We start from the raw sequence: 461,373 nt of genomic DNA on the forward strand, positions 1-461,373 counted from the left end.
ACCCTGGAGGCGATCGCCACCTCCGCCGCCCGCGAGGGGTACGCGGTCACGCTGCTGCCGCTCGCCGTGCCCACCCAGGACGAGGTGCGCGGGGCGTTCTCCCGGCTCGAGGAACTCGCCGTCGACGCCGTGATCGTCATCATGGAGGTCCACCTCCTCGACGCCGCGACGGTCCATCTCCCGCCGCACGTCCAGGTCGTGGTGGTCGACTCCGACGCCGGCGACCGCTACACGGTGGTCGACACCGACCAGCACGGCGGCACCCGCGAGGCCGTGCGACACCTGCTCGACCTCGGCCACCGCACGGTCTGGCACCTCGCGGGACCCGAGGACTCCTTCGCCGCGATGCGCCGCGCGGACGCCTGGCGGGCCGCGCTCACCGAGGCCGGGCGGGAGCTGCCGCCGATCGTCCGGGGCGACTGGTCGGCGGAGTCCGGCTACCGGGCGGGGCGCGAACTCGCCGTCCGCGAGGAGTGCACGGCCGTCTTCGCCGCCAACGACCAGATGGCACTCGGGCTGCTGAGGGTCCTGCACGAGCACGGCAGGCGGGTGCCCGAGGACGTCAGCGTCATCGGCTTCGACGACATCCCCGAGGCCTCCTCCTTCCTGCCCCCGCTCACCACCCTGCACCAGGACTTCGCCGAGGTGGGGCGGCTCTGCGTGCAGGCGGTGCTGCGCAAGATGCGCCAGGAGGGGCCGGAGCGCGGCACCACCCTGGTACCCACCCGGCTGGTGCTGCGCTCCAGCACGGCCCCGCCGCCCGGACCCCGCTGAACCGCTGGAGACGCCCGGGGCGCCCGGGGTGCCGGGTGCCTCACAGGTGCCGTGCGTAGAAGGCCGTCAGCGCCTCCACCGCCCGGTCCACGTGCGCGGGCCGGTCGTACAGGTCGTAGTGGCTCGCCCCTTCCACGACCAGCAGGTCCTTCGGCCCCCTCGCCCGCGCGAACAGCTCGCGCCCCTCCTGGTGGGAGCCGAAGGAACCGGCCCGGTCGCCGACCACGACCTGCAGGGGCCGGTCGAGCAGCTCCTCCACCAGGTGATAGGCGTCGAAGGCGAGCAGCGGCGCCAGGCTGCGGTGGGCCAGCCGGTTGGCCGAGCGCGGGTGCCCGCCGCGCGGCGTGAGGTAGTAGTCGATCGCCTCGATCAGGTCGACGTCGGTGATCCCGGCCTCCGCCGGGTCCCCGAGGTCCTCAGGGAGCCAGGTCGTGAGCTCCGGGTCCCCGCCCCGGGCCTCGGCCGTACGCCGCCTCCCCGCCTCCGCGAGCAGCGCGACGGGGGACCCGCCGGCCCGCCGGGCCCGGCCGATGTTCACCGGGACGACGGTGCCCACCGCCCGGATGCGATGCTCGCTCAGGGCGGCGTTGACGGCGTAACCGCCGCCCGCGCACACGCCGAGCACGCCGATGCGCTCCTCGTCCACGAAGGGCAGCGTGGTCAGGAAGTCGACGGCGGACCTGATGTCCTCCACACGGGTTCCGGGATCCTCGAGATGCCTCGGCTCGCCCCCGCTCTCGCCCTGGTGGGAGGCGTCGAACACGAGGGTGACATGGCCCCGTTCCGCCATGTGCCGGGCGTAGATCCCGGCCGTCTGTTCCTTGACGCCGTTGCCCGGGTGGACACAGACGAGTGCCGTGTGGCGCCGTCCGGCCTCGAAGCCGGGCGGGAGGCGGAGGTGCGCGGCGAGGGGCACGCCACGGCTCGTGAAGGTCACGCGCTCCATGCGGGCGTCGTCCTGGCGGTCCTGGCGGTCCTGGCGGTCCTGGCGGTCCTCGCGGCCCTCGGTGTCCACGGGGTGGCGGTGGGGTGCGTGGCCCGCGAGGGGTTCTTCGGTCCTGTTCATGACTGCGAGTCTGTCGCGCGCACGGCGGACGGTGAATGCCTCACGGTCCTGGATACTTGAGTTAGAGTCCGATCATGACCGTGGATCCGCTCTCCGACGTGCTCGCCCTGGTCCGCGCCCGGTGCGAGATCACCGGTGTGCTGCGGGCCGGCGGCCGCTGGGCCCTGCGCTCCGGGCCCCGGACCCAGGTCAAGCTGGACGCCGTGACGCACGGTACCTGCTGGCTCCTCGCCCCCGGCCGGCCCCCGCTGCGACTGGTCGCGGGGGACGCCGTTGTGCTGAACGGGGCCGGCCCCCTGGTGCTGTGCAGCCACCCCGAGGTGCCCCCGGTCGAGGAGTCCGCGCTCGCCGGGGCGGGCACCGGCTCCACCGCCGGTTCCGGGCCGGCCCCGCCCGAGGTGTTCCACCGGCTCGGCAGCGGAGAGGACGTCACGATCCTCGGCGGGCACGTGGACCTCGACCCGGCCGCCGCCGCGTGGTTCACCGGCGCGCTGCCCGACGTGCTGTACGCGGGCGCGTCCGGCACCGAGGCGGAGCGGATGCGGCTCCTGCTGGAGGGGATCGTCGAGGAGACGGCGGGCGACCGCCCCGGCGCCGCGTTCGCCCGGCACCAGCACGCGCAGCTCCTGCTGCTGCACGCCCTGCGCGCGGGACTGCGGGACGGGACGGAACTGCGCCCCGGCTGGCTGCGCCTGCTCGCCGACGAGCGGATGCGGCGCGTCCTCGGGGCCGTGCACGCCGATCCCGGGCGCCCCTGGGGACTGCGCGAGCTGGCCGCGGTCGCGGGCATGTCCCGCAGCCACTTCGCCCAGCGGTTCCGGGAGCTCGCGGGACAGACCCCGCTCGCCCATCTGTCCCAGTGGCGGGTCCGGCTGGCCGAGCAGGCGCTGCGGGAGTCCGACACGACGGTCGCCGCGCTCGGCGCACGCCTCGGCTACGCCTCGGAGAGCTCCTTCAGCCACGCCTTCCGCCGGGTCGCCGGGATGTCCCCGAGCCAGTACCGGCGCACCGCCGCGCCGGCGGGCTGAGCCGGACTCAGCCCTCCGTGCGCGACAGCGCCAGCTCCAGCACCGTCAGCAGCGCGTCGCGCACCGAGCCCCGCTCGCGCGCGTCGAACACCACGACCGGCACCTGGTCCGCCATGTCCAGCGCCCACCGGACCTCGTCCAGCGAGTGCTCCACCGTCCCGTCGAAGGCGTTGAGCGCCACCGCGAACGGGATGCCCCGGTGCTCGAAGTAGTCGACGGCCGCGTAGCAGTCGTCGAGGCGCCGGCTGTCGACGATGACGAGTCCGCCGACCGCCCCCTCGACGAGGTCGTCCCACATGAACCCGAACCGGTCCTGCCCGGGCGTGCCGAACAGGTACAGCTTCAGGGTCGGGTCGATGGTGATGCAGCCGAAGTCCATCGCGACCGTGGTGGTGGTCTTGGTCGGGGTGTGACTGAGATCGTCCACCCCCGCCGCGACCTCGGTGATGGCCGCCTCGGTGGTCAGCGGCTCGATCTCCGAGATCGAGCCGACGGCGGTGGTCTTGCCCACGCCGAAGCCGCCCGCGATCACCAGCTTGACCGGCAGCGGCGGCCGTTCGGCGGTCACCGCGCCGCCCTGGGCGGCCGGTTCAGTCGGAGTCACGGAGTACCCCCCGGGAGTCGGGGATGGCACGGAGGCCATCGATAACCCTTCGCAGTACGGAAGCGTCGCGGACGATGTCGGTACGTGGTACGTGCACCGACAGTTGCCCGTCGGCGCGCAGGTCCTCGGCCAGGACGCGGACCACGTTGAGATGGAGCCGCAGCCTGGCCGCGATCTCCGCGAGGGACTGCGGCCGCCGGCAGGCGGCGACGATGTCGTGCTGCTCGAACGACAGCCGTTCGAGCGCGTCGATCCCCGCGGTGGTGGCCACCATCTGGGTCTCGACGGGAATCGGCCGGCCGGACGCGGTGCCCGCCACCCGGCCCGCGGTGACCAGGAACGGCCGGACCGCGGGTGCCGGGCCGACGGGGGTGCCGTCCGGGCCGGTGAAGCCGTGCGCGCCGGCGGGCGCGTGGCCGTCCGCCATCGGTGATTCTTCCTCCCTCGACCCGGTGGCGACCGGTCATCCCGCCGACGCGGCGCCGACGCTGTTCTTCAGTTCGAGTACGAGTTGAGGGCTCAGCGCGCTGCCGGCGCGGTTCGCGAACAGTGTCATCTCGTAGGCGATGTTGCCGAGCTTGGCCTCCTTGTCGGTGACCACGCCGAGGACGGCGCCGCTGCCGATCGCGGAGACCAGGACGTGACCGCCCTCCAGGTCGATGATGACCTTGTTGAGGCCGCCCAGACCGTAGTTGCCGGAAGCGCCGGAGGCCAGGCTCGTGATGCCGGAGACGATCGCCGCGAGCCGCTCCGAGTCCGCGTGCTCGCGCAGCTCGGACACGGCGATGAGCAGACCGTCGGACGACACCGCGATGGCGTCGACGACACCCGCGGTCTCGGTGGCGAAACGGTTCAGGAGCCAGGTGAAGTCGGCCGCGGCAGCCCGCAGGTCCGTCGGCGAGGCCCCGCCCATGGAGGTGTCACCTGTCGACGTTGTCACTGCTCCGCTCCTTCCGGGAGGTGTTTCTGGTCGTGCGTGGCGCGGGGGGTGGCTGAGGAAGTGGTGGGGGACACGGAGGGAAGCGTACGTGGACCCGCCGCGGCGTCCGAGCGCGCGTCGCGGTTGGCCCGCGCCACGGCGTCCTCGAACTCCTCGAGCGCCGAACGGACGGCGTCGGCGTCGGCGGGCCGCAGGGGCTCCGCGGCCCGCTGCGCGCCCGTGTCCCCGAACGTGGTCCGCAGGGTCGCCCCCCGCACCCGGCGCCGCAACGGCCGTGCGCCGCCCGCCGGTTCGGCCTCCTCCGCCGCGGGCCCGCCGCCCCGGGGGGCGGGCGGGACCAGGGGGTCGGAGCGACGCGGCGGGGCTGCGGGAGCGGCCTCGTCGTGGCCGCGCGGGAGGTCGGTCCCGTGCGGCCGGGAGGGCCGCGCCTCGGACTCCCGGCCGTGGCCGAGCCCGTCGGCCACGTACGGCCGGTCCCGCTCGGCCCGCGCGGAGGTCTCGCCCCGCGGCCGCGACACGAGGGGCGCCCGGTCCTCGGAGGAGGGCTCCGCGAGCTCGCGGCGGGAGAGGGCGCCGGCCCCTCCGGCGGAGGTGTCTGCCACGGGCGTCCCTCCGGTACTGGGGTGCGCTTCTTCCGGAGCCGGACGGGTGGTGCCCGGCCGGACCGGGACGTGACCGCCCTCGGACGCCGCTCGGGCGGAGGTCCCCGCCGCGGGGGCCGTCTCCTCCTGGTCCCTGCGGGGGACGCGGCGGGGGAGCGGCACCGGCGGGTCGTCCTCGGCCGGGGCCGGTGCGTTCCCGTCGTGCCCGGCGCCCTCGGCCTCCGCCGCGCGGCGGGCGGCCCACGAGGGAGTGCGGCCGGAGCCCGCGTGGTCCGTGTGCTCCGTGTGTTCGGGACGGGCGGTGCCGTGGGACCCGGTGCCGGCCGCGGGCCGGTCGGCGTGCGTGTCCTCGCCGACGAGGGCCCCGGTCGGCAGGGCCCTGCGGGGTTCCGGGGCCGGGACGGCGGCCGGCTCGGCGGCGTTCCCGACACGGGGCTCCGGCCTCGCCCGCCGCTCCGCGTCCCGTTCGCCGGCGGCCGGCGAGGACGGCCGCGGCGACTCGGCGGCGAGCGGGCTCATCGTCAGCAGCAGCGCCGAGGGCAGGGCGATGCGCGAGGTCACGCCGCCGCCCGGGGTGCGCGACAGCGTCACCGTCACGCCCCAGCGCCGCGCCAGGGTGCCCACCACGAACAGGCCCAGCACCTTCGTCGGCACCAGGTCGAGCCGCTCCCGGCGCACCAGCCGCGCGTTCTCCTCGGCGAGCCGCTCCGCGCTCATGCCCAGACCGTGGTCGGCGATCTCGATGTGGGCGCCGTCGCCGGCCGCCCGTACCGCCACCTCGACGGGGCTGCGCGCGGGGGAGAACGACACCGCGTTCTCGATCAGTTCGGCCACCATCAGCGTCAGGTCGCCGATGATGTCCGGCTCGACCATGATCTCCGTGTCGGCCCGCAGCGAGACCCGCTGGTAGCCCTCGATCTGCCCGAGCGCGGCCCGCACGACGTTGGTGAGCGCGGTCGGCCCCGAGTCCAGTACGGTCTCGCGGATGCCGGCCAGCAGCATCAGGCTGTCGGCGTTGCGGCGCAGGCGCACGGCGATGTGGTCGATGCGGTAGAGCCGGTCCAGCAGGGCGGGGTCGGTCTCGCCGCGCTCGACCGCGTCGATCAGCGCGAGCTGACGGGCCGTCAGGTTGCTCACCCGGCGCCCGACGTTGCCGAACATCTCGGCGACGTTGCGGCGGCTGAGCACCTGGCGTTCCAGCAGCGCCGCCGCCGTGGTCTGCACGTGGTTGAACGCCTCGGCGAGTTCGCCGATCTCGTCGCGCACGACCACCGGCACCTCGCTGAGGCGCGGCGCCCCCGCGTCCTCCGCGTCGTCGTCGGCGACCCGGGCGAGCTCGCGCCCCGCCACCTCGGCGACCTGCTGCGCGGCCCCGGTCAGCGCCGTCACCGGCCGCACCACCGAGCGCCGTACGGCGACGGAGAAGCCGAGCCAGAGGACGAAGCCGAGCAGTGCCGCGGTGAGCAGCCAGCCGGCCCGCCACCACGCGTCGGAGGAGGCCTTGTCGGCCCGCTGGGCGATCTGGTCGGTCAGCGAGGTGGTGATCTTCAGCCGGGACTCGGCCTGCGCCCGGTAGTCGGGGTAGGTGCTCAGGGAGGCGGTGAACGCCCGGCGCAGTTCGGCGGGGCCCTTGGCCTGCAGTTCGCTCGGGTCGACCTGGAGTTCGGCGTACTGCTTGGCGATCGTGGCCATCGGGCCGTCGCGCTCCATGCCGCCCAGCTCGTCCGCCTGCTCCTCGGTGGCGAAGCGGCCGAAGCGGTCGGCCTGGTAGGCGTAGAGCTGGTAGGCGCCGACCGCGCTGTTGAACTGGATCAGCGCGTTGCTGTCACCGGTGGTCGCGGAGAACACGTTGGTCTCGAACGCGCTGTGGGCCGCGTCGGCGCGCAGCAGCGACTCCAGCAGGTTGCCGGTGAAGGTGGCCGCGAGGGCGGCGTTGCGGTCCAGGCCGAGTCCGTCGATCAGGCCCTTGGCCGCGCTGGTGTACGTGGGGTCGATGTTGTCGGCGGGCAGGTAGCCGGCCTCGACGTTCTCCCGGAGGCTGGTGAGACCGTTGACCTCGCGCAGGGCCTGCGCCTCGGTGGCGGGGAGCCGGTCGCCGAAGGCCTCGCGCACCTTCTCCACCTGGGCGTCCACGGCCGCCTGCGCCTTGCGGTAACCGGTGGTGGAGGGCCGTTCGCCCTTGCCGGCGGCCTCGTAGCGCACGGAGAGCAGCATGGCCTGCTGGTACTCGTTCTGCACCTGGTCGACGAGGGCGGCCACCTGCACGCTGTCCCGCACGAGCCGGGCGGCGCCCGCCGCGTCGCGGGCCTGCCCCACCTGGTCGGCGATGAGGTACGAGAGCAGCAACGCGACCACCGCGAGCGGGACGCCGACGAGGGCGTTGAGCTTGCGTCGGAAGGGCCACCGGTCGGCGAAGCGACGGATACCGCTCGGCGGCGGCGTTGGCGGTGCCGGCGCAGGGGTGGACGCGTCCACCACGTTCGTGGACACCGAGCCTCCTTGTGGGCGTCATCACGGCGCGCAGGGTTCACGAGACCGCTGATCGGATTCGGACAGGGGGCACCGCAGTTCCCATTGGGCGACCCCCGCACGCCCACGCCGGCCACACCGCTCCCCGTGGTCAACTCCGGTGAGACTACCGTCTCTTGTGATCGCGGACGGGCACGCTATGTCAAGAATCCGTTACAACCCCACCAGTCTCACCGGTGAACACTCACCACATCTCCACAACAAGTCACCCACAGAAGTCACCTGTTGACCGGAAGACACTTGACTACTCGAGAAGCGGCTGGATTGGATCAGTCAGGTGCGGTGCCGGAATGACGCGTACCGTCGTCCTCGGCATGTGCCCTGCGCGCTTCGCGCCCGTGTGGCCGTGCCGTCCTCCACCCTCCGCCCCCGAGCCCGGAACGGGAATTGTGACTACCGCGAAGAGCAGCAGGCCCAGTACGAGACGATCCGGAGCGGCGGCCATAGCGCTCGCCGCCGCCACGGCCCTCCTGGCGGCGGGGTGCGGCTCCGACGACAAGAGCGACGACCCGCTCGCGGGTGAGAAGTCGGGCGGCGACACGGTCGTCGTCGGCTCCAACAACTTCGCCGAGAGCATCCTCATCGCCGACATCTACGGCGAGGCGCTGAAGGCCAAGGGCATCAAGGTCAGCTACAAGCCCAACATCGGCAGCCGCGAGACGACCTACGGTCTGCTGAAGAACGGCTCCATCACCGTGCTGCCCGAGTACAACGGCGCGCTGCTGGCCTACCTGGACGCCAAGGCGACCCCGAAGACGGTCGCGGAGACCACTGCCGCGATCAACGCGAAGCTGGACAAGAAGCTCGAGCTCCTCGAGCCGGCCGCCGCGCAGGACAAGGACTCGGTCACGATCAACGCGGCCACCGCGAAGGAACACGGACTGACCGACAAGTCCACCATCGCCGACCTCAAGGACATCGCCCCCAAGCTGGTCATCGGCGGTTCCCCCGAGTTCCAGACCCGACAGCAGGGCCTCAAGGGCCTGAAGTCGGTGTACGGCGTGGAGTTCAAGTCCTTCAAGGCGCTCGACGCGGGCGGCCCGCTGACCCAGGCGGCGCTGAAGAAGAACACCGTCCAGGCGGCCGACCTCTTCACCACCGACCCGACCATCACCAAGGAGAAGTTCGTCGTTCTCCAGGACCCGGAGAACCTCTTCGGCTTCGAGAACGTCCAGCCGCTCGTCTACAAGAGCTCGGTCTCCAAGGAGGCCGCGGCCGCGCTGAACGCCGTCTCCGCCAAGCTCGACACGGCCGCCCTGCTGGACCTGGACGCGCAGGTGCAGCTCGAGAACAAGGACCCGCTGGACGTGGCCAAGAGCTGGCTGAAGTCCGCGGGCCTCGACTGACGCCGGACCACCGCTCGTGAGCACCACCGCGGACGAGCCGACCCGGGCGCCCTCCACCGAGGGCGCCCGGGTCGTTCTGGACGGGGCCGGACTGGACGTCGGCGGCGTGGTGCGGCTCGCCGACAACGATGCCGTGCCGGAGGTGACCGGCGAGGCGCTCGCCCGCGTCCGGCACGCCTGGGAGACGGCCGAGCGGCTGGCCGCGCGCGGCCGGCTCTACGGGCGCGGCACCGGAGTCGGCGCGCACCGGCAGGTCGCCGTCGAGGAGGACGAGCTGGCCGGCCACGGCCTGCGGCTGCTGCGCAGCCACGCGGGCGGCGCGGGCGCGGTGCTGCCCGCCCGGCAGGCGCGCGCGATGCTCGCCGTGCGCACCAACCAGCTCCTGGCCGGCGGCTCCGGCATTCACCCCGACTTCGTCGAGGCCCTCGCCGAGGCACTGCGACTCGGCGTCCACCCGGCGCTCACCGAGTACGGCTCCGTGGGCACGGGCGACCTCACCGCCCTCGCCCAGACCGGCCTCACTCTGCTGGGCGAACAGCCCTGGCTGGGCGGAACGCGGGAGGCGCCCGGGCCGGAGGCGGGCCTCCCGCGCCCGGCCGCACCCGCACGCGAGCCCGGCCGTCCGGCGCCGGACCGTGCCGCGGGGGAACCCCGGCCGCGGGAGAGGCACGGTGCCACAGGGCTCCCGTCGGAAACCCCTCGCCCCCCGCGCGGCACCGACGTCCCCGCCCTCCCCGGCGGCACCGGCACCCGCGTCGCCGCCCCTTGCACGGACGGCTCACCGATCCCCGTCCCGCGCCGCCCGCGCTCCGGCACGGGGGTCCCGCGGCCGAGCGCCGCCCCGGCGGGCCTGCCCGCGCCCGTCGCGCTGCGGCCCGGGGACGCGCTCGCGCTGCTCAGCAGCAACGCGCTCGCCCTCGGCCAGGCCGCGCTCGCCTGCCACGACCTCACGCTGCTGCTGCGGGCCGCGCACGCCGTGGCCGCGCTCTCGCTGCTCGCCGTCTCCGGCGCGACCGAGGCGTACGCCGCGCCCGTGCACGCGGTACGCCCCTACCCGGGGCCGGCCCGCGCGGCCGCCGAGGTGCGGCGGCTGCTCGCCCTGCCCGACCGGCCGCCGCCCGGCGGCGGACGGCGCATCCAGGACCCGTACGGTTTCCGCGCCTTCCCCCAGGTGCACGGCGCCGCACTCGACGCCGCCGAACGGCTGCGGCACGTCGTCGAGACCGAGATCAACTGCCCCACCGAGAACCCGCTCATCGCCCCCGACGGAACCGCCTACCACCACGGCGGCTTCTACGCCGCGCCCCTCGGTCTCGCCCTCGACGGGGCGGACCTCGCCCTGCTGGGCACCGCCCAGCTCTCCGCCGCGCGGCTGTCCGCGCTCGGCCGCGCCGACCTCACCGGGCTGCCCGCCTTCCTCGCCGAGGGACCCGCGGGCAGCTCCGGCACGATGATCCTGGAGTACACCGCGCACTCCGCCCTCGCCGAGCTGCGCGCCTCGGCGGCCCCCGCCTCGGCGGGCCACGCCGTGCTCTCCCACGGTCTGGAGGAGGCCGCCGGCTTCGCCTCCCAGGCCGCCCGCCAGGCCCTGCGCGCGGTGGAGGCCTACCGCACGGTGCTGGCCTGCGAGCTGGTCGTGGCCGTACGGGCGCTGCGGCTGAGCCCCGCCCCGCCGGACCTGTCGGCCTTCGCCCTCGCGTCCGCCGCGCTGCCGGGGGGTACCGAGGACCGTCCCCTGACGGCGGACGTGGCCGCGGCGGCGGACCTGCTGCCGCGACTGGCCCGGCTCTGACGTCCGCGCCGGCCGCGGCAGGGGGTGCCCCGGTCCGGGGCCGGTGGTCAGCCCTTGCGGGCCACCGCTCCGTACATCGCGATGTCCTCGTCCCTGATGCCCTGCTCGCCCGTGCCGTCCGGGTGCCACTTGTGGACCTGGACGATGCCGGGCTCGACCAGGTCGAGGCCCGTGAAGAACTCGTGCGCCTCGTCGATCGTCCGCAGCCGCATCGGCATGTTGCGCGCCGCGTACTCGCGGGCCACCCGTCCGACCTCCTCGGGCGCGAACTCGGCGGTGGCGATGGTCATCGCGAGGTAGCTCCCCGGCGGCAGCGGCTCCAGCAGCCGCCGCACGACCCCCACCGCGTCGTCCGCGTCCAGCATGAAGTGGACGATCGCGATGACCGTCAGGGCCACCGGCTGCGAGAGGTCGAGAGTCTCCCGCAGCTCCGGGGCGTCCAGAATGCTCCCCGGATCCCGCATGTCCGCCTCGACGTACGCCGTCTTCCCCTCCTCGGAGCTGGCCAGCAGCCCCTGGGAGAGGGTGAGCACGATCGGGTCGTTGTCGACGTAGACGACCCGGGAGGCGGGCGCCACCGACTGGGCGATCTCGTGCAGATTGGGGGAGGTGGGGATGCCGGTGCCGATGTCGAGGAACTGCCGGATCCCGGCCTCCTCCGCCAGCCATCGCACCGCGCGGTTCATCCAGTCGCGGTTGGCGCGCATGTGGATCGGGAGCGCGGGCCACTCCCGCGCCATCGCGTCGCCCGCCTCCCTGTCGGCCGGGTAGTAGTCCTTACCGCCCAGGATGTAGTCGTAGATGCGCGCGGAATGCGCGCTCTCGGTGTCGATACGGTCGGCAGGCCATCCGTTGTCGGGCAACGCGGCCCTCCCCTCACGTCGTAGGTGCAGTGGCAACGTGCACAGGAGACCAGGAGTTTCCCGGAACGCTCAAGTGCCCCGGGAAAACCCAAGTGCCCCGCGCGCCGGGCCCGTTCACAGATCCTTGCGGATGCCGCGGAGCACCGACTCCGTCCTGCGGGCCGGCGCAGCCTGTGCCCCGAGGCGGTCCAGCGCCTCGCGGTACACCACCACGTCCTCCCCCTTGTCCAGGTAGACCGCGCCCACCATGCCGTTCAGGTACACGATGTCCGGCAGCTCCCGCGCCCGGAACCGGAACACGTGGAACGCGCCCGTCCGCATCGCCGGGTGGGGGCCGTTGGCGAAGGGCATGATCTGCACGGTCACCTGCGGCAGCCGGTTGACCTCCATGAGGTGGTCGATCTGCTCGCGCATCACCTCAGGGCCGCCCACCGGCCACCGCAGCACCGTCTCGTCCAGCACCACCCAGACCCGCGGCGGCGTCGGCCGTGACAGCAGCTCCTGGCGGCGCAGCCGCAGCTGCACCCGCCGCTCGGTCGCCTCGGCGGAGCCGTGCGGGTTCCCCGCGCTCAGCAGGGCCCGCGCGTAGGACTCCGTCTGCAGCAGCCCCGGCACGATCTGCGGCTCGTAGGCGCGGATCTGCAGGGCCGCCTGCTCCAGGCTCAGATAGGCCGCGAACCAGTCCGGCAGCACATCCCGGTAGGTGTGCCACCAGCCGTGCTTGTTGGCCTCCCGGGCGGACTTCAGGAAGGTGTCGATCTCCTGCTGGTCGGTGACGCCGTAGGTCCGCAGCAGCTTCTCCACGTCCGGCAGCCGCAGCCGGGCCACCTTCGCGGACTCCATCCGCCGGATCGTCGAGTGGCTGACGCCGATCGCCTCGCCGGCCTCCTCGAAGGTGATCCCGGCCCGGGTGCGCAGTTCCTCCAGCTGACGGCCGAGGATCATGCGCAGCACGGACGGCGCTCCGCCCCAATCGGTCTCCGCGGTCACGCCACCCCCTCACGTCGGGATCCACCTCGGGCGCACATCGGTGTGCGGAGTCACAGTCTGTCACGATCGTCCACCCGTCGAGGGGCCTTGTGCCACACGAATTGCAATTTTCAACTTGCCGGTTGCGGGCCGTCGTTGGCAGGTGCCACAGTGTCCGTACCGTCAGGCATCGGCGAACGGCGACACGCGCAGTCCGGTGGGGGGACACGGGACTGCTGCCGGTCCCGTTCCGGCGCGGGCCGACAGGGCCCCGCCGCCGCGGCGGGCCACCTCGGACCCGCGACGACGTACGGGCGGCAGCGCACCGGCACCGTCCGCGGTGCGACGGCAGACGAAAGGCGAACGGCGATGGCTCCGCCCTCCTCCCCGCAGCCGTTGGGCCGGCCTCCGGGCTCCGGCCGGCCCGCACCCCGGGCGGGCATCTTCGGGCTCCCGGCCGCCCCCGCCTCCGTGGGACTCGCCCGCGGACACGTGCGCGGTCTCCTGGAGGACTGGGACTTCGACCCCGAGACGTGCGACAACGCCGTCCTCGTCACCTCGGAGCTGGTCACCAACGCGGTGATGCACACCGCGAGCGACCGCATCGTGTGCCGGCTGCGCACGGACGGTGACCGCATCCGCATCGAGGTCGAGGACGAGAGCCGCGGGCCCACCCTGCCCGAGCAGCGCATCTCCCGCCCCGACGACCAGGGCGGCCGGGGACTGATGCTGGTCGGGGTGCTCAGCAGCGACTGGGGCGTACGGGACAGCCCGTACGGGCCCGGCCGCATCGTCTGGGCGGAGCTGATCCCCGAGGGCCCCGACCCGGACCTCGACCAGGACCCGGCCCTGGGCTTCACCCCCGTACCGACCCTGGCCCCGGCCGTCACCTCCCCGGCCCCCTCCGCCTCCGTGCACGACATCCGGCCCGTCCCCCACCTGGCCGAAGGAACGCACCCGCATGAACCCTCAGCACACCCCTGACCCGTACCCCCGGTCCGGGCGGCACCCCGAGGCGCCCCTCGGTGTCCCCGGTCTCCTGATCCCCGAAGGCCTGTCCGGCGGACTCGGGCACGACGCGGTGGGCACCACGCCCGCGCACGGCAGACGGATCATGGAGTGCCTGCCCCGCATCGGCTGTGTCTTCGCCGACGAGCACCGCTGGTGGTGGGTCGTTCCCGCCGGGTCGCAGATCGGGGTGGCCTGGCCCTCCTCCACGCGTTACGCGGCCGGTGCGGCACTCGCCGGGCGGCGCGGCCCCGCCCCGGCCGGGCGGGTCCGGCTGATCCACCGGCCCGCGCACGACTCGCCCTACACCCCGCCGATCCCGCTGTACTTCCTCACCTGCCGTCTCGCGGGCATCACCCCGCAGTGGTCGCCGGCCGCCGTGGGCTGAACCGCCCGCCACGGGGTACCCGGAGGTTCCGGTTGCGCCCTGACGGAGGGGATGGCAGGACGGTAGGACCATGAGCCACATGAACCACATGAATCCGGCGAGCGCTGACAGCGACAGCACGCTCCCGCACGCGGTCGTCTCCACCGACTCGGTCTTCGGAGCGCCGTGCTGGGTGAGCCTGACGACCCGCGACCTGGAGGCCGCCGAGGCGTTCTACACGGCGGTGCTCGGCTGGACCTTCCGCACGGGCCGGCTCGGCGAGCGGTTCCGCACGGCGCTCGCCGGCGACGTGCCCGTCGCCGGCCTGGCCGCCGTCGCCTCGGTGTACCGGATGGCGGTCGCCTGGACGCCGTACTTCGCGGTGCCGAGCGCCGACGAGACGGTGGCCCGCAGCCGGGAGCGCGGCGGTACGACGGCGGTCGGCCCGCTGGCCTTCCCGCCGGGCCGCGCCGCCCTCCTCGCCGACCGCGACGGAGCCGCCTTCGGCATCTGGGAGGGGCAGCTCGCCACCGGCTGGGAGGAGTGGCGCAAGGCCGCCCCGGTCTCCGTCCGCCTGCACACGCGGGACGCCTTCGACGCGGCGATCTTCTACGGCGAGGTGCTGCAGTGGGCCGGCGGGGGCGAAGGGTGCTGCGAAGTGCAGTACGACGGGGCCGAGGTCGTCCTGCGCAGCGGGGGAGAGACGGTCGCCCGCATCCACTCCGGGGCGCTGGGCCAGGCCCCGGACCCGACGATCCGCCCCCACTGGCAGGTCCACTTCACCGTGGACGACCTGCCGGCGTGCGTGGCGGCGGCGCGGGCGCACGGCGGAACCGTCGTGCGGTGGGAGGACGGGGCGCGCGAAGCGGTCCTGACGGACCCCGACGGCGCGAGCTTCACGGTGCGGGAGGGGGCGGCGGAGTAGGGCCCCCGCGGGGTGCGGGGATCCGCACGGCCCCGGCCGGCGTCGCGGGCGCCGTGGCTCCCTCGCCCGCAGTGCCCCTCCTGTCCGCCCCGCTCCGGTCCCGCCGGAACAGCCTGCCGCGCGGCTCCTGGTCCGGCAGCCACCCGAAGACCAGGCAGGAGCCGACCAGCCCCAGCAGCAGTCCCACGAGGAACCCGCCCAGGTTCGACGTCAGCCAGGTGCCCAGCGTCGACAGGGCACCCACCAGCGAGTAGAACAACCGCTGCCCGGGGCTCAGCAGCGTCAGCACGCCGCACAGCAGCATCACCGTGGGCAGCAGGTATCCCGCCACGCCCTGCATGCCGACGTGCAGCACCACCTTCAGCGAGGCCTTCTCGGTGAGCAGGATCTCCCCGCCCCCCAGGGTCAGCAGTACTCCGCCCCAGAACGGCCGTCGCGCACGCCACCGGCGGAACCCGCCGTCACCACCGGCACCCACGTCAGCACCCGGAGTCGGAGAAGCGCATCCTCAGCCCCGGCAGCTTGAAGACACCCGCCGTCGTGGCGTAGTTGGTCTGCCGCAGGTTGTTGATGTGCACGGTGTCGGCCTGCTGCCCGAACACCCCTTTCTTGCCCTGTACTCCGGCCTTGTTCATGGTGCTCGCGTCGTTGCCGATCTCGATGTTGTCGAACGCCGCGTCGCCCGAGAGCTGGGTGGAGTCGGTGGTGAGATCGCGGGCCGTCACCTTGGTGTCCCCGCCGCCCGCCGTGATCAGCAGGTTCGTGCCGCCGAGGTCCACGCTCTGGCACAGCTTGGTGAGCGTCGCCTTCTTGATCGCGGAGGTGATGACCAGCACCTGCCCACCCGTGTCGCCGGCGTTGGGGTTGTCCTCCGTCATGGTGTCGAGATCACCGAACTGCTCGAATCCGGTGCCGTCGAGCTCGGTCGCGGTGACCGTGAAGGGCATGCCGGAGATGAAGAACTGCACGCCCAGCGCACCCTGGGCGGTCGCGACGATCAGCCCGGCGGCGATCGCGGTGGCGGGCACCGCCAGGACGGCGGCGCGGCGCAGGCGTACGCGCCCGCGTCCACGGGCCCCGGCGGACCCGTTGTCCGGGGGCTCGGGCAGGGCGGCCGTGCTTGCCGTGTGGTCCGAGGACGAGGCCATGTCTACTCCTGGGCGCAGTCAATGCGGGTAACCGAACCGGAATCACTGGCGCGTTGTCCTGGCGCGGACAGCGCCTGCCGCGCACGCCTCCTCCCGCCTCCCGGCGTGCTCGAGGGCTTGCTCGTTACGCGGCAGTAGCCTTCAAGGAAGTTACCGATGGTTACACCAAGGGGTCAAGAGAGCTGTGGCAGAAGGATGTTGATTGTGGTGATCATGTGTCGGGAACGCGCCGGCCGGCCGGGCCCCTGACCTGCGCGCACGCCCGGCGCCCCGAGAATCGCGGGTCGAACTGCCGCGCGCACCCTTGACGTTGACGGGTCGTCAGGCTTACAACTGCTCCTGTTTTCCTCCGGATCCGTGGCGCCGGATCCGTCCGCACGGCGCATGTCACTCTCCCGGCCCCGCCTCTCGGGGCGTCGGTGACACCTCTGTCCGCGCCGTGCGGTGCACGGATCCTTCACGGCGCACGATCCGCTCTTCCCACGGCACCGGCACGGCCCGCACTCTCCCCTCTCCGCGGTCCGGGTCCGGTCCGCCCTGCCGCCGCCGGCCCCGTCACGTACGGAGAAGGCGTCACGGGCCGGCGGCGCACACCTCGCACCTCTCCCCACCTTCGAGAAGAGGCATCCCCATGCGAACCACCCGCACCCGTACCCTCCTCGCCCTCGCCGGCGCCGCCACGGCCCTCGCCCTCGCCGGTGCCACGCCGGCCGGCGCCGCCGACAGCGTCCTCACCACCGGCGGCGCGGGCGGCGACGCCGTCGCCGTCGGCGACGTGCTCAACGCCTCGCTCGCCGGCGGCACCGCGGCCACGCTGTACTCCAGCGCCACCGGCACCAGCGGGGTCTCCTGCGGCTCCTCGGGCTTCACCGCCACCGTCACCGACAACCCGGCGGCCCCGGGCACCGCGACCGAGTCGCTGACCGGGCAGACCTTCGACGCGAGCAGCTGCTCCAGCAACGTCCTCGGGGTGACCGGGGTGACCGGCATCACCGTCGAGCACCTGCCCTACGCCACCACCGTCACCTCGGACGGAGCGGTGACCGTGACCCCGCCGGCCGGGTCCACCATCCAGACCACGGTGAAGCTGCGCACCCTGCTGGGCAGCATCACCTGCGTGTACCAGGCGCCGAGTCTGAACGGCACGGTGGACGAGGACCTGAACGGCATCAAGTTCAGCCAGCAGCACTTCACCAAGGTGTCCGGTTCCTCGCTGTGCTTCGCCAACGGCTACTTCACGGCGACGTACGCCCCGGTCACCGACACCTCCCAGCCGGGCTCCCCGACGGTCTACGTCAACTGACCCGGACCGGCACGCGGTTCCCCGCGCCCCGTCCACCGGGGCGCGGGGAACCGCGCGTGCGGCCGCGAGGGGGCGGCGGGGCGCGGACTCCTTCGTGCCGCTAGCGTGAACGGATGCCGAGTCAGACGTCCCCCTCGCCGGTGTGCCCCGGGTGCGGCGGGCCCGCCCGGTCCGTCGCCGACACCGTCGCGGACCCCGCGCCGCCGCACGCCGATGTCGCCGACCTCACCGACCGCCTCGCCAAGGCCCCCGCCGTCGCCTCCCGCGGCACGACCGCGCTGCACGCCGGTGAGGGCCTGATCATGGCCGGGGTGGGGCTCGCCCTCGCCCACGGCGGCCTCACCGGCCACGCCACCGTGCCCCTCGTCGGCGGGCTCCTCCTCGCCCTGATCGCCCTGGCCGGCACGGCGCTCGTCGTGCGCAACGAGACCCGCGGACGCGCCGCCGTCACCGCCGGGGAGGCCCGCGCCGAGGCGCTGTGGCAACCGGCGTACCACTGCCCCGGCTGCGCGTCGGTGTTCTGCCCCGGCGGCGAACCGTGGCAGGGTCGGCTGACGCCGGAGCAGTTCAGGAAACTGGTGTGGACCGAGGCGGGGTACGGCGGGGAGCTGGAGGAGGGGGCCCGTGCGGCCCTCGTCCCGCCCGGGACCCTCCCCCGTCCCCGAGGAGCGCAGGACCATGTCTGAGGCCGCCCCCGCCCCCGTGATCGTCAGCGACGACCCCGCCTCCTTCGCGCACGGTGTCCTCGCCGAACGCCATCCCGCGCTCGTCGCCCGCGTCCTGGACACCGTCCCCTACGGCCCCGGGGAGCGTGCCGCACTCACCGCGCTGCTCGACAACCACCTCAAGGGCGTCGTCGAAGCGCCCGAACCCGGCGCCCGCGACGCCGAGCGCTGGACGGAGGAGTGGGGGCTGCCCGAACACCTCGGCCGCTCCTGGTTCGCGGCGCCGTTCCTGTGGGCGGAGAGCTACTTCTACCGCCGCTTCCTCGACGCGCTCGGCTACTTCGGCAGCGGGCCCTGGCGCGGCGTCGACCCGTTCCGCCCCTTCAAGCGCGCCGAACTCGACGGGCCCGGGACCGAGGAGGAACTCGCGGCCCTCGACGCGCTCGCCGAGCAACCCCGTGAGGCGCGCGCCGCCGCCCTGCTGCACGGCTCCCTGTGGGGCAACCGCGCGGACCTCGGCTTCCGGCTCTCCGTCGAGAGCGGCCACGGTACGGGCGCGGCGGCCGGGGGCACCGGCGACGCCCGCCTCGTCGCCGACGACAGCGAGGCGCTGTGGTCGCTGCTGCCCGTCGGCACCCTCTGCCTGGTCGCCGACAACGCGGGACGCGAACTCGTACCCGATCTGCTGCTCCTGGACCACCTGCTGCGGCACGGCGAGGCCGAACGCGCGGTGCTGCACGTCAAACCGCACCCCTATTACGTGTCCGACGCGACCACCGCCGACGTCCTGGACGCGATCGAGCGGCTGCACCGCGCGCCCGGCGAGGCGGGTGCCGCCGGACGGCGACTGTGGTCGGCACTGGCCGGCGGCCGGCTCGTGCTGCGCGCCCACCCGTTCTCCTGCGCGCCCCTGCCCTACGCCGACATGCCGGAGGACCTGCGGCGCGAGTTCGCCGCCGCCGACCTCACCGTCCTCAAGGGCGACCTCAACTACCGCCGCCTGGTGGGCGACCGGCTCTGGCCGCCGACCACCCCGTTCGCCCGGCCGACCGCCTACTTCCCCGGCTCGGTGGCCGCGCTGCGCACCCTCAAGTCCGACGTGATCACCGGACTCGACCCGCACACGGAAACCGGCCTGGTCGAGACGGAGGGACAGCGCTGGCGCACCAGCGGAGCGCACGCGCTGATCCAAGTGCGCCCCTGAGGCGCTGCGCACCACCCCCGGCAACCCCCGCACCACCGCTTCACGCGATGGTGTGATCATGTTCCGCCGTCCGGATGCGCGGACGGGGCCCTGGGCAGGACCCGGCCATGACGCAGCCGTTCCACCTCCCGCACTTCTACATGCCGTATCCCGCGCGGCTCAATCCCCACCTCGACGAGGCACGCGCGCACTCGACCGCCTGGGCGCGCGAGATGGGCATGCTCGAGGGCTCCGGCGTCTGGGAGCAGTCCGACCTGGACGCCCACGACTACGGCCTGCTGTGCGCGTACACGCACCCCGACTGCGACGGCCCGGCCCTCTCCCTGATCACCGACTGGTACGTGTGGGTGTTCTTCTTCGACGACCACTTCCTGGAGCTGTTCAAACGCACCCAGGACCGCTCGGCCGGCAAGGCGCACCTGGACCGGCTCCCGCTGTTCATGCCGGCCGACCCCGCCACGCCCGTCCCCGAACCGCAGAACCCGGTCGAGGCGGGCCTCGCCGACCTGTGGGCCCGGACGGTTCCCGCGATGTCGGCCGACTGGCGGCGCCGCTTCGCCGTCGCCACCGAGCACCTGCTGAACGAGTCCCTGTGGGAGCTGTCCAACATCAACGAGGGGCGGATCTCCAACCCCGTCGAGTACATCGAGATGCGCCGCAAGGTCGGCGGCGCCCCCTGGTCCGCCGGGCTCGTCGAGTACGCCACCGCCGAGGTCCCCGCGCGGGTGGCCGAGTCCCGCCCGCTGCGCGTCCTGATGGAGACGTTCTCCGACGGCGTCCACCTGCGCAACGACCTGTTCTCCTACCAGCGCGAGGTCGAGGACGAGGGAGAGCTGAGCAACGGCGTCCTCGTCCTGGAGACGTTCTTCGGCTGCACCACCCAGGAGGCCGCCGAGAGGGTCAACGACATCCTGACCTCCCGCCTCCACCAGTTCGAGCACACCGCGCTCACCGAGGTACCCGCGCTCGCCCTGGAGCACGGCCTCGCACCGGACGAGGTCGCGGCGATCGCCGCCTACGCGCGGGGACTGCAGGACTGGCAGTCCGGCGGCCACGAATGGCACCTGCGCTCCAGCCGCTACATGAACGAGGGCGCCGTGGCCGCCCGCCGCCCCTTCGGCCTGCCCGCCACCGGAACCTCCGCCGCCGACGTACGCGGACTCCTCGCCGACGCCGGAGCCGAGCGGCTGCGCGCCTACACCCACGTCCCCTTCCAGAAGGTCGGCCCCTCGCGCATCCCCGAGATGCGCATGCCGTTCACGCTCCGGCTCAGCGAGCACCTCGACGGCGCCCGCGCCCGGCTCCTGCCCTGGACGCGGGAGGCGGGCATGCTCTCCGAGGGCGTCTGGGACGAGGACAAACTCGCCTCCTGCGACCTGCCCCTGTGCGCCGCCGGCCTCCACCCCGACGCCACCCCCGAAGCCCTCGACCTGGCCTCCCAGTGGCTCGCCTGGGGCACCTACGGCGACGACTACTACCCCCTGATGTACGGCCACCGCCGCGACCTGGCCGGGGCCCGGCTCTGCACCGAGCGGCTCTCGGCCTGCATGCCGGTCGACGGCGAACCGACGCTCCTCCCGGTCAACGCGCTGGAACGCTCACTGATCGACCTGTGGCAGCGCACCACGGCCGGCATGGACCGCGAGCAGCGTCGCACCATGCGGCGCTCGGTCGACGTCATGACGGCGAGCTGGGTGTGGGAGCTGTCCAACCAGATCCAGCACCGCGTGCCCGACCCCGTCGACTACCTGGAGATGCGCCGGGACACCTTCGGCTCCGACCTCACGAAGAACCTGTGCCGGATGGGGCACGCGCCCAACGTGCCGGCCGAGGTGTACACCAGCGGGCCGATCTGCTCGCTGGAGAACGCGGCGATGGACTACGCGGTCCTCCTCAACGACGTGTTCTCCTACCAGAAGGAGATCGAGTACGAGGGAGAGATCCACAACGCGATCCTCGTCGTGCAGAACTTCTTCCAGTGCGGCTACGCCGAGGCGGTGCGCGTCGTCGGGGACCTGATGAACCAGCGCATGGAACAGTTCGAGCACGTCTCCGCGCACGAACTGCCCATCCTCTACGAGGACTTCGCGCTCTCCCCGGAGGCGCGGGCGACGGTGGAGGGATACGTGGTCCAGCTCCAGAACTGGATGTCCGGCATCCTGAACTGGCACCGGAACGTGGACCGCTACCGGGCGGAGTACCTGGCCCGCAGGTCCCACGGCTTCCTCCCGGACCGCGGGCCCGCGCTGCCCGTGTAGGGCGTCTCGCGAGAGCGGCGCCGCCCGCCCGGTCCACCGCGCGCCCCCTCACGGGGCCCGGAGGCACCGGGCGGCCGCGCCGCGCCGGGCGGTCATGGGCAATCCGCTCGCATCCGTCCCCGCCGGGAGGCAGGATGGCGGGAGTGGACCTTGGAGGCAGCATGGCCCTCGCCACGGGGAGTGACCCCGCGCCCTTCACCGCCGCCGACTACGCGGCCCGGATGCGCCGCGCCGCGCGGGCCGCCGAGGAGGCCGGGCTCGACGCACTGCTGATCGCCCCCGGCCCCGACCTGCTGTGGCTGACCGGCTACCGCCCGGTCGAGACCGAACGGCTCACCCTGCTCGTACTGCGCGCCGGCCGGGAGCCCGTGCTGGTCGTGCCGACCCTGGAGGCCCCCGACGCGGCCGCCTCCGCCGGAGCAGGCGCCCTCACCCTGCGCGACTGGACCGACGGCCAGGACCCGTACGAGGCCGCCGGCTCCCTCCTCGCCCCCGCCGGCCGCTTCGGGATCAGCGACAACGCCTGGGCGATGCACCTCCTCGGCCTGCACAGGCGCCACCCCGAGGCGCGGCACCTCGGGCTCGGCGAAGCCCTGCCGATGCTCCGCGCCGTCAAGGACGCCGCCGAGCTGGAGCGCCTCGCGGCCGCGGGCGCCGCCGCCGACGCCGCCTTCGAGGAGATCCGCGCCCTGCCCTTCGCCGGGCGCCGGGAGAAGGAGGTCGCCGCCGACCTCGACACCCTGCTGCGGCGCCACGGCCACTCCCAGGTCGACTTCACCATCGTCGGCTCCGGCCCCAACGGGGCCAATCCGCACCACGAGGCCGGGGAGCGCGTCATCGAACGGGGCGACATGGTCGTCCTCGACTTCGGCGGCCTCAAGCACGGCTACGGCTCGGACACCACCCGCACCGTCCACGTCGGCGAGCCCACCGAGGAGGAGCGCCGCGTCCACGACCTCGTCCGGCAGGCCCAGGAGGCCGGATTCCGGGCGGTGCGCCCAGGGGCCGCCTGCCAGGACGTGGACCGGGCGGCCCGCGAGGTCATCGACGCGGCCGGCTACGGCGAGTACTTCATCCACCGCACCGGACACGGCATCGGCGTCACCACGCACGAGCCGCCCTACATGATCGAGGGCGAGGAGCAGCCCCTCGTCCCCGGCATGTGCTTCTCCGTCGAACCCGGCATCTACCTGCCCGGACGCTTCGGCGTGCGGATCGAGGACATCGTGACGGTCACCGAGGACGGCGGCCGGCGCCTGAACCGCACCGAACGGGAGATGGTGCTCGTCGAGTGACCCGCGCGGCACGGCGGCCGCCCGGCCACCGGCAGGAAGCCCGAACCACCGAGACGACGGCGCGACGACCATGACCCAGGCACCCACCCCGACGGCGGAGGACGTACGCCGGCTCGTCGGCTCCCTGTTCAAGGAGACGTCCGACGGGGCGGCACCCGGGGTGCCCGAGGTGCGGCTCGCCGCCGAGGACGCCGGGGGCACACTCTGGTGGGTCGGCACCCGGCACGTGCTGCGGCTGGCCTCCGACCGCGACAGCAGCACTCGGTGCCGCCGCGAACTGCGGCTGCGCGACCTGGTCCGGCCGCACCTGCCGCTCGCCGTGCCCGCCGGCGTCGCCCACGGCGAGTGGAGCCCCGGCCGCGCCTACACCCTCGACACCCGGCCGCCCGGCGCGAGCGCCGAGGACCGGAGCGTCTCCGCCCTCGGGGAGGCCGACCTGGCCGCCCTCCTCCGCGGACTGCGCGAGGTCCCCGTACGGCAGGCCGAGACGCTCGGCGTGCCGCGCCGCGCGCCGCGCTCCCTGGACGCCCTGCGCCGATCCGCGGGCGATGCCGCCCGGCGCCTCGGCGAGGCCGACGAGTTCGACCCGGCCCGGCTCGCCGCGTTCACGGCCACCGCCGCCGCGCAACTCGCCGCTCAGCCGGGGACGGCCGTCCTCGTGCACCACGGCCTCACCGGCGCCCACCTGGTGATCGGCGAGGACGGCAGGGTGCGCGGGGTGCTCGGCTGGGGCGAGGCCGTGACCGGCGACCCGGCCGAGGACATCGCCGGGCTGGCCCGCGCGGTCGGCGCCCCCGCCGCCGTGCGCGCCGCGACCCTGGCCGGCTACGGACCCAGGCCCTGCCTGCGCGGCCTGTGGCTGGCCCGCTGCGATGCCCTGCTCCACCTCGCCGCCCGCCTCGACGCCCCCACCGGCGAGGACCCGCGCCCGCTCCGCCACCGCCTGCGCCGCGCCTGGGAACCGATCCTCCTGGAGCGCGTCACGGACCTGCGGGGAGAGGCGGGAGAGCTGTAGCGGACCGGCGGGCCCGCGGCGCGGCCGTGCGGCGGACGCTCGCCGGGCCGCGCCGGCGCTGGGCCGTCCCGGCGCACGTCACGCCCGTCCCGTCTGTCACCGCGCTCCAGGGGTAGCCGACACGGGTGACTACTCCACCCGCACCGACGTCCGCCGGTTCCCCCCGGAACGGCGCCCCGCCGCCGGACGGCACCACCCCGCTCAAGAAGGCGCTCACCACCCCCCTGCTGTACTTCTTCATCCTCGGAGACGTGCTGGGCGCCGGCGTCTACGTCCTCATCGGCCAGATCGCCGCGGAGTCGGGTGGCGCCGTGTGGGTGCCCCTCCTCCTCGCGCTGCTGCTCTCGCTGCTCACGGCCGCCTCGTACGCCGAGCTCAGCACGAAGTACCCCCGGGCCGGCGGCGCCTCCCACTACACGACCCTCGCCTACGGGCCTTTCACCGGCTTCCTCGCGGGCTTCTGCATGCTCGCCGCGGGCGTCGTGTCCGTGGCCGCGCTGGCCCGGGGCTTCGCCGGCGACTACCTGGCCGCCTTCGTCAGCCTCCCCGTCGTCGCGGTGGCGGCCGTCTTCCTGATCCTCCTCGCCCTGCTGAACGCCCGCGGCATCAGCGAGTCCACCCGGGCCAACGTGGCGGCGACCCTCGTCGAGGTGGGCGGCCTGGTCCTCGTCGTCGGGCTCGGCGTCTGGCTCTTCCTGCGCGGTGACGGCGACGCCGGCCGGCTCGTCCACCTGGGCACCTCCGACAAGGGTGCGGCCGCAGGTGTCCTCGGCGGAACCGTGCTCGCCTACTACTCCTTCGTCGGCTTCGAGACCTCGGTCAACGTCGCCGAGGAGACCCGGGACCCGCGCCGCTCCTACCCCCGCGCCCTCTTCGGCGCCCTCGTGACGGCCGGGGCGGTCTACGTCCTCGTGGGCCTCGTCGCCTCGGCCGCCGTGCCCACCGCGCGGCTGGCCGGCTCCAGCGGCCCGCTGCTCGAAGTGGTGCGGGAGGCGGGCGGGGTGCCGCCCAAGGTGTTCAGCGCCATCGCCCTCGTGGCCGTCGCCAACGGCGCGCTGCTCACCGGCATCATGAGCTCCCGGCTGGCCTACGGCATGGCGAGGGACGGCCTCCTGCCCCGCTTCCTGACCCGGGTCCTCCCCGGGCGGCGCACCCCGTGGGCCGCGATCGCCGCCACGACCCTCCTGGCCTTCCTGCTGGCGCTGACGGGCGACGTGGCGACCCTCGCCTCCACCCTCGTGCTGCTGCTCCTCGTGGTGTTCTTCCTGGTGAACACGGCCGTCCTCGTCCAGCGGCGGGACCGGACGACGCGGCCGCACTTCCGCGCGTACACCGTCGTCCCCGTCCTGGGCGCCGCCTCCTGCGTGGCGCTGGCGACCCAGGTCGACGGCGAGGTCTGGCTGCGCGGGCTGATCGTCCTCGCGGTCGGTGTGGTCCTGGGCGCCGTCGCCACCGTGCACCGGCGCCGCACCGCCGCCGAGCCGGCCGGAAAGCGCCGGGACGGGGAGTGAATCGGGACCCCGTCCCTACTCGCGCAGCAGGACGACGGCGGACTCGCCCGGCAGCGACAGCGCCCCGTCCGCGTCCGGCGCGGGCACCGGCTCCCACGCCGCCAGCACCCGCGCCCCGCGCAGGCCGAGGGGGACGCGGGCCGGCTTCTCGCCGAGGTTGACCGCCACCCGGACGTCCCCGCGGCGGAAGGCCAGCCAGCGCGCGCCCTCGTCGAAGGTCACCTTCACGTCGGCGAGATCGGGGTTGGTCAGGTCCGGCTGGGCGTGCCGCAGGGCGATCAGCTCCCGGTACCAGGCCAGCACGCGCGCGTGCGGCGCGCGCTCCGGCTCCGACCAGTCCAGGCAGGAGCGGTCCCGGGTGGCGTGGTCCTGCGGGTCGGGGACGTCCTCCTCGGCCCAGCCGTGCGCCGCGAACTCCCGCCGCCGCCCGTTGCGCACCGCCTCGGCGAGCTCCGGGTCGGTGTGGTCGGTGAAGAACTGCCAGGGCGTGCCCGCCGCCCACTCCTCACCCATGAACAGCATCGGCGTGAACGGGGCGGTCAGCATCAGCGCCGCCGCGCAGGCCAGCAGCCCGGGGGAGAGGGAGGCGGCGAGCCGGTCGCCCTGCGCGCGGTTGCCGACCTGGTCGTGGGTCTGCGTGTAGCCCAGCAGCCGGTGCGCCGAGGTCCGGGTGCGGTCCAGCGGACGGCCGTGGGAACGGCCCCGGAACGTCGAGTAGGTGCCGTCGTGGAAGAAGCCGTGGCCGAGGGTCTTGGCGAGCGCGGCGAGCGGGGCGCGGGCGAAGTCCTCGTAGTAGCCCTGGCCCTCGCCGGTCAGGGCGGTGTGCAGGGCGTGGTGGAAATCGTCGTTCCACTGGGCGTGCAGTCCGAGGCCGCCCTGCGCGCGCGGCGTGATCAGCCGGGGGTCGGCCAGGTCGGACTCGGCGATCAGGAACAGCGGCCGTCCCAGCTCGGCGGCGAGCGCGTCGACGGCGGCGGACAACTCCTCCAGGAAGTGCAGGGCGCGGGTGTCGTGCAGCGCGTGCACGGCGTCCAGGCGCAGCCCGTCCAGCCGGTAGTCGCGCAGCCAGGCCAGCGCGCTGCCGAGCAGATAGGCGCGCACCTCGTCGGAGCCGGGCGCGTCCAGGTTGACGGCGACGCCCCAGGGGGTGTGGTGGGTGTCGGTGAAGTACGGGCCGAACACGGGCAGGTAGTTGCCGGAGGGGCCCAGGTGGTTGTGGACCACGTCCAGGACCACGCCGAGGCCCAGCTCGTGCGCCCGGTCGACGAACCGCTTGAGCGCCTCGGGGCCGCCGTAGGGCTCGTGCACGGCCCACAGCGAGACCCCCTCGTAGCCCCAGCCGTGCCGGCCGGGGAAGGGGCACAGCGGCATCAACTCAACGTGCGTGACGCCGAGTTCCACCAGGTGCTCCAGCCGGTCGGCGGCCGCGTCCAGCGTGCCCTGGGGGGTGTACGTGCCCACGTGCAGCTCGTACAGGACCGCGCCCGGCAGCCCGCGGCCCGGCCAGGGGGCACGCCACTCGTACCGCTCCTGGTCGACCACCGCGCTCGGCCCGTCGGGGCCGTCGGGCTGGCGGCGCGAACGGGGATCGGGCAGCACCGGGCCGCCGTCCAGGGCGAACCCGTACCGTGCGCCCTCGCCCGCCGGTGCCTCGGCACGCCACCATCCGGCGCGACGCGGATCGGGCTCCATCGCGTGCGTGGCGCCCTCGCAGTGGAGCGTCACCCGGTCCTCGGCCTGCGGTGCCCACACCTCGAACTGCACGGACGTCTCCCCCTCGTCTGTCGTTCGTCCCGCTTCGCCTGTCTGTGACGTGATCCGTCCATGGTGCGTCACACTCGATCAATCCTCTCCGGAAGCGACCCTTTTGACACGCCGGAGGACGCCGTCGGGGGCGGCGGCACCGGCGCAGGGGTTCGCTGGACACCCCGGCGCCCCTGCCCGACAATCACCCGTGTGACGTCGTCCTTCGAGTTCCCCACGTACCCCGCGAGGCTGTCGGACGCCGACCGTGACCGGGCACTGAAGGTGCTCCGTGACGGCGTCGTCCTCGGCCGCATCTCGCACGACACCTTCATCCGGCGCATGGACCTGGCGCTCACCGCGCGCGTCCCCGAGGAACTGGCCGCGCTCACCGCGGACCTGCCGGCGCGCAGGCCCCTGTCCCGGCTCGTGTACGGCAGCGTCGAGGCGCTGTCCGGCTTCACGGTCAAGCTGCGCCGCGCCTGGCTCTCCGAACGCCTGCCGAAGCTGCCGCTGCCCCGGCCCGAGCGGACGTACCCGCTCCGCATAGGGCGGGACCCGGCCAGCGGGCTGCGCCTGAGCCACGAATCCGTCTCCCGCGTCCACGCCGAACTCACCCGGCAGGGCGGCCTCTGGGTCCTGCGCGACCTCGGCTCCACCAACGGCACCTCCGTCAACGGCCGCCGCGTCATCGGCACGGCGGTGGTCCGCGACGGCGACCTGGTCACCTTCGGCACGATGATGTTCCGCCTGGCCTCGGAATAGGGCCCGCCGTCCGGACCGTGTCGCGGGGGACCGGGCGGTGCCGGGGAAACCGTGGGGCGCGGCCCCGTTGACGCGGACGCCGGTAGTGACTGAATGTAGAGGCCCGCTGCACAACACGTGAACCGACGGAGCCACCCCGCGGAGGTGTGCCCTGCCCACGCTCCTCCGCTATCCGACCGTGGACGACCTCGCTCTCCACGCCGCCGCCCTCGCCGCCCGCCACCCCGGCGCCGCCCGTCTCCGTCACGCCGGGACCTCCCGGGCGGGCACCCCCCTCTGGCTCCTCTCCGTGGGCCACGGCTCCCGGCACGCCCTCGTCGTGGCCGGCCCGCACGCCAACGAGCCCGTGGGCGGCGCCACCGCCCTCCGCCTCGCCGAGCGGCTCCTCGCCGGCCCCCCACCGAGCGAGGAGGAGGCCGACATCACGTGGAACTTCCTCCTCTGCCTCGATCCGGACGGCGCCCGGCGCAACGAGGGCTGGCTGTCGGGCCCGTACACCCTCGGGCACTACTTCCGGCACTTCTTCCGCCCCGGCTTCACCGAGCAGCCCGAGTGGCTCCCCGACGGCGCCGACCGCGCCGCCCTGCCCGAGACCCGCACCCTGCTCGCCCTCCAGGACGAGCTGCGCCCCTTCTTCCATTGCTCGCTGCACGGCGTCGACGTCGGCGGCGGCTTCGTCGAGCTCACCCGCGACCTGCCCGGCCTCGCCCAGCGGGTCGCGCACACCGCCGCCCGCCTCGGCGTCCCGCGCGAACTGGGCCCCTACGACACCCTGTACTGGCCCAGTCTCGGCCCCGCCGTCTACCGCATCCCGCCCCCGCGCCGGGGCGACCTCGCCGCCGCCATCACGGAGGCGGCCGTCGAGTCGACCTGGTACCACCCGCACCGCTACGGCACGGTCACCGCCGTGGTCGAGGCGCCCATGTGGGGCGTTCCCGCGGTGGGGGACGGCTCTCCCGCCGCCGATCCGGAAACGTTTCTGCGCACCGTGGCCCGCACCCTGCGCCACGACACCCGGCTCCTCGACGGCCTCCTCGCCCGGCTCCGCCCCCGGCTGGCCGGCGTCCTCGACGCCGAGCGGCTGCTCGCCCCGGTGGACGACTATTTACTGGTCAGCCCCGGCCTGGCCGACTCCTGGGACCCCGATGTGCACGATCCGGCCGCCCGGCCCCTCCCGGCCTGCGACACCGCCCACCTGACCGCGCTCGGCATCTCCGGACGCCGGGTCGCCCTGCGCACCGCCGGACTGCTGCACCGCCTCGCGACCGCCGCAGGACCGGCGACGGCCGAGCTGGTGCCGCGCCTGGACGCGCTGATCGACGGCTGGTGCACGGACTACCGCGAGCACTACGGGGCGCGCTGGATACCCGTCGCCCGCCAGGTGGAGTACCAGTCGCGCGTGGTCCTCGCCGCCTGCCGGCTGGCCGCGCGGCGGCCGCCGAGGCCGACGCCGCCGCCACGCCCCGAGGAGGGGCGGCCCCGATCGGGTGAGCCGGAGTGGGGGGCGGGAACCGCCGTGCCGATGCACAGGGAATGACGCACACCACCACCGCACTCCGCACGGCCCTGCTCGCCGCCCTCACCCTGCTGGCCGCGTCCCCGGCCCCGGCCCACGCACTCCCCGGGCGGCACGCCCCGGGCAACCACCTCTACCTGACGGTGACCCGCGGCACCGGGGCGGACGCGGCCGGCGGCACCCTGCTGCTGTGCGACCCGCCCCGGGGCCACGCGCGGGCCGACCGGGCCTGCGCCGAGCTCGACGCGGCCGGCGGCGACCTGGACCGCCTCCCGGGCCGGGACACCTACTGCCCGATGGTCCACGCCCCGGTCACCGCGAGGGCCCGCGGCCTCTGGGAGGGCCACCGGGTGGCGTACACGCGCACCTTCCCCAACCGCTGTGTGCTCGGCGCCCGCACGGGTGCCGTGTTCGCGTTCTCCGAGGACGGCCCGAGCGGCCCGGACGGTCCGGACCGCCCGGGGCCGGACGCCCGCCCGCTCCCGGGCCGGCGCTGAGGCGCGGGGCGCGCACCGCTCACTCCTCCCCGGCGCGTTCGAGCAGCGCCACCGGCAGCGGCGAGAACAGCTCGTCCACCCGCACCCGGCCCTCGAACCGTCGCTCCGGGGCGAACAGGTCGCTCCAGCGGCCCGGCGGCAGCGTCAGCGCCGTCTCCCGCCAGCCGCCCGCCCCGGCGAGCCGCAGCGAGAGCCGGGTGACGGCGGTGAGCACCCGCCCGGAGCGGGTGAACGCCAGGCAGTGCTCCGCGCCCGGCCCCTCGGCGTACAGCGGGGCGTACGTGGCCGCCGCGCCGAACAGCTCGGGGCGCCGGGCGCGAAGCCGCAGCGCGACCGCGGTCACCGCCTGCTTGGCCGAGGCGCCCTCCTGCGGGGCGAACGGCGCCCGGTTGTCCGGGTCGACGAGCGCCCGGTACTCGCCCTCGGTGCCCTGGTAGAGGTCCGGCACGCCCGGCATCGTCAGATGGGTCAGGGCGGCCCCGAGGACGTTGGCCCGGATGTGCGGGGCCAGTTCGGCCCGCAGGTCCGTCACATGCCGCCCGGCGGGCCCGCAGGGACCCTCGGCCACGAACGCCGCGACCTTCTCCTCGTAGTCGGCGTCCTGCTCGGTCCAGGAGGTGTGCAGCTTCGCCTCCCGCGCGTGCTTGAGCAGCGCCTCCCGCAGCCGGTCCGCGTCCGGGACGCCGAGCCCCAGCAGGGTCTGCCAGGCCGCCCAGGCCAGGGCGCCGTCGGGCGCCTCGGGGGCCTGGCCGGCGGCCTCGGCCAGCACCCCGGCCCAGCGCTCCGGGCACTCTGTGAGCACGGCGATCGCCGCCCGCACGTCGGCGCTGCGCTTGGTGTCGTGGGTGGACAGCGCGGTCCCGGTGAGCGGCCAGTCGCTCTGCAGGCGGGTGCAGTAGGCGTGGAAGTCGCCGGGGGAGAGCGCGGGCGTGCCCGGGTCGCCGCCCACCTCGTTCGCCGAGAGCAGCGGCACGTACCGGTAGAACGCGGTGTCCTCCAGCGACTTGGCGCGCAGCGCGGAGGCGGTCTGCGCGAAGCGGACGCGGAACTCCTCGTGCCCCGGCCCGTCCCCGGCCCGCCCCAGCGCCAGGTCCCGCACGACGCTCACCGCGTGCGCCTCCTCGGGCACCCGGAAGACGGCGCGGGCCTCGGCGGCGGCCTCCTCGGTGACGACCTCCTCGGCGTCGGTGGACCCGTAGGGCCGGTAGACCTCCATGCGGACCAGCAGCTCCCGCAGCGCGGTGCGCAGCGCCCAGGGGGCGTGGTCGCGCAGCGCGGGGTCGGGCGAGCCGGCGCACACGCGGGCGGCGACCCGGGTGAGCCGGTCCATCTCGGTGGCCAGTTCGTGGTCGAGGGTCTCGTGGGCGGCCCGGCGCGCGGTGGCGGCCCAGTCGCCCCCGGCGTCCGGCTCCGGGGCGGCGAAGGAGCGGTAGCGCGCCAGCAGGTCCCGGGCGCCGCCGGGGTCGGTCAGGACGCCGTCGACCCGGCGCAGCGCGTCGTAGCCGGTGGTCCCGGCCACCGGCCAGGCGGGCGGGAGCACCTCGCGGTCGGCGAGGATCTTCTCCACGACGGTCCAGCGGCCGCCGCTCGCCTCGTCCAGCCGGCGCAGATATCCGTCGGGGTCGGCGAGGCCGTCCGGGTGGTCGACGCGCAGTCCGTGGAGGACGCCCTCGTCGAGCAGCCGCAGCACGGTGGCGTGCGTGGCCTCGAAGACCTCGGGGTCCTCCACGCGGACGCCGATGAGGTCGGAGATGCTGAAGAACCTGCGGTAGTTCAGCTCGGTGCGGGCCAGCCGCCACCAGGCGGGGCGGTACCACTGGGCGTCGATCAGGCGCGGCAGCGGCAGACCCGCGGTGCCCTCGCGGAGCGGGAGGACGTGGTCGTAGTAGCGCAGGACGTCGCCGTCGACGGTGAAGTGGTCGATCTCGGCGCCGAGGGGATGACCGAGCACGGGCAGCAGCAGCCGGCCGCCCTGCGCCTCCCAGTCGATGTCGAACCACCGGGCGTACGGCGACTCGGGGCCCTCGCGCAGCACCTCCCACAGGGGGCGGTTGTGCCGCGGGGACATCGCCATGTGGTTGGGGACGATGTCCACGATCAGGCCCAGGCCGTGCTCGCGCGCCGTCGCCGACAGCGCGCGCAGCCCCGCCTCGCCGCCGAGTTCCTCCCGCACGCGGGAGTGGTCGACGACGTCGTAGCCGTGGAGGGAGCCGGGCACCGCCTCGAGGACGGGGGAGACGTGCAGGTGGGAGACGCCGAGCGGGGCGAGGTAGGGGACGGCGGCCTCGGCGGCGGCGAACGGGAACCCCGGCTGCAGTTGCAGGCGGTAGGTGGCCGTGGGCGGCAGGGGGCGCTCAGGTGTCATGGGGACGTACGTACCCGCGATGCGGGCTTTTGTGTCTGCGGCAGGCGGGTGGGGCGGCGGGCCCGTCCGGCCCCGCCGCCCCCGGCCCCTCCCTCAGGGCGCGCGGTGCAGCACCGTCATGCTGCGGTCCGTCAGGGTCAGGCGGTCGCCCTTCTTGAGCTTCGGGGGCTTGGCGTCCTCGCCCGCGAGGACGCCCTCGGGGCGGGCCGTGTCCACCACGACCGTCCACTCGCCGCCCTGGCCCACCGGGACCTCGAACTCCAACGGCTCGTGGTACGCGTTGAACATCAGCAGGAACGAGTCGTCCTGGATGCGTTCCCCGCGCGGTCCCGGTTCGGAGATCGCGTCGCCGTTGAGGAACACGGTCAGGGCGCTGGCCTGCGCGGAGTCCCAGTCCTGCTGGGTCATCTCGGCGCCCTCGGGGGTGAACCAGGCGATGTCCGAGAGCTCGTCGTGGGTGCCCTCCACGGGGCGGCCGTGGAAGAAGCGGCGGCGGCGCAGGACCGGGTGGTCCCGGCGCAGCCACACCATCGCCCGGGTGAACTCCAGCAGGTCGTTCTTCTCGCCGGGTTCCGGCCAGTCCACCCAGGACAGCTCGTTGTCCTGGCAGTAGGCGTTGTTGTTGCCCTGCTGGGTGCGGGCCAGCTCGTCGCCGTGGCTGAGCATGGGCACCCCCTGGGAGAGCATCAGGGTGGCGATGAAGTTGCGCATCTGCCGGCCGCGCAGGGCCAGCACGTCCGGGTCGTCGGTCTCGCCCTCGGCGCCGCAGTTCCAGGACCGGTTGTGGCTCTCGCCGTCCCGGTTGTCCTCGCCGTTGTCCTCGTTGTGCTTGTCGTTGTAGGCGACCAGGTCGTGCAGGGTGAAGCCGTCGTGGCAGGTGACGAAGTTGATCGAGGCGAGCGGGCGGCGGCCGTCGTCCTGGTAGAGGTCGGAGGAGCCGGTGAGCCGGGAGGCGAACTCGGCGAGCGCCCGCGGCTCTCCCCGCCACAGGTCCCGCACGGTGTCCCGGTACTTGCCGTTCCACTCCGTCCACAGCGGCGGGAAGTTCCCCACCTGGTAGCCGCCCTCGCCGACGTCCCACGGCTCGGCGATCAGCTTCACCTGGGAGACCACCGGGTCCTGCTGGACCAGGTCGAAGAAGGAGGACAGCCGGTCCACCTCGTGGAACTGCCGGGCCAGGGTCGCCGCGAGGTCGAAGCGGAAGCCGTCCACGTGCATGTCGGTGACCCAGTAGCGCAGCGAGTCCATGATCAGCTGCAGGACGTGCGGGGACCGCATGAGCAGCGAGTTCCCGGTCCCGGTGGTGTCCATGTAGTACTGCGGGTCCTCGGTGAGCCGGTAGTACGAGGGGTTGTCGATGCCCTTGAAGGAGAGCGTCGGGCCGAGGTGGTTGCCCTCGGCGGTGTGGTTGTAGACGACGTCGAGGATGACCTCGATGCCCGCCTCGTGCAGCGCCCGGACGGCGGACTTGAACTCCAGCACCTGCTGGCCGCGGTCGCCCCAGGAGGCGTAGGCGTTGTGCGGGGCGAAGAAGCCGATGGTGTTGTAGCCCCAGTAGTTGTTGAGGCCCATGTCGACCAGACGGTGATCGTTCACGAACTGGTGTACGGGCATCAGCTCCAGCGCCGTGACGCCCAGTTCCGTCAGGTGTTCGATGATCGCGGGGTGGGCGAGCGCCGCGTAGGTGCCGCGCAGCTCCTCCGGCAGCCCGGGGTGGCGCATCGTCAGGCCCTTCACGTGGGCCTCGTAGATCACCGTGCCGTGGTAGCCGTGCCGGGGCGGGCGGTCGTCCCCCCAGTCGAAGTAGGGGTTGACCACGACCGAGGTCATCGTGTGCGGGGCCGAGTCCAGGTCGTTGCGCCGGCCGGGGTCGTCGAAGTGGTAGCCGTACACCTCCTCGCCCCAGTCGACCGCCCCGCTGATCGCACGGGCGTACGGGTCGAGCAGCAGCTTCGCCGAGTTGCAGCGCTGCCCGCGCTCGGGGGCGTAGGGACCGTGCACGCGGTAGCCGTACCGCTGCCCCGGCATGATGCCGGGCAGATAGGCGTGCCGGACGAAGGCGTCGGTCTCGCGCATCTCCACCGCCGTCTCGGAGCCGTCGTCGTGCAGCAGGCACAGCTCGATCCGGTGGGCGGCCTCCGAGAAGACCGCGAAGTTGGTACCGGCGCCGTCGTACGTGGCACCGAGGGGATATGCCTCTCCAGGCCAGACCTGCATGGACACATCTCTTCCAGTAGTTCCGAACCCCGAGGGGCGACGACAGGTCGAGTTTCCCCGAAAAGGGGGAACCACCCATGACTTATGTCCCTCTTACCCGGCGACCAGTGCGTACGCCGCCTATGGAGTACGCCGAACCAGTGGGGAATCAAGACTGTCTTCCCGGACCTCCGGGGGAGCAGGGGGAAAACGTGCGCAGAAAAGTGCACCGCCATCTGGGGAAGGTGGTGGCGGGCGCGGCCATCGCCGTGGCGGGGACGGCGGCGATGCTGGCCGTCACACTGCCCGGATCGGCGGGAGCGTCCGGAAACGGGAACGGGAACGGTGCCGCGAGCGGCTCACCGGCCCGGGCGGGCGCGGCCGGTGACGCCGCGGCGGTGCCGCCCGGCGTCGTCGAGGCGCCGCCCGCCGCGGGGAAGGAGGGCGTCGGCAGCGACCCGCTCACCGAGGACGAGACCGCCAGGGTGGTGAAGATCGCCTCCAACCCGCAGGCCCTCGCCCGCACCGAGAACGTCGAGGGCGACAAGGGGCCCGAGGAGCTGAGCGTGACGCTCGCCGAGCCGGAGGAGAACGAGCTCGACTCCACCTCGGCGCCGCGCCGCGCGGACGTCACGTACTACGACTACAAGGACGACGCGCTCGTCACGAGGACCGTCAACCTCGACACCGGCAAGGTCGAGTCCACCGGCACCCAGCACGGCGTCCAGCCGCCGCTCAGCCACGACGAGACGGTGGAGGCGGCCCAGCTGCTCATCGCCGACCCGCTCGGCGCCGGACTCAGGGCGGACTTCAAGGACGCCACCGGCAAGGCGCTGACCTCGCCGGACCAGCTCAAGCTGGACAGCATGGTCTACCGCGCCGCGCCCGGAGCCCAGCCGGCGGCGCTCGACAAGTGCGGCGAACACCGCTGTGTGCGGCTCTTCCCGAAGGTGAAGAACGGCCCGTGGATCGACAGCCGCGATCTGATCATCGACCTCAGCGTCCGCAGGGTCGGCAAGCTGCACTGACCGGGGCCGCACGGCACCCGGTCCTTCCGCTTCCTCTCCTTCTTTCCTGCGCACGGCAAGGAGCCCTTTCAGCATGCCTGTGAACAGAATCAGCGGTGCCCGCAAACGCGCCGCGGTCGGCCTGTCGGCGCTGGCCCTCGCGGCCGGCGTGACCTCGGCGGCCGGACCCGCCTCCGCGCAGCCCGCCGCGCGGCCCGGGGCCGCCCCGGCGGCGGCCGAGCCCGACTGCAGCGCCGCCTACCGGATCGAACAGAAGCTCTCCACCGGGACCACCTGGCGGATGTGCTGGAGCTACGAGGCCGAGGCCGGACTCGTCCTCTCCGACGTCTCCTACCAGCCCCCCGGCGAGAGCGCGCCCATCAAGGTGCTCTCCACCGCCAAGCTCGCCCAGATCCACGTCCCCTACGACGACGGTTCGGTCGAGTACAGCGACCTCACCGGCGCCGGCTTCGGCCAGGGCCTGCTGGAGATGGCGCCCGGGGAGTGCCCCGGCGGCACCATCAAGACCGTCAAGGTGCCCGAGGCCTGGGACCCCTCGCGGGAGAACGTCAAGGGCCTGTGCACCACCACCCGCGCCCGCGGCCACGCCTACCGGATGCAGTCCGACACCGGGAACAAGGTGTTCCAGCAGCAGGGCAAGGACCTGCTCGTCTACACCGTCAACCAGACCGGCTGGTACGAGTACATCACCGAGTGGCGCTTCCAGGACGACGGCACCATCCACATGAACGTCGGCGCCACCGGCACCCTCGCGCCCGGCGACTACAACGCCACCGACAACCACGGCTGGCCGCTCGGCAAGGGCGCCCGCGCCTACGCCACCAGCCACAGCCACAACGTCTTCTGGCGGCTCAACTTCGCCCTCGACGGCTCCTCCAAGGCCAAGGTCGAGCAGTACGACTCCAAGGTCACCGCGCCCGCCAACGGCAACGAGGCCCCCACCAACAGCACCACGCGCACCAAGGTCACCAAGGAACTCGCCGGTGACGCCAAGACCATGCGCTGGTGGCGGGTGGTCAGCGAGAGCGGCAAGAACAAGGACCAGCACGCGCGCAGCTACGAGATCGTCCCCGGTACCAGCGCCAAGTACTCGGGGCGCGGCTACACCAAGCACGACGTCTACTTCACCCAGTACAAGAAGTGCGAGCAGTTCGCGAGCGACAACCTGCGCAACTGCGGCTCCGGCGGGGGCAAGTCGGTCGACAAGTGGGTCAACGGCGAGACCCTCAAGCACCCGATCGTCTGGGTCAACGTCGGCTTCCACCACGTCGCCCGTGACGAGGACCAGCAGCCCATGCCGGTGCACTGGCAGGGCTTCTCCCTCGCCCCGCGCGACGTGACGGCCATGAACCCGCTCACGCCGGCCGAACTCGCCGACCAGAACGGCGATTACGACGGTTCCGGCAGCGGTCGCTGAGAAACGAACCCTGTCCATCCGGCTGCACCGCCCACCCCTCCCGGAGTACCCTTCCTTGATCGTTGAGACGGGTTGTCCACGGGGGAACGGAAGGCGGTGCAGGGGTGGGCTCGGGAGGGCTGGAGTTGCCTCCTGGTGACGAGGGTCACGAGGAACGGGGTGGCAGCTCCGCGGACGTCCCACCCGGCGCGGTGTCGCTGGCCCGGCCGATGGAGCGCGGCTCCATCGGCCCGGAGCTGGACTGGAACGCCGACGCCTGGCACGAGGTGCGCACCCGCGCCCAGCGGGCGGGCCGGGCGTACATCTGGCTGAACCTGGTCGAACAGCGGCTGCGGGCGGTCGTGGCCGCCGTGCTGCGCCCGATCTACGAACCGGTCCACGGCGAGGACTGGGTCGTCGCCGCGGCCGGTCCGGCCGGGCAGGAGTGGGTGCAACGGGCGGTCGCCGTACGGGAGGTGAGCCGCCGCAAGGGCTATCTGCTCGACCCGGCCGACGACAACGTGCTCAGCTTCCTCACCCTGCCCCAGCTCCGCGAGCTGATGGTGCAGCACTGGCCGTGCTTCGAGCCCTACATGGACGAGCGCCGCGACGTCGAACTCGCCCTGGACGAGCTGGAGGTGACGCGCAACGTCGTCTCCCGCAACCGGGCCCTGTCCGAGGCCGTGCTCGCCCAGGCCGAACGGGCCTCCGCCCGGCTCCTGGAGATACTCGGCGCGGGCAGCGACGTGCCCTCCGCCCGCCGGCTGCCCGTCGACGCGGTCGAGGACCTCGTCGGCGACCGGTACGCCGACGTGGTCGCCGTCCACCCCGACCGGGTGCGGCTGCTGCGCCAGTTCCCCGCCGAGGACATCTTCGGCTCCGCCCGCCGGCTGGACGCCGTCGGCATCGGGCTCAACCTGCTGGTGCAGAACTTCTCCGGCCGGCGGCTGGTCCGGCTCGCCGAGTCCGGTTCCCGGGTGCGGCTGCTGTTCCTCAACCCCGCCTCCAGCGCGGTCAAGCGCCGCGAACGCGAACTGGGGATGAAGCGGGGCGAACTGGGGCGCTCGGTGGAGATGAACATCCTGCACATGCGGCGCGTGCGCTCCCGGCTGCGCGACCCCGACGCCTTCCAGATCCAGGTCTACGACGACACGCCCCGCTTCTCCGCCTACCTCGTCGACGGCGACGGCTCGGACGGGATAGCGGTGGTGCAGTCGTATCTGCGGGGGGCCCGGGGCATGGAGACCCCGGTCATGGTGCTGCGCGGCGCCGGCCGGGTCGTGAAGGCGGACGACGTGATGGACGCCGGGCTCTTCCCCACCTACCGGGAGGAGTTCGAGGCGTCCTGGGCGGATTCGCGCCCGGTGTCCTGAAGTGCCCGCGAAGGGCGGGTCCGTGGCGTTCCGGCGGGGCCGGTAAGCGGAATCCCGTGTTCGGGTTGTCAGTGGCGCATGCGAGGGTGAAGACCACTGGGGGAACGCACCACCACGAAGGGGGACCGTCATGGCCTGGCACCGGGAGCTGCTGGTCGGCTTCGATCTGGAGACGACGGGCACGGATCCGTACGAGGCGCGCATCGTCACCGGCGCGGTGATCGAGGTCAGGGACGGGGAGCCGCTGGGGCACCGGCAATGGCTGGCCGACCCGGGCGTGGAGATCCCCGAGGACGCCATCGCGGTGCACGGCATCACCAACGAACGCGCGACGGCCGAGGGCACCCCGCCGGACCGCGTGGCCGAGTCGATCGCCGAGGTCCTGACCGGCTACTGGCGCGCGGGCGTCCCGGTCGTCGCCTACAACGCCGCGTTCGACCTCACCCTGCTCGGCGCGGAACTGCGGCGCCACGGGCTGCCCTCGCTGCGCGAGCGGCTGGACGGCGCCGACCCGGCGCCGGTCGTCGACCCCTACACGATCGACCGCCGGGTGGACCGCTACCGGCGTGGCAAGCGGAACCTGGAGGCGGTCTGCGGGGAGTACGGCGTCGTACTCGGCACCGCGCACGACGCGACGGCGGACGCCGTGGCCGCGGCGCGGCTGACGAGGGCGATAGCCGAGCGCCACCCGAAGATCGCGGCCCTCGCCCCGGCGGAACTGCACGCCCGCCAGATCGAGTGGTACGCGGACTGGGCGGCGGACTTCCAGGCGTTCCTGCGCCGCAAGGGCGGGGAGGACGCGGTGGTGGACGGCCGGTGGCCCCTGCGGGAGCCGGCGGGCGAGACGGTGGCGCCCGGTGCCGCGGGTGCGTCGGGTGCCCCGTGAGGCGCGCGGGAGCGTGCGCGGTGCGCGGCGGCGTCGCGGAAACGTGAGAAAAGCCACAGGTCTCCTCCCGTCGGCATACACCCGGCCCGGCGTCCTCCGCCCTCTCGCTCCCGGTGCTCCCGGTGCGCTGTGTCCCTCTGCCGGCCGTCCCGTCCGTCAGAACGGGAACCAGCGCACCTCCGGGTCGCCCTCGCGCAGCGAGCGCACGCGGCGCTCGAACTCGGCACGGGCGGCCTCGTCGGCCGGGGCGTGCTGCGCCACCCACGCGCAGCTCGCGGTCTCGCGTGCCCCGCGCAGCACCGCGCACCCCTCCCACTCCCGCACGTCCCACCCGTACTCCCGGGTGAACTCCTCGTACGCCTGCGCGCCGAGCCCGTACCGGTCGCGCGAGAGGGCCATCACCACCAGGTCGTGCTCCCGCAGATCGGAGGAGAAGGTCTCCAGGTCCACCAGGACCGGGCCGTCCGGGCCCACGTGCACATTGCGCGGCAGCGCGTCCCCGTGGATCGGCCCCGGCGGCAGATGCGGGACGAGCGCGGCCGCGGCCGTCGCGAAGCCGTCCCGGCGCTCACGCAGGAACGCCGCGTCCGCCGGGTCGACCGCGTCCCCGGCGAGCCGCAGCCACCGCTCCACCCCGCCCAGCAACTCTCGCCGCGGCAGGGCGAACCCGGGCTCGGGCAGGGCGTGCACCCGCCGCAGCAGCGCGGCGAGGTCCCGCGGCCCGGCCGGGCGGACCGCCTCCGGCAGCCGGTGCCACACCGTCACCGGATGCCCCCCGACCAGCAGGGCCTCGGGCAGGGCCGCCCGCACCGCGGGAACGCCCGCCCCGGCCAGCCACTCGGCGAGGGCCACCTCGCGGCGGGCCCGCGCGGGCAGGTCCGGGTCGTCCCGGCCGACCTTGACCACCAGGTCGCCGGCGGCGAACACCGCGTTCTCGCCGAGGGCGAGGAGCCTCGCCCCGCGGGCCGCCCGGCCCGCGCCGGGCAGCACGTCCGCCTCGGCAAGTACCTCGCGTGCCCGGGCCTCGTCCATCGTCCGCCTCCGCCTTCCGTGATCGTTCGCGCGCGTCGGAAAGTGTCGCACTCGCGGCGGCCGAGGGGATTTCGCGGGGGAGGGTTCCGTGTCTTCGGTGAAAGACCGGCGGACTTCACATCACGGTCGGGTCACTTGATAACGCTCGGATAACGCGGGGCTCGCCTGGCATGGCCATCGACCCTTCTCGTACCTTGGACCGTTACCCCCCACAGAAGGTTGTGCTCCCCGGATCTTGCTCTCTTGGTAAGAGCCTTCTTAACGTGGAATGAACTCCAATCGAAAGCCAGGGAGTTGGCCCATGCCATCGAAACACCGGGACGTGCCCGACCTCGCCGAGGTGCGCCGTCTCGTTCAGAAGAAGCGCGACGCGTGGTGGACCGTCCTCCTCGTCGACCCGGTCGCCACGCCCCTTGTGCGCCTGGTCGCGAAACGGACGCGCATCACGCCGAATCAGATCACCTGGGGTGCGCTGCTGCTCGGACTCGTCGCGGCGGGCTGCTTCTGGCAGGGGGACTGGCAGTGGCTGATCATCGGCGCCGTCGTCTACCACGTCAGCTTCATCCTGGACTGCATGGACGGCAAGGTCGCCCGGCTCACCGGCCAGGGTTCGGTCTTCGGCGCCTGGCTCGACTACATCTTCGACCGGGTCCGCGTCATGGCCTGTGCCGTCGCCCTGATGGCCGGCCAGTACCACCGCACCGATGACACGCTGTACATCTGGCTCGCGGCCGTGGTGATCTTCCTCGACGGGCTGAGGTACCTCAACTCGCTCGAGATATTCAAGACCCGCCACAGCATGCGCAAGCAGATCAAGGCCCGCCTGCGCGCGGCCCGGCGTGCCGAGAACGCCTCCCAGGTCGCCTTCATGGAGGACCTGCTGCGGGACAACCCGTCCGCGGACATCGAGCAGGACCTGCGCCGCGCCGCCGAGGAGGGCACCCGTGCCCTGACCGCCGAGGACGGCGGGCTGCTGTCCGAGGCGCAGGGCGCCGCGCTGCTGGCCGAGGCCGAGGTGCAGGAGAGCGAGCCGCGCACGACCACCGGCTCCTCCGTTCCGGCCGCCGCCACCGGCAAGGACACCGTGGGCGCGCACATCCCCGCGCCGCGCAGCGCCGAGGCCCCCGCCGCCGAGGGCGACCCGACCGCCGAGGGCACCTCCCAGGAGGGCGCCGAGAACGCCGAATCGGCCGAGGGCACGCCGCGCAACGCGCGGGTCATCGACCTGCACCAGGAGTTCCGTCACCGCTTCCCCGCGTACCTGCGTTTCCGCTCCTTCCTGCTGCGGCACCGCATCCGTACGCACCTCATCAGCGGCATCGAGTTCCAGATGGGCGTCTTCATCGTCGGCCCGCTGATCGACGCGGTCATCCCGACCACGATCGTCGCCGGCGCGCTGCTGCTGGTCTTCGAGCTCGCCATCGTCTACAAGCTGCTGCTGTCGACGCGCGACTTCGCCCGCACCATCGACTCCTTCGACCGTGAGGCGGCGGCCCGCGAGGCCGCCGCCGAGGAGGCCGCGGCCCTCGGGCTGCCCGTCCCCGGTCAGGAGAGCGCGGACGCGACGGCGCAGGGCGCGGCCGCCCGCGGCGTCTGAGCCGCACCGCACGACGGCTGGGCCCACGAGGGCGGGGGCCGGGGTGGACATCCACCCCGGCCCCCGCCCTTCGTCGGTCCCCGGCCCCGGTTCCTCAGAACCTCAGACCCTCACCGTCTCGCCCTCCACGGTCACCGGCCGCGCCGGCGCCACCGGCTCCGGCTCCGGCTCGTCGTGGGTCAGGTCGGGCAGCCGGCGCAGCCACTTCGGGAAGTACCAGTTGCGCTCGCCCAGCAGGGCCATCACCGCCGGGAGCAGCACGCCCCGGATGACGGTCGCGTCGATCAGCACCGCCGCCGCCAGGCCCACGCCCATCTGCTTCATGGACTGCATCGACAGTGTGCCGAAGATGGCGAACACGGCGACCATGATGACCGCGGCGCTGGTGACGACGCCCGCCGTGGTGACCACGCCGTGCTCGATCGCCTCCGTCGTGGTGCGGCCGCGCAGCCGCGCCTCGCGGATCCGTGAGACCACGAACACGTGGTAGTCCATGCTCAGTCCGAACAGGATGACGAAGAGGAACAGCGGCAGCCAGGTGATGATGGCGCCCACGCCCTCCGCGCCCACCAGGGACGCGCCCCAGCCGTGCTGGAAGACGGCGACGAGGATGCCGTACGCGGCGCCCACCGAGAGCAGGTTGAGCAGGATGGAGGTGATCGCGACCGTGAGCGAGCGGAAGGACAGCAGCATCAGCACGAAGGCGAACACCACCACGAAGGCGAACACCGGGACGACGGCTCCGGCGAGCTGGTCGTTGAAGTCCTTCGAGCCCGCGACCTCACCGGTGATCGGCGCCCGCACGCCGTCGACCTTGCCGAGCGTGGCCGGCCGCACCTTCTCGCGCAGGGTCTCCAGGCTCTCGCCCGCCTTGTCCAGGTCGGAGCCGCCGACCAGCGGCACGTAGACGAGGGCCAGGTTCTTCGCCTCGTTCACCTTGACCTCGACCGGGCCGCGCGAGGCGCCCGAACTCACCGCCTGCTTCCGGAAGTCCTCGAGGGCGGCCCGCACCTCGGGGGCGTTGATGTCCTTCGCGTCGACGACCACCTCGGCGGGGCCGGAGCCGCCCGGGAAGGCGTCGTTGACCCGGTCGTACGTGGCGACGATGGGCAGCGAGTCGCCGAACTCCTGGTCCAGCGTGAGGTTCTGCGTCTTCATGCCGAGCGCGGGCGCGGCGATCGCCAGCAGCGCGCCGGCGGCGAGGACGAGGGAGACGGCCGGCTTGGCCAGTACCACCCGCAGCACCGCGCTCCAGAACCGCGAACCCTCGTGTGTGCTGCGGTTGCGGCGCTCCGCCCGGCGCCGCCTCGCCTCGGGGCTGAGGAAGGGGACGCGCCCCTTCTCCACCCGCTCGCCCAGCAGGGAGAGCAGCGCGGGCAGTACGGTGACGGACCCGACCATGGCGACCGCCACCACCATCAGCGAGGCCAGCCCCATCGCCTTGAACTCGGCGATGCCGGTGAACAGCATGCCCGCCATCGCCACGCACACCGTGATGCCGGAGACCACGATCGCGCGGCCGCTGGTCGCGGCGGCTATCCGCAGCGCGGTCCCGGCGTCCCGGCCCGCCAGCCGCTCCTCGCGCTCCCGGCGCAGGTAGAACAGGCAGTAGTCGACGCCGACGGCCAGGCCGACCAGCAGCATGACCGAGTTGGCGGTGTCGCTCATCGGCACGAGATGACTGACGACGCCCATGAGCCCCATCGTCGCGACGATCGCGGTGATCGACAGCAGCACCGGCAGCAGTGCCGCGACCAGCGCGCCGAAGGCGATCAGCAGGATGCCGAGGGCCACGGGGACGGCGGAGAGCTCCGCCTGCTGGAAGTCGCTGCCGAAGGCGTCGTCGAAGGTCTTCTGGATGCTCGCCCCGCCGACCTCCTCGATCCGCAGCGAGGAGTGCTCCTTCTGCACCTCCGCGACCGCGTCCAGCACCGGCTCGACGCGCTCGCCCGCGGTGTCCGCCTCGCCCCGCATGTCGAACTGGACGAGCGCGCTGCGGCCGTCCTTCGAGAGGGTCCCGGTGTCGTAGGGCGAGGACACGTCCGTCACCCTGCCGGTGCCCTCGACGGCCTTGACGACGGCGGTCACCGCGTCCCGGAAGGCCGGGTCGGTGGCCTTCGTCCCCCCGCCCTTCGCCTGGACCAGGACGGACTCGCTCGCCGGCTCGTCCACGCCGGCGTCCTCGAGGATCTTCGCGGCGGTGTGCGTCTCACCGCTGAGCTGCTCGCTCTCCTTGACGTCGACCCGGCCCGCCACGGACCCCAGTCCCATCGCCACGACGACGAACAGCACCCAGATGCCGACGGCGGCCCATCGGTGCCGAGCGCTCCAGCCGCCGGCGCGGGCGGCGATGCCGCGCACCCGCGTGTTGCCTCTTCCCATGACGGGCCAGCCCCCTTGTGCGTGGTGGGGCTGCCTGCCCTCACCTGATGCTTCGAAGGTATGTGCTGGAGATGAGCGTCTCTTCGTACTGTCCGGTGAACCCCTGCCGCCTCCCCTCCGTCCTGCGGACCCCACCGCCCTCCGCCCGGGGATGGAGCCTGGCCCCTACACCTAAGGGTTTCCTGGGGGGCCGGGCTCAGGGTCGGCAGCCCTAGGGTGGGCGCATGACGACGTACGCCGCGCTGCTGCGCGGGATCAATGTGGGTGGCAACAACAGGGTGCCGATGGCGGACCTGCGCGCACTGATGGCCGAGGCGGGGTACGGGGACGTCCGCACGTATCTGCAGAGCGGCCAGGCCGTGTTCACCGCGGAGCGGGGTGACGAGGAGAGTCTGGCCGGGGAGCTCACAGCGGCACTGGAGAAGCGGTTCGGCCTCGCCGTGGACGTCCTCGTCCGCGACCATGCCTATCTGCGGGCGGTACGGGAGGCCTGCCCGTTCCCCGCCGACCGGCTCGAAGGGAAGCAACTGCACGCCACGTTCTTCTCGGGCCCCGTCGACGAGGAGCGCTTCGCGTCGGTGGACCGGGGGGCCTTCGGCCCGGAGGAGTTCCGGCTCGGCGACCGGGTCCTCTACCTGTACGCGCCGGACGGGCTCGGGCGCTCGAAGCTGGCGGCGGCGCTGTCCTCGCGGAGGGTGCTGGCCGGGATCGTCGCGACGACCCGCAACTGGAACACGGTGCGCAAGCTGGAGGAACTCACGGCCGGCTGACCCGGCACCGGTCCGGCGGACCCGGCGGGCGGGTCCGGGGCGCTCAGGCCCCGAGGGCCGACAGGCGGGGGAGCCCCGCCTCGTCGTAGCGCCGCAGCAGCGTCAGGGCGACCTCGCGCGAGGGGCCGAGGACGCCGGCCAGGACGTCCGCCTCCGCCGCGCCCCGCACGATCCGGTCCGGGAGCCGGCCGGGCGCCAGGACGTACGGCGCGACGGCCACCCGCCGGCACCCCGCCGCCCGCAGCTCCCGCACCGCGTCCTCGGTGCGCGGCAAGGCCGCGGAGGCGAACGCAGGCCGCACGGCGCACCAACCGGTGTGCCGCCACTCCCGCGCGATGTCTGCGATCACTGCGATCGCCTCCGGGTCACTGGACCCCGCCGAGGCCAGCACGACCCCGGTCGAGGACTTGTCGGCGGGGTCGAGCCCCGCCTCGTACAGCCGCCGCTCGAGGCCCGCGAGCAGCAGCGGCGAGGGTCCCAGCACCTCCGCCTGCCGGATCCGCAGCCCGGGCGGCGCCTGCCGCAGCACGGCCGGGATGTCGGACTTGGCGTGGAAGGCCCGGGTGAGCAGCAGCGGCAGCGCCACCACGTCCCGTACGCCCTCGGCCGCCAGCGACTCCAGCACGCCCCGTACCGAGGGCACGTTGAAGTCCAGGAACCCGGTCTCCACGCGCAGCCCGGGCCGCAGCGCGCGCACCCGCCGCACCAGGGCGTGCACGGTCGCGGCGTGCCGCGGATCGCGGCTGCCGTGGGCGATGACCAGGAGGACCGGGCCGCTGTGCATGGGATCAGCTCCTCACCATCAGGCCGCGGCTGCGCAGGACCCACCGCTCCAGCGGACTGAAGATCAGCAGGTCGATGGCGATGCCGACGACCAGGATGAGCAGGATGGCCTCGAACACCATCGACATGTCGCTGGCGTTGCGGCCGTTCTCCAGGAGCTGGCCGAGCCCGACGCCGAGGTCGGGGAAGGAGGCGATGATCTCCGCGGCCATCAGCGAGCGCCAGGAGAACGCCCACCCCTGCTTCAGGCCCGCCACGTATCCCGGCAGTGCCGCCGGGAGCACGATGTGCCAGGTGCCCTTCAGCCCCGTCGCGCCCATGGTGCGGCCGGCCCGCAGGAACAGCGGGGGCACCTGGTCCACCCCGGAGACCAGCCCGTTGGCGATGGAGGGCACCGCGCCGAGCAGGATCACCGCGTACATCATCGAGTTGTCCAGGCCCAGCCAGATCACGGCCGGCGGCACCCAGGCCACCGAGGGCAGCGACTGCAGACCGGACAGGATCGGGCCGATGGCCGCCCGCACGAACTTCACCCGGGCCACGAGCAGCCCCAGCGGGGTGCCGAGGGCGAGGGCGAAGAGGAAACCGAGCAGACCGCGCGAGACGCTGGTCCAGATGTAGCCGAGCAGATCGCCCCGGAGCCAGGCCTCGTGGACCTCGTCCCACACCGCCGAGGGCGAGGGCAGCTTCGAGGGGTCGTCGACCACCTTGAAGGAGATCAGCGCCTGCCAGACGACCAGGATGAGCGCGACGGCGACGACCGGCGGCAGCACCTTGTCGATCAGGGTCCGCCGCAGCGGCGGGCGGCCGGAGGCGGTGGACTCCAGCGCGTCCAGGCCGGCCTCGACCCCGGCCAGCTCGTCCCCGGCCCCCGCGGGTCCGGGCGCGATGCCCCCGGTGGGGCCCGTGCTCGTCTCAGTGCTGGCCATGGCGGCGGATCTCCCCACGCAGGACTTCGGTGATCTCGACGGACAGTTCGGCCACGGGCGCGTCCTCGATGCGGCGCGGCTGCGGTATGTCCACCGTCCACTCCCGGGCCACCCGGCCCGGACGGGAGGACAGCAGCACGACCCGCTGGGCGAGCCGCACCGCCTCGCGCACGTTGTGCGTGACGAACAGGACGGAGACGCCCGTCTCGGCCCAGATCCGGGTCAGTTCGTCGTGCAGCACGTCGCGGGTGATGGCGTCGAGCGCGGCGAACGGCTCGTCCATCAGCAGCAGCCGGCTGTCCTGGGCGAGCGCGCGGGCCAGCGCCACCCGCTGCCGCATGCCGCCGGACAGCTCGTGCACCCGCTTGCCGTACGCCCCCTTCAGCCGCACGAGCGCGAGCAGTTCCTCGGTCCGGGCACGGCGGTCCGCCTTGGGCACCCCGCGCAGCCGCAGGGCCAGTTCGATGTTCTTCCCGGCCGTCAGCCAGGGGAACAGGGCGTGCTCCTGGAACATCAGCGCCGGGCGGCCGTCGGTCGTGATGCCGCCCGAGGACGGGGCGTCCAGCCCCGCCACCAGGTTGAGCAGGGTGGACTTGCCGCAGCCCGACGCCCCCAGGAGGGTGACGAACTCGCCCGGTGCGACATCGAGACTGATGTCGTCCAGGACGAGCTGCGCTCCGGCGGGTCCGGCGAAGGACTTCGAGACGTGCTCGATGCGGGCGGCGTGCCGCACCGCCTCGTCATCGGCGGCCTTGGCGAGCGTGGTCGTGGCCATGGTCGTCACCTCCTGGGAACGGTCGGGATGCGTGCTCAGTCGCGGACGCGGGTCACTGGGTGCCGAGCCCGGCGGCGTCGACCGTGCTCCCGCCCTCCGCCTTGAGGACCTTGTTCAGGAGGGTCAGGTCGTAGATGCCCTTCAGGTCGGGCTTCTCCAGCAGGCCGGCCTTGACCGCGTGGTCCGCCTCGGTGTTCAGCGTGGCGGCGAGCGGGTCGTCGAGGATGGTGATCGACTTCCACGCCGGGTCGAGGACCTCCGCGGGCAGCGCCTTGCCGGAGTCCTTCTCGAGCTGCCTGTTCGCCGATTCCTTCGCCGCGTCCGGGTTGGCGTTGATCCACTTGTTGGTCTCGACCGAGGCCCTCAGCACGGCCTCGACGGCCTTCGGGTGCTCCTTGAGGAACGCCGCCCGCACCACCACGTTGGTGATGACGAACTTCTTGTCCGGCCACAGCGAGGCCTCGTCGAGCAGCACCTTGCCGCCCTCGGCGACCAGCTTGGACGCGGTCGGCTCGGGCACCCACGCGCCGTCCAGGGAACCGGCCTTGAACGCGTCCGGGGTCACCTTGTTGTCGCTGCGGACGACCGTGACGTCGCCCTTGCCGCTCTGCGCGTCGACCTTCCAGCCCCGCTCGGCGATCCAGTTGAGGAAGGCCACGTCCTGGGTGTTGCCGAGCTGCGGGGTGGCGATCTTCTTGCCCTCGAGGTCGTCCAGGCTCTTGACCTTCTTCGGGTTCACCACGAGCTTGACGCCGCCCGAGGCGGACCCGGAGACGATCCTCAGGCTCTTGCCCCGGGACTTGGTGTAGCCGTTGATCGCGGGGGAGGGGCCGATCCAGCCGATGTCCACGGAGCCGGAGTTCAGCGCCTCGATCTCGGAGGGGCCCGCGTTGAAGACGGCGTACTTCGCCTTCGTCGCGCCCAGCTCCTTCTGGAAGAAGCCCTTCTGGTTGCCCACCAGCGCGGTGGCGTGGGTCAGGTTGCCGAAGTAGCCGATCCGTACGGAGTCGAGTCCGTCGGTCTTCTTCGCGCCGGCGGCGACCTTCGTTCCCCCGTCCGCGTCGTCGGAGTCGGACTTCGAGCCGTAGCCGCAGGCGGCGAGGGTGAGCACGGGGAGGACGGCGAGCACCGCGGTGCTCCGGCGCAGCCAGGTGGCGCGCGGGGATCGGTTGACAGGCACGGGAGGTGTTCCTCTCGTTGGCCCGGCGGTCACGGTCTCTCAGGCCGTGGCCGGGAGGTCGGCAGGTCTTCGGTGACGCGGGTGGGGGGTGTGGGCGCGCGGGCAGTGCGCGTACGTCAGCGCGCACATCGCGCCACACCGCCCGTTCCGCTGCCGAGGGCGCCGCTGCCGATGCGGCCGCCCTCCTTGGCGAACGTCGCGAAGATGTCGACCCCGGTCATGTCAGAAGTCCCAGCCCTCGTCGGCCGCGGACCTCACCGGCTCGGGCGCGGCGAAGGACTCGCCGACCATCCCCGCGGTGAGCGTCGTGCCGTCGGACGGATCGATGAGGATGAACGAGCCGGTGCGCCGCGAGTCGGCGTAGGCGTCGGCCGGGAGCGGCTCGGCGGTGCGGATCTTCACCCGGCCGATGTCGTTGGCGGCGAGCGTGCCGGGGTGCGGGTGCAGGGACAGGTCGGCCAGCGTCAGCCGGGACGGGATGTCCTTGACGATCGCCTTGACCGTGCGGGTGCCGTGCTTGAGCAGCACCCGGTGACCCACCGTCAGCGGCTGGTCGGCCACGTGGCAGACGGTCGCCTCGATGTCCTGGCTGGTGGCGGGGGCGTCCGGGGTCGGGGCGATCAGGTCGCCGCGGGAGATGTCCAGGTCGTCCGCGAGCAGCAGCGTCACCGACTGAGGCGTCCACGCCTCCTGGACCGGTGTGCCGAGCAGGTCGATGCCGGTGACCGTCGTCGTGCGGCCCGAGGGCAGCACGGTGACCGTGTCGCCGACGCGGAAGGTGCCGGCCGCTATCTGGCCCGCGTACCCCCGGTAGTCCGGGTGCTCGGCGGTCTGCGGACGGATCACGTACTGCACCGGGAAGCGGGCGTGGCAGTGCGCCAGGTCGTGGCTGACCGGAACGGTCTCCAGGTGCTCCAGGACCGTGGGGCCGCCGTACCAGTCCATCCGCCCCGAGGGCTCGACCACGTTGTCGCCCTCGAGCGCCGAGATGGGGATGGCCGTCACGTCCGGGACGCCCAGCTCGGTCGCGTACGCCGTGAACTCCTCGGCGATCGCGGCGAACACGGACTCCTGGTAGCCGACCAGGTCCATCTTGTTGACGGCGAGGACGACGTGCGGCACCCGCAGCAGGGCGGCGATCGCGGCGTGCCGGCGGGTCTGCTCGACGACGCCGTTGCGCGCGTCGACCAGGACGACCGTCAGTTCCGCGGTGGAGGCGCCGGTGACCATGTTGCGGGTGTACTGCACATGGCCGGGGGTGTCGGCGAGGATGAACCGGCGCCGGGGCGTGGCGAAGTAGCGGTAGGCCACGTCGATGGTGATGCCCTGTTCGCGCTCGGCCCGCAGGCCGTCGGTGAGCAGCGCGAGGTCGGGGCCCTCCTGGCCGCGCCCGGCCGAGGCCCGCTGCACGGCCTCCAGTTGGTCCGTGAGGACCGACTTGGAGTCGTGCAGCAGCCGTCCGACGAGCGTGGACTTGCCGTCGTCGACCGAGCCGGCCGTGGCGAACCGCAGCAGGGTGGTCTCGGACAGGCCCGTGAGTTCCGTGGTGGTGGTCATGCCTAGAAGTACCCCTCGCGCTTGCGGTCCTCCATCGCGGCCTCCGACAGCTTGTCGTCGGCCCGGGTGGCGCCGCGTTCGGTGAGCCGGGAGGCGGCGATCTCGGTGATCACCTTCTCGATGGTGTCGGCGTCGGAGTCGACCGCGCCGGTGCAGGACATGTCGCCGACGGTGCGGTAGCGGACCTGGCGCTTCTCGACCGTCTCGCCCCGCTTGGGCCCGCCCCACTCGCCCGCGGTGAGCCACATGCCGTTGCGGGGGAACACCTCGCGCTCGTGGGCGAAGTAGATCTCCGGCAGCTCGATGCGCTCGCGGGCGATGTACTGCCACACGTCCAGCTCGGTCCAGTTGGACAGCGGGAAGACGCGGACGTGCTCGCCGGGCGCGTGGCGGCCGTTGTACAGGTTCCACAGCTCGGGGCGCTGGCGGCGCGGGTCCCACTGGGAGAACTCGTCGCGCAGGGAGAACACGCGCTCCTTGGCGCGGGCCTTCTCCTCGTCGCGGCGGCCGCCGCCGAAGACGGCGTCGAACCGCTCGCTCTGGATCTTCTCGGTGAGGGGGACGATCTGCAGCGGGTTGCGGGTGCCGTCCGGGCGCTCCTTCAGCACTCCCCGGTCGATGTAGTCCTGCACCGAGGCGACGTGCAGGCGCAGCCGGTGCTCCTCGACCACCCGGTCGCGGTAGGCGAGGACCTCGGGAAAGTTGTGCCCGGTGTCCACGTGGAGCAGGGAGAACGGCACGGGGGCGGGGGTGAACGCCTTGAGCGCCAGGTGCAGCATCAGGATCGAGTCCTTGCCGCCGGAGAAGAGGATCACCGGCCGCTCGAACTCACCCGCCACCTCGCGGAAGATGTGCACCGCCTCGGACTCCAGCGCGTCCAGGTGCGAGAGCGCGTACGGGCTGTCGGTCTCCTCGGGAACGGAGGCGACGGTCGTCATGCCAGACCCCTTTCGACGAGCAGCTGGTGGACGGCGGCGGCGGACTCCGCGACGCTCTGTTCCTGCGACTCGATGCGCAGATCGGGTGCGAGCGGCTCCTCGTACGGGTCGTCCACACCCGTCAGCCCGGAGATCTCACCGGCCGCCTGCTTGGCGTACAGGCCCTTCACGTCCCGCTCCGCGCACACCTCGACCGGGGTGGCCACGTGCACCTCGACGTACGCGGTGCCGCCCGCGGCGTGGCGCCCGCGCACCGCCTCGCGGCTGTCGGCGTAGGGCGCGATCACCGGGACCAGCGCCGTGACGCCGTTGCGGGCCAGCAGCTCGGCGAGGAAGCCGATGCGCTGCACGTTGGTGTGCCGGTCGGCGCGGCTGAAGCCGAGGTCCGCGGTGAGGAACTCGCGGATCTCGTCGCCGTCCAGCACCTCGACGCGGCGGCCGCCCGCGCGCAGCAGTCCGGCCAGTTCGTGGGCGATGGTGGTCTTGCCTGCGCTCGGCAGACCCGTGAGCCAGACGGTGGCTCCGGTTGTCACGTGCGTCTCCCGGGAGGGGTGGGGGCGGGCTTCGGGGTCGGGGGCGGCGGTCGTCGTCATCCGTGCAGCCCGCACTCGGTCTTGGCGCGGCCCGCCCAGCGGCCGGCGCGCGCGTCCTCGCCCGGGGCGACCCGGCGGGTGCAGGGGGCGCACCCGACGGAGGCGTAACCGTCCATCAGGAGCGGGTTGGTGAGCACGCCGTGCTCGGCGGCGTAGGCGTCGACGTCGTCCTGCGTCCAGCGGGCGATGGGGGAGATCTTCACCTTGCGGCGCTTCTCGTCCCAGCCGACGACGGGGGTGCCCGCGCGGGTCGGGGACTCGTCGCGACGCAGCCCGGTCGCCCAGGCCTCGTAGCCGGCCAGGCCCTCCTGGAGCGGCTTGACCTTGCGCAGGAAGCAGCACAGGTCGGGGTCGCGGTCGTGCAGCCTCGGCCCGTACTCGGCGTCCTGCTCGGCGACCGTCTGCTTCGGGGTGAGGGTGAGGACGCGGACGTCCATCACGGCCTCGACGGCGTCGCGGGTGCCGAGGGTCTCGGGGAAGTGGTAGCCGGTGTCCAGGAAGACCACGTCCACGCCGGGCTTGGCCCGGGAGGCGAGGTGGGCGACGACCGCGTCCTCCATGGAGGAGGTCACGCAGAACCGCGCACCGAAGGTGTCCGCCGCCCACTGGAGGATCTCCAGCGCCGAGGCGTCCTCGAGCTCGCGGCCCGCCCGCTCGGCGAGCGCCTTCAACTCGGCCTCGCGCGGCGTCGGTCCGTGCACGCCGTCGGCGGCCTTTCCGGACCGCGCCGTGTGCGTGGCGGTCATATCCGCTTCCCTTCCGTGTCGGGTCCGTCGAGCCCCCGGGCGAGCAACCCGAGGAACTTCAGCCGGAAGGCCCGGTTGCAGCCCGCGCACTCCCACGCGCCGTGGCCCTCCTCCCCGGGGCGCAGGTCCTCCTCGCCGCAGTAGGGGCAGTAGAACGGTGCCGCCCGCTCGCTCACGACAGGGCCTCCTCGGAGGCGCGCGCGGCCCAGGCCGCGAAGCGCTCGCCGTCCTCGCGCTCCGCCTGGAAGCGGCGCAGGACGCGCTCGATGTAGTCGGGCAGCTCCTCCGAGGTGACCTTCAGACCGCGGACCTTGCGGCCGAAGGAGGGCTCCAGACCGAGGGCACCGCCCAGGTGCACCTGGTAGCCGCCGACCTGGTTGCCCTCGGCGTCGGTGACGAGCTGGCCCTTGAGACCGATGTCCGCGGTCTGGATGCGGGCGCAGGCGTTGGGGCAGCCGTTGATGTTGATGGTGACCGGCTCCTCGAACTCCGGCAGGCGGCGCTCCAGTTCGTCGATCAGGTCGCTGCCGCGCTCCTTGGTCTCGACGATGGCCAGCTTGCAGAACTCGATGCCGGTGCAGGCCATGGTGCCGCGCCGGAAGGGCGAGGGGTCCACCCTGAGGTCGAGCGCCTCCAGGCTCTCCACGAGGGAGTCGACCCGGTCCCGCGGCACGTCGAGGATGATCATCTTCTGCTCGACGGTGGTGGAGACCCGGCCCGAGCCGTGCCCCTCGGCGAGTTCGGCGATCTTGGTGAGCAGGGAGCCGTCGAGCCGGCCGACGCGCGGGGCGAAGCCCACGTAGAAGCGGCCGTCCTTCTGGCGGTGGACGCCGATGTGGTCGCGCCAGGCCTGCGCGGGCACCTCGGGCGCGGGGCCGTCGATCAGCTTGCGGTGCAGGTACTCGTCCTCCAGGACCTGGCGGAACTTCTCGGGGCCCCAGTCCGCGAGGAGGAACTTCAACCGGGCGCGGTTGCGCAGCCGCCGGTAGCCGTAGTCGCGGAAGATCGAGGTGACGCCCTCCCACACGTCCGGCACCTCGGCCTCGGGCACCCAGGCGCCCAGCCGCACACCGAACCTGGGGTTGGTGGACAGTCCGCCGCCGACCCACAGGTCGAAACCGGGGCCGTGCTCGGGGTGGACCACTCCGACGAAGGAGATGTCGTTGATCTCGTGCGCCACGTCGAGCAGCGGGGAGCCGGAGACCGCCGTCTTGAACTTGCGCGGCAGGTTGGAGAAGCGCGGGTCGCCGATGTAGCGGCGCGCGATCTCGTCCAGCGCGGGTGTGCCGTCGATGATCTCGTCCTCGGCCACGCCGGCGACCGGGGAGCCGAGCATGCCGCGGGGGCAGTCGCCGCACGCCTCGGTGGTGGACAGGCCGACCGACTCCAGCCGTTCCCAGATGGCGGGCACGTCCTCGACGCGCACCCAGTGGAACTGGATGTTCTGCCGGTCGGTGATGTCCGCGGTGCCGCGCGCGTAGCTCTCGGATACCTCGCCGATGGCGCGCAGCTGCTCGGTGGTGAGCCGTCCGCCGGTGATGCGGACGCGCATCATGAAGTACTCGTCCTCCAGCTCCTCCGGCTCCAGCACGCCCGTGCGGCCGCCGTCGATCCCGGGACGGCGCTGGGTGTACAGACCCCACCAGCGGAAACGTCCCCGCAGATCGTTGGGGTCGATGGAGTCGAAGCCGCGCTTGGAGTAGATCGTCTCAATGCGTGTCCGCACATTGAGACCGTCGTCGTCCTTCTTGAGCTGCTCGTTGCCGTTCAGCGGGGTGAAGTGCCCCGCGGCCCACTGGCCCTCGCCGCGGTGACGGCTCACCTTGCGGCGGGGCGCGGCGGAATTGCGAGGGGTGGCGGCCATGGCTGATACGTCCTTCGGGACAGCGGTGAATGCGGCTCGTGCCTGCGCGGGAGGGCATGCGGGGCAGGCGTGCGCGTCATTGCGCGGGAAGGGGAAGGGAAAGGGTGCGGAGATCCGGTGAGGCTGTGGTGGTGCTGCGGCTCAGCTCGCCGGACAGATGGCGCTGGACATGCGGCCGAGATCGACGTGGCGCCGACTCACCAGGGCGATTCCAGTTCCAGACATGGCGGAAGCGTGGCACGGCAATCCGGACACCGTCCACCATCGTCCAATATCCGGACGCACATGTCCCGTATCGCGAGACAGGGGTGGTCCTCGTCACACGCTCCCGAGGTTTGCGCGTCCCCGCAGGTCAGCCGGGGAAGGCCCCCGGCCAGGGACCGGGAGCGGCGACCTCGCGCTCCTCCTCCACCTTCGTGTCGAAGAGGTGGAAGCCGCGCCGCCGGTAGTTCTCCAGCGCGTGCGCGCCGTCCTTGCTGCACGTGTGCAGCCACACCCGCTTGGTCGGCGCGAGCCCGGGGTGCCGCTCGCCGAGGTCCCACGCCCGGGCGGTGCCGTACGACAGCAGGTGCCCGCCGATCCGCCGGCCCCGGAAGGCGGGCAGCAGCCCGAAGTAGAGGATCTCCACGGCCCCCTCCTCCTGCGCCTCCATCTCCACGTACCCCGCCGGGGTGCCCCGCTCGTACGCCACCCAGGTCTCCACGCCGGGCCGCTCCAGATGCTCCCGCCAGCGCGCGTACGGCCAGGCCAGCCGGTCGGTCCAGCGGATGTCGCCGCCGACCGAGGCGTACAGGAAGCGGCTGAACTCGGGCGAGGGCACCTCGGCCCGCACGACGCGGACGTCGCCCTCGGGGGCCTCGGCGGGCAGCAGATCGGTGGGGGAGGTCTGCTCCAGGGACCAGGTGGTCACGGCGATGTTGCTCATGCCGCCAGCCAACCACGGGCGCGCGGGCTGCTCCAAGGACGGTCCGGCAGGGGAGACGGCGGCAGGGCGGGGGCGACGGCGCCCGGCCCCGTCGGTCGGCCGGGGCTCGTCCTCGCCGGTCAGCCCACCGAATCGTCCACCGAGGACAACGGCACGGCGAACAGCACCCGTTGCGGGACGGGGGTGCCCTCGCGGCCGTCCTCGGATCCGCCCGCCCGCTCCGTGAGCGTCCAGAGCTCGCCCGTCTCCTGCCAGTACGACAGTGCCTCGGTGTGCTGCCCCCAGCAGGCCTTCGTCCGGTCCGCCGTGCAGGTGGCGGCCTCGGTGCCGGAGGGGGACTGACGCCAGAGCGTGGCGTGCTTCCCGCGGGCGCCGGGGGCCTGGGTGACGTACCAGTGGGCACTGTCCGCGCCGTCCGGCCGGTGCGAGAGCACGCCCTGGACGCCGACCGCCTTCGTCTCGTACGCCTCGTCCGCCCCGACGACGCCGTTCGCGTCGGCGCCGAGCAGCCCGGTGCGGGTGCTCCGCGTGCTGAAGGAGTAGCGCCAGAGCCGGGCGGGCCCGCTGCCGTCGGGGCTGGACCACTCGTTCGCCACCAGGCTGGCCGGGCTGGAGGTGCGGTCCAGGGAGACGGAGGCGAAGCACGGCACCTGCGCGTCCTCGCTCGCGTCGCAGGCGCCGCCGGTCGGACGGTAGGAGCCGACGGCGGGCAGCACGTACCGGTAGCCGTGCGCCGAGTAGCCGCCGCCCACCTTGCCGACCGCGGCGCTGTTCACGTTCGCCCGCAGGATGCGGCGCATGTCGAAGACGAACAGCGCGTCGTCGTGCCCGGCGCCGTTCCTCGCGGTGACGATCAGCTTGTCCCGGTACCAGACCATGCCGCCGACGTGGGAGCGGACGGCGCCGAAGTCGGTGCCGCCGGCGAGCGGGGCGACCAGCAGCACCCAGCGGTACCTGAGATGCCCGGGGTCGTTGGCGTCGATGAACGCGACCCGGGCGAGCCCCCGGTCCTCGGCGGGCTCACCGGCCTTGGGGTCGTCGTGCGTCCAGCCGGCCAGCACGACGCGGTCCTCGCCCCACCTGCCGTCCTCGTCCGCGTCGCCGGAGGTGGTGACGGCCCGCGGGAGCCACTTCCGCGTCCTCGCGTCCCGGGTGTCCCAGCAGTAGGCGCGGCTCGCCTCCGGCTCGACGGGCAGCGCGGCCCGCTCGGTGCCCTCGCAGTCGGCCTTGTTCCGCATCGGGTGGTTGGCGCTGCGCAGCACGTCGTGCACGCCGACGCTGCCGCCCATGGCCTCGGTGAGCCTGTCGAGGCCGGCCCGCGGCGCCAGGTCCTCGTGCAGTTCCAGCTTGCCGCGCTCGGCGGCGGAGGTGAGTGGCCGCAGCGGCCCCGGGTCGTTGTCGCCCGCCGCCTGGGAGGTGCTGATCAGCGTCGCGGCGGCCGTCAGGGCCAGCGCGGTGCCGGCCAGGGTGGCGCGCAGCGCGCGACCCCGCTTCTTGCGCCGATGCCTGCCGTGTCCCATCGTTGCCCTCCCGGGACCGTCAGCCGCGCCGTACGGCCCTCTTGTCGGCCGTGGCACGAGTGGTGGCCCGGGGAGGATGCTACGGCAGTGGACCGCGCGATCCCCCTGCAACCGCCGAATTGGCGGGACTTCCCTCGCCCGCCGCCGGTGAACCCGCCGCCCGTCAGCCCGTTCCGCGTGGGCCCGTTCCGCCTGGGCCCGCCGCCCGTGCCCGCACGACCCCCGGCGCGGTCGACGGCGGCAGCAACCCGCCCCGGTCCGCCGGGAACCGGACCTCCACCTCCGCGTCCTCGTGCAGCCGGTAGGGCCGGTGGGCCAGCAGCGGGCCCAGGTACCGCCGCATCCGCGACAGTTCGGCGCGGACCGTGACCGTGCGGCGCGGGTCGCCGAACAGGTCACCGGCCAGCGTGGACGCCGTGCGCCCCGCCCGGTCCAGGGCCAGCAGGCACAGCAACTCGGCGTGCCGCAGGCTCAGTACGTGCGTCCAGTCGCCCGTCTCGCCGGACACCGTCACCGTCCAGTGCCGCGGCCGGGACACGTCGAGCACCATCCGCAGCACCGCGCGGGCCTCCGCCGGCGGCTCCTGCGGCCGCAGCAGCCAGCCGCCCGGCAGCGGCTCCACCGCGCAGGGCCCGAGGCCCGGCACGGAACCGCGCCCGGCGCTCAGCGAGGCGGGCAGCACCACCCGCGGGGTGTACGGCAGGGACGCCACCGCCGCCGTCCAGCCGTCCCGGTCCACCGCGAGCGCCCCGCTGCCGTCCATCCGGGCCATCAGCGGCGCCGCCACCGCGCGCAGCCGCTCCAGCGAGGTCAGGTGCAGCTCCCGCAGCCGCGCCTCGGCGAGCCGGGCCAGCGAGTCGACCCAGGCGAGCGTGGTCGGGTGCATCGCCTCCAGCGGGCCGCTGACGTTGACGATGCCCAGCAGCCGGCCGTCGCGCGGATCGTTGATCGGCGCCCCCGCGCACGTCCACCGCAGCAGCGCCCGCACGAAGTGCTCGCCGGAGAAGACCTGCACCGGGCGCCGCGCCACGAGCGGGGTGCCGACCCCGTTGGTCGCGAGGGCCTCCTCGCTCCAGTCGGCACCGACCTCCAGGCCCATGCCGTCCGCCCGGCGCAGCACCGGCGCGCCGCCCTCGCGCCACAGCACCCGGCCCTCCGCGTCGGCGACGACCATGATGTGGTGCGCCGGCTCCGCGACCGACAGCAGCGTCTCGCGCAGTACCGGCACCACGTGCCGCAGCGGGGACTCCTGCCGGCGGCGCTCGATCTCGTCCCGGCCCAGCAGCGCGATGCGCGGCTCCCGGTCCGGGTCGAGACCGCTGCGCAGCACGCGGCTCCAGGACTCCTCGATCACCGCGCGCGGCGCCATGCCCGCCCGCCGGGACCCGAGCGCGGCGGTGCGCATCTCGCCGAGCACCTGCGCCGCCTGCACGGGGTCCTGGGCGGCGAGCCGCGTCACGTCCACCACAGTGTGGGCCAACTCGTCCTCCGGGCGGCCCGTTCACGTGCTGCGAGCGGGCCCGTCGAGTGTTCGCTTCGTTGCCGCGCTCCATACTGCCGCGTCCGCGGTGACGCAGGGGCACGTAGCGGCCACGCAGGGCGGCACGTTGCAACCTCATGCAACCCTGGCGAACGGCCTTACGGTGATTGAAACTTGTTCAAGCCGTTCCGGTGGCGCCCCCGAGGTGCCGCCGGTGGGGCAGAACGGCGGGGGTGGTGCCGTGTCGGCGCGGCACCACCCCCGTCCTGCTTCCCCCGTCGGCGCTCCGGGCCGGTGTCTCAGTCCACCGGGCGCGCCCGGTCCACCACCGAGGCCAGGTCCAGCGTGTGCGGCAGGGTGCCGAAGGCCGTGCCCCAGTCGCCGCCCAGCCGCGAGGCGCAGAACGCGTCGGCCACCTCGGGCGGCGCGTACCGCACCAGCAGCGAACCCTGGAGCACCAGCGCCATGCGTTCCACCACCCGGCGGGCGCGGCCCTCGACGCCCTCCAGGTCGGCGAGGTCGGTGAGCAGGTTCTTGACGGCGCCGTCCAGCCGGTGGTCCGCGCCCCGGGTCGTGCCGACCTCGCGCAGGAACGCGTCGATCGCCCGCGGTTCGCGCCGCAGTGCCCGCAGCACGTCCAGCGCCTGTACGTTCCCGGCGCCCTCCCAGACCGAGTTGAGCGGCGACTCCCGCAGCAGCCGGGGCATCCCCGACTCCTCCACGTAGCCGTTGCCGCCCAGGCACTCGGAGGCCTCGGCCACCAGCGGCGTGCACCGCTTGGTCACCCAGTACTTGGCCGCCGGGACCGCCAGCCGCAGCAGCGCCCGCTCCTGCTCGCCCCCGTCGTCGTAGGCCGCCGCGAGCCGCAGTCCGAGCGCGGTCGCGGCCTCCGACTCCAGCGCCAGGTCGGCCAGGACGTTCCGCATCAGCGCCTTGTCGACAAGGAGACTCCCGAAGGCCTCGCGGTGCGAGGCGTGGTGGACCGCCTGCGCGACCGCCTGCCGCATCAGCGCGGCCGCCCCGAGCACGCAGTCGAGCCGGGTCGCGGCGACCATCTCGATGATGGTCCGCACCCCGCGCCCCTCCTCGCCGACCCGGCGCGCCCACGTCCCGTCGAACTCGACCTCGCTCGAGGCGTTCGACCGGTTGCCCAGCTTGTCCTTGAGCCGCTGGATCAGGAACACGTTGCGCGTGCCGTCCTCCAGCACCCGCGGCACCAGGAAGCACGTCAGGCCGCCCGGCGCCTGCGCCAGCACCAGGAAGCCGTCCGACATCGGCGCCGAGCAGAACCACTTGTGACCGCGCAGCGCGTAGGTCCCCTCCTCGGCCAGCGGCCGGGCCTCGGTGGTGTTCGCCCGGACGTCGCTGCCGCCCTGCTTCTCCGTCATCCCCATGCCGAAGAGCACGCCGGCCTTGCGCGCCGCCGGGCGCAGTCCGCGGTCGTAGACCACCGACGTGAGCCGCGGCTCCCACTCGGCCGCGAGCACCGGATCGGTGCGCAGCGCCGGCACCGCCGCGTGCGTCATCGACAGCGGGCAGCCGTTGCCCGCCTCCACCTGCGTCCACACCACGAAGGCCGCCGCCCGCCGTACGTGCCCGGCCGGCCGCGACCAGGCCGCCGTCAGCCCCGCCGAGACGCCCTTGCCGAGCAGCCGGTGCCAGGAGGGGTGGAAGTCGACCTCGTCCAGCCGGTTGCCGTACCGGTCGTGCGTGCGCAGCGTCGGCGGGTTCTCGTTGGCCAGCACCCCCCACTCCTGCACCTGCGCGGAACCGGCCGAGCGCCCCAGCCCCGTCAGTTCCCCGGTGACCTCCCCGAGATGCTCGGGGGCCACATGCCGTTCCACGGCCTCCACGAGGGCCCGGTCGGCGGAGAAGACGTCGTACCCGACCAGGGGCGTGGCCTGGTTGGTCACCGTGTGCGTGCTGGCTGCCATGGGAGGAACGTACCCCCGGCAGGGGGGAGGTCACCCGCTCGTGGGCACCCGCGCGCACAGCCCGGGCGACCGGGGGATGAGGGCAGGGCGCGATGGCCGATACCTTTGGAACGTGCAGCCAGCAAGTGAATCCCCCGACTCGCCGCCCGGCCGATTCCACCGGGCGCGCGCCCTGTACCGGAATGTCTCCAAACGCCGGACCGCCTGGCTGCTCCTGAAGGACACCGTCAACTCCTGCATGGAGTACCGCATCCTCGGCCTCGCGGCGGAGGCGGCGTTCTTCACGCTGCTCTCCGTGCCGCCGCTGCTGCTGAGCCTCATCGGCCTGCTCGGCTACGTCGACGAGTGGACCGGCACCGACACCATCAGCAGCCTGGAGGACAACATCCTCGAGGCCTCGCGCACGGTGCTCTCCGACAAGGGCGTCACCGAGATCGCCCAGCCGCTGCTGCACGACGTGATGAAGGGCGGCGGCCCCGACATCATCTCCATAGGCTTCCTGTTCGCCCTGTGGTCCGGCTCGCGCGCGGTGAACGTCTTCATCGACACCATCACCGTGATGTACGGCCTCGACGGCACCCGCGGCATCGTCAAGACCCGCTTGCTGGCCTTCGGCCTCTTCGTCGTTGCCCTGCTCATCGGCTCCGTCGTGCTGCCGCTCACGGTGGCCGGACCGGACGCTGTGGTGAACGTGCTCCCCTGGTCCACCACGGTGGTCCAAGCGCTGTACTGGCCGGTCGTCGTGGTCGGCTCCATCGTCTTCCTCACCACGCTCTACCAGGTCTCCGTGCCGGTGCGCTCGCCCTGGCTGGAGGACGTGCCCGGTGCGCTCGTCGCCCTGGCGATGTGGGTGCTCGGCAGCTTCCTGCTGCGCATCTACCTCACCAGCACCGTCGAGGGACCCACGATCTACGGCTCGCTGGCCGCGCCCGTCGCCGTCCTGCTGTGGATCGGCGTCTCGGCCTTCGCGGTGCTCGTGGGCGCGGCCGTCAACGCCGCCATCGACCGCGTCTGGCCGGCCGCCGCGACCGCCGCCGCCCGCGAGGCCAACGAACGGTTCCGCCGCGAACAGGCCGCGGAGTACGTCGCCCGCACGGCCGCCCTGTGCGAGGAGGACCCGGACGACCCCGACATGCCCTCCGAGTTCCCCGAACGCTGGTCGCGCTTCCTGCCGCCGGAGGACGTCACCTCCCGGCTGCGCGCCCACGTCCGCAGCTACCACCACGGCGGCAAGCCCACCGACCCGGGGCCGCGGCAGTAGCCTGGCGGTGTGTACGCGGAACGGCCCTCGCGCATGCGGGGAGCGGTGGTCTGGACCCGGGAGTTCGAGGCGCCCCGCCCCGCCGGTCGGGCAGGCCCCGCACGGCAGACGGGAGCCGAGTGGCCCGTGCTGCCCGACGGCTGCATGGACCTGCTGTGGACCGAGGGGCGCCTGCTGGTCGCCGGCCCCGACACCCGTCCGTACGTCCCCGGCGGGGCGCCCGCGCGCTGGGCGGGAGTCCGCCTGCCGCCCGGCACGGCGCCCGCCCTGCTCGGCGTCCCCGCCCACGAACTCCGCGACCGGCGCGTCGACCTCGCCGACCTGTGGCCCGCCGCCCGGGTGCGCCGGCTGACGGCACGGATCGACACGGCCGCGGACCCGGCCGGGGCACTGGAGACCCTGGCCGTCGAGCGCGCGGCGGAGACGCAGCCCCCCGACCCGCTGCTGACCGAGGTGGCCGCCGCACTCGAGGCGGGCCGCACGGTCTCGGCGACGGCCGACTCCCTCGGCATCGGCGCGCGCACCCTCCACCGGCGCTCCCGGGCCGCGTTCGGCTACGGCCCCAAAACCCTGGCCCGCATCCTGCGCCTGCAGCGCGCACTGCGCGCGGGCGCCCGGGGCGCCTCCCCCACGGAGATCGCCTCCCACACGGGCTACGCCGACCAGGCCCACCTGACCCGCGAACTCCGCGCCCTGACGGGCATGACCCCGGGACGCCTCTTCCGGCACCGGGAGCCGCTCCCCTCCCGGGCCGCGTGAGCCGGGGAGACGTCGAGGCCGGCGCGGACGACCTCCGCCTCATCCATGACCGCCGGTCTCCCGCCGCCCGCCGCTCACGACGTCGCGTACAGGTCCACCGCGTTGCCGTCCGGGTCGTGGACGACGGCGTAGCGCTGGCCCCAGACCGCGTCCCAGGGTTTCAGTTCGCCGTGGTGGCCGGCGGACACCAGGGCCTCGTACAGGGCGTCCACCTCCGCCGGGTTCTCGCAGCGGAACGCCAGGGACGTGCGCCCGGTGCCCTCCGGGGGCAGGCGCAGACCGGGGTGGAAGGAGCGCACCGTCTCCTCCGTGTCCAGCAGCAGCCGCATCCCGCCGGGCGCCGCGGCCTCCGCGTGCGGCAACAGCTCACCGCCCTCGGGGAAGTCCAGGCCCAGGCGTCGGTAGAAGGCGAGGGAGGCGGCCATGTCGGAGACGACCAGGCCGATCGCGTCGAGTCGTGGAGTCATGCGGCCACCGTAGGCGGGCGGCCCGCCCCCGGTCTTGAAGGAAACGGACACCGCATAGGCTGCCCACCCATGGCCGCCCGACTGCTCGTGTACACCCGCACCGCCGCCTACCGCCACGACTCCATCCCGGACGCGGTCGCCGCCCTGCGCACCCTCGACCCGGAGGGACTCGCGGTGGACGCCACCGAGGACCCCGCCGCCCTGGAGGGTCCCCTCACCCCCTACGCGGCGGTCGTCTTCCTCTCCACCAGCGGCGAGGTCCTCACCGACGCGGGCCGCGCCCGCCTCACCGCGTACATCGAGGACGGCGGCGGCTTCGCCGGGGTCCACGCGGCCGCCTGCACCGAGTACGGGTGGCCCCACTTCGGCGCACTGCTCGGCGCCCGTTTCACCCGGCACCCCGCCCCCCAGCCGGGCCGGGTCCTCGTCGAGGACCGCGCCCATCCCGCCACCGCCCACCTCCCCGCCCACTGGGACCTCAGCGACGAGTGGTACGACTTCGACACCAACCCCCGCGCCACCGCGCACATCCTGCTGCGCGTCGACGAGAACTCCTACGAGGGCGGCGGCATGGGTGCCGACCACCCCCTCGCCTGGTGCCGCGAGCAGGGCGCCGGCCGGGTCTTCTACACCGCCCTCGGCCACGCCTCGTCCGCCTACGCCGACCCGGCCTTCCGCGCCCACCTCCTCGGCGGGCTGCGCTGGGCGGCCGGGCTCGCTCACCCCGCCGGGGCGTGAGTCACCCGGATCTTGGACTGGCCGTGCGGCAGTTCCTCCCAGTCGTCCATGAACCGGGCCTCCAGGCCGTACCGGGCGGCCAGGGCCACGAGCGTCTCGATGCGGTAGTAGAAGTCCTCGTGCAGCACGTGGTGCTCCTCGCCCTCGGTCCGGTCGAAGGTGAAGTCGAACCAGCCGCCCGGCGCGAGGACCCGGCCGACGTGCGCCAGGCACTCCTCGATGACGGGCAGCGGGGAGTGGGAGAAGACGCTGTGCGCGTGGACGACGTCGAAGTGCGCGTCGGGGAGGAACGCCAGCTTCAGGTCGCGGACCGGCGTGAGCGTCGGCAGCCGCCCCTGGAGTCCCTTCTCCACGAGCGTGTCCTGCGCGGCGGCGAGGATGTCGGGGGAGATGTCCAGGCCGTAGTAGTGCCCGGGCTCCAGATGCCGGATGAACCGCCAGCCGGCGCGCAGATTGCCGCAGCCGATCTCCAGCATCCGGTGCCCGGGGCGCAGCCCGTGCTCCACCAGGTAGTCGAACTGCATCGCGCCCAGCGCCAGCCACCGTTCGCGGCTCGGACTGCCGACCGCCGCGTCCGGACTCACCCGGGTGTCGGAGCGCATGACGGCCCGGTAGTAGTCGACGTGGTCCGGGTACCTGCGGCGCAGCCACATGTCCCGGGTGGCGCGCGCCAGATGCCGCGGCACCCGCCCGGGATGCCGCAGCGCGTAGCCCACGCGATGCCCGAAGCTCGCTCGGTCGACGGTGACGTTCCTGGCCGGCACGGGGTCCTCCTCGGTCGTTCCGCGCTGTCCCCGTCAGCCTGGTGCCGCCGGCGACCCGGGACCGTCGGCCGTCCGGCTCGGTCCCGGGCGCGGTCCGGCCGACACCGCTGTCAGCCGATCGGTTGATGCGCACGCGTGGGCGGCCCGGTAGACACGAACCGGAGCCACCGGCACCTCGGGAGCGAGGCCGTGGGAGGCCCGGCGGCGCCGGGGAGGAACGGAAAGGCGGAGGACACCGTGGAGCAGTCGCAGGCGCGGGAGGCGGCCGACCCCGACGCACGCTGGCTCGGCGCCGTCCTGCACACCGCGTTCCTCGCCCTGCTCTGCTCCTCCTTCGTCCGCTTCCTCACCCACGACCGGGACGGCGGCACCCACCGCGCCCTGACGGTGGCCCTGTTCGTGGCCTTCCCGCTCCTCTACGCCACCGGCCGGCTGCTCGCCCCCGCGCCCGCCCCCGGCAAGCGGCCCACCGCCCGGCACCTCGCGTGGCTGGGTGCCGTGACCACGGCCTGGGCGCTGCTCCTCGTCCAGGCGCCGAGCGCCACCTGGTGCGCGATGCCCCTGTTGTTCACCGGCCTGCACGCGCTGCCCCCGCGCCTCGCCGTCCCGCTCGTCGCGCTGCTCACCGCGCTCGTCGTCGGCTCCGAGATCCGCGTGTCGCACGGCACCCTCAACCCCAACATGGTCGTCGCCCCGCCGGCCGTCGCCGCGGTCGCCACCGCCGTCCTCGTCCACCTCCAGCGCCAGTCGGCCCGTCGCCGCCTCCTCATCGACGACCTGGTCCGCACCCGCCGCGACCTCGCGGCCACCGAACGGCGGGCCGGTGTCCTCGCCGAGCGGCACCGGTTGTCCGCCGAGATCCACGACACCCTCGCCCAGGGCCTGAGCAGTCAGCGGATGCTGCTCCAGGCCGCCGAGCGCCTCTGGCCCACGGACCCGGCGCGGGCCAGCGCACACCTGCGCGAGGCCACCGGCCTCACCGCCCACAACCTCGCCGAGGCCCGGCGCCTGGTCCAGGACCTCGGCCCCGCCGACCTCACGGAGCACAGCCTCCCCGGCGCGCTGCAGGCCCTCGCCGAACGGGAGAGCCGGGCGGGCCTCGCCGTGGAGTTCCGGCTCGACGGCACCCCCGGACCGCTCCCGGAGCGCGTCGAGGCGACGCTGCTGCGCATCGCGCAGGGCGCCCTGGCCAATGTGCGCGAGCACGCGGACGCGACCCGGGCCGCCCTCACGCTCACCTGCCTGGACGACCGGATCGCGCTCGACGTCGCCGACAACGGCCGAGGCTTCGACCCCGCCACCCGGCCCGATCCCGCCTCCGGGCGCGGCCACGGCCTGCCCGCCATGCGGATCAGGGCCCGCCAGGCCGGCGGCACGCTCACCGTGGAGTCGGGGCCGGGCGAGGGCACCGTCGTCACCGCCACCACCCCGGCCGTCCGCGGTACGGGGCCGGACGGCGGCGCGGCCCCGTGACCACGTCACCCCTCGGCGGGCGCGTCACCGTGCCCGGAGCGCCGAGCGCCGAGCGTGGGCCGGATCGCGGGGTGTCCCCCGCGGCCGGAGGCCTAGGAACCGGCCACGCCTGAGGGCGCGCTCCAGCCGGTGGCCCGGATCCACTCGGCCAGGTCCATGGTGGCCGGCTCGATCGCGCGCACCGCTGCGAGGTCCGCCGGGTGTTCCGCCGCCTTCGCGAACTCGCGGAACATCACCCTGTCGAGGTCGGTGGGAAGCACGCTCAACGGGACGGCCTCGTACCGTGCCGGGAGCCCGGCGCGCGCACCGAACGTCGCGGCGATCCGCGGGCCCGTCAGCTCGTCGCCGACGAGTTCGACGGCTCCGCCGGGCGACTCCGCGAGGTCGAGCAGGAGCGCGGCGGCGACCCGGCCGATGTCCCTGACCGAGATCATCTTCAGGGCGACGTCCTCCGGCAGCGGCAGCCTGAACACGATCTCCCCGTGTTCCAGGCTCGGTGCCATCACACTCGTGAAGTTCTCCATGAAGGCGGTCGCGCGCACCATGGTGGCCCGCAGGCCGGACTTCCTCAGGTACTCCTCGATCGCGTGCTTCGAGTCGTGGTGCGGCACGCCCGACTCCCGGTCCGCTCCGAAGACCGAGTTGAACACGACGTGCGGGACGCCCGCCTCGACCGCCGCGTCGACGAGAGCGGTACCGATGCGGATCTCCGTCTCGACCTCCTCGAGGCTGTTCGCCTCCGGGGTCATGAAGGAGAACCCCTCGACCGCCGTCAGCGCGGGGGCCAGCGACGCCGGGTCGTCGGCCCGGACGGCCGCCAGTTCGACGCCGCGGGCGGCCAGCGCCCGGGCCCGGTCGGAGTGCGGGTCGCGGACCAGGGCCCGCACCCGCGCCTCGTGGTCCAGCAGTGCGTCGACCACCGCCCCGCCCTGCTGCCCCGTCGCGCCGAAGACCGCGATCGTGCCGGTCGTGTGTGTGCTCATGGCTGCCACCCTTCACTGGTTCATGGCGTGAATCAAATTAGTTCACGGCATGAACCTCGTCAAGGCGGGGGTGGCGGGTGCGAGGCGACCTCAGGGAGTGACGGGTGGGTTCGAGGGGGGCGAGGAGAGGTCCGAGGTGTCCACGACGGCGGTGGCCACGCGCGCGAAATCGCGCTGGTCGTCGGCGTCGAGGTTGCTCGCGATCTCGGGCAGGCGCTTGGAGATCTCGGCGTAGAGGGCCTCGGCGAGCACCTTGCCCGTGGGTGTCGCACTGAGCATGACGACCCGGCGATCCTGCTCCGAGCTCGCCCGGCCGACCAGCTCGCGCCGCGCGGTGCGGTCGACCAGCTGGCTCAAGGCGTTCTTGGTCATGCCCAGCGACGCGGCGAGGTCGGCCATCCGCCGCGGCTCGTTCCGGACCGCGCAGAGCAGCGTGGCCTGCGAGGGGGTCAGGTCGAACCCGGCACAGATCTGCGCGTACTTGCGCTGGATCACGACCGAGAGCCAGAAGAGCTTGTCGCCATAGTCCACGCCGACCTCCCCGGTCCGATGCAGGAACGATCAGTCTACTCGTCGAGGGTGGGCGGGCCGCTCCGCCGACCGGCCGCCCCCGCGGGAGGCGGAGCGGGCGCGGACCGGATCCGGTGGGAAGATACCGACCCAGCCGAGGACCCACACGAGGAGCCCGCCCGGTGAACCCCGTACGCCTGCTGCTGTGCGACGACCACGCCGTGGTCAGGGCCGGACTGCGCGCCCTGCTGTCCAGCGCCGAGGGCATCGAGGTGGTCGGCGAGGCGGGCAGCGGCGAGGAGGCGCTCGCGCTCGCCCCGCGGCTGCGGCCCGACGTCGTCCTGATGGACCTGCAACTCGGCGAGGGCATCGACGGCGTGACGGCGACCCGGGAACTCACCTCCGGCGCGGCGGTGGACCCGGCACCCCGCGTCCTCGTCCTCACCATGTTCGACACGGACGCCGACATCAGCCGGGCCGTCGAGGCGGGCGCCACGGGATACCTGCTCAAGGCCGAACGGCCGGAGGAGCTGTTCGCCGCGATCCGGGACGCGGCGGCCGGCCGCGCGGCGCTGTCACCGCCGGTCGCCGACCGGCTCCTGGCCCGGCTGCGCGATCCGCGCCCCGCGCTGTCCGCACGCGAGAGCGAGATCCTCCAGCAGTTGTCGGGCGGCCTCGGCAACCGGGAGATCGCACGGGCGCTGTTCATCAGTGAGGCCACGGTGAAGACCCATCTGCAGCGGATCTACGGCAAGTTGGGGGTGGAGACGAGGGCGGGGGCGGTCGCGGTCGCCAAGGAGCGGCGGCTGCTGCGGTAGGCCGCCCCGCACCGCGCCCCGGTACACCCCCGCCCGTTTCTGTTCCCGCGGCGCCCGTAAATCACCGCCGCCTCTGCCGTAACCGGCGCAAAATACGTGGTGAGGTGCACCGGAACCCGCCCCCGGCAGGAAGGACGCGCACGCATGGAGAACCCCGCACCCCCTGCGCACGGCCTCTCCACCGGCCCGGACCCCGTCGTGCGTACCCCGTACGGCCGGGTGCGCGGCCGCTACGAACAGGGCGTCGCCGTCTTCCGCGGCATCCCCTTCGCCGCCCCGCCCTTCGGCCCGCACCGCTTCCGGCCCCCCGTGCCGCCCGAGCCGTGGGACGGCGTCCGGGACGCCGGCGCCTACGGGCCCACCCCGCCCAAACCGCCCTACTCCGAGGCGTTCGCCCGCTTCCTCGCGGACCCGGTGGTGGCCGGCGACGACTGCCTCAACCTGAACGTGTGGACCCCGGAGCCGGGCCGGGGGGCCCGGCTCCCGGTCATGGTGTGGATCCACGGCGGCGCCCTCACCCGCGGTTCCTCCGCCGTCCCCGTCTACGACGGCACCGCCTTCGCCCGCGACGGCGTCGTCCTCGTCTCCTTCAACTACCGCCTCGGCGTGGAGGGTTACGGGCTCTTCCCGGACGCCCCGCCCAACCTCGGGCTGCACGACCAGCTCGCCGCGCTGGAATGGGTGCGCGCCTGTGCCGCGGAGTTCGGCGGCGACCCCGACCGGGTCACGGTGTTCGGCGAGTCGGCGGGAGCCATCAGCATCGGCGCGCTGCTGGCCGCGCCGCGTGCCCGGGGCCTGTTCCGGCGGGCGGTGCTGCAGAGCGGTCCGCCGGAGGTGACGGACCGGGACAAGGTGCGCCGGCTGGTGCGGCGGATGGCCGCGCGACTGGAGGTCCCCGCCACGGCCGCCGCCTTCGCCGACGTGGACCGCACCCGGCTGGCCGAGGCGCAGGCGGAGGCCGGCCGCATGGCGGGCCCCGTCCTGGGCGGCCCGGCCTTCGGCATCGTCGTCGACGGCGACCTCGTGCCCCGCGACCCGGCGGCGGCGCTGGTCGACGGTGCCGCCCGGGACGTGCCGCTGCTGATGGGGTGGACCAGCGAGGAGTACCGGCTGTGGATCGCGCCCACGGGCCTGGTCGAGCGCATCGACCGCCTCGGCCCGCTCGCCGTGGCGCTGGCGATGGCCCGCTGCCACTGCGGGCCCGAGGTGATCCGCGGCTACCGTGCCGCGCACCCGGCGGCCACGACGTCCGAGCTGATCGGCCAGATGGTGACCGACCACCTGCTCCGGGTGCCGCTGCACCGTCTGGCCGACGCACGCGCGGGCCTCGCACCGGCCGCCGGGCCCCCGCACCCGCCCGCGCCCGCCCCCGCTCCCACCACCACGACGGCCTCCGCGTCCACGTCCGCCACCTCCGCGTCCACCCACGTGTACGAGTTCGCGTGGCGCTCCAACGTCCCCGGCCTCGGCGCCTGCCACGCCCTGGAACTGGGCTTCGTCTTCGACGCGGCGGACGTCCCCGAGGCGGAACGGCTCGCCGGCCCGGACGCGCCCCGGGAACTGGCCCGGGAGATGCACACGGCCTGGGTGCGGTTCGCGGTGGACGGCGACCCCGGCTGGGCCCCCTGGGACGCCTCGCACCCCGTGCGGCTGTTCGGCGGGGAGGAGGGGCCCGTGGTGCACGGCCCGCGCGACGCGGAGATGGCCCTGTGGCAGGCGCAGTCCCGCCGCCCCGACCCGCGCCGGACGACACACCGCGTGACCCGCCCCCCGCTGCGGGTCACGGCCCCCCTGTCGGCGGTCCGCCGCTTCCGGAAGACGTGAGGCCGTCAACCGTCCGCGTTCCCGGCGGACATGAGGAGGGCGAGGGCGGCCCGGACCGTTGTCGCCGGCGGCTGCCACAATCGCCGCCATGCCACTGGCCGACTACTTCTCCGCACCCGACGACGAGGCCGCCCTCGCGGTCCCGCGCACCGAGGGAGGACCGACGCGCACCGGACACGACCCCGTCCGCCTCCGGGGCGTCGACCCGGTCCTCGCGCTCGTCCGCCTCGAAGCCGCGGTGACGGGTTGCGGCCACGAGGAGGCGGGCGCCCGTCCGTGCGGCGGACAGGTCCTGTCGGACCCGCAGGACGGCCCGCCGTTCGTGGTCGCCGTGACGGACACCCCGCGCGAGGTCCTCGCCCACGCCGGTGAGGACGACCTCGCGTGCGCCGCCGCCCAGTGGCGGGCGAGCGGCGAGCCCCCCGGCCTCACCGAGGAGACCGCGAGCGGCGCCCTCACGGCCCTGAGCACCCTCGCCCGCCGCGCCCACGACCGCGGCCACCGGCTGTACTGCTGGTGGTCCCTGTGACCCGCCGCGCCCCGGACCCCGCCGACCCCCGAAGGTGAGCCATGCGCACCCTGTTCCCCCCGATCGAGCCCCACGAGAGCGGGATGCTCGCCGTCGGCGAGGGCAACCTCGTGTACTGGGAGGTGTGCGGCAACCCGGACGGCAAGCCGGCCGTGGTCGTCCACGGCGGCCCCGGCTCGGGGTGCGGCGCCCACGCGCGCCGCTGCTTCGACCCGGACAGGTACCGCGTCGTCCTGTTCGACCAGCGCCAGTGCGGGCGCAGCCGCCCGCACGCGAGCGACCCCGCCACCGACCTGCGGCACAACACCACCCCGCACCTGATCGCCGACATGGAGCGGCTGCGCGCCCACCTGGGCATCGACCGCTGGCTGCTGTACGGGGGCTCCTGGGGCTCCACGCTGGTCCTCGCCTACGCCGAGAGGCATCCGGAGCGGGTCTCGGAGATCGTGATCCCCGCCGTCACCACCACCCGGCGCTCCGAGATCGACTGGCTCTACCGGGGCGTCGGCCGGTTCTTCCCCGAGCAGTGGGAACGCTTCCTCGCGGGCGCCCCCGGCACACCGCGGGACGGTGACGTCGTCGCGGCCTACGCGCGGCTGGTGAACCACCCGGACGTCGCCGTACGGGAGAAGGCCACCGAGGACTGGTGCGCCTGGGAGGACGCGGTCCTGTCGGGGGAGACGAACGGGGACTCCCGCCCGTTCGGCGACCGCCCCTCGGCGGCGCGGCTCGCCCTGGTGCGGATCTGCTCGCACTACTTCTCCCACGGCGCCTGGCTGGAGGAGGGCGTCCTGCTGCGCGAGGCCCACCGGCTGCGCGGCATCCCCGGCGTCCTGGTCCACGGCCGGCTCGACATGAGCGCCCCGCTCGACACCGCCTGGGAACTCGCCCGCGCCTGGCCCGAGGCGGAACTGCACGTCGTCGAGGACGCGGGCCACCTGGGCGGGGAGAGGACGCGGGACCATGTGCGCGGCGCCCTGGACCGGTTCGCCCGGCGGGGCGGGGTGCGCTGAGCCGGGCCGGGCGGGGTGCGCCGATCCCCTCGCGTCCGCGGGAGCCTCACGCGGGCCGCGGTGAGCCGGTCATGTGGCTCCCAGTGCCTCCGCGACGCCCCGCACCCCCGTCGGCCCCACCCTGCAGCAGCCGCCGATCAGACGGGCGCCCGCCCGCCGCCAGTTCCGTACCGCCTCGGGATTGAAGGTGACGGGGCCCGTCCACCCGGCGGTGTCCGCGTGCCAGGTCTCGCCGCTGTTGGGGTAGGCGACGACCGGTTTGCCGGTCACCTGCGCCGCGAGGGCCACCGCGGGCTCCACGTCCTTCGGGGCGCAGCAGTTCACGCCCACCGCGACGATCTCCTCCGCCTCCGCGGCCAGGGCGAACGCCTCCTCCAGGGGCTGCCCGGCCCGGGTGCGGGAGCCCGCGACCGTGTACGAGAGCCACGCGGGGACCCCCAGCCCCCGCACCGCCCGCAGCAGCGCCCGCGCCTCCTCGGTGTCCGGCACCGTCTCCAGGGCCAGGACGTCGGGGCGGGCGGCGGCCAGGGCCTCCAGACGGGGGCGGTGGAAATCGGCCAGTTCGTCGACGGAGAGGCCGTAGCGGCCGCGGTACTCGGAGCCGTCCGCGAGCATCGCCCCGTAGGGGCCGGCCGAGGCCGCCGTCCACAGGGGCCGCGCCACCCCGCGCTCCCGCGCCCGGCGCGCCGCCTCCCGCGCCGACTCCACGCTGTACGCGAGGAGTTCGGCCGTGCGCGCCCGGGTGAGGCCGTACCGCGCGAAGCCCTCGAAGGTGGCCTGGTAGCTCGCGGTGATCGCCACGTTCGCCCCGGCCTCGAAATAGGCCAGGTGCGCCTCCACCACGGCCTCGGGCGCCTCGGCCAGCAGCCGCGCCGACCACAGGGCATCCCCCAGATCGTGCCCGGCCGCCTCGAGCTGGTTCGACAGACCGCCGTCGAGAACGACCGTGCCGGCGGCCAGTGCCTCGGTCAGCGAGGGGCGTGTGTCACTGCTCATACGGTCCATTACACCGCACAGGCCGCATACGCCCGCCCTCGCCCGAAGTCAATATGGATCTCCCCCTACAACGAGCGGCGTCACAGCACGCATACTTCTGTTCACCGGGCAACCCAGTACCGAGAGCTGGTGAGTTCGCGTGTGCGGGACGCGGTGTCCGATACTGCGTCCGGCACCGGAGGGACCGGAGCGCGGTGTCCGTGCGACCCGCGTTCGCGTGATCCCTCCCCCCGAACCCTGGGGCGTCCCGACCGGAACCGGGGCGCCCCAGGCCGGCCCGCCGCTCAGGGCCCGGCCGCGGCGGCGGCCGTCTCCCTCGGCCAGTTCTCCAGGGCCACGTGCAGCGCGTCCACCGCCTTGTCCCAGGAGGCCCGCACGTCCCGCGGATCGGCGAAGCCGCCCGCCGCCTCCAGCGCGCAGTACCCGTGGAAGGTGGCCCGCAACAGCCTTACGGCATCGGTGAGATCGGGCTCGCCGAGGCCGTAGGCGCGCAGCATGCCGTAGGTGATCTCGGCGGTGCGGCGCATCGCGGGGGAGTCGGGGACGAGGGCGGGGTCGATCCGGATCTGCGTCGCCGCGTACCGTCCCGGATGCCGCAGCGCGTAGTCCCGGTAGGCCCCGGCGAAGGCCGCCAGCGCCTCCCGCCCGGCCCGTCCGGCCACGGCCGCGGCGATCTCGTCGATCATCTCGCCCCCGGCCAGCAGCGCGAGCCGCGTCCGCAGCTCGCGCAGGCCGCGCACATGCGCGTACAGACTGGCGTCCTTCACCCCGAAGCGCCGCGCGAGCGCGGACAGTGTGACCCCTTCGAAGCCCACTTCGTCGGCGAGCTCCGCGGCGGCCGCCACGAGCCGCTCGACACTGACCCCGGCACGGGCCATGAACACCCTTCCCACCACGCGTGACACCCTGGATGCCGAGATTACCGCCCGGCCGGGGCGAGCCTTCCCGGCCCGGCGGCAGGGCCATCCGCGGCGGGCGGCGGACGCCCGCCCCGTCCGGCCGGCGCCGGCGGTCAGCCGGCCAGTACCGCCTCCACGAAGGCGTTGCGGAAGGTGCCGGCCGGGTCGAGCTCCGCCGCGAGCGCGGCGAAGTCGGCCAGCCGCGGATAGCGGGCGCGCAGCGTCGCGGGCGCGGTGGTGAAGACCTTGCCCCAGTGCGGCCGGGCGTCGAAGCCGTCCAGGGCCGACTCCAGCCGCCGCACCACCGGCAGGACCAGTTCCGTGTCCTCCACCCATGTGAAGTGCAGCGCCACCGAGTCGCGGCCGTACGCCGGGCCGAGCCACTGGGCGTCCGCCGCGATCGTGCGCACCTCACAGGTCTGCAGGACCGGCGCGAGCACGGCGCCGATCTCCTCCACGGCGTGCAGCGCGGCCGTCGCGTGCCCCCGGGGCAGCAGGTACTCCGACTGCAGCTCCGCCCCGCTGCTGGGGACGAACTCCGCCCGGAAGTGCGGCAGCCGCTCGTGCCAGGGGCCCGGCACACCGAACTGCTCGGTGCAGTTGACCGCCGGCATGCCCGGTACCGGGTGCATCTTCTCGGTCGCCGGGGCCGCCCACGGGAAGTCCACCTCGGCCTGATCGGTGCGCCGCTTCAGCCACACCTGGCGGAACCCGGGCGCACGCCAGTCGGTGAACAGGCTCACGCTGTACGCCGAGGCCGCCACCGCCTCGTAGTCCAGCCCCTCCAGCGGCAGCTCGGTGAAGACGTGCTGTGCCACCTCGTAGTCCGGCTCCAGATCCAGGGTGAGCGCGGTCACCACGCCGAGCGCGCCCAGCGAGGTCACCATGCCGTCGAAGCGCGGGTCGTCCCGGCCGACGACCCGCGTCGAACCGTCCGCCGTGACCAGCTCGACCTCCCGGACCGCCGCGGCGAGCGGGCCGTTGGCCACGCCCGAGCCGTGGGTGCCGGTGGCCACCGAACCCGCCACGGAGATGTGCGGCAGGGAGGCCATGTTCGGCAGCGCCAGCCCGTGCGCGTGCACCACCCGCGCCAGCTCCGCGTACCGCACCCCGCCCCCGACCCGCACCGTGCGGGCCGCGGTGTCCACCGCCACCTCGGAGGGCAGGGCGTCCAGCGACAGCAGCACACCGTCCGCGCCGGGCTCGGCGATCTCGTTGAAGGAGTGCCCGCTGCCCAGCACCCGCAGCCGGGCACTGTCGGCGACGACGGCCCGCAGCGCGTCGAGCGAGCGCGGGCGGTGCAGCTCCTCGGCCGTGTAGATGATGTTGCCGGCCCAGTTGGTGACCGTGTCCCTCGTCACTGTGGTTCCTCCGGGAGAGTCCCTGCGGCGCTGGTCGCCGCCGTACGCACCTTCTCACCCGTTCCCGGCGCGCGGGGACCCGGTACCCGTGCCGGGCGAGCGGGGGCATACCGTGAGGAGTGGAACGTCCGACCAGGGAGGAGACAACGGATGGGCAGCCGCACCGCGCTGGTCGAGGATCTGCTGGAACGGTTCGCGCACGTGCCGCGCGAGGCCGTCTTCAAGGAGGACCTCCTCAGGGGCGGGGTCGCCTTCGACGCGTCCGCGCTCAGCGACAACGAGAGCGGGGACGTCAAGCCGAAGTCGTACTTCATCTTCTCCTTCGACCACGGCACCCTGCCGGAGCTGGGCGAGGCCGCGCTGCGCCGCCCCCCGGAGGAGATCATCCTCACCGGCGGCCCCTACGACCTGCGCCGCACCGTCGTCTCGGTACGGGTGAACCCCTCCTCGCCGTACCGGGTCGCCGCCGACGAGGACGGCGTGCTCGGCCTGTACCTCGACGGTGCCCGGATCGCCGACGTGGGCGTGCCCCCCATGCCGGAGTACTACCGGCACACCCTCTCCAACGGGAAGTCCGTGATGGAGGTGGCACCCACCATCCAGTGGGGCTACCTGATCTACCTCACCGTCTTCCGGGTCTGCCAGTACTTCGGCGCCAAGGAGGAGTGCCAGTACTGCGACATCAACCACAACTGGCGCCAGCACAAGGCGGCCGGCCGGCCCTACACCGGCGTCAAGGACGTCGAGGAGGTGCTGGAGGCGCTGGAGATCATCGACAAGTACGACACCCAGAGGGCCTCCACCGCCTACACCCTCACCGGCGGCGCCATCACGAAGACGGTCTCCGGCCGTGACGAGGCCGACTTCTACGGCCACTACGCCAAGGCCATCGAGGAGCGCTTCCCCGGCCGCTGGATCGGCAAGGTCGTCGCCCAGGCACTGCCCAAGCCGGACGTGCAGCGGTTCAAGGACTACGGCGTCCAGATCTACCACCCCAACTTCGAGGTGTGGGACGAGTACCTGTTCAAGATGTACTGCCCCGGCAAGGAGCGGTACGTCGGCCGTGACGAGTGGCACAGGCGGATCCTCGACTCCGCCGACGTCTTCGGCGCGCGCAACGTGATCCCGAACTTCGTCGCCGGCGTCGAGATGGCCGAGCCCTTCGGCTTCAAGACGGTCGACGAGGCGATCGCCTCGACGACGGAGGGCCTGCGCTTCTTCATGTCGCACGGCATCACGCCCCGCTTCACCACGTGGTGCCCCGAGCCGACGACCCCCCTCGGCAAGGCCAACCCGAACGGCGCGCCCCTGGAGTACCACATCCGGCTCCTGGAGGCCTACCGGCAGACGATGGAGGACTTCGGACTCTCCTCCCCGCCCGGATACGGCCCGCCCGGACCGGGCCGCGCGGTCTTCTCCGTCAGCTCCTTCATGGACAGCCTCCCGGCGGAGCGCGCACTGGAGGTCTGAGTTCCCGCCCCCGCGCGGATGAGGCGGCCGCCCCGGCTTTCCGGCCGGCGCGGCCGCCTCATCCGTGTGTGCGGTGCGCCGCGTCCGGGTGTGCGGATGTCGGCTCGACGAGGTCCCGGACGGGCGCGCGCGGGTATCCGGATGCGCCGCTTGTCTCTTGTGCGGAAAGCGTGAAAAGCTCGGGCCCTGTCGTGAGACGTCCACCAACTCCCGTATGCAAAGGGCACGTTGGCTTCGCCTGTGAGAACAGGCCACTGGACGCAGCCGTTGACGCAGGAGCCCCCATGCCCGACCTGCCGATCCCCCAGGACGCCGCCGAGGCGGCCGAGTTCACGGAGGTGTGGGACGCGGTCCTGTCCTACGCCGACCTGTGCACCTCGGGTTCGGCGGCCGGCGCGGAACTGGCGGCGGAGGCGTTCACCCGGGGCATCGGCGAGGCACGCGCCGCCGAGGCCACGGCAGGCGGCGCCGGACGCCGGACGCCGCGACTGCCCCGCATCCCGCTGCTGCTCACGGCCGTGCGCACCACCGCCGCCGAATGGGAGGCACGAGGGCTGGGCCACCGTCTCGACCCCGATCTGCGACTGTGGCTGCACGCCGAGAAGGCCGCGCGGTACACCGGACCGCCGCTGCGCCGCCCCCTCGCCCTGCGCGCGCTGCGCGACATGCAGGAACCGGACGCGGCGCTGCTGTGGCTCGCCGAGGCGGAATCGCTGCCCCTGCCGCACGTGGCCCGCCGACTGGGCCTCGACCCCTCGGCCACCGCCCGGGAACTCGACCAGGTGCGGGCCCTGTTCCGCGACCGTTGCCATCGCAACCACCTCGACGCGCCCCTGGACGCGGAGTGCCGCGCCTACGCCGGACTCCTCGACGTCGTCACCCGCACCCCCGGCACGGACACCCCCGGGGACCTCTCGCGGCACCTGGCCGTGTGCGTGGAGTGCGCCGAGGCCGCCGCTTGCCTGCGCGTCTCGGGCGGCGGCCTGCCGGCCGCGCTGACCGGCGGGGTGATCGGCTGGGGCGGACTCGCCTATCTGGAGCGGCGGCGCCGGGCGGCGGAGGCCGGACTCAGCGGCGGCCGGGTCGACGCGGCCGCCGACACCGGGCTCGCGGTCGGCACCGTCACCCGGCCCCGGATCGGCCGCACCGGCATCCTGGCCGGCGCGGTGCTCGTCTCCGCGCTGGCGCTGACCGTGTCGCTGATGCAGTCCGGCACGTCCGACGAGGGCGCCGTCGCCCGTGACACGGCAGCTGAACGGCCCGCGGCCGAGCCCTCGTTCTCCCTCCCGCCCACCACCCGTCCCTCGCCCGGCGAGGACGTCCCGGGCGCCTCTTCCACCTCCCGCCCGGCGACCGGTTCCGCCACGAGGGCCACCCAGGGCGACCGCGACCCCGAACCCCAGGGCGAGCCGTCCGGCACGGCACGGAGCGCCCGGGGGGCGGGGGAGCGCCCGGAGGCCCCCGCTACGGGGTGCGAGGTTGCGTACGAGATCGTCAACGCCTGGCCGGACGGCTTCCAGGCCACGGTCACCGTCACCTCCTCGACGGCCCTCACCGACTGGCGGGTGGGCTGGACCTTCGGCGGCGACCAGCGCGTCACCCAGGTATGGGACGCCGCGCTCACCCAGTCCGGCCCGAGGGTGACGGCCACTGCCGCCGACTACAACAAGAACGTCGCCGCCGGCGGCACCTTCGCCCTGGGTTTCCTGGGCGCCGGCAGCGGCGCCGCGCCGCACGACTTCACGCTGAACGGAGGGCGTTGCCGGGCGGCGGGGTGAGCGACGCGACGCTCGGCAGCGGCCCATGGTTCCGGCTCACCGGCCGATGTGCGGTGACCGCGCCAAAAACGTGATCACCGAGCTGGCCACGGCGCTTCCTCATGCCGTGCAGCGGCCGCGTTGCTGCCGTGTCGTGCCCGCGGAGACGTGCTGGAACGCACACCGCGGCACGCCTCGTTGCCGCCATGGTCAGCCGGCGTGCACCACGTCGAGAAAGCGCCACCTCGGCTGTTTCCCGCTCTCCTCAGGGAACTCGTTCCTCCATTTTTGAGACAATGGCCGACAGACCGCTGGCTGAAATTCATGTGAAGCATGCCGTGTCGCAAAAATGCTTGCGTCGTCCGGTCGTTGTGGCAACTGTCCCTGAGTATTCCGTTTCTAGTGGCATCCATCGGTGACGGCAGTTTTGTCTCACGTGTTCCTCGATTTCTTGGTGCGAGACTCGTCGCCCCTTCGTGAGCCTGGTGCGGCCTTGGGGCAGTACTTATCCGTGCAGTCAACCCGGAAAGGATATTTCGAAGTGATGCGCATCACGCCGCGTTGACCGCAGCGTGTAGCTGAGAGTTGACTGTGCGGGACCTTTACAGAACCTGCATACGGGGGGACTCCGTGAAGACGGAGCAGAGTGGCGTGATGTCTGCGTGGAGGGCGCGAAGATTACGCGGCGTACTGTTGGGGGGCGCCACGCTCGCACTCCTGGTGTCGGGGATGCAGGTTTTACCGGTGCAAGCCGCTGCGACATCCGGCGGGGCAACCGAGGATGTGATCGGTGCCCCCACCGCATCGGCTCAGGCCCAGGCGTCTGGCAAGCAGGTGGAGGTCACGGGTGATCGTACCGAATACTCCACAACGGTAGCCAACCCGGACGGTTCCTTCACGCTTACGCAGGCCACGACGCCTGTACGGGTGAAGCAGGCCGACGGTGCCTGGGGTGAAGTCGACCCTGTGCTTGAGCGCCGCAGTGACGGGCGGGTCGCTCCGAAGGGAGCCGTCGTCGATGTGTCCTTCTCCGGTGGAGGGCCGGGCGCGGGCATGATCCGCCTGGGGGCCGGAGGGCGATCGGTCGCGCTGGGATGGGCCGGCGACTTGCCGGCCCCCTCACTGAGTGGCCCAACTGCCACTTACGCCAACGTGTTCGATGGAGTGGATCTGCAACTGACTGCCACCGCCGAAGGTTACCGAGAAGTTTTGGTCGTCAAGACGGCTGAGGCGGCTCAAATGTCACAGCTGGAGCAGGTCAGCCTGCACGCATCGGGGGATGGCCTGGCGGTTGTGCCAGGTGCGGGTGGTGGTCTGCGTGCAGTCGACGAAGACGGCAACGCTGTCTTCCGAGGGCCCGCAGGGCAGATGTGGGACTCAGCCGGTGGCGCTCGATCCGGGCCGCAAGCGCAGTTACTGCGAGGTGACGCCACCGTGAGCACCGATGCGGGTGACGGGGATTCAGCACAGCCGGGGGAAGGGGACAACTCCGCGGTGCTGCCCGTGCATGTGGATGACAGCACTGTCGCTGTTCATCCGGATCTACACCTGTTGCGAGGCAACGACACCGTCTATCCGGTTTACATCGATCCCTCCTTCGGCCTGGGAGTGTCCGAGCGTACGAAGATCTCGTCCGATGGCGACAAGTTCTGGATGTTCAACGGGGACAAGGGCGTCGGGAAGTGTGGTAGGGCGGACGGTTACCAGTGCGGTAGCGGCTACGTGGACCGCATGTACTTCGAGTTCGCCCCTACCAAGCTGGCCGGCAAGTACGTTCTTGACGCTACCTTCCGGGCGCGTGAGACCTGGTCGTTCAACTGTGATCCGCACTGGGTGGACTTGGAGCGCACCAACAACATCTCGGAAGGCACCCGGTGGCCGGGGCCCGAACAGCTGGACCAAATGGGCGATCGCTACGTGGCTGCGGGCCGCGGCGATCTGTGCAGCCCTGACCAGCCGGACGCCTGGATCGAGTTCAATGACAATCCCGATGAACCGGACGAAAACCTCAAGAATACGGTCCGTTCATTCGCCGACGGCAAGATCAGCAGGTTGACGCTGATGCTCCGGGCCAAGGACGAGAGCGACCCGCGGGCCTGGAAAAGGTTCGACGACAAGGCAGAGTTGCAGGTGATCTTCGCCTACAAGCCTGGTGTGCCGAGCAAGGTAGGAGTCATCCCCGGCGAGGGCACCACCGCCTACTGCAACAAGTCGTCGGATCCCCTGATCGTGACGCGCAAGGACCCGATGGTTCAGGCGGGTGTGCAGACGCTGGTGGAGTCCCACAAGGGCGACGAGGAAGGTTCCCTGCAGGCTGAGTTCGTCATGGAGCGGGGCGATGATGCCGCTTGGCACCAGGTGTGGAGCGGATACAGACCGGACTCGGGATGGGACCCGGACGGCACGCTGGAGAAGATGCGTACCACCGACCGTGCGGACATGGGTCTGTACCGGTACCGGACGCGTACACAGTCCCACTGGTCGTACAAAGGCAAGAGCGGGGACTTGTGGTCCGGATATTCATCCTGGTGCTACCTGAAGATCGATTCGACTGCTCCGAAGGCTCCGCGCATCACCATCGGCTCCCCGTACACCGAGTGTGCGGCGGTCTGCGAGGGCAACGGCGGCCCCGGTGTACCCGGCTCCTTCACCTTCCGGCCCAACACCGCTGACATCGACGGCACCGGGCATACGGATGTGACGGCCTACGAGTGGAAGTTGCTCTCCACCCCCGCCAAAGCTGTCAAAGGAAGCAATGAGGTGACGGTCGGCAATGTCACTCCGCCGCTGTCGGGCACGCAGGTGCTCTCGGTGCGCGCCAAAGACGTGTACGACAGGTGGGGAACGCCGCAAGAAGTCACCTTCAAGGTGGCTCCCGCCGCAGGAGCGGTAGGCAGCTGGCACCTGAATGATGGCGCGCCCGGCTCGGGTGTGATGGCGGCCAAGGACACGGCCGCTGAGGGAACTCGTCATGACGCCACCCTGGTCGGTGAGGCCGGGACGGGCTGGTCGACCAGGGCGCGCCGTGGGGATGCTGACTATTCACTGCGGTTGAACGACAACACCAGCAAGCCCGAACAGCAGGTCGGCTACGCGGCGACAGGCGCTCCGCCGATCAATACCCGTGACTCCTTCACGGTCTCCGCCTGGGTGCAGCTGTCGGACGCTTCAGCCAATCGCACGGTGCTGTCCGCACCGGGCGGCAACGGCAGCGCGTTCACGCTGTACTACTCGAGCGCCTACCGGAAATGGGTGTTCAACCGTACGGACAGAGACCAGACGGGCCCGGTGTACATCCGCTCGCTGGCCAATCAGGAGAACCCACCACTGAACGTCTGGACACACCTGGTCGGGGTGTTCAAGACCGAAGGTGCGGACAACCTGCCGGACACCGACCCGTCCAACGACACCATCCAGTTGTTCGTCAATGGTCAGCCACAGGGCGAACCGGTAGTCCTGTCCAAGACTGCTGCCACCTACACCCCGTGGACCGCCAGTGGCGGCCTCCAGTTCGGCCGCGCGCGAGTCGGTGGCCAGTTCGGGGAGTACTACTTCGGACTGCTCGACGAGATCGAGGCATGGCAGCGCCCGCTGTCCACCGAAGAGCTTGTCGAGGAGGCCGCACTTCATCAGGAGGGTGTGCCAGCCAACGAACTCGTGGGCGAGTGGGACGCTACGTCTGCCAAAGGCAGCGAAATCGCCGAGAACACCGCATATCCGCTACCCTCGATGAAACTGTCCGCCGCCGGCGCCACCCTGAATGAGGACGACAACGCCCTCGTCTTGGACGGCAAGACCGGGTACGCCACAGCTACCGGGCCGGTCGTGGACGAAACGGGGTCCTTCACCGTATCTGCGAGTGTCCGGTTGGACTCCGAGGGGCTCGAGGCCCAGCCGATCGGATATCGCGCCCAAGTGGTCGCACAACGCATGGGCGGAGATTCCTCCTGGTCTCTATGGGTGACCAAGCCCGCCGACGGCACTTATCAATGGCAGTTCGCTCGCACCGCCTTGGGCCCGGACGGCAAGCTCGCACAGAGCGCTCAAGTCCTCGCCGCTGACGTCGCCGAGACGGACACGTGGGTTCAGATCACTGGCGTGTTCGACGCTCAGGAGTCCTGGCAGTGGGTGAATCCCTCGGACACCTCCCAGATCGAAACCCGTTACGGAAAGCTCCACCTGTACGTCGGTGAGTACGACCAGTGGTCGGACGACACCTCAGGATTCTCCGCAGCTCAGCAAGGAAGTGGTGAGCTCAGCCTGGGCCGGGGCACCACGAATGGCACCACAGGCAATTACTTGCACGGTGGTCTGCAGGACGTACGGATCTGGACCGGCGCGATGACCGCGGATCAGGTCCGCTCCCAAGTGATGGGCACTCCCGACAACCTCTGATCCCCAACGTGCCGTTTCCGGCCGGGCGCCTCTGCCGCACAAGAGCACCCGGCCGCACGACAGCGCATGCCCTGCGCGTTCATTGCTCGGCCAGCTTCATCCTTCTCAACGGTAAGCGCTCGCAGGCACCCGTACGGCGCCAGGAGGAAGAACCCATCATGATTGCTTTCGGCATCCCCAGGCCCGCAGGCGGAGAGGGCGGCAGAGCTGCATCCTGGATCCGCCGTATCGCCGCTACCACCGGCCTGGCCCTCCTGCCGAGCCTGCTCACCCCCGTAGCGTTCGCCTCCCAGGCAGACCCGATGGGCAAGCCGCACCTGAGTTCGTCCCACGCGACCAAGGTCACGACTTTCACCGCCAAGGTCAATGGACGAGCCGTCGCGATGGTGCGGGATGGTGTCGAAGCCGATCGGACAGCGTCCGCGCTGGCCCGCCGCGACCGGCGGCAGAAGGCTACCTGGCCCACGGCCGGGAATGCCTCACTGCGCATACCGGCCAACGGAAGTGCCAACGCCGCCCCCGGTGATCTGCCCGTCACACTCACCGCGCCCTCCTCGGGCACTGTCGCCAAGACTGTTACCGTCGAGGTCCTGGACCACAGGAGCGCCTCCCGACTCGGCGTCAAGGGAGTCGTCCTCAAGGTCACTGGTAACCAGGGGAGTGGCAAAGCCCGCTTGGGCGTCGACTACTCGGCCTTCTCCTCCGCCTATGGTGGTGACTGGGCCGGACGCCTGCATGTGTACCAGCTGCCCGCATGCGGAGGGGAGGACCCGACCAAGGCCGCCTGCCGCACACGTCATGAGCTGCCTTCAGACAATGACCGCGCGCAGCAGACCGTCACCGCGCCTTTGACTCTCGGGGCCGGCAACCACCCGATGATCCTGGCTCTGGCGGCCGGTACCCAGTCGGGTGCCGGTGACTACAAGGCGACCCCACTGGCGGCCTCTTCCACATGGGAAGCCGGCGGCTCCTCCGGCTCCTTCACATGGTCCTACCCGCTGCGTGTGCCGCCTTCCGCTGCCGGACCGCGGCCGGATCTGAACATCTCCTATGATTCCGGCTCCGTCGACGGACGTACCGCCAATACGAACAACCAGGGAAGTCAGGTAGGTGAGGGCTTCGATCTCACCTCTTCCTATGTCGAGCGGAAGTACGGTTCGTGTGACGACGACGGCCAGGATGACAAACACGACCTGTGCTGGAAGTACGACAACGCCTCCCTCGTCCTCGACGGCAAGGCAACCGAACTCGTCAAAGACGACACCACCGGTGCCTGGCGGCTGAAGAGCGATGACGCCTCGAAAGTCACTCGCTCCACTGGGGCGGACAATGGCGACGACGATGGTGAGTACTGGACTGTCATCACCGGCGAGGGCACCAAGTACGTCTTCGGCCTGAACAAGTTGGACGACGCCGCTGCGGATGACCGCACCCAGTCGGTGTGGGCTGTGCCGGTCTTCGGCGACGATGCCGGGGAGCCCGGATACAACGATGGCTCTTCGTTCTCGCAACGCGACCGCAAGCAGGCCTGGCGGTGGAACCTCGACTACGTCGAGGACACTCACGGAAACGCCATGTCGTACTGGTATGCCGCCGAGCACAACAACTACGACAAGCTGGGCGACGACAACACAGGTAGCGATTACACTCGCGGCGGCTACCTCAAAGAGATCCGGTACGGGCAGCGTGCCGGAACTCTCTTCTCCGCCTCCCCAGCGGCCTCGAACAAGGTTGTCCTCAGCTACGAGGAGCGCTGCCTCGCCTCCGGAAACGGCTGCGACTCGCTGACCGACGACACGCGGGACAACTGGCCGGAAGTGCCGTTCGACGCGGTCTGCAAGGACGGCGACAAATGCACCGGCAACGTTGGCCCGACATTCTTCACGCGCAAGCGCTTGACCGCCGTCACCACCTACGCATGGAACGCGGCCGCTTCCACGCCCACCTTCGAGCCAGTAGACGTGTGGACGCTGAAGCAGCTCTATCTCGACCCCGGCGACACCGGCGACTCCACGGACCAGTCACTGTGGCTGGACCAGATCAAGCACACCGGCAAGCGTGGCACCGATCTGTCTCTGCCACCCGTCACCTTCACGCACGAGATGCGGGCGAATCGCGTCGACGGAAGCGGCGACGACATCCTGCCGCTGCACAAGCCCCGCCTGAAGACCGTCACCTCCGAAACCGGCGCGCAGACAATCGTCACCTATCTGGACGCAGACTGCACGGCGGGCGGGCCCAAGCCGAAACTGGACACGAACACCAAGCGCTGCTACCCGGTGTACTGGTCACCCAACGGTGAGAAGAACCCCGTCCTCGACTGGTTCCAGAAATACCCGGTCAGTTCGGTGTCCACCACCGACCCCCAGGGCGGATCCGAAGCCGTCCAGCACAGCTATCAGTACGCCGGCGGCGCCGCCTGGCACTACGACGAAGATCCGATGACGCCCGCCAAGGAGCGCACCTGGTCCATCTGGCGAGGCTACGAGAAGGTCACTCACCTCGTCGGAGTCTCCACGGGCACGCAGAGCAAGACGGTGACCGTCTATCTGCGTGGCATGAACGGCGATCGAGTCCAGGGCTCTGACGGCAAGACCCCGGACCCTGACGCACGCCGGAGCGCCAAGGTCACCGGGGTCAAGGCGGCGGAAGTCACCGATTCCGAGCAGTACGCGGGCTTCACACGCGAGACCGTCACCTACAACGGTGACAGTGAAGTCGGTGGTGTCATCAACGACCCCTGGTCGCACAGGACCGCCACCCAGCACAAGTCCTACGCCGATACTGAGGCGTACTACGTCCGCACCGCTGCCACGCATGCACGCACGTACGTCACCAGCGGTGTGGCGCCCCGGGACCGTACCCGCACGGTGGCGACGACGTACGACGACTACGGCATGGCGGCCACCGTGGAGGATCGCGGCGACGACGCCGTAACCGGGGACGAGAAGTGCACTCGTACGACCTACGCGCGAAATGACGCCGTAGGCATCAACTCTCTCATCGCTCGCGTGCGCACCGTGGCGAAGCCCTGCACGGCAAAGGAGAGCAGCCTGGACCTGCCGACCGATGCCTCACGCCCTGGTGATGTCGTCTCCGACACGGCTACCGCGTTCGACTCAAAGAGCTACGCCGAGAAGCAAACTCCGACCAAGGGCGAGGCCCGTTGGGCCGGCCGGGTCAAGTCCTATGCCGCTGATGGCACTCCGAGCTGGCAGAAGATGTCCACCACCGATTACGACGCCCTGGGCCGTCCGGTACAGGTGAAGGACACCAACGATCTGACCCGCTCCACCACCGTCTACACGCCTGAGAAGACCGGGCCTCTCACCTCCACCGTCGTCACCGATGCCAAGCAGTACGGCACGACCACTGTCCTCGACTTTGCCACCGGCGCCGCGACGAAGGTGACCGACCCCAACAAGAAGGTCACCGAATCCGAGTACGACAGTCTCGGGCGCGTGATCAAGGTGTGGTTGCCGAACCGCCTCAAGGCGCTGAGCAAGACGCCGAACTACGTGTACGACTACAAAATCACCAACTCTGCCATGTCCTGGGTGTCCACCAGCACCCTCAAAGGCGACGGATCGGCGTACAACACCAGCTACACCTTCTACGACTCACTGTTGAGGACCCGCCAGACGCAGTCCCCGACTCCGCAGGGCGGTCGACTGATTTCCCTGTCTCTCTACGACGCGCGCGGCCTCGCTGTCAGCCAGCAGTCCGACATCTGGGACAGCACTTCCACGCCCAACGGCACGCCAGTGGAAACCTCTGGCGGGCAGGCGCCACTCCAGACGGACACCACCTACGACGGCGCAGCCCGGAGCATCAAGACGGTCACCAAGGTGCACGGCGAAAGTCGCTGGAGTATCAACACCACCTACACCGGTGACATGGTCGCCACCAGTGCGCCGACCGGCGGCCAGGCGAAAGCCACGGTGACGAACGCTTTGGGACAGACCACCGAGAGTCGTGAGTACGCAGGTCCCATCCCCACCGGCACGGAGTACAACACCACTCGCTACACCTACATGCCGGCCGGTCAGCAGGAGACGATCACCGGCCCCGATGACGCGGTATGGAGTTATCAGTACGATCTGTTCGGCCACCAGACGGGGAGCACCGACCCCGACAAGGGACGCACCACAACTCAGTACGACACCCTTGACCGGATCACCCGGACCACCAACGCCAACAGCACCGACAACACGCTGCTGTACGAGTACGACGATCTCGGACGCAAAACCGGCCTGTGGCACAACGACAGGACCGACGCCAACAAGTTGGCGGCATGGACCTACGACTCACTGGCCAAGGGCCAGTTGGACACCTCTGTCCGCTACGACGGCGGCCTGAGCGGAGGCAAGGCGTACACCCAGAAGGTCACCGCCTATGACAACCTCTACCAGGTCACCGGTAGTCAGTTGATCTTGCCTGACGCCGAACCGCTCGTGAGTGCGGGCGTCCCGAAGACGCTCTCCTTTACGACCGGCTACAACGTGGACGGGTCCGTCAGTCAATCCAGCGCCCCGGCGGTCGGCGGACTGCCGGCAGAAACCGTCTCGTACACCTACAGTGCCACCGGCCAGCAACTCACCTCAAAGGGAACCACCGGCTATCTGCAGGGGGCAGCCTTCTCGCCACAAGGTGACCTGCGCCAGCTCACCCTTGGCACGGACGGCAGTACCTCAGCGAAGAAGGCCTACCTCACGTGGTCCTACGAGGAGGGAACACGCCGCCTCACCCGGTCCCAGACCACCGATGACATTCACAGTTATCCGCTCCAGGACCTGAACTTCACCCAGGACGACGCAGGCAACGTCACCTCGATCTTCGACACCACCACGCTCGGTGGCACGGTCAAGGCCGATTCCCAGTGTTTCGCGTACGACGGTTACAGCCGCCTGACCGACGCGTGGACACCGTCCACCCCCGACTGCGCAGCAGCCGGCCGCACGATCTCCCACATCGACGGTGCCGCCCCCTACTGGACGTCCTACACGTACACCGATGGTGGTCAGCGCAAGACAGAAACGCAGCACACCTCCTCGGGTGACAAAACCACCACTTACACCTATGACGGCACTGCGGATGCCAAGCCCCACACTCTGGACAGCGCCACCGGCGCACGATCGGCCACCTACACGTACGACAGCACCGGCAACACCACGTCCCGCCCTGGGGCCGGCGCTCAGCAGACGCTCACCTGGAACACCGAGGGACAACTGGCCAAGCTCACCGAGAAAAATCAGGAGACCGCCTACCTCTACGGCCCCGCCGGTGACCTGCTGCTCCGTAGGGCCAAGGGGGACGGCGACACCATCCTCTACCTGGGGGGCAACACCGAGGTTCGCCTGACCGCGAAGGGTACGACGAAGGCCCTTTCCGGTACTCGCTACTACACGGCCAACGGCCAGACCATAGCCGTCCGCACAGCTGTGGCAGGGACGTCCGGGACGAAGCTGAGCTTCCTTACCGCGGATCACCACGGCACTTCCAGTGTGGCCATGGAATCCGGTACCTACGCTCTGACCAAACGGTATTCCTCCCCCTTCGGTGCGTCCCGCGGTGGCACGAAGGCAACTACCTGGCCGGACGACAAGGTTTTCCTGGGCAAGCCGGCCGACGAGTCAACAGGCCTCACCCATGTCGGGGCGCGCGAGTACGATCCGTCGATCGGGCAGTTCCTCAGTGTTGACCCGGTCCTGGCCGCTGATCAGCCCCAGTCGCTCAATGGCTATGCCTACGCCAACAATAGTCCGGTCCACTTTCAGTGACCCGACAGGACTGTGCCTTGACCCGGGGAACGGGCGCTGCGAGCCCGATGACGGCGGCCATCGGGGCTCCCAGCCGCCAGACCCGGCATACGGCAACGTCAACCCGCCCTACAACGGCCCCTATGACGGCACCCGCGAGAGCGTCGGGCTCGGCACTGCCCGGACGGACAGTTCAGGGAACACGAGCAGCGACGGCGGCGGCTGGGGCTGGGGCTGGCTGAAAGGTCCCTTGGACAGCATCAAGAACTACGGTTCGGCGATCATTTCTCAGCCGGACATATGGATCGGCGGCGGCGAGACGGTCGGCAGTATTTTCCTGATGGGCTTCGGCGGGGACTTCGCGTTGGGTGGGAGCCTCGCATGTGCTACTGGCGTAGGTTGCCTCATCGGAGCCCCCGTCGCCGTAACCGGTCTGGGGGTAGCCAGCATTGGTGCTGCCGGTGCGGGCGACGGGATCAGCCGCATCAACGACGGGCTAGGGAAGGCTCTCAGGGAGGCGAAGGCGGAGTCTTCGGGTTCGTCTGCGGCTGGGCGGACCTTCACGTCCGATGACCCACTCGTGGGGGACGTGGCCACTTCCATTGATGCAAAATATCCGGGCTTGGTTGAAGACGTCAACGTTCCTGCTAGTCGACCCGATGGGTCTACGCTGACTGACTTTGACATAGAGTTGAAGAACGCGGTGATACAGGTCAAGGCCGGACCGGGTAAAGGGGCAGGCAGTCAGGTGTCGCGAACGCAAGAAGGGACCGATAAGCCGGTCATCGTTTATGGGCCGAAATTGCGGCCGAGTGTCGTCAGGGAAGTCAATAATCGAGGTGGCATAGGAGTTACCTCGATGGATGATCTTTTGAAGGTGATAGCCCCGTGAAAACGATGATCGTCTGCGTTCCGTGCGGAGTGACGCTTGAGCAGGTTTGCGGCGAGTTGTTGGCGGCAGGATATGACGTCGACTCCGTGAAACATCGGCTGACTGTGTCCGGGGTGAATTTACTTGCATGGATTGAAGTGGATGTTGACGGTGAACTGGAAAGGGAGTATGAGCCGAACGAGCGTACCCTTATTGAAGGAATTGTAGGGAAATGGCGTGCTTTTATGATCGATTACCGTTCCCTTGAATCGGCTGACGCGGTGATTGCTATCATTTCCCACAAGTGGCCTTGCGCTGTGGACAATGATGATGATTTTTTGGGGGCGGCGGAGGTGTACCTTTCGCGTTACCGATAGAGGGTCCTGCTCTTCCGGGTGTGTGGGGCCTGTGTGGCCAGGGTCTTTGAGAAGTGCGGAAGTGGGGGTTCGTCTGCTGCGCGCTGGATGTGACGGCTTGTCGACTTCTGCCGGGCAGGGCCCCTGGACGCAGAACAGGCATGGCCGCCGGTGATCATGTGGGTGTCGAGTCCGTATGAGTACCGAGCGAGTCCATGCCTGCGCGCCCATCTTCCCGTATGCCCTCATGCCTCCAGCAATTGGGGGACACCTCTGGCTCCGCCCCGCCTGAAACAGTCGCTGACTTGCGGAATCATCTGGCCGCAGTGCCTGACCCACGGTCCCGTCGCGGCATCCGTCACTCGTGGACGGCACTGCTCACTGCCGCGGCCGCCGCCGTTCTGGCCGGTGCCGCCTCGGCCACGGCGATCGGAGAATGGGTCGCTGGCGCCCCGCAGCGCGTCCTGGCCCTGCTCGGGTTCCGGCCCGACCCGCTGACCGGCCTCATCCGGCCGCCCCATGCCACGACCATCCGTCTCGTCCTGGCCGCCGCGGACGGCGACGCCCTCGACCGCGCCATCGGCGACTTCCTCCTGGAGCGCCAGACCCCGGCCCCGGGACGACGAGTCATCGCTGTCGACGGCAAGACACTCCGCGGCTCCCGCACCGCTGGCCGGCCTGTCACCGTCCTGATCGCCGCGATGACTCACAGCGGCCAGGTCCTCGCCCAACGGCAGGTCGGCGGCAAGAGTAACGAGATCCCCGCGTTCGCTCCGCTCCTGGACGGCATCGATCTCACCGGCGTGGTTGTCACCGCGGATGCCCTGCACCCCCAGCACGACCACGCCACCTACCTGCTCGAACGCGGGGCCCACTACCTGGCCGTGGTGAAGCGGAACCACCCCGGGCTGCACGAGAAGGTCCGGGGTTTGCCCTGGAGAGACATCCGCCTGGACCACTACGAACGCGGCCGGGGCCACAACCACGACGAGATCCGCCGTCTCAAGACGGCCACGTTCGCTCACCTCGACTACCCGCACGCCCGCCAAGCTCTCCAAGTCGTGCGCTGGCGAAGGGACCTGGGCACGGGCATGTTGACGATCGAGCGGATCTACCTGGTCACGAGCCTGCCGCCCGGTGCGGCCACCGGCAGCGAACTCGCCGCCTGGATCCGCGGCCACTGGCGGATCGAGAACCAGCTCCATCACGTCCGCGACCGCACCTTCCACGAGGACGCCTCGAAGATCCGCACGCGCCGCCTGCCCCGCGTCATGGCCGGCCTGCGCAACCTCGCCATCGGCGTCCACCGTCAGGACGGCCACACCAACATCGCAGCCGCTCTCCGCCGCACCGTCCGCGACCACCTACGGCCCCTCACCACTCTCGGCCTGGCATGACGAACCCGGACACAAGATCACTTCTCAAAGACCCTGCCTCTACGGCCCCGCCGGTGACCTGCTGCTCCGTAGGGCCAAGGGGGACGGCGACACCATCCTCTACCTGGGGGGCAACACCGAGGTTCGCCTGACCGCGAAGGGTACGACGAAGGCCCTTTCCGGTACTCGCTACTACACGGCCAACGGCCAGACCATAGCCGTCCGCACAGCTGTGGCAGGGACGTCCGGGACGAAGCTGAGCTTCCTTACCGCGGATCACCACGGCACTTCCAGTGTGGCCATGGAATCCGGTACCTACGCTCTGACCAAACGGTATTCCTCCCCCTTCGGTGCGTCCCGCGGTGGCACGAAGGCAACTACCTGGCCGGACGACAAGGTTTTCCTGGGCAAGCCGGCCGACGAGTCAACAGGCCTCACCCATGTCGGGGCGCGCGAGTACGATCCGTCGATCGGGCAGTTCCTCAGTGTTGACCCGGTCCTGGCCGCTGATCAGCCCCAGTCGCTCAATGGCTATGCCTACGCCAACAATAGTCCGGTCACTTTCAGTGACCCGACAGGACTGTGCCTTGACCCGGGGAACGGGCGCTGCGAGCCCGATGACGGCGGCCATCGGGGCTCCCAGCCGCCAGACCCGGCATACGGCAACGTCAACCCGCCCTACAACGGCCCCTATGACGGCACCCGCGAGAGCGTCGGGCTCGGCACTGCCCGGACGGACAGCTCAGGGAACACGAGCAGCGACGGCGGCGGCTGGGGCTGGGGCTGGCTGAAAGGTCCGCTGGACAGCATCAAGAACTACGGTTCGGCGATCATTTCTCAGTCGGACATACGGATCGGCGGCGGCGAGACGGTCGGCAGTATTTTCCTGATGGGCTTCGGCGGGGACTTCGCGTTGGGTGGGAGCCTCGCATGTGCTACTGGCGTAGGTTGCCTCATCGGAGCCCCCGTCGCCGTAACCGGTCTGGGGGTAGCCAGCATTGGTGCTGCCGGTGCGGGCGACGGCATCGGGCGTATCAGCGATGGACTTGGAAAAGCCTTCCGTGAAGCAGAGAGTGCAAGTTCCAGGTCTGGGGCTAAGTCTGCAGGTGGTGACCTGGGGTCGGATTGGAAGGCGGCTAGCCCTTCCAAAATCACGGGTAGCAACGGTTGTGAGGAATGTGCTGTCGAAATTCAGTCCAAGATCGGTGGTGAGCGTATGAGAATAACCGATTCTTACGGTGCTCCGTCCCTTGGTAAGTACCGAGAGGAAGATACGAACCGGGTTCATCACGATGTGGTACTGCGGGAAGGAAGGGTATACGATGCCTGGACTGGTCGACATGGTGAGCCAGTAAATCAGTATATGTCGCGGTGGGAGTATGGAGAATACCTTAAAATGTCGCCAAGCCCCTACGCTCCCTGAAGGGATATTGTGGAATTCTTGCAACTCTTGAATGATATCAAAAAGCGTCCGAATTCATATGGGCTGGATGATGGATATCGCGAATATGTAGCCTTTTTTAATGGCGTTAACGCTGCAACGTGTGGGCGCCTCCTCGAGGGTTTCTCTGAACACCTGGCTAGAAAGCTGGGTGAGGGGCAGAATCTCTACTGGGCATTGATCGTGGTGCGGTTGGGAGTAGTCCCGCGTGAGGTGCGCGATATTAACGAACTCCGCGGAAGCGAAGAGGAAAAGGTTGTTGAACTCTTGTTCCGGGAGCTCGAGGAATTCGTGGCCAATCATGTGGGTGAGCAGAATTTTCGTGCCCCAGGATTTCCTCGTTGAACGGTTCTCATCCTGTCCTGCAGAGGTGAAGGTGTAGTTCAGCGGGGTGGTGTGACGAGGCAAGGCTCCTGATCGTTGCGGTGGTGTTCTCTACGCACCACGCTTCGCTCCGGGGAGCCTCGCTTGGTCCCGTGGTGAGCCACGCTCGACGTCCCGCATGAGCTGGCCGAGCATGTCTCATGGCTGATCCATGCCCGAAGGTGTGAACGCGGAACGCGGTGGCGCAAGCTGGGCTGGTTCCACCAGGCGGTCGCCTGGGCATTGCGAAAGGGGATGCTGAGCCGGCCGGGGCGGGAGCCCGTCGGAAAAGCGGTGGCGTGGCGTGGAGGGCGCCTCTAGGGTGGGGGTCGCTTCGGGCGGTGCCATGTGTGGTGTCGTCGCGTGTGGAGGACGAGGAGGTGTGACCGATGGCTGTCTCTGTGGTGGGCCGTGCCCGCAATCAGTCGTTCGTCTCGTTCACCTCCGCGGCCGTTGGCTGACCTCTTCCTCGCGGTGTCGTAGCCGTGAGGGCGGTCGGGGCCGCCCCTTGAAGGGTTTCCCTTGACTTCCTCCTTCCTTTCGGGTTTCTCCGGACCTTCCGGTTCATCCGGTTCTTCCGGCTCTTCTGGTTCCTCCGTTTCCTCCGCCTCCTCGCACCCCCTGGCCGCCTACGGCTGGGACGAGGGGTGGGAGGCCGCGTTCTCCTCCCACGCCGACCAGGGGCTGCTGGCCGGCCGGGTCGTGCGGGTCGACCGGGGGCAGTGCGACGTCGTCACCGCCGGCGGCACCGTGCGGGCCGACACCGCGTTCGTCACTCCGCACGACCCGCTGCGGGTCGTCTGCACCGGCGACTGGGTCGCCCTCGAGCCCGGAGGCACTCCCCGGTACGTGCGGGCGTACCTGCCGCGGCGGTCGGCGTTCGTGCGGTCCACCTCCTCCAAGCGGTCCGAGGGGCAGATCCTCGCCGCCAACGTCGACCACGCCATCGTCGCCGTGTCGCTCGCGGCGGAGCTCGACCTCGCCCGCGTCGAACGGTTCCTCGCCCTGGCCTGGGAGTCCGGGGCGCAGCCGCTGGTCGTGCTGACCAAGGCCGATCTCGTGGCCGATCCCCTGACGCTGTCCCACCTCGTCGAGGACGTGGAGGGCGCAGCCCCCGGGGTGCGGGTGCTCGCCGTCAGCTCGCTGGGCGGTGACGGGCTCGACGTGCTCGGCGCCGCCGTCACCGGCGGCACGTCCGTGCTCCTCGGCCAGTCCGGCGCGGGCAAGTCGACTCTCGCCAACGCGCTGATCGGTGAGGAGGTCATGCGGGTGCACGCCACGCGGGACGTGGACGGCAAGGGCCGGCACACGACCACCACCCGCAACCTGCTCGCCCTCCCGGGCGGCGGCGTTCTCATCGACACCCCGGGACTCCGCGGGGTCGGGCTGTGGGACGCCGAGACCGGGGTCGGCCAGGTGTTCGCCGAGATCGAGGAGCTGGCGCGGGAGTGCCGGTTCCACGACTGCGCGCACGGCGCCGAGCCCGGCTGTGCCGTGCTGGCGGCGATCGACGACGGCCAGCTGGCGCAGCGGCGGCTGGAGAGCTACCGCAAGCTCCAGCGCGAGAACCAGTGGATCGTCGCCAAGACCGACGCGCGGGTCCGTGCGGAGCTGCGCCGGGACTGGAAGCGGAAAGGGGCACAGGGGCGCGCGGCGATGGAGCTGAAGCGCGGGCGTCACGCCTGAGTGAGGGACGGGTGGCACGGCGAGTGCTTCACCGCCGTGCCACCCAGCCTCTTTCGTAGGCCTGCCAGCCGAGTTGCAGCCGGGTCGTCACCCCGGCGATCTCCATCAGGTGCCGCACCCGGCGCTGCACCGTGCGCAGGCCCAGTTCGAGCTGCTTGGCCACGCTCGCGTCGGTCAGGCCCGCGAGGAGCAGGGACAGGATCTCCAGGTCCGTGCCGTCGGGGCCCTCCGGCTGCTGCTCCCGCACCGCGCCGTCCCGGCCGAGGCGCAGCGGCAGCGCCTCCCGCCACACCGTCTCGAACAGCCCCGACAGCACCTCCAGCAGACCACTGGCGTGCACGACCAGCGCCGCCGGTTCGGCGTGGGGGGAGGAGACCAGCGGCACCATGGCGAGCGTGCGGTCGGCGACGACCAGCTTCGTCGGCACCCGCTCGGCGACCCGCACCCGCTCCTCCCGGCCCAGCGCGGCCGACAGTTCGCCGACGGCGGCCGGGCCGTCGAGCACCGCGCGCTCCACCACCACGCGGTAGCGCACGCCCCGGGCGGCGGCCTGCTCCTCCGCGTGGTTCTCGGCGGCCGTGACGGCCATGGGCGCTCCGGTGACCAGCGCCTGGACCTCCTCGGTCGCGCCCAGCTGGAGCTGCAGGAACCGCTGCGCGACGGCCGCCGCCCCGGTCACCACCTCCACCAGGTCGTGCACCGTCGGTTCCGCCGCCCGCGCCCGGTACTCCTCGGCCAGCAGCGCCGCCGTCAGTTCCGCCTTCTCCAGCTCGTGCCGGTGCTGGGTGAGCAGCGCGCCGAGCGCCACGCCGGGCGGTGCGGCCACCCAGCGGCCGGGCCGGGAGGAGGACTGGGCGGCCAGACCGTGCCGCTCCAGCCGGCGCAGCGCGCGCTCGGTGTCGGGCTCGCCGAGGCCCAGCCGGCGGGCCAGATCGGGTATGTCGGCGGCGCCCACCGACACCAGGGCGCGGTACGCCGCCTCGTGCGTCTCGTCCAGACCTATCGCTGCGAGCATGCGGCGACGTCCCTCCCCGGGTTCCGTGTGCGTCCTGTGCGTCCTGTGCGGTGGCGCGTGGTGCTCTGAAACTGGTGCGGCGGCTGTGGCGTGTGTGGTGCGTGTGGCGGGAAGCTGCCATGACGCAAACCCGCCCGCCAACATCATCGCCGTATCCCCGTTCACTCTGACAAGGTGGCGCCACCGCCGGTCGTACGGGGCTGTTCAGGTGTCCCGTACGGGGCGGGCCGCGCGCGGTGCTCCACCGCGTACTCCTTGTCCGCCACGGCCGGTTCCGAGCCGCACGTCCTTCGCTCGGTGGGCGGTTCCCGCCCGGGTCCGCGGACGCCGCCGGACGGTCCTCCCGTGGGGGGTGGGGCCGTCCGGCGGTGCGTGCGGGGGCAGCGGTGTCCCGGTGGACCGGCAGACGCCCAGGGGCGCGCGGTTTTTCCGGATGCGCCGTTTTCAAGCGCCTCGCGCGGGCGACAATTGGGGGCATGAGCCAGCAGGGGGAGAGGCGGGAGCGGCCCATCGGCCGCGAGGACGACTGGTGGCGGGAGCTGTACGACGGTTCCGCGCAGGACGCGGGGCCGAGTGCGGCGGGTGACTCCCTGGACGACCGGTTCGCCTCGGCGGGAGCGGTCGTGGAGAACGTCGTGGGGACGACGGAGGAGGCGCCCGAGGAGCCGAAGCCGGACGCACTGGAGGACCCGGGAAAACCGGAGGAGCCGGACGAGCCTGGCAAGTCGCACGGACCGGGCAAGTCGTACGGGCCGAGCAGGCCGTACGAGCCGCCGGAGTCGGGGGCGCCGCCGGAGTCGGGGGCGCCGGGGTTGCCGGGAAGATCCGGGGGCCTGGAGGCGCTGGGAGACCTGGGCGCACCGGAAGACCAGGAGGCACCGGAGGGCTGGGGCGCGCCGGAGGACCCGGGTGAGCCGCAGGACCCGGGTGAGCCGCAGGACCTGGTGCCGCCGCCCCCGGTCCCGCCCCGGGGCGCCGCGGGCGTCCCCCACGTGGGGTCCGGGCCGCCCACCTACGAGGCCGAGCCCACCGCGCTGCCCCTCGCCGAGCCGGACGCGCTCGGGGACGTCGTCCCGGACACGGTGCTGGACGGAGCCCGGTACGGGGCCTGCACGGTGCGGGCCGTCTCGCTGCGCGGGGACTCCGGGCGGTTCCGCGGGGAGCCGCGACGGGACGCGCTGCTCACGGCCCGTTTCGGCGGCGGCGAGGACGCGCTGGTGTTCCTCGCCGTGGCCACCGGCGCCCGCGGCACCCCGGGCGCCCACCGCGCCGCCGCCGCGCTGTGCCGGCACATGGGCCGCGCCGTCGGCCGCAGTCACGCCCGGCTCGCCGAGGACATCCGCGCGGGGCGCCGCGGCGACCTCAAGTCGGGGCTGCAACGGCTCACCGACCGCTCCCTCGGCCGGCTCCGCGCCGAGGCCGTCGAGCGGGGCGCGGACCCGGACACGTACACCGCGAGCCTGCGCTGTCTGCTGCTCCCGGCGGACCCCGGGTGCCGGATCCGCGTCTTCTTCGGCGCCGGCGAGGGCGGGCTGTTCCGACTGAGGGACGGCGAGTGGCAGGACATCGAACCCCGGGCCGGTGAGGGCGCCGAGGGCGCCCGGGGCGCGGACCGGCTCACCATGGACCTCGGCATCGCCGCCCCGCCGAGCCCGTACCGCCCCGCCCCCGAACCCGCCCGGGCACCCTTCCGCTTCCGTGCCTCCGTCGCCCGCCCGGGCGACGTCCTGCTGCTGTGCACCGCCGGGCTCGCCGACCCGCTGCGCGGCGAGCCGGAGCTGCCCCGGTACCTGACGGACCGCTGGGCGGGGCAGGAGCCCCCCGGCCTCGCCGCCTTCCTCGCCGACGCCCAGGTCCGGGTCAAGGGCTACGCGGACGACCGTACGGCCGCGGCGGTCTGGGAGAGGAGAGAGGCGTCGCACGCCACCCGTGGGCACACGGGGGACGGGGCGGGCCCCCGGGGGCCCGGGTGACCGGATGGTCGCACCGGGGGCCCGGCGGAGTCGCGGCGTCCCGGCGGGTGTGGATGGATGTGACGGGGGCACCCCGTGCCGGGCCCGCCACCGTCACACCGTCAGGCCGTCACCGGGGCGACCCGCCGAACCGAAGGGCATGGACCATGGCAAAGCAGACCGTCGCCGAGCAGTTCGTCGACATCCTGGCGCGTGCCGGAGTCAAGCGGCTGTACGGCGTGGTGGGGGACAGCCTCAACCCCGTCGTGGACGCCGTCCGCCGCCATTCCGCCCTCGACTGGGTGCACGTACGGCACGAGGAGACCGCCGCCTTCGCGGCCGGGGCCGAGGCGCAGATCACCGGACGGCTGACCGCCTGCGCCGGTTCCAGCGGGCCCGGCAACCTGCACCTGATCAACGGCCTCTACGACGCCCACCGCTCCATGGCACCGGTCCTCGCCCTGGCCTCGCACATCCCCTCCACCGAGATCGGCCTCGGCTACTTCCAGGAGACCCACCCCGACCAGCTCTTCCGCGAGTGCAGCCACTACAGCGAGCTGATCTCCAACACCCGGCAGATGCCCCGGCTGCTGCAGACCGCGATCCAGCACGCGGTCGGCCAGGGCGGGGTGAGCGTCGTGGCGCTGCCGGGCGACATCGCCGGTGAGCCCGCGCCCGAGCGGGCCGCGGAGACCGCGCTGGTCACCTCCCGGCCCACCGTCCGGCCGGGGGACGAGGAGATCGACCGGCTGGTCGACATGATCGACGCCGCCGACCGGGTGACCCTCTTCTGCGGCAGCGGCACCGCCGGGGCGCACGCCGAGGTCATGGAGTTCGCCGGGCGGATCAAGGCGCCCGTGGGGCACGCGCTGCGCGGCAAGGAGTGGATCCAGTACGACAACCCCTTCGACGTCGGGATGAGCGGTCTGCTCGGGTACGGGGCCGCCTACGAGGCCACTCACGAGTGCGAGCTGCTGATCCTGCTCGGCACCGACTTCCCCTACAACGCCTTCCTGCCGAACGACGTCAAGATCGCCCAGGTCGACGTGCGCCCCGAACATCTCGGCCGGCGCTCCAAGCTGGACCTCGCGGTCTGGGGCGACGTGCGGGAGACCCTGCGGTGTCTCATCCCGCGCGTGCGGGAGAAGAAGAACCGCCGCTTCCTGGACCGGATGCTGAAGAAGCACGCCGAGGCACTGGAAGGGGTGGTGAAGGCCTATACCCGCAAGGTCGAGAAGCACGTCCCCATCCACCCCGAGTACGTGGCCTCCGTCGTCGACGAACTCGCCTCCGAGGACGCCGTGTTCACCGTCGACACGGGCATGTGCAACGTGTGGGCCGCGCGGTACGTCTCGCCCAACGGGCGCCGCCGGATCATCGGCTCCTTCTCGCACGGCTCCATGGCCAACGCGCTGCCCATGGCGATCGGCGCGCAGTTCACCGACCGCAGGCGGCAGGTGATCTCGCTCTCCGGCGACGGCGGCTTCAGCATGCTGATGGGCGACTTCCTCACCCTCGTCCAGTACGACCTGCCGGTGAAGGTCGTACTGTTCAACAACTCCTCGCTCAGCATGGTGGAGTTGGAGATGCTCGTCGCAGGGCTCCCCTCGCACGGCACCGCCAACACGAACCCCGACTTCGCCGCCGTGGCCCGGGCGTGCGGGGCGTACGGGGTGCGCGTCGAGAAGCCGAAGGATCTCGCGGGCGCGCTGAAGGACGCCTTCAAGCACAAGGGTCCGGCCCTCGTGGACGTCGTCACCGACCCCAACGCCCTGTCGATCCCGCCGAAGATCAGCGCGGAGATGGTCACCGGATTCGCGCTGTCCGCCTCGAAGATGGTCCTCGACGGCGGTGTCGGCCGCATGCTGCAGATGGCCCGCTCCAACCTGCGCAACGTGCCGCGCCCCTGAACCGGGGTGCCGTCCCGTCCGTGGCGAAGGGTGGGGAGGCAGGCCCGGTGGGCCCGGACGGGACGTGACGGACACCCGGCGCACCCTTGACGGTGCGCCAGGACTGGCCCGGCGAACGGCCGGGCATGCATCCCCGTGAACGTGTTCGAGCCGAGGGACGACGACCACGACCACGACAGCGATCACGAGCCACGGTGACGTACGGGTGGGGAATCCGGGGGATCATGAACAGGCAGCCGGTGTCGGAGTTACGGAGCGCCAGGAGCCGGGCGGGGCGGGGCGGAGACGTCCGACTGCGGTGCGGACTGGACGCGTCGGACCTGCGGTCAGTGCCCGAAGTGCGGCGCGAACTGCGGGAGTTGCTGGACGGCCGTGCGGAGCGGGACCGGTGTGCCGTCGCCGAGCTGCTCACCAGTGAACTGGTCGCCAACGCGCTCGTGCACACCGACCGCGAGGCGGTCGTCACGGCCGTCGTCTCCGGACGCGGACTGCGCGTGGAGGTGCGGGACTTCGCGGAGCGCGGCCCCGTACCGCGGTCCTCTCCCGTGCGGGAGGAGACGGAGGCGGACCGGGAGCGGACGCACGGGCGGGGGCTGCTGCTGGTGCGCGCCCTCGCCGACGCCTGGGGTGTGCGGGCGCACGAGGTGGGCAAGTCGGTGTGGTTCGAACTGACCGATCTGGCGGCCGGCCCGACGGACGACCCGACGGCCGGCGCGGCCGACGGGGCGGCGGGTGAGGCGGCGGCCAGAGGGCTCCCACTGGACGGGGACGCGGCCTGAGGTTCAGGCAGCGTCCCCGTGGCAGTACCGGCTCACCGTGTGTCAGTGCTCAGCCGAACTGCTGTTCCAGGTCCTTGAGCTTGCGCTCCAACGAGTCGAGCCGGGGGAGGGCCTGTGTGTCGTCCTCCGAAGTGAGGTCGACGGTCATGGACTCCGAACCACCGGGCCGGACGGGCTGCAGAGAGGGGCGGGCGGCACGCGCGGGCAGCTCCGCCTTGGCTATCGCGGGGTCCGCCTGGGCGGGAGCCCGCTCCACCTCGACCTGGTGGCCGCCGCCACCGCCACCCCGGCCGGGCAGCCCGCGGTGACCGCGGCTGATCGCCTTCAGATGCGCCCGCTCCAGCTTCTCCTGCTCGCGTCGGCGCTGCCGGTTCTGCTCCTTCTGGCGCTGGTCCTCGCGGACCTCCTCGACGGCCTCCTCCAGGCTCCGCACGCCCTCCAGCAGCATCAGCGACCACGCCTTGTACGTCTCGCGGGGCGCCCGCAGCCAGCGGACGACACGGATCTGCGGCAGCGGCCGCGGCACCAGACCCTGCTCGCGCAGGGCGGCCCGGCGGGTCTGCTTCAGCGCGCGGTCGAACAGCACGGCCGCGGAGAGCGACATGCCGGAGAAGAACTGCGGCGCGCCCGCGTGGTCGATGCCCCTGGGCGCGTGCACCCAGTTGAACCAGGCGGCGGCACCGGCGAAGGTCCACACCAGTATCCGGGAGCCGAGCGCGGCGTCGCCGTGGCTGGCCTCGCGCACCGCGAGTACGGAGCAGAACATGGCCGCGCCGTCCAGACCGAAGGGAACGAGGTACTCCCAGCCGTCGGAGAGCCCGAGGTTCTGCTGGCCGAAGCCGACCAGACCGTGGAAGGAGAGGGCGGCCGCCACCGCCGCACAGCAGAACAGCAGTACATAGGAAGCGGTGCCGTACAGGGCCTCCTTGCGCCTGCGGCGCTCCTCGGCTCGCTCCCACGAGTCGTCCGCGCTCGCGCTCTCCCCGGAGGTGCGCTTGCCGCGCGCGAGCACCGCCACCGCCGCCAGCATGCCCAGGAGCAGTACGGCGCCCGGCAGGAGCCAGTTCAGCGATATGTCGGTCAATCTCATCTGGGGTCCCTTGCATTGGGATAGGGCGTAACGCCCGCCATAGTGGCCCACTCCCAAGGCCCCTCAGGGGGTTTCGGGGCAAGAGGCCGCCAAGGAGGTGCAAGGGGATGCCCAGGGCGGCGTTCTGCTCGAACTGCCGCGTGAGGGGCGGGAGTTGAGTTCGAATAAGACTACCCGTAAGGGTGGTTCCACGGAAAGTTCCTGCGCCGAGTGAGGATATTGTGAACTACCTGTGATCTGCGCGGGGCGATGCCGGATCGATACCGTCCGGTACGGGTGTCCTGTTCGAAGTTGATCTTACGGCACGCGAAGGCCCGCCCCTGTCCGGGCGGGCCTTCGGTACGTGTGCCGGTGCGGCGGCTGACGGGAGCTCAGCCGGCCGCCGGGGTCGTCAACTTGGCGACCCGGTCCTCGTCGCAGGTGCGGGGGCAGGTGACGCAGGTGTCGCCCGGGTTCAGCGTGTAGAAGAGGCAGCAGCTCACGCGGTCGCGAGTGGTCAGCGACTCGCCCCGCGGGCCGGTCAGCTCGCGGAACGCCGGGGTGCCCGCGTACGGCTTGGCCGTGCCCGGCAGCAGCGCCTCCAGCTCGCGCATCGCCCGCCGCTCCTCGTCGAGCAGGGTGCCGACGTACCAGAGCCCTTCCGTTATCTCGTCCGTCGCCATGCCCCACAGGCCCCGCCCGCGACGCCGCATCACCGGGCCGAAGGCGCCGAGCACCGGCTCCAGGTGCTCCGCCACCGCCGCGCGCAGTTCCGCGCGCAGGGCCTCCTCGTCCCGTACGACGCGGGCGCCGGGGACCGAGGCCGCCGGATCGCCGGGCAGGCACGCGAAGCCGGCCGGGCGTGCGGCGATCCGGCCGTGCTCGCGGTCGTGGGCGACCCGCTCCACGGGCAGGTACGGCACCCTGCGGTGCAGGAACCAGGGGAGGGTGAACAGCAGACAGGCCGGCCAGGCGTAGCGGTGCAGTCCGAAACCGGCCACGACGTCCGGGCGGCCGGGCCTGCCGTGGTCCCGCAGGACCTGCTCCCGGTCCCATGCCAGATACCTGTCCAGTGCCTCGGGGTCCCGCGCGAGCGCCGCCGCGCCGGCCCAGGCCCCGCCCTCGGGCAGCGCCTCGTCCGGCCCGAGTGCGAGGAAGGTGATCCAGGGCAGTGCCTCGGCCACCCGGTCGTACGACTCGGCGAGGACGGCGGCGACGGTGCGGGGTGCTGCGGCGTCCATGACGGTGCGGTCGGCGGGGCGGATGGCCGTGGACAGGAGCATGCGTTACCACCGGGGTCGCGGGGCTTGCAGAGGTAAGGCTTACCTTAGCGCACCCTTCGGCGCTTTGACCTTCGGGCGGGTACGCCTATCGTTCTCCCCGACTGGTGACAAAGGCGCGGCAATGCCCTCAATGGGTGCCGTGTGCCGTCAAGTCCCTTAGGAGTACCCGTGGAACAGGCCGCCTCACGTCATCCCGCCGACAGCCTCGGGTTCAGCGACTCCCGCCCCCTCGCCTCCTTCGAACCCCGGGGGGCCGCACGGCCGCGGGCCGGCGGGCCCGAGCGGGGCCGGCCCGTCGCCGAGGGGGCCGCGCGCGGCGAGCACACGCACGCGGAGTTCCCCGTTCCGCTGCCCCGCACGGGCGGGCGGCCGGTCGTGCGGCGCACCTCGGTCCGGGGGCAGGTGCTGGAGGCGCTGCGGGCGGCGCTGGTGGCCGGGGAACTGGAGCCGGGCGAGGTGTACTCGGCCCCGGTGCTCGGCGAGCGGTTCGGGGTCTCCGCGACGCCGGTGCGCGAGGCGATGCAGCAGCTCGCGCTGGAGGGCGCGGTCGAGGTCGTGCCCAACCGGGGGTTCCGGGTCGTCCAGCGGGACGATCGCGAGCTGGGCGAGCTCGCGGAGATACGGGCGCTGCTGGAGGTGCCGGTGGTGCTGCGGCTCGCGCGTACGGTGCCGGCCGGGCGCTGGGCGGAACTGCGGCCGCTGGCCGAGACGACGGTACGGGCCGCCTCCTGCGGTGACCCGGCGGCGTACGCCGAGGCGGACCGGGCGTTCCACCGGGCGGTGCTGGGGCTCGCGGGCAACGAGCAGTTGGTGCGGCTCGCGGACGATCTGCACCGGCGGGCGCAGTGGCAGGCGCCGGTGCGTGGGGGTGCGGGGGCGGTTGCCCGCCGGGGGCCGGGGTCGCTCGTCGCGGACGCGGCGGAGCACACGGCGTTGCTGGACGCGTTGATCGCGCAGGACGCGGGGGCGGTGGGGGCGCTGGTGCGCGACCACTTCGGTACGCCGGGGAGCATGTGACGCGCGTCACGAGCGGGGTGGGGCGCCTGAGGGGGTGGGTGGTGTCGGTGCGTTGGCGGGTGCGGGTGAGTGGGGGCTGGTCGCGCAGTTCCCCGCGCCCCTGAGGGGGTGGGTGGTGCCGGTTCGTTGGCTGGTGCGGCTGAGTGGGGGTTGCTCGCGCAGTTCCTCGCGCCCCTGAGGGGGTGGGGGTGAGGGTTGGCTGGGAGGGGGTGCTGGTTGGTGGGCGGAGGGCCCGCTGCCCCAGGGGCGCGGGGAACTGCGCGACCGGCCCGGGGCGGGCCGCAGTCGCCGACGAGCCTTTGCCGCCCCGCCCGGTGGGCGAACCCGGCACCGCGGCGCGCCCCGTCCCGTCGCACCCCCGGCGCCGTCATGTGACGGCAGTCACAAGGACTCGGGGACGTGGGGGGCCAGCCAGGTGGGGACGCCGCCCAGGAGGCGGAAGAGGCGGCCCGCTTCGGCGCGCAGCCGTCCCGCCTCCGGTTCCGCCTCCGCCTCGGCCAGGGACACCAGCGCCGGCGCCGTGCCGACGAGGTAGCCCAGTTCCTCGCGGATCCGCAGGGACTCCGCGAACCCGTGCCGCGCCTCGGCCAACTCCCCTTCCCGCAGGGCGAGTCCGGCCAGGTGCCGCCAGGTGGAGGAGAGCAGCAGCGGGTCGTCGTGGGCCACGGCACCCGCGTGCGCCCGCCGGTAGGCCGCCTTGGCCGCCTGCGGCGAGCGGGTGATGTTCTCGGCGAGCAGCCCTCGCCGGAAGTCCAGTTGTGCCCGCGCCGCCTCGCCCGGCGCGATCAGCGCGGCCGCCCGCCCGAACGCGGAGCGCGCCTCGTCCGCCCGGTCCCGCACCCGCAGGAGCGTCGCCGCGTACGCGAGCTGGCCGCGCTCGCAGGCCGCGGCGCCCCGCTCCGCGTCGGTGTGGGCCAGCGCCTCGGCCGTGCGCAGCGCGTCCTCGGCCTCGTCCCACCCCTGTTCGGAGTAGAGGCAGCGCTCCACGAGCAGGGTCACGCGCTGCAGCGCGGCCTGCGCGGTGACCGGTTCGAGCAGGGCCGCCGCGTCCGTCCAGCAGGCGCGGGAGCGCAAGCGCCATATCGCGGTCTGGAGTGGATCGTCTCCTGCGGTCGTTCCGCTGCCGGACATGGCGGTGAACGCCACATTGCCCTCCCCGAGCGCGCCGTCGAGCTGTTGAGTGGTGGCGGCATTCCAGCACCAATGGCGGAGCCCGCCAAGGGGCTGGGTGAAGGATTTCACAAAGTCATGGTGCGCGGGTCGCGCCGGACCGCACGCCGGTGCCCCCGCGGCACACGCCCTCACGCGGGCGTTCGCGCACCCGCGCGCACTCCCGCGCCCCGGGGAGCGGCGCACTCCGCGCGCACTCCCGCGCCCGGGGCTGGGCACGCTCCCCGCTCCGCTCAGCTCATCCGCAGGGCCAGGAAGAAGTCCAGCTTGTCCTCGAGCCGGGACAGGTCGCGGCCGGTGAGCTGTTCGATCCGTCCGACCCGGTAGCGCAGGGTGTTGACGTGGAGGTGGAGCCGGGTCGCGCAGCGGGTCCAGGAGCCGTCGCAGTCGAGGAAGGCCTCCAGGGTCGGTATCAGCTCGGCGCGGTGCCGGCGGTCGTACGTGCGCAGCGGGTCGAGGAGCCGTGCGGTGAACGCCCGGCGCACGTCGTCCGGCACGAACGGCAGCAGCAGGACGTGCGAGGCGAGTTCGTGGTGGCCGGCCGCGCAGACCCGGCCCTGGCGCGCGGCGGCGACCCGGCGGGCGTGCCGCGCCTCCTCCAGCGCCCCGCGCAGTCCCTCCGCAGAGTGCACCGGCGCGCTGACGCCGAGGGTGAGCCGCCCGTCGCCGTCGAGCCCGGCGGTGAGCGGTTCCCGTACCGCGTCCAGCAGGGTGTCGGCGAGGAGCCCGGACTCGGAGCCGTCGTGCTCGGCCGAGACGGCCGGGAGGGGCACGAGCGCGACGGCCTCCTCGCCCGTGTGGGCGACCGCGATCCGGTCGGCGGGTTCGGCGCCGCCCGCCCGCGGGTCGACCAGGAGTTCCTCGAGCAGCGCCTGCGTCGCCTCCCCGCCCGTCCCGCCGGTACCGTCCCCGCTTCCGTTCCCGGGGTCCCCCGCCTCGTCCCACTCGACCCTGGCGACGACCACCTGCCAGTGCGGGGCGGCGCCGAGCCCGGGCAGCAGGACCGGAGCGGCGACCCGGAGCCGGGCCGCGATCTCGGCCGGTACCGCGCCCGCCTGCACCAGTTCGAGGACCTCCTGCGCCAGCCGCCGCCGCACGGTGCGCGCCGCGTCCCGGCGGTCCCGTTCCACGGCGATGAGCTGGGTGACGCCGTGCAGCAGGTCCAGCCGTTCCCCGGGCCAATCGCCGGCGTCCGCGGAGACCGCGAGCAGCCAGTCGGACAGCCGTGCCCCGCGGGCGTCCCCCGACTCGCGCGGCGGGTGGCCCTCGCGCACCGGGAAGAGGGAGTAGGGCTCCCCGTCCACGGTCACCCGGTACGGTGCCCGCCGGCCCGCGCGCACCGCCGTCAGGTGCTCGGCGGCCAGCCGGGCGCACACCTCGGCGGGCAGCGCCTCGCCGCGCCCGGCGACGATCCGGCCGGTGGGGGAGAGCACCCAGGCGCGCAGGTCGAGGTCGGTGCCGAGGAGGTCGAGGACGACGTCGGGGCCGCCGCCCGCCGGTCCGGAGGTCATCATGCGCCGGTGCCGGTCGACCACCGCGGCCAGATCGCCGGCCCGTTCCCCCGAGACCTGCCGCACGACGTACTCGGTGACCGTGGCGAAGGCCACCGACTCGTCGACGGCGAGCAGCGGCAGCCGGTGCCGGGCGCACGCGCTCACCAGGTCCTCCGGGACGCCGCTCAGCTCGGCGTCCCCGACGGCGAGGGCGGCGACCCCGGCGGCCACCAGGATGCGGACGAAGGGTTCCGAGTCGGCGGGACCGTGCCGCCAGGCGAGTCCCGTCAGGACCAGTTCGCCGCCCGAGAGGTAGCGGCCGGGGTCGGTCAGGTCCGTGGTCATCACCCCGCGCACGGTGCGGTCGAGTTCGTCCTGCCCGCCCAGCAGCCTCAGGCCCAGCGCATCGTTCTCCAGCAGTGCGCGCAGCCGCATGTCCTCGCCGCCGTTCTCGTGTCTCACAGCATGTCGGAAGGGTGTTCGCAACCGGGTGATTCCGGCCGTCACGTGCCGTGGCCCGGTGCGTAGGGGGCTTCGGGGCGGCTTCGCGCGAGAGCGGCCGGGTTGCCGACAACCTCCGTTCATATGAATCTACAAGATGATGGATGTGGCCAGCGAACTCCTTCGGGTTTTCCGTGACTGACCCGGACCACCGTGCCGCTGTGTACTGACCGCACTCCCCGTGCGCGGCGCACCGCCCGGGCCGGAGCCGCCGCCTCCGGCCTGGCGCGAATCGAACGGAGGAGCGTGCCTCGTGAACGGAGCGGCGTGCCTCATGCACCGTGCGTCCTGAACGGGGAGCGCGCACCGAACGAGGGAGCCGGTCATGGAATTCCTGCGCCCCGCCGACTGGGAGGAGGCGCTGGCCGCCAAGGCCGCGCATCCCGGGGCCGTCCCGCTCGCCGGGGGCACCGACGTGATGGTGGAGCTCAACCTCGGCCTCCGGCGGCCCGAGCGGCTCCTCGACCTCAGCCGCGTCCGCGAGCTCCACGAGTGGGAGACCGCCGCCGGCTCGGTACGCCTCGGCGCCTCCGTGCCCTACGCGACGATCATGGAGCGGCTGGGCCACCTGCTGCCGGGCCTCGCCCTCGCCTCCCGCACCGTCGCCTCCCCGCAGATCCGCAATCGCGCCGGCGTCGGCGGCAACCTCGGCACCGCCTCCCCGGCCGGCGACGCCCACCCCGCGCTGCTCGCCGCGGGCGCCGAGGTGGAGGCCGCCTCCGTGCGGGGCACCCGGCGCATCCCCGTCGAGGCCTTCTACACCGGCGTGAAGCGCAACGCGCTCGCCCCCGACGAGCTGATCCGCGCCGTCCACCTCCCCGTCGCCGACGGACCCCAGCAGTACGCCAAGGTCGGCACCCGCAACGCCATGGTCATCGCCGTGTGCGCCTTCGGCCTCGCCCTGCACCCCGCCACCCGCACGGTCCGCACCGGCATCGGCTCGGCCGCCCCGACCCCCGTACGCGCGGATGCCGCCGAGGAGTTCCTGGCCGGGGTCCTCGAAGAGGGCCGGCACTGGGACACCGGGCGCCCTCTCACCCCTTCGGCCGCCGCGGAGTTCGCCGCGCTGTGCGCCGCCGCCTGCGACCCGATCGACGACGTGCGCTCCACCGCCCGCTACCGCCGTCACGCGGTCGGCGTCCTCGCCCGGCGCACCCTGGCCTGGGCCTGGGAGGCCCACCGTGCCCGCCCCGACGCCTTCGAGGGAGCCGCCTGATGCACGTCGCTCTGACCGTCAACGGACGTCCGCTGCGGGCCGAGGACGTGTGGGAGGGCGAGTCCCTCCTGTACGTGCTGCGCGAGCGGCTGGGCCTGCCCGGCTCCAAGAACGCCTGCGAACAGGGGGAGTGCGGCTCGTGCACGGTCCGCCTGGACGGCGCTCTCGTGTGCGCCTGCCTGGTCGCGGCCGGGCAGGCGGAGGGCAGCGAGGTCGTCACCGTCGAGGGACTCGCCGACGGGGAGGAACTCGCCCCCGTCCAGCGGGCGTTCCTCGACGCGGGCGCCGTCCAGTGCGGCTTCTGCACCCCCGGCCTGCTGGTCGCGGCCGACGCACTGCTGCGGCGGCGGCCCGCCCCCGCCGACGAGGACATCCGCGAGGCGCTCGCGGGCAACCTGTGCCGCTGCACCGGCTACGAGACGATCATGGACGCGGTCCGCCTGGCGGCCGCCCGGCGCTCCGAGGGGGCCTGACCCGTGGCGAGGAACGGCCTGCCCACCGCCACGACCCGGACCACCGGCTCCGCCGGGGGCGGCGTCGGAGAGTCCGTCCCGCGTCCCGACGGCCGGCTCAAGGTCACCGGAGAGTTCGCCTACTCCTCCGACCTGTGGCACGAGGACATGCTGTGGGGCCGGACCCTGCGCTCCCCGGTCGCCCACGCCGAGATCCTCGCCCTCGACACCACCAGGGCGCTCGCCGTCCCGGGCGTGCACGCCGTCCTCACCCACGAGGACCTGCCCACCGCCGTCCGCCACTACGGCCTGGAGATCCCCGACACCCCCGTCCTCGCCCGGGACCGGGTCCGCCACCACGGCGAGCCGCTCGCCCTCGTCGCCGCCGACCACCCCGAGACCGCCCGCCGGGCCGCGGACCTCATCGAGATCGTCCACCGTGAACTGCCCCTCGTCACCGACGAGTCCAGCGCGCTCGCCCCCGACGCGCCCCTGCTGCACCCCGGCCGTACCGATCCCCACGCCGCTCACGTCCCGCATCCCAACGTCGTCCACCGCCAGCCCGTCCGGCGCGGTGACGTGGCGGCGGCCCGGCGGCGCGCCGACGTGATCGTGAGAGGGGAGTACGTGTTCGGCATGCAGGACCAGGCCTTCCTCGGCCCCGAGTCCGGGCTCGCCGTGCCCGCCGAGGACGGCGGCGTCGACCTCCACGTCGCCACCCAGTGGCTGCACGCCGACCGGCGGCAGATCGCCCCCGTGCTCGGACTGCCCGAGGAACTGGTGCGCATGACCCTGGCCGGCGTGGGCGGCGCCTTCGGCGGCCGGGAGGACCTGTCCATGCAGATCCACGCCAGTCTGCTGGCGCTGCGCACCGGCCGCCCGGTCAAGATGGTCTACGACCGCGCCGAGTCCTTCTTCGGCCACGTCCACCGCCACCCCGCCCGGCTGCGCTACGAGCACGGCGCCACCCGCGAGGGCCGGCTCACCCACGTGAGCGCCCGGATCGTCCTCGACGGCGGCGCCTACGCCTCCTCCTCCCCGGCGGTCGTCGGCAACGCCGCCTCGCTCGCCGTGGGCCCCTACGTCGTGGACCACGTGGACGTGGAGGCGCTCGCCCTCTACACCAACAACCCGCCCTGCGGCGCGATGCGCGGCTTCGGCGCGGTGCAGGCATGCTTCGCCTACGAGGCGCAGATGGACCGGCTGGCCGCCGAACTGGGCCTGCATCCTGTCGAGTTGAGGCGGCGCAACGCCATGTCGGAGGGCTCGACCCTGCCCACCGGACAGCGGGTGGACTCCCCGGCGCCGGTCGCCGAACTGCTGCGCCGGGTCCGGGAGCGCCCGCTGCCCCCTGCCCGCCAGTGGGAGACCAGCGAGGGCGTGGACGTGCGGCAGTTGCCGGGCGGCCCTTCGAACAGCACCCACGGCGAGGGCGTCGTCCGGGGCGTCGGCTACGCGGTCGGCTTCAAGAACGTCGGCTACTCCGAGGGCTTCGACGACCATTCGACGGCCCGGGTCCGCCTGGAGGCGACCGGCGGAGAACCCGTCGCCACCGTGCACACCGCGATGGCCGAGGTCGGCCAGGGCGGAGTCACCGTGCACACCCAGATCGCCCGCACCGAACTGGGCGTCTCTCGGGTGATCCTCGCCCCGGCCGACACCCGCGTCGGCAGCGCCGGCTCCACCTCCGCCTCCCGGCAGACGTACGTTACCGGCGGCGCCGTGCGCAACGCCTGCGCGCTGGTCCGCGAACGGGTGCTGGAGCTGGGCCGGCGTCGCTTCGGCGCGGCCGAACCGGCATGGCTCAGCGAGGAGTTGCTGCTCGCGGACGGCAAGGTGGTGACCGCCGGGGGAGAGGTGCTCGCCGGCCTCGGGGACGTGCTCGGCGGGGAGGCGGTGGAGGTGGAGCGCGCATGGCGGCACCGCCCGACCGAGCCCTTCGACCCGCACACCGGGCAGGGGAACGGCCACGTGCAGTACGCCTTCGCCGCGCACCGTGCGGTGGTCGAGGTCGACACCGAACTGGGCCTGGTGAAGGTCGTCGAACTGGCCTGCGCGCAGGACGTCGGAAAGGCCGTCAACCCGCTGTCCGTGACCGGGCAGGTCCAGGGCGGCACGGCGCAGGGGCTGGGCATCGCGGTGATGGAGGAGATCGTGGTCGACCCGGCCACGGCGCGGGTGCGCAACCCGTCCTTCACGGACTACCTCATCCCCACCCTCCTCGACACCCCGCCCATCCCGGTCGACCTGCTGGAACTCGCCGACCCGCACGCCCCGTACGGGCTTCGGGGCGCGGGCGAGGCGCCCACCCTGTCCTCGACCCCGGCGATCGTGGCGGCGATCCGGGACGCGACGGGCCTGGCGCTGCGCCGGGTGCCCGTGCGCCCGGAGCACATCGCGCCGGGCTGAGCCCCACCCCGGGACCGTACGGGAGGAGGGAACGAGGGAACGAGGGAACGCGCATGCTGGACATCGCCGAGGAACTGCACCGCTGGTTCACCGAGGGACGCGACCTCGCGGTGGCCACCGTGGTCGCCGTCGAGGGCAGCGCGCCCCGACCACCGGGGGCCGCCCTCGCGGTGGACCGGGCGGGAGAGGTGATCGGCTCGGTCTCCGGGGGCTGCGTCGAGGGCGCCGTCCACGCGCTGTGCCGGCAGGCCCTCGAAGACGGCCGCACCGTCCGCGAACGCTTCGGCCACGAGGGCGGCGGCAACGGCAACGACGCCGAGGGTGACGACGGCGATCCCCTCGCGGTCGGTCTGACCTGCGGCGGCGTCCTCGACGTCCTCGTCGTGCCGGTGCGGGCGGGGGACCCGCACCGGGAGGTGTACGAGGCCGCCGCCGCGCTCGCCGCGGCGGGCCGGCCGACCGCCCTCGCCCGGGTGGTGGCGGGCCCGGCGGCACGGTACGGGGGCCGGGCGCTGCTGCTCCACCCGGACGGCAGGCACACCGGCGGCCTCGGCGGCCCGCCCGCCCTGGACCGCACGGTGGCGGCCGGGGCGCGCGCCTTCCTCGACGCGGGCCGCACCGGCACGCTGGAGGCGGGGGAGCGGGGGTCCCGGTGCGGGGCGCCGCTCACGGTGCTGGTCGAGACGTCCCTGCCGCCGCCCCGGATGATCGTCTTCGGCGCGGTCGACTTCGCCGCCGCGCTCGTCCGGGCGGGCAAGCTCCTCGGCCACCACGTCACGGTGTGCGACGCCCGGCCGGTCTTCACGACGCGGGCACGGTTCCCGGAGGCGGACGAGATCGTCGTCGACTGGCCGCACCGCTACCTGGACCGCACCCGGGTCGACGCCCGCACGGCCCTGTGCGTGCTCACCCACGACCCCAAGTTCGACGTGCCGCTGCTGTGCCGGGCATTGCGGCTGCCGCTCGCCTACGTCGGCGCGATGGGCTCCCGGCGCACCCACGAGGACCGGCTGCGCCGGCTGCGCGAAGCGGGCCTGACGGAGGGGGAGTTGTCCCGGCTGCGGTCCCCGATCGGCCTCGACCTGGGCGCCCGCACCCCGGAGGAGACGGCGGTGTCCATCGCGGCGGAGCTGGTGGCGGTGCGGCGGGGCGGCACGGGCGTGCCGCTGACGGGGACGGAGCTTTTGATCCATCACGAGGCCGCCGTACGGATGGGCTGACCGGGCCGGCCCCGGGCGGGGGCGGTGGACGCGGCGCCGTACGGCCCGGCGACCCGGAGGATCGGAGGGCGGGCCCCACGGCACGGATCCCCCGTCCGCGCGATGCGGCCGCTCCGTGCGGTGCCCCCCGGGCCCGCCTCCACGGGCATGCTAGGACGCCCGGCCGCCCCGGGAATCAGCCTCGGGGAGGGCCGCCGCGTACCGCGTGGGTTTACCCGCGCCCCCTCTGCAACCAGCGCGGTACACCGGGCACGCGGCACCGGGCGCCCCGCAGCCGGCCCCCCCCGCACCCGGCGGGGCGCGTCCTCGCTCAGACCCGCGTGAACGGCTCCGCGTACGCGAAGGCGCCCCGCAGGGCGGGGTCGTACGCGGTGAGGGTGCGGACCTGGAAGAAGGCGCCCCACGCGGGGTCGGGCGGGGTGATGCCGAGGTCCGTGGCGGCGCGGAAGCCGAAGCGGCGGTAGTAGGCGGGGCTGCCGAGGAGGGCGACGAGCGGCTCGCCGAGGGCGTCCGCCGCGCCGAGTACGGTGTGGACGAGGGCGAGGCCGGCACCGCGGCCCTGGTGTCCGGGGCTCACGCTCAGCGGGCCGAGACCCAGGACGGGAGCGGCGCCGGCCCGGCCCCGGGTGCAGACCACGTGGCCGATCACCTCGTCCCGGTCGCCGAGTGCCACGAACGACAGTTCCGGCAGCCAGCCCTCGCAGGCGCGCAGTTCCTCCAGGAGGGTCACCTCCACGGGGACCGCCGGCCGCGGGGTCCCCGGCTTCGCGAAGGCGGCCGCCGTGACGGCACGTACGGCGGGAACGTCGGCGGGTGTCTCGCGTCGGATCAGCACCGGCACAGTCTGGCCGCCGGGGCGGGGGGCGACAACGGAATTCCGGGCCGCCGGACTCCGTCCCGGCCGGTCACACCGTCAGCAGGCGGTCCACGGCGTAGCCGTAGGCCCGGCGGGCGCCCGCGCGGACGGCGGGGTCCATCAGGCGGGGGACGGCGCGGACGCGGAGGTCCTCCTCCCAGACCACGCGGGCGCCGCCCGGGGGGTGCGGGTGGACGCGGAACTCCACCCAGCCGCGCAGCAGCCGGCCGTGCTTCTCCAGGCGGCAGCGGGCCGGGGTGTGCTCCGGCGGCGGTTCCCAGGCGGTGACCTCCATCGGGTCGTCGAAGCCGAGGGGGCCCACGCCGGTGCGGCCCACGAAGGCCGTGCCCTCGTGGGAGGGCGGCTCGGTGAGCACGGTGATGCGGGTCAGCGGGACGACGTCGGCGTGCAGCGGCCAGTCCGTCAGCCGCTGCCAGGCCTGGTCGACGGAGAGCCGCGGGGCGAGGCGCTCCAGCCGGAAGAGGGTCACGGGCCGATCGTAGGCGGGGAGCGGGCCGGGCGCCCGCCGAGGCGATTCCCGACAACAGGTGCACATCGTGACGAATGGGTACTCGCCGCGCACGTAGGTGAACGCGAGAGTGAGGAGAGGCCCGTGGACGTGCACACGTGGCGCCGCGCACTGGTGACGGGAGGGGCGGGTTTCGTCGGCTCGCACCTGTGCGAACGTCTGCTCGATCAGGGCGCGGAGGTCGTCTGCCTGGACAACCTCGCCACCGGCTCGCGCGGCAATGTCGCGGCCTTCGAACAACGGTCTGGTTTCCGCTTCGTGCGGGGCGACGTCACCGACCCGGCCGCGGTGCGCTCTCTGCCCGGCGCCTTCGACCTCGTGCTGCACTTCGCCTGCCCCGCCTCGCCCGTGGACTATCTGCGGCTCCCGCTGGAGACCCTGGAGGTCGGCAGCGCCGGCACCCGCAACGCCCTGGAGCGCGCCCGGCGTGACGGCGCGCGCTTCCTGCTCGCCTCCACCTCCGAGGTGTACGGCGACCCCCTCGAACACCCGCAGACCGAGACCTACTGGGGGAACGTCAATCCGATCGGGCCGCGCAGCGTCTACGACGAGTCCAAGCGCTTCGCCGAGGCGCTGGTCACCGCGCACCGGCAGGTGCACGGCACGGACACGGCGATCGTCCGCATCTTCAACACCTACGGCCCGCGCATGCGGACGGGGGACGGCCGGGCGGTGCCCACCTTCATCGCGCAGGCGCTGGACGGGATGCCGCTCACCGTCGCCGGGGACGGCGGCCAGACCCGCTCCCTGTGCTACGTCGACGACACGGTCGACGGGGTGCTCGCGCTGGCCGGGGCGGCGGGGGAGACGGGTCCGGTGAACATCGGCGGCAGTGACGAGATCACGGTGCTCGAACTCGCCCGGCGGGTGGTGGAGCTGACGGGGTCGTCGTCCCGGATCCGCTTCGTCGAACGCCCCGTCGACGACCCCGCGCGGCGCCGGCCGGACACGAGGCGTGCCCGGGAGGTGCTCGGCTGGGAGCCCCGCACCTCCTGGACGGCGGGCCTCGACCGCACGATCGGCTGGTTCGCGGCGCGACCCGTGGCGGCATAGCCGCGAAAGCGACAAATACCAATCAGTCGGGGCGAGTCGTATCAAAGAGTTTAATTCTGCTGCGGGAGGCCACTCGCCGTATCCGTAGGAACACGGTCCCCACCCGCCGAACGCGACGGAGTTCCCACCATGCGCATCCTTGGCATCAACGCCCTCTTCCACGATCCCGCCGCCGCCCTCGTCATCGACGGCGTCACGGTGGCGGCCGCGGAGGAGGAGCGGTTCAGCCGGCGCAAGCACGGCAAGCGCCCGGTGCCGTTCTCCGCGTGGGAGCTGCCGGAGCGGGCCGCCCGCTGGTGCCTGGAGCGGGCCGGGCTGCGCGCCGGCGAACTGGACGCGGTGGCCTACTCCTTCGACCCCGGCCTCGCCCGGCCCGCCGCCGACATGGGCCTGTCCGACCCCTGGGACCCGCTGCGCCTGGAGTACGCCCGCCGCGCCCCCGAGTTCCTCGCCGAGGCGCTGCCCGGACTCGACCCGGAGAAGGTCGTGTTCGTGCCGCACCACGTGGCGCACGCCGCCTCCGCCGGACCGGCCTCCCCGCACCCCGACAGCGCGGTCCTCGTCCTCGACGGTCGCGGCGAGGCCGCCTCCCACCTCGCGGGCCGCTTCGAGGGCGGCGAACTGCACACCCTCGCCCAGCAGACGCTGCCGCACTCCCTCGGCCTCGTCTACGAGGAACTCACCGAGCACCTCGGCTTCCTGCGCTCCAGCGACGAGTACAAGGTGATGGCCCTCGCCTCCTACGGCAAGCCCCGCTTCCTGGAGGAGATCCGCCGGCAGGTGCACGCCACCGGCGACGGCGGCTTCCGCGCCCACGGCGTCGACTGGGCCGCCCTCGCGCCCGCCCGCGCCGCGCACGAGGAGTGGAACCAGGACCACGCCGACCTCGCCTCCAGCACCCAGGCCGTGCTGGAGGAGACCCTGCTGGACCTCGCCCAGTGGCTGCACGCCGAGGCGGGCGGCGAGTCCCTGACGATGGCCGGCGGCGTCGCCCTCAACTGCGTCGCCAACTCCCGGCTGGCCCGCGTCGGCCCCTACCGGAACGTCTGGGTGCAGCCCGCCGCGGGCGACGCGGGCACCGCGCTCGGCGCCGCCCTCCACCTCACCCGCGACCCGCACCCCATGCAGGGGGCCGACCTCGGCCGCGGCTGGAACGAGGAGGAGATCCGGCACTGGCTCCAGGAGGCCGCCGTCCCCTACGAACGGCCCGCCGACATCGCCGAGACGGTCGCCGAGGAACTCGCCCGCGACGGCGTCGTCGCCTGGTTCCAGGGCCGCAGCGAATTCGGGCCCCGCGCGCTCGGCCACCGCTCCCTGATGGCCCACCCCGGCCGCGCCGAGAACCTCGAGCGGCTCAACAAGGTCAAGGGGCGCGAGGAGTTCCGCCCGGTCGCCCCCATGGTGCTCGCCGACCGCGCCGCCGACCTCTTCGACGGACCGCTGCCCAGCCCGTACATGCTCTTCGTGCACGAGGTGCGCCGCGACTGGCGTGACCGCATCCCCGCCGTCGTCCACGTCGACGGCACCGCCCGCATCCAGACCGTCGACGAGGAACGCGAACCGCTCGTCGCCCGGATGCTGGCCGCCTTCGAACGACGCACCGGGATACCCGTCGTCGTCAACACCAGCCTCAACACGGCCGGCCGGCCCATGGTCGACGACCCGCGCGACGCGCTGGAGTGCTTCGGCTCCGCGCCCGTGGACCTGCTCGCGATCGGGCCGTTCGCCGTCCGCCGCGGGAGGGCCTTCGCATGACCGGCCCCCTGGAGGCGCCGGACGGGCCGGTGTACGCGGTGGTCGTACCGACCCTCGTCCGCGCCACGCTCACCGACTGCCTCGCCGCGCTCGCCGCCGCGATCGGCCCGCGGCCCGCCGAGATCGTCCTCGTCGACGACCGCCCGGAGGCCGGCGCCGACCCCGCAGCCCTGGAGCACCCGCTGCGGGTGCTGGGCGAACTCCGCGAACGCACACGGGTGCTGACCAGTGGTGGACGCGGCCCGGCCGCCGCCCGCAACACCGGGACCCGGGCCGTCGGCGCCCCCTGGACCGTCTTCCTCGACGACGACGTGCAGGTCGGCCCGCACTGGTGCGCCCAGCTCTCCGAGGACCTCGCGGAGGCACCCGCGGACACCGCCGGCATCCAGGGCGTCATCGCCGTCCCACTGCCCGGCGAACGGCGCCCCACCGACTGGGAACGCGGCACCGCCGGGCTCGCCGAGGCCCGCTGGATCACCGCCGACATGGCCTACCGCACCGCCGTCCTCAAGGAGGTCGGCGGCTTCGACGAACGCTTCCGCCGCGCCTTCCGCGAGGACGCCGACCTCGCGCTGCGCGTCCTCGACGCCGGGTGGGGCATCCGGCGCGGACGGCGCACCACCCGGCACCCGGTGCGGCCCGCCGACCGCTGGGTCTCACTGCGCGCCCAGCGCGGCAACGCCGACGACGCCCTGATGGGACGGCTGCACGGACCCGACTGGTGGCTGAAGGCCGCCGCCCCGCGCGGCCGCATCCGCACCCACGCCGCCGTCACCGCCGCCGGCGCGGGCGCCTGCCTCCTCGCCGCCCTCCGCCGACCCCGCGCCGCCGCCGCCCTCGCCGCCTGCTGGGCCCTGGGCACGGCCGAGTTCGCCCGGTCCCGCATCGCCCCGGGACCGGGCACCCGGGACGAGGTCGGCACGATGCTCGCCACCAGCGTCCTGATCCCCCCGGCCGCCACCTGGCACCGCCTGTCCGGCGAGTGGCGCCACCGCCGGGCCCCCGCCTGGCGGGAGGTGGTCTCATGACCGGCACCGTCACCGGCACGCCCGCCGGCGGCCCGCCCGCTCACCCGCCCGTACCGCGCGCCGTGCTCTTCGACCGGGACGGCACCCTCGTCGAGGACGTGCCCTACAACGGCGACCCCGCACGGGTCCGGCCCGTCCCCGGCGCCCGGGAGGCCCTCGACCGGCTGCGGGCGCGCGGGATCCGCACCGCCGTCGTCAGCAACCAGTCCGGGGTGGCCCGAGGGCTGATCGGCGCCGCCGACGTCGTACGGGTCAACGCGCGGATCGAGGCGCTGCTCGGCCCCTTCGACACCTGGGCGGTGTGCCCGCACGGTCCCGAGGACGGATGCGCCTGCCGCAAGCCGGAGCCCGGACTCGTCCTCGCCGCCGCCCGGCGGCTCGGCCTGCCCGTGAGGGACTGCGTGGTCGTCGGCGACATCGGCGCGGACGTCGAGGCCGCCCGCCGGGCCGGCACGTACGGCGTGCTCGTGCCGACCCCGGTGACCCGGGCGGAGGAGATCGCCGCCGCCTCCCACGTCGCCCCCGACCTGCAGGCCGCCGTACGCGCCCTGCTGCCCGGCGGGGCGGACCCCGAACCCGGGAGGCCCCGGTGACCACCCCGCGCACCGGCCGGGCCCTCGTCGCCCGCCTCGACAGCTTCGGCGACGTCCTGCTCGCCGGGCCCGCCGTCCGCGCCGTCGCCGCCCGCGCCGCGCACGTCACGTTCCTGTGCGGGCCCAGGGGCGAGCCCGCCGCCCGCCTGCTGCCCAGAGTGGACGAGGTCCTCGTGTGGGACGCCCCCTGGGCCGGGTTCGACGCCCCGGACGTGGACCGCGCGGACCTCGACCGGCTCGTCCGCCGCATCGAGGCCGACACCGCGCTCGTCCTCACCTCCTTCCACCAGTCCCCGCTGCCCACCGCCCTGGTGCTGCGGCTGGCCGGCGTCGCCCGGATCGCCGCCGACAGCGAGGACTATCCCGGCACCCTCCTCGACGTACGGCACCACCGGGCGCCGCACGCCCACGAGGTGGAGGCCGCCCTCGACCTGGCGGCCGCCGCCGGATTCCCCGCCGTGGACGACGGCCGCCCCCGCATCCGGCCCGTCCCCGACACCCGTGACCTGACCGGGAGTTCGCCCTACGTCGTGCTCCACCCCGGCGCCAGCGTCCCCGCCCGCGCCTGGAGCCCCGACCGCTGCGCCCAGGCCGTGCGCGAACTGGCCGCCGCCGGGCACCGCGTCCTCGTCACCGGCGGCCCGGGGGAGCGGGAGCTGACCGCGCACGTGGCCGGGGAGCGCGGCCTCGACCTCGGCGGCCGCACCGACGCCGCACGGCTCGCGGGCGTCCTCGCGGGCGCCTCGGCCCTCGTCACCGGCAACACCGGGCCCGCGCACCTGGCCGCCGCCGTCGGCACCCCCGTCGTCTCCCTGTTCGCACCCGTCGTACCCGCCGAACGCTGGCGGCCCTACGGCGTGCCCTGCGTGCTGCTCGGCGACCAGCACGCGCCCTGCGCCGACAGCAGGGCGCGCACCTGCCCGGTGCCCGGCCACCCCTGCCTCGACTCGGTCACCGCGCACGAGGTGCTGACCGCCGTCGAGAAGGTGGCCGTCAAGAAGCAGGCCGCCGACAAGGTCGACAAGGAGGCCGACGAGAAGGTGAGGGCCCTGTGAGAATCCTGATCTGGCACGTGCACGGCTCCTGGACCACCGCGTTCGTCCAGGGACCGCACACCTACGTCGTCCCCGTCACCCCCGACCGGGGCCCCGACGGCCTCGGCCGCGCCCGCACCTGGGACTGGCCCGCCTCCGTCGTCGAACTCCCGCCCGAGGACCTGCGGACCGCCGAGCTCGACCTCGTCGTGCTCCAGCGCCCGCACGAGTTCGAGCTCGCCCGCGCCTGGCTCGGCCGCACCCCCGGCCGGGACGTCCCCGCCGTCTACCTGGAGCACAACGCCCCCCACGGCAACGTCCCCGACACCCGGCACCCCGCCGCCGACCTGCCCGGCGTCCCCGTCGTGCACGTCACCCACTTCAACCGGCTGATGTGGGACACCGGTTCCGCCCCGGCCACCGTCGTCGAGCACGGCATCGTCGACCCCGGACCGCTCTACACCGGCGAACTGCCGCACGCGGCCGTCGTCGTCAACGAGCCGCTGCGGCGCGGCCGCACCACCGGCACCGACCTGCTGCCCGCCCTCGCCGCCGCCGCGCCGCTCGACGTGTTCGGCATGGGCACCGCGGGCCTCGCCGGCCACCTGGGCCTGGACCCCGCGCGCTGCCGGGACCACGAACTCCCGCAGGACGCGCTGCACACGGCGCTCGCCCGGCGCCGCCTCTACGTCCACCCCGTCCGCTGGACCTCCCTCGGCCTGTCCCTGCTGGAGGCGATGCACCTGGGCATGCCCGTGGTCGCCCTCGCCACCACCGAGGTCGTCGAGGCCGTGCCCGAGGACGCCGGGGTGGTGTCCAACCGGATCGACGTACTCACCGACGCCGTACGGGAGTTCCTCGCCGACCCCGAGCAGGCGCGCCGCACCGGCGCGCGCGCCCGGTCGGCGGCACTCGCCCGCTACGGACTGCCCCGCTTCCTCGACGACTGGGAGCGGCTGTTCAAGGAGGTGACCCGATGAGGATCGCCATGGTGTCCGAGCACGCGAGCCCGCTCGCCGCGCTCGGCGGCCCCGACGCCGGAGGCCAGAACGTGTACGTGGCGCGCCTGGCGGAGGAGCTGACCAGGCGCGGCCACCAGGTCACCGTCTACACCCGGCGCGACGCGGCCACGCTGCCCGAGCGGGTGCCGCTGCCCGGCGGCGCCGTCGTCGAGCACGTCACGGCCGGACCGGCCGAGCCGATCCCCAAGGACGAACTCCTCGCGCACATGCCCGCGTTCGGCGCGCACCTGGCCCGCGCCTGGGCCCGCGAGCGGGACCGGCCCGAGGTGGTGCACGCGCACTTCTGGATGTCCGGCATCGCCGCCCGGCTCGGCGCGCACCCCCACGGCATCCCGGTCGTGCAGACCTTCCACGCCCTCGGCACGGTCAAGAGGCGCCACCAGGGGGCGGCCGACACCAGCCCGCCCGAGCGCATCGGCGTGGAACGGGGCCTCGGCCGCACCTGCGACCAGGTGCTGGCCACGTGCAGCGACGAGGTCCGCGAACTCGCCGCGATGGGTGTCCCGCGCCGCCGGGTGGCGGTCGTGCCCTGCGGCGTCGACGCGGACCACTTCCGGCCGGACCCCGGACGGGTCCTGTCCGGCGGCACCGCGTCCGGCGGGGCCTGGCGGCCGCCCGAGCGGCGGGCGGCGCACCGGCTGCTCGCCATCGGCCGGCTGGTCCCCCGCAAGGGCTACGACCAGGCCGTCCGGGCCCTGCCCCGGATCCCCGACACCGAACTGCTCCTCGCCGGCGGCCCCCCGGAACACCGGCTCGCCGAGGACACGGAGGCCGGGCGGCTGCTCCGGCTCGCCGGAGAACTCGGCGTCGCCGACCGGGTGCGGCTGCTCGGCGCGGTCGACCCGGCACGGATGCCGGACCTCATGCGCGCCACCGACCTGGTGCTGTGCACCCCCGCCTACGAGCCCTTCGGCATCGTGCCGCTGGAGGCGATGGCGTGCGGCGTCCCGGTCGTCGCCACCGACGTCGGCGGCCACCGCGACAGCGTCGCCGACCGGGTCACCGGCCGGCTCGTCCCGCCCGGCGACCCCGGCGCCGTCGCCGCGGCCGTCCGGGAACTCCTCGACGACACCGCGCTGCGCCGCCGCTACGGCGCCGCCGGCCGCGACCGGGTCCTCGCCCGCTTCACCTGGCAGCGGGTCGCCCTCGGCGCGGAACAGGTGTACCGCCAGGTCGCGGCGGACCGGGAGCTGCGCACGGAGGTGGCGTGAGGCGCGGCCCGCGCACGGCGGGCGCGCGCTCCCCGGCACGCCGCCGCGCGCACCGACCGCAGACCCCTCTCGCGGAGGAGAAGGCCCGATGACATACGCACCCGTCGTGACCCACTGCGAGGAACTCCTCGACGCCCTGGGACCGTTCCGCCGCTCGGCGCCGCTGGCCGGCCACTGGGGGGAGCGGCTCGCCGCCGTGCTGTGCGGCGGCGGCCGGCTGCTGGCCGCGGGCAACGGCGGCAGCGCGGCACAGGCCCAGCACCTCACGGCCGAACTCGTCGGCCGCTACCGCACCGACCGGCCGCCGTTCTCCGCGATCGCCCTCCACGCGGACACCTCCAGCACCACGGCGATCGCCAACGACTACGGCGTCGACGAGCTGTTCGCCCGCCAGGTACGCGCCCACGGCCGACCCGGCGACGTCCTGATCCTGCTGTCGACCAGCGGCGCCAGCGCCAACCTGCTCTCCGCGGCCGACGCCGGCCGGGCCGCCGGTCTGCACGTGTGGGCGCTCACCGGACCCGCCCCCAACCCGCTGGCCGCCGCGGCCGACGAGGCCCTCTGCGTGGCCGCCCCCTCGGCGGCGACCGTCCAGGAACTCCACCTGGTCGCCGTGCACATGGTGTGCGAGGCCTTCGACGAGGCACTGGAGGCCGGCGGCCTCCCGCACACCGCGCCCGCGACGACCCACGGCACGGGCGTCGCCCGCTCCCTGAGCAGCCGCCTCCGCACCACCGACGGGAGCGCACCGCCCGGCGCCGGCCTGCCACGCGACGGCACCCGCCGGCTCGACGGGAAGCGCCCGCCCGGGGCCGAGGACGCCCCGGACGGCGCCGCCGGCCGGCGCGGGCAGCCGGCCGGCCGTGACGGCGGGCCGGCCGACGGGCACCCGCGCACCGCGACCGGCGGGGCGGCCCGCCGGGCCGCGGCGCCGGGCGGCGGAACGGGGCGGCACCGTGCCGCCGCGGAGGACGGCACCGGGCGGAAGGAACGGCGCGATGGCTGACCCCGCGGTGCGCGCACCGCTGCTCGTCGTCGGGGACGCCCTGCTCGACCGGGACGTCTCCGGCCGCGCCGAACGGCTCGCCCCCGACGCCCCCGTCCCCGTCGTCGCCGACGGCGAGGAACGGCTGCGCCCCGGCGGCGCCGCCCTCGCCGCCTACCTCGCCGCCCGCGACGGCCGCGAGGTCACCCTCGTCACCGCCCTCGGCGACGACCCGGCCGCCCGCGCGCTGCGCCGGCTCCTCGAACCCTGGCTCACCCTCCTCGCGCTGCCCGCCACCGGCCCGCTGCCCGAGAAGACCCGGGTGCTGGCCCAGGGCCGCCCGCTGGTCCGCGTCGACCGGGGCACCGGCCGCGCCGCGGCCGCCACCGACGAGGCCCGTGCCGCCGTCCGCGCGGCCCGCGCCGTGCTCGTCTCCGACTACGGGCGGGGCGCCGCCGACGTCCTGCGCGAGGCCCTCACCGAACGGCCCCCCGCCGTCTGGGACCCGCACCCGCGCGGGGGCCCGCCGGTGCCCGGCACCCGCCTGGTCACCCCCGCCGCCGCCGAGGCCAAGGCGTTCGCGGGGGCAGGCGCCGCCGACGGGAACGACCTGCGCGCCACCGCGCACGGCGCCGCCGCCCTCGTACGGGACTGGCGGGTCGGCTCGGTCGCCGTCACCCTGGGCGCCCGGGGCGCGCTGCTCTCCTACGGCGACTTCCCGCTGCTCGTCCCGGCGCCCGAGGCGCACGGCGGCGACAGTTGCGGCGCGGGCGACCGGTTCGCCGCCACCGCCGCCGGGCTCCTCGCCGACGGCGCCGCCACCGACGAGGCCGTGCAGGGCGCGGTCACCACCGCCTGCGCCTTCGTGGGCGCGGGCGGGGCCGGCGGGCTGCGCTGGGAGACCGCCGGCTCGAAGGCCCGCACGGCCGGAGCGGCGGCAGGTCCCCCCGGTGCCGAACGCACCGGCGGCCCGGCGGGAGCGGCCGGGACGGACCCCGCCACCGGCGAGGCCGAGCGGCTCCTCGCCCACGTCCGGGCCACCGGCGGCACGGTCGTCGCCGCCGGGGGCTGCTTCGACCTCCTGCACGCGGGCCACGTCGGACTGCTCCAGGCGGCCCGGCGCATCGGCGACTGCCTCGTCGTCTGCGTCAACTCCGATGCCTCCGTGCGCCGCCGCAAGGGCGAGGGACGGCCCGTCAACCCGCTCGCCGACCGGATCCGCGTGCTGCGCGCCCTGGAATGCGTGGACGCCGTCGCCGTCTTCGACGAGGACACCCCCGAGGCCCTGCTCACCCGGCTCGAACCCGACGTGTGGGTCAAGGGCGGCGACTACACCCACGCCGACCTCCCCGAGGCCGCGCTGCTCGACGGATGGGGCGGCCAGACCGTGCTGCTGCCCTACCTCGACGGCCGCTCCAGCACCCGCCTCGCCGCCCGCGCGGCCGCCGCCGCGGCCGCCGCGGCGGAAGGCGGCGGGGGCCGACGGGCCTGACCCGCCCCACCCCCTGCCCTCGGCGGCCTTCCCCTGTCCGCCCCGACCCCCGGAGCCCCCGCCCATGACCCAGCGCCCCGCACCGCCGCCCCCCGCCGCCTCCCACCGACCCCGCCTTCTCGTCCTGCGGGCGCTGGGGCTCGGGGACCTGCTCGCCGGGGTGCCCGCGCTGCGCGCGCTGCGCCGGGCCTTCCCCGCCCACGAGAGCGTGCTGGCCGCGCCCGCCGAGCTGGCCCCCCTCGCCGAGGCGAGCGGCGCCGTCGACCGGCTGCTGCCCGCCGCCGCCCCCGGCCGGGCCGTGCCCGCCGCCCTCGACTGGACCGGACCGCCCCCCGACCTCGCCGTCGACCTGCACGGCAAGGGCCCCGAGAGCCTGCGCCCGCTGCGCGCGCTGCGCCCCGGCCGCCTCCTCGGCTTCGCACACCCGGACGGCCCGCCCTGGTACGCCGAGGAGCACGAGCGCGACCGCTGGTGCCGGCTGCTCACCTCCTACGGCATCCCCGCCGACCCCACCGACCTGCGCCTGCCCCCGCCGGCCGCCCCCTCCCCGGCACCCGGAGCCGTCGTCCTGCACCCCGGAGCCGGAGCCCCCTCCCGCCGCTGGCCCGTCGACCGGTACGCCGCCGTCGCCACCGCGCTGCGCGCCCGGGGCCGGCGGGTCCTCGTGACCGGCGGGCCGGGGGAGGAGGAGCTGGTGGGCGCGCTCGCACGGGCGGCCGCCCTGCCCGCGGGGGACGTCCTCTCCGGCGGGCCGCCCTTCGGCACCCTCGCCGCCCTCGTCGCAGGCGCCTCCGCCGTCGTCAGCGGCGACACCGGCATCGCCCACCTCGCCGTCGCCCACGGCACCCCGTCCGTCACCCTCTTCGGGCCCGTGCCGCCCAGCCTCTGGGGGCCGCCCCCCGACCCCCGCCACCGCGTCCTGTGGCACTCCGGCCCGCCCGGCGACCCGCACGCCCGCACCCCCGACCCGGCGCTGCTCCGCATCGGCCCCGAAGAGGTGCTCGACGCTCTCCGGGCCCTCGAAGCCCTGGACGCCCCGGCCGCCCCGCTCCCCGTCTCCCGGTGACCCCCATGACCCGCGCACCCTCCGTCGGCATCGCCCTCGCCACCCGCGACCGGGCCGGCAGCCTCGCCACCACCCTCGAACACCTGCTCGCTCTCCCGGAGCGGCCCCCCGTCGTCGTCGCCGACAACGGCTCCACCGACGGCACCCGCGCCCTGCTCGCCCGCCGCTTCCCCGAGGTCCGCGTCCTCGCCCTCCCCGCCAACCGGGGCGCCCTCGCCCGCACCGACGCCGTCCGCGCCCTGGACACCCCCTACGTGGCCTTCAGCGACGACGACTCCTGGTGGGAGCCCGGCGCCCTCGCCACCGCCGCCGCACTGCTCGACGCCCACCCCCGGCTCGGACTGCTCTCCGCCCGCACCCTGGTCGGCCCCGCCGGGGAGCCCGACCCCCTCAACGCCGTCCTCGCCGGCTCCCCCCTCGGCACGGACCCCGAGCTGCCCGGCACCCGCGTCCTCGGCTTCCTCGGCTGCGCCGCCGTCGCCCGCCGCACCGCCTACCTCGACGCGGGCGGCTACCATCCGCTGCTGTTCTTCGGCGCCGAGGAAACCCTCCTCGCCTACGACCTCGCCGCCCGCGGCTGGGGTGTCGCCCACTGCCCCGAGGTGGTCGCCCACCACCACCCGGCGGTCACCGAACGCCCCCACCGCTCCGCCGTCGTACGCCGCAACGAACTGCTCACCGCCTGGCTGCGCCGCCCCCTGCCGCACGCCCTCGGCCGCACCCGCCGCCTCGCCGCCGAGGCACGCCGCGACCCGGCCGCCCGCCGCGCGCTGCGCGAGACGCTGGCCCGGCTGCCCGCCGCGCTGCGGCAGCGCCGCCCGCTGCCGCCGGAGGTGGAACGCGCCGCGCGCCGCGTCGAACGCGAACCCGTACGCCAGGAGGAGCCGGTATGACGCACCCGCGCGAGCGGCGCCCCGACGCGCGCACGACCGTCGTCGTCATCACCCACAACCGGCGGTCCGAACTCCTGCGCACCCTCGACGAGCTGGCCGCGCTGCCGGAAGCCCCGCCGGTGATCGTCACCGACAACGCCTCCACCGACGGCACCGCCGAGGCGGTCGCCGAGCGGCACCCCCGGGTGACCCTGCTGCGGCCCGGCCGCAACCTCGGCGCGGTCGGCCGCAACCTGGCCGTGCAGCGGGTGCGCACCCCGTACGTGGCGTTCTGCGACGACGACTCCTGGTGGGAGCCCGGGTCCCTGGCCGCGGCGGCGGACCTGCTCGACCGGCACGCCCGGCTCGCCGCCGTCACCGCGCGCATCCTCGTCGAACCGGCGGGGACGGAGGACCCGATCGTCGCCGAACTGCGCGACTCACCGATCCCCGGCCCCGACTGGCTGCCCGGCCCCGCGCTGGGATCCTTCCTCGCGGCGGCGACGGTACTGCGCACGGACGCGTTCCGCACGGCCGGCGGCTTCTCGCCGCGGCTGTGGCTGGGAGGGGAGGAGGAACTGCTGGCGGCAGACCTGGCGGCCGCCGGATGGTGGCTGGCCTACGCCGAGGAGCTGACGATCCACCACGCCCCCTCGACCGCCCGGGACGCCTCGCTGCGCCGGGCGCACGGCATCCGCAACACCCTGTGGTTCTCCTGGCTGCGCAGGCCGGCGGGGGTGGCGCTGCGGAAGACGGTGCACATGGCGCGGACGGTGCCGCGGGACACGACGTCCCTGCGCGGGTTCGCGCTGGCCGCCGCGGGGGCGGGGTGGGTGGCGCGGGAGCGGAGGGTGGTGCCGCCGGAGGTGGAGACGAGGCTCCGCCTCCTCGACGACACCCAACGCCGCTCCGAGGCCCGGCAGTACGGCCCCTGACCCGCACCGGCAGGCGCACGGCCCGCACCCGGCAGGCACGTTGGCCCGCACCCGGCAGGCGCACGGGCCGGGCGGTCACCGGACCTTCACGCCGTCCACCCTGCCCGCCCGCATGCGCCGCGCCCTCGCGGGGCACCCGCTCCTGCGCAGCGCATCGAGGGGGTCTCCGTGATCGTCGTCATCGCCGTTCTGCTCCTGCCCGTCGCCGGAGCCATGCTCGCCGCTCTCTCCTGGTGGGAGGAACGCCTCTTCACCGCCCCCGAGGCGCCCCGCCACGCCCGCGCCCCGCGGCAGCACCGGCACCAGCACCGGCACCGGCACCTGAGGCTGATCCCCGGCGGCCGTGCCGCCCGTCCGGCGGACACCGCCGGCGAAGCCGCGGCGGCCCACGCCGAACACCGCGACGCCGCCTGAGGCCCGGCGGCCCCGGGCGGCGTCCCACCGGGCGGTGTCGTGACGTCGGTGACGTCGGTGAGGCGGTGGGCGTCAGCGGCGGCGCACCTTCCGCGCGATCAGCAGGCCCACTCCCAGGGCCACCGCGCTCCCCGCGGCCGCCATCACCCGCAGCGGCAGCCCGCGCACGCCCGCCGACAGGCGGGACACCCGCTCCCCGGCACGCTCCCGCACGTCCTCCGCCTTCTCGCGGGCCCGGGCCTTCACATCCGTCTTCGCGGCCAGCTCCTCGACGGTGCGGCCCAGTTCCTCGCGGGTGTGCGCGATCTGCTCGCGCAGCTCCTCCTTGGTGGCGGGAGCGGTCCCGCCGGAGGGACTCCGTTCAGCCATCGGCGTGTCCTTTCCTCGTGTGCTCGTGTGCTCGTGTGCTCGTGTGCTCGTGTGCTCGGGGGTGACGGGGGTCGGTGTGTGACGGCCGTGCCGGTGGGTGTCGTCCGGCGGCTCAGCCGAGGGGGCCCTCCTCCTCGGCACGGCGCTTGTCCTGCTCGTCCCACGTCCGGGTGTCGCGCGGCTCTGCGTAGGGTTCCTCGTCCGGCGGGAGCCCGCCCGCCACGGCCCGCTGCCGTGCCGTCTCCGCGTCGAACTCCAGGCCGAGCAGGATCGCCAGGTTGCTGATCCACAGCCACACCAGGAAGACGATGACGCCGGCCATGGTCCCGTACGTCTTGTTGTAGGAGCCGAAGTTGGCGACGTAGAAGGCGAAGCCGGCGGAGGCCACCAGCCAGATGAGGAGTGCGAGCAGGCTGCCCGGGGTGATCCACCTGAATCCCCGGACCTTCGCGTTGGGTGTGGACCAGTACAGGATCGCGATCATGATCGTCACCAGGATCACCAGGACCGGCCACTTCGCGATCGACCACACCGTCAGCGCGGTGTCGCCCAGCCCCAGCGCGTCCCCGGCCCGCTTGGCGATGCCGCCGGTGAAGACCACGATGCACGAACTGATGATCGCCAGCACCATCAGCACCACCGTGACGGCCAGTCGCAGCGGCAGCACCTTCCACACCGGGCGGCCCTCGGGCACGTCGTAGACCGCGTTGGCGGTGCGGATGAAGGCGGCGATGTAGCCCGAGGCCGACCACAGCGCCAGCACGATGCCGACCACCGCCATGATCGACCCGGTGCCGCCGTTGTCCTGCAATTGGTGCACCGCCTTGGTGACGATGTCCGAGGCGGAGCCCGGGGCGAGACTGTCGACCTGGTCCAGGAGCTTGTCCGTGGTCGACTTCCCGGTCATGCCGAGGAAGGAGACGAGGACCAGCAGCGCCGGAAAGAGGGACAGCACCCCGTAGTAGGTGAGCGCGGCGGCGCGGTCGGTCAGCTCGTCGTTCTTGAACTCGCGCAGGGTGCCCTTGAACACCTCCTTCCAGGACTTCGCGGGCAGCTCCGTGGGACTGTCCGGGGCCTTGCGCTCGACCTCCGGGTCCGGGCCGTACCGCTCGCTGTCCGCGGCCGAGTCCGCGCGGGCGTCCGCCGGGCGCGAGCCGGTGTCGGTCGAGCCCGTGCGGGGGTCCGTCACGTCCCCGCGGGAGTCCGCGTCCGCGCCCGAGGGCGTGACGGCGTCCGGGGCGGGCCCGGTGTCCGCTTCCTGGTGCCTGTGTCCGAGTTTCGATAGCCGCGACATGGGGTGCGGGTATCCCCGACGCGCCCGATCACGCTCCGCTCGCGCGTCACCTGGCCCGTTCGGGTGGCGCCGGGGCCGCGTACCGTCCCCGGCGCCCTGCGGTGCGGGCGCGTGCGGGCCGTTTGGCGCGGGGGTGCCGGGTAACCCGGACGGGGCGAAACGATCTGTCCCCGAGCGGACCGGACGGAGATGCCATGGACGAGCAGGTCACCCCCTCACAGGCGGAGGGCGAACGGGACGACGAGGACGCGACGACCGACGGGCGCCCGGACATCCCGCACCCGACACCCTCGCAGGCCGAGGGCGAGCGGGACGACGAGCCCGGCGAGGAACGGTCCGGCCGGATCTGAGGCCCGTGCCCGGTGCCGGCGGCCCGGCGGCCGCTCGTCGCGGAGACGGCCCGGTCCGGCCCGTGACCCGCGACCGCGCGGTCAGGTCAGCGCGCGCCCCGGCCGCGCGCACCCCCGGTGCCGCGCCCGCAGGCGAGGCAGACCTCGGCGTGCGGCACGGCGAGCAGCCGGTCGCGCTCGATCGGCCCGCCGCACACCGCGCACCGCCCGTACGCGGGCGTGCCGAGGCGGTCCAGTGCGGCGTGCGTCCGCGCCAGCAGCGAGCGTGCCCGCTCGGCGTCCGCCCGCAACCGGTCGGCGGCGGTCACCTTGGCCCCCAGATCCCCCACGTCCCGATCGCAGTCCGCGTAGAGCGTGCTCATCTGCGCGTCGACGGCCGCCAGTTCCGCGCGCAGGCCCTCCGCCTGCGCGCGGAGCCGGGCACGGAGGTCGTCGAGATCCTGGGCTGACAGTTCGGTCGGCATGACGGCTCCTCGTCTCGACGGACCCGGGTTCCCGCCGGGACGGGGACCACACGCGGGGACACACCGCCGCACCCGTCGGCACACGAGCGAACCGGGCGAACGGGAGGAACACACCGTGCGACGAAGGATTCTGCTGGTCGGCTGGTTCAGCTTCCCGGACGGCGAGGCCACCGCGGGCGACGTCCTGGCCCTGCGCCGCGTCGAGGACGTCCTCGACCGCGCCGGACTGGAGCACGACACCGTCTGGAGCCCCCACTTCCGCCCCGGGGCGCTGCACTTCGACGCGGTCCGGCCGGGGGACCACACCCACCTGGTCTTCGTGTGCGGGCCCCTGCACGGGCCCCAGGTCGAGGAGTTGCACGCGCGGTTCCCGGGCTGCGTGCGGATCGCGGTGGGCGTCTCCGTGATCGACCCCCGCAGCGCGGCGGTCACCGGGTTCCACCGCGTACTGGCCCGGGACGCCCCGAACCGGGAGCCGGTCCGGGACCTCGCCGCGAGCGCCCCGCAGTTGCTGTCCACACCGGTGGCCGGGGTGATCCTCACCCACGGTCAACGGGAGTACGGGGAGCGCCGGCGGCACGCCGAGGTCGCGGAGGTGCTCACCCGCTGGCTCGGCGGCAAGGACTGCGCGCGGCTGCCGCTGGAGACCCGACTGGACGCCCACGACTGGCGCTTGGCCGGAACGGCGGCCCAAGTCCAGTCCGTCCTCGCCCGGTTGGACGTGGTCGTCACCGACCGGCTGCACGGCATGGTGCTGGCGCTGCGGGCCGGTGTGCCCGCGCTGGCCGTCGACCCGGTCGAGGGCGGCGCGAAGGTGACCGCCCAGGCCCACGCCTGCGGCTGGCCCGCGGTCGTCGGCGCCGAACGGCTCGACGCCCGGCGGCTGGAGCACTGGTGGACCTGGTGCCTGACCTCCGGACGCTCGGCGGCACGGGAGGTGCGGGAGGAGTTCCGCGGGGCCTCCGGGACGGGTGTGACACCCGGCGCGGGGGACGGCGTGGCCGGGCTGCTCGACGCCCTGGAGATCCGGGAGGCGGGGGCCCTGGGCGGCGGTTAGTTCCGGGGGGCCGCGGGCACCCGCACAGAGCGTCCACAGGCCAGGCGTTTCCGGGAGGACCCAACGTGACCACCGGCCGGATACCCGATCACGAGAAGCGGATACTCGAGGACATGGAGGCCGCTCTGCGGCGCGGCAACCGGCGGCTGGACCGGCGATTGCGGACGCTGCGGGTGCGCCGGGGCCCGGACCCCCGCCGGCTCGCGGCCTACGAGCCGCGCGTGGCGGTGGTGGCCGTCTGGCTGTGCGTGGCGGTGGCGCTGATGGTGACGGGGATCTGCACCGGCGAACCCCCGGTCATCTGGGCCTTCGCGGTGGTGTGGCCGGTGGCGCTGTACGGCGTCTTCCGCCTCCTCTGCCGCCGGGCCGGCCCCTGACGGAACGGCCCCCCTCGCGCACTGGGCGCTCGCCCCAGACCAGGCCGGGCAAACGCTCCGGACCGGCGGGGTACGGCGGACGCCCTGAAGCCGGCACTCGCACGGTCCCGGGCCGGATCCGGCCGCGCCTCGCACGTCCAGGGGGCGTCCGCCGTCCTCCGGGGCCTGCCCGTCCTCGGGCCAGCCCGTCCTCGGGCATGCCTGTCCTGCGGGCCTGACCGTCCTCGGCCCGCCCGTCGTCCCCGGGTCCTCGCCCGGCCCGACCACCTGTCCGGCGGACGTGACCGGCGGACGGGACCGGGGCGCGGACCCCGGCCGAGGTCGGCACGCACCCCGGATGGCACCGGGCACACGTCCCGGACCGACCCCGGCACGCGCGCCCCGTACCGCGCCGGGGCGCCCGCCCTTCCGGGGCACGGCCGCCTCCGCCCACGCCGGCCACCGCGTCGCCGGCCGCTCCTGCCCCGCCGGCGGTGGGGGCGCGTGACCTACCCCACCCGTTCCCGCCGCACGGATCACGCATCGGCTGCGCCGGCCGTGGCACTTGACCTGGCATGCACTGGTTTCACATGGCGGCTCGGGCCGTCCGGGGGCAACTGAAGGGCGGTGCGCTCGCGGCCCACCGCGCCTGGTCCGGGCCGGGGCGGGAGAGGGACCTGCTCGTCCAGGCCGTCAAGGCGGCACTCGCCGCCTTCCTCGCCTGGCTCGCCGCCGGCTGGTGGCTGCAGGCGCCGGTCGCCTTCGTCGCCCCCTGGGTCGCCATCGTCCTCGTCGAGTCGACCGTGTACCGCTCGATCGCGCACGGGCTGCAGCAACTCGCCGCCATCGCCACCGGCACGGTCGTCGCGACCGCCGTCGCCCTCGCCCTGAACAGCACCCTGCCGGCGATGGCCGTGGTGCTCCCCGCCACCGTCCTGCTCGGCAATTGGCGCCGCCTGGGCAGCCAGGGCATCTACGCGGCCACCGGCGCCCTCTTCGTCCTCACCGGCCCCTCGGTCGGCTTCGCGACCTCCGCCGCCCGGATCGGCGAGGCCGTCTTCGGCGCGCTCGTCGGCATCGCCGTCAACGCGCTGATCCGCCCGCCGACCTACCTGCGCAGCCCGCGTGCCGCGCTGCACGACGCCGCCGAGGAGGCGCGGTCGGTGATGGAGGACGTGGCGGACGGCCTCGACGGCGCCGACTGGGACGCGGCCCGGGCCGGCGAATGGCACGAACGCGCCCTGCACCTGAGCCGCCTGGTCGACCAGGCCCGTTCCGCCCTCGGGTGGAGCCGGGAGAGCCTGCGCGTCAACCCGCGCCGCCGTGCCCGCGCCGTCGCCGGGCCGGGCAGCGCCTACGACGACGCCGTGACCGTCTTCGACTACGTCGCCGTCCACACCGCCGGTGTCACCCGCACCGTCCTGGAGACCGCCGGGGAGGACCGCACCCTGTCCTGGCCCGGCGCCCCCCTGGCCCGCCCCTACGCCGCCTTCCTGCGCCAGACCGCCGAGGCCGTGCGCCTCTACAGCGAGGCCCGCTTCGGCGACGGCTCCGCCGAGGAGCTCGGGAAGGCCGTCCAAGGGCTGCGGGACACCCTCGGCGAACTGCGCCGCCGGCTCCCGGACGCCGCCACCGGGGACCCCGAGGACCTCGCGACCTACGGCACCCTGCTCACCCAGGCCCGCCGGCTCACCGACCAGCTCGTCCCCGTTGACCCGAGCGGGTGACCGGAATTTTGCGTTTCGTTGGGATTCGCTGGAACTGTGAGGGCCCCACTCGATCCACGGAGGGCCCATGCACCACGGCCGTCGGCTGCGCGACGCGATCGCCCACCCCGGTACGACCCCGCTCATCGGCGTCTACGACATGTACTCCGCCTCCCTGGCCGCCCGGCACTACGACGGCCTGTTCGTCTCCGGGTTCGGTTTCGCCGCCTCCCACTACGGGCTGCCCGACATCGGCTTCATCGCCTGGCCGGACATCGTGCAGTTCGCCGAACGGCTCCGCCTCGCGCTGCCCGCCCACCACCTCCTCGTCGACATCGACGACGGCTACGCCGACCCCGAGGTCGCCTGCCACGTCGTCCAGCGCCTGGAACGGGCCGGGGCCTCCGGCGTGATCCTGGAGGACCAGCAGCGGCCCCGCCGCTGCGGGCACGCGGACGGCAAGCGGATCCTGCCCCTGGAGGAGTACCTGGAGAAGCTGGGCATGGTCCTCGACAGCCGGGAGGAACTGGTGGTCGTCGCCCGCACCGACGCCGTCGAGGACGCCGAGCAGATCCGCCGGGCCACCGCCCTCGCCAAGAGCGGCGCCGACGTCGTCCTCGTCGACGGGGTCCGCAGCGTGGCCGCGATCCGCCGGATCCGGGAGGCGGTCGGCGACACCCCGCTGCTGTTCAACCAGATCGGCGTCGGCAAGTCCCCCCGCCTCTCGCTCACCGAACTGACGGAACTCTCCGTCGACGTGGCGATCTACAGCACCCCCTGCCTGTTCGCCGCCCACCGGGCCATCGACAGCGCCCTGGACGAGCTCAAGCGCGCCGACGGACGGCTCCCCGACACCGCCGGCCTCCCCGACGCGGTGGGCGTGGCCACCTCCACCCGGCTCCTGGAGACCAACATCAGCCGCCACCACGTACGGGGGGCCACCGGCTGACGGGCCGTCCCCGCGAGCCGTCCCCGCGAGCCGTCCCCGCGAGCCGGGCCCGGCGGGGCAGGCGGGCCCGGCGCGGACCTCACGCGCGGTGCCTGCCGCGGCGCGGCCCGGAACGGACGCCCTGGGTGAGGGCGAAGAGCAGGCCGAGGCTCTGCAGTACCGCGCAGACGGTGATCAGCGTGTCCATGGCCGCCGGGCCGGCGGCGGCCATGAGCAGGCCGGCGAGGGGATAGGGCAGGAGCAGGAGGAGCACGGACACCGACAGCGTGCTGCCGAACACCTCGACGGGGATGAGCCGGGAGCGCAGAGTGCGCAGGACGACGGCCAGCACGGTGTCGCCGGCCATGAAGACGGCGACCAGCAGGAGGTACGTCCGGTAGGAACCGGCGTAGGCGATGAGGAGGCACGGCACGCTCGTCACCACGGCGGCGAAGCGCCCCACCCGCTTCAGCCCCCACCGGTCGATCACGACGCGGCAGAGGACCACCGCCAGCAGCGAGGCGACGGCCGCGCAGGACCAGATCACGCCGACCGAGGCGCTGGACCGGCCGAGGTCCTGCACCACGATCACCGGGGTGGCCGCCTCCAGCAGGCCGAGGGCCAGGTTGGAGAACGCCAGCCCGGCCACCAGCCACATGAGCGCCGGGAGCGAGCGCAGGGTGGTCCAGCCGGCCCGCCATCCCGGTGCGGCGGGCGTGCTCGCCGGAGCCGGTGCCCGGCGCATGCGCGGGACGAGGACGCAGGCCAGTGCCGACAGGCCGCCGATCACCGCGAGCATGCCGCTGGAGCCCTTCCACTGGAGAAGGAAGCCGCCTGCCGCCGGACCGACCAGGGCGGCCGTCTGGTCGATGCCCAGGAGGACGGACTGCACGCGGTGTCCCATGTCGCCCGCGTCCCGGCTGACGACCGCGCCGACGCTCTCGGCCGCGATGAAGCTGAACTGGGTCAGGCAGCCCACGCCGGCCGCCAGGAACATCACGGGACCCAGGGCCGCGTCCTCGTCCATCATCGCCAGGGCCGGGGCCACGCCCGCGACGACCAGTGCCCGGCCCGCGGCGGCCAGCCGGAACACCCGCGCGGGCCCGTAACGGTCGACGGCCATCCCGGCCAGGCCGAACATGCACAGGCGGGGCGCCCATGCCAGCACGAAGGCGACCCCGGTCAGGGAGGCCGAGTTCGTCGTTCCCAGCACCAGCAGCGGGATGCCGTAGGTGGCCATGGACGAGGCGGTCGCGTCCGCGAGCCGGGGCAGGTAGACGCCCCGCATCCGGCCAGGGTTGACGGTTTTGGCATGCCGCGGCACATCGGGCCGGACTTTCGTGGCTATCAAGGCAACACTTCTCTGTGGACCGTGACGGCGGTCGGCGTACGACCTGGAAGGGAGAGGGGCGAAGTCGGTGAACGGGTTCTTCTTTGCGCTCCCCTTCCTGGGAGGTGGCGGCAGACCGCGTCCCGGACCTCGGTCGCAGGGGCGGCCCGCCGACGGCACGTCAGGGACGGACGGTCATGCGCACAACTGCCGCGGGCCAGAAGGACGTTTACCGCTCAACAACTGCACACTTTGATCAGCGTGATCAACTCGCCAAGTGTTACGCCGGGTAAGACGAGGTCGCGGACGCGTAACCGCGTCCACCCGCCCCGCGACCGGTCTCCCCGCGATGGCGGAAGCCCTGCCGGAACGCCCCCGCGGCCGTTACCTTGCCCGCATGACCGACACCTGGCGGGCCGGTGCGCCCGGCGTCCTGCGACTGCCCTCGGGCCGACTGGTACGGGGGCGCGGCCTGCGGCACCCGCTGCCGCCGGGCGTGAGACCCCAGTACGGCGTGTACCTGCTCGGCGGCCGGCCGCCGGAGACCGACTGGGAGTCCTGCTGGCTGCGCTGGCCGGACTTCCGGCTGCCCGCCGACCGGGCACGGGCGCGCGAGGTCCTCGCCGGCGCGTGGGAACGGGCCGGCACCGAACGCGTCGAGTTCGCCTGCGGCGGCGGGCGCGGCCGGACCGGGACGGCGCTGGCCTGCCTCGCGGTCCTCGACGGCGTACCGGCGGCCGAGGCGGTGGCCTTCGTGCGGCGCCACTACGACCGGCGGGCGGTGGAGACGCCCTGGCAGAAGCGGTACGTACGGGCCTTCGGCCGAGGGTGACAGGGCTGCGGACCGGGGGATCGGGAGCCCCGCGTCCGCGGCGTGGTCCGGCCGGGAGGCCCTCAGGCCCGGTCGATGTGCACGTTCGTCGACTTCACCCGGGCCGTGGCCTCCACGCCCACCTCCAGACCCAGCTCCTCCACCGCCTCGCGGGTCAGCAGGGACACCAGGCGGTGCGGGCCCGCCTGGATCTCCACCTGCGCCGCCACGTCGCCGAGCTTGACCGCCGTCACGATGCCGGGGAACGCGTTGCGGGCCGAGGTGTACGAGGGGAGGTCCTCGGCCCCGTCCGATTCGCCGCCGCGCGCCAGCTCCACGGAGAAGGCGGCCAGATCACGGCCCTGGATGAGACGGCGTCCGCCCTCGTCGCGGTGGGTGGCCACACGGCCCGCGTCGGCCCAGCGGCGCGCGGTGTCCGGGCTGACGCCCAGGAGACGGGCGGCCTGGCCGATCGTGTAGGACTGCATGGCCGTCAAGATAGCCCGCGGGGCCCCGCCACGAGGACGGTGACCGGGTCGACCGGCCGGGCAGGCCGGAGGTCGAGACGTGGACAGGGGGCGTTGCGGGCCGCTCGTGGAGGCCCGCAGCGCCCCCTGGCTCGATGTGCGACGGGGACCGCGGGACCGATCCCTGTCTGCCCGGGCGAGCGGCACGGGTGCCACGCTAGGACGCACCCCGGACCCCGCCCAAGGAGGGAAGCCCCTACAACCCCGCACGCAGGGAAAACCCTCGATGACCCGAGGGCCGGAAAATCACTCCGCGCGCCGTGCGGCCGCCAGCCGGACGATGTCCACCCGGGAGCGGATCCCCAGCTTGCGGTACACCCGCGTCAGCGTCGCCTCGACGGTCTTGACGCTGATGAACAGCCGCGCGGCTATCTCCCGGTTGGTCGCCCCCTCCATCACCAACGCCGCCACCTGCCGCTCCGTCGCGGCGAGCCCGCCCAGGGCCTCCGCCCCCGGCGACACCCCCGCCCGTACCGCCGTCGGGGTGCCCGGCTCGGCCACCGGCTGCGCCTCGGCCTGCCGCAGCCACGGCACCGCACGGCACCGCCGGAACAACCGTGCCGCCTCCTCGTAGGACGCGGCACCCGGCCGCCGCCCCCGCAGCCCCGCCAGCGCGTACACCGCCCGCGCCTCCTCCAGCCCGTACCCGAGCCGGCCCAGCCGGTCCCGCGCCGACGAGAGCTGCCGCACCGCGCCGTCCACGTCCCCGCGCGCCGCCCGCGCCAGCGCCTCCGCCCGGTCCAGCACCGCCAGCACGCTCTCCCGCCCGAGCGCGGACGCCCGGACCCGCGTGACGTCCACCAGACGCTGGGCCTCCGCGGGCTCGCCGACCCGCACCAGGGCCTCGGCGAGATCACCGTGCCAGCGCCCGCGCGCCGGGTCCGTCACACCGAGCTGCTCCTCCAGGTCCCGCACCCGCCGCAGCGACCGCACCGCCCCCGCCGCGTCCCCGGCCACGAGCTGGGCGTGCCCCAGCGCGCCGAGAGCCCGGGACAGATACACCTGGTCGCCGTGGTCCTCGGCCCGTGAGACCGCCTCCCGGGCCAGCGCCCCGGCCCGCTCCACGTCCCCGCCCGCGGCCTCCGCGAGCGAGGTGAACATCGCCGCCGCGGCCTGGCCGATCCCGGTGTCCCGGGCCAGCCGCAGGCTCTCCCTGGCGAGGTCGAGGGCGCGGGCGCAATGCCCGGCGCGCAGCTCCGTCTCGGCGAGCCCGCGCAGGAAGTGCACCTCGCTCTCGACCATCCCGCGCCGGCGCACCTCACGCAGCAGCGCGCTGATCGTGGTGCGGGCCTCGGCGAGCCGGTCGCTCATGATCAGCCAGCGGAAGCGGGCGGCCCCGACGCCGTTGTGGTCGCAGGCCACCCGCGGGTCCTGCGGCTCCCGCATCGCCCGCTTGATGGTGGCCGGGGCGTCCGGGTGACCCATCAGCGTCTCCGCCTGGGCCTGGAAGGCGAGCGCCATCAGCTCGGTGCGCCGGTCGCCGGCCCGCTCGGCCAGCGAGGCCGCCCGGGCCGCCTCCTGCCGGGCCTCGGCGAAGTCGCCCTCGTAGATCGTGGCCCGCCAGGCGAGCTGGTAGTGCACCAGCGCCAGCAGCCTCGGGTCCTCACCGGCGTCGGCGAGGGCCTGCGGATAGGCCGCGTCGACCTCCCCGAGGGCGTGCCCGGCCGACTCGATCACCACGATCCAGGCCCGCACCCGCTCGGCGGGCGCGGAGGCGTCGGCCAGGACCTGGCGGGCCAGGTCGCGGGCGAGGTCCGTCTCGCCGGCGATCAGCGCGTCCTCGGCCGCCTGCAGCCGCCACACCGACGGGCCCGGCTCGGCGTCCGGCGGGGTGTGCCGGGCGGCCAGCAGGCCGAGGCCGGCCGCCACCGAGGGCGCCCCGCGCTCCCGGGCCGCCGCGGCGGCCTCGCCGAGTCGCTCGGCGACCCGCGGATCGGTGCCCTCGGTGGCCAGCGCGAGGTGCCGGGCCCGTTCGATCGGATCGGAGGCGGCCGTGGACAGCGCCGCGTGCGCGGAGCGCCGCTCCTCCGGGTCGGCCTCCGCGTACAGCGCGGCGGAGATCAGCGGGTGCGCGAACCGCACGCCGGGGGAGTCGCGGTCGGTCACCAGCAGCCCCAGCGCGGCCGCCCGGGCGATCTCGGCCTCGGCGTTCTCCCGCCCGGCCGCGTGCAGCAGGGCGGTGGTCGGGCGGGCGCCGGCGCTGGCCACCAGCAGGGTGCGGCGGGCCTCGGCGGACAGCGCCTCCAGCCGGTTGAGGACGAGGGCACGCAAGGACGTCGGCACCGGCAGCGGTTCCCCGGGGCCGGGCGGGACCGGGTTCTCGGCGAGGGCGCGGCCCAGCTCCAGGGCGAACAGCGGGTTGCCTCCGCTGGTGCGGTGGATGTCCCGCACCGTGGAGCGGGGCAGCGCGCCGAAGCCGCGGCGGGCGAGGAGTTCGGCGGTCTGCGCGCGGGACAGCGGGCCGACGCGGACGGCGAGGGTGTCCGGGGGCGTGGCGCGCAGGAAACGGTCGTGCTCGGGGCCGCGTGGGTCGCTCCCGGTGCGGGCCGCGCACAGCATCCGGATCGGCATGTCGCCCAGGCGCCGGGCGGCGAAGCCGAGGAGTTCGGTGCTCGCGGGGTCCAGCCACTGCAGATCGTCGGCGACGATCAGGACGGGGCCGCGGGCGGCGAGCGCGCGCAGCGTGGACAGCACGGCGAGGCGCAGCGCGAGGCCGTCGCGCTCCAGGGTGGACTCGCCGCGGCCGGTCAGCGCGGACTCCAGCGCGGTGCGCTGGGCGGCGGGCAGACGGTCGGCCACGTCGGCCGCGACCAGGCCGAGGAGGTCCGCGAGGGCGAGGAAGGGCAGATGCGACTCCGACTCGGTGGCGGAGCAGCGCAGCACGGTGTGCGCGGTGGCCGCGTGCTCGGCGGCGAGGGCGCGCAGGACGGCGGACTTGCCGATGCCGGCGGGGCCGTGCACGAGGACGCTGCCGCCGCGGTCGAGCTGGTCGCGGGCGCCGGCGAGGAGGTCCTCGCGGCCGACGAGGGGGGTGGGGCGGGCTCTGCCGGGTTTCTCGGACTCGCGTCCCACGGTCTCCGCCTCCTCCTGCTGTCGGGCCGGGGCCAATCTTAGGTGCGGCGCGAGGGTGCCCGGACGGGAGTTGCACGCCCCCGCCGCCCCTGCCCGTCCCGTCCTCGAAGGGGCTCCGCCCCTTCCACCCCACGAGGGCGCGGGAGTTGGGCCGAACGAGAGGAACACCCCCCGAGACCCGGAACGTAGCGTGATTTTCACAACCGCGGCACACACCCGGCCCACCCAGCCCCCACCTCACCCAGGAGCGCGCACCTGAAGGGCGCGCATCTGAGGGGCGCGCATCTGAGGGGCGCGGGGAACTGCGCGCCCAGTCCTCACGCACCCGCAGCCGCCCCCGCACAGGCACCCCCGCCCCCTCAAGGCACCCCGCATCTCACACCCCCGGGTGCCTGCGCCCCCCTGAGGGGCGCGGGGAACTGCGCGCCCAGCCCTCACGCACCCGCAGCCGCCCCCGCACAGGCACCCCCGCCCCCTCAAGGCACCCCGCACCTCACACCCCCGGGTGCCTGCGCCCCCCTGAGGGGCGCGGGGAACTGCGCGCCCAGTCCTCACGCACCCGCAGCCGCCCCCGCACAGGCACCCCCGCCCCCTCAAGGCACCCCGCACCTCACACCCCCGGGTGCCTGCGCCCCCCTGAGGGGCGCGGGGAACTGCGCGCCCAGCCCTCACGCACCCGCAGCCGCCCCCGCACAGGCACCCTCACCCCCGCAAGGCGCACGGCCCCGAGGCACCCCGGGCGCGGCCGTTCTTCCGCATCCCCGGAGGGTCACGGCAACGCGCCCGCCTGGCGCGCGGCCACCACCGCCTCGCCCCGCGTCCTCGCCCCCAGCTTCCGCATCGCGGACCTCAGGTAGGCCTTGACCGTCTCGGGCCGGACGCCCAGCCGTTCGGCCACCCCCGCGTTGGTCGCCCCGACCGCCACCCACGCCAGCACGTCGACCTCCCGGGGCGACAGCCCCACGTCCGCCCCGCCGGTGTCGGTCCCGGCGAGCCGCCCGCACACCGTCAGCAGCTCCGCCCGCAGCGCCGGGTCGGCGATCCGCGGCGCCAGCGCCCGCAGCGCCCCGTGCGCCTCCCGCACCCGCTCCCAGTCACCGGCGCCGGAGCCGGTACCCGTGCCCGGCCCCCCGCCCTCCGCGGCACCCCTCGTCGCCGCCAGCAGCTCCGCCACCTCGTCCCGCACGACGAGCGCCTGCTCCACGTCCCGGGCCGCCGCCACCGCCATCGTCAGCGTGCGCTCGCCCAGCGGCTGGGCCGAGCGCAGCGCCCCGTACAGCACCCCGCGCACCCGCCGCCGTACGACCACCGGCACCGCGAGCACGGACCGCAGCCCCTCCCGCGCCACGGCCGCGTCGTACTCGTGGGTGATGTGCCGGGCCGCCGCGTACTCGGTCACCGCGCACGGCCGGGACAGTGCCACGACCTTGCCGCCGAGCCCGTTGCCGGACACCACCGCCAGCGAGCGGAGCGCGGCCGTCGCGGTCCCGCTCAGTTCGCTGATGCGGATCTGGGGGCGCCCGGGCTCCACGAGCCCCCCGAACGCCACCGGCAGCCCCGTGGCCCGCCGCAGCCGCGCCAGCGCCCCGCGCATCTCCGCCGCATCGGCCGCCCGGCCCGCGTCAGCCGTCATCCCGTCCGCCCTTCGCCCCGCCCGTCGGCACGGGCCCGTCACCCCACCCCCGTTCGGGGGTGGTGAGACCCGCATCACGGATTAGACGATGGAGGACGGCTGTCCGGCAATGAGTCCGGCACTGAGGAGGACACATGACGGCGACTGCGGGTACGGGCGCGACCGACGAGTTCAGGGCCGCGCGGGACTTCCTGCTCACCCACCGCGAGGACTGGGCCGCGGCCCACGAGGGCTTCCGCTGGCCCCGCCCGGCGCGCTTCAACTGGGCGCTCGACTGGTTCGACGTCATCGCCCGCGGCAACGACCGCACCGCCCTGCACATCGTGGAGGAGGACGGCACGACCGTACGGCTGTCCTTCGCCGAGCTGTCGGAGCGCTCGGACCGGGTCGCGAACTGGCTGCGCGGACGCGGGGTGCGCGCCGAGGACCGGGTGCTGGTCATGCTGGGAAACCAGGCGGAGCTGTGGGAGACCATGCTCGCCGCGATGAAGCTGCGCGCCGTCGTCATCCCCGCGACCCCGCTGCTCGGTCCGGCCGATCTGCGGGACCGGGTCGAGCGCGGCCGCGTCCGGCACGTCGTCGTACGGGCGTCGGACGCCGAGAAGTTCGCCGAGGTGCCCGGCCGCTACACGCGTGTCGCGGTGGGCGGCGCCGCCGAGGGCTGGCAGCGGTACGAGGACGCCTACGAGGCGCCGGCCGCGTTCGTCCCGGACGGGCCCACCCATTCGGACGACCCGCTGATGCTGTACTTCACCTCCGGCACCACCGCCCACCCCAAACTGGTCGAGCACACCCACACCTCGTACCCGGTCGGCCACCTCGCGACGATGTACTGGATCGGGCTGAAGCCCGGCGACGTGCACCTGAACATCTCCTCACCCGGCTGGGCCAAGCACGCCTGGTCCAACCTGTTCGCGCCGTGGAACGCGGAGGCGACCGTCTTCCTGTTCAACTACACCCGCTTCGACGCGGCCCGGCTGATGGCCGAGATGGACAAGGCCCGGGTCACCACCTTCTGCGCCCCGCCCACCGTGTGGCGCATGCTCATCCAGGCCGACCTGAGCCAGTTGCGGACCCGCCCCCGCGAGGCCGTCGCCGCCGGTGAGCCGCTCAACCCCGAGGTGATCGAGCAGGTGCGGCGGGCCTGGGGCGTCACCATCCGGGACGGCTTCGGGCAGACGGAGACGGCCGTGCAGGTCTCCAACAGCCCCGGCCAGCCCCTCAAGGCGGGGTCGATGGGCCGCCCGAGCCCCGGCTACCGCATCGAACTGCTCGACCCGGTCTCCGGCGCCCCGGGCGCGGACGAGGGCGAGATCGCCATCGACATGTCCGACCACCCCGTCGGCCTGATGACCGGCTACCACGGCGACGCCGACCGCACCGCCGAGGCCATGGCCGGCGGCTACTACCGCACGGGCGACATCGGCGCCCGCGACGAGGACGGGTACCTCACCTACATCGGGCGCCGGGACGACGTCTTCAAGGCGAGCGACTACAAGATCAGCCCCTTCGAGCTGGAGAGCGCCCTGCTGGAGCACGAGGCGGTCGCGGAGGCGGCCGTCGTGCCGGCCCCCGACGAGGTGCGGCTCGCGGTGCCGAAGGCGTATGTCGTCCTCGCCGAGGGCTGGCAGCCGGGACCCGACACCGCGAAGGTGCTCTTCGAGCACTCCCGGGAGGCCCTCGCCCCCTACAAGCGCATCCGGCGACTGGAGTTCGGCGCGCTGCCCAAGACCGTGTCCGGCAAGATCCGCCGCATCGAGCTGCGCGAGGCCACGGCCGCCGGCTCGACGGACGAGTACCGCGAGGAGGACTTCCGATGACGGCACCGGAAGCGGACGCGCTGCCCGCCTCGTACGCCCACGGCACCAGCACGACACCGCTGCTCGGCGACACCATCGGCGCCGACCTCGACCGCGCGATCGCCGCGTACCCCGGCCGCGAGGCCCTCGTGGACGTCCCCTCCGGACGCCGCTGGACGTACGCCGAGTTCGGCGCGGCCGTGGACGAGGTGGCGCGCGGCCTGCTCGCCAAGGGCGTCACCACCGGCGACCGCGTCGGCATCTGGGCGGTCAACTGCCCCGAGTGGGTGCTCACCCAGTACGCCACCGCCCGCATCGGCGCCGTCATGGTGAACATCAACCCCGCCTACCGGGCGCACGAGCTGGAGTTCGTGCTCCGGCAGGCCGGGGTCACCCTGCTGATCGCCTCCCTCGCACACAAGGGCAGCGACTACCGCGCCCTGGTCGAGGAGGTGCGCGGCCGCTGCCCGGACCTGCGCGAGACGGTGTACATCGGAGATCCCTCCTGGGACGCCCTGACGGCCGGTGCCGTCTCCGTTCCCCAGGACCGTCCGGCGGTGATCGGCGCGGGGCTGAGCTGCGACGATCCGATCAACATCCAGTACACCTCGGGCACCACCGGCTTCCCCAAGGGCGCCACCCTCTCCCACCACAACATCCTCAACAACGGCTTCTGGGTGGGCCGTACGGTCGGCTACACCGAGCAGGACCGGGTCTGCCTGCCCGTCCCCTTCTACCACTGCTTCGGCATGGTAATGGGCAACCTGGGAGCCACCTCGCACGGCGCCTGCATCGTCATCCCGGCCCCCTCCTTCGAACCGGCAGCGACCCTGCGGGCAGTCCAGAGCGAGCGCTGCACCTCGCTGTACGGCGTCCCGACGATGTTCATCGCGGAGCTGAACCTCCCCGACTTCGCCTCCTACGACCTCTCCTCCCTGCGCACCGGCATCATGGCGGGCTCGCCCTGCCCGGTCGAGGTGATGAAGCGGGTCGTCACCGAGATGCACATGGCGGAGGTGTCCATCTGCTACGGCATGACGGAGACCTCGCCCGTGTCGCTGCAGACCCGCCGGGACGACGACCTGGAGCACCGCACCGGCACCGTCGGCCGCGTCCTGCCGCACATCGAGGTCAAGGTCGTCGACCCGGTGACCGGGGTGACACAGCCGCGCGGCACCTCCGGCGAACTGTGCACCCGCGGTTACAGCGTGATGCTCGGCTACTGGGAGGAGCCCGCGAAGACCGCCGAGGTCGTCGACGCCGGGCGCTGGATGCACACCGGGGACCTCGCCGTGATGCGCGAGGACGGCTACGTCGAGATCGTCGGCCGCATCAAGGACATGATCATCCGCGGCGGCGAGAACGTCTACCCGCGCGAGATCGAGGAGTTCCTCTACGCCCACCCGAAGATCGCCGACGTGCAGGTGGTGGGCGTGCCGCACGAGCGGTACGGCGAGGAGGTGCTCGCGTGCGTCATCCCGCGCGAGGCCGGCGACCCGCCCACCCTCCAGGAGGTCCGCGCCTTCTGCGAGGGCCGCCTCGCCCACTACAAGGTGCCCACCCGGCTGAGCGTCCTCGACTCCTTCCCGATGACCGTCTCGGGGAAGGTCCGCAAGGTGGAACTGCGGGAGCGGTACGCGGAGCCGGCGGGCGGGCGGGACTGAACGCGGCACGCCGCGGGGGCGGCCCCCACGACCTGGGCCGCCCCCGCGCCGCACCGCTCACCGCGTTCCCGCGCGGCGACCGGTGGTGCTCCGTGACGCGGACCCGAACACCCCTGCCGGTTCCGCGTGACGTCCACGAGCCCCGCCGCCCCCGTGCCGGCGGGCCCCGTGTGAGAGGGAATGTGCCCGTGCCGGGGGGCGGTTGAAGCGCCGGAGGCCGGGTTCAGAGGTTCATTTGAGGGTTGCGTAGGGCGCGTACGCCACGGGCGGTACGCCGTCCGCCGCGCCGTCCCGGTCGGACCGCGGCGCCGTGCCGGTCGGGTCCGGTGCCGCCGTTCCGGGCCGGGCTCCGTGCCGGTCGGGTCCGGTGCCGCCGTGCCGGTCAGGCCGTGGCGCGCAGCCGCTCGCGGACCTCCCGCGCGATCCGGTGGACGTCCCCGGCCGGGCGGGTGGCCAGGCGGCCCGGGGCGCGGGTCCAGCGCTCCTCCAGGGCGTACCAGTCGACCGCCGCCGGTGCCCGGCCCTCGGTCAGGGCCGCGCGCAGCTCCGTGAAGTACGTCGACCAGCGCAGCCGGTACAGGCCGCCGACCAGCCCCGCCCACTCGCGGTTCGCGTAGTCCCGCAGACCCGCCTCCGCGCCCTGACGGGTGCCCCACACCGTCAGCAGGGACAGCGCGTCGTACTGCAGCCGGTCCCGCTCGGCCTCGTCCGCGCCCCAGGCCCGCGCCTGGGCCGTCCAACGTCCCAGCAGGTGCCGTGCGTCGGTGCCCACCAGCCGCTCCAGCAGGTCCATCAGGGACAGCCAGTCACCGCTCGCCGCGTCGAAGGCCTTCACGTCCCGGGCCGCGCAGGCCCGTGCGATCCGGGGCAGCAGGGCGCGGCTCCGGTTGGACAGGCACTGGCGGGCCACGTCGAGCAGGTCCCGCCGGTAGGCCGAGGACTCGCGCAGTCCCGGCCGCACCTTCAGCAGTTCGTCCAGCGCCCGCTCGAACTCGTGCGCGTCGTAGCGCAGTTCCTTCGGCGACCAGGAGGCCGCCCGCCGGGCGGTCAGCGAGGGCCGGGCACCGAACAGGCCGTCGGCGCCCTCGCTCCAGGAGTCGGCGCGCGTGGTGCCGTAGGCGGTGCGGCGCAGCACGTCCCAGGCGGCCTCGGCGTGCGCGTCGTACGCCCCGTACCGGGACCGCGCCCACCGTGCGAACCACGCCTTCAGGTCCAGTTCGCCCTCGTGCCAGGGCAGTTCGGAGAACAGGGCGAAGGCCGCCGGGTTGTTGTCGGCGGCCTCCGGGAGCAGCGCGATGCCGCGCAGGGCGCTGCCCTCCTTGGTGCGCCAGGCCTCGTACAGGCGGGCCCAGTCGGGGGTGTTGGCGCCGAGTGTCGTGTGGCCGCCGAAGTTCCAGATCGAGCCGAAGGCGTAGGGGACCCCGCCCCAGTCGGCCTCGCGGTCGGTGACGGTGGGGAAGCGGTCGGACAGCCCGTCCACGACCAGCAGCCGCTCCCTGCCCGCCGCGCCGTCCGGGCCGCCGGAGGCGACGGCGTCGAGGATCGCCCGCGGCGGATTGTGCCGCCAGCCCAGCAGCACCCAGACGGCGTCCGGACGGGCCCTGCGCAGCGCCCGTTCGACGCCCTTGGCGGCCTCGCCGACGGGCACGTCACCGGCGGTGCCGCCCTCGTGCAGCAGGTCCATCTTGTAGTGGGTGGACGCACCGAACAGCTCGCCCTGGACGCGGTAGAAGGCCGCCGCGACCCGGGCGAAGAGGTCGGTGCGCGGGTCGAGCCAGTCGGGCCGGTCGAACCCCATCCAGGTGCCCTGCGGCACCGTGCGCGCCCCCCGGTTGCGCGCGGCGAAGCCGGGCGGCACCGTGCCGAAGTAGCCGGGCAGCACCGGCACCATGCCCAGCTCGCGCAGCCGGTCCGCGAGGCGCCGGCCGAGCGCGGCACGGGCGTCGAGGAGCTGGGCGGAGACGGGCTCGCGGAAGGCGGCCGACGTGGGGAAGGACGCCATGTTCTGCAGCAGCCACCACGGCTGGTGGGCCGGGCCCGGGAGCCACGCCCGCAGCTCCTCCTCGCCGTACCCGAACTCCTGGAACACCCGGTGGTACAGCGCGTCCGCGCCCACCGTGACCAGGACCTGGTTGTAACCGTGCAGCGCGAGCACGTCGAGCTCGCGCTCCCAGTACGACCAGTCGTGGTACGGCCCGGTGTAGCCCTCGTTGGTGTCGTTGAGCGCGAAACGGTGGGGCACGCCGGCACGCCGGGTGACGGCCGTCCCGCCGGGCATTCCGGGCAGGATGCGGGGCAGGTCGAGCTGTTCCCCGGCCCAGTTGACGTCGGCGTCGGCGACGTGGCGCAAGTACCAGTTGAGTCCGGTGAGCTGGGTGCCGGGCGTGCCCCCGGCGATCCGGAGCCGGCCGGCCTCGCCGGAGACGGTGAAGGTGTCGCGCCCGCCCTCGGTGCGGAAGGAGAACTGGTGCCAGTGCCGGGGCAGCAGCCGGCGCGCGGCGGCGGCCGCGGCCCGGGCGCCCGTGTCCCCGCCGCTGGCGCCGAGCGCCGGTCCGCCCTCCGCGAGGGTGGCCGCACCGGCGACGGCGGCGCCCGCGGAACCGGCGGCGAGGGCGGACAGCAGGGAACGGCGCGCCAGCGGCATGGTGTCTCCGTCGCTCACGGGGGGCGGGGTGGTGCGGTGTGGGAGCGGTGCCGGCCGTGGCCGCTCCGCGCCCGGAACGTCGTGGCAGACATACCCGCCACGGCGTGCACCGAGCGGCACATCCCCCACCTGGGCGAGAAGCCGTGGTGAACGCCTCGTGCGCCGGTGCGGGTGCGGGTGCGGGCCAGGAGCGGCCTGTGATCGGACACGGGGGCCGCATGCGGCGGGGAGAAGCGTGGCGGGGGCTCGGACCCCCTGCGGCTCGCGGCCGACCTGGAGCGGCCGGGAGCGGCGCGGCCCCGGTCCGTCGCCGCCCGACCCAGGCCGGAGTCGACGACACGCCGGACGGCCTCGTACCCGGCTATGCGCTGTCCCCCCGGCCTGGGCCCCCTGGGCGCTCCGCACCACGGTCCCCCGGCGGCCGGCCGCCGCGGCCCTGGTCCACCGCCTGACGGGCGCCCTGCTGTGCGCCCCTCATCCTTCGTCCGCGGCTACTTCCGCCGCGGTGACGCCAGGACGTAGCGCCGGCCCGTGCGGGCCTCGGTGTGTTCGCTCACCTGCCATCCCGCGCGTTCCAGGGTGGCCGCGCAGGCGCGCAGCGCGCCGGGGTCGTGCACGGCGACGGCCTCGGGCTGGGGCGTGGCCCGGACCCGGTAGCCGGGGGCCGCTGGGCCGGGGCCGGCGGGGGTGTGGCCGTCGGCCTCCAGGGCGAGCGCGGCCGCCCGCACCAGGTGGGTGCGTTCCCAGGCGCAGGGCCGGGCGGTGTCCGCGTCCGGGTTGGTCATGCGCCGCAGTTCCAGCAGTCCCTGCCAGGCGCTGTGCACCTCCCGGGTGCGGCGGGCCGGTGCGGCGGGGGCCTCCTCGCCGCCGACCCGCGCGGTGAACACCCCGGTCCCGGTGGCGGCCGAGGTCCCCCCGTCGGTACCGTCGGCACTCTCCGCCGGGCCCGCCTCCTTGCCCTCCGCCCCCTCCGCGCGCTCGCGCTCCCGTTCCTCGCGCAGGCGGTGGCCCGCGGGGGTGAGGAAGTGGTCGCGCGGCGGGCGCGGGTGCCGGAAGGCCAGGCCGCGTTTGATCAGGGCCTCGTGCTGGGCCGCCGTCCCCCGCAGCCGCCCCGTCACCGGATCGGCCGCCTCGATCACCCGCCACTGCGCGGCGGTGGGCGGACGCGTCACGTCACCCACACTCCCTTCCCCGGGTACGGGCCCCGGGGCACTCGGCACCCCGAGGCACCGAACACCCCGCACCCCCGAACACCCCGGAGACTACGAGGAGGGTCTGACATTCCAGCCGGCCACCACGTGCCGCCGGTGTTCCGTGCTCAGCCGGCTGAACGTGCCCGTGCCGAGCTGGAACAGGGCGCCGTCCCGGGCGGGCAGGCCGAGGCGGCGGGCGGTGAGCACGCGCAGGAAGTGACCGTGGGAGAAGACGACCACGCTGCCCTCGGAATCGGCGAGCGCCGCGTCGATCTTCGCGAGCATGCGCTCCGCCCGATCGCCGACCTCCTCCGGGCTCTCCCCGGGGTGCTCGGGCGGGCCGGCGGCGACGCCGTCCGTGAAGAGGAACCAGTCCGGGCGGGTGCGGTGGATCTCGTGGGTCGTCACGCCCTCGTAGCCGCCGTAGTCCCACTCCCTGAGTTCCTCCTCGACCTGCGCGTCCGGCACGCCGGCCAGCAGCGCGGTCTCCCGGGCCCGCTGCAGGGGGCTGACGAACGCCTTCGCGATCCGGTGCGAGGCGACCAGCGGCGCCAGCCGCCTGGCCTGCTCGCGGCCGGTGTCGGTCAGCGGGATGTCGCTGGAGCCGGTGTGCTTGCCCGAGCGCGACCACTCGGTCTCGCCGTGCCGTACCAGCAGCAGGTCACCCATGTGCGATCCCTCCACCGCGCCTCTTGATCGACTCCCAGGCTACGCCCGCCCGGGGGCCGTCCGCCGGGTGGGCGGGTGCCGGTCCGGGGGCGGCGCTACTGCCGGTACCCGCTCAGGAAGCGTCCGATCCTGCTGATCGCCGCGTCCAGGTCGTCGGCGTAGGGGAGGGTGAGGATGCGGAAGTGGTCGGGGCGGGGCCAGTTGAAGCCGGTGCCCTGCACCACCTGGATCTTCTCCCGGAGCAGGAGGTCGAGGACGAACCTCTCGTCGTCGTGGATCTTGTGCACGGCCGGGTCCAGACGGGGGAACGCGTAGAGCGCGCCCTTCGGCTTGACGCAGGAGACGCCCGGGATCTCGTTGAGTTTCTCCCAGGCCCGGTCGCGCTGTTCGCGCAGCCTGCCGCCGGGGGCGGTCAGTTCGTGGATGGACTGCCGGCCGCCGAGCGCGGCCTGGATGGCGAACTGGGCGGGCGCGTTGGCGCACAGCCGCATGGAGGCCAGCATCGTCAGGCCCTCCAGGTAGTCGCGCGCGTGTTGGCGGGGGCCGGTCACCACCATCCAGCCCGAGCGGAACCCCGCCACCCGGTAGGTCTTGGACAGGCCGCAGAAGGTCAGGACGACCAGGTCGGGGGCGAGGGCTGCGGCCGAGTGGTGCACCGCGTCGTCGTAGAGGATCTGGTCGTAGATCTCGTCCGCGAACACCATCAGGCCGTGCCGGCGGGCGAGGTCCAGGACGCCCTCGACGATCTCCTTGGGGTAGACCGCGCCCGTGGGGTTGTTCGGGTTGATGAGGACGAGGGCCTTCGTGCGGTCGGTGATCTTGGAGGCCATGTCGGCGAGGTCGGGGTTCCAGTCGGACTGCTCGTCGCACAGGTAGTGCACCGCGGTGCCGCCCGCGAGTGTGGTGACGGCGGTCCACAGCGGGAAGTCCGGGGCCGGGATGAGGATCTCGTCGCCGTCCTCGATCAGCGCCTGCACGGCCATCGACACGAGTTCGGAGACGCCGTTGCCGAGGAACACGTCGTCGACGCCGACCTCGAGGCCGAGGGCCTGGTAGCGCTGGGCGACCGCGCGCCGGGCGGAGAGGACACCGCGCGAATCGGTGTAGCCGTGCGCCTGCGGCAGCATGCGGATCATGTCCTGGAGGATCTCCTCCGGCGCCTCGAAGCCGAACGCGGCCGGGTTGCCGGTGTTCAGGCGCAGCACGCTGTGGCCGGCCGCCTCCAGGGCGTCCGCGTGCTCGATGACCGGGCCGCGGATCTCGTAACAGACCTCGCTCAGCTTGCTCGACTGCCGGAACTCCATGCGTGTGCCGCCCCTCCGGAATGTGGTGTTGCTTGGTTTTACCAAGTTGCCGCTTGGAAAGTCCAACGTCTTGTCTAGACTGCGTCGCATGTCACCTCGCCGAAGCTACGACCAGTACTGTTCCGCGGCCCGCGCGCTGGACGCCGTGGGCGACCGCTGGACCCTGCTGATCGTCCGTGAACTGCTGGCCGGACCGCGCCGCTACACCGACCTGCACGCGGACCTGCCGGGCGTCAGCACGGACGTACTCGCCTCCCGGCTGAAGGACATGGAGCGCGACGGGCTGACGACACGGCGCAGGCTGCCGCCGCCCGGTGCGGCCTACGTGTACGAACTGACCGCGCGGGGACGGGAACTGCTGCCGGTGCTGCAGGCGCTGGGGGAGTGGGGCGGCGCCCTGCTCGGCGAGCGCCGGCCCACGGACGCGGTGCGCGCCCACTGGTTCGCCCTGCCCCTGCTGCGGGTGCTGGAGGGGGCGGACCCGGGGGAGGCGCTCGTCGAGGTGCGCCTGGAGGAGGGGCGGTTCCACCTGCGCCTCGGCGCCGCGCCGGCCGACGGGGCGGTGTACGGCGAGGGCGCGGGGCCCGGCGGACCGGACGCGGTGCTCACGCTGGACGCCTCGACGGCGACGGGGCTGGCGAGAGGCGCGCTCGCGCTGCGCGCGGCCGTGGCGTCGGGGGCCCTCGTGGTGGAGGGGGACACCCCGGTGGCGAAGACGCTGCGGGGCGCGTAGGGGAAGCGGCTCACACAGAGCCCGGAGAGGCCCGCCGGGCGGTGCCGCGGCGGGCCTCCTGACGTGCGGTCAGCCGCGCGGTGGTATGCCGCGCGGGCGGCCGCCGCCCCGGGTGAGGGCGTAGCCGCCGATACCCGCCAGGGCGGCGAGGACACCGCCGACCGCCGTCCAGATCCAGCGGTCGGTCCACCAGCCCGAGGACCAGCCGTCGTTCGGGTCGAAGGAGGACAGCACCGCGGAGTCCTTCTCCTCCTCGGCCTCCGACGTCACGGCGATGCCCGGGATCAGCGGCTTGCCCAGGGAGCCGTCCACCGCCGCCGAACCGCCGATGTCCTTGGAGTCGGCCTCCACCTCCGCGCTGGCCGGCAGACCGAGGTCGGCCGAGCCGACCGAGACCGCCGTCAGCCGCACGTAGTAGGTGCCGGGCAGCGGGTCGTCGGCCCACGGCTCCGCCCAGCCCCGCACCGTCCGCAGCACGCACGTGAGGTCGGCCGAGGACGCCTCCGGGGCGATCGTGCGCGTCTGGGCGCCGTACTGGCACGCCTGACGGCGCCGCAGCCCGTCGTACACGTCCACGCGCCACGTCTGCGCGGTCCCGCGCTTCGCCGACTCCGGCAGCTTCACGGTCGCCTTCACCGTGGGCCGCTGCCCGAGGTCCGCCGGGAACGACCAGTACAGGTAGTCACCCGTGGAGCCGCTCGCCGTGGCCTTCTCGCCCTGCTCGATCTCCGTCGCCGTACGGAAGGACGTGCCCGCCGTCGTCGGCGCCCCGTCCTTCTCCGAGGAACTGGAGGAACTCGCGTCCGGGGACGGCGAGTCGGCGGCCGCCGGGGCCACCGCGGCCCCCAGCAACAGCCCGGCCGCCGCCAGCAGGCGTACGGCTCCGACACCTCTCACCACTCGTACCCCTCGCATCAGTTGGACCTCCAGACGGCGACCCGCCAGCGCGACACCCAGCCCCACAGCAGACCCGCCAGGAAGCCGACGAGCACCAACGCGCCCAGCAGCCACCAGCCGCGCCCGAGACCGAAGGCGGCCACGTCGCCCGCCCCGTCCGCCCCGTCGACCACGTCGACCGTCAGCTCCAGCGGCAGACCGGGGGTGGTCTTCACGCCGGAGGCCGGGGAGAAGGAGTTGGCGACCTCCAGGCACACCGTCTCCGGGGTCTCCTCATCGTCCTCGGACTCCGCCTTCGGGTAGCGCAGTCCGGTGGACAGCACGTCCGTGCGGCCGGTGCCGGTGGCCTCGCCGCGCACGATCTCGCGCCCGTGCGTGGTCAGCGCGCGCAGGCTCACGCCGTAGTCGGGGCCGACGGCCCGGTCGGCGGACACGCTCACCGAGGCGCGCAGTTCCTTGCCGGGCGGCACGTCCACCTTGTAGTAGCGGTGCTTGGCGAACTCCTCGCGGTCGGTGAACAGCCCCGACTTGAGCGCCGGCGCACTGGAGCACACCGAGGCGCCCTCCACCGCGACCGGGGTCACGACCGGGTCGGCGGCGCGGTCCACCAACTGGTTGACCTTGTCGGTGAGCTGGTCGCGGTGCTCCACCGAGGTGTACGTGCCGCCGGTCGCCTCCGCGATGCAGCTGAGCTGACGGTTCAGCTTGACGTCGGGGACCAGGCCCAGGGTGTCGATGGTCAGCCCGATGCCCTTGGCCGCGATCTCGCGGGCCACCTCGCAGGGGTCGAGCGGGGCGCAGGTGTCCTCGCCGTCGCTGATGAGGACGATCCGCTTCGAGCCGTTGCCGCCGTCCAGGTCGTCGGCGGCCTTGAGCAGCGCGGGGCCGATCGGGGTCCAGCCGGTCGGACTGAGCGTGGCGACCGCCGTCTTGGCCTCGGTGCGGTCCAGCGGGCCGACCGGGTAGAGCTGCGCGGTGTCCTTGCAGCCCTCCTTGCGGTTGTCGCCCGGGTAGTCGGCGCCCAGGGTGCGGATGCCGAGCCGGACCTCCTCCGGGGTCGCGTCCAGGACCTCGTTGAACGCCTGCTTGGCGGCGGCCATCCGGGAGCCGCCGTCGATGTCCTTCGCGCGCATGGAGCCGCTGACGTCGAGGACGAGGTCCACCTTGGGCGCGTCCTGGTCCGCCGTCTCGTCGGCTGCGGCGCCGGACGGGACGGCGAGACCCGTCGCCAGGGCGGCGAGCAGGGCACAGACGCCCGCCGCCAGCCGTTGTCTTGTGATCATCGGCGGATCCTATTGATCACGGGGGTCCACCTTCAAAACGGCCCGTTCGCCGCACCCGCCCGTACAGGGGGTTGGGCAGCGCGGCCCAGAGGTCGCCGCTCCGGTCCGGAGTGAGCCGCATGAGCGTCAACGCCTTGACGGGCAGGGTCTCTTGGGACAGCACCTCCAGGTCCGCGGTGCGTTCCAGATCCGGTACGGCGGCGGCCAGCGCCTCGCCCAGCGCCGGGCCCGAACCGATCGTCGCCGCGAGCGCCCCGGCCAGGAGCGAGCCGAACAGCTTACGGCGCAAAGCCGTCGGATCGTCCGTCACCAGACGTCCCGTCAATTTCCCTGGGAACAACCCGCTCTGGGCGAGGCGGCGCGGGCTGACCCGGATGTCGGCGAGGTCGCGGTAGACGAGGCGCAACGGGGCGCCGGTGACCGCGTCGAGGACGAGCAGCAGATTCTGGCCGTGCGCCTCCAGCGCCACCCCCAGTTCCAGCAGCCGCAGCCCCACGGTGAGCGTCAGCCGGGCGAAGGTGGCCGCCCAGCCGGGAGAGCGGGGCAACCCGGTCGCGGGCAGCGCCGCCACCGGCACGACCCGCTCGCCCGGCCCCGCGTACCGCTCCGGCGGCTCCCGCAGCACCGCCGCCAGAGCGGGCGAGCCGGTGGTGACGGCTCCCAGCGTGCGGGTGACGTGCAGCAGCCCGTCCGTGCGGTCGGCCACCTCCGCGACCAGCGTCGACACCGTCGCCGCCGTCCGCACCGAGTACGGGGAGATGTCCCGCACGGAGGACGTCAGCCGCGCGCTCAGGCTCGTCTTCACGTGCGGGCCCCCGTCGGGGAGGGCGAGCGTGCGCAGGGACATCAGCGGACGGGCCGACGGCCCCTCGGTGACCGGAAGTCCGGGATCCAGCACGTGCGCCCGCTGCCACGGGTGGACGGGGATCAGCACCCGCCCGCCGTCCCGCAGCCACGCCGGCCACTCCCCGGTGACCTCGCAGTCCGCCACCGCCGCGAGCCCCAGCCGCACCACCGGCCGGTGCTCGGGCCCGTAGGCGAGCTGCTCGGCCACCGAGAAACCGGGCCGGGAACGGCAGCCCGGGTGGAAGGGATGCCCGTCGACGACCCGCTGCTCCCAGGCCCAGACGGGGACCGGGGGCGTACCGGCGCCGATGCCGCCCGGCGCGGGGGAGCCGCTGCCGTCCTGATCGGCACGGGACAGCGCCAACGAGGCCGTTCCCGCGTCGAGTTCGGCCGCGAAACCGGCACCGTGCGGCACACCGAGCGCGGCCATCAGGGCCGCCGGGCGGTCGTGGGCCGTGCCGTCGAGCCGCACCTCCGTGACCCGGCCGTCGCTCGCGTAGGGGTCGCTGGGCGGCCCGTGCAGCCGCCGCCCGTCGGCCAGCCGCAGCACCAGTGCGTCCTCCGCCCGCTCGCGCCCCACGATCCACGGCAACGGCTCGTGCGCCAGCGCCCGCCACAGCCGGGTCAGCACGGCCGCCCGGGCCCCGGGCAGCGCCCGCGCGTACGGGAGCGCCAGCGCGGGCCGCAGGGCCTCCAGCGCGGCGACCGGCTCGGCTTCGGCATCGCTCAGGGGACGGGACACGGCGGGGGCTCCTCGGGGACGGCGACGGGGACGGACACGTACAGGGCGACAGACAGGGCCACGTACAGGGCCTCGTACAGGGCGACAGACAGGGCCACGTACAGGGCCTCGTACAGGGCGAGGGGTACGGGTACGGGCACGGGCGCTCCGACGAGGACGGTGGCGGAACGGTCTCCCGGGACGCGGCCGCGCGCGCCGGTATTCGTCCCGTTCGCGGCTTCGCCGGGCGCGCCGGGGGGAGACATACTGATCACCAGTGCACCGTACGGAACGAAGGGATCCCGTGGACCCCCAGCTCCCGATGCCGCCCGTGCCCCCGGAGCCGTCGGTCGGCGCGCCCCTCGCGTCCCTCGCGACCTCCCCGCCCCCCGGCGACGAACTCGGCGCCGCCGCCGACGCCTACGCGGCCGCACCGCTGCTCAACTGCCTGTTGCGGGAAGCCGCCGAGCCCACGGACGAGCCCGGCGTCCACCGGCTGCTCGCCAGCGGCCGGCTGCTGCGGGTGCGCGGTGCCCGCCGCCCCCGCGAGCCCGCACTGCGCACCGCCGGGGTCTGGCGCCCGCTCACCCACACCGAACTGGTCAAACTCGTCACCGAGGAACTGCGCCGCCTCACCGGCAGGACCAACTCCGAGCTGCCCGGCGAGATGCTCGACAGCCGGGCCGCCGTCGCCGCACTGCTCACCGCCCGGGCCGCCGCCACCCCGCCCGAGGACCTCTACCAGCGCTCCGAGCAGTCCCTGCTCACCGGCCACCCCCACCACCCCGCCCCCAAGGCGCGCGGCGGCGGCCCGGCCGCCGCATGGCTGCCCTACGCGCCCGAGGCGTACACCCGCTTCCCGCTCGTCCTGCTCGGCGTGCGCGAGGACGCGGTGGCCGAGGAGGGCGACACCCGCGCCCTCGACGCCCTGGGCACGGCCCCGCCCGGCTACCGGCTGCTCCCGGCGCACCCCTGGCAGCTCGGCCTGGTCGGCCCGGAGCTGGCGGCCGCCTTCGCCGACGGCCGGCTCGTCCGGCTCGGCCGCACCGACGGCGAGGTGTGGCCGACGGCCGCCGTGCGCACGCTCTACGCCCCCGGCCCCGACCTCTTCCTCAAGTTCAGCCTGGACGTGCGCATCACCAATGACATCCGCCGGCTGTGGCGGCACGACCTGCGCCGGCTGAGCCGTACGGACACGGCCGTGACGGCGGCCTTCGCCGCACTGCCCGGCCCGGCGGCCTGGCTCGGCGACCGCGGCTACCGCACGGCGGACTTCGCCTTCGAGGAGCTGGCGGTCCTGGTGCGCGAGGGGCTGCGCGGCCACCTGCTGCCGGGCGCGACGCCGCTGCTGGCCGCCGCGCTGGTCGAGGGCTTCGAGGGCAGCCCGCTGGACCGGCCGGCCGACCCGGCGCACTGGTGGGAGGCGTATCTGCGGCAGGTCGTGCCACCGGTGCTGGAGGCGTTCGACCGGCACGGGGTGGTGCTGGAGGCGCATCTGCAGAACGCGCTGCTCGCGGTCGACGGGGCCGGAACGCCGGTGCAGGCGCTGTTCCGTGACGCGGAGGGCGTGAAACTGCTCGCGGAGGTGGGGCGGCCCGCCGGGTGGGAGCGGCTGGTGTACTGCCTGGTCGTCAACCACCTCGGCGAGGTCGCGGAGTCGCTGGGGGAGCGGTTCCCGGGGTTCGACCCGTGGCCGCCGGTCCGCCGGGCCCTGCGGCGGCACGCGGTGGCGGAGACGGAGGCGCTGCTCGACGCGCCCGCCCTGCCGGGCAAGACCAACCTGCTGCTGCGGTGGACGGGGGCGGACGGGGCGGCGGCGCGGTACGCCCCCGTCCCCAATCCGCTGCGCGTGCGGTGAGGGGCCGGTACGGCCCGAGCGGTGGCGGGGCCGGCACGACCCGCGTGGCGGGGCCGGCACGGCCCGAGCGGTGACGGGGCCGGAACGGGGCGCCGTCCGCCCCGTTCCGGCCCCCGCCGCCGCGTTACCGACGCGGCTCCAGGCGCTGGTGGATGAGCCGGGCCATGTGGCCGAGCGTGCGGCCCGTGGCCAGGTCCGCCGGGGCGAGCCGGATGTCGAACAGGTCCCTCGCCCGGACCAGGAACTGCATGCCGAGGAGCGAGTCCAGGCCGTAGTCGGTGACGTTGCGCCTCGCGTCCAGGTCGGCGGGGTCGGTCTGCAGGACGGTCGCGAGGAGCCCGAGCAGGGTGTCGGTGATCTTCTCGACCGCCTCGTCCGCGGACAACCCCTTCAGCGTGCGCAGCAGTTCGGCGCGGGCGTCCGGCGAGGTGACCGAGGAGGCCGGGGCCAGCCGGCCGAAACGCGGGGTGGCCAGGGCCGGCAGCAGATGACGGGCGGCACCCCAGCGGTAGCGGCCCGCCCCGGCGACCTCGACGCCCTCCGCCAGCAGACGGTCGGCGGTGGCCAGCACCTCCTCGGGGGTGAGGAGTTCGAGGCCGCGTTCCGCCATGGCGGTGCCCATGCCGCTGCGGGCCACGTACCCGGTTCCCCCGATCGGGCCCCAGGCCAGCGCCGTGCCCGCCCGGCCCGCAGCCCGCCGGCCCCGGGCGAGGGCCTCCAGATAGGCGTTGGCCGCCGCGTAGGAGGACTGGCCGGGGTTGCCGATGGCGGCGGAGACGGAGGAGTGGCCGAGGAACAGGTCCAGGTCCGGGGCCCGTTCGGCGGTCAGACGGTCCAGCAGCGCCGCGCCCAGGGCCTTGGGCGCCAGCACCGCGGCGAACCGCTCGTCGTCGAGATCCGCGAGCACGGCGTCGTCCAGGTGCATCGCCGCGTGCACGAGGCCGCGCAGCGGGTGCCCGGTGGCGTCGACGGCGTCCAGGACCCCGCGCAGCGCGGCCTCGTCGGTGACGTCGGCGGCGTACGCGGTGGCCTTCACGCCCCGCTCGGCGAGGTCCCGGAGCAGCGCGGGCGCCTCGGGGGCCGCGGAGCCGCGGCGGGAGACCAGCGCCAGATGCCGGGCGCCGCCCTCGGCCAGCCGGCGGGCGGTGGCGGCGCCGAGCCCGCTCAGGCCCCCGGTGATCAGGTAGGTGCCTTCGGCGTCGGGCCGCGGGGCGCCGGGAGCGGGTTCCACGGGCACGGGCTCGTCGAGGGGATCGAAGGAGACGACGACCTTCCCCGTGTGCCGGGAGTGCTGGAGCAGGTGGAAGGCCTCGTCGACCCGGGCGGCGGGATGGACCGTGTGCGGCAGCGGCCGGTACCCGCCGGAGCGGAGCTCCGCCTCGAAGTCCGCGAGCAGCCGGGAGGCGAGGGCCGGGGCGCCGATCACGGCGTCGAGGTTGAAGCCGATGAAGGTCAGACTGCGGTCGAAGGGGCGCAGGCCCAGGGGGGTGTTGAGGAAGATGTCCCGCTTGCCGAGTTCGACGAAGCGGCCGTTGGGGGCCAGCAGGTCCAGGCCCTGGGCGATGGCCTCGCCGCTGAGCGAGTTGACGACGACGTCCACGCCCCGGTCCCCGGTCAGTTCCCGCACCCGGGGGACGAAGTCCAGGCTGCGGGAGTCGAGGACGTCCTCGACGCCGAGCGTGCGCAGCAGATCCCGCTTGGTCTCGCTGCCGGCGGTGGCGAGGACGCGGGCGCCCTGCCGGCGGGCGCACTGCAGCACGGCGAGCCCGACCGCCCCGGCGCCGCCGTGCACCAGCACGGTCTCCCCGGCGGCGAGGCGGGCCTTGTTGACCAGAGTCTCGTGGATCGTCAGGAAGGCGACGGGGAAGGTGGCGGCCTCGGTGAAGCTCATGTCGTCGGGGATGCGCATGACGGCCATCGCCGGGGACGTCGCGTGCGAGGCGAGGGCCGCGGGCACGAGGCCGCAGACCCGGTCCCCGGGCGCCAGCCCGGTGACGCCCGCCCCGACGGCGCGGACGATCCCGGCGCCGTCGGTGCCGAGACCGCGGCCGACCGGACTGCCCTCCACGGCCTTCGGGGGCAGGAGCCCGTTGGCCCGCATCGGGTCGCGGTAGTTCAGGGCCACGGCCCGCATCTCCAGGGCCACTTCGCCCGGTCCGGGCTCGGGGATCTCCGTCGCGCGCCAGACCAGCCGCCGGTGCAGCCCGGGGTCGCGCGCCTCCAGCACGAACGGGGTGCCCGGGGCGGGGACCGCGGCCGGCTCCTCCGCCGGGTGCTCGACCTGCCGGGGCACGAAGCGGCCCCGCGCGGTCAGGACGACCTCGTCCTCCCGCGCGTCCCGCTCCTCGCCACCGGGGGCGAGGAGTTCCTCCGCCAGACGGGCGGCGTCGGTGCCGGGGGAACCGGTGCGGTGGCAGGACAGACGGCGCAGGTCCAGGTCGGGGCGCTCGTTGGCGAGGGAGCGGCCGGCCGCCCAGATGGCCGCGTCGACCGGGTGCGAGGATTCCTCGGGGGCCGGGAAGAGGCCGGTCGGACGGGTCACGAGCCGGACGAGCGCCGTGCCGCCCCCGTCGAGGCCGTCGCAGGCGGCGGCCAGCGCGCGCAGCAGTCCCGCGCGCCGGGTGGTCCGCGTGACGACCTCCTCGGGCTCGGGACCGGGGGCGGCGAGCAGCACGACGACGCGCGGCCCGGCCGTACCCGCGGGCGCCGCGTCCCGGCGCCCGGCCGGGCCGACGGCGGGGGCCGCGGTGTGGGACGGCGGGTGGGGCGCGGTCTCCCGGGCGTCGTCGTCCGCCGCCAGGAGGTCCGCCCAGCCGGACGCCTCCTCCGGCGCCGTGACGACCCTCGCCCGGCCGAGGCGGGCGGCCAGTTCCCGTGCCGTCGCCGTCTCCGTGTCGTCCTCCACGGCGATCAGCCACGCGGCACCGGGGAGCGGACGCGAGGGCTGCGCTCCCGCCGTGCCGTCGTGGCCGACCGGTGTGCTGTCGTGGCCGACTGCCATGCCGTCCTGGTCGGCCCGCGTGCCGTCGTGGTCGACCGGCGTGCCGTCGTGGCCGACCGCCGCACCGTCGTGGTCGGCCGCCGCGAGGAGGACGGAGCGGTCCTCGGGTCCGGTCTGCGCCACGCCCGAGAAGCCGCACCGGCGCAACAGCGGGGCCCACCGGTCGCGGGGGAGGACCCGGCAGTCGGGGCGCAGCGCGTGGTCGCCACGCTCCCAGAAGTCGTCCAGCGTGCCGGAGACCAGCGCCTGGAGCCGGACGTCGTGCGGTTCGACGGCCAGCAGATGCCCTCCCGGGGCGAGGACGCTGTGCAGCCGGCGCAGGGTCAGGGCCAGGTCGGCCGTGCCGTGCAGCGCCTCGCCCGCGAGGACGAGGTCGAAACCGCCCCGGGGCAGCCCCTGGTCCACCGGGTCGAGGTTCGTGTCCAGGACGCGGTACTCGACGAGGTCCTCGTACGCGGCGAAGCGGTGCTGGGCGCGGGCGAGGGCGCTCTGCGCGGGTGCCGCGCACGTGTAGTGGGTGCGCTCGGCCGGAAGCACGGGCAGGACCGCCGCCGTCAGGGCGGTCGTGCTCGCGCCGACCTCCAGGACCCGCAGCGGCCGGTCGGCGGGCCACCGGGCGACGAGCTCGCCGAGCAGCGCCTGCACGGTCCGCTGGGCGAACCGGTGGGCGGGCCCGGTCTCGCGGAGCTGTTCGTGGACGCTGTCCCCGGACGGCAGGAGGCCGGCCGCGTCCACGAGGCCGCGCAGGACGTCGGGAAGCCGGCGCAGGTGCCGGTTGAGGACCAGCGTCTCGACGCCGTACGCCGGATGGTCCTCGACCAGTGCGCGCAGCACCTCCTCGGGCCGGATCGCGGTGCCGGTGAACCGCCGGCCCTCTCCCTCCTGCCGGACGAGGCCGTGCTCGGCGAGCAGCGGAAGCAGCAGCCGGGCCGCCCGCCGGTGCCGGGGCTGCAGGCCCCCGGCCACCAGGTCGGCCGTCGTGAACGGTGCGGCCGGGTCGGCGAGGAGGCCGTGCAGGGCCGCCGCCCAGCAGTGGGCGCCGGCCCGCGCGGCGGCGGCGAGGAACCGGTCGTGGGCGCTGTCGTCCAGGGCGGCGCGGGCGGCGGCCACCCGGTCCTCGACGGCGCGCAGCACCTCGGTGGGCGCGGGCAGCGGAGAGGGCGCGGCGGGCGTCCCCGGGTGCGGGGCGGCGCGCAGGACCGTGCGCTGGACGGTCAGCGGGGTGTGCTCGGCCAGATGCCCGCGCCGGGTGCGGCAGCCCTCGATCTCGGCGGTGACCGTGCCGTCCGGGTCGGCGTAGGTGATGTCCCAGCAGATCTCGTTGGCGCTGCGGGCGCGTCGGCGCAGGTGCACCACGCCGGTGGGCGAGGGGGTGCGCCACACCCGTACGGACCCGAACACGGTCGGCAGGAACGCGGCGGACTCCGCGTCCGGCCCGGCGAGTGCCACGGTGGCCTGCAGCGGGGCGTCGAGGAGGACCGGGTGGGCGGTGTAGGCGCCGGCCTCGTGCGGCAGCCGGTAGGAGACCAGTGCCTCCCCCTCGCCGGCGTCGACGCGGTCGATGAGCTGGAAGGCGGGCCCGCAGTTCAGCCCGATGCCGTGGCACCTCGCGTAGAACTCCGGCCCGTCCAGGCGCCGTTCGCAGCGGGCCCGGAGCGCGTCGAGGTCGAGCGGCGCGGGTGCCGTGCCGAGCAGGGTGCGGACCTGGGCGCGCACGACGGGCCGGCACTCCCCGTGGTGCTCCTCGCGGACGCTGACGGTCAGGGCCCCGTCCTCCGGGGTGACCGCCGTCTGCAGGGCGAGGGGCGTCGGGTCGGGCCACGGCACGGACAGCGGCCGGCCGATCTCCAGGTGCCGCACCTCGACCGGCCGGTCCAGGGCCCGGCGGCCGGCGCTCAGCGCCATCTCGACGTAGGCGGCCGCCGGCATGAGGACGTCCTCGCCGATCCGGTGGTCGCCGAGCCAGGGCACGAGCTGCGGTTCCACGGTGCCGTGCCAGACGGGGTGCGGGGCGGGCATCCGCTCGCCCGCCAGCGGGTGGTCGAGGGTGCCGTCGCCGGTGGCCCGGACGACCAGGTCCTGCGGCGCGCCGTGCCAGTACCGCTCGTGCTGCCACGGGTAGGCGGGCAGGTCGACGACCCGGCCGGGGCGGGGGAAGTGGTGGTGCCAGTCGGTGCCGGTGTCGGTGGCGAGCACCGCCGCGACGGCCGCCGCCGTCTCGCGCACGCCGTCCCCCTCCCGGTGCAGGGTGGGGACGCAGCCGGCCCCGGTGCGGCGCAGGTAGGGGCGCAGCACCGGGTGCGGGCCGACCTCGACCAGGACGCCGGCGTGCTCCTCGGCGAGGAGGGCGGCGGCCTCCGCGAACCGGACCGGCTCGCGGACGTTGCGCCACCAGTACTCGGCGTCCAGCTCCGGCCCCTCCAGCGGGGTGCCGGTGACGGTGGAGACGAAGGGGACGCGGGCGGGCGCGGGGGAGAGCCCGTCGAGGGCGTTGAGCAGCGGCTCCCGGATGGGGTCCATGGCGCGGCTGTGGAAGGCGTAGTCGAGGGCGAGTTCACGGAAGAAGACACCGCGCGCGGTCAGGTCCGCGCCCCAGGCCGCGAGCGCGTCGGCGTCCCCGGCGACGGTCACGTCCCGTTCGCTGTTGACGCCCGCGAGCTCCAGGGCGTCCCCGTGGGCGCGCAGTTCCTCGCGTGCCTGTTCCTCGGGCAGGCCGACGGCGGCCATCCGGCCCCGGCCCGCCGTGGCGCCCTGGGTGCGGCTGCGTTCGGCGATCACCAGCGCCGCCTGCTCCAGCGTCAGGACACCGGCGGCGTGCGCGGCGGCGACCTCGCCGACGCTGTGGCCTGCCACCGCGCACGGACGCACCCCGTACGAGGCCAGCAGCGCGGTCAGGCCCGTCTGCACGGCGAACAGGGCGGGCTGGGCGATCTCCGTGCGCTGCCAGGACGGCGGCCGGGGGTGCGCCAGCTCCTTGGCCACCGACCAGCCGAGGTGGGGCGCCAGGGCCGCGTCGGCCTCCTCGACGGCCGCGCGGAAGACCGGGGAACTCTTCAGCAGGTCGGCGCCCATGCCGGGCCACTGGGAGGCGTTGCCGGAGTACACGAACGCGGTGCCGCCCCGCTCGCTGGTGCGCACGAGGGCCCCCCGGGCGGGCTCGGCGGCCGCCAGCAGCTCCAGCTGCCGGGCGGCCTCCTGCGGGTCGGCGGCCAGGACGGCCGCGCGGTGCGGATGCGCGGTGCGCCGCACGGTGCTGGTGTGGGCGAGGTCGTAGAACTCCCCGGGCGCGGTGTCCCGCAGCCGCCCCGCCATGCGGGCGGCCATCTCCTTGAGCGCCTTCGGGGAGCGCGCGGAGACCACCAGCGGCAGCGGGCCCGGCTCCGGTTCCGGCGCCGGCTCCGGTTCCCGGCCGGTGGGCGGCGGGAGGACCACGACGTGCGCGTTGGCCCCGCCGAAGCCGAAGGCGGACACGCCCACCGCCGCCCGCGGTCCCACCGTCAGCGGGACGGGCTCCACGGCGGGCGCGAGCCCCAGACCCTCGAAGTCGATCGCCGGGTTGAGCGGCCGCGCGTGCAGCGAGGCCGGCACCGTGGCGTGGCGCAGCACCAGGATCGCCTTGAGCAGCCCGGCCATTCCCGAGGCGGGCTCCAGATGGCCGAGGTTCGACTTCACCGAGCCGATCGGCAGCGGCCCGCCGCTCCGGCGCCGGCCCAGCGCCCGCCCGATGGCCTCGGCCTCCGCCGGGTCGCCGACCTGGGTCCCGGTGCCGTGGGCCTCGACGTACACGAGGTCGTCCGGGTCGATCCCGGCCTCCCGGTAGACCGTGTGCAGCAGCGCCTCCTGCGTCTCGGCGCTGGGCACGATCAGGCCCGTGCTGCGGCCGTCGGTGTTGTTGCCGGTGGCGGCCAGCACGGCGTGCACCCGGTCGCCGTCGGCCAGCGCGTCCGTGAGCCGCTTCAGGACGAGCACCGCGCCGCCCTCCGCGCGCACGAACCCGTCGGCCTCGGCGGAGAAGGCGGCGCAGCGGCCGCGCCGCGAGAGCATGCCCGCGTAGGAGAACCCGGCGAACGGGTAGGGCGTCGACAGCACGTTGACCCCGCCGGCCAGCGCGATGCGGCCGGTGCCCTCGCGCAGGGTGCGGCAGGCGCGGTCGAGGGCGACCAGCGCGGAGGAGCAGGCCGTGTCCACCGCCATGCTCGGCCCGCGCAGGTCGAAGGCGTACGACAGGCGGTTCGCGGTGAGGGACAGGGTGGCGCCGGGCATCGTGTGCGGACTGGTGTGGTCCTGCATCATCGACAGGGTCACCCCGTAGCCGGGGTCGGAGACGCCCACGTACACGCAGGTGTCCGATCCGGCGAGGGCCCCGGCGGGCAGCGCGGCGTCGTCCAGGGCCTCGGCGGCCATCTCCAGGAGCAGCCGCTGCTGCGGGTCGATGTGCCGGGCCTCGGCGGGCGACATGCCGAAGTACGCGGCGTCGAACGAGGCGACGTCCTCGAGGAAGCCGCCCGCGGCGGTGTAACTGCGGCCGGGTCGCACGGCCTCCGGGTCCACCATGCGCTGCCTGGGCAGCCGGTCGGCGGGCATCTCCCCGACCATGTCCCGCCCGTCCCGCAGCACGGACCACAGTCCGTCCAGATCCGTGATGCCTCCGGGAAGCCGGCAGCCGACTCCCACCACCGCCACGGCCCGTTCGAACCGATCCATACCAATTCCCCGCAATCTAACGCCGGTTGCGCACTCTGGTTGCGAAGTGAAAGGGATCACCGGACGGAAAAGCCAGCGCCGACCACTCGTTGTGGTGAAGACCGCCGCACAAAGGGACTTTCGGCGTGAGCGCGGCGATTCCGCCGTTACGGTGACGCGGTGCCCGAAGCCCTCCGTGCCCGTATCGCCGCCGTCTCCGCTCATCTGCCGTCCCGCTACCGGACCATGGACGACATCCGTGCCAGGATCGCCGGGACCGGCGGCTACGCGCCGCCGCCCGGACTGCTCGAGGACCTCACCGGGGTCCGCGGCGTCCATGTGCACGAGGACGGCGAGAACGCCTCCGACCTCGCCGTGGCCGCCGCCCGCACCGCCCTGGACGAGGCGGGCATGAGCATCGGCGACATCGACCTGCTGCTGTTCGCCTCCACCGCGCAGGACCTGATCGAACCCGCCACCTCCCACCTCGTGGCCGTCAAACTCGGCGCCTCCTGCCCGGTGTTCGACATCAAGAACGCCTGCAACAGCGTGCTCAACGCCATGGAGGTCGCCGCCTCGTTCATCCAGACCGGCCGCTACCGCACCGTCCTCATCGCCTGCGGCGAACCCGCCACCCTGGCCACCCGCTGGCACACCCCCGACCGCCAGACCCTGCTGCGGGCCCTGCCCGGTTACACCGCCTCCGACGCCGGTGCCGCGCTCGTCCTCACCGCCGGGCCCGCGGGCCCGGACGACCCCGGCATCCTCGCCCTGCGTTTCGCCAGCAACTCCGAGGCGTGGGAGAACTGCACGGTGGCCGGGGGCGGCAGCATGCACCACCTCTCCGTGCACGACGACCACACCACGCTGCGCCTGAACGGAGACCTGCGCCAGGGCGCCCTCGACGCCCTCCCGCGCATCCTGGACGCCGCGGGCGAGGAACTCCGGGCGGTCGGCGCCAGCACCTTCGTCGCCTTCCACCAGATCGCCATGCCGCAGTACCGGGAGATGATCGAGCTGCTCTCCCTGCCCGAGGACCGCTGCATGCCCGCGGTGGCCGAGCACGGCAACTGTGCGGCGGCCTCCCTCCCGCTGCAACTGGTCAAGGCGCGCGAGGCCGACCGCATCGAGCGCGGCGACCTCGTCACGATGATCGGCCTGGCCAGCGGATTCAGCTTCGGCCTGGCCCTGGTCCGCTGGTGACCGCGCACACGAGCGGCGCGTCCGCCGCACTGCCGCCGCTGCCCGGCTACCCCGCGCCCCGGCACTGGCGCCGGGTACCGGTCACCGGGCAGCACTACCTCGACCTCGGCTCCGGCCGCCCGGTGCTCTTCCTGCACGGCAACCCGGCGTGGAGCTACGTCTGGCGCAAGCTGCTGCACCTGCTCTCCCCGCACGCCCGCTGCCTCGCCCCCGACCTGCCCGGCTTCGGCCTCTCCCGGCACATGCGCCCCTCGGACGGGGTGCCCGACCCCTACGAGGCCCAACTGGAAGGGCTGGACGGCCTGTTGCGGCACCTGGTGCGCGAGGAGGGACTGCCCGAGCGGGGCTGGACCTTCGTCCTGCACGACTGGGGCGGCCCGCTCGGCGCCGCCTGGGCCCTGCGCAACCCGGGAGTCGTGGCCCGCCTCGTCGTCTGCAACACCGTGGCCTTCCCCTTCCCTGAGGGCTTCCGGCTGCCCTTCTACCTGCGCTGGATCCGCGACCACCGGCCGGTCGCCGCATGCGTCCACGCCACCAACGCCTTCGCCCGCGTCGCCGTGCGCGCCGGGGCCCACCACCCGCTGTCCGCCGCCGAACGCCGGGCCCTGCTGGGCCCGCACGCCCGCCGGGCGGAACGCCGGGCGCTCACCGAGGCCGTCCGGGCCATCCCCCGGCACCCGGCGGACCCCGCCTGGCGGTTGCTCGAACCCCCCGAAGGGAGCCCCGGCCTGTCCGCGCTGCCGCTGCTCCTCGGCTGGGGCATGCGCGACCCCGTCTTCACACCGGCGCTGCTCCGGGAATGGATCCGCCGCTTCCCCCACGCCGAGGTCCACCGCTTCCCCGACGCCGGCCACTACGTGATGGAGGACGCCGCCGCCGGGCTCGGCGACCGCATCAGGGACTTCCTCCAGGAGACCGCATGACCCTCCCCGTGCCCGGCTTCGCCGCGCACCTCGCCGACCGGCCCGAGGACATCGCCCTCGTCCGCTGCCGCCGGGGGACCTCCCGCACGACCACCAGGGGCGAACTGGTGCGGGACGCGCACGCGCTCGCGGAGAAGCTCCACGAGGCCGGGGTGCGCCCCGGCCACAAGGCGGTCGTGATGACCCGCGACGCCCACGACCTGACCGCCCTCGCCTACGCCCTCGGCGTCCTCGGCGCCGTGCCCGTGCTCATCGAACCGCGTGCGGAGGTGGGCCGCTGCCTGGAGGACGTCGCCCCGGACGTGTTCATCGGCGAACCCCTGGCCCATCTCGGCCGGTGGGTCCTCGGCTGGGGGCGGACGCACGTGCGCGTCCCACTGGTCACGAGGGCGGCGCCGCGCGCGCTGGGGGAGCGGCTGACGGTACCGGGGCAGAGGAACGGCGGCCCCGCGGGACGGCCGGGCGGGGCGGATCCCTCGGACCCCCCGCCCCCGTCGGACCTCTCGCCCCCGTCGCTCCTCTCGCCCCCATCGTCACTCTCGCCCCCGGAGGCCCTCTCGCTCCGGCCGGAGGACCCCGAGGGCGACCCGCTCGCCATGATCGCCTTCACCTCCGGCTCCACCGGACGCCCCAAGGGCGCCGAGTACCGCCACAGCACCCTCGCCGGACAGATCGCCGCGCTGCGGACCCTGCTCGACCCCCGGCCCGAGGACGTGCTCCTCGCCGGGTTCCTGCCGATCGCGCTGCTCGGCCCGCTCCTCGGACCGGCCACCGTCGTCCCCGCCGTCAACCATCTCGCGCCCGCCCGCACCCGCCCGGAGGAGATCCTCGGGCCGATCCTGAGGCACCGCGTCACCACGGTCCTGGCGTCCCCCGCCGTCCTCGGCCTCCTCGCCGGACACTGCGCCCGCCACAGCCTCACCCTGCCCACGGTCCGGCAGATCCTCTCCTTCGGCGCCCCGCTGCGCACCGGCCTCGCCGACGCGCTGCGCGCCGCCGTGCCCGCCGAGGCCGAGATCCTCAGCGTCTACGGGGCCACCGAGTGCCTGCCCGTCTCCGCGTGCGGCGACCACGCACTGCGGGCCGCCCGCGCCGAGCCGCCCGCCGGGCAGGCGGGCACCTGCCTGGGCCGGCCGCTGCCCGGCGTCCACGCGCGCATCCTCGACGCCGACACCACCGGGCTCGGCGAGATCGCCGTCGCCGGCCCCACCGTCAGCCCCGCCTACCACGCGCGTCCCGAGGCCGACGCCGCCACCAAGAGCGTCACCGACCACGGTGTCCTCCACCGCACCGGGGACCTCGGCCGGCTCGACGAGGAGGGCCGGCTGTGGTTCCTCGGCCGCAAGGCCCACCTCGTCACCGGCACCGGCTTCACCCTGCCCACCGAGGACATCGAGGCCGCGGCGGACACGGCCCCGGGCGTACGGCGCACCGCCCTCGTCGGCGCCGGCCCGGCGGTGTGCCAACTCCCCGTCCTGTGCGTGGAGGTGGAGCCCTCCGCGTCACGCCCCGAGGCCCTCGCGGCGGTACGGGCCGTGCTGGCGGAGCATCCCGAGGGCCACCGCGTCGGCGCCGTGCTGCCGCACCGCCGGTTCCCCGTGGACCCCCGGCACAACTCCAAGATCGACCGCATGCGTCTGGCCGGCTGGGCGACGCGGCGGCTGCGCGGGAGGCTCCGATGAGGGACCCGGACCTGCGGGGCCTGGAGGTCCTGGTCACCGGGGGAAGCGGCTTCCTCGGGCGGGAGCTGTGCCGCCAACTCGGCGTCCGGGGCGCGGTGGTGTCCTCCCTCTGCCGCCGCCCCAGCACCGCACTGGAACGCATGGGCGTCCGGCAGCACCTGGGCGACCTCACCGACGCCGAGGCCGTCTCCCGGGCGGTGGCCGGATGCGAGGCCGTCGTCCACAACGCCGCCCTCGCCGGGGTCGGCGGCCCGCCCCGGCCGTACTGGTCCACCAACGTGCTCGGCACCCGACAGGTGCTCGCGCAGTGCCGCGCCCACGGCGTGCGCACACTCCTGTACACCTCGACCGCCAGCGTCGCCTTCCGGCCCGGCGGCCTGGAAGGCGCCACCGAGGACCTCCACCCCACCCCCTGCCACCTCGCCGCCTACCCCGCCACCAAGGCCCGCGCCGAGGCGCTGGTGCTGGCCGCCGACGGGCCGGAGCTGGCCACCGTCTCGCTGCGCCCGCACATCATCTGGGGGCCGGGCGACCCCCACTTCGCGCCCGCCCTCCTGCGCGCCGTACGGGCCGGCCGCCTGTTCATGCCCGGTGACGGCGCCAACCTCGTCGACACCACCCACGTCCGCACCGCCGCCCACGCCCACCTGCTCGCCCTCGACCGGCTGCGCGAGGCACCGGCGGCGGACATCCCGGCGATCGGCGGCCGCGCCTACTTCATCAGCCAGGGCGACCCGCGCCCCCTGCGGGAGATCGCCGCGTGCTTCCTGCGCGCCGCCGGCACCGAGGCCCGCTGGTGCGGCCTGCCGCCCCGGCTCGCCACCGCAGGGGCAGCCCTCGCCGAAACCCTCCTGCGCGCGGCGGGCAGCACCCGCACCCACGCCCTCAGCCGCTTCCTCGTCGAGGAACTGCTGACCCCGCACCACTTCGACATCACCGCGGCCCGCCGCGACCTCGGCTTCGCACCGCCCATCGGCTTCGACGAGGGCATCGCGGAACTCACCCGCGTCGCCTCCGCCGCCGGCCGCGGCGACGAGGTCGACAGCCACCCACGAGAAGACCGTCACCACCCCCAGGAGCCGCCGTGCCCGACACCTACGACACCGTCCGGTCCGTCCTGACCCAGACCTTCCGCGTGCCGGAGGAGGAGATCGAACCGGGTCGCACCCTGGGGCAGCTCGACCTGGACTCTCTGGCCCTGGCGGAGCTGACGCTCGTCCTGCATGAACGCCTCGGGGTGCGGATCGAGGGCGAGTACGCCTCCCGGGAGACGACCCTCACCGCGCTGGCCACCCATCTCGCCTCGCTGGGCGCGGGCGGCACGGGGGCGGTGGCGTCCTCGTGACCGCCGACGCGACCCCGCCCGTGGCGGTCACCGGGCTCGGGCTGCTCACCCCCGCGGGCGACGGTGTCGACGCCACCTGGGACGGAGTCCGCCGCGGCCTGGGCACCGCCTCCCACGACCCCGTGCTGGCCGGCCTCCCTGTGGACTTCTCCTGCCGCGTCCCCCTGTCCTCCGAGGAACTGGGCCGACGGATCGGGCGCGCCGCCTGGCGCATGGCACGCAACGCACGACTCGCGGTCCTCGCCGCCCGCGAGGCGGTCCTCGACGCCGGTCTCGATGCCAGGAGCTGGGACGGCGACCGGGTCGCCGTCGTCCTCGGCTGCGGTCTCGGCGCGGACGCCGAACGCGAGGAACAGGCCGCGCGGCTGCGGGAGTCCGGCCCGGACATGGTCTCCGCGGTCACCTTCCCCCTCGTGCTGTCGAACATGGCGAGCGGCGAGGTCTCCATCGACCTGGGGGCCCGCGGACCCGTCCTCGCCCCTGCCACCGCTTGCGCCACCGGCGCCAGCGCCCTCGCCGTGGCCCGCGACCTCCTCGCCTCCGGGCGGTGCGACATCGCGGTCGCCGGGGCCACCGAGGCCGCCGTCACCCCGCTCGCCTCGGCCGGCTTCTGGCGGGCGGGGGCCCTGTCCCGGCGCACCGGCGCACCCGCCGAAGCCTCCCGGCCGTTCGCCGCCGACCGCGACGGCTTCGTGCTGGCGGAGGGCGCCGGCGTGCTCGTGCTGGAACGCGCCGAGGACGCGGCCGCCCGGGGCGCCCGGGTCCGCGCCCTGCTCGCGGGCTGCGGCAGCACGGCCGACGCCCACCACCCCACCGCTCCCGAACCCGGGGCCCGGGGCGCGGAGGCGGCGCTGCGCACCGCCCTGGCGGAGGCCGGACTGGCGCCGCACGAGGTCGACCACGTCAACGCGCACGGCACCTCGACCCCGCTGGGCGATGCCGGGGAGGCGGCCCTGATCGCCCGGGTCCTGCCGCACCGGCCCAGCGTCACCGCGGCCAAGGGTGTCCTCGGACACGGCCTGGGCGCGGCGGGCGCCATCGAGGCGGCGCTCACCGTCCTCACCCTCCAGCACCGCACGGTGCCCCCGATCGCCAACCTGGACGCCCCGGCCCCCGGGTTCGGCCTCGACTGCGTCACCAAGGAATCCCGGCGGCAGGACGTCCGGGTCGCCCTCAGCCACTCCTTCGGCTTCGGGGGCCACAACGTCGTCCTCGCCCTCGTCAGGGCGTGAGGTCGATGCCGAAGAGGGCGGCGGCGTTGGCCGAGCGGACCTTGCGGCGGTCCTCCTCGGTGTCCAGGTGGCCGAAGAAGGTGTCGATCTCGGCGCGGGTGGGCTGCTGGAAGGGATAGTCCGTGGAGAAGATCAGCCGGTCGGTGCTCGTGACCGTCAGGGCGTGCCGCAGCAGGGCGGGGTTGAGCATGCCCGAGGCCGTGAGGAAGACGTTGGTGCGGAGGTAGTCCGAGACCGGGCGTTCGAGGCCGGCCAGGCGGGAGAGGCTGTCGGCCCGGTCCAGCCAGAACGGCAGCAGCTCGCCCCAGTGGCCCAGCACGAGCACCAGGTCGGGGTGGCGGTCGAAGGTGCCGCGCAGGATGAGCCGCAGGGCCGCGGTCGCCGCCTCCACGTGCCAGCCCCAGCCGAAGGTGGCCAGTCCCAGCTCCGTCATGGGGTCGAAGCCGCGGTAGGCGGCGCCGCGCAGCGCCTGGGAGGGGATCTGCGGGTGGAGGAAGACGGGCTGGCGCAGTGCGGCCGCGGCGGCGAAGAAGTCCTCGTAGGCGGGGTCGTCCAGGAAGCGGTCGCCCGACCGGCCGTAGACCATCGTTCCGACGTGCCCCAGCGAGGCGGCGCGTTCGAGTTCGGCGACGACGTGCGGCGGGGACGAGAGCGGCAGCGTCGACAGCGACCGGAAGCGTGTCGGGTGGGCGCGGACCGCCTCGGCGGCGGTGTCGTTCGCGAGGCGGCTGAGCGCGACCGCCTCGGCGGCGGGCAGGGCCTGGGTTCCGGGCGGGGTGAGGGCGAGGACGGCCATGTCGATGCCCTGGGCGTCCATGGCGGCCAGCCGGCCGGCGCCGAGGTCGCCGAGGCGCTCGCCGGTGTCGCCCCGCTTGTTGAGGAGCAGGCTCTCGTCGGGGTGCGGGAGGGCTTCGAGGGCGGAGGCCAGCTCCGGAAGCATCCAGTGTTCTTCGATGCCGATGAGGGTCATGAACGCTGTTCCTTCGAGTGCGTGAGGTCCCGCGTGGGAGCGGGAACGGAGGGCGGTCCCGGCCGTGTCCCCCCACCGGCCGTGGCCGGTTCCCGCGGCGCGGGGAGGGGGGCGGGGAAGAGGAGGTACGAGACACCGGCGAGGACGGCGAGCCCGCCCATCGCGAGCGCCATGGGCACGGCGGTGTGCTCGCCCCCCAGGCCGACGACCGGCGTGACGAGGGCGGCCAGACCGAACTGGGCCGCCCCGACCACGGCCGACCCGGCTCCCGCCGCGCGGGGCACCGCGTCCAGGGCGAGGGCCGTGGCCGGGCCGAGTATGAAGCCCAGCGAGGCGACGGCGAAGAAGAGCGGCACCGTCAGCCAGACCGCGCCGAGGGGGGTGAGCGCCAGGGCGAGCAGCGCGAGCGAGGCGAGGAGGAGCCAGCCGACGCCGAGGGCCAGGACGCGGCGCGGTTCGGCGCGGCGCAGCAGCCGCGAGGAGAGCGCGCTGCTCAGCACGAGTCCGAGTGCGTTGAGCGCGAACAGCAGGCCGTAGGGGACGGCGCCGACGCCGATGACCGTCTGATAGAGGAAGGGGGAGGCCGAGATGTAGGCCATCAGGACCGCGAAGGAGAACACCAGGGTCCCGGTGGCGGTCAGATACGCCCGGCGCCGCAGGTGCCGGAACCCGCCCCGCCGGGTGGTGCCCCGCCTCCCGGGCGGCAGGCTCTCGGGTACGAGCAGGGCGGAACCGGCGAACATGGCGAGGGCCAGAGCGGCGAGCACCAGGAGCACCCCGCGCCAGCCGACCGCGCCGACCAGCACGCTGCCCAGCAGCGGGGCCACGACCGGCGCCACCCCGCCGACGATCATCATGAGGCTGAACGCGCGCGCCGCCGCACGGCCCCTGGCCAGGTCGGCGACGACCGCGCGGCCGATGACCATCCCGGCCGCGGCGCTCGCCCCCTGCAGCAGACGCGCCGCCACGAGCACGGTGATCGTCGGGGCCAGGGCGGTCAGGACGCTCGCGGCGACGAACACGGCGGAGCCGAGGAGGAGGGGCCCGCGCCGGCCGTACCGGTCCGAGAGGGGACCGAAGACCAACTGCCCGGCCGAAAGCCCCAGCAGGAACGTGGTCAGGGTGAGCTGGACGGACGTGGCGCCGGTGTGCAGGTCCGTCGCCATGCGCGGAAACGCCGACAGGTACATGTCGATGCCGAAGGGGGCGACGCTGGCCAGTACCGCGAGCATCGCGAGCAACGCGCCGGTGATCCGTCCGTCCGGGGACCCCTGCGGTGATTCTCGCGGGGACTCGGGCCAAGTTCCCTGGGAGGCTCTGGACACGGCACATCTCCGATCGGACGGCACAACGGGCACCGCCCCACGAGAGCGCGGAGCAGCGCGAGCGGTTTACCTGTCAAAAGATACCAATCATTCGACAGGTAAACTAGACTGAGTCCGTGGACGAGACGCAGAGGGCCCAACTGTTCGAGCTCGCGGACCTGATCATGGCGATCGGCCGGCACCTCCAGGTCGCCAAGGCGGACGAGGGGGAGTCCTGGACGCCGCTCGAATCGGCCGTCATGCGCTACATCGACCACCGGCCCGGCAGCACGGCGACCCAGGCGGCCGAGGCGACGCGGCTGATCTCCAGCAACTTCAGCCGGGCGCTGCGCAAGCTGGAGCAGAAGGGCATGGTGCGCCGTGAGGCCGACCCCCAGGACGCCCGGCGGGTGCGCCTGCACCCCACGCGGAAGGCGGGCGAGAACCTGCGCCACCTCGAGGACACCTGGAGCCGCCTCCTGGCCGAGGCCGTGCCGGACACCGAGGAGACGGAGACGGTCGTCTCCATGCTCCGGCAGATCGAGTCGCACCTGATCGCCCGCACGGGCCGGGGATGAACGAACGGCCCCGGCGGGCACCCGTCCCGAGGACAGCCCCTGGCTACCATGGGGCCTTCACGCCGGAAGCCGGGGCCGGGCCGGCGCCGGACCACCCGGCGGAAGCGGAAACCGCGGCCGGAGCGGCCGCACGAGGGAACACGAGAGAAAGAGGCGCGGGACCCTTGCACAGCCTGAGAGAGGTCACCGCGACCCGGTACGTCGCCCCCCTGCACTCCGGCGGCTCGGTGCCCGGCCTCGTCGAGGCCGAGGACCTGGGGACGTACGTCGTCAAGTTCACGGCCTCCGCGCAAGGGCCCAAGGCGCTGGTCGCCGAGGTGATCGTCGGTGAACTGGCCCGCGCGCTCGGCCTGCGCGTCCCCGAACTCGTGCGCGTCCACTTCGACCCGGCGGTCGCCGCGCACGAGCCCCACCAGGAGGTCCGTGACCTGGTGAACGCCAGTGCCGGGCTCAACCTCGGCATGGACCACCTGCCGGGCGCCGCCGACTACACCCCTGAGCTCGCCGACAGCTTCCCCGTCGACCCGCTGGAGGCCGGGCGCATCGTCTGGCTGGACGCCCTGACCGTCAATGTCGACCGCACCGTGCACAGTTCCAACCTGATGGTGTGGCCGACCCTCGGCGTCGCGCCCCCGCGCCTGTGGCTCATCGACCACGGGGCCGCGCTCGTCTTCCACCACCGCTGGGACACCTCCGCCCCGGGCAGGGCCTACGACTTCCGGCACCACGCGCTGGGCCACACCGCGCCGGACGTACGGGCCGCCGACGCCGCGCTCGCCCCGCGCGTCACGAAGGAACTGCTGCGCGAGGTGACCGCCGCCGTCCCCGACGCCTGGCTGACCGGCGAGCCGGGCTTCGCCACCCCGGACGAGGTCCGCGCCGCCTACGTCGCCTTCCTGGCCGAACGGGCCGGCGCCTCCGCGGCCTGGCTGCCCACCGACTTCCCGAGCAGGGAGGAACGGGCCGCCGAGGAGGCGCGGCGGGCCGCCCGCACCCGGCGCGGCCGGCCGGCCTGGCTCCAGCACGTCCCCGACCTGCACGGCAGGCCCGCGGCGGAGCAGGACTGGTCCAGGCACCTGGGATGACGGCCGGCGCCCGGGGGACGGCCGGGCCCGCCCCAGGGCCTCAGCCCGTCAGGTGCCCCAGGGCCTCAGCCCGTCAGGTGTTCGTACGCCGGCAGGGTCAGGAACTCCGCGTAGTCCTCGTCGAGCGCCACCCGCAGCAGCAGGTCGTGCGCCTCCTGCCAGGCGCCCGCGGCGAAGACGTCCGCCCCCAGGTCGGCGCGGACGGCCTCCAGGTCGGCCGCGGCCACCTCGCGCACCAGCTCCGCGGTGACCCTCGCGCCGTCGTCGAGGACGACGCCGGCGTGCACCCACTGCCAGATCTGGGAACGCGAGATCTCCGCGGTGGCGGCGTCCTCCATGAGGTGGAAGATGGCCACCGCGCCCTGACCGCGCAGCCACGCCTCGATGTAACGGATCCCGACCCGCACGGCGTTGACCAGGCCGGCGCGCGTCGGCCGCGCGTCGAGCGAGCCGACCGCGAGCAGGTCCCCGGCCGTCACGCGCACGTCCTCGCGCAGCCGGTCCTTCTGATGCGGGCGGTCGCCCAGGACGGCGTCGAAGGACTCCCGGGCGATCGGCACCAGGTCGGGGTGGGCGACCCAGGAGCCGTCGAAGCCGTCGCGCGCCTCGCGGTCCTTGTCGGCGCGCACCTTCTCGAACGCGACCCGGTTGACCTCCGCGTCCCGCCGCGAGGGGATGAACGCCGCCATGCCGCCGATGGCGTGCGCCCCGCGCCGGTGGCAGGTGCGGACCAGGAGCTCGGTGTACGCCCGCATGAACGGGGCCGTCATCGTGACCGCGTTGCGGTCCGGGAGCACGAACTCGGGCCCGGCGGTACGGAAGTTCTTGATCAGCGAGAACAGGTAGTCCCAGCGGCCCGCGTTCAGTCCGGAGGCGTGCTCGCGGAGTTCGTAGAGGATCTCCTCCATCTCGAACGCGGCCGTGATCGTCTCGATCAGGACGGTGGCCCGGACCGTGCCGTGCGGGATGCCGAGCCGCTCCTGCGCGAAGACGAACACGTCGTTCCAGAGGCGGGCCTCCAGATGCGATTCCGTCTTCGGCAGATAGAAGTACGGGCCCCTGCCGGCCTCGAGCAGGCGGCGCGCGTTGTGGAAGAAGTACAGCCCGAAGTCGACGAGTGCCCCCGGGACCGGGGACCCGTCCTCCCGGTCGCGCAGACGGCGTTCGTCCAGGTGCCAGCCGCGGGGGCGCACGACCGCCGTGGCGAGTTCGGCATCGGGGCGCAGGGCGTAGGACTTGCCGGTGCGCTCGTCGGTGAAGTCGATGGTGCGGCGGTGGGCGTCGATCAGGTTGAGCTGGCCGAGGACCACGTTCTCCCAGGTGGGCGACGAGGCGTCCTCGAAGTCGGCGAGCCAGACCCGGGCCCCGGAGTTGAGCGCGTTGACGGTCATCCTCCGGTCCGTCGGCCCGGTGATCTCCACCCTGCGGTCCTCGAGCGCGGGCGGGGCCGGGGCCACCCGCCAGGAGTCGTCCGCACGGATCGCGGCCGTCTCCGGCAGGAAGTCCAGCCGCGCGGTGCGGGCGATCTCGGCGCGGCGCTCCGCGCGGCGGACGAGGAGCGCGTCACGGCGGGGCGTGAACCGGCGGTGCAGCTCGCCGAGGAAGGCCAGCGCCTCCTCGGTCAGCACCTCCTCCTGCCGGGGCAGGGCCGGGGCGGCCTCGTCGACGACGAGAGCGCCGCCGTGCGGCGGGGTCGGCACGGGTGCGGACATGCGGGGGTCACATCCTTCCTGGGGGCGGTCTCCCGCCGGTTTCCTGTCTTCCGGTTCTGTCTTGCGGCCCTGTCTTCTGTCTGGTGGAGCCTAGTTTTCTCATCGTGGAAGATCAATGGAGGTCAACGGGCGGAGCCGGCGGCCGGAGGGGCCGTCGGCGGGCCGGTCCGCAGACGGCGGAGATCCCGCTCGCTGTCGATGTCGTAGGGCTCCGCCACGTCGGCGCACTCCACGCGCCGGATCGCGTCCCCGTGCGCCTTGAGGTACGCGCGCGCCCCCCGGTCACCGTGCGCCGTCGCGGCAACGTCCTCCCAGAGATCCGCGCCCAGCAGCACAGGATGGCCCCGCATGCCCTCGTAGGTGGCCGAGGCGAGGCTCGCGGGACCGGTGTACGCGGCCAGCACGCGCTCCATCGCGCGCGGGCCGATGCCGGGCTGGTCCACCAGCGCGACCAGCGCCGCTCCCGCTCCCGTCCCGGCCAGCGAACCGAGCCCCGCGCGCAGCGAGGAGCCCATGCCCTCCTCCCACTCCGGGTTGTCCACCAGGACACAGTCCGGCAGCTCCGCGCGGGCGCGCACCTCCTCGGCCGCGGCACCCAGCACGATGTGCACCCGGGCGCAGCCGGCCGTCCGCAGCGCCTCGGCCGCGTGCTCCACCAGGAGGCGCCCGTCGTGCGGGAGCAGCGCCTTGGGGCGTCCGCCGAGCCGTCGTCCGCCACCCGCCGCGAGCAGCAGGCCCACCACCGGGCGGGGCTCGGAGGTGGGACGGGCGCCGGGAGCCGGACGGGAAGCCACGGCCCCGGTTCGCTCTTCGTTCGATTCCATGCCCTCCTGCATACCCGTTGGTGCCCAATTTCGGTCCGCACGGTGGCGCACGCGGCGCCGGGTGGCGTTTACTGACCCGCACCCCCCTGTGCGCCCGATCCGTGCGCCGGGGCGCACGCCGTGGTGCGCGCGCGTCACGGGGGGCATGCGCACGGTGGGGTGCGAAGGGGGAGAGCTGTGTTGCGGAGCTTGGGACAGAGACAGGTGACCGGCGGCGAAGAAGATCCGAGAGTGGCCGGGCTGCGGACCGCGGTGTCCCGCTTACGCCGCGAACTCGCCCTGCTGCCCACCGAGTTCCCCGACCGTTCCATCGCCGAGGACGAACTCGCGGCGCTGGCCGCGATGGCCGCGGGGGGCGCGCCGGAGACCCGGCGCATGCGGCGCTCGCTGCTGCTGATCGCCGGATCCATCGGCTCCGTCAGCGCGTTGTCACGCGGGCTCCAGGAAGTCCGGGACGCGGTGGACCTGTTCGGCACCCCGCCGCGCGCCTAGGGTCTGTCTGACAATTCGCGCCTGCTCCGCGACGCCATGCACGCACTCTCGCCGCCCCGGCCTCTGACCCGAGTACATCCAGTACGAGGGTCAGGGGCCGGCACGCCGAGAGCACGCACCTGACGCCGCAGAGCCGCCCTTTGGGCGACGACGGGAATTGTCAGACAGACCCTAGGGCCTGCGCACCGGGGGGCGTACGCCGGGCAGAGGCAGGCCCGCACCGGGCGCGCGTTCAGGTCGCGAGCGCCCGGGACAGATCCGCCGCGACCTGCCGCAGCACCGGCACCATCGTGGCCGTCGCCGCCTCGGTGACCCGGCCCGCCGGGCCCGAGACGGAGATGGCCGTGGCGGTCGGCGCCCCCGGCACCGGGGCCGCGAGGCAGCGCACGCCCATCTCCTGCTCACTGTCGTCGACCGCGTACCCCTGGCGCCGCACCTCCTCCAGGGCGGTGAGGAAGGCGTCCGGGGACGTGATCGTGCGCTCCGTCGCGGCCGGCATGCCCGTGCGCCGCAGCAGGGCCCGCACCTCCGCCGGCTCCAGACCGGCCAGCAGCGCCTTGCCGACCCCCGTGGTGTGCGGCAGCACCCGTCGGCCCACCTCGGTGAACATCCGCATCGAGTGCTTGGACGGCACCTGCGCCACGTACACGACCTCGTCGCCGTCCAGCAGCGCCATGTTGGCCGTCTCGCCGGTCTCCTCCACGAGCCGGGCGAGGTGCGGCCTGGCCCAGGTGCCGAGCAGCCGGGCGGAGGACTCCCCGAGACGGATCAGCCGGGGGCCCAGCGCGTACCGGCGGTTCGCCTGCTGGCGCACGTACCCGCAGGCGACCAGCGTGCGCATCAGACGGTGGATGGTGGGCAGCGGCAGTCCGCTGCTCGCCGCCAGCTCGCTCAGACCGACCTCGCCGCCCGCGTCCGCCATCCGCTCCAGCAGGTCGAAGGCGCGCTCGAGGGACTGGACACCGCCACCGGAGCCGGAGGACCCGGAGGACTGGGCGGCGCCTCGGGCGCTGGGCGAGGACGGCACGGCGCGTTCCTTTCCGGGGGACGGGAACCAGCAGCCTACCCGGCGGTCGGGTGACGCCCCGGGGGCCCGGGAACCCGCGGCCGGACCCGCTCGTTCCGCCCCTGTGACTCTTCGGCAAGACATCGTCGGCAACGCCACGCAGATGGCGATCGTCAACCTGGACCCCGGCCAGACCGTGTACTGCGAGGCCGGGAAGTTCCTGTTCAAGACCACCAACGTCAGCATGGAGACGCGCCTGTCCGCCCCCGGCGGCGGTGGCGCGGGAGGCGGCTCCGGCTCCGGGGGCGGCGGCATGGGCGGCATGCTCCGCCAGGCCATGGGCACGGCCATGCAGGCCGGCCAGCGCATGCTCGCCGGTGAGTCCCTGGCGTTCCAGTACTTCACGGCGTCCGGCGCCGAGGGCACCGTCGGCTTCGCCGGGGTGCTCCCCGGCGAGATGCGCGCCCTCGAACTCGACGGAAACCGTGCCTGGCTCGCCGAGAAGGACGCCTTCGTGGCCGCCGAGTCCACGGTGGACTTCGGCATCGCCTTCCAGGGCGGCCGCACCGGCATGAGCGGCGGCGAGGGCTTCGTCCTGGAGAAGTTCACCGGGCGGGGCACGGTGATCATCGCCGGCGCCGGCAACTTCATCGACCTGAACCCGGCGGACTTCGGCGGCCGGATCGAGGTCGACACCGGCTGCGTCGTCGCCTTCGAGGAGGGCATCCAGTACGGCGTCCAGCGCATCGGGGGCCTCAACCGGCAGGGCCTGATGAACGCCGTCCTCGGCGGCGAGGGCCTGTCCCTGGCCACATTGGAGGGCAACGGCCGCGTCATCCTGCAGTCCCTGACGATCGAGGGCCTCGCCAATGCCCTCAAGAAGGCCCAGGGCGGCGACAAGCAGGGCCCCACCGGCGGCCTGTTCTCGACCCACGCGGGCTGACCGCCCGCACCCGCCGCGAGCGGGTGACCTCCGCCCGCGCCGCGCGCCGGCCGCCCCGGTGCCGGGAACCGTCGGCGGCTACCGCCCCCCGTCGGCCCCCGCCACCCGCAGCACCACCCGGCGGCCCCGCAACTCCCCGGCCTCCATGCGCCGGTGGACCTCGGCCACCGCCTCCAGGGGCAGCACCTCCAGCGCGCGCGGACGCAGGCCTCCCCCGGCGAGCATGTCGTTCAGGGCGGCCGCGGCCTCCGCCAGCTCGGCCACGGTGGCCCGGGAGATCGCGAAGCCGCGCACGGAGGCGTCCTTCATGTACAGCGGGCCCACCGGCAGCACGGGCCGCGCCCCGGGGCCGGCGAGGAGCAGGACGCGGCCCCGGTGGGCGAGCAGCCCGACCGCCGTCTCCAGGTCGTGCCGGCCGGAGGTGTCGACGTGCAGGTCGATGCCGTCCGGGGCCAGCTCCGCGAGGCGCGCGGCCGGCTCCCGGTAGTCGACGACCTCGGCCGCGCCCAGCGCCCGCACATACGCGTGGTCGCGCGGCGAGGCCGTGGCGAGCACCCGCGCCCCGGCCCGCGCGGCCAGCGCGACCAGCGCCGAGCCCACGTTGCCCCCGGCCCCGGCCACCAGCACCGTCTCGCCGGGAAGCAGCTCCCCGTGGTTGAACAGGGCGAGGTAGGCGGTGGCCGCCGGGTGCAGCACCGCCACCGCCTCCAGCGGCGGCACACCGTCCGGCAGCCGGTACAGCCGGTCAGCGGCGACGGCGACCCGCTCGGCGGCGGCGCCCTGCCGCCCACCGTGGCCCAGGCTGTTGCACCACACCGCCTCGCCCGCCGCGAACCCGGCGGCCGGCTCCGCGACCGTCCCCACCAGGTCCCGCCCGAGGACGAAGGGGAACGGCAGCGGCGTCCGGAACACCCCCGACCTGACCAGGGCGTCCACCGGATCGACGGCGGTCGCCAGGACGTCCACGAGTACCTCGCCCGCCCCCGGCACGGGTGCGGGCAGGTCCCCGAGACGGATCACCTCGGGCGGCCCGAGCTCTTCGATGTAAGCGGCGCGCATGGGCGGTGATTCTCCCACCGGGGCGCCGGACGGCCCGGCGGACACACGGGACGCCCCGGGCTCGCGGCACTCCACAGCCACCCGCGGTGGGTGGGCGGCGACCCCGGCGTCCGGAAGGCGAAGCGGCCGCGGCCGAAACGCGTCCGGAGGTTCCGGGCGCCCCCGCCCTCCGTGATCATGACCGTGAGGTCACCCGCCCGGCGGGCCGCCGCCCCCACCCCTCCGCAGGAGACGAAACGATGGAGCACTCAGCAGAACCCCTCGTCGACGTGCACGCGCACTTCGTGACGCCCTGGTACGTGGAGGCCGCGAAAGCCGCCGGGCACCACCACCCCGACGGGATGCCGTCCTGGCCGGAATGGACCCCGGAGGAGCACCTTCGTCTGATGGACGCGCAGGGCATCGAGCAGGCCGTCCTCTCGATCTCCTCGCCGGGGGTCTGGTTCGGGGACCGCGAGTCCGCGGTCGCGCTGTCCCGCCGCGTCAACGACTACGCGGCCGACGTGGCCGCCGCACACCCGGACCGCTTCCGGTTCTTCGCCTCGGTGCCGCTGCCGGCCGTCGACGAGGCCGTCGCGGAGGCGGACCGGGCGCGCGAGGAACTCGGTGCCGTCGGCGTGGTCGTGACGACGAACGCCGGCGGCGTCTCCCTCGCCGACCCGCGCGTCGCGCCGTTCCTCGACGAGCTGGACCGGCGGCGCGCCGTCCTGTTCGTGCACCCGACCACACCGGTCGGGTGGCAGCCGGTAGCGCCGGAACTGCCGCGTCCCATGGTGGAGTTCTTCGCCGAGACCACCCGCGTGCTGGCCGCCCTGCTCGTCGGCGGCGAGGCGGCCCGTCGTACCGGCCTGCGGACGATCGTGCCGCACTGCGGCGCCTCGCTGCCGGTGCTCGTGGACCGGCTGCGGCTGTTCGCCTCCCTCCAGCAGTCGCCGGGCGGGGCCGAGCGCATCGACGAGGGGCTCGCACGGCTCTGGTTCGACCTGGCCGGGACCCCGCTGCCGACGCACGCCGAGACCCTGATCAGCCGGGTCGGCACCGGACGGCTGCTCTACGGCAGCGACTACTGCTGGACGCCACCGCGTCTGGTCGCCGACCAGATCGCCGCGCTCGACACCGGATGGCGTGCGCGGTCCCACGGCCCGTGGCGGGACCTGACGGCCACGAACGCCGCCGCCCTGCTGGCGGGCGGCCCCGCCCGCTGACCCGGGGGCCCGCCCGGCGGGACGTGATGACTCCCTCGGGTGTCGTGGCGCAGGATGGCGGGGTGTGGCCGCGTGACCGGGCGGGCGCCCGGCACGGGGGCGAGGTCCCTGGCGGACCACGTGCCGACATCCGGGAGAACCGTATGACCGTCCTGTCCGAAGGCGCCCACCGGGTGCACGCCGACGACGCCGTCCTGCGCGCGCTGGCCGCCTACAAGCGCTACGAGACCCACGACCTCGCGGTGGCGGAGGGGCAGGTCCGGCAGTTCATGGCACCGGGCCGGCTGCGCACGCGCCCCGGTCACCGCGGCGGCGTCGACGCGCGCGCCTTCTACGCCGACACCGGCTCCGTCGGGGTCGGGTTCATGGGCTACGGCGCGGACGTGACCGTCGACCGACGGGGCGACTCCCGCTACCTCGGGATCGCGATCCCCCTGTCGGGGCACATCCGGGTGCTGCGGGGAGGCGAGGCCGTCCTCGCGCGGGCCGGGGAATCGATCGTCGTGATCGCACCGGACGGACCCTTCCTCGCCGAGTGGAGCGCCGACTGCGACACCCTCATGCTGCGCGTGACGACCACCGCGCTCGCGCACGCGGCGCGCACCCTGACCGGCGCGCGGGACACGGGTCGGCCGCCGCGCTTCGCGCACCAGGTGCTGCCCCTGGACCGGGGCCACGCCGTCCGCAGCGCCGCCAGACTGCTCGCCGAGACCTTCGGACAGTACGGCGACGTCGCCGCCGTCCCCGGCGGGTTGCTGCGGCTGCTCTCCGAACACACCCTCAGTGCCGTGCTGCTCGGCCTGGACCACGACCTCGCCGCCCCGGCCGGGCCGGCCTTCCGGGCCGCTCCCGGCAGGGCGGTGCGCGAGGCGATGCGCCTCGTCGAGGACGAGACCACCGCCGTCTTCAACGTCGGCGAGCTGGCCCGCCACCTCGGTGTGACCGTCCGCGCCCTGGAACTGGGCTTCCGCCGTGCCCTGGACGAGACCCCGCACCACTACCTGCGGCGGATCAGGCTGGAGAGGGCGCACCGAGAGCTCCTCGCCGCCGACCCCGTCGAGGGCGCCACCGTCGCCGGGATCGCGAGCAGATGGGGCTTCGCCCACGCGGGGCGCTTCGCCGCCTCCCACAAGGCCGCCTACGGTGTCACGCCCTCGGTGAGCCTGCGGACCTCACCGAGGGGCGGCACCGCGCCGACGGTCGCGGGTGCCCCCGATCCGATCCGGACGACGGGGCACGAAGCCGGGCCTGCGCGCGTTCTTCCGGCCGATGCGGGACGTGACACGCGGTCGCAGGGACGTGACACGCGGAGGGCGGGACACGACGTGCGGACGGCGGGACACGACGTGCGGACGGAAGGAGCGCCGTGGCGGACGCAGTGATCGACCTGGGACAGTACGGCGAGGCCTTCGCCGAGGAGGCCCGTACCGCGCTGCGCTCCCTCCTGGGCCGCTGCTCCGGCCTGGTCCTCGACGGCCCGCCGGGGCCGAGAGTGCCGGGGATGCCGATGCGGGGCTTCCGCTCGCTGCCGATCCGCTGGTAGCGGGACCGCCCCCCGGCGGCCGGGACGCGGGCAGGTGCGGACGCCGGTCTTCCGGCGCCCGGCCGGGCCCCGCCCGCGCGCACCCTCAGCCCCGCACCGTCTCCAACCCCCCGGAGACCTCCTCCATCCGCACCGCACGCCGCTCGCGGCGGGAGATCTCGCAGGCCTCCGCGACCCGCAGCGCGGCGAGCGCCTCCCAGCCGTCGCACGGGTTCTCCCGCTCTCCCCGCACCACCTGCACGAACGCGCCCAGCTCACCCTCGTAGGCCGCCGCGAACCGTTCCAGGAACCCGGGCCACGGCTTGTCCGCCGGGGGCGGTCCGGCCGGTTCCGTGGAGGCGATCGGGGTGCGGTCGTCCAGCCCCACCACGACCGTGTCCCGCTCGCCCGCCAGCTCCATGCGCACGTCGTAGCCGGCCCCGTTCACCCGCGCCCCGGTCACCGTGGCGAGCGTGCCGTCGTCCAGGGTGAGCACGGCCGCCGCCGTGTCCGCGTCCGCCGTCTCGCGGAACACCTCCGGTCCGGCGTCCGAGCCGGTCGCGTACACCTCGACGACCTCGCGCCCGGTCACCCATCGCACCATGTCGAAGTCGTGCACCAGGGTGTCCCGGAAGAACCCTCCGGAGACCCGCAGGTGCGAGGCCGAGGGGGGCGTCCGGTCAGCCGTCAGCGCCCGCACCGTGTGGAGGCGGCCCAGACGCCCGGCGCGCACCGCCTCCCGCGCGCCGGCGTATCCGGCGTCGAAGCGGCGCTGGAAGCCCATCTGCAGCACCGTGCCCGCCGCCTTGACCTCCGCGAGCGCGGCCAGGGTGCCCGGCAGGTCGACCGCGATCGGCTTCTCGCAGAACACCGGCAGCCCCGAACGTGCCGCCCGGCCGATCAGTTCGCCGTGGGCGGCGGTGCCCGTCGTGATCACCACCGCGTCCACGCCCCAGGTGAAGATCTCGTCCGTCCCGGGGGCGGCCGTCGCCCCCAGGCGGTCGGCGAGGGCGTGGGCCCGGGCCGGGTCGACGTCGGTGACGATGAGGGCTCCCACGTCGCGATGGCGGCTGAGCGTGGCCGCGTGGAGCGTGCCGATGCGGCCCGCCCCGATGAGTCCGATGCGCATGGGAACAAAGTGAGGTGACAGGCGTCACGCTGTCAATCCTTTGTCCGGACAACCTGACTATGCAACTTCCCGTCAACAAGTGCCACGGCTACGCTCGGGCCGTGCCCAAACCAGAAGTGGACTCCACCGCGTCGCTCGAACTCGGCGTCGACCGCAGCAGTCCGGTGCCCCTCTACTTCCAGCTCTCCCAGCAGCTGGAGGCCGCAATCGAACGCGGGGCGCTCACGCCGGGCAGTCTGCTGGGCAACGAGATAGAACTCGCCGCACGCCTCGGCCTGTCCCGGCCCACGGTGCGCCAGGCCATCCAGTCCCTGGTCGACAAGGGACTGCTGGTGCGCCGGCGAGGCGTCGGCACCCAGGTCGTGCACAGCCAGGTCAAGCGCCCGCTGGAGCTGAGCAGCCTCTACGACGACCTCGAGGCCGCCGGGCAGCGTCCCGCCACCGAGGTCCTCGCCAACGTGCTGGAGCCCGCGCCCGCCCAGGTGGCCGCCGCCCTCCAGATCGCCGAGGGCGCCCAGGTGCACCGCATCGAGCGGCTGCGGCTCACCCACGGCGAACCGATGGCCCACCTGTGCAACTACCTCCCGACCGGGCTGTTCGACCTCGACAGCGGGCAGCTCGCGGCGACCGGCCTCTACCGGATGATGCGCGCGGCCGGCATCACCCTGCACAGCGCCCGCCAGTCCATCGGCGCCCGCGCCGCCACCGCCGAGGAGGGCGAGCGCCTGGACGAGCCCCCCGGCGCCCCCCTGCTCACCATGCAGCGCACCACCTTCGACGACACCGGCCGCGCCGTCGAGTACGGCACCCACACCTACCGCCCCAGCCGCTACTCCTTCGAGTTCCAACTCCTCGTCCGCGCCTGAACGGCCGCCCCGGCATCCCCGCGGCACCCCGTGGCGGCGGCGATCCACCTCGCCCCCGGCATGAACCGACCCGGCCGTGCCGCATTCCTGCGACCGCCCGGCGGCATCCCGAGGACGACCGCCGTCCCACCGTCACAGATGCGTCCCGGGCCGGGAGCCCGCCCCCCGGCCGACGGACTCATGCGGCACAATCGGCGACGATGAGCACCTACCGCGACCTCTCCCTCCCGCGCGCACTGGGCGCCGCCAGAGTCACCGGCGTCGCCCCCATCGGTTCGCGCCGCGCCACCGCCCTGCGCACCGTCGGCACCCGCGAGCGCCGCTCGCATCTGACGGCGCCCCGCGTGCCGACCGTCGGCATCGACATCGGCGGCACCAAGGTGATGGCGGGCGTCGTGGACGCCGACGGCAACATCCTGGAGCGGTTGCGCACGGAGACCCCGGACAAGTCCAAGAGCCCCAAGGTGGTCGAGGACACGATCGCCGAGCTGGTGCTCGACCTGTCCGACCGGCACGACGTGCACGCGGTGGGCATCGGCGCGGCCGGCTGGGTGGACGCCGACCGCAACCGCGTCCTGTTCGCCCCCCACCTGTCCTGGCGCAACGAGCCGCTGCGGGACCGCCTCGCGGAGCGCCTGGCCGTGCCCGTCCTGGTCGACAACGACGCCAACTCCGCCGCCTGGGCCGAGTGGCGCTTCGGCGCCGGACGCGGCGAGGACCACCTCGTCATGATCACTCTTGGTACCGGCATCGGCGGCGCCATCCTGGAGGACGGCCAGGTCAAGCGCGGCAAGTACGGGGTCGCGGGGGAGTTCGGGCACATGCAGGTCGTGCCCGGCGGACACCGCTGCCCCTGCGGCAACCGCGGCTGCTGGGAGCAGTACAGCTCCGGCAACGCGCTGGTCCGCGAGGCCAGGGAGCTGGCCGCCGCGGACTCCCCGGTGGCGTACGGGATCATCGAGCACGTCAAGGGGCAGGTCGGCGACATCACCGGCCCGATGATCACCGAGCTGGCCCGCGGCGGCGACGCCATGTGCGTCGAACTGCTCCAGGACATCGGCCAGTGGCTCGGCGTCGGCATCGCCAACCTGGCCGCCGCCCTCGACCCCTCCTGCTTCGTGATCGGCGGCGGCGTAAGCGCCGCCGACGACCTGCTCATCGGCCCCGCCCGCGACGCCTTCAAGCGGCACCTCACCGGCCGCGGCTACCGCCCCGAGGCCCGCATCGTGCGCGCCCAGCTCGGCCCCGAGGCCGGCATGGTCGGCGCCGCCGACCTCGCCCGGCTGGTCGCCCGCCGCTTCCGCCGCGCCAAGCGCCGCCGGGTCGAGCGGTACGAGCGCTACGAGCGGTACGCCGAGTCCCGGCGGTCCGAACGGGAAGGCGCCTCGTGACGTCCGCCGCGCTGCCCCACCAGCCCCTCACGCCCCAGGAGGCCACCCGTCCCCCCGAGAACCGCCGCCACATGATCCGGCGGCGCGCGCTCACCCTCCTGACCATCGTGCTGCTCATCGGCGTCCCGGCCGGCTACCTCGTGATCTCCGCGAACCAGAGCCGGGACAGCGGCAAGCAGAAGGAGGAGAAGTGGTCGGCGACCGGCCTCACCGCCGGCTGGCCCTCCCTCGTGCAGCGCCGCCTCTACCAGGTGCCCGTCCCGCCGTACTCGCGCGACGTCGCCTACTACGAGACCAACAACTGGAAGACCAGCCGGCTGTACACCCAGTTCCTGACCAGCAACGAGGGCCTGGAACGCTTCCTGGACGAGACCGGCACCGGCCTCACCGCGCTGAAGCGGGACGACATCGCCATCGGCACCCGCGACCAGCAGGTCATCGGCTGGAACTTCCAGGGACCCGGCCCCTGGTACGGGCTGGTCGACAAGCGGAAGAACCCGGCCCCCACGCACGACATCGTCGTCAACCGCTCCGACCCGGCGCACCCCATGGTGTACGTCGTCTCGCGCACGGTGCCGTAGACCGGCCCGCCGCGCCCCCTCCGGCGCACGTCGGCACCAGGTCCCCGACCGGCGCCGAGCCGGTTGTCAGACCCCGCCCGTAGAGTCGTGGACACCTGACACGACACGAGGGGCGGGAGGTGACCGGACGGATGGAAACCGTGGCGCACACGCCTGGGGAGGACGCGCGCGAGAAGGTCCCCGCGCATCTCGCCGCCGTCTTCCTGCCCGGCCCCGTGCCCCGGCAGGGCCGCCTCGCCTTCTGGGACCCCGAGGGCTCCCCGCTCCCCGCCGCCACCGAGGACCTGGTCGTCGTCCGCCCCCACGGCACCGGCGTCCGCCGCACCACCGTGCCCGCGCTCACCCTTCCCGTCGAGGCCGCCCTGCCCGTCCTCACCGCCGCCCGGCACGCCCCGGCCGCCCACCCCGCCACCGCCTGCTGGGGCGCCGCCGCCCTGCACGCCCTGCGGCTCCTCGCCCGGGGCCGGCTGCTGCCGGGGCTCACCGCCGAGGGCTACGACGCCTGGCGCGCGGGCCCCCTCGAACGGGACGACGTCGCCCACCTCAGGGCGATCGCCGCCGCCCTCCCGCACGAGGGCCACGCCGTGCCGCTCCCCGGGCGCGGACCGCTCCGGCTGCCCGAACCGGAGGCCCTGGTGCGCGCCTTCCTGGACGCGGTCGCCGACAGCCTGCCCCGCACCCCCGCCGCGGCCCACGTCTCCGGCCGGCCCTTCGCCGCCCGCGCCACCACCCGGCTGCCCGGCGCCCGCGACTGGGCCGCCGAGGTCGCCGCCGGCATGGACACCGGGGTACGGATCTCGCTGCGCCTCGACCTGTCGGCCTACCAGCTCTTCGACGACGCCGAGGACACCCGCCGCGCCGGAGCGGCCGTCGTCCAGGTGCACAGCCTCGCCGACCCGACGCTCGTCACCGACGCCGCCGCGCTGTGGGCGGGGGAGTCCGACACCGCCTTCGGGCCCCGCGCCCGCGTGGACGCCGCGCTGGCGGTGCGCCGCGCCGCCCGCGTCTGGCCGCCCCTGGAACGCCTCGCCGAGCGGGACGTGCCCGACGTCCTCGCCCTGTCGGAGGAGGAGCTGACCGATCTCCTCGGCGTCGCCGCCACCCGGCTCGGCGCGGCGGGCGTCGCCGTGCACTGGCCCCGGGACCTGGCCCAGGACCTCACCGCGACCGCCGTACTCCATTCCGCCCCCGGCTCCGCCACCGACGGCACGGGCTTCTTCGAGGGGGAGGACCTGCTTCGCTTCGGCTGGCAGCTCGCCCTGCGCGGCGACCCGCTCACCGAGGCCGAGATGGACGCCCTGGCCGAGGCGCACCGGCCGGTGGTCCGGCTGCGCGACCAGTGGGTGCTCGTCGACCCCGCCCTCGTCCGCAAGGCCCGCAAACGGGAACTCGGACTGCTCGACCCGGTCGACGCCCTGGCCGTCGCCCTCACCGGCACCGCCGAGGTCGACGGGGAGAGCGTGGAGGCGGTCCCGGTCGGCGCCCTGGCCGCGCTGCGGGACCGGCTCACCGCCGGCCTCACCCCCGCCCCGCCGCCCCCAGGGCTCGACGCCCGCCTGCGCGACTACCAGCTGCGCGGACTGGCCTGGCTCGACCTCATGACCTCCCTCGGCCTCGGCGGCTGCCTCGCCGACGACATGGGCCTCGGCAAGACCGTCACCCTCATCGCGCTGCACCTGCGCCGCGCCCGCAGCGAACCCACCCTCGTCGTCTGCCCGGCCTCCCTGCTCGGCAACTGGCAGCGGGAGATCAACCGCTTCGCGCCCGGCGTCCCCGTCCGCCGCTTCCACGGCCCCGACCGCACGCTCGACGACCTGGACGGCGGCTTCGTCCTCACCACCTACGGCACCATGCGCTCGGCCGCGCAACGGCTGGCCGAACAGCCCTGGGGCCTCCTCGTCGCCGACGAGGCGCAGCACGTGAAGAACCCCTACTCGGCGACGGCCAAGGCGCTGCGCACGATCCCGGCGCCCGCCCGGGTCGCCCTCACCGGCACCCCGGTGGAGAACAACCTCTCCGAACTGTGGGCCCTGCTGGACTGGACGACCCCCGGACTGCTCGGCCCCCTGAAGTCCTTCCGCGCCCGGCACGCCCGCGCCGTCGAGGGCGGCGAGGACCCCGGCGCCGCCGAGCGGCTGGCCCGCCTGGTCCGCCCCTTCCTGCTGCGCCGCAAGAAGTCCGACCCCGGTATCGTTCCCGAACTCCCGCCCAAGACCGAGACCGACCACCCGGTGCCGCTCACCCGCGAGCAGGCCGCGCTGTACGAGGCGGTGGTGCGCGAGTCGATGCTGGCGATCGAGACCGCCGAGGGCATGGCCCGGCGCGGCATGGTCCTCAAGCTCCTCACCTCGCTCAAGCAGATCTGCGACCACCCCGCGCTGTACCTCAAGGAGGACCCGGCCACCGCCCGCGCCCTCGGGGAACGGTCCGGAAAGCTCGCCCTCCTCGACGAACTCCTGGACACCCTCCTCTCCGAGGACGGCTCGGCGCTGGTGTTCACCCAGTACGTCGGCATGGCCCGGCTGATCACGGCCCACCTCGCCGCCCGCGCCGTCCCCGTCGACCTGCTGCACGGCGGCACCCCCGTGCCCGAGCGCGAACGCATGGTGGACCGCTTCCAGGAGGGCGCCACCCCCGTGCTCGTCCTCTCCCTCAAGGCCGCGGGCACCGGCCTGAACCTCACCCGCGCGGGCCATGTCGTGCACGTCGACCGCTGGTGGAACCCGGCGGTCGAGGAGCAGGCCACCGACCGCGCCTACCGCATCGGGCAGACCCAGCCGGTCCAGGTGCACCGGTTGATCACCGAGGGCACGGTCGAGGACCGCATCGACGACATGCTGCGCGCCAAGCGCGCCCTCGCCGACGCCATCCTCGGTTCCGGCGAGACCTCCCTCACGGAACTGACCGACCGCGAACTCTCCGACCTCGTCTCCCTGCGGAGGGAGGCGTCATGACCGCCGACGAGCGGGACGAGAAGGCCCCCGGGCCTGACGAGGTCCCCCGGCCCGGCGAGGCGGAGCCTCGACCCGGCGACGCGGGGTTCGAGCCCGATGACGCTGCGCCGGGTGACGCGGCGCCGGGCGACGCGGAGTGTCCCGCTGACGCCGGCCCCCGGCCCGGTGACGTGGCCCGCAGGGCCCTGCGCGAGGCCCGTGCCCGCGCGCACCGCCCGGCACCCGACCCGACACCGCCCCGCCCCGCCCGGCAACCGGCGAAGCCGGCCCGCCCGGGGGACGCGGCCCGCCAAGCCCTCCGCACCGCCAGGGCCGACCGCAGGCCCGACTCGGCCCCCGCCGCCTTGCCACCACACCCCGCGTCCGCCGACCCGAGGGGCGCGGAGAACGGCGCGCCCAGCCCTGACGCACCCACACCCGCCGCCACCCCGAACCCTCCGCCCCGTCCCGCGCCCGAGGCCGAGGCCGCGTTCTCACCACGCCCCGCTCCCGCCGACCCGAGGGGCGCGGGGAACGGCGCGCCCAGCCCCGACGCACCCGCACCCGCACCCGCCGACATCCCGAACCCCCAACCCCCTTCCGCGCCCACCCCCCGCCGAACAGCCCCCCGCGCCCCCCACACGATGGCCGCCCCGTCCCGAGACGGGGACCACCGGCGGACGTTCGCCGCCCACTCCGTCCCGCCCGGTGGAGCCGACGGCGAACCGTTCGCCACCACCTGGTGGGGCAACGCCTGGCTCACCGCCCTGGAGGACGGCGCCCTGGACCGCGCCCGCCTCGCCCGCGGCCGCGCCTACGCCGCGCAGGGCCACGTCGACGCCATCACCGTCACCCCCGGGCAGGTCCTGGCCTACGTCCGCGGCAGCCGTCCCCGCCCCTACCGCACCCAGGTCCGCCTGCGCACGCTCTCCGAGGCCGACTGGGACCGTTTCCTGGACGCCGCCGTCGCACACACCGGCCACATCGCCGCCCTCCTGGACAAGGAGATGCCGCACTCCCTCGCGGACTCCGGCGTCCCCCTGCTCCCCGGCCCCGGCGACCTGGAACCGCTGTGCAGCTGCCCCGACCGCGGTCACCCCTGCAAGCACGCCGCCGCCCTCTGCTACCGGACCGCCCGCCTGCTCGACGAGGACCCCTTCGTGCTGCTCCTGCTGCGCGGCCGGGGCGAACGCGAGGTCCTCGACGCCCTCTCCCGCCGCAGCGCCGCCCGCGCGGCCCGTGCCGCGCAGGAGGAGCACGACACGGCCGCGCTCCCCGGCGTCCGCGCCCGTGACGCCCTCGCCACCCGCACCCTCCCACCGCTCCCCGCCCCGCTGCCCCCGCCCCCGCACCCCGAGCAGCCCCCGGCCCATCCCGGCGCCCCCGGCGGCCCGGACCCGCTCGCCCTGGACCAGCTCGCCACCGACGCCGCCGCCCGCGCTCACGCACTGCTCACCACGGGCCGCGACCCCGTCGCCGCACTGACCCTGTGGCAGGACGCGGTCCGCCTCGCCGCCGCCCGCCCCGGCTCCGGCCTCACGGCTTCCACCCGCGCCGTCTACGCATCCCTGGCCTCCGCCACCGGCCGCACCACCGCCGACCTGGCCCGGGCGGTCGCCGCATGGCGGCAGGGCGGGCTCGAAGGGCTCGCCGTCCTGGAGGAACCGTGGGACCCCCCTGCGGGCCGGTTCGACCGGGCCCGCCCGCTGCTCCTCGCCGCCGACCTTCCCGCCTTCCGCCCGTGGCGCAACCGGCTCACCCACCCCGCCGGCCACGTCCAGCTCCGCCTCGGCCGCGACCATCTCTGGTACGCCTACGAGTCCGAACCCGGCGGCGAGGACTGGTGGCCCCGCGGCACCCCCGACCTCGACCCGATCGGCGCCCTCACGGGCCTGGGCGGCATACCGTGACGGGGCACTGACGGGGCACTGACGGGGAACTGACGGGGCATTGACGGGGTCCGGCATCCCCCGCACGGTCCCCCCGCACGTGCCCCCCGCTCATCCCACCGCCGGAGCTCAGGAACGCCGGAGACCTTGGGAAGGTGCCTACGCCCGCCCCGTCGCATGACAGCGGATGCGCTCGATCATCGCGTCGAGCACCGTTTCGAGAGCCGTGGTGTCGCGGTGCGCCTGCGTCATCAGCAGGCCGCCCTGCAGGGCGGTGAGCAGGGCGAGAGCCAGCCGGTCGGGGTCGGCGTCCGCGTCGAGCGCGCCACGTTCCCGCATGGCCCGCAGCCCCTCGCGGATGGCGTCCTGCCACTGCGCGTAGCCCGCCACGAGCCGGGCCCGGGCCTGCGGGTCCGTGTCGGACAGTTCGGCGGCCAAGGAGCCCAGCGGACACCCGCCCCGGCAGTCGCGGGCGTGCTGGGCCCGGACGACGGCGTCCCGCCAGGCCTGGAGCGCCTCGAAGCTGTCCAGGCGGCCGAGCAGCGGCCGCTGGAAGCCGAGAACGTGTTCGGTCTGGTACTCGATGACCGCCTGGACCAGCGCCTTCTTGTCGCCGAAGTAGTGGTAGAGCTGCGAGGGGCTGCTCACCCGCGCGGCCTTGAGGATGTCCTCGGTACTGGTGCCCGCCACGCCGTTCTCGTACATCAGCTCGGCTGCCGCCGCCGCGATGCGGTCGCGCGTGGCCTGCCCCTTCGGGGTCAGACGTCGTGCTGCGGTGCTGCTCGTCACGTCCTCACGCTACCGCATCCCACGGGTTTTTAGACTTGACATTCTATTTCCCGCGTGACCAGGATTAGAGCGATCAATCTAAAAACATCCGTCGCCACGCCAACGGAAGGGCGGCCACGCCATGACCACCACCCCCATCGCCGACCAGGTCGCGGACCTGCGGGAGAAGGTCGCCGAGCAACTGCCGGCCGACGCGCTGAGGGTCTTCGGCGCCGAACAGGCCGAACTGGCCGTCGCCGAGCCGCCGTCCGGCATCGCGGAACCCGGCACCCCGATGCCCGACGCCTCCCTGCTCGACGTCCGGGGCCGCCCCGTCACGCTGGACCAGGCACGGGCCGGCCGCCCGGCGGTCGTGGTGTTCTACCGCGGCGCGTGGTGCCCGTACTGCAACCTGGCCCTGCGCACCTACCAGCGCGAGCTCGTGGCCGAGCTGGACGAGCGGGGCGTGGTGATGATCGCCGTCAGCCCGCAGAAACCGGACGGCTCACTCGGCATCGTCGAGGCCAACGACCTCACCTACACGGTCCTCTCCGACCCCGGCAACCGGATCGGCCGCGCGCTCGGCATCGTCACCAGGTCCGAGGACCGGGTACTGCACGCGCAGGCCTCCCTCGGGGTGGACCTGACCGAGGTGAACGCGGACGGCACGCAGGACATCGTCATGCCGACGGTGGCACTCGTCGACGACCGGGGCGTCCTGCGTTGGATCGACGTCCACCCCGACTACACGACCCGCACCGAGCCCGACCGCATCCTCGCGGCCCTCACGGAGACGATCGGCTGACCGGACGGCGCGTCTCGTGCGGCCCGCGCCGCTCCCCGCACCCACCGCCCGACCATGCGGACCGGCCCCTCACGCGCCCGGCCGCGCGGACCGGCCCCTCACGCGCCCGGCCGGGTGGCGCCGCGGCTGCGCTCGTAGTGGCGGGCCGCCTTGGCGCGGTTGCCGCACGCGGCCATGGAGCACCACCGGCGGGTGCCGTTCTTCGTCGTGTCGTGGAAGTGCAGCACACACCTGGGGTGGGCCGCGCACCGCTTGACGCGGTCGGGCGCCTCGGTGAGGAGCCGCAGGTAGTCGGCGGCGGCGAGCCACGCCGGCAGCCAGGCCGCCTCGTCCACCTCGGGTCGGGTCCGGGGCCCCTCGGGGCCGAGCTCCTGCCGGACAGCACCGTGGGCCAGCACGCGGTTCAGCCCCGCGCGGGCCGTCTCGGAACCGATGTCCACGAGGTCCAGCAGGAGGTCGCGGGTCTCCCGCACGGCGGCGAGCGTCGCCTCGTCGGCGACGGCCTCGGCCCCCAGACCCGTCGCGCGCAGCCAGACGCCCAGACCCTCGGCCGAGTCGAGCAGGTCCTGTGCCCCCGCCTCGTCGCTCCACCGCGTGTTGAGCAGGTCGAGGGAGAGCGGCTCACCGGTCAGCGGCCGGCGGTCCCCAGGGACCCGGGACGAGGGCTCGGACACGGTGACGCCTCCTGGCGTGCTCGGCGGGATCGGTCGGGACACCACAAGCGTACCGCCTAACACGGTTTTGCCGGTTGGCACCCGAGGTGCCCGGCCGGGGCGGCGGCACGCAGCACCGCACCGACCCGGCGGTCGCTCGCCCGGGACGCCGTCACGGCCGACATCGCCTGCCGCCAACGCCCGCCGGCGCGGGCCCCGGACCGAGGCCCGGGCCCGTGCCTGGCGCGGCAGTGACTCGCGGCGGAGCAGGTCCGGCAGGTAGGCGGAGGCCGCCGCCGTCGGGCGACCGCCCGGCCGGGCCGGCCCCCCGTCACCGGCCCGGCCCGACGGTGGAAGCGATCATGCTCAGGGCGGAGAGGTGCCGCAATGCTTTCGGTCCTGCTCGAAAACAGCGCCGGGCCGCGACAGAACCCGGCCGCGACAGTGCCCAGCCACCCCGGAGTCCGCCCCGCTCACGGAGGGGTGCGGCGGTGCGGCATACTCGGCCGATGAGTTCACGCACCTCCCCGGCCGGCCGGCCGATCGTGATACGCAGGGCCGTCGCGGGGGACGCCAAGCGGCTCACGCGCCTCGTGCGCCGCTCCGGCGCCTACGAGGGGAAGTACGCGGCGGCGGTCGAGGGCTACCGGGTGGGGCAGGACTACATCGAGGCCCACCGCACCTTCGTGGCCGCCGAGGCCGAGGAGCCCGGGGGCCGGATCCTCGGGTTCTACGCGCTCGTCCTCGCGCCCCCGGAACTCGACCTGCTGTTCGTCGCCGACGACGCGCAGGGCCGGGGCATCGGGCGGCGGCTCGTCGCGCACATGCGGTCCGAGGCCCACGCCGCCGGGCTCGACCGGGTCAGGATCGTGTCGCACCGTCCCGCCGAGGGCTTCTACGACCGCGTCGGCGCGGTACGCACCGGGACCGTGCGCGCGCACCCGCCCGCCGTGCCCTGGGACCAGCCCGAGTTCGAGCTCCGCATCCCCCCGGAGTGACGTCCGCCGACGAGGCGGCCGAGCTCTCCCCTCACCGCCTGCGGACAGGGGGAAGGGAGGAGGCCGGGTGCGTCAGCCGGACCAGGAGATCCCAGCCCGGTCGAAGCGTCCCGCGCGGAGGCCGTCACGGCGGACCAGTCAGATGACGTCCCACCTGCCGGGGGGCCTCCTCCCCGTAGTGGGCTGTGTGCCGGTACCGGGCCGGTGTCAGCTCTCGAGGAAGTCGAGGAGGTCGGCGTTGACGGTGTCGGCGTTCACGGTGCACATGCCGTGCGACAGCCCCGGGTAGACCTTCAGGCGCGCGTTCTTGACCAACGTGACCGCCATCTCGGCGGAGTCGGCGATCGGGACGATCTGGTCGTCGTCGCCGTGCATGATGAGCGTGGGCACGTCGATCGCCCGGAGGTCGTCGGTGAAGTCCGTCTCCGAGAACGCCTCGATCCCCTCGTAGTGCGCCTGGGCGCCACCGGCCATCCCCTGACGCCACCAGTTCTGGATGACGCCCTGGGAGATGTCCGCGCCCGGGCGGTTGAAGCCGTAGAACGGCCCGGAGGCGAGGTCGAGGTAGAACTGGGAGCGGTTGGTGGCCACGGCCTCGCGGAAGTCGTCGAAGACCTCGACCGGCAGCCCTCCCGGGTTCGCTTCGGTTCGGACCATGAGCGGCGGGACCGCTCCGATGAGGACGGCCTTGGCGACCCGCCCGGCACCGTGCCGGGCGATGTACCGGGCGACCTCTCCACCACCGGTGGAGTGACCGACGTGGACGACGTCGCGCAGGCCGAGATGGGCCACCACGGCGGCGGCGTCCGCCGCGTAGTGGTCCATGTCGTGCCCGTGGCCGACCTGGTCGGAGCGCCCGTGCCCTCGGCGGTCGTGGGCGATGACACGGTAGCCCCGCCGGACGAGGAACAGCAGCTGGGCGTCCCAGTCGTCCGAGCTCAGCGGCCAGCCGTGGTGGAACATGACCGGCCGGCCCGTGCCCCAGTCCTTGTAGAAGATCTCGGTTCCGTCGCTGGCGGTGACGAACGGCATGGTCTGCTCCTCGTGGTCCCGCCCGGGTACCGGGCGGATTCGATGTCTCCACGAGAATGGCTCGGCCGCCGTGCCGACAGCCTCCGTCAGCTGACTGACATCCGGCGGACGGCTTCGCCTGCTTCAGTACCGGGGCAGTGCCGAGACCCGACCGGTGGCTCTCACGGCCGGGTGGCCGGAGGCTCGGGAGGCAGCGCTTCCAGTGCGTCGCGGAGCTCGGCCCGTGAGGCGATCCCCAGTTTCGGGAACACATGGTAGAGATGCGACGACACGGTCCGCGGCGATAGGAACAGACGCGACGCGATCTGCGGGTTGGACAGCCCCGTCGCAGCCAGTCTGGCGACCTCCAGCTCCTGCGGGGTGAGGGCCTCACCGGCCTTGCCCCGGCCGGTCCGCGTCATGCCGGTGGCGCGGAGCTCCGCCGCGGCCCGGGCTTCCCACGAACGGGCCCCGAGCTCCTCGAAGCGGCCGCGGGCGGCGGCCAGTTGCACCCGGGCGTCACGGTTGAGCCCTTGTCGGCGGAGCCCTTCGCCGTACGCCAGACGAGCACGGCCGACCTCGAAGGGCCACTGCTCGACGCCCGGCAGTGCGAGCGCCTCCTCGAAGCACCGGACCATGTCCTCGGCGCCCGAGGTCATCGCCGTGGCCGTGGCGGCGCTCAGCGCGAACCGCGAGGAGAAGTGACCGACGCCGGCGTCGCGCAGCGCGTCCGCGTGCCGTCGCGCCTCCGCGTGCCGCCCGGAGCGCACGGCGGCCTCGACGAGGTCCGGCGCCGACCACACGGCCTCGGGGTTGAACGGCGGCAGCACACCCGGGGCGCAGATCGCTGTGGCGTGCCGGAACGCCGTCTCGAAGTCGGCGGCGCCGAGGGCCGCCAGGGCCGCCGCCTGGTGGGCGCAGTTCTCCAGCCGCCGCAGTCGCCTGGGCCCCGACCACCCCCAGACGGCCTCGCAGTGGCGGCGGCACGCGTCGAGGTCGCCGCGCAGGGCCGCGACCATCGCGGCGATGTAGTGCCCCACCTGGGCGAACAAGTGGTATCCCGTCTCCTCGGACAGTGCGACGAGCTCGTCCGCGGCGTCGGCCGACGGCTGCCACCGGCCGGTGTACAGGTCGTCCAGGGCGACGAACATCAGGGCCGGCATGCTCGACCCCACCGCTTCGCCGTCGCGTATGACCCGGGACACGGCCTCGCGACAACCCGGAAGCCGGTCGAGATAGGAGGCGGTCAGGGCGGTGCGGATGACCACGTCGGCGTCGGGCTCGTCCCTCAGCCGCGCGATCTCCTCGTCCAGGCGGCGCAGCATGCCCTCGGTGACGGAGCCGAGGTCGTGGTGGACGCGCCCCAGGGACGCCGCGGCGGCGGGCGACGCCGCGGGAAGCTGCGCCAGGACCGTGGACAAGGGCTGCCAGTGCTCGGGCCGTCCCGAGTACTGGCTGGCGAGCGTGAGGGTGAACAGCGCGGTCTCCAACTCGCCGGACGGTGGACCGGGCGACATCGGCGCCTGCTCGATGGCCTCCATCAACAGCGCGTGGGCGGTGTCCGCGTCCCCTTCCGTGACGAGCACGAGGAAGCCGGCCGTCGTGGCCGCCGAGAGCGACCGGACCGCCGGAACGCCCTCGACCTCACGCATGATCTCGTGGCTGACCTCCAGATGGCCTGTGACCCAGGCGGCGACGTAGGCGGCCTGCGACAGGCGGCGCCTGCGGACCGTCTGGTCCGGACTCAGCTCGGCCGCGCGCCGCAGCCGCGTGATCGCGCCGTCGGCGTCACCGCGTCGCAGGCTGCTGCGGGCCGCCGACTCCACGACGGCGGCGACCGCCTCGTCGGGCGCCGTCGTGGCCCTCGCGAGGTGATCACCGCGGCGCTCGGGCTGGTCGGCCAGCGCCTCGGCCAGCCGGCGGTGGGCGACGCGCCGCTGCTCGCCGGTGGAGCCGTCGACCACAGCGGACCTGACCAGCGGGTGCCTGAAGCGCACCGCACGGCCGTTCTCCGTGACCATGACGAGGTGGTCACGCTCCGCGGGAGCGAGTTCCCCGAGGCCGCCCGGCCCGCCGGCAGCCTCGAGAACGCCGATGTCGCCGGAACCCTCGAGGGCAGCGAGCAGCAGTACCTCACGCGTTCTGTGCGGCAGTCGTCCGACGCGGGCGCCGAACAGGGCGCGCACGTCCCGCCCCGGGCCGCTCGCCCACCCCGCCCCCTGGTCGTGTCGGTCGCCGGGAACCCCGGCGGACCCGGCGAATTCGAGCAGCGCCAGGGGATTTCCCTGCGCCTCATGGGCCACGCCCGAAAGGATCCGGCGGGGAAGGTGAGCGAAGCGCCGCGACAGCAGTCGCAGGGCGTCCGTGGCATCCAGCGGCGTGATCTCGAGCTCCGGCAGACCGGTGGACCGGAAGGACGCGTCGGACTCCGCTCGTTGTGCTCCGAGCAACCCGATGCGGCGACCGCCCAGTCGTCTGGCGACGAAACTCACCGCAGCTCGGCTCGCCTGGTCGACGACATGAAGGTCGTCGATCACGAGGAGCAACGGCTGTTCCCTCGCGGCCTCGTCGAACAGGGACAGTGCCGCGTTCAGGACGGCGATCCGGCTCGGCGCGGGGCCGGCGCCGAGACCGAGGGCGACATCGAGGGCTTCCCGCGTGGAACGCGGCAGACGGCCAAGCTCCTCCGGCAGCGAGCCGACAAGCTGATGGAGCCCCGCGAAGCTGATGTCCGTCTCGTACTCGACGCCGCTCCCGCGGACGACCCGCACTCCCTTCGCCGCCGCGAGCTCGGCGGTCGCGTCGAGGAGCGCCGTCTTCCCCACGCCCGGATCACCGGTGAGCAGCAGGACGGCCCCCTCCACCGCGGCCATGTCCAGGAACCCCGCAAGCTCGGTGAGCTCGCCCTCCCGGCCGACCAGCCCGGTCGGGCCGACGCTTGTGCCTGTCCTTGATCTCGCCCACATCCGCCGCGTTCCTCGCCGTGCCTCGCGAGGCCGTCGAACCACGAGCCACGCACTCGACCAGGGATTATCGCACCCACCGGCAGACCTTGGCGGTCTCGGCTCCGTCGATGACGGGCGCCGTCGTACGCCGTGCCGGTCGGATTCCCGCGGCGGCGAGGGTTCTCACGGAACCGGCACCGTGGCGCTCTCCTCGCCCTTCCCACGCTCCGGGCTCGTCCCGAGCACCGTCAGCGTCACCCCGGTCGCCACCGCCAGCGCCGCGACCAGCCCGGCCGTGAGCACCGCCCAGTGACCCAGGAACGTACAGACGACCACCAGGAGTGCCGTGGCCGGCAGCACCGACTGCTGCGCGATCCCCACCTTGTAGAAGCGCGAGTGCAGCGCCCACACCGTGAGCAGGAACAGCGCTGTCGGCAGCGTCACCGCCGCCGACGCGGACTGTGCCGAAAGGCGCGCCTCGCCCACCGCCTGTTCCACCGCCACCTCCAGGCCGGCCCCGATCGCGGCACCGGAGACGAAGATCAGGTAGTGGCCGTAGCCCCAGAGGAAGGACTGCCGGTTGGACCGGAGGTGCCCGTGGACGGGGACCGCGAAGTACATCCACCAGGCGGCGAAGATGATCAGCAGTCCGCCGGCGGCGATGGGCAGCAACTCGCCCAGGGCTTCGTGCTCGTCGATCCCCGACTTCACGGCGACGGTCGCCGCCGCGAGGGTCTCGCCGAGCACGATGAGCGTGAGCAGCCCGTACCGTTCGGCGATGTGGCGCGGATGCCAGGGCGTGGGGTGCGCCCGCTCCGCGTACAGCGGTACGGCCATCTCCAGCAGCGCCATCACCAGGAAGACCCACGGGCGGCCGGCCTCCGGCAGGACCAGCAGTCCCAGCCAGCCGATCTGGCACAGCCCGACGGCGTACCGCAGCGCCATCGTCCGCTCCGGGCCCCGGCTCGATCGCGCCACGCGCAGCCACTGCGCCGTCATGGCGAGCCGCATGATCACATATCCCAGGACGACGGCCGGATAGGCGTGTTCCTCGAACGCCTGGGAGACGCCCGCCGTCAGGACGAGCACGCCGGCCATCTGGATCAGTGTGACGATCCGGTACAGCACGTCGTCGTTGTCGTAGGCCGAGGCGAACCAGGTGAAGTTCATCCACGCCCACCAGATGGCGAAGAAGATCATCGAGTAGTTGAGGATCCCCTCGCCCGTGTGCCCCTCGGCCAGGGCGTGCACCAACTGGGCGCCCGCCTGGGCCATGGCCACGATGAAGCACAGGTCGAAGAAGAGCTCCAGTGAGGAGACGCCCCGGTGGGGCTCGTCGCGGCCTCGCGCCGTGAGCCTGCGCAGTGGTCTGTGGTGTACGGGCGCCGCGGAGAACACCGGCGGCGGAGCCGGGGTGCTCGTCATCTGGTGAGCCAAGCTCCGAAGTACCGCTGCAGTCGGGGATTGATCTGCCAGACCATCGCCGCTGCCGCCGCCGGGACGAGTACGGCGAGCCGCACCGGCAGGTACAGATCCTCCAGGACAGGGTTCGTGACCAGGCCCAGCAGGACGATGGTGGGGTAGATGCCGCACACGGTGAGGAGCCACAGCTTCCAACGCCGCACGGCGACCGGAACGGTGGGCTCGAGCCGCAGTTCGGCGTCGGCGAACGCGTTGTGGCTCCGCTCCCGGAGCGTGTGCCGGACATCCGTCACCACAGGTGGGCTCGGCAGTCCGGGATCGTCGGCACCGTAGGCACGGGAAACAGTTCTCTCGTTCATGGACCTCTCCGAATCGGGACGGTGCGTGTCGTTGTGATTCCACGGTTCCCGCGCGTCCGCGAGCCGCTGGGTCTCGGCCGGAGCGGACAGGTGGGCGAGGTGTTGCCCGGCCGTGAAGGGGTGCGCGATCGGCACCGGTCGCTGCGGGTCGCCACCGTGCGGAAGGAAACCGGTGCCCGGCTTCTGCAAGCTCCTCGGCCGGAGCGGGACCAGGAGCGTTCGGCGCTCCGGTGATCGGAAACGGGGCCCTGGTGCGCCCTTCTCGCGCAGAGGGGCTGCCCGGCCCCCAGGTGGGCGCCGGGCCGGGCCGGGTTCCGGTCAGTGAGCGGACTGGGTGTGGTCCTGCTCCACGTACACCTTGAGAGCCTGGAACTCCTCGATCGCGCGCGGGCCGCACAGGTAGCCGTAACCGCTTCCCTTGACGCCGCCCTCTTCGAAGTCCTCGCTGATCGCACCCCAGGTGTTGATCCACACCGTGCCGGTGCGGATGCGCCGGGCGATCCGGCGGGCCTTCATCGAGTCCGAGCTGAACACCGAGGCGGCCAGACCGTAGATGGTGGCGTTCGCCCTGGCCACGGCGTCGTCCTCGTCGTCGAAGATCTCGAACGTCTGGACCGGGCCGAAGACCTCCTCCTGCACGATCCGGACGTCGGTGCGGTCCACCTCGATCAGGCTCGGCCGGTAGAACGCGCCGTCGGCCAGCGGGCCGTCGGTGACCACACCGCCGCGCAGCAGCACCGTGCCGTACGAGGCGGCTTCCTCGACGATCGCGTCCACCCGCTGGGCGGACGCCCGGTCGATCACCGGGCCGAGCTGGGCCTTCTCGTCGTCGCCCGACCCGAGCCGTACCTGTGCGAGCGCGGCGGTGAGCCGAGTGCGCACCTGGTCGGCGATGTCCCGGTGGACCAGTACACGGGAGCCGGTGCAGCAGAACTGCCCGTTCATCAGCACCAGCGACTGCACCACGGTCGGGATCACCATGTCCAGATCGGCGTCGGGGAAGATCACCATGGGCGCCTTGCCACCCAGTTCCAGACCGAGCCGCTTGAGCGTGGTGGAGGCGGCGGCCGCGATATGGCGCCCGACCGGCGTGCTGCCGGTGTAGTTGATGACGGCCACCTTGTCCGAGGAGACCAGGATCGGGGCCCCGGTGTTGCCGGACTCGGTGAACACGCTGACCACGCCCGCGGGGATCTCCGGGACCGAGGCCAGGACCTGCGCGAAGAGCTCATTGGTCAACGCCGTCTGAGCCGGAAGCTTGACCACGACGGTGCAGCCGGCCGCCAGTGCCGGGCCCAGTGCCCGCACGGTCAGCATGATGGGGGAGTTCCAGGGGGAGATGATCCCGGCGACACCGAGCGGCTCGGGCACCGAGTGCGTGTACTGGCCGGGTGCCGTCTCGGCGGCGCGCCCGGCGGTCTGGGTGCGCGCGGAGGCCGCCGCGTACCGCAGCCACCCGACCGCACCGCTGACCTCCCACGTGGTCTCACCCAGCAGCTTGCCGTTCTCCCGGGACAACATGGCCGCGACCTCGGGCACCCGGGCCTCCAGGGCGTCGGCCAGCCGGCTGAGCGCGGTCGCCCGGAGCGAGGGAGTGCGCGCCCATGCGGTGGTCTCGAACGCGGCGGCGGCTGCGTCCACGGCGGCGGAGGCCTCCGCCTCGCCACCGTCGTAGAACGAGCCGACGACGGTGCCGTCGGCCGGGGAGATCGACTCCAGAACCGAGCCGGAGCCGGTCCACTGTCCGTCGATCCAGTGCTGCGCGATGGTGTTCATGATCCGCTCCTCATGGTCCCGCCCGGCTGCCGGGCGGTCTCGATGTCTCCACGAGAATGGCTCGGCCACCGTACCGACAGCCTCCGTCAGCTGACTGACATCCGGCCGACGGCTCGCTCACGTCAGTACCGACGCCGGGAGAGGGCTCACTGATCGCCTCGGGGTGAGACCGGCAGGCCGGGTGGCGGTCAGCCGTCAGCCGTCAGCCGTCGAGCCGTTGAAGGATCCGCCGAGTGAACTCGCCGGTCTCGATCAGACGGCCCAGGAACCGGGTCGTGCCGCTGATGCCGACGCCGCGGACGACGAGCCCGTACCAGCCCCTGAAGGAGAGGCCTCCCGAAGCCTTCCCACCCGGCCTCGACAGCAGGTGAGTCACCCGGTCCGCTCCACGACCCCCCCCGTCACCGCGCACGCACGGCGTTGTCACAGGGGTGCTCCAACTCTCTAAATCACAGGCACCGAGGCAGCTCGGGCGCTGCTTGCCGATCCCTTGCCGGAAAGGGGAATCGTGGAATTCGAGGTTGTCTCCGCGGACTGTCATCCGCCACACCGCTATCAGCGGCATCCGGGTGGTCACCGTGCACGGCGAGATCGGCCACGCCGTCAAGGATATGAGCAGTGAGGCCCTCCCGTCCTACGACGGCGCGGCGCCGAAGCCGACACGGCGTCCGTGCGTGCGGGGCTGCCCTTGAGTGAAGGCGCTGAGTCTTTCGAAGCCGCCGAGCTGCAACTGAGCCTGGTGATGTGCGGTCCTTCCACACCGGCGCACCGGCGCACCGGCGCACCGGCGCACCGGCGCACCGGCGCACGGGCGCACCGGCGCACCGGCGCGAGATCCGTTCCAGACCCGCGGACTGGCCGTGATGTGGGAAGGCACGGCTGGAGGCGCTGAAGGCGGCCGCCCGGTCACGGAAATCGGTGGCCGCAGTCTGCAAGAACTTCTGCAGGAGCCCTCGGGGGCTGGAACATCCGGCGTTCCTCCAGAGCTGATCGTCGGCGAGCTGGTCACCGACGCCGCCCGCTCCGGCGGCGCCGCGCCCCAGTGGGCCCACGGCTGATTCGGGATCAACGTTTGATCTGCGAGGTCTCCGGTCTGAAAAGTTCGACGGCGAGTGAATCAATATCTGTTCCCGAGGGATCAGTTTTTGGAGGGCCGCGCAGCCGGAGTTTTTGCCGCGAAGAGCGGAGTGGAATTATCCAACGCACACGGACGGCTCCGGCGTGCTACTGTCTATCTCAGTTGCAGTTGTGGTTCCCAAAACTTCAAGTGCCCCCGCCGGGCTTCTGCCGGGCGGGAGGGCTTTTGTATTTCCGGTCATTTCCGGGCGGGGTAATCATCGCGGCGACACGGTGCCCGCGCAGTGCGGACGCCGATGCACTGCCCCAAAGGAGATATGACATGGCTGCTGGTACCGTGAAGTGGTTCAACGCGGAAAAGGGCTTCGGCTTCATCGAGCAGGACGGTGGCGGCGCCGATGTGTTCGCCCACTACTCGAACATCGCCGCGCAGGGCTTCCGTGAGCTGCTCGAGGGCCAGAAGGTGAACTTCGACATCGCGCAGGGCCAGAAGGGCCCGACGGCCGAGAACATCGTTCCGGCCTGACGCTCACACGCAATCCGTAGCTGGGGCCCGCATCCTTCCGGGGTGCGGGCCCCGGCTGCACGCGCATCCCGCAGCGGCTTTCGCCCGCGGGACGCCCCGGAGGAACCCGCAGTACCACCACAAGCGGTTCCTCCCCCAGGGCGCAGGCGCGTTCTGAAGCGCTGCCTCGCAGCGAGCGCCCGGACCTCAAGGTCCCCAGCGCGTCACCTATTTCAGCACCTGTGCCCACGGATGTTTCTGGCCGCCGGCCAGATCTGCTTTCTTTTGCCACCGGTCCATACTTGTAATTCTCCGTGCCGTTCATCGCGGCGGGAATTCCTTGATATGTGCCACATCGAGGAAGGTTCCGCATGAACCGCACGTACACGAACGACCGCCCCACCCGCTCCCGTGACGGCCGTGCCGACGCCGGAAGGGGCGGCAGCGGCTACGGCTCGCAGGCACCGCGCCGTACCGGCGGGCCCGCGCGCTCCGGCGGTTACGGCCGTCGGGCCGCCGCCGTGCAAGGTGAGTTTGCCCTGCCCAGGACGATCACCCCCGCGCTGCCCGCCGTTGATGGCTTCGCCGATCTCGACATGCCTGAGCAGTTGCTGGCCGAACTCGGCAGGCAGGGTGTGACTGCGCCGTTCCCGATTCAGGGCGCGACGCTGCCGAACTCCCTTGCGGGCCGTGACGTTCTGGGCCGCGGCCGCACCGGGTCAGGCAAGACCCTGGCCTTCGGCCTCGCCCTGCTCGCGCGTACCGCCGGACAGCGTGCCGAACCCCGCCAGCCGCTGGGGCTGATCCTGGTACCGACGCGTGAGCTGGCACAGCAGGTGACCGACGCGCTGACCCCGTACGCCCGCTCCGTGCGGCTGCGGCTGGCCACGGTGGTGGGCGGCATGCCGATCGGTAGGCAGGCCGGCGCGCTGCGCGGCGGAGCCGAGGTCCTCGTCGCGACGCCGGGGCGGCTCAAGGACCTCATCGACCGCGGCGAATGCCGGCTGAACCACGTGGACATCACGGTGCTGGACGAGGCCGACCAGATGGCCGACATGGGCTTCATGCCCCAGGTCACCGCGCTGCTGGACCAGGTGCGCCCGGAGGGGCAGCGGATGCTGTTCTCCGCCACCTTGGACCGCAACGTCGACCTGCTGGTACGCCGCTACCTGACCGACCCCGTCGTGCATTCGGTCGACCCGTCGGCCGGTGCGGTCACGACGATGGAGCACCACGTCCTGCACGTCCACGGCGCGGACAAGCACGCGGCCACGACCCAGATCGCCGCCCGCGACGGCCGCGTGATCATGTTCCTGGACACCAAGCACGCCGTCGACCGGCTCACCCAGGACCTGCTCAACAGCGGGGTACGGGCCGCGGCGCTGCACGGCGGCAAGTCGCAGCCGCAGCGCACCCGCACGCTGGCGCAGTTCAAGACGGGGCACGTCACCGTGCTGGTGGCGACCAATGTCGCGGCGCGCGGCATCCACGTCGACAACCTCGACCTGGTCGTCAACGTCGATCCGCCGACCGACCACAAGGACTACCTCCACCGCGGCGGCCGGACCGCCCGCGCCGGCGAGTCCGGCAGCGTCGTCACCCTGGTCACGCCGAACCAGCGCCGTGGCATGGTCCGTGTGATGTCGGACGCCGGAATCCGTCCGCAGACCACCCAGATCCGCTCGGGCGACGAGGCCCTGAGCCGGATCACCGGCGCCCAGGCCCCGTCCGGCATCCCGGTCGTCATCACCGCACCGGTGGTCGAACGCCCCAAGCGCAGCGCCACCTCCCGAGGCCGCCGTCGCCCCGCCTCGGCGACCAGGCGCACCCCCGTACGCCAGTCCGGCTTCGGCGCGGTGGCCTAGAACTTTTAGTGATCAGGAAGCCGATCCGTCTCTGCAGGAGGCACCTTTTGACGCTGATCCAGACGGACTCCCGCCCGGCGGACGCCGACCCCGCGCACAGGACAGCGGTGGAGGTCATGGACGCGGCCGGACCGCAGGTCTGTGACGACATGAGCGTCGAGGTGGCGCTGGCCGTCATGGCCGCTGCCCGCACGGCCCGACTGGTCGTCTGCGATCAGGACGGCCAGTGCACCGGCCTGGTCACCCATGCCGAACTCGCCGCCGTCCGTGACAGCTCCGACTACACGGACCGTGTCCGCCTGCGCGACATCCTCGGCGACCGCGGTTCGTTCGCCTCACCCGTGACCACGATGGTCGAAGCCGAGCACGCGACGCGCACCCGTCGGCTCGGTGTCCTGCCGGTGGTCGACGAGCAAGGCAGCGCCCTGGGCATCCTCGCCCTCTCCCGCTGAAACACCTGGCCCCTGGTCGGACCGTTCTTCCCTTCTCTCTGTGAGGCCACATGCGCTGCGTCATCGCCCGCTTCCCCTTCGAGCTCACCAAGGGCGGCGTGCTGGAATCGATGAAGGGCATCAAGCCCGAACCGGTCACCGGCGAATCGGTGATCATCGGCCGCCGCCACTACCCCGTCAAGCAGGTCGGCCAGGTCATCACGCGCCAGGACCGACGTGACTTCAGCGCCGCCGAAGTCCTGCGGTCCATGGCTCAGCTCGGTTTCACCTGCCGCGCCGTTCCCAAGGCAGCGCCCCTGGGCATTGTCAGCCCGATGCAGCACGCTTCCGCGATGCTCGGCACCCCCGTCACGGTCTGACCGGGTAAACAGACACGAGCCGAAACCTGAGCAGCGGTGGGGGCCCGACCGGTACGCCGGTCGGGCCCCCACCGCGTGCAGCCGGTTCCCGTCACCGTTGCCCTGCAGGATCCGGACGACAGGGAAGTACGGACGCGCGGGCGGCCCGTCCTCCTTCACGGGGGCCCTCGAAGACGGCGGCGGACTCGCCCAAGCGGACGGAACCCCTCAGCACATCCGACACCCTCAGTCTCCACACCGCTTCGGCAGCCGGCCGACCGGTGACGGCAGCGCCACAGGTGACCGCGGCCAGGGACTTCTGGTTGCTCTGGCCGGACTCCAACAGGGCGGCAACGTCACCCGGCAACTCGTCGGGCTACGGCATGAGGCGGACCGTGTTCGCCGGCCATCCGGCTGCTTGAGCGGTGACGATACCGGGCAAGTAAGGCGCTCACGGTCTCGCTGCCGGAGGCCCGGCGGGTGGGCGCCGTGGCGTGGGTGAGGCCGGTGACCATGGGCCGGCCGAAGCCCTCGGTACCGTGGTTCGGGTCAGGGGTGAGCATGCGCGGCACATGCCGACTGGGATCGTGAACGGCGACCTCGATGGTGTCGGGGTGCGCAGTCGGTTCCGTGACGACGACTACCCCGCCTACACCATGGGCCGGGCCGCCGAGATGCTCGGCACCACCCAGGGCTTCCTCCGCGCCATCGGCGAAGCCCGCCTCACCACGCCACTGCGCTCCGCGGGCGGACACCGCCGTTACCCCCGCTACCAGCCGCGCATCGCCGCCCGCGCCCGGGAACTCGTCGACCAGGGCACCCCCATCGAGGCCGCCTGTCGCCTCATCATCCGCGAGGACCAGCTCGAAGAAGCCCAGCGCCTCAACGCCGAATACCGCCGCGCCGCGGAGACGGCGAACCCGACCGCAGCAGCGTGAGACGAGCGTGCCCGTGCACGTCGGCGGGCACCGCACGCATGGTCTGCCGTGCGGCATGATCGTTCCTGTGGTGACGCGGCGTGTGGGCGTGTAGCGTTCTGTGTCAGCTGTCGTGGTTCGGAATTTCCCCCTGTCCGCGCCTTCGGTGTGGGCGCTTTGCTGTGCTGTGCCGCAGGAACCAGGGCGATCACCTCCGCCTGCCACATGGAGTGGGAGGCGTTTGTCGACTGGAAGGCATGAGACATGGCAACGGGAACTGTGAAGTGGTTCAACGCGGAGAAGGGCTTCGGCTTCATCGCCCAGGACGGCGGCGGCCCGGACGTCTTCGCGCACTACTCCGCGATCAACTCCTCGGGCTTTCGTGAGCTCCAGGAGGGCCAGGCCGTGACGTTCGACGTCACCCAGGGCCAGAAGGGTCCGCAGGCCGAGAACATCAACCTGGTCTGACCTCGCAGACCTGCCCGAGGGATTGCGCACACTGCGTTCCGGGAGCGCCACCCGTGCGGGCTCTGCCGCCCACCGGGCGAAGCGTCTGCTCTCGTGCCGGGCGTGCACACGATCAGGGGCCGCGCAGCCATTGCTGCGCGGCCCCTGATGTGTTGAGGCGACTGCGACCTCGGCCGAACTTGTTGACCTCAGTTGCTTCGAACGTTGTACGGTTCGGGTGCCTTATGCCCGGCGCCTCGGTTCGCGCAGTTTGGAGCAGTGGGACGGTCAGGTGCCCGTCCAGGCGGCGAGGAAGGCTTGCCGTCCATCCGGATCGTCCCATCTGCGGTCCGCATGCAGAACGCGCCAGGCGGTGAGCTCGAGATCTCGGAGCCACAACTCGCCGATGACCTGTGTCTTGAGGTCAGGCAGATGGTCGGACTCGGCGAGGGCTTGACCGATCACCTCCCCGGCCGCTGCGCGCTGGGCCGAACTCGGCCTCGACTCCTGAGCGCGGTGGCGGAGTTGACCACCAACAGCGTCGTCCACGGCGCCGGTTCGGACACGCTGCGGATCGGGGCCGAGAGCGACCGGATCGTCTGCGAGGTCCACGACAGCGGACAACTGAACGATCCCCTGGCCGGTCGCCGCCCGTCCCATCCCACGCAGCCCCGCGGCCGGGGACTCCTACTCGTCCACCCACTTGCGGACCTCGTCCGTGTCCACACCGGCCCCGACGGCACTACCGTTCGCCGCCACCTCCCCGGATGACCACGACAACGCGGCGGGCCCCGCCCACTCACTCATGTGTTCTCGATGACTCCTCATGTGGAGTGCGGTGCCACCCCGACCTACTGGGGTGGCTGCCGACCCTGTGCCCGACCTCGATGCCGGCGGCGCCGCGGCCGGAACGGGACCGTGCTGCCGGGCTGTGGCTCAGGCGTCGATGATGACGGGGATGATGAGGGGCTTGCGGCGATAGGTGCGGAACGCCCAGTTCGCCACGGCGCGGGCGACGAGCTGTTCGAGCTGCCGCGCGTCCCCGACGCCTTCCTCGGCTGCGGTGGCCAGGGTCTTCTCGATGACGGGGATGACGGGCTCGAAGGTGGCGTCGTCGTGGACGAAGCCCCGGGCCAGGAAGTCGGGGGCCTCGGCGAGGGCGCCGGTGTCCGCGTCGACGATCGCCACCACCGTGACCACGCCTTCGGCGGCGAGGGCGAGGCGGTCCTTGAGGGACGCTTCGGTGGCGCCGCCGACTTCCATGCCGTCCACGTAGACGTTGCCGGCGGGGACCTTGCCGGTGATGGACGCGCGTCCGTCGACGAGGTCGACGACGACGCCGTCCTCGGCGATGACGACCCGGTCGGGGTCGACACCGGTGCGGATGGCGAGGTCGGCGTTGGCCCGCAGGTGGCGCCATTCGCCGTGCACGGGCATGACGTTGCGGGGTTTGACGATGTTGTAGCAGTAGACGAGTTCGCCGGCGCTGGCGTGCCCGGAGACGTGCACCTTGGCGTTGCCCTTGTGGACCACGTGGGCGCCCCACCGGGTGAGTCCGTTGATCACCCGGTAGATGGCGTTCTCGTTGCCGGGGATGAGGGAGCTGGCGAGCAGGACGGTGTCGCCCTTGCCGATGCGGATCACGTGGTCGCGGTTGGCCATCCGTGACAGCGCGGCCATCGGTTCGCCCTGGGAGCCGGTGCACACCAGAGTGATCTTGTGGTCCGGGAGCTTCTCCAGCTCCTTCGTGCTCACGACCAGACCGGAGGGGACCTTCAGATAGCCCAGGTCACGCGCGATGCCCATGTTGCGGACCATCGAACGGCCGACAAAGGCGACCTTGCGGCCGTGCTGGTGGGCGGCGTCCAGGACCTGCTGGATGCGGTGCACATGGCTGGCGAAGCTGGAGACGATGACCCGGCGCGGCGCGGTGCGCATCACCTGCTCGATCGCCGGATTCAGCTCACGCTCGGAGGTGGTGAAGCCGGGTACTTCGGCGTTGGTGGAGTCGGTGAGGAACAGGTCCACGCCCTCCTCGCCGAGGCGGGCGAAGGCGCGCAGATCGGTGATGCGGTCGTCGAGTGGGAACTGGTCCATCTTGAAGTCGCCGGTGTGCAGCACCATCCCGGCCCTGGTGCGGATCGCGACCGCGAGGCTGTCGGGGATGGAGTGGTTGACCGCCACGAACTCGCAGTCGAAGGGCCCGAAGCCGCGCCGGTCGCCCTCCCGCACCCGCACCGTGCGCGGCCGGATGCCGTGTTCCTTGAGCTTGGCATCCAGGAACGCCAGCGTCAGCTTGGAGCCGACGACCGGGATGTCGGACCGCTCGCGCAGCAAGTACGGCACGCCGCCGATGTGGTCCTCGTGGCCATGGGTGAGGACCACGGCCACGATGTCGTCCAGCCGGTCCCGGATCGAGGTGAAGTCCGGCAGGATCACGTCCACGCCGGGCTGGGTCTCCTCGGGGAAGAGCACGCCGCAGTCGACGATGAGCAGCTTGCCCGCGTGCTCGAAGACGGTCATGTTGCGGCCGATCTCACCGAGGCCGCCCAGGGCGGTGACACGCAGACCTCCTTCGGGAAGGGGAGGGGCGGCTTTCAGTTCGGGGTGCGGATGACTCATAGCCTGACGGTACCCGGAGAGCGGGACAGGATGATCCACTGCCTGCGGGACCTGAGCGCTCGATACGAACCGCCGCCGACGACGTACTGCCGCTCGCCGACCGCCGGCCGGTGATGGTCCGCTGCTGATGCCGAGGGGTCTGTCTCGACAGGGGCGTGCCCGACCAGGCGCCATCACGGTACAGACCGCCCGGGCAGGCCGGTGCCATCCAACCCGGCACGTCACCACGCGGGAGGCGAACCACCATGACGACCAGACAGCGCAGCACCTCCTCGAGCACGGATCCACCCAATCGGAGTGAGGTCGTCCTGGGCGTGGACACGCACGGCGAGGTTCACGTCGCCGCCGTGGTCTCCCCGCTGGGCCTGGGCACAGAGTCCTTTCCGGCGACGGCGGTCGGTTACCGACAACTGCTCGTGTGGGGCCCGCAGGCGGGGGACGGTGCGCCGGGCCGGCGTGGAGGGCACTTGTCCGATGCCTCGAGCGATACGCAGCCCGCGAGGTGTTCAACCTGGTCAGACCGGTTTCCCGCGCCCCCGCGTTATAGGGGCGTCCGTGAGACGTGAGAGGGTGCGGGGCGTGAGTGAGACACCGTCGAACACCCTGCAATACCGCTTTGACGGGCCGGAAGAGGCCCCGGTCCTGATCCTCGGTCCCTCACTGGGCACCACATGGCACATGTGGGACCGTCAGGTGCCCGAACTGGCCGCGCAGTGGCGAGTGCTGCGGTTCGATCTGCCCGGGCACGGCGGCGCCCCCGCGCATCCGGGCGGGTCCGTCGGCGACCTCGCCCGGCGGCTGCTGGCCACGCTGGACTCGCTCGGGGTCCAGCGGTTCGGGTACGCGGGCTGCGCGTTCGGCGGGGCGCTGGGCCTCGAGCTGGCGCTGCGGCACCCCGAGCGGCTCGCCTCCCTCGTGCTGATCGCCGCCTCGCCCCGGTTCGGCACGGCGGACGAGTTCCGCCAGCGAGGGGTGATCGTGCGCAGCAACGGGCTCGACCCCATCGCCCGCACGTCTCCCGAGCGCTGGTTCACCGGCGGTTTCGCCGCCGCGCAGCCCGCGATCACCGAGTGGGCGGTGCAGATGGTCCGCACCACCGACCCCGGCTGCTACATCGCCGCCTGCGAGGCCCTGGCCACCTTCGACGTGCGGGGCGAACTCGGCCGCATCGGCGTGCCCACGCTCGTCCTGGCCGGTTCCGAGGACCAGGTCACCGGCCCGGCCGAGGCCCGCACCCTGGTCGCGGGCATCCCCGACGCACGGCTCGCGGTCGTCCCCGGCGCCTCCCACCTCGTCCCGGTCGAACAGCCCGGCGCCGTCACCGACCTGCTGGTGCGCCATTTCTCCAGCGCGTGGCAGCAGCCGGTGTTCGACACGGCGACCGGCCACATCCCGATCCCGGCGGTACCGATGACGCCGGTGCCGGCCGCCGCCCCGACGGCGACCCCCCTCGCCGCGATCGCCCCGGCGGCCGCCCAGCCCGAGCAGGTGGGTCCGCGGGACCCGTACGAGGCCGGGATCAAGGTGCGCCGCGAGGTGCTCGGGGACGCGCACGTGGACCAGGTGCTGTCCGCCGCGGACGAGTTCTCCGGCGACTTCCAGGACTTCGTCACCCGGTACGCCTGGGGCGACGTCTGGGACCGCCCCGACCTGGACCGCCGCGCGCGCAGTTGTGTCACGCTCGGCGCGCTGGTCGCCGGCGGCCACACGGAGGAGATCGCCCCGCACGTCCGCGCCGCCCTGCGCAACGGGCTGACCCCCGCCGAGATCAAGGAGGTGCTGCTGCAGACCGCCGTCTACTGCGGCATCCCCGCCGCGCACGCCGCCTTCCGGGTCGCCCAGCAGGTGATCCGCGAGGAGACCACCCCGGAGGAGTGAACGCGCGAGGCGCCGTCGGAGCGGCACGGCGGGGGCAGGATGGAACCATGAAGTTCACGAAGAAGACGCACTCCTGCGTCCGTCTCGAGAAGGACGGCCGCACCCTCGTCATCGATCCCGGCGGGTTCAGCGAGGAGGACGCGGCGGTCGGCGCGGACGCGATCCTGGTCACCCACGAGCACCCGGACCACTTCGACGAGGGCAGGCTGCGGGCCGGTCTGGAGGCCAACCCGGAGGCACGCGTCTGGACACTGCGGGCGGTCGCCGAGAAGCTCTCGGCGGCGTTCCCCGGCCGGGTGCGCACGGTGGGCCACGGCGACACGTTCACCGCGGCGGGCTTCGACGTCCAGGTGCACGGCGAGCTGCACGCGGTGATCCACCCGGACATCCCGCGCATCACCAACGTCGGCTATCTGATCGACGGCGGCACGGTCTTCCACCCCGGCGACGCGCTCACCGTCCCCGACCGGCCCGTCGAGACGCTGATGCTGCCGGTGATGGCCCCCTGGAACAAGATCGCCGAGGTCATCGACTACGTCCGCGAGGTGAAGCCGCGGCGGGCCTACGACATCCACGACGGGCTCCTGACGGACGTCGCCCGCCCGATCTACGACAATCAGATCGGCGCCCTCGGGGGAACGGAGCACCTGCGGCTCGGATCCGGGACCTCGGCCGAGCTCTGAGCCGGGGCCCCGCGGCCGGTGTGCCGGGAGCGGCCGCACGAAGGCCGGTCCGGGACGCGTTGTCGGACCCGCCCGGTAGTTTGTAGGGCATGCGCATCGCGACCTGGAACGTGAACTCGATCACCGCTCGGCTGCCCCGGCTGCTCGCCTGGCTGGAGAGCAGCGGCACGGACGTGCTGTGCGTGCAGGAGGCCAAGACCACCGAGGAGCAGTTCCCGTCCGAGGCCCTGCGCGAGCTGGGCTACGAGTCCGCGGTGCACGCGACGGGCCGGTGGAACGGCGTGGCGGTGGTCTCCCGCGTCGGTCTGGAGGACGTCGTCAAGGGCCTCCCCGGGGACCCCGGCTACGAGGGCGTCCAGGAGCCCCGCGCGGTCTCCGCGACCTGCGGCCCGGTCCGGGTGTGGTCGGTGTACGTGCCCAACGGCCGAGAGGTCGACCACCCGCACTACGCCTACAAGCTCCAGTGGTTCGAGGCGCTGCGCGCGGCGGTCGCCGGGGACGCGACGGGGGACCGCCCCTTCGCCGTCCTAGGCGACTACAACGTGGCCCCCACCGACGAGGACGTCTACGACCGCGCCGCCTTCGAGGGCTCCACCCACGTCACCCCGGCCGAGCGCGCCGCGCTCGCCTCCCTGCGCGAGGCGGGCCTGACGGACGTGGTCCCGCGCCCGCTGAAGTACGACCACCCCTACACCTACTGGGACTACCGCCAGCTCTGCTTCCCCAAGAACCGCGGCATGCGCATCGACCTGGTGTACGGCAACGAGCCGTTCGCCAAGGCCGTGCAGGACGCCTACGTGGACCGCGAGGAGCGCAAGGGCAAGGGCGCCTCGGACCACGCGCCCGTGGTGGTGGACCTGGAGGTCTGAGACCCGCGGCCCCCGTCCCGGCGCCCCCGTCCCGGCGCCCTCGCGTCGGCAGCCCACGCGCACGAGCGCGCCGGCCCGTCCGCCTCGCGCGGCCCGGTCCCGCCCGGCACGGCTGCCTCGCCGCGGCCCTCACAGCAGCCGCAGGTCCACCGAGTCCGCCAGCGCGGCCAGCCCCGCGGGGCCGGGGTGCAGATGGTCACCGCTGTCGTACTCCGGGCGCAGCCGCGCCGGCCGGTCCGGGTCGCGCAGGACGGCGTCGAAGTCGAGGACCCCGTCGAAGGTGCCACCGGAGCCGCGCAGCCAGGCGTTGACGATGCTTCGCCGCGCGTCCGCCTCCGCCGTGCACCGGGCCTCGCCCTCGCAGGGCGCGATCGTGGCGGCCAGCACCCGCACCCCGTGCGCGTGCGCCCTCGCGGCCAGTTCCCGCAGCCCGGCGACGACCTCGTCCGCCGTGGCGCCCCAGCGGACGTCGTTGACGCCCTCGAAGACCACGACGGTCCGCACCGAGGTCTGGGCCAGCACGTCGCCGTCCAGCCGGTGCAGGGCGCTCACCCCTCCGGTGTCGGTGGAGACCCCGTCGCCCGGGTAGCGGTCGGCGACCACCCGGTTCGCGGAGATGCCCTCGTCGAGCACTCCGTAGCGGGGGACCGCGTGCTGTCGCAGCAGCCGTTCGGCCAGCACGTTCGGCCAGCGCCTGTTGGCGTCCGTGCCGGACTTCTCGCCGTCGGTGATCGAGTCCCCGAGCGCCACCACCGTGCCGGGTCCGCCGCCCACGTCGACCCCGGTGAGGAAGGGCCACGTCGTCAGCGTCGACGGGTACGCGCCGGGGCCGGTGTCGCCGGTGTGGTCGCCCGGCTCGCTGAGGTACGAGCGCTGCAGCGCGAGCCGGTGCACGGGCGCCGCCGTCACGGTGCCCGGCAGATGGAAGCTGACCAGCAGATCGGTGTCGGCGGGCACCGCGAACGCGACCGGATCGCTGAGCGCCTGCGCACCGGCCGGAACCGTGACCCCCCGCGCCCCGCCGAACGTCAGCGGCACCGGCGCTCCGGCGGTCGCCGCCCCCTCGCCCCGCACCGCCACCGTCGCGCCGCCGATCCGCACCGGCGCCGCGGCGAAGGTGTTCTCGAACCGCAGCCGTGCCCGGGGTCCGCCCGCCGAGGTGTGCACGACGAGCCGCAGGGTGCGGTCGGTCCACGGGCCCACCGGGGTGTACCCGGAGGTCGCGGCGGCCCAGCTTCCCGTCCAGCCGCGTCCGCCCGGCCGCAGGGACAGCGCGAACACGTGCAGCGCCCGGTCGCGGGGCAGCACGACGGAGGCCACCGTCCGGCCGTGCGCCAGCGGCACCGTCACCACGTACAGCCGCGCCCGCTCGGCGAGCGGCCCGGCGGGGGTGTTGACGTGCGGCAGCGCGACCGCCTTGGTGGCCAGGGGGCCGGTGCGCCAGTCCGGGGCGGTCAGCCGGTAGGCCGAGCGCGAGCCGTCCGCGTACCGCACCGTGCCCGCGCCGCCCGCGTCGGCGCCCCGGGCCGCGGTGCCGGCGACGAGGAACGCGAGCGCCTCACCGCGGCCCCGCAGCCGTACCGACTGCCCGGCGGCCCGCACGTTGTCCGGCGCGCCCGGGGCCGTGCGCGGCCAGGTGAGCCGGGCGCCCCGGACGGTCAGCACGCGTCCCGGGGTCCAGCCGGCCGCCGCGAGGTCGCCCGCCGACAGTGAGCGTCCGGCTCCGTCGAAGTCCGCGGTGCCCGGCCGGGAGTCCTCGCCCACCGCCACGTTGTCGAACAGGCGTGCGAGCGACGTGGCCGGAGCCAGGGCGGAGGCGGGCCCCTTCCCGGGAGCCGCGCGGGCCGGCACACCGGGCAGCACGGCAGCCGCACACACCCCGAGGACCACGGCCACCCACCCCAGACGCAGGCGCACCACGGGGCTCCTTCCTGTCCGACGGCTCCGCCGGGAGCCGATCAGCCCGGAAACCCGTCTACTGAAGTGAACTGACGCGACGACAGATGTGCCTAGAAGCTAAGGACACGGAAGTGACTCGTCAACGAAGCGAGGGTGAACACACCGGTACCGCCCACCTGTGGAGCGGACAGGGCGGACGGTGGGACGCTGGACGTATGAACATCCCTTTCCTGGGCAACTGGCGCAAGCACGACGGTGCGAAGGCCACCGGGGGCGCGGTGGCGATCGCCGGCGACTCCGCCGGCTCCGCCGACGAGGGGATCGCCGCGCTGCTGGCCGAGTGCGAGCTGCTGCGCGCACAGGCCGAGCGGGCGGGGGTCGACCTGGACGACAGCGCGGCCTCGCTGGAGGCCCTGGACCAGATGGTCCCGGGCTGGCGGGACGACGAGGAGCTGCTGCCCTGGCTCGGCAACGACGCGGGGCTGTACCTCGGCACGGTCATCGTGCGCACGGTGCCCGGCGCCGTGTGGGAACTGCGGGACGGCCATCCCGTCGTGCTGCTCGCCACCGGACGGGAGGTCGACGTGGTGACGGAGGGCCAGGACTGGGCGATGACCGGCGCGCCCGAACTCTCCCAGGTCTACGCCGAAGTGGCCTGAGCCCACGCCCCGGCCCGGCGGACGGCCACGCGCACACGGGCCCCGGCCCCGGCGGCCGGACCGCCCATGCGCACCCCCGACCCGGCGGCTCCGCACCCCCGACCCGGCGGCTCCGCACGCCCGACCGGCGGCCCCGTACCCCCGACCGACGGACGCCGGACCCCGCACGCTCCCGGTCCGGCGCGCCCGCGCGCCCTCCCGCGCGCGCCACGATCCGCGCCCGTACGGGAGGCCCGCGCCCGCAGCGAGTAGGCTGACCCCGCACGGCTGTCGGTCCGTCGATCGAACGGCACGCGTCACCAGGGGGAGCAGCGCACCGCACCCGGCCGGCCTTGTCCGGCGGCAGCCGATGATCACTGCTCGCTCGGTGGAACCGACCCGCACGACGGGGCGGCCGCCGACGAGAAGAAGGTCAGTTGCACGCCGGACGGGCCGGGCTCCCGGTGACCACGTTCCCCCCCGGCCCCCACAGCGCCTTCGGCGTCGCCCTCAGCCCGCCCGGTGCGAGGGGCGCTCCGCCGCCGGTTCGGCGGGCAGCGGGGCAAGCGCCGCACGGGTCACGTCCGCGACCAGTTCGACCACGTCCGGCCCGTACGCCTGGGAGTTGACCACCTTCAGCAGCAGCACGAAGGTGCCGTTGCCGTACTTGCGGGCCAGCCGCGTGTGATGGCGGGCGAGATAGCGGGTGGCAGCCTGGTTGGTGATGGCCCGCTGCCCGGAGAACAGGAACACCGGCCGCACCTGGTCGGGCTGACCGGCCGTGAGCCGCGCGAGGAGCACGTACTCGGTGATCCCGGGCTCCATCCGGTACCGCTCGCCGCCGATGCGGAACGCCGCCCGGTCCACGACCGGTTCGGGATCGGTGTGGACGCGTATGCCGGGCAGCATCGCCTGCATGTGCGCCGCCATCCGGCGGTTCGAGCCCGGCCCGCCGACGCAGAACTCGGTGCGCTCGCCGAAGCCCTGCTGGGCCGCGTCCTGCGTGACGACCTGCGCGTTCGCACCGCAGTCCTTGATGAGCGCGGACAGTTCGAGCAGCGCGAACACGTCATGGCGGTGCACCGCCAGGTCCGTGCTGCCCGCGTCCCGGTTGACCACGAGCAGCGACTCCGAGTTGGCGGGCAGCCCGAAGAAGGCCTGCTTGCGCCGGAGCTTGCGCTTCCACAGGTAGGTGCGGGCGATCCAGCCGAGCGAGGCGCTGATGCCCGCGGCGATCACACCCAGGACGATGTTGCGGACGTCGTCTGTCATGGCCGCGCATGCTAGCGGTCCCGGCCGCAACGGTGTTCGACGGACTCCGCGAGCAGGGTACGAGAGGGTTCCCGTGAACGGTCCGTGAACTCCCGCCCGTCGGGCACCAGGCGTCCTCGCGGTCATGGTGGTACGGAGTTACGCTGCGCGGACGGTTCTTGACTGGAGGTACGCATGCGTCGTCCCGTCGCTCGGAAGTGGGCGGTACTGGCGGTCTCGGCCGCGGTGGTGTCGGTGGGGGCCGCGGCGCCCCCGTCCGCGCCGCCGGGCCATGGCCCCGCCACGAGCACGACACCGGCGAAGGTCCCGGTCGCCGTGGGCCACGGCGGCGCCGTGGCGAGCGTCGACGCGGACGCCTCGGCGGCCGGCATCGAGGTGCTCAGGAAGGGCGGCAACGCGGTCGACGCGGCCGTCGCCACCGCCGCCGCGCTCGGCGTCACCGAGCCCTACTCCTCCGGCGTCGGCGGAGGCGGCTACTTCGTCTACTACGACGCCCGCTCCCGCACGGTGCACACCATCGACGGGCGTGAGACCGCGCCGCTCACCGCCGACAAGAACCTCTTCGTGGAGGACGGCAAGCCGCTCGCCTTCGCGGACGCCGTCACCAGCGGGCTGGGCGTCGGCACCCCCGGCACCCCCGCCACCTGGCAGACGGCGCTGGACCGGTGGGGCAGGCAGCACCTCGGCACGGTCCTCGCGCCCGCCGAGCGCCTCGCCCGCAAGGGCTTCACCGTCGACGAGACCTTCCGCTCCCAGACCGCCTCCAACGAGGCCCGGTTCCGCAACTTCCCCGCCACCGCGAAGCTGTTCCTCCCCGGCGGCCGACTGCCCGTCGTGGGCTCCACGTTCACCAACCCCGACCTCGCCCGCACCTACCGCGAGCTGGCCCGGAAGGGCGTCGGCGCGATCTACCGCGGCGACCTCGGCGAGGACATCGTCGCCACCGTCCGGAAGCCGCCCGTCGACCCCGCCTCCGGCTACAACGCCCGCCCCGGCGAGCTGAGCCGCAAGGACCTGACCGCCTACCGGGCCAAGGTCCAGGCGCCCACGCGGACGACGTACCGGGGCCTCGGCGTCTACTCCATCGCCCCCTCCTCCTCCGGCGGCACCACCGTCGGCGAGGCGCTCAACATCCTGGAGCGGAGCAACCTCTCCAAGGCGAGCCGCACCCAGTACCTGCACCGCTACATCGAGGCGAGCCGCATCGCCTTCGCGGACCGGGGCCGCTGGGTGGGCGATCCCGCCTTCGAGAACGTCCCCACCGAGGAGCTGCTCTCCAAGCGGTTCGCCGACTCCCGCGGCTGCCTCATCAAGGACGACGCCGTCCTGACCAGCCCGCTCGCCCCCGGGGACCCGCGCCACCCGGCCGCCTGCGGCGCCGGCGGCACGGCCGCCCCGACGACCTACGAGGGGGAGAACACCACCCACCTCACCACGGCCGACAAGTGGGGCAACGTCGTCTCCTACACCCTCACCATCGAGCAGACCGGCGGCAGCGGCATCACCGTGCCCGGCCGCGGCTTCCTGCTCAACAACGAGCTGACCGACTTCTCCTTCGCCCCCGCCAACCCGGCCGTCCACGACCCGAACCTGCCCGGGCCCGGCAAGCGGCCGCGCTCGTCGATCTCCCCGACGATCGTGCTGGACAAGCAGAACAGGCCAGTGGTCGCGGTCGGTTCGCCCGGCGGCGCGACCATCATCACCACCGTGCTGCAGACCCTGACCAACTTCCTCGACCGCGGTATGCCGCTCGTCGACGCGATCGCCGCGCCCCGCGCCAGCCAGCGCAACGCGGCGAAGACCGAGCTGGAACCGGGCCTGTACGACAGCGCGGAACGGGCCCGCCTGGAGGCGCTCGGCCACGCGTTCTCCCTGAACCCGGAGATCGGCGCGGCGACGGGCGTACAGCGGCTGTCGGACGGCACGTGGCTCGCCGCGGCGGAGAGGGTCCGCCGGGGAGGCGGCTCGGCGATGGTCGTACGACCGGGTCGCTGATTGCCCTCGGAAGCACCAGAGAGGCGGGCGGGACGGGCCGGCGAGCGGTCCGTCCCGCCCGCCTCTCCCGTCCCCCGCCTCACCGCCTCACCGCTCTGCGTCGAACACCAGCTCGCCCTCCTCGACGTCCACCCGCAGCCGGTGGCCGGCGCTCACCCTGCCGTCGAGCAGGAAGCGGGACAACTGGTTGTCGACCTCCCGCTGGATCGTGCGGCGCAGCGGACGCGCCCCGTACTCCGGCTGGAAGCCGCGCCGGGCCAGCAGCTCGACCGCCGCGTCGCTGAAGTCGACGTCGATGTCCTGCGCCCGCAGCCGCCGCCGCGTCTGGTCGAGCAGCAGGTCGGTGATGCGCCGGAGTTGCTCCTCGGTGAGCTGCCGGAAGACGACGATCTCGTCGATCCGGTTGAGGAACTCGGGCCGGAAGTGCTCCCGCAGTGGCCGCAGGACCTGCTCCCGGCGGGCCTCCTCGGCGGCCTCCGTGCCGCCCGCCGTGAAGCCGAGTCCGGCCCCGCGCCGGGTGATGGCCTCCGAACCGAGGTTGCTGGTCATCACGATCACGGTGTGGGTGAAGTCGACGGTGCGGCCCTGGGAGTCGGTGAGCCGGCCGTCGTCGAGCACCTGCAGCAGGATGTTGAAGACGTCCGGGTGCGCCTTCTCCACCTCGTCGAGCAGCAGCAGGGAGTACGGATGGCGCCGTACGACCTCGGTGAGCTGCCCGGCCTCCTCGTGGCCCACGTAGCCGGGCGGGGCGCCGACGAGCCGGCTGACGGTGTGCCGCTCCTGGTACTCGCTCATGTCCAGGCGGACCATCCGCTCTTCGCTGCCGAACAGCGCCTCGGCGAGGGCGCGGGCCAGCTCGGTCTTGCCGACGCCGGTCGGGCCGAGGAAGAGGAAGCTGCCGATGGGTCGGTCGGGGCTGGCGAGTCCGGCGCGGGAGCGCAGCACGGCCTCGGAGACGGCGCGGACCGCCTCGTCCTGCCCCACCACCCGCTCGTGCAGGTGCTTCTCCAGGCCGAGCAGCCGCTCCTTCTCCTCCTGGGTGAGGCTGGACACCGGGATGCCGGTCTGCCGGGAGACGACCTCCGCGATGGCCTCGGTGGTGACCTCCAGGTTCTGCCCCTCGTCGGGGGGCTGCTCCCCGCCCCCGTCCCCGATGCGCTCCTTCAGCTCGGCGATGCGGTCGCGCAACCGGGTGGCCTGCTCGTACTGCTCGTCGGCGACCGCCTGGTCCTTGTCCCGGACGAGCTGCTCCACCTCGCGCTCCAGGGCCCGGACGTCGGTGCCCTTGGTGCGTGAGCGCAGCCGCACCCGGGCGCCGGCCTGGTCCATGAGGTCGATCGCCTTGTCGGGCAGGTGCCGGTCGGTGAGGTAGCGGTCGGAGAGCTCGACGGCGGCCACGAGCGCCTCGTCGGTGTAGCGGACCTGGTGGTGGGCCTCGTAGCGGTCGCGCAGCCCGCGCAGGATCTCGACCGCGTCGGGCACGGACGGCTCGGGCACCAGGATCGGTTGGAAGCGGCGGGCCAGCGCCGCGTCCTTCTCGATGCGCCGGAACTCCTCCAGCGTCGTGGCTCCGACGATGTGCAGCTCGCCGCGGGCCAGGGCGGGCTTGAGGATGTTGCCCGCGTCCATCGTCCCGCCCTCGCCGCCGCCTCCGGCGCCCACGACGGTGTGCAGTTCGTCGATGAAGACGACGAGCTGGTCGGAGTGCTCGCGGATCTCGTCGACGATGGTGGTCAGGCGCTCCTCGAAGTCACCCCGGTAGCGGGTCCCGGCGACCACGCCGGTGAGGTCGAGGGCGACGACCCGGCGGCCGAGGAGGATGTCCGGCACGTCGCCCTCGGCGATGCGCTGGGCGAGCCCCTCCACGATCGCGGTCTTGCCGACGCCCGCGTCGCCGATGAGCACCGGGTTGTTCTTGCCGCGCCGGGAGAGCACCTCGACGGTCTGCTCGATCTCCTCCTCGCGCCCGATCACCGGGTCGACGCGGCCCTGGCGGGCGAGCTCGGTGAGATCGCGGCCGTACTTGTCCAAGGTCGGGGTGCCGGTCTGGCGGGGCCGCTCGGGGCGGCCCTGCGAGGCATCCGGCAGCCCGGACGGCTCGGTGGGCAGCGGACCGCCCGGGCTGCCGAACCGCAGCGAGTTCAGGATGTGCCCGGCGGCGGAGTCCGGGTTGGCGGCGAGCGCGCTCAGCACGTGCTCGGGGCCGATGTAGCCGGCCCCGCTCGCCCGCGCCATGTCGTGCGCGTCCAGCAGGGCGCGCTTGACCGCCGGGGTCAGGGCGACGGAGGTGGGCGGCGGGCTCTCACCGGTGTGCACCGGCCCCGAGCGCTCGTCGATCTCCGTGGCCAGGTCGTCGGGGTCGGCGCCCGCACGGCTGAGCATGCGACGGGTCGGCTCGACCGCGAGGGCCGCGCGGAGCAGGTGCTGGGTGTCCAGGTCCCGGCTGCCGTGCTCGGCGGCGTAGGTGGCGGCCCCCGCGACCAGCTCACGGGCCGGCTGGCTGAGCAGCCGCCCGATGTCGATCTGCCGCGGACCGGGGCGGGCACCGCCGAAGAAGCGTGCGAAGAACTCTGCGAAGGGGTCCGAACCGAAGCCCTCCGGGCTGAAGCCGCTGGTCATGGCCTTCCGTCCCTGGCTTCCCGGTCGGTTCCGGGACGCCATAGCTGTACGTGCCGGTCCGACGGCGGGTGCCCGTGCGCTCCGCTGTTATGCACGGTCCCGGCCGTGGGGGGAGACCCGTTCCCGCCGGCCGCCGGGTCAGGGCCGACAGGGGTGGGGCGCGCCCCGCGCCGGAACCCGGATCGCAACGGACCCGGGTCCGGTCGGGGCGCCACCTTGGCAAGGGGCCTTCGGAGGCTTACGGTCGTCGTCCCGCGTCCGTGTCTACGGGCGTAGAGGCTCTCTGACGTCCCCGCCGCGGGGGCATTCAGGTGAAGGAGCGGCACATGGCTCACGTCGTACGCGCGGCGCTGGTCCAGGCGACCTGGACCGGTGACACCGAATCCATGATCGCGAAGCACGAGGAGCACGCCCGCGAGGCCGCCCGGCAGGGCGCCCGGGTCATCGGCTTCCAGGAAGTGTTCAACGCCCCCTACTTCTGCCAGGTCCAGGACCCCGCTCACTACCGCTGGGCGGAACCCGTCCCCGAGGGCCCCACGGTCACCCGGATGCGGGCGCTCGCGCGCGAGACGGGGATGGTCCTCGTCGTGCCCGTCTTCGAGGTCGAGCAGTCCGGGTTCTACTACAACACCGCCGCCGTCATCGACGCCGACGGCACCTACCTCGGCAAGTACCGCAAGCACCACATCCCGCAGGTCGAGGGCTTCTGGGAGAAGTACTACTTCAGGCCCGGCAACGCCGGCTGGCCCGTCTTCGACACCGCCGTCGGCCGGGTCGGCGTCTACATCTGCTACGACCGGCACTTCCCCGAGGGCTGGCGCCAACTCGGCCTTCAGGGCGCTCAGTTGGTGTACAACCCGTCCGCCACCCACCGGGGCCTGTCCGCCCACCTGTGGCGGCTGGAGCAGCCCGCGGCCGCCGTGGCCAACGAGTACTTCGTCGCTGCCATCAACCGTGTCGGCCGGGAGGAGTACGGGGACAACGACTTCTACGGAACGTCCTACTTCGTCGACCCGCGCGGACAGCTCGTCGGTGAGGCCGCCGGTGACACCGAGGAGCAACTCCTCGTCCGCGACCTCGACTTCGGGCTGATCGACCGGGTCCGGCAGCAGTGGGCGTTCTACCGCGACCGCCGCCCCGACGCGTACGAAGGACTGGTGCAGCCGTGACCGAGGACCTCCACGCCCGCCACCGCGCCGTACTCCCCGACTGGCTCGCCCTCTACTACGACACCCCGCTGGAGATCACCCACGGCGAGGGCCGGCACGTCTGGGACGCCGCCGGCACCAAGTACCTCGACTTCTTCGGCGGCATCCTCACCACGATGACCGCGCACGCCCTGCCCGAGGTCACCAAGGCGGTGAGCGAGCAGGCCGGCCGCATCCTGCACTCCTCCACGCTCTACCTCAACCGCCCGATGGTCGAACTCGCCGAGAAGATCGCGGAGTTGAGCGGCATCCCGGACGCCCGCGTCTTCTTCACCACCTCCGGCACCGAGGCCAACGACACCGCCCTGCTGCTCGCCACCACCCACCGGCGCAGCAACACCCTGCTGGCGATGCGGAACAGCTACCACGGCCGCTCGTTCTCCACCGTCGGCATCACCGGCAACCGCGGCTGGTCGCCCACCTCCCTCTCCCCGCTGCAGACGCTCTACGTGCACGGCGGCGTCCGCACCCGCGGCCCCTACGCCCACCTCGGCGACGAGGAGTTCATCGCCGCCTGCGTCGAGGACCTCAAGGACCTGCTGGGCCACACCCGCCCGCCGGCCGCCCTGATCGCCGAACCGATCCAGGGCGTCGGCGGCTTCACCTCCCCGCCCGACGGGCTCTACGCGGCCTTCCGCGAGGTGCTGCGCGAGCGCGGCGTCCTGTGGATCTCCGACGAGGTGCAGACCGGCTGGGGCCGCACCGGCGACCACTTCTGGGGCTGGCAGGCACACGCCCGGTCCGGCCCGCCCGACATCGTCACCTTCGCCAAGGGCATCGGCAACGGCATGTCCATCGGCGGTGTGGTGGCCCGCGCCGAGATCATGAACTGCCTCGACGCCAACAGCATCTCCACCTTCGGCGGCACCCAGATCACCATGGCGGCCGGCCTCGCCAACCTCACCTACCTGCTGGAACACGATCTGCGGGGCAATGCCCGGCGCGTCGGCGGACAGCTCCTGGACCGGCTGCGGACCGCCACGGCGGACAACCCGGCCGTACGCGAGGTACGCGGACGCGGACTGATGATCGGCGTCGAACTCGTCCGCCCCGGTACGGACGAGGCCGACCCCGCCGCCGCGGCCGCCGTCCTCGAGGCCGCCCGCGAGGGCGGGCTCCTCCTCGGCAAGGGCGGCGGCCACGACACCAGCGCCCTGCGTATCGCCCCGCCCCTCACCCTCACCGCCGCCGAGGCGGAGGAGGGCGCCGACATCCTCGCGGGCGCGCTGCGGAGCGTCCTCTAGCCGGACAGGAGAGGCAGGCAGTATGAGCAGCCGTACCGTCGTCCGCGGCGGCCTCGTCATCACCGCCTCGGACGAACTCCACGCCGACGTCCTCATCGAGGACGGCCGGATCGCCGCGCTCGCCGCGAGCGGCACCCCGGCGGCCGAGGCGTTCACCGCCGAACGCACCCTCGACGCCACCGGGAAGTACGTCCTGCCCGGCGGCGTCGACGGGCACACCCACATGGAGATGCCCTTCGGCGGCACCTACGCCTCCGACACCTTCGAGACCGGCACCCGGGCCGCCGCCTGGGGCGGCACCACCACGATCGTCGACTTCGCGATCCAGAGCGTCGGCGGCGCCCTGCGCGAGGGCCTGGACGCCTGGCACGCCAAGGCGGAGGGCAACTGCGCGATCGACTACGGCTTCCACATGATCGTCTCGGACGTCACCGAGGACACCCTGAAGGAGATGGACCTCCTCGTCGACGAGGGCGTGACCTCGTTCAAGCAGTTCATGGCCTACCCGGGGGTCTTCTACTCCGACGACGGCCAGATCCTGCGCGCCATGCAGCGTGCCGCCGGCAACGGCGGCCTGATCATGATGCACGCCGAGAACGGCATCGCCATCGACGTCCTCGTCGAGCAGGCCCTCGCCCGCGGCGACACCGACCCCCGCTTCCACGGCGAGGTCCGCAGGGCCCTGCTGGAGGCCGAGGCCACCCACCGCGCCGTCCGGCTCGCACAGGTGGCGGGCGCCCCGCTGTACGTCGTGCACGTCTCGGCCCGGGAGGCCCTCGCCGAACTCGCCAGGGCTCGTGACGAAGGGCTGCCCGTCTTCGGCGAGACCTGCCCGCAGTACCTCTTCCTGTCCACCGACAACCTCGCCGAGCCGGACTTCGAGGGCGCCAAGTACGTGTGCAGCACCCCGCTGCGCCCGCGCGAGCACCAGGCGGCACTGTGGCGGGGGCTGCGCACCGACGACCTCCAGGTGGTCTCCACCGACCACTGCCCGTTCTGCTTCACCGGCCAGAAGGAACTGGGCCGCGGCGACTTCTCGAAGATCCCCAACGGCCTGCCGGGGGTGGAGCACCGCATGGATCTCCTGCACCAGGCCGTGGTCGAGGGCCGCCTGTCCCGCCGCCGCTGGATCGAACTCGCCTGTGCCGCCCCGGCCCGCATGTTCGGCCTCTACCCGAGGAAGGGCACGCTCGCCCCGGGCTCCGACGCCGACCTCGTGCTCTACGACCCGCACGCCGAGCAGGTCCTCTCCGCCGCGAGTCACCACATGAACGTCGACTATTCGGCCTACGAGGGGCGGCGGATCACCGGCCGGGTCGACACCGTGCTCTCACGCGGCGAACCCGTCGTCACCGAGGGGCAGTTCACCGGCCGCGCGGGTCACGGCAGATACCTCCCGCGCTCCACCTGCCAGTACCTCGACTAGCGTTCTTCCGGCGTGGGCGCCCTGGTCACCGAACGCCCTCCACTTCCGGCCACCTTGACCTCCTGTGTTTGGTCACGGAACGTCTCTCCGGATATCTTCGCCCGTCAGCGGGGTGCCACCCCGGGCTCGGGCGGTGGCCCGGGACGAAGACCCCGAAGGGACCGCTCATGCGCGCCGTGCAGTACGACCGTTTCGGACCGCCCGAGGTGCTCGGCGTCCGCGAGGTGCCCATACCGGACCCGGGACCCCGGGAGGTGCTCGTGGAAGTGCACGGCGTCGCCCTGAACGCGGGAGAGTCACCTTTCCGCGTCGGCAGAATGCGCCGCATCAGCCGCACCTCGTTCCCGCGTGGTGTGGGCAGCGACTTCGCCGGACGCGTCACGGCGGTGGGCGCCGAGGTGCGGGAGTGGCGGGCCGGGGACGCGGTGTGGGGGCTCATGCCGCACTTCACCTTCGGAGCCATGGCCGACTACGTCGCCGTCCCCGAGCAGCGGCTGGCCAGGGCGCCCGAGAACCTGAGCCTGCTCGAGGCCGCCGCCCTTCCCGTGTCCGGTACCACCGCGGTGACGGCGCTGACCGACAAGGCTCACCTCGTCGCCGGTGAGCGGCTCCTGGTGCGGGGCGCGGCCGGGGGCGTCGGCAGCACAGTGGTGCAGCTCGGCAAGGCGCTCGGTGCCGAGGTCACCGCCCTGGCAGGCGCGAGCAATCTGGACTGGGTCAGGGAACTCGGGGCCGACACCGCCCTGGACTACCGCACGACCCGGCCGGAGGACCTCGGCCGCTTCGATGTCATCGTCGACCTGGTGGGCACGGAGATCGGCGCCTACCAGTCCCGGCTCGACCGGCGAGGGCGCATGGTCGCCCTCTCCTTCGACCCGGATCGCATCGTCGGGTCCATGCTCGGCATGGTGCTCCGGGCCGCCGTCCGGCCCCGGCGGATCAAGCTCTTCAGCAACAACCCGTCCTCCGGCCGCCTCGCCGAACTCACGAGCATCGTCGAGAGGGGAGACATCCGTCCCGTGATCGACACCGTCCTGCCGATGGCCGACGTCGTCAAGGCGCACAGCGGCCTCGAAGCGGGGGGCGTGCGCGGGAAGTACGTCATCGACATGGGGCGTTCGTGACACCGTCGCCCACGGGCGGCCCGGCCGGGCCCCGGCATACTCGGCGATCACCCTCTAAGGCCGCCCCGCTGCTGTGACTGCCGACGGCGCTGTCGCACGATCGAGGGGCGGTCCCCGTGGCAACGCCTCGACGCGGTCGAAGTCCCGCTACACTCCAGCCGCCCAGCGAAACCCGCAGGTCGGACAGGATAGTCCTGCTGGAGCACTTGGAGTGGCGCATGGATTTCGGACTCGTCCTGCAGACCGACCCGCCCGCCTCACGGGTCGTCGACCTGATGCGGCGCGCCGAACGCAAGGGCTTCACGCACGGCTGGACCTTCGACTCGGCCGTGCTGTGGCAGGAACCGTTCGTCATCCACAGTCAGATCCTCGCGCACACCGAGCACCTGAAGGTGGGTCCGATGGTCACCAATCCCGGCACCCGCACCTGGGAGGTGACCGCCTCCACCTTCGCCACCCTCAACGACATGTTCGGCGACCGCACGGTGTGCGGGATCGGGCGGGGGGACTCGGCGATGCGGGTGGCCGGCCGGAGGCCGAACACCCTGGCCCGGATCAGCGGGGCGATGAAGGCCGTGCGCGCGCTGGCCTCCGGCGAGGAGGCCGACCTCGGCGGTGGCACGGTCGTCCGGTTGCCGTGGGTGCGACCGGGCTCCCGGCTCCCCGTCTGGATGGCCGCCTACGGGCCGAAGGCGCTGCGGATGGCGGGGGAGGAGGCCGACGGGTTCATCCTCCAGCTCGCCGACCCCTACCTCACCGCCTCCATGGTCCGTACGGTCAAGGAGGCCGCCGTCGCGGCCGGCCGCGATCCCGCCGACGTCACGGTGTGCGTCGCCGCCCCGGCCTACGTCACCGAGGACGACTCGCCCGGCGCGCTCGCCCACGCCCGGGAGCAGTGCCGCTGGTTCGGCGGCATGGTCGGCAACCACGTCGCCGACCTGGTCGCCCGCTACGGCGAGCACTCCGCGGCCGTGCCCGACGCGCTCACCGACTACATCAGGGCGCGGGAGGGCTACGACTACTCCCACCACGGACGCGCCGGCAATCCGGACACCGCCTTCGTGCCCGACGAGATCGTCGACCGCTTCTGCGTCCTCGGCCCCGTCGAACAGCACGTGGACAAACTCCGGGCCCTGCGCGACCTGGGCGTCGACCAGTTCGCGGTCTACGACATGCACGACGCCCAGGAGGCCCTCATCGACGCGTACGGGGACAGGGTGATCCCGGCCGTCAACTCCGGCTGAGAGTAGGGGAGTCGGGGGTCGGCCCGACGGTCTCATCCCTTGCCGAGCGCCCCCACCGCCTCCTTGGCGGCCTTGATCGCACCCTTGTTGATCTCGTCCGTGCCCGGCGCCTTCTTGGACTCGAAGTCGCTGCCGTTGTACGTCACGACCACCAGCGCGTTGGACACCCGGGCCAGCACCACGCCCTCACGGGTCTGCTGCTTCTTGTCGGTGGTGAGGTTGACGACGGAGTACGCCGCGTCACCGAGGCCGGGCACCGCGCCGCCGCCGCTCTTCTCGGCCGTGCGCTGCTCGTAGGTCTTCCGCGCCGCCGACACGGAGTCCGCGATCTCGAAGGAGACGTCGAGCCAGCGGTAGTCGAAGCCCTTGAGCGCGTTCCAGGAGCAGGTGCGGCGCACGCCCTCGTCGGTGGACGGAATCTCCTTGCCGGCCGTCTTGGCGCCCGGCACAAGGGACTTGACGGTCTTGACGGCGATGCTGCCGCAGGGCGCGGGCGCCGCCTCGTAGGCCTTGGCCGCGGGCGGGGCGGACGAGGAGGAGCCGCCGCCCTTCTTCCCTGCGGTGTCCTCGGAGTCCGGCGACCGTTGCGCCGAGGAGTGGTCCGAGTCCGAGTCGGAGGCGGAGGCGAGGGGGCCGGAGGACAGTGCCCAGCCCGCCGAGGCGAGCACGGCGACCGGCAGCAGCCGCGCGGTGAGCGCGAGGGGCAGGGAAAGTGGACGCACGGGCACTTCTCGTGGGGGAGGGTGCGGAGGAGGTCCGCACTGCGGACGGGACGCACAGTCTCACACGACTCCCGGTGCGGGGGAAGGCCGAACTCGCTGCGTGCCCGCGCGGTCACCGTGACCGACGTCCGGGGCGCGGTTTCCGGCCGCGTGGCATGATCACGCCGTGACTGTTCACCGCCGACTCGCCGGCGCCGCATGCCTCCTCGCCGTGTCCCTGCTGACCGCGGGCTGCGGGCTCTCGGCCGAACTGGACCGCGAGAGCGACCCCGACCGCCGCCCCGACACGACGCCGGCGAGGACCCCCTCGGCGCCCGCCGTGGACACCCCCGCACCGGGTCCCGCCTACGGACTGCCCGGGCGGCCGACCCGTTCACCCGCCCCGGACACCACCGCCTGCCCCGCTTCCGGACTGCGCCTCGAACCCGGCCCCGTCGAGGCCGCCATGGGCCTGCGCGCCATGACCGTACGGCTCACCAACTGCGGCAAGGAGTCGTACGCGTTCGGTGGGTACCCCGTCCTCACCGCGCTCGACGAGGACCGCGCGCCCCTCGTCGACGTGGAGGTGCGGAAGGGGCCGGGCGAAATCACCGGCGTGCCCGACCCCGGCGCCCACCCCGTCCGCCTCGCCCGCGGCGAGAGCGCCACCAGCTCCCTGGTGTGGCGCAACACCGTCACCGACCCGACCACGACCGCCGTGAACGCCCCCTACCTGCGCGTCGCGCCCACCGAGGGCGCGCCCGCGGCGGTGCTGACCGTGGACGGAGGCCTCGACCTCGGCAACACCGGGCGGATCGGCACCACGGCCTGGAAGAAGGCGGACAAGGCGGGGTAGGCGCCGTGGGCGGAGCAGGCAGGACGGTGAGGCGACCCGGCGCGGCACGCGGCCGGGGCGGTCAGATCCCGATCCCCACCGCGTAGCCGATGAACCCCGCGGCGAACAGCAGCACGAGCAGCAGGATGAGCGTCAGGGGCGCCTTGGCCCAGCCGCGCGACTGGTTGTACCGGATGTCACGGGGCAGGGTTCCCGAGATGCCGTCCTCGGCCGGCGGCGTCTCGCCCGGCGGAACGAGACCGGCGGGCTGCACGCGGGCGGTGGTGGGCCGCGGCTCGGAGGAGGAGTTGCCGTAGTGCATGGACATGAGAGGCCCCTGTCGGTCGGGTCCGGACACGGGGATCAGTCCGAGCCGAAAACGGCGCGGCTGACCTTGTTCGGGCCGTCGAATTCGTCCCCGGCGTGTGCCGAGAGCGCGTCCACGAGCGCGCTGTCGGCCCCGTTGTCGCGCGCGAGCCGTGCCAGGTCCTCGCCGGTGGCCGGGTAGTCGGCCGAGGCGAGGGCCCGCTGCAGGTCGACCGGGTTCAGCTTCGCCATCCGTGGCTCATTCCTTCCCGCTGCTCGTCACGCTGGGGGCCCTCGCCCGGCGGGGGCCCGGTACGCGGTGGGAGGTTACGCAGTACCCCTCGGCAGGCGGGCCATGCAGTGCCCACGGAATCAGTGCCCACGGAAACAGTGAGGTGTTCAGAGCGCATGTTCACGACCCGACCCACCCTCCAGGGCACCTTCGGCATGGTGTCCTCCACGCACTGGCTCGCCTCCGGCTGCGCCATGGCCGTACTGGAGGACGGCGGCAACGCCTTCGACGCGGCCGTCGCCGCCGGTTTCGTCCTGCACGTCGTCGAGCCGCACCTCAACGGGCCCGCCGGGGAGCTCCCGGCGCTCGTCGCCCCGGCCGACGGCGCCGTACGGGTTCTCTGCGGCCAGGGCGTCGCCCCCGCCGGGGCCACGATCGCCCACTACCGCTCCCTCGGCCTCGACCTCGTCCCCGGCACCGGACCGCTGGCCGCGGCCGTGCCCGGTGCCTTCGACGCCTGGATGCTGCTGCTGCGCGACCACGGCACCAAGCCCCTCGCCGACGTCCTCAAGTACGCCATCGGATACGCCGAGCAGGGGCACGCGCCCGTGGAACGGGTCGGCGGGACGGTGGAGACCGTACGGGAGCTGTTCGAGACGGAGTGGACCAGTTCGGCCGCGGTGTACCTGCCGGACGGCGAACCGCCCCGTCCCGGCCGCCTCTTCCGCAACCCCGCCCTCGCCGCCACCTGGAAGCGGCTGCTCGCCGAGGTCGCCGGGGCGGGCGGGAGGGAGGCGGAGATCGACGCGGCGCGCGAGGTGTGGCGTACCGGCTTCGTCGCCGAGGCGCTGCTCCGCCAGTCCGCGCGGCCCACCCTGGACACCAGCGGCAGGCGCCACACGGGGACGCTCACCGCGGCCGACCTCGCCGCCTGGTCCGCCACCTGGGAGCGTCCCGCGACCTACGACTGGAACGGCTGGACCGTGTGCAAGGCCGGCCCCTGGAGCCAGGGCCCGGTGCTGCTCCAGCAGCTCGCCCTGCTCCCGCCGGAACTGCCGCCCTACGCCTCCGCGGACTACGTCCACCTCCTCGTCGAGGGCTGCAAGCTCGCCATGGCCGACCGCGAGGCCTGGTACGGCGACGCCGCCGACGTCCCCCTCGACGCCCTGCTGTCCGCCCCGTACAACGACGGGCGGCGCGCTTTGATCGGGGAGGCGGCCTCGTACGAGCTGAGGCCGGGCGGGCCCGGCGGGCGCACGCCCCGGCTGAGCCGGTACGCCCTCGGGCTCGCCTCCGCCGAGTCGGGCTACGAGGCGCTGGGCGTGGGCGAGCCGACCGTCGCCAAGAGCCCGCTCTCCCCGGTACCGGGCGAACCGGCACGGCCCGGCCGGGCGGGGGCGGACGGGGAGCCCACGGTGAGCGGCGACGGGTCGACCAGGGGCGACACCTGCCACCTCGACGTCGTCGACCGCTGGGGCAACATGATCTCGGCGACCCCCTCCGGCGGCTGGCTCCAGTCCAACCCCGTCGTGCCCGAACTGGGCTTCCCGCTCGGCACCCGGCTGCAGATGACCTGGCTCGACGAGGGGCTGCCGAACTCGCTCACCCCCGGACGCCGCCCGCGCACCACCCTCAGCCCTTCGCTCGCCCTGCGCGAGGGGGTCCCGGTGCTGGCCTTCGGGACACCCGGGGGCGACCAGCAGGACCAGTGGCAGACCCACTTCTTCCTCGCGGTGGCACTGCGCGGCCCGATACGAGGCGGCCTCGACCTGCAGGGCGCGATCGACGCCCCCAATTGGCACAACGACAGCTTCCCCGGCTCCTTCTTCCCGCGCGGGATGCGGCCGGGAGCGCTCACCGTGGAATCGCGTACGGACCCGGCGGTCGTCGGGGAACTGCGGCGGCGCGGGCACGACGTACTGGTGGGGGAGGCCTGGTCCGAGGGCCGGCTGAGCGCGGTCGCCCGCGACCCGGAGACCGGCCTGCTCTCCGCCGCGGCCAACCCGCGGGGCATGCAGGGGTACGCGGCGGGCCGCTGAGGCGAAGGGCCCGGGCCCCCGGCGCTCCGCGCCCCGGAAGTTCACGCCGATTCCGCCCGGAGTGCACCGGGCGGGACGGGAATGTCAGTGGCGCGTGCTCTGATGGAGCAATGATCAGGAGCACGGAGAGCACGGAGAGCACGGAGAGCACGAGCAGCACGGACGGCGCGGGAGGCGCGGTGCGCATGGACGCCGGTCCTGTGGCCCGGGCCGGGACCGGGGGGCGGTTCCCGTACGACGGAACCCTCGACGCGTTCCTCGCCCGGCACGGGGGCGACGTCGAGGCGGCGGTCCGCGCGGCCGCCGCCGCCGAGATCATGCCGCGCTTCCGCCGTCTGGAGGCCCACGAGGTCGACGAGAAGACCGGCCCGCACGACCTTGTCACCGATGCCGACCGCAAGGCCGAGGTCCGCCTCACCGAGGAACTGGCCCGGCTGCTGCCCGGCTCGCTCGTGGTGGGGGAGGAGGCGGTCCACGCCGACCCGCGCGTGTACGAGGCGATACGCGGCGAGGCCCCGGTGTGGATCGTCGACCCGGTGGACGGCACCCGCCAGTTCGTGCGGGGCGACACCGGATTCTGCACGCTGGTCGCGCTGGCCCGGGGCGGCGAACTGCTCGCCTCCTGGACGTACGCGCCCGCCCGCGAGCAGTTCGCCACCGCGATACGCGGCCGGGGCGCGTTCCTCGACGGCGCGCCCCTGCGCTCCGGTTCCCCGCGCCCGGACCGCGACCTGGAGGTGGCCACCTCGCACCCCGACTACACCACCGAGGCCCAGAAGCGGTCCCTGCTCGGACTGCGCACGGACGGGGTCCGCCCGCGCCCCTGCGGCTCGGCGGGGCTGGAGTACCTGGCCGTGGCCCGCGGCGAACTGGACGCCACCGCCTTCACCTGGGAGGCCGCCTGGGACCACGCGGCGGGGCTGCTCCTCGTCGAGGAGGCGGGCGGCACCCATCTGACGCGCGCCGGCGTGCCGTTCCGGATCACCGGCGGCAACGCCCTCCCCTTCACCGCCGCGCGCGACGGGGACACCGCCCGCCGGGTGGCGCACCTGCTGGACGCCTGACGGTGAACGCGGCCGCCCCGCCACCCGTGCCCCGGCGCCGCCGGGGGCGCGGCATATCCTGATGCCTCAGTGGCCGTCGGCCGGCGAAGGAGTCCGAAGGTGCCGTCAATGCTCGATGCGGTCGTGGTGGGAGCGGGGCCGAACGGACTGACGGCCGCCGTGGAACTGGCCCGACGGGGCTTCTCGGTGGCCGTGTTCGAGGCGAAGGAGACCGTCGGCGGGGGAGCGCGCACCGAGGAGCTCACCCTCCCCGGATTCCGGCACGACCCCTGTTCCGCCGCCCACCCGCTCGGCATCAGCTCGCCCGCCTTCCGGGCGCTGCCCCTGGAACGGCACGGCCTGGAGTGGCTCCAGCCGGAACTGCCCATGGCCCACCCGTTCCCGGACGGCACGGCGGCCGTGCTCGCCCGCAGCGTCGCCGAGACCGCCGCCTCCTTCGGGCCGCGCGACGCGGGCACCTACCGCAGGCTCGTCGCCCCGTTCCTCGACAAGTGGGACACGCTGGCGAAGGACTTCATGTCGCTCCCGGCCACCGCGCTGCCCCGGGACCCGGTCACCCTGGCCCGGTTCGGGCTGGTCGGGCTGCCCCCCTCGACCTGGCTGCTGCGCCGTTTCCGCGAGGAGCGGGCCAAGGGCCTGTTCGCCGGGCTCGTCGCGCATGTCATGGCGCCCCTCGGCGGCTTCGCCACCTCCGCCGTCGGCCTCGTCTTCGCGCTGGCGGCGCACGCCCGGGGCTGGCCCGTCGCCCGGGGCGGCTCCCAGGCCATCTCCGACGCGCTCGCCGGACTCCTCACCGAGCACGGCGGCACCGTGCACACCGACTACGAGGTCAAGCGGCTCGACGACCTGCCGCCGGCCCGGGCGTACGTCTTCGACACCTCGCCCACCGCGCTGGCCCGCATCGCGGACCTCGGCCGGACCTACGAGAACTACCGCTACGGCCCCGGCGTCTTCAAGATCGACTACGCGCTGGACGGCCCCGTGCCCTGGACCGCGCAGGAGGCCCGCCTCGCCGGCACCGTGCAGATCGGCCCCACCAGCGCCGACATCGGCACCGCCCTGCACGCCGCCTCCCGGGGCGGCCACGCCCCCGAGGCGCCCTTCCTGATCACCGTGCAGCCCGGTGTCGTCGACCCCACCCGGGCGCCCGAGGGCAAGCAGGTCTTCTGGGCGTACGGCCACGTGCCCCACGGCTTCACCGGCGACCTCACCGACGCCATCGAACGCCAACTGGAGAGGTTCGCCCCCGGGTTCCGTGACCGGGTGCTCGCCCGCGCCACCGCGGGACCGCCCGAACTGGCCGTGCGCAACGCCAACTACGTGGGCGGGGACATCGCCACCGGCTCCGTCGCCGGGCTCCAGCTCCTGCTGCGGCCCAAGCTCTCCCTTTTCCCGTACGCCACCCCGCACCCGGCCGTCTTCCTCTGCTCCTCGGCCACCCCGCCGGGCCCCGGCGTGCACGGCATGTCCGGGCACAACGCGGCGAAGGCCGTCTGGCGCCACCTGCGCAGAACCTGACCCGCCCCGGCGGGCCCGCCCGCCGCCGCCCCGGCCCGTCAGCCACCGCCACTCGTCCGTTCCGTCGGCCGGCCCAGAGGAGACCCCAGCGCATGACACAGCTCACCGTGGTCCGCGGCGACCTCACCCGGCAGCGCGCCGACGCCCTGGTCAACGCCGCCAACTCCTCGCTCCTCGGCGGCGGCGGGGTGGACGGGGCCGTCCACCGCCGGGGCGGCCCCGCGATCCTCGCCGAGTGCCGCGCCCTGCGTGCCGCGCGGTACGGCCGGGGCCTGCCCACCGGGCAGGCGGTCGCCACCACCGCGGGCGACCTGGACGCCCGCTGGGTGATCCACACGGTCGGCCCCCGGTACAGCGCCGAGGAGGACCGCTCCGCGCTGCTCGCCTCCTGCTACCGCGAGTCCCTGCGCGTCGCCGACGAACTCGGCGCCCGCACGGTGGCGTTCCCCGCCGTCTCCGCCGGGATCTACGGCTGGCCGGTCGAGGACGCCGCCCGGATCGCCGTGGAGACGGTACGGTCCGTGCGGACGGAGGCCGAGGAGGTCCGGTTCGTCCTCCTGGACGACCGGGCGTACGACGCGTTCACCGCCCGGCTCAGCCGAACCGCACGGAACGGGAAGCCCGCATGACCACACCCCGGGACCTGCTGATCGTCAGCCTGGACGTCCCCTCCGCCCACCCGGTCGGCCAGGGCGACCTCTCGCTCGCCCTCGCCGGGGCCGAACTGGTCGACCTGCTGCGCGCCGGTGCCCTCGCCCTGGACGGCGAACGGGTCGTGCCCGGCGCGGACCCGGCGGAGCCGGAGGACAGGCTGCTGCGCGAGGCCGGGGCGTCCCTGCGGCGCGAGGTGCCGTACGAGTCGGTCGAGGACTGGCTGTGGCGCCGGGGCGAGGGCCTCGCGGCGGCCTACCACTCGGGACTGGAGGCGGACGGCCTGCTGGTCCGGCAGCGGCACCCCTGGATCCGGGTGCGCACCGGGCGCACCGCCCTGACCGACTCGCCCGCCCGGAACCGTGCCGCCCTGCGGTGGCGGGCCGGGGACCCCGTCCTCGCCGGACTCGCCGCCGCCCTCGGCATCCACGACGAGCCGGCCGAGGACTTCGGCGCTCTCGCCGACGAGTCGCTCGTCACCGTGCTGGCAGCCGTCCACCACGCGGTGGCCGAGCTGGAGGCCGTGCGGCAGCGGCGCAGCATCGAGAAGGCGGCCTTCGACAACATCTGGCGCGGCTGACCACAAGGGCGAACAGAGTCCGACAGCAGCATTGATCGAGCCGTACGCCTGGTTCTAGTGTGATCAGCCGAGTTCGGTAATCCGACAACAGCGAACAGAACCAGACGCACCTCAGTCAGCGCAGCACGCACCTGTCGCACCGAGGAAGGCCACGGTCATGCCGCACCCCCACACGCCATCCGCCGACCGGCCCGCGGGCCCCCACCGGCCGCTCGTCAGCCGCCGCCGTCTGCTGGAGGGCACCGCCGCCGTACTCGGCGGGCTCGCCCTCACCACCACCCCCGCCTCCGCCCTCGCCTCCCGCCCGGCCGCGGCGGCGGACGGCGGCAGTGCCGACACCCCCGAATGGAACGGGCACATCGCCACCTTCCAGGTGGGCACCGAGCCCCCGCACACCACCCTCATGCCCTACGGCGACCTCCGGCAGGCCCTCGCCGCCGACCGCACCCGCTCCCCGTACCGGCTGAGCCTCGACGGCACCTGGAAGTTCGCCCACAGCGACCGCCCCGAGGACCGGGACCCCGACTTCCACCGCACCGACCTCGACGACCGCTCCTGGGACACCCTCCCCGTCCCCTCGGCCTGGCAGCTCCACGGCTACGACAAACCGATCTACGTCAACATCACCTACCCGTACTGGGGCCCCAACGGCGAGGGCGAGGAACCGCGGCCGCCCGCCGCGCCCACCCGCGTCAACCCGGTCGGCCAGTACAGACGCACGTTCACCGTCCCCCGCGACTGGCGGGGGCGCCGCACCTTCCTGCACTTCGAGGGCGTCAAGTCCGCCCACTACGTGTGGATCAACGGCCATCTCGTCGGCTACCACGAGGACTCGTACACCCCCGCCGAGTACGACATCACCGCGCACCTGAAGCCCGGCACCAACCAGATCGCCGTCGAGGTCTACCGCTACAGCGACGGCGACTGGCTGGAGGACCAGGACATGATCCGGCTGAGCGGCATCTTCCGCTCGGTCTACCTGTACTCCACCCCCGCCGTCCACGTGCGGGACTTCAAACTGGAGACCCCCCTCGGCGAGGAGTACACGAGCGCCGGACTGAAGGTCACCGCGTGCGTGCGTGCCTACGGCGGCGAGGACAAGGGCCGGTACACCGTCGAGACCCAGCTCCACGACCACCGCGGGCACGCCGTCTGGTCCCGGACGCTGAACGCCACCGCCGACCTCGGCTCCGTCGACCCCGGCGAGGACGTCACCGTCACCGCCTCCCGGGCCGTGCCCGACCCCCGCCTGTGGTCCGCCGAGCACCCCTACCTCTACACCGCCGTCCTGCGCCTGCGCGACCCGGCCGGAAAGATCGTCGAGACCCTCTCCCACCGCGTCGGGCTGCGCGAATTCGCGCTCAAGGACGGCCTCATGCGCATCAACGGCCGCCCCGTCTCCTTCCGGGGCACCAACCGGCACGAGATGCACCCCGACCGCGGCACCGCCCTCACCCGCGCCGACATGGTCGAGGACATCACGCTCATCAAACGGATGAACCTGAACTCCGTCCGCACCTCGCACTACCCGAACAACCCGCACTGGCTCGAACTCGCCGACGAGTACGGGCTCTACCTCGTGGGCGAGACCAACCTGGAGACCCACGGCATCCGCGACCAGTACCCCGGCGACCACCCCGACTGGAGCGAGGCGTGTGTGGCCCGCGCCCGCAACATGGTCCACCGGGACAAGAACCACGCCTCGGTCGTGATCTGGTCCCTCGGCAACGAGGCGGGCGGTGGCAGCACCTTCGTCGCCATGCACGACTGGATCCGCTCCTACGACACCACCCGCGTCATCCAGTACGAGGGCGACGACCGCCCCGCGATCAGCGACATCCGCTCGGCGATGTACGAGAGCCCCTCCCGCATCGCCCAGCGCGCCGCCGACACCTCCGACACCCGCCCCTACGTCATGATCGAGTACTGCCACGCGATGGGGAACTCCAACGGCAACTTCAGGAAGTACTGGGACACCGTCCGCGCCCACGACGTCCTCCAGGGCGGCTGGATCTGGGACTTCGTCGACCAGGCCCTCACCGCGCCCACACCCCCGCGCATCCTGCTGACCGAGTCGGGACCCGGCGCGCTGCGCGGCGAGATCCTCGCCCCCCGGGGCGGTTTCGACCGCGCCGAGGGCGTCCACGGCGGCACCGTCTTCGCCCGCGACGACCGCCTCGACCTCACCGGCTCACTGACCCTCGAGGCCTGGGTCACCCAGCGGTACACCGGCAACCACCAGCCCATCCTCGCCAAGGGCGACACCCAGTACGCGCTCAAGCAGACCGGCGACTCACTGGAGTTCTTCCTCCACTCCGGCGGCCAGTGGATCAGCGCCTCCTGGAAACTGCCCGAGGACTGGACCGGCACCGAGCATCACCTCGCGGGCGTCTTCGACGCCGAGGCCGGCACCCTGACCCTGTACGTCGACGGCACCGTCCGGGCCACCCGCTCCACCACCGCCCGCCCCGACAGCGGCCCCACCCCGGTCTCCCTCGCCACCGACGTGGAGAACCCGCTGCGCGAATTCAGCGGCACGATACGCAGGGCGCGGATCTACGCCCGCCCCCTGACCGCCGCCGAACTCGCCTCCGGCACACGCGGCCCCGGCGACGAGGGCGTCCGCCTCTGGTTCGACGCCGCCACCGTCGAGCACACCGAACAGCGGCCCAGAGCCCGCACCTTCCTCGCCTACGGCGGCGACTGGGGCGACAACCCCAACGACGGCAACTTCTCCGCCGACGGCATCGTCACCGCGGACCGCGGCCACACCGGCAAGGCCGCCGAGATCAAGCGCGTCCTGCAGGCCGTGCACGCCGCCCCCGCCTCCGGCGGCACGACCCTCACCGACGGCGCGCTCACCCTCACCAACGAGTATCTCTTCACCGATCTCCGCGAGTTCGATGCCACCTGGGCCCTGGTCGCCGACGGCCGCACCGTGCGCCACGGCCGGCTCAGCCGCGCCCAGCTCGACCTCGCACCGCTGTCGAAGAAGCGGATCACCGTGCCCATGCCGCTCCCCGAGGACCCGGCCCCCGGCACCGAGTACTTCCTCGAACTGTCCTTCACCACACGGGAGGACACTCCCTGGGCCGAGGCGGGCTTCGAGATCGCCCGGGAGCAGATCCCCGTCGACGCCGGCAGCCCCGAGGTCACCCCCGTCCCGCTGGAGAGCGTCCCCTCCCTGCGCCACACCGAGAACGGCACCTCCGTCACCGTCCGGGGCCGGAACTTCTCCGTCACCCTCGACAAGAGGACCGGCACCCTCACCTCCTACGAGGCAGGCGGGCACCCCCTCCTCGCCGACGGCCCCGCGCCCAATTTCTGGCGCGCCCCCACCGACAACGACAGGGGCAACGGCCAGCACACCCGCAACCGGACCTGGCGCGACGCCGGCGCCCGTCGCGAGGTCACCGGCGTCACCGTGCGTGCCCTGCGCGACAAGGCCGTCGAGATCAAGGTGACCGGCACCCTGCCCACCACCGTGAAGTCCGCGTACACCACCACGTACACCGTCTTCGGCAACGGCGAGACCAAGGTCGACCACACCCTGCACCCGGGGGCGTCGAGCCTGCCCTACATCCCGGAGGTCGGCAGCCTGCTCCTCCTGCCGGGCCGTCTGGAGCACCTGCGCTACTACGGGCGCGGCCCCGAGGAGAACCACTGGGACCGCAAGGACGGCACCGACGTCGGCGTGTACTCCTCCACCGTCTCCGAGCAGTGGACCAGCTACAGCAGGCCCCAGGAGAACGGCAACAGGACCGACGTCCGCTGGGCCGCCCTCACCGGCCGCGACGGCACCGGGCTCCTCGTCACCGGCGACGCCCTCCTCGAGGTCAACGCCTCGCACTTCACCCCCGAGGACCTGTCCGACGGGGTGCGTCACGACTACCAGCTCACCCCCCGCGAGGAGGTCGTGCTGCGGGTCAACCACCGGCAGATGGGCGTCGGCGGCGACGACAGCTGGGGCGCGCAGACCCACGAGGAGTACAAGCTCCCCGCCGACCGCGACTACGCCTACAGCTACCGGCTGCGCCCGCTGTCGGACCTGGACGAGGCCACGCGGCTCTCGCGGCGTCCCACGGCGACGCACTTCGCCTGAGAACGGGCCGGGCCGCCGCCTTTCCGCAGGCGGCGGCCCGGGTCCTGCCCAGCGGGCCTTCATGTCGGATTTCCGCCAGCCCGGGGCCCCGCCATGCCCGATCCTTGAGGCATGCGGAACGCGATGCACACCGACACCGAACGCTGCGTACGCGCCGTCCGGTCCAAGGACGCGCGGTTCGACGGCTGGTTCTTCACGGCGGTCCTGACCACCGGGATCTACTGCCGGCCGAGCTGCCCGGCCGTCCCGCCCCGCCCCGAGAACATGACCTTCCACCCGAGTGCGGCCGCCTGCCAGCAGGCCGGATTCCGCGCCTGCAAGCGCTGCCGCCCCGACACGAGCCCCGGCTCCCCGGAGTGGAACCAGCGCGCCGACGCCGTCGCCCGCGCCATGCGGCTGATCGCCGACGGCGTCGTCGACCGCGAGGGCGTCCCCGGCCTCGCCACCCGGCTCGGCTACAGCACCCGCCAGATCGAGCGCCAGCTCCTCGCCGAACTCGGCGCCGGACCCCTCGCCCTGGCCCGCGCCCAGCGCGCCCAGACCGCACGCCTCCTGATCGAGACCACCACCCTGCCGATGGCCGACCTCGCCTTCGCCGCCGGGTTCTCCTCCATCCGCACCTTCAACGACACCGTGCGCGAGGTCTTCGCGCTCTCCCCGAGCGAACTGCGCGCCCGGCGCCCGCGGCAGACGGTGACCGCCCCCGGTGCGCTCTCCCTGCGGCTGCCCTTCCGTGCCCCGCTCCACCCCGACAACCTCTTCGGCCACCTCGCCGCCACCGCCGTGCCCGGCGTGGAGGAATGGCGGGACGGCGCGTACCGCCGCACCCTGCGCCTCCCCTACGGACACGGCGTCGTCGCCCTCGCCCCCCGCCCCGACCACATCGCCTGCCGGCTCACCCTGAGCGACCTGCGGGACCTGCCCGTCGCCATCAGCCGCTGCCGCCGCATGCTCGACCTCGACGCCGACCCCGTCGCCGTCGACGGCCAGCTCGGCACCGACCCGCTGCTCGCGCCACTGGTCGCCAAGGCCCCCGGACGGCGCGTGCCGCGCACGGTCGACGAGGCCGAGTTCGCGCTGCGCGCCGTCCTCGGCCAGCAGGTCTCCACCGCCGCCGCCCGCACCCACGCCGCCCGCCTCGTCACCGCCCACGGCGAACGGATCGAGGACCCCGAGGGCGGCCTCACCCACCTCTTCCCGGCCCCCGAGGCACTGGCCGCCCTCGACCCCGAGGCGCTCGCCATGCCCCGCACCCGGCGTACCACCTTCACCACCCTCGTCCGCGAACTCGCCGAAGGACGGGTCCAGTTGGGCGTCGAGAGCGACTGGGCCGAGACCCGCGCCCAGCTCCTCGCGCTGCCCGGCCTCGGCCCCTGGACGGTCGACGTCATCGCCATGCGCGCCCTCGGCGACCCCGACGCCTTCCCCGTCACCGACCTCGGCATCCGCCGCGCGGCCCGCGACCTCGGTCTGCCGGCCACCCCGGCCGCGCTCACCGCCCGCGCGGCGGCCTGGCGCCCCTGGCGCGCCTACGCCGTCCAGTACCTGTGGGCGACGGACGACCACCCCATCAACGTCCTCCCGGTCTGACCATCGAAGATCCACATGAATACACGCGAATCAACCGAAACCATCGCATCCGCTGCATCCGCTGCATCCGCTGCATCCGCCGAAGGAACTCCCGTGACCGCGAAACAGCACACCATGATCGACAGCCCCTACGGGCCGCTCACCCTCGTCGCCGACGAGGGCGTCCTGTGCGGCCTCTACATGACCGAGCAGCGCCACCGCCCACCCGAGGAGACCTTCGGCACCCCCGACGACACCCCCTTCGAGGAGGTGCGGGAGCAGCTCGCGGCGTACTTCGCGGGCGAACTGAAGGAGTTCACCCTTGACCTGCGCGTGCACGGCACCCCGTTCCAGCGCCGGGTCTGGGACGAACTGCGCCGCATCCCCTACGGCGAGACCCGCTCGTACGGCGAACTGGCCGCCTCCCTCGGCAGCCCCGGCGCCTCCCGCGCCGTCGGCCTGGCCAACGGCCGCAACCCGATCGGCATCGTCGTCCCGTGCCACCGCGTGGTGGGCGCCAACGGCAGCATGACGGGGTACGGCGGCGGGATCGAGCGCAAGCGGCGCCTGCTCGCCTTCGAACGCGGGGCGGACGGCGCGGGCCTGTTCTGACCCGGGCCGCCGGCCGGCCGGGACGGGACGCGGCGGGCTCCACCGGGAGGCCGGTGGCCAGGCCGAACGTGCCGAATATACGGTCGCCCCGGCCCGCGCCCCCGCCTTACCCTCGACCGCATGACGACCAAGCCCCTCGTCGCGCTCCTGAGCGGCGCCGGGATCTCCACGGACTCCGGCATCCCCGACTACCGCGGCCCGGCGGGGTTGTGGCGGCATGACCCGGAGGCCGAGCGGCTCGTGACCTACGAGCACTACGTGGGCGATCCCGACGTCCGGCGCCGCTCCTGGCGGATGCGGCGGCGCATGGGCATGCTCCACGCGGAGCCCAACGCGGCCCACCGCGCCGTCGCGGAACTGGAGCGCTCCGGGGTCCCGGTACGCGTGCTCACGCAGAACGTGGACGGGCTGCACCAGCGCGCCGGGGTGCCCGCCCGCAAGGTCCTCGAACTGCACGGCAGCGCGCACCGCGTGGAATGCGTCAAGTGCGGCGCCCGGGGGTCCATGGAGGACGCCCTCGCCCGGATCGACGCCGGTGAGGACGATCCGCCCTGCCTGGAGTGCGGCGGCATCCTGAAACCGGCCACCGTCATGTTCGGCGAACCGCTCGACCCGTCCGTCCTGGCCGGGGCGGAGGCCATCGCCAAGGCCTGCACGCTGTTCTTCGCCGTCGGCAGCAGCCTCCAGGTGCACCCCGCGGCCGGACTCGTCCGGATCGCCGCCGAGCACGGGGCCCGGCTCGTCGTCGTCAACGCCGAGCCGACCCCCTACGACGACCTCGCCGACGAGGTCGTCCGCGAACCCCTCGGCACCTCACTGCCCCGCCTGCTGCGGGAACTCGCCTGAGACCGCTCAGAGAACGGGGCTGACCTCGTCCACCGGTCCCACCGCTCGGCCGTTCTCCAGCTCCGCCGTGTGCCCGTCGCGCTCCAGTACGTCGAGGGCGGCGAGGACACGCAGGCCCAGCTCGCCCAGGAGGTGCTCGGCGAGTTCCTCGCGCGGCACCAGCCGCCAGGACAGCAGCTCCGACTCCTGCAGCCGGATCGCGCCCAGCTCCTCCTCGGTGAGGACCCCGCCGTCGTAGAGGTACGCCACCACGGGCGGGCGGTTCGCGCCGGGCACCCAGTCCACCGCGAGGAGCCGCCCGATCGTGCGGTCCAGGCCGATCTCCTCGGCCGTCTCGCGCCGGGCCCCCTGCCGAGGGGTCTCGCCCTCGTCCGACTCGACGGTGCCGCCCGGCAGCGCCCAGCCCTCCCGGTAGTTCGGCTCGACCAGCAGGACCCGCCCCCGGGCGTCACGGAAGAGGGCCGCGGCCCCGACCAGGACGCGCGGCAGGCCTGCGATGTACGTGGCGTAGTCAGGAGTGCTCATCCGGGCAGGGTAACCACCGCGCACCGGCCGACACGCGTCCGCTCCGCGAGCGCGCGGGATGCCGATAGGGTCGCACGCGGGCGAGAGGGCGCGCGGAAGCCCGCCGCGCGCCCCGGAGGAGGGGCTGCCACGTGACCGACACCACCGGGACCGGCGCACACCGGGTGCTCGTCGCCGCCGACAAGTTCAAGGGCTCGCTGACGGCCGCGGAGGTCGCCGAGCGGGTGACCACCGGGCTGCGCCGGGTCGTGCCGGACCTGGAGGTGGAGTCGCTGCCCGTGGCCGACGGCGGCGACGGGACGGTGGCCGCCGCCGTGGCGGCCGGTTTCGCGCGCCGGGAGGTGCCGGTCGCCGGGCCGCTCGGTGGCGAGGTGGCCGCGGCCTTCGCGCTGCGCGGCGGCACCGCCGTGGTGGAGATGGCCGAGGCGAGCGGCCTGCAGCGGCTGCCGGGCGGCGTCCCCGCGCCGCTCACCGCCTCCACCCACGGCACCGGAGAGCTGCTGCGGGCCGCGCTGGACGCGGGGGCGCGCACACTCGTGCTCGGGGTGGGCGGAAGCGCGAGCACCGACGGGGGCGCGGGGATGCTGACCGCGCTCGGGGCGCGGCTCCTGGACGCCGGGGGCGCGCCGGTGCCCCCGGGCGGCGGCGGGCTGGCCGCGCTCGCGAGTGCCGACCTGTCCGGGCTCGACCCGCGGCTCGCGGAGGCCGAGCTCGTCCTCGCGGCGGACGTCGACAATCCGCTGACCGGGCCGAAGGGGGCGGCCGCCGTCTACGGGCCGCAGAAGGGCGCCTCGCCGCAGGACGTCCGGGCGCTGGACGCGGCGCTCGCACGGTTCGCGGGGGTGCTGGAGGCGTCCCTCGGCGCACGGGCCGCCGAGTGCGCCGCCACGCCGGGAGCCGGGGCCGCCGGCGGCCTCGGCCACGCCGCCCTGCTTCTCGGCGCGCGGTTCCGGCCGGGCATCGAGGTGATGCTCGACGTGCTGGGCTTCGCGCCGGCGCTGGAGCGGGCCTCGCTGGTGATCACGGGGGAGGGCTCACTGGACGCGCAGACCCTGCACGGCAAGGCCCCGGCGGGGGTCGCCGCGGCGGCGCGGGCGGCCGGACGGCAGGTGGTCGCGGTGTGCGGGCGGCTGGCGCTCTCCCCCGGGGAACTGGCCGCGGCCGGCGTCTCGCGGGCGTACGCGCTGACGGATCTGGAACCGGATGTGGCCCGCTGCCTCGCGGAGGCCGGCCCGCTCCTGGAACGGCTCGCCGAGCGCCTGGCCCGGGACCTGCTCCGGCCGTGACGGGCGAAGAGGACCGTGACATGCGAAGGGCCCCGTACCTCCCGGGTACGGGGCCCCACTCACGCACGAAGGACTACGGGAGCTGCGCCGCCCTGGCCTCGCGGCGGTTGTCGCGGAAGTTGTTCACCCGGCGGGCCGTGGCGAACAGCGGGATCACCGCCCCCATCACGAGCTGCAGCGCGCAGCCCGTCTGCAGCAGGAGCTGGGCGCTCGGCGCGTCGAACGCCCAGCCCACCAGCAGGCCCATCGACAGCACGATCCAGCCGAGCATCGCCCCGGCGAGGCGTCCCCGCGGCTTCGGGTACTCGACCCGGCTCACCATCAGCCACGCCGTACCGAGGACCGCCAGCAGCGTCGCGAAGAACGGCAGCTCGAGCAGGACGATGGAGACCACCGTCAGCGCCCCGAACGGCGAGGGCATGCCCTGGAACGTGCCGTCCTTGAGCGTCACGCACGAGAACCGGGCAAGCCGCAGCACCACCGCCAGCAGCACCACGATGCCGCCGACCGCGGCCACTCTCTGGTGCGCGTCGTCGGCGACCATGCCGTAGACCAGCACGAAGTACGCCGGCGCGAGACCGAAGCTGATCAGGTCGGAGAGGTTGTCCAGCTCCGCGCCCATCGGCGAGGAGCGCAGCTTGCGGGCGACCAGACCGTCGAACAGGTCGAAGACGGCCGCGCACAGCATCAGGATGACCGCCGTGGCGGCGCTGTGCCGGGCCATGCCCGTGGCCTCGTCGCTGCCCGTCAGGTGCGGGATGAGGATGCCGGTGGTGGTGAAGTACACCGCCATGAAGCCGCACGTGGCGTTGCCGAGGGTGAGGGTGTCCGCTATCGACAGACGCAACGAGAGAGGCATCTCCTCCTCGTCCGCGCCGTCCATGTCCGCCTCGGGCACCCAGCCGGCCTGGGTCTGCGGGTCAATCACGGTCAATGCGAGTCACCCCAGCCACTGTCTTCTGGCCGACCTCGACGGCCACCTCGATGCCCTCGGGCAGGTAGATGTCGACGCGCGAGCCGAACCGGATCAGACCGATCCGCTCGCCCTGCTCGACCTTGGTGCCCTGCGGGAGGTAGGGCACGATCCGGCGGGCGACGGCACCGGCGATCTGGACCATCTCGATGTCGCCGAGCTCGGTGTCGAAGTGCCAGACCACCCGCTCGTTGTTCTCGCTCTCCTTGTTGAACGCGGGAACGAAGCCGCCGGGGATGTGCTCGACCGACGTCACCGTGCCGGCCAGCGGGGCCCGGTTCACGTGCACGTTCAGCGGGCTCATGAAGATCGCGACGCGGGTGCGCCCGTCCTTCCACGGCATGATGCTCTGCACCACGCCGTCGGCGGGAGAGATGACCCTGCCGGGAGCGATCTCCCGCTCGGGGTCCCGGAAGAACCACAGCATGCCCGCCGCGAGAGCGGTGGCGGGCACCGCCACGGCCCGGGCGACGCCGGAGCGGCGCGACCGGGCGAGGCTGAGGGCTGCGGTGGCAACGGTCGGGAGGAGCCACGGCGATGCTCCGCGCGCGAGGCGTGCGCCGACCAGGCTGTCGCGAGGTGCAGAGGTTTGGCTGTGGGGCATGGATGACCTTCGTAGCGGATGAATGCCGCGCTGCGTGAGGGGGACGGCGGCTTTCCGGCGATCGTAGCGGCTCGCGGTCACAACTGGGTAAGCCGGGAAGCCGAGTCGGCGGCCGGAAGGGGGTGACGGGGTGTGATCCTCTTCCCCAAGAAAACACCCCCAACCCGGACAATCATCCTGGCATCAGCCCTGGAATCGATACTCCTCGAGCAACCTGCGCCCGATGATCATTTTCTGGATTTCGGCGGTACCCTCACCGATCAGGAGCATCGGTGCCTCACGGTAGAGCCGCTCGATCTCGTACTCCTTGGAGAAGCCGTAGCCGCCGTGGATGCGGAAGGCGTCCTCCACGACCTCCTTGCAGTACTCCGAGGCGAGGTACTTCGCCATCCCCGCCTCGAGATCGTTTCGTTCCCCCGAATCCTTTTTGCGTGCCGCGTTCACCATCATCGCATGCGCGGCCTCGACCTTGGTGGCCATCTCCGCCAGTTTGAACTGGATGGCCTGGTGCTGGGCGATCGGTTTGCCGAAGGTGTGCCGCTGCTGGGCGTAGCCGATGCCCAGTTCGAAGGCGCGCCGGGCGACCCCGCAGCCGCGCGCGGCCACGTTGACCCGGCCCACCTCGACACCGTCCATCATCTGGTAGAAGCCCCGGCCGGTGACCCCGCCGAGCACCCTGTCGGCCGGCACCCGCAGGCCGTCCATGATGAGCTCGGTGGTGTCGACGCCCTTGTAGCCCATCTTCTCGATCTTGCCGGGGATGGTCAGACCGGGCCGGACCTCGCCGAACCCGGGCTCCTTCTCCACCAGGAACGTCGTCATCGACTTGTGCGGCTCGGCGGCCGCCTCCTCGGGGGAGTGTCCTTCGTCACTCCGCACCAGGACGGCGACCAGCGTGGAGGAGCCGCCGTTGGTCAGCCACATCTTCTGGCCGTTCAGTACGTAGTCGTCGCCGTCCCGCACGGCCTTCGACGTGATCGCCGACACGTCGGAGCCGAGCCCCGGCTCCGACATCGAGAAGGCGCCCCGGGTCTCGCCCAGCGCCATCTTCGGCAGGAAGTACTCCTTCTGCTCCTGCGTGCCGTGCTTCTTGAGCATGTACGCCACGATGAAGTGCGTGTTGATGATGCCGGAGACCGACATCCAGCCGCGGGCGATCTCCTCCACGCACAGCGCGTAGGTCAGGAGCGACTCGCCCAGGCCCCCGTACTCCTCGTCGATCATGAGGCCGAAGAGGCCCAGCTCCTTGAGTCCGTCGACGATTTTCTGCGGGTACTCGTCGCGGTGCTCCAGCTCGGTGGCGACCGGGATGATCTCCTTGTCGACAAAGTCCCTGACGGTGGAGAGGATCTCCTGCTGGACGTCGGTCAGACCGGCGGTCCGGGCGAGTCGGGCCATGACTACTTCCCCTGTTCCTTCGGCTGCGGACGGCCGGGCTGCTCGCCGCCGCGCTCCTTGATGTACGTCTCGGTCGGCACCATCACCTTGCGGCGGAACACGCACACGAGGGTGCCGTCCTGCTTGTGGCCCCTTGTCTCGACGTGGACGATGCCGCGGTCGTTCTTCGACTTCGACGGCCACTTGTCCAGCACCGTCGTCTCGCCGTAGATCGTGTCGCCGTGGAAGGTCGGCGCCACGTGCTTGAGCGACTCGATCTCCAGGTTGGCGATGGCCTTGCCGGAGACGTCCGGCACGGACATGCCGAGCAGCAGGGAGTAGATGTAGTTGCCGACGACGACGTTCTTGCCGAAGTCCGTCGTCGTCTCCGCATAGTTGGAGTCCATGTGGAGCGGGTGGTGGTTCATGGTGAGCAGGCAGAACATGTGGTCGTCGTACTCGGTGACCGTCTTGCCGGGCCAGTGCTTGTAGACCGCCCCGACCTCGAACTCCTCGTAGGTGCGTCCGAACTGCATGGCCCTACGCCTCCGGGATCTCGAACTTGCTGGTGCGCTGCATGCCGGCCGCCCGGCCCTTGCCCGCGATGACCAGGGCCATCTTGCGGCTGGCCTCGTCGATCATCTCGTCGCCGAGCATCGCGGAGCCCTTCTTGCCACCCGCCTCGGACGTGCAGTAGTCGTACGCGTCCAGGATCAGCTCGGCGTGGTCGTAGTCCTCCTGCGAGGGCGAGAAGATCTCGTTGGACGCCTCGACCTGGCCGGGGTGCAGCACCCACTTGCCGTCGAAGCCGAGCGCGGCGGCACGCCGTGCGACCTCGCGGTAGCCGTCCACGTTGCGGATCTGCAGGTAGGGGCCGTCGATCGCCTGGAGGTCGTTGGCCCGGGCCGCCATGAGGATCCTCATCAGGATGAAGTGGTAGGCGTCCGCCGGGTAGCCGGGCGGCTGCTCGCCCACGACGAGGGACTTCATGTTGATGGAGGCCATGAAGTCGGCCGGGCCGAAGATGATGGTCTCCAGGCGCGGGGAGGCCTCGGCGATCGCGTCGACGTTGTTCAGGCCACGCGCGTTCTCGATCTGCGCCTCGATGCCGATGCGCCCCACCTCGAAGCCCATCGTCTTCTCGATCTGGGTCAGCAGCAGGTCGAGCGCGACGACCTGGGAGGCGTCCTGCACCTTCGGCAGCATGATGCAGTCCAGGTTCGGGCCGGCGCCCTCCACGACCGTCACGACGTCGCGGTAGGTCCACTCCGTCGTCCAGTCGTTGACCCGCACCACCCGGGTCTTGCCGGTCCAGTCGCCCTCGTTGAGGAACTTCACGATGGTGTGCCGCGCCTCGGGCTTGGCGAGCGGCGCGCACGCGTCCTCCAGGTCCAGGAAGACCTGGTCGGCCGGCAGGCCCTGCGCCTTCTCCAGGAAGCGCGGATTGCTTCCGGGAACCGCCAGACAGGAGCGGCGGGGGCGGAGCCGGTTGACCTGGGGAGCGGGGCTGGTCATGCGGGGACCTCCAGGGGGTCGAGCTGGTTCGCGTGGCGGATCTCGTCGACGATACGGCCGATGATCCCGGTGATGTCGAAGTCCTTCGGGGTGAAGACCGCGGCCACTCCCGCGGCCCGCAGCTGCTCGGCGTCGGCGTGCGGGATGATCCCGCCCGCGATCACCGGGATGTCGGCCGCGCCGGCCGCGCGCAACCGCTCCAGCACGTCCGGCACGAGTTGCGCGTGCGAACCGGACAGGATGGACAGGCCCACCGCGTGGACGTCCTCGGCCAGGGCCGCGTCCACGATCTGCTCGGGGGTGAGCCGGATGCCCTGGTACACCACCTCGAAGCCGGCGTCCCGGGCCCGCACCGCGATCTGCTCGGCTCCGTTGGAGTGCCCGTCCAGGCCGGGCTTGCCGACCAGGAAGCGCAGCTTGCCGACGCCGAGGTCGCGGGCGGTCAGCTCCACCCGGCGACGCACCCCCGCCATGGCCGAGCCCTCCTCGGCGGCGACCGCCACCGGGGCGGAGGAGACGCCGGTCGGGGCCCGGAACTCGCCGAACACCTCGCGCAGCGCCCCCGCCCACTCGCCGGTCGTCACCCCGGCGCGGGCGCACTCCAGGGTGGCCTCCATGAGGTTGTCGGTGCCCTTGGCCGCCTCCCGCAGCTTCTCCAGCGCCTTGCAGGGACGGGGGTGGTTGAAGGGGGGCTGGTAGCGGGTGTCCCGCCAGTGCTGGAGCGCGGCGACGACACGGGACTCCACCGCCGGGTCCACGGTCTGTATCGCGGTGTCGAGGTCGGCGGTCAACGGGCTGGGCTCGGTCCCGGTGAAGGCGTTGACACCGACGATCTTCTCCTCGCCGGACTCGATCCGCGCCCGGCGCTCGGCGTGCGAGGCGACGAGCTGCGACTTGAGGTAGCCCGACTCGACGGCGGCCATCGCGCCGCCCATCTCCTCGATCCGCCCGATCTCCGCGAACGCCGCCTCGACCAGTTCCTCGACCTTCGCCTCGATCACCTTCGAGCCCTCGAAGATGTCCTCGTACTCCAGCAGATCGCTCTCGTGGGCCAGCACCTGCTGGATGCGCAGCGACCACTGCTGGTCCCAGGGCCGGGGCAGCCCCAGCGCCTCGTTCCAGGCGGGGAGCTGCACGGCCCGCGCCCGCGCGTCCTTGGAGAGGGTGACCGCCAGCATCTCCAGCACGATCCGCTGGACGTTGTTCTCCGGCTGCGCCTCGGTCAGCCCCAGGGAGTTGACCTGGACGCCGTAGCGGAAGCGGCGGTGCTTGGGGTTCTCGATGCCGTACCGCTCCCGGGTGATGCGGTCCCAGACGCGGCCGAACGCCCGCATCTTGCACATCTCCTCGACGAAGCGGACGCCCGCGTTGACGAAGAAGGAGATGCGGCCCACCACGTCGCCCATGCGCTCCTGCGGCACCTGACCGCCGTCCCGCACCGCGTCGAGGACGGCGACGGCGGTGGACATCGCGTACGCGATCTCCTGCACCGGTGTGGCGCCCGCCTCCTGGAGGTGGTAGCTGCAGATGTTGATGGGGTTCCACCTGGGCAGGTGGGTCACCGTGTACGCGATCATGTCCGTCGTCAGCCGGAGCGAGGGGCCCGGCGGGAAGACGTGCGTGCCCCGGGACAGGTACTCCTTGACGATGTCGTTCTGCGTCGTCCCCTGCAGCCGGCTGACGGCCTCCTCGTCGAGGCCTTGCTCCTCCGCGACCACCTGGTAGAGCGCCAGCAGCCACATGGCGGTGGCGTTGATGGTCATGGAGGTGTTCATCCGCTCCAGCGGAATGTCCTGGAACAGCCGGCGCATGTCACCGAGGTGTGCGATCGGCACCCCGACCCGGCCCACCTCGCCGCGGGCGAGGACGTGGTCGGCGTCGTAGCCGGTCTGCGTCGGCAGGTCGAAGGCGACCGACAGCCCGGTCTGGCCCTTGGCGAGGTTGCGCCGGTACAGCTCGTTGGACGCCTCCGCCGTGGAGTGGCCGGCGTACGTGCGCATGAGCCACGGCCGGTCCTTCTGACGTTCACTCACCTGCGCCTCCTAGACGTTGCGGAAGCGGTTGATGGCCTCGGCGTGCCGGGCGCGCTTCTCCTCGTCGCGCACGCCGAGCCCCTCCTCGGGGGCGAGACACAGCACGCCGACCTTGCCCTGGTGGAGGTTGCGGTGCACGTCGTGGGCGGCCTGGCCGGTGTCCTTCAGGGAGTACACCTTGGACAGCGTCGGGTGGATCTTCCCCTTCGCGATCAGCCGGTTGGCCTCCCAGGCCTCGCGGTAGTTGGCGAAGTGCGAGCCGATGATCCGCTTCAGGGACATCCACAGGTAGCGGTTGTCGTACTGGTGCAGATAGCCCGAGGTCGAGGCGCAGGTGGTGATGGTGCCGCCCTTGCGGGTGACGTAGACGGAGGCGCCGAAGGTCTCCCGGCCGGGGTGCTCGAAGACGATGTCGATGTCCTCGCCGCCGGTGAGTTCGCGGATGCGCTTGCCGAACCGCTTCCACTCCTTGGGGTCCTGGGTGTGCTCGTCCTTCCAGAACCGGTAGTCCTCGGCGTTGCGGTCGATGATCGCCTCGGCGCCCATGGAGCGGCAGATCTCCGCCTTCTGCGGGGAGGAGACCACACAGACCGGATTGGCGCCGCCGGCCAGCGCGAACTGCGTGGCGTAGGAGCCGAGTCCGCCGCTCGCGCCCCAGATGAGCACGTTGTCGCCCTGCTTCATGCCGGCCCCGTTGCGGGAGACGAGCTGCCGATAGGCGGTGGAGTTGACCAGGCCGGGGGCGGCGGCCTCCTCCCAGCTCAGGTGGTCCGGCTTGGGCATGAGCTGGTTGGACTTGACCAGGGCGACCTCGGCGAGGCCGCCGAAGTTGGTCTCGAAGCCCCAGATGCGCTGCTCGGGGTCGAGCATCGTGTCGTTGTGGCCGTCGGAGGACTCCAGTTCGACCGACAGGCAGTGCGCGACGACCTCGTCGCCGGGCTTCCAGGCGTTGACGCCGGGGCCGGTGCGCAGGACGACGCCGGCCAGGTCGGAGCCGATGACGTGGTACGGCAGGTCGTGGCGCCGGGTGAGTTCGCTGACGCGGCCGTAGCGCTCCAGGAAGCCGAAGGTGGAGAGCGGCTCGAAGATCGAGGTCCACACCGAGTTGTAGTTGACCGAGGAGGCCATCACGGCGACCAGGGCCTCGCCCGGGCCGAGTTCGGGGACGGGGACCTCGTCCAGGTGGAGCGACTTGCGGGGGTCCTTGTCGCGGGTGGCGATGCCCTCGAACATGTCCGTCTCGTCCTTGTGCACGGTCACCGCGCGGTACGAGTCGGGGAGCGGAAGCGCGGCGTAGTCGGCGGGCGTGGCCGCCCCCGACTGGATGGCGTCCAGGATTTCCTTCACGGTGTGCCTCCGGCGAATGGCGTCTTGGGGGAGGGGTGCCGTCGGTTCGGCGGGGGAGTGCGGGGCGCGCGGGTGGCGCGGACTTGCGAAAAGGGGCCTGTGACGCAGGCGTCCGGGCGGGCGGACGGGGCCGCCGGGGACAGTCCGGAACACGGGGATCGCGCCGTGTGCCGGTCGCTCGGACATGACCAACGTATGGCACGGTGTGACAGCGCGCAAGGCACGCAGTGCCAAGAAATGGTCTCAGGTGAATTTTTTCGCGCTCAGGTGAGCGATGATCGATCAAAGGAAACGGCGAGGGGCGGTGCGGCCTTCCCGGCCGCACCGCCCCTCGCCGTGCCTCCGCACGCCGACGGCGCGCGCTACAGGAATTCGGTCCGGTAGGTCGAGGCCAGTTCGGCGGCGAGGCGACGGCGCTCGGCCAGGTCCTTGGCCGACAGCTCCGGGGCCGGCGCGTCCTTGCCGTCGATGACGTCGCCGATGCGCAGGAAGTACTCGTCCTGACCCGCCGGGGTGCACATGCACAGCATCCGGACCGGCGCCCCCGAGGCGTTGCGGAAGTGGTGCGGCGCGTTGGCCGGGACGTTGATCGTGGTCCCGGCCAACGCGACGTGCTTCTCGCCGCGGAAGGTGAACTCGATCTCGCCCTCGAGGACCGTGAACATCTCCTCGAAGTCGTGCCGGTGCGGCGGCGGGCCACCGCCGTCGGGGACGTACATGCCGATCAGGCAGTACCGGCCCCCGGTCTGCTCGCCGGTGACCAGCATCGCGTACGTGTTGCCCACCAGAGAGACGTACGTCGTGCCGGGATCGTCGGGATGCGCCACGGTCAGCGGGCGCGAGGGATCGTCGTCGGGGATCATCACGAGCGGCTCCTTCGGATGCTTCTGGTGCCTCGGGTGCTTCGGGTACCCGCGGACGGGGGGCAGGAGCCGGGCGTGACGACGACCTCGCCGCCGGGCAGCGGACCGGCGGCGCCGGCGTCAGCTCGGCGTCGAACTCGCCGAAGGACTGGTCCTCGACCACGTCGACGCCCGCGAACCGGCCTTCGCCCCGGCGCCGGCGCAGGCGCAGGCGGCCGGGATGTGGCCGACGTCCGCCTCACCGACGCCGAGCTGTCCCAGGGCACGACGGCCGCGCGCCTGCACGTGTCGCTGCGTGCCCTGCGGCGGGCCTTCGCGGGCCTTAACGGGGCTTCGCGCGTCTGCAGCCGCCGTAGGCGGCGGCCGGGGCGCCCGCCACCGGGCGGACCCGCCCCGCGTGACGGAGCCCTACCGGGAGCGGCGCTCCTGAAGAGCCGCCTCGATGGTGCGCATGACCTCGTCCAGGGGAGCGTCCGTGCGGGCCACCGTCACCAGGACCTCCCCGTGCGAGGTGGTCGCGGCCGGCGGGGCCGGGGAGGGGGACATCTCCCGGCCGGCGCCGATGCCCGTGCCGAAGGTCCGGCGGACGATCGCGAAGGCGTGGTCGAGCTGGGTCTCGACGTCGCCCCGGCCGTCCGCCCGCAGCCAGCGGCGCAGCACGTGGTTGTGGGCGGTGACGACCGCCGACGCGGCGACCTCCGCGAGCAGCGGGTCGTCGTTGGCGTCGTCCGCGTGCGCCCGCTCGTCGAAGTGGCCCAGCAGATAGCGGGTGAACAGCCGCTCGTAGCGGGCGACCGAGGCGATCTCCGCCTCCCGCAGCGTCGGCACCTCACGGGTCAGCCGGTAACGGGCCACCGAGATCTCCGGCTGGGCCGCGTACATCCGCATGACCTGCTTGATGCCGCGGCACACCGTGTCGAGCGGATGCTCGTGGGCAGGGGCGGCGTTGAGCACCGCCTCCACGCGGACAAGGGTGTCGTCGTGGTCGGGGAAGATCGCCTCTTCCTTGGAACGGAAGTGGCGGAAGAAGGTCCGGCGGGCGACCCCCGCGGCCGCCGCGATCTCGTCGACCGTGGTCGCCTCGTACCCCTTCGTGGAGAACAGCTCCATGGCCGCCGCGGCCAACTCGCGGCGCATCTTCAGCCGCTGGGCGGCGGCGCGGCCGCCGGCGGCGCGCTCCGGCGCGTCGGTCGAGGCGGCGATACGTGAGGACTTGGCGGGCTGGGGCATGCCCCGAACGTACTGCATGTGCGCAGCGTGACGGGCATCTCCCCGCCTTTCCGGCGCACCGGGGGGCGGGTGCGGGGCGGCCGGATCGAGGAGCCCGCCCCACTCCGGCGGCGCCGGGAACCGGCCGCCGGGAGGTGCTCCGCGGTCCGCCCCGGACCGCGGAGCACCGGACCGACCGCCCCCGCCCCGTTCAGCGCCGGGCATGTTCGCGGAAGCCGCGGCCCGTCTTGCGGCCGAGGCAGCCCGCGGCCACCAGATGCTCCAGGAGCGGGGCGGGCGCCATGCCCGGGTCGCGGAATTCGCGGTGCAGCACCTTCTCGATGGCCAGCGACACGTCGAGACCCACCACGTCGAGCAGCTCGAAGGGGCCCATCGGGTAGCCGCCGCCCAGCTTCATGGCCGCGTCGATGTCGTCGAGCGTCGCGTAGTGCTCCTGCACCATCTTGACCGCGTTGTTCAGGTACGGGAACAGCAGGGCGTTGACGATGAAACCGGCCCGGTCCCCGCAGTCCACCGGGTGCTTGCGGAGGTGCGCGCACACCTCACGGACGGTGGCGTGCACGTCGTCCGAGGTCAGCACCGTGCGCACCACCTCGACCAGCTTCATCGCGGGGGCCGGGTTGAAGAAGTGCATGCCGATCACGGACTGCGGCCGCGAGGTGGCGCGGGCACAGGCGACGACGGGCAGTGAGGAGGTGGTCGTGGCCAGCACCGCCCCCGGCTTGCACACCTTGTCCAGCGCGGCGAAGAGCTGCTTCTTGACCTCCAGATCCTCCGCCACCGCCTCCACCGCCAGATCGACGTCGGCGAAGGCGTCGTAGGAGTCGGCGGGGGTGATCCGGTCCAGGGCCGCCGCGGCCGCCTCCACCGTCATCCGGCCCTTGTCCACCGAGCGGGCCAGGGAACTGCCGATCCGGGCCCGCGCGGCCGCCGCCTTCTCCTCGGTGCGGGCGGCGAGGACGACGTCGTACCCGGCCTTGGCGAACACCTCGGCGATGCCGGAGGCCATGGTGCCGCTGCCTGCCACGCCCACGGAGCGGACGGGACGGGCGGTGCCGGAGGCGGGGCCGCCGGCCGGCGGGGTCAGCGCGTCCCGCACGACGGTCGCGCTGCCGGGCTCCTCGTAGGTGTAGAAGCCGCGGCCCGACTTGCGGCCCGTCAGGCCGGCCTCGCTGAGCTGGCGCAGGATGGGCGCGGGGGCGTGCAGCCGGTCCCTGGAGGCGGTGTACATCGCCTCCAGGACCGTGCGGGCGGTGTCGACGCCGATCAGGTCGAGCAGCGCCAGCGGGCCCATCGGCAGACCGCAGCCCAGCTTCATCGCGGCGTCGATGTCCTCGCGGGAGGCGTACTTGGCCTCGTACATCGCGGCCGCCTGGTTGAGGTACCCGAACAGCAGGCCGTCCGCGACGAAGCCGGGCCGGTCGCCGACGGCGACCGGCTCCTTGCCCAGGTCCAGCGCGAGATCGGTCACGGCCCGGACGGCGGCGGGGGAGGTGAGCACCGAGGAGACGACCTCGACGAGCCGCATCGCCGGGGCCGGGTTGAAGAAGTGCAGGCCGAGCACGCGCTCGGGGCGGGCCGACTCGGCGGCGAGCCGGGTGACGGAGAGCGCGTTGGTGCCGGTGGCGAGGATCGCGTCCGGGCGCACGAGGGCGTCGAGCTCGCGGAACACCTGCTGCTTGATCTCGTAGGACTCCGGGACCACCTCGATCACCAGGTCGGCCTCGGAGGCGGCCCGGAGGTCGGTGAAGGTGCGGAAGCGCGCGAGCACGTCCTCGCGCCGGTCCTCGGTCAGCCGGCCGCGCTCCACGGAACGGGCGGTGGCCGCCTCCAGGGCGGCGACGGCCCGGGTGGCGGCGGTCTCGCTGACGTCGATGCCGACGACCTCGCGGCCGGCCTGGGCGAGGACCTCGGCGATGCCGGTGCCCATGGTGCCGAGGCCGACGACGGCGACGGTCCGCAGCGGGGACAGGGAAGTGTCGGAGAGGGGAGTGGCCATCGCGGGACTCCAGAAATGAGGGTGACGACGGAAGCACGCACGTCGTGCGCCGCGGGGCGCACCGGAATGCGAGCGGGAGAGGGGTGCTGCGCGGGAATGTGCGGAGTTCGCCGGGCCGCGGGCGCGACCGTCCGACGCCGCTTCGGGCACACGTGCCCGCGCGGCGGCGGTGTCCGACCGGCCCTGTCCCCAGGCCGGGTCGCACCGCGGTACCCACGGAGCGGGGCACCGGACCGGCTGTTCCGCCCTCACGGCGGCTGCGTCACCAAACCGCCCTGAGGAACAGCGAGATGCGAGGGGTAACTCGCTCGTCTGAGCTTAACTCACGGGTAACGAGCGCGCCAGACCCTGTGCTTCAGGTTCTCGCGCCCTTCACGGGCCGGGCGGCCCCGGCCCATCTCCAGGGTTCCCCGCTGCCCTCCGGTGATGTTCGTGATCCGCGTCCCGCGCGGGCGGCCCCGCCCCTAACCTCGGAACCATGGACGAAGAGTTGCGAACGCTCACGGAGCGCTTACGGCGCGAGGCGGGCGGCGGCCCCGCCTACGAACGCCTGGTGACCACCGAGGACCCCGACGCGCTCGCGGCCGTCCTCACCGAACCCGGCCGCCCGCTGTGGGCCCGCGAACTGGCCGCCTTCCGCCTCGGCCTGGCCGGCGACCGCCGCGCCTTCGAGTCGCTCGTCCTCCTCCTCAACCACCGCGACCCGCCCCGCTGCGCCTCCGCCGCCCACGCCCTGGCCCGGCTCGGCGACCCCCGCACCGCCCGCGCGGCCGCAGCCCTCGCCACCAACGAACTGCGAGTCGCCTACGCCCTGCACCCCGTACGCCTGCTCACCGCGCTGGGCGGCCCCGAGGCCGTACCGGCGCTCCTCACCACCCTGCGCCGCCGGCTGCGCCCCCACGACCCCTACCGCCGCGTGGCCCTGGCCTGTGTCGAGGGCCTCGGCGTCCTCGGCGACCCCCGGGCCGTGCCCGTCCTGCGCGAGGCCCTGGCGCACCCGGCCCTGGCCGAGGCCGCCGTGCGCGCCCTGGAGCGGATCCCGGGCGCGCGGTGAGGCACCGGGGGCCGGACGGCCGCCCGTAGCGGCGGCCCGGCCCGGTGCGGACCGCACCGGCATGGCCCGGCACCGGATCCGGGCGGACGAGGCACGGCACCGGACCGGTCCCGATCAGCTCCGGAAGCCGAGCAGCCCGTGCAGTGCCGAGCCGGGCGAGGGCTTCGGCGCCGCCTTGGCCGCCTCCCCGGCCGGCCGGGGCTTCGGGGCGGGGAGCGCGGCACAGCGGGCGTCGGCCTCGCCCGGGCCGTGCGGCACCTTGCCGGTGCGCAGATACGTCGCCAGATGGCCGTCCAGGCAGGCGTTTCCGCTCAGCGTGATGCCGTGGTTCCCGCCGCCCTCCTCGACGACCAGCGCCGAGCCGCGCAGCAGGTGATGCGTCCGCACCCCGCCCTCGTAGGGCGTGGCCGCGTCGTCGGTGGCCTGGAACAGCAGCGCCGGCGGGAGCTTGTCGTTGGCGACGTCCACCGGCCGCTTCGCCGGTGTCGGCCAGAACGCGCAGGGCGCGTTGTACCAGGCGTTGTTCCAGGCCATGAACGGCGACTTGGAGTACACCGCCCAGCTGTCCTCGCGCCACCGGTTCCAGTCCTTCGGCCAGCCCGCGTCGCGGCACTGCACCGCGGTGTAGACGCTGTACCCGTTGTCACCCGCGGCGTCGACCGCGCCGAAGGTCCGGTACGCCCCGACCAACGCGTCCGCGTCCTTGTCGTGGACCCAGGCCGCGAACGCCTCGGCCAGATAGGGCCAGTAGCCGTCGTAGTAGCCGCCGGGGATGAAGGTGTCCTCCAGTTCGGCGGCGCCCACCGTGCCGCCGGCCGGGTGCGCGGCGAGGTCCTCCCGCATCGTGTGCCACTCGGCCTCGACCGCGGCGGGGTCGGTGCCGAGCCCGTAGGCCGCGTCGTGCTCGGCGATCCAGGCCAGGAACGCCCGGTGCCGCTCCTCGAAGGCGTGGTCCTGCTGGAGGTTGTCCTCGTACCAGACGCCCCTCGGGTCCACGATCGAGTCCAGCACCAGGCGCCGCACCCGCTGCGGGTAGAGCTTGGCGTAGACGGCGCCCAGGTAGGTGCCGTACGAGTACCCGAAGTAGTTGATCTTCTTGGCGCCGAGCGCCCGGCGCATCGCGTCCATGTCGCGCGCGGCGCTGACCGTGTCGAGATACGGCAGCAGGTCCTTGTACTTGGCGCCGCACGCCCGCGCGAAGGAGCGGGCGCGGGAGAGGTTGGCCTGTTCGAGCGCGGGCGTGCGCGGCACGGTGTCGGGGCGCACGGGGGCGAAGTGCCCCGGCGCGCAGTCCAGCGCGGGGGTGCTCGCGCCCACGCCGCGCGGGTCGAAGCCGATCACGTCGTACTGGGCGGCCACCGCCTTCGGCAGCGAGGAGGCGACGAAGCCGGCGAGACTCCGCCCGCTGCCGCCCGGCCCGCCGGGGTTGACCAGCAGCGGTCCCTGGAAGGTACGGGCGGTGTGCGGGACCCGGGAGAGGGCGAGGGTGATCTTGCGGCCGCTCGGCTTCGCGTGGTCGAGCGGCACCTTGAGGCTCGCGCACTGCAGGGTGGGGGTATCGCCGGTGGCGCACTTCTTCCAGCCGAGCTTCGCCGCGGCGGGCGGCGAACTCGCGGACGGGGAACCGGTGGTGGGCGTGCCCGGGGCGGTCGTGCCGGTCGTGCCCGTCGTGACGGCGGACGTCAGGGCGGGCGGCGCGGCGCTCGCCGCGGCCGGGGCGCCGGCCGGCAGCCCCGCCATCGCGATCGCGGCACCGCACAGCACCGCTGCGGTTCTTCTCATGCCGGGCCTCCCAAGGCGCGGGACAGGACGCACAGGACGCGGAATCCGCGCCCGTGAGGGGCACGGTCCTCGCCGCATCGTCCCGGGAAGCGCGCCCGGGGGAACCCGTTCGGGCAAAGTTCAGCCGATCGGGCCGCGGGATGCGTCCGGCTGCCGTGACCGGCGGCGCGGGGGCCCGGAGGCTCAGAGCAGGGTCAGCTGGGTGGGGGCGGCGGACGCCGTCGGTTCCAGGGACTCCTCGGGCAGCGGCCCGGCCGGCCGGATCCGGCGGGGCATCCCCGCGCGGGCGGGGCCGATCCCGTACTCCCGGGCCAGCTCGTGCACCTGACGGGTGATCCGGCGCTGGTACCAGGTCGGGGCGTAGGCGCCCGCCGCGTACAGGCGCTCGTAGCGGCGCACGAGGTGCGGGTGGTGGTGCTCCAGCCAGGCCATGAACCACTCGCGCGCCCCCGGGCGCAGGTGCAGTACCAGGGGGGTCACCGAGGTGGCCCCGGCCGCGGCGATCGCCCGCACGGTGGCCCGGAGCTGCTCGGGGCGGTCGCCGAGGAACGGTATGACCGGGGCCATCAGGACCCCGCAGCCGATGCCCTGCCCGGCGAGGGCGCGCACGACCTCCAGGCGCCGTTCGGGGGCCGGGGTGCCCGGCTCGACCGTGCGCCACAGCGCGGTGTCGGTGAAGCCCACGGAGACGGAGATGCCGACGTCGGTGACCTCGGAGGCCTGCCGGAGCAGGTCCAGGTCGCGCAGGATCAGCGTGCCCTTGGTGAGGATCGAGAAGGGGTTGGCGCGGTCCCGCAGGGCGGCGATGATCCCCGGCATCAGCCGGTAGCGCCCCTCGGCCCGCTGGTAGCAGTCCACGTTGGTGCCCATCGCGATGTGCTCGCCGTGCCAGCGCGGCGAGGCGAGCTGCCGGCGCAGCAGTTCGGGGGCGTTGACCTTCACCACGATCTGCGAGTCGAAGTCCAGGCCGGTGTCGAGGTCCAGATAGCTGTGGGTCTTGCGGGCGAAGCAGTACACGCACGCGTGCGAGCAGCCCCGGTAGGGGTTGACCGTCCATTCGAACGGCATGCGCGAGGCGCCCGGCACCCGGTTCACTATCGAACGGGCGCGCACCTCGTGGAAGGTGATTCCGCGGAATTCAGGGGTGTCGAACGTGCGTGTGGTGACCGCGTCCGCACCGAACAGCGCGGCGTCACGGGCGCGGTCCCCGGCGGGATCGGCGAGGTTGTCCCAGCGCATGGCGCCTCCTCGGGGTAGTGCGGCCCACCCAGAATAGAACATACGTTCCCTTGATCGGGGGAGTGGGGTCGTTCGTATGTTCGATATATGTGGGCGAGGGTTCCGGCCTGCGGCTTTTCCGGCATCTCGGGACTCCCGCCCGGCGTGGCGCACGGCGCGTGCGCCGGGGTCCGGGTGCGCGTGCTCGCGGTCCGCGTTCGCCCGCCGCCCGGGGTGTGGTGGGATTGACCCCACCCGTCACACGTACAGGAAGAGGAACGTCATGGCGCAGGTCGAGGCCACCACCGAGCGAGTCATCGCTGCGGACGCGGAGAAGGTGTTCGACTCCCTGGCCGACTACACCGGCACGCGCGCGAAGCTGCTGCCCGAACACTTCAGCGAGTACGAGGTGCGCGAGGGGGGCGACGGCGAGGGCACCCTCGTCCACTGGAAGCTGCAGGCCACGAGCAAGCGCGTGCGCGACTGCCTGCTCGAGGTCAGCGAGCCGACCGACGGGGAGCTGGTCGAGAAGGACCGCAACTCCTCCATGGTCACGACCTGGCGGGTGACCCCGGCGGGCGAGGGCCGGGCACGGGTCGTCGTCACGAGCACGTGGAACGGCGCGGGCGGCATCGGCGGCTTCTTCGAGAAGACGTTCGCGCCCAAGGGCCTCGGCCGCATCTACGACGCGGTGCTCGCGCGGCTGGCCGCCGAGACGGAGAAGTAAGGAGCGCGCGCCCTCCCCTCGCGCGCCGCCGCGCCCTCCCGCGCCCTGCCCCACCCCTTCACCCGTGCGCTTCCCTCACCGGATCGGGTGGATCTCCCAGTTGCTGTTGCGCTTCCCGTAACTCCGTGCGGTGGCGCGGAGTTGGCTGGGGGCGCGGGCAGGGCGCGAAAGGCGTGGTGAGGGGAGCGTTTACGTGGGCGGGATCACTCTGACGCAGGACGAGACGGATCTCGCGCCCCCGCGCGCCCCCGAACCGCCACCCCCGCCCGCCGCCGCCCCACTCACCCCGCGACGGGTCCGGCTGGTCTTCCTCGGCCTGATGCTCGCCCTGCTGCTGGCCGCGCTGGACCAGATGATCGTCGCCACCGCGCTGCCCAGGATCGTCGGTGAGCTGCACGGGCTGGACAAGATGTCCTGGGCCGTCACCGCCTACCTGCTCACCGCGACCGTCGGACTGCCCGTCTACGGCAAGGCCGGTGACCTCTACGGCCGCAAGGGTGTCTTCCAGTTCGCCATCCTGGTCTTCGTCCTCGGCTCCGCGCTGGCCGGCCGGGCCGGGAACATGGACCAGCTGATCGCCTACCGGGCGGTCCAGGGCGTCGGCGCCGGCGGACTCATGATCGGCGTGCAGGCGATCATCGCGGACATCGTGCCGCCCCGCGCCCGGGGCCGCTACATGGGCGCGATCGGGGCGGCCTTCGGACTCGCCTCGGTGGCCGGCCCGCTGCTCGGCGGCTACTTCACCGACCACCTGTCCTGGCGCTGGTGCTTCTACATCAACGTGCCCTTCGGCCTGGTCACCCTCGCCGTCGTCGCCGTCGTCCTGAAACTGCCCCGGCCCGACCGCCGGGCCCGGCTCGACGTGCCCGGCACGCTCCTGCTGGCCGCCGCCTCCACCTGCCTCGTCCTGCTGACGAGCTGGGGCGGCACCGAGTACGCCTGGGGCTCGCGGGTCGTCCTCGGTCTCGGCGCGGGAGCCGTGGCGGCCATCCTGCTGTTCCTGCTCGCGGAGCGGTACGCCGCCGAACCCCTCATCCCGCTGCGGCTGTTCCGCGACCCGGTCTTCAACGTCACCGCGCTCGTCGGACTGGTCATCGGCGTCGCCCTCTTCGGCGCGGCCAGCTATCTGCCGACCTTCCTGCAGATGGTCGACGGGGTCTCCGCCACCGAGTCCGGGCTGCTGATGCTGCCCATGATGGCCGGGATCGTCGGCGCCTCCATCGTCTGCGGGCAGCTCATCAGCCGCACCGGCCGCTACAAGCCGTACCCGCTGCTCGGCAGCGCGCTGTCCGCCCTCGGCATGTGGCTGCTGTCCGGACTCGGCACCGACACGCCCCGGCTGCAGTACAGCATCTGGATGGCCGTCCTCGGCACCGGCATCGGCATGGTGATGCCGGTCCTCGTCCTCGCCGTGCAGAACGCCGTGCGCCCCGCCGACCTCGGCACCGCGACCAGCGCCAACAACTACTTCCGGCAGATCGGCGGCAGCGTCGGCGCCGCCGTCTTCGGCACGCTCTTCGCCCGGCGGCTCACCGAGGCGCTGAGCGAGCGGCTGCCCTCCACCGCGGCCGGCGCGCTGCCGGACCCCGAGTCCCTCACCCCGCAACTGGTCCGCACGCTCCCGCCCGAGCTGCGCGAGGCCTATGTGCGCGCGTACGCCGACGCGATGCCGCGCATCTTCCTCTACCTGGTGCCGATCCTCGTCCTCGGGCTCGTCCTCGCCTGCTTCCTCAAGGAGAAACCGCTGGTGTCCCACCCCACCTCCACCGACGCCCCCGCCACCGGGCAGGTCCCGCAGGCCCGCCTCTCCACCTCCGGCGGAGTGCCCGTCTGCGGCGGCGTGCAGCATCCCGACGGCACCGCCGTACCGCGCGCGGCACTCACCCTCATCGACGTCACCGGCGCGCAGATCGGGCGCGGCGCCAGCGGGGACGACGGGCGCTACGCGCTCGCGACACCCGGGCCCGGGGCGTACGTGCTGATCGCCGCGGCCGGCGGTCACCAGCCGCAGGCGGTCTCCGTGACGGTCGGCGAGCGCCCCGTCGAACTGGACGTGGTGCTCGGCGGCGCCGGACGGCTGGCGGGCAGCGTGCTCACCGCCGACGGCACGCCCGTGCGGGACGCGGCGGTCACCCTCACCAACGCGCACGGCGAGGTCGTCGGGTCCACCCGGAGCGGGGCCGAGGGGAGTTATCTGATCACCGAGCTGGTGGCCGGCGAGTACACCCTCGCGGCGAGCGCCCCCGCGTACCGGCCGGCCGCCCTCCCGGTCACCGTCCACGCCTCCCGGGAGACCCGGCAGGACGTCGAGCTCGCGGGCGGGGCGGTGCTGCGGGGCACCGTCCGGGCGGGCGGCGGCCGGCCGGTGGAGGACGCGCGGGTGACGCTGCTGGACGCCGCGGGCAACGTGGTCGACTCGGTGACGACGGGGGCGGACGGGGTCTTCCGGTTCGTGGACCTCTCCTCGGGCGAGTACACGGTGATCGCGGCGGGGTACCCGCCGGTGGCGACGGTCCTGCGCATGGCCGGCGGCGGCCGCACGGAACGCGACCTGCATCTGGGCCACGAGGACTGAGAGGACTGAGAGGGATCCCCCTCAGGACCCTCGGGGCGTGGCCCCCGAGGGGGACGGGCAGGGGCGGCGGGGGCGAAAAAGCGCCGGGGAACGCGTACCGTTTCGGCAATGAAGATCCTCCTCAGCGCCGACATGGAGGGCGCCACCGGTGTGACCTGGCCCGCCGACGTACTCCCCGGCACTCCCCAGTGGGAACGCTGCCGCGTCCTGTTCACCGGCGACGTGAACGCCGCCGTGCAGGGGTTCTTCGAGGGTGGCGCCGACGAGGTCCTCATCAACGAGGCGCACTGGTCGATGCGCAACATCCTCCTGGAACACCTGGACGACCGCGCCGAGATGCTCACCGGCCGGCACAAGAGCCTCTCCATGGTCGAGGGTGTGCAGCACGGCGACGTGGACGGCATCGCCTTCCTCGGCTACCACGCCGGCGCCGGGATGGAGGGCGTCCTCGCCCACACCTACCTCGCCAACCAGATCACCGGCGTCTGGCTGAACGACGTGCGGGCCAGCGAGGGGCTGCTCAACGCGGCCGTCGCCGCCGAGTACGGCGTCCCGGTCGTGCTGGTCACCGGCGACGACGTGGCCTGCGAGGACGCCCTCGGCTACGCGCCGGAGGCGCTGAAGGTCGCGGTGAAGGACCATGTCTCCCGGTACGCGGCCGTCTGCCGCACCCCCGCGCGCACGGCCGCCGACATCCGCGCCGCCGCGAGGGAGGCGGCCGCGCTCGCCGTCCGTCACGCGCCCGCGCAGGACGGCCCGTTCACCGTCGCGGTGGAGTTCGACGCCGAGCACCTGGCCGCCGCCGCCACCGTCGTCCCGGGAGTCGCCCGCGCCGGCGAGCGCAAGGTCGCGTACACCAGCGCCACGATGTACGAGGGAATCCGCACCTTCAAGGCGGTCACCACGATCGCCTCGTCCGCCGTGGAGGAGCAGTATGGCTGAGAACGGCAGCACCACCGGCCACCGTGTCGGGGACCGGGCGCTGGAGGAGGTCGTCCGATTCACCTCCGACCTCATCCGCATCGACACCACCAACCGCGGCGGCGGCGACTGCCGCGAACGTCCCGCCGCCGAGTACGCGGCGGAGCGGCTCGCCGAGGCCGGACTGGAACCGGTGCTGCTGGAGCGCACCCCCGGCCGCGCCAACGTCGTCGCCCGTCTCGCGGGCACCGATCCCGCCGCCGAGGCGCTGCTGGTCCACGGCCACCTCGACGTCGTCCCCGCGCGGGCGGACGAGTGGAGCGTGCACCCCTTCTCCGGCGAGGTGCGCGACGGCGTCGTCTGGGGGCGCGGGGCCGTCGACATGAAGAACACGGACGCGATGATCCTCGCCGTCGTCCGGGACTGGATGCGCGCGGGCGTACGCCCCCGGCGCGATGTGGTGATCGCGTTCACCGCCGACGAGGAGGCGAGCGCGGCGGACGGCTCCGGCTTCCTCGCCGAGCGCCACGCCGGGCTCTTCGAGGGCTGCACGGAGGCCATCGGCGAGTCCGGCGCGTACACCTTCCACGACGGCGCCGGGCGCCGGATCTACCCCGTCGGGGCGGGGGAACGCGGCACCGGCTGGCTGAGGCTCACCGCGCGCGGCCGCGCCGGACACGGCTCCAAGGTCAACCACGACAACGCGGTCACCCGGCTCGCCGCGGCCGTCACCCGCATCGGCGAACACCGCTGGCCCCCGCGGCTCACCCCGACCGTCCGCGCCGCCCTCACCGAACTCGCCGCGCTGTACGGCATCGAGGCGGATCTGGACGGCAGGCACGCCGCCGAGGGGGTGGACGCCCTCCTGGACAAGCTCGGCCCGGCCGCCGCCCTCGTCGAGGCCACCGTCCGCAACAGCGCCAACCCGACGATGCTGGACGCCGGTTACAAGGTCAACGTGATCCCCGGCGAGGCCGTCGCCCATGTCGACGGGCGCTTCCTGCCCGGCGGCGAGGAGGAGTTCCGCGAGACCCTGGACCGGCTCACCGGACCCGACGTGGACTGGGAGTTCGACCACCGCGAGGTGGCCCTCCAGGCGCCGGTGGACTCACCGACCTTCGCGAGGATGCGTGCGGCCCTGAAGACCTTCGCCCCCGAGGGCGACGTGGTGCCGTACTGCATGTCGGGCGGCACCGACGCCAAGCAGTTCGCCCGGCTCGGCATCACCGGCTACGGCTTCGCCCCGCTCCGGCTGCCCGAGGGCTTCGACTACCAGGCGATGTTCCACGGCGTCGACGAGCGCGTCCCCGTCGAGGCGCTCCACTTCGGCGTCCACGTCCTCGACCACTTCCTGCGCACGGCCTGAGGAGGGCCGCGGACACATGGTGCACATCCTCCCTCACGGGACCTGGCCCTCCCCGCTGGACGCGGCCACCGCCGCCGCGCACGACGGAACGCCGGACCACGTCGGCTTCGTCGGCGACGAGCCCTGGTGGACCGAGCCGCGCCCCACCGAGGGCGGCCGCCGCACCCTCGTGCGGCGCACCGCCGACGGCACGGTGCGCTCCGTCCTGCCCGCGCCGTGGAACGTGCGCAGCCGCGTCCACGAGTACGGCGGCCGGCCCTGGGCCGGGACGACGGGCCCCGAGGGCCCGCTGGTGGTGTTCAGCGAGGGCGCCGACCAGCGGCTGTACGCCCACGCACCGGACGTGCCCGGTGCCGTGCCGCGCCCGCTCACCCCGCTCTCGCCGGTCGGCGGCGGACTGCGCTGGGTGGACCCGGTGATCCACGCCGGGCGGGGCGAGGTCTGGTGCGTCCTGGAGGAGTTCACCGGCGAGGGCCCCTGGGACGTGCGCCGGGTGCCCGTCGCCGTGCCGCTGGACGGCTCCGCCGCCGAGGACCGCGCCGCCGTCCGCGAACTCACCGCCGCCGCGCACCGGTTCGTCACCGGACCCCGCCTCTCGCCCGACGGCCGCCGCGCGGCCTGGCTCGCCTGGGACCACCCCCGGATGCCGTGGGACGGCACCGAACTCCTCCTCGCGGACGTCGGCGAGGACGGCCTCCTGCACGGGGTGCGCACGGTCGCCGGCGGCCCCGAGGAGTCGATCCCCCAGGCGGACTGGGACGCCGACGGCACCCTCCTCTACCTCTCCGACCGCAGCGGATGGTGGAACCCCTACCGGCTCGACGAGGCCGGGCGGCACCACCGGCTGTGTGCGCGCGAGGAGGAGTTCGGCGGTCCGCTGTGGACGGTGGGGCAGCGCTGGTTCGCCCCGCTCGCCGGAGGGCTCCTCGCCGTCGTGCACGGCCGGGGCACCACCACGCTCGGCATCCTCGACCCCGAGACCGGCGAGGTCGTCGACGCGGCCGGATCCTGGAGCGAGTTCGCCCCCACGCTCGCCGTGCACGGCAGCCGGATCGTGGGCGTCGGAGCGGGCCCGCGCAGCGCGCCCGCGGTCGTGGAACTCGACGCGCGCACCGGCCGCATCCGGGTGATAGGCGCCCCGGCCGAGGACCCGGTGGACGCCGGTTACTGTCCCGAGCCGCAACCGCGCACCTTCACCGGGCCGGACGGCAGGGACGTCCACGCCCGCCTCTACCCGCCGCACCACCCCGAGTGCGCGGCGCCCGAGGGCGAGCTGCCGCCCTACGTGGTGTGGGCGCACGGCGGGCCCACCAGCAGGGCGCCCGTCGTCCTCGACCTGGAGATCGCCTACTTCACCTCGCGCGGCATCGGCGTCGCCGAGGTCGACTACGGCGGGTCCACGGGATACGGGCGGGAGTACCGCAACCGGCTGCGGGAGCAGTGGGGCGTCGTCGACGTGGAGGACTGCGCGGCCGTCGCCCTCGCCCTCGCCGAGGAGGGCACCGCCGACCGGCGGCGGCTCGCCGTGCGCGGCGGCAGCGCGGGAGGCTGGACGGCGGCCGCGTCCCTGGCCACGACCGACGTGTACGCCTGCGGCACCATCCGCTACCCCGTGCTGGACCTCGCCGGCTGGGCGGAGGGCGGCACCCACGACTTCGAATCGCGGTACCTGGACAGCCTGATCGGCCCGCTGACGGGGCCGGACGCCGTTCCGGGACGGTACGCGGAGCGGTCCCCGGTGGAGCACGCGGAGGCGATCACGGCGCCGTTCCTGCTGCTCCAGGGCCTGGACGACGTGATCTGCCCGCCGGCGCAGTGCGAGCGGCTGCTGGAGCGGATGGCGGGCCGGGGCGTGCCGCACGCCTACCTGACCTTCGAGGGGGAGGGGCACGGCTTCCGCCGCGCCGAGACGACGGTACGGGCACTGGAGGCGGAACTCGGCCTGTACGCGGAGGTGTTCGGGCTGCCGGGGCTGCCGCGCCTGGAGCTGCGGGGCACGTGAGGCGGGGGCGGGGGTGCGGGCGGTGTGCGGCCGCCCGGGCCCCCTCCGGGACGGCGCCGGCCGCGTCGTAGAGTGGGCGGGTGTCCGCCCGTCACCTCGCCGAAGGCCCCCGCGTCGCGCTACGGCCCTTCACCTACGAGGACGCCGCCGAGTTCACCGCGCGCGTCCGGGAGAGCAGGGCGCTGCACCACCCCTGGCTCTTCCCGCCCGAGACCACACCCGCCTACCGGGCCTACGCCGGCCGCCTCATCGAGGACCCCACGAAGGCCGGCTTCCTCGTCTGCGACCGCGAGGACGGCGGCCTCGCCGGCTACGTCAACATCAACAACATCGTCCACGGCGGCTTCCTCAGCGGCGCCCTCGGCTACGGCGCCTTCGCGCACGCCGCGGGGCGCGGCCTGATGACCGAGGCGCTCGGCCTCGTGGTCGCGCACGCCTTCGGCACCCTCGGCCTGCACCGCCTGGAGATCAACGTCCAGCCCGGCAACGCCGCCTCCGTCGCGCTGGCCCGCCGCTGCGGCTTCCGCCTGGAGGGCTACTCGCCCGAGTTCCTGTTCATCGACGGTGCCTGGCGCGACCACCAACGCTGGGCGCTCACCACCGGGATGACGCGGACCGGCACCGCCTTTGCCCAATCCTGACCGGAACGCCCCCTGGTGAGGGCGCCGAAGGGCGGGTTCCATGACCGGGTGACGACGATCCGACGTGCCGCAGTGACCCTGCCCGCCGCCGACCTCGGCCCCGCCAACCCCCTGCCGCCCCTCCTCCCGCTCGACGAGGCCCATCACGTGGAGGAGAGGGACCTCGCCGGGGTGCCGGGCGACATGGCCCGGCAGATCCGCTACGCCCCTCTCGGCAGCGTGCTGCCGGCCCCCCTGTTCGACGGCTACGACAGGCGGCGCGCACCGCGCACGTTCGACGCCCTGGTCCTGGAGAACGACCGGCTGCGCGCGACCGTCCTGCCCGGCCTCGGCGGACGCGTCGTCTCCCTCGTCCACCTCCCCACCGGACGCGAACTGCTCTACCGCAACCCGGTGTTCCAGCCCGCCAACTTCGCGCTCAACGGCGCCTGGTTCTCCGGCGGCATCGAGTGGAACATCGGCGCCACCGGCCACACCACCCTGTCCTGCGCGCCCCTGCACGCCGCCCGCGTCACCGCCCCCGACGGCGGCGAGATGCTGCGGCTGTGGGAGTGGGAACGGCTGCGTGACCTGCCCTTCCAGGTCGACCTGTGGCTGCCGGACGGCTCCGACTTCCTCTACGTCGGCGTCCGCGTCCGCAACCCCCACGACCGGCCCGCGCCCGTGTACTGGTGGTCCAACATCGCGGTCCCCGAGGAACGCCGGGTCCTCGCCCCTGCCGAAGAGGCCTGGCACTTTGGTTACGAACGCCGGCTGCGCCGCATCCCGGTGCCCGAGTGGGAGGGCGCCGACCGCTCGCACCCGCTCAACAGCCCGCATGCGGCGGACTACTTCTACGAACTGCCCGAGGACGCCCGCCGCTGGATCGCCGCGCTCGACGACACCGGGCACGGCCTGGTGCAGACCTCCACCGCCGCCCTGCGCGGCCGCAAGCTGTTCGTGTGGGGATCGCGCCCGGGCGGCCGCCGCTGGCAGGAATGGCTCACCGAGCCCGGCACCGGCGGCTACTGCGAGATCCAGGCCGGTCTGGCCCGCACCCAGCTCGAACACGTCCGCCTCGCCGAGCGGGGCGAGTTCAGCTGGCTGGAGGCGTACGGTCCGCTGCACGCCGACGCGGGCGCCGTGCACGGCGACTGGGCGGGGGCGCGCACGGAGGTGGAGCGCAGGCTGGAGGAGGCACTCCCGCACGCCCGGGTGGCGGAGGCCTACGAGGCCTGGCTGCCCTGCGCGGACGGCGAGCCCGGCGAGGTGCTCGCCCGCGGCTCCGGCTGGGGCGCGCTCGAAGTGCTGCGCGCGGGGGAGAAGCTGCCGGGCACCCCCTTCGAGGAGAGCACCCTCACCGAGGCGCAGGAGCCGTGGCTGCGGCTGCTGCGCTCGGGGGAGCTGCCCGAGCCGGAGCAGCCGGGGCCGCCCGGCGAGAGCCTCGTCGCCCCGCACTGGCGCGATCTGCTGGAGAGCGCCGCCGCGCGGCCCCTGACCGAGTACCACCTCGGTGTCGCCCAGTGGCACGCGGGCGACCGGGCGCAGGCCGTACGGAGCTGGGAACGGGCGCTGCGGCGGACGTCCCTCCGCTGGCCGCTGCTGCGCTGCCTCGCCGTCGCCGACCGGGCGGCGGGGGACGGCGAACGGGCCGCCGCCCGGTACGCGGAGGCCTTCGACGAGCTGTCCCGGGGGCCCGGCGAAGGCGGTGCCGCCGACCTCGTCGCCCTGGCCGCCCTGGGACGGGAGACGCTGGAGGCCCTGCTCTCCGCCGGGCGCGTTTCGGAGGCGCGCTCCGTGTGGGCGAGGCTTCCGGGGGAGGTGCGGGAACGGGGGCGGTTCCGGCTGCTCGGAGCGCGGCTGCTGCTCGCGGAGGGGGACCGGGCGGGGGCCCGGGCCCTGTTCGACGAGGGGGTCGAGGTGGCCGACCTGCGGGAGGGCGAGGAGGCGCTCGGTGAGCTGTGGGCGCGGCTCACGGACGAACCGCTGCCCGCGCGCCACGACTTCCGGATGCGGCCGGAGGGCGACTGAGAAGAGGTGGCGGGCGGTGCCGGGGCCCCGGCACCGCCCGGTGGTCGGTCAGGAGGCGGCGAGCCGGTCCACGTACTCGAAGACCGAGCCGTCGGGATGACGGACGATCATGTTGCGGCCGCCCGGGGTGTAGATCGGCCCGGCGACGATCTGCGCGCCCAGCGCACCGAGTTCGCGGTGCGCCTCCTCCACGTCCTTCACCGCGATGGTCGCGGTGACCTTGCGGAGGATCTCCAGCTCCGCCTCGGGACCGCTCATCAGGAGGAAGAATCCGATCGCGGCGACCTCGACGCCACCCCGCGCGTTGCGCTGCGCGGGGGCGCCGGCGATCCTCTCGTAGAACGGGATCGAAGCTTCCAGGTCGTCGACGCAGATGCGCAGCGTGGCTCCCATAATCTCCATGGCCGACAGGGTAGTTGGCCGCCCTCGCGGGCGCCGCCCCCCGCCCGGACCCGGGGCGGGGTCCCTCAGGCGAGCTGCGGGAGCACCTTCGTACGGTAGAAGTCGAAGAAGCCCTTCTGGTCGGGGCCGATCTGGTTGACGTAGACCCGGTCGAAGCCCGCGTCGGCGAACTCCTTCAGGGCCCGCGCGTGCTCCTCGGGGTTGTCGCCGCACACCCGGTTCTCGCGGACCATGTCCTCGGTCACCAGCGGCTTCAACTGCTCGTAGTGCTTGGGGGAGGGGAGCACCTGGCCCATCTCGCCGGGGAGCTGCTCGTTGAACCACAGCTCCCGGACCGTGCGCACCGCCTCGTCCTTGTCGCTGCCGTAGCAGACCTTCGTGCCGCCGCTCACCGGCTTCGCCCCGCCGCCTCCCTTGCGGTACTGCTCCACCATCGACTCGTCCGGCATCATCGTGATGTAGCCGTCCCCGACCCGCGCGGCGAGCGAGGTGGCCGCCGGGCCGAAGCCGGAGATGTCGATGGGCACCGGCTCGTCGGGGATCGTGTACAGGCGGGCGTTCTCCACCGTGTAGTGCGTGCCGTGGTGGTTGACCTCCTCGCCGGTGAACAGCCGGCGCATCACCTGGATGGCCTCCTCCAGCATCTCCATCCGCACGTGCGCCGCCGGCCAGGCGTCGCCCAGGATGTGCTCGTTGAGCGCCTCGCCGGTGCCCACGCCCAGCCGGAAGCGGCCCTCGGTCATCACCGCGCTGGTCGCCGCGGCCTGCGCGATCACCGCCGGGTGCGTGCGCACCGTCGGACACGTCACCGCCGTCTCGATGGGCAGTGACACCGCCTCCGAGAGCGCCCCGATGACCGACCACACGAACGGGCTCTGCCCCTGCGCGTCGTGCCACGGGTGGTAGTGGTCGGAAATCCACAGCGCCTGGAAACCGGCCTGCTCGGCCATCCGCGCCTGGTCGACCAGTGCGGCGGGGCCGTGCTCCTCGCAGGAGAGGAAATAGCCGTACTCGGGCATGGGGTACCTCCGCGACAGGGTTGTTCGGTCATCCGTTCGGGTAACCCCCGCGACCACCACGAAACGCGGCCTCGCCCGGCCCCGGCCACGTTTGGCCGCCCTGACCAGGGGGACGCGGACTGTTCGAGCACCGGACCACTTGACCCATGCCGACCACCGCCGGAGGCGAATCGTGAGTCGACCCCGCATCCTGATCGTCGGAGCCGGATTCGCCGGCTACCAGACCGCCCGAACCCTGTCCAAGCTGGCCCGGGGCAAGGCCGACATCACCCTTCTCAACCCGACGGACTACTTCCTCTATCTGCCGCTGCTGCCCCAGGTGTCCGCCGGCATCCTGGAGGCCCGCCGCGTCACCGTCTCCCTCTCCGGCACCCTGCCGAAGGTGAAACTGGTGCTCGGCGAGGCCGACGGCATCGACCTCGACGGCCGCACGGTGCACTACACCAACCCCGAGGGCGACGAGGGCACACTCGCCTACGACCGGCTGGTGCTCGCCGCCGGCAGCGTCAACAAGCTGCTGCCCATCCCCGGCATCGCCGAGCACGCGCACGGCTTCCGCGGCCTGCCCGAGGCCCTCTACCTGCGCGACCACATCACCCGCCAGGTGGAACTCGCCGCGAGCTCCGAGGACCCCGAGGAGTGCGCCGCCCGCTGCACCTTCGTCGTCGTGGGCGCCGGCTACACCGGCACGGAGGTGGCCGCCCAGGGGAAGATGTTCACCGACCACCTCGTCAAGGAGCACCCGCTGCGCTCCGGGATGCGCCCGCGCTGGCTGCTGCTCGACCTCGCCAAGAAGGTCCTGCCCGAACTGGACGAACGGCTCTCGCGCACCGCCGACCAGGTGCTGCGCGACCGCGGTGTCGAGGTGCGGATGGGCACCTCCGTGAAGGAGGCCACCGCCCGGGGCGTCCTGCTCACCGACGGCGAGTCCGTGGACACCCGCACCCTGGTGTGGTGCGTCGGCGTCCGCCCCGACCCGCTCGCCGAGTCCACCGGACTGGCCCTGGAGCGCGGCCGGCTGCTGGTCGAGCCCACCCTCCAGGTGCCCGGCAGGCCCGAGGTGTTCGCCTGTGGCGACGCGGCCGCCGTGCCCAACCTGGAGGACCCCGGGAAGTACTACCCGATGACCGCCCAGCACGCCTGGCGGCAGGGCAAGACCTGCGCCCACAACATCGCCGCGTCCTTCGGGCAGGGCGACCCGCGCCCCTACCGCCACCGCGACCTCGGTTTCGTCGTCGACCTCGGCGGGGTCAAGGCCGCCGCCAACCCGCTCGGCATCCCGCTCTCGGGGCCGCTCGCGGGCGCGGTCACCCGCGGCTACCACCTCGCCGCGATGCCCGGCAACCGCATCCGGGTAGCCGCCGACTGGCTGCTGGACGCCGTACTGCCCCGCCAGGGCGTCCAGTTGGGTCTCGTGCGGTCCTGGTCGGTGCCCCTGGACACGGACACGCCGGAGCTGGCCCGGATGCCCGGGGCGCCGGACAGGTCCGGGAAGCAGGACGGCGAGAGCAAGCCGAGCGCGGAGAACAAGCAGGCCAAGCCGAGCGCGCAGAACAAGCAGGCCAAGCCGAGCGCACAGGGCAAGCCGAGCGCGCCGAGCGGGTCCGGCAAGCAGGGCAAGCCGAACGGCCAGAGCGGGCCGAACGAGCGGACCAAGCAGAACGACAAGACCGGCGGCGGGGCCGGAACCACGGAAGGGAACTCATGAACAACGAGCAACTCACCGAGCTCGCGCAGCAGTTGCGCGTCGACAGTGTGCGTGCCGCGGCCGCCGCCGGCTCCGGGCACCCCACGTCCTCGATGTCGGCCGCCGATCTGATGGCCGTCCTGCTCGCCCACCACCTGCGCTACGACTTCGCACGCCCCCAGCACCCCGCCAACGACCGGTTCGTCCTCTCCAAGGGCCACGCCTCCCCGCTGCTCTACGCGGCGTACAAGGCCGCCGGCGTCGTGGACGACGAGGAGCTGCTGACCTTCCGCTCGCAGGGGAGCCGGCTCGAGGGGCACCCGACACCCCGGCAGCTCCCCTGGGTGGAGACCGCCACCGGTTCGCTCGGCCAGGGACTCCCGGTCGGCGTCGGCATCGCGCTCGCCGGAAAGCGGCTCGACCACGCCGACTACCGGGTGTGGGTGCTGTGCGGCGACAGCGAACTCGCCGAGGGCTCCGTCTGGGAGGCCGCCGAGCACGCCGCGTACGAGAACCTCGACAACCTCACCGCGGTCGTCGACGTCAACCGGCTCGGCCAGCGCGGCGCCACCCGCCACGGGCACGACCTGGACGCCTACGCCCGCCGTTTCAAGGCTTTCGGCTGGCACACCGTGGAGGTCGAGGGCCACGACGTGGAGGCCGTCGACCGTGCCTTCGGCGAGGCCCGCTCCACCACCGGACAGCCCACGGTGATCCTCGCCCGCACCCTCAAGGGCAAGGGCGTCAAGGCCACCGAGGACCGCGAGGGCCTGCACGGCAAGCCGGTCAAGGACGCCGACGAGGCCATCGAGGAGCTGGGTGGCGTCCGGGACCTGCGGGTGACGGTGCAGTCCCCGCCCGAGGCCCGCGCGCTGCACTCCGTGCCCACCGGCACCCTGGAGCTGCCCCGCTACGAGAAGGGGGACGAGGTCGCCACCCGCAACGCCTTCGGCGAGGCACTGGCCGCGCTCGGCCACGCCCGTGGGGACGTCGTCGCCGTGGACGGCGAGGTCGGCGACTCCACCCGCGCGGAGTTCTTCGCCAAGGAGCACCCCGAGCGGTACATCGAGTGCTACATCGCCGAGCAGCAGATGATCGCGGCCGCCGTCGGCGTCGCCACCCGCGGCTGGGTGCCGTACGCCTCCACGTTCGCCGCGTTCCTCTCCCGCGCGCACGACTTCGTCCGCATGGCGGCCGTCAGCGGCGCCGGGATCTGCGTCAACGGCTCGCACGCCGGTGTCTCCATCGGGCAGGACGGCCCCTCGCAGATGGGCCTGGAGGACCTGGCGATGTTCCGCTCCGTGTACGGCTCGACCGTGCTGTACCCGTGCGACGCCAACCAGACCGCCAAGCTCACCGCCGCCATGGCGGGCCTCGACGGCATCCGCTACCTGCGCACCTCGCGCGGCGAGGCCCCGGTGCTCTACGGGCCCGAGGAGGAGTTCCCCGTCGGCGGCAGCAAGGTGCTGCGCTCCTCCGAGGAGGACCGGCTCACCCTGGTCGCCGCCGGTGTCACCGTCCACGAGGCGCTGGCCGCCGCCGACAGCCTCGCCGAGTCCGGCATCCGGGTTCGCGTCGTCGACCTGTACTCGGTCAAGCCCGTCGATCGGCGCACCCTGCGCGAGGCCGCCGAGCAGACCGGCTGCCTGATCACCGTCGAGGACCACCACGAGGAGGGCGGCCTCGGCGACGCCGTGCTCGACGCCTTCGGCGACGGCCGCCCGGTGCCGCGCCTGGTGCGCCTCGCCGTGCGGAACATGCCCGGATCGGCCTCCCCGGAGGAGCAGCTGCACGCCGCGGGCATCGACGCCGAGTCCATCGCGGCCGCGGCCCGGCTGCTCGTGGAACAGGCCGTGGTGCGCTGAGATGAGCGGCGGGCGGAGCGTACGGGCGGGCCGGCACACCCTCCGGATCCACCGGCCGGACAAGGTGCTCTTCCCGCCGCCCGGCGGTGGGGACGGGGACGGGAGCGGCGGCGGGGACGGGAGCGGCGGCCCGGAGTACACCAAGGCCGATCTGGTCGAGTACTACCGGTCCGTCGCCCCGTACCTCCTGCCGCAGCTCCGCGACCGGCCGCTCATGCTGGAACGGCATCCGGACGGCGCCGGGGGGCCGCGCTTCATGCAGAAGAACGTCTCCCCGCACTACCCCGACTGGATCGCCCGGGTCGAGGTGGCGAAGGAGGGCGGCACGGTCTGCCACCCGGTGTGCCAGAACACGGCCACCCTGGTCTACCTCGCCGACCAGGCCTGCCTCACCCTGCACCGCTGGCTCTCCCGGAGCGGGAACCTCGACCGCCCCGACCGGCTGGTCTTCGACCTGGATCCAGCCGGGGAGGACGACTTCCCCCTGGTCCGGGAGACCGCCCGGCATCTGGGGGAGCTGCTCGGGGAACTGCGGCTGCCCTCCGCCCTGATGACCACCGGCTCCCGGGGCCTGCACATGATCGTCCCGCTCGACGGGCGGCACGGCTACGAGGAGGTGCGCGCCTTCGCGCGGGACGTCGCCGACACCCTCGCCGCCGCCCACCCCGACCGGCTCACCACCGCCGCCCGCAAGAAGGACCGCGGCGACCGCCTCTACCTGGACGTGCAGCGCAACGCCTACGCGCAGACCGCCGTCGCCCCCTGGAGCGTGCGCGCCCTGCCCGGCGCCCCCGTGGCCGCGCCGCTGGCCTGGGAGCAGCTCGACGACCCCGGCCTGCACGCCCGCCGCTGGACCCTCGCCGACGCCGTCGACCAGGCCCGCACCGGCCCCTGGCGCGAGCTGCCACGCACCGGGCGCGCCCTCGGCCCGGCCCGCCGCCGGCTCGACGCCCTGCGCTGACCGGGCCGTGACGCCGGGAAACAGCGCGGAGCGGCATCCCGCTGTCTCAAAACCGCCCCCACAGGTTTGCGAGGGAGACGCGGGGCACCCGCTTTACGAGGTGGCCATGTCGAACACATCCCATGCATCGAATTCACGAGATTCATCCGAACGGACCAGCAGGTCCGAGAAGTCCGACGAGGCCGAGGAGGCCCGGGGAAGCACGAGAAGAAAAGCCATGACGCCGATGGAAGTCGTGCGCAAGGGAAGCGCGCAGTTCGTCGAACTCACCGGTCTGGAGGCCGAATCCGTGTCGTCCTTCGCGCGCACGGACGACGGCTGGAGCCTGGAGATCGAGGTCCTGGAACTGTCCCGCGTCCCCGACACGATGAGCCTGCTCGCCAGCTACGAGGTGGAACTGACCGCCGAGGGCGACCTGGCCGGTTACCGACGGGTCCGCCGCTACGAGCGCGGCCGGTCCGACCGCCGGTCGGGCGGCTGACAGGACACCCTTCCCGGCGGCAGAGACACCCCGCACACGTCATAGAAGGAGGCATCACCGGTATGTCCGTAGTTCCGGCCCAGCAGTCCGGAGGTGGAGGCGGCTCCAGCGGCCTCTACGACGTTCTCGAACTCGTCCTCGACCGGGGATTGGTGATCGACGCGTTCGTCCGTGTGTCCCTCGTAGGCATCGAGATTCTGAAGATCGACGTCCGGGTCGTCGTGGCCAGCGTCGACACCTACCTGCGCTTCGCCGAGGCCTGCAACCGGCTCGACCTGGAGTCGGGCCCCAACAAGAGCACCGGCCTGCCCGAACTGGTCGGTGAGATGACCGAGTCCGGCGCGCGCGGCAAGTCCAAGGGCGCCCTGTCGGGTGCCGCGCAGACCATATCCGACGCCTTCAGCCAGGCCCGTGACGAGGGCCGTGGCGAGGAGAGCCGGAGCGAGTCGCGGCCGCGGGCCCGCCGGGCCCCCGCACGCAAGAAGGAGGAGTCGGAGTGAGCACGTACGTCTACGGCATCACCGCGGGCTCGCACTCCTCGCTCCCGGAGGAACTGGCCGGGGTCGGCGACCCGGCCCGCCCGCTCAGGACCGTCGAGGGAGGCGGCCTGACGGCCATCGTCAGTGACGCCCCCGAGGGGCTGCGCCCCAAGCGCAGGGACCTGCTCGCCCACCAGACCGTGCTGAGCGAGGCGGGCGCGGGCGGCTCCGTGCTGCCGATGCGTTTCGGCAGCCTCGCCCCGGACGACGACGCCGTCGCCCAGGTGCTGCAGGAGCGGGCCGAGCACTACCGGGAGCGGCTCGCCGCCCTGGACGGCCGCGTCGAGTACAACATCAAGGCCACCCACAACGAGGAGGCCGTGCTCTACCGCGTCATGTCCGAGAACCCGGAGCTGCGCGCCCTCGCGGAGTCCAACCGGCGCTCCGGCGGCGGGAGCCACGAGGACAAGCTGCGGCTCGGCGAGATGGTCGCGCAGGCCGTGCAGCGCCTGGAGTCGACGGACGCCGACGAGGTGCGGCGGCAGCTCGAGCCGGCCGCCGAGGCGGTCAGCCCCGGCCCCGACTCCACCGGCTGGCTCGCCAACGTCTCCTTCCTGGTGCCCCGTGACGGCTCCGCGCGCTTCGTGGAGGCCGTCGACGAGGTCCGCAAGAACAACCCGCACCTCGAACTGCGGGTCAACGGGCCGCTGCCGCCCTACAGCTTCGTCGAGCCGGGCCCCGCCGAGCCCGCCAGGACGCCGAGCGGCACGGTGGCGGCCGAGGAGTAGGCCATGGGACTGCTCAGCGAGGTCCTGATGCTGCCGCTCGCACCGGCGCGCGGCAGCTACTGGGCGATCAGACAGGTGGTCGCCGAGGCGGAGCGCCAGTACTACGACCCGGCGAACATCCGGGCCGAGCTCGCCCAGCTCGAGCGCCGTCTCGAGGCGGGCGAGATCACCGAGGAAGAGTTCGACGCACAGGAGGACGCGCTTCTGGACCGCATGGAGATCGGCATGGGCCGCACAGGGTCGACGGACAACGGGACGGCATGATGAACCGAACGGCATTGGGCCTCGCCATAGGGGCCGGGTACGTCCTGGGACGTACCAAGAAGATGAAGATGGCCTTCGCCGTCGGCACGCTCGTCGCGGGCAAGAAGATGCAGCTCAGCCCGCGCGCCGTGGCCGACCTGGTGAGCCAGCAGCTCAAGAGCAATCCCCAGTTCAAGGAGATCGGCGACCAGCTCCGCCAGGATCTGCGCGGGGTCGGCAAGGCCGCCTCCGGCGCACTCGTGGAGCGGCAGATCTCCACGCTCGCCGACCGGCTGCACAGCCGCACCGGTCAGCTCCGCGACCAGGCCTCCGGTGTCCTCCCCGGGACCGCCGACGACGCCGACGACGCCGGTGACGGCGACGAGGGCGACGAAGGCGTCGAGGAGGACGAGGACCGCGGCCGCGAGGAGCAGGAGTCCGCCGAGGACCGCTCGAAGGACCGCTCCGGCGACGAGGACCGCTCGGAGGACCGGGACGAGGCCCCGCGCCGCCGTCCCGCGAAGAAGGCGCCCGCCCGCAAGGCGGCCAAGAAGGCCCCCGCCAAGCGGACGGGCGAGGGCGACGGGGCCGCCGGTGGAGCCGGGGGTGCCGCCAAGAAGACCGCACGCACCGCGAAGAAGGCACCGGCCAGGAAGACCGCCGCGGCCAGGGGCACCGCCCGCCGCGCCACCGGCGGCCAGTCCGGTGAAGGGAGGCGGTGACCATGGCCGACACCGTGGGATCCGCGGCCGGCAAGGCGACGGGAGGCCTCTCCGGGGTCGCCCGCAGCGAGGCGGTCGACCGCCTCAAGAGCGAACTGCAGAGCTACCTGGGCGCCCAGGCCGAACGCGCGCTGGCCGGTCTCGGCCGCAAGCTCGGCGAGACGACCGGCAAGCTCAACGACATCGCCGAGGGCAACAGCCCCGGCTTCGCCAAGCTCGCCCTGGACGGCGGCCGCAAGATCGCCGAAGGGAAGGGGCCGCTGCGCTCCGCCCTCGAGCTGGGCGCCGGACGGGCCAAGGACAGTGTCACCGGCGCCGTCAAGAACCTCACCGGCGGTGGCAAGGGCAAGCGCAAGGGCGGCGGATCGGGTCAGAAGCCCACCGTCATCCTGGAGTCCGTCGACGTGGGCGTGCCGCTGCGCACCGCCTACGACCAGTGGACGCAGTACCAGGACTTCAGCACCTTCGCCAAGGGCGTCAAGAGCGCGAGCCGCTCCGACGACACCAGCTCCGACTGGCAGATGAAGGTGTTCTGGTCCAACCGGAGCTGGAAGGCCAAGACCACCGAGCAGATCCCCGACGACCGGATCTCCTGGAGTTCGGAGGGCGCCAAGGGCACCACCAAGGGCGTCGTCTCCTTCCACTCCCTCGGGGAGAACCTCACCCGGGTGCTGCTGGTCATCGAGTACTACCCCTCCGGGCTGTTCGAGAAGACGGGCAACATCTGGCGCGCCCAGGGCCGCCGGGCCCGCCTGGACCTCAAGAACTACGTCCGCTTCCTCACCCTCAAGGGCGAGGCCTCGGACGGCTGGCGCGGCGAGATCCGCGACGGCGAGGTCGTCCGCAGCCACGAGGACGCGGTCGCCGAGGAGGAGCAGGAGGAGGACCAGCGCCAGGAGGACGGCGAGAACGGCGAGGACACAGCGGGCGCCGAGCAGCCCGAGGACGCCGAGGCCGCCGACGAGTCCGAGGAGCCCGAGGAGGGCTACGAGGACGAGGAGGAGGGCGCCTACGAGGACGAGCCCGAGGGCGAGTACGAGGAGGGCGAAGCCGAGTACGAGGACGCCGAGGACGCCGAGGACTCTGGGGAGCCCGAGGACGCCGAGGACGCCGAGGACGGGGACGAGCCCGCCGAGGACACGGAGCCCGAGGAGGGTTACGAGGAGGAGACCGAGTACGAGGACGAGCCCGAGGCCGAGCCCGAGGACGAGCGGCTCGCCTCCGGGAGCCGGCGATGACGACACCCGCCAGACTCCCCGACCCCTACGGCGCCCCCGCCGGCGGCGCCAACCTGGCCGACATCCTCGAACGGGTGCTCGACAAGGGCATCGTGATCGCCGGTGACATCAAGATCAACCTGCTCGACATCGAACTGCTCACCATCAAGCTGCGCCTCGTCGTCGCCTCCGTCGACAAGGCCAAGGAGATGGGTATCGACTGGTGGGAGGACGACCCGGCGCTCTCCTCCCGTGCCAGGCGCCAGGAACTGCGGCGTGAGAACGCCGAGCTGCGCGCCCGACTGGAGCGGCTGGAGGGTGGTACTCACGGCGAGGAGCAGGAGCTCGTCGAGGGTGCCGCCCCCCGCACCCCCCGCAGGGAGGAGTCCCCATGACCGCGTTGCGGTACGTCTACGCAGTCTGCCGCCCCCTCACCGCCCCCCTCCAGGCAGAGCTGAGGGGGGTGGCGGGTGCTCCGGCCCGCCAGCTCGAGCACCACGGGTTGATCGCCGTCGTCAGCCAGGTCCCGGATTCCGACTTCTCCGAGGAGGCGCTGCGGACCCGGCTGGAGGACATGGACTGGCTCACCGCCACGGCCCGCGCCCACCAGAACGTCATCGACGCGCTCACCGGAGTCACCACGCCGCTGCCGCTGCGCATGGCCACGGTGTTCCGCGACGACAGCGCCGTCCGCGTGATGATGGAAAAGCGCGAGGACGCGTTCCGGCACGCGCTGGACCGGCTGGACGGACGCGTCGAATGGGGCGTCAAGATCTTCATGGAGAACGCCGACGGAGAAGGCGGCGGTGACGGGGGCGAGGACACCGGAGCGCGTACCGGGAGCGCCGCCCCGAAGGCCATGTCCGGGCGGGACTACCTCCGGCAGCGCCGTATGCGCACCGCGGCCCGCGAGGAGCAGTGGCGACAAGTCGAGGAATTCGCCCGCCGGCTGCACGAGTCGCTTTCCGCGCAGGCGGAGGATTCCCGGCTGCACGCCCCGCAGAACCCCCAGCTCTCGGGTGCCGCGGGCCGCAATGTGCTGAACGCGGCCTATCTGGTGCCGCGGGCGCGTTCCGAGGAATTCGTGACGCTGGTGGACCGCACGAAGGACGACACCCCCGGAATCCGGGTCGAGCTGACCGGGCCGTGGGCGGCGTACTCGTTCACCGGACTCGCCGAGGAGAGCGCGGGGGAGCCGACGTGACGGTCGTCGAACGCCGGGAGATCGCGCTGGTCGACCTGCTCGACCGGCTGCTCGCGGGCGGCGTGGTGATCACCGGGGACGTCACCCTGCGCATCGCGGACGTCGATCTCGTCCGCATCGATCTCAACGCCTTGATCAGCTCCGTCAACGAGAACGTCCCCTCGCCCTGGCCGGAGGCCGAATGATCATGACCGACAGTGGCACGACCGGCAACGGCACGACCGGCAACGAGGCGAACGAGGGCGGGCACGAAGGACGGCCGCGCCGGCGGATGGAGCTGGAGCCCGACACGGTCGAGCGCGACCTCATCAAGCTCGTGCTGACCGTCGTCGAGCTGCTGCGCCAGCTCATGGAACGCCAGGCGGTACGCCGCTTCGACACCGGCGACCTCACCGAGGAGCAGGAGGAACGCATCGGGTTGACCCTGATGCTGCTCGAGGACCGGATGACCGAGCTGCGCGAGCGTTACGGCCTGCGGCCCGAGGACCTCAACCTGGACCTCGGGCCGCTCGGCCCGCTCCTCCCGCGCGACTGAGGCGAACCCGCCCGCCTTTTTCTGCCCCTTCGCACGGCACACGAGAAGAGCCCCCGCGGAATTCCGCGGGGGCTCTTCTCGCACTCTCGTACTGCGATTACCACCTGTACCATCGGCCCCTGGAGCCGGAGGAACTCGTACCGCGCACCAGGAATCCGAGAAGCCATACCACCAGCACCACGAGCGCGATCCACCACAGGATTTTCACCGCGAAGCCGGCACCGAAGAGAATGAGGGCGAGCAGCAGAACCAGCAGAATGGGAACCATGATTGTGTACCTCCTGCGATTCTTATTGCCCGGAATTACGTTTTCAGGCTCGCTTGCGGCCCAGAATCTCCGCGTGCAGGACCGCGAACCAGCCGTCGGACCGGCGCCCCCAGGCGCGCCACGCCTCGGACACCGACCGGAGCTGCTCCTCGTCTGCGTGCCCGCCCGAGGTGGCCCGCCCGGCGTACGCGGAGGCGAGGGTGCGGTCCGCCCACAGGCCGCTCCACCAGGCCCGCTCCTCCTCGGTGGCGAAGGTCCAGGTGCTCGACGTGGCGGTCACGTCGGTGAGCCCCGCCTCCAGTGCCCACGAGTACAGCCGCCGTCCCGCGTCCGGCTCGCCCCCGTTGGCGCGCGCCACCCGGCGGTACAGGTCCAGCCAGTCGTCCAGGCCGGGCACCAGGGGGTACCAGGTCATCGCCGCGTAGTCGGAGTCCCGTACCGCGACGAAGCCGCCCGGCCTGGTGACCCGCACCATCTCGCGCAGGGCCTGTACGGGGTCGCCCACGTGCTGGAGCACCTGGTGCGCGTGGACCACGCAGAAGGTGTCGTCGGGGTATTCCAGGGCGTGGACGTCGGCGACCGCGAAGTCGATGTTCGTCAGCCCGCGTCCCGCCGCCGTGGTCCGGGCCTGCTCCAGGATCTCCGGGGCGCGGTCGACACCCGTGACATGGCCGTCGGGGACCAGTTCCGCCAGGTCGGCGGTGATGGTGCCGGGCCCGCAGCCGATGTCCAGGACCTTCATGTGCGGCTTCAGCGAGCCCAGGAGGTAGCCCGCCGAGTTGGCGGCGGTCCGCCAGGTGTGCGAGCGCAGCACGGACTCGTGGTGGCCGTGCGTGTAGACGGCGGTCTCCCGCGGTTTCGACATGGCGTCTCTCCCCTTCACGACGTACGGGCGTACGGGTACACGACGTGCGGCCCCGCGGTGCGCGGGGCGCGGCACCGCCGCACCCGCCGCACCGCGGGACCGTGCGGAACACCGTATGCCGTTCACCGCATGGTGAGACGAGTTGTCTCGCTGGATGGACAAGATCGCTGCGGGGTGCCGTCACGCCAGGGGCCGGTACACCGTCAGGGCCTCCGGCTGCTTGAACAGGGTGATCGTGCCCTCCACCTCGGTGACCTCGCCGTCGTAGGCCAGCAGCGTGCCCGGCGCGACCCCGTCGAGCCGCAGCCGGCGCACCCGCACCGCGGCATGCGCGGGGGAGCGGGTGAGCGGACCCGCGGCGGCCGCGGACAGCAGACGCAGCGCGGGGCGCCGCCCGCCGTGCACGACCCGCACGTCGAGCTTCCCGTCCGCCAGGTCGTAGCGGCGGCCGGGGGCGAGACCCAGCCGGTGGTACGTGCCGTTGCCCGCGAACAGCAGCCACAGCGGGTGCGCCCGGCCCTTGATCTCGGCCTCCAGCGGATGCCGGTCGGCGCGCAGCACCTTCAGCGCGGCCAGCAGCCCGGCCGGCCACGCGCCGATCCGGTGCGACCAGCGCTCCCGCTCACGCACCAACTCCGGGTAGACGCCCAGGCTGAACGTGTTGATGAAGACGCCGTCCCGCTCCGGGGTCGACCAGCGGCCCATGTCCACCCGGACGGCGTCCCCGCGCTCCAGCGCACGGGCCAGATCGCGGACGTCCTCGATGCACAGGTCCTGGGCGAAGTGGTTGAGGGTGCCGCCGGGCACGACCGCGAGCGGCAGCGCGTGGCGCACGGCGCTCTCCGCGGCGGCGTTCACCGTGCCGTCGCCGCCGCACACGCCGAGCACTCGCGCGTGGGCGGCGGCCTTCTCCAGTTCGTCCCGCACGTCCTCCGGCTCGCACTCCACGATCTCGGCGCGCGGCAGCAGCTCGTGCAGGGCCCGCACGCGGTCCGAGGTGCCCGAGGCCCGGTTGGCGACGACGACCAGTCCCTCACCGGCGGGAAGCGCGGGAGCGTCGGCGTGCGGCCGGCCGGGGGAGGGGAGCTGGTCGCGGGTGGGCACCAGACCCCGCACGGCGAAGGCGGCGCCGACGCCGAGGGCGGCGCCCGCGAGGACGTCACTGGGGTAGTGCACGCCGGTGTACACGCGGGAGACCGCGACCGCCGTCGCCACCGGTGCCACGGCCGCGCCCAGCCCGCGCGACTCCAGCGCGACCCCGGCGGCGAAGGCCGCGGCCGAGGCGGCGTGCCCGGAGGGGAAGGAGGTCGTGAACGGCTGCCGCTTGAGCCGCCGGGCGAGCGGCACCGGGTCCAGTACGGGGCGGGTGCGGCGGATCGTGCGCTTGCCGAGGGTGTTGATGGCGGCGGAGGCGAGCGCGAGGGAGGCGAGACCGCGGGCGGCCGCGCGCCGGCCGCGGGGGGTGCGGGCGGCGGTGAGCGCGGCGGCTCCGGCCATCCACAGCACCCCGTGGTTCGCCGCACGGCTCAGCCGGGGCAGCACGGCGTCGGCGCCGGGCCAGTGGCGCGCGGCGACGGCCTCGAACACCCGCCGGTCGGCGGTGAGCAGACGGCCCCGGAGGGAGTGCCGGCCCGACGGCCGGAAGGGAAGGTCGACATTCGGCGTCATGCGGAGCGTCTACCCTGCGGGACGCCTTGTGTGTATGGCCGTGATGCCGTGTGCGTACGGCCGTGTGGGTGCCCCTCCGGCCGCGTGGGCTACTTCCAGCGCAGCAGCGCCCCGAGGCCGCCGACGGGGGCCTCCGCGCGGGTCGACGGCTGGGCCGGCGCGACCGAGATCGCCGGCGCGCCCGTCGCGACGGCCGCCCGCACCAGCGCGTCGTCCGCCCGGGCGGCCCAGGAGCGCTGCTCGCCCAGCGTCTTCAGCTCGGTCCGCCGCACCGCCACCTGGTCGGCGTCCTCGCCGACCCACACCTCCCGGTGCGCGTCCGCCCCGTCCGGCAGGACCAGCAGCTCGTCGATGCGGTGCTCCCGCGCCGCCTCGATCACCGCCGGCACGCCCTCGACGGCCAGCGGCCGCCCCTGAGCGTCCGGCGACCGCGCCGCCAGGAACCGCTCCAGGTCCTCCTCGGCCCGGTGGCGCACATGATCGGCGCGGATGCGCTCGACATCCTCGTCCAGCAGCCGGCTGCCCGCCCCGTGCGGGGCCTCCACGGTCCGGTCCCGCACCTGCTGCGGCAGCCGCCCGTGCACGCTGTGCCGCTCCCGCTCCTCGCCGACGAGGATCACCAGATCCGCGCCGGTCTCCTCCTGGCAGGCCGCCAGCGCCTCGGCGACCTCCGCCGCGTTGTGCTCCCAGGTGTTCTCCACCTTGAGCTGGAAGTGCCGCTCCGACCAGTCCGCCGAAGCCGTGCGGTGCAGCGGCCACTGCCGGCCGGTCACCGTCCCGGCGTCCGAGCTGCCCAGTGCCCCGCGCAGTTCGAAGTCGGCACCCTCACGGTCCAGATAGGCCACCACGCACACCGGGTCCTCCCCCGCGAGCTCGAGCAGCGGAGTGGTCCGCGGCAACGGCGCCCAGCAGGCGGAGGAACCGCCCGCCGGCCGCTCGGCCAGCGGGGGATCGAGCACCACCTCACCGCCGCGGGCGAACAGTGCCCTGCCGTGGGGTTCGGAGGAGTGCCGCAACTCCTCGAGGGCCGAGCGCACCGCCTGGCAGGTCGCCTCGTCCGCACCCTGGCGGGCCAGTTCCCCGGCGAGCGACTGGGCGGTCAGGTGACGTTCGTGCGCCGTCGACTCCGTGTGCCGCGAGGTGTCCATGTACACGGAGGCCCAAGGCCCGGGCTGTTCGTACAGGGGCTGCAGAAAGGCGAGATCCATGGCTCACTCCCGGGTGGTGCTCGGAGGTATCGCGTCGGGAGCGGGTACCCGCACCCCATGAACGAACACGACGAGCGGGCCACCGCGACGACCGGGATCGACCCGGGCCGATTCAGTGAGGACCAGCTGATGCAAGAGCTGGAGACCATCCACCGCACACGCCACGACACCCTGCTCCACGGCTCGGACGACGCGCTGCGCGCGCACAACGAGCGGATGGCGCAACTGGAGGGGGAGTACCTGCGCCGTCATCCGCGCCGGCTGGTGTCGGCGGGCCGCACCCGGGAGGGCGCCCGGGAACGCGGTCGCGCGGACGAGGCGGCACCGCAGTGAGACGAGGCGGTGGCCGGCCCCCGGGTGTCACCCGGTGCCGGCCACCGCCTCGCCTGGGACGCGGTCCGCGCGGCCCCCTCCGGGGCCGCGCGGACGGCTTCCGCCTTCTACTTCTCCGCGGCCTTCTCGAACTCCTCGAGGAACGTCTCGCAGAACGCCTTCAGGTCGTCCGGCTTGCGGCTGGTGACCAGCACGTTCGAGCCGCCGTCGCAGACCTTCACCTGCTCGTCGACCCAGGTGGCGCCCGCGTTGCGCAGGTCCGTCCGCAGGCTCGGCCACGAGGTCAGCGTGCGGCCGGAGACGACGTCGGCCTCGATCAGCGTCCAGGGCGCGTGGCAGATCGCCGCGACCGGCCGGCCGCCGTCGAAGAAGGCGCGGACGAACGCGACCGCCTTCTCGTCCATCCGCAGCGCGTCCGGGTTGGCGACGCCGCCGGGCAGCACCAGCGCGTCGAAGGACCCGGCGGACGCCTCACCGACGACCTCCCCGACGGGGAAGGTGTCGGCCTTGTCGAGGTGGTTGAACGCCTGGATCTCCCCGGACGCCGTCGACACCAGCACCGGCTCGTGCCCGGCGTCGGTCACCGCCTGCCAGGGCTCGGTCAGCTCGACCTGCTCGACACCCTCGGGGGCGGTCAGGAATGCGATGCGCATCGTGTTCACTCCTCCTCTTCCTCGGTTTCCTCGGTCTCTTCGGTCTCTTCCTCGGTTCTTCCTCTGCCGTCGCTCCGCTCTCCCACCGGCGTCAGGACCGGCCGGTGCCGCTTCCGGCCACCTCGAGGACGGCCTCCGCGAGAGCCTGGGCGTTGGCGTACCGCGTCTTGTGCGGCAGCCGCTCCAGGGACGCGACAAGGGCGTCCGGGGCGTTGTCGTGGCGCAGTGCCCGGATCAGCTCGGCGGGCCCCGCGGGGAAGGCCGTGCGGCCCAGCCGGCGGGCCAGCTCGAGACGCACGCTCTCCAGCGAACCGGAGGTGCCCGGGGCCACCGGGCCGCCGGCGACCTCCAGGTCGTCGTCGGCGCTGGGCTCCGGGTCGTGCCACTCCTCGGTGCGTGTCGGGTGACCGGACCGCAGCATGCCCTGCAGTTCGTGCTTCATCTCGTCGTCGCGATGGACGCTCAGCCTGTCGCTGCCTCGCTGCATGTCAGCACTCCAACCTTCGTGGGTTGTGCCCGCGTACCCGGTGAGGCGGAGCCGACACGGCCGCACGGGGACCGTTCCGGACCGGTCCGTTCCGGCCCCGCCGTGCGCCGCCGACCTGCTCCGACGAGTTTGGCGTCCGCCGTCGTGGTGACCCGGTGCGACAGTCCCCGCGCGATAGTCCCCTGGGGTCCTTCGAGGAGGACGAACCATGGTGGTGCTCGCTGTGATCATCCCGCTCGTCATGCTGGGTTTCCTGATGGCCCTGGACCGCTTCGAAGACCTCGTGTTCCCGGCCGCACCGGCCGCCCCGCCCGCCGAGGACACGCAGGACGCCGGCACCGCCCGGGGCACCGGAGGGCCCCTCGGCACCGGCACACGGGTGCGGTGAGGCCCCAAGGTGGTCCACCGGACCCCGGAAGTCTCCACGCCCGCCCGTGGTCCCGGCAGAGCCGGGGCAACGCGGCCGGAGATCCGCACCGGACCTGTGGAGGGGCGCGGCGCCCGCGAACGCCGCGCGACCAGGCATTCCTCCCCGGAACGGGGCGAAGCGCGCGGAACCATCGGTGCCGATCGTGTCTTCCGGGGCGTTTGCCCCCAAGACACCCGGGCAGGCGCACCTCCAGTGCTTCGGACAGGAGGCACGTCCCTGGGAGCGGCGGCCGTCGGCACGGAGGTGCCGGGGCCGGTTTTCCCGGCGCTCCCCGTAGCGCCCATCGCCCAGCATCCCGTAGGGAGCCGCGAGCACCATGCGTACGCAGGCAAGCGCGAAACACCATCCGCACGACGACGCCCCCGACACCGCCGCCGACTTCCGCCGTCTCGCCGCACTCCCCGACGGCCCCGAACGCGATGCGCTGCGCTCCCGCGTCGTCGAGGCCTGGCTGCCCATGGCCGAACGGCTGGCGGGCCGCTTCCGCAACCGCGGCGAGAGCTACGAGGACCTGCGCCAGGTCGCCGCACTGGGCCTGGTCAAGGCCGTCGACCGGTACGAACCCGACCTCGGCAACGCCTTCGAGAGCTACGCCGTCCCCACGGTCACCGGGGAGATCAAGCGGCACTTCCGGGACCACATGTGGACGCTGCACGTGCCGCGGCGCGTGCAGGACCTGCGCAACCGGGTGCGGTTCGCCACCCAGGACCTGTCCCAGACGATCTCCGGCCGGCGGCCCACCGTCGCCGAGATCGCCGCGCACGCCCACCTCAGCGAGGAGGACGTCAAGGCGGGACAGGAGGCGCTGGAGAGCTTCACCGCGCTGTCCCTGGACGCGGAACTGCCCGGCAGCGAGGACGGATACTCGCTCAGCGACGCGCTCGGCTCGGCCGACCCCGCGCTCGACACCGTCGTGGACCGCGAGTCGGTGAAGCCGCGCCTCGCCGCCCTTCCCGAGCGGGAGCGGGCCATTCTCTACATGCGGTTCTTCGGCGACATGACGCAGAGCAGGATCGCGGAGCAGCTCGGCATCTCGCAGATGCACGTCTCCCGGCTGATCAGCCGGTGCTGCGCACGGCTGAGGGAGCAGATCCTCCGCGACGCGAGGACGGACACGAGCGACGCCTGAAGGACCGCCCGGCCGACGGGCCGACGGACCGCCCGCCCGACGGACCGCCCGCCCGACGGGCCGGCCGACGTCCGGTGGGCCGAGGAACGACCGGCCGAGGAACGACCGGCCGAGCAACGACGGCTTCCCGGTTCACTCCGGCTTCCCGGTTCACTCCGATGGCCGAGCCCGTCGCGCCAATGGGTGACGGTCCCGGGCGGCGCCGGCGGGGCGGGACTGTGATGGAGGCGGGGCACGGAGTCGAGCGCCGTGTCCTTCGACGTTCCGTCCGAGGAGTCCGCCCATGCGCCGCCGTGCCCCCCGAGTTCTCACCGCCGTCGCCCTCACCGGAGCCGCCCTCGGCCTCACCGCGCCGGGAGCCTCCGCGGCGGCCGATCCCTCCGCACGGGTCGAACCCCGCGAGGCCGCGCCCGGCGGCACCGTCACCGTCTCCGTGTCCTGCGACGCCCCCGGCGGCACCCCGCCCGCCTCGATCGAGGCCACCTCGCGCGGCTTCGAGGACGGCAGGGTGATGCTGCGCCGTGTCGACGCCACCGGCACCGCGCTGACCTACACGGGCACGGCCCGGGTCCCGGCCGACGACAGCCCCGGCGCCCTGCCCGAGCCGGGCGCCGGGCCGGACGGCCAGGCCGTGGTCCCCGACGACCTCGACGACCTCGACGCCCTCGACGACCCCGCCGCCCCGGCCGACGGCACGGGCGAGTGGTCCGTCGACGGCGCCTGCCCGGCCGCACCCGGCGGGGCGGGGGAGCAGTGGAGCACCTCCTTCGGCCTGACCGGGGGCGAGGGCGACACCGACACGGGCGCCGACACCGGCGCGGACCTCGCCCAGGACCCGCCCGTCGCCGTACCCGGCACCGGCACCGGTGACGCCGGGGCCCGGCCGCGTCCCTCCGCCTCCGCCCCGGCCCCGAGCCACCGTCCGAGCGCGCCGGCCACCGAGCCGTCCTCCGCCGGGACGCAGCACGGTGCGGAGCACGGGGTGGAGGCCGGGCGCGGGGGCGCGTTCACCGACTCCCCGCCGGCGATGGCCGCCGGTGCCCTGCTCATGGCCGGCGCGTTCGGCGCCGCCGTACACCGCCTGCGGCGCCGCCTCACCCGTCCCCGCCGATGAACGCGGACACGCCCCCCACAGGCGCCCACGCGCCGAGGAAGGCCGGTGAACGCGGCACGGCCGGGAACCACGTGTGACGCCCGGGAACACTGGAACCGCGGACGACACCCATGACACGGCGTGACCCGGGGTACTCAGAGCCCATGGGCACCGTCGGCACCGCACGGCACCCCAGGAGGACGGCAGGGCACGCCCGGAACCCCGGGCCCGGTACCACCGCGCGGAGGAACCCATGGGGCGGACGGATCCCGAAGGGCACGGTCCCGTCCGGTACGGGCCGCCCCTGCCGGGCCAGGGACTGCCCGTCCTGCCGAGCCTGGCCGCCGCCCTCTGCGCGACCGCCGAACGCGCCGACGACGAGGCCCCGGTGGGTGGCACCCCCGCCCTGCTGGACGCCGCCGCGGGCTACCTCGCCCGCCGCCGGCTGCCCGCGGGCCCCGTCCGTCCGGTCGCCGCGCCCGGCGCCCCCGCCCTCCTCGTCGCCCTCACCGCCGCGCTCGGCGGGGACGTGCTGGTGCCCCGGCCGTGCGCCGCCTGGTGGACACCGCTGGCCCGCGCGCTCGGCAGGTCCGTCTTCCACGTGCCGATCCCCGCAGAAGGCGGCGGCGTGCCCGACCCGTACGCGCTCCTGGAGACCGTCCGCCGGGTCCGCGCCGAGGGCGGCGACCCCCGCATCCTCGTGCTCTCGGCCGCCGACGACCCCACCGGCACCGTCGCCCCGCCGGACCTCGTGCACGAGACCGTGGAGGCGGCCGCCGCCGAGGACCTGCACCTGATCAGCGACGAGACCTGGCGCGACACCCTGCACCGGCCGGAGGAGACCGTCCAGTTCAGCCCCGCCGAGATGCTCCCCGACCGGGTCACCGTCCTCACCGACCTGGCGGGCCCCTTCCTGCCGCCCGGCTGGCCCGCCGCCGTCGCCCACTTCCCCGGCACCCCCGACGGAGCCGGACTGCGCGCCCGCGTCCTGGACGTCCTCACCGCGCTCGGCGCCCGCGTCGCCGACCCGGTCGCCGCCGCGGCCGCCCGCGCCCTCGACGAACCCGCCGACGTCACCGCGCGCCGCACGGCCGCCGTCCGCCTGCACGCCCGTGTGGCCGCCGCCGCGCACGCCACGGTGATCCGCGCCGGCGCCCTGGCCCGGCCCCCGGCCGCCGGACGGCACCTGTACGCCGACCTCGAACCGCTGCGCCCCGGCCTCGCCGCCCACGGCGTCGGCGACGCCCAGGAACTGGAGGAATTCCTGAGCGCCCGTCTCGGCCTGCCCGTGCCCGGCGGCCACCGGTTCGGCGACGACCTGGACGCCCTGCGCGTCCGCCTGTCCACCGGCCCGCTGCTCGGCCCCGGCCCCGAGGAGCGGCTGCGCTGCCTCGACGCCCCCGACCCCGTGGAATCGCCGCACGTGCGCGAGGCGTTGATCCACCTGGGCACGGTCCTCGCGGACCTGCGCCGGGACGCCAGGCCCGGCCGCCCCCCACCCCCCGGCAGCGAGGACTGAACCCGACGAAGCACGCGACGAAGCCCAGCGATGGGAGCCCCTCGATGACGCAGAAGTCCGAGCCGACCACCAGACCCCTCACCCCGCCGGACGAGGACACCGTCTCCGTCCCCGGACCGGAGGGGCGGACGCGGCCCCCGCTCGCGCCCCCCGCCGGCCCGCGCCCCCCGGCCGAGCCGCGCCGCTGGCCCCGCTCCTTCGCAGACCGGCTGACGGTGCCCCTCGTCAGCGGCCCCGGCCCCTACGCCCGGCTGCTGCGCGAGGGGGCGCTGTACCCGCGCCCCGAGACGCTGAAGGACGTCCCCCTGCTGCCGTACGAGCCCGGGCCGCTGCCCCCGGCCGGTCCCGGCACCGTCGCGGTCACCTGGGCCGGGCACGCCAGCTGGGTGATCCGCATCGGCGGCCTCACCGTGCTCACCGACCCCGTCTGGTCGCGCCGCATCCTCGGCACCCCCGCCCGCATCACCCCCGTCGGCGTGCCCTGGGAGAGCCTGCCCCGCGTGGACGCCGTCGTCATCAGCCACAACCACTACGACCACCTCGACGCCCCCACCCTGCGCCGGCTCCCGCGCGACACCCCGGTCTTCGTGCCGGCCGGCCTCGGCCGCTGGTTCCGGCGCCGCCGGTTCACCCGCATCACCGAACTCGACTGGTGGGAGGCGGCCGAACTCGGGGGAGTGCGCTTCGACTTCGTCCCCGCACACCACTGGTCCAAGCGCGGCCTCACGGACACCTGCCGCACGCTGTGGGGCGGCTGGGTGCTCACCGCGCCCGAGGGCCGCCGCATCCACTTCGCGGGCGACACGGGCTACGGCCACTGGTTCCGCGCGATAGGCCACCGCTACCCCGGCATCGACCTCGCGCTGCTCCCGATCGGGGCCTACGACCCGCGCTGGTGGCTGCGGGACGTCCACTGCGATCCCGAGGAGGCGGTGCAGGCCGCGATGGACCTGGGGGCGCGGCGGATGGCGCCGATGCACTGGGGCACCTTCGTGCTGTCCGCGGAGCCGGTGCGGGAACCGCTGACCCGGGTCCGCGCCGCCTGGGCGGACACCGGCCGTCCGCGCGAGGACCTGTGGGACCTCCCGATCGGCGGCTCGGCGGTGCTGGACTGAGCGCCGCCGGGCCGCCGCACGGTCTCAGCCGGTGGCCCGGCGCACCCGCCGCCACAGGGCCGGCGCCGCGCTGATCACCACCGTGAGCAGCACCGCGGCCAGCACCCCCTCCCACGGCTCGGGGAACAGCGAGCCGCCCAGGATCCCGATGAGCTGGTACGTCAGCGCCCAGGCCAGGCACGCGGGCAGGCAGCCCCGTGCGAACGTCCGCATCGGCATCTTCGCCATCAGGCACGCCAGCATCACCGGTATGCGCCCGGCCGGCACCAGCCGCGACAGCGTCAGCACCGCGACCTCGTGCTCGCCCAGTTTCTCCTGCGCCTGCTCCAGCCGCTCCTCGGGCGCCCGCGCCCGCAGCGCCTCCAGCCACCGGGAGCCGTTCTTCGAGTGCATGCCGCGCCGCCCCAGCCAGTACAGCGTCACATCACCGAGGAAGGCGCCGAGCGCGGCCACCAGGAAGATCAGCAGCAGTGCGAAGGGCGCTTCCTGGTGGAAGGCCACCACCGCCGCCGTGCTGACCAGCGCCCCGGTCGGCACCACCGGCACCAGCGCCCCGATCAGCACCAGCAGGAACAACGAGGGATAACCGAACGCCTGTTGGTCGGGAGTGGTGGGCAGCATCGTGGGGACGAGGGCGAGCGCCTTCACGGGGCGCCCTCCGCGCCCCGCGCGCCCCCCGCACTTCCCGTGCCCTCGGCGTCCTCGGCACGTGCCGCGTCCTCGGCACCTCCCGTGTCCGGTCCGCCCGTGCGGACGCTCTCGCCGTGCCGCAGCAGATGCACCCTGACGTCCGGCGCGTGCAGCGCCGCCTGACGCACGAACTCCGCGCCCGGCGTGTGGAACTCGTGCGGGCGCACCGCGTCCATGCCGATCGGCCAGTACGTCCCGTAGTGCACCGGCACCGCGCTGCGCGGCTCCAGCCGGGCCAGCGCCTGGGCGGCCCGCCCCGGATCGAGGTGCTCCTCGCCCAGGTGGGGGCCCCAGCCGCCGACCGGCAGCAGCGCCACGTCGACCGGCCCGACCTCCTTCGCCATCGACTCGAACAGCCCGGTGTCCCCGGCGAAGTACGTCCGGGAGGCACCCTCGACGACGAAGCCGAGCGCGGGGGAGCGGCGCGGCCCGAAGGGCAGCCGGCGCCCGTCGTGCCGGGCCGGCACCGTCCGCACCCGCACCTCGCCCACCCGGGTCTCGTCACCGGGGGCGACCTCGGTGAGCCGCAGATGCCTGAGCCGGCGCAGACCGGGCACCTGACGTGGGGCGCCGCGCGGCACGAGCACCCGGGTACCGGGCGCGAGCCGCGCCAGGGAGGGGACGTGCAGATGATCCGCGTGCAGGTGGGAGACGAGGACCAGGTCCGCCAGGGCGGCGTCCGGCGGGGGCGGTGCGCCCCGGCGGCGGCGCAGATGCGCGAGCCGGCGGGCGAAGAGGGGGTCGGTCAGCACGCGCGTGCCGGAGTCCTCGACCGTACAGGTGGCATGACCCCACCAGGTGATCTCCACCGGCACTCCCTTTGCTCCCCTCGTGCGACTCCCCCCGAGCCTACGCGCAGCGGTAGGGTCGGCGGCGAAACCCTGAGGTGAGGGGGGACACCATGGGAGACCCGCGTACCGCCCCGGACTTGCCGCGCCCCGGCTCCCCGGTTCGCCGCGCGAGGGGGGCGGAGGCCACGCCCCTGAGAGTCGCGGCGATCGCCAGCCTGACCCCGCTGGAGGAGCTGGACGCCGACCCCTTCCTCGTCGACTCCCGCAGCCAGCACGCGATGTGCGCGCGCTGGGCGGCGGAACGGGGCTATGTGATCACCCGGGAGCTCCTCGTCCGGGGCCTGCGCCCGGACCACGGGGCGCTCTGGTCGGACGTCGAGGCGGGCCAGGTCGACCTGTTCGTCGCGCCGAGCCGGCGGGTGCTGGAGCGGGCGCTGGCCTCGGTGGAGGAGTTCGCGGCCGAGTGCGCGCGCCGGGGGGTGCGCATGGAGACCGTCGGCCGGGCCGAGCCCGCCTACGACGCGGACGCGAAGGCCCGCGTCCACCGACGCCTCTCGATGCCGACGGCGGGCTACGACGGCCGCTGACGGGGCCGCCCGCGCACCCGCCCGCCCGCACCCGGGGCAGGGGCGGCGGGGGCCGGCACCGCGCCTGTGGCACGCTGATGCGAAGGCGCGGGCGACCCGCGGCCGGAGAGCGAGGTAGCGGAACGGTGCGGCGCGAACACTGGCGGAGCCTGTTCCGCGGCGCCCTGCGGAGCATCACCGTATGGGCCGTCTCCACCCTCACGATGCTTCTCCTCGCCGGAATCCTGCCCGACTTCAAGCTCCAGTCGGACACCGGGGACAGCGCCACCCGCATCGCCGTCACCGCCGCCGCCGGAGCCGGCGTCTTCGGCCTGCTCTCCGCCCTGGTCTGGCCGCTCCTGGTCCGGCTCCTCCTCCTCGTCCCCGCCCTCGTCCTCGGCCTGCTCGTCTTCTTCCTCAACGGCTCCCTCCTCCTCGTCGCCCTCCGGCTGAACCCCTCGGGGCGCGGCGAGGCCGCCCCGGAGACCGCCGTGGTGGTCGCCGCCGTGATGTCCGCCGTCGCCTCGGCGACCGGCGCCGCCCTCGCCGTGCGGGACGACGACGCCTACCGAAGACGCCTGTACCGGCTCGCGGACCGCCGGCGCCGCCGCGCGGCCGCGCGGACCGGGCCGTCCTCCCCGGGCACCGTCTTCCTCCAGCTCGACGGCGTCGGGCACGACGTGCTCACCGACGCCGTGCTCAAGGGCCTGATGCCCACCGTCGCCGGCTGGCTGGGCGTGGGCGCGGGCACGCCGGGCGTCCCCGCCGCACGCCGGGACGGCAGCGAGGACGCCGTCGTCACCCCCGCCACGGTCCCCGGCACCGCGCCCGCCCAGGACGCCGCCGCGAGTGCCCCCACCCACCGGCTGATCCCCTGGCGCACCGACTGGTCCAGCCAGACCGGCGCCAGCCAGCTCGGCATCCTGCACGGCTCCAACCACGACGTCCCCGCCTTCCGCTGGTACGAGAAGGACACCGGCGAGACCGTCGTCGCCAACCGGCCCACCAGCGCCGCCGATCTCCAGCGCCGGGCCGAGGAACGGGCCGGGCACGCCGGCCTGCTGGCCGTCGACGGCGCCAGCCGCGGCAACCTCTTCAGCGGCGGCGCCGGCGAGCAGGCCCTGGTGCTGTCCATCGCCATCCGGCGCCGCGGCCGGGCGAACCGCTCCCGCGCGGGCTACTTCGCCTACTTCTCCGACCCCGCCAACGCCGTGCGCACCGCCCTGTCCTTCGTGGCCGAGGTGTGCCGCGAGATCACCGAGTCCACCCGCGCCCGGCTGCGCAAGGAGCGGCCCCGGGTGGGCCGGGGCGGGCTCTACCCCCTCATCCGCGCCTTCGCGACCGTCGTCGAACGGGACGTCGTCGTCGCCGCGGTGATGGGCGACATGCTGGCCGGCCGCACCGCCGTCTACGCCGACCTGGTCGCCTACGACGAGGTCGCCCACCACTCGGGTCCGCACAGCAGGGACGCCGGGAAGGTGCTCGCCCGGCTCGACCGGGCCCTCGCCCTCATCGCGCACGTCGCCGAGCGCGCACCGCGCCCGTACCGCATCGTCGTCCTGTCCGACCACGGCCAGAGCCCCGGCGAGACCTTCCAGACCCGCTACGGCCTCGGCCTCGGCGACCTGGTCCGGGCCGGCTGCGGACTGCCCGTGCCGCGCCGGGCCCAGCGCACCCACAGCGGCGCCGAGGCCCGCGCCGCCGTACGGGCCGCGCTGCGCCGCCCCGTGGAGGAGGACACCGACCGGCCGCGGCACACCGCCTGCGTTCCCGCCCGCCAGGACGGCCGGCCCGCGCCCCGCCCGGCGGGCGAACCCGTGGTGCTCGCCTCCGGCAACCTCGGCCTCGTCTCCTTCCCGGACGTGCCGCACCGGATGAGCAAGGAGGAGATCGACCGGCGCCACCCCGCGCTGCTCTCCACCCTCGCCAACCACCCCGGCATCGGCTTCCTCCTGGTGCGCAGCGAGGAGCACGGCGGGGTGGTGCTCGCCGCGCACGGCGCCGAGGTGCCCGTGGACGAGCTGAGCGAGGCGCACCCCGGCCCGCTCGCCGACTTCGGCCCCGGCGCCGCCGAGGCCGTACGGCGCACGCACTCCTTCCCGCACACGGCCGACATCATGGTCAACTCCTGGTACGACCCGGCCGAGGGCGAGGTGCTCGCCTTCGAGGAGCAGATCGGCTCCCACGGCGGCCTCGGCGGCGCGCAGGGGCGGCCCTTCCTGCTGTCGCCGCTGGAGTTCAGTCCGCCCGTCGCGGAGGGTGCCGAGCTGGTCGGCGCGGAGGAGGTGCACCGGGTGCTCGCCCGCTGGCTGCGCGAGTGCGACGGCCCGCAGATCCCGCTCGGCCCCGGCCGGGGCACCGTCGTCCCCCGGCCCGCCGGGCGGGACCGCGCGGCCACCGGCGACGACGCCGACGAGCGGGCGGCCTGAACGAGCGGGTGCGTCGCACGGGAATGTGATCGGATGGGGCCGGTACCCGTGCAGGGAACCAGCTGAACCACCTCGTTCACCCGGTCCGCACCGGACCGCACCGTCTCGAAAGAAGGACGCACAGTGGCAACCACGCGCACCGCGCACACCGCCTGGGAAGGCAACCTGCTCGAGGGCAAGGGTGTCGTCACCTTCGACTCCTCCGGCATCGGCGAGCAGCCGGTGACGTGGGCCTCGCGCGCCGAGCAGGCCAACGGAAAGACCAGCCCGGAGGAGCTCATCGCCGCCGCGCACTCGAGCTGCTTCTCCATGGCGCTCTCGCACGCCCTGGCCGGCGCCGGCACCCCGCCCACCAGGATCGAGACGAAGGCCGACGTCACCTTCCAGCCGGGCACGGGCATCACCGGCATCCACCTGAGCGTCGAGGGCACCGTCCCGGGCCTGGACGCCGACGGGTTCGCCGCCGCCGCCGAGGACGCCAAGAAGAACTGCCCGGTCAGCCAGGCGCTCGCCGGCACCGAGATCACCCTCTCGGCGAAGCTCGCCTGACGGTTCGCCGACACCATCGAAGCCGCGTTCCCGCACCCGGGGGCGCGGCTTCCGCCGTCCGCGGGGTACCCGGCCGCCGGGCGTCCGGGGGGCGGGAAGGGGCCGAAAGATGGGTTGACAATGACCCGCTCAAGTTTTGTGCTGGTAGGTAGGGCACGCAGGAGGGGCGCGGGGACGGAAACCGGTCGGAAGGGGTACGGCGATGACGCGTGCGGTCGGGATCGATCTCGGAACGACGAACTCGGTGGTGGCGGTACTGGAGGGCGGTGATCCCACGGTCGTCGCCAACGCGGAGGGCGCGCGGACGACCCCCTCGGTCGTCGCCTTCGCGAAGAACGGGGAGGTCCTCGTCGGGGAGGTCGCCAAACGGCAGGCGGTGACGAACGTCGAGCGCACCGCGCGCTCCGTCAAGCGGTACATGGGCGACCCGCACTGGCACTTCCCTGAGCAGGGCTCCGTGGACGGCACCCGCTACCGGGCGCAGGAACTCTCCGCCCGCGTCCTGCAGAAGCTCAAGCGCGACACCGAGTCCTACCTCGGCGAGGACGTCACGGACGCCGTGATCACCGTGCCCGCCTACTTCGACGACACCCAGCGGCAGGCCACCAAGGAGGCCGGGGAGATCGCCGGCCTCACGGTGCTGCGCATCATCAACGAGCCGACGGCGGCCGCGCTCGCGTACGGGCTGGACAAGGAGAACGAGCAGACCGTCCTCGTCTTCGACCTCGGCGGCGGCACCTTCGACGTGTCCCTCCTGGAGATGGGCGACGGCGTCATCGAGGTCAAGGCCACCAACGGCGACACGCACCTGGGCGGCGACGACTGGGACCAGCGGGTCGTGGACCACCTCGTGAAGCGGTTCAAGGCGCACCACGGCGTCGACCTCGGGGCCGACAAGATGGCGGTCCAGCGGCTGCGCGAGGCCGCGGAGAAGGCCAAGATCGAGCTGTCCAGCTCCTCCGAGACGACGATCAACCTTCCCTACCTCACCGCCTCGTCCGCCGGCCCGCTGCACCTGGAGGAGACGCTCACCCGCGCCCAGTTCCAGGACCTCACCGCGGACCTGCTGGAACGCTGCAAGGGTCCCTTCCACCAGGCCGTCAAGGACGCCGGGGTGAAGCTCTCCGCCATCGACCACGTCATCCTCGTCGGCGGCTCCACGCGGATGCCCGCCGTCACCGAACTGGTCAGGGAACTCACCGGCAAGGACCCGCACAAGGGCGTCAACCCCGACGAGGTCGTCGCCGTCGGCGCGGCACTCCAGGCGGGCGTCCTGCGCGGCGACGTCAAGGACGTCCTCCTCCTCGACGTCACCCCGCTGTCCCTCGGCATCGAGACCAAGGGCGGCATCATGACCAAGCTCATCGAGCGCAACACCACGATCCCCACCCGGCGTTCGGAGATCTTCACCACCGCCGCGGACAACCAGCCCTCCGTGGGCATCCAGGTCTACCAGGGCGAACGCGAGATCGCCGCCTACAACAAGAAGCTCGGCGTCTTCGACCTCACCGGCCTGCCGCCCTCCCCGCGCGGCGTCCCGCAGATCGAGGTGGCCTTCGACATCGACGCCAACGGGATCATGCACGTCTCGGCGAAGGACCTCGCGACCGGGCGCGAGCAGAAGATGACCGTCACCGGCGGCTCGGCCCTCCCCAAGGAGGACATCGACCGCATGATGCGCGACGCGGAGAGCTACGCGGAGGAGGACCGCGAGCGGCGCGAGGCGGTCGAGACGCGCAACCAGGCGGAGCAACTCGTCTACCGGACGGAGAAGTTCGTCGGGGAGAACGAGGACCGCGTACCGGCGGACGTCAAGGCGGACGTGGAGTCGGCGGTGACGGACCTGAAGGCCCTGCTGAACGGCGAGCCCGACACGGCCGCCCTCCGGGCGGGGGTGGAGCGACTCGCGACGGTGAGCCAGCGGGTGGGACAGGCGATGTACCAGGAGAGCGGGGCGGCGACCGCCTCCGGACCCGAAGCCGGTCCCGGTGCCGAACCGTCGGAAGGCGCCGAGGGCGTCGTGGACGCGGAGATCGTGGACGAGGACGGCGGGGACGGCGAGGACGGCGAGGGCGAGGCGCGAAAGGGAGGCGGCAAGGGCGCGGCGTGACCGGGGTGCCCCCCCGGTCACCGAACCCCGGCGCCTCGTCAACTCCCGGGCCGGGCCGTCCCGTCCGGCCGCCGGAACGCCAGCAGAGTGAAACGCGGGTCGGGACGCGGCCGGTCCTGGTCGGGCAGCGCGGCCAGCCGCGTCGCGAACGACTCGGTCGCCGCGTCCCCCGGCGGCAGTGTCATGAACCACCCCCGGCGCAGGTCCGCGAGCGTCCGCCGCGGACTGCGCCCCTGCCCGTGTCCCCGGAAGCCGCCCCGTCCGGCCGGTACGAGTCCCGCCTCCCTCGCGCACGCCGTGACGGTGTCCGCGGCGTCCCGCGCCTCGCTCGGCGGCCGGGAGGCCAGTACCGCGTCGATGTCGCTGCCCACGTTGTGCGCGGCGCCCTTGTCGGCCGTGGTCACCCACACCCCGCCCGGCGCCAGCACCCGCGCGCACTCGGCGACCAGGACCCGTACGTCCTCCGCGCTCGGGGCGAGGTGCAGCAGCCACACCGTGGCGACCGCGTCGAAGCGGCCGTCGGGGAAGGGCAGCCGCCGGCTGTCGGCGCGCACCACGGCCCCGGGCAGCCGCGCGGCCGCCCGCCGGGCCATCGCGGGGGAGAGGTCGGAGCCCACGACCCGCAGGCCGGGCCGGGCCTCGGCGAGCCTGCGGGTGACGATGCCCGTGCCGCACGCCGCGTCGAGCAGCGTGCGCGCCCCGTCCGGCACCAGCGCGAGGACGCCCTCGGCCGCGGCCGCCGCCCGGGGTTCACCGCCGCGCAGCTCGTCGTAGCGCTCGGCCTCCTGGTCGTAGTCGAGCACGCCCGCCCTCTCTGTCCGTGTGCCCCTCCGGCTCAGCGGGCGCCGTGCACGGGGGCGAGGTCCTCCACCCGGCGGGCGAGGCCGAAGTCCAGCGCGGTGACGGCGCCGCCGGCGCTGTGCGTGTGCACCGCCAGCGCGACCGTGTCGTATCCGAGGGTGAGGTCGGAGTGGTGGTTCAGCTCCTCCTGGACCTGGGCGATGTGCACGACCATCGCGGTGGCCGCGAAGTGGGAGCCGAGGCGGTAGACGCGGGTGAGCCGGCCCTCCGTCAGCGACCAGCCGGGCAGGTCGGCCAACCGGTTGTCGATCTCCGTCCGGGACAGCGGTTCGACGGCCATGACCTCGCTCCTCACCCGAAGACCCCGGCGCGGGCCCGCCCTTGACAACGGCCGGGCACCTCGGGGGACTGGCATTCCGATCGGATGACATGATCTCATGCGTGCAGCGGTGGAGGCTTGTTTCCGGGAACGCCACACCGCGCGCACACTTCGGCACGTGGGGAGGCGTGGCGTGAGCGAACGGCGGGCCGCGCCCACCGTGGGCCAGGTCGTGCTCGGCCGACGGCTGCAGGAGCTGCGCGAGGCGGCGGGGCTGCGCCGGGAGGAGGCCGCACAGGTACTGCGGGTCGCCCCGGCCACCGTGCGGCGCATGGAGATGGCCGAGGTGACGCTCAAGATCCCGTACGTCCAGGTGCTGCTCACCACGTACGGCGTCCCCGAGCCCGAGGTCGCCGCCTTCGTCGCCCTGGTCGAGGACGCCAACGAGCCCGGCTGGTGGCAGCGGTACCACGACGTGCTGCCCGACTGGTTCAGCATGCACGTCAGCCTGGAGGGCGCGGCGCGCGTGATCCGCTCCTACGAGCCGCACTTCGCGCCCGGGCTGCTGCAGACGGAGGACTACGCGCGGGCCGTGATGGAGGCCGGCACGATCGGCCAGACGAGCCCTCAGGACGTGGAACGGCACGTGGCGCTGCGGATGCACCGGCAGAAGCTGCTCGACCGCACGGACGCGCCCCACCTGTGGGTCATCATGGACGAAACGGCACTGCTGCGGCCGGTCGGCATGCGCCCCGAGGTGATGCGGGACCAGGTGGACCGGCTCCTCGAGGCGTCCGAGGACGACGGGATCACGCTCCAGGTCGCGGAGTTCGCCGCCGGTCCGCACCCGGGCACGTACACGTCCTTCACCCTGTTCCGCTTCGCCCAGCCGGAACTGCCGGACATGGTCTACAGCGAGTACCTCACGGGTGCGCTCTACCTGGACAACCGCCTGGAGGTCGCCACCCACCTGGAGGTCCTGGACCACATGTCCGCCCAGGCCGCCTCGGCCGCCCGCACACGGGACGTGCTCAAGGCGCACCGCGAGCGGTACTGATCCGGCGTCCCCCGCCCCGGCCGACAGGCCTCAGGGGCCCGTACCCACGTAAGAGTGATCTGGGTCTCACCCTGCAACCAATCGAGCGTTACACGAGTCACCCACGTGCACCACAATTTCTCCATGGGGGGACCGTGAACCCGCAGCACCCGCACAACCCGCAGGACCCGCGGCAGGGCCAGAGCCCGCAGTACCCGCAGCCGCCGGTCCACCAGCAGAACCCGGGGCAGCCGCCCTACCCGCAGTACCAGCAGCAGCCCGGCTGGGGCACTCCGCCGCCGATGCCGCAGCCGCCCCGCCGGAACACCGGCAGGATCGTCGGATTCTCCTGTCTCGGTGTGCTGGCCCTCTTCGTGGTCCTGGGCATCGTCGTGGCCGCGGTCGGCGGCGGGGACGACGACGGCAAGAAGAGCACCGCCTCCAGCAGCCAGGCCGAGGACGACTCCGCGAAGGACGACACGGCCAGGAGCGACGCCAAGAACGACACGAAGAGCGACGCCGAGGACGACAAGAAGGACGGCGAGGGCGACAAGGCCGACGCGAAGTCGACCGGCAGCCAGGCCGACCGGTTCAAGGCCTGCGTCGCCAAGAAGGGCACCGCCGGCGAGAAGGCCGCCGTCGCGCACGTCACCAAGGTGACCGGCACCGACAAGAGGAACGACATCCTCGACGCGGCCGAGGTCTTCACCGACTTCACCGGCGGCTTCATGAGCGCCGACGCGGGCGACGCCAAGCTGATCACCTCGGCGTTCACGAGCTGCTACGAGTCGGACAACGGGCTCGTGACGGTGTACGGCAGCGACGGCGACATGATCACCAACGGCAACTACTGAGCCGCGTCCGCCGGTACATTCCGCCAGTACACATGGACGGCCGGGCGGCACCGCGTGCGCGGCGGCCGCCCGGCCTGGTGTGGGTCCCGTCCCCAGGCGACGGGACCCGGTACGCGGAGCCTCAGCGGGGGTTCATTCGAGCAGCTCCGCGTACGCGCCCATGGCCAGCGCGATGTCCGCCTGGGCCCAGAACCGGTGGTACGTGAAGACGGGCGCGGCGCCGCCCTTCAGATAACTCTCGATCTTCGACCACGCCGGGTCGTCCTTGTAGAAGGAACGGATCGAGGCGAACGTCGAGGACGAGTCGATCGTGTCGCCGTTCGGCATGGTGCCGGTCCAGCCGCTGGGGACGTACACGCTGTCCTCGAAGCGGTTGTAGTCGGCGCGGGTCTCCGGGACGGCGATGCCGAGGTCGTCCTGGTAGTGGTCCCACATGCCGTCCAGCAGCGCCTTCGCCGTCGACTTCGCCTCCGTGTCGCCGGACTCGGCGGCGTAGTACGTCAGGGTCTTGGCGTACGCGGCGGCCACGCCCACGTCGTCGGTGTAGTCGGCGACGGTGACGTGCAGACCGCTGTTGTCGCCGGGGGCCGAGGCGTTCCAGGTGTCCGGCTTCCCCGACCACTGGAGGGTGGAGGGGACCCGGTAGGTGCCGTCCGGGTTGATCGTGGTCTCGGACAGCGCCCAGTCGACCCACTTGTCCAGGACCGCCTTGGCGTCGGCGTCGCCCGTCTGCTGGTAGTACTCGGCGACGCGTTCCATCGACCACGCCTGGAAGCCGAACCACTGGTTGGACGGCGGGTCGTGGTAGACGGGCGCCTCGTCGTAGTACATGCCGTAGAACGTGGGCGTGCCGCTCGGCGGGGTGGCGTACCTGCCCTGCCAGGAGTTGGTCGCGCCGCCCGCGATCGCGCCCTCGTCGGACTGCAGCCAGCGGTAGAACTCCAGCTGCCGGTCCAGGGAGGTGGCCCAGTCCGCCGAGCCCGTGGCCGACTTGGGCTTCAGGTCGGCGTAGGAGCTGAGCGCGTACGCGGCCAGCGGGTTCTGGTAGCCGCCGTGGACGTGGCTGGAGCCGATGCGCCAGGCCCAGCCGGCGCTGGTGTCGGTGGCGCCGCCCCAGGCGTAGTACCAGGAGAGCAGGTAGTGGGAGGCGTCCTTGCCGGTGCCGGCGGCACAGGAGGAGGGCCCCACACAGTTGCCGATCTTCTTGAAGTACTTGTCGTACATCGCGTAGCGCAGGTAGTCGCCCATCTTCGCGGCCTTGCCGACGGTCGCGGAGACCTCACCGCCCTTGCCCTGCTCCTTGGCCCACACGTCGGCCCAGTACGCGGCCTGCACGGCGCGCGCGTCGGCGTCGGGGGCGTCGGTGTACTTCCACTGCTTGGAGTAGGAGGAGTCGCCGGTGAACAGGTCCAGATAGCCGTTCCTGCCGCCGTACTTGAAGGCGTCGCAGGTCGGCTGCGGGACCGTCTCCCAGACGGATTCCTGCGGGCCGCGCTGGAAGGTGTTGATGTACGAGGGTCCGCTCGTGGTGGGCCCGCCCTCGCACTTCCCGGGCGCGTTGCCGTACCCGTAGACGTTGTCGACGTCCTGGATCCAGTGCATGCCGTAGACGTCGGACGTGCCGTACGCGCTCTTCAGCTCCGCCGCGATCGGGTCACGGCCCACCGAGGCACCGGTGTCGAGCGCGGAGGGGTACTCGTCCGGGGTGTCGTACTCGGGCGCGTAGGTGGCCGGTTTCGAGGCGTCGTAGAAGGAGTTGGTGGGCTGGTCGGCGTGGGTGGGGATCATGTACTTCTCCATGATGTCCCAGGCGCCGTTGAACTTGTCCCAGTCACCGGTGACCTTGCCGTACATCGCCTGCAGCCACAGGAGATAGCTGTACGCCTCCGAGGTGGTCTCGTGCCCGTGGTCGGGCGCCTCGACGATCAGCGTCTCCACCGAGTGGTACGGAACGCCGTCAGGGGAGAAATAGCCGTTGGCCGGATCGGTGATCTTCCCGTAGAGGTCCAGGAAGCGGGCGTCGTACGCCGTCGAGCCCCTCAGCTCCGTGACGGTCACGGTGGCCTTGGCATGGCCGTTCGCGGAGGAGGTGAAGGTGGCGGCGCCGGTGCCGGAGTCGTCGGCGGTGACGGTCACCTTCTGCGCGGTGTCCCAGTTCGACGGGGTGAAGGTCAGTGAGGCGCCGTCCGTGACCGCGAGACCGTCGTTGCCGTCGGTGCGGGCGGTCGTCACGGTGACGTCCGCCGAGGGCTTCGTCGACAGTTTCACCTCGTAGCTGCCGGACGCGCCCTGGCGGACCGCCAGTTGGGCGGGCGAGGCGACGATCGCGGGTCCGGAGGCGACGGTGATGCCCACCGGACTCGACTCGGCCGAGGCGCCCAGGCTGTCGTACGCCTTGGCCACCAGTGAGTGGCCGCCCACGGACAGACCGGTGGCCGAGTAGGTGTACGGGGCGCTGGTGTCGCTGCCCAGCAGCGTGGTGTCGTCGTAGAACTCGACCTTCGCGATCGACGCGTCGTCGGCCGCGGCGGCCGTGGCCGCGAGCGGGACGGCGTCGCCCTGCGAATAGACCGCGCCGGCGCTCGGGCTGGTCAGCACGGCCACCGGCGGCTGGTGCGCGCCGGCGCAGCGGGTGCCGTCGACGGCGAAGTCGGTGGGGGCGGTGTTGGTGCCGCTGTACGTGAACTGCCCGCCCGTGGTGACGGCGGCGCCGACGGCGACCGTGCCGTTGTACGAGGCGTTCCTGACCGTGACCGACCGCCCCGACTGCGACCAGCTTCCGTTCCAGCCGTTGCTGAGCTTCTGGTTGCCGGCGTAGGAGTACGTCAGGGTCCAGCCGTCCAGGGCCTCGGAGCCCCGGTTGGTGAGGGTGAGCTCGGCGGTGAAGCCGGAGCCCCAGTCGTTCGTCGTGTAGTCGACGCTGCACCGGACGGAGGCCGCGTGCGCGGTCGTCGACCCGGTCGACAGCAGGGCGAGGGGAAGTGCGAGGGCCGCCACGGCGGCGGTCCACAGGCGCCGTGCGGCACGGCGTCTGCGTCTGGTCCCGGAGCTGGGTCTGCGCGAGGGTTCCATGGTGCTGGTCCTCCTTGCGGCTCTGGCGAGTGGGGGGAGGAGCGACAAGCTGTGAACCAGTGGGAGCGCTCCCATAGTGGGGAGAGCCACCCTCGCGGTCAAGTCATGTGAACACCCGAAAAGATTTCGACGAGGTTCACCTACGGTGAGGGGCCGGTTTCGGCGGGTTCCCGGCTCGACCCCCTTGGATTCGCCCCCGGTTGGCGCTACCTTCCCCACACCAGTGGGAGCGGTTCCATCAGTCGACGCGTCCGTCACGGACGCGACCGAGCTGCAAGGAGTCGCTCATGCGCCACCCCCCGCGTTCACTAGTTGCAACCGTGGTCCGCGCGGCCGCGCCCCGTGCGCCGGTCCGGCGACGGCCCGACGCACCCTCCGGGCCGGGACGCGAAGCGGCCTCCGTCCGGCCAAGGACACCCGCGCGCACCCCCTCGTGGACCACGTCGTGAACCGGTCCGAGAACCGGGTCCCGCCGCCTGCCGGCCGGGTCCGCCTCTCCCGGGACCGCTCCTTCGGTCCCTCCCCGCTCTCCGGCCGCGACGGCGCACCCCCGTCGTACGGAGCCGGGCCGCGCGGTCACCGCGCGCCCTGAACGGAAGACCCCGCACGGCACCACGCGGGCCGAACCGGGCACCACCCGACAGGAAGAAGGAAACACGCACTCATGAGCCGTACCAGAACAGCGTTGTTCGCCGCCCTGGCACTGATCGCCGGGGGTACGGGCACCGCCCTCATGGCACCCACCGCAGGAGCCGCCACCGCGGCCGTCCCCTGCTCCGTCGACTACCAGATACAGAACGACTGGGGCTCCGGCTTCACCGCCAACGTGACCGTCAAGAACAACGGCGCCGCCAAGACGAGCTGGTCCCTGAAGTGGTCCTACGCCGGCAGCCAGAAGGTCGCCAGCGGCTGGAACGCCAAGTTCAGCCAGAGCGGGAACGCGGTCACCGTCACCAACGAGAGCTACAACGGCTCGCTGGGCACCGGCGCTTCGACCAGCTTCGGCTTCCAGGGCAGCTACAGCGGCTCCAACGCCGTACCGGCCGGCTTCACGCTCGACGGCGTCACCTGCAACGTCGACTCCGGCGGCGGGGACGACGGCGGTGGCGGGGACGACGGCGGCGGCACCACCGACCCGTCCGGCCGCGTGGACAACCCGTACGCCGGCGCCAAGGTGTACGTGAACCCGGAGTGGTCGGCCCTGGCCGCCGCCGAACCGGGCGGCGACCGCGTCTCCGACGAGCCGACGGGCGTCTGGCTGGACCGCATCGCCGCCATCGAGGGCGCGAACGGCGGCATGGGCCTGCGCGACCACCTCGACGCGGCGCTGGAGCAGAAGGGCAGCGGCGAGGAGGTCGTCCAGCTCGTCGTCTACGACCTGCCGGGCCGCGACTGCTCCGCCCTCGCCTCCAACGGCGAACTCGGCCCCGACGACATCGACAAGTACAAGTCCGACTTCATCGACCCGATCGCGGACATCCTGTCCGACTCCAAGTACGCCTCGCTGCGGATCGTCGCCACGATCGAGATCGACTCGCTGCCCAACCTCGTCACCAACACCGGCAGCAAGTCGACCGCCACGCCCGAGTGCGACGAGATGAAGGCCAACGGCAACTACGTGAAGGGCGTCGGCTACGCGCTGGCGCAGCTCGGCGCGATCCCCAACGTCTACAACTACGTGGACGCCGGCCACCACGGCTGGCTCGGCTGGGACGACAACTTCCGCCCCACCGCCGAGCTGTTCAAGACGGCGGCCACCAGTGAGGGCGCCAGCGTCGACGACGTGCACGGCTTCATCACCAACACCGCCAACTACAGCGCCCTGAAGGAGGAGAACTTCACCATCGACGACACCGTCAACGGCACCTCCGTGCGCCAGTCCAAGTGGGTGGACTGGAACCGGTACGTCGACGAGCTGTCGTACGCCCAGGCCTTCCGCGAGGAGGCGGTCTCCGTCGGCTTCAACTCCGACATCGGCATGCTGATCGACACCTCCCGCAACGGCTGGGGCGGTTCCGAGCGGCCCACCGGGCCCGGCGCCAAGACCAGCGTCGACACGTACATCGAGGGCGGACGCATCGACCGCCGCATCCACGTCGGCAACTGGTGCAACCAGTCCGGTGCCGGTCTGGGCGAACGCCCGCAGGCGGCCCCCGAGTCCGGGATCGACGCCTACGTGTGGATGAAGCCCCCGGGCGAGTCCGACGGAGCCAGCGAGGCCATCGACAACGACGAGGGCAAGGGCTTCGACCGGATGTGCGACCCGACGTACACGGGCAACGCGCGCAACGGGAACAACATGTCGGGCGCCCTCGGGGACGCCCCCGTCTCCGGCCACTGGTTCTCCGCCCAGTTCCGCGAGCTGATGGACAACGCTTACCCGCCGCTGTCCTGACCCGCACGGCAACGGCGAACCGCCCGGTCCGCGCATGCGGGCCGGGCGGTTTCGTCCGGAGACGGGGGGCGTCAGTCGTTGACGTCCGCCGGGTTCGAGCCGAGGCGCCGGTCCTCGTCGAGCGCGCTGATGGCGCCCAGGTCCTCCTCGTCGAGCGAGAAGTCGAAGACGTCGAAGTTCTCCTTGATCCGCGAGGGGGTCACGGACTTCGGGATCACGACGTTGCCGAGCTGCAGGTGCCAGCGCAGCACCACCTGGGCCGGCGTCCGGCCGTGCTTGCGGGCGATCGCCACGATCGCCGGCACGTCCAGCAGACCCTTGCCGGAGCCGAGCGGCGACCACGCCTCGGTCGCGATGCCGTGCTCCGCGTGGACCTCGCGTGCCGTCTGCTGCTGGAGCTGCGGGTGCAGCTCGATCTGGTTGACCGCCGGCACGACCGAGGTCGCTTCGAGGAGCGTCGTCAGATGCTCGGGAAGGAAGTTGGAGACGCCGATCGCCTTGGCGCGGCCCTCCTCGTACAGCTTCTCGAAGGCCTTGTAGGTGTCGACGAACGTGCCCCGGTCCGGCATCGGCCAGTGGATCAGGTACAGATCCACGTACTCCAGGCCGAGCTTCTTCAGCGAGGTGTCGAAGGCACGCAGGGTGCTGTCGTGGCCCTGGTCGGCGTTCCAGAGCTTGGTGGTGACGAAGAGCTCCTCACGGGGGAGCCCGGAGGAGGCGATCGCCCTGCCGGTGCCCTCCTCGTTGCCGTAGATCGCCGCGGTGTCGATGCTGCGGTAGCCCGCCTCCAGGGCGGTGCTCACGGCACGCTCCGCCTCGTCGTCCGCCACCTGCCAGACGCCGAAGCCGAGCTGGGGCATCTCGACGCCGTTGTTGAGGATGATCGGGGGGACCTTGCTGCTCACGAGCTCTCGAATCCTTAGGTCGTCGGTGGGTGCGTCGGGCCGTTCGTCTGTTCATCACACCCGTAGGTGCTCCTGCCCGGACTCGGGCCCGATTACCCCATCGTCAACGATCACGCTGCGTGTTGCATTCCGGGTGGTCTGTTCCCCGTCGGGTACCGCCCGCCCTCGTCGGGTACGGCGTGCCGAAAGATCGCCTCACGCCCGGTAGAGCGCCTCGACCTCGGCCTCGTAGGCGTTCTCGATCGCCCTGCGCTTCAGTTTCAGCGAGGGGGTGAGCAGCCCGTGCTCCTCGGTGAACTGGTGCGCCAGGATACGGAACGTACGGATCTGCTCGGCCCGGGACACCTGCGTGTTCGCGGCGACGACCGCCCGCCGCACCTCCGTCTCCAGGTCCGGGTCGCGTACCAGCCGGGCCGGGTCGAGCCGCGGCTTGCCGCGCATCTGCAGCCAGTGCTCCACCGCCTCCTGCTCCAAGGTGACCAGCGCCGCCACGTACGGCCGGTCGTTGCCGACGACGAGGCACTGCGCCACCAGCGGATGGTCCCGCACCCGCTCCTCCAGCGGTCCCGGCGAGACGCTCTTGCCGCCCGAGGTGACCAGGATCTCCTTCTTGCGCCCGGTGATGGTGAGGTAGCCGTCCTCGTCGAGCGTGCCCAGGTCGCCGGTGGCGAGCCAGCCCTCGTGCAGCGCCTCGTCGGTGGCCTTCTCGTTGTTGAGGTACCCCTGGAAGACGTTGTCGCCGCGCAGCCAGACCTCGCCGTCCTCCGCGATGTGCACCGACATGCCCGGGATCGCCTGGCCGACCGTGCCGTACCGGGTGCGCTCGGGGGGGTTGGCGGTCGCGGCCGCCGTGGACTCCGTGAGCCCGTAGCCCTCGTAGACCTGCACGCCGGCGCCCGCGAAGAACAGCCCGAGCCGACGGTCCATCGCCGAACCGCCGGACATCGCGTGCCGCACCCTGCCGCCCATCGCGGCCCGGATCTTCGCGTAGACGAGCTTGTCGAAGAACTGGTGCTGCATCCGCAGCCCCGCCGTCGGCCCCGGTCCGATCCCCCAGGCCTTTGCCTCCACGGCGTCCGCGTACTTGACCGCCACCTCGACGGCCTTCTCGAACGGTCCCGCCCTGCCCTCCTTCTCGGCCTTGCGGCGGGCGGCGTTGAAGACCTTCTCGAAGATGTACGGCACCGCGAGGAAGAAGGTCGGCCGGAACGCGGCCAGGTCGGGCAGCAGCGCGGACGCGCTGAGCTGCGGCTGATGGCCGAATCTCACCTTTCCCCGGATCGCCGCGACCTCCACCATCCGTCCGAAGACGTGCGCCAGCGGCAGGAACAGCAGGGTGGACGCCTCGTCGCCGCGGCGGGAGTGGAACACCGGCTCCCAGCGCCGGATCACCGTGTCCGTCTCGAACATCAGGTTGCCGTGGGTGAGCACACAGCCCTTGGGGCGGCCGGTGGTGCCGGAGGTGTAGATGATCGTCGCCACCGTGTCGGGGGTGACCGCCTGCCGGTGCCGGTGCACCGCGGTGTCGTCGAGGTGCGCGCCCGCGTCGTACAGCTCCTGCACCGCGCCCGCGTCGAGCTGCCACAGCCGGCGCAGATGGGGGAGGCGGTCGATGACCGTGGCGATGGTCATCGCGTGGTCCTCGTGCTCCACCATCGCGGCGCTGACCTGCGCGTCGTGCAGCATCCAGCAGACCTGCTCGGCGGAGGAGGTCGGATAGACCGGGACGACCTCGGCGCCGATGGACCACAGCGCGAAGTCGAACAGGGTCCACTCGTAGCGGGTGGGACACATGATCGCGACCCGGTCGCCGAAGTGGACACCCTGGGCGAGGAGGCCCTTGGCGAGGGCGAGCACCTCGTCGCGGAACTCGGCGGCGGTGACGTCGCGCCACCGTCCGTCGGGGCCCTTGCGGCCCAGGGCGATGCGCGAGGGGTCCTCCTGGGCATGCTCGAAGACGACGTCGGCCAGTCCGCCCGCCGGCGGTGGCGACGTCTCCAGCGGAGGGTTGGTGAACTCGTGCAAACCCCGCTCCTCGTGCGTTCCCGGACAGTGCGTTCCCGGACAGGGCGTGAAAGCTACCCCACGGCGCGACGGGGCGGGAGGGGGGTGAAAAGCGAGCGTTGTTCACGGAACGCACTGGTCAACGGAAGAAAATGCGCCCACATGGGTCGGGGCGGGACAGAAAGCTGACCTCCGGGTAAGTTCCGGCCGCGCAATCTCCACGGAATCTGCCCGGGGCGGGCACCGGGCGACACGGGTTACTGATGGGTAGCGGCGGCGTTCCGGGCACCGCGGAGGGCCGGGTGGAACGGCCCGTTCCGGTGGTGGTCCGGAGAACCGGCGAGGGCTGCCGGGCGCGGTGCGGGCGGGCTTGCGCGGGCTGGGCGAAGGGGGCGGTGCGGGCGGGCTTGCGTGGGGCCGGGGAGACGGCGCGGTGTGGGCGGGCCGGGCAGAGGCGGCGGCGAGCGGGCGGGCGTAGGCGGTCCGGCAGGGTGACGGCGCGGTGAAGGGCCGGGCCGGTGATGTCCTCCGTGCACCACCGACCCGGTCGGCGGCACAGCCGCCACCTAGTTCAGCGCCCCGCGCGCCGCATCCGTCACTGCCCCGGCCGGCGCAGCCGCGCACCGCCCGCCAGCAGCGCCGAGGCCAGCGCCTCCGCGGCGGGCCGGGCCGACCCCGGCCGCTGAGCGTGCACCAGGACGAACTCGACCTCGCCGAGCGGGGGCAGCCCCGCCCGCTCCGGGATCCGCACCAGTCCCGGCGGCACCAGCCCCCGCGAGTGCGCCATCACCCCGAGACCCGCCCGCGCCGCCGCCACCAGCCCGTTGAGACTCCCGCTCGTGCAGGTGATCCGCCAGGACCGCCCGGCACGCTCCAACGCCCGCAGGGCCAGCTCCCGGGTGATGCCCGGCGGCGGGTACACGATCAGCGGCACCGGTCGTGCCGGGTCCAGCCGCAGCCGTTCCGCGCCGATCCACACCAGCTCGTCGTGGCGGAGGAGCTGCCCGCGCGGGTCCCCCTCGCGCCGCTTGGCGAGCACGAGGTCGAGCTGCCCGGCCGCGAGCCGTTCGTGCAGCGTGCCCGACAGCTCCACCGTCAGTTCCAGATCGACCTCGGGGTTCTCGTGCCGGAAGCCCTCCAGGATCTCCGGCAGACGGGTCAGGACGAAGTCCTCCGAGGCCCCGAAGCGCAGTCGCCCCCGTGGCCGCGCGCCGCCGAAGTGGGCCGCCGCCTGCTCGTGCACCTCCAGGATCCGGCGGGCGAAGCCGAGCATCGCCTCACCGTCCTCCGTCAGCTCCACGGAGTGGGTGTCGCGGGTGAAAAGCGCCCGGCCCGTCGCCTCCTCAAGCCGGCGCACGTGCTGGCTGACCGTCGACTGCCGCAGCCCGAGCCGCCCGGCGGCCCGCGTGAAGCTCAGCGTCTGCGCCACCGCGAGGAAGGTGCGCAGCTGGGAGGGCTCGTACACGGCGACCAGCCTAGGCGGTACCGGCGGGGGAGGCCCGTCCCCCGTCTCCTCGGGGAGACGGGGGGACGGGTCCTCCCTCACTCGCCGGCCACCCCTCCTCCTTTGCCCCGGCCGAAGAACTTCCCGGCGATCCGTCCGGCCGTCCGGGAGGGGAGGAGACGGGAGAAGACGAAGGCCTGCGCGGCGAACGTGCGGCCGTCGACGACGGCGGGTGCGCGGCCGCGCAGGGCGGCCATGACGGTGTCCGCGGTCTGTTCGGGCTGCCGCTTCCCCGGAACGGTCCGGCGGTTCATGGGCGTCTCGACCGCGCCGGGACTGACCGCCACCACCCGCACCCCCGAGCCCCGGGTCTCCTCCCAGAGCGCCCGGGTGAAGGAGAGCACGAACGCCTTCGAGGCCCCGTAGGCGGCGTTGTGGGGCGCGGGCGCGTAGGCCGCGGTGCTGGCGATGTTGACGATCGCGCCCCGGCCGCGGGCCACCATGTCCGGCAGGAAGTGCGCGGTCAGCTCCGCCACGGCGCCGGCGTTCAGGTCCACCAGGGCGCGCGTCGCCCCCGGATCGGCCCCGGCCACCGGGCCCACCAGCGCCACACCGGCGTTGTTGACCAGCAGGTCGATCTCCACGCCCGTGTCCCGCAGGCGCTTGGCGAGGAGGGTGGGCGCGTCCCGGGCGGACAGGTCCAGCGGCAGGGTCAGTACCTCGGTCCCGTGCTCGTCCCGCAGTCGCCGCGCCGCGCTCTCGAGCCGCGCGGAGTCCCGGCCCACCAGGACCAGGTCCGTGCCCCGCGCGGCCAGCCGCTGTGCGATCGCGGCTCCGATGCCCGAGCCGGCGCCGGTGACCAGTGCCGTTTCGCGGTGGGGGAGGGGACGCCGCTTCTTCGATTCGTCGTTGACCGTCATGGCCGCCACGCTAAAGTTTCACATTGACGTCAAGGTCAAGTGCCGAACGAGGGCGGGACGGGGAGCGATATGCGGATCGGAGAACTGGCCAGGGCCACCGGGGTCAGTACCCGCTCCCTGCGGTACTACGAGGAGCAGGGGCTGCTGCCCTCGGAACGGCTCCCCAACGGCTACCGGGAGTACGGGGAAGAGGCGGTCCGGCAGGTCGCCTTCATCCAGGACCTCTTCAGCGCGGGCCTGTCCTCCGGAGTCGTCCGGGAGATCCTTCCCTGTGCCGGACAGGAGCGGCCCCAGGGGGACTGCGGCGCCCTCCTCGCCCGCGTCCGTCAGGTGCGCGACCAACTGGCGCAGCAGGAGCGGCAACTGGCCGGGCGGCGCGAGATCCTCGAACGCTACCTCTCGGGCGCCGCCGCCCCCACCGGCCTCACGCCCCCCTCGCCCTCGCCGACTCCGTAGAGGCCGTCGCGCCGCACCCGTCCTCGCCCCTTCGGCCCGCCTCCTCATCACGCACCGCGATCGCAGTGAGAGTGGTGTGCCGCTTTCCCGATGACAGGGGAAGGCGCACGATGGAAGACGCCGGTGGGAAGGCCGCCGAGCGACCGGAGTGCGCGACGCACCTGACGTGGTGGAGCACAGTGAAACGCCTGCGATGGCCGCGACGGATGCCCGTCGACCCCTACATCGTCCTGCTGCTGGCGACGGTGGGGCTCGCGGCCCTCGTCCCCGCGCGGGGCCTCGCCGCCGACACGGTCTCCGGCGCCTCCACGGCCGCGATCGCCTTCCTCTTCTTCCTCTACGGGGCCCGGCTCTCCACCCGCGAGGCGATGGACGGACTGCGCCACTGGCGTCTCCATCTCACCGTCCTGATCTGTACCTTCGTCGTCTTCCCGCTGCTCGGCCTGGCCGCCCGCGGCCTGGTGCCGGTGCTCCTGACGCACTCCCTCTACACCGGGCTGCTCTTCCTCACCCTCGTTCCCTCGACGATCCAGTCCTCCATCGCCTTCACCTCGATGGCCCGCGGCAACGTGCCCGCCGCGATCTGCGCGGGCTCCTTCTCCTCGCTCGTCGGCATCGTCGTCACCCCGCTCCTCGCGGCGGCGCTGCTCGGCGGCAGCGGGGGCGGGTTCTCCGCGGACTCCCTGATCAAGATCGTGCTCCAGCTCCTCGTGCCGTTCGTGGCCGGGCAGGTGCTGCGGCGCTGGATCGGCGGCTTCGTGACCCGGCACAAGAAGGTGCTGGGGCTCGTCGACCGCGGCTCGATCCTCCTGGTCGTCTACACCGCGTTCAGCGAGGGCATGGTGCGCGGGATCTGGCACCAGGTGAGCCCGGCGCGGCTGGCCGGGCTGCTCGGGGTGGAGGCGGTGCTGCTCGCGGTGATGCTGGCGTCCACCTGGTACGGGGCGCGGGCGCTGGGCTTCGGGCGGGAGGACCGGATCGCCATCCAGTTCGCGGGCTCCAAGAAGTCCCTGGCCTCCGGGCTGCCGATGGCGAGCGTCCTGTTCGGGGCGCAGGCCTCCCTGGCGGTGCTGCCGCTGATGCTGTTCCACCAGATGCAGTTGATGGTGTGCGCGGTGATCGCCAAACGGCGGGCGCGGGACGCCGATGCCGGTGCCGGTGCCGACGGCGACGGCGACGGCGATGGCGACGGTGACGCCGGGGCGTCGGGCGGGGAGGGAGCCCACCCCGCCGGGCGCGGGCACGACCCGGCCCGAACGGGCTGAGCCCGGGGGCGCGGGCACGCGCGCCGTGAGGTGCGGCGCGTGTCCCGGGGGCTCCGCCCCTCGGGAGCCGCCGCGTTCCCCCTGCGCCGTCCCTCAGCCCAGGGACGCGGCCGTCCGCAGGGCGATCCGGTGGTCCCCGGCGTAGATGTTCATGGAGCTGCCCCGCAGGAAGCCCACCAGGGTCAGCCCGGTCTCCGCCGCCAGGTCGACCGCCAGGGAGGACGGCGCCGAGACCGCCGCGAGGACCGGGATGCCGGCCATGACCGCCTTCTGCGCGAGCTCGAAGGAGGCGCGGCCCGAGACCATCAGGATCGTGCGGGACAGCGGCAGCGCGTCGTTCTGCAGGGCGCGGCCCACCAGCTTGTCGACCGCGTTGTGCCGGCCCACGTCCTCCCGCACGTCCAGCAGTTCGCCGTCCTCCGAGAACAGCGCCGCCGCGTGCAGCCCGCCGGTGCGGTCGAAGACCCGCTGGGCCGCGCGCAGCCGGTCCGGCAGCGCGGCCAGCAGCTCCGGCTCCAGCCGCATCGGCCCGGCGGCGGACGCGGCGGACGCGGCAGAGCCGGCGGAGGTGCCTGTGTCGTCGATGGCCCAGCGGGCCGTCGTGCGGACCGCGTCCAGGCTCGCCTTGCCGCACAGTCCGCACGAGGACGTCGTGTACACGTTGCGTTCCAGGGTGATGTCGGGGATCACGACACCGGGCGCGGTCTGCACGTCCACCACGTTGTAGGTGTTCGAACCGTCCACCGTGGCGCCCGCACAGTAGACGATGTTCCTCAGCTCGTCGGCCGCGCCCAGCACCCCCTCGCTCACCAGGAAGCCCGCGGCCAGCGCGAAGTCGTCGCCCGGGGTGCGCATGGTGATGGCGAGGGGTTTGCCGTTGAGGCGGATCTCCAGCGGCTCCTCGGCGACGAGCGTGTCGGGACGGGCCGAGACCGCCCCGTCCCGGATGCGGATGACCTTGCGTCGTTCCGTGACTCGTCCCATGTCCCGATCAGCCCCGGTTCCGTCCGTGTGGGTGGCCGCGCCGGCCCTTGTCACAGAGGTTGCCACGGGGCGGCGGATCAATCATCCCTCCCCGCCCCGCACGTGATCGTCCGGCCCGCCCCGTCGGCCCTCGTGGGCCGGGCGGCTCGCGCGCAGCGAGGCCAGCAGCCGCAGCCGGTCCGCCTGGGCGCCCGGCTCGGCGGTGAACACCAGCATCACGGGACCCGGGTTCCCGGGCAGCGGGTACGTGTCCCAGTCCAGGACGAGGTCACCGACCTCCGGCACCCGGAACGTCTTGGTCCCGCTGACCGAGGCGCGGACGTCGTGCCGGGCCCACAGCCGGCGGAACTCCGCGCTGCGGATGCTGAGTTCGCCGACGATCGCGGTGGCGCGGGGATGCGTGGGATCGGTCGCGACGGCCGCGCGCAGCATCCCGATGTAGTCCAGGGCCTGGCGCTCCCAGTCGTGGCAGCGGCGTCCGTCGTTGAGTTCCTCGTCGAACAGCAGCAGGAGCATGTTGAGCCGCTCGGCCGGCAGGCCGGACGGGTCGCCGAGCAGTGCCTCGGCCATCACGTTCCGGTCGAGCAGGTCGAGGTGCCGGCCGAGGACCACCGCCGGGGTGTCCATCACCCGCAGCAGCCGGCGCGTGCTGTCGGGCACCCGCTCGGGGGCCCGCTCCGGCCGGGCGGGGACCGGGCGGCGGGCGGCATGGGCCAGGGTGAACAGGTGCCGCCGCTCCTCCTCGTCGAGGTTCAGCGCGCCGGCCAGCGACTCCAGGACCGTGTCGGAGGGGCGCACCTCGCGGCCCTGCTCCATCCGCTGGTAGTAGTCGGTGCTCAGCCCCGCCAGCAGGGCCAGCTCCTCCCGCCGCAGCCCGCTGACCTTGCGCCGGCCGCCCGGCTCCAGGCCGACGTCGCGCGGACGCAGCCGGCCGCGCCGGGCGCGCAGGAAGTCGCCGAGTTCACGGGCGTAGGGGTGCGGGCTGCTCATGGCGTCCAGTGTGCGGCCCCGCCGGGCACGCAGGGTAGGTCCGGAAAACCTAGGGAAACGGGGACCATCGAGCCGGCCCCGATCGCTCCTAGCGTCGTCGGTCCGGCGACCGCCGGGCGACCTCGCGTCGACCGCCCGGCGCGCTCGCCCCGACCGCTCAGCGACCCGCGCCCCCAGGAGCAGCACATGACCGCATGGACCGCCGACCGCATCCCCGACCAGCACGGCAGGGTCGCCGTCGTGACCGGGGCCAACTCCGGCCTCGGCCTGCTCACCGCCACCGAGCTGGCCCGGCGCGGTGCTCGCGTCGTGCTCGCCGTCCGCGACACGGAGGCGGGCCGGGAGGCCGCCCGCCGGATCGGCGGCGACACGGAGGTGCGCCACCTCGACCTGGCCTCGCTCGCCTCGGTGCGCGCGTTCGCCGAGAAGCTGAGCGCCGACCACCCGGTGATCGACCTGCTGATCAACAACGCCGGACTCGTCCTCCTCGGCCCCCGCCACACGACCGCCGACGGTTTCGAACTGCACCTGGGCACCAACATGCTGGGGCATTTCGCGCTCACCGGGCTGCTGCTCGGCAACCTGGCCGCGGCGCCCGCGGCGCGCGTGGTGAGCCTCAGCTCGATCACCCACAAGAACGCGCACCTCGACTTCGACGACCTGATGTGCGAACGGAACTACAAGGCCCCCGAGGCGTACAGCCGGTCCAAGCTCGCCACCACGGCGTACGGCGTCGAACTCGACCGGCGCCTGCGGGCAGCCGGATCGCCCGTGCTCAGCGTCCTCGCCCACCCCGGTCTGACCCGGACGAACCTGACGCCGCGCGCGTGGGAGCACCGGGGGCGGCTCGGGGCGTTCGTCGCCCGGGCGGGGCTGCTGGCCACGCAGCCGGTGGAGCAGGGGGTGCTGCCGCAACTGAGGGCGGCCACGGACCCGGAGGTGCGGGGCGGACAGTTCTTCGGTCCTGGCGGGCTGGGGGAGACCCGGGGGCGGGTGGTCGAGGCCCGCCTCGGCCGGGAGGCGGGCGACCCCGGGATCGCCCGGCGCCTGTGGGAGACGGCGGAGCGGTTGACGGGCGTCACCTGCCTCTGAGGCTCACCGCGACGTCGTCGTGGCCGCGCCGGGACCCGTCGGGACGGCGGCCCGACGGGTCCCGGCGCGGCCCCCGACTGGTCCTACGGGGGGCGTGGCCCCGGGTCCTACGAGGCGCGGCCCCCGACGGGTACCACGGGGTGTGGCCCGGGTGGCCGCGACCGCTCGCCGCTCGACGCGGACCGTTCGTCGCGCGCACCCCACCGCTCACCGCATACGGGCAAGCCGTTGCCTTCTCAACTACCGCCCGCGTGCCTACCGTTCCTGATCCATGAGCCCCCCTGTCGCACCCCCTGGCTGGAGCCGCTGGCTGGTCCCCCCGGCCGCCCTCGCCATCCACCTCTCCATCGGCCAGGCCTACGCCTGGAGCGTCTTCAAGCCGCCCCTCGAAGCGGCCCTCGGCCTCTCCGGCACGCAAAGCGCCCTGCCCTTCCAGCTCGGCATCGTGATGCTCGGCCTGTCCGCCGCCTTCGGCGGCACACTCGTCGAGCGCAACGGCCCCCGCTGGGCCATGACCGTCGCCCTGGTCTGCTTCTCCTCCGGCTTCCTGCTCTCCGCCCTCGGCGCCGCCACCGAGCAGTACTGGCTGATCGTCTTCGGCTACGGCTTCGTCGGCGGCATCGGCCTCGGCATCGGGTACATCTCCCCGGTCTCCACGCTCATCAAGTGGTTCCCCGACCGCCCCGGCATGGCCACCGGCATCGCCATCATGGGCTTCGGCGGCGGCGCGCTGATCGCCTCGCCCTGGTCGGCGCAGATGCTGGACTCCTTCGGCTCCGACAGCTCCGGCATCGCCCTCGCCTTCCTGGTGCACGGCCTGTCGTACGCCGTCTTCATGACCCTCGGCGTCCTCCTCGTCCGCGTCCCGCGCGGCCACGCTCCCGCGTCCGCCGTCGCGGCCGCCGAGGACCCGGGGGCCGGGACCGACGCGCCCGCCGTCCCGGAGGCGGCACCGCGGGTCTCCGCCCGCAGCGCGGTCCGCACCCCGCAGTTCTGGCTGTTGTGGGTGGTGCTCTGCACCAACGTGACCGCGGGCATCGGCATCCTGGAGAAGGCCGCGCCGATGATCACGGATTTCTTCGCGGACTCCTCGACGCCCGTCTCCGTCTCCGCGGCCGCCGGCTTCGTCGCCCTGCTGTCCGCGGCCAACATGGCCGGCCGCATCGGCTGGTCCACCACCTCGGACCTGATCGGCCGCAAGAACATCTACCGCGTCTACCTCGGCGTCGGCGCCGTGATGTACGCGCTGATCGCCTCCTTCGGCGACGACTCCAAGCCGCTGTTCGTCCTGTGCGCGCTGGTCGTCCTCTCCTTCTACGGCGGCGGCTTCTCGACCGTCCCCGCCTATCTGAAGGACCTCTTCGGCACCTACCAGGTCGGCGCCATCCACGGCCGGCTGCTCACCGCCTGGTCCCTGGCCGGCGTGCTCGGCCCGCTCATCGTGAACTGGATCGCCGACCACCAGGAGGACGCCGGCAAGCACGGCGCCGAGCTCTACACCCTGTCGTTCCTCATCATGATCGGACTGCTCGTCCTCGGCTTCGTCGCCAACGAACTCGTCCGCCCCGTCCACCCCCGTCACCACGTCGCCGCACCCGGCAAGGAGGCCGCCGATGACCGGCGAGAGCAGCCCGCCACCTGACCGCCGCCCACTGATCGCCTTCTCCTGGCTGTGGGTGTGCGCTCCGCTCGCCTACGGGCTGTACGAACTGGTGCGCAAAGCGACCCAACTGTTCACCGGCTGACCGGCCGCCCCACGGCGGGGTCCCGGACCACTCGGCCCCCGGGCCACGCGGCCGTTCGGCCACCGGGCCACTGAGGGAAGCCGACAATCCGCTCCCCGCTTTCCTGTCGCTTCACCTGCCGTCGTACCCGTGAGTCACTGATCAGACTGGTGGATCCGCCACCCACGCACCAGGGGGACCACCATGACGCTCGGCTCGCGCCTCACCGCCGTCGGCCACTACCAGCCCGCCAGGATCCTCACCAACGAGGACCTGGCGGGCATGGTCGACACCAGCGACGAGTGGATCCGCAGCCGGGTCGGCATCCGCACCCGCCACCTGGCCGGCCCCGACGAGCCGGTCGACGAACTCGCCGCGCACGCCGCCGCCAAGGCGCTCGCCGCGGCCGGGCACGGCCCCGAGACCGTCGACCTCGTCGTCGTCGCCACCTCCACCGCGATCGACCGGTCCCCGAACACCGCCGCCCGGGTCGCCGCCCGCCTCGGCATCCCCTCACCGGCCGCGATGGACGTCAACGTGGTCTGCGCCGGATTCCCGCACGCCCTGGCCACCGCCGACCACGCGGTGCGCGCCGGTGCCGCCACCCGCGCGCTGGTCATCGGCGCCGACAAGATGTCCGAGGTGACGGACTGGACGGACCGCACGACCTGCGTCCTGGTGGGCGACGGGGCGGGCGCGGCCGTCGTCGAGGCGGCCATCGACGAAGGCGCAGGCGCTGCCGGGGGTGCGGGGTCCGGGACGGCCGGGCTGCCCGGCATCGGGCCCGTGCTGTGGGGCTCGGTGCCCGAGATGGGCAACGCCGTGCGGATCGAGGGCACCCCGCCCCGCTTCGCCCAGGAGGGCCAGAGCGTCTACCGCTGGGCGACCACCCGCCTCCCGGCCGTCGCCCGCCAGGTGTGCGAGCGCTCCGGCATCACCCCCGCGGACCTGGCCGGAGTGGTCCTGCACCAGGCCAACCTCCGCATCATCGAACCGCTCGCCGAGAAGATCGGCGCGGTCAACGCCGTCATCGCCCGGGACGTCGTCGAGTCCGGCAACACCTCGGCCGCCAGCATCCCGCTCGCCCTGTCCAAGCTCGTCGAACGCGGCGAGCTGACCAGTGGCGACCCGGTCCTCCTCTTCGGCTTCGGCGGCAACCTGTCCTACGCGGGGCAGGTCGTCCGCTGCCCCTGAGCCGCAGACGGACGGGCGGGGCGACAGCAATTCGAACGGACAGACGAATAAAAGGGCGGCCGGCGGGAAAGGGGGCAGCGGAGCGAGGGAAGGGCGGCATCGACCGACCCGTTCCCTCCTCCGCCACCGTGGGAGCGCACAGGTGTGCCGGAAGGGGGCGAGGGTGTCCACGGAATCGCCGACGAGCGCGGTGCCGGGGCCGTGGCGGCCCGGGCCGCTGCGCGACCGGGTCCACGAGGCGCTGCTCGACCTCATCACCAGCCGCGCCCTGCCGCCCGGCCGGCACCTCGTCGAGAGCGACCTCGCCCGCCGGCTCGGGGTGTCGCGGCAGCCGGTGCGCGAGGCACTGCAACGCCTGAGCACCGACGGCTGGGTGGACCTCCGGCCCGCCCAGGGCGCGTTCGTGCACGTGCCGACACCGGCGGAGGCCGAGCAACTCGGCACCGTACGCACCCTGTTGGAGGGCGAGGCCGCCCGGCTCGCCGCCGCGGCCGCCGGCCCGGAGGGCGTCCGCGCCCTCGAGGAACTGTGCGCGGCGGGCGAACGGGCCGTGGCGGCGGGCGAGGCGGACGGCGCCGTGGCGCTCGCCGCCCGCTTCCACGCCAAGGTCATGGAACTCGCCGGGAACGCGGTCCTCGCCGAACTGGCCGCGCGTATCGACCGCCGGGTGCGCTGGTACCACGCCCCTGCCGCCCGGCAGCGCGGCCCCCGCTCCTGGGCCGAGCACCGCGAGGTGACCGCCGCGATCGCGGCCGGCGACCAGGCCCGCGCCACCGCCCTGATGCGCGCGCACACCGGGCACGCACACCGCTGAGACCCGCCGCCCGCCCCCGTGCCGACCCCGTCCGCGGCACCACCCCGCGCCCCGCCGGGCGCCCCCTGGACCGCACTTTGTCCTGTCCGAGGAGAAAGACGTGGCAATTCCCGCACGACTTCTTCCCAGCTCCGGCGGCCGCTGCTACGTTCCTCTACCGAGCAAGCCACCAACGCGGCCGAACACCGCCGCGCACAGGCCGCATCGAGACGGGGAGGGGCTCGTGAGGCGCATGACGGCACGTCCTGGCAACGCCCATCAGGCCCGCCTGCTCCGGCTGTTGCGCGACGGCGGCCCCGACTCCCGGGCCCGGCTCGGCGACCGGGTCGAGCTGTCACGGTCCAAGCTGGCCGTGGAGATCGACCGGCTGCTGGAGACGGGCCTCGTCGTGGCCGACGGACTCGCCGCCTCCCGCGGCGGCCGCCGCTCCCACAACGTCCGCCTCAACCCCCGACTCCGCTTCCTGGGCGTCGACATCGGCGCGACCTCCGTCGACGTCGCCGTCACCAACGCCGAACTGGAGATCCTCGGCCACCTCAACGAGCCGATGGACGTGCGCGAGGGCCCCGTCGCGGTCTTCGAGCGGGTCCTGTCCCTGGCGGCGAAGCTCAGGGCCGCCGGGTGGGCGGAAGGGTTCGACGGCGCCGGCATCGGCGTACCCGGACCGGTCCGCTTCCCCGAGGGCGTCCCCGTGGCGCCCCCGATCATGCCCGGCTGGGACGGCTTCCCGGTACGGGAGGCGCTCAGCCAGGAACTCGGCTGCCCGGTCCTCGTCGACAACGACGTGAACCTCATGGCGCTGGGGGAGCAGCACGCCGGTGTCGCCCGCAGCGTCGCCGACTTCCTCTGCGTCAAGATCGGCACCGGCATCGGCTGCGGCATCGTCGTCGGCGGGCGCGTCCACCGCGGGACGACGGGCAGCGCGGGCGACATCGGGCACATCCAGGCGGTGCCCGAGGGCAGGCCGTGCGCCTGCGGCAACCGGGGCTGCCTGGAAGCCCACTTCAGCGGCGCGGCCCTGGCCCGCGACGCCGAGGAGGCCGCCCGGCAGGGCCTGTCGGCCGAACTCGCGGCCCGCCTGGAGGCGAACGGCACGCTCAGCGCCGTCGACGTCGCCGCCGCGGCCGCCGCGGGCGACGCCACCTCGCTCGACCTCATCAGGGAGGGCGGCACCCGCACCGGCCAGGTCATCGCCGGCCTGGTCAGCTTCTTCAACCCGGGTCTGGTCGTCATCGGCGGCGGCGTCACCGGCCTCGGCCACACCCTGCTCGCCGCCCTGCGCACCCAGGTCTACCGCCAGTCGCTCCCGCTGGCGACCGGCAACCTCCCCATCGTGCTGGGCGAACTGGGCCCCACCGCCGGCGTCATCGGCGGGGCCCGGCTCATCAGCGACCACCTGTTCTCGCCCGCGTAGCCGCCCGCCCCGTCGAGTCCGTCGAGCGCCCCGTCGCGTCCGTCGAGCCCGCCGGCCCGTTTCGAGTCTGCGGAGCCCGTCACGACCGGCTCCGCACCCGCACCCTGCCGTACCCGCACACCCTGCTGCTTCTGCTTCCGCTCCCGCGTCCCGCCCTGCATCCGGCCGTCCGTACGCCCGCCGAGGGGACCTCACATGGCACCGGAACCACCCCTGCTCAGCATGTCCGGCATCACCAAGTCCTTCCCCGGCGTCCGCGCCCTGGACGGCGTCGACCTCGACGTCCGGGCCGGCGAGGTGCACTGCCTGCTCGGCCAGAACGGCGCGGGCAAGTCCACCCTGATCAAGGTCCTGGCAGGCGTCCACCAGCCCGACAGCGGCACCCTGCGCTGGCGCGGCGAGCGGGTCGCCCCGCGCTCGCCGCTGGCCGCCGTGCGCCTCGGCATCGCCACCATCCACCAGGAACTCGACCTGGTGGAACACCTCTCGGTCGCGGCCAACGTCCACCTGGGCCATGAACCGACCCGCGCCGGTTTCGTCCTGCGGCGCGGGGCGGCGACGTCCGCCACGGCCGCGCTGCTCGAACGGCTCGGGCACCCGGAGATCCACCCCGGGCGCCCGGTGGGCACGCTCTCGGCGGCGCAGCGGCAGATCGTGTCCATGGCACGGGCCCTCTCCCACGACGTGCGGCTCATCGTCATGGACGAACCCTCCGCGGCCCTCGACCCCGACGAGGTCGACAACCTGTTCCGCATCGTCGCCGGTCTCACCGCAGCCGAGGTCGCCGTCGTGTACATCTCGCACCGGCTGGAGGAGATCCGCCGCATCGGCGACCGGGTCACCGTTCTCAAGGACGGCCGGGCCGTGGCCCGCGGACTGCACGCCCGCTCCACGCCCACCCGCCAGGTGGTGGCGATGATGACCGGCCGCGACGTCGGCCACGTCTTCCCGGCCCGGAGGGCGCAGGCCCCGGCGCAGGACGCGGCGGTGCCGGACCCGGTGGTGCCGGACGCGGCGCTGCCGCACCGGGGCCCGGTGGCGACCGCCGCAACCCCGTCCCCTCCCACGTCCGCTCCCGTGCTGAGCGTGCGCGGTCTGTCCCGCCCCGGCGAGTTCGCCCCGCTCGACCTCGACGTCCGCGCGGGGGAGATCGTCGGCCTCGCCGGACTCGTCGGCTCCGGCCGCTCCGAGATCCTGGAGACCGTCTACGGCGCCCGCCGGCCCCGCACCGGCCGGGTCCTCGTCGACGGCCGCCCGCTGCGGCCCGGCAGCGTCCGCGCCGCCGTCCGCGCCGGGCTCGGCCTCGCCCCCGAGGAACGCAAGGCACAGGCCCTGCTGATGACGGAGTCCGTCAGCCGCAACGTCTCCCTGGCCGCCCTGCCCCGCTTCGCACGCGGCGGCTGGATCGACCGGCGCGCCGAACGGGAGGCCGCCCGCGGGGCCACCCGCGAACTGTCGCTGCGCCCCGAGGACCCCGCCGTGGCCGCGGCCACCCTGTCCGGCGGCAACCAGCAGAAGGCGGTCCTCGCCCGCTGGCTGCTGCGCGGCTGCCGCGTCCTGCTCCTCGACGAACCCACGCGCGGCGTCGACGTCGGGGCCCGCGCCGAGCTGTACGCGGTCGTCCGGCGGCTGGCCGACGAGGGCCTCGCCGTCCTGCTGGTCTCCAGCGAGATCCCCGAGGTGCTCGGCCTCGCCGACCGTGTCCTGGTCCTCCGCGAGGGCCGCGTCGTGCACGAGGCACCCGCCCGGGCACTGGACGAACACCGCGTCCTCGACCTCGTCATGAACGCCCACCGGGACGAGACCGACACGGGACCGCGGGAGCGGGCGCACCGGAACGCGCCCGGGAGCGACACCCGCCCGCACAAGGACTCGTACAAAGACGCGTACGGAGAAGGGAACCCGGTCTCATGACGCAGCACGTGTCCCCGCCCCGGGACGGCACCGGGAGGACGGCGGCACCGGCAGGGCGGCCCGCCCGGCGGAGCCTGCCGGTCCGCGCCGACGTCCGCACCCTCACCCTGCTCGGCGTCCTCGCCGTCCTGGTCCTCATCGGCGGCCTCACCCGGCCGCACGAGTTCCTCGACACCCGCAACCTCCAACTCGTCCTCACCCAGGCCTCCGTGATCGGCGTCGTCACCGTCGGCATGACGTTCGTGATCACCTCGGGCGGCATCGACCTGTCCGTCGGCGCCATCGTCGCCCTGTCCTCGGTGTGGGCCACCACGGTCGCCACCCAGAGCCACGGCCTGGCCGGCATCCTCCTCGCCGCGACCCTGGTCGGCCTGGGCTGCGGGCTGGTCAACGGCGTCCTCATCGCGTACGGCGGCGTCGTCCCCTTCATCGCCACCCTCGCCATGCTGGCCTCCGCGCGCGGCCTGGCCCTTCAGATCACCGACGGCCGCACCCAGGTCGTCACCGTGCGCGGGGTCCTCGACCTCGGCGAACGCGAGACCTACGTGCTCGGCGTGCCGCCGCTCGTCCTGGTGTTCGCGGCGGTCGCGGTGGCCGGCTGGCTGCTGTTCCACCGGACCACGTTCGGCCGCCGCACGATCGCCGTCGGTGGCAACCCGGAGGCCGCCCGGCTGGCCGGCATCGACGTCCGCCGCCAGCGGCTCTACCTCTACCTGCTGTCCGGACTGTGCTGCGGCATCGCCGCCTTCCTCCTGATCGTCCTGGCCGGCTCGGGCCAGAACACCAACGGCAACCTCTACGAACTGGACGCCATCGCCGCCGTGATCATCGGCGGCACCCTGCTCAGCGGCGGCCGGGGCACCGTCACCGGCTCCGTGCTCGGCGTCCTGATCTTCACCACGATCACCAACCTCTTCGCCCTCAACAACCTGCAGACCGACGTCCAGCAGATCGCCAAGGGGGCGATCATCGTCGCCGCCGTGCTGGTCCAGCGCCGTACCGCGAGCACGGCCTGAGGAAAGGGTTCACCGCCATGCACCAGCTCACCGCCTCCCGCAGAAGACTGCTCCTCGGCGCCGCCGCCGCGTCCGCCGGTGCCCTCCTCACCGGCTGCACCAGCAACGACACCGGTGAGGGCGACGGAGACAGGACGGCCGCGAACGACCGTCCCGCCGCCGACGACAAGCCCGGCAAACGGATCACCATCGGCTACGCCGGTCCCCAGGCCGACCACGGCTGGCTCAACGCCGTCAACGACAACGCCCGGCAGCGCGCGGAGAAGTATCCGGACGTCACCCTGGAGGTCACCGAGGGCTCCAACGACACCGCCCAGCAGATCGGCCAGATCGAGACCCTCATCAACAGACAGGTCGACGTCCTCGTCGTGCTGCCCGCCGACGGCAAGGCCCTCACCCGGGTCGGCCTCAAGGCCATGCGCGCCGGCATCCCCGTCGTCAACCTCGATCGCGTCTTCAACACCCCGCAGGCCTACCGCTGCTGGGTGGGCGGCGACAACTACGGCATGGGCCTCAACGCCGGCCACTACATCGGCGAACGACTCAAGGACAAGCCGAACGCCAAGGTCGTCGAACTCGCCGGACTCGACAACCTGGAGCTGACCAAGCAGCGCACCCAGGGCTTCGACGACGCCCTGAAGAACTACCCGAACATCAAGAAGGTCGCCCGCCAGGCCGCCGAGTTCACCGTCGAGTCCGGCCAGGCCAAGATGGCCCAGCTCCTCCAGGCGCAGCAGGACTTCGACGCCCTGTGGAACCACGACGACGACCAGGGCGTGGGCGCGCTCCGCGCCGTCGACCAGGCCGGACGCGAGGACTTCCTCATGGTCGGCGGGGCCGGCGCACTCTCCGCCTTCCAGGCCATCAAGGCCGGCCGCGGCGTCCTCAAGGCGACCGTGCTCTACCCGCCCACCATGGCCGCCTCCGCGATCGACCTGGCCCGCGCGCTCGGCCAGGGCAAGGGGGTCTCCGGCCTCGCCGAGTTCGAGATCCCCTCCTCCCTGACCTGCTACTCCGCCGTCGTCGACAAGGAGAACGTCGACCAGTACATGTCCACGGGCTTCAAGTGAGCCGCACCGGAGCCCGAGGACCCCGGCCGCGGACACCGCGCCCGCCGCGCCACGACCACGAGGAGGACCTCCGCATGGCAGAGCCGGGAACCGAGGACGGGCCGGGGGAGAGGCGGCGACCGCCCCTGCGCGTCGGCATGGTGGGCCACGCCTTCATGGGCGCCGCCCACTCCCAGGCCTGGCGCACCGCCCACCGGGTCTTCGACCTCCCGCTGCGCCCCGTCCCGGCCGCGCTCTGCGGACGGAACGCCGACGCGGTCCGCCGGGCCGCCGAACGGCACGGCTGGGCGAGCACCGAGACCGACTGGCGGGCCCTCGTCGCGCGGGAGGACATCGACCTCGTCGACATCTGCACCCCCGGCGACAGCCACGCCGACATCGCCCTGGCCGCACTCGCCGCCGGCAAACACGTCCTGTGCGAGAAACCGCTGGCCAACACGGTCGCGGAGGCCGAGGCGATGGCCCGCGCCGCCGAGGAGGCGGAGGCCCGGGGCCGGTTCGCGATGGTCGGCTTCAACTACCGGCGGGTCCCTGCCACCGCACTGGCCCGCCGCATGATCGCCGAGGGGCGCCTCGGCAGGCTGCGGCACGTACGGGCGACGTACCTCCAGGACTGGCTGGCGGACCCCGGAGCCCCGCTGACCTGGCGGCTGCGCCGGGAACGGGCCGGTTCCGGCGCGCTCGGCGACCTCGGCGCCCACGTCGTCGACCTCGCCCAGTACCTGGCGGGGGAGCCGCTCGCCGGGGTCTCCGCGCTCACCGAGACGTTCGTACGCCGCCGCCCGCTGCCGGCGGGCTCCGAAGCCGCCCGGGGACTGTCGGCGCGGGCGGCCGAGGACACCACCGGGGAGGTCACCGTCGACGACGCCGCCCTGTTCACCGGCCGCTTCGCCTCCGGCGCCCTCGCCTCCTTCGAGGCCACCCGCTACGCCACCGGCCGCAAGAACTCCCTGCGCATCGAACTCAACGGCGAGCACGGCTCCCTCGCCTTCGACCTGGAACGGCTCAACGAACTCGCGTACCACGACGGCACGGAGCCGGGGGAGCGCGCCGGATTCCGCCGCATCCTCGTCACCGAACCCGAGCACCCCTACCTCGACGCCTGGTGGCCCCCGGGCCACGGACTCGGCTACGAGCACACCTTCGTCCACCAGATCCGCGACCTCGTCCACGCGATCGCCGAGGGCCGCCGCCCCGAGCCGTCCTTCGCCGACGGACTGCGGGTCCAGCGGGTCCTCGCGGCCGTCGAGGAGAGCGCCGCGAAGAACGCCGTCTACACCCCGACGGACACCCGAAGCGTCCCGACCGCCCCCTGAGGAGGCTGAGCAGAGACATGCCGCGCGACTTCACGCTCTTCACCGGCCAATGGGCCGACCTGCCCCTGGAGGAGGTCTGCCGCCACGCCCGCGACTTCGGCTACGACGGCCTGGAGCTCGCCTGCTGGGGCGACCACTTCGAGGTCGACAAGGCCCTCGCCGACCCCTCCTACGTGGAATCCCGCCACCAGCTCCTCGACAAGTACGGCCTGAAGTGCCGGGCGATCTCGAACCACCTCGTCGGCCAGGCCGTCTGCGACGCGCTCATCGACGAACGCCACCGCGCCATCCTGCCCGCCCGCATCTGGGGCGACGGCGAGCCGGAGGGCGTCAGGCGGCGGGCCGCCGCCGAGATCGCGGACACCGCGCGGGCCGCCGCCCGCTTCGGCGTCGACACCGTCATCGGCTTCACCGGCTCGTCCATCTGGCACCTGGTCGCCATGTTCCCACCCGTACCCGAGGCCATGATCGAACGCGGCTACCAGGACTTCGCGGACCGCTGGAACCCCGTCCTCGACGTCTACGACACGGAAGGCGTGCGCTTCGCCCACGAGGTCCACCCCGGCGAGATCGCCTACGACTACTGGACCACGCGGCGGGCCCTGGAGGCCGTGGACCACCGCCCCGCCTTCGGCCTCAACTTCGACCCCTCCCACTTCGTGTGGCAGGACCTCGACCCCGTCGGCTTCCTGTGGGACTTCCGCGACCGGATCTACCACGTCGACTGCAAGGAGGCCCGCACCCGCCTCGACGGCCGCAACGGCCGCCTCGGCTCCCACCTGCCCTGGGGCGACCCGCGCCGCGGCTGGGACTTCGTCTCCGCCGGACACGGCGACGTGCCCTGGGAGGACGTCTTCCGCATGCTGCGCTCCATCGACTACCGGGGCCCGGTCTCGGTGGAATGGGAGGACGCCGGCATGGACCGCCTCCAGGGCGCCCCCGAGGCACTCGCCCGACTGCGCACCTACGACTTCGAGCCACCCTCCGCCGCCTTCGACGCCGCGTTCGGCCACTGACGCGACCACCTCCCGCCGGGGCCTCGCCGGCCGACGGATACGCAGGTGAAAGGCACCGCCAAAGCTTGCTATTGTTGTCCGTGTCGCCGCGGGGCCCCACCCCGGCCGGGCGACGATCACCCCGTCCGGGTGGCGGAATGGCAGACGCGCTAGCTTGAGGTGCTAGTGCCCTTTATCGGGCGTGGGGGTTCAAGTCCCCCCTCGGACACTTGCTGGATCGATACGCGAAGAGGGCCACGACCTGAGGGTCGTGGCCCTCTTCGCGTCACGCCGAAGCCTTGGGGCTTCCTGCCCCGCGGAAACCCAGGTGGCCTCAGCGCGCGGTCCGGGTAGAGTCGGGCGATGCCCGAGCTGAAGCGGCTGCATGCCGGCCACGCCCCGGCGGTTCTCGCCTTCGAGCTGGCCAACCGCGCCTACTTCGCCGGCTCGATCTCCGACCGCGGCGACGACTTCTTCAACCGGTTCACCGACCGGTACAACGCCTTGCTGGCCGAGCAGGAGGCCGGCGGCTGCGCCTTCTACGCGCTCATCGCCGAGGACGGCTCGGTACTCGGCAGGTTCAACCTGTACGACCTGGAGAACGGCACCGCCAGACTCGGCTACCGCGTCGCGGAGCAGGCGGCCGGCCGCGGCCTGGCGACCACGACCGTCAGGGAGCTGTGCCGGACGGCGCCGGCGACGCACGGCCTGCGCACACTGCGGGCGGCCACCTCACACGACAACGTCGCATCCCGGAGAGTCCTCACCAAGGCCGGGTTCGTCCCGGTCGGCCCTGCCACCCCGGCCGACCTCGGCGGCAAGTCAGGCACTTGGTATCAGCGCGACCTCCCCTTGGCCGCCAGGGTGCCCTAGCCGACCTGCCGTCGATCCGGCCGAACCTCACCCCGGCCCGGAAAGGGCCTGGCCCCCTGGGCGCCGCCGGCCCCGAGCTCGAGCCGTCCAGCATCGACGACGGGCCCCGGATCAGGTATGGCGATCAGGAGTCACGGCTGGGGCAACGGGCTGATGGCAAGGACAGCGTCTCCGTCATGGGGCCGTACGGAACACGCATCCCTCACAGTGCGGCAGCGCACTGAGTACGCGGTGACGTGCGCACGAGGCCATCGCTGCCTCTTCTGGGCCGGGGAAGGCCATGGGCCCGTTCCGCGGCGAAGAGCGGGGCACCCGCTGGGAGACGGCGAGTCGGCGCAGGGCCGGGCCGCCTTCGAGACGCTGCTGCGGCATCCGCGCGGCACTGCCGCCTGAGCTCACGCCTCGTCACCGCGGCCGGCGCCGACGCCGTCACCCGGAGCCGGGGCCGGGGCCGGGGCCGGAGCCCGGGCCCCGCTGTGCGTGGGGGTCGTCCTCGGGGAGCCATGCGTCCGGGGCGGTCAGGCCGAGGGCGCCGGGGCCGTCGGGGCCGTCGACGTGCTCCGTGAGTGCGTCGACGGTGCGGAGCACGGCCTCGCGGGTCTCCTCGCGCCGCCACACCAGTGACCACGTCCAGTAGACCTTCGGGTCCGTCACGGGGCGGGCGACCAGGTCGGGCGGCAGCGGAGCCGTCTGCGTCTTGGGGGAGTTGAGGACCGGGCGGCGGGAACGGCGTACGTGCTCGTAGAAGGCCGGTCCGGTGAGGCCGCCGTCGGTGATGTGCGCGGCACGGGCGCCGGTGGCCCGGGTCAGCTCCTCGGCGTAGGCGTTCCAGGAGGACCACGTCGTGACGTCGCTGTCCAGCAGGACGACGACGTCCCGGGCGCGGACCTCCTGGTCCGCCAGGCGCGTGGCGACCGCGTACAGGCGGTCCGCGCCGAGGAGTCGCGCCTCCAGCCCGTGGCCCGCCAGGTCCTGGCGGCGCACCCAGCACACCGCGAGGTCGAGGCTGCCGTCCGCGACCCGTGCCGCCTGGGCGTGGGAGGGCGCGACCCAGGTGTCGACGTGCACCCGTGCCACCGCCGACGTGCGGGCGGTCAGGTCCGGCGGCAGCCAGTTGACGTACCCGAGCCGGACGATCTCCGAGCCGGCGATCCGGGCGGCCCGGCCGCGCAGGTCGTCGGCGCGTTCGAGCAGGTCCTGGGCGTACGGGAGCAGGGCCGCGCCGGCCGGGGCGAGGGCGACCGAGCGGCGGTCGCGGTCGAACAGCCGCACACCGAGGTCGCGTTCGAGCGCCTTGATCTGCTGGGACAGGGACGGCCCGGCGATGAGCAGCCGCTTCGCGGCCCGCCCGAAGCTCAGCTCCTCGGCCACCGCGACGAAGTACCGCAACTGACGCAACTCCACGGAGGCCATCGTACGGATCGGCGGGCGAGAGGCCCCGCCCCGGGCCGTGCGCGCGACCTGTTCCCTCCCACCTGATAGCCACAGGCTCTCACAGCAGGTCAGAGGGGGTGGATCGGCCGACCGGCGTCGGAAGCGCGGGAAATGGGAGGGGCGGTCGTCCGGTTGGAGCGAGGGCCGGTCGGCAAGGACGGCCGGCCGCACCACCACCGAGACACCCCGAGAGCGAAGAAGGACTTCCATGAACACCGTGAACACCACAGACACCACGGACACCACGAGCACCGCGAACGGCTCCGGCAAGAAGGTCGCCGTCGTCACCGGTGCCTCCCAGGGCATCGGCGCCGGTCTCGTGGAGGCCTACCGCAAGCTCGGCTTCGCCGTCGTCGCCACCTCGCGGACCATCGCCGCCTCCGACGAGCCGGACCTCGTCACCGTCCGGGGCGACATCGCCGACCCGGACACCGCCGAGCGCGTGGCGGCCGCCGCGATCGAGAGGTTCGGGCGGATCGACACCCTGGTCAACAACGCCGGTCTCTTCGTCGCCAAGCCGTTCACCGAGTACACGCGCGAGGACTACGACGCGGTCACCGGGGTCAACCTCGGCGGGTTCTTCCGCCTCACCCAGCTCGCCGTCGGACAGATGCTCCGGCAGGGTGGCGGTCACGTCGTCCAGATCAGCACCAGCCTGGTCGACCACGCCTTCGCCGCGGTGCCCTCGGTGCTTGCCTCCCTCACCAAGGGCGGACTGCAGTCCGCCACCAAGGCGCTGGCCATCGAGTACGCGGGGCGCGGCATCCGCAGCAACGCGGTCGCGCTGGGCATCATCAGGACGCCGATGCACGCGGAGGAGAACTTCGCGACGTACGCCGCCCTGCACCCGGTCGGGCGGATGGGCGAGATCGGCGACATCGTCGACGCCGTCCTCTACCTGGAGAACGCGCCGTTCGTCACCGGCGAGATCCTGCACGTCGACGGTGGTCAGAGCGCGGGCCACTGACCGCCGCACCGGACACACGAGTGATACCGAAGACACGCGAGTGGTACCGAAGACAGGCGAGTGGTACCCGCGGCATGCGACAGGAGAGGAGTGACGCGATGACCGTGACAGCCGCACAGGAGACCGTCCTGCGGGACGTCATGGACCGCTGGAAGGCCGCGGTCGACGCCCACGAGCCGGAGGAGGTGGCCGCCCTCTTCCGGGAGGACGCCGTCTTCCAGGGGCTGCACCCCTACAGCGTCGGCCGGCAGGGGGTCGCCGAGTACTACGCGTCCCAGCCGGCCGGACTGGGGGCCGTGTACGAGGTGCTCGAGACGCGTGCCCTCACGGACGACGTCCTGCTCGGGTACCTCGGCGTGGACTTCACGTTCACCGACCGGCCCGACCTCCACGTCACGCTGTCCGTCGTCCTCACCCGCGAGGCCGGACAGTGGTCCCTGGCCCACTACCAGGTGACCAGGCTCGACTGACGGTGGGAGGCCGGACCTCCCAGCACCGAGGAAACCGGTCCTGGCGCACGCCGGGGCCGGTCCTCCACGCTGGGACCATGGAAAGGCAGCAGCACCCCGCCCCGGACATCGCCCCGGCACCCGCGCGCCCCCGCGCCGCGGGCCGTACCCCGTGGGCCCCGGACTCCCCGTGGCCGCACGTCCTCCGGGCCGGGGCGGCGCTCGCGGCCGGAATGGGTGTCGGCCGCTTCGTCTACACACCGATCCTGCCGCTGATGCACGCCCAGGCCGGACTGACCACCGGCGCGGGCGCGCGTCTGGCCACCGCCAACTACGTGGGCTACCTGGTCGGCGCCCTCGCCGGGACGTTCCTGCCGCGGCTGGTGCGCTCCCGGGCCGCGCTGCGCGGCGCACTGGCGGCGCTGGTCGCCTCGCTCGCCGCCATGCCGCTGACACACAGCACCGCGGTGTGGCTGCTGCTCCGGCTGGGCGCGGGGGTGTTCAGCGCGCTGGTCTTCGTCATCGCCGCGAGTTCCCTGCTCAGCCGGCTCCGAGAGCATCCGGCACATCTGCCGGGGTGGGCGTTCGGCGGGGTCGGGACCGGTATCGCCCTGTCGGGGCTGCTGGTGCTGGCCCTCCGCTCGGCGGGCGACTGGCGCACGGCATGGTGGGCCGCCGCGGCACTCGCGGCGGTGCTCGGCGCGGGAGCGTGGGGGCTGCGGCCCGAGGCCGTGACACGGACGCTGTCCGTGGGGTCGGCGGCCGTGGGCCCGGAGTCCGTGGGCCTGGCGCCCGAGGAGTCGGCGTCCGAGGGGACGGATGCGGGGCCGGAGGCGCCGGCGTCGGGTGGGAGAGCGGACCGCGCGGATGCCGGGCGGGCGAGGGCGGCCGGCCCCGACGCCGGGCACCCCGCGGAGGCGGGTACCTCTCGCTGGTTCGCCGCCCTGTTCGTGTCGTACACGCTCGAAGGCGTCGGCTACATCATCGCCGGGACCTTCCTGGTCGCGGCCGTCGAGAAGAACTCGCCCGGCTGGATCGGCAGCGGCGCCTGGGTGCTCGTCGGCCTGGCCGCCGTTCCCTCCGCCGCTCTGTGGACCGGACTCGGTCGGCGCCGGTCCCGACCGACCCTGCTGTCGGCCGCGCTGCTGGTGCAGGCCGTGGGTGTCGCCCTGCCCGCGCTGTCCGGCACGGTCGTCGCCGCGCTGGTCTCCGCGACCCTCTTCGGCGCCACCTTCATCGGTGTGAGCACGCTCGTGCTGAGCATCGGCACGCATCTGCGCTTCCCGCGCGCCGTGGGGCTGCTGACCGCCGGCTACTCCGTGGGGCAGGTCCTCGGCCCTCTCGTCGCGGCGCCCCTGCTGCACCACGGCTACCGGCGGGCGCTGGTGCTGGCCGCCGTCACCGTCCTGGCCGCGGCACTCGCCGCCCTCGCCCTCCGCGTCCGCTTCCCCCACCGCGTGCCCGTGCCGGACGGTGCCGTCCACCGCCCGGCACCGGATGCCGGTGTGGTGTCCCCGGCGGAGGGATTCCCGGGGAGTTGACCCGGGAATCCCTCCGCCGGGGGGCGGCCGGAGAGTCGGGCGGTGCACCCGGCAGTCTCAGGCGGTGTGCCCGGCGCTCTCAGGCCGTGCGCCTGGCAGTCTCAGGCGGTGCGCCCGGCGCTCTCAGGCCGTGCGCCTGGCAGTCTCAGGCGGTGCGCTCGGCACTCTCAGGCCGTGCGCCCGGCCGCGTCCGCCAGTTCCGCCAGTGCTTCCCCGAGGGCGTCGAGCCCCGGGCCGTACGGGCTGCCCGGTTCCGTCATGTAGACGTCGCGGCGGATCTCGATCATCAGTGCGGTGACTCGGGGGTCCTGTCCGTAGTACCGCAGGGGGACGTACGTGCCCGCGAACGGGCTGTCGATCCCCGTGCCGCCGAAGCGGGCGAAGGCCTTCTCCGCGCGGGAGAGGAGCGCGTCGGGAGTGTGGAAGGCGTCGCGGCCGAGGCAGATCGGCGGGCGGGGGCCCTCGCCGTGGAGTTCGTAGGGCAGGCGCTCGGTCGGGTACGAGTGGACGTCCACGATCACCGCGCGTCCCACGGCGGCGAGCCGGTCGGCGACCGCCTCGGTCATGGCGGCCGCGTAGGGGTGGAAGTACCTCTCCACCAGAGGCTGCCCCTCGTACGAGGCCGGGCGGAGTTCCTCGCGGTGCGTGGTCCGCGTGTACACCGCCCCCATGCCCACCGAGAGCATCTCCTCCCGCTCGTCCGGGAACCGCTCGGGGTCCACCACCAGGCGCGAGAGACCGTTGACGAACCGCCAGGGTGCGGTGTCGCAACGGGAGACGGCGGCGGCCGCGATCTCCGCGGTGTGCGCGTCGGTGATGTGGTCCAGCTCCGCCTCGAGCGCGGCGTCGTCGAGCGTGATGCCGCGCCGTACGTCCTCGGGGATCGTCCGCGAGGAGTGGGGGACGTGGAGGACGACGGGGGAGTCGGGCGAGCCCGGGAGGTACTGGAAAGGCTGCGGTGCCGGTGCCGGTGCCGGTGCGGCCCGGCCGGGGAGCGGGGAGCGCGAGCCGCCGTCGTTCTTTGCGGGAACGGGTGTGTCGGGCATGACGGAATGACCCTCTTGTGTGTCGTCGTGGTTCCTGCGTCGAGGGGCAAGCGCGCCCCCCGCCTCACCCGACCCGGTGCCGTGCGCGCACCGCACCCGATCAGGTGCGGTGATCATAGGACATGTCCGCCGCGCGCCCCATTGCGTCCCGCTCGGGCCTCCGGGGGCGAGACTGAGCGCAAGGGAACCGGGGGGACGGACACACATCACGGAGGAGCGAGTCGCCCGTGGTCTACCTCTTCGGTCTGATCGCCGCCTGTCTGCTCGGCCTCGGCTTCGTGCTCCAGCAGCACGCCGCCGAGCGGGCGCCCGTCTCCGACATGCTGTCCTTCCGGCTGCTGTGGGACCTGGCGAAGGTCCCGCTCTGGCTGGGCGGCATCGGGTGCATGGTGGCCGGACAGATCCTGAGCGCGATCGCGCTCAGCAAGGGCGACCTGTCGAAGGTGGAACCGCTGCTGGCCACGAACCTGCTCTTCGCCATGGCACTGGCCCGCCGGATGAGCGGAGAGCGGCTGGGTGGCTCCGGGTGGACCGGTGTGGTGCTGCTGAGCGGCGGGGTGGTCGCCTTCATCCTGGCCGGCCGCCCCGCCGACACCGAGACGGAGGTCAGCGCCCTGCGCCACTGGCTGGTGTTCGGCCTGGTCGTCGGCGTGGCACTGGCGCTGATCGCGGTCGCCCGGCACCTGCCGTTCTTCGAGGAGCCCCCCTTGCTGGCCGCGGCGGCGGGCGCGCTGTACGGACTGCAGGACGCGCTGACCCGGACCTCCAGCCAGATCCTCGCCGACGGCGGCATCCCGGCACTGGTGACCAGTTGGCAGCCGTACACCATCGTCGCGCTCGCGGTGACCGGGCTGATGCTCGTGCAGAGCGCCTTCGAGGCGGGGCCGTTGCGGATGTCGCTGCCCGCGCTGACCGCGGTGGAACCCATCGCCGGCATCGCCTGTGGGATCGGCTTCCTGGGCGACCGCCTGCGCACCACTCCGGCGGCGCTCGCCTCGGCGACGGCCGGCCTCGTCGCGGTCGTCGTCGGCGTCTTCATCCTGGCCCGCCACCCCGCGATGCCGGGGTCGACCTCTCGTGAGCGCGAGGTGGAGTGAGGGCGGTTCCGCAGGGGTGCGCGACGGTTCTACAGAGGTGGACGGTCCCGCAGGGGTGCGCGGATAAACGACGGAAAGGACCGTACCAATCTCCGCCGTTGGCATGGACCTGACTTGACTTCCCCGTTACTCTCCTCACTGCACCACCCTGAGAGCGCTCTCAGGGAGCGCTCTCGTCCGCCCCACCCCCACAGAGCAACCGGACGACGAAAGGCATCCCCCCATGAGACGCACCACCTTCCGCGCCGCAGGCCTCCGCTCGACCACCCTCCGCACCGCCGGACTCTCCGCGGCACTCCTCCTCGTCTCCGCCGCCGCGGGACTCGGCCAGGCCTCGGCCGCCACCTCCGGCTCTTCCGGCTCCTCCTCCGACGCCCACGCCGGGACCAGGGCCGCGGCGGCCGCCCCCGCGCTGGTCGACGCCCTCCAGCGCGACCTGCACCTGACGAAGGCGCAGGCCACCGACCGCCTCGCCGCCGAGACCTCGGCGCGCACGGTCGAGAAGGCCGCCCGCAAGGCGGCCGGTTCCTCCTACGGCGGCTCGTGGTTCGACGCCGCGCGCGGCACGCTCGTGGTCGGCCTCGCCGACGACAGCCACCGCGCCGCCGTCGAGGCCACCGGCGCCCGCGTCACCCGCGTCGCCCACACCGAGCGCACGCTCGACGCGACCATGACCAAGCTGAACGCGATGGACGCGCCCGGCGGCGTCGCCGGCTGGCACGTCGACCCGAAGTCCAGCACGGTCACCGTCACCGTCGTCGACGCACACAAGGGCGACAACGATGTCGCGAAGTTCCTGTCCCGCGCCCGCGAGGCCGGCCCCGTGAACGTCGAGAAGACCTCCCACCAGCCCCGTACGCTCGCCGCCGGAACCGTCGGCGGCGACCCGTACTACACGGGCAACGTCCGCTGTTCCATCGGCTTCTCGGTCCAGGGAGGGTTCATCACCGCCGGGCACTGCGGCACGCCCGGCATGAGCGTCAGCGGCTGGGACGGCTCCTACATCGGCAACTTCCAGGGCTCCTCGTTCCCCGACAACGACTACGCGTGGGTCAACGTCGGCAGCGGCTGGTGGACCGTGCCCGTCGTCCTCGGCTGGGGCACCGTCTCCGACCAGCTCGTGCGGGGTTCGGGCGAGGCACCGGTCGGGGCGTCGATATGCCGCTCCGGTTCCACGTCCCACTGGCACTGCGGGACGGTCCTCGCGAAGAACGAGACCGTCAACTACAGCCAGGGCGCGGTGCACCAGATGACCAAGACCAACGCCTGCGCCGAACCCGGCGACTCCGGCGGCTCGTTCATCAGCGGCGACCAGGCCCAGGGCACGACCTCCGGCGGCTGGGGCAACTGCGGCTCGGGCGGCGAGACGTGGTTCCAGCCGATCAACGAGGTGCTCAACCGGTACGGCCTGAGGCTCCACACCGCCTGAGGCTCCACACCGCCTGACGGCGGCGTCGGCCGAACCGGCGGCGAAGTGAGGACCGCGCCCTCCGCCACGACCACCTGACGGCCGTGGCGGAGGGCGTTCCGCCCGACCTCGCCGAATCCCCGGGGGAAAGGGCGTCATCCGCTCGTCGCACGGAATGCGCCCCGCCACCGCCCCTCGAGACGGGCATGCACTCAGCCGTCGGGGAGCAGGTCCAGCACCGTCCGCAGATCGGCGGGCTCCCGATAGTGCACGCCGGTCATCCCGAGCGCGACGACCGCCTCGACATTCTCCTCGCGGTCGTCGACGAACAGGCACCGCTGGGCGGCGACTCCCGCCCGCGCCGCCGCGATCTCGTAGATCAGCGGATCCGGCTTGGCCACGCCCACCCGCGCACTGCTGACGACATGGTCCGCGAGATCCGCCAGCCCCATCCGTGCGAGGTCGTGCTCCAGCTCCGGGGTCGCGTTCGTCACCAGGACCAGCGGCATGTGTGCGCGCACCCGGCGCAGCATGGCCACGACCACGTCGTCGGCCCGGAAGGGGGCGGCGGCGAACGCTGTCCCCAGCACCTGGGCACGGGCGGGCCCGACCCGGTCGGACAGCGCCGAGACCATGGACTTCACCCACGCCTCCTTGGTGATCCTGCCGAGGAGGAACGGCAGGTCCACCTCAGGGGAGTAGGCCACCTTCGCCGTGGTCCCCTCGGCCACTCCCGCGGCACGTTCGAGCGCGGCCAGCGGAGCCATGTCGTAGAAGCGGACCACGTTGTCGAGGTCGCACAGCACCGCGTCGAAGGGCCTGCCCGGTGTCTCGGAAGTCATCGTTCACCCTTGAGGGAGCCGCCTGCTCGGGCCCGGTCAGCCGCAGGGGACCGTCAGCCGTCCTTGCGGGCGACTCCGCCGTAGATGCCGATGGGCGGCGCGCCGTCCTTCGCCGGCTTGTCGGGGCGCCAGTCCGGGACCGTGACGAGACCGGGCTCCACGAGGGTGAAGTCGCCGAAGAAGTCCAGGATCCGGGAGTGGGGGCGGAGGTTCATGCTCGCGGTGGCCCGGCGGTAGATGGCCGCGGCGTCCTCGCGGTGGTCCTCGTGGAGGTCACCGGTGGCGTGCGACAGCACCAGGTAGGAGCCGGTGGGCAGCGCGTCGCGGAGCGTCGCGACGATGCCGTCCGGGTCCTGCGCCTCGGACAGGAAGTGCACGATGGCGACGAGCAGCACCGCCACCGGCCGGTCGAAGTCGATGACCCGGCGGACCTCGGGGTGGCCGAGGACGCCGCGCGGATCGCGCAGGTCGGCGAGGACGACGGAGGTGTCGTCCTGGTCCATGAGGGCTCGGGAGTGCGCGCTGACGATCGGGTCGTTGTCGACGTAGGCGACGCGGGTCTCGGGTGCGACGGCCCGTGCGATCTGGTGCACATTGGGTTCGGTGGGCAGCCCGGTGCCGATGTCGAGGATCTGCCGCACCCCGCCCTCGGCGACGACGTGCCGTACGGCGCGGTGCATGAAGTACCGGTTGGCCCGCACCCCGTCCCGCACCTCCGGCGCCGCCTTCATGAACTGCTCGGCGGCCTCCTGGTCGACCTCGTAGTTGTCCTTGCCGCCGAGGAAGTAGTCGTACATCCGGGCGGGGTGCGGCTTGCTCGTGTCGATCGTGTACGAGGGGGCGCCGTCGGCACCGGTACCGCCGCTGCCGGGAGTGCCGTCGGTGCTGGGGGAGGTCGGGGAGGTCATGCTGGCTGGCTCCGTCCTGGACTCGCAGCCCACCGCCGCGCGAAGGGTGGTGAGTGACTGTCAGAACATCATCTTGGCATGTTTTGGACGGTGGGGTGTACGGGTGTGCGCGGGCTCGTACGGCCGGTTCCGGCGGGGGTGGCCAGGCCGGTCTCGCTGCCGGAGGTGGTGCCGGTGTCGGTGCCGCAGGCGACGCTCGTGTCGATGTCCGTGTCGATGCCGCCGGCGAGGAGAGCGGCCGCGCGGCGGACGTCGGCGGTGACCGCCTCGTGGAGCCGGTCCGGGGCGCAGGTGCCCTCGGCGAGATGCCGCGCCAGGCTGCGGTACTGCACGGACCACAGTCCGACCAGGGCGATCGCCGCGATCTGCACCTCGGGGCCGCCGGCGGGGCCGGGCGGGGGGCCGCCCGGCCGGTCGTCCCCGTCCTCCGTCCTCGCTCCCTCACCGCGCCGGGCGAGTGCCTCCGCTGCGACGGCGACGAGGCGCTCGGTCATGTCCAGGTGGTAGGCCCGCAGCGAGGGCGTTGACCTGGTCAGCGCGCCGAACCGCCCGATCCGGGCGGCGGCGTCACGGGGATCGTCCTGGGCGGCGAGCCAGGAGGTCAGGGTGTGCAGTTCCTCGGCGAGGATCTCCAGCGTCGCCTCGACGGGGGAGCGGTCCGTCTCGGCCAGTCCGGCGCGCAGCGCGGCGCTCGTGGCCTCCCCCCGGTCCAGGATCAACGACTCCTTGGTGGGGAAGTGGTTGAAGACCGTCTTCTCGGACACGTCGCAGGCGCGGGCGATCTCCGACACCCGGACGGCGTCGAAGCCGCGTTCCAGGAACATCTCGGTCGCGGTGTCGGAGAGCCGCTGCCGCAGCAGCCGCTTCTTCCGCTCCCGCAGGCCCTCGGCGCCGGGCGCCGGCTCCTGACGCCGCCAGGCGCTCCAGTCCACGGTGGTCATGGGGGACAGAGTAGTACGGCGACGAGATAATTGCTGCTACTGTAATTTTCTAGTGACTGAATCTATCGTCACTCAGTCCCCTGCCGAGGGAGCACCATGAGCAGTTCCATCCACATCGTCCGCGACTATCCGCACGCCCCCGCCAAGGTCTGGCGGGCGGTGACCGACCCCGACCTGATCCCCCTGTGGACGGCGACCGGCGCAGGCGCCCGCCCCGAGGGCTTCGCCACGGCGGTCGGCACCGAGTTCCAGTTCATCGCGAGGCCCAGGCCCGGCTGGAGCGGCATCGTCGACTGCGTCGTACGGGAGTCCGACGCCCCCCGCCTGCTGCGCTACTCCTGGACCGACCACGGCGGCGGCGAGACCACCGAGGTCACCTACCACGTCGAACCGCACACCGGCGGCACCCGCTTCACCTACGACCACACCGGCTTCACGGGCGCGGGCGGCCTGATCATGTCCCAGGTCCTCGGCCGCGTCCGCCGCAAGATGCTGACGGTCGGCCTGCCCGCCGTCCTGGACGACATGGACGAGGAGGGCGGGCTGCGGCAGCGGAGCGCGCTGCGCCCCGGGAGCTGAAGGGGCCTCGGGGGCGCAGGCGGCCCGGATGCCGCGCCCGCGCCCGCGCCCGCGCCCGCGGCAGCGGCAGTGGCAGCGCGGGCAGCGGCAGCGCGACGGTCCCCGTTACTGCCCCACCCTCCCGTCGACGCACTCGCGCAGCAGGTCGGCGTGGCCGCAGTGGCGGGCGTATTCCTCGATGCGGTGGACCAGGAGTTCGCGGGCCGAGATCGCGTCCTTGCCCAGGCGTTCACCGAGGTCCGGGTGGGCGGCGAGGGCGGCGTCGGTCGCGGCCTGCTCGCGTTCCAGGTTCTCGTACGCCTCGTCCACCAAGCGCTGTTCGGCGACGGCCCCGTCGAAGTCCGCGTCGCGCGCCCCGTACAGCTTCGGGAGCGGGTCGCCGTCGCTGATCCAGTTGCGCCAGTCCCGTTCCGCCTCGGCGAGATGGCGGAGCAGGCCGAGGAGGGACATCGTCGACGGCGGCACCGACCGGCGGGCCAGCTGCTCCGGGTCCAGGCCCTCGCATTTCAGCCGCAGGGTCAGACGGTAATCGGCCAGGAAGTCCTGCAGGGTGGCGAGTTCGCCGTCCGGGGAGGTGCCCTCGCGGTTGCGGGGGTCGTCGGCGGGGTCGAGCCACATGTCGGGGTAGACGGTCGCCCGGGTCCATCGTGCGGGTTCGTCAGTCATGCCGGTCATGGTCGTGCGGCGCGGCCCCGGCCACCACCGAATTACGGGGAGGGCTCGGCGCCGGGCCGGTCAGCGGCGGGCCAGTGCCAGCAGGCTCAGGCCGAACATCAGGACGCCCAGCGGGAGATGAACCGAGGGGACGTGCGCGATGCCGAGGACGACCTGGGCCGAGGCGAGGGCGAGGAAGCCGCAGGCGTGCCATACGGGGCGGGGCGAGCCGCCGCCCGGCTTCCACGCGAGGACCGCCGCGAGGACGTACAGCATCGACGCCCCGTACATCACGCGGGCGCCGGCGCTGTGCAGCGTCTCCCCGTACGACGAGGTCAGCAGCAGTCCGGCGGAGACCGCCTGGAGGAAGATGGTCAGGGTCTGCAGCGCTATCGCCAGGCGCAGGAACGAGAGGTCGTGCCGCCGCCGCTCCGTGGTTCGGGTGAGCATGTCGGGCCCCCTTTGCCGCGGCCCGGGGGCCGCGTCGATCGATAAGGTCTCACCAGCACGACGACGCGGGTCCCCGGAAGGTAAGGCGCGGTGGCGGGACGGGACGCGGCGGGGGGACGGGGGACGGGGCATGGATGTGGTGGGGACGGGCGCCGGGGGCGTGGAGGGGGAGCGGCGTCATCTGCTGAACGTCGCCTACCGGTTGCTCGGATCGCTCGCCGAGGCCGAGGACGCCGTGCAGGAGGCGTACGCGCGGTGGTACGCGCTGCCGTCGGTCCGGCGGGAGGAGATCGTGTCGCCGGGTGCCTGGCTGACGACGGTGACCGGACGCGTCTGCCTGGACGTGCTCGGCTCGGCGCGCTCACGCCGGGAACGCTACGTCGGCGCGTGGCTGCCGGACCCGCTGCCCGATCCGGGGGAGTGGGGCGGCGGGCACGGCGGCGGCCGGGTGCGCGGCCTCGGCCTTGCTCCCGCCGGGGGCGTCGGAGGGGCGGGTTCCGCCGTCGCCGCAGGTACCGGTACCGGCGCCGCGCTGCCGGTCGATCCCGCCGACCAGATCGTCCTCGACGAGTCGGTGACCATGGCCTTCCTCGTCGTCCTGGAGACGATGACCCCCGCGGAGCGGGTGGCTTTCGTGCTGCACGACGTCTTCCGGTACCCCTTCGCCGAGATCGCCGGCGTGCTGGGCCGCACCCCGGGGGCGTGCAAGCAACTGGCGGCCTCCGCCCGGCGCCGCGTGGACGGCGCGCCTCCCGCGAGGGCGGCGGGCGGCGGGCAGGCCGAGGCGGTGCGCCGTGTGAAGGAGGCGTGGGAGACGAAGGACATCGCGGCGCTCGTCGGCCTCCTCGACCCGGAGGCGGTGATGACCGCCGACGGCGGCGGCAACAGGGGCGCGGCCCTCCGCCCGGTCGAGGGCGGCGCACGCATCGCCCAGTACATGGTCGCGATGGCCGACCGGGCGCCCGGGCTCGTACTCCTGGAGCGGTCCGTCAACGGCATGCCCGGCCTGGTGGCCCACCGCGCCGGCACCGTCCTGACGGTGGCCTCGTTCGAGGTCACCGCCGGACGGGTCTCCCGGATCTGGGTCGTCCGCAACCCGGACAAGCTCGGGTCCTGGGGCCGGGGCGCACCCCCGTTCGCAGAGGGTTCCTGAGGGCGTCGCCCTCAGGCCGCGGCGGGCGGGATGTTCTGGTTGGAGTGGAACAGGTTGTCCGGGTCGTAGGCGCGCTTGACCGAGGCGAGCCGGTCGAAGTGCCCCCGGTAGGTGGTCCGGACGCGGTCGGCGCTCTCCTGCGCGCCGATGAAGTTGACGTAGGAGCCGCCCATGGAGTGCGGGTGCAGAGCGGCCCAGTAGTCGACGCACCACTGCCGGATCACGTCGTCCTGGGCGGGGTCCGGATCGATCCCGCCGATCACAGCGGACCACACGGCGTCGCGGTAGGCCCACGCCGTGTCGTCGGCGCCGACCCGGTGAGCCGCCCCGTCCACCGGATACAGGTGCATGGTCGACAGGTTGGTGGGGATGCTCTCCCCGAACCTGTGGTGCACGTCGACGGCGGCGTCGGGGATCGTGTCGAAGAAGGCCCCGCGCCAGTACCACTGCAGCCCCTTGGGGATCAGCGCGTCGAACATCGACTGGAGCGCGGGGTACGGCATGGGGCTCGTGAAGTGGAAGGCGGGCGGCGCCGGTTCGTTCACCACTGCGAGTACCTGTTCCAGCCGGCCGGCTTCGAGGTCACCCGTGTAGCACCACACCACCGCGCACACCTTCTGCCCGTGGAGCGGCTCGGGGAAGGGCGGGGCGGGCGGTACGACCAGCACCGCGAAGAAACCGCTGAGATCCTCCGGGGCGGCGGGCAGGAATTCCCGGTACCAGCGCAGTACCTCGGGGGTGCGGTCCACCGGCCACACCGTCACGGCGACCCCGACCGTGTGCACTGGGTGCGACTCGAAGGTGAACGACGTCACCACGCCGAAGTTGCCGCCGCCACCCCGCAACGCCCAGAACAGGTCGGGGTGGTTGTCCGCCGAGGCGGTGACACATCTGCCGTCGGCGAGCACGACGTCGGCCGACACCAGACTGTCGATCGTCAGACCGTACTTGCGTGTCAGGTGACCGTGCCCGCCTCCGAGGGTGAGGCCGCCGATACCCGTGGTCGACTGGATCCCGGCGGGCACCGCCCGTCCGAAGGCATGCGTGGCGTGGTCGACGTCACCGAGCACGCTGCCGCCCCCGACCTGGACGGTTCCCGCCTCGGGGTCGACCCTGACCCAGCGCATCGGCGACAGGTCGAGCACCAGTCCCCCGTCGACCAGGCACAGGCCCGGACCGCTGTGACCGCCGCCGCGCACCGCCAGTTCGACGCCGGCGTCCTGGGCGAAGGAGATCGCCGTCCGTACGTCCGCCGCGTCCACGCACTGCGCGAACACGGCGGGCCGACGGTCGATCATCGCGTTGTAGATGCTGCGGGCCTCGTCGTAGCCCGCGTCCGGCGGTGTGATCACCGCTCCTCTCAAAGCCTCCCGCAGGCTGCCGACAGCAGCGTCGTCGATGCCGCCCATGGCCGAGGACCCCTTTTCCGCATGCTGTTGCGTGGATCCCGCACCGGGGTCGGCGCGTCACGTCCACGCGGACATGCGTGGGCTCCGTGTGCGCCCCGGCAGCGATGCGGCGAGTGCGCCCCCACCCCTCCAGTGTGCGCCCGTCACCCGCGCTTCGCACATGCGAGAGGCGGTCCGGACAGGTGGGACCTTCGAAACGCGTACTAGTTCTTCCGGGCCAGGCCGGCGGCGATGAGGCGCTGCCAGACGGTGAGTTGCCGTTCGCCGCCCGTGCCGCTGTCGGCGCCGCTGCCGCCGTCGCCGCCACTCCCGCCGTTCCAGGGGCCGTCGGGTGTCTCGGGGCGCCACAGGGGAGCGGGCACTATGCCGGGGGCGAGGATCTCCAGGCCGTCCAGCAGCGCCTCGATCTCCTTGTCGGTACGCCACCGCCCGCGTCCGAAGGTCTTCTGGAGGACCCGCTCGGCCTCGGCGGTCTCCGGGTTGTTGCCGGAGCGGAAGTGGCTGACGAAGAAGTAGCTGCCGGACGCCACGTGATCGCGCCAGTGGCTGACGATGCCGGCCGGGTCCTCCTCGTCGTTCACATGGTGCAGGATCGCGCTGAACATGACGGCGACGGGCCGGTCGAAGTCGATCAACTCCAGGGTGTCGCGATGGTTCCGCACGCTCTCCGGGTCGCGCACGTCGGCGCGCACGACCCGCGTCCGGTCGTTCTGCTCCAGCAACGCTCGCCCGTGGACCAGCACTTGGGGGTCGATGTCGACGTACACGACTCTGGACTCCGGCGCGTGCCGCTGGGCGACCTGGTGGACGTTGTCGGCGGTCGGAAGGCCACTGCCGAGGTCGACGAACTGCCGGACCTCGGTGGTCCTCGCGATCTCCGCGACCGCCCGCGTCAGGGCCGCGCGATTGGCGAAGGCGATGGCCACCGAGCCGGGCAGATCGCGTTTGAAAACATCGCCGACTTCGCGGTCCGCGGCGTAGTTGTCCTTGCCACCGAGCAGGTAGTCGTACACGCGCGCGATGCTGGGCCTGTGGGGGTCGATCGGGGAGCCTTCAACCGTCATGGCGAGCATTTTCCCCCGCAACGCCGCCCGGTGAACAGCGCTTCACGGTCTTGGGGCGATCAGTTCACGAGCAGTACGAGTTTGCCGCGCACCACCCCGGCCTCGCCGACGCGGTGGGCCCCGGCCACCTCGGTCAGAGGGAAGGTGCGGCCCACCGGCACGGAGAAGCGTCCCTGCGCGGCCATGCGGGCCGCCAGGGCCGGCGCGTACGTGGCGCGGCCGGTGTCGCCGCTGCTGAAACGGACCCCGGTCTGCTGCGCACCGGCGAAGTCGGCGACCGTGAGCACGCGTTCGGGCGCGCCCGCGAGTTCCACCAGTTCGGGAAGGACGCCGCTGCCGGCGACGTCCAGCGCCAGATCGACCCCCGAGGGCGCGAGGGCCCGCACCCGGTCCGGCATTCCGGCGCCGTACGCCACCGGTGCGGCACCGAGCGAGCGGAGGGCCCCGTGCGTGCCGGGGCTTCCCGTGCCGATGACGCGTGCGCCCCGCTCCACGGCGAACTGCACGGCGGCGGTGCCGACGCTTCCCGAGGCGCCGTTGACGAGCAGCGTGCTGCCCGCCGTGACACCGAGCCGGTCGAGCGCGCGCGCCGCAGTCTCCGCCGCCGCCGGGATCGCCGCGGCGGCGGCCCAGCCGAGGGAGTCGGGAACCGGGGCCCAGAAGGACAGCACCGCCAGCTCCGCCTGCGCGGCTCCGTACGGTGAGGCGCCGAAGACCCAGTCGCCGACCGCGACCCCGACGACACCCTCGCCGACCTCGTCGACGACGCCCGCGGCCTCGTAACCCAGGGTCTGGGGCAGTTCCCGGTCCATCAGGCCCCGCCGCTTCTTCCAGTCACTGGCGTTGATCCCCGCGGCACGCACCCGGATGCGTATCTCCCCGGGGCCGGGACGGGGATCGGGGAGTTCGACGATCCTGAGCACCTCGGGGCCGCCGAACCGGTCGAACCGCACTGCCTTCATGACGCACTCCTTCCTGGGAAGGAGTGGCGGATCGTATGACACCGCGTGCGCGCGTGCTCCCGGCCGGAGGCCCTGCCTGCCGCCGACGAGCACGTTTTTACTCCGATCCGCCGACCGTACAACATGATCGCCCTTTCGCCTTCGCTCCTCCCGCCGTTCCATCCCTCCGGTCCTTCCATCCCGCTCGCTCTTTCCGCTCCTTTCCTTCTCGCATGCCACCGACGGGACGCCCCCGCCCACGGGAAACCGATGGACGCCCCCCGGTCCCTCACGGTCGAATGACGTGTGATGAGCGGTGGGCAGACGCATCCGGACACGCACACCGTCGACGAATCGCTCGTAAGGCGGCTGGTCGCCGGGCAGTTCCCGCGGTGGGCGGGGCGGTCGGTCGAGCGGGTCGCGTCCGGTGGGACGGTGAACGCGATGTACCGGCTGGGCGAGGACATGGTCGTACGGCTGCCGCTCTCGCGGGGCGGGGCGGATGACGTGCCGAGGGAGTGGGAGTGGCTGCCCCGGCTCACGCCCCACCTGCCCACGTCCGTCCCCGAGGTGCTGGGGGAGGGGAGGCCCGCGGAGGGGTATCCGTGGCCGTGGTCGGTGTACCGGTGGCTGCCGGGCCGCACCCCGGAGGCGGGAGCGCTGCGCGCGCCGGCGGCGCTGGCCCGGGACATGGCCGGCTTCGTCGCGGCGATGCGTGGCCTCGTCCTGCCGGGGGCGCCGCGCGCATACCGAGGAGGGCCGGTCGCCCTGCTCGACGCGGGGACGCGGGCGGCGATCGAGGAACTGCGCGACATCCCGGAGGAGGGTGTCGACTGCGATGCCGCGGCCGCCGTGTGGGAGGAGACGCTGCGGGTCCCCGACTGGGACGGGGCGCCGGTGTGGCTGCACGCGGATCTCATGCCGGGGAACCTGCTGGTGGACGTGGACGGCGGCCGGCTCCACGCGGTCATCGACTTCGGATGCCTGGGCGTCGGCGATCCGGCCTGCGACCTGTTCCCGGCGTGGAACCTCCTGCCGGCCGAGGCGCGCGAGGTGTTCCGCGAAGCACTGGGCGTGGACGACGCGACCTGGATCCGCGGCCGGGGGCGGGCGCTCTCCCAGGCACTGCTCGCACTCCCCTCCTACCGGGACACCAACCCGGCGATGGCGCACAACGCCCGGTACGTGATCGGTGAGGTGCTGCGGACGGTCCGAGGGTAACGGCCCCTTCGACGGAGAAGCCGAGAAGGGCGAGAAGGAGCCCCGTCCGGCAACGAGCCCGGCGGGCAACGAGTCCGTCCGGCAACGAGCCCGGCGGGCAACGCGTTCGGCGGGCAACGAGCCCGGCGGGGAACGCGTTCGGCGGGCAAAAAGTCCGGTGGACAGTGGACGAGGAGCAGCGGACGGCGGGCCGCTCAGGCCGGCGACAGGAACAGCCTTTCCAGACGGGCACGCATCTGCTCACGGTCCGCCGGGGCGGCCATGTCCTCGTCGGTCAGGCAGCGCTGCAGGCCGGTGGCGATGATCGCGAAGCCCGCCCTGTCCAGGGCGCGGGAGGCGGCCGCCGGCTGAGTGACCACGTCCTCGCAGTCACGCCCCTCCTCGATCATCCCGATCACACCGGTGATCCGGCCCTGCGCCCGGCGCAGTCGGTTGACCACCGCTTTCAGTTCCTCGGCCGCCATCGTCATGTCCACGGTTCACACACTCCTCACTCGCCTGCAATCGTCCGCAATACCCCAGGGGGTACCCTGTCCGCGGGCTCACCCCATGAAGAGCAAAGGAAACTCCCTCGTGGCATCCACCGCCTCCCTCACCGTCGACCAGGCCCACTCCCGCCTGGACGAGCTGACCGTCATCGATGTGCGCACCCCCGGCGAGTACGCCTCCGGGCACCTGCCCGGCGCCCACAACGTCCCCCTGGACGACCTCGACCGGGCCCTGCCTGCCCTGAAGAGCGCCGCCGACCGCGGTGACCTGCTCCTGGTGTGCGCGTCCGGTGCCCGTTCCGCCCAGGCGCAGGAGCGTCTGACCCGGAGCGGCCTCACCGCCGTGCACCTGACCGGCGGCACCTCTGCCTGGACAGGGGCCGGCCACGACGTCCAGCGTCCCGCCGAGGGCCGCGCCGTGTGGGCGATGGAGCGCCAGGTCCGCCTCACCGCCGGCTCCCTCGTCCTGGTCGGCCTGCTGGCCGGGCGCCGCCGGCCCGCCGCGCGCCTGCTCTCCGCGGGCATAGCCGGCGGCCTGGTCTTCTCCGCCCTCACCAACACCTGCGGCATGGCCCGGGTCCTCGCCAAACTTCCGCACAACCGCCCCCCGGGTACGGACCTCGACGCCACCCTCACCGCCCTGAGCGACTGACGTCTCCTCCGCATCGGTCCGACGCTGGTCGCGAATCGTGTCGGCCTCGTGAACATGTTGTATACATGCATTCCCATGGCCTGTGCTGTGTACCGCATCAACGCGTCGGGCCGTTGAGGGGCACCACTTGCCCGTGTACGGTGAGCCGCATGACGGACAAGGCCGCTTCACCCACCGGTCCGCTGGTCTCCGGCTCCGAGATCGCGCGGCTCGTGGGGGTCACGCGGGCGGCGGTCTCCAACTGGAGACGGCGGTACGACGACTTTCCGCAGCCCGCGGGCGGTGGCGCCCACAGCCCGCTCTTCGCGCTCGATGAGGTGCGGGGCTGGCTGGACAGGCAGCGCAAGGGGCAGGACGTCTCGGACGAGGTCCAGTTGTGGCAGACCCTGCGCAGTTCCTACGGCGACGAGATGATCCGCGGACTCGCCGACGTCGCGCAGGTACTGTCCTCCGGCTCCTCCGGCTCCTCCGGCTCCTCCGGCTCCTCCGGCTCCTCCGGCTCTCCCGGTTCGGAGGACGGGGGCGAGGGCGGAATCCCGGACGGGCTGTCCGAGGAGGTCGTCCGGCGGGTGCGCGCCCTGGCCGGGGACACCTCACCGCGCGAGGTCGTGACCGGCCTCGTCGAACGCCTCACCGACTCCGTACGCAGGGCCGGTTCCGACCAGATCACCTCCCCACGGGTCGTCCGCGCCCTGTGCCACTTCGCCGGCGAAGTGGCGTCGGACGCGGCGATCTTCGACCCCGCCTGCGGCATCGGCACGCTTCTCCTCGCCGTCGGCCCGCAGCGAGGGCCGAGGCGCTACGGCCAGGAGAACGACGCCCACAGCGCCCGCTTCGCCCGGCTGCGCGCCCAGCTCACCGGACGCGGCGGCGTCGAGATCGTGACGGGCGACTCGCTGCGCGAGGATCGTCTGCCGGAGCTGAAGGCCGACCTCGTCGTCTGCGATCCGCCGGTCGGCATCTCCGACTGGGGGCGGGAGGAACTGCTCCTGGACTCCCGCTGGGAACTGGGCACCCCCTCACGGGCCGAGGGCGAACTCGCCTGGCTGCAGCACGCCTACGCGCACACCGCTCCCGGTGGCCGGGTCCTCATGGTCATGTCCGCCTCGGTCGCCTACCGCAAGGCCGGGCGCCGCATCCGGGCCGAACTCGTACGCCGGGGCGTCCTCACCCAGGTCACCGCCCTGCCCCCGGGCACGGCCGTCTCGCACGCGCTCCCGGTGCACCTGTGGCATCTGCGCCGTCCGCTCTCTCCGGGTGACGCGGTCACGAGCGTCCGCATGGTCGACCTGACCTCGAACGATGCGGACGGGCCCCTCGAAGCGCGCTCCGACCAGTGCGCCGAGGTCGCACTGATCGACCTCCTCAACGACACCGTCGACCTCACGCCGGGCCGTCACGTCCTGGAGACCCACCGCGAGTACGCCGCCGAGTACGAGTCACTGCGCGGTGAACTCGCCGAGCAGGTGAGGGCGTTGGCCGAACTGCTGCCGGCGCTCACCGGTGCCGACAATCCCGGTGTCCTCGACGGTCCCACCGTCAGCGTCGCCGATCTCGCGCGCGCCGGACTCGTCGCCTACGACACGCCGGAGCCCTCCTCCGCCAGCGACCAGCTCGACACGGAGTTCCTGCGCGGCTTCCTGCGCAGCGCCGTCAACAACCGGCGCTCCACCAGCGCCAGCGGAACCTTCCGCCTGGACGGCAAGGGCGCCCGGATCCCGCAGATGGACCTCGAGGAACAGCGCCGCTACGGTGCGGCGTTCCGCGCGCTGCGCGAGTTCGAGGAGCGGTCGCGGCGGGTGGCGGAACTCAGCCGCGAGGTGACTGCCCTGGCCCGGGACGGCCTGGGCAACGGGGCGCTGCGGCCGGGGGACTGAGGAGGGGGGGGAGGGCAGGACACCGCTGCTGCGGTACGAACGGGCCCTCGTGTCTGCGGGCAGGGCCGGCCGGTGCGCCTGCCCACGCGTCGGACCGCTTCCCCCGTGTCTCAGGTGCCCGTCGCGAGGTGGTCCTCGACGAACTGGTCGAAGGCCCGCGCGGCCACGGAAGGGTTGCGTCCCGTCGGGGAGGCGAGGGAGACGGGCCAGTCCAGGTCGGCGTCCGTGATCGGGACGGTGGCGAGATCGTGGTCGTGGGTGACGGCACCGCGCGGCAGCAGCGCCAGACCGAGACGGTGGCGAACGAAGTCCACGCCGGCGGTGATGTCGTTGATCTCGATGGTCACGTGCCGTCGTAGCCCGGCGGCGGCGAAGGCGCGGTCGGTCACCGCCCGGTTCCCGTAGCCGGACGGGAAGTCGACGAAGGGCTCGTCGGCCAGGTCCGAGAGCGTCGCCGTGTCGCGGCCGGCCAGAGGGTGCTCTTGCGGGACCACGAGGTCGAGCGGTGTCGAGATCAGGTGGCGCAGCCGCGCGGCGGCCGGGGGCGGCCCGGGGATCGAGACGAAGGCGAGGTCGAGCCGGCCTTCCGCCAGCGCCGTGATGAGTCCCGGTGATCCTCCGCAGGACGCGACCGTCACCAGGCGCAGGGAGATCCCGGGGTGATCGCGGTGGAAGCGGCCCAGCAGGGCGGGCAGGTCGAGAGGCCCGAGCGAGCTCATCGTGCCGATGCGCAGGGTCCCGCGCAGCCCGCCCTGGACGGCATGGACGGCGTCCCGCGCATCCCGTACGGCGTCGAGCGCCGCCCGGGCCTTGGGAAGAAACTCGAACCCGGCGTCGGAGAGGGCGACCTTCCGGGTCGTGCGCACCAGCAGGGGGACGGCCAGTTCACTTTCCAGAGCGGCGACCGTGGCGGACACGGTGGACTGCACCAGGTGCAGGCGGGCTGCGGCGCGGGTGAAGCTGCGTTCCTCCGCCACCGCGACGAAGCACTCCAGCTGACGTAGTTCCATCTCCCGTTTATAGCGCACGCCGATCGATGTCATCGGCAATCTTCGTTGGACTCGATGCCGCGATCGTCGCAGGGTGGGACCCGGTACCGCTTGCGGGCCGCAGCCCAGAACTGTGAGGAGTAGGACACGTGAGTCTGTTGATCACCGGGGCCCGCGGCGGCATCGGCGCCGGTCTGCTGCGGCGCCTGCATGCCTCCGGGTACGAGGTCCGGGCGGCCAGCCGCGCCCCGGAAAGGCTCGACCTGCCTGCCGGAATACCTGCCGTAGCCCTCGATCTCGCGGACCCGAAGACCTTCGCTCCCGCGCTGACCGGCGTCACCGACGTCTTCCTCTACGCCGAACCCGCGGGAATCGAGGCCCTGTTGAGCACCGCGGTCGCGGCCGGGGTCCAGCGGGTGGTACTGCTCTCCTCGGACTCGGCGGTCCTCCCCGACGCGGAACGCAACGCGCTGGCCCGGCACCACCTGCGTGTGGAACGTGCGCTACGGGCGGCTCCGCTGACGGCGACCGTACTGCGCCCGGGCGGGTTCGCCACCATGGCGCTGCACTGGGCGGAAGCCATTCGCGCCGGCCGACCGGTCGAGCAGTCGTGTCCGGATGCCCGACTGGACGTCATCCATCCCGAGGACATCGCCGACGTCGCTGAACTCGCCCTCACCAGCGACCGACTGGACGGGGAGACCGTCACGCTCGGCGGGCCGGAAGTCCTCAGCTTCCGTGACCAGGCGCGGATACTGGGGGAACTGCTCGGCCGTCCGGTCGAACTGCGCGAACCCACTCGGCAACAGGCAGTCGAGCAACTGAGCGCTCATGTGCCCGCGGCGTTGGCCGCGTCCATCCTGGACTACTGGGCGGCACTGCCCACGGAGCACCACGAGGCGGCACGCTCCACCGAGCGACTGACCGGCCGCCCCGGCCGCCCGTTCCGCCGCTGGGCCGCCGACAACCTGGACCTGTTCCGATGAAAGGCCGCCGTCGCACGGCGGTGCCCGAATCGGACTGCGCCCAGGCGCTCGACAGGGTGCCCTGCTGCGGCTGGATCGACGGGTAATAGAAGGCCGGGTTCGGCGATCAGTGGCGGCTCCAGTGGTTCACCCCGCGCAAGCCAGGCAGCAGGTGATCCAAGGTGAACCGGGGCAAGGTGTCCACGTTGGTCGAGCGGGGCCGGATGCGTCCGGTGGGGCAGGCCGAGGTCGGTGGCGCCAAGGCGGACGACCGCTGGGTAGCGGCCTACCCGACGGCTTGCGGACCGCCATGGTGCCGGACAACCTCGCGGCGGCTCCGGCCGCCGACCGGCCCGGCAGTGGCCCGGGCCGCACCCGTGTCCGGGCCCACGTCGGGGCGCGGGCGGGCGGAGCGCCGGTGACGAGGTGATTGCCGGCACTCCACCCTCTCGACCCGCCCTCGCTCAAGAGGAGTGCCAGCGGTTGCGGCCGTCCGAGCCCGGGCCGCAGACCATGGGGGTGCCTGCCGCGCTGACGCCGGTGGCGCCGGGTGGGGAGCAGAAGGAGCCGGGGTGGACGGTGCCGGCGCTGCCGCCGGACGAGGAACTGCTGCCGCCACCAGTGGAGCCGCTGCTGCCGCCACCTGTGGAGCCGCTGCCGCCGCCCGATGATGACGTGCCGCCGCCGCTGGTCGAACCGCCGGTGCCGGCTCCGCCGTTGGTCGAGCTGCCGCCCGTGGTGGCGTGGGTGTCAGGGGCCTTGTTGTGGTCGTCCGGGTCGTTCGCGGGGAGCTTGTACGTCGTGTTCTTCTTCGACGGGCACTTCCGGACCGTGTCCGCGTCGGTCCAGCGGCCCAGGTCCAGGCGGATCTTGGTCGTGGAGGTGACGTCGCTGTCCCTGGCGGGGCGCTGGAAGCAGACCCGCCACTCGGCGCCCTTCGCGGCGGCCTGTTTCGTAGTGGGGGCGTCGACGTCGAGGTAGACGTCGTCGAGGGTGACGTCGGCCGTGTCGATGCCGGCGTGGTTCAGGGCCTTGAGCGCCGTGTTGTACGTGTCGCCGACGACGTCCGGCATTGTGGGCCAGGGGAGGGCGCCGCCGTCCTTCGTCGGGCAGGGCTCGTCGTCCTTGACGGCGGCGAAGGTGACCGCCTTCTCGGCGGCGTCGGCCTCCTGGAAGCACACGGTCCAGGCCGACCGTACGGTGATCGCGCGGTCCTCGGGGGACGCGTCGTGGCGTCCGAGCGTGTAGCCGGCCGCGCGGGCGCCCTTCTCCGCCTCGTCCAGGGCCTTGCCCTTGTAGTCGGTGAGGGGCGGGGCCTTCGACGCGGCCGGGGACGCGCTCGCCGCGGCGTTCTTCGCGCCCGCCTCGGTCGTGCTTGGTCCGTTGTCGTCGAGCTGACCGCCGATGCCCGCGCCGATCACCGTCAGGAGGAACGCGCCGAACGTGGCGCCCAGCCGGGCGTACCAGCGCCACGGCGGCAGCACCCACACCGCCACCATCGCGGCGATCATCACCAGGAAGCCCAGCGGGAAGCTCACCGCGCTGAGCACCGCGACGAGGGCCAGGACGCCGAGCAGCGCTCGGGTGGTCCGCCACCAGGGCCGGGGGCGCGGCGGGGACCAGGGCGGCGGGGGCGGAGGGGTGGTGTACGGGTTCACGGGGCGCTCTCTCGTTCTCCGTTGTGGGGTGTGTCGGACGCGGGGTGGCCCGGCTCGTGTCGCGGGCAAGACGCACAACCGTCCCAGCCGCACTCTCGTTACGCGCAGACGGACGTGGGGCTCGAGGGCCGCGGGGCCCGCGTGCCCGGGGCGCGGCGGCGTCCGTCAGTCGGCCGGCGTAGTCCGTTCGACGTGGGCGTCCTTCACCGACGTGATGTCGGAGAGCTCGTGCTTGTCCTCGGACGTGCCGTACGCGGTGAACTCGCTCTTGTCGGCGTCGGTTCTGCCGGGGGCCTGGTGCTGCGTGCCGATGTAGTTTGGCCGACGTACTCGCCGTCTTCGTCACTGTCGTCGTAGGTGACGCTGTCGTCCTCGACGAGCTTGCCGCCCGAGACCTCGACGTGGTCCCACGGCACCCCAAGGACGTAGCACAGCGGCCGTAGGGCGTGAGGGCTGGGCTCACTTCGTAGGGTTCGCGGCCGGGGACTGAGCCGCGTCGTTCCGGCGATGGGCGTGGAGGGCGAGCACCGCCGGGACGTCTGCCCGCCGGGTCAGCCCGCGGGATGTTCGATGAGTCTCTTCACCTCGTCGCGCACATCTCCGATCTCCGCCAGTGCCGCCTCGCGTGCGGCGCCGACCCCCGCGCCCGGGTGGACGAGATCGCTCAGTGCCTGTTCCACCTCGGCGATCCATGTGCGCAGGTGCTGTTCGCCGGCGTTGACGAGGCTGTCCCGCTGCTGGAGCGCCACGTCGGCGTAGTGGTCCCGGAGCTTCTTCCGGTGCTTGTCCACCGCCGCCCGTTCGCTGTGGTCCTGGATGACGCTGACCGTGTCCAGGGCGGGGCCGATGACCACCGCCGCCCACTGCGCCTTTCCGGCCCAGCCAAATACCTTGTCGGTCGCCTTGACCTTGCCCCACGGCTTGAACCTCTTCGCGCCGTTGGTGAGCTTTCCGCTGGGGTCGAACAGTTTCTGGCCCACCCGGCTCTTGTTGAGCAGGTCTACCACGGCTGCTGCGTGCTTCTTGTCGCTCGCGATCTTCGTGAACCACTCCGACAGCTTCCCGACCCCCTGCTTCGCCGCATCCTCCGCCGCCTTCCTGACCGCCTCTTCGAGAGGTGACTTCGGGGGCGCGACGGGATGCGCCTCAGGCGGGTTGACGTCGTTCACCCACTCCTCGGGCTCCGGTACGACATCCCCGTATTCGGCGGTCAGCACGTCGAACGCCGCCCTCGTCGCTCGGGAAAGGGCGATGTCGAAGTCGGTGTGGGAATGGACCAGTTCTCGCGCGGCGGCGGTGGCGACGTCGGTCGGGACAGTGCCGTTCTTCTCCGAGATGCTGTCGGCGATCCGACTCCCTGCCGTTCTGATTCTGGCGGCGAGCACCTCGCTCTCCCTCCCCAGGGCCTTCCGCACGTCCTCCTCGGCCTTGGAGAGCGAGGCCCCGACCTTCTCCGCGGTCCGTACGGCGTCGAGTTCCTCGCCGTGCAGGTTCCACAGCTCTTCCGCGTCCGCCAGCACCCGGAGGAGTTCGTACGCCTGCGCCCTGGGACGGACACCGCTGACGCCGGGAGCCACGATGCTCAGCAACTCGGCGGTGAGGGCGTCGATGCCGCTCCCGGAGCCGAGCAACTCGCGCTCCTCGTCGGTGAGGCCGGGATCGTTGGCCGCGTCGAGGAAGTCGCGGGCGTCGGTCGGGACGATCGGGACCCGGTCGGCGAAAGGGCCGAGCCGTTTGCGGATCTCGTCGAGAATGACGTCACGGTCGCTGTTCTCGGCGTTCATCTTGTTCACGACGACCACGCTCCGGTCGGCGAAACCGTCGGCGTCGAGGGCCTGGAGAACGGCCTCCGTCTCGGCCTCGCCCGGCAGTTCGCTCGTCGTCACGATCATCAGTGCGTCCGCGCCGCGCACACCGCGCCGGGCGGCCGCAAAGTGCGTGCCGTCGCCCGACAGCGTTCCGGGCAGGTCGACCAGGATCACGCCGTTCCACGGGTAGGGAGTCGCCTCCCGTGTCTTGGGCGCCGCGTCGACGATCTTCTCGACCTCGGCCGCCGGAAGCCGGAGCAGCGCGGCGATGAGTGTCGACTTCCCGGCACTGTACGGGCCGAGGAGCGCGATCCGCAGCGGGCTCGTGTCCGTCCGGGGCAGGGCGGCTGTCAGGTCCCGGGTGCGGGAATGAGCGTTCAGGGCCTCCTCGGCCCGAGCGCTCAGCTCGAGCACACGGGCGCTCGGCCCCCCGTCAGTCGTGATCCGCGGTTCCATCGCCTTCTCCGCTTCTTGAGTCCGGGCTGACCTCGATCCGCTCGGTCAGGACGTCCACGAGGTGTGTATGCAGGTGTGTCCGCACGTCCGCGACGCGGGACGCATCGATCCAGACGCGGAGTTCGACCCCTGGCGTCCGGCGTGCCCGGCGGACGGCAGCCGGGTCCCCACCGGCGAGGGTCAGGAGCCGGCGTGCCAGCGTGAGGTCGATCGTGTCGAGGGCGGACCGCACGGACGACCGCAGTCGACCGAGTCGTTCGCACCGCTCACGGGTGCGGCCGATGTCCGCGGTCTGTGCCGTGAACTGGGCCTCGACCTGAGCCGTCGCCTCCTCGACGACACGCGTCAGTTGAGTGTCGAACCAGTCGAACAGGTCGTCGAGTGAGGCTTCGGCCGCCTCCGTGGCCGTTCTGGCCCATTCCTCCTTCGCCTGCCGCGCGCGGCCCACCTCGCTGCTCACCGCTTTCGCCGCTCCTGCCAGGGCTTCCGCCGCGTAGGCCACCGCGATGGCAGGAGCGGCTGAGGCAGTAGCGGCCGCGGTCCCGGCGGTGGCGGCCGCTTTCTTGGAGAATGCCTTGGAGAGCCCCTTGACGGAGAACGAGCCCAGGAGGGCGGTAGCCGCTCCCTTGACGGCAGCCGCCGCGTACTTCGGGTCAGGAAGCGGCTCCACGTGCGGGTTCTCGTTGTCCTGCCGCTCCGGGGCGCTCGCCGATAGGCGCAGTGCTCGCCCCCGTTCCCGTGCCCGCTGTGCGAGTTCGTTCTCCAGGGCGGGGATCAGCGCGTCCCAGTCCAGCCCGGTGAAGAAGTCGTCGCACCGCTGTGCGTGGTCCTCGCCGCCCAGACCCTGGACCGTTTCCGGCAGTCGTTCCCGGGCCTGGTGACGTCCGGCCTCGAGCCGTTCGTGCGCGTGGCGGCCCGCATCGCGGAAGGCCTTGAGCAGTTCGGCCCGTTCGCCGGGCATCGAGCGCTCGAGTGCGTCGAGCGCGAGACCGATCCGCGGGAGTTCTTGGGCCGCCCGGTCGCCGAAGGCGGCGAGCGGCCTGCGTACCTCCTCCGCCAGCCGGACGGCACGAAGCGGAATCGAGCGCTCGGCCAGGAGCCGGGAGAGGGCCCGCTCCAACTCGGGCAGTCTGCTCGCCCGCAGGGCTCTGTCGCCCAGTTCGCGATCCTCCGAGAACAACGACTCGTGCGCGGCACCGGAGTGGACCGCGAGGACGACGGGCGGCACGGCCCCGGCCGCGCGGGCGACATGCTCGATCCGGGCAGTGTGCTCCGGTGCCGGTCGGAAGTCCCGCTCCGGGGAATCGGCGAAGAACCTCAGGCGCGCCGGTTCGTCGACCTTCCCCTTGACGTTGACCACGGCCAACAGTGGCTTCCCCGAGACGAGGAGCCGCCGGAACTCCGCGGCCTCCTCGTCGCGCATCGTCTCGGCGTAGTTCCAGACGACCGCGTCGGCGCGATCGCACGCCGCCCGGGCGTGCTGCGCGTCGAAGTCGTCGTCCTTCGCGGCGAATCCGGGCGTGTCCAGGTACGTCACGGGGCCGACGTCGAAGGTGGAGGTCCTCCGTGTGGTGCGGTGCGCCCCTCGCCCGATTCCGGACCGGTCCGTTTCGCGGGTCAGGGCCTTGCGGAGCGTGGTCTTCCCGGACTTGGTCCGTCCGGCGACGGCCACGAGCAGCCTGCCCCGGACGGGAGGCAGGGGCCGCATGGCCTTGCGCAGTTCGCGCTCGAGGGTTCCGACGCGGCCGATGACCTTGACGAGTTGCTCGCTCTCGACCGCGTGCTCGGAGTGCCGTGTCTGCCTCGCTCGCCGCAGCAGTTCCTCGACCTCTGCCCGGAGAACGGCCTGGACGGCGCGGTAGTCCGAGCGGCTCGTGTCCACCGCCCCGGGCGGCAGGGCGAGTTCGCCGACCAGGGGGTCGAGAGCTTCGCGTAGCGCGGGTTCGCTCTCCCGCAGGTCCATGGCCGCCGCCACACGGTCGAACAGCGCGAGGTTCTTCGTGTACCAGGATGCGAGGGCGCGTAGCCGATCGGCGTCGTGCAGGGAGCCGACCGTCAGGAGCCCCGACGCGAGCCGTGCGGCCGAACTCGTGGCGGGCGGCGATGCGAGCAGGGGCGCGGCGGGGGTGGTATGGACTGCCGGTCCCGGTGCCGGCACCAGCACGGATGCGAGCGCGGCCCGGGCCTCACCCGTCGCGAGCAGCTCCAGAGCGCTCCCCGGCAAAGCGCCGGTGTCGCGTGCTGTGAGGGCCCACACCAGGGCGTCACGCCGGTCGGATCTGAACCCGGACCGCGCGTCCGGCCCGAGCCAACGCCACCATACGGGCCGTGCGGAGAGGAACGCCTCGTACGCCTTCCGCGCCGCGACGTAGTCCCGCACTTTCTCCAGCCGCACCGCCAGATCCCGGTTGCGCAGGTCCTGGGCCGCCGAGATGCTGTGCTGGAGCACGAGCTGCCGCGCGGCCGCCGCTTGGCGGGTGGCGCGGGGGCGGTTCAGGTCGGCCAGAGTGGCGTCGACGTCGACGACGCTCTCGACGAGTGAGCGCCAGATTTCCTCCGGCCAGTCCTGATCCGCACGACAGTAGGGCTCGAGAGCCCTCAGTAGCAGTCGCTCCGCGGTCATCACGGCCACGAGGTCCGCTCGCAGCGCGTCCACCGGGACACCCTCGAACGCCGGTAGGCGCGACCGCACCCCTTCGAGTCGCGCCAGCACCCGTAGCGCCCGCGCCTGTTCGGGGCCGGTCGTGACGCCGGCCAGCTCGTGCTCCTCGACGCACGCCGACACGGCGTCCGACACCCACGGAAGCGTGCTGCCGTACGCGGGCAGCACGGCAGACCCGTACGCCCGCGCCACCGCGTCCACGTTCTCGGCGAGCCGCCGGAGCGCGGCCTGCCCGGCCATGGCATCGACCCCGAGCGGCTCGAGCAGGAGGGCCAGGATCTCGGTTCGAGGACTCGTTCCTCCGGCGGCCTCGGTCACTGTCACTCCTCGTGGGGACGGTGGTGGCGGAACGAGGGGAGCGGGCCGGGGCCCGGGGGGATGAGTGCCAGCCGCGCGACCCGGTGCCGCGGCGGTACACAGGCACGTGGGGTGAACACCCACCTGCCCTGGGTCAGGGTCACCCCGAGGACCCGCTCCGTGCTTCGCAGCCAGGGGTGCCTCCCCTGCAGTTCGACGTAGTTGTCGTTGGTGACGACTGTGCCGTGCGTGTCCTGCGCGATGGCCGTGACGAGCGCGTCCCCCTTTCCCTCGGTTCCGGCCGGAGGCTGGATGAGGTCCCCCTTGGCGAGCGCCTCCTCCACCGCTGGCCGCTCCTCCCTCGCGACCTTGTGGCGGAACGTGGCGTCCACCACGACATGCAGGACGGCACCGGGATGGTTCGAGGCCAGGGCGGTGAGAGCCGAGCGGAGTTGGGCGTACGACGGCCGGTCGTCGTCGCCGTACACACCGGGCTCCCGCGGCGATCTGCCGATCCACGCGAGGTTGGAGCCGTCCACCACGAACACGGCGGGCGCCGGGTCGGTGGCGGTCCTCGGCGTGCCGACCGGAACGGTCCTGACAACGCTGTTGCCCGTGAGCAGGTCGTCGAGTTCCTTGCGCACCGCCGGTGTCGGACCGCCGGAGCTGAAGCTCTTGATCTCCTCGTTCAGGACTTCCTCACCGGTCCGTTCGAGCGTCGCCCTGACGTGCAGGAGACCGTTCGTGTCGTACGTGTACTCCAGAAGGAAGCGGGAGTCCTCACGTGCCCGGGGCACCGCGTAGGTGAGACGAAGATCTGTCAACTGCACGTTGTCGGCATGGTCCAGAGGCCGGTCCGGATCGCCCTCCCAGATCTCCACGGCAAGGCTGCGGGCATTGTCCCGGCGCGGGGTGTAGCTCTTGCGTTCCTTCCACGGCAGCGGTGAGTTGCGCGGGATGATCTGGCTGAACTTCCGCCGTCCGGTGTCGTCCGTGACCACCGTGCCCAGGGCATGGCTCGTCGCCACCTGGATCACGCCGTCCTCCTCACCCGACAGCACGGCTGCCGCGATGGAGGCGCCGCGGGCGACCGCCGTCATGGGATCGCACAGGTCGACCTCGACGGGCTGCTGCTGCATGACCTCGGCGACCGCAGCCCGGACGCTCGGGATCTGACTCGTGCCACCGATCATCAGCACGGCGTCCACGTCCAGGGGCGCCATACGCAGGTCGGTGAGGCACTGCTGGACCGGTGCCAGGGCGCGGTCCACGAGGTCGGTGACGGCGTCCTCCAGTTCGTCCTGCCACACTTCGACCGTGTCACCGTCCGGGGTCCTGATGGTGACGGATTCCTCGGAGGACAGCCGGATCTTGCTGCGCTCCACGTCCAGTGCGAACTGCCGTCGCTGGGCGGGCGTCCACGCCGATCGTGCCGGGGCCCGTTCGAGGACGAGGTCGTGCAGCCGGCGGTCGATCTCCAGACCGCCCAGCTCGGTCACTCCTCGTGACGCGAGTTCCTCGAAGAACCCGTCCTGGTAGTCGAGCACGGTGACGTCGATAGTGCCGCCGCCCCAGTCGAAGACCAGAATGGTGCGCGCCTCCCGCAGGTCGTGGACGTACGAGATCGCGGCTGCCGTCGGCTCGTTGAGCAGTGCCAGAACCTCGATGCCCGCGAACTGCGCGGCCGCACGCGTGCGGTAGCGCGCGGCACCCGTGGCGTTGGCGGGCACGGTGATCACGGCCTGGTCGATGGCGGTGAGGTTGTGCTCCGCGCCCTTCCGCATGGCCTGGAAGACACCGGCCGCCACCGTGGTGGCCGCGAACCTGCGGCCCTGGATCATGACGTACTCGTCGCTCTTGAGCAGCCGTTTGCACGCCTCGGCGGCCTCCTCGGAGCGGAGTTTGGCCTCCCAGCCGAACAGCGCACCCCGACGCAGTGAACTGACGCCCACCACCGACGGGAAGAGGTGCTCGAAGCCGGGGTGACGCCAGTCGGCGTCGATGTGGTGGGCGTCCAGCAGCAGTACGTCGGCGCTGTCGCCGAGCCACTGGGCCACCACGGAGTTGGTGGTGCCGAAGTCGATGCCGGTGGCGGTCACGAGTCCTCCTCGGCGGACCGGTCGTCGCCGGGTTCACCGGGCACGCGGCGCAGTTGTCCGGAGAGCACCAGCTTGCCGGTGGCCTGGTCGACGTATGCCGGGCGCAGCACTTCGAACGCCTCGCCCTCGCCCTCCACCACGACGAAGAGCTCACCCTCGCCGTCGGGCGAGTCCACACACCGCACACCCTGGTCCAACAGGGCCGTACGGATGCCCTTCCGGAGCGAGCGCACGTTCTGCTTGGGCGCTCCGGCGAGCAGATCGACCTCGACCATCCGGGCCACGTACTCCTCCCGGGAACGGAACGCCTCCAGAACGGCCTGACGCAAGGCGGCCGTCACCGCGGTCTGGGCGGGGCACGCCTCTGCAGGGAGCGTTGCCATGAGTTCGGCCGCCCGCTCGGTGAAGCGGGCGAGCAGCATGGGAGGGCTCAGCAGTTCCTCGGGGCGATAGGTGCCCAGGGAACTCTTGAGGGAGTCCGCGTCGGAGGCCTCTGCCGCGGCCCGTCGCTTCTCCCTACGGTGCTTCAGGCCGTTGTTGCCTTTGCGAGGCTCCTGCTTGGGGGCCGCGGCGGTCTTCCGCCGGCTCCGGGGCACGTGGCTCACTGCGTGTGCGTCCTTGCGTTGCGATCGGGGCGCCGGGGGGCGCTGAGGAGATGGGGCAGCAGATCCGCTATCGCCCGTTGCCGCACGAGTTCCAGGCCTTCGGGGGCGCGGGGCGTCGTCCGCCTGGCCAGTGGGGCGAGGGGTGGTACCAGGCTGGCCGGCACCTCGTCGGGGAGTTCGAAGACGTCCAGGTCGAGCGGGAGTACGAAGAATCCGGACCAGTCGTCGTCGTGCTCGGCGTTCCTGATGCGTTTCATCGCGTTGTTGAGCCGTGCGCTGATGTCCACGTCGTGCACGTACTCACGGCGGAGGTCCCGGTACCGGGCTGCCCAGGCCACCGAGCCGTGCGGCAGCCCGAGATCCAGATAGGGATTGGAGGCCGCCGGCCTGTCGTTACGGGGGACGGTCCGACGCTGTCGAACCATGCGGAGGTTGGACTCGGCCGAGCCGTGTGATCCGCTGATTCCCTCCAGGACGACGGCCGCGGTATCCAGTTCCTCCCGGAGCAGCAGTATGTACGCATGGAGGTTGAGGACCTCGGCCCGGTAGGCCGGGGCGGCGTCCTTGAAGGAGACCAGTTTGTCGATCTGCGCCGACGCACGGGGCAGGTCGTTCAGGCAGAGCAGGTCGTAGGCCTGGCGCAGGGCCATGAGCGCGTGCAGGGGCGAACGCGACGGGGAGACCGCGGCCTTGGGTTCCCACAGGGAGAAGATGAGCCGCCAGAGGCCCCGGTCCTCCCACACGTCCCGGTCCCAGTTGCCGACGGCGGCCCCGTCGACGATCCGGCGCAGGCGGAGCACCAGATCGCGGGGCAGTTCCCGCTCGAGCTCCTTCACGACCGAGGCGTCGCCGTCGCCGGCCCGTGCCAGGAGATCGAAGACGTCGCCGGCCGGGGGCAGCGGGTCGCCTCCGGCGAGGAAGACCTCCCGCCTCTGACGGGCGGTCCACTTCAGCACGGCTGCCCGCTCGGCGGTCACCCGTTCCGGAAGGAGCCGGGCTTCGAGGTAGGCGTGCTCCGACTCCTCGGTCCGGTAGTGCCAGGGCCGGTGTTCGGGGCCGATCGTGCCGGCGTCCACGAGGTCGTCGAGGACGCTCAGGGGTATCCAGGGCAGTACACGCGGCAGCATCCGGTGCGGGAACGCGACCTCACCATCCGTCTTGGTGAGCGCGGTGAGGAGGGCCAAGGCCCCGTGGGGGTCCTCGCTCCCCGGGGCGACCAGTGCGCCGGCGTCACTTGCCGCCAGGGCGGCGAGCCGTTGTTCCCCGGCCTCGGACAGCCACAGGAAGCCACCCGCGTGGATCGCCTCAAGGGTCGCAGCGACCGTGGCGGGGGCGGCCTGGTCGAGGACCGTCCGTACGGCGGGCAGCAGCCTGTCGTCCGGTGCGTCGCGCAGGGCGTCGGCAAGGGCGTCGTGCGTCGCGTCCTGCGCGAGAGGAGCGAGTCGTCGGAGTACGGCGTGGGCCTGCAATACCGCCCGGTCTCCGAACACGCCCACCTTGCGCCACCTGCGTACGGTGAACCCGTCGACCCCTATGTCCGCGCTCTGGGCCTCTCGGCGTTCCCTGACTGCCTCCAGCCGTTCCCGTTCCCGGGCTATGGCCTCGGCCCTGGGCCCGGAGGCCGCCGACGGGCTTGTCACTGTCCGAGTCCTTCGTGCCGGGGGCCGTGGCCCGGGGGGTCGGGGTGGGGCGTGGATGCGCGCTCACCGTACACGAGGTGTGCACCGAGCGGTACCCATCTGCCTGTTGACATGATCAACGTGCCAACTTCGTGACGTCGGAGAGAACAAGCGGGGGTGCGGAGGCGTCACCGCAAGCGGCGACTCGCGAGGTGCGGGGAAGGTTGCACGTGTCGCCGGAAAGGTGAAGAAACCGTGCTGTTCGCGCGTGTTGTCGGGAGGGCGACGCTCTCCTTCCTCACACTCCCGCGTCCACCAGGAACGGACTCCGCTCGCCCGTCCATGACACGTGCAGGCTGTCCCGGGCCCTTGTGCAGGCGACGAACAGCAGGCAGCGTTCCGCCAGCAGGTCCGCCTCGTGCTGCTGCGGATCCACCTCGAGCGGGGTGATCGCCTTCGGGAACGGCAGGGCGCCCTCGTGCACGCCGATGACCGCGACGCAGCGGAACTCCAAGCCCTTGAAGGAGTGCATGGTCCCGATGCGTACGGCGTCGGTCTCCCCGTCGGGGTCGGCGGCGCGCAGGGACGCCGCCGGGATGCCCGCGGCCTTGAGGTGCGCCACCGCCTTCGCGCACGTCTTGTTGAACCGGGTGCTGACGCCGATGTCGCCGGCCGCGACGCCCGCGTCCCGCCACGCCCGCACCCGGGAGACGAGTGCGTCCAGCTCGTCCTCCTCCGTCTCGGCCGCGTGCACGGAGGGGCCCTCCCCGTGGAGCGCCGAGCGGTAGCCGAGCAGGGTGTCCTTGCGGTTCTCGTCCTCCAGCTGGGCGATGGGGCGGCCGACCAGCAGGGCGGTGGACCAGCGCAGGATCTCCTGGGTGCTGCGGTAGTTCTTGCGGAGTTTGACCGAGCGGCCGGTCACCTTGATGCCCAGCGACCTGAGTGACACCCGGCAGTCGTAGATGCGCTGGTGCGGATCGCCCGCGACGAACAGGTCGTCCGGGCGGGCCGGAGCGGCCGCCCGCAGCAGTCGCCACTGCGCCGGATGCAGATCCTGCGCCTCGTCCACCACGATGTGCCGGTACCTCGGCCCCTGCTCGCCGAGCCGTCGCGCCGCGTCCACGCACGTTCCCAGCCAGGTGCGTACCCCGTCCGCGGCGAGGTCGGCCGTGAACTTCTCCACCGTCTCCCACACCAGGGGCCGTTCGGCGGCCGTCAGCCGGCTGCCGCGGCCACGCCGGTCCGCCACCTCGTACTCCGCGAGGCTGTCGATGCCCTGTGCGAGGATCACGTGCCGGTACTCCTGCGCGAGGAACCGCGCGCTGCCCGTGAAGCCGGTGGCCTTCGCCGCCTCCGCCCAGCGGCTTTCCTCCTCGCCGCCCGTCAGCGGCCGCAGCGGCACCGCGCCCGGAACCTCCGAGACGACGCGGCTCGCGAGGCCGTCCACGGTCGTGATGTCCACGTGGGCCCGCAGTCCGGGATCCTCCACCAGGGACTCGAGCCCGGAGCGGAGGGCGTCGACGAGCGCGTTGGTGTACGTCGTGAGCAGGATCCGGTCGCCCTCGCGCAGGTGTCCGAGCAGGTGCTTGACCCGGTGCAGCGCGACCACGCTCTTGCCCGTGCCCGGCCCGCCCGTGACCTGTGCGGGGCCCGAGTACGAGGCCCGGTAGGCCACCTTGCGCTGCGAGGGATGGAGGAAGACCCGCCAGGCCGGGAACGGCTTCTCCAGGATGTCCCGCAGTTCCTCCGAGGCCGTGACCAGCGCGATGCGCGCCCTGCTGTGTCGGATGGCCGTCTCGTAGTCCTGGGTGTCCACCTGCGCCGACGTCGAGGCCTGCAACGCGGGCGCGACGATCTCCCGCCACACCTCCTCGACCGTGCACCCCTCGGCCAGGAACTGCAGCACCTCCCGCTGGTCCTGTGGCAGCAGGGGCGCGAAGACCTCCAACTGGTCCTTGTCCATCAGCGACCTGGCCTGCCGGAGCGTCTCGTCGTCGATGCCGAGCGCCTTGAGGTCCCCGTCGGAGAAGCGCGCGAACAGCCGTTCCTTCGGCGAGGCCTCCGCGACCTGCTCGTACGCCGGTGTCAGCTCGTCGAGGGTCGCCGCGTCCCGGATCTCGACGGCCCGGGTCACCGCGTTGATGCTGGCCTTCTGCTTCTTCGCCCACGCGATGGCCTTGTCGTGCTGCATCACCCGCAGCAGGACGAACGTGTCCCCGGAGGGCGGGGCGAGGACCACACCGCGCCAGAACTGGTCGATGCGGATCGTCCGGATCTGCTTGTCCTTCGCGTGCGTGAGGCTCTCCAGCTTCAGCCCCGGATCCTTGAAGAGCTGATCCAGGGTGAGCCGCTCGAACTTCTCCCAGGCCTCCAGCACACCCTTCCTGACGGGCGGCTGGAGCTTGGGCAGTTCGGCGAAGAAACCGATGTCGAAGGCGAGCTGCGGCATGGTATTGCTTTCTGTCCGGGCCCTGAATAACAGGTTTTTCTGCCGGGCGCGTTGACTACCGGTCCGATCTCAGTTGCGGTCCGGGTCCTCCTCGGCTGATTCCTCAAGTTCAGCGAGCGCACTCCATGCGAGGTCCGCTAGGGTTTCGCCGGTGGCGACGGTCCAACGAGCGGTGCCCTGGTTGGCCACCGGTCGCTTTTCCCATTGCGCGAGTTCCCACATGCGAGTAATCAGACCGGATGGCGAGTATTGCTTGCCATCGGCTGCCCAGAGGAGAGGCTTGGTCCGGTGACTCACCCAGGTTGCACGGGAGCGCCGGTCGTCCTCGGCGAGCCAGTGGCGCAGGGCCTCCTCCTCCGAAGGGTGCCTGGACTTGAGTGCGAGCGGGTCTCCATCGGAGACGATTTGCTTGTCGACGAGAACGGACACCGCATTCGGCCGACGACGCTTGCGCTGAGTTCGGGCCCGCTTGTATTTGTCCGGCGTCTTGTCCGCGTCGCCCGTCCGAACGAGCTGCAATACGTGCGCTGACAGCTCACGGCAGCGCTCGATGTCTGAACATACCGCACGGATCTGTGAACGTTCATTGTATAGTTCATCGATCGACGCGGCTACAACGGGCAGCAACTGCTCCACGAGTTCACGCGTCCTTGGCGTCGAAGCCTTGTACCATTCGAGGCCGGGGTCAGGCTCGTCGATGGACTCCGTGTCCAGCAGACGAAAGACGAGATGGGTGATCAAATAGACCCCATGCTCGGTCAGGGCTGCACCGCGGCCCTCATAGCGCGTTCGCAAGCCGTAGAGAGCGCGGCGGACTTCGCGAAGAATCTGGACTGCGTTCCACAGAAGGTATGCGCCCGGTTGCGGCTTGAAAAGAACGTCGTAGATGCCCTGGGAACCCCGCTCCCACAGCACGTCGAGCGAAACCCCCATTCGGGCCGCGTACTGACTGTCGTTCTGCGCGCAGGCCAGTGCGCATGCTGCCTCGACCACTGAGCAGCCGGCTTCCTCCGGTGGCTCGAGCTCGCTGCGTCGTACGCTGTACTCCAGCCCGAGTTCCGCTCGCATCTCCTCGAGAATGGCTGCTTGAACAGGATCGAGGGCGATGAAATCACGCGCACCTACACTGTTCTGTCGGTTTGTTGCCTTTGTGGTTTCTCTGGAGAAATCCTCAACTGCGCCCGTTACGATGATGCGCACGCCGATCTGCGCCTGCGCTGCTGCGTCATCGGAGGCCAGTGCCTCGGCCACGGAGCGGACGGTCTGCGCGCCATTTACCACACTGGCGTTGTGCAGCGTCAGAGTGAGCGGATGGTGCTGTGGGGCACGCCTGTTCTGCTGAGCCTTCTCGACTGAATCGCACAGCACGGTGATGCCGTTGTTGAAATACCAGAAGTATGCGGGTTCCTGTGTGAGGGTCTCGATCAGGGCGTTGTTGATCGGTGTGCGTCCGAGTGGGTTGCGGATGTTGAGGTTGAACAGGCTCGAGCCGCTTGCGGCCCACTCGGCGACCTCTTCGGCCATGACTACGCCCTGATAGGACTCGTACGGAGAGCTGATTCCAAACCACGGGAAAAGGGTTGCGGTGAGCTGAACCGGCTTCGGAGTGAGGTCTTTGCGGACGGACTCCCACACCTCAGACGCCAGGATGATTCGATGGTCGAGGATCTCGCCGTAGCGGTTGAACTCTTTCTCGCCGTTGGTCAGGGCGTCCCGGAATCCGATACCGGGTTCGTCAGGGCGCATCAGCACAACCACTTGAGTCACCGGAACGGGGCCACCGTCCATGACTGTTTTGGCGAACTCTGCCAGTTGGCGCCCTCGCGGGTTGAACGGTGCGAAGTCCTCGTCGTCGATGAGGCGCAGACCGGCGAAGAGTTCCAGTACGGCCTTCCGGTCCGCGGCTGCTCTTCCCTCAGGACTCCATTTTCCCTGTACGAGGTATACGTGGGGGTGGGGGCCGTCTACTACTGCGATGGCGTCGATCCCTTGGTCCGCATGCCCGTCGATGACGGTGCGGGCCGCTTCCTGCGGACTGAATCCAGTGACGATTCGTACAGCCTGGGCGGTCAGCGCACGCGACAGCAATCGCGGCTCCTGCTCATGAGGGGGAAGGCCCTCCAGGTCGCCGACGTCGAGCAAGTGGCCGTAAACCGCCTTCAGTGCACCACTGACCTGGCGAACCTGCGTCACCACACTGGGTGTGGCACCTGGGCTCTTCTTGGTGCTCATGTCTGCGTTCCCCTCCCATGGCGAAACAGGCCCGTACGTGTGGTCGGGAGACGTTCGCCGGATCGATCGGTCCATGATGTCGCTACCACGACGTATTCACGGGCGTTTTGGCGTGTGAGGCAACTCGTCGGTCAGGAACCGGGGCGTCCGAACCCGAGACGAATCACAGCCAGAGTCTCGGCGACATCTGTCGTGAGTTCGTCACTCGGGCCCAGCACCACACACAGGTCGGCGTGCAGGGGCTCCAGGACGTCGTGCGCCTCCGCCGTCCGGCCCTGGGCGAGCAGCAGCATGCCGATGTCGCGGCGCAGTTCCACGGCCTCCTCGCTGACGTCACTGTCCACGGCTCGGACGGCGTTCAGGACACGGTTGAGGCCGGCCAGCGCCTCCGTCACCTGTCCGAGTTCACCCCGGCAGCGGGCGGCCTGGGCGAGGCACTCACGTGCCTGCTTACTGCCGCGTCCGTCGGCCCGCGCGTAGGCGTCTGCCAGCGCCTCGAACTCGGGCAGCGCCGCCCGGTGGTCCCCGGCCAGCTGTTGGCTGACCGCGCGCCACATACGCAACCGCAGCACGGGCCGGTTCTCCGCGCCGAGCGCCCGCGCGGCCGGCTCGATCATCTCGGCCATCACCTCGGCGGCCTGCGCGTACCGCTCCTCGTCCATCAACGCCGCGTAGTGCGCCTGCACTTCGCGGATCCGCTGCCGCAGCTCCGCACGCTCCACCTCGGGGAGGACGACGGGCGGCACACCGGTCCGGGCACTGTGGTCGGCCGCGGCCGAGCGGGGCCTCGCGACCCCGCCCCGTGCACGGGGCGCGTACGGGCGGCGGAAGATACCGGTGGGGTCGGGCGCCCCCTCGGGCCCCGGCTCCTCGGACGCCGACCGTTCCGCACCGGGCGAGGGAAGGAACGGCCGCAGCCGCTCGTACACCTCCTGCACGTCCACGGGCCGCGACTCCGGCACCTTCAGCAGGAGATGCAGGACCAGCTCCTCCAGCGCAGCCGGCACGTCGGGGCGCAGCTCCCGCAGGGGCGTCGGCGCGGCGGTGACGTGCTGCGTCATGAGCTGCCACTCGCTCTCCCCGCTGAACAGCGGCTGCCCGCAGAGCAACTCGTGCAGCACGCACCCGAGGGCGTACAGATCGGTGCGCGGCGTGACGCCCGCGCCCCGCACCTGCTCCGGCGCCATGTACCGGTGCGTCCCGATGGGACTCCCGGTCGCCGTCAGCTTGGTGACGTCCGTCCGCAGGATCGCCGCGATGCCGAAGTCCAGCACCTTCACCGTGCCGTCCCGCGCGACCAGGATGTTGCTCGGTTTCAGGTCCCGGTGCACCACCGGTACGTCGTGCGCGTACGACAGCACGGTCGCGACCTGTGCCGCCACGGCCACCGCCCAGCTCACGGGAAGCGGCCGGTTCGGATGGACGTAGGCGGTCAGTGGGAGGCCGTCGACCAGCTCCATGACGAGGAACAGGTGCTCGTACGACTCGTCCAGCACGGCGTCGTACACCTGCGGCACACCCGGATGCTGGATGCGTGCGGTGATCCGGGCCTCCCGCCGGAACCGCTTCTCGAACTCCTCCGCCAGGTGCGGCGACGTCACGGCCTGGGGCCGGATCCGCTTCACCGCGACAGGCCGGTCCAGCACGGCGTCGTAGCCGCGCCAGACATCCCCCATGCCACCGTGGTTCAGCGGCTCCAGCAGTTCGTAACGGCCCGCGATCCGCTGCCGTGGCCGTCCGGTCCCGGACTCCCCGCTTCCGCTGCCGATTCCGTTCGGGTCCCCGTCCTCGCCCGGCACCTGATCCCGCCCCTCCCGCCCGTCGTCCACCGCGGTCCTCGCCCCTCGTCCGACCGGGAGTCAGTTTGGCCGTTGCGGGGCGGAAGGGTCCAGTTGGGAGAGGGGGCGGGTGGGGTTACGGAAGCGGCGTGAGCGAAATCGAGCCAGGTACGGCGTACTCCGCCCAGACCGTCTTGCCGGGGCTCCCCGCGCCCCGCGGACAGTGCCCCCAACGATCGGCCAGCGCCTCCACGAGCAGCAGCCCGCGCCCTCCCTCCGCGCAGGCGGACGGCGACGTCACCAGTGCGGGCAGCCGCTCGCCCCGGGTGTCGCTCACCTCGATGCGTACGGTGCGGGTCGCCGGGTCCGCGGTGAGCAGCAGATGGAAGTCGCGACCGGAGACGTGCCCGTGCTGGACGGCGTTGGCGCACAGCTCAGCCGCGATGAGCGTGAGGACGTCGTGGGCATCGCTCCCGTAGGGCACGCCCCACGCGTCCAGCCGGTTCCCGCACATGCGGCGGGCCAACCGGGCGCCGCGCGGGGTCGAGCTGAACCGCATGGTGAACCGGGGTGCGAGCAGGGGTGATTGTGTGGCATTCATGCACACACCGTCGCGCCCCGTGGCATAGCGTGACCAGCGGTGACGCGCGGACGCGGAGCGTTGGTACCGGCATCGCGCGGCCCGGTACGCGGTGGTACGGCGAGATGTGCGCGAGGGGTGTGAGTGCGGTGGGGTCGGTACGGGACCAGGACGTGGCGCAGGTGCAGCGGGGGCGGGTTGACGAGCAGGCGGCAGGGGTCGTCACGGCGTTCGGACGGCAACTGAAGCTGCTGCGGGTGCGAGCGGGTCTGGAACGGCCCGAGTTCGGCAAGCGGATGGGCTACTCGGCGGATCTGGTGGCGTCCATCGAGCAGGGGAGGCGAATCCCGCAACCGCGGTTCATCGAGAAGGCGGATGAGGTGCTGGGGGCTGGGGGCTTGCTGGTCGCGTTGAAGGAGGAGGTGGCCAGGGCGCAGTATCCGGCGTTCTTTCGGGACATGGCGAGGTTGGAGGCGGAGGCAGTTGAGTTGTGTGCCTACGACACCCTGGTGGTTAACGGCCTCTTGCAGACCGAGGAGTACATGCGCGCCATCCTCGCCATGCGTCGGCCGCTGCTTGACGAGGCGACCATCGAGTTGCGTGTGGTTGCGCGCCTGGCCCGTCAGGACATCTTCAGCCGCTGGCCGGCCCCGCTGCTGAGTTTCGTCATGGAGGAGTCCCTGCTGCGCAGGCCGCACGGCGGAAAGGCGGTGCTCCGAGGACAGCTTGAGCACCTGCTGCTGGTCGGCGAGATGCGCAACGTGGAGTTGCAGGTCATGCCCCTGGACCGCGAAGACAACGCGGGAATTGATGGGCCGTTCACGGTCATCATGAGCAAGGGTGGGGATCAGTTCATGTACGCGGAGGTGCAGGGACGCAGCAGCTTGTTGATCAAGTCGGAGGAGACACGCCTCGCTGCCGCGCGGTATGGAATCATCCGGAGCCAGGCCCTCACGCCGAAGGAGAGCCTGTCTTACATCGCGCAGTTGCTGGGAGAGCTATGAACGGGAACTGGTTCAGGAGCAGCTACAGCACAGGCAACGGAGGCGAATGCGTGGAAGTCGCCTGGGTCAAGAGCAGCTACAGCGGCGCCGAAGGCGGCCAGTGCTTGGAGGTGGCCGCAGTACCCGGCGCCATCCTCGTCAGGGACTCCAAGCAACCCGCAGCCGCCAGGCTGACGTTCGGCGCGGGTGCCTGGGCCGGCTTCGTGGAGATGGCCGCCGGGCGCTGACCGGCGATGCACGTACGATGCGGGGCCCGGCACGCGCCGGGCCCCGAGTGCGTCGTCAGGCCCATTGCGTCAGGTCATCGACGAAGTCCGCGTACGAGCGGTTGGTGCCGCGTGGTGAGGGGATCAGCCGGTGGGCCAGCGCCTCGCGGGCGACCGAGGGGCCGTCGCTCTCACGGAAGACCGGCCGGCCAAGTCCCCGCTTGAGCTCTTCCTTCGCGTCCTTGATGCGGCCGGTGTCCTTGTCCCGCAGGCGGTCGGGGACCTTCCAGCGCGGCCGGACGTAGGGGAACGCGTCCGGGAACAGGAGCAGCCAGCCTTCGCTCTCCCAGGCGGCGAGCGCGAGGGCGGTCGGGATGCCGTGGGACTGACGGGACAACTCGGCGGCCACGGTTTTGCGGATCTGCGCGTATCGCGCGTCCGTGTAGCCGTCCAGGTCCTCGTGGACGACGAACCCGGCTAACTCGCCGCGCTGCTGGAGCGCTTTCGCGCGGGCCTTGCCGACCAGTGTCCTCACGGCGGCGGCGAGGTCCGCCCCGGACTTCTTCCGCAGCCGTACAGGGTCGTTGATGCGGACCAGCTTGGCTGCCGCGACGAGTTCGGGTCGGTGGGCGCGGAGGAACGCGGCCATGATGTCGCAGTCGTTCTGGTCCTCACCGGCCAGCACGATGACACGTCGGTCCCGCGAGGCGCGTCCCTTCGGCGGCGTCACAGCTCACCGCCGGTGAGGTCGCCGCCGAGGACGCCGGAGAACCACAGTTCGCCGAGTGGCTGCTCGCCGGACTCCTCGACGATGGCTTTGACCTCGTCGACCGTGAGGGCGGGGATGACGGACGCGCCGTCGTCGTCGCGGTCGCAGACGACGAACTCCTCCGGTCGCAGCCGGTTGACGAGCGCGGGGGAGTGCGTGGCGACGATGAACTGTGTGTGCTCGGCGGCCTCGCGCAGCCGTTGGACGACGAGTTCCAGAGCCTGCGGGTGCAGCCCGTGGTCGATCTCCTCGATGCAGGTGAAGGCGGGAGGGTTCGGGTCGTAGAGGAGGGCGAGGAGCCCGAGGAGGCGGACGGTTCCGTAGGAGGCGTCGGCGAGGGGTGTACGGCGCCGCAGGCCGCGTTCGCGGAGCACCACGGTCGTCTGGTCCGTCGACCCGCCGACCTCCTCGAATTCGATGTCCTCCAACTGCGGCAGGACCGTGCGTGCGTCGGTGACCAGGTTCTCCCAGGTGCCGTCGTCGAGGTGGCTGAGGTGGGTCAGGAACCCGGCCAGATTCTCGGCGTGCGAGGACAGGGTGGTGAAGTCCCCGCCGCGCATGCGGGTCGGCTGCCGGGCCGCCGCCACGTCGACGTCGAAGACACGGAAGGACGAGAGCCGGTCGGCGACCCGCGTCACCTCGTTGCCGCCCTCGGAGGGGCCGAGCCGGGGGAGTGTGGAGAGCCCACTGCTCAGTCTGCGGATGCTCAGGCTGCTGCTGTCCTTGCTCTCGCCCGCCCGCACGTCGAGGATGCGGGCCTCCTCGCCCGAGATGGTGATGCGCCGGCCGCGCCCCTGCCTGCGCTTGAACGCGAAGCTCTCCTCGCGGGACAGGGCGTAGTACGGCGAGCGTTCGCCGGTCCGGTTCACCCGGAGGGAGCGACGGCGGATGGTGAGGTCGTACTCGTCCGGTGCGGTGAGGGTCGCGTTGGTCGTCCAGGTCGCCTTGACGCGTACGCGCATGGTGGTCGGGGGCTTGGTGCCACCCCAGAAGGCCACCTCGTCGAAGCCGCCGCGGGTGTCGAGCGCCGGCTGGAGGTCGGTGCGGATGATGTCGGCGAGGAAGTCGAACACCTTGAGCACGTTGGACTTCCCGGCCCCGTTCGGGCCCACCAGGACCGTGAGCGGACCGAGCGGCACGGTCACTTCGCGCAGGCTGCGGAAGTTCTCGACGTGCAGTTCCAGGAGACGACCAGGCATCGGTACACCAATCGAGTGAATGCGCGGGGATACGGAGCGGGGCCCGGCCTCAGCCGGGCCCCCACCATCCGTCAGAAGTCGTCCAGACCTTCTTCACTGCGGATCATCCGCCAGGCGGCGCGTCGGGCGCTGCGGTCGAGATTCGACTTGAAGTCGCGGTCCGCGCCGAAGTAGCGCCTGCCGAGGGTGTCGATGGTGGACACGTGGTCCATCATGTTCTCCTCGAACTTCTTGTCGAAGACGATGCCGAAGTTGGCCTCGTCGTTGACGAGCGCCGCGGCCCGGACCTTCGGGTCCTTCTTGGTCGCGTTGAAGGCGGGGAGAACGTCCTCCTCGCTGAACTCCGTGCCGAACTTGGCGTTGAACTTCTCGATCAGCTCGGACAGCAACGACTTGTCCGCGTCCTTCGCACCGCCCACACCGTCACCGAAGCCCTTGAGCTCGGCGGCGCCCTCAGGGGTGAGGGAGACATCGTGCTCGCCGGTCTTCTCGACGCGGAGGTGGCTGAGGTCGACCTCTCCTATGTCGACGCCGCCGTCGGCCAGGCGGGGGAGCCGGTTGAGCAGGTAGCGGCCGTAGAGGTGCAGGCGCTCCAGCTCGGGGTCGTGGTACGGCACGATCTGGGCGAGGAAGCCGTACTTGCGGACGTAGTCGTTGAGGTCGGCGCGGAAGTCCTCGGCCGTCTCGACATCGTCCTCCTCCTCGCTCTCCAGCAACATGGTGAAGCGGGCGACGGCGGGGGAGAGGAGCCGGTACAGCTCGGCGTGGAGCTTCTCCCACTTGGCCTGGGAACCACCGGCCTTCTCCTTGGCCTCGAAGTACGCCATGGCGAACTCGTCCATGTCCTGCTCCGAGACGATCGGCGCGGACATGACGCGGCTCTGCGCCGTGTAGAGGAGGTTGGGGTCGGACGGGAGGGTGTGCGCCTCCTCGAAGTACGGCCTGAACGCCTCCTGGATGTCCTCCGCCTCGTTCACGAAGTCCAGGACGGCGAGGTCGGCCTGCGACTTGCGTTCCGCGGTGCGGTTGAGGCGGGACAGCGTCTGCACGGCCGCGATGCCGGTCAGCGTCTTGTTGACGTACATCGTGGTGAGGAGCGGCTGGTCGAAGCCGGTCTGGTATTTCTCGGCGACGACGAGGATGCGGTACTCCTGCTGCCCCTTGCCACCGGCCCTGGCCGCCTTGTCGTCGGCGCGGGTGTAGGCGAACGCCTTCGGGAGCCCGCTTTCGGACAGGCCGCCGTTCTCCTTGCTCTCGGTGGTCTCCTCGCCGTCGATGGTGAGGGAGCCGGAGAAGGCGACGAGCACGCCGAGGTCGGGGTACTTGGTGTCGTACTCGCGGTCGGCGATGTAGCTCCGGATCGCACGGGCCATCTGCACGGCGGAGTGGCGGGACGCCGTGACCACCATCGCCTTGGACCGTCCGCCGAGCAGGCCGCGGGTGTGGGCGACGAAGTGCTCGACGATCACTTGGGCGTGCTGCGACACCGTGTGCTCGTGCATGAGCGCGAACCGGGCGAGCAGACTGTTCGCCTTGGAGGGGTCGACCTCCTTCTCGTCGCGGTTCAGGTTCGCGAGCTTCCAGTACGTGTTGTAGGTGACGTAGTTGCGCAGAGGGTCGAGGATGAAGCCTTCCTCGATCGCCTGGCGCATGGAGTACGTGTGGAAGGGGCGGTAGACCGGCTTGCCGTTCTCCACGCCTTCCGTGCCGAAGAGTTCGAGGGTCTTCGCCTTCGGCGTGGCGGTGAAGGCGAAGTAGGAGAGGTTGGCGGCCTGCGAGCGCTCCACGGCCTTGGCCTTGAGCTTGTCGTCCACGGTGACCGTGGTCGCGCCCTTCTCGTCCGTGTCCGCGTCCAGGCCGAGGTCACGGAGAGCTGACTTGACGGCGGTGGCGGCGTCGCCGGACTGGGAGGAGTGCGCCTCGTCGACGACGATCGCGAAGCGGCTCCCCTTGATCTCCGTGGGGTTGCGCTTGACGTAGTCGAGCAGCGCCGGGAACGAGTGCAGGGTGACGGTGACGATCTTGCCGGTGTCCCGGGAGAGGGCACGGGCGAGCTGCTCGCTCTTGGCGCCGTGCTTCTCGTCGACCTTGACGACCAGGCCGTCCGTCTGGCTGAAACTGCCCACCGTTTCGCGGAGTTGAGCGTCCAGGTTGCGGCGGTCGGTGATGACGATGACCTTGTCGAAGACGGGTTCGCCGGGCTTGATGCGGTCGTTGGCGAGCGCGTCGGGGTCCAGAGTCGTCGGGTCCGTGTCGGCGTGCAGGTCGCTGAGCCGGTGGGTCAGCCAGCCGATGGTGTTCGACTTGCCGGAGCCGGCGGAAGCCATCACGAGGTAGTTCTGTCCGGCGCCGTGCGTGGCCGCGTGGGCCGTGAGTTTCTTGACCACGTCCCACTGGTGGAAGCGAGGGAAGATCGTCGACTTTGTCGTGCCGCCGCCGGGTGTCTTGTGCTTCTGCTGGTGCACGAAGCGCTGGAGCAGGTCCAGCCAATTGTCACGCTGCCAGACGTGTTCCCAGAGGTAGGACGTGGCGTACGTGCCGTGGGCTGTGGGAGTGGGATTGCCGGCACCGCCGGGTTGGCCGGGGCCGTTCGAGCCGGTGTTGAAGGGCAGGAACTGGGTGTTCTTGCCGCGCAGCTGCGTGGTCACGAAGACCAGGTCCGGGTCCACGGCGAAGTTCGCGAGGACGCGGCGGGTGAAGATCAGCTCGGTCGGGTCGCGGTCCGTGCGGTACTGCTCCTTGGCCTGCTCGACGCCCTGGCCGGTGAGCGGGTTCTTCAACTCGGCGGTGGCGACCGGGATGCCGTTGAGGAAGAGGGTCAGGTCGAGACGGTGACCCCAGTCAGCCTGCTTGGTGGCGTAGGGGAGCTCCCGGACGACGGTGAGGCGGTTGGCCCGGTAGTCGTCCAGGACGGAGTCGGCGGAGATCAGGTTCGGCTTGAAGTACGCGACCCGAAGCCGTACGCCTCGGTCCTTTACCCCGTTGCGGAGAACGTGCAGCAGCCCGTCCTCGGCGATGGCCCGGTCGAGCCGCTGCGCGAAGCCACGCTGCGCCTCGTTCGGGTCGCCTCCGTAGACGGTGACGAGGTCGTCCCACTCGTCGGGCTGCGTTGCCCCAATGAAGGTGTACAGCTCGTTGGTGTCGAGCCCGAGTTCGGGGCGGTAGTCGGCAGGGCTTACTTCCCGCCACCCGCGTGCGCAGAGGGCGGCGACGATGGCGCTGCCGAAGGCGGACTCGTCATGCACGGGACTCATACGCCCACTCCTTCGGTCACGTTGCGCCCGCTGGCGGTGGAGACGTCGAACTGGCCGGTTACGGCGGCGGTGATGAGGGCTTGGCGGCGTTCCGCGAGAAGAAGTTCTTGGCGCGACATCTTCTCCCTGAGTGTCAGAATAGACGCGTTGGAGAGTTGCAAATTTCGGACAATGGCTTCTTGCTCGTGGAGTGCAGGAACGGGCACCATGAAGTCGACGACGTGTGAAACGTTAATCTGCTCTTGCGCTGCACCATAACGCACCGAGTTTACATAAGCAGCACCTAGAGGGCTATTGAAGTACGCCTCCAAGTACTTCGGCAAAAGGTGATTTCCCCTCTTGATGACGATAAGGGATGCGCAATTGGAGCCGTCCAGGTAGTCAGGAACCACGGCTGCCCGTCCCGGGTATCCGGCCCTGATCACTACCACATCGCCGCTGTTCAAGCGTGAGCGCCATAGAGTTCGACTATTCGCTTCGGAGATGAACCGTACTCCAGTAAGATCGATGCCCGATTCCGTGATGTTCGACCCTCTCAGAAAGGGAACGCCGTCTTCTGTGAAGTACGAAGATGGATCTACTACGACACCCACACCCACACGTGGAACGAGGTGCTTCAGTGGAATGACTCGCCAGGAAGCAGGCAGGTCTCCTAGTACCGGATGCAGTGTGCGTGCGTCGGGTTTTTCTGCTCCCCGCAGTATCAGCGACCGCTGTGCGTCACTTCTCTCTTGAAGCAACACCTTCAAAGTGCGCATGGTGATGTGTATCTTGTCGATACGGGCGATTTCGGTGTCGAGGAAGTCGGCGATGCGGCGCTGATCTGGCAGTGGAGGCAACGGAATGGGGGCGTCTCCGAGGCGGTCTCGGTTTAGCTCAATCTGGTTTGTGGCGCCCACGACCAAGGCCGCAAAAATATATTCCTGGAAGGGGCGCGATGTGAACCAATAGTAGGCAAATCGAGAGTATAGCTGATCAGGATCGGTGCGGGCGATAGTGACATGGCTGTCCGCCATGCAGGGCAACCCATCTGGCGAATCGTTGAAGTGTCCGATGCGTCCAAGAGTGCCCGTTCCTGTCGAATTGATGAGCACGTCGTCCATTCGTAGGTAACCCTTGAGCGCGGAGGGGTTGCCTTGGAAATCATGGAAACGAGTTCGCGACCAATCGAGGCCACCTGGCTGATTCGATGCCTGGCCGATCACGCGTACAGTTCCTGCGTCGATATAAGTGGGTGCCGAACCCCGGATGAGTGCGTTAGTCACGTGCTTCAAGGGAGTGACGGACCAGTGTGATGGAAGATCGAGACCCAAGATAGTAGTCATTTCGTCACCTCTCCCAAAAGCTCCTGGATTTCAGCCTTCAGCGCCTTCAACTCCGCATCGATCTCCGCCAACGGCCTCGGCGGCTCGTACACGTAGAAGTGCCGCGTGAACGGGATCTCGTACCCGACCTTCGTCTTGCTGTGGTCGATCCACGCATCCGGAACGTGCGGGTGGACCTCCCGCTCCAGGTACTCCTCGACGTCCTCGCCCAGCGGAACGTTCTCGTAGTCCCGCAGCTCCCCGTCCGGTTCCGGCTTGCCCTTGATGAGCTGGACCTCGCCCTCCGGGTCCCGGACCCCGATCGCGTCCCGCAGCGCCTTGTTGAACGGGGCGCCCGTCGGCCACGTCGAGCCGGCCTGGACCACCGCGTCCTTGAGGGCCAGCCAGGCATCCGCCTTCTTCGACCAGCTCGTGACCTCCATGGACTCGAACGCGTCGAACATCAGCATGGCTTGCCGCTGCGGCAGCTTCTGGATCGCCTTGGACGCCTCCAGCGCCGCCAGCGTCTCCTCCGTCACCTCGAACCGGAGCTTCAGCGGGCGCTCCACGGTGATCCGCTGGTAGCCGAACGCCGTGTTGTCGAAGACCTTCACCTTGGCGTGGAGCGGGTGCTCCGCGTCCTGCGCCGCCGACAGCGCCTCGCCGTACAGCTTCACCACCGTCGCGATGTGGTCCTTGCCCAGTTCCTTGCGCTTGTCGCCCAGCGACTTGCGCATCTTCTGCCACTGGTCGCGCGCGTCGAGCAGCACGACCTTGCCCTTGTGGTCCGGGCTCTTGCGGTTCGTCAGGATCCAGAAGTACGTGGAGATGCCGGTGTTGTAGAAGAGCTGGTCGGGCAGGGCGACGATGCCCTCCAGCCAGTCGTTCTCCAGGATCCAGCGGCGGATCTCGGACTCGCCAGAACCGGCCGCGCCCGTGAACAGCGGCGAGCCGTTGAAGACGATGGCGATGCGGGAGCCGCCCCCGCCGCCCACGTCGACCGGCTTCATCTTGCTGATCATGTGCTGGAGGAACAGCAGCGAACCGTCGTTGATGCGGGGCAGACCCGCTCCGAAGCGGCCGGCGGAGCCGAGCTTCTCGTGCTCCTCCTCCACGTCCTCCTTGACCTTCTTCCACTCCACGCCGAACGGCGGGTTGGCGAGGAGGTAGTCGAAGGTCCTGCGCGCGTGGCCGTCGTCGTTGAAGGAGTTGCCGAAGGCGATGTTCTCCGGGTTCTGGCCCTTGATCATGAGGTCGGACCGGCAGATCGCCCACGACTCGGGGTTGAGCTCCTGCCCGTACACCTCCACCGTGGCATCGGGGTTGAGCTCCTTGATCAGGTCGTCCGTCGCCGACAGCATGCCGCCGGTGCCGCAGGCCGGGTCCATGACCGTGCGGACCACACCCGGGAGCTGCAAGGCGTCACCGTCGGGGGCGACCAGCAGCCGCACCATGAGCTGGATGACCTCGCGGGGCGTGAAGTGCTCGCCGGCCGTCTCGTTCGACTGCTCGGAGAAGCGGCGGATCAGCTCCTCGAAGATGTAGCCCATGTTGTGGTTGGACACGACCTCGGGCCGCAGGTCCAGGTCCGTGAACTTGCCGATGATCTTGTAGAGGAGACCCGCGGAGTCCAGCCGCTTGACCTGCTGTGCGAACTCGAAGCGGTCCAGCACGCCTCGCGCGTTGTCGGAGAACGAGGCCACGTACACCTGGAGGTTCTTCGCCGCGCTGCCCGGGTCCGCCGCGATCTTCTTCAGCGTGAGCGTGGACGTGTTGTAGAAGGCGTGGCCGGCGGCCTTGCGGAGGAACTTGTCCGCGTTGATGTCCTGGCCGGCGAACCTGTCCACCGTCTCGGTGACTGCCCCGCGCGTCGGTTCCAACACGCACTCGAGGCGTCGCAGCACCGTGAACGGCAGGATGACCTTGCCGTAGTCGGACTGCTTGTAGTCCCCCCGCAGGAGGTCGGCGACGGACCACGCGTGGTTCGCCAACTCCGTGTGCTTACTGCTGTTCACTGGATCCCCAGGTTCCTTCCGGTTCCGCTGTCCCGCCCCGCCGCGCCGTGCGGTCGTTCTCCCGGCGCGGGTACCGCCCCATTGTGGTCGATGTGTGAAGGTCTCGATACTTACCGCGACGGATTCACGTCCCCCGTCGGCAGCAACTGCCCGCCCGTCAGTCCGCCCGCGAGCAGCCTCGCCGTCTCCTCCGCGAGCCGGGTCGCCCGTTGCGCCTCCGCCCGCAGCTCGTGCACGCGGCGGAACGCCTCCCCGTACCGCCGCTGTTCCTCCAGCGGCAGCAGGGGGACGCGCAGTCGGCCGGGGTTGACGGTCACGACCGTACTGCCGGTCGACGCGCCCGCGACATTGTCGTCCGCGCCCAGGAACCCGGCGAGGAACCACGCGTCGAGGCGGGCCGGGTCCGGGCGGAAGAGGTGGACCTGGTGCCCGAGGAGTGCACCGGCCTCCGCCTGGCCCGCCACCCGGGCCATGGGTCCACCCCCGTTGGCCACGGACCGTACGAGCACGTCACCACCGGCGATCACCGGTGCCGTCTCGTTGAGGTGCTTCGCCGGGTCCCCGGTCGGGCCGGAGCCGAGTGCGAGGTCCGCGGCGGTGAGGACGGGCCGGGTTTCGTCAGCGGTCCCGCCCCCTTCCTCGTCACGTCCGCGGGCCCCCTCGGGGACCGTCCGCAGCAGCGTCAGCGCACCGCCTCGTGCGAGGTCGGACACCGTCGCCGTGCGCCAGTCGCGTGCCGAGACGGCGGCGTTCCAGCCGTCGTAGCCGGCCGCCCGGCCGAGGGACCCGGCCGCCTCGACCAGGTCCAGGCGGGCGGCCTTGATCTCGGCGGACAGCTCCGCCGGGTCGACCTCGGCCCGTGAGGCCCGTACGAGACGGGTCGGGGTCAGGTCGACCATGTCGTCGAGCAGGTCCACGACGCCGATCGCGCGGGCCACGCCGGGCTCGCCGTCGAAGGTGTCGGGGTTCTCCGTGAAGGCACGCCACGCGCGCAGCGCCCGGTCGCCGATCCGTTCCCAGTCCAGGGGGGCCGCACGCCCGGCGCTGCCGCGTGTCCGGGGCGCCGTGCCCGTGGCCGTACTCGCCGGGCCCGCGGGTGTCGCCGTCTCCGCCGTGTCGACGAACAGCACCGACGTGCGGTCCGGACCGCCCGGTTCGGGACGTCGCAGCAGCCAGATCTGCAGGGGCACGTGCAGCGGCACCGCCGCGCCCACCGGCAGGGCCAGCACCGCGCGCAGGGCGCCACTGCGTACCAGCTCGGCCCGTACGCGGCGGCCCGAGGCGCGGCTCGCCGTCGCCGGCGGCAGCAGCAGGGCCGCGTGCCCGCCGGGAGTCAGGTGGGCGAGCGCGTGCTGCACCCAGGCCAGTTCGGACTCGGCGCGGGTGGGGACGCCGTACGCCCAGCGCGAGTCGTAGGCGAGTTCGTCGTGGCCCCAGTCGCGGACGCCGTAGGGCGGATTGCACAGGACGGCGTCGGCGAGCAGCTCCGGGAAGGCGTCCGCGCGGAGGCTGTCGGCGGCGCGCACGGTGACCTTGGTGTCGTCCTCGGGCGCGGTCAGGGCCAGGCTCACCGCGCTGCGGCGGGCCTGGACGGGGAGCACGTCCTGGCCGTACAGCTCGCGGGCGCCACGCCGTGAGGCCGCCGCGAGCAGGGAGCCGCTGCCGCACGCGGGGTCCAGGACGCGGGTGGGGGTGCCGGGGAGCAGCCGGGCGAGGAGGTCTGCGAGCGGGGCGGGCGTGCGGTACGCGCCGCTCGCCCCGCTGTCCTCCAGTTGCCGTTCCGCGAGGACACCGAGTGCGGCCTGGCCGCCCTCGTCGCGTACACACGCGTACAGCGCGCGGAGGACGGGGGCGTCGGCGGCCTTGAAGGGGGCCCGGTCGGCGTCGTCCCCCGGGACCGCGTCGGCGACGGCCGCCGCGTCACGCTCGGCTCGGGCCGCGAGGTCCGCGTCCGGGAGGCGGACGGTCGCCGCGAGGTCGTCGGGGGAATGGCGGGCGGCCGCGAGGACGAGCAGCAGGAGGTCGGCCGTACCGCCCGCGCCGTCGCCCCCGTGCAGGCGGAGCGTGGTGCGCAGCTCCTCCGCCGGGCTGGCCGCCGAGGCGTGGCCGCGCGAGGCCAGCCACGCGCGCACCGCCTGGAGGTCGTACAGGGGACTGCTCTCCGTGCCGCCGGAGGGCTCCGGGAAGTCCTCGTGCCGGCGCCGCCAGTTGCTGACGGTGGCGCGCGTGACCCCCGCGATGCGGGAGATCTCGGCGGCGGTCACCTGTACGGACGGCTGCTCTGGCATGAAGGGGTTCCGGGCCTCTCGATGGTGGACGGTCAACAAAGTACAGCACTCACGGAAGCTGTCAATCTGTTTGACGATGCTTTCAGTTCCATGCTTGTCTAGAGGTGCTTCCGGTTCGTTGGCCGGTCGCCATCCACACCACTCCGGGGGGAGTCCCATGCGCCTGACCATGCCGACCGCTGTCGTCGAAGGAACCCGGCTCACCGTGATGCCGTTCCGTGAGGACGCTGTCGTCGGGACGATGTCCGTGCCCGCGCTCGTCCAGCTCGTGCCCTCGCCGCGCGCCGAGGAGGACCCGAGGAAGCTGAAGGCCGCCTCGGGCCTGGTCCGCCGCCACGCCGAACTGCGCTCGACCGTGCAGCGCACGCTGAAGTCCTCGCAGAAGGGCAAGAACGTCGGTCCCTACGCCGAGTACATCGCCGCCGGACTGAAGGGCGAGCTCGGCGCCGCCTGGTCCACGCCGCCGATCACCCTCTGGCACGCCGGTCCGCTCGCCGAACTCGGCGAGGAACTGGTGCCCGGCAGCGGCCTGTGCACCCTCACCGTCGCGCCGGGCACCATGGTCGTCGCCATCGACGGCGAGACCCAGACCACGGCCTGGCACGACCTGTACGACGACCCCGAGGCGTACGGGTTGACGTACCCCGAACTCGCCCGCGTCCGGCTGCCCTTCGAGCTGTACATCGACCTCGCGCCGGCGGACGCCCGGCAGATCTTCTACGACCGCAACGTGCAGGGCGTGGCCGTCGCCAAGAACCTCGCCATGTCCATGGACCAGCGCGACTTCGGCACCCGGCTCGCGCATCTCGTCGCCGACTCGGTACGGCTGGACGTGGACGGGCAGCCGGTGCCGTTCGCCCGGCTCGTCAACGTCAGCAAGCGGCAGGTGTCGGCCGGTGACCGCGAGGTGGTCACGCTCTCGGCGCTGCGGGCGCTCGTCGTCACCACCCTCTTCGGGCGGAAAGGGCTCCAGCGGTCCGCCGAATCCGTGCACGAGGACGAGTTGCCCGCGGGCAGCCGGGCCGAACAGGTGGAGGCGGTGGTCGTCCCGGTTCTCGGGCAGCTCATCGCCCGCTACGGGCGGCACTTCGCCGCACGGAGCGCGATCACCGCGCCCGCCGTCCTGGCCGGTCTGGGCATCGCCGTCCATCACGCCATGCCGTGGAACGGACAGGCGGACGCCTTCCGCACGGACGACCTGACCCGTCTCCTCGACGACATCCGCTGGGAGCGCGAGCCCGCGTACTGGGACGGCATCGCCGCCAAGACGGGCACGTCCGGCCGCCTCAACTTCAGCGGGGGCGTCAAGGACTCCGGCGGCCGCGTCGCCGAAGCGATCCTGTACCCGGCGACGGAGGCGGGCCGGAAGATCCGGGGACTCTGAGCCGGCCGGTCCGGTCCCCGGGCCCCGTTTCCCTCTCTTTCCTCTCCACCTCGACTCACGCACGTCACCCCGGGAGCGGGCGATGCACAACAAGGTTCAGCTGATCGGCGACGGGACGGGCTCGCGGTCGTGGGGGCCCGGGCGGACGTCGAAGGCCTCCTCGTCATGGAGGGGCTGCTGTCGGTGCCCGGGCGCAAAGCGGTGGTCCTGGCAGCGGTGAACCATGCTTTTCGGTCCCGTGACGGGGGCGGAGAGGGCGGCGAGGAGGTGTGAGCGGCCGGACCTCCGGCCCCGGTGGCCCGCCCGCTCACGCCCCCGCGTCACCGCCCCCCGCCCGTCAGCGCCCTTCGCCAGTGGTCCGTGAGGAAGACCCGTAGTGCCGGCAGGTCCAGTGACTCGGGGGTGACCAGCAACTGGATGGCGATGCCGCGGAGTTGGGCGACGATCGCCGCCGTCGTCTCCTCGACCGGGAGGCCGGGGCGGATCGTGCCCTCGGCGATGCCGGCGGTGAGGTCCTCGCGGAGGTCGGTGCGGAAGGCCTCGGTGCGGTCGGCGAAGAGGCGGGCGAGGTCGGGGGAGGTCGCGGCCTCCATCCAGAGGAGGAGGAATGCCCTGTTCAGCGGTCTCTCGTGCTTGGTCTGCTGCGCGAGGTAGCCGTCGATGAGGCGGAGGAGGCGGTCCGGGCCGGGTGGCAGATCGGCCAGGCCGGGCACGAAGCCGGACTGGGCCGCGCGGGCCAGGCGTTCGACCAGGGCCTGCTTGGAGCCGAAGTAGTGGGTGACGAGGCCCCTGCTGTAGCCGGCGCGTTCGCCGACGCGGGCCAGCGTCAGGGCGCGCAGTCCCTGCTCGGCGACCAGTTCGGCGGCCGCGTCGAGCAGGGCGGCCTCGGCTTCTTCACGGCGCTGTTTCTGGGTGCGGGCGGGGGCGGTCATGGGGGGCAGCCTAGCGACTTACTTGTCAGCCGACCAACAAATGGAGCAGGATGGCGGGCCTCAGGCCAGGCAACGCGAGAGGCGCCGGACCATGCCCCCTGCCCGCCCACGGCGTGCGCCGCGCTCCGACGCGCGGGAGAACCGCGCACGCCTCGTCGAGTCCGCACGCGCGGCCTTCCACGACGACCCCTCCGCCAGCCTCGCCTCGATCGCCAAGGCGGCCGGTGTCGGCCAGGGCACCCTCTACCGGCACTTCTCCGGCCGGGAGGAACTGCTGCTCGCCGTCCATGAGGCGGAGGCCGCCGCGCTGGCCGGGGCCGCCCCCGCGCTGCTGGAGGAACACGAACCGCTCCTCGCGCTGCGGCTGTGGCTGGAGCGCCTCGCGGAGGAGGGCGGACGATACGGTCGCTGCCATCCCCAACTCGTCGACGCGCTCGGCCGGCTCCTCGCCGCGGGCCGGGCCGCGGGGCGGATACGGGCTGACGCCACGGCCGAGGAGGTGCTGCTGCTCGGCTCGTCGCTGTGGGGGACGGGCGGGCCCGTCCCGGGGGAGGCGGAGCCCGGCGCGGAAGCCATCCTGCGGGAACGCCGCTCGCGCATGCTCACCCTGCTCCTCGACGGGCTCCGGGCCGGTACGGGGCCTCAGGACGGCTGAGTCGGGAGGAGCGCTCCGAGCGGCACGGTCACGCCGTCAGGCACGACCCGCCAGGGCCGTCGGCATTCCCCTGTCCACGGGCGCGGCCTGCGAGAGCGGCGTCACCCCCGCCGGGACCGGGACCGGGATCGAGAACGAGGTGGGGGAGGCCGGGACCATGCCCGGGACGGACACCGACGCCGGGCCCGCACCCGCATCCGAGACCGCACCTGACAGCGGCCGCGCCGCCGTCTCCTCGCGTCCTTCCCGGAGCCGCTCGGCCCGCTCCCCCCACAGCCACCCGACGTCCCGTCCGAAGGACCACACCAGCCAGCCCAGCGCGGAGGACACCAGCAGCGCCGAGACCTGGTAGGGGAGCCAGCCCGAGGCGGCGGCCAGGAGGGCGATGCCCTGGTAGGCGGCGACCGTCTTGCGGGCCATGCTGTGCGGCAGCGGCGCGTCGAGCCAGGGCTGGAAGCGGGCCGCCGCCACGAAGAGGTAGCGCATCGCGCCGATCAGCAGGACCCAGGGGCCCATCGACATCGACACGTACACGCTCAGCACGAGGATGAGGAACGCGTCGACCTCCATGTCGAAGCGGGCGCCCAGGACCGAGGAGGTGCCGGTGCGGCGGGCGACCTTGCCGTCGACACCGTCCAGGATGAGGGCGATCGCCGTCAGGCCCACGAAGAGGGTCACCGGGGGCGCCGTCTCGAAGGACTCCGCGACCAGGGCCGTGACCCCGCCGACCAGTGTCGCGCGGCCCAGCGTGACCCGGTTGGCCGGGCCGAAGGAGGTCAGCCGGGAGCGGAGCACGGCGCGGGTCAGGACGGCCCACGTGGCGAGCGCGAAGGCCAGGCCGGTCAGCCAGCCCGCCGGGCTCATCCCCGTCGCCGTGCCCAGCACGGCCAGCAGCAACACCTGCACGCCCGCCCCCACGGTCGTCTCCTGCTGCAACAGCCTCGCGTCGTATGTGTGGTTCAGGGCCACCGCTCACCCTCCGGCCAGGTGCCACCACGTGGCAGATCAGACAAGTGACAGATTCGATCTTCGCCGCGTACGTTGAGCGCGGCGTCGTGACTTCTCGTAGCTGCTCGTACGTGGGGAATCCGTCGATCGTTCAGAGGGGCGCACATGGAAATCGAAGAACTCGCCGCCCGGGCCTTCTGGCTGCGCGAGCCCGGGCACGGTGAGATCCGGGACGTCGAGCTGCCCCGGCCGGGGGAGTCGGAGGTGCTCGTCCGGACGCTGTACTCCGGGGTCAGCCGCGGTACCGAGACGCTCGTCTTCCGGGGCGGGGTGCCGGAGAACCAGTACGGCGCCATGCGCGCGCCCTTCCAGGACGGCGACTTCCCCGCCCCGGTGAAGTACGGCTATCTGAGCGTCGGCACCGTCGAGCGCGGGCCGGGGGAACTGCTCGGGCGGAACGTCTTCTGCCTCTACCCGCACCAGACGCGGTACGTGGTGCCCGTCTCCGCCGTCACCGTCGTGCCCGAGAGCGTTCCGGCCGGGCGGGCGGTGCTCGCGGGGACCGTCGAGACCGCCGTCAACGCGCTGTGGGACGCCGCGCCCCTGCTCGGCGACCGTGTCGCCGTGGTGGGCGGCGGGATGGTCGGGTGCAGCGTCGCCGCACTCCTCGCCCGCTTCCCCGGGGTGCGGGTCCAGCTCGTCGACGCGGACCCGGCGCGGGCCGAGGTCGCCCGCGCGCTCGGCGTGGACTTCGCGGTGCCCGAGGAGGCGCGCGGGGAATGTGATCTCGTCGTGCACGCCAGCGCCAGCGAGGCGGGGGCGCGACGCTCGCTCGAACTGCTCGCGCACGAGGGCACGCTGATCGAACTGAGCTGGTACGGGGACCGGGTCGTCGGGCTGCCGCTCGGCGAGGCCTTCCACTCCCGGAGGCTCACCGTGCGCAGCAGCCAGGTCGGCACGGTCTCGCCCCGCGCCCGCTCCGGGCGCACCTACGGCGACCGGATCGCCCTCGCCCTCGACCTGCTCGCCGACCCCGCCTTCGACGCGCTGATCAGCGACGACACCCCGTTCGAGGAACTCCCGGAGCTGCTGCCGAGGCTCGCCTCCGGCGCGTCGGGCGGGCTGTGCCACCGGGTGACCTACGGCTGAGCCGGCCCGCTCTCCCGTCCCTCCGGCGCCCCTCCCGCGCCCGGCGCCGGGCGCGCCCCGCCGAACCCGCCGCTGATCAAGCTGAACAACCCGTGCCGATCGGCCGTACTACACGGCATGCCTGGCCCGGCGAGGGCTTCCGTTCCCGCAACGGGGGCACTCGCCGGGCGATCAGACGCACCGCACCTGGAGGGTCGTCCGTTGTTCAGCATCACGGTCCGCGATCACCTGATGATCGCCCACAGCTTCCGCGGCGAGGTCTTCGGCCCCGCACAGCGCCTGCACGGAGCGACGTTCCTCGTGGACGCCACCTTCCGCCGCCCCGAGCTGGACGAGGACAACATCGTCGTCGACATCGGACTGGCCACGCAGGAGCTCGGCGCCGTCGTCGCCGAGCTGAACTACCGCAACCTCGACAACGAGCCCGACTTCGCCGACACCAACACCTCGACGGAGTTCCTCGCGAAGGTCGTCGCGGACCGGCTGGCCCGGCGCATCGAGGACGGCCGGCTCGGCGAGGGGGCCCGCGGCCTCACCGGGCTCACCGTCACCCTGCACGAATCGCACATCGCCTGGGCGAGTTACGAGCGTGCCCTGTGAGCGACGTGATCACCGAGCGGACCGCCCCGACGGCCCCCCACGCCCCCTCGACGGCCCCCCACGCACCGGCCGCGGCGCCCCACACCCCGGCGCCCCACACCCCGGCGGTCCGTCCCCGGCTGGACTACGTCCCCGCCCAGCACGCCGCCCTCACGAACGCCGAGATCATCCCCATGTCCCTGCGCACCCTGCACTTCGTGCTGCCGGCCGGCGTCGACGACCTCGCCAGGCCCAGCGGCGGCAACGCCTACGACCGCCGGATCTGCCTCGACCTCCCCGGCTTCGGCTGGCAGGTCGTCAAGCACACCGTCGGCGGGGACTGGCCCGAGCCCGGCGCCGAGGGCCGCGCCGCCCTCGCCCGCACCCTGGGCGAACTCCCCGACGACACGGTCGTGCTGCTCGACGGGCTGGTCGCCTGCGGCGTCCCCGAAGTGATCGTCCCCGAGGCCGGGCGGCTCCGCCTCGCGGTCCTCGTGCACCTGCCGCTCGGCGACGAGACCGGGCTCGAGGCCGACGTCGCCGCCGCGCTCGACGCCAAGGAGCGCGAGACGCTCCGCGCCGTGTCCGCCGTGATCGGCACCAGCGACTGGGCCGTGCGCCGGCTCGTCTCCCACCACGGACTCGCCCCCGAGCGCGTGCACGTCGCCGCCCCGGGCGCCGACATCGCCCCCCTCGCCTCCGGCACCGACGGCCTCTCCCAACTGCTGTGCGTCGCCTCCGTCACCCCGCGCAAGGGGCAGCACCGGCTGGTCGAGGCGCTCGCCACCGCCACCGACCTGCCCTGGTCCTGCGTGTGCGTCGGCTCGCTCACGCAGGACCCCGAGTACGTCGCCGGGGTACGGGAGCTGATCACCGCGTACGGGCTCGGCGACCGGTTCCACCTCGTCGGGCCGCGCTCAGGCGCCGCGCTCGACGCCAGCTACGCCGCCGCCGACCTGATGGTCCTCGCCTCCTACGCCGAGACCTACGGCATGGCCGTCACCGAGGCCCTCGCCCGGGGCATCCCCGTCCTCGCCACCGACGTGGGCGGGCTGCCCGAGGCGGTGGGGCGCGCCCCGGACGGCGGGGTGCCCGGCATCCTCGTCCCGCCGGAGGACCCCGCCGCGCTCGCCGCTGAACTGCGCGGCTGGTTCGGCGAGGCCGACGTGCGGCGCCGGCTGAAGGCCGCGGCCCGCGGCCGCCGGGCCGCCCTGGACGGCTGGGCCACCACCGCGCGCAGCCTCGCCGGGGTGCTGGGGCGGCTGCGGCCCGAGTCCCGGGAGGCGGCGTGACGGCCGGCGCGCGGTCCGCGACCGGCACGGACACGGATACGGCCAGGGGCGCGGGGTCCGCGACCGGCACGGACACGGATACGGCCAGGGGCGCGGGGTCCGCCGGCTCCCTCTCCGAGTCCCCCGCGCCGGGGGCCGGGCCCGTCGGCGAGACCCCCGCACCGGGGGACGTGCCCCGCTACGCCCCCCAGTGGCTGCGGCTGCGCGAGCCCGCCGACGCCGCCGCGCGCTCCCACGAACTCCTCGACCCGCTGCGCATCCGGCTCGCGGACCGGCCCGGCCGGCGCGGCACCGGGCTCGTCGTGCACGACCTCGGCTGCGGCACCGGCTCCATGGGCCGCTGGCTCGCGCCCCTGCTCGACGGGCCCCAGCACTGGATCCTGCACGACCACGACCCCTACCTGCTGCACTTCGCCGCCGCGGGAGCGCCCCGGTCCGCCGCCGACGGAAGCCGGATCGAGGTCACCACACAACGCGGCGACCTCGGCCGGCTCACCGCCGACGCCCTGGGCGGCGCCTGTCTCGTGACGGCGTCCGCGCTGCTCGACGTGCTCACTCGCGAGGAGATCGACACGCTCGCGGCGGCCTGCGTCGGGGCGGGCGTTCCCGCGCTGCTGACGCTGTCGGTACTCGGGCGGGTCGAGCTGACGCCCTCCCACCCGCTCGACGCGGAGATCGCCGCCGCGTTCGACGCCCACCAGCGCCGGAACGGACTCCTCGGCCCGGACGCGGTCACCGCGGCCTCCGAAGCCTTCGGCCGGCTCGGGGCGACGGTGCGGGTGCAGCCGAGCCCCTGGCGGCTCGGCGCCGAGCACGCGGAGCTGGCGGGGGAGTGGCTGCGGGGCTGGGTCGGCGCGGCCGTCGAGCAGCGCCCGGAGCTGGCGGCCCCTGCCGATACGTATCTGCGGGAGCGGCTCGCCCAGTGCGAGGCGGGGGAGCTGCGCGTGCTCGTGGGCCACAGCGACCTCCTCGCCCTGCCCGGCGGGTCCGGCGGGACCGGTCCGTCCGGCGTACGGCACACCTCGGGGGCGGGTGAGCGGTCATGACGACGGCGGTGACGAGGGCGATGGCCGAGACACCGGTCGCCCCGCCGGCACCGGCACCGGTGGCGGTGTCCGTGCCGACCGGAGCGGCCGCCGACGTGGCGGCGACGCCCGCCCCGGCCGCACCGGGTGCCGGGGAGACCCCCGCGCCGTCCCGCCCCCGCGTGCCGGCGGCCGTACGGCGGCACTTCGGGAGCGCGGCCGGCGCGGCCATCCTCGCGGTGCTGCTCTGGCGGCTCGGTACCGGCGTGTTCCTGGACGGGCTGCGGCGCATCGACACGCCGACGCTGCTCGCCGGGCTCGGCATCGGGCTGCTCACCACCGTCCTCTCCGCCTGGCGCTGGTGCCTCGTCGCCCGGCGCCTGGGCATCCGGCTGCCGCTGCCCGGCGCGGTCGCCGACTACTACCGGGCCCTGTTCCTCAACGCCGCCCTCCCCGGCGGCGTCCTCGGCGACGTGCACCGGGCCGTGCGGCACGGGCGCGACTCCGGGGACCTCGGGCGCGGGGTGCGGGCCGTGGTGATGGAACGGACGGCCGGTCAACTGGCCCTGGTCGCCGCCGGAGTACCGGTGCTCCTCCTCCTCGACTCGCCCGTGCTGCACCGGACGCGGCACGCCCTCGCCGTGCTCGGCCCGGTGCTCCTCGGCGTCGCGGCCGTCGTCCTCGCGGTCCGGATGGGACGTGCCCGGAGGGCCGTGCCGGAGGGCGCGGGCGGGCCGGCGGGGCGCGGTGCACCTCGCGGGCGGGCCGTGCGCGCGGGCCTCGCCGAGGCGCGGGAGGTGCTGCTGGACCGGAAGGTGGGACCGGGCGTGCTGCTGTCCTCCCTCGCCGTGCTCGGCGGATACCTGCTGATGTTCTGGGTCGCGGCGCGGGCCGCCGGGGCCGAGGTGGGCCCGCTGCGGCTGCTGCCGCTCGCGATGCTCGCGCTGATCGCGATGGGGCTGCCGCTGAACGTCGGCGGCTGGGGACCCCGGGAGGGCGTCACCGCCTGGGCGTTCGGCGCTGCCGGACTGGGCGCCGGGACCGGGCTGAGCGTGGCGGTCGTCTACGGGGTGCTGAGCTTCGTGGCCGCGCTGCCGGGAGCCCTCGTCCTGGTGGCCCGGTGGTGGGGCGGGCTGCGGGAGCGGCGGGCCGGCGGGAGCGACCACCCCGTGTGGAACGCCCCCTCTCCCCGGTCGCCCCCGGCACCGGGGGAAGGGCGGCGTCCCGGTCAGGCCGTGGGATCCGCCGCCCTCGTCACCAGGTCGAAGTACGGGCCGAAGGAGTCGGTCAGCGCGGCCAGCAGCCGTTCGCCCTTCTCCGCCGAGGCGAGCGAGGGGCGGCCGATGACTCCGGACTCCGTATAGGCGGCCATACCGGTCGTCAGCAGATGCCGACGGTCGTCGGCGACGAAATCGGTGGTCTCGTATCCGCCGCGGACCATCTCCGGATGACAGTGGAGGAGGAGGGAGGTCTCGATTTCCCCCGCGTGCATGTCGGTCAGCAACGAGGTGCTCACCCCGGCCCGTTCGCGCGCCGAATCCCAGTCCTCCGCAGCCGGGAAAAGCGCCATGTCGGGTCCCGTGCCGGCGGTGGATTCCTGCACCACATTGCCCAGCACGTAATTGCCGCCGTGGCCGTTGACCAGTACCAGGGCCTCGACACCGGAGCGGCGCAACGAGTGCGCGATGTCCCGTACCACCGCGTGGAGAGTGACGGAGGAAATGCTGACCGTGCCCGGCCAGTCCGCGTGTTCGTGCGAACAGCCGATCGTCACCGGGGGAAGGAGGTGCACCGGGTACCGCGCCGCGATCGCGCGGGCGATCGCACAGGCGACCAGGGTGTCCGTCGCCAACGGCAGGCAGGGGCCGTGCTGTTCGAAGCTGCCGACGGGCAGGACGGCGACCTGCCGCGCGAGCCCCTCGCCCCGGCGCCGCACGTCCTCGGTGGTGTCGCCCGGCAGAACGCCGGCGGTGACGGCCGGCGAGGTACTGAAGTCGTCCACCGGTGTTCCTTTTGGCTTCTCCATTCCGTAACTTCCTTTCCTCATGTACCGCCTGTGCTCAGCAGATAGGAACTGATCATGACAGACGTTGTCGGCGAACCGGTCGCGCGTGTGGTGAAAGCGCCGGCCGGCGCCACCGGGGTCACTCGCGTCGTGAATGCCCCGCTGCCCACGCAGTACGGAGATTTCGAAGCGGTCGGCTACCAGGACAACGACCGCGGTGACGAGCAGGTGGCCCTGGTGTACGGGGACATACAGGCGGAGGGAATGCTGGTCCGGCTGCATTCCGAATGCCTGACGGGTGACGCGTTCGGTTCCACGCACTGCGAGTGCGGACCCCAGCTCATCACCGCGCTGCGGGAGATCGTGGCCGAGGGGCGGGGCGTGCTGGTGTACCTGCGCGGGCACGAGGGCCGGGGCATCGGGCTGCTGGCGAAGCTGCGGGCGATGAAGCTCCAGTCGGAGGGGCTGGACACGGTCGAGGCGAACCTCGCGCTGGGGCTGCCGGTGGACGCGCGGGACTACCGGGTGGCCGCCGAGATGCTGCGGGACCTCGGGGTGCGCTCGGTGCGGCTGCTGTCCAACAACCCGCGCAAGCGGGAGTCCTTGGAACGGCACGGCGTGAAGGTCGAGACGCAGGTGCCGCTGCTGATACCGCCGTGCGAGAACAACATCACGTACCTGCGCACCAAGCGGGAGCGGCTGGACCACTACCTGCCGCACCTGGACGCGGTCGTCCAGTCCTCGTGAGGCGGGGCGGCGGGCGCGGGGCCGTCGTGCGCCGGTGCGCGGTGCACGGCCGCTCCGACGTCCCCCCCTCGCCCCCTCGCACCGGGTCTCGTGCGGGTGGCGGGGCGCCTGCCGGGTACCCCTCCCGTCAGACGACGCCGCGCCGCGCTCAGGAGGCTGGCCACCATGACCCAGGACGATGCCACGCAGGACGCGCTGCTCACGCTGCTGACCGAGCACCGGGGCGGGGTGCTGGTCACCCTCAAGCGCGACGGACGGCCCCAGCTGTCCAACGTCGCCCACGTGTACTACCCGGACGAGCGGATCATCCGGGTCTCCCTCACCGACGACCGGGCCAAGACCCGCAACCTGCGGCGGGACCCGCGCGCCTCCTACCACGTGACGACCGCCGACCGGTGGGCCTACACGGTCGCCGAGGGCACGGCCGAGCTGACGCCCGTCGCGGGGGACCCGCACGACGACACGGTCGGGGAACTGGTGCGCCTCTACCGCGACCTCCAGGGCGAGCACCCCGACTGGGACGAGTACCGCGCCGCGATGGTCCAGGACCGGCGGCTCGTGCTCCGCCTGCGGGTCGAGCGCGCCTACGGCATCCCGAAGCGCTGAGCCCGCCGTCACAGGCGGCGCGTGCGGTCCTCCAGGGCGCGGAGGACCGCCACCATGTCCTCGCCGCCGTGACCGAGGGCGACCGTCTCGGCGAACAGGTCGTGGCAGGCGTCGAGGAGCGGGGAGGCCACGCCCCGCGCGCGGGCGGCCTCGGCGATCAGGCGGTTGTTCATCAGCACGTCCGCGGCGGCCGCCTGCACCGCGAAGTCGCCGTGCAGCAGCTTGGGCGCCTTCATCCGGGAGACGGCGCTGGCCATGGGCCCGGCGTCCAGGACGTCGAGGAAGAGCCGCCGGTCGAGGCGGTGCCGCTCGGCGAAGTGGAAGGCCTCGGTCAGGCCGGTGACCTGGGTGATCAGGAAGAGGTTCACGGCCAGCTTCATCAGCAGCGCGTTCGGCACCGGGCCACAGGCGAACACCTCGTGGCACAGGGGCGCGAGGAGGGGGGTGACGTCCTCCACGTCCTTCTCCTCCCCGGCCAGCATGGCCACCAGGCGGCCCTGCTCGGCGGGTACGCGGGAGCCGGAGACGGGGGCCTCGACGTAACGGCCGCCCGCCGCGCGCAGGTCGGCCGCCAGGGCGCGGGAGTACTCCGGGGCGGTGGTGCCCATGTTCACCACCGTGCGGCCCGCGGCGAGACCGGCGAAGGCGGGGGTGCCGCGTTCCAGTACGGCGTCGGTGGCGCGGTCGTTCGCCAGCATCAGGACGACGGTGTCCGCACCGGCGAAGACCTCCGCGGGGGAGCCGGCCACCGTCGCCCCCGCCGCGCGCAGCGGCTCCGCGCGGTGCGGTGTGCGGTTCCAGACGAGGAGGGGAGTGCCCGCGCGGGCCAGGTTGAGGGCCATGGGCGTGCCCATGACGCCGAGGCCGAGGAATCCCACCGTGTGCATCTCGATCACCGTCGGTTCGGGGTTCAGGACTGCGAGGAGCTATGACGGTTGTCATGGCGAGGTGATTATGACAGGCGTCATGGACGGCTGGTGAGAGGGCCGTAAGCTGTCCGCCCGCGCCGTGCGCTTCGGGGCGGGTGAGGAGGTGGACGATGACGGAGTCCGAACGAGGGCCCCGGGAGCGGATGGTGTTCAGCGCCGCCCAGCTCATCCGGCGGCGCGGAGTGGCCGGGGCGGGGATGCGGGACGTCGTGGCGCACGCCCACGCGCCGCGCGGCTCGCTGCAGCACTATTTCCCGGGCGGCAAGGAGCAGCTCGTCAACGAGGCCGTGCGGTGGGCCGGCCGGTACGCGGCGAGGCGCGTCCCCCGGTTCATGGCGGGGATGACGGAGCGGACGCCCTCGGGGCTGCTCGCGGCGATGGCCGGGCAGTGGACGCAGGAGTACGCGCGGGAGGGCTTCGCGGGCGGCTGCCCGGTCGCCGCCGCGACCGTGGCGTGCGCGGACTCGGTGGAGTCCACCAGGGAGGCGGCGGCCGGGGCGTTCGGCGAGTGGACGGGGGCGGTGCGCGGGGCCCTGGTGGAGATGGGCGTGCCGGACGCGCGGGCCGAGGGGCTCGCCGTGGTCATGGTGAGCGCGGTGGAGGGCGCGGTCGTGGTGGCCCGCGCCGAGCGGGACGTACGGGCGCTCGAGGCGGTCGTCAGGGAGCTGGGACCGGTGCTGGACGCCGCCGTGGAGCGGCGGGACCGACGCCACCCGTGAGGCACCGGTGGACCCGGGGAGAGCCCCGGGAGGGACCCGGGAGGGGCGGGCGCGGCGGCTATTGGCGGCTGACCGCCCGGGTGATGCCCGTGACCACCGTCGTCGCCAGTATCCAGCCCGTCAGCACCAGCCCGTAGGACAGTGCCTGGTACCAGCCCGCCGGGGCGAACGCGGCCTCCTGCCCGAAGGAGATCACCGGCAGCATCAGGTCCAGTGCGTAGAAGAGGGGGTTGAAGGGCGGCGCCTCCTCCGGCTTCAGGGCGTGCGGCGGATGCAGGGCGAACGCCACCGCCCCCACCGCAAGCAGCGAGAGCAGCCACCCGGCCGCCCGCAGCGGCCGGAACCCGTAACCCACCGTCGCGTCCTGCACCTGCCCCCACAGCCGCCGGTGCCACGGCAGCGTCCCCCGGTGCCGGCGCAGCTTGGCGAGCTGCACCGTGCGGGCGGCGCGCTCGTCGCCGACCCGCCGGTAGGCGGCCGCCAACTGCTCGTAGGCGTACGGCACATAGCCGTCCGCATCACGCTCCAGGACGGCGAGACGCTGCTCGGCGGGGGCGTGCGGGGAGAGGGTGGCGTAGGTGAGGCCGTCCAGGTTCAGCTCCTCGGGCCACACCTCCGGCGCCGCGTGCAGCGCGTCGACGCGGGCGCGGCGGAGGTTGAGGGCGCCCTCGATCCGCTGGGGCGCGCGCAGCCACAGTTCCCCGAGAGCCGTGCTGCTGAGCCGCAGCGCCGTGCCCTCGGGATGGGACAGCCGCGCGTACGAGAGACCGAGCTGGCCGGGGACGCGGGCCCCGCGCAGGTCGACCATGCCGTGGGCGACGAGGCAGCCCGCCTCGAGGTCGGCGTCCACCGTGAGCGTGCGAGCCTGCAGCGCGGTGGCGCCGGGATGCTCGAAGCGGGCGTCCTTGAACGTCACCGTGCCGGTGACCGTGGCGCTCTCCAGCCGGGTCTCGCCCTCGACCCGCAGACCCGGCGCCCACAGCGCGTCGCCGATCGTCGCCTGGTTGAGCTGGAGCACCGGCTCGCCGGTGTACTCGGAGCTGAGGTGCGCCCCGTCGAGGAACAGCGCCCCGGCGATCACAGAGCCGCCGAGGCGGACCTGGTGGGTGATCCGGCAGCCGGTCAGCCGCAGGACGCCGTCCACCTGCAGGCGCGCGGCGTGCAGCCCCGGCATCGCCGAGCCGCGCAGGTTGAGCTGGCGCACCCGGAAGTCGTACAGCGCGGGACCGTCCGTGAAATGGCAGTGCCTCAGCTCCACGGCGCGGTCGATCGTGGCGTACTTGAGATCGAGCTTGCCGGTGATGCGGGCGCCCACGAGTTTGAGCACCGGGACCTCGCCGGCGCGGGACGGACCGTCGAGGAGCAGGGCCCGCAACACCCGGGCCCGGACGGTGCGTTCGGGGCCCCAGCCGGCGCCCTCGGCCGCCGGGTCCTCGTCCGGTCCCCGCCGGAAGTCCACCTCGGTGCCGTCCGGGAACGCCGCCCACACACGCCGTTCGGCCGCCGTCAGCTCGTCGATCTCCATCAACGGCGACCTTCGCCCGGCCGGCCCCGCATGTCAACAGGGCCCCGACGGCGCACGCGTGCGGCCGGCCCCGAAGGACCGGCCGCACGACCCGAGTGGCGCGTGGGCTACTCCTTCGCGGACTCCACCGCGTGCCCGCCGAACTGGTTGCGCAGCGCGGCGATCATCTTCATCTGCGGGGAGTCGTCCTGGCGCGAGGCGAACCGGGCGAACAGGGAGGCCGTGATGGCCGGGAGCGGCACCGCGTTGTCGATGGCCGCCTCCACCGTCCAGCGGCCCTCGCCGGAGTCCTCGGCGTAGCCGCGCAGCTTGTCCAGGTGCGCGTCCTCGTCCAGGGCGTTGACCGCGAGGTCGAGCAGCCAGGAGCGGATGACCGTGCCCTCCTGCCAGGAGCGGAACACCTCGCGGACGTTGTCCACCGACTTGACCTTCTCCAGCAGCTCCCAGCCCTCGGCGTAAGCCTGCATCATGGCGTACTCGATGCCGTTGTGGACCATCTTGGAGAAGTGCCCGGCGCCCACCTTGCCCGCGTGGACATAGCCGTAGGGGCCCTCCGGCTTGAGCGCGTCGAAGACCGGCCGGAGCCGGTCCACGTGCTCCTTGCTGCCGCCGACCATGAGCGCGTAGCCGTTCTCCAGGCCCCAGACGCCGCCGGAGACACCGGCGTCGACGAAGCCGATCTCCTTGACGCCGAGTTCCGCGGCGTGCTTCTCGTCGTCGCTCCAGCGGGAGTTGCCGCCGTCGACCACCGTGTCACCGGCGGACAGCAGGTCCTTCAGCTCGTCGATGACGGACTGGGTGGCGTTGCCGGCCGGGACCATCACCCAGACGGTACGGGGCGCTTCGAGCTTCTCGACGAGCTCCGCGAGGTCCTTGACGTCGGAGAGGTCGGGGTTGCGGTCGTAGCCGACGACGGTGTGGCCGGCGCGGCGCAGCCTCTCCCGCATGTTGCCGCCCATCTTGCCGAGACCGATCAGGCCGAGCTGCATGTCACTTCACTTCCCTGAGCTTGAGTTCGCGGTAGTCGGCCACCAGCGCGGCCGTGGACGGGTCGAGACCGGGTACGTGGGCGCCCTCGCTGAGCGCGGGCTCGACCCGCTTGGCGAGGACCTTGCCCAGCTCGACGCCCCACTGGTCGAAGGAGTCGATGTTCCACACCGCGCCCTGGACGAACACCTTGTGCTCGTAGAGGGCGATGAGCTGCCCGAGCACGGAGGGGGTCAGCTCCGGGGCGAGGATCGTGGTGGTGGGGTGGTTGCCGCGGAAGGTGCGGTGCGGGACCTGCTCCTCCTGGGCGCCCTCGGCGCGCACCTCCTCGGCGGTCTTGCCGAAGGCGAGGGCCTGCGTCTGGGCGAAGAAGTTCGCCATCAGCAGGTCGTGCTGCGCCTTCAGTTCCTCGCTCAGTTCGGCGACCGGGCGGGCGAAGCCGATGAAGTCGGCGGGGATGAGCTTGGTGCCCTGGTGGATCAGCTGGTAGTAGGCGTGCTGCCCGTTGGTGCCGGGCGTGCCCCACACCACCGGTCCGGTCTGCCATTCCACCGGGTGCCCGTCACGGTCCACGGACTTGCCGTTGGACTCCATGTCGAGCTGCTGGAGGTAGGCGGTGAACTTGGACAGGTAGTGGGAGTACGGCAGCACGGCGTGGGACTGGGCGTCGTGGAAGTCGCCGTACCAGATACCGAGGAGACCCATCAGGAGCGGGGCGTTGGACTCGGCCGGGGCGGTGCGGAAGTGCTCGTCGATCATGTGGAAGCCGTCGAGCATCTCGCGGAAGCGGTCGGGGCCGATGGCGAGCATCAGGGACAGGCCGATGGCGGAGTCGTAGGAGTAGCGGCCGCCGACCCAGTCCCAGAACTCGAACATGTTGGCCGTGTCGATGCCGAAGTCGGCGACCTTCTCCGCGTTCGTCGACAGCGCCACGAAGTGCTTCGCGACCGCCTTGTCCTCCTCGCCGAGCCCGGCCAGCAGCCAGGAGCGGGCGGAGGTGGCGTTGGTGATCGTCTCGATCGTGGTGAACGTCTTGGAGGCGACGATGAACAGGGTCTCCGCCGGGTCCAGGTCCCGCAGGTTCTCGTGCAGGTCGGCGCCGTCCACGTTGGAGACGAAGCGGACCGTGAGACCGCGGTCGGTGAAGGCGCGCAGCGCCTCGTAGGCCATCGCGGGGCCGAGGTCGGAGCCGCCGATGCCGATGTTGACGACGTTCCTGATGCGCCGGCCGGTGTGCCCGGTCCACTCCCCGGAGCGGACCCGCCCGGCGAAGTCGGCCATCCGGTCGAGGACTTCGTGCACCTTCGGCACCACATTCCCGGGGGTCTCCCCGTCCACCTCGACCACCGCGTCCCGCGGGGCACGCAGCGCGGTGTGCAGGACGGCCCGGTTCTCGGTGGTGTTGATCCGCGCACCGCCGAACATCGCGTCCCGCAACTCGAACACGCCGGTGGCGGTGGCCAGTTCCTGCAGCAGGGCCAGCGTCTCGTCGGTGACCAGGTGCTTGGAGTAGTCGATCAGCAGATCGCCGGCCCGGACGCGGTAGCGCCGGGCGCGGTCCGGGTCCGTCTCGAACAGCTCGCGCAGACCGGGACGGGGTATCCCCTGGGCGCGGTGGTCCTCCAGGGCCGTCCACTCCGGGCGGCGGGTGAGCCACGGGTGACGGCCCGAGGGGGTGGTGGACTCAGACACGGGCCGAGGCCTCCTCGGTGGAGGCATCGGCGCCGCGCAGCGCCACCTCGTACATCTCGTCCGCGTCCAGCCGCCGCAGTTCCTCGGCGATCAGCTCGGACAGCGGGCGCACCTTCAGCGCCAGGGAGCGCGGGGGCTGCCCGGGCAGGGTGAGCGTGGCCAGCGGGCCGTCCGGGCGGTCGAGGACGATCTCGCCCTTGTCGGTGCCCAGCCGCACGGTCGTCACCACCGGGCCGCCGCTCACCACCCGGTTCACGTCCACCTTCAGCCGGGCCTCCAGCCAGCGCGCCAGCAGCTCGGCGCTGGGGTTGTCCGCCTCCGCCTCCACCGCGGCCGAGGTGACCTCCGTGCGGGCCTGGTCCAGGGCGGCGGCCAGCATGGAACGCCACAGGGTGAGCCGGGTCCAGGCCAGGTCGGTGTCGCCCGGCGCGTAGGAGTCGGCCCTGGTACGCAGCACCTCCATGGGCGACTCGACGGCGTACAGATCGGTGATCCGGCGCTGCGCCAGCGCGCCCAGCGGGTCCTTCGCCGGATTCCGGGGCGCGTCCACCGGCCACCAGACGACGACGGGCGCGTCCGGGAGCAGCAGCGGCAGCACCACCGAGTCGGCATGACCGGTGACCTCGCCGTACAGCCGCAGGATCACCGTCTCGCCGGTGCCCGCCTCGGAGCCGACCCGCACCTCGGCGTCGAGCCGGGAGGCGGTGCGGTCCCGCAGGGTCCGGGCGTGCCGCTTGATGACGACCAGGGTCCGGGAGGGATGCTCGTGCGAGGCCTCCTCGGCCGCCTTCAGCGCGTCGTAGGCGTTCTCCTCGTCCGTGACGATCACCATCGTCAGGACCATGCCCACGGCGGGGGTGCCGATGGCGCGGCGGCCCCGCACCAACGCCTTGTTGATCTTGCTTGCCGTGGTGTCGGTCAGGTCGATCTTCATGGCCTGCGCCAGCTCCGTCCGTCTCGTGCGAGCATCTCGTCGGCTTCCTCCGGGCCCCAGCTGCCCGAGGCGTACTGCGCGGGCGTGCCGTGCGCGTCCCAGTACCCCTCGATCGGGTCGAGGATCTTCCAGGACTCTTCCACTTCCTGGTGCCGCGGGAACAGGTTGGCGTCGCCGAGCAGCACGTCGAGGATCAGCCGCTCGTACGCCTCGGGGCTCGACTCGGTGAACGACTCGCCGTAGGCGAAGTCCATCGTCACGTCCCGGATCTCCATCGAGGTGCCCGGCACCTTGGAGCCGAAGCGCACGGTCATGCCCTCGTCCGGCTGGACCCGGAACACGATCGCGTTCTGCCCCAGCTCCTCCGTGGCCGTCGAGTCGAAGGGGGAGTGCGGGGCCCGCTGGAGCACCACCGCGATCTCGGTGACCCGGCGGCCCAGCCGCTTGCCGGTGCGCAGATAGAACGGCACGCCCGCCCAGCGGCGGTTGTCGATCTCCAGCTTGATCGCGGCGAAGGTGTCGGTCTTCGACTTCGGGTCGATCCCGTCCTCCTCCAGATAGCCGCGCACCCGCTCGCCGCCCTGCCAGCCGGCCTCGTACTGGCCGCGCACGGTGTGCGCGCCCAGGTCCTCGGGCAGCCGGACGGCCTTGAGCACCTTGAGCTTCTCGGTCAGCAGCGACTCGGCGTCGAAGGCGGCCGGTTCCTCCATCGCGGTGAGCGCGAGGAGCTGCAGCAGATGGTTCTGGATGACGTCGCGCGCCGAGCCGATGCCGTCGTAGTAGCCGGCCCGGCCGCCGATGCCGATGTCCTCGGCCATCGTGATCTGCACATGGTCCACGAAGGACCGGTTCCAGATCGGCTCGTACATCTGGTTGGCGAAACGCAGCGCCAGGATGTTCTGGACGGTCTCCTTGCCCAGGTAGTGGTCGATCCGGAACACCTGTTCCGGGGTGAACACCTCGTGCACGATCGTGTTGAGCTCCCGCGCGCTCGCCAGGTCGCGGCCGAAGGGCTTCTCGATCACCGCGCGCCGCCAGGAGCCCCGGGGCGGGTCCGCGAGCCCGTGCTTCTTGAGCTGCTGGACGACCTTGGGGAAGAACCTCGGCGGCACCGAGAGGTAGAAGGCGTAGTTGCCGCACGTGCCGCGCGAGGCGTCCAGCTCGTCGACGGCCGCGCGGAGCTGCTTGAACGCCGTGTCGTCGTCGAAGTCGCCGGGGATGAAGCGCATGCCCTCGGAGAGCTGCTGCCAGACCTCCTCCCGGAACGGCGTACGGGCGTGCTCGCGCACCGCGTCGTGCACCACCTGCGCGAAGTCCTGGTCCTCCCAGTCCCGGCGGGCGAACCCGACGAGCGAGAAGCCCGGCGGCAGCAGACCCCGGTTGGCCAGGTCGTACACCGCCGGCATCAGCTTGCGGCGGGACAGGTCACCGGTGACACCGAAGATCACCAGGCCGGAGGGTCCCGCGATGCGGGGCAGCCGGCGGTCCCGGGGGTCACGCAGTTCGTTGTCCCAGTCGCCGAGCAGGTCCTCGGGGGTGGCGCAGGCGCTTACGGCGTCCTGAGCGGCTCGGGAGCTCTGGGTGGCTCGGCCGTTCCGGGGCTCCTGGGATTCCTGGGGTTCCGGGGACTTCCGGGACCCTTGGGGCGCCTTTTCGGGTGCCTGGGCCGTCTTGGTCCCGGCAGCCTTCGACCTGGCCCCGGCCGCCCCGGCGGCCATGCTCCTCGTGCCCCTGGCCGCGCGCTTGGTGGCCTTGGCGGCCGTGTCGTCCTCGCTCATCAGGCGTGCACCTCCTTGCCCTCGTCACCGTCGTCCTCGGAGCCGTCCCGGGCGCTCAGCGAGGCCGAGACCGCGTCCAGCAGTTCCTGCCAGGCGGCCTCGAACTTCGCCACGCCCTCGTTCTCCAGCAGCCCGACCACCTCGTCGTAGGCGATGCCCAGCCGTGCCACCGCGTCGAGGTCGGCCCGGGCCTGCGCGTACCCAGCGGTGACCGTGTCACCCCGCACGTCGCCGTGCTCGGCGGTGGCGTCCAGGGTGGCCTCCGGCATGGTGTTGACCGTGCCGGGCGCGACCAGTTCGTCCACGTACAGGGTGTCCTTGTAGGCGGGGTCCTTCACCCCGGTGGAGGCCCACAGCGGACGCTGACGGTTGGCTCCGGCGCGTTCCAGGGCCGCCCAGCGCTCTGTGCCGAACACCTCCTCGTACGCCTGGTAGGCGAGGCGCGCGTTGGCCAGCGCCGCCCGGCCGCGCAGGCCGGCGGCCTCCTCGGTGCCCAGCGCGATCAGCCGCTTGTCGATCTCGGCGTCCACGCGGGAGACGAAGAACGAGGCCACCGAGTGGATGCCGGACAGCTCCGCACCCCGCTCCCGGGCCTGCTCCAGACCGGTGAGGTAGGCGTCCATCACCTGGCGGTAGCGGTCCAGGGAGAAGATCAGCGTCACGTTCACGCTGATGCCCCGGGCGGTCACCTCGGTGATCGCGGGCACCCCGGCCTCGGTGGCCGGGATCTTGATCATCACGTTGGGCCGGTCCACCAGCCAGGCGAGCTGCACGGCCTCGGCGACAGTGGCCCGCGTGTCGTGCGCGAGCCGGGGGTCCACCTCGAGGGACACCCGCCCGTCCCGGCCCCCGGTCGCCTCGTACACCGGGCGCAGCACGTCGGCGGCGGCCCGCACGTCCGCGCTGGTCATCATCCGGACGGCCTCGTCGACCGACACCCCGCGCACGGCGAGATCGGCGAGCTGCTCCTCGTAGCCCTCGCCCGAGCCGATGGCGGCACGGAAGATGGACGGGTTGGTGGTGACGCCGACGACGTGCTTCCCGGCGATCAGCCCGGCCAGGTTCCCGGAGGCGATCCGGCGGCGGGACAGGTCGTCCAGCCACACGGAGACACCCTCCTTCGACAGCAGCGCGAGCGGCTCGGCGGAGCGGGCGGCGGACGTTCCTTCGGTGGTCACAGTGGTCTTCTCTCCTTGACGGTGCGGCGGGTGGTGCGGCGGGTGGTGGGGCGGGCGGGAGCCGGCGGAAGGGGCCGGGCGGCTCAGCCGCGCGCGGCGGCCAGCGACTCCTTCGCCGCGGCGGCCACGTGCTCCGCGGTGAAGCCGAACTCGGCGAACAGCGTCTTCGCGTCCGCGGAGGCGCCGAAGTGCTCCAGGGAGACGATGCGTCCGGCGTCTCCGACGAAGCGGTGCCAGGTCAGGCCGATGCCGGCCTCGACGGCCACGCGCGCCTTCACGGCGGAGGGCAGCACCCGCTCGCGGTACTCGGCGTCCTGCTCCTCGAACCACTCCACCGAGGGCATCGAGACCACGCGGGTGGCGATCCCCTCGGCCTCCAGCCGCTCCCGGGCGCCGACGGCCAGCTGCACCTCGGAACCGGTACCGATCAGGACGACCTCGGGGGTGCCGGTGGAGGCCTCCTGGAGGATGTAGCCGCCCCTGACCGTCTCGGGGGCGGCGGGGTAGGTCGGCACGCCCTGCCGGGTGAGGGCCAGTCCGTGCGGGGCCGGGTGGGTGCCGTGCCGGCGCAGGATCTCGGCCCAGGCGAGCGCGGTCTCGTTGGCGTCCGCCGGGCGGACGACGTTGAGGCCGGGGATCGCGCGCAGCGAGGCGAGGTGCTCGACGGGCTGGTGGGTGGGGCCGTCTTCGCCCAGGCCGATGGAGTCGTGCGTCCACACGTACGTCACCGGGAGCTGCATGAGGGCGGAGAGGCGGACGGCGTTGCGCATGTAGTCGGAGAAGACCAGGAAGGTGCCGCCGTAGATGCGGGTGTTGCCGTGCAGGGCGATGCCGTTCATCTCCGCGGCCATGGAGTGCTCGCGGATGCCGAAGTGGATGGTGCGGCCGTACGGGTCGGCCTCCGGCAGCGGGTTGCCCTTCGGGAGGAAGGAACTGGTCTTGTCGATCGTGGTGTTGTTGGAGCCCGCGAGGTCGGCGGAGCCGCCCCACAGCTCCGGCACGATCGCGCCGAGCGCCTGGAGCACCTTGCCGGAGGCGGCACGGGTGGCGACGGCCTTGCCCTCCTCGAACACCGGCAGGGCGTCCTCCCAGCCCTCGGGGAGCCGGCCGGCCACGACCCGGTCGAGCAGCGCGGAGCGCTCGGGATCGCGCTCACGCCAGACGGACAGTTCCTTGTTCCAGGCCGCGTGCGCCTCCGCGCCCCGGTCCAGGGCCTTGCGGGTGTGGGCGAGGACCTCCTCGGAGACCTCGAAGCTCTTGTCCGGGTCGAAGCCCAGGACGCGCTTGGTGGCCGCGACCTCGTCCTCGCCGAGCGCCGAGCCGTGCGCGGCCTCGGTGTTCTGCGCGTGCGGGGCGGGCCAGGCGATGATCGTGCGCATCGCGATGATCGAGGGGCGCCCGGTCTCGGCCTGCGCCGCCCCGAGCGCCGCGTACAGCGCGTGCACGTCGACGTCGCCGCTCTCGGCGGGCTCGATGCGCTGCACGTGCCAGCCGTAGGCCTCGTAGCGCTTGAGCACGTCCTCGGAGAAGGCGGTCGCGGTGTCGCCCTCGATGGAGATGTGGTTGTCGTCGTAGAGGAAGACGAGGTTGCCGAGCCTCTGGTGCCCGGCGAGCGAGGACGCCTCGGCGGAGATGCCCTCCTCCAGGTCACCGTCGGAGACGATCGCCCAGATGGTGTGGTCGAAGGGGGACTCGCCCTCGGCGGCCTCCGGGTCGAACAGACCGCGCTCGTAGCGGGCGGCCATCGCCATGCCCACGGCGTTGGCCACGCCCTGGCCCAGCGGGCCCGTGGTCGTCTCCACCCCGGCGGTGTGCCCGTACTCGGGGTGACCGGGGGTCTTGGAACCGTGGGTGCGGAAGGACTTCAGGTCGTCCAGCTCCAGCTCGTAGCCGGCCAGGTAGAGCTGGGTGTACAGGGTGAGGGAGGTGTGCCCGGGGGAGAGGACGAAGCGGTCGCGGCCGGTCCACTCGGGGTCGGCGGGGTCGTGCCGCATCACCTTCTGAAAGAGCGTGTACGCGGCCGGTGCGAGGCTCATCGCCGTGCCCGGATGGCCGTTGCCGACCTTCTGCACGGCGTCGGCGGCCAGCACACGGGCGGTGTCCACGGCCCGGCTGTCCAGGTCGGTCCACTCCAGGCGGCCGAGGGGGCCGGGGTTCTGCTCAGTCATCTTCAAGAAGTCCTCACATCAGGGGGAAAGACCGTCCAACGCGTTCAAAACTAAAAGTCTGACTTTTGGCGGGCCAGGTCACGCTGTGCCACGCTTCGGTGAAAGTGGGACACGGCCCCGGTCGGCGGGCGCCGTGCGGGCGGATGAACTCACACGAGACGGACATGGTGGACACGGACACGGGTACCTACGCGGACGGGTTCCAGACCTCCGGGGGCGAGAGCGCGGCCCCGGCCCCGGCGGGTGACGGCTCTCCGTCGGAGCGCGCGGCGGAGGGGGAGGCCCCGTCTCCGAATGCGGATGCGGGCGCGGGCCGGGGTACGGACGCGGGCACGGGCTCGGGCACGGGTGCGGGCACGAGCACGGGTACAGGCGCGGACGTGGGCGCGGGGGCGGGGGCGATCCAGACCTTCCCCTTCGACCCCCGTGCCAGCGTCAGCGGGGTCGGCATCCAGATCGGGCCCATGGGGGAGGGCGGACCGACCTGGCAGTCCCGGGCGGTCCCGGAGCGGGTGCACCGCGTCGACTTCCACGTCGTCATGCTGTTCACCGGGGGGCCGGTGACCCACATGATCGACTTCGCCGACCACGAGGCCCGGGCCGGGGACGTGCTGTGGATCCGCCCCGGCCAGGTCCACCGCTTCCGGCCCGCGCACGCCTACCGGGGGACGGCGCTCACCATGCAGCCCGGGTTCCTGCCGCGGGCGATCGTCGAGGCGACGGGGCTCTACCGCTACGACCTGCCCCCGCTGCTCCACCCCGACCCGGCCCAGCTCGCCGGACTGCGGCACTGCCTGGAGCAACTGGAGCGGGAGTACGTCGACACGGCCACGCTCCCGTCCCACCTGCACACCGCCGTGCTGCGGCACACCCTCACCGCGTTCCTCTACCGCCTCGCCCACCTCGCGGCCGGCTCGGCGGGACGGCGGGCCGTGGAGGGGGCGGACAGCGCCTTCGAGAGGTTCCGGGAGGCCGTGGAACGGGACTTCGCGCGCAACCACAGCGTCAGCGCCTACGCCGACGCCCTCGGCTACTCCCGCCGCACCCTCGTGCGCGCGGTCCGCGCGGCCACGGGGGAGACGCCCAAGGGGTTCATCGACAAGCGGGTGGTGCTGGAGGCCAAGCGGTTGCTGGCCCACACGGACCTGCCGGTGGGCCGCGTCGGCGCCACCCTGGGCTTCCCCGACGCGGCCAACTTCTCGAAGTTCTTCCATCAACGCACGGGGCTGACACCGGCGCTCTTCCGGGCGGGGATGGGCTGACACCCGCTTCGGACGCGGACAGGGGTGTGGCCGGCCGCGTTGCCACGCGACCGGCCACACCCCGGGAGCCGCCGGAAACCCGTGAGGGGCCTCCGCGGAACCTCAGGGCCTCAAAGCCTCAAAGCCTCGAAGCCTCAGAACCTCTTGGCCTCAGTGACCGAACGTGAACCAGTTGACGTTGACGAAGTCGGACGGCTGGCCGCTGGTGAAGGTCAGGTAGACGTCATGCGTCCCCGTCACCCCGCTGATGTTCGCCGGGATCGTCCTCCAGCTCTGCCAGCCGCCCGTGTTGGACAGGGCGAAACTGCCGATCGGTGCCGCGCTCCGGCTGTCCAGCCGTACCTCGACCAGGCCGCTCACACCGGCGCCGGCGCCGCTCGCGACCCGCGCCTGGAACTGATGGGCGGCGCTGGAGCCGAACTTGACGCCCTTGTACAGCGCCCAGTCGCCGTTCGCGAGCGCGCCGATGTTCTGGCCGCCGCCGCTGTCGGAGGTGGACTCGGTGATCGTCCCGGACTGGCTGTCGAAGGACTCCGCCTGGATCGTGCCGTACGCGTCCCTGCTGCCGGTCGGCGGCGGGGTGGTGCCGCCGTCCCCGCCACCGGAGGTCGACAGCACCTGCACGTAGTCGACGGTCATCGGATGCCCGGGCTCGGTGCCGCCGTCGGGACCGCCGCCGAAGGCGCCCGGGAAGCCGCCGCCCATAGCGACGTTGAGGATGACGAAGTAGCCGTGGTTCGTGGCGTTCGCCCACGTCGTCGCGTCGACCTGATTGGCGCGCACGGTGTGGAAGTTGACCCCGTCGAGGTAGAACCGCACCTCCTCCGGGCTCGTCGACCTGTCCCACTCCATCGCGTAGGTGTGGAACCCGGCCTGACACGTGGAACCGGTGCAGGCGGTCGAACCGCCGATGCCGTTGGTCTCCTTGCACGGCCCGTCCGGGTTGACGCCGCAGTGCATCGTGGCCCAGTCGGTGTTGAGTCCCTGGACGTTCTCCATGATGTCCAGCTCGCCCACGGCCGGCCAGTTCTGGTAGTTGCCGCGGAAGGGCGCGCCCAGCATCCAGAACGCCGGCCAGTAGCCCTTGGCCGCCGCACCCGTGACGTTGGGGAGCTGGATGCGGGCCTGCACCCGCAGCTTCCCGCCCGAGGGTGGCTGGAAGTCCGTGCGCCGGGTCTCGATGCGGCCGGAGGTCCAGCGTCCGGAGGAGTCCCGGCGCGGGGTGATCTGCAGGTTGCCGGCTCCGTCGAGCGCGACGTTGCTCGTGCTGTTGGTCATCGTCTCGACCTCGCCGGTGCCCCAGTTGGAGGCGCCGCCGGGGTACGAAGTACCCAGGTCGTACTGCCAGTTGTTGGTGTCGACCCCGGTGCCGGCGGCACCGTTGAAGTCGTCGAGGAAGACCTGGGACCAGCCCGCCGGGGGAGTGGGCGCCGAGGCGCTGGCGGAGCCGGTGGTGGCGGTGGCCGCGGCGGCGGCCAGGCCCAGGGTGCCGACGATCGCGACGAGCACGCGCCGCAGGGGCATGCGTCTGCGGTGGTTCCGGCCGGTGCCGGAGGGGAGTGTCTCGGTCATCTGAGGTATGCCTCTTCACGTACGGGGAGTGGGGGTACGCGGGTGGTGCATGGGTGGTGCATGGGTACTGAGAGCGCTCTCAGAGCGCGCGCTCAATGTGCTCTCCGGCGCCCCGGCCGTCAAGAGGTAAAGCAGGGAAATCACTTTCCGTACAGGGGAGTTCAAAGGATGAAGAGGGCGGTGCGGGAGGCACCGCCCTCCCCAGGTCAGGGCGTGCGGGCCGCTCGCGCACCCTCCGCCGCCGGGTCCGCCCTCCGCGTGCCGCGCCCCTTCGCGTGCCCGTCGTCCCGCCCGCTCGCGCGCCCCTGCAGCACTACCGCCAGCGGGGTCGCCGTGAAGACCGAGGAGTACGAGCCCACCACGATGCCGATGAGCAGCGCCAGCGCGAAGTCCGTCAGGGTGTCGCCGCCCAGGACGAACAGGGCCGCCAGGATGAACAGGGCCCCGATGCCGGTGTTGACGGTGCGCGGCAGGGTGCTGACGATCGCCGCGTCGGCGACCTCCGCGAACGGCCGGCGCCGGTCACCGGCGGTGAGTTCGCGGACCCGGTCGAAGACGACGACGGAGTCGTTGACCGAGTAGCCGATCACCGTGAGCAGGGCCGCCAGGAAGACGCCGTCGAGCGGTTTGCCCAGCCAGGCGAAGGCCCCGATCAGCAGCACCACGTCGTGCGCCAGGGCGGCCACCGCCGAGGCCGCGTACGTCCAGCGGAACCGCACGGCGAGATACAGCAGTTGGGTCGCGAGGGCGGCACCGAGGGCGAGCAGCGCCTTGCCGCGCAGTTCCGCGCCGAGGCTGGGCCCGATCATCTCGTCGCGCACCTTCTCGGTGTCGCCGCCGAGCGCTCCGACCGCCTCCCGCACCTCCCGCTCCTGGGCGTCCGTCAGGTCCGGGGTGCGGACGGTGAGATCTCCGTCGGCGGAGGAGTGGACGACCGCGCGCGGGAACCCCGCGTCCGTGAGCGCCTCCCGGGCGTCGTCGGCGGAGACGGTGCGCGAGGTGGAGTACTCGATGAGCCGGCCGCCGGTGAACTCCACCCCCAGCTCCACCCCGCGGCCTGCGATGCCCGCCGTCGCCAGCACCAGCGCCACTCCCGACACGGCCAGCCAGCGCCCGGGCCGGCGCATCAGCTTCGGCCGGCGCCGCCCCAGCCAGGCCCGCACCCTGCCCGTGCGGTCGATGCCGGACCAGGCCGGACGGGTGCGCACCGCGGGCCTGTTGACCGCGAACCCGGCCAGCACCCGGGTGATGACCAGCGCACTGAACATCGAGGCCAGCACACCGATGGACAATGTGACGCCGAAGCCGCGCACCGGCCCCGAGGCCAGGAAGAACAGCAGCGCCGCCGCGATCAGCGTGGTGATGTTGGAGTCCGCGATCGCGCTGAACGCCTTGCGGAAGCCCACGTCGAGCGCCGTGCGCGGGCTCGGCCGCCGACGCGCGGTGTACTCCTCCCTCGCCCGCTCGAAGACCAGGACGTTGGCGTCCACCGCCATGCCGATCGCCAGCACGAAGCCGGCCAGCCCCGGCAGGGTGAGCGTGGCGCCGAGTGCGAGCAGCGCCGCATAGGAGACGAGGGCGTAGCAGGCGAGCGCGAGGGTGGCGAGCGCGCCGAGGAGCCGGTAGACGACGATCACGAACAGCGAGGTCAGGGCGGCGCCGATGAGTCCGGCCCAGGCGCTGGCGGTGATGGCCTCGGCGCCCAGGGTGGGGCCGATGGTCCGCTGCTCGATCGTCTCCACCGGCACCGGCAGCGCCCCGCCGTTGACGAGCAGCGCCAGTTCCTTGGCCTCCTCGCCGGAGAAGCCGCCGGTGATCTGCGTGGAGCCGCCCGCGATGCCGGTGCCGCAGGACACGGACGGGTCGACCTGGGGCGAGGAGATGATCTCCTCGTCGAGGACGATGGCCACCCGGCGGGCGGGGTCCCCGGCCGGGTTGCAGGCGGCCCGGCCGGTCAACTCCGCCCACAGATCGCTGCCCCGGCCGCCGAAGTCGACGGTGACGAACCAGCCGACCGCCTGCTGCGGATCGATCCGCCCCTCGGCACCCTTGACGTGCTCACCGGTCAGGGCGGCCGGGCCGAGCCGCAGCCGCTGCCCGTCCTCGCCGGCCAGCACCCGCTCACCGGAGGAGCCCTTCCCGGTGTCGGCGGTGTCGGCGGCGCCGAGGACCGGGTGGAAGGTCATCTGCGCGGTGCGGCCGAGGACGTCGGCGGCTCGGCGGGGGTCCTGCACGCCCGGCAGCTCCACGATGATGCGGTCCTCGCCGGAGCGGACCAGGTTCGGTTCCGCGACCCCCAGCCCGTCGACCCGGCGGCGCAGCACCTCCAGTGCCCGGTCGGTGGCCTCCGCGTCCGCCTTCGCGGTGTCCGAGTCGCGGGTCTGCAGCACGATCTGGGTGCCGCCGCGCAGGTCGAGCCCCAGCCGGGGCGGGACGGTGAGCGCGAGGTACACCGAGAGGGACAGGACGAGGAGGGCCAGGGCGGCCCGCACACGGGAGGCGCGTTGCACGCGGTCGACGCGTTTCACAGGAGGCTCCAGCCGTACGGGTGGGTACGGATCGGGGATGGCGGAGTGCCGGAGTCGGCATATACGGGTACGGGGTATGGGTATGTGACCTGGCGCGACGAGGAGGAGGCCCCGAACGCGCGGTCACGCCCGCAGCGTCAGGTCAGGGCCGGGATCACGGCTCCACCAGGCCCGCCCGGATGGCGTACCGGGTCAGTTCCAGGCGGTCGCGCAGGCCGAGTTTGTGCAGCAGGTTGGCCCGGTGGCGCTGCACGGTCTTGATGCTGATGAACAGGGTGTCGGCGATCTCCTTGGAGGAGTGGCCCTCGGCGATCAGCTTCAGCACCTCCTCCTCGCGCGGCGTCAGCACGCTGTCCGAGACCTCCTCGCCCGAGCGGACCCGGTCGAGGAAGTTGCGGATCAGCGCCGTCACCGCGCCCGGGTACAGGAACGGCTCGCCCCGCACCGCCGCGCGGCAGGCCTCGACCAGGTCCCGGTCGGCGACCGACTTCAGGACGTAGCCGCAGGCGCCGGCCTTGAGGGCCTGGAAGAAGTACTGCTCGTTGTCGTACATGCTCAGCATGAGGATGCGAAGGTCCGGCTGGAGCTGCGACAGCTCGCGGGCGGCCTGGAGCCCCGTCATCCGGGGCATGGCCACGTCGAGGATCGCCAGGTCGGGGCGGTGGGTGCGGGCCGCCTGGACGGCCTCGGCGCCGTCACCGGCCTCCGCGACGACCTCGAAGTCGGGCTCGCCCTCCAGGATGAGCCGCACCCCGCGGCGCACCAGGGCGTGGTCGTCGGCCAGCAGGATGCGGGTGGTGGCGGCCGGTGGGGTGCTCGGTTCGGTCATGTCAGGCGTTCTTCCGGTTCTCGGGCGGGGATGAGGGTGCGGCGGGCGGGGGCGGCCCGTCGGGCTCGGGACGCGCCGTCGGCACGGTCAGCCGGAGCCGGGTGCCGCCCTCGGGGAGGGCCGTGAGGTCGAGCGTCGCACCGAGCAGCAGCGCGCGCTCCCGCATGCCGCGGATGCCGGCGCCCTCCCGGGCCGGGCCGATGCCGCGGCCGTCGTCGGTGATCTCCAGGACCACGCCGCCGCCGGTGCGGCGCAGGGCGAGCACGGCGCTCCCGGCCTCGGCGTGCCGGGCGATGTTGGTCAGCCCCTCCTGGGCGACCCGGTAGAGGACCAGCTCCGACTCCCGGTCCAGCGGAGGCAGTCCGTTCTCCAGCCTGCGGACGACCCGCAGCCCGGTGTGGGCGGCGAAGTCGGTGGCGAGGGAGGTGAGCGCGGCGATCAGGCCGAGGTCCTCCAGTACGCCGGGACGCAGCCGGCGGGCCAGCCTGCGCACCTCGTCCAGGCTCTCCCGGGTGATCTCCTGCGCCTGCCGCAGGTCCTCCCGCAACGGCTCGGGCGCCTGGTCGGCGGCCCGCTTCAGACCGAGCAGCACGGCGGTCAGACTCTGGCCGACCTCGTCGTGCAGCTCGGCCGCGATCCGGCGCCGTTCGGCCTCCTGGGCGGACAGCACCCGGGCACTGGAGGTGGCGCGCTCGGTCTCCAGCCGCTCCAGCATCGCGTTGAAGGTGCGGATCAGCTCCGCGACGCCGCTCTGGTCGGGCACGGGCAGCCGCTGCCCCGGACGCAGCAGGTCCACGGTGGACATCAGCCGGGACAGCCGCTCCAGCGGGGCCAGACCGATGCGCAGCAGCGCCGCGTTGGCCACCAGCATCACCGCGAGCCCGGCGAGCAGGATCACCGCCTCGGTCAGCACCACCGGCACCGAGACGGTCACCGGGGCCCACAGCAGGAGCGCGGTCGCCGCGCCCAGGACCAGGGCGTTCAGGCCGAAGATCCGCCAGAACAGGGACACCGGGGATACGCCTTCCGTCGTCGTCGTCTCGTCATGTCGTCATGCAGCCGTGTCGTCATGCGTCTGTGTCGTCGTGTCGTCGTGTCGTCGTGTCGCGGTGTCTTCATGTGTCGGTATGTGCCGGTATGTCGACCTCGTGCGGTGACGTACGCGCTCACCGTCCACTATCGCCGCTCGCGGGCGGCCACCGGCCGTGGGATCACATCGGGTGGGACCGCCCGGTGACCGCCCTGCCGCCAAGCCTGCCGTGCCGGGCGGACGGGGTCGATGGGGGGCGGGCCCCATCTGCGCGGCACGCGGGGGGCGCGGCACGGCCCGCACTGCACTCCCGGACCCCCCGGAAATGGGGTCCGGGACCGATGGCCCGTCCGGGGGCGGTCGGCGAGGGTGGGAAGCGAGCGGGGAGGCCGTCAGCTCCCCGCCCGGCTCCCGGGGTGCCCGTGGCCCCGGCCGGGGCCGGCCCGTCCGACGTGAGGGACGGACGGGCCGCCCCCGGGCCAGGAGGCCGGTTGTCCACCGGTCGACTCCCGACCGGTGGACCGCCAGCCGGTCGGCTCCCGACCGGCCGGCTCCCGACTGACGGGAATGTTCAGGCCGTGGAAAGGACCTGTTGCGATGTCGCTGGACACCGCCCGCACCGGCTCGCCCGCAGGGCGCCGACGCGTGCACGAGGCCCGGCAGCGCCTGCAGCACGAGCGCGATACGCGACTCGCGCAGCTCGGGGCGCTGCGTGAGGGGCAGGGGGACGCGGTCGCCGACGACCTGGTGGCCGCGCAGCGCACCGCCGTGCGCAGAGCCCTGAAGGACATCGACGCCGCCTTCGCGAGGCTGGAGGACGGGTCGTACGGAATGTGCGGGGGGTGCGCGAAGCCGATCCCGGCGGAGCGACTGGAAATCCTCCCCTACGCGAGGGCCTGCGTGCCGTGCGCGCAGCGGGCGGACTGAGGTCCGCCCGCCGGGGCCCCGCCCCCGGCCCGGGGGCGCCCCGCACCCCGACAGTCGTGAGGCCTCCCGTCCCCCAGGGGCGGGACGGGAGGCCCGAGGGGACGTCGCCCCCTGACCCCCGGTGAAGGAGGGGCCAAGCCGTGAGGGACCGAGAAGCCGTCGTCACCGGCGTGAACGCCGGGCTCGCGCCCGATGAGCTGGCCGCGCTGCGCAACAGCCTGAACGAACAGCGCGGGTTCCGGCTCGACCAGCTCGCCCAGCTCGGGCACGTCGCCCCCGGCCGCACCCAGCGGGCCCGGGAGCGGGGCGCGCCCGCCCAGCTCGAGGTGCACGTCAAGCTGTGCGCCTCCGCCCGCATGGTCCTCGCCGACGTCGAGGCCGCCCTGGCCCGCATGGACGAGGGCCGTTACGGGCTGTGCCACCGCTGCGGTCACCCCCTGGACCTGCCCCGGCTCCGCGTCGTTCCCCAGGCGCGCTACTGCGCTCCCTGCCATCGCACCCGGGAGGTGAACCGGTGACGTACGACGCCCGCGTCCGGGTCACCACCGCACGGCGCGGCACCGCCTGGCGGGCGCTGCGCTCGCCGGGCATCGCGCTCGACCTCGGCAGCGCCCGCACCCGGATATGGACCCGGGGCGGCCCGGGGGCCCACACCGTTCTCGACGTGCCCACCGTCTCCTTCGGACCGGCCGGAGACACCGGGGTCCTCCGCCCGGTCGCGCGCGGCGCCGTCGTCGACCCCGAGGGTGCCGCCCGGCTGCTCACCAGGCTCCTCGCACCCCGCGTCCCCCGGTACGCCCGCCCCGTGATCGTCTGCGCCACCCCGGTGCCGGGCGGTCCGGAACACCGGGCGGCCCTCGCGGCGGCACTGGCCGGACTGCGCCCGCGCACCGTCCTCGCGATCGACGCCGTCCGGGCCCTCGCGCTCGCCGCCGGTGCCGACCTCTCCCGCCCGCTGCTCGTCGTCGACCTCGGGGCCCAGCTCACCGAGGTCGCCCTGCTGCACGGCGGCGTCGTCACCGCCGCCCGCCGCATCGAACGCGGCACCGCGGACCTCGGCACCGCGGACCTCGGTGCGGGGGACGACGGCGGTCTCACCGCGGGGCGCCTCGCCGCCCGGGTCGGCGAGGCGGTCGCCGACCTGCTGCGGGACGAGCCCGGCCACCGGGCCGCCGAGGCGCTCGGCCGTGGGCCGCTCCTCGGCGGGGGCGGCGCGCTGCGCGCCGAACTGGTGTACCGGCTCGCCCGGCAGCTCGACACCTCCGTGCACCCGGTGCCCCGCCCGCACACCGCCGCCGTACGGGGCGCGGGCGAGGCGCTGCTGTCCGCGAGGCGCCACCCCGCCCTGGCCGCGCCCGTCACCCCGGTGCACCCCACCTGACCCCGGCCCACCGCCCCGTCCGGCCGTTCGACCGTCCGCCCCAGAGTGTCCGATCCGAGTGTCCGTCCGATGTCGTGCGAAGGAGGCGACATGCCCGACCTCGTCCCGCGTGCCGAACCCCCGCCGAGGCTGTCCCCCGACCGCTGGTGGCGCTGGCGCCGCGGCCCGCTGCGCCGCCCCGGCGACCTGCTGCTCGCCTGGGCCGGCCTCCTGCTGGGCCTCCTGGCCGCCGCGGCGGCCCCGCTGACCGGCTACCTCGTCGGCGCCGCCGTGTACGAGGGGACGACGGACAGCGCCCGCGCCCGGCTCGAGGGCGGAGAACACACCACGGCCGTGGTGCTGCGGCACGTGCCACGGCACCCGGAGCCGGGCTCGGAGGAGGAGCGGGAGACCCGCTACCCGGCCGCCGTGCGCTACACCGCGGCCGACGGGAGCGTGCGCACCGCGACCACCGAGGTCGAACCGGGGCTCGCGGCCGGGGAGCGGGTACGGGTGTGGACCGACGCGGCGGGCGAGGTCGTGAAGCCGCCACCCGGCGAGAAGGAGATCCGCAGCCGGGCCGTCGGTGCCGGGATCAGCGCCGGGGTGGGGGTGCCGCTGCTCGCGTGGCTCGTGTACGCGGCGGGCGCCGGGATCGTGCGGCGACGGCGGATGGAGGCGTGGGCGTGCGAATGGGAGCGGGTCGCGGTCCGGTGGACGTCCCGGCCGTGAGCCACGGGCCCCGCAGCCCCAGGAGGCCGCGGGAATCCCCCCGAGGGGAATAAAGATGATCGCGCGCCGTGGAACCCGGCCCCCGATTCCCCCCTCTATCCGGTCGGAGGCCGCGCGGCGCACTCCCCCCGCGCCGCGCGGCCTCCGTCGTGCCGTGAGGCCACGGTCCGCCGTCCGGGCGCCGGCCGGTCCCGGGAGCGGCGGCGGGGAAAATGCGGGGAGCCCCACCCCGCACGACCCCGGAAGGCCCACCCCATGAAGCTCACCCTGCTCGGCGGCGGCGGATTCCGCGTGCCCCTCGTCCACGCCGCCCTGCTCGCCGACGAAGGCCCCCACCGCATCACCCACCTCACCCTGCACGACCTGGACCCCGCCCGCCTCACCGCCATCACCCGGGTCCTCGCCGACCAGGCCGCACGCCTCGCCCCCGGCACCCCCGGGCTCACCGTCACCTCCACCACCGACCTCGACGAGGCCCTGCGCGGCGCGGACTTCGTGTTCTCCGCGATCCGCGTCGGCGGCCTGGAGGGACGCGCCCAGGACGAGCGGGTCGCGCTCGCGGAGGGCGTCCTCGGCCAGGAGACCGTCGGCGCGGGCGGCATCGCCTACGGGCTGCGCACCGTGCCCGTCGCCACCGACATCGCCCGCCGCGTCGCCCGCCTCGCCCCCGACGCCTGGGTCATCAACTTCACCAACCCCGCGGGCCTGGTCACCGAGGCCATGTCCCACCACCTCGGCGGGCGCGTCCTCGGCATCTGCGACTCACCCGTCGGACTCGGCCGCCGCATCGCCCGCACCCTCGGCGCCGACCCGGCCGAGGCGTGGATCGACTACGTCGGCCTCAACCACCTCGGCTGGGTCCGGGGTCTGCGTGTCGCCGGGCGCGACGAACTCCCGCGCCTGCTCGCCGATCCCGAACTGCTCGGCTCCTTCGAGGAGGGCAGGCTCTTCGGTCCCGACTGGCTGCGCTCCCTCGGCGCGATCCCCAACGAGTACCTGCACTACTACTACTTCAACCGGGAGACCGTCCGGGCCTACAGGGAGGTCGAGAAGACCCGCGGCGCCTTCCTGCTGGAGCAGCAGGCCGCGTTCTACGCCCGCGCGGCCCGCCCGGACACGCCCGCCCTCGACCTGTGGGACCGCACCCGCGCCGAACGCGAGGCCACCTACATGGCGGAGAACCGGGAGACCGCGGGCGCCGGTGAGCGCGCCGCCGAGGACCTCTCCGGCGGTTACGAGAACGTGGCCCTCGCGCTGATGCGGGCCATCGCCCGCGACGAACGCGCCACGCTCATCCTCAACGTCCGCAACGGCACCACGCTGTCCGTGCTGGACGCCGAGGCGGTCATCGAGGTGCCCTGCCTGGTGGACGCGAACGGGGCCCACCCGGTCGCCGTCGATCCGCTGCCCGGTCACGCCGCCGGCCTGGTCTGCGCGGTGAAGGCGGTCGAGCGCGAGGTGCTGGCGGCGGCCGCGTCCGGATCCCGGGCGAGCGCGGTGAAGGCGTTCGCGACGCATCCGCTCGTCGACTCGGTCACCGTGGCCCGGCGGCTGGTGGAGGGGTACACCGCGGTGCACCCGGGGCTGGCGTACCTGCGGTAGTGGCAGCGGTGGGGGTGCCCCGGGCGGGGCACCCCCTCGTCGAGCCCGGTCAGCCCTTGAAGCCGGCCGTGATCGAGGTGAACTGCCACTCGCTCTGGGAGATCCCGGAGCAGTTGCTCACCACTCCGCCGCCCGCGCACGGCCGGTCGCGGTTGACCGCCCAGTACGCCAGCCGGGCGATGTGGTGGGAGTTGGACCAGTCCCGGATCTGGGTCCAGATCGCCGGGGTGGTGTTCTCCTGCTGGTCGGACAGGCCGTTCATGCCGGAGATCCCGAGGTGGGAGTAGGCGGTGGCGTCGTCCCAGCCGAAGGTCGACTTCAGCTTGGCCTTCAGGCCCTCGGCGGCGTTCACCGTGTTCCCGTACATGTCGGAACCGCCCCCGAAGTCGAAGGGCATGATGGTGAAGACGTCGATGTTCGCGTCGAGCGACTTGGCCTGCTCGACGAGCCGGTTGCCGTAGTAGGTGGGTCCGGTCGTCGTGGTGCCGAAGGTGACGATGGTCCTCAGGCCGGGGTTGTCGGCCTTGACCGTCTTCAGCGCGGTGAGGATCCGGGCCTGCACGGCCTCGTTCTCGAACTCGTCGGTGTTCTCGATGTCCATGTCGATCGCCTTGAGCGAGTAGGCGTCGATCACCTTCTGCAGGGCCCCGGCGAGCGCGCTCGCGGAGGAGCAGTTGGCGCCGAGCTTGCTGCCCTGCCAGCCCCCGAAGGAGGGCACGATGTCACCGCCGGCCGAGCGGATCTGATTGATGGTGCTCTGGTCGACGCCGCCGGTCAGCGGGCGGTTGCCGTCCCAGGCCGGGTTGCAGCCGCCCGAGTCCAGCATGAACGCCATCGTGTACCACTTGACGCCGGTCGCGCTCATCACGGAGGCGGCGTTCGGCGGGTCGCCCCAGCCGAGGTACAGGTAGGGCGCGGCCTGTTTGAAGGCGCCGGTGTCTCCGCCGCCGCCCGCGCCGGTCGTCACGCTCACGGCGTTGGAGGCCCCCGAGGTGTTCCCGGCCGCGTCCCGCGCCTTCACGGTGAAGGTGTAGGCGGTGCTCGGCGACAGCCCGCCGACGGTGGCGCTCGTGCCGGAGACGCTGAGCACCTGGTTGCCGCCGCTGTAGACGTCGTAGCCGGTGACGCCCACGTTGTCGGAGGAGGCCGACCAGGACAGCGAGACGCTGGAGGATGTCTTGCCGGTCGAGGTCAGGTTCGCCGGCGCGCTGGGCGCCTGGGTGTCGGAACCGCCGCCCCCGCCCGGGCCGTCGAGCGAGATGTCGTCGGCGTAGTAGGTGCCCTGCGCGTACCAGCCGTGGACGTACAGCTTGACGCTGGTCTGCGAGGCGCCGGTGGTGAAGGGCACCTTGAGCTGGGTGTACGCGGAGGGAGAGGAGGCCCAGGTGGAGGCGCCGCCGTCGACGCCCAGGTACACGTAGGAGCCGCGCACCCAACCGCTCAGGGTGTAGGCGGTGTCGGGCCGCACGGTCACGGTCTGGGCGCACTGGGCGGTGTCGGCGGAGGTCACCGCGCCCGCGAGGGCCCTGGAGCCGCCGTGCACCGGGGAGGAGACGACGGAACCGAGGTTGCCGGAGCAGGACCAGGGGGAGAGGGAGCCCGACTCGAAGCCGGGATTGGACAGGACGTTGGCCGCGTGGGCCGTGCCGGGCACCGCGAGGGCCCCGGCCAGGGCCAGCGCGGCGGAGCCGAGCACGGCGACGAAAGCGCGTCTGGAGCGCGCGAGGAAACCTGACGGAGGACGAGTGCGCACGCGATCTCCCTGTGGGGAATGGGGACTTCGGGAGTGCCGGGTGGTGCGGGGTTCGTGCGGTGGCGCGCGGCATGTGGTGGTGTCGCGCGAGGACCCTGTCCCCAATTTGGTATGGACCAATTGTGGCGTCAAGGGTGCCGACGAGGATTGGTCCGGACCGGCGGCGCGGCGCGGGGACTCACGTGTCCCGTCAACGGCCGTCTCGTCCGCGGTGGTTGGGCGCTCACCCGGGCTCGGGCGAGGCGCGCGGCATGGGCTACGGTCGGTGCCGTCGGCCGTGCGCCGCGGGGAGGGAGAGCCGTGATCGGGGAGTTGCTGCCGGAGGCGGTCGTCGCCGTGGAGGCGTACGGCGACGACGCGGCCGTGGACGCGCCGCTGTACCCCGAGGAACGGGCCGTCGTGGCCCGCGCGGTGGACAAGCGGCGGCGCGAGTTCGCCTCGGTACGGCAGTGCGCGCGGCACGCGATGGAGAAACTGGGTCTGGAGCCGCGCCCCGTACTGCCGGGGGAGCGCGGGGCGCCGCGCTGGCCCGAGGGGATCCTCGGCAGCATGACCCACTGCACCGGCTACTGCGCGGCAGCCCTGGTCCGCGCCGGCGAACTGGCCTCGCTCGGCATCGACGCCGAGCCGCACGAGGCGCTGCCCGAGGGCGTGCTCGGCGCGGTCGCGGCGCCCGCCGAGCGCGAGCGCGTGAGCGCGCTGTCGGCGGCCCACCCGTCCGTGCACTGGGACCGGCTGCTGTTCAGCGCCAAGGAGGCCGTCTACAAGGCGTGGTTCCCGCTGACCGGCCGCTGGCTGGACTTCCTCGAGGCGGACCTGGAGATCCGGCCGCCCGCCGCCGGCGGTACGACCGGCGGCTTCCGGGCGACACTGCTGGTGGAGGGCCCCCGCGTCGGCGACCGCCTCGTACGGGCCTTCGACGGCCGCTGGGCCGCGCGCGAGGGGCTCCTGGCGACGGCGGTGGCGGTGGCGGTGCCGCACGGGAACGCGCCCGAGGGCACCGCCTGACCGGGTCGTTGGGCACAGGGCCGTTGGGCACAGGGCCGTTCGACGGCGGACCGTTCGGCACCGGGCCGTTCAGCCTCCGTCCCCGCTCCGGTACCCGGCCTCGCCCCGGCCCGTGGGGTCGAGGACGGCGCACCAGCCGCTCAGCAGCCGGAAGAACTCCGCGTCGGTACCCGGCAGCCCGGCCGCGGCGAGCGCCTGCTCCGCCTCCGCGAGCACCCCGGGCGGCACGAGGGGCGGCCGTGCGGAGCCGCCGTCCGGCCCCGGTGGATCGTCCAGAGCGGCCCGCACGGTGTGCAGGAGCCGCACATAGGCCTGGACGGCGGTGCGCTGACGGTCGGTCAGTACGGCGGTGGGCATGGTCCCTCTCTCCCCGGTGTCGGCCACGACGGACCCGCCCAGCTTGCCGTGCGCCACTGACAACGGGGGTGGCCCGGCGCGCCCGAAGTGCCGGACTTCCGCCCTACAGGGCGTTGTCGAGGGCCAGCGCCAGTTCGGCGATCCGCCACCCGGCCCCGTCCCGGCGCAGGCCGAACGTGTAGACCCCGGTGGAGAGCAGCCGGACGCCGTCACCGGTGTTCCGCGTCTGCAGCAGGTAGGCCCGGACCTCGGCGCCGGCGGCGTCCGCAGCGGTGAGGAGGACGTTGCCCAGGTGGTGCCGCACCGTCCCCGACCGGGCGGCGTGCCCGGCCCGGACGAAGTCGAGCACCGCCGCCCGCCCGGAGACCGGACCGAGCACCTTCGGCCCGGGCATCGTGAAGGTCCAGGTGGTGTCCTCGGTCAGGACCGCCTCCAGCGCCGGCACGTCCAGCGCGTCCAGGGCGTGGGCGTAGGCCGCCACCACCTGCCCGGGGTCCGCGCTCCCGGCGTTCACGAGCCCACCGTCAGGACGATCTTGCCCTGGATGTGGCCCTGCCCGGCCCGTGTGTGGGCGCGGGCCGCCTCGGACAGGGGATAGGTGCTGTCCACCCCGACCCGCAACGCGCCCTCGTCGAACAGGCGGCCGATCTCGGCGAGCTGGGGGCCGTTCGCGCGCACCTGGATGTTCGAGACGGTGACGCCCCGCCGCGCCGTCTCCTCCGGATCGAACTCGGCGAAGAACACCGGCAGCATGGTGCCGCCGCGCCTGAGCACGCGCAGGAAGCGCCCGCTGCGCGGACCCCCGACCGTGTCGATGACCACGTCGACGTCACCGACCACGTCCGTGGCCTCCGTCGTGGTGTAGTCGACGAACTCGTCGGCACCGAGTGCGCGCAGGAACTCCTCGTGCCGGCCCGAGGCCACCGCGATCACGCGCGCCCCCTTCCACTTCGCGAGCTGCACCGCGAAATGCCCGACGCCGCCGGCCGCGCCGTTGACCAGCACGGTCGTCCCGGGTGACAGCGGCACCGGCTCGTGCACCAGGCCGGTGAAGGGCGAGGGAACCTTGTGGCCCAGGTCGATGAGGAACTGCCAGGCCGTGAGCAGCGCCATCGGCGCACCGGCCGCCCGCACGTGGTCCAGCGCCGCCGGCTTGTGCGCCAGGTCCGAGGCCGGTGCGGCCACGTACTCGGCGTAGGCACGGCCGTCGAAGCCGGGGAAGCGCAGCATGCCGTACACCTCGTCCCCGGGGGCGAAGCCCGTCACGTCCGGGGCGACCGCCTCGACCACGCCCGACATGTCCGTCCCCGGGACCAGCGGGAACTCCAGCGCCGGCCGCAGCTCGGGCGGCATGACCTTCATGCCCTCGCGCAGGTACCAGTCCGGCGGATTGACGCCCACCGCGCGCACCCGGACGAGGACCTCGCCCGAGCCGATCGCGGGCACCGGCACCTCCTCGTACCGCAGAACCTCGGGGCCGCCCGCTTCGTGGAACTGGATCGCCTTCATCACGCTCACGCCTGTCGCTTTCCGTGGAGGGAAACTGTGCACCTCCGAGTCAAAGCCCGGCACGGCGGCCGCGTCCAAGACCTGTCCGGCAACCCCCTCATGCCTGAACGGCATCGCCCGTACCCTGGAGGGGTGAGCGATCCCGGACAGGAACTGGACCTGCGACTCGTCCACCACTTCACGGTCGTGGCGGCGCACCGGCACTTCGGCCGGGCCGCCGCCGACCTGCACGTGGCCCAGCCCGCCCTGAGCCGCCAGATCCAGCGGCTCGAGAAACAGCTCGGGGCCCGGCTCCTCGACCGCACCCCCCAGGGCGCCCGGCTCACCCCGGCCGGCCAGGAATTCCTCCCCTGGGCCGAGGCACTGCTGCGGGCCGCCCGCCAGGCCTCGCTGGCCGTGCGGGAGAAGGCCGGGGCCGCCCGCCTCACCGTCGGCTACGTCGAGGACCTGGTGATCACCGACGCCGTACGGGAGCTGCGCCGCCGGTACCCCGAGGCCGAGATCGTCACCCGGTACCTGGACTGCCACGACGTCGTGGCCCTGACCGAGCACCGCATCGACGCCCTGATCGCGCGGTCCCCGCTCCCGCTCGCCGAGGACGAGGTCACCACCGTCCCGCTGTACGAGGAACCCCGGATGCTCGTCGTCCCGCGCGAGCACCCCCTGGCCCGGCGGGCCTCGGTGAGCGCGGAGGAACTGGCAGGTCAGGAGGCGCTGCCCTGTGCCTTCGAGACCGAGGACTGGACCTCCTACCGCATCCTCCGCTCCGGCGTGCCACCTCTGGAGAGCGCCTTCGAGAGCCCCGTCGAGACCTACGAGGACAAGCTGGAACTCGTGGCGAGCGGCCGGGCGATCGGTGTGCTGCCGGTCGGCGACCGGCGCAGCTCGCTGCGGCCCGACCTCGTCAGCGTCCCGCTGGAGGGCGCCCCGCCCAGCCAGGTCGTCCTGGCCAGCCGCAAGGACGACGCCAACCCCATGGTCGACGCCCTCCGCCTGGCGGCCGAGACCGCCCTGACCGCCCCGGCGTCCTGACCCCCCCGGCGCGCCGCCCCGGCCGGGCGCCGGACGGGGAGTGCCGCGCGCCGCACGAGGATGCCGTGCGGCGCGCTCGGCGTTCTCGGCCCGTCACCCCTCGCCGGGATCGCGCGGGGGCCGGGCCGCGCGGACCGCTTCCCACTCCGCCTCGGTCAGCGGCGGCTCCGCCAGGGGCTCACGCCGGGGGCCCCGCAGCACCGCCAGCAGCACCGCGGGCCGCAGCAGCTCCGAGACCGGCTTCGACAGCGTCACCACGTCGAAGAAGGCCTTCGCCACCAGCGGCCGGCCCGTCGCCGTCAGCATCAGCCGGTTGACGTACGCCCCCAGCAGCCGGTTCCCCGGCCCCGGGGCCTCGCCGATCGCCCCCGGGTAGTGGATGTCCGTGCTCGTCGCCAGCTCCCACGCCGTCGCCACCGGCCGCGCCACGCCCCGCTGCACCCGCCGCGAGAGCCCCGGCGCGGTGAGACCCGCGCGGGCCACCTCCTCCCGCAGCGCGAGGACGCCCTGCGCGGCGACCGAGAGCCCGTGCCCGTACACCGGGTTGTACGTGGCGACGGAGTCACCGATCGCGACGAAGCCCTCCGGCCAGCCCGTGACCTTCTCGTAGTAGCGCCGCCGGTTGATCGTGCTGCGGGTGAGCACGGGTTCCGACAGCGGCTCCGCGTGCGCGATCAGCTCGCCCACCACCGGATGCCGCACGCTCTCGCGCGCGAACCTCTCGAACTCCTCGGCCGTGGCCGGCGGCTCCCCGCCCCGCGTGCCCGACAGCGTGACCAGCCACCGCCCGCCCTCGACGGGCTCGATCGTCGTGGTCCGCCCCGGCACCGGCACCGTCGCGTCCGACTGCACGTTGACCAGCGGGAACTCCTCCGTCCCCGCGGGTGCCCGGTAGAGCCGGCTGGAGTAGGCGAGCCCGGAGTCGACCTCCTCCATCGGGGCGTCGGCCACCCCCAGTTCGCCCAGCCACCGCTGCGCCCGCGACCCGCGTCCGGCGGCGTCGACGACCAGGTCGGCGGGGAGCACCCGCTCCTCGCCGTCCGTGGCACGCACCCGTACGCCGGTCACCCGGTCGGCGTCCCCCTCCAGCGAGAGCAGCTCCGCCCGCTGCACCACGGTGACCCGGGGGTCCTTCACCACCCGCTCGCGCACCACCCAGTCCAGCAGGTCCCGGCTGCACGCGATCATGAACTGCATCTCGGGCCACCGCCGGAACCAGCCGCGCGGCTGCATCGACACCAGCCCCGTGGGCAGCGAGATCCGCCGCGCCCCGCCGGCCAGCCACGCGTCGGTCACCCCCGGCAGCAGCTCCTCCATCGCCCGGACGCCACCGGACCAGATGACGTGCACGTGCCGGGCCTGCGGCAGGCCCTTGCGCGGCTCGGGACCCCCGGGCAGCGCGTCGCGCTCGACGACGGTGACCTCGGCGTGCGCGCTCAGCGCGGCGGCGGCCAGCATGCCGGCCATGCCACCGCCGATCACGACGGCCCGACGGGGCGCGGCACCACGGGGGGTGCCGACGGGTTCACTCATGGGTTTCGCTTCCTGAGCTGGTGGCGGTCCGTCCCCGGACGGCCGCGACGACGGGTGACTGACGCAGGGCGAGGGACATCCGCACGAGGTCGCGGGGACCGTCGAGGGAAGCGGGAGGGGACGGCTCGGAGGGCGTGTCCCGGACGCCGGCGGCACCGGCCGCGTCGATCAGCCGGCCCTCCGGATCGGCGGCCCGGGCCCGTACGGCGGCCGCCACCATCGCCGCGTCGGCCTCGGCCCGCGCCTGCTCCGGGTCCGCGCCCGAGGCCAGGGCCGCGTCCCGGGCACGCAGGCGCAGCTCGGCGTCGAAGTACGGGTACAGACCGAGCATGCCGTCGTGGATGTCGGACTCCCGCTGGGTCACCCGCAGTGCGGCCGGTGACCACCAGGCGATCCGCACGCCCCGGTGCGACTGCGCGGCCACCGGCCGCAGTTCGCGCCAGAGCGGGCCGAGCCTGCGGTAGGTGGCCCAGGTCTGCCAGCTGTCCCCGGCCCGCCGGCAGGCCAGCGGCACACAGAAGCCGACCGCGCTGATCTGCGCGCCGGCCGAGGCCAGCACCGGGGCCCAGTCACTGCTCAGATAGTCCAGGTCGGCCCCGCGCCACCGGGCGATCACCGCCGTGAACTTCGTCGCCAGGTAGGCCAGATTGCACAGATAGCCGACGACGATGATGAGCAGGCCGGCCCGCAGCCAGCCCTTCACCCGCAGCGCCCAGCGCCCGCACATGACGTTCATCGCGACGCCCGCCACCGTCAGCGCCACCAGGTAGAGCACGATCAGCTCGCGGATGTACGGCGTGCGCGCGTAGTACGTGTCGAAGTCCCGCAGCCGTTCCACCGGCGTGCTGCCGAGCCGGAACAGCACCACCAGCGCCACGATCACCAGGCCGTACCCGGCGGTGATCCACCGGTTGATCCGGCGGGTCCGGGCGGGCGGGCCACCGCGCCAGTTGACCATCAGCACGAGACAGGACGCGCTGAACGCGCTGAGCAGGCAGTACACCAGTGGCGCCGAGAAGTTGACGATCCCGGTCCACTCGTTGACCTGTGCGATCGTCGGCGGCGCGGCGAAGCAGAAGACCAGTCCGGCCAGAGCCATCAGCACGCACACCGAGCGCAGCAGCGGATCGCGCCACGCGCGCGCCAGCGCGGGCGCCTTGACGGTGAGCGCCACCGCCATCGCGGCGGAGGGAAGGTAGTAGCCGGAGCCGTCCATCGTGTCGGTGCGCCAGTCCCCTCAGCCCTGTGGTCCGCGGTAGCCCAGCGAGGCCTCGATGCGGCCCGCCAGGTCGTCCCGGCGCACGGGGCCGCGCATCGGTGAACCCGCCAGCCACGTACGGCACTTGCTGGCGAGGAGCAGGCCGAAGCTCTCGGCGTCCTTCTCGTGCGCGAGGTCGAACCGGGTGCGGGCGGCCACCGAGTGGACGGTGGCCTGGAGATCGGCTGTGTCGCTCAGCAGGCGGGCGGCCACGGCCGCGCCCTCCACGTGGTGCCCGTGGTGCCCGGCGCTCATGTGCCACAGCTCGTGGCCCAGGATCACCAACTGGTGGTCGGGGGCGGTGCGTTCCTCGACGACGACGAGGTCCTGCTCGGCCATGTCCAGCCAGAGCCCGCTTGCCGTACCGGGCGGGAAGACGGCGGTGCGGAACTGCACGGGCCGGCCGCGCCGCCGGCTCATGCCGGAGCACAGCGCCGCGTACAGCGCGGCCGGGTCGGCCGGCGCCGGGAGCGTGAGTTCCGCGACGAGTTCGCCGCACAGACGGCGCATGTCCCTGCCAATGCCCATGGTCGGTCTCCCCCTTCCCCCTCCCGGCTCAGGACTCGGGCCGCTTGACGCTCTCGAGGAGCATGTCCAGCCATTCCGCGACCTTGTCGCGGTGCTGGTCGGTGGGCAACTGCGCGGCCCGCCAGGCGATGCCGCGCACGCCGTGGTCCTGCAGCAGCCGCTCCAGGGGCTCGTCCCCGGCGGCGGGCGCCCCCGCGAGGGCCTCGCCTCCGCCGGGTGCGCCCTCGCGCTCCGCACATGCCCCCCCGGTGCTCTCCGGGGCGCCGGCCGCGCCCTCCCGGTCGGCGAGCTGCTGGAGCAGTTCCTGCTCGATGTGCTGGAGGGCGGTGGCGAGCGCGTCCGGGTCGTCGGCGGTCAGGAAGCCGGCGTGCACGCGGAAGAAACGCTGGATGGCGTCGCAGTGCTCCATGGTGGGACGGCGGTCGCCGTTGATCAGCGCGCCCGCCTGCTGCCGCGACATGCCCGCGCCGTCCGCGATCTCCTGCTGGGTGTACTTGCGGCCGTTCGGTTTGAGCCGGGTGCGCCGCAGCAGGTCCAGCCGCCGCAGGAACCGGGCCTGCAGGTCGGGTTCGCCCGCGGGGCGCCCCGCGAGCAGCGCCTTCACCACGGACTCCGGGACGCCCGAGGCCGCGCAGAGGCGGCCGGTGTCGAAGACCTGGGCGTGCGGCACGCCGAGGCGGTCGGCGAGGGCGGTGACCCGGGCCACGACGGCCGGCAGCGAAGCCGTGGCCGTGGCGCCCGGAACCTCGAAGCCATCCGTCACCGGCCCAACTCCCACGTTTCTCGGGCCGTCTGGCACGGCCGTTGCCTCGGCGCAACTCTCAGGAAGGCCGGGTGCCGACAGGGACGACTCGCGTCGTGTGTCCCGAACCACCCGGAGAGTAACGGCTTCTTCGAACTCGCATCCAGGTCTCGCCACAACTGTGGCGAGATTCGGCCGTCCATGACGTGGGAATGCCACGATAGTTGACACGCGTCGGCGCGCGCCCCGAGGATCGGGACTCCGCGTGACGGCGGGTGAGCGGGACCGGCCGGAGAGTGCGGGCCCCAGGGGCAAGAGGGGTGACCTCCCGATGGTGCAGCAGGCAGGGGGACAGCGGTCGGCGCCGCGGTCCGGCCCGGGACGCCCCGACATCCGTGCATATCTGCGGGACTACGCGGCGCTGCTGGAGTCCACGCCCTTCCCGTCGGTCGTCCACGACCACCGCTGGGACGTCGTGCTCGCCAACTCCGCGTACGAGGAGCTGTTCGCGGAGGTCGGCCCGCACCCCACGGCCATGCCGGGCGAGAACCTGCTGCGGTTCGTGCTGTTCCACCCGGACGCCGCGCGGGTGCTCGGCGAGCACGAGTCGAGCTGGTGCCTGCCGATGCTCGCCGACTTCGCGTCGGCGGTGGAACGGCACGGCCACGACCGGGTACTTCAGGCCATCCGGCGGGAGATCGCGCAGGACCCCATCATGGACGTCGCCTACCGGCACGGTGTGCCGCACTGGCTGCGGGTGGTGGGACAGGACGCGGGCGAGCCCGACGGCGCGGTGCGGCCGCTGCGCCACCCCGATCCCCGGTGGGGCGGGGTGTGCAGGGTGGTGGGGGAGACCCCGCGGACACTGCGGGAGGTGGGGTACGCGCGGGTCACGCTGGTCCTGCGGGAGGCGGGCGCGGCGGGTCCGGGGCGGGGCGGGCACCACCTCCGGGTGGTCCCGCCGACGGCGCCCTGACCCTCCTCCGGTCCGGGCCCCGGCTCCGTCGGTGTTCAGGTCACCGACGGCACCGGGGCCCTGCGGGGCTCGGCGGGGATGCACCGCGCCCCTGGGGAGGACGGGGGTGCCAGTCCGTAGGCGGGTGCGGCTCGGACGTGGCCGGCCACGCAGTTCCCCGCGCCCCTGGGTGGGCCGGGGCGGGCCTTGTTCGCGGGGTGAGCCTGCGTTCCTGCCGGTGTGGGTGGGTGCGGCTCGTCCGTGGCCGGCCACGCAGTTCCCCGCGCCCCTGAGCACCCCGGGCCCACCTCAGGGGCGCGAGGAACTGCGCGCTCAACCACGGCGCACCCGCACGCACCTCACACGGTCACCCCCACCCCGTCAGGGGGCGCGGGGAACTGCGCGCTCAGCCCCAACGCACCCGCAGGCACCCTCTCACCGTCACCCCCCACCCCCTCAGGGGCGCGGGGAACTGCGCGACCAGCCACGACGCACCCGCACGCACCCCCCACCGTCCCCACCCCTCCGGCACGCGCGGCCCCCGCAACCGCCTCCTCCCCGCCAAGCCGCCGGCAGGCTTTGCGTCTCGTTGCGCAAGCGGCTTGCACCGCTTGCGTTAAGCTTGCGCGCATGACACGTCGTCTCGCCGAGGTCGCGAAAAAGGTCGGGGTCAGCGAAGCCACCGTCAGCCGCGTGCTGAACGGCAAACCGGGGGTGTCCGAGGCCACCCGCCAGTCCGTGCTGACGGCCCTCGACGTGCTGGGCTACGAGCGCCCGACCCAGCTCCGCGGCGAACGCGCCCGCCTCGTCGGCCTCGTCCTCCCCGAGCTGCAGAACCCGATCTTCCCCGCGTTCGCCGAGGTGATCGGCGGCGCGCTCGCGCAGCTCGGCCTCACCCCCGTGCTGTGCACGCAGACGAAGGGCGGCGTCTCGGAGGCCGACTACGTCACCCTCCTGTTGCAGCAGCAGGTCTCCGGCGTGGTCTTCGCCGGCGGCCTGTACGCCCAGGCCGAGGCCCCGCACGACCACTACCGCCAGCTCGCGGAGCGCAACATCCCCGTCGTCCTGGTCAACGCCGCCATCGCCCGCCTCGGCTTCCCTGCCGTGTCCTGCGACGACGCGGTCGCCGTCGAGCAGGCCTGGCGCCACCTGGCCTCCCTCGGGCACGAGCGGATCGGCCTGGTGCTCGGCCCCGCCGACCACATGCCCTCCGCGCGCAAGCTGGCCGCCGCCCGCGCGGTGGCCGGGGACGCGCTGCCGGACGAGGCCGTAGCCCGGGCCATCTTTTCGATCGAGGGCGGCCAGGCCGCCGCGAGCAAGCTGATCGACCGCGGTGTCACGGGGTTCATCTGCGCCTCGGACCCGCTCGCCCTCGGCGTGATCCGCGCCGCCCGCCGCCGCCGGCTCGGCGTCCCCGGCGACATCTCCGTCGTCGGCTACGACGACTCCGCGCTGATGAACTGCACCGAGCCGCCGCTGACCACCGTGCGCCAGCCCATCGACGCGATGGGCAGGGCCGCCGTGGAACTGCTCAACGCCCAGATCGCCGGCACCTCCGTCCCCGCCGAGGAGCTGCTGTTCGAGCCGGAACTGGTGGTGCGCGGCTCGACGGCACAGGCCCCCCGCGGCTGAGCGGCGTCGAAACGATTCATGTGACCGCCATGCATATCCACGCAGCTGTCGAATAATTTCAAAATTCGCGCGATCTATTGCGCACCCCGTCTCCCGGTGCTTGAGTGTGCCTCGCCAGTCACGGGTGGTACGGACCATGCGCGGTCGCGCGCCGCGGGTACGCACGGTCCCGCACCCCCGTGGGCCTTTCCACGCTCCTGCCCAAAGGGGTCCACCGATGACACGCACCGGGTTCCGCAGTACCTTCGTCGCGATCGGCGTCTGTTCCCTCGCCTCCCTCGCCGTCACCTCGTGCGGCTCGAACGACGACGACGCGGGCGGCGGCAAGACCCGCATCACCGTCAACTGCATGCCGCCCAAGAGCGCCAAGGTCGACCGGAAGTTCTTCGAGGAGGACATCGCGTCCTTCGAGAGGAAGAACCCGGACATCGACGTCGTCGCCCACGACGCCTTCCCCTGCCAGGACCCCAAGACCTTCGACGCCAAGCTCGCCGGCGGCCAGATGGAGGACGTGTTCTACACGTACTTCACCGACGCCCGGCACGTCGTGGACATCCGCCAGGCCGCCGACATCACCCCGTACGTCAAGGAGCTGAAGAGCTACTCCACGCTGCAGAAGCAGCTCAGGGACATCTACACGGTCGACGGCAAGGTCTACGGCGTCCCGCGCACCGGCTACTCGATGGGCCTGATCTACAACAAGAAGCTGTTCGAGCAGGCCGGGCTCGACCCGGAGAAGCCGCCGGCCACCTGGGAGGAGGTCCGCGCCGACGCCAAGAAGATCGCCGCCCTCGGCAAGGGCACCGTCGGCTACGCCGACTACAGCGCCCAGAACCAGGGCGGCTGGCACTTCACGGCCGAGCTGTACTCCCAGGGCGGCGACGTGGTCGACGCGAGCGGAAAGAAGGCCACCGTCGACACACCCGAGGGCCACGCCGTCCTGGAGAACCTGCACGACATGCGCTGGAGCGACGACTCCATGGGCTCCAAGCAGCTCCTCGTCATCAACGACGCCCAGCAGATGATGGGTTCGGGCAAGCTCGGCATGTACCTCGCCGCCCCCGACAACATCCCCATCCTGGTCAAGGAGAAGGGCGGCAACTACAAGGACCTCGCCCTCGCCCCCATGCCCGGCGGCAAGGGCACCCTCATCGGCGGCGACGGCTACATGTTCAACAAGAAGGACAACCCCGCCCAGATCCGCGCCGGCCTCAAGTGGCTCGACCACATGTTCCTCACCCCCGGAGACGGCTTCCTCGGCGACTACGCCCGCGCCAAGAAGAACGACGCCCCCGTGGGACTGCCCGAGCCGCGCCTGTTCACCGGCGCCGCCGACTCCAAGGACCAGCAGGTCAAGAAGGCCAACGCCAACGTCCCCGTGGAGAACTACCAGAGCTTCCTGGACGGCAACCAGAGCCTCGCGATGAAGATCGAGCCGCCGCACGCCCAGCAGATCTACTCCGTCCTCGACGGCGTCGTCTCCGCCGTCCTCACCAAGAAGGACGCGGACATCGACCACCTCCTCGAGGAGGCCTCCGGGAAGATCGACAGCATCCTCTCCCGGGGCTGACCGCACATGACCAAGACGGCCTCCCGCCCGCCCCTCGAGGCGGCCGCCGCCCGCCCGGCCCCGGCCCGGACGCCCTCCCCGGCGTCCGGGGCGGGCCGGCGGCGCCGCCTCGGCGACCAGGCCCGCGCCTACGCCTTCCTCCTCGGCGGCCTGCTCTGCTTCGCCCTGTTCTCCTGGTACCCGGCGATCCGCGCGGTCGTGATCGCCTTCCAGAAGTACACCCCCGGCTCCTCCCCGGAATGGGTCGGAACCGAGAACTTCACCCGCGTCCTGCACGACCCCGAGTTCGGCGCCGCCTGGCGCAACACGCTCACCTTCACCGGGCTCGCCCTGCTCATCGGCTTCGCCGTCCCGTTCCTCCTCGCCCTGGTCCTGAACGAACTGCGCCACGCCAAGGCGTTCTTCCGCGTCGCCGTCTACCTGCCGGTGATGATCCCGCCGGTGGTCAGCGCCCTGCTGTGGAAGTGGTTCTACGACCCCGGCACCGGCCTCGCCAACGAGACCCTGCGCTTCCTGCACCTGCCCACGTCCAACTGGTCCAACGGCGCCGACACCGCGCTCGTCTCCCTCGTCCTCGTCGCCACCTGGGCCAACATGGGCGGCACCGTGCTCATCTACCTCGCCGCCCTGCAGTCCATCCCCGGCGAGCTCTACGAGGCCGCCGAACTGGACGGCGCGAACCTGCTCCAGCGCGTGCGGCACGTCACGATCCCGCAGACCCGGTTCGTGATCCTCATGCTGATGCTGCTGCAGATCATCGCCACCATGCAGGTCTTCACCGAACCGTTCGTCATCACCGGCGGCGGCCCGGAGAACGCCACCGTCACCGTGCTCTACCTCATCTACAAGTACGCCTTCCTCTACAACGACTTCGGCGGCGCCTGCGCGCTCAGCGTGATGCTGCTCGTGCTGCTCGGCCTGTTCTCCGCCCTGTACCTCCGGCTCACCCGCACCGACGGGGAGGAAGCATGAGCGGCACCCGTACCCTCGTCTCCCCGGCCACCCTGGCCCGCCCGCGCGGGAAGGCGCTCTACTGGGCCGTCTTCACCGCCGTCGTCCTGCTGTTCGCGCTCGCCTTCCTCTTCCCCGTCTACTGGATGGTCACCGGCGCGATGAAGTCCCCGGACGAGGTCGCCAGGACCCCGCCCACCCTGGTTCCCGAGCACTGGCGCCTCGGCGGCTACACCGACGCCTGGGACCTGATGCAGCTCCCGCAGCACCTGTGGAACACCCTCGTGCAGGCCGCCGGCGCCTGGGCCTTCCAGCTCGTGTTCTGCACCGCGGCCGCCTACGCCCTCTCCCGGCTGCGGCCCGCCTTCGGCAAGGTGATCCTCGGCGGCATCCTCGCCACCCTGATGGTGCCGACGCAGGCCCTCGTCGTGCCGAAGTACCTCACCGTCGCCGACCTGCCCCTCGTGCACACCAGCCTGCTCAACGACCCGCTCGGCATCTGGCTGCCCGCCGTCGCCAACGCCTTCAACCTCTACCTGCTCAAGCGGTTCTTCGACCAGCTGCCCAAGGACGTGCTGGAGGCCGCCGAGATCGACGGCGCCGGAAAGCTGCGCATCCTGTGGTCCGTCGTCCTGCCCATGTCCCGGCCCGTGCTCGGCGTGGTGTCGATCTTCGCGCTGGTCGCCGTCTGGCAGGACTTCCTGTGGCCGCTGATGGTCTTCTCCGACACCGACAAGCAGCCCATCAGCGTCGCCCTCGTGCAGCTCTCGCAGAACATCCAGCTCACCGTGCTCATCGCCGCCATGGTGATCGCCAGCATCCCGATGGTCGCCCTGTTCCTCGTCTTCCAGCGGCACATCATCGCGGGCATCAGCGCGGGCAGCACCAAGGGCTGACCGCCGTCCCCGGCCGAGGGACCGGACCGCCCACCCCCCCCACCGAACAGAAAGGCACGCACCGTGGGACAGCCCACCCCTGCCCGAAAAGGGACCGACTGGTGGCGCTCCGCCGTCATCTACCAGGTGTACGTCCGCAGCTTCGCCGACGGCGACGGGGACGGCACCGGCGACCTCGCGGGCGTCCGTGCCCGGCTCTCCCACCTCGCCCAACTCGGCGTCGACGCCCTCTGGTTCAGCCCCTGGTACTCCTCCCCGATGAAGGACGGCGGCTACGACGTCGCCGACTACCGCAGCATCGACCCCGCCTTCGGCACCCTCGCCGAGGCCGAGAAACTCATCTCCGAGGCCCGCGAACTGGGCATCCGCACCATCGTCGACATCGTCCCCAACCACGTCTCCGACCAGCACCCCTGGTTCCGCAAGGCCCTGGAGGGCGGCTCCGAGCGCGCACTGTTCCACTTCCGCCCCGGCCGCGGCGAGCACGGCGAACTCCCGCCCAACGACTGGCAGTCGGAGTTCGGCGGCCCCGCCTGGAGCCGGCTCGGCGACGGAGACTGGTACCTGCACCTGTTCGCCCCCGAACAGCCCGACCTCAACTGGGCCCACCCGGCCGTCCGCCAGGAACACGAGGACGTGCTGCGGTTCTGGTTCGAACGGGGCGTCGCCGGCGTCCGCATCGACTCCGCCGCCCTCCTGGCGAAGGACCCCGCGCTGCCCGACTTCACCCCCGGCCACGACCCGCACCCCTACGTGGACCGCGACGAACTCCACGACGTCTACCGCTCCTGGCGGCGCGTCGCCGACGAGTACGAGGGCGTCTTCGTCGGCGAGGTCTGGCTCCCCGACACCGAGCGTTTCGCCCGTTACCTGCGCCCCGACGAACTGCACACCGCCTTCAACTTCTCCTTCCTGTCCTGCCCCTGGGACCCCGCCCGGCTGCGCGCCTCCATCGACGACACCCTCGCCGAACACGCCCCCGTCGGCGCCCCCGCCACCTGGGTGCTGTGCAACCACGACGTGACGCGCACCGTCACCCGCTACGGTCGCGCCGACACCGGCTTCGACTTCGCCACCAAGGCCTTCGGCACCCCCACCGACCTCGCCCTCGGCACCCGCCGCGCCCGCGCCGCCGCCCTGCTGACCCTCGCCCTGCCCGGCTCCGTCTACGTCTACCAGGGCGAGGAACTGGGTCTGCCCGAGGCCGAGATCCCGCGCGAGCGCATCCAGGACCCGATGCACGCCCGCTCCGGAGGCACCGACCCCGGCCGCGACGGCTGCCGGGTGCCGCTGCCCTGGGCCGCCGAGGCGCCGTACGCCGGCTTCGGCTCCCGCGAGGAGCCCTGGCTGCCGCAGCCCGAGGGCTGGGCCGCGTACGCCGCGGACCGGCAGGACGGGGACCCCGGCTCGATGCTCACCCTCTACCGGGAGGCGATCCGCCTCCGCACCGTCTTCGGCGACGGGCCGCTGACCTGGCTGCCCGCCCCGGAGGGAGTCCTCGCCTTCACCCGCGCCGACGGCGTCCGCTGCGTGGTGAACCTCGGCGAGGACCCCGTGGAACTCCCCACCCCCGCACGCCTCCTGCTCGGCAGCGGTCCGCTGGACGACGACGGACGGCTGCCGCGGGACACCGCGGTCTGGCTGCGCGGCTGAACGCCGCCGCCTCCCCGCGACGCGCTATCCCCGTACCCCACTCGAAAGGGATCAGCACCATGTCACAGGGCACCCCACGCCACCGCACCACGGCCAGAGCCGCCGGACGACTCTCCGCCGTCGCCACCGCCGTCGCCCTCACGGCCGGCACCCTCGTCACCCTCGGCGCGCCCGCCGCACAGGCGGCCGCCGGCGCCACCCTCCCCTTCACCTCGGTCGAGGCCGAGTCGGCGAGCAGCACCGGCGCCAGGATCGGTCCCGACCACACCCAGGGCACCGTCGCCTCCGAGGCCTCCGGCCGGCAGGCGGTCCGCCTGAACTCCGGGCAGCGGGTGGAGTTCACCGTGCCGCGCGCCGCCAACGCGATCAACGTCTCCTACAACGTGCCCGACGGCCAGTCCGGCAGCCTCGACGTGTACGTCAACGGCACCAAGCTCGCCAAGACCCTCCCCGTGACCTCGAAGTACTCCTACGTCGACACCGGCTGGATCGCCGGCTCCAAGACCCACCACTTCTTCGACAACGCGCGGCTGCTGCTCGGCCGGAACGTCCAGGCGGGCGACAAGATCGCCCTCCAGGCGAGCAATGTGCAGGTCACGGTCGACGTCGCCGACTTCGAGCAGGTCGCCGACGCCTCGGGCAAGCCCTCCGGGGCCGTCTCCGTCACCGACAAGGGCGCCGACCCCAGCGGCCAGGGCGACTCCACCCAGGCCTTCCGCGCCGCCATCTCCGCCGCCCAGGGCGGGGTGGTGTGGATACCGCCGGGCGACTACAGGGTCACCTCCTCCCTGCAGAACGTGCAGAACGTCACCCTCCAGGGCGCGGGGAGCTGGCACTCCGTGGTGCACAGTTCCAGCTTCATCGACCAGCAGAGCAGCGCGGGCAACGTCCACCTCAAGGACTTCGCGGTGATCGGCGAGGTCACCGAGCGCAACGACGGCAGCCCCGACAACTTCGTCAACGGCTCCCTCGGCGCGAACTCCTCCGTCTCCGGGATGTGGCTCCAGCACCTCAAGGTGGGCCTCTGGCTCACCGGTACCAACGACAACCTCGTCGTCGAGAACAACCGCATCCTCGACACCACCGCCGACGGACTCAACCTCAACGGCACCGCCAAGAACGTCCACGTGCGCGGCAACTTCCTGCGCAACCAGGGCGACGACTCGCTCGCCATGTGGTCGCTCAACTCCCCGGACATCAGCAGCAGCTTCGAGAACAACACCATCTCGCAGCCCAACCTCGCCAACGGCATCGCCATCTACGGCGGCACCGACATCACGGTGCGGAACAACCTGATCTCCGACACCAACGCCCTGGGCAGCGGCATCGCGATCTCCAACCAGAAGTTCCTCGACCCGTTCCACCCGCTCGCCGGGACGATCACGGTCGACGGCAACACACTCGTCCGCGCCGGCGCGATGAACCCCAACTGGAAGCACCCGATGGGCGCGCTGCGCGTCGACTCCTACGACAGCCAGATCAACGCCACGGTCAACATCACCGACACCACGATCACCGACAGCCCCTACAGCGCCTTCGAGTTCGTCTCCGGCGGGGGCACCGGCCACCCGGTGAAGAACGTCAACGTCACGGGCGCCACCGTGAAGAACACCGGCACGGTCGTCGTGCAGGCCGAGGCGCAGGGCGCCGCCACCTTCAAGAACGTCACCGCCACCGGAGTCGGCTCGGCCGGCGTCTACAACTGCCCCTACCCGGCAGACTCGGGCACCTTCACGCTCACCGACGGCGGCGGCAACTCCGGGTGGAACAGCACCTGGTCGGACTGCACCACCTGGCCCGAGCCCGGCCAGGGCAACCCCGCGCCCGACCCCACCCGCAACCTCGCCAAGGGCCGCCCGGCCACGGCCACCGGCTCCCAGGACGTCTACACCCCGGGCAAGGCGGTGGACGGCGACGCCAACAGCTACTGGGAGTCGAGCAACAACGCCTTCCCGCAGGCGTTCACCGTCGACCTGGGCTCGAGCCAGGCCGTGCGGAGGCTGGTGCTGAAGCTGCCGCCGTCCTCGGCATGGGGCGCCCGCACCGAGACCCTGTCCGTGCTCGGCAGCACCGACGGCTCCGGCTGGTCCACGGTCGTCGGCTCGAAGGGCTACCGCTTCGACCCGGCTACCGGCAACACGGCCACCGTCACCCTCCCGGCCAACGCCGACCTGCGGTACCTGCGGCTCGACGTCACCGCCAACACGGGCTGGCCGGCGGCCCAGTTCAGTGAGGTGGAGGCCTACCTGCAGTAGCCGCCCGGCCGGGAGGAGCCTCCTTCGCGAGGGCCGGCCCCGGTTCCCCGGCGGTCCTGACCCCGCCGGGCCCCACGGCCGGGCCCGCCCCCGGCACGGCCGCCCCGCGCTCCCTTCGGGCGCGCGGGGCGGTCCGTGTGCCGTGCGGCGGCTGTGCCCGTGCGCCTCAGCCGAGGCCGCGTGCGTCCTGCTTGAGCGCCGTGTCCACGGTCAGCGCCGTCGCCACGACGAGGCTCCGCAGCGGCTCGGGGAGCTGGAAGTGGATCTGCAGGACGTAGTTGTCCGCCGTGGTGAACATCGTCTTGGCGAGGCCCTCCCACGTCTTCGTGATCCGGGCGACCTCGTTGTCCGCGTGGTCGGTGATCGCGAAGTTCCAGGCCCGCCAGTTCTCGGCCTTGATCGCGCCGATCTTCTGACCACCCGCGTTGATCGCGAAGTTGATCTTGCCGATCGCGTTCTGCTGGACGATCTCGCCCACCTGCTGTCCGTCCGGACGCTCCACGATCACCCGGGACTTGATGAACTTCGCGGGCCGGGTCAGCAGCAGTTGCGGCTGGCCGTAGGCGTCACGGATCTCCAGCTTGTGGGTCATGTACTGGTCGAGGCTGGAGACGAACCGCAGCGCCTTCTTCAGCCCGCTCTGCCCGACCTCGGCCACGGAGCCGATCTGGTTGCCCTGCTGGTCGAAGACCTTGTACTCGTTGGTCAGCTCGATCAGCTTGGCCTTCTGGTTCACCACCAGCACCGGCTCGCTGAACAGCGAACCGCCGCCGCCCGCACCGGGCGCGACCCCGGCCTGCTGCTGCACCTGGCGCTGCACGCGGGGGTCCGGCGGGGCGGCCTGCTGGGGCATGGCCGGGGCGGTACCCGGGGCGGGCGGCGCCGCTTGCGCCCCCTGCTGGTCCGGGCTCGTGTGCTGGGTCCACTGGGTTCCGTCCCAGTAGCGCAGGGTCTGTACCGCTCCGTGGGGATCGGGGTACCAGCCTGCGGGAGTGTTCGAATGCGTGGTCACCGGGGCACACTACCGCGAGCCGCCTCCGACGCATATGTCCCTTCCACCCACTCCGTCCGTACCCGGGCCGCCCGCGCCGGTCAGTGCCCTCCCAGCGCGGGATCGCTCACGCCCGCCCGGCCGTTCTCCACGTGCCCCGCGAAGCGGCGCCGGAAGGACGGGTCGCCGTCGACGGTCACGGTGAGGTCGTACCACCGCCGGCTCGCCGCCAGGGGAACCCGGTGCCGCACGCGCTCCCCGGCCCGCACCCGGAACGTCCGCGCCCCGCCCCGCGCCCCCGCGAGCCGGTACCGCAGCGTGCCGGCCGCGCCGCCCGTGAAGGTGAGTTCCAGGTCGCCGTCCGTGTGCCGGGCCGTCACCTCGGGCGCCGCGGCCCCCTTCCGGGTGGTGCCGGCGAACTCGCGCAGGAACCCGCCCGGTCCGTGCACGGTGAGGTGGTACGCGCCCTTCGCCTCGGCGCGGTCCCAGGTGCCGGAGACGGGGCGGCCGGGCGCCGCCGTGTACGTCCACGGGCCCTCCTCGGCCCCGCCCGAGGTCACCAGGAAGGCGGCGCCGGCGTGCGGGCCGGAGGAGAAGGTGAGGGTGAGCGAGCCGGCGCCGCGTTCGGCCGAGGCGTCCACGTGGGGCACGTACGGCAGCGGCCGGGCGGGGCGGGTTCCCGGCTCCTGCCGGGGCAGCCGGCCGGTGGCGGGCGGGGTGGGCACGTAGTCGGGGTGGCGCAGGCCGTCCGGGGGCCGGTACCCCTCGGTGTCCGGGAGCGACACGGCACCGGTGTCCCGGCGGGAGAAGTCGAACGCGGCGGTCAGGTCGCCGCAGACGGTGCGCCGCCAGGGCGAGATGTTCGGCTCGTGGACGCCGAAGCGGCGCTCCATGAACCGGATGATCGAGGTGTGGTCCAGCGTCTCGGAGCAGACCCAGCCACCCCTGCTCCAGGGCGAGACCACGAGCATGGGCACCCGCTGGCCCAGCCCGTAGGGCCCGGCGACGAGCGAGGCGCTCCCGGGGAACACGTCGGCGCCCGCGTCGACGGCCGAGGCGCCCTGGGCGGGGGAGCCGGGCGGGAAGGGCGGGACGACGTGGTCGAAGAAGCCGTCGTTCTCGTCGTACGTCACGAACAGCGCGGTCCGCGCCCACACCGCGGGGTCGGCGGTGAGCGCGTCCAGCACCTGGGAGATGTACCAGGCGCCGTAGTTCGCGGGCCAGTTGGGGTGCTCGGTGAACGCCTCGGGGGCCACGATCCAGGAGATCTTCGGGAGCCGGCCGCCGGTGACGTCCGCGCGCAGCCGGTCGAAGAAGCCCTCGCCCCGGCGGGCGTCGGTGCCCGTGCGGGCCTTGTCGTACAGCGGGTCGCCGGGCCGGGCCTCACGGTACTGGTCGAAGTAGAGCAGCGAGTTGTCGCCGTAGTTGCCCCGGTAGGCGTCCTGGATCCAGCCCCAGCCGCCCTCGGCGTCCAGCCCGTCGCCGACGTCCTGGTAGATCCGCCAGGAGATCCCGGCCTTCTCCAGCCGCTCCGGGTAGGTCGTCCAGCGGTAACCGGCCTCGTCGTTGCCGAGGACGGGACCGCCGCCCCGGCCGTCGTTGCCGGTGTACCCGGTCCACATGTAGTAGCGGTTGGGGTCGGTGGAGCCGAGCAGCGAGCAGTGGTAGGCGTCGCACACGGTGAACGCGTCGGCGAGGGCGTAGTGGAAGGGGATGTCCTCGCGGGTCAGATGCGCCATGGTGGTCGCCGACTTGGCACCCACCCAGCCGTCGTACCTGCCCCCGGCGAACGCGGCGTGGCCGTCGTTCCAGCCGTGCGGGAGGTCCTGCAGGAACGCCAGACCCAGGTCGTCGGCCTCGGGCCGGAAGGGCAGCACCACCCCGTCTCCGGTGGCGTCCGGCTGGTGCCACACGGATTTGCCCCCGGGCAGGATCACCGGGTGCGGGTCGCCGAAGCCGCGGACGCCTCTGAGGGAGCCGAAATAGTGGTCGAAGGACCGGTTCTCCTGCATGAGGACGACGATGTGCTCGACGTCCTCCAGGGTCCCCGTGCGGTGGTGTGCGGGAAGCGCGGCGGCGCGCTCGATGCTGCCGGACAGGGCGGCGAATCCGGCGGTGGCGCCGGCCAGTTGCAGGAAGCGGCGCCGGTCGACCTCGGGCATGGGGGCCCTCTCCTTCTGTTCGGCTCCCGGCGGGCGGCCCGCCGGGGCGCTTCGGCACGTGCGCCTGGAGTGTTCCAAGCGCACCGAACGGGAGGGAAGGGTGCGGAGACGAACGGGTGACGGGGGAAGGTACAGCGGGCGCGGTGTCCCCGGCGTCCTCGGCGCGGGGATCCGGCCCGCCCTCGCTCAGCGGAGGGGAACCGTGGAACCCCTGGGCGACGGCAGGGACACGGGGGGCGAAGGACGCTCCGGCGGTGCCTCCGTCGGACAGCTCTCGGGGTCCAGGGCGAGCACCGCGGCGACGGGATGCTCCTCCGGCACCGTCACCACGTCCGGAAGCGCCGCCCCCTCCGGCACGGCCGCCACGGCCGGTACCGGCACCGCGCCCACGACCCGGGCCGCCCGTGACAGCACCACCACGCCCCAGGCGGCCAGCAGCGCCCCGAGGGCCCCCGCCGGCAGCCCCTCCAGCCCGCCGCGCAGCCGGTCGCCCAGCAGCGTCACGCCGATCGCCGCCGCCGCGACCGGATTGGCCAGCGTCACCACCGCCAGCGGGGCCCCGAGCCCGCCCCGGTAGGCCGTCTGCGAGAGCAGCAGACCGCCCGCCGCGAACGCCGCCACCAGCAGCGCCACGAGGACCACGTGGGCGCCGAGCGTGGGTTCGGAGCGGTCCGTCGCGGCCACCGTCACCGTCTGGGTCAGCGCCGAGGCCACCCCCGAGGCGACCCCGGAGGCCGTCGCGTGCCGCAACCCGGGCCGGGCGCCCGGCCGGGCCAGCATCCCGATGAGCGCCGTCGTCGCCCCGGCGACCGCGAGAGCCTGCGGCAGGGACAGGATCCGTTCCGGCGCCGGCCCGGACGCGGCGACCAGCAGCGCCGCGAGACCGGCCAGGGTCAGCGCGGTGCCGCGCCACTCCGCCGCGGTGACCCGCCGCCCGGCCGCCCGGGCGCCCAGCGGCACCGCGGCCACCAGCGTCAGCGCGCCCAGCGGCTGCACCAGGGTGAGGGTGCCGTACTTGAGCGCGGCGACGTGAAGCAGCGCGGCGCCCGCGTTGAGCAGGACCGACCACCACCAGGCCCCGCGCCCGAGCAGCCGCAGCAGACCGGTGCCCGTGCTGCGGGCGGCGAGCCGTTCCTGGGCCACCGCGGCGGCCGCGTAGGCGGCGGCGGAGACCAGCGACAGGGCGATGGCGAGGACGGCCGGGCTCATCGCCGCGCTCCCACGAGACCGTGCCGGCGGCCGACGGCGCCGGCGGGGACCGGCGAGCTGCCGGACCCGGCGGGAACCGGCGGCACCCCGGACCCGGTGGGCGGTGCGTTCCCGGCCTTCGCCCGTGTCCTCGCGCGCCGGGCGGGTGAGGGGACGACCGCGAGGGCGATGCCCAGCAGCGCCGTCGCCACCAGCGCGTCCAGCCAGAAGTGGTTCGCCGTGCCCACGATGACCAGCAGGGTCACCGCCGGGTGCAGCAGCCACAGCCACCGCCACCGGGTCCTGGTCGCCGCGATCAGCCCGAGCGCCACCATCAGCGCCCACCCGAAGTGCAGCGAGGGCATCGCCGCGAACTGGTTCGCCATCGTGTCGGACGAGGGCCGCGCCCCGTAGACCGTCGGCCCGTAGATCCGACCGGTGTCCACCAGGTGCGCCGCGCCGAGCAGGCGGGGCGGGGCGAGCGGGAAGGCCAGGTGCAGGGCGAGGGCCGCGCCGGTGAGCAGCGCCAGGATTCTGCGGGACCACACGTAGTGCGCGGGGCGGCGCAGATACAGCCACACGAGGAAGGCGACGGTGGCGGGGAAGTGCACCACCGCGTAGTAGGTGTTGGCCAGGTGCACCGCGGTCTCGCCGTGCAGGAGCAGGGACTGCACGGCCCCTTCGCCCGGCAGGCGCACGTCCCGTTCCAGGTCCCAGACCCGGTGGGCGTTGCGGAAGGCCTCGGCGACATGGCCGTCGGCCACTTGCCGGCCGGCCTTGTAGAGGAGGAACAGTCCGGCGACGAGGAGGAGTTCACGTAGGAGGGGCGGCCTGACGGAAACGCCGGTCGCGCTGCCGGATGGTTCGCTGTCCGGCGGCTCGGTTCTGGAAGCCATCCCGCGGTCCTTCTGCTGACGGTGTACGGAGCTCGGGACGTGAGGGATCACTCCGGGCTCATCGATACGCCAGTGTACCGATACGGTCGCGTATCGGTACACTGGCGTATCGATGTATCGTGTGAAGAGCACCACTGGCCGGCGCGGATTGCGGCACCGGGACAGCGGGCATCACGCAGCACGGAAGTACCACCGGAGCAGGAGAGGGGATCGGAGCCATGACGTCGCAGGCAGCGGACGCGTCCCCGACCGGGGCCGCCTCGCGCCGCTCCAAGCTCACGCCCGAACGCGAGCAGGAGTTCTTCGACGCCGTACTCGAACAGGTCCGTGAATGCGGCTACGAGGCGGTCACCATGGAGGGCGTCGCGGCCAGCACCCGCTGCAGCAAGTCCACGCTCTACCGGCAGTGGCGGAACAAGCCGCGGTTCGTCGCCGCGGCACTGCGCTCCAGCCGGTGCGTGCGCTTCACCGGCATCGACACCGGCTCGCTCGCCGAGGACCTGCGTGCGGTCGCGCGGGCGGCGGGGGAGTCCGCTCACGACACCCGGCTGATGCAGGCCCTCGGCAACGCGGTGAAGCTCGACAAGGAACTCCAGCAGGCGCTGCGCGAGGCCCTGGTGGAGCCCGAGGTGCGGATGCTGCAGACGATCCTGCGCCGCGGCGTCGAGCGCGGCGAGGTTCGCGCCGACCATCCCGCCCTGCCTTACGTGCCCGCCCAGATCCTCGGCATGGCGCGGGTCCGGCCGATGCTCGAGGGCCGGTACGCGGACGGCGCGTACCTCGAACGTTTCGTCGAGGCGGCGGTGCTCCCGGCACTCGGCCTCACCTAGAACCAGGCCCGCCGTCCGTGGGATGACCGGACGGGGACCTGCGCGCCGCACCGTGGGGACGGGCGCGGCGCACCACCCGGCCGGGTGGACCCCCTCCGGAGCGGAGAGGGGGTCCACCCGGCCGACTCGTACGCGTGGCCGCGCCCGGCGGCGTCAGACGTCCTGACCGCTGCCGCCGCCCTTGGAGACCTTGATCCCCTCGGTGATCTCGTCCAGGAGGGACTGCTTCTGGCCCACGTCGACGCCGAACCGCACCACGACCATCTGCTTCGCGCTCACCGGCGAGGGGAAGGCGAGCGACTGCACATAGCCGTCCGAGCCCTTGCTGGTGACCGCCTTCCAGCGCACCAGGTAGCCCTTCTGCCCCGCCACGGTGACCGCCTTCGACGCGAGCACCTCGTGCGAGGTGATGCTGCCGTAGCTGTCGCCGCCGTAGGACTCCTCGGCGTTGTCGGCGATGTCCGCCTTCGCGACCTCCTCGGCGGTGCCGCCCTTGGTCCCGAGGGCGAGTGCGGGCGTCGAGTACGCGCCGCCCCGCGTGCACGTCTTGGACGTGTCGCCGGGGCACTTGTAGGTGTCCTTGGAGGAGAGCTGGGCGCCGATCTGGCCCTGCTGTCCGTACCAGCCGTCCGGGACCGGCAGGCTGATCCCGTCGATCGGGTCGGCCACGGAACCGCTCTCGATCTTCGGCGCCTCGGGCCGCCCGGACTCGGGACCGCCCCCGCCGGAGCCACCGGAGCCGCCCTCGCGGCCCCGGCGCTCGCCCCCGGGCCCCTGCGCGCTGCTGCTGGTGCCGCCGCTGCCGCCGTCGTCCTTGGTGAGCACGTAGGCGCCGACCCCGATACTGGCGAGCACGGCCACGGCGGCGGCCACCGCTATCCCCACCCGCAGGCCCCGCCGCCGCGGGGGCAGGGGGGTGGGGTAGGCGGGATAAGCGGGGTGGGCGGGGTAGCCGGCCTGGCCGGGATACGGCGGGGGGTACGCGCCGGGCTGCGCCCCCGGGTACCCGCCGGCCGGGAGCGGGGCGGTGGGGCCGAAGGCGCCCTCCTGGCCCGGCGCCGGGGGCCCGCCCCACCGAGGGGCCGCCGGACCCGAGCCGGGGCCGGCGTCGGCCGGGCCCGCCTGCGCCGCGTCCGCCGCCGGGACGGCCGGCGCCGGGGGCGTGCCGGGACCCGCGTCCGCCGGGCCCGCGCCCGTGTCGGGGGCGACCGTCGTGTCCGGGGCGCCCGTCGTGTCCGGGCCCGAAGGAGCCGTGTCCTGGGGCACGGCGTCCGACGGGGGCGTGTCCTCTTCGGCCCGGGCCGCGTCGGCGGAACCGGGTGCCGGTGGACCCCCCGGGGCGGCCGGAGCCGCGGGGCGGATGCGTTCCGTCCATGCGTTGCCGTCCCACCAGCGCTCCGTGGCGGGGCCGTCACTGTTCTGCCCGGGGTCGGGGTACCACCCGGGGGGAGTCACCTGCGTCATGGCCCCACCGTATGAGCCCACCGTGAAAGCGGGATGAGAGGCCCCCGCCCCATACCATCACCGCGCCTTCCCATACCCCGTTTCCGGGGCAACCGGCAACACGTGACCGACAGCCGTCCCCTCCGTCGGCCGGGGCGGCTACGCTCAATGCCTGTACGTCATTTGGGCGGCCTGGGGAGGTAGCGGGATGACGGAGGAACCGCCGGACGCGGTCCCCTCGGCCTCCCTGTGGGAACGCGAGGAGGAACTCCGCGCGGTCTCCGCGGCGGTGGACGCGCTGCGCGCCGAGTCACCGGCCGGAGCGCCGGGTCCGGGCAGTGTGCTCGTCCTCACCGGTGAGGCGGGCTTCGGCAAGACGGCCCTGCTCACCGAGGTCCGGGCCCGCGCCGAGAAGCTGGGCTGCACCGTCTGGTACGCCCGCGGTGGCGCGACCGTCTCCTCCGTCCCGTTCAACGTCCTGCGCCAGCTCCTCCAGCCCGCGCTCGTCTCCCTCATGCCCGACGAGGCCCGCGACTACCTCGGCGAGTGGTACGAGGTCTCCGGCCCCGCCCTCGGCATAGCCGACCCGGGCGCCCGCCCGCCGGACCCGCAGGCGGTGCGCGACGGCCTCGTCACCGCCGTACGCCGGCTCGCCCGCCGCGAATGGCCGCTGGTGCTGCTGCTCGACGACGCGCACTGGGCCGACCAGGAGACCCTGAGCTGGCTCGACGCCTTCGTCGAACGCGTCGACGACCTGCCCGTCCTCCTGGTCGTGGCCCGCCGCCCCGACGAGGCCGAGGGGGCCGCCGCCCACCGGCTCGACGCCGTCGCCGCCCGCGCGAGCCGCCCCGTGATGCCGCTGCGCCCGCTCACCCCCGAGGCCACCGCGGGCCTCACCCGCGCCACTCTCGGCGCCCACGCCGACGCCCCGTTCTGCCGCGAGGTGTGGGCGGTCACCGACGGCAACCCGTACGACACCGTGGAACTCCTCGCCAAGGTCCGGGACAGCCGGCTCGAACCCGTCGAGGCCTCCGCCACCGAACTGCGCGCGCTCAACAAGTCGGCCCGCGGTCGCGGACTCCTCGCCCGCCTCGAACAACTCGGCGTGAACGCCACCCGGTTCGCGTGGGCGGCCGCGATCCTCGGCAACGGCATCACCGTCGACCTCGTGTCCCGCCTGTCCGGACTCGACCGGCAGGACGCGGCACGCTGCGCCGGCCTGCTCGTCAAGGCCCGCTTCCTCACCCGGGTCGACCCCGGCGCCGGCGGCCGGGCCGAGGGGGACGAGCTGGAGTTCCTCCACTCGCTGGTCGCCACCGACATCTACGAGTCCATCCCGCCCGCGCTGCGCACCGCCATGCACGGCATCGCCGCGGAGGTCGTCGCCGGCCAGGGGATGGGCGCCGCCGCCATCTCCCGCCACCTGATGTACGTCCACCCCGACGACGACGCCGAACTGGTCGAGCAGATGCGGGAGGCCGCGCGGGAACACCTCTCCGTCGGCGCCCCCGACCCCGCCCGCCGCTGCCTGGAACGCGCGCTCGCCGAGCCGCCCCGGCCCGAGGTCCACCCCTACGTCCTGTACGAACTGGGCTGCGCCACCCTGCTGACCTCGCCCGCGACCACCGTCGAGTACCTCCGCGAGGCCCTCGCGCTGCCCGGCCTGGAGGGCGACATCCGCGTGGACGCCGTCCACCGGCTCTCCCAGGCGCTCCTCCACAACGATCAGTTGGAGGAGGCCGTCCGCACGGTCGACGCCGAGGCCGCGCTGCTGCCCGACGGGCCCGCCAAGACCCGGCTGCGGGCCGTGCACTACATGTGGGAGGGCATCCACGCCCCCGAGGACGGCACCCCGTCGCGCTCCACCGGCCTCGCCGACCTCGCGGCCGCGTGCACCGGACGGGACAACGCCGAACGGGCGTTACTGATCCTGCGCGGCTTCGACGCCATGACCCACGGCGAGAACGCCGAGCAGGTCGTGGAGTACAGCGACCGCGCCCTCGTCAACGGCCGCCTCGCCCCCGGCCTCGGCTGGACCGACAGCGAGTGGGGCATGGAACTGCTGATGATGCTCGGCAGCTCCTACGCCTACGCCGACCACCTCGACCGGGCCGAGGCCCTCTTCTCCGAGGCCCTGCACGCCTACACCAGCGCCGGCTGGAGCGGCGGCCACCTCGCGCTCGCCCACGCCTTCGTCGGACTGGCCCACCGCAGGCGGGGCCGGCTGCGGGAGGCCGAACAGGCGCAGCGCGAGGCGCTCAGGCTCGCCGAACGGGTCGGCCGCGGCCTGCCCCTGCACTGGTCCGCGAGCTGCGGCCTGGTCGACACCCTGCTCGCCCGGGGGCACGCGGAGGAGGCGGCGGAGGTCGCCGAACGGTACGGGTTCGCGCCGCCGTACCCCTCGACGATCGTGCTCCCCGACACCCGCTCCGTGCGCGGGCGGCTGCTGCTGGCCACCGGCCGCACGCAGGAGGGCATCAACGAGCTGGAGGACGCGGAGAAGGCGGCGACCGCGCGCGGCCACCACAACACGGTGCTCGCGCCGTGGGCGCTGGACCTCGCCCGGGCGGTCGCCGGCTCCGATCCCCGGCGGGCCGCCGAACTCGCCACGACGGCACGGCGGCAGGCCGAGCGGTTCGGCACGGACACGGCGATCGGCGAGGCCCTGCGGTGCGCGGCGGCACTGGAGACGGGCCGCAGGGCGGTGGCCCTGTACGAGCGGGCGGTGACGTACCTGGAGTCCTCGCCCTCCGCGTACGAACACGCCCTGGCCCGCCTGGAGTACGGCCTGGCGACCTCCTCCCGGCGGGAACTGGAACGTGCCCTGACCCTCGCCAGGGCCTGCGGCGCCGACGGCATCACGACCCGCGCCCAGGCCGCCCTGCGGCACACCTGACCTCGGCCGCACCCAGGAGAAGGGGTGCGGCCGGCGCGGGGAACCACGCACGCTCCCTACGGCTCCTCCGCCAGCACGCGCTGCGCCACCGCGAAGGCCGAGTTCGCCGCCGGCACCCCGCAGTACACGCCCACCTGCAGCAGCACCGCCCCGATCTCGTCCGGGGTCAGCCCGTTCCGTCGCGCCGCCCGCACATGCATCGCGAGCTCCTCGTGGTGCCCGTGCGCGACCAGCGCCGTCAGCGTCACCATGCTCCGCTCCCGCCGCGAGAGGGTGGGGTCGGTCCAGATCTCCCCCCACGCGTACCGCGAGATGAAGTCCTGGAACCGCGCGGTGAACGCCGTCTGCCGTTCCTGGGCCCGGTCCACGTGCGCGTCACCCAGTACCTCCCGCCGTACCGCCATCCCCCGCCGGGCGCCGCCGCGTTCGCCGTCGAAGTGCCCGCGCAGCGCGGTCAGCACGGCCTCCGGCCGCTCGGCGGGCGCGAGGTGCGAGGCGCCCGGCAGTTCCACCAGCGCGGCCCCCGGCACCGCGTCGGCGATCTCCCGCAGGTGCGCGGGCGGCGTGGCGGGGTCCTCACGGCCGGCGAGCAGCAGCGTCGGCGCGGTGATGCGGGGCAGTTCGGCCCGCAGGTCGTAGGCGGCCAGTGCCTCGCAGCAGGCGGCGTACGCCTCCGGGTCGGCCCGCCGCTGGTCCTCGACCAGCCCGGGCACCGTGAACCCGGGCGTGAACCAGCGGGAGTCCGCGTTCGCCGCCAGCCACTCCACGCCCTCCGCCCGCACCCGCGCGGCCCGCTCCTTCCACGCCTTCGACCCGTTCCCGGTGCCGAAGTGCGCCGAGGAGCAGAGCACGGCCAGCGAGGACACCCGCCCGGGGTGGTGGACGGCCAGGTGGAGTCCGACCGCGCCGCCGAGCGACACCCCGGCGTAGGCGAACCGCTCCAGACCCAGCGCGTCGGCGAGCGCGAGCACGAGGCCCGCGAGGTCGGCCACCGTCGCGCCCGGCCGGATCAGATCCGGGGACGAACCGCCGTGCCCGGGCAGGTCCCAGCGGATCACCCGGTGGGAGACGGCCAGTTCGGGCGCGACCCGGTCCCACAGCGCGTACGAGGTGCCCAGTGAGGGGCCGAGCAGCAGCGGGGGAGCGGAGGCGGGGCCTTCGCCACGGTGGTGGAGGAGGGTGTCGGTCAACGTCGCTCCAGGGCGCGGTCGGTGAGGGCACCGGCGGAGCCGGTGTAGTGGGCGGGGTCGGTGAGGTCGCCGAGGTCGACGGCGTCCTTCACCCCGGGCTCCTCGGCGAGCACGGCGGCGAGCGGGCGGTCCTCGGCCCAGGCGCGCCGGGCCGCGTCGGTGAGCAGCTCCTTCGCCCGCGCCCGGCCCAGCACGGGCGCCAGCGCGGCGGAGAGCCGCTCGGAGACGATCAGCCCGTGGGTGAGGCCGAGATGGCGGCGCATCGTGTCGGCCCGCACCTTCAGGCCCTCGGTCAGCTCGGCCGCGTCCCGTGCGGCGCCACCGGTCAGCCGCAGCAGGTCGCGCAGCGGCTCCCACTCGGCGTGCCACGCCCCGGCGGGCCGTTCGTCCTCGGCGGTCAGCGAGCCGTACAGCGTCGCCGCGAGCCCGGGTGCCCGCCGGGCGGCCGCCGCGAGGAGCGTGGCGCGGACGGGGTTGGCCTTGTGCGGCATCGTGGAGGAGCCGCCGCCGCTGCCCTCGGCCAGTTCGGCGATCTCGGTGCGGGCGAGGACGAGCACATCGGCCGCCAGCTTGCCCAGGGCGCCCGCGGTGAACGCGAGGCACCCGGCGAGGTCGGCGATCGGCGTGCGCAGCGTGTGCCAGGGCAACAGGGGCGCCGCGAGCCCGAGTTCGGAGGCGTAGGCGGCCGGCAGCGCGGTCGCGTCCTCGGCGCCGTAGGCCGTGAAGGCGGCCAGGGTGCCCGCCGCGCCGCCGAGTTGGGCGGGCAGGGTGTCCCGTACGGCCCGTACCCGGTCCCGGGCGTCGAGGATCAGCGAGCGCCACCCGGCGGCCTTGAGCCCGAAGGTCGTGGGCACCGCGTGCTGGGTGAGGGTGCGGCCCGGCATCGCCGTGTCCCGGTGCGCGGCCGCGAGCCGGGCAAGGACCTCCTCGGTGCGGGCGAGGTCGGCGAGGAGCGGGTCCAGGGTGCGGGCGGCGACCAGCATCGTCGCCGTGTCCATGATGTCCTGGCTGGTCGCTCCCCGGTGGACGTACGGGGCGTGCGCCTTCGGCACGGCCCGGGTCAGGGCGCCGACCAGGGGGATCACCGGGTTGCCGCCGGCGCGGGCCTGTGCGGCGAGTTCCGCCGGGTCGAAGCGCCCGGGGTCGGCGGCCGCCTCGGTCACCGCGCGCGCGGCGGCGGCCGGGGCCTGCCCGAGCGCGGCCTGCGCCCGGGTGAGAGCGGCCTCCGCGTCCAGCAGGGCGCGCACGTACGCGGTGTCCGAGGTGGCGGCCCCGGCGGGGGAGGCGGCCCACCCCGGGGCGAGCAGAGCGGCGTCCTGCTCGCCGGGCCGACCGGTGTCCTGCGCGGGGTGTGTCACTGGTACTCCAGGAAGACCGTTTCTCCTTCGCCCTGAAGGCGGATGTCGAAACGGTACGCGGCGCCCTCGTCCCGGGCGATCAGCGTGGCCCGCCGCTCCTCGTCGAGTCGCCGCAGCAGGGGATCGGCGGCGAGCGCGGCCTCGTCACCCGGCAGATAGATCCGGGTGAACAGGTGCACCAGCAGGCCGCGTGCGAAGACGCACACGCTCAGGTACGGGGCGCTGTTCCCGCGCGCCCCCGGCCGCAGCGTCCGCACGTACCAGTGGCCGTCGGCGTCCGTCTGCACGCGCCCCCAGCCGGTGAACTCCACCCCGTTGCGGCCCAGGTAGCCGCCGCTCGCGGGGTCGCGCCGCAGGGAGCCGTCGGCCTTCGGCACCCGGCCCCCGGGGTCGGCGCCCCAGACCTCGATCAGGGCGTCGGGCAGCGGGGCGCCCTCGCCGTCGCGCACGTACCCGTGCACGGTGACGGTGTCCGGGTGGCCCAGCGGGGCGACGTCCTCACCGCCGGGGAACGGCAGGGCGTACCCGTAGAACGGCCCGACCGTGTGCGAGGGGGTGGGCGGCACCTTTCCGGGGCCGCTCGTGTCGATCCTCGTCATGGCAGGTCAGCGTCCTTCCTCGAACCAGGTGGCGTGCGGGCCGTCGAGCACGATGTCCCAGTGGTAGCCGAGGGAGAACTCCGGCACCGACAGGCCGTGCTCGTAGGTGGCGATCAGCCGCTGCCGGGCCGCCGGGTCCGTCACCGAGTGCAGGATCGGGTCGTGGGGGAACAGCGGGTCGTTCGGGAAGTACATCTGCGTCACCAGCCGCTGGGTGAACGCGGAGCCGAACAGGGAGAAGTGGATGTGCGCGGGTCGCCAGGCGTTCTCGTGGTTGCGCCACGGGTACGGGCCGGGCTGGATCGTGGTGAACCGGTAGCGGCCCTCCCCGTCGGTGAGGGTGCGGCCGGTGCCGGTGAAGTTCGGGTCGAGGGGGGCGGCGTGCTGCTCGCGCTGATGGGCGTAGCGGCCGGCCGAGTTGGCCTGCCAGATCTCCACGAGCTGCCCGCGCACCGGGCGTCCCTCGCGGTCGAGGACCCGACCCGAGACGGTGATGCGCTCGCCGATGGGCTCCCCGGGGTGCTGCCGGGTGAGGTCGTCGTCGATCGCGGTGAGATCGCGTTCGCCGAAGGCGGGGGAGGACAGCTCCACCATCTCCGGGTCCTTGGTCACGTCGATCGCGACCGCCGGCTGCCGCGGATGGCGCAGTACCGAGGAGCGGTAGGGGGCGTAGTCCCGGCGCGGGTGGTGCTCGACGGGCGCGCCGCCGGCGAGGCGCTTCTCGTACGCCTCGCGCTCCGCCGCCATCTCCTGGTCGATGTCGTGCTGGGTCAGGGCCATGGGCCGGACTCCTTCGTCGTGTGGGCCCTTGCGGGGACGGCGGTTCCGTCAGCGTTCGAGGACGAGGGCGAGACCCTGGCCGACACCGATGCAGAGCGTCGCGACACCGGTGCCGCTTCCCCTGCGGGCGAGCTGGTGGGCGACGGTGCCGGCGAGGCGGGCCCCGGAGGCGCCCAGCGGGTGGCCGAGGGCGATGGCGCCGCCCTGCGGGTTGAGGACGGCGGGGTCGATCTCGGGCCACTCGGCGAGGCAGCCGAGGACCTGCGCCGCGAAGGCCTCGTTCAGCTCCAGCACGTCGAGGTCGGCGAAGCTGCGGCCCGCCTTGGCCAGCGCCCGGTCGACGGCCTCGACGGGGGCGAGGCCGAAGTAGTGGGGGTCGGTGGCGGAGACGCCGGTGGCCGAGATCCGGGCGAGGGGTTCGCGGCCGGTGGCCCGCAGCCCTTCCTCGTCGGTCAGGAGCAGGGCGGCGGCTCCGTCGTTGAGGGGGGAGGCGTTGCCCGCCGTGACCGTGCCCCCGTCCTCGCGGAAGGCGGGCCTCAGCTTGGCCAGGGCCTCGGGGGAGGTGTCGGCGCGGACGGACTCGTCGGCCTCGAAGGGGACCGGCTCGCCCTTGCGCCGTGGGACCGGCACGGGGGCGATCTCGGCGTCGAAGAGACCGGAGCCCTGCGCGGCGGCGGCCTTCCGGTGGCTGTGGAGGGCGAACTCGTCCTGCTGCTCGCGGGTGATCCTGTGCTTCTCGGCGATGAGTTCGGCGGACTCGCCCAGCGGGACGGTCCACTGCGGGTCCATCCTCGGGTTGACCATGCGCCAGCCGAGGGTGGTGGAGTACAGCTCGGTGTGGGCGGCCGGGAAGGGGCGCTCGTTCTTGGGCAGCACGTAGGGGGCCCGGGTCATCGACTCCACGCCGCCGGCCAGGGCGATCGAGGCGTCGCCGACGGCGATGGCGCGGGCCGCCTGGACCACGGCTTCCAACCCGGAGGCGCACAGCCGGTTGACGGTGACGCCGGGCACGGAGGTCGGGAGTCCGGCCAGCAGGCCCGCCATGCGGGCGACGTTGCGGTTCTCCTCCCCGGCGCCGTTGGCGTTGCCGAAGTACACGTCCTCGATCCGGGCGGGGTCCAGGCCCGGGGTGCGGGCGAGCAGGGCGCGGATCGTGTGGGCGGCGAGGTCGTCGGGCCGGACGGAGGCGAGGCCGCCGTTGTAGCGGCCGACAGGGGTGCGGACCGCGTCGACGAGATAGACGTCCTTCACTGCTGCTCCTCCAGTCCCTGCGCGAGGGTGAGTGCGGCGTCGGTCGCGGCGGTGATCTCCGCGACCGTCACGCCGGGTGCGGTCTCGACGAGCACGAGCCCGCCGTCGGTGACGTCCAGGACGCCCAGGTCGGTGATGACGCGGTCCACGCAGCCCTTGCCGGTGAGCGGCAGGGTGCACTCGGTGAGGATCTTGGGGGAGCCGTCCTTGGCGGTGTGCGTCATCACGACGAGAACCGTACGGGCGCCGTGCACCAGGTCCATGGCCCCGCCGATCCCGGTGACCAGCTTGCCCGGGACGGCCCAGTTGGCCAGGTCGCCCGTGGCGGAGACCTGCATCGCGCCGAGCACGGCGACGTCGATGTGACCGCCGCGGATCATGGCGAAGGAGAGCGCCGAGTCGAAGAAGGAGGCGCCCGGCAGGACCGTGACGGTCTCCTTGCCGGCGTTGATGAGGTCGGGGTCGACGGCGTCCTCGGCGGGGTAGGGGCCGGTGCCCAGGATGCCGTTCTCCGACTCCAGGACCACCTCGACGCCCGCCGGGAGGTGGTTCGGGATCAGGGTGGGCAGGCCGATGCCCAGGTTGACGTACTGGCCGTCCTCGAGTTCGCGGGCCGCGCGGGCGGCCATCTGCTCACGTGTCCAGGGCATCAGGAGCTCACCGTCCGCTTCTCGATCCGCTTGTCGGCGGCCTGCTCGGGGGTGAGCGCGACCACCCGGCGCACGAAGACACCGGGCAGGTGCACCGCGTCCGGATCGATGTCGCCGGGCTCCACCAGTTCCTCCACCTCGGCGATCGCCACCTTGCCCGCCATGGCCGCGAGCGGGTTGAAGTTGCGGGAGGACTTGCTGAACACGAGGTTGCCGTGCCGGTCGCCCCTGGCCGCCCGCACCAGCGCGAAATCGGTGCGGATGCCGCGCTCCAGCACGTACCGGCCGCCCTCGAACTCGCGGACCTCCTTGGGCGGGGAGGCGAGCGCGACCCCGCCCTCGCCGTCGTAGCGCCAGGGCAGGCCGCCCTCGGCGACCTGGGTGCCGACGCCCGCCGGGGTGTAGAAGGCGGGAATCCCGGCGCCGCCGGCCCGCAGCCGCTCGGCCAGCGTGCCCTGCGGGATGAGTTCCAGCTCCAGTTCCCCGGCCAGGTACTGCCGCGCGAACTCCTTGTTGGCGCCGATGTAGGAGCCGGTCACCCGGGCGATCCGCCCCGCCGCCAGGAGCACCGCGAGACCGGACTCCATGGCACCGCAGTTGTTGGAGACCACGCTCAGCCCGCCGACCCCCCGCTCGTACAGCGCCTGGATCAGCACGTTCGGCACACCGGCGAGCCCGAAGCCGCCGACCGCGAGCGAGGCGCCCGGCGGTATGTCCGCCACCGCCTCCGCGGCCGTGGCGATCACCTTGTCCATCCCTGCGGCTCCTTCTTCTCGGCCGGGCAGTTAGTCAGCGCACTGAGTATTCCTGCGAGGTGCGGCTCACGCTGCCACCCCACCCTGCAGCCGTCAAGACCTTCCCGGCGAAATGCCAGTTCAGGGGGTTGTGGTCAATCGTCTAGGCAGAGCGACGCGAGGGCCGGGGCGCGGATATCATTCAGTGCACCGACGAAATTCCCAGGCATCCGAGGAGCGCACATGGCCGCGGTGGACCTCTCCACCCACCCCGGGCACCTGGCCCGGCGGCTCCAGCAGGCCCACTACCTGCTGTGGAACACGATGGTCTCCGAGGAGATCACCTCGCCCCAGTTCGCGGTCCTCAACACACTCGTCGCCGAACCGGGGCTCGACCAGCGCACGGTGGGGGAGCGGGTGGGCCTCGACCGGTCGACGATCGCCGAGGTCGTCAGCCGCCTCGGCCGCAGGGGCCTGCTGGGCAAGGCCCGCGACCCGCAGGACGGCCGCCGCTTCCTGCTCGACCTCACCGAGGAGGGCGTCCGCGTCCACCGCAGACTCACGGTCCGCACGGCCAGGATGAACCAGGTCTTCCTCGCCCCCCTGTCGGCGGAGGAGCAGGAGCAGTTCTTCGCCCTCATCGGCCGGGTGGCCGACGCGGCCGAGAAACTGCGCGCGGTCTGAGGTCACGGCTTCTGCGCGAGCACCACCCACACCTGGCCCTTGGCGAAATTCAGCGGCGCCCCCTCGGGCGTCGTGAACTTCGTGCCCTGCGTCGCCGTGTCCCGCTTCCAGTGGCCCTCGTACGAGCGGCCGTCCCGCAGCACCTGTGCCCTGCCCGCGCCCACGGTCTCCGTGTACGGCGTGGCACTGCCGAGGTAGTCGTGGAACGTGGAGTCGTGCACGGAGACGTACTGCACGACCACCGTCGCGGGGGCGACCCGGTCGCCTTCGGGGGTCACGGTCGGCCGGCCGTCCGTCGAGACGAGCCAGCGCTCCCGGTCGCCGGACCAGGTGAAGGTGAACCGGGCCGCGGGGAACCGGACCGTGCGCGCGCTCTCGGGGGTGCCGCCGGAGGGCGCGGCGCCGAACCGGAAGCCGTTGGTGAGGGCGTCCGCGCCCGGGGCGGAGCCCATCAGCTCGCGCGGGTGCAGGAAGAGGTCGTGCGGGGCGGACCGGCCCGTGGCCCGGTAGAAGGCGTCCGGCTCCGACTCCGGGGTCGCGGCCCGCAGCGGCGCCTTGTCGATCAGCGGCAGCAGTTTGTGCTGGGCGCCCGAGAAGGCCAGCGTCGGATCGTGGAACTGGCGCAGCAGTTCCAGGTCGGACTCGCGCGCGCTGCGCACCGGCCCGACCGACTCGGGCCACCGGCTCGCGTACACCGCCATCAGCCGGCTCAGACCGCCCTCGACCTGTTCCGCGTACACGACGTCCGCCGTGTCGAGCCCTGCCTGAGGGCGGGCCGGGGCCACGTTGTCGATCTTGACGGCGAGCACCGGGCCGGGGGGCCGGGCGCTCTCGTCCGGGCTGCGGCTGGGTCTTCCGGAGCCCCCGTCGTCGTCCGAGCCGCCGCCCCCGCCGGTGCAGCCCGCCAGCAGCGAGCCCAGCAGCGCGGCGGTGACCAGGCCCGCCGTCCGTGCCCGCGCGGTCCTCGGGGCCGCCCCCGTCCTGCGTCTCCTACTCATCCGTCAATTGTGTGACCTTCATACGGTCTCTGCCAGGGCAGCCATAGCAGTACCAGCCGCTCTCCGCGCCCCGGACGGGGCCGTTGCGGGCGCGAGGACGGGTTCACGCGGAACGCCCCGGGTACCCGGGCTCCCCACCCGGCGGACCGGATCCGATCGAACCGGACGACCGAACCGAGCCGAACCGAACCTGATGAAGGGGCACGAGCCGATGAAGGCAGTGACGTGGCAGGGCAAACGGGACGTGCGCGTCGAGGACGTGCCCGACCCCCGCATCGAACAGCCCACGGACGCGGTCATCCGCATCACCTCCAGCGGCCTGTGCGGCTCCGACCTGCACCTCTACGAGGTGCTGACGCCGTTCATGACACCCGGCGACATCCTGGGCCACGAGCCCATGGGCATCGTCGAGGAGGTCGGCCCCGAGGTGACGAACCTGCGGCCCGGGGACCGCGTGGTCGTGCCGTTCCAGATCGCCTGCGGGCACTGCTGGATGTGCGACACCGGCCTGTACACGCAGTGCGAGACCACCCAGGTCTCCGGCGAGGGCATGGGCGCCGCGCTCTTCGGCTACACCCGCCTCTACGGGGCCGTACCGGGCGCCCAGGCCGAGTACCTGCGGGTGCCGCAGGCCCACTTCGGACCGATCAAGGTGCCCGAGGGTCCCTCGGACGACCGCTTCGTGTACCTCTCCGACGTGCTGCCCACCGCCTGGCAGGCGGTCCAGTACGCGGCCGTCCCGCGGGGCGGCAGCGTCGCCGTGCTCGGCCTCGGGCCCATCGGCGACATGGCCTGCCGGATCGCCCTGCACCAGGGCGCCGAGCGGGTGTTCGGCGTGGACCTCGTGCCCGAGCGGCTGCGACGGCTGCGCGAGCGCGGCGTGGAGACGTTCGACCTGCGCGACTTCGACAGCGAGAAGGACCTCGTCGAGGCGATCCGCGACAGGACCGGCGGCCGCGGACCCGACGCCGTCATCGATGCCGTCGGCACCGAGGCGCACGGCAGCCAGGCCGCGAAGCTCGCCCAGACGGCGGCGGGCGTGCTGCCGCGGGCGATCGGCTCCAAGATCGCGGAACGCTTCAGCGTCGACCGGCTCGCCGCCCTGTACACGGCGATCGACCTGGTGCGGCGCGGCGGCACCATTTCGCTGTCCGGCGTGTACGGCGGCCAGGCGGACCCGATGCCGCTGCTCACCCTGTTCGACAAGCAGATCCAGCTCCGGATGGGCCAGGCCAACGTCCGCCGCTGGACCGACGACATCATCCCGCTCCTGACGGAGGCGGACCCGCTGGGCGTCGACGGCTTCGCCACGCACCACGTCCCCCTGTCGGACGCGCCCCACGCGTACGACATGTTCCAGAAGAAGCAGGACGGCGCGATCAAGGTCCTGATGAAGCCGTAGGGACGAGTGGGGGTCGAGCGCGCGAGGCCGCGGAAGGTCCGAGCGGCCCCCCGCCGGGCGCGGCGCGGCGCTACCGTACCGGCGTGGACCTCTTCTCACGCTCCTGGGAGGCGCTGCGCACGGCGGTCGCCGCGCTTCCCGAGGAGGATTTCGCTCGGCCCTCCGGATGCGCCGGCTGGCTGGTGCGCGACCTGGTGTGCCACCTCGTCGTCGACGCCCAGGACGTCCTGATCACCCTGGCGACACCCACCACGGCCCCGCCCACCCGGGACGCGGTCACCTACTGGACGATCGACGGCCCGCCCCCGCCGGACGCTTCCCCCGGGGAGGACCCCCTCTCCGCGCTGACCGTCCGGCTGGCCGCCGCGTACCAGGACATGGGGCTGCTGACGTTCCACCTGGACGACGTCGGCTCCGCCGCCGGCCGCGCCGCCCGGCTCGCCGAGCCCGCCCTCCGGGTCTCCACCCAGGGAGAGGTGCTCACCGTGGGGGAGTACCTCTCCGCGTACGTCTACGAGTGGACGCTGCACCACCTGGACCTGCGCGCCCACCTGCCCGGCGTGCCCGGTCCGCCCGCCGAGGGCCTCGCCCACGCCCGCGCACTGCTGGAGGGCGTCCTGGGCGCCGCCCTCCCCGGCGCGCTCTCCGACGAGGAAGCCCTCCTGCTCGGCACGGGCCGCCGCGCCCCCACCGCCGCCCAGCGCTCCACCCTGGCCCCGCTCGCGGACCGGCTGCCCTTCCGCGCCTGAGCGCGTCCGGCGGGCGGGGGCGACCGGGGGTTCGGCCCGCGCCCCCGTTCAGCCCCCCAGCACCCGCGCCAGGTCGTACCGCACCGGCTCCTGCAACTGCCCGAACGTGCAGCTCGGGGCCTCCCGGTCCGGGCGCCAGCGGCGGAAGCGGGCCGTGTGGCGGAAGCGGGCCCCGTTCTCCATGTGGTCGTAGGCCACCTCCGCCACCCGCTCCGGGCGCACCGGCACCCAGGACAGGTCCTTCTTCCCCGTCCAGCGGCTCGGTGCCCCCGGCATCCGCGAGGAGGCGTGGGCCGCCTCCTCGCCCCAGGCCGCCCACGGGTGCCCCGAGGCGTCCTCCATCCGCAGCGGCTCCAGCTCCTCCACCAGCTCCGCCCGCCGCTTCGCCGTGAACGCCGCGCACACCCCCACGTGCTGCAGCACTCCCGCCTCGTCGTACAGCCCGAGCAACAGCGAGCCGACCACGGGTCCGCTCTTGTGGAAGCGGTACCCGGCCACCACCACGTCCGCCGTCCGCTCGTGCTTGATCTTGAACATGGCCCGCTCGTCCGGCCGGTAGCGCAGGTCCAACGGCTTCGCCACGATCCCGTCCAGGCCCGCCCCCTCGAACTCCTCGAACCAGCGCTCGGCCTCCGCCCGGTCCCGGGTCGCCGGCGCCAGATGCACCGGGGCCGTCACGTCCGCCAGCGCGCGCTCCAGGAGCGCCCGCCGGTCCGTCAGCGGGGC

Annotated in this window: 387 protein-coding genes, 1 tRNA gene and 4 pseudogenes (2 of these 392 only partly in view); 212 read left to right on the forward strand and 180 right to left on the reverse strand. The window is 73.2% G+C overall.

Going from position 1 to position 461,373, the window contains the following annotated elements:
* Positions 1 to 774, forward strand: the 3' portion of a protein-coding gene (locus tag OHB09_RS26005) for a LacI family DNA-binding transcriptional regulator (protein WP_167792940.1). Its footprint begins 219 nt before the window's first position; the window shows 774 of its 993 coding nt (coding positions 220-993); its start codon lies off the left edge, out of view; the stop codon is at positions 772 to 774.
* A 40-nt stretch (positions 775 to 814) separates the two neighbouring features.
* Here OHB09_RS26005 and OHB09_RS26010 read toward each other — a convergent pair whose 3' ends face one another.
* Entirely contained in the window at positions 815 to 1,840 is a 1,026-nt protein-coding gene (locus OHB09_RS26010; protein WP_328922616.1) for an alpha/beta hydrolase, read from the reverse strand.
* A gap of 74 nt (positions 1,841 to 1,914) precedes the next feature.
* Between OHB09_RS26010 and OHB09_RS26015 the strand changes: the two genes are divergently transcribed.
* Positions 1,915 to 2,868: an AraC family transcriptional regulator gene (locus OHB09_RS26015; RefSeq protein WP_093594368.1), complete on the forward strand. Its 954-nt coding sequence runs from the start codon at positions 1,915 to 1,917 to the stop codon at positions 2,866 to 2,868.
* A 7-nt stretch (positions 2,869 to 2,875) separates the two neighbouring features.
* Here the strand turns inward: OHB09_RS26015 and OHB09_RS26020 are convergent, their stop codons facing one another.
* The 4 genes from OHB09_RS26020 to OHB09_RS26035 are packed head-to-tail and all read right to left on the reverse strand — an operon-like array spanning position 2,876 to position 7,504.
* Positions 2,876 to 3,472 carry a GTP-binding protein gene (locus OHB09_RS26020; RefSeq protein WP_006142830.1) on the reverse strand — a complete coding sequence of 199 codons (597 nt, stop codon included), beginning with the start codon at positions 3,470 to 3,472 and terminating at the stop codon, positions 2,876 to 2,878.
* Positions 3,459 to 3,899 carry a DUF742 domain-containing protein gene (locus OHB09_RS26025; protein WP_006142831.1) on the reverse strand — a complete coding sequence of 147 codons (441 nt, stop codon included), beginning with the start codon at positions 3,897 to 3,899 and terminating at the stop codon, positions 3,459 to 3,461. The genes OHB09_RS26020 and OHB09_RS26025 overlap by 14 nt, the downstream gene beginning before the upstream one ends.
* Before the next feature lie 36 nt (positions 3,900 to 3,935).
* On the reverse strand, positions 3,936 to 4,412 hold the full coding sequence (locus OHB09_RS26030) for a roadblock/LC7 domain-containing protein (protein ID WP_040896509.1): 477 nt from the start codon (positions 4,410 to 4,412) through the stop codon (positions 3,936 to 3,938).
* Positions 4,409 to 7,504, reverse strand: coding sequence for an ATP-binding protein (locus tag OHB09_RS26035; RefSeq protein WP_328922617.1), 3,096 nt, complete (start codon positions 7,502 to 7,504; stop codon positions 4,409 to 4,411). The genes OHB09_RS26030 and OHB09_RS26035 overlap by 4 nt, the downstream gene beginning before the upstream one ends.
* 425 nt (positions 7,505 to 7,929) lie before the next feature.
* Here OHB09_RS26035 and OHB09_RS26040 point away from each other — a divergent pair, with 425 nt between their 5' ends.
* A complete protein-coding gene (locus tag OHB09_RS26040; protein WP_040896598.1) occupies positions 7,930 to 8,889 on the forward strand; it encodes an ABC transporter substrate-binding protein in 960 nt (319 codons plus the stop codon).
* Positions 8,890 to 8,905: 16 nt separating this feature from the next.
* On the forward strand, positions 8,906 to 10,681 hold the full coding sequence (locus tag OHB09_RS26045) for an aromatic amino acid ammonia-lyase (RefSeq protein ID WP_328922618.1): 1,776 nt from the start codon (positions 8,906 to 8,908) through the stop codon (positions 10,679 to 10,681).
* Positions 10,682 to 10,728: 47 nt separating this feature from the next.
* On the opposite strand, the gene OHB09_RS26050 is transcribed toward OHB09_RS26045, so the two are convergent.
* Entirely contained in the window at positions 10,729 to 11,544 is an 816-nt protein-coding gene (locus OHB09_RS26050) for an SAM-dependent methyltransferase (protein ID WP_006142837.1), read from the reverse strand.
* A 114-nt stretch (positions 11,545 to 11,658) separates the two neighbouring features.
* A complete protein-coding gene (locus tag OHB09_RS26055; protein WP_093594383.1) occupies positions 11,659 to 12,534 on the reverse strand; it encodes a helix-turn-helix domain-containing protein in 876 nt (291 codons plus the stop codon).
* A gap of 348 nt (positions 12,535 to 12,882) precedes the next feature.
* Between OHB09_RS26055 and OHB09_RS26060 the strand changes: the two genes are divergently transcribed.
* From OHB09_RS26060 to OHB09_RS26070, 3 genes are all read left to right on the forward strand, one after another.
* A complete protein-coding gene (locus tag OHB09_RS26060; protein WP_006142839.1) occupies positions 12,883 to 13,497 on the forward strand; it encodes an ATP-binding protein in 615 nt (204 codons plus the stop codon).
* Positions 13,475 to 13,909 (forward strand): hypothetical protein, encoded by a 435-nt coding sequence (locus OHB09_RS26065; RefSeq protein WP_093594386.1) that lies wholly within the window; start codon positions 13,475 to 13,477, stop codon positions 13,907 to 13,909. The genes OHB09_RS26060 and OHB09_RS26065 overlap by 23 nt, the downstream gene beginning before the upstream one ends.
* Before the next feature lie 79 nt (positions 13,910 to 13,988).
* On the forward strand, positions 13,989 to 14,813 hold the full coding sequence (locus OHB09_RS26070) for a VOC family protein (RefSeq protein ID WP_191852151.1): 825 nt from the start codon (positions 13,989 to 13,991) through the stop codon (positions 14,811 to 14,813).
* Here OHB09_RS26070 and OHB09_RS26075 read toward each other — a convergent pair.
* Both OHB09_RS26075 and OHB09_RS26080 read right to left on the reverse strand, forming a co-directional pair.
* Positions 14,785 to 15,291, reverse strand: a complete 507-nt coding sequence (locus tag OHB09_RS26075; RefSeq protein ID WP_328922619.1) for a DUF6114 domain-containing protein — start codon at positions 15,289 to 15,291, stop codon at positions 14,785 to 14,787. The two genes, OHB09_RS26070 and OHB09_RS26075, sit on opposite strands and share 29 nt — an antisense overlap.
* A 1-nt stretch (position 15,292) precedes the next feature.
* The gene (locus OHB09_RS26080) at positions 15,293 to 15,961 is read right to left on the reverse strand and encodes a DUF6230 family protein (protein WP_006142843.1); all 669 of its coding nucleotides are present in this window, start codon (positions 15,959 to 15,961) and stop codon (positions 15,293 to 15,295) included.
* A 631-nt stretch (positions 15,962 to 16,592) separates the two neighbouring features.
* Between OHB09_RS26080 and OHB09_RS26085 the strand changes: the two genes are divergently transcribed.
* From OHB09_RS26085 to OHB09_RS26115, 7 genes are all read left to right on the forward strand, one after another.
* Positions 16,593 to 17,264: a hypothetical protein gene (locus OHB09_RS26085; RefSeq protein ID WP_006142844.1), complete on the forward strand. Its 672-nt coding sequence runs from the start codon at positions 16,593 to 16,595 to the stop codon at positions 17,262 to 17,264.
* A 113-nt stretch (positions 17,265 to 17,377) separates the two neighbouring features.
* Positions 17,378 to 17,950 (forward strand): hypothetical protein, encoded by a 573-nt coding sequence (locus OHB09_RS26090; protein ID WP_040896513.1) that lies wholly within the window; start codon positions 17,378 to 17,380, stop codon positions 17,948 to 17,950.
* Positions 17,943 to 19,133 carry a damage-control phosphatase ARMT1 family protein gene (locus tag OHB09_RS26095; protein ID WP_167793740.1) on the forward strand — a complete coding sequence of 397 codons (1,191 nt, stop codon included), beginning with the start codon at positions 17,943 to 17,945 and terminating at the stop codon, positions 19,131 to 19,133. The genes OHB09_RS26090 and OHB09_RS26095 overlap by 8 nt, the downstream gene beginning before the upstream one ends.
* A gap of 107 nt (positions 19,134 to 19,240) precedes the next feature.
* Complete coding sequence (gene cyc2, locus OHB09_RS26100; RefSeq protein WP_328922620.1) at positions 19,241 to 21,391, forward strand: germacradienol/geosmin synthase Cyc2; 2,151 nt, start codon at positions 19,241 to 19,243, stop codon at positions 21,389 to 21,391.
* A 161-nt stretch (positions 21,392 to 21,552) separates the two neighbouring features.
* Positions 21,553 to 22,686, forward strand: a complete 1,134-nt coding sequence (locus tag OHB09_RS26105; protein WP_328922621.1) for an aminopeptidase P family protein — start codon at positions 21,553 to 21,555, stop codon at positions 22,684 to 22,686.
* A gap of 70 nt (positions 22,687 to 22,756) precedes the next feature.
* On the forward strand, positions 22,757 to 23,701 hold the full coding sequence (locus OHB09_RS26110) for an aminoglycoside phosphotransferase family protein (RefSeq protein ID WP_328728211.1): 945 nt from the start codon (positions 22,757 to 22,759) through the stop codon (positions 23,699 to 23,701).
* 125 nt (positions 23,702 to 23,826) lie between these two features.
* On the forward strand, positions 23,827 to 25,212 hold the full coding sequence (locus tag OHB09_RS26115) for an APC family permease (RefSeq protein ID WP_407077352.1): 1,386 nt from the start codon (positions 23,827 to 23,829) through the stop codon (positions 25,210 to 25,212).
* 15 nt (positions 25,213 to 25,227) lie between these two features.
* On the opposite strand, the gene treZ is transcribed toward OHB09_RS26115, so the two are convergent.
* Positions 25,228 to 26,976, reverse strand: a complete 1,749-nt coding sequence (gene treZ / locus OHB09_RS26120) for a malto-oligosyltrehalose trehalohydrolase (protein ID WP_328922622.1) — start codon at positions 26,974 to 26,976, stop codon at positions 25,228 to 25,230.
* Between the two features lie 192 nt (positions 26,977 to 27,168).
* On the opposite strand from treZ, the gene OHB09_RS26125 reads away from it, so the two are divergent.
* From OHB09_RS26125 to OHB09_RS26135, 3 genes are all read left to right on the forward strand, one after another.
* Entirely contained in the window at positions 27,169 to 27,720 is a 552-nt protein-coding gene (locus OHB09_RS26125; RefSeq protein WP_328922623.1) for a DUF1707 and FHA domain-containing protein, read from the forward strand.
* Between the two features lie 178 nt (positions 27,721 to 27,898).
* Positions 27,899 to 29,257, forward strand: a complete 1,359-nt coding sequence (locus OHB09_RS26130; RefSeq protein WP_191890784.1) for a M14 family zinc carboxypeptidase — start codon at positions 27,899 to 27,901, stop codon at positions 29,255 to 29,257.
* Positions 29,254 to 29,733, forward strand: a complete 480-nt coding sequence (locus OHB09_RS26135) for an SSI family serine proteinase inhibitor (protein WP_328922624.1) — start codon at positions 29,254 to 29,256, stop codon at positions 29,731 to 29,733. The genes OHB09_RS26130 and OHB09_RS26135 overlap by 4 nt, the downstream gene beginning before the upstream one ends.
* Positions 29,734 to 29,752: 19 nt before the next feature.
* On the opposite strand, the gene treY is transcribed toward OHB09_RS26135, so the two are convergent.
* Both treY and glgX read right to left on the reverse strand, forming a co-directional pair.
* The gene (gene treY, locus OHB09_RS26140) at positions 29,753 to 32,098 is read right to left on the reverse strand and encodes a malto-oligosyltrehalose synthase (RefSeq protein ID WP_328922625.1); all 2,346 of its coding nucleotides are present in this window, start codon (positions 32,096 to 32,098) and stop codon (positions 29,753 to 29,755) included.
* A 93-nt stretch (positions 32,099 to 32,191) separates the two neighbouring features.
* Positions 32,192 to 34,315, reverse strand: a complete 2,124-nt coding sequence (glgX, locus tag OHB09_RS26145; protein ID WP_040896518.1) for a glycogen debranching protein GlgX — start codon at positions 34,313 to 34,315, stop codon at positions 32,192 to 32,194.
* Positions 34,316 to 34,506: 191 nt separating this feature from the next.
* Here glgX and OHB09_RS26150 point away from each other — a divergent pair, with 191 nt between their 5' ends.
* The 4 genes from OHB09_RS26150 (at position 34,507) to OHB09_RS26165 (ending at position 38,977) form a co-directional block, all read left to right on the forward strand.
* Positions 34,507 to 35,322 (forward strand): Tat pathway signal sequence domain protein, encoded by an 816-nt coding sequence (locus OHB09_RS26150; protein ID WP_328922626.1) that lies wholly within the window; start codon positions 34,507 to 34,509, stop codon positions 35,320 to 35,322.
* A gap of 73 nt (positions 35,323 to 35,395) precedes the next feature.
* Positions 35,396 to 36,739 carry a copper amine oxidase gene (locus OHB09_RS26155; protein WP_006142858.1) on the forward strand — a complete coding sequence of 448 codons (1,344 nt, stop codon included), beginning with the start codon at positions 35,396 to 35,398 and terminating at the stop codon, positions 36,737 to 36,739.
* A gap of 104 nt (positions 36,740 to 36,843) precedes the next feature.
* Entirely contained in the window at positions 36,844 to 38,091 is a 1,248-nt protein-coding gene (locus OHB09_RS26160) for an SAV2148 family HEPN domain-containing protein (RefSeq protein WP_006142859.1), read from the forward strand.
* A 130-nt stretch (positions 38,092 to 38,221) separates the two neighbouring features.
* On the forward strand, positions 38,222 to 38,977 hold the full coding sequence (locus tag OHB09_RS26165) for a 3'-5' exonuclease (RefSeq protein WP_006142860.1): 756 nt from the start codon (positions 38,222 to 38,224) through the stop codon (positions 38,975 to 38,977).
* A gap of 156 nt (positions 38,978 to 39,133) precedes the next feature.
* On the opposite strand, the gene OHB09_RS26170 is transcribed toward OHB09_RS26165, so the two are convergent.
* Positions 39,134 to 40,009: a phosphotransferase enzyme family protein gene (locus tag OHB09_RS26170; RefSeq protein ID WP_191851968.1), complete on the reverse strand. Its 876-nt coding sequence runs from the start codon at positions 40,007 to 40,009 to the stop codon at positions 39,134 to 39,136.
* Positions 40,010 to 40,310: 301 nt separating this feature from the next.
* On the opposite strand from OHB09_RS26170, the gene OHB09_RS26175 reads away from it, so the two are divergent.
* Positions 40,311 to 41,606, forward strand: coding sequence for a CDP-alcohol phosphatidyltransferase family protein (locus OHB09_RS26175; protein WP_328922627.1), 1,296 nt, complete (start codon positions 40,311 to 40,313; stop codon positions 41,604 to 41,606).
* A 102-nt stretch (positions 41,607 to 41,708) separates the two neighbouring features.
* Here OHB09_RS26175 and OHB09_RS26180 read toward each other — a convergent pair whose 3' ends face one another.
* A complete protein-coding gene (locus OHB09_RS26180) occupies positions 41,709 to 43,988 on the reverse strand; it encodes an MMPL family transporter (protein ID WP_234526650.1) in 2,280 nt (759 codons plus the stop codon).
* Between the two features lie 224 nt (positions 43,989 to 44,212).
* Between OHB09_RS26180 and OHB09_RS26185 the strand changes: the two genes are divergently transcribed.
* Positions 44,213 to 44,758, forward strand: a complete 546-nt coding sequence (locus OHB09_RS26185; protein ID WP_328922628.1) for a DUF1697 domain-containing protein — start codon at positions 44,213 to 44,215, stop codon at positions 44,756 to 44,758.
* Between the two features lie 43 nt (positions 44,759 to 44,801).
* Here the strand turns inward: OHB09_RS26185 and OHB09_RS26190 are convergent, their stop codons facing one another.
* The 15 genes from OHB09_RS26190 to OHB09_RS26260 form a co-directional block, all read right to left on the reverse strand.
* Positions 44,802 to 45,542 (reverse strand): sirohydrochlorin chelatase, encoded by a 741-nt coding sequence (locus OHB09_RS26190; protein WP_167794673.1) that lies wholly within the window; start codon positions 45,540 to 45,542, stop codon positions 44,802 to 44,804.
* Between the two features lie 4 nt (positions 45,543 to 45,546).
* A complete protein-coding gene (locus tag OHB09_RS26195; protein WP_093594440.1) occupies positions 45,547 to 46,470 on the reverse strand; it encodes an ABC transporter permease in 924 nt (307 codons plus the stop codon).
* Complete coding sequence (locus OHB09_RS26200) at positions 46,457 to 47,245, reverse strand: ABC transporter ATP-binding protein (protein ID WP_006142868.1); 789 nt, start codon at positions 47,243 to 47,245, stop codon at positions 46,457 to 46,459. Before OHB09_RS26200 ends, OHB09_RS26195 begins: the two co-directional genes overlap by 14 nt.
* Before the next feature lie 52 nt (positions 47,246 to 47,297).
* The gene (locus OHB09_RS26205) at positions 47,298 to 48,425 is read right to left on the reverse strand and encodes an aliphatic sulfonate ABC transporter substrate-binding protein (RefSeq protein WP_006142869.1); all 1,128 of its coding nucleotides are present in this window, start codon (positions 48,423 to 48,425) and stop codon (positions 47,298 to 47,300) included.
* A gap of 222 nt (positions 48,426 to 48,647) precedes the next feature.
* Entirely contained in the window at positions 48,648 to 49,982 is a 1,335-nt protein-coding gene (locus OHB09_RS26210; RefSeq protein ID WP_093594449.1) for a sulfate adenylyltransferase subunit 1, read from the reverse strand.
* 2 nt (positions 49,983 to 49,984) lie between these two features.
* Complete coding sequence (gene cysD / locus OHB09_RS26215; protein ID WP_006142871.1) at positions 49,985 to 50,920, reverse strand: sulfate adenylyltransferase subunit CysD; 936 nt, start codon at positions 50,918 to 50,920, stop codon at positions 49,985 to 49,987.
* Positions 50,917 to 51,513: an adenylyl-sulfate kinase gene (gene cysC, locus OHB09_RS26220; protein ID WP_050811303.1), complete on the reverse strand. Its 597-nt coding sequence runs from the start codon at positions 51,511 to 51,513 to the stop codon at positions 50,917 to 50,919. The genes cysD and cysC overlap by 4 nt, the downstream gene beginning before the upstream one ends.
* The gene (locus OHB09_RS26225) at positions 51,510 to 52,259 is read right to left on the reverse strand and encodes a phosphoadenylyl-sulfate reductase (protein WP_328728206.1); all 750 of its coding nucleotides are present in this window, start codon (positions 52,257 to 52,259) and stop codon (positions 51,510 to 51,512) included. The genes cysC and OHB09_RS26225 overlap by 4 nt, the downstream gene beginning before the upstream one ends.
* Positions 52,256 to 52,435 carry a hypothetical protein gene (locus OHB09_RS26230; RefSeq protein WP_006142874.1) on the reverse strand — a complete coding sequence of 60 codons (180 nt, stop codon included), beginning with the start codon at positions 52,433 to 52,435 and terminating at the stop codon, positions 52,256 to 52,258. The genes OHB09_RS26225 and OHB09_RS26230 overlap by 4 nt, the downstream gene beginning before the upstream one ends.
* Positions 52,432 to 54,123, reverse strand: coding sequence for a nitrite/sulfite reductase (locus OHB09_RS26235; protein WP_328922629.1), 1,692 nt, complete (start codon positions 54,121 to 54,123; stop codon positions 52,432 to 52,434). The genes OHB09_RS26230 and OHB09_RS26235 overlap by 4 nt, the downstream gene beginning before the upstream one ends.
* Positions 54,124 to 54,264: 141 nt before the next feature.
* Positions 54,265 to 54,348 (reverse strand): putative leader peptide, encoded by an 84-nt coding sequence (locus tag OHB09_RS26240; RefSeq protein WP_309486338.1) that lies wholly within the window; start codon positions 54,346 to 54,348, stop codon positions 54,265 to 54,267.
* A 127-nt stretch (positions 54,349 to 54,475) separates the two neighbouring features.
* Positions 54,476 to 55,048 (reverse strand): GNAT family N-acetyltransferase, encoded by a 573-nt coding sequence (locus tag OHB09_RS26245; RefSeq protein ID WP_093594459.1) that lies wholly within the window; start codon positions 55,046 to 55,048, stop codon positions 54,476 to 54,478.
* Positions 55,049 to 55,167: 119 nt separating this feature from the next.
* The gene (locus OHB09_RS26250; RefSeq protein WP_191890779.1) at positions 55,168 to 56,568 is read right to left on the reverse strand and encodes a hypothetical protein; all 1,401 of its coding nucleotides are present in this window, start codon (positions 56,566 to 56,568) and stop codon (positions 55,168 to 55,170) included.
* 163 nt (positions 56,569 to 56,731) lie between these two features.
* On the reverse strand, positions 56,732 to 58,048 hold the full coding sequence (locus OHB09_RS26255; protein ID WP_206315630.1) for a GAF domain-containing protein: 1,317 nt from the start codon (positions 58,046 to 58,048) through the stop codon (positions 56,732 to 56,734).
* A 299-nt stretch (positions 58,049 to 58,347) separates the two neighbouring features.
* Entirely contained in the window at positions 58,348 to 59,982 is a 1,635-nt protein-coding gene (locus tag OHB09_RS26260; RefSeq protein WP_328918380.1) for an acyl-CoA dehydrogenase family protein, read from the reverse strand.
* 112 nt (positions 59,983 to 60,094) lie between these two features.
* Here OHB09_RS26260 and OHB09_RS26265 point away from each other — a divergent pair, with 112 nt between their 5' ends.
* Entirely contained in the window at positions 60,095 to 61,243 is a 1,149-nt protein-coding gene (locus tag OHB09_RS26265; protein ID WP_006142880.1) for a YihY/virulence factor BrkB family protein, read from the forward strand.
* A 9-nt stretch (positions 61,244 to 61,252) separates the two neighbouring features.
* Positions 61,253 to 62,002, forward strand: a complete 750-nt coding sequence (locus OHB09_RS26270) for a helix-turn-helix domain-containing protein (protein ID WP_328922630.1) — start codon at positions 61,253 to 61,255, stop codon at positions 62,000 to 62,002.
* A 74-nt stretch (positions 62,003 to 62,076) separates the two neighbouring features.
* Here OHB09_RS26270 and OHB09_RS26275 read toward each other — a convergent pair whose 3' ends face one another.
* The gene (locus OHB09_RS26275; protein ID WP_093594474.1) at positions 62,077 to 62,469 is read right to left on the reverse strand and encodes a VOC family protein; all 393 of its coding nucleotides are present in this window, start codon (positions 62,467 to 62,469) and stop codon (positions 62,077 to 62,079) included.
* 69 nt (positions 62,470 to 62,538) lie between these two features.
* Between OHB09_RS26275 and OHB09_RS26280 the strand changes: the two genes are divergently transcribed.
* On the forward strand, positions 62,539 to 63,207 hold the full coding sequence (locus tag OHB09_RS26280; protein WP_328922631.1) for a ThuA domain-containing protein: 669 nt from the start codon (positions 62,539 to 62,541) through the stop codon (positions 63,205 to 63,207).
* On the opposite strand, the gene OHB09_RS26285 is transcribed toward OHB09_RS26280, so the two are convergent.
* Positions 63,189 to 63,971: a class I SAM-dependent methyltransferase gene (locus OHB09_RS26285; protein WP_328922632.1), complete on the reverse strand. Its 783-nt coding sequence runs from the start codon at positions 63,969 to 63,971 to the stop codon at positions 63,189 to 63,191. The genes OHB09_RS26280 and OHB09_RS26285 overlap by 19 nt on opposite strands.
* Positions 63,972 to 64,208: 237 nt before the next feature.
* On the opposite strand from OHB09_RS26285, the gene OHB09_RS26290 reads away from it, so the two are divergent.
* The gene (locus tag OHB09_RS26290; protein WP_234526618.1) at positions 64,209 to 65,444 is read left to right on the forward strand and encodes a sensor histidine kinase; all 1,236 of its coding nucleotides are present in this window, start codon (positions 64,209 to 64,211) and stop codon (positions 65,442 to 65,444) included.
* 92 nt (positions 65,445 to 65,536) lie between these two features.
* On the opposite strand, the gene OHB09_RS26295 is transcribed toward OHB09_RS26290, so the two are convergent.
* Together OHB09_RS26295 and OHB09_RS26300 are read right to left on the reverse strand one after the other, a co-directional pair.
* Positions 65,537 to 66,427, reverse strand: coding sequence for an NmrA/HSCARG family protein (locus tag OHB09_RS26295; protein ID WP_328922633.1), 891 nt, complete (start codon positions 66,425 to 66,427; stop codon positions 65,537 to 65,539).
* A 90-nt stretch (positions 66,428 to 66,517) separates the two neighbouring features.
* On the reverse strand, positions 66,518 to 66,958 hold the full coding sequence (locus OHB09_RS26300) for a MarR family winged helix-turn-helix transcriptional regulator (protein ID WP_006142886.1): 441 nt from the start codon (positions 66,956 to 66,958) through the stop codon (positions 66,518 to 66,520).
* A 161-nt stretch (positions 66,959 to 67,119) separates the two neighbouring features.
* On the opposite strand from OHB09_RS26300, the gene OHB09_RS26305 reads away from it, so the two are divergent.
* From OHB09_RS26305 to pip, 4 genes are all read left to right on the forward strand, one after another.
* A complete protein-coding gene (locus OHB09_RS26305; RefSeq protein WP_191851957.1) occupies positions 67,120 to 67,755 on the forward strand; it encodes a response regulator in 636 nt (211 codons plus the stop codon).
* 144 nt (positions 67,756 to 67,899) lie between these two features.
* A complete protein-coding gene (locus tag OHB09_RS26310) occupies positions 67,900 to 69,579 on the forward strand; it encodes a carboxylesterase/lipase family protein (protein ID WP_328918378.1) in 1,680 nt (559 codons plus the stop codon).
* Between the two features lie 88 nt (positions 69,580 to 69,667).
* Positions 69,668 to 70,108, forward strand: coding sequence for a hypothetical protein (locus OHB09_RS26315; protein ID WP_328922634.1), 441 nt, complete (start codon positions 69,668 to 69,670; stop codon positions 70,106 to 70,108).
* 41 nt (positions 70,109 to 70,149) lie between these two features.
* Positions 70,150 to 71,121, forward strand: a complete 972-nt coding sequence (pip, locus tag OHB09_RS26320) for a prolyl aminopeptidase (protein WP_191890773.1) — start codon at positions 70,150 to 70,152, stop codon at positions 71,119 to 71,121.
* A gap of 69 nt (positions 71,122 to 71,190) precedes the next feature.
* Here the strand turns inward: pip and mmuM are convergent, their stop codons facing one another.
* The 3 genes from mmuM to OHB09_RS26335 form a co-directional block, all read right to left on the reverse strand.
* Entirely contained in the window at positions 71,191 to 72,117 is a 927-nt protein-coding gene (gene mmuM, locus OHB09_RS26325) for a homocysteine S-methyltransferase (protein ID WP_328922635.1), read from the reverse strand.
* A gap of 284 nt (positions 72,118 to 72,401) precedes the next feature.
* Positions 72,402 to 72,995: a TetR/AcrR family transcriptional regulator gene (locus OHB09_RS26330; RefSeq protein ID WP_040896531.1), complete on the reverse strand. Its 594-nt coding sequence runs from the start codon at positions 72,993 to 72,995 to the stop codon at positions 72,402 to 72,404.
* Between the two features lie 134 nt (positions 72,996 to 73,129).
* Entirely contained in the window at positions 73,130 to 74,377 is a 1,248-nt protein-coding gene (locus tag OHB09_RS26335; protein WP_328922636.1) for an FAD-binding protein, read from the reverse strand.
* Between the two features lie 150 nt (positions 74,378 to 74,527).
* Here OHB09_RS26335 and OHB09_RS26340 point away from each other — a divergent pair, with 150 nt between their 5' ends.
* The 10 genes and pseudogenes from OHB09_RS26340 to rsgA all read left to right on the forward strand — a co-directional run bounded on the left by OHB09_RS26340 (position 74,528) and on the right by rsgA (position 93,851).
* Positions 74,528 to 75,847, forward strand: coding sequence for a radical SAM protein (locus OHB09_RS26340; protein ID WP_006142895.1), 1,320 nt, complete (start codon positions 74,528 to 74,530; stop codon positions 75,845 to 75,847).
* A 284-nt stretch (positions 75,848 to 76,131) separates the two neighbouring features.
* Positions 76,132 to 77,625 (forward strand): cellulose binding domain-containing protein, encoded by a 1,494-nt coding sequence (locus tag OHB09_RS26345; protein ID WP_328922637.1) that lies wholly within the window; start codon positions 76,132 to 76,134, stop codon positions 77,623 to 77,625.
* 633 nt (positions 77,626 to 78,258) lie between these two features.
* A complete protein-coding gene (locus OHB09_RS26350; protein WP_407077369.1) occupies positions 78,259 to 81,999 on the forward strand; it encodes a LamG domain-containing protein in 3,741 nt (1,246 codons plus the stop codon).
* 158 nt (positions 82,000 to 82,157) lie between these two features.
* Positions 82,158 to 87,798: pseudogene (locus OHB09_RS26355) on the forward strand (RHS repeat-associated core domain-containing protein); the annotation flags it as partial.
* 210 nt (positions 87,799 to 88,008) lie between these two features.
* Complete coding sequence (locus tag OHB09_RS26360) at positions 88,009 to 88,650, forward strand: hypothetical protein (protein ID WP_328922639.1); 642 nt, start codon at positions 88,009 to 88,011, stop codon at positions 88,648 to 88,650.
* On the forward strand, positions 88,647 to 89,006 hold the full coding sequence (locus OHB09_RS26365; RefSeq protein WP_139062940.1) for a hypothetical protein: 360 nt from the start codon (positions 88,647 to 88,649) through the stop codon (positions 89,004 to 89,006). The genes OHB09_RS26360 and OHB09_RS26365 overlap by 4 nt, the downstream gene beginning before the upstream one ends.
* Before the next feature lie 218 nt (positions 89,007 to 89,224).
* Positions 89,225 to 90,382, forward strand: a complete 1,158-nt coding sequence (locus tag OHB09_RS26370) for an ISAs1 family transposase (RefSeq protein ID WP_435846938.1) — start codon at positions 89,225 to 89,227, stop codon at positions 90,380 to 90,382.
* A gap of 280 nt (positions 90,383 to 90,662) precedes the next feature.
* A complete protein-coding gene (locus OHB09_RS33350; protein WP_329523646.1) occupies positions 90,663 to 91,784 on the forward strand; it encodes an RHS repeat-associated core domain-containing protein in 1,122 nt (373 codons plus the stop codon).
* An 18-nt stretch (positions 91,785 to 91,802) separates the two neighbouring features.
* Positions 91,803 to 92,147, forward strand: a complete 345-nt coding sequence (locus OHB09_RS26380) for a hypothetical protein (protein ID WP_191851950.1) — start codon at positions 91,803 to 91,805, stop codon at positions 92,145 to 92,147.
* A 639-nt stretch (positions 92,148 to 92,786) separates the two neighbouring features.
* Positions 92,787 to 93,851, forward strand: a complete 1,065-nt coding sequence (gene rsgA, locus OHB09_RS26390; protein ID WP_328923062.1) for a ribosome small subunit-dependent GTPase A — start codon at positions 92,787 to 92,789, stop codon at positions 93,849 to 93,851.
* A gap of 28 nt (positions 93,852 to 93,879) precedes the next feature.
* Here the strand turns inward: rsgA and OHB09_RS26395 are convergent, their stop codons facing one another.
* Positions 93,880 to 94,866, reverse strand: a complete 987-nt coding sequence (locus tag OHB09_RS26395; RefSeq protein ID WP_006143323.1) for a helix-turn-helix domain-containing protein — start codon at positions 94,864 to 94,866, stop codon at positions 93,880 to 93,882.
* Positions 94,867 to 95,342: 476 nt separating this feature from the next.
* Between OHB09_RS26395 and OHB09_RS26400 the strand changes: the two genes are divergently transcribed.
* From OHB09_RS26400 to OHB09_RS26410, 3 genes are all read left to right on the forward strand, one after another.
* Positions 95,343 to 96,839: a protein phosphatase 2C domain-containing protein gene (locus OHB09_RS26400; RefSeq protein WP_328922640.1), complete on the forward strand. Its 1,497-nt coding sequence runs from the start codon at positions 95,343 to 95,345 to the stop codon at positions 96,837 to 96,839.
* Between the two features lie 146 nt (positions 96,840 to 96,985).
* Positions 96,986 to 98,728 carry a pyruvate dehydrogenase gene (locus tag OHB09_RS26405; RefSeq protein WP_006143321.1) on the forward strand — a complete coding sequence of 581 codons (1,743 nt, stop codon included), beginning with the start codon at positions 96,986 to 96,988 and terminating at the stop codon, positions 98,726 to 98,728.
* Positions 98,729 to 98,952: 224 nt separating this feature from the next.
* The gene (locus OHB09_RS26410; RefSeq protein WP_328918374.1) at positions 98,953 to 99,507 is read left to right on the forward strand and encodes an ATP-binding protein; all 555 of its coding nucleotides are present in this window, start codon (positions 98,953 to 98,955) and stop codon (positions 99,505 to 99,507) included.
* Positions 99,508 to 99,556: 49 nt separating this feature from the next.
* Here OHB09_RS26410 and OHB09_RS26415 read toward each other — a convergent pair whose 3' ends face one another.
* Together OHB09_RS26415 and OHB09_RS26420 are read right to left on the reverse strand one after the other, a co-directional pair.
* A complete protein-coding gene (locus tag OHB09_RS26415) occupies positions 99,557 to 100,597 on the reverse strand; it encodes a DUF2637 domain-containing protein (RefSeq protein WP_006143319.1) in 1,041 nt (346 codons plus the stop codon).
* A gap of 371 nt (positions 100,598 to 100,968) precedes the next feature.
* Entirely contained in the window at positions 100,969 to 101,859 is an 891-nt protein-coding gene (locus OHB09_RS26420; protein ID WP_371788008.1) for a (2Fe-2S)-binding protein, read from the reverse strand.
* Positions 101,860 to 102,027: 168 nt separating this feature from the next.
* Here OHB09_RS26420 and OHB09_RS26425 point away from each other — a divergent pair, with 168 nt between their 5' ends.
* Positions 102,028 to 102,876 (forward strand): GntR family transcriptional regulator, encoded by an 849-nt coding sequence (locus OHB09_RS26425; protein ID WP_328922641.1) that lies wholly within the window; start codon positions 102,028 to 102,030, stop codon positions 102,874 to 102,876.
* Positions 102,877 to 103,257: 381 nt separating this feature from the next.
* Here OHB09_RS26425 and OHB09_RS26430 read toward each other — a convergent pair whose 3' ends face one another.
* Entirely contained in the window at positions 103,258 to 104,022 is a 765-nt protein-coding gene (locus OHB09_RS26430) for a tetratricopeptide repeat protein (protein WP_093600298.1), read from the reverse strand.
* A gap of 257 nt (positions 104,023 to 104,279) precedes the next feature.
* Positions 104,280 to 105,974: a PucR family transcriptional regulator gene (locus tag OHB09_RS26435; RefSeq protein WP_328923063.1), complete on the reverse strand. Its 1,695-nt coding sequence runs from the start codon at positions 105,972 to 105,974 to the stop codon at positions 104,280 to 104,282.
* A gap of 391 nt (positions 105,975 to 106,365) precedes the next feature.
* Between OHB09_RS26435 and OHB09_RS26440 the strand changes: the two genes are divergently transcribed.
* From OHB09_RS26440 to OHB09_RS26455, 4 genes are read left to right on the forward strand one after another with little or no spacing between them, the layout of a single operon-like run.
* A complete protein-coding gene (locus OHB09_RS26440) occupies positions 106,366 to 107,256 on the forward strand; it encodes an FAD binding domain-containing protein (RefSeq protein WP_093600301.1) in 891 nt (296 codons plus the stop codon).
* Positions 107,256 to 107,729 carry a (2Fe-2S)-binding protein gene (locus OHB09_RS26445; protein ID WP_319118109.1) on the forward strand — a complete coding sequence of 158 codons (474 nt, stop codon included), beginning with the start codon at positions 107,256 to 107,258 and terminating at the stop codon, positions 107,727 to 107,729. The genes OHB09_RS26440 and OHB09_RS26445 overlap by 1 nt, the downstream gene beginning before the upstream one ends.
* 3 nt (positions 107,730 to 107,732) lie before the next feature.
* Complete coding sequence (pucD, locus tag OHB09_RS26450; RefSeq protein WP_191892023.1) at positions 107,733 to 110,117, forward strand: xanthine dehydrogenase subunit D; 2,385 nt, start codon at positions 107,733 to 107,735, stop codon at positions 110,115 to 110,117.
* Positions 110,118 to 110,170: 53 nt separating this feature from the next.
* Positions 110,171 to 111,337, forward strand: a complete 1,167-nt coding sequence (locus tag OHB09_RS26455) for an XdhC family protein (protein WP_191892022.1) — start codon at positions 110,171 to 110,173, stop codon at positions 111,335 to 111,337.
* 310 nt (positions 111,338 to 111,647) lie between these two features.
* On the opposite strand, the gene OHB09_RS26460 is transcribed toward OHB09_RS26455, so the two are convergent.
* Both OHB09_RS26460 and OHB09_RS26465 read right to left on the reverse strand, forming a co-directional pair.
* Complete coding sequence (locus tag OHB09_RS26460) at positions 111,648 to 112,172, reverse strand: GNAT family N-acetyltransferase (RefSeq protein ID WP_328922642.1); 525 nt, start codon at positions 112,170 to 112,172, stop codon at positions 111,648 to 111,650.
* A 70-nt stretch (positions 112,173 to 112,242) separates the two neighbouring features.
* Positions 112,243 to 112,683, reverse strand: a complete 441-nt coding sequence (locus OHB09_RS26465; RefSeq protein WP_093600313.1) for an SRPBCC family protein — start codon at positions 112,681 to 112,683, stop codon at positions 112,243 to 112,245.
* Positions 112,684 to 112,806: 123 nt separating this feature from the next.
* Here OHB09_RS26465 and OHB09_RS26470 point away from each other — a divergent pair, with 123 nt between their 5' ends.
* From OHB09_RS26470 to OHB09_RS26530, 13 genes and pseudogenes are all read left to right on the forward strand, one after another.
* Entirely contained in the window at positions 112,807 to 113,775 is a 969-nt protein-coding gene (locus OHB09_RS26470; RefSeq protein WP_319351715.1) for an NAD-dependent epimerase/dehydratase family protein, read from the forward strand.
* Between the two features lie 129 nt (positions 113,776 to 113,904).
* A complete protein-coding gene (locus OHB09_RS26475; RefSeq protein WP_328922643.1) occupies positions 113,905 to 115,530 on the forward strand; it encodes a carbamoyltransferase family protein in 1,626 nt (541 codons plus the stop codon).
* On the forward strand, positions 115,527 to 116,558 hold the full coding sequence (locus OHB09_RS26480) for a glycosyltransferase family 2 protein (RefSeq protein WP_328922644.1): 1,032 nt from the start codon (positions 115,527 to 115,529) through the stop codon (positions 116,556 to 116,558). The genes OHB09_RS26475 and OHB09_RS26480 overlap by 4 nt, the downstream gene beginning before the upstream one ends.
* The gene (locus OHB09_RS26485) at positions 116,555 to 117,151 is read left to right on the forward strand and encodes a D-glycero-alpha-D-manno-heptose-1,7-bisphosphate 7-phosphatase (RefSeq protein ID WP_328922645.1); all 597 of its coding nucleotides are present in this window, start codon (positions 116,555 to 116,557) and stop codon (positions 117,149 to 117,151) included. The genes OHB09_RS26480 and OHB09_RS26485 overlap by 4 nt, the downstream gene beginning before the upstream one ends.
* Positions 117,148 to 118,206 (forward strand): glycosyltransferase family 9 protein, encoded by a 1,059-nt coding sequence (locus OHB09_RS26490; protein WP_328922646.1) that lies wholly within the window; start codon positions 117,148 to 117,150, stop codon positions 118,204 to 118,206. The genes OHB09_RS26485 and OHB09_RS26490 overlap by 4 nt, the downstream gene beginning before the upstream one ends.
* A complete protein-coding gene (locus OHB09_RS26495) occupies positions 118,203 to 119,165 on the forward strand; it encodes a glycosyltransferase (RefSeq protein ID WP_006143303.1) in 963 nt (320 codons plus the stop codon). The genes OHB09_RS26490 and OHB09_RS26495 overlap by 4 nt, the downstream gene beginning before the upstream one ends.
* Positions 119,162 to 120,418: a glycosyltransferase gene (locus tag OHB09_RS26500; protein WP_191851937.1), complete on the forward strand. Its 1,257-nt coding sequence runs from the start codon at positions 119,162 to 119,164 to the stop codon at positions 120,416 to 120,418. The genes OHB09_RS26495 and OHB09_RS26500 overlap by 4 nt, the downstream gene beginning before the upstream one ends.
* Positions 120,419 to 120,506: 88 nt before the next feature.
* A pseudogene (locus OHB09_RS26505) lies at positions 120,507 to 121,076 on the forward strand (D-sedoheptulose-7-phosphate isomerase); the annotation flags it as partial.
* Between the two features lie 340 nt (positions 121,077 to 121,416).
* The gene (gene rfaE2 / locus OHB09_RS26510) at positions 121,417 to 122,895 is read left to right on the forward strand and encodes a D-glycero-beta-D-manno-heptose 1-phosphate adenylyltransferase (protein WP_093600337.1); all 1,479 of its coding nucleotides are present in this window, start codon (positions 121,417 to 121,419) and stop codon (positions 122,893 to 122,895) included.
* A gap of 64 nt (positions 122,896 to 122,959) precedes the next feature.
* Positions 122,960 to 123,961: a glycosyltransferase family 9 protein gene (locus OHB09_RS26515; RefSeq protein WP_319351777.1), complete on the forward strand. Its 1,002-nt coding sequence runs from the start codon at positions 122,960 to 122,962 to the stop codon at positions 123,959 to 123,961.
* A gap of 5 nt (positions 123,962 to 123,966) precedes the next feature.
* Positions 123,967 to 124,854, forward strand: coding sequence for a glycosyltransferase family 2 protein (locus OHB09_RS26520; protein WP_191851933.1), 888 nt, complete (start codon positions 123,967 to 123,969; stop codon positions 124,852 to 124,854).
* The gene (locus OHB09_RS26525) at positions 124,851 to 125,768 is read left to right on the forward strand and encodes a glycosyltransferase family 2 protein (RefSeq protein WP_191851932.1); all 918 of its coding nucleotides are present in this window, start codon (positions 124,851 to 124,853) and stop codon (positions 125,766 to 125,768) included. Before OHB09_RS26520 ends, OHB09_RS26525 begins: the two co-directional genes overlap by 4 nt.
* Positions 125,769 to 125,936: 168 nt before the next feature.
* Positions 125,937 to 126,182 (forward strand): hypothetical protein, encoded by a 246-nt coding sequence (locus tag OHB09_RS26530; RefSeq protein ID WP_167793767.1) that lies wholly within the window; start codon positions 125,937 to 125,939, stop codon positions 126,180 to 126,182.
* A 72-nt stretch (positions 126,183 to 126,254) separates the two neighbouring features.
* Here the strand turns inward: OHB09_RS26530 and OHB09_RS26535 are convergent, their stop codons facing one another.
* Positions 126,255 to 126,551 (reverse strand): DUF3618 domain-containing protein, encoded by a 297-nt coding sequence (locus OHB09_RS26535; RefSeq protein WP_167793768.1) that lies wholly within the window; start codon positions 126,549 to 126,551, stop codon positions 126,255 to 126,257.
* 112 nt (positions 126,552 to 126,663) lie between these two features.
* Complete coding sequence (locus OHB09_RS26540) at positions 126,664 to 127,845, reverse strand: YihY/virulence factor BrkB family protein (RefSeq protein ID WP_191889946.1); 1,182 nt, start codon at positions 127,843 to 127,845, stop codon at positions 126,664 to 126,666.
* A gap of 194 nt (positions 127,846 to 128,039) precedes the next feature.
* Between OHB09_RS26540 and OHB09_RS26545 the strand changes: the two genes are divergently transcribed.
* Positions 128,040 to 128,195 (forward strand): hypothetical protein, encoded by a 156-nt coding sequence (locus OHB09_RS26545; protein WP_006143292.1) that lies wholly within the window; start codon positions 128,040 to 128,042, stop codon positions 128,193 to 128,195.
* An 86-nt stretch (positions 128,196 to 128,281) separates the two neighbouring features.
* On the opposite strand, the gene OHB09_RS26550 is transcribed toward OHB09_RS26545, so the two are convergent.
* The gene (locus OHB09_RS26550) at positions 128,282 to 128,659 is read right to left on the reverse strand and encodes a TraR/DksA family transcriptional regulator (protein ID WP_191851930.1); all 378 of its coding nucleotides are present in this window, start codon (positions 128,657 to 128,659) and stop codon (positions 128,282 to 128,284) included.
* A 115-nt stretch (positions 128,660 to 128,774) separates the two neighbouring features.
* Here OHB09_RS26550 and OHB09_RS26555 point away from each other — a divergent pair, with 115 nt between their 5' ends.
* From OHB09_RS26555 to OHB09_RS26570, 4 genes are all read left to right on the forward strand, one after another.
* On the forward strand, positions 128,775 to 129,716 hold the full coding sequence (locus tag OHB09_RS26555) for a polysaccharide pyruvyl transferase family protein (protein ID WP_006143290.1): 942 nt from the start codon (positions 128,775 to 128,777) through the stop codon (positions 129,714 to 129,716).
* A 65-nt stretch (positions 129,717 to 129,781) separates the two neighbouring features.
* The gene (locus tag OHB09_RS26560; RefSeq protein ID WP_093600353.1) at positions 129,782 to 130,093 is read left to right on the forward strand and encodes a DUF3040 domain-containing protein; all 312 of its coding nucleotides are present in this window, start codon (positions 129,782 to 129,784) and stop codon (positions 130,091 to 130,093) included.
* A 569-nt stretch (positions 130,094 to 130,662) separates the two neighbouring features.
* Positions 130,663 to 131,799 (forward strand): FUSC family protein, encoded by a 1,137-nt coding sequence (locus tag OHB09_RS26565; RefSeq protein WP_328922647.1) that lies wholly within the window; start codon positions 130,663 to 130,665, stop codon positions 131,797 to 131,799.
* A gap of 67 nt (positions 131,800 to 131,866) precedes the next feature.
* Positions 131,867 to 132,727 (forward strand): isocitrate lyase/PEP mutase family protein, encoded by an 861-nt coding sequence (locus OHB09_RS26570; protein ID WP_328728170.1) that lies wholly within the window; start codon positions 131,867 to 131,869, stop codon positions 132,725 to 132,727.
* A gap of 79 nt (positions 132,728 to 132,806) precedes the next feature.
* On the opposite strand, the gene OHB09_RS26575 is transcribed toward OHB09_RS26570, so the two are convergent.
* Positions 132,807 to 133,994: an MFS transporter gene (locus OHB09_RS26575; protein WP_328922648.1), complete on the reverse strand. Its 1,188-nt coding sequence runs from the start codon at positions 133,992 to 133,994 to the stop codon at positions 132,807 to 132,809.
* A gap of 439 nt (positions 133,995 to 134,433) precedes the next feature.
* On the opposite strand from OHB09_RS26575, the gene OHB09_RS26580 reads away from it, so the two are divergent.
* Positions 134,434 to 134,868: a protein-tyrosine phosphatase family protein gene (locus OHB09_RS26580; protein ID WP_006143285.1), complete on the forward strand. Its 435-nt coding sequence runs from the start codon at positions 134,434 to 134,436 to the stop codon at positions 134,866 to 134,868.
* Positions 134,869 to 134,930: 62 nt separating this feature from the next.
* On the opposite strand, the gene OHB09_RS26585 is transcribed toward OHB09_RS26580, so the two are convergent.
* The 3 genes from OHB09_RS26585 to OHB09_RS26595 form a co-directional block, all read right to left on the reverse strand.
* On the reverse strand, positions 134,931 to 135,335 hold the full coding sequence (locus OHB09_RS26585) for a TOBE domain-containing protein (RefSeq protein WP_006143284.1): 405 nt from the start codon (positions 135,333 to 135,335) through the stop codon (positions 134,931 to 134,933).
* A gap of 285 nt (positions 135,336 to 135,620) precedes the next feature.
* A complete protein-coding gene (locus OHB09_RS26590; RefSeq protein ID WP_093600365.1) occupies positions 135,621 to 138,446 on the reverse strand; it encodes a helix-turn-helix transcriptional regulator in 2,826 nt (941 codons plus the stop codon).
* 769 nt (positions 138,447 to 139,215) lie between these two features.
* Positions 139,216 to 140,079: a helix-turn-helix transcriptional regulator gene (locus OHB09_RS26595; RefSeq protein ID WP_006143282.1), complete on the reverse strand. Its 864-nt coding sequence runs from the start codon at positions 140,077 to 140,079 to the stop codon at positions 139,216 to 139,218.
* 134 nt (positions 140,080 to 140,213) lie between these two features.
* Between OHB09_RS26595 and OHB09_RS26600 the strand changes: the two genes are divergently transcribed.
* Together OHB09_RS26600 and OHB09_RS26605 are read left to right on the forward strand one after the other, a co-directional pair.
* On the forward strand, positions 140,214 to 141,899 hold the full coding sequence (locus OHB09_RS26600) for an AMP-binding protein (RefSeq protein WP_006143281.1): 1,686 nt from the start codon (positions 140,214 to 140,216) through the stop codon (positions 141,897 to 141,899).
* Positions 141,896 to 143,542 carry an AMP-binding protein gene (locus OHB09_RS26605; RefSeq protein WP_191851925.1) on the forward strand — a complete coding sequence of 549 codons (1,647 nt, stop codon included), beginning with the start codon at positions 141,896 to 141,898 and terminating at the stop codon, positions 143,540 to 143,542. The genes OHB09_RS26600 and OHB09_RS26605 overlap by 4 nt, the downstream gene beginning before the upstream one ends.
* Positions 143,543 to 143,924: 382 nt before the next feature.
* Here the strand turns inward: OHB09_RS26605 and OHB09_RS26610 are convergent, their stop codons facing one another.
* The 4 genes from OHB09_RS26610 to OHB09_RS26625 all read right to left on the reverse strand — a co-directional run bounded on the left by OHB09_RS26610 (position 143,925) and on the right by OHB09_RS26625 (position 149,352).
* Positions 143,925 to 146,186, reverse strand: coding sequence for an alpha-N-acetylglucosaminidase (locus OHB09_RS26610; RefSeq protein WP_328923064.1), 2,262 nt, complete (start codon positions 146,184 to 146,186; stop codon positions 143,925 to 143,927).
* A 491-nt stretch (positions 146,187 to 146,677) separates the two neighbouring features.
* Positions 146,678 to 147,358, reverse strand: a complete 681-nt coding sequence (locus OHB09_RS26615; RefSeq protein WP_328922649.1) for a hypothetical protein — start codon at positions 147,356 to 147,358, stop codon at positions 146,678 to 146,680.
* Between the two features lie 90 nt (positions 147,359 to 147,448).
* Positions 147,449 to 148,048 carry a histidine phosphatase family protein gene (locus OHB09_RS26620; RefSeq protein ID WP_006143275.1) on the reverse strand — a complete coding sequence of 200 codons (600 nt, stop codon included), beginning with the start codon at positions 148,046 to 148,048 and terminating at the stop codon, positions 147,449 to 147,451.
* Positions 148,049 to 148,143: 95 nt separating this feature from the next.
* Positions 148,144 to 149,352, reverse strand: a complete 1,209-nt coding sequence (locus OHB09_RS26625) for a pyridoxal phosphate-dependent aminotransferase (protein ID WP_006143274.1) — start codon at positions 149,350 to 149,352, stop codon at positions 148,144 to 148,146.
* Positions 149,353 to 149,440: 88 nt separating this feature from the next.
* On the opposite strand from OHB09_RS26625, the gene OHB09_RS26630 reads away from it, so the two are divergent.
* Positions 149,441 to 150,085, forward strand: coding sequence for a winged helix-turn-helix transcriptional regulator (locus OHB09_RS26630; RefSeq protein ID WP_328922650.1), 645 nt, complete (start codon positions 149,441 to 149,443; stop codon positions 150,083 to 150,085).
* A gap of 69 nt (positions 150,086 to 150,154) precedes the next feature.
* On the opposite strand, the gene OHB09_RS26635 is transcribed toward OHB09_RS26630, so the two are convergent.
* The 4 genes from OHB09_RS26635 to OHB09_RS26650 are packed head-to-tail and all read right to left on the reverse strand — an operon-like array spanning position 150,155 to position 154,107.
* Positions 150,155 to 151,000 (reverse strand): hypothetical protein, encoded by an 846-nt coding sequence (locus tag OHB09_RS26635; RefSeq protein WP_328922651.1) that lies wholly within the window; start codon positions 150,998 to 151,000, stop codon positions 150,155 to 150,157.
* Positions 151,000 to 152,265: a VWA domain-containing protein gene (locus tag OHB09_RS26640; RefSeq protein ID WP_167793865.1), complete on the reverse strand. Its 1,266-nt coding sequence runs from the start codon at positions 152,263 to 152,265 to the stop codon at positions 151,000 to 151,002. The genes OHB09_RS26635 and OHB09_RS26640 overlap by 1 nt, the downstream gene beginning before the upstream one ends.
* Positions 152,266 to 152,281: 16 nt before the next feature.
* Positions 152,282 to 153,853: an IucA/IucC family siderophore biosynthesis protein gene (locus tag OHB09_RS26645; protein WP_328922652.1), complete on the reverse strand. Its 1,572-nt coding sequence runs from the start codon at positions 153,851 to 153,853 to the stop codon at positions 152,282 to 152,284.
* Entirely contained in the window at positions 153,838 to 154,107 is a 270-nt protein-coding gene (locus tag OHB09_RS26650) for a hypothetical protein (RefSeq protein ID WP_328922653.1), read from the reverse strand. Before OHB09_RS26650 ends, OHB09_RS26645 begins: the two co-directional genes overlap by 16 nt.
* 47 nt (positions 154,108 to 154,154) lie before the next feature.
* On the opposite strand from OHB09_RS26650, the gene OHB09_RS26655 reads away from it, so the two are divergent.
* Positions 154,155 to 155,690, forward strand: coding sequence for an IucA/IucC family protein (locus tag OHB09_RS26655; protein WP_050811330.1), 1,536 nt, complete (start codon positions 154,155 to 154,157; stop codon positions 155,688 to 155,690).
* Between the two features lie 124 nt (positions 155,691 to 155,814).
* Here OHB09_RS26655 and OHB09_RS26660 read toward each other — a convergent pair whose 3' ends face one another.
* Positions 155,815 to 163,395, reverse strand: a complete 7,581-nt coding sequence (locus tag OHB09_RS26660) for an SDR family NAD(P)-dependent oxidoreductase (protein ID WP_328922654.1) — start codon at positions 163,393 to 163,395, stop codon at positions 155,815 to 155,817.
* 159 nt (positions 163,396 to 163,554) lie between these two features.
* On the opposite strand from OHB09_RS26660, the gene OHB09_RS26665 reads away from it, so the two are divergent.
* From OHB09_RS26665 to OHB09_RS26690, 6 genes are read left to right on the forward strand one after another with little or no spacing between them, the layout of a single operon-like run.
* The gene (locus OHB09_RS26665; protein WP_006143266.1) at positions 163,555 to 164,577 is read left to right on the forward strand and encodes a 3-oxoacyl-ACP synthase III family protein; all 1,023 of its coding nucleotides are present in this window, start codon (positions 163,555 to 163,557) and stop codon (positions 164,575 to 164,577) included.
* Entirely contained in the window at positions 164,574 to 165,500 is a 927-nt protein-coding gene (locus tag OHB09_RS26670; protein WP_328922655.1) for an alpha/beta fold hydrolase, read from the forward strand. Before OHB09_RS26665 ends, OHB09_RS26670 begins: the two co-directional genes overlap by 4 nt.
* Entirely contained in the window at positions 165,497 to 167,182 is a 1,686-nt protein-coding gene (locus OHB09_RS26675; protein WP_328922656.1) for an AMP-binding protein, read from the forward strand. Before OHB09_RS26670 ends, OHB09_RS26675 begins: the two co-directional genes overlap by 4 nt.
* The gene (locus OHB09_RS26680; protein WP_328922657.1) at positions 167,179 to 168,303 is read left to right on the forward strand and encodes an NAD-dependent epimerase/dehydratase family protein; all 1,125 of its coding nucleotides are present in this window, start codon (positions 167,179 to 167,181) and stop codon (positions 168,301 to 168,303) included. Before OHB09_RS26675 ends, OHB09_RS26680 begins: the two co-directional genes overlap by 4 nt.
* Positions 168,267 to 168,527: an acyl carrier protein gene (locus tag OHB09_RS26685; RefSeq protein WP_006143262.1), complete on the forward strand. Its 261-nt coding sequence runs from the start codon at positions 168,267 to 168,269 to the stop codon at positions 168,525 to 168,527. Before OHB09_RS26680 ends, OHB09_RS26685 begins: the two co-directional genes overlap by 37 nt.
* On the forward strand, positions 168,524 to 169,759 hold the full coding sequence (locus OHB09_RS26690; RefSeq protein ID WP_328922658.1) for a beta-ketoacyl-[acyl-carrier-protein] synthase family protein: 1,236 nt from the start codon (positions 168,524 to 168,526) through the stop codon (positions 169,757 to 169,759). The genes OHB09_RS26685 and OHB09_RS26690 overlap by 4 nt, the downstream gene beginning before the upstream one ends.
* On the opposite strand, the gene OHB09_RS26695 is transcribed toward OHB09_RS26690, so the two are convergent.
* Together OHB09_RS26695 and OHB09_RS26700 are read right to left on the reverse strand one after the other, a co-directional pair.
* Entirely contained in the window at positions 169,749 to 170,729 is a 981-nt protein-coding gene (locus OHB09_RS26695) for an amidohydrolase family protein (protein WP_328922659.1), read from the reverse strand. The genes OHB09_RS26690 and OHB09_RS26695 overlap by 11 nt on opposite strands.
* Positions 170,726 to 172,054 carry a multidrug effflux MFS transporter gene (locus tag OHB09_RS26700; RefSeq protein WP_213087794.1) on the reverse strand — a complete coding sequence of 443 codons (1,329 nt, stop codon included), beginning with the start codon at positions 172,052 to 172,054 and terminating at the stop codon, positions 170,726 to 170,728. Before OHB09_RS26700 ends, OHB09_RS26695 begins: the two co-directional genes overlap by 4 nt.
* Before the next feature lie 116 nt (positions 172,055 to 172,170).
* On the opposite strand from OHB09_RS26700, the gene OHB09_RS26705 reads away from it, so the two are divergent.
* Together OHB09_RS26705 and OHB09_RS26710 are read left to right on the forward strand one after the other, a co-directional pair.
* Complete coding sequence (locus OHB09_RS26705) at positions 172,171 to 172,611, forward strand: MarR family winged helix-turn-helix transcriptional regulator (protein WP_006143258.1); 441 nt, start codon at positions 172,171 to 172,173, stop codon at positions 172,609 to 172,611.
* A gap of 164 nt (positions 172,612 to 172,775) precedes the next feature.
* Complete coding sequence (locus OHB09_RS26710; RefSeq protein WP_191851914.1) at positions 172,776 to 173,696, forward strand: HipA family kinase; 921 nt, start codon at positions 172,776 to 172,778, stop codon at positions 173,694 to 173,696.
* A gap of 65 nt (positions 173,697 to 173,761) precedes the next feature.
* Here OHB09_RS26710 and aceB read toward each other — a convergent pair whose 3' ends face one another.
* Both aceB and OHB09_RS26720 read right to left on the reverse strand, forming a co-directional pair.
* Positions 173,762 to 175,408: a malate synthase A gene (gene aceB, locus OHB09_RS26715; RefSeq protein WP_328918357.1), complete on the reverse strand. Its 1,647-nt coding sequence runs from the start codon at positions 175,406 to 175,408 to the stop codon at positions 173,762 to 173,764.
* Between the two features lie 122 nt (positions 175,409 to 175,530).
* On the reverse strand, positions 175,531 to 176,232 hold the full coding sequence (locus OHB09_RS26720; RefSeq protein WP_328922660.1) for a nucleotidyltransferase family protein: 702 nt from the start codon (positions 176,230 to 176,232) through the stop codon (positions 175,531 to 175,533).
* Positions 176,233 to 176,409: 177 nt separating this feature from the next.
* Here OHB09_RS26720 and OHB09_RS26725 point away from each other — a divergent pair, with 177 nt between their 5' ends.
* Complete coding sequence (locus OHB09_RS26725) at positions 176,410 to 176,724, forward strand: DUF5955 family protein (protein ID WP_319118856.1); 315 nt, start codon at positions 176,410 to 176,412, stop codon at positions 176,722 to 176,724.
* A gap of 232 nt (positions 176,725 to 176,956) precedes the next feature.
* Here the strand turns inward: OHB09_RS26725 and OHB09_RS26730 are convergent, their stop codons facing one another.
* The gene (locus OHB09_RS26730; protein WP_093599513.1) at positions 176,957 to 177,751 is read right to left on the reverse strand and encodes an IclR family transcriptional regulator; all 795 of its coding nucleotides are present in this window, start codon (positions 177,749 to 177,751) and stop codon (positions 176,957 to 176,959) included.
* 103 nt (positions 177,752 to 177,854) lie between these two features.
* Here OHB09_RS26730 and OHB09_RS26735 point away from each other — a divergent pair, with 103 nt between their 5' ends.
* Positions 177,855 to 178,673, forward strand: a complete 819-nt coding sequence (locus OHB09_RS26735) for an AIM24 family protein (RefSeq protein WP_191889933.1) — start codon at positions 177,855 to 177,857, stop codon at positions 178,671 to 178,673.
* 78 nt (positions 178,674 to 178,751) lie between these two features.
* Here the strand turns inward: OHB09_RS26735 and OHB09_RS26740 are convergent, their stop codons facing one another.
* Complete coding sequence (locus OHB09_RS26740; RefSeq protein ID WP_191851911.1) at positions 178,752 to 179,732, reverse strand: NADPH:quinone reductase; 981 nt, start codon at positions 179,730 to 179,732, stop codon at positions 178,752 to 178,754.
* A 239-nt stretch (positions 179,733 to 179,971) separates the two neighbouring features.
* Between OHB09_RS26740 and OHB09_RS26745 the strand changes: the two genes are divergently transcribed.
* The 3 genes from OHB09_RS26745 (at position 179,972) to OHB09_RS26755 (ending at position 182,480) form a co-directional block, all read left to right on the forward strand.
* Positions 179,972 to 180,937 carry an amidohydrolase family protein gene (locus OHB09_RS26745; RefSeq protein ID WP_328728149.1) on the forward strand — a complete coding sequence of 322 codons (966 nt, stop codon included), beginning with the start codon at positions 179,972 to 179,974 and terminating at the stop codon, positions 180,935 to 180,937.
* A 143-nt stretch (positions 180,938 to 181,080) separates the two neighbouring features.
* Positions 181,081 to 182,319 carry a helix-turn-helix transcriptional regulator gene (locus OHB09_RS26750; RefSeq protein WP_328922661.1) on the forward strand — a complete coding sequence of 413 codons (1,239 nt, stop codon included), beginning with the start codon at positions 181,081 to 181,083 and terminating at the stop codon, positions 182,317 to 182,319.
* A complete protein-coding gene (locus OHB09_RS26755; RefSeq protein WP_371787989.1) occupies positions 182,304 to 182,480 on the forward strand; it encodes a hypothetical protein in 177 nt (58 codons plus the stop codon). The genes OHB09_RS26750 and OHB09_RS26755 overlap by 16 nt, the downstream gene beginning before the upstream one ends.
* Before the next feature lie 85 nt (positions 182,481 to 182,565).
* Here the strand turns inward: OHB09_RS26755 and OHB09_RS26760 are convergent, their stop codons facing one another.
* Positions 182,566 to 183,588, reverse strand: a complete 1,023-nt coding sequence (locus tag OHB09_RS26760) for a Gfo/Idh/MocA family protein (RefSeq protein WP_006143247.1) — start codon at positions 183,586 to 183,588, stop codon at positions 182,566 to 182,568.
* 116 nt (positions 183,589 to 183,704) lie between these two features.
* Between OHB09_RS26760 and OHB09_RS26765 the strand changes: the two genes are divergently transcribed.
* From OHB09_RS26765 to OHB09_RS26785, 5 genes are all read left to right on the forward strand, one after another.
* Positions 183,705 to 184,454, forward strand: a complete 750-nt coding sequence (locus tag OHB09_RS26765) for a GntR family transcriptional regulator (protein ID WP_234528418.1) — start codon at positions 183,705 to 183,707, stop codon at positions 184,452 to 184,454.
* Positions 184,455 to 184,654: 200 nt separating this feature from the next.
* Positions 184,655 to 185,845: an ROK family glucokinase gene (locus OHB09_RS26770; RefSeq protein ID WP_006143244.1), complete on the forward strand. Its 1,191-nt coding sequence runs from the start codon at positions 184,655 to 184,657 to the stop codon at positions 185,843 to 185,845.
* Positions 185,842 to 186,426 carry a sugar kinase gene (locus OHB09_RS26775; RefSeq protein WP_328922662.1) on the forward strand — a complete coding sequence of 195 codons (585 nt, stop codon included), beginning with the start codon at positions 185,842 to 185,844 and terminating at the stop codon, positions 186,424 to 186,426. The genes OHB09_RS26770 and OHB09_RS26775 overlap by 4 nt, the downstream gene beginning before the upstream one ends.
* A gap of 131 nt (positions 186,427 to 186,557) precedes the next feature.
* Complete coding sequence (locus OHB09_RS26780) at positions 186,558 to 189,380, forward strand: DEAD/DEAH box helicase (RefSeq protein WP_328728143.1); 2,823 nt, start codon at positions 186,558 to 186,560, stop codon at positions 189,378 to 189,380.
* Entirely contained in the window at positions 189,377 to 191,269 is a 1,893-nt protein-coding gene (locus OHB09_RS26785) for an SWIM zinc finger family protein (RefSeq protein ID WP_328922663.1), read from the forward strand. The genes OHB09_RS26780 and OHB09_RS26785 overlap by 4 nt, the downstream gene beginning before the upstream one ends.
* 138 nt (positions 191,270 to 191,407) lie before the next feature.
* On the opposite strand, the gene OHB09_RS26790 is transcribed toward OHB09_RS26785, so the two are convergent.
* The gene (locus OHB09_RS26790; protein ID WP_328922664.1) at positions 191,408 to 192,037 is read right to left on the reverse strand and encodes a TetR/AcrR family transcriptional regulator; all 630 of its coding nucleotides are present in this window, start codon (positions 192,035 to 192,037) and stop codon (positions 191,408 to 191,410) included.
* 121 nt (positions 192,038 to 192,158) lie between these two features.
* Here OHB09_RS26790 and OHB09_RS26795 point away from each other — a divergent pair, with 121 nt between their 5' ends.
* Positions 192,159 to 192,821 carry a peroxiredoxin-like family protein gene (locus OHB09_RS26795; protein WP_328922665.1) on the forward strand — a complete coding sequence of 221 codons (663 nt, stop codon included), beginning with the start codon at positions 192,159 to 192,161 and terminating at the stop codon, positions 192,819 to 192,821.
* A gap of 98 nt (positions 192,822 to 192,919) precedes the next feature.
* Here OHB09_RS26795 and OHB09_RS26800 read toward each other — a convergent pair whose 3' ends face one another.
* Entirely contained in the window at positions 192,920 to 193,495 is a 576-nt protein-coding gene (locus OHB09_RS26800) for a CGNR zinc finger domain-containing protein (RefSeq protein ID WP_328922666.1), read from the reverse strand.
* 488 nt (positions 193,496 to 193,983) lie between these two features.
* On the opposite strand from OHB09_RS26800, the gene OHB09_RS26805 reads away from it, so the two are divergent.
* Positions 193,984 to 194,472, forward strand: a complete 489-nt coding sequence (locus OHB09_RS26805; protein WP_328922667.1) for a GNAT family N-acetyltransferase — start codon at positions 193,984 to 193,986, stop codon at positions 194,470 to 194,472.
* A gap of 207 nt (positions 194,473 to 194,679) precedes the next feature.
* On the opposite strand, the gene OHB09_RS26810 is transcribed toward OHB09_RS26805, so the two are convergent.
* The 6 genes from OHB09_RS26810 to OHB09_RS26835 form a co-directional block, all read right to left on the reverse strand.
* Positions 194,680 to 195,504, reverse strand: a complete 825-nt coding sequence (locus OHB09_RS26810) for an alpha/beta fold hydrolase (RefSeq protein WP_191851900.1) — start codon at positions 195,502 to 195,504, stop codon at positions 194,680 to 194,682.
* A gap of 161 nt (positions 195,505 to 195,665) precedes the next feature.
* A complete protein-coding gene (locus OHB09_RS26815) occupies positions 195,666 to 198,449 on the reverse strand; it encodes an ATP-binding protein (RefSeq protein WP_328922668.1) in 2,784 nt (927 codons plus the stop codon).
* Between the two features lie 162 nt (positions 198,450 to 198,611).
* Positions 198,612 to 199,853, reverse strand: coding sequence for a low temperature requirement protein A (locus OHB09_RS26820; RefSeq protein WP_328922669.1), 1,242 nt, complete (start codon positions 199,851 to 199,853; stop codon positions 198,612 to 198,614).
* Positions 199,850 to 200,209: a hypothetical protein gene (locus OHB09_RS26825; RefSeq protein WP_234527181.1), complete on the reverse strand. Its 360-nt coding sequence runs from the start codon at positions 200,207 to 200,209 to the stop codon at positions 199,850 to 199,852. The genes OHB09_RS26820 and OHB09_RS26825 overlap by 4 nt, the downstream gene beginning before the upstream one ends.
* A gap of 318 nt (positions 200,210 to 200,527) precedes the next feature.
* Positions 200,528 to 201,985, reverse strand: a complete 1,458-nt coding sequence (locus OHB09_RS26830; protein ID WP_328922670.1) for an aldehyde dehydrogenase family protein — start codon at positions 201,983 to 201,985, stop codon at positions 200,528 to 200,530.
* Positions 201,986 to 202,187: 202 nt separating this feature from the next.
* On the reverse strand, positions 202,188 to 202,361 hold the full coding sequence (locus tag OHB09_RS26835; protein WP_319118845.1) for a hypothetical protein: 174 nt from the start codon (positions 202,359 to 202,361) through the stop codon (positions 202,188 to 202,190).
* A 1,023-nt stretch (positions 202,362 to 203,384) separates the two neighbouring features.
* Here OHB09_RS26835 and OHB09_RS26840 point away from each other — a divergent pair.
* The 6 genes from OHB09_RS26840 (at position 203,385) to OHB09_RS26870 (ending at position 207,607) form a co-directional block, all read left to right on the forward strand.
* Positions 203,385 to 203,588, forward strand: a complete 204-nt coding sequence (locus tag OHB09_RS26840; RefSeq protein ID WP_003973099.1) for a cold-shock protein — start codon at positions 203,385 to 203,387, stop codon at positions 203,586 to 203,588.
* A 350-nt stretch (positions 203,589 to 203,938) separates the two neighbouring features.
* Positions 203,939 to 205,432 carry a DEAD/DEAH box helicase gene (locus OHB09_RS26845; protein ID WP_328922671.1) on the forward strand — a complete coding sequence of 498 codons (1,494 nt, stop codon included), beginning with the start codon at positions 203,939 to 203,941 and terminating at the stop codon, positions 205,430 to 205,432.
* Between the two features lie 47 nt (positions 205,433 to 205,479).
* A complete protein-coding gene (locus OHB09_RS26850; RefSeq protein ID WP_191851895.1) occupies positions 205,480 to 205,884 on the forward strand; it encodes a CBS domain-containing protein in 405 nt (134 codons plus the stop codon).
* Between the two features lie 50 nt (positions 205,885 to 205,934).
* A complete protein-coding gene (locus tag OHB09_RS26855; RefSeq protein ID WP_006143226.1) occupies positions 205,935 to 206,243 on the forward strand; it encodes an SCO5918 family protein in 309 nt (102 codons plus the stop codon).
* 551 nt (positions 206,244 to 206,794) lie between these two features.
* Entirely contained in the window at positions 206,795 to 207,160 is a 366-nt protein-coding gene (locus OHB09_RS26865; RefSeq protein ID WP_328728140.1) for a MerR family transcriptional regulator, read from the forward strand.
* 243 nt (positions 207,161 to 207,403) lie between these two features.
* Positions 207,404 to 207,607, forward strand: coding sequence for a cold-shock protein (locus OHB09_RS26870; RefSeq protein WP_006143223.1), 204 nt, complete (start codon positions 207,404 to 207,406; stop codon positions 207,605 to 207,607).
* A 267-nt stretch (positions 207,608 to 207,874) separates the two neighbouring features.
* Here the strand turns inward: OHB09_RS26870 and OHB09_RS26875 are convergent, their stop codons facing one another.
* Positions 207,875 to 208,198 (reverse strand): hypothetical protein, encoded by a 324-nt coding sequence (locus OHB09_RS26875; RefSeq protein ID WP_240964420.1) that lies wholly within the window; start codon positions 208,196 to 208,198, stop codon positions 207,875 to 207,877.
* Between OHB09_RS26875 and OHB09_RS26880 the strand changes: the two genes are divergently transcribed.
* A complete protein-coding gene (locus tag OHB09_RS26880; RefSeq protein WP_006143221.1) occupies positions 208,103 to 208,357 on the forward strand; it encodes an ATP-binding protein in 255 nt (84 codons plus the stop codon). The genes OHB09_RS26875 and OHB09_RS26880 overlap by 96 nt on opposite strands.
* Positions 208,358 to 208,522: 165 nt before the next feature.
* Here OHB09_RS26880 and OHB09_RS26885 read toward each other — a convergent pair whose 3' ends face one another.
* Positions 208,523 to 210,208, reverse strand: coding sequence for a ribonuclease J (locus tag OHB09_RS26885; protein ID WP_040896703.1), 1,686 nt, complete (start codon positions 210,206 to 210,208; stop codon positions 208,523 to 208,525).
* 579 nt (positions 210,209 to 210,787) lie between these two features.
* Between OHB09_RS26885 and pcaDC (OHB09_RS26890) the strand changes: the two genes are divergently transcribed.
* The 3 genes from pcaDC (OHB09_RS26890) to OHB09_RS26900 all read left to right on the forward strand — a co-directional run bounded on the left by pcaDC (OHB09_RS26890) (position 210,788) and on the right by OHB09_RS26900 (position 213,638).
* The gene (gene pcaDC, locus OHB09_RS26890) at positions 210,788 to 212,086 is read left to right on the forward strand and encodes a bifunctional 3-oxoadipate enol-lactonase/4-carboxymuconolactone decarboxylase PcaDC (RefSeq protein ID WP_191851893.1); all 1,299 of its coding nucleotides are present in this window, start codon (positions 210,788 to 210,790) and stop codon (positions 212,084 to 212,086) included.
* Positions 212,087 to 212,133: 47 nt separating this feature from the next.
* Positions 212,134 to 212,769: an MBL fold metallo-hydrolase gene (locus OHB09_RS26895; protein ID WP_006143007.1), complete on the forward strand. Its 636-nt coding sequence runs from the start codon at positions 212,134 to 212,136 to the stop codon at positions 212,767 to 212,769.
* A gap of 89 nt (positions 212,770 to 212,858) precedes the next feature.
* Positions 212,859 to 213,638, forward strand: coding sequence for an exodeoxyribonuclease III (locus OHB09_RS26900; RefSeq protein ID WP_328922672.1), 780 nt, complete (start codon positions 212,859 to 212,861; stop codon positions 213,636 to 213,638).
* 129 nt (positions 213,639 to 213,767) lie between these two features.
* Here OHB09_RS26900 and OHB09_RS26905 read toward each other — a convergent pair whose 3' ends face one another.
* Positions 213,768 to 215,558 carry an SGNH/GDSL hydrolase family protein gene (locus OHB09_RS26905; RefSeq protein WP_328922673.1) on the reverse strand — a complete coding sequence of 597 codons (1,791 nt, stop codon included), beginning with the start codon at positions 215,556 to 215,558 and terminating at the stop codon, positions 213,768 to 213,770.
* A 194-nt stretch (positions 215,559 to 215,752) separates the two neighbouring features.
* On the opposite strand from OHB09_RS26905, the gene OHB09_RS26910 reads away from it, so the two are divergent.
* A complete protein-coding gene (locus OHB09_RS26910) occupies positions 215,753 to 216,196 on the forward strand; it encodes a DUF6278 family protein (protein WP_040896629.1) in 444 nt (147 codons plus the stop codon).
* Positions 216,197 to 216,685: 489 nt separating this feature from the next.
* On the opposite strand, the gene OHB09_RS26915 is transcribed toward OHB09_RS26910, so the two are convergent.
* Positions 216,686 to 217,447, reverse strand: coding sequence for a hypothetical protein (locus OHB09_RS26915; RefSeq protein WP_006143003.1), 762 nt, complete (start codon positions 217,445 to 217,447; stop codon positions 216,686 to 216,688).
* A 174-nt stretch (positions 217,448 to 217,621) separates the two neighbouring features.
* On the opposite strand from OHB09_RS26915, the gene ggt reads away from it, so the two are divergent.
* Positions 217,622 to 219,442, forward strand: a complete 1,821-nt coding sequence (gene ggt / locus OHB09_RS26920) for a gamma-glutamyltransferase (protein WP_191851891.1) — start codon at positions 217,622 to 217,624, stop codon at positions 219,440 to 219,442.
* 87 nt (positions 219,443 to 219,529) lie between these two features.
* Here ggt and OHB09_RS26925 read toward each other — a convergent pair whose 3' ends face one another.
* Complete coding sequence (locus OHB09_RS26925) at positions 219,530 to 222,061, reverse strand: ATP-dependent Clp protease ATP-binding subunit (protein ID WP_006143000.1); 2,532 nt, start codon at positions 222,059 to 222,061, stop codon at positions 219,530 to 219,532.
* A gap of 326 nt (positions 222,062 to 222,387) precedes the next feature.
* On the opposite strand from OHB09_RS26925, the gene OHB09_RS26930 reads away from it, so the two are divergent.
* The 5 genes from OHB09_RS26930 (at position 222,388) to OHB09_RS26950 (ending at position 228,307) form a co-directional block, all read left to right on the forward strand.
* The gene (locus OHB09_RS26930) at positions 222,388 to 223,230 is read left to right on the forward strand and encodes a nitrilase-related carbon-nitrogen hydrolase (RefSeq protein WP_167793418.1); all 843 of its coding nucleotides are present in this window, start codon (positions 222,388 to 222,390) and stop codon (positions 223,228 to 223,230) included.
* Entirely contained in the window at positions 223,227 to 224,513 is a 1,287-nt protein-coding gene (locus OHB09_RS26935; protein ID WP_006142998.1) for an aspartate aminotransferase family protein, read from the forward strand. Before OHB09_RS26930 ends, OHB09_RS26935 begins: the two co-directional genes overlap by 4 nt.
* A gap of 22 nt (positions 224,514 to 224,535) precedes the next feature.
* Positions 224,536 to 225,939, forward strand: coding sequence for a dihydropyrimidinase (hydA, locus tag OHB09_RS26940; protein WP_328922674.1), 1,404 nt, complete (start codon positions 224,536 to 224,538; stop codon positions 225,937 to 225,939).
* 167 nt (positions 225,940 to 226,106) lie between these two features.
* Complete coding sequence (locus OHB09_RS26945) at positions 226,107 to 227,063, forward strand: NAD(P)-dependent alcohol dehydrogenase (protein ID WP_191851888.1); 957 nt, start codon at positions 226,107 to 226,109, stop codon at positions 227,061 to 227,063.
* Between the two features lie 218 nt (positions 227,064 to 227,281).
* The gene (locus OHB09_RS26950; protein WP_191889912.1) at positions 227,282 to 228,307 is read left to right on the forward strand and encodes a TIGR03842 family LLM class F420-dependent oxidoreductase; all 1,026 of its coding nucleotides are present in this window, start codon (positions 227,282 to 227,284) and stop codon (positions 228,305 to 228,307) included.
* 32 nt (positions 228,308 to 228,339) lie between these two features.
* Here OHB09_RS26950 and OHB09_RS26955 read toward each other — a convergent pair whose 3' ends face one another.
* Positions 228,340 to 229,029, reverse strand: coding sequence for a hypothetical protein (locus OHB09_RS26955; protein WP_328728129.1), 690 nt, complete (start codon positions 229,027 to 229,029; stop codon positions 228,340 to 228,342).
* A gap of 166 nt (positions 229,030 to 229,195) precedes the next feature.
* Here OHB09_RS26955 and OHB09_RS26960 point away from each other — a divergent pair, with 166 nt between their 5' ends.
* Positions 229,196 to 229,864, forward strand: coding sequence for a DUF4232 domain-containing protein (locus tag OHB09_RS26960; protein WP_328922675.1), 669 nt, complete (start codon positions 229,196 to 229,198; stop codon positions 229,862 to 229,864).
* 61 nt (positions 229,865 to 229,925) lie between these two features.
* Here OHB09_RS26960 and OHB09_RS26965 read toward each other — a convergent pair whose 3' ends face one another.
* Entirely contained in the window at positions 229,926 to 230,171 is a 246-nt protein-coding gene (locus OHB09_RS26965; protein ID WP_006142991.1) for a DUF6480 family protein, read from the reverse strand.
* A 35-nt stretch (positions 230,172 to 230,206) separates the two neighbouring features.
* Positions 230,207 to 230,401: a DUF2795 domain-containing protein gene (locus tag OHB09_RS26970; RefSeq protein WP_006142990.1), complete on the reverse strand. Its 195-nt coding sequence runs from the start codon at positions 230,399 to 230,401 to the stop codon at positions 230,207 to 230,209.
* 156 nt (positions 230,402 to 230,557) lie between these two features.
* Here OHB09_RS26970 and OHB09_RS26975 point away from each other — a divergent pair, with 156 nt between their 5' ends.
* The 9 genes from OHB09_RS26975 (at position 230,558) to OHB09_RS27015 (ending at position 243,362) form a co-directional block, all read left to right on the forward strand.
* The gene (locus OHB09_RS26975) at positions 230,558 to 232,420 is read left to right on the forward strand and encodes a gamma-glutamyltransferase family protein (RefSeq protein WP_191851885.1); all 1,863 of its coding nucleotides are present in this window, start codon (positions 230,558 to 230,560) and stop codon (positions 232,418 to 232,420) included.
* 185 nt (positions 232,421 to 232,605) lie between these two features.
* Positions 232,606 to 233,484, forward strand: coding sequence for an inositol monophosphatase family protein (locus OHB09_RS26980; RefSeq protein WP_191889953.1), 879 nt, complete (start codon positions 232,606 to 232,608; stop codon positions 233,482 to 233,484).
* A gap of 108 nt (positions 233,485 to 233,592) precedes the next feature.
* The gene (locus OHB09_RS26985; RefSeq protein WP_328922676.1) at positions 233,593 to 235,002 is read left to right on the forward strand and encodes a phytoene desaturase family protein; all 1,410 of its coding nucleotides are present in this window, start codon (positions 233,593 to 233,595) and stop codon (positions 235,000 to 235,002) included.
* A gap of 92 nt (positions 235,003 to 235,094) precedes the next feature.
* Complete coding sequence (locus OHB09_RS26990; RefSeq protein ID WP_093593253.1) at positions 235,095 to 235,631, forward strand: O-acetyl-ADP-ribose deacetylase; 537 nt, start codon at positions 235,095 to 235,097, stop codon at positions 235,629 to 235,631.
* Positions 235,628 to 236,233: a GOLPH3/VPS74 family protein gene (locus tag OHB09_RS26995; RefSeq protein ID WP_006142985.1), complete on the forward strand. Its 606-nt coding sequence runs from the start codon at positions 235,628 to 235,630 to the stop codon at positions 236,231 to 236,233. The genes OHB09_RS26990 and OHB09_RS26995 overlap by 4 nt, the downstream gene beginning before the upstream one ends.
* A gap of 157 nt (positions 236,234 to 236,390) precedes the next feature.
* Positions 236,391 to 240,335: a glycoside hydrolase family 2 TIM barrel-domain containing protein gene (locus OHB09_RS27000; protein ID WP_328922677.1), complete on the forward strand. Its 3,945-nt coding sequence runs from the start codon at positions 236,391 to 236,393 to the stop codon at positions 240,333 to 240,335.
* 123 nt (positions 240,336 to 240,458) lie between these two features.
* Complete coding sequence (locus OHB09_RS27005) at positions 240,459 to 241,925, forward strand: AlkA N-terminal domain-containing protein (RefSeq protein WP_328730358.1); 1,467 nt, start codon at positions 240,459 to 240,461, stop codon at positions 241,923 to 241,925.
* 114 nt (positions 241,926 to 242,039) lie between these two features.
* Complete coding sequence (locus OHB09_RS27010; protein WP_328730356.1) at positions 242,040 to 242,516, forward strand: methylated-DNA--[protein]-cysteine S-methyltransferase; 477 nt, start codon at positions 242,040 to 242,042, stop codon at positions 242,514 to 242,516.
* Between the two features lie 120 nt (positions 242,517 to 242,636).
* A complete protein-coding gene (locus OHB09_RS27015; protein WP_191889909.1) occupies positions 242,637 to 243,362 on the forward strand; it encodes an SIR2 family NAD-dependent protein deacylase in 726 nt (241 codons plus the stop codon).
* Positions 243,363 to 243,368: 6 nt separating this feature from the next.
* Here OHB09_RS27015 and OHB09_RS27020 read toward each other — a convergent pair whose 3' ends face one another.
* Entirely contained in the window at positions 243,369 to 243,887 is a 519-nt protein-coding gene (locus OHB09_RS27020) for an NUDIX domain-containing protein (RefSeq protein WP_040896626.1), read from the reverse strand.
* A gap of 131 nt (positions 243,888 to 244,018) precedes the next feature.
* Here OHB09_RS27020 and OHB09_RS27025 point away from each other — a divergent pair, with 131 nt between their 5' ends.
* Positions 244,019 to 245,173 carry a glycerate kinase gene (locus OHB09_RS27025; protein ID WP_006142979.1) on the forward strand — a complete coding sequence of 385 codons (1,155 nt, stop codon included), beginning with the start codon at positions 244,019 to 244,021 and terminating at the stop codon, positions 245,171 to 245,173.
* Positions 245,174 to 245,246: 73 nt separating this feature from the next.
* On the opposite strand, the gene pssA is transcribed toward OHB09_RS27025, so the two are convergent.
* From pssA to OHB09_RS27075, 10 genes are all read right to left on the reverse strand, one after another.
* Positions 245,247 to 246,071 carry a CDP-diacylglycerol--serine O-phosphatidyltransferase gene (gene pssA, locus OHB09_RS27030; protein WP_040896736.1) on the reverse strand — a complete coding sequence of 275 codons (825 nt, stop codon included), beginning with the start codon at positions 246,069 to 246,071 and terminating at the stop codon, positions 245,247 to 245,249.
* A 22-nt stretch (positions 246,072 to 246,093) separates the two neighbouring features.
* The gene (locus OHB09_RS27035) at positions 246,094 to 246,750 is read right to left on the reverse strand and encodes a phosphatidylserine decarboxylase (RefSeq protein WP_063822179.1); all 657 of its coding nucleotides are present in this window, start codon (positions 246,748 to 246,750) and stop codon (positions 246,094 to 246,096) included.
* 183 nt (positions 246,751 to 246,933) lie between these two features.
* Positions 246,934 to 248,148: an acyl-CoA dehydrogenase family protein gene (locus tag OHB09_RS27040; RefSeq protein WP_191851881.1), complete on the reverse strand. Its 1,215-nt coding sequence runs from the start codon at positions 248,146 to 248,148 to the stop codon at positions 246,934 to 246,936.
* 2 nt (positions 248,149 to 248,150) lie between these two features.
* A complete protein-coding gene (locus OHB09_RS27045) occupies positions 248,151 to 248,663 on the reverse strand; it encodes a MaoC family dehydratase (protein WP_167796357.1) in 513 nt (170 codons plus the stop codon).
* 4 nt (positions 248,664 to 248,667) lie between these two features.
* Positions 248,668 to 249,642: an HpcH/HpaI aldolase/citrate lyase family protein gene (locus OHB09_RS27050; RefSeq protein WP_006142974.1), complete on the reverse strand. Its 975-nt coding sequence runs from the start codon at positions 249,640 to 249,642 to the stop codon at positions 248,668 to 248,670.
* Positions 249,639 to 251,675: a protein meaA gene (locus OHB09_RS27055; protein ID WP_006142973.1), complete on the reverse strand. Its 2,037-nt coding sequence runs from the start codon at positions 251,673 to 251,675 to the stop codon at positions 249,639 to 249,641. The genes OHB09_RS27050 and OHB09_RS27055 overlap by 4 nt, the downstream gene beginning before the upstream one ends.
* A gap of 9 nt (positions 251,676 to 251,684) precedes the next feature.
* Positions 251,685 to 253,022, reverse strand: a complete 1,338-nt coding sequence (gene ccrA, locus OHB09_RS27060; RefSeq protein WP_167796143.1) for a crotonyl-CoA carboxylase/reductase — start codon at positions 253,020 to 253,022, stop codon at positions 251,685 to 251,687.
* Between the two features lie 362 nt (positions 253,023 to 253,384).
* A complete protein-coding gene (locus OHB09_RS27065) occupies positions 253,385 to 253,885 on the reverse strand; it encodes a cupin domain-containing protein (RefSeq protein ID WP_191852139.1) in 501 nt (166 codons plus the stop codon).
* A 408-nt stretch (positions 253,886 to 254,293) separates the two neighbouring features.
* Positions 254,294 to 255,115: a TetR family transcriptional regulator gene (locus tag OHB09_RS27070; RefSeq protein WP_040896732.1), complete on the reverse strand. Its 822-nt coding sequence runs from the start codon at positions 255,113 to 255,115 to the stop codon at positions 254,294 to 254,296.
* A 190-nt stretch (positions 255,116 to 255,305) separates the two neighbouring features.
* Complete coding sequence (locus tag OHB09_RS27075; protein WP_328922678.1) at positions 255,306 to 257,114, reverse strand: 3-hydroxyacyl-CoA dehydrogenase family protein; 1,809 nt, start codon at positions 257,112 to 257,114, stop codon at positions 255,306 to 255,308.
* Between the two features lie 478 nt (positions 257,115 to 257,592).
* Here OHB09_RS27075 and OHB09_RS27080 point away from each other — a divergent pair, with 478 nt between their 5' ends.
* Positions 257,593 to 258,168: an adenylosuccinate lyase gene (locus OHB09_RS27080; RefSeq protein ID WP_006142967.1), complete on the forward strand. Its 576-nt coding sequence runs from the start codon at positions 257,593 to 257,595 to the stop codon at positions 258,166 to 258,168.
* A 114-nt stretch (positions 258,169 to 258,282) separates the two neighbouring features.
* On the opposite strand, the gene OHB09_RS27085 is transcribed toward OHB09_RS27080, so the two are convergent.
* Positions 258,283 to 259,950, reverse strand: coding sequence for an alpha/beta hydrolase (locus OHB09_RS27085; protein ID WP_328922679.1), 1,668 nt, complete (start codon positions 259,948 to 259,950; stop codon positions 258,283 to 258,285).
* Positions 259,951 to 260,133: 183 nt separating this feature from the next.
* Positions 260,134 to 261,189 carry an Rv2578c family radical SAM protein gene (locus tag OHB09_RS27090; protein ID WP_328918335.1) on the reverse strand — a complete coding sequence of 352 codons (1,056 nt, stop codon included), beginning with the start codon at positions 261,187 to 261,189 and terminating at the stop codon, positions 260,134 to 260,136.
* 262 nt (positions 261,190 to 261,451) lie between these two features.
* Here OHB09_RS27090 and OHB09_RS27095 point away from each other — a divergent pair, with 262 nt between their 5' ends.
* The 7 genes from OHB09_RS27095 (at position 261,452) to OHB09_RS27125 (ending at position 271,410) form a co-directional block, all read left to right on the forward strand.
* Positions 261,452 to 261,895 (forward strand): SRPBCC family protein, encoded by a 444-nt coding sequence (locus OHB09_RS27095; protein ID WP_006142964.1) that lies wholly within the window; start codon positions 261,452 to 261,454, stop codon positions 261,893 to 261,895.
* A 193-nt stretch (positions 261,896 to 262,088) separates the two neighbouring features.
* On the forward strand, positions 262,089 to 264,470 hold the full coding sequence (locus OHB09_RS27100) for an MFS transporter (protein WP_093593212.1): 2,382 nt from the start codon (positions 262,089 to 262,091) through the stop codon (positions 264,468 to 264,470).
* Between the two features lie 108 nt (positions 264,471 to 264,578).
* Positions 264,579 to 265,412 carry a M55 family metallopeptidase gene (locus OHB09_RS27105; protein ID WP_167794149.1) on the forward strand — a complete coding sequence of 278 codons (834 nt, stop codon included), beginning with the start codon at positions 264,579 to 264,581 and terminating at the stop codon, positions 265,410 to 265,412.
* Positions 265,405 to 266,757, forward strand: coding sequence for a M20/M25/M40 family metallo-hydrolase (locus OHB09_RS27110; RefSeq protein ID WP_006142961.1), 1,353 nt, complete (start codon positions 265,405 to 265,407; stop codon positions 266,755 to 266,757). The genes OHB09_RS27105 and OHB09_RS27110 overlap by 8 nt, the downstream gene beginning before the upstream one ends.
* Positions 266,758 to 266,773: 16 nt before the next feature.
* Complete coding sequence (locus OHB09_RS27115) at positions 266,774 to 268,759, forward strand: prolyl oligopeptidase family serine peptidase (protein ID WP_093593206.1); 1,986 nt, start codon at positions 266,774 to 266,776, stop codon at positions 268,757 to 268,759.
* An 80-nt stretch (positions 268,760 to 268,839) separates the two neighbouring features.
* A complete protein-coding gene (locus OHB09_RS27120) occupies positions 268,840 to 269,400 on the forward strand; it encodes a GNAT family N-acetyltransferase (RefSeq protein ID WP_006142959.1) in 561 nt (186 codons plus the stop codon).
* Positions 269,401 to 269,448: 48 nt separating this feature from the next.
* Positions 269,449 to 271,410 (forward strand): DUF5107 domain-containing protein, encoded by a 1,962-nt coding sequence (locus OHB09_RS27125; protein ID WP_328922680.1) that lies wholly within the window; start codon positions 269,449 to 269,451, stop codon positions 271,408 to 271,410.
* A gap of 48 nt (positions 271,411 to 271,458) precedes the next feature.
* Here OHB09_RS27125 and OHB09_RS27130 read toward each other — a convergent pair whose 3' ends face one another.
* Positions 271,459 to 271,812 carry a VOC family protein gene (locus tag OHB09_RS27130; RefSeq protein ID WP_040896621.1) on the reverse strand — a complete coding sequence of 118 codons (354 nt, stop codon included), beginning with the start codon at positions 271,810 to 271,812 and terminating at the stop codon, positions 271,459 to 271,461.
* Between the two features lie 65 nt (positions 271,813 to 271,877).
* Positions 271,878 to 272,831, reverse strand: coding sequence for an LLM class F420-dependent oxidoreductase (locus tag OHB09_RS27135; RefSeq protein WP_191851875.1), 954 nt, complete (start codon positions 272,829 to 272,831; stop codon positions 271,878 to 271,880).
* Positions 272,832 to 273,003: 172 nt separating this feature from the next.
* On the opposite strand from OHB09_RS27135, the gene OHB09_RS27140 reads away from it, so the two are divergent.
* The 13 genes from OHB09_RS27140 (at position 273,004) to OHB09_RS27200 (ending at position 283,013) form a co-directional block, all read left to right on the forward strand.
* Positions 273,004 to 274,539: an NAD(P)/FAD-dependent oxidoreductase gene (locus tag OHB09_RS27140; protein ID WP_328922681.1), complete on the forward strand. Its 1,536-nt coding sequence runs from the start codon at positions 273,004 to 273,006 to the stop codon at positions 274,537 to 274,539.
* Positions 274,536 to 276,383, forward strand: a complete 1,848-nt coding sequence (locus OHB09_RS27145; RefSeq protein WP_328922682.1) for a transketolase — start codon at positions 274,536 to 274,538, stop codon at positions 276,381 to 276,383. Before OHB09_RS27140 ends, OHB09_RS27145 begins: the two co-directional genes overlap by 4 nt.
* A 1-nt stretch (position 276,384) precedes the next feature.
* On the forward strand, positions 276,385 to 277,344 hold the full coding sequence (gene ligD / locus OHB09_RS27150) for a non-homologous end-joining DNA ligase (protein WP_328922683.1): 960 nt from the start codon (positions 276,385 to 276,387) through the stop codon (positions 277,342 to 277,344).
* Positions 277,345 to 277,450: 106 nt separating this feature from the next.
* Entirely contained in the window at positions 277,451 to 277,825 is a 375-nt protein-coding gene (gene gvpO / locus OHB09_RS27155; RefSeq protein ID WP_006142951.1) for a gas vesicle protein GvpO, read from the forward strand.
* Positions 277,826 to 277,887: 62 nt separating this feature from the next.
* Positions 277,888 to 278,325, forward strand: coding sequence for a gas vesicle structural protein GvpA (locus OHB09_RS27160; RefSeq protein WP_006142949.1), 438 nt, complete (start codon positions 277,888 to 277,890; stop codon positions 278,323 to 278,325).
* Positions 278,322 to 279,092 carry a GvpL/GvpF family gas vesicle protein gene (locus OHB09_RS27165; protein WP_006142948.1) on the forward strand — a complete coding sequence of 257 codons (771 nt, stop codon included), beginning with the start codon at positions 278,322 to 278,324 and terminating at the stop codon, positions 279,090 to 279,092. Before OHB09_RS27160 ends, OHB09_RS27165 begins: the two co-directional genes overlap by 4 nt.
* A 3-nt stretch (positions 279,093 to 279,095) precedes the next feature.
* Positions 279,096 to 279,356, forward strand: coding sequence for a gas vesicle protein GvpG (locus OHB09_RS27170; protein ID WP_006142947.1), 261 nt, complete (start codon positions 279,096 to 279,098; stop codon positions 279,354 to 279,356).
* Positions 279,353 to 280,057: a DNA primase gene (locus tag OHB09_RS27175; protein ID WP_371787971.1), complete on the forward strand. Its 705-nt coding sequence runs from the start codon at positions 279,353 to 279,355 to the stop codon at positions 280,055 to 280,057. The genes OHB09_RS27170 and OHB09_RS27175 overlap by 4 nt, the downstream gene beginning before the upstream one ends.
* Before the next feature lie 2 nt (positions 280,058 to 280,059).
* Positions 280,060 to 281,295 (forward strand): SRPBCC family protein, encoded by a 1,236-nt coding sequence (locus tag OHB09_RS27180; RefSeq protein ID WP_234527784.1) that lies wholly within the window; start codon positions 280,060 to 280,062, stop codon positions 281,293 to 281,295.
* Entirely contained in the window at positions 281,292 to 281,669 is a 378-nt protein-coding gene (locus tag OHB09_RS27185; RefSeq protein WP_093593182.1) for a gas vesicle protein, read from the forward strand. The genes OHB09_RS27180 and OHB09_RS27185 overlap by 4 nt, the downstream gene beginning before the upstream one ends.
* Positions 281,666 to 282,478 (forward strand): GvpL/GvpF family gas vesicle protein, encoded by an 813-nt coding sequence (locus OHB09_RS27190; RefSeq protein ID WP_319350732.1) that lies wholly within the window; start codon positions 281,666 to 281,668, stop codon positions 282,476 to 282,478. The genes OHB09_RS27185 and OHB09_RS27190 overlap by 4 nt, the downstream gene beginning before the upstream one ends.
* Positions 282,475 to 282,663 (forward strand): gas vesicle protein, encoded by a 189-nt coding sequence (locus tag OHB09_RS27195; RefSeq protein WP_006142942.1) that lies wholly within the window; start codon positions 282,475 to 282,477, stop codon positions 282,661 to 282,663. The genes OHB09_RS27190 and OHB09_RS27195 overlap by 4 nt, the downstream gene beginning before the upstream one ends.
* Before the next feature lie 86 nt (positions 282,664 to 282,749).
* Complete coding sequence (locus tag OHB09_RS27200; RefSeq protein ID WP_040896726.1) at positions 282,750 to 283,013, forward strand: gas vesicle protein K; 264 nt, start codon at positions 282,750 to 282,752, stop codon at positions 283,011 to 283,013.
* A gap of 97 nt (positions 283,014 to 283,110) precedes the next feature.
* On the opposite strand, the gene OHB09_RS27205 is transcribed toward OHB09_RS27200, so the two are convergent.
* From OHB09_RS27205 to OHB09_RS27220, 4 genes are all read right to left on the reverse strand, one after another.
* Positions 283,111 to 283,281 (reverse strand): hypothetical protein, encoded by a 171-nt coding sequence (locus OHB09_RS27205; RefSeq protein WP_006142940.1) that lies wholly within the window; start codon positions 283,279 to 283,281, stop codon positions 283,111 to 283,113.
* Positions 283,282 to 283,324: 43 nt separating this feature from the next.
* Positions 283,325 to 284,146 (reverse strand): methyltransferase domain-containing protein, encoded by an 822-nt coding sequence (locus tag OHB09_RS27210; RefSeq protein ID WP_328922684.1) that lies wholly within the window; start codon positions 284,144 to 284,146, stop codon positions 283,325 to 283,327.
* Positions 284,147 to 284,326: 180 nt separating this feature from the next.
* On the reverse strand, positions 284,327 to 285,814 hold the full coding sequence (locus OHB09_RS27215; RefSeq protein ID WP_167795144.1) for a bifunctional phosphatase PAP2/diacylglycerol kinase family protein: 1,488 nt from the start codon (positions 285,812 to 285,814) through the stop codon (positions 284,327 to 284,329).
* 89 nt (positions 285,815 to 285,903) lie between these two features.
* On the reverse strand, positions 285,904 to 287,022 hold the full coding sequence (locus tag OHB09_RS27220) for a baeRF2 domain-containing protein (RefSeq protein WP_191851866.1): 1,119 nt from the start codon (positions 287,020 to 287,022) through the stop codon (positions 285,904 to 285,906).
* A 57-nt stretch (positions 287,023 to 287,079) separates the two neighbouring features.
* Between OHB09_RS27220 and OHB09_RS27225 the strand changes: the two genes are divergently transcribed.
* Positions 287,080 to 287,355 carry a DUF6158 family protein gene (locus tag OHB09_RS27225; RefSeq protein WP_191851865.1) on the forward strand — a complete coding sequence of 92 codons (276 nt, stop codon included), beginning with the start codon at positions 287,080 to 287,082 and terminating at the stop codon, positions 287,353 to 287,355.
* A 107-nt stretch (positions 287,356 to 287,462) separates the two neighbouring features.
* On the opposite strand, the gene OHB09_RS27230 is transcribed toward OHB09_RS27225, so the two are convergent.
* Both OHB09_RS27230 and OHB09_RS27235 read right to left on the reverse strand, forming a co-directional pair.
* A complete protein-coding gene (locus OHB09_RS27230) occupies positions 287,463 to 288,008 on the reverse strand; it encodes a type 1 glutamine amidotransferase domain-containing protein (RefSeq protein WP_191851864.1) in 546 nt (181 codons plus the stop codon).
* A 91-nt stretch (positions 288,009 to 288,099) separates the two neighbouring features.
* A complete protein-coding gene (locus tag OHB09_RS27235; protein ID WP_006142934.1) occupies positions 288,100 to 288,495 on the reverse strand; it encodes a DUF2795 domain-containing protein in 396 nt (131 codons plus the stop codon).
* A 208-nt stretch (positions 288,496 to 288,703) separates the two neighbouring features.
* Here OHB09_RS27235 and OHB09_RS27240 point away from each other — a divergent pair, with 208 nt between their 5' ends.
* The 5 genes from OHB09_RS27240 to OHB09_RS27260 all read left to right on the forward strand — a co-directional run bounded on the left by OHB09_RS27240 (position 288,704) and on the right by OHB09_RS27260 (position 293,781).
* Positions 288,704 to 288,883, forward strand: coding sequence for a hypothetical protein (locus tag OHB09_RS27240; protein WP_006142932.1), 180 nt, complete (start codon positions 288,704 to 288,706; stop codon positions 288,881 to 288,883).
* Between the two features lie 358 nt (positions 288,884 to 289,241).
* Positions 289,242 to 290,054 (forward strand): RNA polymerase sigma factor SigF, encoded by an 813-nt coding sequence (locus OHB09_RS27245; RefSeq protein WP_006142931.1) that lies wholly within the window; start codon positions 289,242 to 289,244, stop codon positions 290,052 to 290,054.
* A gap of 283 nt (positions 290,055 to 290,337) precedes the next feature.
* On the forward strand, positions 290,338 to 291,168 hold the full coding sequence (locus tag OHB09_RS27250) for a hypothetical protein (protein WP_328728105.1): 831 nt from the start codon (positions 290,338 to 290,340) through the stop codon (positions 291,166 to 291,168).
* Between the two features lie 232 nt (positions 291,169 to 291,400).
* On the forward strand, positions 291,401 to 292,666 hold the full coding sequence (locus OHB09_RS27255; RefSeq protein ID WP_167795586.1) for an aminotransferase class I/II-fold pyridoxal phosphate-dependent enzyme: 1,266 nt from the start codon (positions 291,401 to 291,403) through the stop codon (positions 292,664 to 292,666).
* Positions 292,667 to 292,710: 44 nt separating this feature from the next.
* On the forward strand, positions 292,711 to 293,781 hold the full coding sequence (locus OHB09_RS27260; protein ID WP_328922685.1) for an MBL fold metallo-hydrolase: 1,071 nt from the start codon (positions 292,711 to 292,713) through the stop codon (positions 293,779 to 293,781).
* Between the two features lie 24 nt (positions 293,782 to 293,805).
* Here the strand turns inward: OHB09_RS27260 and OHB09_RS27265 are convergent, their stop codons facing one another.
* A complete protein-coding gene (locus OHB09_RS27265) occupies positions 293,806 to 294,402 on the reverse strand; it encodes a DedA family protein (protein ID WP_040896724.1) in 597 nt (198 codons plus the stop codon).
* Between the two features lie 23 nt (positions 294,403 to 294,425).
* Positions 294,426 to 295,286 carry an MBL fold metallo-hydrolase gene (locus tag OHB09_RS27270; RefSeq protein ID WP_328918326.1) on the reverse strand — a complete coding sequence of 287 codons (861 nt, stop codon included), beginning with the start codon at positions 295,284 to 295,286 and terminating at the stop codon, positions 294,426 to 294,428.
* Positions 295,287 to 295,372: 86 nt separating this feature from the next.
* Between OHB09_RS27270 and OHB09_RS27275 the strand changes: the two genes are divergently transcribed.
* The 4 genes from OHB09_RS27275 (at position 295,373) to dnaK (ending at position 300,916) form a co-directional block, all read left to right on the forward strand.
* The gene (locus OHB09_RS27275) at positions 295,373 to 295,849 is read left to right on the forward strand and encodes a hypothetical protein (protein ID WP_234528309.1); all 477 of its coding nucleotides are present in this window, start codon (positions 295,373 to 295,375) and stop codon (positions 295,847 to 295,849) included.
* Between the two features lie 203 nt (positions 295,850 to 296,052).
* Positions 296,053 to 298,257 (forward strand): alkaline phosphatase family protein, encoded by a 2,205-nt coding sequence (locus OHB09_RS27280; protein ID WP_100086039.1) that lies wholly within the window; start codon positions 296,053 to 296,055, stop codon positions 298,255 to 298,257.
* 123 nt (positions 298,258 to 298,380) lie between these two features.
* Positions 298,381 to 298,806 carry an OsmC family protein gene (locus OHB09_RS27285; protein ID WP_006142921.1) on the forward strand — a complete coding sequence of 142 codons (426 nt, stop codon included), beginning with the start codon at positions 298,381 to 298,383 and terminating at the stop codon, positions 298,804 to 298,806.
* A 202-nt stretch (positions 298,807 to 299,008) separates the two neighbouring features.
* Positions 299,009 to 300,916 (forward strand): molecular chaperone DnaK, encoded by a 1,908-nt coding sequence (dnaK, locus tag OHB09_RS27290; RefSeq protein WP_328922686.1) that lies wholly within the window; start codon positions 299,009 to 299,011, stop codon positions 300,914 to 300,916.
* Between the two features lie 38 nt (positions 300,917 to 300,954).
* On the opposite strand, the gene OHB09_RS27295 is transcribed toward dnaK, so the two are convergent.
* Entirely contained in the window at positions 300,955 to 301,719 is a 765-nt protein-coding gene (locus OHB09_RS27295; RefSeq protein ID WP_328922687.1) for a class I SAM-dependent methyltransferase, read from the reverse strand.
* Between the two features lie 32 nt (positions 301,720 to 301,751).
* A complete protein-coding gene (locus tag OHB09_RS27300; protein WP_006142917.1) occupies positions 301,752 to 302,057 on the reverse strand; it encodes a 4a-hydroxytetrahydrobiopterin dehydratase in 306 nt (101 codons plus the stop codon).
* A gap of 172 nt (positions 302,058 to 302,229) precedes the next feature.
* On the opposite strand from OHB09_RS27300, the gene OHB09_RS27305 reads away from it, so the two are divergent.
* Positions 302,230 to 303,093, forward strand: a complete 864-nt coding sequence (locus OHB09_RS27305) for a helix-turn-helix domain-containing protein (RefSeq protein ID WP_191851857.1) — start codon at positions 302,230 to 302,232, stop codon at positions 303,091 to 303,093.
* Positions 303,094 to 303,227: 134 nt separating this feature from the next.
* Positions 303,228 to 303,926 (forward strand): hypothetical protein, encoded by a 699-nt coding sequence (locus tag OHB09_RS27310; RefSeq protein ID WP_319116340.1) that lies wholly within the window; start codon positions 303,228 to 303,230, stop codon positions 303,924 to 303,926.
* Positions 303,927 to 304,058: 132 nt separating this feature from the next.
* Here OHB09_RS27310 and OHB09_RS27315 read toward each other — a convergent pair whose 3' ends face one another.
* Complete coding sequence (locus OHB09_RS27315; protein WP_328922688.1) at positions 304,059 to 306,998, reverse strand: glycoside hydrolase family 48 protein; 2,940 nt, start codon at positions 306,996 to 306,998, stop codon at positions 304,059 to 304,061.
* A 664-nt stretch (positions 306,999 to 307,662) separates the two neighbouring features.
* Between OHB09_RS27315 and OHB09_RS27320 the strand changes: the two genes are divergently transcribed.
* Positions 307,663 to 309,393: a glycoside hydrolase family 6 protein gene (locus OHB09_RS27320; protein WP_328728100.1), complete on the forward strand. Its 1,731-nt coding sequence runs from the start codon at positions 307,663 to 307,665 to the stop codon at positions 309,391 to 309,393.
* A 71-nt stretch (positions 309,394 to 309,464) separates the two neighbouring features.
* Here the strand turns inward: OHB09_RS27320 and OHB09_RS27325 are convergent, their stop codons facing one another.
* The 4 genes from OHB09_RS27325 to OHB09_RS27340 form a co-directional block, all read right to left on the reverse strand.
* Positions 309,465 to 310,298, reverse strand: coding sequence for an aldo/keto reductase (locus OHB09_RS27325; RefSeq protein ID WP_006142910.1), 834 nt, complete (start codon positions 310,296 to 310,298; stop codon positions 309,465 to 309,467).
* Between the two features lie 195 nt (positions 310,299 to 310,493).
* Positions 310,494 to 312,323, reverse strand: coding sequence for an AMP-dependent synthetase/ligase (locus OHB09_RS27330; protein WP_006142909.1), 1,830 nt, complete (start codon positions 312,321 to 312,323; stop codon positions 310,494 to 310,496).
* A 574-nt stretch (positions 312,324 to 312,897) separates the two neighbouring features.
* Complete coding sequence (locus OHB09_RS27335) at positions 312,898 to 313,767, reverse strand: LysR substrate-binding domain-containing protein (RefSeq protein WP_328728098.1); 870 nt, start codon at positions 313,765 to 313,767, stop codon at positions 312,898 to 312,900.
* Positions 313,768 to 313,844: 77 nt separating this feature from the next.
* Complete coding sequence (locus OHB09_RS27340; RefSeq protein ID WP_328922689.1) at positions 313,845 to 314,666, reverse strand: SDR family NAD(P)-dependent oxidoreductase; 822 nt, start codon at positions 314,664 to 314,666, stop codon at positions 313,845 to 313,847.
* A 69-nt stretch (positions 314,667 to 314,735) separates the two neighbouring features.
* On the opposite strand from OHB09_RS27340, the gene OHB09_RS27345 reads away from it, so the two are divergent.
* Both OHB09_RS27345 and OHB09_RS27350 read left to right on the forward strand, forming a co-directional pair.
* Positions 314,736 to 315,122 carry a MerR family transcriptional regulator gene (locus OHB09_RS27345; protein WP_328922690.1) on the forward strand — a complete coding sequence of 129 codons (387 nt, stop codon included), beginning with the start codon at positions 314,736 to 314,738 and terminating at the stop codon, positions 315,120 to 315,122.
* 206 nt (positions 315,123 to 315,328) lie between these two features.
* On the forward strand, positions 315,329 to 316,387 hold the full coding sequence (locus tag OHB09_RS27350) for a bile acid:sodium symporter family protein (protein ID WP_191891993.1): 1,059 nt from the start codon (positions 315,329 to 315,331) through the stop codon (positions 316,385 to 316,387).
* A gap of 93 nt (positions 316,388 to 316,480) precedes the next feature.
* On the opposite strand, the gene fdhD is transcribed toward OHB09_RS27350, so the two are convergent.
* Together fdhD and OHB09_RS27360 are read right to left on the reverse strand one after the other, a co-directional pair.
* Positions 316,481 to 317,371, reverse strand: a complete 891-nt coding sequence (fdhD, locus tag OHB09_RS27355; protein ID WP_006142903.1) for a formate dehydrogenase accessory sulfurtransferase FdhD — start codon at positions 317,369 to 317,371, stop codon at positions 316,481 to 316,483.
* 81 nt (positions 317,372 to 317,452) lie between these two features.
* Positions 317,453 to 318,361, reverse strand: a complete 909-nt coding sequence (locus tag OHB09_RS27360) for a helix-turn-helix domain-containing protein (protein WP_191851851.1) — start codon at positions 318,359 to 318,361, stop codon at positions 317,453 to 317,455.
* A gap of 186 nt (positions 318,362 to 318,547) precedes the next feature.
* Between OHB09_RS27360 and OHB09_RS27365 the strand changes: the two genes are divergently transcribed.
* From OHB09_RS27365 to OHB09_RS27425, 13 genes are all read left to right on the forward strand, one after another.
* On the forward strand, positions 318,548 to 319,453 hold the full coding sequence (locus OHB09_RS27365; RefSeq protein WP_006142901.1) for an oxidoreductase: 906 nt from the start codon (positions 318,548 to 318,550) through the stop codon (positions 319,451 to 319,453).
* Positions 319,454 to 319,724: 271 nt separating this feature from the next.
* Positions 319,725 to 321,095, forward strand: a complete 1,371-nt coding sequence (locus OHB09_RS27370; protein ID WP_234528709.1) for an OFA family MFS transporter — start codon at positions 319,725 to 319,727, stop codon at positions 321,093 to 321,095.
* Complete coding sequence (locus OHB09_RS27375; RefSeq protein WP_006138342.1) at positions 321,067 to 321,198, forward strand: MFS transporter small subunit; 132 nt, start codon at positions 321,067 to 321,069, stop codon at positions 321,196 to 321,198. Before OHB09_RS27370 ends, OHB09_RS27375 begins: the two co-directional genes overlap by 29 nt.
* A 183-nt stretch (positions 321,199 to 321,381) precedes the next feature.
* The gene (locus OHB09_RS27380) at positions 321,382 to 322,371 is read left to right on the forward strand and encodes a beta-ketoacyl-ACP synthase III (protein WP_167793924.1); all 990 of its coding nucleotides are present in this window, start codon (positions 321,382 to 321,384) and stop codon (positions 322,369 to 322,371) included.
* A gap of 163 nt (positions 322,372 to 322,534) precedes the next feature.
* Positions 322,535 to 323,185: a GntR family transcriptional regulator gene (locus tag OHB09_RS27385; protein ID WP_319350728.1), complete on the forward strand. Its 651-nt coding sequence runs from the start codon at positions 322,535 to 322,537 to the stop codon at positions 323,183 to 323,185.
* Between the two features lie 232 nt (positions 323,186 to 323,417).
* Positions 323,418 to 324,599, forward strand: coding sequence for an ROK family transcriptional regulator (locus OHB09_RS27390; RefSeq protein ID WP_093593131.1), 1,182 nt, complete (start codon positions 323,418 to 323,420; stop codon positions 324,597 to 324,599).
* A gap of 195 nt (positions 324,600 to 324,794) precedes the next feature.
* On the forward strand, positions 324,795 to 326,513 hold the full coding sequence (locus OHB09_RS27395; RefSeq protein WP_319350727.1) for a sugar ABC transporter ATP-binding protein: 1,719 nt from the start codon (positions 324,795 to 324,797) through the stop codon (positions 326,511 to 326,513).
* Entirely contained in the window at positions 326,510 to 327,529 is a 1,020-nt protein-coding gene (locus OHB09_RS27400; RefSeq protein ID WP_006138337.1) for an ABC transporter permease, read from the forward strand. Before OHB09_RS27395 ends, OHB09_RS27400 begins: the two co-directional genes overlap by 4 nt.
* Before the next feature lie 17 nt (positions 327,530 to 327,546).
* Positions 327,547 to 328,599: a substrate-binding domain-containing protein gene (locus OHB09_RS27405; RefSeq protein WP_191892170.1), complete on the forward strand. Its 1,053-nt coding sequence runs from the start codon at positions 327,547 to 327,549 to the stop codon at positions 328,597 to 328,599.
* 74 nt (positions 328,600 to 328,673) lie between these two features.
* Positions 328,674 to 329,915, forward strand: coding sequence for a Gfo/Idh/MocA family protein (locus OHB09_RS27410; protein WP_328922691.1), 1,242 nt, complete (start codon positions 328,674 to 328,676; stop codon positions 329,913 to 329,915).
* A 17-nt stretch (positions 329,916 to 329,932) separates the two neighbouring features.
* The gene (locus OHB09_RS27415; RefSeq protein WP_006138334.1) at positions 329,933 to 330,931 is read left to right on the forward strand and encodes a sugar phosphate isomerase/epimerase family protein; all 999 of its coding nucleotides are present in this window, start codon (positions 329,933 to 329,935) and stop codon (positions 330,929 to 330,931) included.
* A gap of 123 nt (positions 330,932 to 331,054) precedes the next feature.
* Positions 331,055 to 331,139, forward strand: a tRNA-Leu gene (locus OHB09_RS27420).
* Between the two features lie 134 nt (positions 331,140 to 331,273).
* A complete protein-coding gene (locus OHB09_RS27425) occupies positions 331,274 to 331,783 on the forward strand; it encodes a GNAT family N-acetyltransferase (RefSeq protein WP_234526819.1) in 510 nt (169 codons plus the stop codon).
* 429 nt (positions 331,784 to 332,212) lie between these two features.
* On the opposite strand, the gene OHB09_RS27430 is transcribed toward OHB09_RS27425, so the two are convergent.
* Entirely contained in the window at positions 332,213 to 333,196 is a 984-nt protein-coding gene (locus OHB09_RS27430) for a LysR family transcriptional regulator (RefSeq protein ID WP_328922692.1), read from the reverse strand.
* 229 nt (positions 333,197 to 333,425) lie between these two features.
* Here OHB09_RS27430 and OHB09_RS27435 point away from each other — a divergent pair, with 229 nt between their 5' ends.
* The 3 genes from OHB09_RS27435 (at position 333,426) to OHB09_RS27445 (ending at position 336,174) form a co-directional block, all read left to right on the forward strand.
* Complete coding sequence (locus OHB09_RS27435; protein WP_006138331.1) at positions 333,426 to 334,184, forward strand: SDR family NAD(P)-dependent oxidoreductase; 759 nt, start codon at positions 333,426 to 333,428, stop codon at positions 334,182 to 334,184.
* 98 nt (positions 334,185 to 334,282) lie between these two features.
* On the forward strand, positions 334,283 to 334,654 hold the full coding sequence (locus OHB09_RS27440) for an SgcJ/EcaC family oxidoreductase (protein WP_328922693.1): 372 nt from the start codon (positions 334,283 to 334,285) through the stop codon (positions 334,652 to 334,654).
* A 212-nt stretch (positions 334,655 to 334,866) separates the two neighbouring features.
* On the forward strand, positions 334,867 to 336,174 hold the full coding sequence (locus tag OHB09_RS27445; RefSeq protein WP_328923066.1) for a YbfB/YjiJ family MFS transporter: 1,308 nt from the start codon (positions 334,867 to 334,869) through the stop codon (positions 336,172 to 336,174).
* A 167-nt stretch (positions 336,175 to 336,341) separates the two neighbouring features.
* On the opposite strand, the gene OHB09_RS27450 is transcribed toward OHB09_RS27445, so the two are convergent.
* Complete coding sequence (locus OHB09_RS27450; RefSeq protein WP_328922694.1) at positions 336,342 to 337,220, reverse strand: N-formylglutamate amidohydrolase; 879 nt, start codon at positions 337,218 to 337,220, stop codon at positions 336,342 to 336,344.
* Between the two features lie 227 nt (positions 337,221 to 337,447).
* Between OHB09_RS27450 and OHB09_RS27455 the strand changes: the two genes are divergently transcribed.
* Positions 337,448 to 338,317, forward strand: a complete 870-nt coding sequence (locus OHB09_RS27455; RefSeq protein WP_006138327.1) for a DMT family transporter — start codon at positions 337,448 to 337,450, stop codon at positions 338,315 to 338,317.
* A 223-nt stretch (positions 338,318 to 338,540) separates the two neighbouring features.
* A complete protein-coding gene (locus OHB09_RS27460; protein WP_328922695.1) occupies positions 338,541 to 339,746 on the forward strand; it encodes a S1 family peptidase in 1,206 nt (401 codons plus the stop codon).
* A 191-nt stretch (positions 339,747 to 339,937) separates the two neighbouring features.
* Here the strand turns inward: OHB09_RS27460 and OHB09_RS27465 are convergent, their stop codons facing one another.
* The 3 genes from OHB09_RS27465 to OHB09_RS27475 all read right to left on the reverse strand — a co-directional run bounded on the left by OHB09_RS27465 (position 339,938) and on the right by OHB09_RS27475 (position 342,416).
* A complete protein-coding gene (locus tag OHB09_RS27465; RefSeq protein WP_328922696.1) occupies positions 339,938 to 340,567 on the reverse strand; it encodes an HAD family hydrolase in 630 nt (209 codons plus the stop codon).
* A 53-nt stretch (positions 340,568 to 340,620) separates the two neighbouring features.
* Positions 340,621 to 341,475 (reverse strand): SAM-dependent methyltransferase, encoded by an 855-nt coding sequence (locus tag OHB09_RS27470; protein ID WP_328922697.1) that lies wholly within the window; start codon positions 341,473 to 341,475, stop codon positions 340,621 to 340,623.
* Between the two features lie 68 nt (positions 341,476 to 341,543).
* Complete coding sequence (locus OHB09_RS27475; RefSeq protein ID WP_328922698.1) at positions 341,544 to 342,416, reverse strand: TetR/AcrR family transcriptional regulator; 873 nt, start codon at positions 342,414 to 342,416, stop codon at positions 341,544 to 341,546.
* A gap of 96 nt (positions 342,417 to 342,512) precedes the next feature.
* Here OHB09_RS27475 and OHB09_RS27480 point away from each other — a divergent pair, with 96 nt between their 5' ends.
* A complete protein-coding gene (locus OHB09_RS27480) occupies positions 342,513 to 342,995 on the forward strand; it encodes an SRPBCC family protein (RefSeq protein WP_167796299.1) in 483 nt (160 codons plus the stop codon).
* 105 nt (positions 342,996 to 343,100) lie between these two features.
* Here OHB09_RS27480 and OHB09_RS27485 read toward each other — a convergent pair whose 3' ends face one another.
* Positions 343,101 to 343,661, reverse strand: coding sequence for a mycothiol transferase (locus tag OHB09_RS27485; RefSeq protein ID WP_328922699.1), 561 nt, complete (start codon positions 343,659 to 343,661; stop codon positions 343,101 to 343,103).
* Positions 343,662 to 343,730: 69 nt separating this feature from the next.
* Positions 343,731 to 344,099, reverse strand: coding sequence for a hypothetical protein (locus tag OHB09_RS27490; protein ID WP_167794422.1), 369 nt, complete (start codon positions 344,097 to 344,099; stop codon positions 343,731 to 343,733).
* 130 nt (positions 344,100 to 344,229) lie between these two features.
* Here OHB09_RS27490 and OHB09_RS27495 point away from each other — a divergent pair, with 130 nt between their 5' ends.
* Positions 344,230 to 345,252 carry a sigma factor gene (locus OHB09_RS27495; RefSeq protein WP_328922700.1) on the forward strand — a complete coding sequence of 341 codons (1,023 nt, stop codon included), beginning with the start codon at positions 344,230 to 344,232 and terminating at the stop codon, positions 345,250 to 345,252.
* Positions 345,253 to 345,263: 11 nt separating this feature from the next.
* Here the strand turns inward: OHB09_RS27495 and OHB09_RS27500 are convergent, their stop codons facing one another.
* From OHB09_RS27500 to OHB09_RS27510, 3 genes are all read right to left on the reverse strand, one after another.
* Positions 345,264 to 346,661: an FAD-binding oxidoreductase gene (locus OHB09_RS27500; protein ID WP_328922701.1), complete on the reverse strand. Its 1,398-nt coding sequence runs from the start codon at positions 346,659 to 346,661 to the stop codon at positions 345,264 to 345,266.
* A 203-nt stretch (positions 346,662 to 346,864) separates the two neighbouring features.
* Positions 346,865 to 347,734 (reverse strand): SAM-dependent methyltransferase, encoded by an 870-nt coding sequence (locus OHB09_RS27505; RefSeq protein WP_328922702.1) that lies wholly within the window; start codon positions 347,732 to 347,734, stop codon positions 346,865 to 346,867.
* Between the two features lie 50 nt (positions 347,735 to 347,784).
* Positions 347,785 to 348,687, reverse strand: coding sequence for an NADP-dependent oxidoreductase (locus tag OHB09_RS27510; RefSeq protein WP_328922703.1), 903 nt, complete (start codon positions 348,685 to 348,687; stop codon positions 347,785 to 347,787).
* A gap of 288 nt (positions 348,688 to 348,975) precedes the next feature.
* Here OHB09_RS27510 and OHB09_RS27515 point away from each other — a divergent pair, with 288 nt between their 5' ends.
* Positions 348,976 to 349,887, forward strand: a complete 912-nt coding sequence (locus OHB09_RS27515; RefSeq protein WP_328922704.1) for an aminoglycoside phosphotransferase family protein — start codon at positions 348,976 to 348,978, stop codon at positions 349,885 to 349,887.
* Between the two features lie 194 nt (positions 349,888 to 350,081).
* Here OHB09_RS27515 and OHB09_RS27520 read toward each other — a convergent pair whose 3' ends face one another.
* Positions 350,082 to 350,363 carry a metal-sensitive transcriptional regulator gene (locus tag OHB09_RS27520; RefSeq protein WP_328922705.1) on the reverse strand — a complete coding sequence of 94 codons (282 nt, stop codon included), beginning with the start codon at positions 350,361 to 350,363 and terminating at the stop codon, positions 350,082 to 350,084.
* Positions 350,364 to 350,460: 97 nt separating this feature from the next.
* Here OHB09_RS27520 and OHB09_RS27525 point away from each other — a divergent pair, with 97 nt between their 5' ends.
* Together OHB09_RS27525 and OHB09_RS27530 are read left to right on the forward strand one after the other, a co-directional pair.
* The gene (locus tag OHB09_RS27525; protein ID WP_328922706.1) at positions 350,461 to 351,027 is read left to right on the forward strand and encodes a rhodanese-like domain-containing protein; all 567 of its coding nucleotides are present in this window, start codon (positions 350,461 to 350,463) and stop codon (positions 351,025 to 351,027) included.
* A 149-nt stretch (positions 351,028 to 351,176) separates the two neighbouring features.
* On the forward strand, positions 351,177 to 352,904 hold the full coding sequence (locus OHB09_RS27530) for an N-6 DNA methylase (RefSeq protein WP_328922707.1): 1,728 nt from the start codon (positions 351,177 to 351,179) through the stop codon (positions 352,902 to 352,904).
* Between the two features lie 110 nt (positions 352,905 to 353,014).
* Here the strand turns inward: OHB09_RS27530 and OHB09_RS27535 are convergent, their stop codons facing one another.
* Positions 353,015 to 353,914: a LysR family transcriptional regulator gene (locus tag OHB09_RS27535; protein WP_328922708.1), complete on the reverse strand. Its 900-nt coding sequence runs from the start codon at positions 353,912 to 353,914 to the stop codon at positions 353,015 to 353,017.
* 128 nt (positions 353,915 to 354,042) lie between these two features.
* Here OHB09_RS27535 and OHB09_RS27540 point away from each other — a divergent pair, with 128 nt between their 5' ends.
* Positions 354,043 to 354,879, forward strand: a complete 837-nt coding sequence (locus OHB09_RS27540) for an SDR family oxidoreductase (RefSeq protein ID WP_191851828.1) — start codon at positions 354,043 to 354,045, stop codon at positions 354,877 to 354,879.
* Positions 354,880 to 355,322: 443 nt separating this feature from the next.
* On the opposite strand, the gene OHB09_RS27545 is transcribed toward OHB09_RS27540, so the two are convergent.
* The 10 genes from OHB09_RS27545 to OHB09_RS27590 all read right to left on the reverse strand — a co-directional run bounded on the left by OHB09_RS27545 (position 355,323) and on the right by OHB09_RS27590 (position 373,122).
* Positions 355,323 to 356,516, reverse strand: a complete 1,194-nt coding sequence (locus OHB09_RS27545; protein ID WP_319350714.1) for a hypothetical protein — start codon at positions 356,514 to 356,516, stop codon at positions 355,323 to 355,325.
* Between the two features lie 551 nt (positions 356,517 to 357,067).
* Positions 357,068 to 358,738 (reverse strand): GTPase domain-containing protein, encoded by a 1,671-nt coding sequence (locus OHB09_RS27550; RefSeq protein ID WP_328922709.1) that lies wholly within the window; start codon positions 358,736 to 358,738, stop codon positions 357,068 to 357,070.
* Positions 358,739 to 358,757: 19 nt separating this feature from the next.
* Positions 358,758 to 361,760, reverse strand: a complete 3,003-nt coding sequence (locus OHB09_RS27555; protein WP_328922710.1) for a GTPase — start codon at positions 361,758 to 361,760, stop codon at positions 358,758 to 358,760.
* Between the two features lie 2 nt (positions 361,761 to 361,762).
* Entirely contained in the window at positions 361,763 to 363,838 is a 2,076-nt protein-coding gene (locus OHB09_RS27560) for an Hsp70 family protein (RefSeq protein WP_093593047.1), read from the reverse strand.
* Positions 363,835 to 364,443 (reverse strand): hypothetical protein, encoded by a 609-nt coding sequence (locus OHB09_RS27565; RefSeq protein WP_167795423.1) that lies wholly within the window; start codon positions 364,441 to 364,443, stop codon positions 363,835 to 363,837. Before OHB09_RS27565 ends, OHB09_RS27560 begins: the two co-directional genes overlap by 4 nt.
* Positions 364,440 to 366,083, reverse strand: a complete 1,644-nt coding sequence (locus OHB09_RS27570) for a hypothetical protein (RefSeq protein ID WP_319116388.1) — start codon at positions 366,081 to 366,083, stop codon at positions 364,440 to 364,442. The genes OHB09_RS27565 and OHB09_RS27570 overlap by 4 nt, the downstream gene beginning before the upstream one ends.
* Before the next feature lie 277 nt (positions 366,084 to 366,360).
* Complete coding sequence (locus OHB09_RS27575) at positions 366,361 to 368,511, reverse strand: UvrD-helicase domain-containing protein (RefSeq protein ID WP_328922711.1); 2,151 nt, start codon at positions 368,509 to 368,511, stop codon at positions 366,361 to 366,363.
* Positions 368,512 to 368,580: 69 nt separating this feature from the next.
* Positions 368,581 to 370,743, reverse strand: a complete 2,163-nt coding sequence (locus OHB09_RS27580; RefSeq protein ID WP_328922712.1) for an AIPR family protein — start codon at positions 370,741 to 370,743, stop codon at positions 368,581 to 368,583.
* 131 nt (positions 370,744 to 370,874) lie between these two features.
* On the reverse strand, positions 370,875 to 372,419 hold the full coding sequence (locus tag OHB09_RS27585; protein WP_407077370.1) for a protein kinase domain-containing protein: 1,545 nt from the start codon (positions 372,417 to 372,419) through the stop codon (positions 370,875 to 370,877).
* Positions 372,420 to 372,657: 238 nt separating this feature from the next.
* Complete coding sequence (locus OHB09_RS27590; protein WP_328922713.1) at positions 372,658 to 373,122, reverse strand: ATP-binding protein; 465 nt, start codon at positions 373,120 to 373,122, stop codon at positions 372,658 to 372,660.
* Between the two features lie 128 nt (positions 373,123 to 373,250).
* Here OHB09_RS27590 and OHB09_RS27595 point away from each other — a divergent pair, with 128 nt between their 5' ends.
* Positions 373,251 to 374,105 carry a helix-turn-helix domain-containing protein gene (locus tag OHB09_RS27595; RefSeq protein ID WP_328922714.1) on the forward strand — a complete coding sequence of 285 codons (855 nt, stop codon included), beginning with the start codon at positions 373,251 to 373,253 and terminating at the stop codon, positions 374,103 to 374,105.
* Entirely contained in the window at positions 374,102 to 374,332 is a 231-nt protein-coding gene (locus OHB09_RS27600; protein WP_328922715.1) for a DUF397 domain-containing protein, read from the forward strand. The genes OHB09_RS27595 and OHB09_RS27600 overlap by 4 nt, the downstream gene beginning before the upstream one ends.
* Before the next feature lie 55 nt (positions 374,333 to 374,387).
* On the opposite strand, the gene OHB09_RS27605 is transcribed toward OHB09_RS27600, so the two are convergent.
* The 6 genes from OHB09_RS27605 to OHB09_RS27630 all read right to left on the reverse strand — a co-directional run bounded on the left by OHB09_RS27605 (position 374,388) and on the right by OHB09_RS27630 (position 385,140).
* Positions 374,388 to 375,041 carry a hypothetical protein gene (locus OHB09_RS27605; RefSeq protein WP_328922716.1) on the reverse strand — a complete coding sequence of 218 codons (654 nt, stop codon included), beginning with the start codon at positions 375,039 to 375,041 and terminating at the stop codon, positions 374,388 to 374,390.
* Positions 375,038 to 376,279, reverse strand: coding sequence for an AAA family ATPase (locus tag OHB09_RS27610; RefSeq protein WP_093593029.1), 1,242 nt, complete (start codon positions 376,277 to 376,279; stop codon positions 375,038 to 375,040). Before OHB09_RS27610 ends, OHB09_RS27605 begins: the two co-directional genes overlap by 4 nt.
* 71 nt (positions 376,280 to 376,350) lie before the next feature.
* Positions 376,351 to 379,533 carry a type I restriction endonuclease subunit R gene (locus OHB09_RS27615; protein WP_328922717.1) on the reverse strand — a complete coding sequence of 1,061 codons (3,183 nt, stop codon included), beginning with the start codon at positions 379,531 to 379,533 and terminating at the stop codon, positions 376,351 to 376,353.
* Positions 379,530 to 380,738, reverse strand: a complete 1,209-nt coding sequence (locus OHB09_RS27620) for a restriction endonuclease subunit S (RefSeq protein ID WP_328922718.1) — start codon at positions 380,736 to 380,738, stop codon at positions 379,530 to 379,532. The genes OHB09_RS27615 and OHB09_RS27620 overlap by 4 nt, the downstream gene beginning before the upstream one ends.
* A gap of 116 nt (positions 380,739 to 380,854) precedes the next feature.
* On the reverse strand, positions 380,855 to 382,852 hold the full coding sequence (locus tag OHB09_RS27625) for a type I restriction-modification system subunit M (protein WP_328922719.1): 1,998 nt from the start codon (positions 382,850 to 382,852) through the stop codon (positions 380,855 to 380,857).
* A gap of 110 nt (positions 382,853 to 382,962) precedes the next feature.
* On the reverse strand, positions 382,963 to 385,140 hold the full coding sequence (locus OHB09_RS27630) for an N-6 DNA methylase (RefSeq protein ID WP_328922720.1): 2,178 nt from the start codon (positions 385,138 to 385,140) through the stop codon (positions 382,963 to 382,965).
* 157 nt (positions 385,141 to 385,297) lie between these two features.
* Here OHB09_RS27630 and OHB09_RS27635 point away from each other — a divergent pair, with 157 nt between their 5' ends.
* Entirely contained in the window at positions 385,298 to 386,524 is a 1,227-nt protein-coding gene (locus OHB09_RS27635) for a DNA sulfur modification protein DndB (protein ID WP_093593014.1), read from the forward strand.
* A gap of 320 nt (positions 386,525 to 386,844) precedes the next feature.
* Here the strand turns inward: OHB09_RS27635 and OHB09_RS27640 are convergent, their stop codons facing one another.
* On the reverse strand, positions 386,845 to 387,456 hold the full coding sequence (locus OHB09_RS27640) for a TetR/AcrR family transcriptional regulator (RefSeq protein WP_328922721.1): 612 nt from the start codon (positions 387,454 to 387,456) through the stop codon (positions 386,845 to 386,847).
* 91 nt (positions 387,457 to 387,547) lie between these two features.
* Between OHB09_RS27640 and OHB09_RS27645 the strand changes: the two genes are divergently transcribed.
* Positions 387,548 to 388,111, forward strand: coding sequence for a TetR/AcrR family transcriptional regulator (locus OHB09_RS27645; protein WP_319116402.1), 564 nt, complete (start codon positions 387,548 to 387,550; stop codon positions 388,109 to 388,111).
* 36 nt (positions 388,112 to 388,147) lie between these two features.
* Here the strand turns inward: OHB09_RS27645 and OHB09_RS27650 are convergent, their stop codons facing one another.
* Positions 388,148 to 389,080, reverse strand: a complete 933-nt coding sequence (locus OHB09_RS27650; RefSeq protein WP_328922722.1) for a CDP-alcohol phosphatidyltransferase family protein — start codon at positions 389,078 to 389,080, stop codon at positions 388,148 to 388,150.
* Positions 389,081 to 389,224: 144 nt separating this feature from the next.
* Between OHB09_RS27650 and OHB09_RS27655 the strand changes: the two genes are divergently transcribed.
* The 5 genes and pseudogenes from OHB09_RS27655 to OHB09_RS27675 form a co-directional block, all read left to right on the forward strand.
* Entirely contained in the window at positions 389,225 to 390,208 is a 984-nt protein-coding gene (locus OHB09_RS27655; RefSeq protein WP_328922723.1) for a zinc-dependent alcohol dehydrogenase, read from the forward strand.
* 201 nt (positions 390,209 to 390,409) lie between these two features.
* Complete coding sequence (locus OHB09_RS27660; RefSeq protein ID WP_006139786.1) at positions 390,410 to 390,808, forward strand: 6-pyruvoyl trahydropterin synthase family protein; 399 nt, start codon at positions 390,410 to 390,412, stop codon at positions 390,806 to 390,808.
* A gap of 119 nt (positions 390,809 to 390,927) precedes the next feature.
* Entirely contained in the window at positions 390,928 to 392,079 is a 1,152-nt protein-coding gene (locus OHB09_RS27665) for a glycosyltransferase family 4 protein (RefSeq protein WP_093593496.1), read from the forward strand.
* Positions 392,076 to 393,125 carry an SAM-dependent methyltransferase gene (locus OHB09_RS27670; RefSeq protein ID WP_234528741.1) on the forward strand — a complete coding sequence of 350 codons (1,050 nt, stop codon included), beginning with the start codon at positions 392,076 to 392,078 and terminating at the stop codon, positions 393,123 to 393,125. The genes OHB09_RS27665 and OHB09_RS27670 overlap by 4 nt, the downstream gene beginning before the upstream one ends.
* Before the next feature lie 20 nt (positions 393,126 to 393,145).
* A pseudogene (locus OHB09_RS27675) lies at positions 393,146 to 394,192 on the forward strand (lysylphosphatidylglycerol synthase transmembrane domain-containing protein); the annotation flags it as partial.
* 140 nt (positions 394,193 to 394,332) lie between these two features.
* Here OHB09_RS27675 and OHB09_RS27680 read toward each other — a convergent pair.
* The gene (locus OHB09_RS27680) at positions 394,333 to 395,106 is read right to left on the reverse strand and encodes a creatininase family protein (RefSeq protein ID WP_308117251.1); all 774 of its coding nucleotides are present in this window, start codon (positions 395,104 to 395,106) and stop codon (positions 394,333 to 394,335) included.
* Positions 395,107 to 395,184: 78 nt separating this feature from the next.
* On the opposite strand from OHB09_RS27680, the gene ribA reads away from it, so the two are divergent.
* A complete protein-coding gene (gene ribA, locus OHB09_RS27685) occupies positions 395,185 to 395,856 on the forward strand; it encodes a GTP cyclohydrolase II (protein ID WP_040894848.1) in 672 nt (223 codons plus the stop codon).
* A 165-nt stretch (positions 395,857 to 396,021) separates the two neighbouring features.
* Complete coding sequence (locus tag OHB09_RS27690) at positions 396,022 to 396,462, forward strand: PPOX class F420-dependent oxidoreductase (RefSeq protein ID WP_006139792.1); 441 nt, start codon at positions 396,022 to 396,024, stop codon at positions 396,460 to 396,462.
* 8 nt (positions 396,463 to 396,470) lie between these two features.
* Here OHB09_RS27690 and OHB09_RS27695 read toward each other — a convergent pair whose 3' ends face one another.
* Positions 396,471 to 397,349, reverse strand: a complete 879-nt coding sequence (locus tag OHB09_RS27695; protein ID WP_319116410.1) for an NAD(P)-dependent oxidoreductase — start codon at positions 397,347 to 397,349, stop codon at positions 396,471 to 396,473.
* 152 nt (positions 397,350 to 397,501) lie between these two features.
* Here OHB09_RS27695 and OHB09_RS27700 point away from each other — a divergent pair, with 152 nt between their 5' ends.
* Positions 397,502 to 398,110, forward strand: coding sequence for a TetR/AcrR family transcriptional regulator (locus tag OHB09_RS27700; protein WP_234528738.1), 609 nt, complete (start codon positions 397,502 to 397,504; stop codon positions 398,108 to 398,110).
* Between the two features lie 58 nt (positions 398,111 to 398,168).
* Here OHB09_RS27700 and OHB09_RS27705 read toward each other — a convergent pair whose 3' ends face one another.
* The 7 genes from OHB09_RS27705 to tkt all read right to left on the reverse strand — a co-directional run bounded on the left by OHB09_RS27705 (position 398,169) and on the right by tkt (position 408,372).
* On the reverse strand, positions 398,169 to 399,635 hold the full coding sequence (locus OHB09_RS27705; RefSeq protein ID WP_191891326.1) for a membrane-associated oxidoreductase: 1,467 nt from the start codon (positions 399,633 to 399,635) through the stop codon (positions 398,169 to 398,171).
* A 107-nt stretch (positions 399,636 to 399,742) separates the two neighbouring features.
* Positions 399,743 to 400,624: a phosphogluconate dehydrogenase (NAD(+)-dependent, decarboxylating) gene (gene gnd, locus OHB09_RS27710; RefSeq protein ID WP_006139796.1), complete on the reverse strand. Its 882-nt coding sequence runs from the start codon at positions 400,622 to 400,624 to the stop codon at positions 399,743 to 399,745.
* A gap of 1 nt (position 400,625) precedes the next feature.
* The gene (gene pgi, locus OHB09_RS27715) at positions 400,626 to 402,314 is read right to left on the reverse strand and encodes a glucose-6-phosphate isomerase (RefSeq protein ID WP_328922724.1); all 1,689 of its coding nucleotides are present in this window, start codon (positions 402,312 to 402,314) and stop codon (positions 400,626 to 400,628) included.
* Positions 402,307 to 403,248 carry a glucose-6-phosphate dehydrogenase assembly protein OpcA gene (gene opcA / locus OHB09_RS27720; RefSeq protein ID WP_006139798.1) on the reverse strand — a complete coding sequence of 314 codons (942 nt, stop codon included), beginning with the start codon at positions 403,246 to 403,248 and terminating at the stop codon, positions 402,307 to 402,309. Before opcA ends, pgi begins: the two co-directional genes overlap by 8 nt.
* Entirely contained in the window at positions 403,245 to 405,026 is a 1,782-nt protein-coding gene (zwf, locus tag OHB09_RS27725; protein WP_319350695.1) for a glucose-6-phosphate dehydrogenase, read from the reverse strand. Before zwf ends, opcA begins: the two co-directional genes overlap by 4 nt.
* Positions 405,026 to 406,204: a transaldolase gene (gene tal, locus OHB09_RS27730; protein WP_319350694.1), complete on the reverse strand. Its 1,179-nt coding sequence runs from the start codon at positions 406,202 to 406,204 to the stop codon at positions 405,026 to 405,028. The genes zwf and tal overlap by 1 nt, the downstream gene beginning before the upstream one ends.
* A gap of 83 nt (positions 406,205 to 406,287) precedes the next feature.
* The gene (gene tkt, locus OHB09_RS27735; protein ID WP_319350693.1) at positions 406,288 to 408,372 is read right to left on the reverse strand and encodes a transketolase; all 2,085 of its coding nucleotides are present in this window, start codon (positions 408,370 to 408,372) and stop codon (positions 406,288 to 406,290) included.
* 380 nt (positions 408,373 to 408,752) lie between these two features.
* Between tkt and OHB09_RS27740 the strand changes: the two genes are divergently transcribed.
* Complete coding sequence (locus tag OHB09_RS27740; protein WP_234528464.1) at positions 408,753 to 409,634, forward strand: helix-turn-helix domain-containing protein; 882 nt, start codon at positions 408,753 to 408,755, stop codon at positions 409,632 to 409,634.
* A gap of 150 nt (positions 409,635 to 409,784) precedes the next feature.
* Here the strand turns inward: OHB09_RS27740 and OHB09_RS27745 are convergent, their stop codons facing one another.
* From OHB09_RS27745 to OHB09_RS27760, 4 genes are all read right to left on the reverse strand, one after another.
* Complete coding sequence (locus OHB09_RS27745; protein ID WP_006139803.1) at positions 409,785 to 411,206, reverse strand: glycoside hydrolase family 16 protein; 1,422 nt, start codon at positions 411,204 to 411,206, stop codon at positions 409,785 to 409,787.
* Positions 411,207 to 411,412: 206 nt separating this feature from the next.
* Positions 411,413 to 413,734, reverse strand: a complete 2,322-nt coding sequence (secD, locus tag OHB09_RS27750; RefSeq protein WP_407077353.1) for a protein translocase subunit SecD — start codon at positions 413,732 to 413,734, stop codon at positions 411,413 to 411,415.
* A 154-nt stretch (positions 413,735 to 413,888) separates the two neighbouring features.
* Positions 413,889 to 414,563 (reverse strand): response regulator, encoded by a 675-nt coding sequence (locus tag OHB09_RS27755; protein ID WP_006139805.1) that lies wholly within the window; start codon positions 414,561 to 414,563, stop codon positions 413,889 to 413,891.
* A gap of 1 nt (position 414,564) precedes the next feature.
* On the reverse strand, positions 414,565 to 415,575 hold the full coding sequence (locus OHB09_RS27760) for a HAMP domain-containing sensor histidine kinase (RefSeq protein ID WP_006139806.1): 1,011 nt from the start codon (positions 415,573 to 415,575) through the stop codon (positions 414,565 to 414,567).
* A gap of 615 nt (positions 415,576 to 416,190) precedes the next feature.
* Here OHB09_RS27760 and OHB09_RS27765 point away from each other — a divergent pair.
* From OHB09_RS27765 to OHB09_RS27785, 5 genes are all read left to right on the forward strand, one after another.
* A complete protein-coding gene (locus OHB09_RS27765) occupies positions 416,191 to 416,520 on the forward strand; it encodes a TraR/DksA C4-type zinc finger protein (RefSeq protein ID WP_006139807.1) in 330 nt (109 codons plus the stop codon).
* Positions 416,521 to 416,660: 140 nt separating this feature from the next.
* On the forward strand, positions 416,661 to 417,038 hold the full coding sequence (locus tag OHB09_RS27770) for a TraR/DksA family transcriptional regulator (RefSeq protein WP_167793041.1): 378 nt from the start codon (positions 416,661 to 416,663) through the stop codon (positions 417,036 to 417,038).
* Positions 417,035 to 417,901 carry a rod shape-determining protein gene (locus OHB09_RS27775; RefSeq protein ID WP_191851811.1) on the forward strand — a complete coding sequence of 289 codons (867 nt, stop codon included), beginning with the start codon at positions 417,035 to 417,037 and terminating at the stop codon, positions 417,899 to 417,901. The genes OHB09_RS27770 and OHB09_RS27775 overlap by 4 nt, the downstream gene beginning before the upstream one ends.
* 90 nt (positions 417,902 to 417,991) lie before the next feature.
* Positions 417,992 to 418,612 (forward strand): Rv1733c family protein, encoded by a 621-nt coding sequence (locus tag OHB09_RS27780; protein ID WP_006139810.1) that lies wholly within the window; start codon positions 417,992 to 417,994, stop codon positions 418,610 to 418,612.
* A 255-nt stretch (positions 418,613 to 418,867) separates the two neighbouring features.
* Entirely contained in the window at positions 418,868 to 420,214 is a 1,347-nt protein-coding gene (locus OHB09_RS27785) for a 6-phospho-beta-glucosidase (protein ID WP_006139811.1), read from the forward strand.
* Between the two features lie 49 nt (positions 420,215 to 420,263).
* On the opposite strand, the gene OHB09_RS27790 is transcribed toward OHB09_RS27785, so the two are convergent.
* A complete protein-coding gene (locus OHB09_RS27790; protein ID WP_191891671.1) occupies positions 420,264 to 421,967 on the reverse strand; it encodes a fibronectin type III domain-containing protein in 1,704 nt (567 codons plus the stop codon).
* Between the two features lie 300 nt (positions 421,968 to 422,267).
* Between OHB09_RS27790 and OHB09_RS27795 the strand changes: the two genes are divergently transcribed.
* A complete protein-coding gene (locus OHB09_RS27795) occupies positions 422,268 to 422,975 on the forward strand; it encodes a 4'-phosphopantetheinyl transferase family protein (protein WP_319350689.1) in 708 nt (235 codons plus the stop codon).
* A 69-nt stretch (positions 422,976 to 423,044) separates the two neighbouring features.
* Here the strand turns inward: OHB09_RS27795 and OHB09_RS27800 are convergent, their stop codons facing one another.
* From OHB09_RS27800 to OHB09_RS27810, 3 genes are all read right to left on the reverse strand, one after another.
* Entirely contained in the window at positions 423,045 to 423,332 is a 288-nt protein-coding gene (locus OHB09_RS27800; RefSeq protein ID WP_167793258.1) for a hypothetical protein, read from the reverse strand.
* Between the two features lie 103 nt (positions 423,333 to 423,435).
* A complete protein-coding gene (locus OHB09_RS27805) occupies positions 423,436 to 423,846 on the reverse strand; it encodes a nuclear transport factor 2 family protein (protein ID WP_328922725.1) in 411 nt (136 codons plus the stop codon).
* The gene (locus OHB09_RS27810; protein ID WP_191852132.1) at positions 423,843 to 424,841 is read right to left on the reverse strand and encodes an NADP-dependent oxidoreductase; all 999 of its coding nucleotides are present in this window, start codon (positions 424,839 to 424,841) and stop codon (positions 423,843 to 423,845) included. Before OHB09_RS27810 ends, OHB09_RS27805 begins: the two co-directional genes overlap by 4 nt.
* 132 nt (positions 424,842 to 424,973) lie before the next feature.
* On the opposite strand from OHB09_RS27810, the gene OHB09_RS27815 reads away from it, so the two are divergent.
* Positions 424,974 to 425,873, forward strand: coding sequence for a LysR family transcriptional regulator (locus OHB09_RS27815; protein ID WP_191851806.1), 900 nt, complete (start codon positions 424,974 to 424,976; stop codon positions 425,871 to 425,873).
* A 93-nt stretch (positions 425,874 to 425,966) separates the two neighbouring features.
* Here the strand turns inward: OHB09_RS27815 and OHB09_RS27820 are convergent, their stop codons facing one another.
* Genes OHB09_RS27820 through OHB09_RS27835 form a run of 4 tightly spaced genes read right to left on the reverse strand, consistent with a single transcriptional unit; the run spans position 425,967 to position 429,955 of the window.
* On the reverse strand, positions 425,967 to 427,406 hold the full coding sequence (locus OHB09_RS27820) for an NAD(P)/FAD-dependent oxidoreductase (protein WP_191851805.1): 1,440 nt from the start codon (positions 427,404 to 427,406) through the stop codon (positions 425,967 to 425,969).
* The gene (locus OHB09_RS27825; protein ID WP_006139819.1) at positions 427,399 to 428,622 is read right to left on the reverse strand and encodes an MAB_1171c family putative transporter; all 1,224 of its coding nucleotides are present in this window, start codon (positions 428,620 to 428,622) and stop codon (positions 427,399 to 427,401) included. The genes OHB09_RS27820 and OHB09_RS27825 overlap by 8 nt, the downstream gene beginning before the upstream one ends.
* A gap of 21 nt (positions 428,623 to 428,643) precedes the next feature.
* Positions 428,644 to 429,192, reverse strand: a complete 549-nt coding sequence (locus OHB09_RS27830; protein WP_234528019.1) for a toxin-antitoxin system, toxin component — start codon at positions 429,190 to 429,192, stop codon at positions 428,644 to 428,646.
* Between the two features lie 28 nt (positions 429,193 to 429,220).
* Positions 429,221 to 429,955 (reverse strand): helix-turn-helix domain-containing protein, encoded by a 735-nt coding sequence (locus OHB09_RS27835; protein WP_167793263.1) that lies wholly within the window; start codon positions 429,953 to 429,955, stop codon positions 429,221 to 429,223.
* A 310-nt stretch (positions 429,956 to 430,265) separates the two neighbouring features.
* Between OHB09_RS27835 and OHB09_RS27840 the strand changes: the two genes are divergently transcribed.
* The 7 genes from OHB09_RS27840 (at position 430,266) to OHB09_RS27870 (ending at position 439,846) form a co-directional block, all read left to right on the forward strand.
* On the forward strand, positions 430,266 to 430,910 hold the full coding sequence (locus OHB09_RS27840; RefSeq protein ID WP_319116434.1) for an MmyB family transcriptional regulator: 645 nt from the start codon (positions 430,266 to 430,268) through the stop codon (positions 430,908 to 430,910).
* Positions 430,911 to 431,519: 609 nt separating this feature from the next.
* Positions 431,520 to 432,521, forward strand: coding sequence for a LacI family DNA-binding transcriptional regulator (locus tag OHB09_RS27845; protein WP_006139823.1), 1,002 nt, complete (start codon positions 431,520 to 431,522; stop codon positions 432,519 to 432,521).
* 217 nt (positions 432,522 to 432,738) lie between these two features.
* Positions 432,739 to 434,091 carry an ABC transporter substrate-binding protein gene (locus OHB09_RS27850; RefSeq protein ID WP_328922726.1) on the forward strand — a complete coding sequence of 451 codons (1,353 nt, stop codon included), beginning with the start codon at positions 432,739 to 432,741 and terminating at the stop codon, positions 434,089 to 434,091.
* A gap of 6 nt (positions 434,092 to 434,097) precedes the next feature.
* Positions 434,098 to 435,063, forward strand: a complete 966-nt coding sequence (locus tag OHB09_RS27855; protein WP_093592946.1) for a carbohydrate ABC transporter permease — start codon at positions 434,098 to 434,100, stop codon at positions 435,061 to 435,063.
* Positions 435,060 to 435,938, forward strand: coding sequence for a carbohydrate ABC transporter permease (locus OHB09_RS27860; protein ID WP_006139826.1), 879 nt, complete (start codon positions 435,060 to 435,062; stop codon positions 435,936 to 435,938). The genes OHB09_RS27855 and OHB09_RS27860 overlap by 4 nt, the downstream gene beginning before the upstream one ends.
* 63 nt (positions 435,939 to 436,001) lie before the next feature.
* Positions 436,002 to 437,591 carry a glycoside hydrolase family 13 protein gene (locus tag OHB09_RS27865; protein WP_328922727.1) on the forward strand — a complete coding sequence of 530 codons (1,590 nt, stop codon included), beginning with the start codon at positions 436,002 to 436,004 and terminating at the stop codon, positions 437,589 to 437,591.
* Between the two features lie 59 nt (positions 437,592 to 437,650).
* Positions 437,651 to 439,846, forward strand: a complete 2,196-nt coding sequence (locus OHB09_RS27870; RefSeq protein WP_328922728.1) for a discoidin domain-containing protein — start codon at positions 437,651 to 437,653, stop codon at positions 439,844 to 439,846.
* A 166-nt stretch (positions 439,847 to 440,012) separates the two neighbouring features.
* On the opposite strand, the gene OHB09_RS27875 is transcribed toward OHB09_RS27870, so the two are convergent.
* The 4 genes from OHB09_RS27875 to OHB09_RS27890 form a co-directional block, all read right to left on the reverse strand.
* Positions 440,013 to 440,858 (reverse strand): phospholipid scramblase-related protein, encoded by an 846-nt coding sequence (locus tag OHB09_RS27875; RefSeq protein WP_040894857.1) that lies wholly within the window; start codon positions 440,856 to 440,858, stop codon positions 440,013 to 440,015.
* Between the two features lie 80 nt (positions 440,859 to 440,938).
* Positions 440,939 to 442,999 (reverse strand): phosphocholine-specific phospholipase C, encoded by a 2,061-nt coding sequence (locus OHB09_RS27880; RefSeq protein WP_328922729.1) that lies wholly within the window; start codon positions 442,997 to 442,999, stop codon positions 440,939 to 440,941.
* A gap of 186 nt (positions 443,000 to 443,185) precedes the next feature.
* A complete protein-coding gene (locus OHB09_RS27885) occupies positions 443,186 to 444,208 on the reverse strand; it encodes a DMT family protein (protein WP_328922730.1) in 1,023 nt (340 codons plus the stop codon).
* Entirely contained in the window at positions 444,205 to 445,083 is an 879-nt protein-coding gene (locus OHB09_RS27890) for a phosphatase PAP2 family protein (protein ID WP_319116443.1), read from the reverse strand. The genes OHB09_RS27885 and OHB09_RS27890 overlap by 4 nt, the downstream gene beginning before the upstream one ends.
* 218 nt (positions 445,084 to 445,301) lie before the next feature.
* Here OHB09_RS27890 and OHB09_RS27895 point away from each other — a divergent pair, with 218 nt between their 5' ends.
* Positions 445,302 to 445,913 (forward strand): TetR/AcrR family transcriptional regulator, encoded by a 612-nt coding sequence (locus tag OHB09_RS27895; RefSeq protein WP_006139834.1) that lies wholly within the window; start codon positions 445,302 to 445,304, stop codon positions 445,911 to 445,913.
* Positions 445,914 to 446,066: 153 nt separating this feature from the next.
* On the opposite strand, the gene OHB09_RS27900 is transcribed toward OHB09_RS27895, so the two are convergent.
* Positions 446,067 to 447,179, reverse strand: coding sequence for a hypothetical protein (locus OHB09_RS27900; RefSeq protein ID WP_328923069.1), 1,113 nt, complete (start codon positions 447,177 to 447,179; stop codon positions 446,067 to 446,069).
* 117 nt (positions 447,180 to 447,296) lie between these two features.
* A pseudogene (locus tag OHB09_RS27905) lies at positions 447,297 to 447,377 on the reverse strand (DUF2510 domain-containing protein); the annotation flags it as partial.
* A 187-nt stretch (positions 447,378 to 447,564) separates the two neighbouring features.
* Between OHB09_RS27905 and OHB09_RS27910 the strand changes: the two are divergent.
* Positions 447,565 to 450,252, forward strand: a complete 2,688-nt coding sequence (locus OHB09_RS27910; RefSeq protein WP_191851797.1) for an ATP-binding protein — start codon at positions 447,565 to 447,567, stop codon at positions 450,250 to 450,252.
* A gap of 56 nt (positions 450,253 to 450,308) precedes the next feature.
* Here OHB09_RS27910 and pcaDC (OHB09_RS27915) read toward each other — a convergent pair whose 3' ends face one another.
* The 7 genes from pcaDC (OHB09_RS27915) to OHB09_RS27945 are packed head-to-tail and all read right to left on the reverse strand — an operon-like array spanning position 450,309 to position 456,835.
* On the reverse strand, positions 450,309 to 451,442 hold the full coding sequence (gene pcaDC / locus OHB09_RS27915) for a bifunctional 3-oxoadipate enol-lactonase/4-carboxymuconolactone decarboxylase PcaDC (protein WP_328922731.1): 1,134 nt from the start codon (positions 451,440 to 451,442) through the stop codon (positions 450,309 to 450,311).
* Positions 451,439 to 452,800, reverse strand: a complete 1,362-nt coding sequence (gene pcaB / locus OHB09_RS27920) for a 3-carboxy-cis,cis-muconate cycloisomerase (protein ID WP_328922732.1) — start codon at positions 452,798 to 452,800, stop codon at positions 451,439 to 451,441. The genes pcaDC (OHB09_RS27915) and pcaB overlap by 4 nt, the downstream gene beginning before the upstream one ends.
* Positions 452,797 to 453,399 carry a protocatechuate 3,4-dioxygenase subunit alpha gene (gene pcaG / locus OHB09_RS27925; protein WP_234528353.1) on the reverse strand — a complete coding sequence of 201 codons (603 nt, stop codon included), beginning with the start codon at positions 453,397 to 453,399 and terminating at the stop codon, positions 452,797 to 452,799. Before pcaG ends, pcaB begins: the two co-directional genes overlap by 4 nt.
* A gap of 6 nt (positions 453,400 to 453,405) precedes the next feature.
* On the reverse strand, positions 453,406 to 454,179 hold the full coding sequence (gene pcaH, locus OHB09_RS27930) for a protocatechuate 3,4-dioxygenase subunit beta (protein ID WP_191851793.1): 774 nt from the start codon (positions 454,177 to 454,179) through the stop codon (positions 453,406 to 453,408).
* Between the two features lie 48 nt (positions 454,180 to 454,227).
* A complete protein-coding gene (locus OHB09_RS27935; RefSeq protein WP_167794161.1) occupies positions 454,228 to 455,430 on the reverse strand; it encodes a thiolase family protein in 1,203 nt (400 codons plus the stop codon).
* Positions 455,427 to 456,080, reverse strand: a complete 654-nt coding sequence (locus tag OHB09_RS27940) for a CoA transferase subunit B (protein WP_006139844.1) — start codon at positions 456,078 to 456,080, stop codon at positions 455,427 to 455,429. Before OHB09_RS27940 ends, OHB09_RS27935 begins: the two co-directional genes overlap by 4 nt.
* On the reverse strand, positions 456,080 to 456,835 hold the full coding sequence (locus tag OHB09_RS27945) for a CoA transferase subunit A (protein WP_006139845.1): 756 nt from the start codon (positions 456,833 to 456,835) through the stop codon (positions 456,080 to 456,082). The genes OHB09_RS27940 and OHB09_RS27945 overlap by 1 nt, the downstream gene beginning before the upstream one ends.
* A gap of 222 nt (positions 456,836 to 457,057) precedes the next feature.
* Here OHB09_RS27945 and OHB09_RS27950 point away from each other — a divergent pair, with 222 nt between their 5' ends.
* The gene (locus OHB09_RS27950; RefSeq protein ID WP_093592908.1) at positions 457,058 to 457,498 is read left to right on the forward strand and encodes a MarR family winged helix-turn-helix transcriptional regulator; all 441 of its coding nucleotides are present in this window, start codon (positions 457,058 to 457,060) and stop codon (positions 457,496 to 457,498) included.
* 2 nt (positions 457,499 to 457,500) lie between these two features.
* On the opposite strand, the gene OHB09_RS27955 is transcribed toward OHB09_RS27950, so the two are convergent.
* Positions 457,501 to 458,496, reverse strand: coding sequence for a DUF3048 domain-containing protein (locus tag OHB09_RS27955; RefSeq protein WP_093592905.1), 996 nt, complete (start codon positions 458,494 to 458,496; stop codon positions 457,501 to 457,503).
* Between the two features lie 211 nt (positions 458,497 to 458,707).
* Between OHB09_RS27955 and OHB09_RS27960 the strand changes: the two genes are divergently transcribed.
* Both OHB09_RS27960 and OHB09_RS27965 read left to right on the forward strand, forming a co-directional pair.
* Positions 458,708 to 459,898, forward strand: a complete 1,191-nt coding sequence (locus OHB09_RS27960) for a zinc-dependent alcohol dehydrogenase (RefSeq protein WP_040894937.1) — start codon at positions 458,708 to 458,710, stop codon at positions 459,896 to 459,898.
* Positions 459,899 to 459,981: 83 nt separating this feature from the next.
* Positions 459,982 to 460,647: a maleylpyruvate isomerase N-terminal domain-containing protein gene (locus OHB09_RS27965; RefSeq protein ID WP_328922733.1), complete on the forward strand. Its 666-nt coding sequence runs from the start codon at positions 459,982 to 459,984 to the stop codon at positions 460,645 to 460,647.
* Positions 460,648 to 460,695: 48 nt separating this feature from the next.
* On the opposite strand, the gene OHB09_RS27970 is transcribed toward OHB09_RS27965, so the two are convergent.
* On the reverse strand, positions 460,696 to 461,373 hold the 3' portion of the coding sequence (locus tag OHB09_RS27970) for an ATP-dependent DNA ligase (protein WP_006139850.1). The gene runs 387 nt beyond the window's last position; the window shows 678 of its 1,065 coding nt (coding positions 388-1,065); its start codon lies beyond the right edge, outside the window — the gene reads right to left on this strand; its stop codon occupies positions 460,696 to 460,698.

It is taken from the genome of Streptomyces griseoaurantiacus (assembly GCF_036189845.1).
Lineage (GTDB): Bacteria > Actinomycetota > Actinomycetes > Streptomycetales > Streptomycetaceae > Streptomyces > Streptomyces griseoaurantiacus.

Coding starts and splice junctions, on each gene's coding strand:
- OHB09_RS26010 (WP_328922616.1), bottom strand. CDS start 1,840: ATGAACAGGACCGAAGAACCCCTCGCGGGCCACGCACCCCACCGCCAC.
- OHB09_RS26015 (WP_093594368.1), top strand. CDS start 1,915: ATGACCGTGGATCCGCTCTCCGACGTGCTCGCCCTGGTCCGCGCCCGG.
- OHB09_RS26025 (WP_006142831.1), bottom strand. CDS start 3,899: ATGGCGGACGGCCACGCGCCCGCCGGCGCGCACGGCTTCACCGGCCCG.
- OHB09_RS26060 (WP_006142839.1), top strand. CDS start 12,883: ATGGCTCCGCCCTCCTCCCCGCAGCCGTTGGGCCGGCCTCCGGGCTCC.
- OHB09_RS26065 (WP_093594386.1), top strand. CDS start 13,475: ATGAACCCTCAGCACACCCCTGACCCGTACCCCCGGTCCGGGCGGCAC.
- OHB09_RS26070 (WP_191852151.1), top strand. CDS start 13,989: ATGAACCACATGAATCCGGCGAGCGCTGACAGCGACAGCACGCTCCCG.
- OHB09_RS26080 (WP_006142843.1), bottom strand. CDS start 15,961: ATGGCCTCGTCCTCGGACCACACGGCAAGCACGGCCGCCCTGCCCGAG.
- OHB09_RS26085 (WP_006142844.1), top strand. CDS start 16,593: ATGCGAACCACCCGCACCCGTACCCTCCTCGCCCTCGCCGGCGCCGCC.
- OHB09_RS26090 (WP_040896513.1), top strand. CDS start 17,378: ATGCCGAGTCAGACGTCCCCCTCGCCGGTGTGCCCCGGGTGCGGCGGG.
- OHB09_RS26095 (WP_167793740.1), top strand. CDS start 17,943: ATGTCTGAGGCCGCCCCCGCCCCCGTGATCGTCAGCGACGACCCCGCC.
- cyc2 (WP_328922620.1), top strand. CDS start 19,241: ATGACGCAGCCGTTCCACCTCCCGCACTTCTACATGCCGTATCCCGCG.
- OHB09_RS26105 (WP_328922621.1), top strand. CDS start 21,553: ATGGCCCTCGCCACGGGGAGTGACCCCGCGCCCTTCACCGCCGCCGAC.
- OHB09_RS26110 (WP_328728211.1), top strand. CDS start 22,757: ATGACCCAGGCACCCACCCCGACGGCGGAGGACGTACGCCGGCTCGTC.
- OHB09_RS26135 (WP_328922624.1), top strand. CDS start 29,254: ATGACGCACACCACCACCGCACTCCGCACGGCCCTGCTCGCCGCCCTC.
- treY (WP_328922625.1), bottom strand. CDS start 32,098: ATGACACCTGAGCGCCCCCTGCCGCCCACGGCCACCTACCGCCTGCAA.
- glgX (WP_040896518.1), bottom strand. CDS start 34,315: ATGCAGGTCTGGCCTGGAGAGGCATATCCCCTCGGTGCCACGTACGAC.
- OHB09_RS26155 (WP_006142858.1), top strand. CDS start 35,396: ATGCCTGTGAACAGAATCAGCGGTGCCCGCAAACGCGCCGCGGTCGGC.
- OHB09_RS26165 (WP_006142860.1), top strand. CDS start 38,222: ATGGCCTGGCACCGGGAGCTGCTGGTCGGCTTCGATCTGGAGACGACG.
- OHB09_RS26170 (WP_191851968.1), bottom strand. CDS start 40,009: ATGGACGAGGCCCGGGCACGCGAGGTACTTGCCGAGGCGGACGTGCTG.
- OHB09_RS26175 (WP_328922627.1), top strand. CDS start 40,311: ATGCCATCGAAACACCGGGACGTGCCCGACCTCGCCGAGGTGCGCCGT.
- OHB09_RS26180 (WP_234526650.1), bottom strand. CDS start 43,988: ATGGGAAGAGGCAACACGCGGGTGCGCGGCATCGCCGCCCGCGCCGGC.
- OHB09_RS26185 (WP_328922628.1), top strand. CDS start 44,213: ATGACGACGTACGCCGCGCTGCTGCGCGGGATCAATGTGGGTGGCAAC.
- OHB09_RS26190 (WP_167794673.1), bottom strand. CDS start 45,542: ATGCACAGCGGCCCGGTCCTCCTGGTCATCGCCCACGGCAGCCGCGAT.
- OHB09_RS26195 (WP_093594440.1), bottom strand. CDS start 46,470: ATGGCCAGCACTGAGACGAGCACGGGCCCCACCGGGGGCATCGCGCCC.
- OHB09_RS26200 (WP_006142868.1), bottom strand. CDS start 47,245: ATGGCCACGACCACGCTCGCCAAGGCCGCCGATGACGAGGCGGTGCGG.
- OHB09_RS26210 (WP_093594449.1), bottom strand. CDS start 49,982: ATGACCACCACCACGGAACTCACGGGCCTGTCCGAGACCACCCTGCTG.
- cysD (WP_006142871.1), bottom strand. CDS start 50,920: ATGACGACCGTCGCCTCCGTTCCCGAGGAGACCGACAGCCCGTACGCG.
- cysC (WP_050811303.1), bottom strand. CDS start 51,513: ATGACGACGACCGCCGCCCCCGACCCCGAAGCCCGCCCCCACCCCTCC.
- OHB09_RS26225 (WP_328728206.1), bottom strand. CDS start 52,259: ATGACCGCCACGCACACGGCGCGGTCCGGAAAGGCCGCCGACGGCGTG.
- OHB09_RS26235 (WP_328922629.1), bottom strand. CDS start 54,123: ATGGCCGCCACCCCTCGCAATTCCGCCGCGCCCCGCCGCAAGGTGAGC.
- OHB09_RS26240 (WP_309486338.1), bottom strand. CDS start 54,348: ATGTCTGGAACTGGAATCGCCCTGGTGAGTCGGCGCCACGTCGATCTC.
- OHB09_RS26245 (WP_093594459.1), bottom strand. CDS start 55,048: ATGAGCAACATCGCCGTGACCACCTGGTCCCTGGAGCAGACCTCCCCC.
- OHB09_RS26250 (WP_191890779.1), bottom strand. CDS start 56,568: ATGGGACACGGCAGGCATCGGCGCAAGAAGCGGGGTCGCGCGCTGCGC.
- OHB09_RS26260 (WP_328918380.1), bottom strand. CDS start 59,982: ATGGCAGCCAGCACGCACACGGTGACCAACCAGGCCACGCCCCTGGTC.
- OHB09_RS26275 (WP_093594474.1), bottom strand. CDS start 62,469: ATGACTCCACGACTCGACGCGATCGGCCTGGTCGTCTCCGACATGGCC.
- OHB09_RS26280 (WP_328922631.1), top strand. CDS start 62,539: ATGGCCGCCCGACTGCTCGTGTACACCCGCACCGCCGCCTACCGCCAC.
- OHB09_RS26295 (WP_328922633.1), bottom strand. CDS start 66,427: ATGAGCACACACACGACCGGCACGATCGCGGTCTTCGGCGCGACGGGG.
- OHB09_RS26310 (WP_328918378.1), top strand. CDS start 67,900: ATGGAGAACCCCGCACCCCCTGCGCACGGCCTCTCCACCGGCCCGGAC.
- OHB09_RS26315 (WP_328922634.1), top strand. CDS start 69,668: ATGCCACTGGCCGACTACTTCTCCGCACCCGACGACGAGGCCGCCCTC.
- pip (WP_191890773.1), top strand. CDS start 70,150: ATGCGCACCCTGTTCCCCCCGATCGAGCCCCACGAGAGCGGGATGCTC.
- mmuM (WP_328922635.1), bottom strand. CDS start 72,117: ATGAGCAGTGACACACGCCCCTCGCTGACCGAGGCACTGGCCGCCGGC.
- OHB09_RS26330 (WP_040896531.1), bottom strand. CDS start 72,995: ATGGCCCGTGCCGGGGTCAGTGTCGAGCGGCTCGTGGCGGCCGCCGCG.
- OHB09_RS26340 (WP_006142895.1), top strand. CDS start 74,528: ATGGGCAGCCGCACCGCGCTGGTCGAGGATCTGCTGGAACGGTTCGCG.
- OHB09_RS26345 (WP_328922637.1), top strand. CDS start 76,132: ATGCCCGACCTGCCGATCCCCCAGGACGCCGCCGAGGCGGCCGAGTTC.
- OHB09_RS26350 (WP_407077369.1), top strand. CDS start 78,259: ATGTCTGCGTGGAGGGCGCGAAGATTACGCGGCGTACTGTTGGGGGGC.
- OHB09_RS26370 (WP_435846938.1), top strand. CDS start 89,225: ATGCCCTCATGCCTCCAGCAATTGGGGGACACCTCTGGCTCCGCCCCG.
- OHB09_RS33350 (WP_329523646.1), top strand. CDS start 90,663: ATGGAATCCGGTACCTACGCTCTGACCAAACGGTATTCCTCCCCCTTC.
- OHB09_RS26395 (WP_006143323.1), bottom strand. CDS start 94,866: ATGCTCGCAGCGATAGGTCTGGACGAGACGCACGAGGCGGCGTACCGC.
- OHB09_RS26400 (WP_328922640.1), top strand. CDS start 95,343: ATGAGCCAGCAGGGGGAGAGGCGGGAGCGGCCCATCGGCCGCGAGGAC.
- OHB09_RS26405 (WP_006143321.1), top strand. CDS start 96,986: ATGGCAAAGCAGACCGTCGCCGAGCAGTTCGTCGACATCCTGGCGCGT.
- OHB09_RS26410 (WP_328918374.1), top strand. CDS start 98,953: ATGAACAGGCAGCCGGTGTCGGAGTTACGGAGCGCCAGGAGCCGGGCG.
- OHB09_RS26415 (WP_006143319.1), bottom strand. CDS start 100,597: ATGAGATTGACCGACATATCGCTGAACTGGCTCCTGCCGGGCGCCGTA.
- OHB09_RS26420 (WP_371788008.1), bottom strand. CDS start 101,859: ATGCTCCTGTCCACGGCCATCCGCCCCGCCGACCGCACCGTCATGGAC.
- OHB09_RS26435 (WP_328923063.1), bottom strand. CDS start 105,974: ATGCGGCTGCGCGCACTGCTGGAGAACGATGCGCTGGGCCTGAGGCTG.
- OHB09_RS26440 (WP_093600301.1), top strand. CDS start 106,366: ATGGAATTCCTGCGCCCCGCCGACTGGGAGGAGGCGCTGGCCGCCAAG.
- OHB09_RS26445 (WP_319118109.1), top strand. CDS start 107,256: ATGCACGTCGCTCTGACCGTCAACGGACGTCCGCTGCGGGCCGAGGAC.
- OHB09_RS26455 (WP_191892022.1), top strand. CDS start 110,171: ATGCTGGACATCGCCGAGGAACTGCACCGCTGGTTCACCGAGGGACGC.
- OHB09_RS26475 (WP_328922643.1), top strand. CDS start 113,905: ATGCGCATCCTTGGCATCAACGCCCTCTTCCACGATCCCGCCGCCGCC.
- OHB09_RS26480 (WP_328922644.1), top strand. CDS start 115,527: ATGACCGGCCCCCTGGAGGCGCCGGACGGGCCGGTGTACGCGGTGGTC.
- OHB09_RS26485 (WP_328922645.1), top strand. CDS start 116,555: ATGACCGGCACCGTCACCGGCACGCCCGCCGGCGGCCCGCCCGCTCAC.
- OHB09_RS26500 (WP_191851937.1), top strand. CDS start 119,162: ATGAGGATCGCCATGGTGTCCGAGCACGCGAGCCCGCTCGCCGCGCTC.
- rfaE2 (WP_093600337.1), top strand. CDS start 121,417: ATGGCTGACCCCGCGGTGCGCGCACCGCTGCTCGTCGTCGGGGACGCC.
- OHB09_RS26515 (WP_319351777.1), top strand. CDS start 122,960: ATGACCCAGCGCCCCGCACCGCCGCCCCCCGCCGCCTCCCACCGACCC.
- OHB09_RS26520 (WP_191851933.1), top strand. CDS start 123,967: ATGACCCGCGCACCCTCCGTCGGCATCGCCCTCGCCACCCGCGACCGG.
- OHB09_RS26525 (WP_191851932.1), top strand. CDS start 124,851: ATGACGCACCCGCGCGAGCGGCGCCCCGACGCGCGCACGACCGTCGTC.
- OHB09_RS26535 (WP_167793768.1), bottom strand. CDS start 126,551: ATGGCTGAACGGAGTCCCTCCGGCGGGACCGCTCCCGCCACCAAGGAG.
- OHB09_RS26540 (WP_191889946.1), bottom strand. CDS start 127,845: ATGTCGCGGCTATCGAAACTCGGACACAGGCACCAGGAAGCGGACACC.
- OHB09_RS26545 (WP_006143292.1), top strand. CDS start 128,040: ATGGACGAGCAGGTCACCCCCTCACAGGCGGAGGGCGAACGGGACGAC.
- OHB09_RS26550 (WP_191851930.1), bottom strand. CDS start 128,659: ATGCCGACCGAACTGTCAGCCCAGGATCTCGACGACCTCCGTGCCCGG.
- OHB09_RS26565 (WP_328922647.1), top strand. CDS start 130,663: ATGGCGGCTCGGGCCGTCCGGGGGCAACTGAAGGGCGGTGCGCTCGCG.
- OHB09_RS26570 (WP_328728170.1), top strand. CDS start 131,867: ATGCACCACGGCCGTCGGCTGCGCGACGCGATCGCCCACCCCGGTACG.
- OHB09_RS26575 (WP_328922648.1), bottom strand. CDS start 133,994: ATGCGGGGCGTCTACCTGCCCCGGCTCGCGGACGCGACCGCCTCGTCC.
- OHB09_RS26580 (WP_006143285.1), top strand. CDS start 134,434: ATGACCGACACCTGGCGGGCCGGTGCGCCCGGCGTCCTGCGACTGCCC.
- OHB09_RS26585 (WP_006143284.1), bottom strand. CDS start 135,335: ATGCAGTCCTACACGATCGGCCAGGCCGCCCGTCTCCTGGGCGTCAGC.
- OHB09_RS26595 (WP_006143282.1), bottom strand. CDS start 140,079: ATGACGGCTGACGCGGGCCGGGCGGCCGATGCGGCGGAGATGCGCGGG.
- OHB09_RS26600 (WP_006143281.1), top strand. CDS start 140,214: ATGACGGCGACTGCGGGTACGGGCGCGACCGACGAGTTCAGGGCCGCG.
- OHB09_RS26605 (WP_191851925.1), top strand. CDS start 141,896: ATGACGGCACCGGAAGCGGACGCGCTGCCCGCCTCGTACGCCCACGGC.
- OHB09_RS26610 (WP_328923064.1), bottom strand. CDS start 146,186: ATGCCGCTGGCGCGCCGTTCCCTGCTGTCCGCCCTCGCCGCCGGTTCC.
- OHB09_RS26620 (WP_006143275.1), bottom strand. CDS start 148,048: ATGGGTGACCTGCTGCTGGTACGGCACGGCGAGACCGAGTGGTCGCGC.
- OHB09_RS26625 (WP_006143274.1), bottom strand. CDS start 149,352: ATGGAGTTCCGGCAGTCGAGCAAGCTGAGCGAGGTCTGTTACGAGATC.
- OHB09_RS26630 (WP_328922650.1), top strand. CDS start 149,441: ATGTCACCTCGCCGAAGCTACGACCAGTACTGTTCCGCGGCCCGCGCG.
- OHB09_RS26635 (WP_328922651.1), bottom strand. CDS start 151,000: ATGCGAGGGGTACGAGTGGTGAGAGGTGTCGGAGCCGTACGCCTGCTG.
- OHB09_RS26640 (WP_167793865.1), bottom strand. CDS start 152,265: ATGATCACAAGACAACGGCTGGCGGCGGGCGTCTGTGCCCTGCTCGCC.
- OHB09_RS26655 (WP_050811330.1), top strand. CDS start 154,155: ATGCCGCCCGTGCCCCCGGAGCCGTCGGTCGGCGCGCCCCTCGCGTCC.
- OHB09_RS26660 (WP_328922654.1), bottom strand. CDS start 163,395: ATGGATCGGTTCGAACGGGCCGTGGCGGTGGTGGGAGTCGGCTGCCGG.
- OHB09_RS26675 (WP_328922656.1), top strand. CDS start 165,497: ATGACCCTCCCCGTGCCCGGCTTCGCCGCGCACCTCGCCGACCGGCCC.
- OHB09_RS26680 (WP_328922657.1), top strand. CDS start 167,179: ATGAGGGACCCGGACCTGCGGGGCCTGGAGGTCCTGGTCACCGGGGGA.
- OHB09_RS26695 (WP_328922659.1), bottom strand. CDS start 170,729: ATGACCCTCATCGGCATCGAAGAACACTGGATGCTTCCGGAGCTGGCC.
- aceB (WP_328918357.1), bottom strand. CDS start 175,408: ATGTCCGCACCCGTGCCGACCCCGCCGCACGGCGGCGCTCTCGTCGTC.
- OHB09_RS26720 (WP_328922660.1), bottom strand. CDS start 176,232: ATGGAATCGAACGAAGAGCGAACCGGGGCCGTGGCTTCCCGTCCGGCT.
- OHB09_RS26740 (WP_191851911.1), bottom strand. CDS start 179,732: ATGCGCGCCGCTTACATCGAAGAGCTCGGGCCGCCCGAGGTGATCCGT.
- OHB09_RS26745 (WP_328728149.1), top strand. CDS start 179,972: ATGGAGCACTCAGCAGAACCCCTCGTCGACGTGCACGCGCACTTCGTG.
- OHB09_RS26750 (WP_328922661.1), top strand. CDS start 181,081: ATGACCGTCCTGTCCGAAGGCGCCCACCGGGTGCACGCCGACGACGCC.
- OHB09_RS26760 (WP_006143247.1), bottom strand. CDS start 183,588: ATGCGCATCGGACTCATCGGGGCGGGCCGCATCGGCACGCTCCACGCG.
- OHB09_RS26770 (WP_006143244.1), top strand. CDS start 184,655: ATGAGCACCTACCGCGACCTCTCCCTCCCGCGCGCACTGGGCGCCGCC.
- OHB09_RS26780 (WP_328728143.1), top strand. CDS start 186,558: ATGGAAACCGTGGCGCACACGCCTGGGGAGGACGCGCGCGAGAAGGTC.
- OHB09_RS26785 (WP_328922663.1), top strand. CDS start 189,377: ATGACCGCCGACGAGCGGGACGAGAAGGCCCCCGGGCCTGACGAGGTC.
- OHB09_RS26795 (WP_328922665.1), top strand. CDS start 192,159: ATGACCACCACCCCCATCGCCGACCAGGTCGCGGACCTGCGGGAGAAG.
- OHB09_RS26805 (WP_328922667.1), top strand. CDS start 193,984: ATGAGTTCACGCACCTCCCCGGCCGGCCGGCCGATCGTGATACGCAGG.
- OHB09_RS26810 (WP_191851900.1), bottom strand. CDS start 195,504: ATGCCGTTCGTCACCGCCAGCGACGGAACCGAGATCTTCTACAAGGAC.
- OHB09_RS26815 (WP_328922668.1), bottom strand. CDS start 198,449: ATGTGGGCGAGATCAAGGACAGGCACAAGCGTCGGCCCGACCGGGCTG.
- OHB09_RS26820 (WP_328922669.1), bottom strand. CDS start 199,853: ATGACGAGCACCCCGGCTCCGCCGCCGGTGTTCTCCGCGGCGCCCGTA.
- OHB09_RS26825 (WP_234527181.1), bottom strand. CDS start 200,209: ATGAACGAGAGAACTGTTTCCCGTGCCTACGGTGCCGACGATCCCGGA.
- OHB09_RS26830 (WP_328922670.1), bottom strand. CDS start 201,985: ATGAACACCATCGCGCAGCACTGGATCGACGGACAGTGGACCGGCTCC.
- OHB09_RS26840 (WP_003973099.1), top strand. CDS start 203,385: ATGGCTGCTGGTACCGTGAAGTGGTTCAACGCGGAAAAGGGCTTCGGC.
- OHB09_RS26845 (WP_328922671.1), top strand. CDS start 203,939: ATGAACCGCACGTACACGAACGACCGCCCCACCCGCTCCCGTGACGGC.
- OHB09_RS26855 (WP_006143226.1), top strand. CDS start 205,935: ATGCGCTGCGTCATCGCCCGCTTCCCCTTCGAGCTCACCAAGGGCGGC.
- OHB09_RS26865 (WP_328728140.1), top strand. CDS start 206,795: ATGCCGACTGGGATCGTGAACGGCGACCTCGATGGTGTCGGGGTGCGC.
- OHB09_RS26870 (WP_006143223.1), top strand. CDS start 207,404: ATGGCAACGGGAACTGTGAAGTGGTTCAACGCGGAGAAGGGCTTCGGC.
- OHB09_RS26885 (WP_040896703.1), bottom strand. CDS start 210,208: ATGAGTCATCCGCACCCCGAACTGAAAGCCGCCCCTCCCCTTCCCGAA.
- OHB09_RS26895 (WP_006143007.1), top strand. CDS start 212,134: ATGAAGTTCACGAAGAAGACGCACTCCTGCGTCCGTCTCGAGAAGGAC.
- OHB09_RS26900 (WP_328922672.1), top strand. CDS start 212,859: ATGCGCATCGCGACCTGGAACGTGAACTCGATCACCGCTCGGCTGCCC.
- OHB09_RS26910 (WP_040896629.1), top strand. CDS start 215,753: ATGAACATCCCTTTCCTGGGCAACTGGCGCAAGCACGACGGTGCGAAG.
- OHB09_RS26915 (WP_006143003.1), bottom strand. CDS start 217,447: ATGACAGACGACGTCCGCAACATCGTCCTGGGTGTGATCGCCGCGGGC.
- ggt (WP_191851891.1), top strand. CDS start 217,622: ATGCGTCGTCCCGTCGCTCGGAAGTGGGCGGTACTGGCGGTCTCGGCC.
- OHB09_RS26925 (WP_006143000.1), bottom strand. CDS start 222,061: ATGACCAGCGGCTTCAGCCCGGAGGGCTTCGGTTCGGACCCCTTCGCA.
- OHB09_RS26930 (WP_167793418.1), top strand. CDS start 222,388: ATGGCTCACGTCGTACGCGCGGCGCTGGTCCAGGCGACCTGGACCGGT.
- hydA (WP_328922674.1), top strand. CDS start 224,536: ATGAGCAGCCGTACCGTCGTCCGCGGCGGCCTCGTCATCACCGCCTCG.
- OHB09_RS26945 (WP_191851888.1), top strand. CDS start 226,107: ATGCGCGCCGTGCAGTACGACCGTTTCGGACCGCCCGAGGTGCTCGGC.
- OHB09_RS26950 (WP_191889912.1), top strand. CDS start 227,282: ATGGATTTCGGACTCGTCCTGCAGACCGACCCGCCCGCCTCACGGGTC.
- OHB09_RS26965 (WP_006142991.1), bottom strand. CDS start 230,171: ATGTCCATGCACTACGGCAACTCCTCCTCCGAGCCGCGGCCCACCACC.
- OHB09_RS26970 (WP_006142990.1), bottom strand. CDS start 230,401: ATGGCGAAGCTGAACCCGGTCGACCTGCAGCGGGCCCTCGCCTCGGCC.
- OHB09_RS26975 (WP_191851885.1), top strand. CDS start 230,558: ATGTTCACGACCCGACCCACCCTCCAGGGCACCTTCGGCATGGTGTCC.
- OHB09_RS26980 (WP_191889953.1), top strand. CDS start 232,606: ATGGACGCCGGTCCTGTGGCCCGGGCCGGGACCGGGGGGCGGTTCCCG.
- OHB09_RS26985 (WP_328922676.1), top strand. CDS start 233,593: ATGCTCGATGCGGTCGTGGTGGGAGCGGGGCCGAACGGACTGACGGCC.
- OHB09_RS26990 (WP_093593253.1), top strand. CDS start 235,095: ATGACACAGCTCACCGTGGTCCGCGGCGACCTCACCCGGCAGCGCGCC.
- OHB09_RS26995 (WP_006142985.1), top strand. CDS start 235,628: ATGACCACACCCCGGGACCTGCTGATCGTCAGCCTGGACGTCCCCTCC.
- OHB09_RS27000 (WP_328922677.1), top strand. CDS start 236,391: ATGCCGCACCCCCACACGCCATCCGCCGACCGGCCCGCGGGCCCCCAC.
- OHB09_RS27005 (WP_328730358.1), top strand. CDS start 240,459: ATGCACACCGACACCGAACGCTGCGTACGCGCCGTCCGGTCCAAGGAC.
- OHB09_RS27010 (WP_328730356.1), top strand. CDS start 242,040: ATGATCGACAGCCCCTACGGGCCGCTCACCCTCGTCGCCGACGAGGGC.
- OHB09_RS27015 (WP_191889909.1), top strand. CDS start 242,637: ATGACGACCAAGCCCCTCGTCGCGCTCCTGAGCGGCGCCGGGATCTCC.
- OHB09_RS27020 (WP_040896626.1), bottom strand. CDS start 243,887: ATGAGCACTCCTGACTACGCCACGTACATCGCAGGCCTGCCGCGCGTC.
- OHB09_RS27035 (WP_063822179.1), bottom strand. CDS start 246,750: ATGCCCCACAGCCAAACCTCTGCACCTCGCGACAGCCTGGTCGGCGCA.
- OHB09_RS27040 (WP_191851881.1), bottom strand. CDS start 248,148: ATGGCCCGACTCGCCCGGACCGCCGGTCTGACCGACGTCCAGCAGGAG.
- OHB09_RS27045 (WP_167796357.1), bottom strand. CDS start 248,663: ATGCAGTTCGGACGCACCTACGAGGAGTTCGAGGTCGGGGCGGTCTAC.
- OHB09_RS27050 (WP_006142974.1), bottom strand. CDS start 249,642: ATGACCAGCCCCGCTCCCCAGGTCAACCGGCTCCGCCCCCGCCGCTCC.
- OHB09_RS27065 (WP_191852139.1), bottom strand. CDS start 253,885: ATGATCCCCGACGACGATCCCTCGCGCCCGCTGACCGTGGCGCATCCC.
- OHB09_RS27070 (WP_040896732.1), bottom strand. CDS start 255,115: ATGCCCCAGCCCGCCAAGTCCTCACGTATCGCCGCCTCGACCGACGCG.
- OHB09_RS27075 (WP_328922678.1), bottom strand. CDS start 257,114: ATGGCCACTCCCCTCTCCGACACTTCCCTGTCCCCGCTGCGGACCGTC.
- OHB09_RS27080 (WP_006142967.1), top strand. CDS start 257,593: ATGGACGAAGAGTTGCGAACGCTCACGGAGCGCTTACGGCGCGAGGCG.
- OHB09_RS27085 (WP_328922679.1), bottom strand. CDS start 259,950: ATGAGAAGAACCGCAGCGGTGCTGTGCGGTGCCGCGATCGCGATGGCG.
- OHB09_RS27090 (WP_328918335.1), bottom strand. CDS start 261,189: ATGCGCTGGGACAACCTCGCCGATCCCGCCGGGGACCGCGCCCGTGAC.
- OHB09_RS27095 (WP_006142964.1), top strand. CDS start 261,452: ATGGCGCAGGTCGAGGCCACCACCGAGCGAGTCATCGCTGCGGACGCG.
- OHB09_RS27105 (WP_167794149.1), top strand. CDS start 264,579: ATGAAGATCCTCCTCAGCGCCGACATGGAGGGCGCCACCGGTGTGACC.
- OHB09_RS27110 (WP_006142961.1), top strand. CDS start 265,405: ATGGCTGAGAACGGCAGCACCACCGGCCACCGTGTCGGGGACCGGGCG.
- OHB09_RS27115 (WP_093593206.1), top strand. CDS start 266,774: ATGGTGCACATCCTCCCTCACGGGACCTGGCCCTCCCCGCTGGACGCG.
- OHB09_RS27130 (WP_040896621.1), bottom strand. CDS start 271,812: ATGGAGATTATGGGAGCCACGCTGCGCATCTGCGTCGACGACCTGGAA.
- OHB09_RS27135 (WP_191851875.1), bottom strand. CDS start 272,831: ATGCCCGAGTACGGCTATTTCCTCTCCTGCGAGGAGCACGGCCCCGCC.
- OHB09_RS27145 (WP_328922682.1), top strand. CDS start 274,536: ATGAACAACGAGCAACTCACCGAGCTCGCGCAGCAGTTGCGCGTCGAC.
- ligD (WP_328922683.1), top strand. CDS start 276,385: ATGAGCGGCGGGCGGAGCGTACGGGCGGGCCGGCACACCCTCCGGATC.
- gvpO (WP_006142951.1), top strand. CDS start 277,451: ATGTCGAACACATCCCATGCATCGAATTCACGAGATTCATCCGAACGG.
- OHB09_RS27160 (WP_006142949.1), top strand. CDS start 277,888: ATGTCCGTAGTTCCGGCCCAGCAGTCCGGAGGTGGAGGCGGCTCCAGC.
- OHB09_RS27170 (WP_006142947.1), top strand. CDS start 279,096: ATGGGACTGCTCAGCGAGGTCCTGATGCTGCCGCTCGCACCGGCGCGC.
- OHB09_RS27175 (WP_371787971.1), top strand. CDS start 279,353: ATGATGAACCGAACGGCATTGGGCCTCGCCATAGGGGCCGGGTACGTC.
- OHB09_RS27180 (WP_234527784.1), top strand. CDS start 280,060: ATGGCCGACACCGTGGGATCCGCGGCCGGCAAGGCGACGGGAGGCCTC.
- OHB09_RS27185 (WP_093593182.1), top strand. CDS start 281,292: ATGACGACACCCGCCAGACTCCCCGACCCCTACGGCGCCCCCGCCGGC.
- OHB09_RS27190 (WP_319350732.1), top strand. CDS start 281,666: ATGACCGCGTTGCGGTACGTCTACGCAGTCTGCCGCCCCCTCACCGCC.
- OHB09_RS27200 (WP_040896726.1), top strand. CDS start 282,750: ATGGAGCTGGAGCCCGACACGGTCGAGCGCGACCTCATCAAGCTCGTG.
- OHB09_RS27205 (WP_006142940.1), bottom strand. CDS start 283,281: ATGGTTCCCATTCTGCTGGTTCTGCTGCTCGCCCTCATTCTCTTCGGT.
- OHB09_RS27210 (WP_328922684.1), bottom strand. CDS start 284,146: ATGTCGAAACCGCGGGAGACCGCCGTCTACACGCACGGCCACCACGAG.
- OHB09_RS27215 (WP_167795144.1), bottom strand. CDS start 285,814: ATGACGCCGAATGTCGACCTTCCCTTCCGGCCGTCGGGCCGGCACTCC.
- OHB09_RS27220 (WP_191851866.1), bottom strand. CDS start 287,022: ATGGATCTCGCCTTTCTGCAGCCCCTGTACGAACAGCCCGGGCCTTGG.
- OHB09_RS27225 (WP_191851865.1), top strand. CDS start 287,080: ATGAACGAACACGACGAGCGGGCCACCGCGACGACCGGGATCGACCCG.
- OHB09_RS27230 (WP_191851864.1), bottom strand. CDS start 288,008: ATGCGCATCGCATTCCTGACCGCCCCCGAGGGTGTCGAGCAGGTCGAG.
- OHB09_RS27235 (WP_006142934.1), bottom strand. CDS start 288,495: ATGCAGCGAGGCAGCGACAGGCTGAGCGTCCATCGCGACGACGAGATG.
- OHB09_RS27240 (WP_006142932.1), top strand. CDS start 288,704: ATGGTGGTGCTCGCTGTGATCATCCCGCTCGTCATGCTGGGTTTCCTG.
- OHB09_RS27245 (WP_006142931.1), top strand. CDS start 289,242: ATGCGTACGCAGGCAAGCGCGAAACACCATCCGCACGACGACGCCCCC.
- OHB09_RS27250 (WP_328728105.1), top strand. CDS start 290,338: ATGCGCCGCCGTGCCCCCCGAGTTCTCACCGCCGTCGCCCTCACCGGA.
- OHB09_RS27255 (WP_167795586.1), top strand. CDS start 291,401: ATGGGGCGGACGGATCCCGAAGGGCACGGTCCCGTCCGGTACGGGCCG.
- OHB09_RS27260 (WP_328922685.1), top strand. CDS start 292,711: ATGACGCAGAAGTCCGAGCCGACCACCAGACCCCTCACCCCGCCGGAC.
- OHB09_RS27265 (WP_040896724.1), bottom strand. CDS start 294,402: ATGCTGCCCACCACTCCCGACCAACAGGCGTTCGGTTATCCCTCGTTG.
- OHB09_RS27275 (WP_234528309.1), top strand. CDS start 295,373: ATGGGAGACCCGCGTACCGCCCCGGACTTGCCGCGCCCCGGCTCCCCG.
- OHB09_RS27280 (WP_100086039.1), top strand. CDS start 296,053: ATGCTTCTCCTCGCCGGAATCCTGCCCGACTTCAAGCTCCAGTCGGAC.
- dnaK (WP_328922686.1), top strand. CDS start 299,009: ATGACGCGTGCGGTCGGGATCGATCTCGGAACGACGAACTCGGTGGTG.
- OHB09_RS27300 (WP_006142917.1), bottom strand. CDS start 302,057: ATGGCCGTCGAACCGCTGTCCCGGACGGAGATCGACAACCGGTTGGCC.
- OHB09_RS27315 (WP_328922688.1), bottom strand. CDS start 306,998: ATGGAACCCTCGCGCAGACCCAGCTCCGGGACCAGACGCAGACGCCGT.
- OHB09_RS27320 (WP_328728100.1), top strand. CDS start 307,663: ATGAGCCGTACCAGAACAGCGTTGTTCGCCGCCCTGGCACTGATCGCC.
- OHB09_RS27340 (WP_328922689.1), bottom strand. CDS start 314,666: ATGACGGTCAACGACGAATCGAAGAAGCGGCGTCCCCTCCCCCACCGC.
- OHB09_RS27345 (WP_328922690.1), top strand. CDS start 314,736: ATGCGGATCGGAGAACTGGCCAGGGCCACCGGGGTCAGTACCCGCTCC.
- OHB09_RS27350 (WP_191891993.1), top strand. CDS start 315,329: ATGCCCGTCGACCCCTACATCGTCCTGCTGCTGGCGACGGTGGGGCTC.
- fdhD (WP_006142903.1), bottom strand. CDS start 317,371: ATGGGACGAGTCACGGAACGACGCAAGGTCATCCGCATCCGGGACGGG.
- OHB09_RS27360 (WP_191851851.1), bottom strand. CDS start 318,361: ATGAGCAGCCCGCACCCCTACGCCCGTGAACTCGGCGACTTCCTGCGC.
- OHB09_RS27365 (WP_006142901.1), top strand. CDS start 318,548: ATGACCGCATGGACCGCCGACCGCATCCCCGACCAGCACGGCAGGGTC.
- OHB09_RS27370 (WP_234528709.1), top strand. CDS start 319,725: ATGAGCCCCCCTGTCGCACCCCCTGGCTGGAGCCGCTGGCTGGTCCCC.
- OHB09_RS27375 (WP_006138342.1), top strand. CDS start 321,067: ATGACCGGCGAGAGCAGCCCGCCACCTGACCGCCGCCCACTGATCGCC.
- OHB09_RS27380 (WP_167793924.1), top strand. CDS start 321,382: ATGACGCTCGGCTCGCGCCTCACCGCCGTCGGCCACTACCAGCCCGCC.
- OHB09_RS27390 (WP_093593131.1), top strand. CDS start 323,418: ATGACGGCACGTCCTGGCAACGCCCATCAGGCCCGCCTGCTCCGGCTG.
- OHB09_RS27395 (WP_319350727.1), top strand. CDS start 324,795: ATGGCACCGGAACCACCCCTGCTCAGCATGTCCGGCATCACCAAGTCC.
- OHB09_RS27400 (WP_006138337.1), top strand. CDS start 326,510: ATGACGCAGCACGTGTCCCCGCCCCGGGACGGCACCGGGAGGACGGCG.
- OHB09_RS27405 (WP_191892170.1), top strand. CDS start 327,547: ATGCACCAGCTCACCGCCTCCCGCAGAAGACTGCTCCTCGGCGCCGCC.
- OHB09_RS27410 (WP_328922691.1), top strand. CDS start 328,674: ATGGCAGAGCCGGGAACCGAGGACGGGCCGGGGGAGAGGCGGCGACCG.
- OHB09_RS27415 (WP_006138334.1), top strand. CDS start 329,933: ATGCCGCGCGACTTCACGCTCTTCACCGGCCAATGGGCCGACCTGCCC.
- OHB09_RS27425 (WP_234526819.1), top strand. CDS start 331,274: ATGCCCGAGCTGAAGCGGCTGCATGCCGGCCACGCCCCGGCGGTTCTC.
- OHB09_RS27430 (WP_328922692.1), bottom strand. CDS start 333,196: ATGGCCTCCGTGGAGTTGCGTCAGTTGCGGTACTTCGTCGCGGTGGCC.
- OHB09_RS27435 (WP_006138331.1), top strand. CDS start 333,426: ATGAACACCGTGAACACCACAGACACCACGGACACCACGAGCACCGCG.
- OHB09_RS27440 (WP_328922693.1), top strand. CDS start 334,283: ATGACCGTGACAGCCGCACAGGAGACCGTCCTGCGGGACGTCATGGAC.
- OHB09_RS27445 (WP_328923066.1), top strand. CDS start 334,867: ATGGGTGTCGGCCGCTTCGTCTACACACCGATCCTGCCGCTGATGCAC.
- OHB09_RS27450 (WP_328922694.1), bottom strand. CDS start 337,220: ATGCCCGACACACCCGTTCCCGCAAAGAACGACGGCGGCTCGCGCTCC.
- OHB09_RS27460 (WP_328922695.1), top strand. CDS start 338,541: ATGAGACGCACCACCTTCCGCGCCGCAGGCCTCCGCTCGACCACCCTC.
- OHB09_RS27465 (WP_328922696.1), bottom strand. CDS start 340,567: ATGACTTCCGAGACACCGGGCAGGCCCTTCGACGCGGTGCTGTGCGAC.
- OHB09_RS27470 (WP_328922697.1), bottom strand. CDS start 341,475: ATGACCTCCCCGACCTCCCCCAGCACCGACGGCACTCCCGGCAGCGGC.
- OHB09_RS27475 (WP_328922698.1), bottom strand. CDS start 342,416: ATGACCACCGTGGACTGGAGCGCCTGGCGGCGTCAGGAGCCGGCGCCC.
- OHB09_RS27480 (WP_167796299.1), top strand. CDS start 342,513: ATGAGCAGTTCCATCCACATCGTCCGCGACTATCCGCACGCCCCCGCC.
- OHB09_RS27485 (WP_328922699.1), bottom strand. CDS start 343,661: ATGACTGACGAACCCGCACGATGGACCCGGGCGACCGTCTACCCCGAC.
- OHB09_RS27490 (WP_167794422.1), bottom strand. CDS start 344,099: ATGCTCACCCGAACCACGGAGCGGCGGCGGCACGACCTCTCGTTCCTG.
- OHB09_RS27495 (WP_328922700.1), top strand. CDS start 344,230: ATGGATGTGGTGGGGACGGGCGCCGGGGGCGTGGAGGGGGAGCGGCGT.
- OHB09_RS27500 (WP_328922701.1), bottom strand. CDS start 346,661: ATGGGCGGCATCGACGACGCTGCTGTCGGCAGCCTGCGGGAGGCTTTG.
- OHB09_RS27505 (WP_328922702.1), bottom strand. CDS start 347,734: ATGCTCGCCATGACGGTTGAAGGCTCCCCGATCGACCCCCACAGGCCC.
- OHB09_RS27510 (WP_328922703.1), bottom strand. CDS start 348,687: ATGAAGGCAGTGCGGTTCGACCGGTTCGGCGGCCCCGAGGTGCTCAGG.
- OHB09_RS27515 (WP_328922704.1), top strand. CDS start 348,976: ATGAGCGGTGGGCAGACGCATCCGGACACGCACACCGTCGACGAATCG.
- OHB09_RS27530 (WP_328922707.1), top strand. CDS start 351,177: ATGACGGACAAGGCCGCTTCACCCACCGGTCCGCTGGTCTCCGGCTCC.
- OHB09_RS27535 (WP_328922708.1), bottom strand. CDS start 353,914: ATGGAACTACGTCAGCTGGAGTGCTTCGTCGCGGTGGCGGAGGAACGC.
- OHB09_RS27575 (WP_328922711.1), bottom strand. CDS start 368,511: ATGCCGCAGCTCGCCTTCGACATCGGTTTCTTCGCCGAACTGCCCAAG.
- OHB09_RS27580 (WP_328922712.1), bottom strand. CDS start 370,743: ATGAGCACCAAGAAGAGCCCAGGTGCCACACCCAGTGTGGTGACGCAG.
- OHB09_RS27585 (WP_407077370.1), bottom strand. CDS start 372,419: ATGGGGGATGTCTGGCGCGGCTACGACGCCGTGCTGGACCGGCCTGTC.
- OHB09_RS27590 (WP_328922713.1), bottom strand. CDS start 373,122: ATGAATGCCACACAATCACCCCTGCTCGCACCCCGGTTCACCATGCGG.
- OHB09_RS27600 (WP_328922715.1), top strand. CDS start 374,102: ATGAACGGGAACTGGTTCAGGAGCAGCTACAGCACAGGCAACGGAGGC.
- OHB09_RS27610 (WP_093593029.1), bottom strand. CDS start 376,279: ATGCCTGGTCGTCTCCTGGAACTGCACGTCGAGAACTTCCGCAGCCTG.
- OHB09_RS27615 (WP_328922717.1), bottom strand. CDS start 379,533: ATGAGTCCCGTGCATGACGAGTCCGCCTTCGGCAGCGCCATCGTCGCC.
- OHB09_RS27630 (WP_328922720.1), bottom strand. CDS start 385,140: ATGCCAGAGCAGCCGTCCGTACAGGTGACCGCCGCCGAGATCTCCCGC.
- OHB09_RS27635 (WP_093593014.1), top strand. CDS start 385,298: ATGCGCCTGACCATGCCGACCGCTGTCGTCGAAGGAACCCGGCTCACC.
- OHB09_RS27640 (WP_328922721.1), bottom strand. CDS start 387,456: ATGACCGCCCCCGCCCGCACCCAGAAACAGCGCCGTGAAGAAGCCGAG.
- OHB09_RS27645 (WP_319116402.1), top strand. CDS start 387,548: ATGCCCCCTGCCCGCCCACGGCGTGCGCCGCGCTCCGACGCGCGGGAG.
- OHB09_RS27655 (WP_328922723.1), top strand. CDS start 389,225: ATGGAAATCGAAGAACTCGCCGCCCGGGCCTTCTGGCTGCGCGAGCCC.
- ribA (WP_040894848.1), top strand. CDS start 395,185: ATGACAGACGTTGTCGGCGAACCGGTCGCGCGTGTGGTGAAAGCGCCG.
- OHB09_RS27690 (WP_006139792.1), top strand. CDS start 396,022: ATGACCCAGGACGATGCCACGCAGGACGCGCTGCTCACGCTGCTGACC.
- OHB09_RS27695 (WP_319116410.1), bottom strand. CDS start 397,349: ATGCACACGGTGGGATTCCTCGGCCTCGGCGTCATGGGCACGCCCATG.
- OHB09_RS27700 (WP_234528738.1), top strand. CDS start 397,502: ATGACGGAGTCCGAACGAGGGCCCCGGGAGCGGATGGTGTTCAGCGCC.
- OHB09_RS27705 (WP_191891326.1), bottom strand. CDS start 399,635: ATGGAGATCGACGAGCTGACGGCGGCCGAACGGCGTGTGTGGGCGGCG.
- gnd (WP_006139796.1), bottom strand. CDS start 400,624: ATGCAGCTCGGCCTGATCGGTCTCGGCAAGATGGGCGGCAACATGCGG.
- opcA (WP_006139798.1), bottom strand. CDS start 403,248: ATGAAGATCGACCTGACCGACACCACGGCAAGCAAGATCAACAAGGCG.
- zwf (WP_319350695.1), bottom strand. CDS start 405,026: ATGAGCGAGGACGACACGGCCGCCAAGGCCACCAAGCGCGCGGCCAGG.
- tkt (WP_319350693.1), bottom strand. CDS start 408,372: ATGACTGAGCAGAACCCCGGCCCCCTCGGCCGCCTGGAGTGGACCGAC.
- OHB09_RS27745 (WP_006139803.1), bottom strand. CDS start 411,206: ATGACCGAGACACTCCCCTCCGGCACCGGCCGGAACCACCGCAGACGC.
- OHB09_RS27755 (WP_006139805.1), bottom strand. CDS start 414,563: ATGACCGAACCGAGCACCCCACCGGCCGCCACCACCCGCATCCTGCTG.
- OHB09_RS27765 (WP_006139807.1), top strand. CDS start 416,191: ATGTCGCTGGACACCGCCCGCACCGGCTCGCCCGCAGGGCGCCGACGC.
- OHB09_RS27780 (WP_006139810.1), top strand. CDS start 417,992: ATGCCCGACCTCGTCCCGCGTGCCGAACCCCCGCCGAGGCTGTCCCCC.
- OHB09_RS27785 (WP_006139811.1), top strand. CDS start 418,868: ATGAAGCTCACCCTGCTCGGCGGCGGCGGATTCCGCGTGCCCCTCGTC.
- OHB09_RS27800 (WP_167793258.1), bottom strand. CDS start 423,332: ATGCCCACCGCCGTACTGACCGACCGTCAGCGCACCGCCGTCCAGGCC.
- OHB09_RS27810 (WP_191852132.1), bottom strand. CDS start 424,841: ATGAAGGCGATCCAGTTCCACGAAGCGGGCGGCCCCGAGGTTCTGCGG.
- OHB09_RS27820 (WP_191851805.1), bottom strand. CDS start 427,406: ATGAGTGAACCCGTCGGCACCCCCCGTGGTGCCGCGCCCCGTCGGGCC.
- OHB09_RS27825 (WP_006139819.1), bottom strand. CDS start 428,622: ATGGACGGCTCCGGCTACTACCTTCCCTCCGCCGCGATGGCGGTGGCG.
- OHB09_RS27830 (WP_234528019.1), bottom strand. CDS start 429,192: ATGGGCATTGGCAGGGACATGCGCCGTCTGTGCGGCGAACTCGTCGCG.
- OHB09_RS27840 (WP_319116434.1), top strand. CDS start 430,266: ATGGTGCAGCAGGCAGGGGGACAGCGGTCGGCGCCGCGGTCCGGCCCG.
- OHB09_RS27845 (WP_006139823.1), top strand. CDS start 431,520: ATGACACGTCGTCTCGCCGAGGTCGCGAAAAAGGTCGGGGTCAGCGAA.
- OHB09_RS27850 (WP_328922726.1), top strand. CDS start 432,739: ATGACACGCACCGGGTTCCGCAGTACCTTCGTCGCGATCGGCGTCTGT.
- OHB09_RS27855 (WP_093592946.1), top strand. CDS start 434,098: ATGACCAAGACGGCCTCCCGCCCGCCCCTCGAGGCGGCCGCCGCCCGC.
- OHB09_RS27860 (WP_006139826.1), top strand. CDS start 435,060: ATGAGCGGCACCCGTACCCTCGTCTCCCCGGCCACCCTGGCCCGCCCG.
- OHB09_RS27870 (WP_328922728.1), top strand. CDS start 437,651: ATGTCACAGGGCACCCCACGCCACCGCACCACGGCCAGAGCCGCCGGA.
- OHB09_RS27880 (WP_328922729.1), bottom strand. CDS start 442,999: ATGCCCGAGGTCGACCGGCGCCGCTTCCTGCAACTGGCCGGCGCCACC.
- OHB09_RS27885 (WP_328922730.1), bottom strand. CDS start 444,208: ATGAGCCCGGCCGTCCTCGCCATCGCCCTGTCGCTGGTCTCCGCCGCC.
- OHB09_RS27890 (WP_319116443.1), bottom strand. CDS start 445,083: ATGGCTTCCAGAACCGAGCCGCCGGACAGCGAACCATCCGGCAGCGCG.
- OHB09_RS27895 (WP_006139834.1), top strand. CDS start 445,302: ATGACGTCGCAGGCAGCGGACGCGTCCCCGACCGGGGCCGCCTCGCGC.
- OHB09_RS27910 (WP_191851797.1), top strand. CDS start 447,565: ATGACGGAGGAACCGCCGGACGCGGTCCCCTCGGCCTCCCTGTGGGAA.
- pcaG (WP_234528353.1), bottom strand. CDS start 453,399: ATGACGAGGATCGACACGAGCGGCCCCGGAAAGGTGCCGCCCACCCCC.
- pcaH (WP_191851793.1), bottom strand. CDS start 454,179: ATGGCCCTGACCCAGCACGACATCGACCAGGAGATGGCGGCGGAGCGC.
- OHB09_RS27940 (WP_006139844.1), bottom strand. CDS start 456,080: ATGCCCTGGACACGTGAGCAGATGGCCGCCCGCGCGGCCCGCGAACTC.
- OHB09_RS27945 (WP_006139845.1), bottom strand. CDS start 456,835: ATGGACAAGGTGATCGCCACGGCCGCGGAGGCGGTGGCGGACATACCG.
- OHB09_RS27950 (WP_093592908.1), top strand. CDS start 457,058: ATGGCCGCGGTGGACCTCTCCACCCACCCCGGGCACCTGGCCCGGCGG.
- OHB09_RS27955 (WP_093592905.1), bottom strand. CDS start 458,496: ATGAGTAGGAGACGCAGGACGGGGGCGGCCCCGAGGACCGCGCGGGCA.
- OHB09_RS27960 (WP_040894937.1), top strand. CDS start 458,708: ATGAAGGCAGTGACGTGGCAGGGCAAACGGGACGTGCGCGTCGAGGAC.